384 protein-coding genes, 3 tRNA genes, 2 other RNA genes and 3 pseudogenes (2 of these 392 only partly in view) are annotated in these 407,329 nt (G+C 61.5%); 180 read left to right on the top strand and 212 right to left on the bottom strand.

All coding sequences use genetic code 11. From position 1 onward, the window contains the following. Together RID42_10335 and RID42_10330 are read right to left on the bottom strand one after the other, a co-directional pair. Positions 1-102, bottom strand: partial view of a histidine kinase gene (locus tag RID42_10335; GenBank protein ID MEQ8248069.1) — the 5' end (the start) only. The gene continues 123 nt to the left of window position 1, outside the view; 102 of the gene's 225 nt are visible here — the first part of the coding sequence; the start codon lies at positions 100-102; its stop codon lies beyond the left edge, outside the window. A gap of 201 nt (positions 103-303) precedes the next feature. Further along, entirely contained in the window at positions 304-1,758 is a 1,455-nt protein-coding gene (locus RID42_10330) for an FAD-binding oxidoreductase (GenBank protein ID MEQ8248068.1), read from the bottom strand. Between the two features lie 88 nt (positions 1,759-1,846). On the opposite strand from RID42_10330, the gene RID42_10325 reads away from it, so the two are divergent. After that, positions 1,847-2,833, top strand: a complete 987-nt coding sequence (locus tag RID42_10325) for a zinc-dependent alcohol dehydrogenase family protein (GenBank protein MEQ8248067.1) — start codon at positions 1,847-1,849, stop codon at positions 2,831-2,833. Positions 2,834-2,840: 7 nt separating this feature from the next. Here the strand turns inward: RID42_10325 and RID42_10320 are convergent, their stop codons facing one another. Beyond that, on the bottom strand, positions 2,841-3,599 hold the full coding sequence (locus RID42_10320; GenBank protein MEQ8248066.1) for an SDR family oxidoreductase: 759 nt from the start codon (positions 3,597-3,599) through the stop codon (positions 2,841-2,843). Between the two features lie 12 nt (positions 3,600-3,611). After that, complete coding sequence (locus RID42_10315) at positions 3,612-4,331, bottom strand: SDR family oxidoreductase (GenBank protein MEQ8248065.1); 720 nt, start codon at positions 4,329-4,331, stop codon at positions 3,612-3,614. Between RID42_10315 and RID42_10310 the strand changes: the two genes are divergently transcribed. From RID42_10310 to RID42_10300, 3 genes are read left to right on the top strand one after another with little or no spacing between them, the layout of a single operon-like run. Then, positions 4,331-5,107 (top strand): hypothetical protein, encoded by a 777-nt coding sequence (locus RID42_10310; protein MEQ8248064.1) that lies wholly within the window; start codon positions 4,331-4,333, stop codon positions 5,105-5,107. The two genes, RID42_10315 and RID42_10310, sit on opposite strands and share 1 nt — an antisense overlap. Then, on the top strand, positions 5,097-5,516 hold the full coding sequence (locus RID42_10305) for a nuclear transport factor 2 family protein (GenBank protein MEQ8248063.1): 420 nt from the start codon (positions 5,097-5,099) through the stop codon (positions 5,514-5,516). The genes RID42_10310 and RID42_10305 overlap by 11 nt, the downstream gene beginning before the upstream one ends. A 20-nt stretch (positions 5,517-5,536) precedes the next feature. Continuing rightward, entirely contained in the window at positions 5,537-6,295 is a 759-nt protein-coding gene (locus RID42_10300) for a sulfite exporter TauE/SafE family protein (GenBank protein MEQ8248062.1), read from the top strand. 20 nt (positions 6,296-6,315) lie between these two features. Here RID42_10300 and RID42_10295 read toward each other — a convergent pair whose 3' ends face one another. Genes RID42_10295 through RID42_10285 form a run of 3 tightly spaced genes read right to left on the bottom strand, consistent with a single transcriptional unit; the run spans position 6,316 to position 8,055 of the window. Next, positions 6,316-6,792 carry a glutathione peroxidase gene (locus tag RID42_10295; GenBank protein ID MEQ8248061.1) on the bottom strand — a complete coding sequence of 159 codons (477 nt, stop codon included), beginning with the start codon at positions 6,790-6,792 and terminating at the stop codon, positions 6,316-6,318. Between the two features lies 1 nt (position 6,793). Next, the gene (locus RID42_10290) at positions 6,794-7,693 is read right to left on the bottom strand and encodes an alpha/beta hydrolase (GenBank protein ID MEQ8248060.1); all 900 of its coding nucleotides are present in this window, start codon (positions 7,691-7,693) and stop codon (positions 6,794-6,796) included. Further along, positions 7,690-8,055, bottom strand: a complete 366-nt coding sequence (locus tag RID42_10285) for a hypothetical protein (protein ID MEQ8248059.1) — start codon at positions 8,053-8,055, stop codon at positions 7,690-7,692. The genes RID42_10290 and RID42_10285 overlap by 4 nt, the downstream gene beginning before the upstream one ends. A 376-nt stretch (positions 8,056-8,431) precedes the next feature. On the opposite strand from RID42_10285, the gene RID42_10280 reads away from it, so the two are divergent. Then, entirely contained in the window at positions 8,432-8,587 is a 156-nt protein-coding gene (locus RID42_10280) for a hypothetical protein (protein ID MEQ8248058.1), read from the top strand. Positions 8,588-8,613: 26 nt separating this feature from the next. On the opposite strand, the gene rlmJ is transcribed toward RID42_10280, so the two are convergent. Further along, on the bottom strand, positions 8,614-9,456 hold the full coding sequence (gene rlmJ, locus RID42_10275) for a 23S rRNA (adenine(2030)-N(6))-methyltransferase RlmJ (GenBank protein MEQ8248057.1): 843 nt from the start codon (positions 9,454-9,456) through the stop codon (positions 8,614-8,616). A gap of 306 nt (positions 9,457-9,762) precedes the next feature. Here rlmJ and RID42_10270 point away from each other — a divergent pair, with 306 nt between their 5' ends. The 5 genes from RID42_10270 to RID42_10250 all read left to right on the top strand — a co-directional run bounded on the left by RID42_10270 (position 9,763) and on the right by RID42_10250 (position 13,319). Continuing rightward, positions 9,763-10,062: a DUF2282 domain-containing protein gene (locus RID42_10270; protein ID MEQ8248056.1), complete on the top strand. Its 300-nt coding sequence runs from the start codon at positions 9,763-9,765 to the stop codon at positions 10,060-10,062. 146 nt (positions 10,063-10,208) lie between these two features. Beyond that, positions 10,209-11,048, top strand: a complete 840-nt coding sequence (locus RID42_10265; GenBank protein MEQ8248055.1) for a DUF692 domain-containing protein — start codon at positions 10,209-10,211, stop codon at positions 11,046-11,048. After that, positions 11,045-11,803: a DNA-binding domain-containing protein gene (locus tag RID42_10260; GenBank protein MEQ8248054.1), complete on the top strand. Its 759-nt coding sequence runs from the start codon at positions 11,045-11,047 to the stop codon at positions 11,801-11,803. The genes RID42_10265 and RID42_10260 overlap by 4 nt, the downstream gene beginning before the upstream one ends. A gap of 3 nt (positions 11,804-11,806) precedes the next feature. Next, on the top strand, positions 11,807-12,394 hold the full coding sequence (locus RID42_10255; protein MEQ8248053.1) for a TQO small subunit DoxD: 588 nt from the start codon (positions 11,807-11,809) through the stop codon (positions 12,392-12,394). A 265-nt stretch (positions 12,395-12,659) separates the two neighbouring features. Continuing rightward, on the top strand, positions 12,660-13,319 hold the full coding sequence (locus RID42_10250) for a hypothetical protein (protein MEQ8248052.1): 660 nt from the start codon (positions 12,660-12,662) through the stop codon (positions 13,317-13,319). 21 nt (positions 13,320-13,340) lie between these two features. On the opposite strand, the gene speB is transcribed toward RID42_10250, so the two are convergent. After that, positions 13,341-14,309, bottom strand: a complete 969-nt coding sequence (gene speB / locus RID42_10245; protein ID MEQ8248051.1) for an agmatinase — start codon at positions 14,307-14,309, stop codon at positions 13,341-13,343. 88 nt (positions 14,310-14,397) lie between these two features. Between speB and speA the strand changes: the two genes are divergently transcribed. Beyond that, on the top strand, positions 14,398-16,302 hold the full coding sequence (speA, locus tag RID42_10240; GenBank protein ID MEQ8248050.1) for a biosynthetic arginine decarboxylase: 1,905 nt from the start codon (positions 14,398-14,400) through the stop codon (positions 16,300-16,302). A 112-nt stretch (positions 16,303-16,414) separates the two neighbouring features. On the opposite strand, the gene RID42_10235 is transcribed toward speA, so the two are convergent. Next, positions 16,415-17,581 (bottom strand): class I SAM-dependent methyltransferase, encoded by a 1,167-nt coding sequence (locus RID42_10235; protein MEQ8248049.1) that lies wholly within the window; start codon positions 17,579-17,581, stop codon positions 16,415-16,417. Between the two features lie 157 nt (positions 17,582-17,738). On the opposite strand from RID42_10235, the gene RID42_10230 reads away from it, so the two are divergent. From RID42_10230 to RID42_10215, 4 genes are all read left to right on the top strand, one after another. Next, complete coding sequence (locus RID42_10230; protein MEQ8248048.1) at positions 17,739-18,491, top strand: hypothetical protein; 753 nt, start codon at positions 17,739-17,741, stop codon at positions 18,489-18,491. Between the two features lie 137 nt (positions 18,492-18,628). Further along, on the top strand, positions 18,629-18,877 hold the full coding sequence (locus tag RID42_10225) for a DUF1289 domain-containing protein (protein ID MEQ8248047.1): 249 nt from the start codon (positions 18,629-18,631) through the stop codon (positions 18,875-18,877). A gap of 96 nt (positions 18,878-18,973) precedes the next feature. Continuing rightward, positions 18,974-19,930 (top strand): DMT family transporter, encoded by a 957-nt coding sequence (locus tag RID42_10220; GenBank protein MEQ8248046.1) that lies wholly within the window; start codon positions 18,974-18,976, stop codon positions 19,928-19,930. Between the two features lie 47 nt (positions 19,931-19,977). Further along, the gene (locus tag RID42_10215; protein MEQ8248045.1) at positions 19,978-20,454 is read left to right on the top strand and encodes a GNAT family N-acetyltransferase; all 477 of its coding nucleotides are present in this window, start codon (positions 19,978-19,980) and stop codon (positions 20,452-20,454) included. Between the two features lie 31 nt (positions 20,455-20,485). Here RID42_10215 and RID42_10210 read toward each other — a convergent pair whose 3' ends face one another. The 4 genes from RID42_10210 to mnmA all read right to left on the bottom strand — a co-directional run bounded on the left by RID42_10210 (position 20,486) and on the right by mnmA (position 25,397). Further along, complete coding sequence (locus RID42_10210; protein ID MEQ8248044.1) at positions 20,486-21,829, bottom strand: ATP-binding protein; 1,344 nt, start codon at positions 21,827-21,829, stop codon at positions 20,486-20,488. 345 nt (positions 21,830-22,174) lie between these two features. Next, positions 22,175-23,740, bottom strand: coding sequence for an ABC transporter substrate-binding protein (locus RID42_10205; GenBank protein MEQ8248043.1), 1,566 nt, complete (start codon positions 23,738-23,740; stop codon positions 22,175-22,177). A gap of 344 nt (positions 23,741-24,084) precedes the next feature. Further along, positions 24,085-24,161: transfer RNA gene (locus RID42_10200), tRNA-Met, on the bottom strand. A gap of 15 nt (positions 24,162-24,176) precedes the next feature. Beyond that, on the bottom strand, positions 24,177-25,397 hold the full coding sequence (gene mnmA, locus RID42_10195; protein MEQ8248042.1) for a tRNA 2-thiouridine(34) synthase MnmA: 1,221 nt from the start codon (positions 25,395-25,397) through the stop codon (positions 24,177-24,179). Positions 25,398-25,589: 192 nt separating this feature from the next. Between mnmA and RID42_10190 the strand changes: the two genes are divergently transcribed. Then, positions 25,590-27,269, top strand: a complete 1,680-nt coding sequence (locus RID42_10190) for a hypothetical protein (GenBank protein MEQ8248041.1) — start codon at positions 25,590-25,592, stop codon at positions 27,267-27,269. 77 nt (positions 27,270-27,346) lie between these two features. Here RID42_10190 and RID42_10185 read toward each other — a convergent pair whose 3' ends face one another. Genes RID42_10185 through RID42_10170 form a run of 4 tightly spaced genes read right to left on the bottom strand, consistent with a single transcriptional unit; the run spans position 27,347 to position 32,107 of the window. Next, positions 27,347-28,582, bottom strand: coding sequence for a glycosyltransferase family 2 protein (locus tag RID42_10185; GenBank protein MEQ8248040.1), 1,236 nt, complete (start codon positions 28,580-28,582; stop codon positions 27,347-27,349). A gap of 1 nt (position 28,583) precedes the next feature. Continuing rightward, positions 28,584-29,564 (bottom strand): hypothetical protein, encoded by a 981-nt coding sequence (locus RID42_10180; GenBank protein ID MEQ8248039.1) that lies wholly within the window; start codon positions 29,562-29,564, stop codon positions 28,584-28,586. 43 nt (positions 29,565-29,607) lie between these two features. Continuing rightward, positions 29,608-30,798, bottom strand: a complete 1,191-nt coding sequence (locus RID42_10175) for an SPASM domain-containing protein (GenBank protein ID MEQ8248038.1) — start codon at positions 30,796-30,798, stop codon at positions 29,608-29,610. Between the two features lie 10 nt (positions 30,799-30,808). After that, positions 30,809-32,107 carry a glycosyltransferase family A protein gene (locus RID42_10170; GenBank protein MEQ8248037.1) on the bottom strand — a complete coding sequence of 433 codons (1,299 nt, stop codon included), beginning with the start codon at positions 32,105-32,107 and terminating at the stop codon, positions 30,809-30,811. A 121-nt stretch (positions 32,108-32,228) separates the two neighbouring features. Here RID42_10170 and RID42_10165 point away from each other — a divergent pair, with 121 nt between their 5' ends. Genes RID42_10165 through RID42_10090 form a run of 16 tightly spaced genes read left to right on the top strand, consistent with a single transcriptional unit; the run spans position 32,229 to position 48,429 of the window. Beyond that, complete coding sequence (locus RID42_10165) at positions 32,229-33,434, top strand: HAD-IIIA family hydrolase (protein MEQ8248036.1); 1,206 nt, start codon at positions 32,229-32,231, stop codon at positions 33,432-33,434. Positions 33,435-33,444: 10 nt separating this feature from the next. Continuing rightward, positions 33,445-34,455 carry a GDP-mannose 4,6-dehydratase gene (locus tag RID42_10160; protein ID MEQ8248035.1) on the top strand — a complete coding sequence of 337 codons (1,011 nt, stop codon included), beginning with the start codon at positions 33,445-33,447 and terminating at the stop codon, positions 34,453-34,455. Further along, entirely contained in the window at positions 34,452-35,240 is a 789-nt protein-coding gene (locus RID42_10155; protein MEQ8248034.1) for a CmcI family methyltransferase, read from the top strand. The genes RID42_10160 and RID42_10155 overlap by 4 nt, the downstream gene beginning before the upstream one ends. Beyond that, the gene (locus RID42_10150; protein ID MEQ8248033.1) at positions 35,237-36,007 is read left to right on the top strand and encodes an SDR family oxidoreductase; all 771 of its coding nucleotides are present in this window, start codon (positions 35,237-35,239) and stop codon (positions 36,005-36,007) included. Before RID42_10155 ends, RID42_10150 begins: the two co-directional genes overlap by 4 nt. Continuing rightward, a complete protein-coding gene (locus RID42_10145) occupies positions 36,007-36,906 on the top strand; it encodes an NAD(P)-dependent oxidoreductase (protein ID MEQ8248032.1) in 900 nt (299 codons plus the stop codon). Before RID42_10150 ends, RID42_10145 begins: the two co-directional genes overlap by 1 nt. Then, positions 36,903-37,751 carry a class I SAM-dependent methyltransferase gene (locus RID42_10140; protein ID MEQ8248031.1) on the top strand — a complete coding sequence of 283 codons (849 nt, stop codon included), beginning with the start codon at positions 36,903-36,905 and terminating at the stop codon, positions 37,749-37,751. Before RID42_10145 ends, RID42_10140 begins: the two co-directional genes overlap by 4 nt. Beyond that, complete coding sequence (locus tag RID42_10135) at positions 37,748-38,338, top strand: dTDP-4-dehydrorhamnose 3,5-epimerase family protein (protein MEQ8248030.1); 591 nt, start codon at positions 37,748-37,750, stop codon at positions 38,336-38,338. The genes RID42_10140 and RID42_10135 overlap by 4 nt, the downstream gene beginning before the upstream one ends. Further along, entirely contained in the window at positions 38,331-39,257 is a 927-nt protein-coding gene (locus RID42_10130) for a thiamine pyrophosphate-dependent enzyme (GenBank protein ID MEQ8248029.1), read from the top strand. Before RID42_10135 ends, RID42_10130 begins: the two co-directional genes overlap by 8 nt. After that, positions 39,254-40,219, top strand: a complete 966-nt coding sequence (locus RID42_10125; GenBank protein MEQ8248028.1) for a hypothetical protein — start codon at positions 39,254-39,256, stop codon at positions 40,217-40,219. Before RID42_10130 ends, RID42_10125 begins: the two co-directional genes overlap by 4 nt. Positions 40,220-40,236: 17 nt before the next feature. Next, positions 40,237-40,980: a phytanoyl-CoA dioxygenase family protein gene (locus RID42_10120; GenBank protein MEQ8248027.1), complete on the top strand. Its 744-nt coding sequence runs from the start codon at positions 40,237-40,239 to the stop codon at positions 40,978-40,980. A gap of 8 nt (positions 40,981-40,988) precedes the next feature. Further along, the gene (locus RID42_10115) at positions 40,989-41,732 is read left to right on the top strand and encodes a hypothetical protein (GenBank protein MEQ8248026.1); all 744 of its coding nucleotides are present in this window, start codon (positions 40,989-40,991) and stop codon (positions 41,730-41,732) included. A 4-nt stretch (positions 41,733-41,736) separates the two neighbouring features. Continuing rightward, entirely contained in the window at positions 41,737-42,189 is a 453-nt protein-coding gene (locus tag RID42_10110) for a dTDP-4-dehydrorhamnose 3,5-epimerase family protein (protein ID MEQ8248025.1), read from the top strand. 4 nt (positions 42,190-42,193) lie between these two features. Beyond that, positions 42,194-43,198: a GHMP kinase gene (locus tag RID42_10105; GenBank protein ID MEQ8248024.1), complete on the top strand. Its 1,005-nt coding sequence runs from the start codon at positions 42,194-42,196 to the stop codon at positions 43,196-43,198. Position 43,199: 1 nt separating this feature from the next. After that, complete coding sequence (locus RID42_10100) at positions 43,200-44,132, top strand: NAD-dependent epimerase/dehydratase family protein (protein ID MEQ8248023.1); 933 nt, start codon at positions 43,200-43,202, stop codon at positions 44,130-44,132. A 13-nt stretch (positions 44,133-44,145) separates the two neighbouring features. Then, the gene (locus RID42_10095) at positions 44,146-45,366 is read left to right on the top strand and encodes a class I SAM-dependent methyltransferase (protein ID MEQ8248022.1); all 1,221 of its coding nucleotides are present in this window, start codon (positions 44,146-44,148) and stop codon (positions 45,364-45,366) included. A 54-nt stretch (positions 45,367-45,420) separates the two neighbouring features. Beyond that, on the top strand, positions 45,421-48,429 hold the full coding sequence (locus tag RID42_10090) for a tetratricopeptide repeat protein (GenBank protein MEQ8248021.1): 3,009 nt from the start codon (positions 45,421-45,423) through the stop codon (positions 48,427-48,429). 43 nt (positions 48,430-48,472) lie between these two features. On the opposite strand, the gene RID42_10085 is transcribed toward RID42_10090, so the two are convergent. From RID42_10085 to RID42_10075, 3 genes are all read right to left on the bottom strand, one after another. Then, on the bottom strand, positions 48,473-49,402 hold the full coding sequence (locus RID42_10085) for a flagellin (protein ID MEQ8248020.1): 930 nt from the start codon (positions 49,400-49,402) through the stop codon (positions 48,473-48,475). Between the two features lie 18 nt (positions 49,403-49,420). After that, on the bottom strand, positions 49,421-51,580 hold the full coding sequence (flgK, locus tag RID42_10080; protein MEQ8248019.1) for a flagellar hook-associated protein FlgK: 2,160 nt from the start codon (positions 51,578-51,580) through the stop codon (positions 49,421-49,423). A 222-nt stretch (positions 51,581-51,802) separates the two neighbouring features. Further along, positions 51,803-52,534, bottom strand: a complete 732-nt coding sequence (locus RID42_10075) for a tetratricopeptide repeat protein (GenBank protein ID MEQ8248018.1) — start codon at positions 52,532-52,534, stop codon at positions 51,803-51,805. Positions 52,535-52,797: 263 nt separating this feature from the next. Here RID42_10075 and RID42_10070 point away from each other — a divergent pair, with 263 nt between their 5' ends. The 13 genes and pseudogenes from RID42_10070 to RID42_10010 all read left to right on the top strand — a co-directional run bounded on the left by RID42_10070 (position 52,798) and on the right by RID42_10010 (position 68,383). Next, positions 52,798-54,270, top strand: a complete 1,473-nt coding sequence (locus RID42_10070) for a flagellar hook-length control protein FliK (GenBank protein MEQ8248017.1) — start codon at positions 52,798-52,800, stop codon at positions 54,268-54,270. Between the two features lie 14 nt (positions 54,271-54,284). Then, positions 54,285-54,947 carry a flagellar hook capping FlgD N-terminal domain-containing protein gene (locus RID42_10065; GenBank protein ID MEQ8248016.1) on the top strand — a complete coding sequence of 221 codons (663 nt, stop codon included), beginning with the start codon at positions 54,285-54,287 and terminating at the stop codon, positions 54,945-54,947. A gap of 81 nt (positions 54,948-55,028) precedes the next feature. Then, on the top strand, positions 55,029-56,687 hold the full coding sequence (locus RID42_10060; GenBank protein MEQ8248015.1) for a flagellar hook-basal body complex protein: 1,659 nt from the start codon (positions 55,029-55,031) through the stop codon (positions 56,685-56,687). A 196-nt stretch (positions 56,688-56,883) separates the two neighbouring features. Further along, positions 56,884-57,108: pseudogene (locus RID42_10055) on the top strand (DUF1153 domain-containing protein). A 120-nt stretch (positions 57,109-57,228) separates the two neighbouring features. Then, positions 57,229-58,860: a flagellar basal-body MS-ring/collar protein FliF gene (gene fliF / locus RID42_10050; protein MEQ8248014.1), complete on the top strand. Its 1,632-nt coding sequence runs from the start codon at positions 57,229-57,231 to the stop codon at positions 58,858-58,860. A 3-nt stretch (positions 58,861-58,863) separates the two neighbouring features. After that, positions 58,864-59,826, top strand: coding sequence for a FliG C-terminal domain-containing protein (locus RID42_10045; GenBank protein MEQ8248013.1), 963 nt, complete (start codon positions 58,864-58,866; stop codon positions 59,824-59,826). A gap of 23 nt (positions 59,827-59,849) precedes the next feature. Then, a complete protein-coding gene (locus RID42_10040; protein MEQ8248012.1) occupies positions 59,850-60,728 on the top strand; it encodes a FliH/SctL family protein in 879 nt (292 codons plus the stop codon). 54 nt (positions 60,729-60,782) lie between these two features. Next, positions 60,783-61,205: a flagellar motor switch protein FliN gene (fliN, locus tag RID42_10035; GenBank protein ID MEQ8248011.1), complete on the top strand. Its 423-nt coding sequence runs from the start codon at positions 60,783-60,785 to the stop codon at positions 61,203-61,205. Between the two features lie 74 nt (positions 61,206-61,279). Then, positions 61,280-62,662 carry a sigma-54 dependent transcriptional regulator gene (locus RID42_10030; GenBank protein MEQ8248010.1) on the top strand — a complete coding sequence of 461 codons (1,383 nt, stop codon included), beginning with the start codon at positions 61,280-61,282 and terminating at the stop codon, positions 62,660-62,662. A gap of 14 nt (positions 62,663-62,676) precedes the next feature. After that, the gene (flhA, locus tag RID42_10025; protein MEQ8248009.1) at positions 62,677-64,866 is read left to right on the top strand and encodes a flagellar biosynthesis protein FlhA; all 2,190 of its coding nucleotides are present in this window, start codon (positions 62,677-62,679) and stop codon (positions 64,864-64,866) included. Positions 64,867-64,875: 9 nt separating this feature from the next. Continuing rightward, on the top strand, positions 64,876-65,853 hold the full coding sequence (locus tag RID42_10020) for a GTP-binding protein (protein ID MEQ8248008.1): 978 nt from the start codon (positions 64,876-64,878) through the stop codon (positions 65,851-65,853). Continuing rightward, entirely contained in the window at positions 65,850-66,638 is a 789-nt protein-coding gene (locus RID42_10015) for a MinD/ParA family protein (protein MEQ8248007.1), read from the top strand. The genes RID42_10020 and RID42_10015 overlap by 4 nt, the downstream gene beginning before the upstream one ends. A gap of 158 nt (positions 66,639-66,796) precedes the next feature. After that, positions 66,797-68,383 (top strand): hypothetical protein, encoded by a 1,587-nt coding sequence (locus tag RID42_10010; GenBank protein MEQ8248006.1) that lies wholly within the window; start codon positions 66,797-66,799, stop codon positions 68,381-68,383. Here RID42_10010 and fliJ read toward each other — a convergent pair. Together fliJ and fliI are read right to left on the bottom strand one after the other, a co-directional pair. Further along, complete coding sequence (gene fliJ / locus RID42_10005) at positions 68,342-68,803, bottom strand: flagellar export protein FliJ (GenBank protein MEQ8248005.1); 462 nt, start codon at positions 68,801-68,803, stop codon at positions 68,342-68,344. The two genes, RID42_10010 and fliJ, sit on opposite strands and share 42 nt — an antisense overlap. Then, positions 68,800-70,134, bottom strand: coding sequence for a flagellar protein export ATPase FliI (gene fliI, locus RID42_10000; protein MEQ8248004.1), 1,335 nt, complete (start codon positions 70,132-70,134; stop codon positions 68,800-68,802). Before fliI ends, fliJ begins: the two co-directional genes overlap by 4 nt. A 212-nt stretch (positions 70,135-70,346) precedes the next feature. Between fliI and RID42_09995 the strand changes: the two genes are divergently transcribed. Continuing rightward, a complete protein-coding gene (locus tag RID42_09995) occupies positions 70,347-71,054 on the top strand; it encodes a response regulator transcription factor (GenBank protein MEQ8248003.1) in 708 nt (235 codons plus the stop codon). 53 nt (positions 71,055-71,107) lie between these two features. Here the strand turns inward: RID42_09995 and RID42_09990 are convergent, their stop codons facing one another. After that, positions 71,108-71,716, bottom strand: a complete 609-nt coding sequence (locus RID42_09990) for a histidine phosphotransferase family protein (GenBank protein MEQ8248002.1) — start codon at positions 71,714-71,716, stop codon at positions 71,108-71,110. Positions 71,717-71,791: 75 nt separating this feature from the next. Here RID42_09990 and RID42_09985 point away from each other — a divergent pair, with 75 nt between their 5' ends. The 4 genes from RID42_09985 to RID42_09970 all read left to right on the top strand — a co-directional run bounded on the left by RID42_09985 (position 71,792) and on the right by RID42_09970 (position 76,751). Next, positions 71,792-71,974, top strand: coding sequence for a DUF3553 domain-containing protein (locus tag RID42_09985; protein ID MEQ8248001.1), 183 nt, complete (start codon positions 71,792-71,794; stop codon positions 71,972-71,974). Continuing rightward, positions 71,971-73,653, top strand: coding sequence for an NAD(P)H-dependent oxidoreductase subunit E (locus tag RID42_09980; GenBank protein ID MEQ8248000.1), 1,683 nt, complete (start codon positions 71,971-71,973; stop codon positions 73,651-73,653). Before RID42_09985 ends, RID42_09980 begins: the two co-directional genes overlap by 4 nt. Then, positions 73,650-76,385 (top strand): formate dehydrogenase subunit alpha, encoded by a 2,736-nt coding sequence (gene fdhF / locus RID42_09975; protein ID MEQ8247999.1) that lies wholly within the window; start codon positions 73,650-73,652, stop codon positions 76,383-76,385. The genes RID42_09980 and fdhF overlap by 4 nt, the downstream gene beginning before the upstream one ends. 162 nt (positions 76,386-76,547) lie before the next feature. Further along, a complete protein-coding gene (locus tag RID42_09970; protein ID MEQ8247998.1) occupies positions 76,548-76,751 on the top strand; it encodes a hypothetical protein in 204 nt (67 codons plus the stop codon). A 42-nt stretch (positions 76,752-76,793) separates the two neighbouring features. Here RID42_09970 and RID42_09965 read toward each other — a convergent pair whose 3' ends face one another. From RID42_09965 to RID42_09955, 3 genes are read right to left on the bottom strand one after another with little or no spacing between them, the layout of a single operon-like run. Continuing rightward, positions 76,794-77,150: a LysR family transcriptional regulator gene (locus tag RID42_09965; protein MEQ8247997.1), complete on the bottom strand. Its 357-nt coding sequence runs from the start codon at positions 77,148-77,150 to the stop codon at positions 76,794-76,796. Beyond that, positions 77,147-77,770, bottom strand: a complete 624-nt coding sequence (gene mobA / locus RID42_09960) for a molybdenum cofactor guanylyltransferase MobA (protein ID MEQ8247996.1) — start codon at positions 77,768-77,770, stop codon at positions 77,147-77,149. Before mobA ends, RID42_09965 begins: the two co-directional genes overlap by 4 nt. After that, the gene (locus RID42_09955; protein MEQ8247995.1) at positions 77,767-78,630 is read right to left on the bottom strand and encodes a formate dehydrogenase accessory sulfurtransferase FdhD; all 864 of its coding nucleotides are present in this window, start codon (positions 78,628-78,630) and stop codon (positions 77,767-77,769) included. Before RID42_09955 ends, mobA begins: the two co-directional genes overlap by 4 nt. A 106-nt stretch (positions 78,631-78,736) precedes the next feature. Here RID42_09955 and moaA point away from each other — a divergent pair, with 106 nt between their 5' ends. Then, on the top strand, positions 78,737-79,726 hold the full coding sequence (moaA, locus tag RID42_09950; GenBank protein MEQ8247994.1) for a GTP 3',8-cyclase MoaA: 990 nt from the start codon (positions 78,737-78,739) through the stop codon (positions 79,724-79,726). Positions 79,727-79,742: 16 nt separating this feature from the next. On the opposite strand, the gene RID42_09945 is transcribed toward moaA, so the two are convergent. Then, on the bottom strand, positions 79,743-80,231 hold the full coding sequence (locus tag RID42_09945; GenBank protein MEQ8247993.1) for a molybdopterin-guanine dinucleotide biosynthesis protein A: 489 nt from the start codon (positions 80,229-80,231) through the stop codon (positions 79,743-79,745). 188 nt (positions 80,232-80,419) lie between these two features. Between RID42_09945 and RID42_09940 the strand changes: the two genes are divergently transcribed. The 10 genes from RID42_09940 (at position 80,420) to RID42_09895 (ending at position 94,462) form a co-directional block, all read left to right on the top strand. After that, the gene (locus tag RID42_09940; GenBank protein MEQ8247992.1) at positions 80,420-81,187 is read left to right on the top strand and encodes an NAD kinase; all 768 of its coding nucleotides are present in this window, start codon (positions 80,420-80,422) and stop codon (positions 81,185-81,187) included. Next, positions 81,184-82,146, top strand: coding sequence for a succinylglutamate desuccinylase/aspartoacylase family protein (locus RID42_09935; protein MEQ8247991.1), 963 nt, complete (start codon positions 81,184-81,186; stop codon positions 82,144-82,146). The genes RID42_09940 and RID42_09935 overlap by 4 nt, the downstream gene beginning before the upstream one ends. Continuing rightward, positions 82,143-83,213 (top strand): AbrB family transcriptional regulator, encoded by a 1,071-nt coding sequence (locus RID42_09930; GenBank protein MEQ8247990.1) that lies wholly within the window; start codon positions 82,143-82,145, stop codon positions 83,211-83,213. The genes RID42_09935 and RID42_09930 overlap by 4 nt, the downstream gene beginning before the upstream one ends. Before the next feature lie 98 nt (positions 83,214-83,311). Continuing rightward, positions 83,312-85,636, top strand: coding sequence for a xanthine dehydrogenase family protein molybdopterin-binding subunit (locus RID42_09925; GenBank protein ID MEQ8247989.1), 2,325 nt, complete (start codon positions 83,312-83,314; stop codon positions 85,634-85,636). A 76-nt stretch (positions 85,637-85,712) separates the two neighbouring features. Next, the gene (locus RID42_09920) at positions 85,713-88,049 is read left to right on the top strand and encodes a xanthine dehydrogenase family protein molybdopterin-binding subunit (protein ID MEQ8247988.1); all 2,337 of its coding nucleotides are present in this window, start codon (positions 85,713-85,715) and stop codon (positions 88,047-88,049) included. Between the two features lie 109 nt (positions 88,050-88,158). After that, the gene (locus tag RID42_09915; GenBank protein ID MEQ8247987.1) at positions 88,159-90,498 is read left to right on the top strand and encodes a xanthine dehydrogenase family protein molybdopterin-binding subunit; all 2,340 of its coding nucleotides are present in this window, start codon (positions 88,159-88,161) and stop codon (positions 90,496-90,498) included. A gap of 73 nt (positions 90,499-90,571) precedes the next feature. Next, on the top strand, positions 90,572-91,906 hold the full coding sequence (locus RID42_09910) for a DUF1800 domain-containing protein (GenBank protein MEQ8247986.1): 1,335 nt from the start codon (positions 90,572-90,574) through the stop codon (positions 91,904-91,906). A 2-nt stretch (positions 91,907-91,908) separates the two neighbouring features. Next, positions 91,909-93,126: a DUF1501 domain-containing protein gene (locus tag RID42_09905; GenBank protein ID MEQ8247985.1), complete on the top strand. Its 1,218-nt coding sequence runs from the start codon at positions 91,909-91,911 to the stop codon at positions 93,124-93,126. Between the two features lie 58 nt (positions 93,127-93,184). Next, the gene (locus tag RID42_09900; protein ID MEQ8247984.1) at positions 93,185-93,856 is read left to right on the top strand and encodes a glutathione S-transferase family protein; all 672 of its coding nucleotides are present in this window, start codon (positions 93,185-93,187) and stop codon (positions 93,854-93,856) included. Positions 93,857-93,913: 57 nt separating this feature from the next. Next, the gene (locus RID42_09895) at positions 93,914-94,462 is read left to right on the top strand and encodes a hypothetical protein (protein MEQ8247983.1); all 549 of its coding nucleotides are present in this window, start codon (positions 93,914-93,916) and stop codon (positions 94,460-94,462) included. Here RID42_09895 and RID42_09890 read toward each other — a convergent pair. From RID42_09890 to RID42_09865, 6 genes are all read right to left on the bottom strand, one after another. Beyond that, positions 94,459-95,304 (bottom strand): cupin domain-containing protein, encoded by an 846-nt coding sequence (locus tag RID42_09890; GenBank protein MEQ8247982.1) that lies wholly within the window; start codon positions 95,302-95,304, stop codon positions 94,459-94,461. The genes RID42_09895 and RID42_09890 overlap by 4 nt on opposite strands. Positions 95,305-95,370: 66 nt before the next feature. Beyond that, positions 95,371-96,447 carry an ABC transporter ATP-binding protein gene (locus tag RID42_09885; protein MEQ8247981.1) on the bottom strand — a complete coding sequence of 359 codons (1,077 nt, stop codon included), beginning with the start codon at positions 96,445-96,447 and terminating at the stop codon, positions 95,371-95,373. Positions 96,448-96,449: 2 nt separating this feature from the next. Next, positions 96,450-97,472, bottom strand: a complete 1,023-nt coding sequence (locus RID42_09880) for an ABC transporter ATP-binding protein (protein MEQ8247980.1) — start codon at positions 97,470-97,472, stop codon at positions 96,450-96,452. Continuing rightward, positions 97,469-98,359, bottom strand: coding sequence for an ABC transporter permease (locus tag RID42_09875; protein MEQ8247979.1), 891 nt, complete (start codon positions 98,357-98,359; stop codon positions 97,469-97,471). The genes RID42_09880 and RID42_09875 overlap by 4 nt, the downstream gene beginning before the upstream one ends. Continuing rightward, complete coding sequence (locus tag RID42_09870) at positions 98,356-99,375, bottom strand: ABC transporter permease (GenBank protein MEQ8247978.1); 1,020 nt, start codon at positions 99,373-99,375, stop codon at positions 98,356-98,358. The genes RID42_09875 and RID42_09870 overlap by 4 nt, the downstream gene beginning before the upstream one ends. 288 nt (positions 99,376-99,663) lie before the next feature. Beyond that, entirely contained in the window at positions 99,664-100,587 is a 924-nt protein-coding gene (locus tag RID42_09865) for a hypothetical protein (protein MEQ8247977.1), read from the bottom strand. Between the two features lie 122 nt (positions 100,588-100,709). Between RID42_09865 and RID42_09860 the strand changes: the two genes are divergently transcribed. The 5 genes from RID42_09860 to RID42_09840 all read left to right on the top strand — a co-directional run bounded on the left by RID42_09860 (position 100,710) and on the right by RID42_09840 (position 104,098). Next, positions 100,710-101,171: a nuclear transport factor 2 family protein gene (locus tag RID42_09860; GenBank protein ID MEQ8247976.1), complete on the top strand. Its 462-nt coding sequence runs from the start codon at positions 100,710-100,712 to the stop codon at positions 101,169-101,171. Between the two features lie 20 nt (positions 101,172-101,191). Then, positions 101,192-102,094, top strand: coding sequence for a polysaccharide deacetylase family protein (locus RID42_09855; GenBank protein ID MEQ8247975.1), 903 nt, complete (start codon positions 101,192-101,194; stop codon positions 102,092-102,094). A 19-nt stretch (positions 102,095-102,113) separates the two neighbouring features. Beyond that, positions 102,114-102,587 carry a nuclear transport factor 2 family protein gene (locus tag RID42_09850; protein ID MEQ8247974.1) on the top strand — a complete coding sequence of 158 codons (474 nt, stop codon included), beginning with the start codon at positions 102,114-102,116 and terminating at the stop codon, positions 102,585-102,587. Positions 102,588-102,868: 281 nt separating this feature from the next. Next, positions 102,869-103,300, top strand: coding sequence for a CBS domain-containing protein (locus tag RID42_09845; GenBank protein ID MEQ8247973.1), 432 nt, complete (start codon positions 102,869-102,871; stop codon positions 103,298-103,300). Positions 103,301-103,306: 6 nt separating this feature from the next. Continuing rightward, positions 103,307-104,098: an alpha/beta fold hydrolase gene (locus RID42_09840; protein MEQ8247972.1), complete on the top strand. Its 792-nt coding sequence runs from the start codon at positions 103,307-103,309 to the stop codon at positions 104,096-104,098. Positions 104,099-104,131: 33 nt separating this feature from the next. Here the strand turns inward: RID42_09840 and RID42_09835 are convergent, their stop codons facing one another. Further along, positions 104,132-105,475, bottom strand: coding sequence for a pentapeptide repeat-containing protein (locus tag RID42_09835; GenBank protein ID MEQ8247971.1), 1,344 nt, complete (start codon positions 105,473-105,475; stop codon positions 104,132-104,134). Between the two features lie 261 nt (positions 105,476-105,736). Between RID42_09835 and RID42_09830 the strand changes: the two genes are divergently transcribed. Together RID42_09830 and RID42_09825 are read left to right on the top strand one after the other, a co-directional pair. Next, positions 105,737-106,132: a response regulator gene (locus RID42_09830; protein MEQ8247970.1), complete on the top strand. Its 396-nt coding sequence runs from the start codon at positions 105,737-105,739 to the stop codon at positions 106,130-106,132. 31 nt (positions 106,133-106,163) lie between these two features. Then, complete coding sequence (locus tag RID42_09825; GenBank protein ID MEQ8247969.1) at positions 106,164-106,457, top strand: Hpt domain-containing protein; 294 nt, start codon at positions 106,164-106,166, stop codon at positions 106,455-106,457. An 8-nt stretch (positions 106,458-106,465) separates the two neighbouring features. Here the strand turns inward: RID42_09825 and RID42_09820 are convergent, their stop codons facing one another. From RID42_09820 to RID42_09780, 9 genes are all read right to left on the bottom strand, one after another. After that, complete coding sequence (locus RID42_09820) at positions 106,466-107,926, bottom strand: sigma-54 dependent transcriptional regulator (GenBank protein MEQ8247968.1); 1,461 nt, start codon at positions 107,924-107,926, stop codon at positions 106,466-106,468. Between the two features lie 138 nt (positions 107,927-108,064). Then, positions 108,065-108,850, bottom strand: coding sequence for an alpha/beta hydrolase (locus RID42_09815; GenBank protein MEQ8247967.1), 786 nt, complete (start codon positions 108,848-108,850; stop codon positions 108,065-108,067). Positions 108,851-108,907: 57 nt separating this feature from the next. Continuing rightward, positions 108,908-109,597 carry a phosphate regulon transcriptional regulator PhoB gene (gene phoB, locus RID42_09810; protein MEQ8247966.1) on the bottom strand — a complete coding sequence of 230 codons (690 nt, stop codon included), beginning with the start codon at positions 109,595-109,597 and terminating at the stop codon, positions 108,908-108,910. Between the two features lie 26 nt (positions 109,598-109,623). After that, complete coding sequence (gene phoU / locus RID42_09805) at positions 109,624-110,337, bottom strand: phosphate signaling complex protein PhoU (GenBank protein ID MEQ8247965.1); 714 nt, start codon at positions 110,335-110,337, stop codon at positions 109,624-109,626. A gap of 17 nt (positions 110,338-110,354) precedes the next feature. Further along, positions 110,355-111,161 carry a phosphate ABC transporter ATP-binding protein PstB gene (pstB, locus tag RID42_09800; GenBank protein MEQ8247964.1) on the bottom strand — a complete coding sequence of 269 codons (807 nt, stop codon included), beginning with the start codon at positions 111,159-111,161 and terminating at the stop codon, positions 110,355-110,357. Between the two features lie 26 nt (positions 111,162-111,187). Beyond that, entirely contained in the window at positions 111,188-112,486 is a 1,299-nt protein-coding gene (gene pstA, locus RID42_09795) for a phosphate ABC transporter permease PstA (protein MEQ8247963.1), read from the bottom strand. Further along, positions 112,479-113,864, bottom strand: coding sequence for a phosphate ABC transporter permease subunit PstC (gene pstC, locus RID42_09790; protein MEQ8247962.1), 1,386 nt, complete (start codon positions 113,862-113,864; stop codon positions 112,479-112,481). The genes pstA and pstC overlap by 8 nt, the downstream gene beginning before the upstream one ends. A 70-nt stretch (positions 113,865-113,934) precedes the next feature. Beyond that, positions 113,935-114,954 carry a PstS family phosphate ABC transporter substrate-binding protein gene (locus RID42_09785; GenBank protein ID MEQ8247961.1) on the bottom strand — a complete coding sequence of 340 codons (1,020 nt, stop codon included), beginning with the start codon at positions 114,952-114,954 and terminating at the stop codon, positions 113,935-113,937. A gap of 148 nt (positions 114,955-115,102) precedes the next feature. Further along, a complete protein-coding gene (locus RID42_09780; protein ID MEQ8247960.1) occupies positions 115,103-116,185 on the bottom strand; it encodes an ATP-binding protein in 1,083 nt (360 codons plus the stop codon). A 110-nt stretch (positions 116,186-116,295) separates the two neighbouring features. On the opposite strand from RID42_09780, the gene RID42_09775 reads away from it, so the two are divergent. Together RID42_09775 and RID42_09770 are read left to right on the top strand one after the other, a co-directional pair. After that, on the top strand, positions 116,296-117,303 hold the full coding sequence (locus RID42_09775) for a zinc-dependent alcohol dehydrogenase family protein (protein ID MEQ8247959.1): 1,008 nt from the start codon (positions 116,296-116,298) through the stop codon (positions 117,301-117,303). A 2-nt stretch (positions 117,304-117,305) separates the two neighbouring features. Then, positions 117,306-117,755: a DUF3291 domain-containing protein gene (locus RID42_09770; GenBank protein MEQ8247958.1), complete on the top strand. Its 450-nt coding sequence runs from the start codon at positions 117,306-117,308 to the stop codon at positions 117,753-117,755. A 1-nt stretch (position 117,756) separates the two neighbouring features. Here the strand turns inward: RID42_09770 and RID42_09765 are convergent, their stop codons facing one another. Further along, positions 117,757-118,578: a pentapeptide repeat-containing protein gene (locus RID42_09765; protein ID MEQ8247957.1), complete on the bottom strand. Its 822-nt coding sequence runs from the start codon at positions 118,576-118,578 to the stop codon at positions 117,757-117,759. A gap of 270 nt (positions 118,579-118,848) precedes the next feature. Here RID42_09765 and RID42_09760 point away from each other — a divergent pair, with 270 nt between their 5' ends. The 3 genes from RID42_09760 to RID42_09750 all read left to right on the top strand — a co-directional run bounded on the left by RID42_09760 (position 118,849) and on the right by RID42_09750 (position 121,686). Then, positions 118,849-119,544, top strand: a complete 696-nt coding sequence (locus RID42_09760; GenBank protein MEQ8247956.1) for a tetratricopeptide repeat protein — start codon at positions 118,849-118,851, stop codon at positions 119,542-119,544. A 61-nt stretch (positions 119,545-119,605) separates the two neighbouring features. Then, the gene (locus RID42_09755; GenBank protein MEQ8247955.1) at positions 119,606-120,424 is read left to right on the top strand and encodes a universal stress protein; all 819 of its coding nucleotides are present in this window, start codon (positions 119,606-119,608) and stop codon (positions 120,422-120,424) included. Positions 120,425-120,426: 2 nt separating this feature from the next. Then, positions 120,427-121,686 carry an APC family permease gene (locus RID42_09750; protein ID MEQ8247954.1) on the top strand — a complete coding sequence of 420 codons (1,260 nt, stop codon included), beginning with the start codon at positions 120,427-120,429 and terminating at the stop codon, positions 121,684-121,686. Here the strand turns inward: RID42_09750 and RID42_09745 are convergent. Further along, complete coding sequence (locus RID42_09745; GenBank protein ID MEQ8247953.1) at positions 121,664-122,143, bottom strand: hypothetical protein; 480 nt, start codon at positions 122,141-122,143, stop codon at positions 121,664-121,666. The two genes, RID42_09750 and RID42_09745, sit on opposite strands and share 23 nt — an antisense overlap. Positions 122,144-122,224: 81 nt before the next feature. Here RID42_09745 and RID42_09740 point away from each other — a divergent pair, with 81 nt between their 5' ends. Both RID42_09740 and RID42_09735 read left to right on the top strand, forming a co-directional pair. After that, positions 122,225-122,947 carry a helix-turn-helix domain-containing protein gene (locus RID42_09740; GenBank protein MEQ8247952.1) on the top strand — a complete coding sequence of 241 codons (723 nt, stop codon included), beginning with the start codon at positions 122,225-122,227 and terminating at the stop codon, positions 122,945-122,947. Between the two features lie 90 nt (positions 122,948-123,037). Then, positions 123,038-123,397: a hypothetical protein gene (locus RID42_09735; protein ID MEQ8247951.1), complete on the top strand. Its 360-nt coding sequence runs from the start codon at positions 123,038-123,040 to the stop codon at positions 123,395-123,397. 7 nt (positions 123,398-123,404) lie between these two features. Here RID42_09735 and RID42_09730 read toward each other — a convergent pair whose 3' ends face one another. Further along, complete coding sequence (locus RID42_09730) at positions 123,405-124,004, bottom strand: ureidoglycolate lyase (protein MEQ8247950.1); 600 nt, start codon at positions 124,002-124,004, stop codon at positions 123,405-123,407. 197 nt (positions 124,005-124,201) lie between these two features. On the opposite strand from RID42_09730, the gene RID42_09725 reads away from it, so the two are divergent. The 3 genes from RID42_09725 (at position 124,202) to RID42_09715 (ending at position 127,089) form a co-directional block, all read left to right on the top strand. Further along, positions 124,202-125,035 carry a YihY/virulence factor BrkB family protein gene (locus tag RID42_09725; protein ID MEQ8247949.1) on the top strand — a complete coding sequence of 278 codons (834 nt, stop codon included), beginning with the start codon at positions 124,202-124,204 and terminating at the stop codon, positions 125,033-125,035. A 72-nt stretch (positions 125,036-125,107) separates the two neighbouring features. After that, positions 125,108-126,223: a class I SAM-dependent methyltransferase gene (locus RID42_09720; GenBank protein ID MEQ8247948.1), complete on the top strand. Its 1,116-nt coding sequence runs from the start codon at positions 125,108-125,110 to the stop codon at positions 126,221-126,223. Positions 126,224-126,285: 62 nt separating this feature from the next. After that, the gene (locus RID42_09715; protein ID MEQ8247947.1) at positions 126,286-127,089 is read left to right on the top strand and encodes an SDR family oxidoreductase; all 804 of its coding nucleotides are present in this window, start codon (positions 126,286-126,288) and stop codon (positions 127,087-127,089) included. Here the strand turns inward: RID42_09715 and RID42_09710 are convergent. Beyond that, complete coding sequence (locus RID42_09710) at positions 127,086-127,475, bottom strand: nuclear transport factor 2 family protein (protein ID MEQ8247946.1); 390 nt, start codon at positions 127,473-127,475, stop codon at positions 127,086-127,088. The two genes, RID42_09715 and RID42_09710, sit on opposite strands and share 4 nt — an antisense overlap. A 106-nt stretch (positions 127,476-127,581) precedes the next feature. Here RID42_09710 and RID42_09705 point away from each other — a divergent pair, with 106 nt between their 5' ends. Genes RID42_09705 through RID42_09695 form a run of 3 tightly spaced genes read left to right on the top strand, consistent with a single transcriptional unit; the run spans position 127,582 to position 130,128 of the window. After that, entirely contained in the window at positions 127,582-128,637 is a 1,056-nt protein-coding gene (locus RID42_09705) for an AI-2E family transporter (GenBank protein MEQ8247945.1), read from the top strand. A gap of 41 nt (positions 128,638-128,678) precedes the next feature. Continuing rightward, the gene (locus RID42_09700; GenBank protein ID MEQ8247944.1) at positions 128,679-129,848 is read left to right on the top strand and encodes an acyl-CoA dehydrogenase family protein; all 1,170 of its coding nucleotides are present in this window, start codon (positions 128,679-128,681) and stop codon (positions 129,846-129,848) included. Between the two features lie 16 nt (positions 129,849-129,864). Beyond that, positions 129,865-130,128, top strand: a complete 264-nt coding sequence (locus RID42_09695) for a histidine kinase (protein MEQ8247943.1) — start codon at positions 129,865-129,867, stop codon at positions 130,126-130,128. Between the two features lie 8 nt (positions 130,129-130,136). On the opposite strand, the gene RID42_09690 is transcribed toward RID42_09695, so the two are convergent. Beyond that, on the bottom strand, positions 130,137-131,828 hold the full coding sequence (locus RID42_09690; GenBank protein MEQ8247942.1) for a glutamine--tRNA ligase/YqeY domain fusion protein: 1,692 nt from the start codon (positions 131,826-131,828) through the stop codon (positions 130,137-130,139). A gap of 64 nt (positions 131,829-131,892) precedes the next feature. Beyond that, positions 131,893-131,968 (bottom strand) — tRNA-Lys (locus RID42_09685). Between the two features lie 121 nt (positions 131,969-132,089). Here RID42_09685 and RID42_09680 point away from each other — a divergent pair. Then, positions 132,090-133,970 carry an ABC-F family ATP-binding cassette domain-containing protein gene (locus RID42_09680; GenBank protein MEQ8247941.1) on the top strand — a complete coding sequence of 627 codons (1,881 nt, stop codon included), beginning with the start codon at positions 132,090-132,092 and terminating at the stop codon, positions 133,968-133,970. Here the strand turns inward: RID42_09680 and rodA are convergent. The 12 genes from rodA to miaA all read right to left on the bottom strand — a co-directional run bounded on the left by rodA (position 133,967) and on the right by miaA (position 147,209). Next, a complete protein-coding gene (rodA, locus tag RID42_09675; GenBank protein MEQ8247940.1) occupies positions 133,967-135,115 on the bottom strand; it encodes a rod shape-determining protein RodA in 1,149 nt (382 codons plus the stop codon). The two genes, RID42_09680 and rodA, sit on opposite strands and share 4 nt — an antisense overlap. 4 nt (positions 135,116-135,119) lie before the next feature. After that, positions 135,120-136,985, bottom strand: a complete 1,866-nt coding sequence (gene mrdA / locus RID42_09670; protein ID MEQ8247939.1) for a penicillin-binding protein 2 — start codon at positions 136,983-136,985, stop codon at positions 135,120-135,122. Next, positions 136,985-137,497, bottom strand: coding sequence for a rod shape-determining protein MreD (mreD, locus tag RID42_09665; protein ID MEQ8247938.1), 513 nt, complete (start codon positions 137,495-137,497; stop codon positions 136,985-136,987). Before mreD ends, mrdA begins: the two co-directional genes overlap by 1 nt. A 1-nt stretch (position 137,498) precedes the next feature. After that, positions 137,499-138,362, bottom strand: a complete 864-nt coding sequence (gene mreC / locus RID42_09660; GenBank protein MEQ8247937.1) for a rod shape-determining protein MreC — start codon at positions 138,360-138,362, stop codon at positions 137,499-137,501. Between the two features lie 52 nt (positions 138,363-138,414). Further along, positions 138,415-139,455 (bottom strand): rod shape-determining protein, encoded by a 1,041-nt coding sequence (locus RID42_09655; protein MEQ8247936.1) that lies wholly within the window; start codon positions 139,453-139,455, stop codon positions 138,415-138,417. A 46-nt stretch (positions 139,456-139,501) separates the two neighbouring features. After that, positions 139,502-141,052 carry a 2-isopropylmalate synthase gene (locus RID42_09650; GenBank protein ID MEQ8247935.1) on the bottom strand — a complete coding sequence of 517 codons (1,551 nt, stop codon included), beginning with the start codon at positions 141,050-141,052 and terminating at the stop codon, positions 139,502-139,504. A gap of 330 nt (positions 141,053-141,382) precedes the next feature. Beyond that, positions 141,383-141,964 (bottom strand): DUF924 family protein, encoded by a 582-nt coding sequence (locus RID42_09645; protein MEQ8247934.1) that lies wholly within the window; start codon positions 141,962-141,964, stop codon positions 141,383-141,385. A gap of 4 nt (positions 141,965-141,968) precedes the next feature. Next, on the bottom strand, positions 141,969-142,544 hold the full coding sequence (locus RID42_09640; GenBank protein MEQ8247933.1) for a TVP38/TMEM64 family protein: 576 nt from the start codon (positions 142,542-142,544) through the stop codon (positions 141,969-141,971). A 241-nt stretch (positions 142,545-142,785) separates the two neighbouring features. Then, positions 142,786-143,805 carry a ketol-acid reductoisomerase gene (ilvC, locus tag RID42_09635; protein MEQ8247932.1) on the bottom strand — a complete coding sequence of 340 codons (1,020 nt, stop codon included), beginning with the start codon at positions 143,803-143,805 and terminating at the stop codon, positions 142,786-142,788. A 22-nt stretch (positions 143,806-143,827) separates the two neighbouring features. After that, a complete protein-coding gene (gene ilvN, locus RID42_09630; GenBank protein ID MEQ8247931.1) occupies positions 143,828-144,343 on the bottom strand; it encodes an acetolactate synthase small subunit in 516 nt (171 codons plus the stop codon). A 10-nt stretch (positions 144,344-144,353) separates the two neighbouring features. Next, positions 144,354-146,108, bottom strand: a complete 1,755-nt coding sequence (locus tag RID42_09625) for an acetolactate synthase 3 large subunit (protein MEQ8247930.1) — start codon at positions 146,106-146,108, stop codon at positions 144,354-144,356. A 171-nt stretch (positions 146,109-146,279) separates the two neighbouring features. Next, the gene (miaA, locus tag RID42_09620) at positions 146,280-147,209 is read right to left on the bottom strand and encodes a tRNA (adenosine(37)-N6)-dimethylallyltransferase MiaA (protein ID MEQ8247929.1); all 930 of its coding nucleotides are present in this window, start codon (positions 147,207-147,209) and stop codon (positions 146,280-146,282) included. A gap of 72 nt (positions 147,210-147,281) precedes the next feature. Between miaA and serB the strand changes: the two genes are divergently transcribed. After that, complete coding sequence (gene serB / locus RID42_09615; GenBank protein ID MEQ8247928.1) at positions 147,282-148,193, top strand: phosphoserine phosphatase SerB; 912 nt, start codon at positions 147,282-147,284, stop codon at positions 148,191-148,193. 51 nt (positions 148,194-148,244) lie between these two features. Here the strand turns inward: serB and RID42_09610 are convergent, their stop codons facing one another. The 4 genes from RID42_09610 to hflK form a co-directional block, all read right to left on the bottom strand. Further along, complete coding sequence (locus RID42_09610) at positions 148,245-149,678, bottom strand: DegQ family serine endoprotease (protein MEQ8247927.1); 1,434 nt, start codon at positions 149,676-149,678, stop codon at positions 148,245-148,247. 214 nt (positions 149,679-149,892) lie between these two features. Continuing rightward, positions 149,893-150,078 (bottom strand): DUF2065 domain-containing protein, encoded by a 186-nt coding sequence (locus tag RID42_09605; protein ID MEQ8247926.1) that lies wholly within the window; start codon positions 150,076-150,078, stop codon positions 149,893-149,895. A gap of 69 nt (positions 150,079-150,147) precedes the next feature. Then, positions 150,148-151,044 (bottom strand): protease modulator HflC, encoded by an 897-nt coding sequence (gene hflC, locus RID42_09600; GenBank protein MEQ8247925.1) that lies wholly within the window; start codon positions 151,042-151,044, stop codon positions 150,148-150,150. Next, on the bottom strand, positions 151,041-152,159 hold the full coding sequence (gene hflK, locus RID42_09595; protein ID MEQ8247924.1) for an FtsH protease activity modulator HflK: 1,119 nt from the start codon (positions 152,157-152,159) through the stop codon (positions 151,041-151,043). Before hflK ends, hflC begins: the two co-directional genes overlap by 4 nt. A gap of 166 nt (positions 152,160-152,325) precedes the next feature. Between hflK and apbC the strand changes: the two genes are divergently transcribed. Genes apbC through RID42_09580 form a run of 3 tightly spaced genes read left to right on the top strand, consistent with a single transcriptional unit; the run spans position 152,326 to position 154,741 of the window. Next, a complete protein-coding gene (gene apbC / locus RID42_09590; GenBank protein ID MEQ8247923.1) occupies positions 152,326-153,516 on the top strand; it encodes an iron-sulfur cluster carrier protein ApbC in 1,191 nt (396 codons plus the stop codon). Further along, entirely contained in the window at positions 153,513-154,187 is a 675-nt protein-coding gene (locus tag RID42_09585) for a hypothetical protein (protein ID MEQ8247922.1), read from the top strand. The genes apbC and RID42_09585 overlap by 4 nt, the downstream gene beginning before the upstream one ends. Continuing rightward, positions 154,184-154,741, top strand: coding sequence for an NnrU family protein (locus tag RID42_09580; protein ID MEQ8247921.1), 558 nt, complete (start codon positions 154,184-154,186; stop codon positions 154,739-154,741). Before RID42_09585 ends, RID42_09580 begins: the two co-directional genes overlap by 4 nt. Positions 154,742-154,747: 6 nt before the next feature. Here RID42_09580 and RID42_09575 read toward each other — a convergent pair whose 3' ends face one another. The 9 genes from RID42_09575 to RID42_09535 form a co-directional block, all read right to left on the bottom strand. Further along, on the bottom strand, positions 154,748-155,596 hold the full coding sequence (locus RID42_09575; protein ID MEQ8247920.1) for an alpha/beta hydrolase: 849 nt from the start codon (positions 155,594-155,596) through the stop codon (positions 154,748-154,750). Then, positions 155,593-156,447 carry an alpha/beta hydrolase gene (locus tag RID42_09570; protein ID MEQ8247919.1) on the bottom strand — a complete coding sequence of 285 codons (855 nt, stop codon included), beginning with the start codon at positions 156,445-156,447 and terminating at the stop codon, positions 155,593-155,595. Before RID42_09570 ends, RID42_09575 begins: the two co-directional genes overlap by 4 nt. Before the next feature lie 11 nt (positions 156,448-156,458). After that, a complete protein-coding gene (locus RID42_09565; GenBank protein MEQ8247918.1) occupies positions 156,459-157,247 on the bottom strand; it encodes an FkbM family methyltransferase in 789 nt (262 codons plus the stop codon). 24 nt (positions 157,248-157,271) lie between these two features. Then, positions 157,272-157,898: a carboxymuconolactone decarboxylase family protein gene (locus RID42_09560; GenBank protein ID MEQ8247917.1), complete on the bottom strand. Its 627-nt coding sequence runs from the start codon at positions 157,896-157,898 to the stop codon at positions 157,272-157,274. Between the two features lie 223 nt (positions 157,899-158,121). Then, complete coding sequence (locus RID42_09555) at positions 158,122-158,445, bottom strand: hypothetical protein (protein ID MEQ8247916.1); 324 nt, start codon at positions 158,443-158,445, stop codon at positions 158,122-158,124. Further along, positions 158,442-158,750 carry a hypothetical protein gene (locus RID42_09550; GenBank protein ID MEQ8247915.1) on the bottom strand — a complete coding sequence of 103 codons (309 nt, stop codon included), beginning with the start codon at positions 158,748-158,750 and terminating at the stop codon, positions 158,442-158,444. The genes RID42_09555 and RID42_09550 overlap by 4 nt, the downstream gene beginning before the upstream one ends. 160 nt (positions 158,751-158,910) lie before the next feature. Then, positions 158,911-159,201: a Dabb family protein gene (locus RID42_09545; GenBank protein MEQ8247914.1), complete on the bottom strand. Its 291-nt coding sequence runs from the start codon at positions 159,199-159,201 to the stop codon at positions 158,911-158,913. Between the two features lie 216 nt (positions 159,202-159,417). Then, positions 159,418-160,362: an FAD-dependent thymidylate synthase gene (gene thyX, locus RID42_09540; GenBank protein MEQ8247913.1), complete on the bottom strand. Its 945-nt coding sequence runs from the start codon at positions 160,360-160,362 to the stop codon at positions 159,418-159,420. Positions 160,363-160,559: 197 nt separating this feature from the next. Further along, entirely contained in the window at positions 160,560-161,663 is a 1,104-nt protein-coding gene (locus RID42_09535) for an amidohydrolase family protein (protein MEQ8247912.1), read from the bottom strand. Between the two features lie 183 nt (positions 161,664-161,846). Here RID42_09535 and RID42_09530 point away from each other — a divergent pair, with 183 nt between their 5' ends. The 9 genes from RID42_09530 (at position 161,847) to RID42_09490 (ending at position 170,833) form a co-directional block, all read left to right on the top strand. Continuing rightward, positions 161,847-162,995, top strand: coding sequence for an LLM class flavin-dependent oxidoreductase (locus RID42_09530; GenBank protein MEQ8247911.1), 1,149 nt, complete (start codon positions 161,847-161,849; stop codon positions 162,993-162,995). A 165-nt stretch (positions 162,996-163,160) separates the two neighbouring features. Then, positions 163,161-164,366, top strand: a complete 1,206-nt coding sequence (locus tag RID42_09525) for a CoA transferase (protein MEQ8247910.1) — start codon at positions 163,161-163,163, stop codon at positions 164,364-164,366. Positions 164,367-164,481: 115 nt separating this feature from the next. After that, a complete protein-coding gene (locus RID42_09520) occupies positions 164,482-164,715 on the top strand; it encodes a hypothetical protein (protein MEQ8247909.1) in 234 nt (77 codons plus the stop codon). Next, complete coding sequence (locus RID42_09515; GenBank protein ID MEQ8247908.1) at positions 164,712-166,277, top strand: patatin-like phospholipase family protein; 1,566 nt, start codon at positions 164,712-164,714, stop codon at positions 166,275-166,277. Before RID42_09520 ends, RID42_09515 begins: the two co-directional genes overlap by 4 nt. Before the next feature lie 7 nt (positions 166,278-166,284). Next, positions 166,285-166,632: a transfer-messenger RNA gene (gene ssrA / locus RID42_09510) on the top strand. A 41-nt stretch (positions 166,633-166,673) separates the two neighbouring features. Beyond that, positions 166,674-167,264, top strand: coding sequence for a ClpXP protease specificity-enhancing factor SspB (locus tag RID42_09505; protein ID MEQ8247907.1), 591 nt, complete (start codon positions 166,674-166,676; stop codon positions 167,262-167,264). Positions 167,265-167,299: 35 nt separating this feature from the next. After that, complete coding sequence (locus RID42_09500) at positions 167,300-168,928, top strand: fumarate hydratase (protein ID MEQ8247906.1); 1,629 nt, start codon at positions 167,300-167,302, stop codon at positions 168,926-168,928. Then, positions 168,888-169,439, top strand: coding sequence for a GNAT family N-acetyltransferase (locus tag RID42_09495; GenBank protein ID MEQ8247905.1), 552 nt, complete (start codon positions 168,888-168,890; stop codon positions 169,437-169,439). The genes RID42_09500 and RID42_09495 overlap by 41 nt, the downstream gene beginning before the upstream one ends. Beyond that, the gene (locus tag RID42_09490) at positions 169,436-170,833 is read left to right on the top strand and encodes a mismatch-specific DNA-glycosylase (GenBank protein MEQ8247904.1); all 1,398 of its coding nucleotides are present in this window, start codon (positions 169,436-169,438) and stop codon (positions 170,831-170,833) included. The genes RID42_09495 and RID42_09490 overlap by 4 nt, the downstream gene beginning before the upstream one ends. Positions 170,834-170,836: 3 nt before the next feature. On the opposite strand, the gene RID42_09485 is transcribed toward RID42_09490, so the two are convergent. Continuing rightward, positions 170,837-171,916 (bottom strand): exo-alpha-sialidase, encoded by a 1,080-nt coding sequence (locus tag RID42_09485; GenBank protein ID MEQ8247903.1) that lies wholly within the window; start codon positions 171,914-171,916, stop codon positions 170,837-170,839. A 2-nt stretch (positions 171,917-171,918) separates the two neighbouring features. Then, complete coding sequence (locus tag RID42_09480; protein ID MEQ8247902.1) at positions 171,919-172,188, bottom strand: MoaD/ThiS family protein; 270 nt, start codon at positions 172,186-172,188, stop codon at positions 171,919-171,921. A gap of 129 nt (positions 172,189-172,317) precedes the next feature. On the opposite strand from RID42_09480, the gene RID42_09475 reads away from it, so the two are divergent. The 3 genes from RID42_09475 (at position 172,318) to RID42_09465 (ending at position 174,746) form a co-directional block, all read left to right on the top strand. Beyond that, positions 172,318-172,950 (top strand): LysE family translocator, encoded by a 633-nt coding sequence (locus tag RID42_09475; protein ID MEQ8247901.1) that lies wholly within the window; start codon positions 172,318-172,320, stop codon positions 172,948-172,950. A 165-nt stretch (positions 172,951-173,115) separates the two neighbouring features. Further along, positions 173,116-174,510: a class II fumarate hydratase gene (gene fumC, locus RID42_09470; GenBank protein ID MEQ8247900.1), complete on the top strand. Its 1,395-nt coding sequence runs from the start codon at positions 173,116-173,118 to the stop codon at positions 174,508-174,510. Positions 174,511-174,512: 2 nt separating this feature from the next. Further along, positions 174,513-174,746: a ribbon-helix-helix domain-containing protein gene (locus RID42_09465; protein ID MEQ8247899.1), complete on the top strand. Its 234-nt coding sequence runs from the start codon at positions 174,513-174,515 to the stop codon at positions 174,744-174,746. Here RID42_09465 and RID42_09460 read toward each other — a convergent pair. Further along, positions 174,721-178,287, bottom strand: a complete 3,567-nt coding sequence (locus tag RID42_09460; GenBank protein ID MEQ8247898.1) for an AsmA family protein — start codon at positions 178,285-178,287, stop codon at positions 174,721-174,723. The genes RID42_09465 and RID42_09460 overlap by 26 nt on opposite strands. A 156-nt stretch (positions 178,288-178,443) precedes the next feature. Here RID42_09460 and RID42_09455 point away from each other — a divergent pair, with 156 nt between their 5' ends. Both RID42_09455 and RID42_09450 read left to right on the top strand, forming a co-directional pair. Further along, positions 178,444-180,102: an acetolactate synthase large subunit gene (locus RID42_09455; GenBank protein ID MEQ8247897.1), complete on the top strand. Its 1,659-nt coding sequence runs from the start codon at positions 178,444-178,446 to the stop codon at positions 180,100-180,102. Positions 180,103-180,146: 44 nt separating this feature from the next. Next, complete coding sequence (locus RID42_09450) at positions 180,147-181,391, top strand: D-amino acid dehydrogenase (protein ID MEQ8247896.1); 1,245 nt, start codon at positions 180,147-180,149, stop codon at positions 181,389-181,391. 98 nt (positions 181,392-181,489) lie between these two features. Here the strand turns inward: RID42_09450 and RID42_09445 are convergent, their stop codons facing one another. Beyond that, the gene (locus RID42_09445; GenBank protein MEQ8247895.1) at positions 181,490-182,893 is read right to left on the bottom strand and encodes an FAD-linked oxidase C-terminal domain-containing protein; all 1,404 of its coding nucleotides are present in this window, start codon (positions 182,891-182,893) and stop codon (positions 181,490-181,492) included. Positions 182,894-182,990: 97 nt separating this feature from the next. Between RID42_09445 and RID42_09440 the strand changes: the two genes are divergently transcribed. From RID42_09440 to RID42_09420, 5 genes are read left to right on the top strand one after another with little or no spacing between them, the layout of a single operon-like run. Then, positions 182,991-183,476, top strand: coding sequence for a thioesterase family protein (locus tag RID42_09440; GenBank protein ID MEQ8247894.1), 486 nt, complete (start codon positions 182,991-182,993; stop codon positions 183,474-183,476). Further along, on the top strand, positions 183,473-184,000 hold the full coding sequence (locus RID42_09435; GenBank protein ID MEQ8247893.1) for a pentapeptide repeat-containing protein: 528 nt from the start codon (positions 183,473-183,475) through the stop codon (positions 183,998-184,000). Before RID42_09440 ends, RID42_09435 begins: the two co-directional genes overlap by 4 nt. A 39-nt stretch (positions 184,001-184,039) precedes the next feature. Further along, on the top strand, positions 184,040-185,821 hold the full coding sequence (locus tag RID42_09430) for a chloride channel protein (GenBank protein MEQ8247892.1): 1,782 nt from the start codon (positions 184,040-184,042) through the stop codon (positions 185,819-185,821). Between the two features lie 43 nt (positions 185,822-185,864). After that, complete coding sequence (locus tag RID42_09425) at positions 185,865-188,213, top strand: UvrD-helicase domain-containing protein (GenBank protein MEQ8247891.1); 2,349 nt, start codon at positions 185,865-185,867, stop codon at positions 188,211-188,213. 21 nt (positions 188,214-188,234) lie between these two features. Continuing rightward, positions 188,235-189,101 (top strand): 50S ribosomal protein L11 methyltransferase, encoded by an 867-nt coding sequence (locus RID42_09420; protein MEQ8247890.1) that lies wholly within the window; start codon positions 188,235-188,237, stop codon positions 189,099-189,101. Here RID42_09420 and RID42_09415 read toward each other — a convergent pair. Continuing rightward, positions 189,057-189,341, bottom strand: a complete 285-nt coding sequence (locus RID42_09415; GenBank protein MEQ8247889.1) for a hypothetical protein — start codon at positions 189,339-189,341, stop codon at positions 189,057-189,059. The two genes, RID42_09420 and RID42_09415, sit on opposite strands and share 45 nt — an antisense overlap. A gap of 172 nt (positions 189,342-189,513) precedes the next feature. Then, on the bottom strand, positions 189,514-189,798 hold the full coding sequence (locus RID42_09410; protein MEQ8247888.1) for a hypothetical protein: 285 nt from the start codon (positions 189,796-189,798) through the stop codon (positions 189,514-189,516). Between the two features lie 166 nt (positions 189,799-189,964). On the opposite strand from RID42_09410, the gene RID42_09405 reads away from it, so the two are divergent. Then, positions 189,965-191,764 carry an aminopeptidase P family protein gene (locus RID42_09405; protein MEQ8247887.1) on the top strand — a complete coding sequence of 600 codons (1,800 nt, stop codon included), beginning with the start codon at positions 189,965-189,967 and terminating at the stop codon, positions 191,762-191,764. Further along, positions 191,761-192,222 (top strand): nuclear transport factor 2 family protein, encoded by a 462-nt coding sequence (locus RID42_09400; protein MEQ8247886.1) that lies wholly within the window; start codon positions 191,761-191,763, stop codon positions 192,220-192,222. The genes RID42_09405 and RID42_09400 overlap by 4 nt, the downstream gene beginning before the upstream one ends. Here RID42_09400 and ligA read toward each other — a convergent pair. The 3 genes from ligA to RID42_09385 are packed head-to-tail and all read right to left on the bottom strand — an operon-like array spanning position 192,219 to position 196,843. Next, a complete protein-coding gene (gene ligA / locus RID42_09395) occupies positions 192,219-194,324 on the bottom strand; it encodes an NAD-dependent DNA ligase LigA (protein ID MEQ8247885.1) in 2,106 nt (701 codons plus the stop codon). The two genes, RID42_09400 and ligA, sit on opposite strands and share 4 nt — an antisense overlap. A gap of 18 nt (positions 194,325-194,342) precedes the next feature. Further along, positions 194,343-196,022 carry a DNA repair protein RecN gene (recN, locus tag RID42_09390; GenBank protein MEQ8247884.1) on the bottom strand — a complete coding sequence of 560 codons (1,680 nt, stop codon included), beginning with the start codon at positions 196,020-196,022 and terminating at the stop codon, positions 194,343-194,345. A 5-nt stretch (positions 196,023-196,027) separates the two neighbouring features. Beyond that, positions 196,028-196,843, bottom strand: coding sequence for an outer membrane protein assembly factor BamD (locus tag RID42_09385; protein ID MEQ8247883.1), 816 nt, complete (start codon positions 196,841-196,843; stop codon positions 196,028-196,030). Between the two features lie 144 nt (positions 196,844-196,987). Here RID42_09385 and RID42_09380 point away from each other — a divergent pair, with 144 nt between their 5' ends. Further along, on the top strand, positions 196,988-197,359 hold the full coding sequence (locus RID42_09380; GenBank protein MEQ8247882.1) for a helix-turn-helix domain-containing protein: 372 nt from the start codon (positions 196,988-196,990) through the stop codon (positions 197,357-197,359). On the opposite strand, the gene lpxC is transcribed toward RID42_09380, so the two are convergent. From lpxC to RID42_09270, 22 genes are all read right to left on the bottom strand, one after another. Further along, positions 197,360-198,289, bottom strand: coding sequence for a UDP-3-O-acyl-N-acetylglucosamine deacetylase (lpxC, locus tag RID42_09375; protein ID MEQ8247881.1), 930 nt, complete (start codon positions 198,287-198,289; stop codon positions 197,360-197,362). 172 nt (positions 198,290-198,461) lie between these two features. After that, the gene (ftsZ, locus tag RID42_09370) at positions 198,462-200,276 is read right to left on the bottom strand and encodes a cell division protein FtsZ (protein ID MEQ8247880.1); all 1,815 of its coding nucleotides are present in this window, start codon (positions 200,274-200,276) and stop codon (positions 198,462-198,464) included. 88 nt (positions 200,277-200,364) lie between these two features. Next, entirely contained in the window at positions 200,365-201,612 is a 1,248-nt protein-coding gene (ftsA, locus tag RID42_09365; GenBank protein MEQ8247879.1) for a cell division protein FtsA, read from the bottom strand. A 4-nt stretch (positions 201,613-201,616) separates the two neighbouring features. Then, complete coding sequence (locus RID42_09360; protein ID MEQ8247878.1) at positions 201,617-202,360, bottom strand: cell division protein FtsQ/DivIB; 744 nt, start codon at positions 202,358-202,360, stop codon at positions 201,617-201,619. A gap of 95 nt (positions 202,361-202,455) precedes the next feature. Next, a complete protein-coding gene (locus tag RID42_09355) occupies positions 202,456-203,364 on the bottom strand; it encodes a D-alanine--D-alanine ligase (protein MEQ8247877.1) in 909 nt (302 codons plus the stop codon). Further along, positions 203,361-204,305, bottom strand: coding sequence for a UDP-N-acetylmuramate dehydrogenase (gene murB / locus RID42_09350; protein ID MEQ8247876.1), 945 nt, complete (start codon positions 204,303-204,305; stop codon positions 203,361-203,363). Before murB ends, RID42_09355 begins: the two co-directional genes overlap by 4 nt. Beyond that, positions 204,302-205,738 (bottom strand): UDP-N-acetylmuramate--L-alanine ligase, encoded by a 1,437-nt coding sequence (gene murC, locus RID42_09345; GenBank protein ID MEQ8247875.1) that lies wholly within the window; start codon positions 205,736-205,738, stop codon positions 204,302-204,304. Before murC ends, murB begins: the two co-directional genes overlap by 4 nt. Beyond that, the gene (gene murG / locus RID42_09340; protein ID MEQ8247874.1) at positions 205,735-206,871 is read right to left on the bottom strand and encodes an undecaprenyldiphospho-muramoylpentapeptide beta-N-acetylglucosaminyltransferase; all 1,137 of its coding nucleotides are present in this window, start codon (positions 206,869-206,871) and stop codon (positions 205,735-205,737) included. The genes murC and murG overlap by 4 nt, the downstream gene beginning before the upstream one ends. Beyond that, complete coding sequence (gene ftsW / locus RID42_09335) at positions 206,868-208,061, bottom strand: putative lipid II flippase FtsW (GenBank protein ID MEQ8247873.1); 1,194 nt, start codon at positions 208,059-208,061, stop codon at positions 206,868-206,870. Before ftsW ends, murG begins: the two co-directional genes overlap by 4 nt. Next, positions 208,058-209,452, bottom strand: a complete 1,395-nt coding sequence (gene murD, locus RID42_09330; protein ID MEQ8247872.1) for a UDP-N-acetylmuramoyl-L-alanine--D-glutamate ligase — start codon at positions 209,450-209,452, stop codon at positions 208,058-208,060. The genes ftsW and murD overlap by 4 nt, the downstream gene beginning before the upstream one ends. Next, positions 209,449-210,537, bottom strand: a complete 1,089-nt coding sequence (gene mraY / locus RID42_09325; protein ID MEQ8247871.1) for a phospho-N-acetylmuramoyl-pentapeptide-transferase — start codon at positions 210,535-210,537, stop codon at positions 209,449-209,451. The genes murD and mraY overlap by 4 nt, the downstream gene beginning before the upstream one ends. Positions 210,538-210,539: 2 nt before the next feature. Beyond that, positions 210,540-211,979 (bottom strand): UDP-N-acetylmuramoylalanyl-D-glutamyl-2,6-diaminopimelate--D-alanyl-D-alanine ligase, encoded by a 1,440-nt coding sequence (locus RID42_09320; protein ID MEQ8247870.1) that lies wholly within the window; start codon positions 211,977-211,979, stop codon positions 210,540-210,542. After that, positions 211,976-213,430 (bottom strand): UDP-N-acetylmuramoyl-L-alanyl-D-glutamate--2,6-diaminopimelate ligase, encoded by a 1,455-nt coding sequence (locus tag RID42_09315; protein ID MEQ8247869.1) that lies wholly within the window; start codon positions 213,428-213,430, stop codon positions 211,976-211,978. The genes RID42_09320 and RID42_09315 overlap by 4 nt, the downstream gene beginning before the upstream one ends. Beyond that, positions 213,430-215,133, bottom strand: a complete 1,704-nt coding sequence (locus RID42_09310) for a penicillin-binding protein 2 (protein MEQ8247868.1) — start codon at positions 215,131-215,133, stop codon at positions 213,430-213,432. Before RID42_09310 ends, RID42_09315 begins: the two co-directional genes overlap by 1 nt. Further along, entirely contained in the window at positions 215,130-215,456 is a 327-nt protein-coding gene (locus RID42_09305) for a hypothetical protein (protein ID MEQ8247867.1), read from the bottom strand. The genes RID42_09310 and RID42_09305 overlap by 4 nt, the downstream gene beginning before the upstream one ends. After that, positions 215,453-216,424 (bottom strand): 16S rRNA (cytosine(1402)-N(4))-methyltransferase RsmH, encoded by a 972-nt coding sequence (gene rsmH / locus RID42_09300; GenBank protein MEQ8247866.1) that lies wholly within the window; start codon positions 216,422-216,424, stop codon positions 215,453-215,455. The genes RID42_09305 and rsmH overlap by 4 nt, the downstream gene beginning before the upstream one ends. Next, complete coding sequence (gene mraZ / locus RID42_09295; protein ID MEQ8247865.1) at positions 216,424-216,900, bottom strand: division/cell wall cluster transcriptional repressor MraZ; 477 nt, start codon at positions 216,898-216,900, stop codon at positions 216,424-216,426. The genes rsmH and mraZ overlap by 1 nt, the downstream gene beginning before the upstream one ends. Positions 216,901-217,236: 336 nt before the next feature. Then, an RNA gene (gene rnpB / locus RID42_09290) (RNase P RNA component class A) lies at positions 217,237-217,617 on the bottom strand. 24 nt (positions 217,618-217,641) lie between these two features. Beyond that, positions 217,642-218,310: an N-acetylmuramoyl-L-alanine amidase gene (locus tag RID42_09285; GenBank protein ID MEQ8247864.1), complete on the bottom strand. Its 669-nt coding sequence runs from the start codon at positions 218,308-218,310 to the stop codon at positions 217,642-217,644. Positions 218,311-218,366: 56 nt separating this feature from the next. Continuing rightward, entirely contained in the window at positions 218,367-219,251 is an 885-nt protein-coding gene (locus RID42_09280; GenBank protein ID MEQ8247863.1) for a DMT family transporter, read from the bottom strand. After that, positions 219,248-220,159 (bottom strand): DMT family transporter, encoded by a 912-nt coding sequence (locus tag RID42_09275; protein ID MEQ8247862.1) that lies wholly within the window; start codon positions 220,157-220,159, stop codon positions 219,248-219,250. The genes RID42_09280 and RID42_09275 overlap by 4 nt, the downstream gene beginning before the upstream one ends. Before the next feature lie 7 nt (positions 220,160-220,166). After that, positions 220,167-220,898 (bottom strand): TerB family tellurite resistance protein, encoded by a 732-nt coding sequence (locus tag RID42_09270; GenBank protein MEQ8247861.1) that lies wholly within the window; start codon positions 220,896-220,898, stop codon positions 220,167-220,169. A 106-nt stretch (positions 220,899-221,004) separates the two neighbouring features. On the opposite strand from RID42_09270, the gene RID42_09265 reads away from it, so the two are divergent. Then, positions 221,005-224,634, top strand: a complete 3,630-nt coding sequence (locus tag RID42_09265; GenBank protein ID MEQ8247860.1) for a hydantoinase B/oxoprolinase family protein — start codon at positions 221,005-221,007, stop codon at positions 224,632-224,634. Positions 224,635-224,636: 2 nt separating this feature from the next. Beyond that, on the top strand, positions 224,637-225,614 hold the full coding sequence (locus tag RID42_09260) for an alpha/beta hydrolase (protein ID MEQ8247859.1): 978 nt from the start codon (positions 224,637-224,639) through the stop codon (positions 225,612-225,614). Here RID42_09260 and RID42_09255 read toward each other — a convergent pair. Further along, positions 225,611-226,927 carry an MmgE/PrpD family protein gene (locus RID42_09255; GenBank protein MEQ8247858.1) on the bottom strand — a complete coding sequence of 439 codons (1,317 nt, stop codon included), beginning with the start codon at positions 226,925-226,927 and terminating at the stop codon, positions 225,611-225,613. The genes RID42_09260 and RID42_09255 overlap by 4 nt on opposite strands. A 44-nt stretch (positions 226,928-226,971) precedes the next feature. Here RID42_09255 and RID42_09250 point away from each other — a divergent pair, with 44 nt between their 5' ends. Further along, positions 226,972-227,994 carry an alpha/beta hydrolase gene (locus tag RID42_09250; protein ID MEQ8247857.1) on the top strand — a complete coding sequence of 341 codons (1,023 nt, stop codon included), beginning with the start codon at positions 226,972-226,974 and terminating at the stop codon, positions 227,992-227,994. Between the two features lie 7 nt (positions 227,995-228,001). Here RID42_09250 and RID42_09245 read toward each other — a convergent pair whose 3' ends face one another. From RID42_09245 to RID42_09235, 3 genes are read right to left on the bottom strand one after another with little or no spacing between them, the layout of a single operon-like run. Further along, positions 228,002-228,334 (bottom strand): 4a-hydroxytetrahydrobiopterin dehydratase, encoded by a 333-nt coding sequence (locus RID42_09245; protein ID MEQ8247856.1) that lies wholly within the window; start codon positions 228,332-228,334, stop codon positions 228,002-228,004. A gap of 36 nt (positions 228,335-228,370) precedes the next feature. Next, a complete protein-coding gene (locus RID42_09240) occupies positions 228,371-228,655 on the bottom strand; it encodes a DUF1330 domain-containing protein (GenBank protein ID MEQ8247855.1) in 285 nt (94 codons plus the stop codon). Next, complete coding sequence (locus tag RID42_09235) at positions 228,655-229,161, bottom strand: GFA family protein (protein MEQ8247854.1); 507 nt, start codon at positions 229,159-229,161, stop codon at positions 228,655-228,657. Before RID42_09235 ends, RID42_09240 begins: the two co-directional genes overlap by 1 nt. Positions 229,162-229,239: 78 nt before the next feature. Between RID42_09235 and RID42_09230 the strand changes: the two genes are divergently transcribed. The 3 genes from RID42_09230 to RID42_09220 are packed head-to-tail and all read left to right on the top strand — an operon-like array spanning position 229,240 to position 231,356. Continuing rightward, a complete protein-coding gene (locus RID42_09230; GenBank protein ID MEQ8247853.1) occupies positions 229,240-229,950 on the top strand; it encodes an SDR family oxidoreductase in 711 nt (236 codons plus the stop codon). 13 nt (positions 229,951-229,963) lie between these two features. After that, the gene (locus RID42_09225; GenBank protein ID MEQ8247852.1) at positions 229,964-230,635 is read left to right on the top strand and encodes an SDR family oxidoreductase; all 672 of its coding nucleotides are present in this window, start codon (positions 229,964-229,966) and stop codon (positions 230,633-230,635) included. Between the two features lie 4 nt (positions 230,636-230,639). Next, the gene (locus RID42_09220) at positions 230,640-231,356 is read left to right on the top strand and encodes an SDR family oxidoreductase (GenBank protein MEQ8247851.1); all 717 of its coding nucleotides are present in this window, start codon (positions 230,640-230,642) and stop codon (positions 231,354-231,356) included. 7 nt (positions 231,357-231,363) lie between these two features. On the opposite strand, the gene puuE is transcribed toward RID42_09220, so the two are convergent. The 4 genes and pseudogenes from puuE to RID42_09200 all read right to left on the bottom strand — a co-directional run bounded on the left by puuE (position 231,364) and on the right by RID42_09200 (position 237,921). Next, positions 231,364-232,296 (bottom strand): allantoinase PuuE, encoded by a 933-nt coding sequence (gene puuE, locus RID42_09215; GenBank protein MEQ8247850.1) that lies wholly within the window; start codon positions 232,294-232,296, stop codon positions 231,364-231,366. A 48-nt stretch (positions 232,297-232,344) separates the two neighbouring features. Continuing rightward, positions 232,345-236,045, bottom strand: a pseudogene (metH, locus tag RID42_09210) (methionine synthase). After that, positions 236,042-236,965: a methylenetetrahydrofolate reductase [NAD(P)H] gene (gene metF, locus RID42_09205; protein ID MEQ8247849.1), complete on the bottom strand. Its 924-nt coding sequence runs from the start codon at positions 236,963-236,965 to the stop codon at positions 236,042-236,044. The pseudogene metH and the gene metF overlap by 4 nt, the downstream one beginning before the upstream one ends. Further along, positions 236,962-237,921, bottom strand: coding sequence for a metalloregulator ArsR/SmtB family transcription factor (locus RID42_09200; GenBank protein ID MEQ8247848.1), 960 nt, complete (start codon positions 237,919-237,921; stop codon positions 236,962-236,964). The genes metF and RID42_09200 overlap by 4 nt, the downstream gene beginning before the upstream one ends. A gap of 318 nt (positions 237,922-238,239) precedes the next feature. Between RID42_09200 and RID42_09195 the strand changes: the two genes are divergently transcribed. Continuing rightward, positions 238,240-239,055: a VacJ family lipoprotein gene (locus tag RID42_09195; protein ID MEQ8247847.1), complete on the top strand. Its 816-nt coding sequence runs from the start codon at positions 238,240-238,242 to the stop codon at positions 239,053-239,055. Between the two features lie 10 nt (positions 239,056-239,065). Then, positions 239,066-239,671: an ABC transporter substrate-binding protein gene (locus RID42_09190; GenBank protein ID MEQ8247846.1), complete on the top strand. Its 606-nt coding sequence runs from the start codon at positions 239,066-239,068 to the stop codon at positions 239,669-239,671. 20 nt (positions 239,672-239,691) lie between these two features. Here the strand turns inward: RID42_09190 and RID42_09185 are convergent, their stop codons facing one another. The 5 genes from RID42_09185 to ettA all read right to left on the bottom strand — a co-directional run bounded on the left by RID42_09185 (position 239,692) and on the right by ettA (position 243,582). Next, a complete protein-coding gene (locus RID42_09185) occupies positions 239,692-240,039 on the bottom strand; it encodes a hypothetical protein (GenBank protein MEQ8247845.1) in 348 nt (115 codons plus the stop codon). After that, positions 240,036-240,605 carry a sigma factor gene (locus RID42_09180; GenBank protein ID MEQ8247844.1) on the bottom strand — a complete coding sequence of 190 codons (570 nt, stop codon included), beginning with the start codon at positions 240,603-240,605 and terminating at the stop codon, positions 240,036-240,038. Before RID42_09180 ends, RID42_09185 begins: the two co-directional genes overlap by 4 nt. A gap of 20 nt (positions 240,606-240,625) precedes the next feature. Further along, positions 240,626-241,036, bottom strand: coding sequence for a hypothetical protein (locus RID42_09175; protein MEQ8247843.1), 411 nt, complete (start codon positions 241,034-241,036; stop codon positions 240,626-240,628). A gap of 158 nt (positions 241,037-241,194) precedes the next feature. Continuing rightward, complete coding sequence (locus RID42_09170; GenBank protein ID MEQ8247842.1) at positions 241,195-241,899, bottom strand: histidine phosphatase family protein; 705 nt, start codon at positions 241,897-241,899, stop codon at positions 241,195-241,197. A 3-nt stretch (positions 241,900-241,902) separates the two neighbouring features. Further along, positions 241,903-243,582 (bottom strand): energy-dependent translational throttle protein EttA, encoded by a 1,680-nt coding sequence (ettA, locus tag RID42_09165; protein ID MEQ8247841.1) that lies wholly within the window; start codon positions 243,580-243,582, stop codon positions 241,903-241,905. A gap of 117 nt (positions 243,583-243,699) precedes the next feature. Here ettA and RID42_09160 point away from each other — a divergent pair, with 117 nt between their 5' ends. Continuing rightward, positions 243,700-244,947 (top strand): MFS transporter, encoded by a 1,248-nt coding sequence (locus RID42_09160; GenBank protein MEQ8247840.1) that lies wholly within the window; start codon positions 243,700-243,702, stop codon positions 244,945-244,947. A 7-nt stretch (positions 244,948-244,954) separates the two neighbouring features. Next, entirely contained in the window at positions 244,955-245,812 is an 858-nt protein-coding gene (locus RID42_09155) for a class I SAM-dependent methyltransferase (GenBank protein ID MEQ8247839.1), read from the top strand. Positions 245,813-245,841: 29 nt separating this feature from the next. On the opposite strand, the gene RID42_09150 is transcribed toward RID42_09155, so the two are convergent. The 6 genes from RID42_09150 to RID42_09125 form a co-directional block, all read right to left on the bottom strand. Then, on the bottom strand, positions 245,842-246,639 hold the full coding sequence (locus RID42_09150; protein ID MEQ8247838.1) for an alpha/beta hydrolase: 798 nt from the start codon (positions 246,637-246,639) through the stop codon (positions 245,842-245,844). 11 nt (positions 246,640-246,650) lie between these two features. Continuing rightward, a complete protein-coding gene (locus tag RID42_09145) occupies positions 246,651-247,520 on the bottom strand; it encodes an alpha/beta hydrolase (GenBank protein MEQ8247837.1) in 870 nt (289 codons plus the stop codon). Between the two features lie 591 nt (positions 247,521-248,111). Beyond that, the gene (locus RID42_09140; GenBank protein MEQ8247836.1) at positions 248,112-248,786 is read right to left on the bottom strand and encodes a 4-hydroxy-4-methyl-2-oxoglutarate aldolase; all 675 of its coding nucleotides are present in this window, start codon (positions 248,784-248,786) and stop codon (positions 248,112-248,114) included. Positions 248,787-248,855: 69 nt separating this feature from the next. After that, entirely contained in the window at positions 248,856-249,281 is a 426-nt protein-coding gene (locus RID42_09135) for a BLUF domain-containing protein (GenBank protein ID MEQ8247835.1), read from the bottom strand. Positions 249,282-249,374: 93 nt separating this feature from the next. Continuing rightward, complete coding sequence (locus tag RID42_09130; GenBank protein MEQ8247834.1) at positions 249,375-249,725, bottom strand: DUF3147 family protein; 351 nt, start codon at positions 249,723-249,725, stop codon at positions 249,375-249,377. Between the two features lie 91 nt (positions 249,726-249,816). Beyond that, complete coding sequence (locus tag RID42_09125; GenBank protein ID MEQ8247833.1) at positions 249,817-251,364, bottom strand: ABC transporter substrate-binding protein; 1,548 nt, start codon at positions 251,362-251,364, stop codon at positions 249,817-249,819. Between the two features lie 222 nt (positions 251,365-251,586). Between RID42_09125 and RID42_09120 the strand changes: the two genes are divergently transcribed. Continuing rightward, complete coding sequence (locus RID42_09120; GenBank protein MEQ8247832.1) at positions 251,587-252,903, top strand: S8 family serine peptidase; 1,317 nt, start codon at positions 251,587-251,589, stop codon at positions 252,901-252,903. A 10-nt stretch (positions 252,904-252,913) separates the two neighbouring features. Here the strand turns inward: RID42_09120 and RID42_09115 are convergent, their stop codons facing one another. The 3 genes from RID42_09115 to RID42_09105 form a co-directional block, all read right to left on the bottom strand. Beyond that, entirely contained in the window at positions 252,914-254,035 is a 1,122-nt protein-coding gene (locus RID42_09115; protein MEQ8247831.1) for a methyltransferase domain-containing protein, read from the bottom strand. Positions 254,036-254,075: 40 nt separating this feature from the next. After that, positions 254,076-254,750 (bottom strand): RraA family protein, encoded by a 675-nt coding sequence (locus RID42_09110; GenBank protein MEQ8247830.1) that lies wholly within the window; start codon positions 254,748-254,750, stop codon positions 254,076-254,078. An 85-nt stretch (positions 254,751-254,835) separates the two neighbouring features. Continuing rightward, positions 254,836-256,833: an AsmA family protein gene (locus tag RID42_09105; GenBank protein ID MEQ8247829.1), complete on the bottom strand. Its 1,998-nt coding sequence runs from the start codon at positions 256,831-256,833 to the stop codon at positions 254,836-254,838. A gap of 148 nt (positions 256,834-256,981) precedes the next feature. Here RID42_09105 and RID42_09100 point away from each other — a divergent pair, with 148 nt between their 5' ends. Then, positions 256,982-258,169: an acyl-CoA dehydrogenase family protein gene (locus RID42_09100; GenBank protein ID MEQ8247828.1), complete on the top strand. Its 1,188-nt coding sequence runs from the start codon at positions 256,982-256,984 to the stop codon at positions 258,167-258,169. Between the two features lie 13 nt (positions 258,170-258,182). Here the strand turns inward: RID42_09100 and RID42_09095 are convergent, their stop codons facing one another. Beyond that, positions 258,183-259,478 (bottom strand): hypothetical protein, encoded by a 1,296-nt coding sequence (locus RID42_09095; GenBank protein ID MEQ8247827.1) that lies wholly within the window; start codon positions 259,476-259,478, stop codon positions 258,183-258,185. Between the two features lie 82 nt (positions 259,479-259,560). Here RID42_09095 and RID42_09090 point away from each other — a divergent pair, with 82 nt between their 5' ends. The 3 genes from RID42_09090 (at position 259,561) to RID42_09080 (ending at position 262,617) form a co-directional block, all read left to right on the top strand. After that, positions 259,561-260,289, top strand: coding sequence for a GntR family transcriptional regulator (locus RID42_09090; GenBank protein MEQ8247826.1), 729 nt, complete (start codon positions 259,561-259,563; stop codon positions 260,287-260,289). Between the two features lie 65 nt (positions 260,290-260,354). Continuing rightward, entirely contained in the window at positions 260,355-261,782 is a 1,428-nt protein-coding gene (locus RID42_09085; GenBank protein MEQ8247825.1) for an MmgE/PrpD family protein, read from the top strand. A 154-nt stretch (positions 261,783-261,936) separates the two neighbouring features. Continuing rightward, positions 261,937-262,617 carry a hypothetical protein gene (locus tag RID42_09080; GenBank protein MEQ8247824.1) on the top strand — a complete coding sequence of 227 codons (681 nt, stop codon included), beginning with the start codon at positions 261,937-261,939 and terminating at the stop codon, positions 262,615-262,617. Here the strand turns inward: RID42_09080 and RID42_09075 are convergent. The 5 genes from RID42_09075 to RID42_09055 all read right to left on the bottom strand — a co-directional run bounded on the left by RID42_09075 (position 262,614) and on the right by RID42_09055 (position 266,836). Then, complete coding sequence (locus RID42_09075; GenBank protein MEQ8247823.1) at positions 262,614-263,492, bottom strand: CoA ester lyase; 879 nt, start codon at positions 263,490-263,492, stop codon at positions 262,614-262,616. The two genes, RID42_09080 and RID42_09075, sit on opposite strands and share 4 nt — an antisense overlap. Continuing rightward, entirely contained in the window at positions 263,489-265,039 is a 1,551-nt protein-coding gene (locus RID42_09070; GenBank protein ID MEQ8247822.1) for a 4-hydroxyphenylacetate 3-hydroxylase N-terminal domain-containing protein, read from the bottom strand. Before RID42_09070 ends, RID42_09075 begins: the two co-directional genes overlap by 4 nt. 19 nt (positions 265,040-265,058) lie before the next feature. Then, a complete protein-coding gene (locus RID42_09065; GenBank protein MEQ8247821.1) occupies positions 265,059-265,907 on the bottom strand; it encodes a TauD/TfdA family dioxygenase in 849 nt (282 codons plus the stop codon). 70 nt (positions 265,908-265,977) lie between these two features. Beyond that, positions 265,978-266,397, bottom strand: coding sequence for a hypothetical protein (locus RID42_09060; GenBank protein MEQ8247820.1), 420 nt, complete (start codon positions 266,395-266,397; stop codon positions 265,978-265,980). A 25-nt stretch (positions 266,398-266,422) separates the two neighbouring features. Next, positions 266,423-266,836 carry an SEL1-like repeat protein gene (locus RID42_09055; GenBank protein ID MEQ8247819.1) on the bottom strand — a complete coding sequence of 138 codons (414 nt, stop codon included), beginning with the start codon at positions 266,834-266,836 and terminating at the stop codon, positions 266,423-266,425. 141 nt (positions 266,837-266,977) lie between these two features. Between RID42_09055 and RID42_09050 the strand changes: the two genes are divergently transcribed. Together RID42_09050 and RID42_09045 are read left to right on the top strand one after the other, a co-directional pair. Further along, positions 266,978-267,778: an NAD(P)-dependent oxidoreductase gene (locus tag RID42_09050; protein ID MEQ8247818.1), complete on the top strand. Its 801-nt coding sequence runs from the start codon at positions 266,978-266,980 to the stop codon at positions 267,776-267,778. Next, on the top strand, positions 267,775-268,560 hold the full coding sequence (locus RID42_09045) for a hypothetical protein (GenBank protein MEQ8247817.1): 786 nt from the start codon (positions 267,775-267,777) through the stop codon (positions 268,558-268,560). Before RID42_09050 ends, RID42_09045 begins: the two co-directional genes overlap by 4 nt. A gap of 76 nt (positions 268,561-268,636) precedes the next feature. Here the strand turns inward: RID42_09045 and RID42_09040 are convergent, their stop codons facing one another. Continuing rightward, positions 268,637-269,539, bottom strand: a complete 903-nt coding sequence (locus RID42_09040; GenBank protein MEQ8247816.1) for an OmpA family protein — start codon at positions 269,537-269,539, stop codon at positions 268,637-268,639. Between the two features lie 319 nt (positions 269,540-269,858). On the opposite strand from RID42_09040, the gene RID42_09035 reads away from it, so the two are divergent. Beyond that, positions 269,859-272,021 (top strand): anthranilate synthase component I, encoded by a 2,163-nt coding sequence (locus RID42_09035; protein MEQ8247815.1) that lies wholly within the window; start codon positions 269,859-269,861, stop codon positions 272,019-272,021. A gap of 73 nt (positions 272,022-272,094) precedes the next feature. Here RID42_09035 and RID42_09030 read toward each other — a convergent pair whose 3' ends face one another. After that, positions 272,095-272,829, bottom strand: coding sequence for a hypothetical protein (locus RID42_09030; GenBank protein ID MEQ8247814.1), 735 nt, complete (start codon positions 272,827-272,829; stop codon positions 272,095-272,097). A 230-nt stretch (positions 272,830-273,059) separates the two neighbouring features. Between RID42_09030 and RID42_09025 the strand changes: the two genes are divergently transcribed. Together RID42_09025 and RID42_09020 are read left to right on the top strand one after the other, a co-directional pair. After that, positions 273,060-273,446, top strand: a complete 387-nt coding sequence (locus tag RID42_09025; protein MEQ8247813.1) for a cyclic nucleotide-binding domain-containing protein — start codon at positions 273,060-273,062, stop codon at positions 273,444-273,446. Between the two features lie 68 nt (positions 273,447-273,514). After that, entirely contained in the window at positions 273,515-274,885 is a 1,371-nt protein-coding gene (locus RID42_09020) for an MmgE/PrpD family protein (GenBank protein MEQ8247812.1), read from the top strand. On the opposite strand, the gene RID42_09015 is transcribed toward RID42_09020, so the two are convergent. After that, positions 274,882-275,622, bottom strand: coding sequence for a hypothetical protein (locus tag RID42_09015; protein ID MEQ8247811.1), 741 nt, complete (start codon positions 275,620-275,622; stop codon positions 274,882-274,884). The two genes, RID42_09020 and RID42_09015, sit on opposite strands and share 4 nt — an antisense overlap. A 58-nt stretch (positions 275,623-275,680) precedes the next feature. Between RID42_09015 and RID42_09010 the strand changes: the two genes are divergently transcribed. From RID42_09010 to RID42_09000, 3 genes are all read left to right on the top strand, one after another. Continuing rightward, positions 275,681-276,019, top strand: coding sequence for a TraR/DksA C4-type zinc finger protein (locus RID42_09010; protein ID MEQ8247810.1), 339 nt, complete (start codon positions 275,681-275,683; stop codon positions 276,017-276,019). Between the two features lie 66 nt (positions 276,020-276,085). Beyond that, positions 276,086-276,769, top strand: coding sequence for an MIP/aquaporin family protein (locus RID42_09005; protein MEQ8247809.1), 684 nt, complete (start codon positions 276,086-276,088; stop codon positions 276,767-276,769). A gap of 85 nt (positions 276,770-276,854) precedes the next feature. Then, entirely contained in the window at positions 276,855-277,559 is a 705-nt protein-coding gene (locus RID42_09000; GenBank protein ID MEQ8247808.1) for a cupin domain-containing protein, read from the top strand. Positions 277,560-277,608: 49 nt separating this feature from the next. Here the strand turns inward: RID42_09000 and RID42_08995 are convergent, their stop codons facing one another. The 3 genes and pseudogenes from RID42_08995 to RID42_08985 all read right to left on the bottom strand — a co-directional run bounded on the left by RID42_08995 (position 277,609) and on the right by RID42_08985 (position 279,317). Beyond that, positions 277,609-277,947: a TIGR04076 family protein gene (locus RID42_08995; protein ID MEQ8247807.1), complete on the bottom strand. Its 339-nt coding sequence runs from the start codon at positions 277,945-277,947 to the stop codon at positions 277,609-277,611. A 13-nt stretch (positions 277,948-277,960) separates the two neighbouring features. Continuing rightward, positions 277,961-279,016: an aldo/keto reductase gene (locus tag RID42_08990; GenBank protein ID MEQ8247806.1), complete on the bottom strand. Its 1,056-nt coding sequence runs from the start codon at positions 279,014-279,016 to the stop codon at positions 277,961-277,963. After that, positions 279,013-279,317 (bottom strand): annotated as a pseudogene (locus RID42_08985) (hypothetical protein). The gene RID42_08990 and the pseudogene RID42_08985 overlap by 4 nt, the downstream one beginning before the upstream one ends. Positions 279,318-279,412: 95 nt before the next feature. Between RID42_08985 and RID42_08980 the strand changes: the two are divergent. Continuing rightward, a complete protein-coding gene (locus RID42_08980) occupies positions 279,413-280,576 on the top strand; it encodes a pentapeptide repeat-containing protein (GenBank protein MEQ8247805.1) in 1,164 nt (387 codons plus the stop codon). Positions 280,577-280,586: 10 nt separating this feature from the next. Here the strand turns inward: RID42_08980 and RID42_08975 are convergent, their stop codons facing one another. Continuing rightward, positions 280,587-282,989: a patatin-like protein gene (locus RID42_08975; GenBank protein MEQ8247804.1), complete on the bottom strand. Its 2,403-nt coding sequence runs from the start codon at positions 282,987-282,989 to the stop codon at positions 280,587-280,589. Positions 282,990-283,079: 90 nt separating this feature from the next. After that, on the bottom strand, positions 283,080-283,370 hold the full coding sequence (locus tag RID42_08970) for a hypothetical protein (GenBank protein MEQ8247803.1): 291 nt from the start codon (positions 283,368-283,370) through the stop codon (positions 283,080-283,082). A 295-nt stretch (positions 283,371-283,665) separates the two neighbouring features. On the opposite strand from RID42_08970, the gene RID42_08965 reads away from it, so the two are divergent. Together RID42_08965 and RID42_08960 are read left to right on the top strand one after the other, a co-directional pair. After that, positions 283,666-284,628 (top strand): DUF1932 domain-containing protein, encoded by a 963-nt coding sequence (locus RID42_08965; protein MEQ8247802.1) that lies wholly within the window; start codon positions 283,666-283,668, stop codon positions 284,626-284,628. Positions 284,629-284,856: 228 nt separating this feature from the next. Continuing rightward, positions 284,857-285,048: a hypothetical protein gene (locus tag RID42_08960; protein MEQ8247801.1), complete on the top strand. Its 192-nt coding sequence runs from the start codon at positions 284,857-284,859 to the stop codon at positions 285,046-285,048. Between the two features lie 68 nt (positions 285,049-285,116). On the opposite strand, the gene RID42_08955 is transcribed toward RID42_08960, so the two are convergent. From RID42_08955 to RID42_08945, 3 genes are all read right to left on the bottom strand, one after another. Continuing rightward, positions 285,117-285,893 (bottom strand): alpha/beta fold hydrolase, encoded by a 777-nt coding sequence (locus RID42_08955; GenBank protein ID MEQ8247800.1) that lies wholly within the window; start codon positions 285,891-285,893, stop codon positions 285,117-285,119. A 138-nt stretch (positions 285,894-286,031) separates the two neighbouring features. Further along, on the bottom strand, positions 286,032-287,600 hold the full coding sequence (locus RID42_08950; protein ID MEQ8247799.1) for an ABC transporter substrate-binding protein: 1,569 nt from the start codon (positions 287,598-287,600) through the stop codon (positions 286,032-286,034). A gap of 135 nt (positions 287,601-287,735) precedes the next feature. Next, positions 287,736-288,668, bottom strand: a complete 933-nt coding sequence (locus tag RID42_08945) for a hypothetical protein (GenBank protein ID MEQ8247798.1) — start codon at positions 288,666-288,668, stop codon at positions 287,736-287,738. A 104-nt stretch (positions 288,669-288,772) separates the two neighbouring features. Between RID42_08945 and RID42_08940 the strand changes: the two genes are divergently transcribed. Together RID42_08940 and RID42_08935 are read left to right on the top strand one after the other, a co-directional pair. After that, the gene (locus tag RID42_08940; GenBank protein MEQ8247797.1) at positions 288,773-289,789 is read left to right on the top strand and encodes a phosphotransferase; all 1,017 of its coding nucleotides are present in this window, start codon (positions 288,773-288,775) and stop codon (positions 289,787-289,789) included. Between the two features lie 173 nt (positions 289,790-289,962). Beyond that, entirely contained in the window at positions 289,963-292,668 is a 2,706-nt protein-coding gene (locus tag RID42_08935) for a FecR domain-containing protein (GenBank protein ID MEQ8247796.1), read from the top strand. Between the two features lie 67 nt (positions 292,669-292,735). Here the strand turns inward: RID42_08935 and RID42_08930 are convergent, their stop codons facing one another. The 6 genes from RID42_08930 to RID42_08905 form a co-directional block, all read right to left on the bottom strand. Then, positions 292,736-293,776 (bottom strand): NAD(P)-dependent alcohol dehydrogenase, encoded by a 1,041-nt coding sequence (locus RID42_08930; GenBank protein MEQ8247795.1) that lies wholly within the window; start codon positions 293,774-293,776, stop codon positions 292,736-292,738. Between the two features lie 57 nt (positions 293,777-293,833). Continuing rightward, positions 293,834-295,051 carry an acyl-CoA dehydrogenase family protein gene (locus tag RID42_08925; protein ID MEQ8247794.1) on the bottom strand — a complete coding sequence of 406 codons (1,218 nt, stop codon included), beginning with the start codon at positions 295,049-295,051 and terminating at the stop codon, positions 293,834-293,836. 55 nt (positions 295,052-295,106) lie between these two features. Beyond that, positions 295,107-296,105, bottom strand: coding sequence for an NAD(P)H-quinone oxidoreductase (locus RID42_08920; GenBank protein ID MEQ8247793.1), 999 nt, complete (start codon positions 296,103-296,105; stop codon positions 295,107-295,109). Between the two features lie 31 nt (positions 296,106-296,136). Then, positions 296,137-297,024, bottom strand: coding sequence for an aminotransferase class IV (locus RID42_08915; protein ID MEQ8247792.1), 888 nt, complete (start codon positions 297,022-297,024; stop codon positions 296,137-296,139). A 95-nt stretch (positions 297,025-297,119) separates the two neighbouring features. Next, positions 297,120-299,408: a N,N-dimethylformamidase gene (locus RID42_08910; protein MEQ8247791.1), complete on the bottom strand. Its 2,289-nt coding sequence runs from the start codon at positions 299,406-299,408 to the stop codon at positions 297,120-297,122. Between the two features lie 23 nt (positions 299,409-299,431). Further along, positions 299,432-299,761 carry a hypothetical protein gene (locus tag RID42_08905; GenBank protein MEQ8247790.1) on the bottom strand — a complete coding sequence of 110 codons (330 nt, stop codon included), beginning with the start codon at positions 299,759-299,761 and terminating at the stop codon, positions 299,432-299,434. 163 nt (positions 299,762-299,924) lie between these two features. Between RID42_08905 and RID42_08900 the strand changes: the two genes are divergently transcribed. Continuing rightward, positions 299,925-301,466 (top strand): GNAT family N-acetyltransferase, encoded by a 1,542-nt coding sequence (locus RID42_08900; protein MEQ8247789.1) that lies wholly within the window; start codon positions 299,925-299,927, stop codon positions 301,464-301,466. Between the two features lie 133 nt (positions 301,467-301,599). Here RID42_08900 and RID42_08895 read toward each other — a convergent pair whose 3' ends face one another. From RID42_08895 to RID42_08875, 5 genes are all read right to left on the bottom strand, one after another. Further along, positions 301,600-302,070 carry a DUF2214 domain-containing protein gene (locus RID42_08895; GenBank protein MEQ8247788.1) on the bottom strand — a complete coding sequence of 157 codons (471 nt, stop codon included), beginning with the start codon at positions 302,068-302,070 and terminating at the stop codon, positions 301,600-301,602. Between the two features lie 3 nt (positions 302,071-302,073). Continuing rightward, positions 302,074-302,442, bottom strand: a complete 369-nt coding sequence (locus tag RID42_08890; GenBank protein MEQ8247787.1) for a DUF6152 family protein — start codon at positions 302,440-302,442, stop codon at positions 302,074-302,076. Between the two features lie 198 nt (positions 302,443-302,640). Continuing rightward, positions 302,641-302,717, bottom strand: a tRNA-Ile gene (locus RID42_08885). 151 nt (positions 302,718-302,868) lie between these two features. Further along, on the bottom strand, positions 302,869-303,726 hold the full coding sequence (locus RID42_08880; GenBank protein ID MEQ8247786.1) for an alpha/beta hydrolase: 858 nt from the start codon (positions 303,724-303,726) through the stop codon (positions 302,869-302,871). Position 303,727: 1 nt separating this feature from the next. After that, positions 303,728-304,480 (bottom strand): Asp/Glu racemase, encoded by a 753-nt coding sequence (locus RID42_08875; protein MEQ8247785.1) that lies wholly within the window; start codon positions 304,478-304,480, stop codon positions 303,728-303,730. A 120-nt stretch (positions 304,481-304,600) separates the two neighbouring features. On the opposite strand from RID42_08875, the gene RID42_08870 reads away from it, so the two are divergent. Beyond that, positions 304,601-305,233 (top strand): MarC family protein, encoded by a 633-nt coding sequence (locus RID42_08870; protein ID MEQ8247784.1) that lies wholly within the window; start codon positions 304,601-304,603, stop codon positions 305,231-305,233. A gap of 54 nt (positions 305,234-305,287) precedes the next feature. Further along, positions 305,288-306,295 (top strand): VOC family protein, encoded by a 1,008-nt coding sequence (locus RID42_08865; protein ID MEQ8247783.1) that lies wholly within the window; start codon positions 305,288-305,290, stop codon positions 306,293-306,295. Between the two features lie 4 nt (positions 306,296-306,299). Here RID42_08865 and RID42_08860 read toward each other — a convergent pair whose 3' ends face one another. The 8 genes from RID42_08860 to RID42_08825 all read right to left on the bottom strand — a co-directional run bounded on the left by RID42_08860 (position 306,300) and on the right by RID42_08825 (position 313,080). Next, positions 306,300-307,157, bottom strand: a complete 858-nt coding sequence (locus tag RID42_08860) for an alpha/beta hydrolase (protein MEQ8247782.1) — start codon at positions 307,155-307,157, stop codon at positions 306,300-306,302. Beyond that, the gene (locus RID42_08855) at positions 307,154-307,966 is read right to left on the bottom strand and encodes an enoyl-CoA hydratase (GenBank protein MEQ8247781.1); all 813 of its coding nucleotides are present in this window, start codon (positions 307,964-307,966) and stop codon (positions 307,154-307,156) included. The genes RID42_08860 and RID42_08855 overlap by 4 nt, the downstream gene beginning before the upstream one ends. A 64-nt stretch (positions 307,967-308,030) precedes the next feature. Then, positions 308,031-309,173 (bottom strand): FAD-binding oxidoreductase, encoded by a 1,143-nt coding sequence (locus RID42_08850; GenBank protein MEQ8247780.1) that lies wholly within the window; start codon positions 309,171-309,173, stop codon positions 308,031-308,033. Between the two features lie 76 nt (positions 309,174-309,249). After that, on the bottom strand, positions 309,250-309,930 hold the full coding sequence (locus RID42_08845; protein MEQ8247779.1) for a gamma-glutamylcyclotransferase: 681 nt from the start codon (positions 309,928-309,930) through the stop codon (positions 309,250-309,252). Between the two features lie 152 nt (positions 309,931-310,082). Beyond that, positions 310,083-311,315: a multidrug effflux MFS transporter gene (locus RID42_08840; GenBank protein MEQ8247778.1), complete on the bottom strand. Its 1,233-nt coding sequence runs from the start codon at positions 311,313-311,315 to the stop codon at positions 310,083-310,085. Positions 311,316-311,380: 65 nt separating this feature from the next. Next, positions 311,381-312,166, bottom strand: coding sequence for an SDR family oxidoreductase (locus RID42_08835; protein ID MEQ8247777.1), 786 nt, complete (start codon positions 312,164-312,166; stop codon positions 311,381-311,383). After that, positions 312,166-312,873, bottom strand: coding sequence for an SDR family oxidoreductase (locus RID42_08830; protein ID MEQ8247776.1), 708 nt, complete (start codon positions 312,871-312,873; stop codon positions 312,166-312,168). Before RID42_08830 ends, RID42_08835 begins: the two co-directional genes overlap by 1 nt. 6 nt (positions 312,874-312,879) lie before the next feature. Then, positions 312,880-313,080, bottom strand: coding sequence for a hypothetical protein (locus RID42_08825; protein ID MEQ8247775.1), 201 nt, complete (start codon positions 313,078-313,080; stop codon positions 312,880-312,882). 50 nt (positions 313,081-313,130) lie between these two features. Here RID42_08825 and RID42_08820 point away from each other — a divergent pair, with 50 nt between their 5' ends. Together RID42_08820 and RID42_08815 are read left to right on the top strand one after the other, a co-directional pair. Next, the gene (locus RID42_08820) at positions 313,131-314,066 is read left to right on the top strand and encodes a GNAT family N-acetyltransferase (protein MEQ8247774.1); all 936 of its coding nucleotides are present in this window, start codon (positions 313,131-313,133) and stop codon (positions 314,064-314,066) included. Positions 314,067-314,083: 17 nt separating this feature from the next. Continuing rightward, positions 314,084-314,263 (top strand): hypothetical protein, encoded by a 180-nt coding sequence (locus RID42_08815; protein ID MEQ8247773.1) that lies wholly within the window; start codon positions 314,084-314,086, stop codon positions 314,261-314,263. 1 nt (position 314,264) lies between these two features. Here the strand turns inward: RID42_08815 and RID42_08810 are convergent, their stop codons facing one another. From RID42_08810 to RID42_08800, 3 genes are all read right to left on the bottom strand, one after another. Beyond that, a complete protein-coding gene (locus RID42_08810) occupies positions 314,265-315,401 on the bottom strand; it encodes a PQQ-dependent sugar dehydrogenase (protein ID MEQ8247772.1) in 1,137 nt (378 codons plus the stop codon). 131 nt (positions 315,402-315,532) lie between these two features. Beyond that, a complete protein-coding gene (locus RID42_08805; protein MEQ8247771.1) occupies positions 315,533-316,264 on the bottom strand; it encodes a tetratricopeptide repeat protein in 732 nt (243 codons plus the stop codon). Between the two features lie 62 nt (positions 316,265-316,326). Further along, positions 316,327-316,797, bottom strand: a complete 471-nt coding sequence (locus RID42_08800; protein ID MEQ8247770.1) for an MmcB family DNA repair protein — start codon at positions 316,795-316,797, stop codon at positions 316,327-316,329. A gap of 102 nt (positions 316,798-316,899) precedes the next feature. On the opposite strand from RID42_08800, the gene RID42_08795 reads away from it, so the two are divergent. Further along, the gene (locus RID42_08795; protein MEQ8247769.1) at positions 316,900-317,517 is read left to right on the top strand and encodes a type II CAAX endopeptidase family protein; all 618 of its coding nucleotides are present in this window, start codon (positions 316,900-316,902) and stop codon (positions 317,515-317,517) included. Positions 317,518-317,606: 89 nt separating this feature from the next. Here RID42_08795 and RID42_08790 read toward each other — a convergent pair whose 3' ends face one another. The 6 genes from RID42_08790 to RID42_08765 form a co-directional block, all read right to left on the bottom strand. After that, positions 317,607-318,467: a VOC family protein gene (locus RID42_08790; protein MEQ8247768.1), complete on the bottom strand. Its 861-nt coding sequence runs from the start codon at positions 318,465-318,467 to the stop codon at positions 317,607-317,609. A 21-nt stretch (positions 318,468-318,488) separates the two neighbouring features. Then, complete coding sequence (locus RID42_08785) at positions 318,489-319,337, bottom strand: alpha/beta hydrolase (protein ID MEQ8247767.1); 849 nt, start codon at positions 319,335-319,337, stop codon at positions 318,489-318,491. Positions 319,338-319,358: 21 nt separating this feature from the next. Next, positions 319,359-320,666 (bottom strand): TRAP transporter large permease, encoded by a 1,308-nt coding sequence (locus RID42_08780; GenBank protein ID MEQ8247766.1) that lies wholly within the window; start codon positions 320,664-320,666, stop codon positions 319,359-319,361. A 27-nt stretch (positions 320,667-320,693) separates the two neighbouring features. Then, positions 320,694-321,224, bottom strand: a complete 531-nt coding sequence (locus tag RID42_08775) for a TRAP transporter small permease subunit (protein MEQ8247765.1) — start codon at positions 321,222-321,224, stop codon at positions 320,694-320,696. Positions 321,225-321,248: 24 nt separating this feature from the next. After that, entirely contained in the window at positions 321,249-322,274 is a 1,026-nt protein-coding gene (locus RID42_08770; protein MEQ8247764.1) for a TRAP transporter substrate-binding protein, read from the bottom strand. A gap of 121 nt (positions 322,275-322,395) precedes the next feature. Beyond that, the gene (locus tag RID42_08765) at positions 322,396-323,595 is read right to left on the bottom strand and encodes an NAD(P)/FAD-dependent oxidoreductase (GenBank protein ID MEQ8247763.1); all 1,200 of its coding nucleotides are present in this window, start codon (positions 323,593-323,595) and stop codon (positions 322,396-322,398) included. A gap of 366 nt (positions 323,596-323,961) precedes the next feature. On the opposite strand from RID42_08765, the gene RID42_08760 reads away from it, so the two are divergent. Further along, positions 323,962-324,945, top strand: coding sequence for a glutathione S-transferase family protein (locus tag RID42_08760; GenBank protein ID MEQ8247762.1), 984 nt, complete (start codon positions 323,962-323,964; stop codon positions 324,943-324,945). A gap of 7 nt (positions 324,946-324,952) precedes the next feature. On the opposite strand, the gene RID42_08755 is transcribed toward RID42_08760, so the two are convergent. The 4 genes from RID42_08755 to RID42_08740 form a co-directional block, all read right to left on the bottom strand. Continuing rightward, positions 324,953-325,864, bottom strand: a complete 912-nt coding sequence (locus RID42_08755) for a hypothetical protein (GenBank protein MEQ8247761.1) — start codon at positions 325,862-325,864, stop codon at positions 324,953-324,955. 100 nt (positions 325,865-325,964) lie between these two features. Beyond that, positions 325,965-328,358 carry a methyl-accepting chemotaxis protein gene (locus RID42_08750; protein MEQ8247760.1) on the bottom strand — a complete coding sequence of 798 codons (2,394 nt, stop codon included), beginning with the start codon at positions 328,356-328,358 and terminating at the stop codon, positions 325,965-325,967. A 71-nt stretch (positions 328,359-328,429) separates the two neighbouring features. Continuing rightward, complete coding sequence (locus RID42_08745) at positions 328,430-328,585, bottom strand: hypothetical protein (GenBank protein MEQ8247759.1); 156 nt, start codon at positions 328,583-328,585, stop codon at positions 328,430-328,432. Beyond that, on the bottom strand, positions 328,585-329,853 hold the full coding sequence (locus tag RID42_08740) for a hypothetical protein (protein MEQ8247758.1): 1,269 nt from the start codon (positions 329,851-329,853) through the stop codon (positions 328,585-328,587). The genes RID42_08745 and RID42_08740 overlap by 1 nt, the downstream gene beginning before the upstream one ends. Before the next feature lie 330 nt (positions 329,854-330,183). Here RID42_08740 and RID42_08735 point away from each other — a divergent pair, with 330 nt between their 5' ends. Next, on the top strand, positions 330,184-331,890 hold the full coding sequence (locus RID42_08735) for a carbon-nitrogen hydrolase family protein (protein ID MEQ8247757.1): 1,707 nt from the start codon (positions 330,184-330,186) through the stop codon (positions 331,888-331,890). Between the two features lie 6 nt (positions 331,891-331,896). Here RID42_08735 and RID42_08730 read toward each other — a convergent pair whose 3' ends face one another. Then, the gene (locus tag RID42_08730) at positions 331,897-332,565 is read right to left on the bottom strand and encodes a hypothetical protein (GenBank protein ID MEQ8247756.1); all 669 of its coding nucleotides are present in this window, start codon (positions 332,563-332,565) and stop codon (positions 331,897-331,899) included. Between the two features lie 115 nt (positions 332,566-332,680). On the opposite strand from RID42_08730, the gene RID42_08725 reads away from it, so the two are divergent. The 3 genes from RID42_08725 (at position 332,681) to RID42_08715 (ending at position 337,039) form a co-directional block, all read left to right on the top strand. Then, positions 332,681-333,511: an SDR family NAD(P)-dependent oxidoreductase gene (locus RID42_08725; GenBank protein ID MEQ8247755.1), complete on the top strand. Its 831-nt coding sequence runs from the start codon at positions 332,681-332,683 to the stop codon at positions 333,509-333,511. 107 nt (positions 333,512-333,618) lie between these two features. Then, positions 333,619-335,331 carry an alpha/beta hydrolase gene (locus tag RID42_08720; protein MEQ8247754.1) on the top strand — a complete coding sequence of 571 codons (1,713 nt, stop codon included), beginning with the start codon at positions 333,619-333,621 and terminating at the stop codon, positions 335,329-335,331. Between the two features lie 4 nt (positions 335,332-335,335). After that, the gene (locus RID42_08715) at positions 335,336-337,039 is read left to right on the top strand and encodes an alpha/beta hydrolase (protein MEQ8247753.1); all 1,704 of its coding nucleotides are present in this window, start codon (positions 335,336-335,338) and stop codon (positions 337,037-337,039) included. Positions 337,040-337,042: 3 nt separating this feature from the next. On the opposite strand, the gene RID42_08710 is transcribed toward RID42_08715, so the two are convergent. After that, positions 337,043-337,255, bottom strand: coding sequence for a hypothetical protein (locus RID42_08710; protein ID MEQ8247752.1), 213 nt, complete (start codon positions 337,253-337,255; stop codon positions 337,043-337,045). A gap of 192 nt (positions 337,256-337,447) precedes the next feature. On the opposite strand from RID42_08710, the gene htpX reads away from it, so the two are divergent. From htpX to RID42_08685, 5 genes are all read left to right on the top strand, one after another. Beyond that, entirely contained in the window at positions 337,448-338,356 is a 909-nt protein-coding gene (gene htpX / locus RID42_08705; GenBank protein ID MEQ8247751.1) for a zinc metalloprotease HtpX, read from the top strand. 50 nt (positions 338,357-338,406) lie between these two features. After that, positions 338,407-339,510, top strand: a complete 1,104-nt coding sequence (locus RID42_08700) for an LLM class flavin-dependent oxidoreductase (protein ID MEQ8247750.1) — start codon at positions 338,407-338,409, stop codon at positions 339,508-339,510. 123 nt (positions 339,511-339,633) lie between these two features. Continuing rightward, positions 339,634-340,827, top strand: coding sequence for a class I SAM-dependent methyltransferase (locus RID42_08695; GenBank protein ID MEQ8247749.1), 1,194 nt, complete (start codon positions 339,634-339,636; stop codon positions 340,825-340,827). After that, positions 340,824-341,174 (top strand): hypothetical protein, encoded by a 351-nt coding sequence (locus RID42_08690; protein MEQ8247748.1) that lies wholly within the window; start codon positions 340,824-340,826, stop codon positions 341,172-341,174. Before RID42_08695 ends, RID42_08690 begins: the two co-directional genes overlap by 4 nt. Beyond that, positions 341,171-341,470 (top strand): putative quinol monooxygenase, encoded by a 300-nt coding sequence (locus tag RID42_08685; GenBank protein ID MEQ8247747.1) that lies wholly within the window; start codon positions 341,171-341,173, stop codon positions 341,468-341,470. The genes RID42_08690 and RID42_08685 overlap by 4 nt, the downstream gene beginning before the upstream one ends. 36 nt (positions 341,471-341,506) lie before the next feature. On the opposite strand, the gene RID42_08680 is transcribed toward RID42_08685, so the two are convergent. Continuing rightward, complete coding sequence (locus RID42_08680) at positions 341,507-342,487, bottom strand: VOC family protein (protein ID MEQ8247746.1); 981 nt, start codon at positions 342,485-342,487, stop codon at positions 341,507-341,509. A 111-nt stretch (positions 342,488-342,598) separates the two neighbouring features. On the opposite strand from RID42_08680, the gene RID42_08675 reads away from it, so the two are divergent. Both RID42_08675 and RID42_08670 read left to right on the top strand, forming a co-directional pair. Beyond that, positions 342,599-344,296, top strand: a complete 1,698-nt coding sequence (locus RID42_08675) for an alpha/beta fold hydrolase (protein MEQ8247745.1) — start codon at positions 342,599-342,601, stop codon at positions 344,294-344,296. Further along, positions 344,293-345,966 carry an alpha/beta fold hydrolase gene (locus RID42_08670; GenBank protein MEQ8247744.1) on the top strand — a complete coding sequence of 558 codons (1,674 nt, stop codon included), beginning with the start codon at positions 344,293-344,295 and terminating at the stop codon, positions 345,964-345,966. Before RID42_08675 ends, RID42_08670 begins: the two co-directional genes overlap by 4 nt. Here RID42_08670 and RID42_08665 read toward each other — a convergent pair. Beyond that, positions 345,963-346,799 (bottom strand): alpha/beta hydrolase, encoded by an 837-nt coding sequence (locus RID42_08665; GenBank protein MEQ8247743.1) that lies wholly within the window; start codon positions 346,797-346,799, stop codon positions 345,963-345,965. The two genes, RID42_08670 and RID42_08665, sit on opposite strands and share 4 nt — an antisense overlap. 122 nt (positions 346,800-346,921) lie before the next feature. Between RID42_08665 and RID42_08660 the strand changes: the two genes are divergently transcribed. The 4 genes from RID42_08660 (at position 346,922) to RID42_08645 (ending at position 350,026) form a co-directional block, all read left to right on the top strand. Beyond that, a complete protein-coding gene (locus RID42_08660) occupies positions 346,922-347,854 on the top strand; it encodes a glycosyltransferase family 9 protein (GenBank protein MEQ8247742.1) in 933 nt (310 codons plus the stop codon). Between the two features lie 82 nt (positions 347,855-347,936). Then, positions 347,937-348,698 (top strand): class II aldolase/adducin family protein, encoded by a 762-nt coding sequence (locus RID42_08655; protein ID MEQ8247741.1) that lies wholly within the window; start codon positions 347,937-347,939, stop codon positions 348,696-348,698. Between the two features lie 89 nt (positions 348,699-348,787). Further along, a complete protein-coding gene (locus tag RID42_08650; protein MEQ8247740.1) occupies positions 348,788-349,363 on the top strand; it encodes a carboxymuconolactone decarboxylase family protein in 576 nt (191 codons plus the stop codon). A gap of 279 nt (positions 349,364-349,642) precedes the next feature. After that, entirely contained in the window at positions 349,643-350,026 is a 384-nt protein-coding gene (locus RID42_08645) for a nuclear transport factor 2 family protein (GenBank protein MEQ8247739.1), read from the top strand. Positions 350,027-350,071: 45 nt separating this feature from the next. Here the strand turns inward: RID42_08645 and RID42_08640 are convergent, their stop codons facing one another. The 4 genes from RID42_08640 to RID42_08625 form a co-directional block, all read right to left on the bottom strand. Beyond that, complete coding sequence (locus RID42_08640; GenBank protein ID MEQ8247738.1) at positions 350,072-351,184, bottom strand: class I SAM-dependent methyltransferase; 1,113 nt, start codon at positions 351,182-351,184, stop codon at positions 350,072-350,074. Between the two features lie 119 nt (positions 351,185-351,303). Continuing rightward, the gene (locus RID42_08635) at positions 351,304-351,921 is read right to left on the bottom strand and encodes a UbiX family flavin prenyltransferase (GenBank protein ID MEQ8247737.1); all 618 of its coding nucleotides are present in this window, start codon (positions 351,919-351,921) and stop codon (positions 351,304-351,306) included. An 8-nt stretch (positions 351,922-351,929) separates the two neighbouring features. After that, entirely contained in the window at positions 351,930-352,787 is an 858-nt protein-coding gene (locus tag RID42_08630; GenBank protein ID MEQ8247736.1) for a nuclear transport factor 2 family protein, read from the bottom strand. 51 nt (positions 352,788-352,838) lie between these two features. Continuing rightward, positions 352,839-353,093 (bottom strand): hypothetical protein, encoded by a 255-nt coding sequence (locus RID42_08625; protein ID MEQ8247735.1) that lies wholly within the window; start codon positions 353,091-353,093, stop codon positions 352,839-352,841. Positions 353,094-353,247: 154 nt separating this feature from the next. On the opposite strand from RID42_08625, the gene RID42_08620 reads away from it, so the two are divergent. Then, a complete protein-coding gene (locus RID42_08620; protein ID MEQ8247734.1) occupies positions 353,248-354,144 on the top strand; it encodes an isocitrate lyase/phosphoenolpyruvate mutase family protein in 897 nt (298 codons plus the stop codon). A gap of 8 nt (positions 354,145-354,152) precedes the next feature. Next, positions 354,153-354,470, top strand: a complete 318-nt coding sequence (locus RID42_08615; GenBank protein ID MEQ8247733.1) for a hypothetical protein — start codon at positions 354,153-354,155, stop codon at positions 354,468-354,470. An 85-nt stretch (positions 354,471-354,555) separates the two neighbouring features. Here RID42_08615 and RID42_08610 read toward each other — a convergent pair whose 3' ends face one another. After that, positions 354,556-355,086: a hypothetical protein gene (locus RID42_08610; protein ID MEQ8247732.1), complete on the bottom strand. Its 531-nt coding sequence runs from the start codon at positions 355,084-355,086 to the stop codon at positions 354,556-354,558. A 139-nt stretch (positions 355,087-355,225) separates the two neighbouring features. Here RID42_08610 and RID42_08605 point away from each other — a divergent pair, with 139 nt between their 5' ends. After that, a complete protein-coding gene (locus tag RID42_08605; protein ID MEQ8247731.1) occupies positions 355,226-356,806 on the top strand; it encodes an FAD-binding oxidoreductase in 1,581 nt (526 codons plus the stop codon). Here RID42_08605 and RID42_08600 read toward each other — a convergent pair. Beyond that, positions 356,803-357,819, bottom strand: a complete 1,017-nt coding sequence (locus tag RID42_08600) for a class I SAM-dependent methyltransferase (protein MEQ8247730.1) — start codon at positions 357,817-357,819, stop codon at positions 356,803-356,805. The two genes, RID42_08605 and RID42_08600, sit on opposite strands and share 4 nt — an antisense overlap. Before the next feature lie 94 nt (positions 357,820-357,913). Here RID42_08600 and RID42_08595 point away from each other — a divergent pair, with 94 nt between their 5' ends. From RID42_08595 to RID42_08575, 5 genes are all read left to right on the top strand, one after another. Continuing rightward, the gene (locus RID42_08595) at positions 357,914-358,393 is read left to right on the top strand and encodes a paraquat-inducible protein A (protein ID MEQ8247729.1); all 480 of its coding nucleotides are present in this window, start codon (positions 357,914-357,916) and stop codon (positions 358,391-358,393) included. 7 nt (positions 358,394-358,400) lie between these two features. After that, entirely contained in the window at positions 358,401-359,222 is an 822-nt protein-coding gene (locus RID42_08590; protein ID MEQ8247728.1) for a CoA transferase, read from the top strand. After that, positions 359,219-359,953, top strand: coding sequence for a CoA-transferase (locus RID42_08585; GenBank protein MEQ8247727.1), 735 nt, complete (start codon positions 359,219-359,221; stop codon positions 359,951-359,953). Before RID42_08590 ends, RID42_08585 begins: the two co-directional genes overlap by 4 nt. Beyond that, positions 359,950-361,143 (top strand): CoA transferase, encoded by a 1,194-nt coding sequence (locus RID42_08580; protein MEQ8247726.1) that lies wholly within the window; start codon positions 359,950-359,952, stop codon positions 361,141-361,143. The genes RID42_08585 and RID42_08580 overlap by 4 nt, the downstream gene beginning before the upstream one ends. A 127-nt stretch (positions 361,144-361,270) precedes the next feature. Beyond that, positions 361,271-362,431, top strand: coding sequence for a class I SAM-dependent methyltransferase (locus tag RID42_08575; GenBank protein ID MEQ8247725.1), 1,161 nt, complete (start codon positions 361,271-361,273; stop codon positions 362,429-362,431). Between the two features lie 69 nt (positions 362,432-362,500). Here RID42_08575 and RID42_08570 read toward each other — a convergent pair whose 3' ends face one another. The 10 genes from RID42_08570 to RID42_08525 form a co-directional block, all read right to left on the bottom strand. Then, positions 362,501-363,466 carry a polysaccharide deacetylase family protein gene (locus tag RID42_08570; protein ID MEQ8247724.1) on the bottom strand — a complete coding sequence of 322 codons (966 nt, stop codon included), beginning with the start codon at positions 363,464-363,466 and terminating at the stop codon, positions 362,501-362,503. Between the two features lie 4 nt (positions 363,467-363,470). Beyond that, positions 363,471-364,397 carry a polysaccharide deacetylase family protein gene (locus RID42_08565; GenBank protein MEQ8247723.1) on the bottom strand — a complete coding sequence of 309 codons (927 nt, stop codon included), beginning with the start codon at positions 364,395-364,397 and terminating at the stop codon, positions 363,471-363,473. Between the two features lie 38 nt (positions 364,398-364,435). Next, positions 364,436-365,110, bottom strand: coding sequence for an isochorismatase family protein (locus tag RID42_08560; protein MEQ8247722.1), 675 nt, complete (start codon positions 365,108-365,110; stop codon positions 364,436-364,438). A 122-nt stretch (positions 365,111-365,232) separates the two neighbouring features. Continuing rightward, positions 365,233-365,757: a hypothetical protein gene (locus RID42_08555; protein MEQ8247721.1), complete on the bottom strand. Its 525-nt coding sequence runs from the start codon at positions 365,755-365,757 to the stop codon at positions 365,233-365,235. Further along, complete coding sequence (locus RID42_08550; GenBank protein ID MEQ8247720.1) at positions 365,738-366,292, bottom strand: response regulator; 555 nt, start codon at positions 366,290-366,292, stop codon at positions 365,738-365,740. Before RID42_08550 ends, RID42_08555 begins: the two co-directional genes overlap by 20 nt. Positions 366,293-366,369: 77 nt before the next feature. Then, positions 366,370-367,386, bottom strand: coding sequence for a 2-oxoacid:ferredoxin oxidoreductase subunit beta (locus RID42_08545; protein MEQ8247719.1), 1,017 nt, complete (start codon positions 367,384-367,386; stop codon positions 366,370-366,372). A gap of 1 nt (position 367,387) precedes the next feature. Next, entirely contained in the window at positions 367,388-369,253 is a 1,866-nt protein-coding gene (locus RID42_08540) for a 2-oxoacid:acceptor oxidoreductase subunit alpha (GenBank protein MEQ8247718.1), read from the bottom strand. A 103-nt stretch (positions 369,254-369,356) separates the two neighbouring features. After that, positions 369,357-370,661 carry an FAD-dependent oxidoreductase gene (locus tag RID42_08535; protein ID MEQ8247717.1) on the bottom strand — a complete coding sequence of 435 codons (1,305 nt, stop codon included), beginning with the start codon at positions 370,659-370,661 and terminating at the stop codon, positions 369,357-369,359. 81 nt (positions 370,662-370,742) lie between these two features. Then, the gene (locus RID42_08530; protein ID MEQ8247716.1) at positions 370,743-371,567 is read right to left on the bottom strand and encodes an MBL fold metallo-hydrolase; all 825 of its coding nucleotides are present in this window, start codon (positions 371,565-371,567) and stop codon (positions 370,743-370,745) included. A 191-nt stretch (positions 371,568-371,758) separates the two neighbouring features. Continuing rightward, positions 371,759-372,016, bottom strand: coding sequence for a hypothetical protein (locus RID42_08525; GenBank protein ID MEQ8247715.1), 258 nt, complete (start codon positions 372,014-372,016; stop codon positions 371,759-371,761). Positions 372,017-372,151: 135 nt separating this feature from the next. Here RID42_08525 and RID42_08520 point away from each other — a divergent pair, with 135 nt between their 5' ends. Further along, a complete protein-coding gene (locus RID42_08520) occupies positions 372,152-373,078 on the top strand; it encodes an ADP-ribosylglycohydrolase family protein (GenBank protein ID MEQ8247714.1) in 927 nt (308 codons plus the stop codon). A 52-nt stretch (positions 373,079-373,130) separates the two neighbouring features. Next, positions 373,131-373,952 (top strand): aspartate/glutamate racemase family protein, encoded by an 822-nt coding sequence (locus RID42_08515; protein MEQ8247713.1) that lies wholly within the window; start codon positions 373,131-373,133, stop codon positions 373,950-373,952. Positions 373,953-373,959: 7 nt separating this feature from the next. On the opposite strand, the gene RID42_08510 is transcribed toward RID42_08515, so the two are convergent. Genes RID42_08510 through RID42_08495 form a run of 4 tightly spaced genes read right to left on the bottom strand, consistent with a single transcriptional unit; the run spans position 373,960 to position 377,540 of the window. Then, complete coding sequence (locus tag RID42_08510) at positions 373,960-374,604, bottom strand: ABC-type transport auxiliary lipoprotein family protein (protein ID MEQ8247712.1); 645 nt, start codon at positions 374,602-374,604, stop codon at positions 373,960-373,962. Beyond that, the gene (locus RID42_08505; protein MEQ8247711.1) at positions 374,601-375,623 is read right to left on the bottom strand and encodes an MlaD family protein; all 1,023 of its coding nucleotides are present in this window, start codon (positions 375,621-375,623) and stop codon (positions 374,601-374,603) included. Before RID42_08505 ends, RID42_08510 begins: the two co-directional genes overlap by 4 nt. A 13-nt stretch (positions 375,624-375,636) precedes the next feature. After that, positions 375,637-376,407 carry an ABC transporter ATP-binding protein gene (locus RID42_08500; GenBank protein ID MEQ8247710.1) on the bottom strand — a complete coding sequence of 257 codons (771 nt, stop codon included), beginning with the start codon at positions 376,405-376,407 and terminating at the stop codon, positions 375,637-375,639. After that, entirely contained in the window at positions 376,407-377,540 is a 1,134-nt protein-coding gene (locus RID42_08495; GenBank protein MEQ8247709.1) for an MlaE family lipid ABC transporter permease subunit, read from the bottom strand. Before RID42_08495 ends, RID42_08500 begins: the two co-directional genes overlap by 1 nt. 133 nt (positions 377,541-377,673) lie before the next feature. Between RID42_08495 and RID42_08490 the strand changes: the two genes are divergently transcribed. Continuing rightward, positions 377,674-378,051 carry a cytochrome c family protein gene (locus tag RID42_08490; GenBank protein MEQ8247708.1) on the top strand — a complete coding sequence of 126 codons (378 nt, stop codon included), beginning with the start codon at positions 377,674-377,676 and terminating at the stop codon, positions 378,049-378,051. 52 nt (positions 378,052-378,103) lie between these two features. Here RID42_08490 and RID42_08485 read toward each other — a convergent pair whose 3' ends face one another. From RID42_08485 to RID42_08465, 5 genes are all read right to left on the bottom strand, one after another. Further along, on the bottom strand, positions 378,104-378,616 hold the full coding sequence (locus RID42_08485; GenBank protein MEQ8247707.1) for an N-acetyltransferase family protein: 513 nt from the start codon (positions 378,614-378,616) through the stop codon (positions 378,104-378,106). Beyond that, positions 378,616-379,386, bottom strand: a complete 771-nt coding sequence (locus RID42_08480; protein ID MEQ8247706.1) for an amino acid ABC transporter ATP-binding protein — start codon at positions 379,384-379,386, stop codon at positions 378,616-378,618. The genes RID42_08485 and RID42_08480 overlap by 1 nt, the downstream gene beginning before the upstream one ends. A gap of 9 nt (positions 379,387-379,395) precedes the next feature. Beyond that, positions 379,396-380,505, bottom strand: a complete 1,110-nt coding sequence (locus RID42_08475; protein MEQ8247705.1) for an amino acid ABC transporter permease — start codon at positions 380,503-380,505, stop codon at positions 379,396-379,398. Beyond that, on the bottom strand, positions 380,502-381,683 hold the full coding sequence (locus RID42_08470; protein MEQ8247704.1) for an amino acid ABC transporter permease: 1,182 nt from the start codon (positions 381,681-381,683) through the stop codon (positions 380,502-380,504). The genes RID42_08475 and RID42_08470 overlap by 4 nt, the downstream gene beginning before the upstream one ends. A gap of 76 nt (positions 381,684-381,759) precedes the next feature. Further along, the gene (locus RID42_08465) at positions 381,760-382,788 is read right to left on the bottom strand and encodes an amino acid ABC transporter substrate-binding protein (GenBank protein ID MEQ8247703.1); all 1,029 of its coding nucleotides are present in this window, start codon (positions 382,786-382,788) and stop codon (positions 381,760-381,762) included. Positions 382,789-383,236: 448 nt separating this feature from the next. Here RID42_08465 and RID42_08460 point away from each other — a divergent pair, with 448 nt between their 5' ends. From RID42_08460 to RID42_08430, 7 genes are all read left to right on the top strand, one after another. Beyond that, a complete protein-coding gene (locus RID42_08460; GenBank protein MEQ8247702.1) occupies positions 383,237-384,466 on the top strand; it encodes an HD domain-containing phosphohydrolase in 1,230 nt (409 codons plus the stop codon). 58 nt (positions 384,467-384,524) lie between these two features. Further along, entirely contained in the window at positions 384,525-386,789 is a 2,265-nt protein-coding gene (locus RID42_08455) for an adenylate/guanylate cyclase domain-containing protein (GenBank protein ID MEQ8247701.1), read from the top strand. A gap of 451 nt (positions 386,790-387,240) precedes the next feature. Then, entirely contained in the window at positions 387,241-388,779 is a 1,539-nt protein-coding gene (locus RID42_08450; protein MEQ8247700.1) for an ABC transporter substrate-binding protein, read from the top strand. Positions 388,780-388,873: 94 nt separating this feature from the next. Beyond that, positions 388,874-389,806: an ABC transporter permease gene (locus RID42_08445; protein ID MEQ8247699.1), complete on the top strand. Its 933-nt coding sequence runs from the start codon at positions 388,874-388,876 to the stop codon at positions 389,804-389,806. Continuing rightward, positions 389,803-390,699: an ABC transporter permease gene (locus tag RID42_08440; protein ID MEQ8247698.1), complete on the top strand. Its 897-nt coding sequence runs from the start codon at positions 389,803-389,805 to the stop codon at positions 390,697-390,699. The genes RID42_08445 and RID42_08440 overlap by 4 nt, the downstream gene beginning before the upstream one ends. Further along, entirely contained in the window at positions 390,692-392,797 is a 2,106-nt protein-coding gene (locus RID42_08435) for an ABC transporter ATP-binding protein (GenBank protein ID MEQ8247697.1), read from the top strand. Before RID42_08440 ends, RID42_08435 begins: the two co-directional genes overlap by 8 nt. Before the next feature lie 100 nt (positions 392,798-392,897). Further along, a complete protein-coding gene (locus RID42_08430) occupies positions 392,898-394,106 on the top strand; it encodes a phosphoglycerate kinase (GenBank protein ID MEQ8247696.1) in 1,209 nt (402 codons plus the stop codon). On the opposite strand, the gene RID42_08425 is transcribed toward RID42_08430, so the two are convergent. The 6 genes from RID42_08425 to RID42_08400 form a co-directional block, all read right to left on the bottom strand. Continuing rightward, entirely contained in the window at positions 394,107-396,470 is a 2,364-nt protein-coding gene (locus RID42_08425) for a GAF domain-containing protein (GenBank protein MEQ8247695.1), read from the bottom strand. Beyond that, entirely contained in the window at positions 396,430-397,104 is a 675-nt protein-coding gene (locus RID42_08420; GenBank protein MEQ8247694.1) for a hypothetical protein, read from the bottom strand. The genes RID42_08425 and RID42_08420 overlap by 41 nt, the downstream gene beginning before the upstream one ends. A 72-nt stretch (positions 397,105-397,176) precedes the next feature. Next, positions 397,177-398,157, bottom strand: coding sequence for a VCBS repeat-containing protein (locus tag RID42_08415; protein ID MEQ8247693.1), 981 nt, complete (start codon positions 398,155-398,157; stop codon positions 397,177-397,179). 105 nt (positions 398,158-398,262) lie between these two features. Continuing rightward, entirely contained in the window at positions 398,263-399,081 is an 819-nt protein-coding gene (locus tag RID42_08410) for an alpha/beta hydrolase (protein ID MEQ8247692.1), read from the bottom strand. Then, positions 399,078-400,022 (bottom strand): N-carbamoyl-D-amino-acid hydrolase, encoded by a 945-nt coding sequence (locus tag RID42_08405; GenBank protein MEQ8247691.1) that lies wholly within the window; start codon positions 400,020-400,022, stop codon positions 399,078-399,080. The genes RID42_08410 and RID42_08405 overlap by 4 nt, the downstream gene beginning before the upstream one ends. A gap of 7 nt (positions 400,023-400,029) precedes the next feature. After that, positions 400,030-401,268 carry a Zn-dependent hydrolase gene (locus tag RID42_08400; protein MEQ8247690.1) on the bottom strand — a complete coding sequence of 413 codons (1,239 nt, stop codon included), beginning with the start codon at positions 401,266-401,268 and terminating at the stop codon, positions 400,030-400,032. A gap of 192 nt (positions 401,269-401,460) precedes the next feature. Here RID42_08400 and RID42_08395 point away from each other — a divergent pair, with 192 nt between their 5' ends. The 4 genes in view from RID42_08395 to RID42_08380 are tightly spaced (at most 51 nt apart) and all read left to right on the top strand, a layout consistent with a single transcriptional unit that may run on beyond the window. Continuing rightward, positions 401,461-403,542: a hydantoinase/oxoprolinase family protein gene (locus tag RID42_08395; protein MEQ8247689.1), complete on the top strand. Its 2,082-nt coding sequence runs from the start codon at positions 401,461-401,463 to the stop codon at positions 403,540-403,542. Then, positions 403,542-405,338, top strand: a complete 1,797-nt coding sequence (locus tag RID42_08390) for a hydantoinase B/oxoprolinase family protein (GenBank protein MEQ8247688.1) — start codon at positions 403,542-403,544, stop codon at positions 405,336-405,338. The genes RID42_08395 and RID42_08390 overlap by 1 nt, the downstream gene beginning before the upstream one ends. Before the next feature lie 51 nt (positions 405,339-405,389). Beyond that, positions 405,390-407,177, top strand: a complete 1,788-nt coding sequence (locus tag RID42_08385; protein ID MEQ8247687.1) for an SLC13 family permease — start codon at positions 405,390-405,392, stop codon at positions 407,175-407,177. After that, on the top strand, positions 407,174-407,329 hold the 5' portion of the coding sequence (locus RID42_08380; GenBank protein ID MEQ8247686.1) for an SLC13 family permease. Its footprint extends 1,626 nt past the window's final position; the window shows 156 of its 1,782 coding nt (coding positions 1-156); the start codon lies at positions 407,174-407,176; its stop codon lies beyond the right edge, outside the window. Before RID42_08385 ends, RID42_08380 begins: the two co-directional genes overlap by 4 nt.

Genomic DNA, 407,329 nt, shown 5'->3' with positions numbered 1-407,329 from the left:
AATGTGGGCACATCTCTGCATCAGGTCGCCCCTCAACACCTCCAAAGCTGCATCCAGCTTCAAACCGTCCGGTTTGTCCGGACTGACTAGGATTTTGGTCATGGCGCGATGTCTCCAAAACGTGAACCGAGCGAGGGGTTGCCCGGGAGCATAGAAGATCGGCGGCTTACCGCGCCACCTTGGACCACAGGGCCAACAGCCGCATTCTCGCCCCAATCCCCAACGAGGATCGATGCAGGCGGGACGACATGGCCCGAGTTGGGAGGCTTGGGTGGGGCGGCGCCTCGGTGCCGCCCCGCTTTTCTAGCCCAACCCTAAAGCACCTGGGTTCATTCGATCGTGCGGATCGAGGGCGTGTTTCAGCCGCATCAGCAAGCCGTCCGTGTCGTCGATCAAACCCTCGCGGTACGCATAGAATTTGCCGATTTGCAGGTGTACCGCCGCCTCGCGGCGAAAAAGGTCCCGTAACCCCTGCCTCAAATGAACCACGGCGTCTCCTGCCACCGTATCGGGTTCGCCGGACCAGGACTCCGCTGCGCCGCCGAGCCCAGCGAGATGGATCTGGCGCGGTCGGTCGGACCAGCGGAGGACCGGCTCCACGAGCAGGCCGCGACCGACAGCCGCAACGGTGATCGTCACGCCGATTCCGTTCCCCTCTAGGCGTGGCGCTTCCGCATTGAAAAACGCGGTGACAGCGCCAAGGACGTGGAGCGCCCGCGAAAACGGAACGACCCCATGAGTCCAGGCCTGCAACCGTCCATCTTCGGCCAAAAGGCTTGTGACAAAGTCAAAGGGTCGTGCGCGCAGAAAGGTCGGCACGCCGGGGGCGATCTCGGTGCCCTGGTGGGCGGCGATCCGCCGCACTTGGTCGAGTCGGTACGCCACATCGGCGGACGAGTGCCCCTCGACGGCAACATGGATGGCTGGGGCTTGATCGAGTTTTCCACGACCGGGCGGAACATAGGTGCCCACGCCCATTACATCGGCGGCGGCCCGGCTGCGACCGATTTCGCAGGCTGCGGCAACCATCGCCTCGAAGGTCGGAAACGAGAACGACAGGAAATCGATTGACGCCGGACGGGGCATCAACTGCATGGTTGCCGCGAGTTTGACGCCAAGGGCGCCGCCATCGCCCAGGAAAAGACCCGCAAGATCGGGGCCGTGATAGCGGAAGAACGGCGACCCGCCGACGATCGCGCCCGATCCGGTCTGAATGCGCGACCCGTCGGCGAGCGCCACCTCGAGCCCCAACACTTGGTCCGCCGCAGTGCCGTATTGCGCTGAACCGAAAAGAACCGTGTTTTGCGACAAACCGCCGCCGATTGTGGAAACCCGCCCGGTCGCCGGACCGAAATGCGGGATGCGAAGCCCGTGCGGTGCGGCCACCTCGTCGAGCGTTTGCCAGGTGACGCCTGCTTCGGCGGTGACGAAGTGATCCTCTTCGTTGACCTCGATGATACGGGTCAGGCGGGTCGTATCGAGCACGATGCTGCGACTATCCTGGGGAACGTAGCCGCCGGTATAGGACAGACCGCCGCCACGGGGCACGACCGAGACGCTTTCTTGCGCGGCAATGCGCACAATGTGCGCGGCCTCGTCGCGCGTGCCGGGGGAAACCACTGCCGCCGGCGGGAAGCTCGGCTCGAAGAAAAGGTCGCTCGCGAAGTAGCGGCAGGTTCCGGTGTCGCGACGCACGTGCGCCGGCCCGACGACCGCCGCCATCGCGTTGAGCGCATGGTTCTCCAATTCTTCGGCCACGACGATGCTCCTCCGCTCTTTCCTTCCGACCGGCCCTGAGTTTAACTCAACCGATACGACGCATTGGAAACATCATGGAAGTTGCCCGATGAAAGTTGCCCGCTACGCCGACTACGGCGATCCCGGAAAAGTTCTCGATATCCGCGAGGAAGACTGCCCACCAATGGGCGACGGCGAAGTGACGATCCGGATCGAAGCCGCACCGGTCCACATCGCCGACCTCAAATGCATCACCGGCGAGCCAAACTTCCGAACGTTTCCGCTGCCGGCAGTTCCGGGGTTCGAGGGCATCGGGCGGGTTATCCAACTTGGGCCAGGCGCCTCAACATTTTCCGTTGGCGATCGCGTGTTTCTGCCGATGGCGTGCGGCGCGTGGCGTGAGGAACTCGTGGCGAGCGAGAGTGTCTTGATGCCAGCACCCGAGGGCGACGCCGTCCAGCTTTCCCTGTTGCCCATCAATCCACCTACGTCATACCTGATGCTCTCCGACTATGGCGATTTGAAGCCCGGCGACTGGGTCATTCAGAACGCGGCCAACTCGAGCTGCGGGGTCTATCTGATCAAGCTCGCGCACATGCGCGGAATAAAAACCGTCAACGTCGTCCGGCGCGACTCCCTTGCCCCCGCTTTGCGCGATGCAGGCGCGGATGTGGTCCTCGTCGATGGTCCCGACCTGGCCGACCGTGTTCGTGCCGCAACGAACGGCGCATCGATCCGATTGGCGATCGATGCGATCGCCGGCGACGCAACGACCCGCCTGGGCGAATGCCTGGCTGACGGCGGCACGGTCTTGTCCTACGGCATGTTGTCCGGCGAGCCATGCAAACTCCCCCCCGACATGGTATTTTTGCGGGACATCCGGTTGCGCGGTTTCTACACGGTGCGCGAGTTCACCCGCCATGAGCCTTCAGAAATCGCGGCCATGTACCGCGAACTTGCCAACCTGATTGCCGACGGAACGTTGAGCGCCCAAATCGCCGGCGTGTTTTCCTTGGATCAAGCCGCGGAGGCCTGTGCGTTGGCCGCGAAAGTAGGCGACGAACGGCCCGGAAAAGTCGTGATTACAATGGCTTAGGCTGGACCTAGACAGCCATGTAGCCGCCGTCGACAACGATATCGGTGCCGGTGACGTGCGCCGATTCGTCGGAGGCGAGGAACACCACGATCCCAGCGATGTCCTCCGGCGCGCCAACCATTTTCAGCGGCGTGCGACCTACAATCATCTCGCGGAATTTCGCGGCACCCTCTTCGCCCATACTGTCGACAACGCCGTCGCCCCAGATCAGTCCGGGGTGCACCGAATTGACGCGCACGCGATCTTGCTTGCCCTCTAACGCCGCGGCTTTTGAAAACAGCGTCATGCCGGCCTTACTTGCACCGTAGGCTGATCCGTTCGCACCGCCCTTCAGGCCCGCGACCGACGACATGTTGACGATCGATCCGCCACCCGCCGCGCCCATCGCTTTCAGCGCGCGCTGGGTGCCCATGAAGCAGGCCTCGATATTCATCTGCAGCATGTAGCGGAGTGTCTCTACCGGATAGTCTGCGAGGGGTTTGAGGATGCAATCCCCCGCATTGTTCACCAACACATCGGGGGTGCCGATGTCTCGCGTCACCTCCGCAAACAAGGAATCCCAACCGCCCTCGCTGGTGACATCCTGCTGGATGTAGCGAACGCTGTTGCCCTGGGCGGCAATCAGGTCGACTGTCGCGCGCCCCCGTTCCCGATTGCGTCCGGTGACCACCACGGTTGCGCCCTCGCGAACCGCGGCCATTGCGCAGCCCCGCCCGATCCCATCCGTGCCGCCGGTAATGACGACAACTTTGTCCTTAAGGCGCATACAGTTTGGTCCTTAGTACGCCGCTTCGAAGGCGATCTCGCCGGCGGTCATGAAACGCGATTCGTCCGAAGCAAGGTAGACCACCGCCGCAGCGACTTCGGCCGGGTCCGGCGGGCGCGCATGGTCGACCAAGATGGAATTGACCCGAATGCCGTCGGCGTTCTGACCGCATTCCAGCGCCACTGCTTGCGACATGACCCGTAGACCGGCCGCTGTCGCGCAATTCCCGGATAGATCGGCCGCACCGGTCCGCGCAAGGCCAAGCGAAAGGTTGACAATCGACCCTCCCCCGCCCGCCCGCATGGCGACCGTCGCGTGTTTCATGCCAAGCCAGGGGGCAACGATGTTCGCTTCTTCCAACGCCCGCAGATCCGAAAGCGTCATCTCGCGGATCGGCTTAACGAGCAGGTCCGGCGGTCCGTTGACGAGGATATCCAAGCGGCCGAAGCGGTCGATTACCGACGTGACAAGATTGCCCCATGCCGTCTCGGAACTGCGCTCATGGCCGCGCGACATGACCCGAGGCGATGGCAATCCCGTTACGGCAGCGGCACGCTCGGCAGGCGCGTGCTCGGTATCGACGACGACAAGGCGCGCCCCTTCGTCGGCAAGCGCGCTGGCGGCGGCGGCGGCGAGCGGGTGGCCCACACCGGTGACCAAAGCAACTTTGTCTGCAACACGCCCCACTTCGACACCCATTTTTGCTATGATCCGCCCGATTGGGGAATCCATTGGCAGAATCCGAACTCAAAGACGATATCTCAGTTTGCTTCGACACCGAAACGGTCGATTGGGAGCCGTTCACGCCCGGTGCCGGCCCACCCGGTGTGCGGGCACGAGTCCTACGTCGGTTCGACGACGGCGGTGTGCGCAGCGCCATCCTCGACATTCCGCCCGAGTGGGACAGCGGAGGGTTCTACGTCGGCCGCGGCGACCACCAGGGGTTTGTTCTCTCGGGCGATTTCTATGTGGGACGCAACGTGTTGAACCCTAGGGCCTTCTTCTACAACCCTGCGGGCAGTCCCTTTGCGCCGATCGGTTCGCGCGGCGGGGCGCGGCTGGTGATGATCTATGGAAAACGGCCGCATTACGACCGCGTTACACCTGGGCCGATCAAGATATCGCAAGACGCGTTTATCCTCGCCGATGCGATGGCCGTCGAACCGATCACGCCCGAGATCAAAGGCACCAAACTTGCCGGGTTCGAGCGACGGGTGCTGTTCAAGGACCACCGGACCGGCGCTGACACGCGGCTCTTGAAGGTCCCGGGCGGTTTCGAGGGTCGCGGCCCGAACTGGCATCCCGTCCACGAAGAGATTTACTGCCTGGAGGGCGACATCGGCCCGGATGACAAACGCCTGCTGAAGCCAGGTTGGTTCTTACACAATCCCAAATTCGGGATTCACGGCTACCACGAGCATTCCCACGGTGGCGCTACAATTCTCGAGTGGCACGACGGCGAATGGTCGGTCAATTTCATAGAGGAGAACCCCCGCGTTGGACAATGAAGCAATCAAGAAAGAGGTTTCGGCGGTGATCGCGGGCATCTTTCGCGCCTTCGAAGAGCATCGTCCGGAGGGCATCGAGGCGCACATGCACCCCGACGTAACGGTTTGGGACGTCTTCACACCTCAACTGATTCAAGGAACGGCTGAACGCGCGAAGTTCCACAGAGATGATCAGGCCCAAATGCAAGCACGCGGACCGTTGAGCCTGAAAATAGAGGAACCGGTTGTGAACGCCTGGGATAACTCGGCGATCGCCCGGTACTATCTCGAATTCAACTACCAGCCGCCTAACCCAGCGAACGGGCGCGTCCGCATCACCAACGTCTTGCGAAAAATCGACGGTCGTTGGCTGATCGTCCATCATCATGAAGGCCTCGTGCCGACCGGCATTCCCCCGATCACCGAATAATCAGACGAGAATTTGGAACCGTGACTTTCTTAGACCTTGGCGGTCTTACCCTCACGCTCGGCCTTCTGACATTCCTCGCGGCTGGAACGGTCAAGGGCACGCTCGGGATCGGCCTTCCCCTTGTCGCCGTCCCGCTACTGGCCACGGTCTTGGATCTGCCAACCGCGATCGCGTTGATGGTCGTCCCGGTGCTGACGTCTAACGTCATCCAAGCGCTCCAGGGAACAAAAAAAATCGAAACGTTGCGTCGCTTTTGGCCACTGCTTCTGACGCTGGTCCCCTTTACGATCTTCGCCGCGCAGTTTCTGTCGTCGGTCGACCTGCGGACAGGCTCGCTCGTCCTGGGCGTGATCGTCGTCCTGTTCTCGCTCACCCAATTGGTGAGGTTTCGCTTCTCGATCAGCGAACGTCGCGAACGGTTTCTCAACCCGGTTGTCGGCGCGGTCGCCGGGTTGCTTGGAGGTTTGTCCAATCTATTCGGACCGCCGTTGATCATGTATTTGGTCGCACTCAAGCTCGAAAAAGACGACTTCGTCACCACCATCGGGCTTCTGTTCATTGTTGCCTCGGCAACGCTCTACGCCACCTTGGCCTCGGTTGGCGTCCTAACCTTCGAAAACGGGCTCGCGTCGCTGGCCGCCGCTTTGCCGGTCATGGCTGGCGTATTTCTCGGGACCCGCCTAAGGAGCCGCATTCACCAAAAGTCGTTCGAACGGGTCCTCATGGTGGTACTCGTCTTGATCGGCTTGAATTTGATTCGCCGCGGCCTGTTCTCCTGAGGCCCGGATGACCGCGCGCCCTACAACAGATCCTCGATCTGACTTGTCACCTCGGCGCTGAGTGGGTCGGCTTTACTCGGGAAGATACCTGCGAGCTCACCGTCCGGACCGATCAGATACTTGTGGAAGTTCCACTTCGGCGCGGCATCTTCGCCCGCCGTCGATGCCACCCACCGGTAAAACGGGTGGGCGTTGCCGCCAATGACGGTTTGTTTCCTGGTCATCGGGAAGTCGACCTTAAAGCGGGTGTCGCAGAAGGTTTGAATCTCTTTCTCGGTGCCAGGTTCCTGCGCCCCGAAATCGTTCGACGGGACGCCGATCACCACGAGGCCGCGATCGCGGTACCGCTGCCAAAGCTCCTGGAGGCCCGCGTATTGAGGGGTATAGCCACAGGCACTCGCGGTGTTGGTGATCAAGATTGTTTTCCCGGCAAACGCCTTAAGGTCGATGGTCTTTCCGCCGTCGATCGCGTCGAAATCGTAGTCATGTGCAGACATATTAGGATCTCCTTTGGCTGTGGTTTGACCAGAAAGCCGTCACCTCGGATGCCAGGAGGGGTCCGATCGACGGTGGAATATTATGCCCCCATCCGTCGATGAGACGCAGGCGGGCACCCGGAATTGTGCGTGCGGTGTCCTCGCCGGCTTGGGGCCGCACGAGCGGATCGTCCTTCCCATGGAGTACCAAAGTTGGAACTTGAATAGCAGCAAGCTCGACGCGGCGATCGCCGGCGCTAGAGGACGCCAACCATTGGCGCAAGGCACCTTCAGGGTTGTTGCCCCGGGCAAAATTCACCGACACCACACCACGAACGTAGTCGTCCGGCATGGCGTAGCGCGGGCTGCCGATGATTGCCTGCTGCCAGATTGCCAACGCTGCCACGGAGTCCGCATCGTAGGGATCCTTAGGGGGCGTCATGAGCGCCTCCATCGCCGCCGGCGTTGCGGGCGGTAGCGCGGGATTGCCGGTGGTCGACATCATGGAAACGAGGCTGAGTACCCGTTCCGAACGCCTCATCGCAACCGACTGCGCAACCATCCCGCCCATCGACATCCCCACGACATGGGCACGGTCGATGGACAGGGCGTCCATCAGGCCGACTGTATCATCGGTAAGGTCGTCGACTGTGTAGGGAACCGATTGCGCCGTGGACCGATCGCTCGTTACTAGCGCAAGCAACGCAGTGCCCGACGGCGTTTTCCACCAAGTCGATTCGCCCATATCGCGGTTGTCGAAACGGATGACACGGTACCCCGCATCGACCAAGGGTGCGCAGAACGTGTCCGGCCAGACCGTTCGCTGGGTTGCTAGTCCACCGATCAGGATGACAACCGGGTCGTTGACCGACCCGAGGTCGTCGTATCCCAGCTTCACCCCACCGGCGGTTTCGACGATCACGGTCGTTGCGCCTGCTTTGCGCGCACCTGGGCAAGTTTGGCCAATCCCTTTTCGCCGCCACAGTGGCTGCGCACGTAGGCCTCGAGTGCGGCCTCACCGTCTAGGACGGTCACCGTTTTGTCCCTGGAGTGGTAGACGAACGGTGTGCCCTCCTTTGTTTCGAAAACGAACACCAAATGGCGCGCGTTCGCGACACCGTTGATCAGGTAGACGGCGCTGCGGCTGTCGAACTGCTTGCCATCGAACTGGACCGAAAATCGCGGCGGTTTTTGGGCGCCGAAGAACCCGACGCGCCGGAAGATCACCCACGCTATTGCAAGCCACAGCGCAACCAGTCCAACAAACAGAAGAAGCTCAGACACTCGGTCCACCACCGATCAATGAAAAGACACCATAGGCGATCCAGCCGGATCGGTTCGACCGTCATCTACAGGTGCAACCGCCTCTACACAAGAATCTCAGCGAATCGTTGACTACCAAAGACTTGTACAGTTCAGTTGAGCAAGGGCCGGAGGTTGGTCACAGGTTGCACCGCCATCGCCTGAAACCATTCCACACTCACAATTTGCGGGGTGGAACCTGGGCAAGGGACTCACCACATTCCCAACAGACGGCGCACTGGTTCCGTGTGACCGTCCGGGGGGCAAGTGCAAGGCGACACGATTCAACTGAGGGCCGGGATCTCCCCCCAGAATCCCGGCCCTATTTTGCCTATCGCTGCGCCGTACGACCTCTGACGTGAGCACCTTTGGTTTCAATGCCGAGCCGGGAACCCTTGCGGCCGCCGGCGAAACCGAAACGCTCGAACCGCTCTTCCAAAAGATGGTGGACGATTGGCCCGACCGAGAGCGCCGGCGGACCTGGGCCCGCGTGAAATGCTTGCAGTCGTCCTAGGCTAGAGCCGACACCCTGACGGGTAGTCACGTCCCGCAAAGCGTCACAACACGGCCTTCGGCGCCGTAGCCGCCGCCAAATAAGTCCGCCAGATACGGGAGGAACGCGCCCGCTTCTCGGCTTAGCGTATAGGGCGGATTGACCACCACGAGGCCGCAACCCGCCAATCGAATGCCGTCTGGCTGGGAAACGAGGACTTCGAGCGCGATCGCCGTCCGAGAGCCACAGGCGGCGGCTACGTCACCCAGAAAAGCCGCGACCGCGTCGGGTCGCTTGATGGGGTACCACAGCACGAAGGTGCCCGTGGCCCAGCGCGCCAACCCGTCTCGGAGGGCTTCTGCTAGGCGTTCGAATTCATCCGCCGATTCGAATGGCGGATCGATCAAGACCAAGCCGCGCCGCTCGCGCGGTGGGAGGAACGAGCGCACCGCGTGATACCCGTCGATGGTAAACACCTTGACCTGACGGTCGCGAGAAAACTCTGCCATTAGGGCCGCCGCTTCGTCGGGATGGCGTTCGGCAACGAACAGACGATCCTGTCGGCGCATCAATGCGCGAACGACCCGCGGGGAACCAGGATACCATTTCAGTACGTTCGCACACTCTTGGAACGACCGAACGACGCCGAGATAGGGCGCGAGAACCGCCGGTACGTCCGTTTTGGCAAAGAGCCGCGCAATTCCAGACTGCGCTTCCCCCGTACGTTCGGACTCTCCGTCCGTTAGGTTGTAGCGACCCCTGCCTGCATGGCTGTCCAAGACAAAGAAGGCCGCGTCCTTTCGCTTCAAATACGCCACGATCAACGAAAGGACCGCGTGTTTGACGACATCGGCATAACCGCCGGCATGGAAGGCATGACGATAATTCATCGGCGTGTCGACGGATGCAGCTTTGTCGGAACAAAGCCAAAACGCCCAGTTTTCCTTAGGTTCATAGTTTTATAGAACGCCGGGGTGCTGGTGTTGGCGGCAAAAAATCCACACTTAGACAACCTCTGTTGAGGCGATGTTCCGTCACCGGCCCTGAACTTCCGTTGTGACCACGCCGATGGCGGCTCACGGCGTTGTTACTCCAAGATATAGGACCGTGACGCCTTCGCCAGCCCCGTTCGGTTAAATTTGCCGCGCCGCCATCCAATGCGGTGGCAGTTCGAACATCAAATGGAGATTCCGAGAATGAAGACCGCACTCTCTATCGCTGCAGCCGTAGCCGCCGCGATCACGATGGCCGCCGCCCACGATGCATCTGCCCAGGGCAAACAAGAAAAGTGCTTCGGCGTTTCCCTTGCCGGCAAGAACGATTGTGCCGCCGGTCCGGGTACCACGTGCGCCGGCACCTCGAAAGTCGACTATCAGGGCAATGCATGGACGCTAGTAGCCGCAGGCACCTGCGAAGCGACCATGCTCAAAACTGCAGACGGGCGCGACATCAAGGGGAGCCTCAAGGCCCTCGATCGCGACCTTCCGAAGATCTAACACCCTAGGGCCGGCGCCGGCTCGCAAATCCGGCGCCGCCTTCTTCCATTCCCATGGCCAACAGCGGTCAACCGGCTTTGACGGATTCCGGACCGGCCCTCGCGCCTAAGCAATCCGCCGGGAGGTCAAGCGCCGCCGTCGATACGATGGCAGGCGTGAGCTTCAAGCCTCAGCATGCCGCGGCCATCGACGGCGACATGTATCGCGGCTGGTTCGAAGTTCACGCAGAGAACTACTTTGTCGACGGTGGGCCGCGCCTGCGTCAACTCGAAAGCCTTCGACAAAACTACCCTCTTTCCCTTCACGGGGTCGGACTGTCCCTGGCCGGCGCGGAACCGGTCGACCAAGCCCACCTCCATGCCCTTCGGCGATTGGTCGAACGATTCGAACCGGTGCTGGTGTCGGAACATCTCGCCTGGACCACTCACGGCGGCCGCTATCTCGCGGATCTTCTGCCGGTACCGCTCGACGCCGAAAACCTGTCGCACCTCGTAGACAGCGTCGATGCGACGCAGGAATCGTTGGGACGGACGATCCTGATCGAGAACCCCGCACGATACATGTCCCTGCCCCACGACCAAATGCCAGAGATCGCGTTTCTGACCGAACTCGCGCGGCGCACCGGGTGCGGCCTTCTGCTGGACATCAACAATGTGTATGTCGGCTCGCGAAACCTCGGTTTCGATCCGGCCACATTTCTTGACGGTATCCCCGGCGAACTTGTCGGGGAAATCCACATTGCCGGGCATGTTGTCGATGCACTTGACCCTAGCCTCTTGATCGACAACCACGGCGCCTCGGTCGCCGACCCCGTGTGGGCGCTTTTTGAGCGGACCGTTGCGCGCATTGGACCACGCGCAACATTGATCGAACGGGACAACGACATCCCACCCTGGGCAGCGTTGCAGGCGGAGGCCCATCAAGCTCAAAGCATTCTCGACGCCGCCGCCCGGCCCATCGCCCAAGCGCGTGCAGTAGAGCGATGAGCCAGACAAGTTTCCACGATAGCTTTGCCGAGGCTCTTAACGATGCGGATCCGGAGGCCTGTCCCACTTGGTTGGCAGGCGCCGACGCGTCACGATTCTCGGTTTACCGCAACAACGTGCACCGCGCCCTCGGCGAAGCGCTCGCCGACGCCTATCCGGCGGTCGAGCGCCTCGTGGGCGAAGAGTTCTTTGCCGCAACGGCGCGCGTGTTCCATGCCCAGGAGAACACCCGCCCGGCGTCGCTCAACCTACACGGCGCAGGCTTTCCTAACTTCCTCGACACTTTTCCGCCGGTTCAGCACCTCGTCTATCTTGCCGACGTCGCTCGGATCGAGCGGGCGTGGCTAGAGGCGTTGCACACGGCAGACGCGCCTACCCTTGAGGCAGCACAGGTGATGGCCGAATTGAACCGCGCGGACGACCTGACTTTTTCGCCGCACCCCGCCACGCGCCTGATCGTCAGTTCGCATCCCGCTGTTACAATTTGGCAGGCCAACCGAGCGGATGCACCGATGCCGCCCGTGGAAGAAATATTCGATGTCCCCGAAGCGGCACTGATCACGCGCCCCGACATGGCTGTCTCAGTGACTTCCATTGACCAAGCATCGGCTGCATTCGCCCGTGCACTGTTTACCGGCACGCCACTTGCCCAGGCCTATGCCGCCGCGCTCGAAACCAACACGGGTTTCGACATTACGCAAGCTTTGGCGGCGCTCCTTGCGTCCGGGGCCCTGTCACATATCGCGGGAGATTAAGTCATGATGACCGAACCAACGGCATCCGCTGGGCCACTAAGAAAAATCGTTCAGGTGCACGGGCGGATCGCCGCCCGCGGCGAAAAAGCCTTGTCGGGGTGGTTCGTCGGCCTGTCCGCGCGGTTGCTGTTCCTGGCCGTCCTGCTGCCCTACTACCTCAACAGCGCTGCAACAAAGGTTGGACCTGGGTTGTTCGGCGTCTTCAACCCGACACCAGGCGCTTTCGCGCAAATCCTGCCGCCGGTAGCCGAGCGCTACGTTTACGACACCGCCGCGATTCCTTTCATTCCATGGCATGCGATCGTCATTGCTGGCACGTTGGCCGAATTTGCCTTGCCAATCCTCATCGTCGCCGGTTTGCTGACACGCCTCTCGGCACTCGGCATGATCGGGTTCGTGGTGGTTCAAACCATCGTGGATATCGCGTTTCACGGTGCCGAGGCCGGCGCTTGGTTAGACCGTCAGGCGGTGGACCTTTTCGACCAGCGTCTGTTGTGGGTCTTTCCCCTTGTAATGCTCGTTGCCTTCGGCGCGGGGCGCGTTTCGCTCGATGCACTGGTCCTCCGCCTGAAGCCGGACTGGTTCCGCTAAGCGACAGCCGATACAGGCAGGCTCACGTAGGCGCCATCGTATTTTCCGCGTTGGCGGGATTGATGCGATCGGGCAGTATGTCGCGCCCGTACCCTAGCCGGTTTCCACCATTCCATTTTTCGACGCCCTTTGGTTTTCGCTGCTGATAAAAGTTGCGATCACGGCATTCACCGTCATTGCCGCCGCGATCGCGGCTGAGAAAAGCGGACCGTTCTGGGGCGGATTAGTCGTCGGCCTGCCGACTTCCGCGGGGCCGGCCTACGTCATGTTGGCAATCGACTACAACGACACGTTTCTGGCCGTAAGCGCGCTCAACAGCTTGGTCGGCAACACCGGCGCAGTGATCTTCCTGGTTGTTCTGGCCTACGCCGCTCCCCGCCTGTCGATGATCGCGACGCTGGCGGTCGCGACAGGGACATGGCTGATCGTCGCCGCTGCGATCGGCACGCAAACCTGGACGTTGCCCTGGGCACTCGCGGTCAACGTGCTGGGCCTCACGGCGGCCGTCGTCCTGACCCGCGATATTCCCGCCGGCCCGCCGCCGGGCCGGGCGATCCGACCGCAGTGGTACGATCTGCCCGTGCGGGGCACCATCGTCGGGTTGTTCGTGGCCGGTGTCGTGAGTCTTGGCCACGTGATCGGCCCCAAGGCGACGGGCATCGTTGCAGTCTATCCGGTAACCTTGACCAGCCTGGTCTTGATCGCCATGCCACGTTTGGGCGGCCAGACGACGGCCGCGACGATGGCCAGCATCGTTCGTTCGATGATCGGGTTTTCGGCCGGATTCCTGCTGATTACGGTAACGGTGGAATCATGGGGCGCGGCGCTGTCGCTGAGTGCAGCGCTCCTCGTCATGATCGCATGGGCCGGTTTGCGGATGGCTCACCGTTGGCTGACCCTGCCGCGCCGCTCCTCCGCTCCCTGACCGATTGTGGACCTAACTGAATTAGGATTCCTGAGCCGCGACGGCGTCCTTGGCGATCGCCAGGAGGCAAAGAAGGTCGTGAGCTATTGTGGCCGCGCTCAGGGCGGTGATTTCGGAGACATCGTAGGCCGGCGACACTTCCATGACGTCCGCGCCGACGAGGTCAAGGCCAGCGAGCCCGCGAACAAGTTCCAACCCGCACGCGGATGTCAAACCGCCGGGCACAGGTGTGCCTGTCCCCGGCGCGTAAGCTGGGTCGAGACAGTCGATGTCGAACGTGACGTAGGTCTTCGCGCCGCCGACCCGTGCCCTGATCGCCGCGACCGTTTTTTCGATCCCGTGCCGGTGTACCCAAGGCGCAGTCAGCACCTCGAACCCATGATCGACATCGTCGTGGGTGCGGATTCCGACCTGACAGGACCGGGTGACATCGATCAGCCCTTCCTTTTTAGCGCGCAGGAACATCGAACCATGGTCGAATCGCTCACCGTCGTCGCTCCACGTGTCGCAATGAGCGTCGAAATGAACCAGCGCAATAGGCCCATGGTGCTGGGCAATCGCTCGCAGGATCGGGTAGGTCGCAAAGTGATCGCCGCCGATCGACAACGGGATCGCGCCGCCAGCGACGATCCCGTCGATATGCGCTGCAATCGTTTCGACGACGGTCTCGGGATGGTGGGGATCGATAAAACAGTCCCCGTAGTCGACCACCGCCAGCGTCTCGAACGGATCGAAGCCGAAGGGAAATGCCTTCAATTCGGCAAGCTGGACCGAAGCCGCCCGAACCGCCCGCGGCCCCAGCCGGGCGCCGGGACGATAAGTTACCGCGCCGTCATAGGGGATCCCCGTTACGGCAACGTCCACTCCCGCCAGATCGCGGCTGTAGCGGCGGCGGAGAAAACTCAGCGCCCCGCCATAGGTCATTTCCGGCCAGCGACCATGAAGGGCTTTGTTCCGAAAGGCTTGATCGCCTAGCTTGCTGTCTGGCATTCGTTGTTTCCACGCTACAGGACGAACCGGCGCCGAGTATGTCAGGTAGGGCCGTCGTCAACACCTCGAAAAACGGAGTGCGGTGTCTATGGGTTGGACGGTTGAAGATTCGGAAGCTCTATACCGGATCAACTGGTGGGGCGAGGGTTACTTCGGTGTCGACGATAAGGGGCGGTTGCAAGTTCTGCCTGTGGTCGACAATCGCAACGTCACGATTGCCGTCCAAGAGGTGGTCGACGAACTGAGACAACAGAACGTTCAGTTTCCAATCGTCTTACGGTTCCATGACATCCTCAGGAACCGGGTCGAGGAGCTCAACAAGGTCTTTGCCACCGCGATCGAAGAGGCGGGTTACAGCGGCCACTACCGCGGCGTTTATCCGATCAAGGTCAACCAAATGCGCGAGGTCGTGGACGAGATCGTCGACGCGGGCCGGCCGCATAATTACGGGCTGGAAGCCGGGTCGAAGGCGGAACTGATGGCGGTGTTGACCTACGATGTCGGCCCGGAGGCCTTGATTATCTGCAATGGGTACAAGGACGACGACTTTCTGCGGCTGGCGCTCCTAGGCAACAAGATCGGCCGCAAGGTAGTCGTCGTGATCGAAAAAACGTCGGAGATCTCGCCGCTCCTAAGGCTTGCCGCTGAAATGCAGGTCCGGCCCATCATCGGATTGCGCACAAAAATGCGTGCCAAGGCGGAGGGGCGATGGAGCGAATCGAGCGGCGAGCACGCTAAATTCGGGCTGACCACCTCGGAAATCCTCAACGCCATAGACCATATCGCCGACAGCGGTTACGGCGACTGTGTTCAGCTTCTCCACTTCCACATCGGCAGCCAGCTTTCCGATATTCGCTACGTCAACGATGCCACCCAGGAAGCGGCCCGGATATACGCACGGCTGCGCAAACGCGGCGTACCGTTGAACTATTTGGACGTCGGCGGCGGCCTCGCCGTCGACTATGACGGCAGCCGGACGAGTGGGCACTCCTCGATGAACTATTCGCTCGCCGAATATGTCCGCAGTGTCATCCAGAACGTCCAAAGCATTTGCGACCATGAAGACGTTGCCCACCCCAATTTGGTCAGCGAAAGCGGGCGCGCAATCGCCGCTCATCATTCGTGCGTCATCATGAGAGTGATCGGCGAAATATCGAGCAACACGAACGGTTTCGATACCGCGCCGGTCGAGGATGAACACGATTTGATCGCCGCGATGCGAGCAGCGCACGCGGAAGTCCTCGAACAAGAAAACTATCAAGAGTCCTACAACCGTGTGTCGCGGTTGCTGGGTGACGTACTCGACGGATTCAAACTGGGCATCATTCGCCTTGAGGAACTGGCCAAAGCGGAAACCCTTTACTGGCAGGTCATGCGTGCCGTTGCCGAAGGTATTCGATCCCAGGAGGACGTCTCTGGCGACTTGCGCGGGATCGATGAAATCCTGGCGTCTCAATATCTGTGCAATTTTTCTTTATTTCAGTCCGCTGCAGATACCTGGGCCATCGACCAGATACTGCCGCTGGTTCCGCTCACCCGGCTCAATGAGGAACCCACCCGCAACTGCACGATCGCCGACATCACCTGCGATAGCGACGGCAAGATCGATCACTTCATCGGCGAACAGGGCGCGCGACCTACGGTGCCGCTACATCCGTTGCGCGCCGGCGAGGATTACTACGTCGGCCTTTTCCTGACAGGCGCCTATCAGGACGTGATGGGCGACATGCACAACCTGTTCGGGCGATTGAACGAGGCGCATGTATTTTGCGACGACGACGACCCGACCGACTTCTACGTCGAGGAGGTGATTCAGGGGACGTCAGCCGCACAAGTTCTCAACATCATGCAGTACAACCCCTCGGCCATGGCCGAGCGAGTCAAGAAAGCGGTCGACGGTGAGGTCCGAGCCGGCAATATCCGACCGCGCGACGGCGTCGGTTTGGTCGATCTCTACGAAGCCTGCCTCAACAATACAACGTACCTGCGCTGAGGCGCAGTGCGCCGAGCGGTAGGTTCCCAAGGACTTGCGAAACTGAGTCCGACGCGCACCGCCATTTGCGAGGCGCGTCGGACCAATAGGATATAGGGAGCTGTCGGCGCGCCTAGCGCTTCCACGCCGCGAAGACGTACCACTCGCCGGGCCCTTTGGCGTAGTTGTCGGTTTTGGTTGGCTTGATCAATTGAGCCATCTCCTGGATGACATCCTTGCGCTTGAAGCCACCGGCAACGGCGACCTCTTCGAGGTCCATATCGTGCATCGGACCCCAGAACGGTTCGTTGTTGTTATGGGTATCCCAGTCGCGCACGTACTGATCGAACGGATCGGCAAACCAGCGGAACGGCGGCTGCTCGACATGCAACATCAACCCGCCGGGCTTCAGCAAACGATAGCCCTCGGCAATGATGTTGTGGACGGCTTTGCGCGACGTTTCGTGTAGGAACATTGTCGAGACAATGAAGTCGAAGCTTTCGTCTTCGTACTTGGTGTGTTCGGCATTTTGCTGCGCGAAGGTCACGTCGTAGTTCATCGCTTCTGCCCGGGCATGGGCGTAACGCAAAACCGGTGCGCCGATATCGATCCCGATGACGTCGGCCTTGGGCCAAGCCTCCTTGAACGGCAACGTGTTGTGGCCCACCGTGCACCCCTGGTCGAGGATCCGCGTCGGCGTGAAATCGGGGTACTTCTCGCGCAAATAATTGACGACCGAATAGGCGCCGCCGTCCCCCAGGGGCCCAAGATTACCCGAGGTCATCACATAGAGACCGCCCGAGTCGTACATCGCCCCGGCGGCGACATCGCCCTCGGCAGTTTCAGTAAAGAAGCTGCCTGGCATCCAGTGCATGTCCAGGGGGGCTTGGTACTTCGGCACCTTGAAATTCGGGTCGAGATCGAGATGGCCCTTTTCCCGCGCCCGCGGTTTCGCTTTTTCGATCAGGGTATCGAGCTGGCGCTCCACCGTGCGGCCGTTTTCGTAGAACAGCGTCTGGTTGGCCAGTACGCGAAGGTGGCCCCAGTACTGGAAATAGGGGTCGTTTTGGACCGCCTTGCGGACCTCGTGCCGATCCTTGGGCGCACGGCCATGTTCCTGAACGAAGGCTGGCTTGACCCGTTTCTCGAACACGTCGCGGCGGCCCGGCCCCGCCTTGGCACCGAGATGACGGTAGAGGTCCATCATGAAATTGCTGCGCGCGTCTTCGTCGTGCACCGTTTCGGGACTGATCCCGTGGCGTCCAAACCCGCTAAACGTCGCGACCTGTTGTTGCTCCATGGTAGGCTTCTCCCTCGGTCCAGGTTGTATTCTGCCGGTATTATAGCAAAATTGGCACAGATGCGCGCCTTCTGGTTTGATCGCTAAACCAGTGCCGCGTTGCGAAAAACCCGTGGTTCCGCATAGTGTTTCGCCACCTCGTTGAAAAGGATTGCCCATGAGAAAAGGTCTGGTTATCGGCGGAGGCGCGATTGCGGTTGTCGTTGTGGTCGTGGTCATCGTTTTGGTCGTCGCGTTGGCCTCGGTCGATTCGATCGTCAAGGCCGCCATCGAGCGGGTGGGAAGCGACGTCACCCAGACGGCGGTGACTGTGGACGACGTCAGCATCTCGCTGCGATCCGGCGAGGGCACCATCCGGGGCCTTGTTATCGGCCATCCCCAGGGGTTCGAGGAACGCACGATGCGCATCGGTGAAGCCCGTATCGTGCTCGATATCGGATCCCTGACCGAAGACACCATCGTCATCCGAGAAATCAGCGTGACCGCCCCGCAGGTAACGGTCGAGGTCAATAGCGCCGGCACCAACGTGTCGCAGTTGCAGCAAACGCTTGCCCAAGGCAGCGGTGGCGCATCCTCGCCCTCGAACACGGACAACCCTGAAAACAAGAAGAAACTGGTGATTGAACGGATCACCATTGCCGACGGCCGGGTCGATTTGAAGGCCGCGGGCCTTGATCGAGGCGTTGGCGCGGATTTGCCGTCTATAACATTGAACGACATCGGCAAGGACGACGGTGGCGCGAAACCGGCCGAGGTGGCCAAAGTGATTCTTGCCGCCGTGAGTGCCGCGGCAGGTCAGGCGGCGATCCAATCGGGCGTTCTACAAAAGCTCGAGGGAGAGGTTGGCGGCAAGGCCAAGTCTTTGCTGGAAAAGGGTGCGGGCGGCGTACGCGGAATCCTCAAGCGCTAACCGCGCAACAATGGGCGCGGCCGAAAAAAGCTCGGCCGGAAATCGGCGGACGCAACGACTGCGGGAACGCGGCTTGGAATTTCGGTTCGGCTTCGCTACCTATGGGACTATGGCTGTGTCGTTTCTCGGATGACCCTATGAGGACGCCCGTCCAAACCGTATCCCCCTGCATTTCCGTCTGTCAGATGAACATGCGAACGGGGCAATGCAAGGGGTGCTATCGCACCCTGGAGGAAATCGGCGCATGGCGGGTGGCGGATCCGGCGCGCCAACGGGAGATCCTGCTGACAATCGCCCAACGAATGCGCGACGACCTCAAACCGGATCGCCATGAGCGCAAGGTCCGCCTTTCGGCACGGTTGCGCGCCGCCGGGGTAATCGACTAGCGCCGCCGCAGGCGGCAAACAGCGTTCGACTGGCGACGACGTTGCTATAGACTCGCGTTTCTGAAAACGCGGGGTGGACCCGCGCCGGGGGGTTCGATGGCACACGACGATACGACAGGCGAACAGAATGCGGCGGCGGATCCCGCGGCGCCGGCGGCCTGGGGCAAACCCGATGCCGGTTCGCTGGCCATGCTGTTCGTGCTGGGCCTCTCGTTTGCACTGATCCTGGTCCTCAACCGTGTCGCCGCCGACAACGGGCTACCTTTCATTCCGTATGTGTTTTGGCAATCGCTGGGCGCAGGCGTCATCCTGTTTGCCTTGGCGGCCCTTTTTGGCGGCCTGCCGACGCGGCAATGGGCCCATGTGCGCGTGTACATCGTTACGGCGACGCTCAATTTCACCGTTCCCTATCTGATCTTCGCGTTTGTCGCGGCCAAGGTGCCCTCCGGAATTCTTAGCCTCGGGCTCTCGCTGGTCCCGGTGACCATCTATGCGTTGGCGTTGATCTTCCGGCTCGACCGATTCCGGCTTGTCCGCTTTGGCGGCATCGTTCTGGGGCTGGTGGGCGTGCTGTTTGTGCTGCTGCCCTCGACGAGCCTCCCCGCGCCGGAAATGGTGGGGTGGGTCGTACTCGGCTTCGCCGCGCCGTTCTGCTACGCACTGAACGCGGTATGTGTCGCGATGCTGCGCCCGCCCGAGGGCAGTTCGGTTCAGTTCGCCGCCGGCCTGACGTTCTTCGGCTCGGTGTCCATGCTGGTCGTCATGGCGGTGACCGGCGAATGGTGGGCCTTCGGCGGCGCGTTCGGCGACGGCCATTGGGCCACGCTGATCGCGATGGCCAACAACGCTCTCGCCTTCTACTTGATTTTCGAACTGATCAAGCGCGCCGGCCCCGTGTTTTTCTCAATGGTCAACTACATCGCGACGCTGGTCGGAATCGGCGTTGGTATTTGGATCTTCGGCGACGCCAACAGCCTGTGGATTTGGGCAGCGTTGGTGTTGATCGGCGTGAGCCTAGTCCTGGTCAACCTATCGCCGGTCCGCCGGGCGTGAGGTAAGCGCGTCCACGGTCGCGCGCGTCGGCGCATTGATTCATCAAAATGACTGAAGGCAACCTCACCTTCGCGCGATTGCCCGACATACCGCCGGGCGCGATCACCGCCCACATGTCCGATCCCCGAGTCGCGGCGCACCTGCCCCTGCTCACCTTCGAGTGGGACCAGCACGCGCTGAGAGAGTTCGTCGCCGCCAAAGAAAAATACTGGCACCGTGACGGCCTCGGCCATTGGGCCATCCTATTGGACGGCGCCTATGTCGGCTGGGGCGGATTTCAGAAGGAGGGCGACGAGTGGGATTTCGGGCTGGTGCTCAAGCCCGACCGCTTTGGACTTGGTGTGCGGATCGCCAGGAAAGCCATCGCGTTTGCCCAGGCGGACGAGCGGATTCCGTTTGTGACGTTCCTCGTGCCGCCCTCGCGCAAACATCTGGGTGGGCTCGCGCGCCTTGGCGCCCGGTTTGTCGGCGAGGTCGTGCACGAGGGGGCCGCGTTTTTGAAGTTCCGACTCGAGACGACATGACGCCGAGCCAACGCCAGGAAACGACATCGATCTAGTTCAAAGCGGAGGACTCAGGCTCCAAGGCCAACGGTAAAGAACAACGAAAGGTCGTACCCTTTCCGAGTTCGGATTCCACATCGAGGTGACCGCCCATCCCTTCGACCATCTGACGGGCAATGCTCAGACCAAGACCGGTGCCGGGGACGCCGCTGGTGGCAGCGGTGTCGGCGCGCCAGAACCGTTCGAATACCCGCTCGTGATATTCCTTCGGAATACCGGGACCCTCATCGTGAACAGAGACCTCAACGCGGTCGGCCAAGCGGCGTACGGAAACCTCGACGGTACTGTCGCGGGGGGCGAACTTTGCGGCGTTGGATAGCAGGTTAGTCAGAACTTGACCGAAACGGTCCGCATCGACGCTGGCGCATGCTTCGGTAGGTCCGTCGTGCAATCGAAACGCGACCCCGAACCGATCGGCAAATCCGGCGTTTGCACTCAGGATTTTCTGCACCAACGGCACCATTGGCGTCGGTTTCACATCGAACGCCACGCCGCCCGCCTGAATCCCCTGGGCGAGGAGGATGTCGTTGACGATCGCCAGCATGCGTTCGGCGTTTCGGTTCGCGATATCGACGAATTGGGACACGTCGATCTCGCGTCCGTCCTTAAGTGCGGTTGCCAACATATCGAGGGAACCTTTGATCGATGTAATCGGCGTGCGCAGTTCGTGACTGACCATCGAGACGAACTCGTCCTTCAAACGGTCGATCCGTTTGAGATCGGTGATGTCGGTATGGGTGAGGATCGTCCCGCCGTCGCGCGAGCGGCTGGTATTGGCCAGGATGAAGCGCCCGTCCGCAAGTTCTTGAACGACGTTTCCCACGGCGGTGCGGTATTGACCCAGGCGCTTTTCCAGTATCTCTTCGCGCGGCCCCATCGGATCCCACAGGCCCGATTCGAGGACGGTACGAACAATATCCTCGTAGCGCATGCCGAGCTGAACGACCTCTTCCAGTTCCGGGTAGTAGCGCCGCCACGCTCGGTTACGAAACTGTATCCGCTCATCCGGCCCCAGGATCATGGTTGGGTTCGGAATGTTTTCGAGCGCATCGCTCAGGGTGGCCTGGGCCGCCTGCGCCGCGGCCTCACTGTGGGCCACCTGGGCTCGGGCGTCGTTGGCCCGCTCGAGCGCCCCGAACGCTACAAGGGTTATTGGTAACGCCAGCACAAAGGGTGTCCCAATCGCGAGATAGAGTGCGGGGAATGGATCAGCGTCGAGCAAGATCATTGTCGCGCCTGTCGCCAGGGCGGAAACTGCGACCGAGATAGCCGTTACGGCGAGCGCCGCGAGGACTGGCCCCAACCGGCGAACCCTGTCGGTGATCAGATCAAGCAACCGCTGACATCCCGTTCACTCTGCCTATTCCCATTTGCCGACCCGCAAACGCAGGTGCGCCGACCCGTTCAGTTCGGCCACCCTTGTTCATTTACCAGAATGTGCGCTTGGATTGCCAAAAGCCTCGGTTGCGGGGCGGGAGGCGTCACCCCTCACGTTAGAAGCCCTCACACAGCAAAGCCTTAAGAAAATCAATGGCTTGAAACATTGCTACGGGCGGGACCCTTGTGGTCCGCTGCAAAGCGGCTGCCGCAGCGGACCACCTTGCCCTCTTTTCCTCCGCCAGAAAAACCTGTGGCCCCGAAAGGGGCCACAGGCAGTAGGTCTTGGTCGGCCAATGTCGGCTTAAGCGCCTTCCAGGGTCATCCTCTCCCAGAGGATAACGCGGTTCCAGTATTCGAAGTTCTTGAGCCGTTTGGTTGCACCGTAGATATCGACACCAAGCAGGATCGGCAGGCTTAGTGCATCGTTGTGCGATTTTGCCATGAGTTCCTTCAGCATCGCCTCACGTTTGCTGCGGTCCATCTCCTGACCCTGAGCATCGAGCAGCGGCATAAAGTCGTCGATGCAGATCAACGGGTTTGGCTGCTTGTAGCAGGAGAAGTTGGTGAACGGCCGTGACGCGTCCATATGCGGGTCCACAAAGGCGGAGAAACCGGTTGCGGCGCCTTCCCAACCACCACCGATAAACTTCTTGAGCCAGTCCGCGAACGGAATCTGACGCATATCGACTTTGACGCCGATCTTGCCGAACGACTCAGCAAGGTAGCTGTAGATCTCCACGTCGCGCGGGATGGCGCCCGGAATGATTTCCGCGATCAACTCGAAGCCGTTGGGATAGCCGGCCTCGGCAAGCAGAGCCTTCGCCTTAGTCGGGTTGTACTCGTAGAGCGGTAGATCGGGATTGTAGCCAAAGGTGGCCGGGTTGGCCGGTTGGTTTGCCGGTTTGCTCTGACCGGCGAGTAGGTTATCGACGATGGCCTGACGGTCGATCGCCATGTTCATGGCCAGTCGGACGCGTTTGTCCTTGAAGGGCGAACCCTTCTCTCCGTAGGCCTTCTTATAGTCCTCGGTCATCAACACCATGTTCATGATATTGGGCGACGAGAATGTGAACGAGGTCTGACCGGCATCACGTACGACCGGGACGTCATCCGGTGCAATCAAGACAGCGAGGTCGATTTGCTCCGACACTAGCGCCTGCAGACGGGCCGCCGATTCGGGCAACTCGACATACTTGAGCGTGGGAATCTTGGGGGGGCGCCACGTATTCTCGTAGGCAACAAATTCGGCACCCGAGTCGTTCCAGCTTTTGACCTTGTAAGCTCCCGAGGTCGCCGGATTGGCCGAGTATCCTTGGATGCCCATGTCAGCCCAGGCCTTGGGTGCCACGACGTAGGCGCGCGATACCGTTCCTGCGAGCAGCGGCATCGGTTTCTCGGTCGTGATGTCGAGGGTGTAGTCATCGACCTTGGTAGCACCGGTGATGCCTCGTGACTCGCGGCCACCCGGTGTGGCGCGGCCCACATCGGAGATCATCCACATGATCGTCGCTACTGCCGCATCGGCATTCATTTTTTCGCCATTGGTAAACACAACATCTTGGCGGAGCTTGAATCGCCACGTTGTAGCGTTGACGAGTTCCCAGCTCTCCGCCAACCAGGGCACCGTTTGGCCCTTGTCATTGACGCGGGTGAATCCGTCGAAGATCGGGTCCCACCAGTAAATGCTGGGAACGCCGCCGCCGCCGTAGGGGTTGCCTCGCGATGGGGCCTTCGCATAGACGCCGACTCGAAGTGTGCTGTTGTCGGCGGCTTCGGCCGATTCGCTTAGCATGCCGGAGAACATCGCTGCACCGAGGATCGCTGCACCGGCGATTGCTGCAAGGGACGCGTGAAAAACCCGCTTCATACTGACCTCCCCATGTTGCTCAGCGGGCATCGACCCGCAGGAAATGACGTTAGGGGGTGTCCGATGCGACAGCAAGCGCCGAGCCCGAGGGGGCAGTCCCAGCCCAAATCGGTGTGGGACGAGGAGGCTTTGTCCGGCCAACGCCAATTACGTCTGATAACCGGATTGTGATTCCGCTGCCGTACCGAAACGGACCAAAGGCGGGAACAGAACTGCGTCTCGAACTTTGTAAAACGGCAGTTTCAGAGGGAAGAAGGAGATGGACGGAACGTCCGGGCATCAAACGCCGCATTTGTCCATTGGTAAGGTTCACCGAAATGTGGGCGTGAAGATGACCAAGACGGTGGTAGCGGGGGAGGGATTCGAACCCCCGACACGCGGATTATGATTCCGCTGCTCTAACCAACTGAGCTACCCCGCCAGAGATGGGCGGGATTTAGGCCCTGGGGGCGTGGGGTGTCAAGGTTCCCTTGGTCGCGGCCGTCGGGGCGGTCCAGGCCGCCGCGTCGGCCCGGCGCGCGGTCGCTTCGATCCAGCCGCCGCCGAGGACGCGGGGGCCGTCGTAGAGGACGCAGGCCTGGCCGGGGGCCACGCCGGCGGCGGCGGCGTCTAGATGTACAAGCGCCCCGCCCTGCCCGTTCGGGACGACCGTGGCCGATTGGACGTCCTGCATCGAGCGGACCTTGACCGTGCAGGGCCGAGGCATCCCGGCGGCGAGGTCGGGGGTGAGCCAATTGGCCTCGCCCAGGCGGATCTCGTCGACCAGCAACGCTTCCCTGGGGCCGACCACGACTTCGCGGGCCTCGGGGCGCAGGGCCACGACATAGAGCGGATCGCCCGCGCCAGTGAGCGCCCCCAAGCCCAGGCCCTTGCGCTGGCCCACCGTGTAACCGGCGATGCCCGGGTGGCGGGCGAGTTCGTTACCTTCAAGATCGACGATCGCGCCTTCGTCCAAGGCCTCGGGCCGGTGGCGGCGGACGACATCGAGATAGGAGCCGTTCGGCACGAAGCAAATGTCCTGGCTGTCGGGCTTGTCGGCGACGAGCAAGCCGAATTCGGCGGCGAGCGCGCGGGTTTCGGTCTTGTTCAAGTGCCCCAGCGGAAAACGCAGATAATCGAGCTGGTCGGGCGTCGTCGCGAACAGAAAGTAGGATTGATCCCGGCCCAGGTCGGCACCGCGGTGCAATTCGGGTCCGGCCGCGCCGACGACGCGGCGGACGTAGTGACCGGTGGCGAGCGCATCCGCGCCAAGATCGCGCGCCGCGCCCAGCAGATCGGCGAACTTGACGCTTTGGTTGCAGCGGACGCACGGAATAGGCGTGCGGCCCGCCAGGTAACTGTCGACAAAATCGTCGATCACGGCACTGCGAAAGCGGTCTTCGTAATTGAGGAGATAGTGCGGAATGCCCAGGGTGTCGGCGACGCGCCGGGCATCGTGGACATCTTGACCGGCACAGCATGTGCGGCTTTTCACACTGGTAGCGCCCATGTCGTAGAGCTGCAGCGTGACGCCCACGACCTCATAGCCCTCGCGGGCGAGCATCCCGGCGACCACCGAGGAATCGACGCCGCCCGACATGGCGACGACCACGCGCGTCGCTGCGGCGGGCTTGGCGAAACCGAGACTGTTTACGGGGTGGGGTGCGGGCGCGTTCATGGGGCGGAATATAGGGGTTCCACGGCCCGCGGCAACCGAGGACCGGGCGGCGCCGTTAACCGCGCCTTAACCACGCCGCACCGACACTGGCGGCGACCGGCGGTGTCCAAGCCGTCGACCTGCGCCAAGCCCACGCATCCCCGTGCGCGGGTGCGAAGATTGAACCCGTCAACGCCGGGCCGAGGAATGCAGATGATGAACGTAACGCCCCCAGAACGCGCTGCCACCGGCCCTTCGCCCGCCCGGGCGATCGCTCTGTCGGACCCCGGCGCGCTCGAGCAAGCGGGGCAAGACGCGCTGGAACAGGGTAACCTCGCATTGGCGGAGCTTGCCTACCTCAAACTGAGCGCGGCCCATCCGAGCGCCGAAGCCCACGCCCAGGTCTACGAGGTCGCCGCGGCCCGCACCAACTACGCGCTCGCCCGGCGGGCTCTCGAGGCTGTTGTCGGCTGCGAGCCTCACAATGCGGCGGCCCTGGAACAACTCGCCGCGCTACGGGCCGGGACCGGCGACGCGCCGGGCGCCATCGATGCGCTGCGACGGGCCCTGATGATCGACCCCAAGAACCCAGCGTTGGCGACGGCCTATGCAGTTCTATCGCAACACACGTTGGACCATTTACACGAGGTGCCGGACCTACTCGCCAAAGCGGCCGGGCTGGACACCGATGGCGCGCATCTCGAACAAATCGTCGACGCATCGATTTACCAACAGCGGTACCAGGACGCCGAGCACTTCATCGGTGTCTATCAGGCGCGCGCCGGTAGTCTGAACCCGCAGATGCTGCGTTACCTAGGCGTCGCCTTGGCCGGTCAGGACCGTCCGAACGAGGCGCGCGAGGTTTTCAGCGCAGCGATCGATGCGTGCAATGCGGCCCTCCCCGCGCAAACGCCGTCGGCCGCCGAATGGCGCGCGATGGACGATGCGGAGAGTGCCCGTGTGTATGAGCTGTATGCCTTTCGCGCGCGGCTTGAACACGAAGCCAGACAATCTTCGAGCGCACTCGGCACCTACGCCATTCTGCGCGACGCGGGCATCGCGCGCGGCCTCGCCTATCCGAACGCGGGCCATGCCGACGCGGCAGCCCGGCTCGAAGACCTGCGCCGCCTCGTCGCCGGTCGCGACCTCGTGATGCTCTGCCATGGCCATTCGCTCGGCGATTTCGGCGCGCGGATCGGCGAACTCGGCAAGCGCAAACCGGCATTTTCCAGCCTCAATCGTTTCGGCGTTGTCCAACGCGAGGTCTTGGGGCCGGCGCAGCGCGGCCTCGACATCGTTCTCGCGCTGGGGGCCGGTAGCCTGCGCGGCACCCTCACCCACCTGAAACCGTTTTTGCAGCAAGCCCGTCGAACCATGGCGATCACCTCGCCGGCCGCGTTGACCGCGGCCTTCGACCCTGAAAGCCGCGCCGCGTTCCTTGCCGTCAACGGCCCGCGAGTTATGAGCGTGGCCGGAAACGCTCTGCGCAGCGTCACGCCGGACGACCCGCTCGGGACGATTCAGGAGGGCACGCTGCTTGCCGCATTGCCGCTGTTGGTTGCAGCGCAACCGAAACGACTGTTCCTGATCGGCGCGGATTACGGCGTCCCGACCGACAAAACGACATCTCACTTCGTCGGCCAATCGGGGATCGGCGGTCGCTCAGAGACCGGTGTCATCGCCTTTGGCGGGAATACCCAACTGCGCGAGAACTTCGAAACGGCAATGCGCCACGACGCCGCCGTCTGCGACCGCGATCTTGCCTTTCAGATCGGCGCGATGGCGACCCTGCACGGGTTCGCGCCGCCACCTGTCTTCAATGTTTCGGCAAACAGCCGGCTTCAAAGCCTGCCAAAGATCTCGCTCGACGAGTTCTTCGCGATGGTGGACTGAGCGACGAATCTGGCCGGCACGCGAGGGCCCGCCACCTCACTGCAGTTGCGCGATGGGCTCCCTTGGGAGCAACGCCCTTAACCGTTTGCGGCTAGGGGGAGGTTTGCTTGGGACGGTGGCACATCGGTACGGCGCAACGCAGCCACGATCGACCCGAGCCGCCTTGCACGACGCAGCGGAAACCCGACGCGGTTGCGGAGTTGCGACAATGCCGCCTCATCCTGGTAGAGCAAAAAGTCGTCTTCGTGCACCGCGCATTGCGCGAGATCGTCGATGCCGAGTGCAACAAACGTTTTGCCGCTCTTCTCCGCGGCAGCTTGGCCGATAGTGCTACACGTCGCGTCAGCCACACCTAGGATGCGGCGCACCGGCTGCATCGTCGCGATCAAACCAACCACGCTTTCGACGACCAGATCATTAAAGTGGGCGCGCTCCAGCGTCCGCAGCCCGGCACGGGCATCCTCGGGACGGTAGACAGCGGCGCGCTGCAACAGCGTGCGGGCGTAGAGGAATTCGCGGTTGTCGATCGCGCGCTGCGCCGCGGTGAGGTATTGCTCGGCCAGCGCCCGAGTGGCCAACACCGTACTCGTCGCGGTGTCGAGTTCGGAGTAGCGGCTGAGAAACAGCTCGTAGTCAGCGAGGTAGCACTGCAAGATGTCGGGCCGGTAGAGCCGGTGCGATTCCTGGCCGGGGTGGCGGGTCACCCGCACGATCGGTTCGGGCGTGAAGACCAGCCGTCCAGTCTCCGCAAACAGGGCGGCGCCGAAAAAGTCGAAGGCATATTGATGCTGGACCGGCAGATGGCTGTTGCGGAAACCCTCGACGCGAAAGATCGGCATCTCCGGCGTTTTCTGCTCGGTGTAGAGCTGCAACAATTCGGCGTGGCCAATGGACGTTTCCCGGGCAAACGCCGCGTGACCGGTAATGACCGATCGTGTCTTGGGATCCCATTCCTGCCACGCGCCGTAAACGGCGCTGATGCCCGGGTCTTGCGTCATCAACCCGATCGCATGGGCGATGCCATCTTCGACCAGGGCGTCGTCGTCGGCCGCGTACATCGCAAAGGTGCCGGTGGCGAGATTGCACGCGGCGATCATAGTCTCGTAGAAGTTCAACGGCTGCGGTTGACGCACGTAGAAAAGATTGGACATCCGATCGCGAAAGCTGTCGACCACGGTTGCGGTATCGTCGTCCGAGCAGTTGTCCGAAACGACGATTTCGCAGTCGAGCTTAAAGTCCGCCAAATGCGCAAGGTGCTGCCGCAGATGCTCGGCTCGGTTACGCGTCGGAATGCAGATGCTGAGCGCCGTCATGTCAGTCGAAGGCTGTGTTGGCCATGGTCAAGACGCCGTCGCCAGTGCGCAATATGCCGTCAGGGCTGGAGTAGGTGCTCTCGGGCTCCCAGTCGATATGGACCTCGAACCCGTTGGCGCGGAACAATGCCCCAAGGGTGCGGTGCAATTCGACCCCGTGGGTCCCCAAATGAATCCACCCGACCCGAGCGCGCAACAAGTCCATGAACGGCGGGAGAACTTGAAGCTCGGTCGACTGGATATCGATTTCCAAGTAGTCGACATGGTCGTGGGGACCGATCACGTCCGCCAGTGTCACGGCGCTCGACAGGCGCAACTCGGCATTCACGTCGGTACCCGGAAGAACTTGGGAAAGACCGCTCTTTCCGTCGGTCAGGAGGCCGGCCAGGACCTTCTCGGCATGCCGGCCTGCGAGGACATGTTGGAAAATCGTCCGGATATCGGCCGCTTGGGTGAGCGCCCGCGCCGCGCCGGTGCGCGTCGGCGCGACGGGGAACAGAACCGGTTTGTTGTCCGCCGCGATCGCCGCGTTGATCAGAGTCAGCGCCGATTCCGGCACGTCGTTCTCAGCAAAATGCTCGTGCACCCTCGCACACATGAAAGGATCGGCCTCGACGCCGATCAGGCGAAAGGGCATTGGGCGGCGGGCGCGCAACATGCAGACGGCGTCCACTAAGGGGCCGCCGTAGTGGGCGCCCAGGGACACCATCGTGTATTGGTCGCGCGCGCGCGCGATCGATTTGAGGATCGAGTACCACTCGGCAAAACCTTCGCCGTCCGAGAGATCGGGCCGCCGAGTTTCGATCCGGCCCGCGGCCTTGCCGGAGTCGACGTCGCGCGGAAATAGGCCGCCCATGAAACTGCGCACGCGGCCAGCGCCTACGGTGCCTGACCACGGGACGATGTCGTCAAACACGCCCTGAAGCCGCGCGACCGTTTCGCGCCCCACCGGGCGGGCAAAGCGCGGGGCAATTTCGTTCATTGTAACGCCGCTCCGGGTGCATCGGCACCTACCCCACGGCCGCTCACATCGGATCTCCGTACTGGGTCAGGTAGTTCTCCACCTTCTGGCGTAGGCTCGCGGTGTTGGTATCGAGTACGTAGGTGCAGGTCTCGCATTCCGGTTTCAAATCGCCGGTCAGCAGGGTACGCCGCCAGTCCATCATGTCTTCGGAATTGATCACGTCGGTAATCGGCTTTCCGCTCACATTGTCGACGAAGGTGCCTTTGACGATGCAGCACGGCGGGACATCACCGTTCCACAGCACGTAGAAGAAATCCCACGGCATGATGCAATCCTTGGTCCGTCGGGTACCCGGCGGATAGGTCGGCGCCCCTTCCCGCGCGGCCTTATCGCCGTTCATCCCGGCGTCGATTTCCTCGAGAATGTCCGGTTGGATCGACAGGGTGATTCGATTACCGGCGATTTCCACGGCTTTGCGCATTGCCTGGACGGCCTTATGCAACCCGGCAACGTCCAGACTGCGAATCTGATAGACCTGGGTGGCGTTGGGATTGTCTCGCAGATCGTTGAGACCGCCGGAGACTTCCTCCAAATCGACAAAGCGCACCAGCGAGACTTGGGAGAATCCGTTAGCGAGGGCAAACGCGACAGTCTTATCGACATGACCGATGTTCTTGTCGTGCAGCACGACGTTGCAGACAAATTCCGGAATCTTGCGGCCCATTAGAATCGCTCTGGCCCGTACCAGTTGCATATTCAAGGTGATGGTACGTAGGTCAGCGCGGTAGCGGATCTTCTTCAGCAGGGCCGCATCGGAGGTATCCAAGCTGATCAGGATTTGTCGGAACTGCGAAAAGACATCGACTTCTTCATCCGAGAAAATGCCCTTGGAGAAATTGCTGATGGTGCGCAGATCGATCTTCATCTCCAGGAGGCGGCGAGCGACGCCGGTCCAGGCTGGAAACATCGTGATCTCCGCATCGCCGGACATGGTCACATAGTCCACGGGGAATTCCCCGACGAACTCGACGATGCGCTCGATCAGTTCCGGTTCGGCATCCTTGCCCCGGCGCGAAAGCGGCGCGAAATGACAATAGACGCACGCCAAATTGCACGAGGTGGTGAGTTCCACACCCATCTGCCGAAGCCGCCGGATGCGAAGGAGACGTTCCGGGATCTCAGCTCGATCCGTCGCGGGGCTCCGGAATTCGGAAACTCTCGGCTCGAGGTCGGTATTTGCGCGATCGGTCATGGTTACCTCGTCAGCTTGCGGCGCCGGCCACGAGCTGGGGCTGCGGCAACTCGGTTGAAACAGGGGAGAATTTGTCCAAATAGTCTTCGACCGATAGGTCGTTCACCGGCGCGATCCGCGCAGCTTGCTCGAGCGAGTCCAGCGTTCTGTATTTGCGAATCCAAAAACCAAAGCGATCGGCGAGAACGTCGCGTAACGAATCGTCGGCACCGATCACGAGGTCGTTGGGAGAAAGGCGAACGGCAAGAATGTCGCCGCGCGAACCGGCGAGTACGACATCGTCTTGCCGCATTGCGGAAACTAGGTCTCGCACCCTCTCGGTGTCCGGACCGCTCTCAATGAAGGTCCTCTCGACAGGATGCATCGACGTCATCAACGCGACGATGCTTTCGGCGACAAAGTGGAGGCGGTGCGACTTCCATATTGCCGCGAGCCGGATATCCGCTTCGTCAGGCAAATAGACTCGCGCACGCAGCAGAAGGTCGCGCCCCATCAAATAGGCCCCGCGACCGATCGCCCGCTCAGCGGCGACGATGTACTGCTTGGCCAGGACGTGCATCACCATTTGCGAACCGACGCCGCCGCGAAAGGGAGCGAACTGCGAGAAAAAAAGTTCGTAGTCGGCGAGATAGCATTGGAGGATATCCGGTCGATAGAGCGCTTGGGACTCCTGGGCGGCATGGAGCGTCACCCTTACCGTCGTGTCGGGGATCATCAGCAAATCGCCGAATTTCGTCAGCATCGCCGCGCCGTAGAAGTCGAACCCGTATTGATGCTGAAACGGCAGATGCGACTTGTGCAGCACGTCGGTGCGCATGATTGGCAATTCAGGGGTGGAAGCATTGAGGTACCAGTGGATCAGGTCGCGTTGCTGGACCCGAGTTTCTTTCGTCACCCCGGCGGCCTTAAACGCGCGCTGCTTGTCTTCGGGCTTCCACCCTTCCCATGCGCCATAGACCGCGGAGATCGTCGGGTCGCAATCGAGGTGCTCGATCGCACGGAGAAGCCCTTCCTCGACAAGGAGGTCGTCGTCCGACGTGCAGATCGTGTAACGACCGCTGGCGTTGTTGACGGCCGCCACTTGGGTTTCGAAGAAGTTGAGCGGCGACTGTTGGCGCACATAGACCAACGCATTTAACTCGTCGCGGTAAGCTTCGGCCACGGTCGCAGTATCGTCGCTCGAAAAATTGTCGGAAATCACGACTTCGTAGTCCAAATTCTTGAACTTCGAGATATGGCGAAGATGGCGGGCAAGGAAGAGCCGGCGATTTCGGGTCGGGATACAAATGCTGAGTTTCGGCCGCTGCACGTTGGCGTCTCCTAGTAACGATACACGCCAACCTAGGCTTTCATGTTTAACAGACTGTTAAGAATAGCTGTGCCTTCATAGGCGTGCGCGGCAGAACGCCGCGTACTTTTGTGAGGACGCGGTGTCTCCATCGACACATCCAATTAGGCAGGCGGTTATTCTGGCGGGGGGCCTAGGCACCAGGTTGCGTCCGCTGACAGCCGAACGCCCTAAACCGATGATCCAGATCAACGGACGTCCGTTTCTCGATTACCTTCTAGATCTATTGCGCGAGCAAGGGATCACCCGCGTTCTGGTCCTGCTGGGATACCGCGCAGACGACGTGATAGCTCATTACCGAGCACACCCCGCTCCCGGCCTCGACGTGCAATTCGAAATTTCTCCGGTGGAGGACGAAACCGGCCAGCGACTGAAGCGCGCCGAGCACCTTCTGGACGATACCTTTCTACTTCTATATTGCGATAATTATTGGCCGCTCGATCTCGGCAAGGCGTGGGCTGCCCGGCAAGCCGCGGGCAAACCGCTTCAAATTACGGTATATCGCAATCGCGACGGGCGCTCCCGCGACAACGTATCGATCGACGAACGCGGCATTGTCATTGCCTATGACAAGAGCCGTACGACACCGGGACTCCTCGGCGTCGATATCGGATTTGCTCTGGTAGATCGTTCGATCGTAGCGGCCCTGCCCGAGGACAACGTGTCCTTTGAAGCTTACGCCTATCCCCGTGCCGTAGCCGCCGGCGATCTCTCCGCCTTTGCAACGGAACATCGCTACTATTCCATCGGCGGCCTAGATCGCCTGGAAGAAACGGCTCGTTTCCTTGAACGCAGGCCCACGGTTCTCTTGGACCGCGACGGCGTTCTGAACCGGAAAATGAATCGCGCGCAATACGTTTGCGACTGGTCGCAGTGGCAATGGATGCCGGGCGCACTCGAAGCGCTGGCCAGGCTGCGGGACAACGGCTATCGCATGATCGTCGCGACCAACCAGCCGGGGATTGCGCGTGGCCATCTATCGACCGCAGGTTTGGACTCGATTCATGCCCACATGCGCGCGGATGTCCGTGCCGCCGGCGGCGACATCGCCGCAATCTATCACTGCCCGCACGGGTGGGACGAAGGCTGCGACTGCCGCAAACCCGCACCAGGCATGCTTTTCCAAGCGCAAAAGGACTTCGCGCTTGACCTGAGCCGGCACACCTTCATTGGCGACGACGACCGCGACCGAATGGCCGCCGACGCCGCCGGCTGTTCATTTATCCAGGTTTCAGACGACCGTCCGCTCGCGCGGGCGGTCGACGAACTACTCAACCGCGACGCATAGGAAGGACACCATGGCAGAACGCATCTTGATTACAGGAGTCACGGGATTTGTCGGCTCGCACCTGGCCGACTTGGTCCTCGCTAAGGGGTCGGCGTTCGAACTCTATGCGACGCGGCGCTGGCATTTGTCGCGCCCCGACCACGTCAAACACATCGAGGACCGGATAAATTGGGTCGACTGCGACCTTACCGATCCAATCGGCGTTCGCGATATGATGGAAAAGGTTGCCCCCGAACGCATCTTTCACTGCGCCGCGGAAAGTTTCGTATCGCCCTCGTGGTCGCATCCCCACCGCTACATGACCGTCAACTATGACGCGACCGTGAACCTGTTGGATGCGCTCAAGTATTTCAAATCTGACGCCAAGATTCATTTGCCGGGGTCCGGCGAGGAATACGGCGACATCAAGGAAGAAGAGTTGCCGATCACCGAAGAGACGGTGTTGCGGCCGGTCAATCCCTATGCCGTGAGCAAGGTCGCTCAAGATTTGATCTCATACGTCTATTTCCGTTCCTACGGCGTCAACACCATTCGAACCCGCGCCTTCAATCACGAAGGGCCGCGCCGCCAATATGTTTTCGGCATTCCATGGTATGCCTACCAAGTCGCGCGAATCGAAGCCGGACTCCAGGCACCGGTCGTCAAAGTCGGCCACATCGACGATCGCCGCAACTTCACCCACGTCCAGGACATGGTGGAAGCCTACTGGACGGCAACAGAGAAGTGCGTGCCGGGCGAACTCTATCTGATCGGTTCGGAGGGCGAGGACCGTGTCTTCACGTTCCGTCAGGCGCTTGAAACCTTGATCGGCATGTCCTCGACAAAGGCTATTCGCTACGAAACCGACGCGCAGTACGTCCGACCGACCCAAGTACCCCGGTTGATTGCCGACACCTCGAAATTCCGTAAAGCCACCGGGTGGGAGCCCAAACTGTCCTTCGCCAAAATTTTGTCCGACACCCTCAATTATTGGCGGTGGCGGGTGGCCCAGGATGTTGCGCCGCTGGAGTTGGCATCTTGAGCGCCGCAGCCACACCGACGGTTACCGGACCCGGCGCCACACTTACCCTGACCGGCAAAAGCGGTACGCAAACCGTCGATCTCTATTCCGACGACGGTCTGAAGCTCGTCTCTGATCTTTGGCTGAAACTTTCCGCCGAATACAAGATCATGTACGAACCGACTTGGCTGGGTCGGCGGATTATTCAACTGCCGCACGACATCGTGCAAATGCAGGAACTGATCTGGACCGTCCAACCCGATCTAATCGTTGAAACCGGCGTCGCCCACGGCGGATCGCTGATCCTGTCGGCGTCGGTCCTCGAACTGATCGGCAAGGGCAGAATTCTCGGCGTCGATATCGACATCCGGCCTCACAATCGATCCGGAATCGAAGAGCACCCCCTCGCCCACCGAATTGACTTGCTCCAGGGCAGCTCGATCGATCCGGCAATCGTCGCAGAAGTGACGGAGCGCGCGCAACGGGCGGGCACTGTCATGGTGGTCTTGGATTCCAACCATTCCGCGGCACACGTGGCGGCGGAAATCGCGGCCTACGCGCCCCTTGTAGATGAGGGTAGCTACCTCGTGGTGATGGACGGAGCTCAGGGCAAGGTTTTCGATATCCCACGCGGCAACACTAACTGGCGTGAGGATAATCCATTGACGGCACTCGACGCCTTCGTCGCTGGTACGGACGAGTTCGTGGTCGACGATCATTTTACCCGCCTGCATGTCACCTCCAATCCGCGCGGCTACCTGCGCCGCATCAAAGCCGCTGCAGGCAAAGCCAAGAGAGCCGCATGAACCTCGCCTTGGAACCGCGCAACTTAATCGGTCGATCTGACGATTTTCTCGGGGTGCGGGTCCTCGTCACCGGCGCCAACAGCGGGATCGGACACGCCATCGCCCAAAGGTTCCTGGACGGTGGCGCAAGCGTCGGCGTTCATCATCGCAGCGCGTGCACGCCCTACACGGGGGGGCACCCGGTGATATCGATCGAGGCGGATTTGCGCGATCGCGACGCACGCTGCGCCATGATCGAGCGCTTCGTCGACGTTACCGGTGGGATCGACGTACTCGTCAACAATGCCGGCGCAGTACCGCTTTACGCGCCGTTTCCGGAAATCGACGACGAAACATTGACCGAGACATTCGAAGTCAACGCGTTTGCGCCGTTTCGCCTCATTTCCGAAGCCTGGCCGCACATGGTGCGTCAGAGGTCCGGCCGCATCGTCAACATCGGTACTGCCGCGGTGAAATACGGCGGCAGCCCACGAGGCATTCACTATGTCGCGGCAAAGGGCGCGCTCGACGCAATGACGGTTGCGTTCGCTAAGGCGGGAACGAGCGTCGGCATTCGCGTAAACGGTGTGCGCTGCGGTGTGGTCGCGAGCGGCATGCACCGCAAGGTTCCCGGCTATACCGACGAGAATTTCGAGGCGCGCGCCGCGCAGGTGCCGGTAGGCCGCGCGGGCAGCACGGAGGAAGTCGCAGCGCTGGTCGCCTTCCTGTCCTCGCCCGCGGCCGACTTTGTCACAGGTCAACTCATCGACATTGCAGGGGGCGATTGATGCCGCGCGCAACGATCTTTGTTACCGGTGCGGAAAGCTTCGTCGGACGCGCGTTGCGGGGTGCCTGCACTGCCGCCGACATCAGATTCACTGGTATCGACCTCGCCGAGTCGACGCAACCAGACGTCGTCCGAGGCGACATCGGAGATCCCGATCTCGCCAAACTGATCCCCGCCAATGTCGATGCCGTTGTCCATCTGGCTGCGCTGTCGCGCGATGCGGATTGCCGCGGTCGCTTGACTGAGTGCATCGATGTCAATGTCCGGGGAACCCTTAACGTTCGCGCTGCCGCCAGAATTCGTGGCGCGCGCCAGTTCATCTTCGCATCATCGGAATGGGTCTACGGCAACGGTCCCTTCGATACCGCGCGGACCGAAGACAATCCCATCGACCTTGCCTCCTTGGCGAGCGAATATGCGCTATCCAAGGCCATCGCCGAAGCGGTGTTGCGCCAGGACACGGCCACCCAAGGCGGAAATACGACGATCTTGCGTTTTGGGATCATCTACGGGCCGCGCGGCACCAATTGGTCTGCAGTAGAAGCCCTCGCCCACACGGTGGCGACCGCCGAGAGGGTCAGCGTCGGCGCCCTATCGACAGCTAGGCGGTTCATTCACGTCGCGGATATCGCGGACGCCATCCTCGCAACACTGGGGCGGAGCGGACTCGAGACGTTCAATGTGCAGGGCCCGGCGCTCACAAGTCTAGGCGATGTGATCGCCGCTGCCTGCGTGCACACTAGACGATCCCCAGCGGTCACCGAGACCTCCCCCGACACCCCGAGTATTCGCAATATCGATGCGACACGCTTCACAGAAGCGACGGGCTGGGTCCCGCGGATCGGGCTGATCGATGGGATCGCGTCCCTCGGCCCCGCTATTCTCGCGAGGGCAGCATGAACCTGCACCCAAGCCGTTGCTTGATCTGTGGCGCGTTCGATTCAGTCGTCGTGAGTCGGTACCACACGCCCGATTCCTACGAGCGCGCCGTCGGGGTTACCGAGGCAAACTTCGCGCGCGCGTGGGTGCGCTGCAGCGGATGTGGGTTTCACTATTCTCAGTACTCGCGCGATCCGGATGTGTTGGACCGCATCTACGACGAGGCCTACCGGGCCAAGGACGCGCCATGGCGTGCAGGCAGTGTGAGGGAAACCTTCGACGCGGTGGTCAACCTGCCGCTCGAACGGTCCGAGACTAAACAGCGGGTGCGCTGGATAAAAGACCGTCTCGACGCGCTAGCGATCGGAGGCCAGATCTATTTGAACGGAGCGCCGTGCAGCTTCCTCGATGTCGGGGGCGCCAACGCGATCTTCGCCCATGAGTTTCGCGACCGGCGCTGGCAGCCACATATTGTCGATCCAAGCATAGAAGGTGCAGCACTCAGTGCCGACCTCGGCATTCCGTACGTGCGCGGCGCTTTGGAATATGGCCGGTTCGACGAACACTTCAACCTTGTCGCCCTCACATACGTTCTGGAGCATTTGCGCGACCCCGGCAAAGCGCTGCGGGCAACACGCCAGGCAGTCAAAAAGGATGGTGCAATATTCGTCGAGGTTCCCGACGCGGCCTGCTTTGAGGTTCGTCCGCCGGACGACGACATCTTCAATGCCTGTCATCTGTGGATGTTCGCGGCCGCCGACCTTTCGCGGCTACTCTGGGCCAACGGTTTCGAACCCGTCGCCGAGGAGCGCGCGACCAGCGTCCGCGGGCACGAGGCGCTCAAGATATTGGCGGTACCGGTATGAAGATCGAGGCAACCCCGATCGCTGGACTGCACGAGGTGTACCTGGACCGAATCGACGACGAACGCGGCAATCTGCACCGCATTTTCGATGCGGCCGAGTGGCACGGCGCGGCCGGGCAGACCTGGCATTGGGATCAAGTCGTAACCTCCTTCACACGGGACAAAAACACGCTGCGCGGCATGCACTATCAATTCCCGCCGTACGCGGAGGGCAAACTCGTGATTCCCCTCGCCGGTCGGATGTTTTGGGCCAGCGTCGACGTTCGGCATGCGAGCCCCTCATTCGGACGTTGGCATGGCGTTGTTCTCGCGCCGGAAGCCGGCTCCGCTCTTCTCGCAACACCGGGATTTGCCCATGGCTGTCTGTCGTTGAGCAACGCCGTCAGCCTGCTAATCCTGTCCACACAAACCCACCGCGCCGCGCAAGGTGCGGGATTCTGCTGGGACGACCCAACGGTTGCAATTCGCTGGCCCGACCTCGGCGCGCCACCGTTGTTGTCGCCGGCCCACCGCGGCCTTGTGTCCTTCCGCACCTTTGCCGGAACGCTTGGCGAAGAGACCTGGGAAAAGGAAGTTGCCCATGCATGAAGATCGTGTCGCATCGCTCGCCGAGCGAGTGCTCGCCGTTCGACTAGGTCAGATGGTCGTCAACGAGCGAAACAAATCCGGCGCCTTCCGGATTCCGATACACCTCGCCCTCGGACACGAAGCAATCGCCGTCGCGGTATCCGATGCAATGCAGGAAGGCGATCAACTGCTGCTGACCCACCGCAATCTGCACTACAACCTCGCTCGAAACCCAAGCATGCCCGAAAAACTCCGAGAGTTCGCGCTTGATCGGAGCGGTGGTGCCGGGGGGCTTCTCGGATGCATGAATTACGCCGATGCGACGGTGGGAATTCCTTACACGTCGAGCATTCTCGCCAATAGCCTGAGCGTTGCCCCGGGCGTTGCCCTAGGGCAAGCGATCCTGGGCCGTTCGGTCGCCACCTTCGTTGTCACCGGCGACGGCGCGATCGAAGAAGGGGCGTTCTACGAATCGCTCCTGATGGGACGTTCAGTCTCGGCCGCGATGGTCGTGGTCGTTGAGAACAACGGTTGGTCACTCGCCACGCGTATCCATGAGCGGCGCGCGCCCATCGCTCTTGAGCAAATTGCCGCAGCCCTGGACATCCCGTTCGACCGTTTTCAAGGAAACGATCCTGCGGACTATGCCGAACGCATCGCGCACCAGCGCCAACAAGCCATCGTTGCTCGCTGTCCGGTACTGCTCGAGGTTTGCGTCAGCACCCTGGGAGATTGGCGGCAGCCGACCGAAGAAATTCCTGAAGGAAAGCCGATCAACTATCACGCCGGCGTCGCACCGACCGTGGATCTTGAGAAGGGGCCGTTATTGGCGAACGACACTGGCGACCCGGTCTACGTCTTGATGCAGCGTTACGGCATCGAGGACCTGGCCGAGCTTACCAACCGCGCCATGGCATCGCTTGGGGAGGTGTCGATATGACCTACGTTAGTCATCTCAACGGATTGATCCGCGATGCAGTCGCGGCAACTCGCAATCCCGTGGTGTTCGGGCAAAACGTTTCGGCGGGAAGTTGCCTGTCGGGTCTCACCCGGGGGATCGACGCGAGCCACGCCCGCGTCATCAATACGCCGAACTTGGAGAACACCCTGGTCGGCACTGGTTTCGGCCTAATGCTGAGCGGCGTCCCAGCCGCGTTCTTCATGAAGCAGCAGGATTTCTTGTTGTTGGGTGTCGACCACCTCGTCAACACCTACAACCTGGTGCGTCGCCAAGACACCGGCAACGGCTCCTTTACCATCGTGCAAATCGTCGTCGACAGTGGCTTCGAGGGTCCGCAATCCGCCCTCAATCACCTACCTGACCTGTGCTCCCTCGCCCGCATTGACGGCTTCGCCATCGGCAACGCGCACGATGCCGATACCGTCATTGGCAACCATCTCTTCGCGCCCGGCTTCCGCATCATCAGCGTTAGCCAACGGCTGTTCAGACGCGACATCTTGCACTGGAACGGGCCGGCGATCCGCTGCGGCGACGGCTCGCTGACCCGCTACGCGAAGGGCCAGGACCTGACGGTCGTTTCGTTGAATTTTGCCTTCGAACAGGCCCTGGATCTTTACCGTGCCGCCGAAAACCTCGGCGCACACGCGTCGTTGTTTTCGTCAAACACCCTCAGCGACAGCGATTGGGCGCCGGTCATTGCCGACGCCCAACGGACGGGCCGCCTGGTCATCCTCGACGATACCAAGAGCTGCCGCAGTCCAGGACATATCCTGGCACTGGAGACCCGCGCTGCGGGCGTGCAGACCGTGGTCCACCATCGCCGCACGTTGGACGACGACCATCTCGGCCCGCAGTCGGACCGCTTCGAAATCGACGCGGCTCGGACCTTGGGTGAACTCGGCGTCATGAACCGCCCCCGTATCTCCTTGTTGAGCGCTTGATCGAAAGAGCGACAGCCATGGATCCACAGCAACAATACCTCTTCGACTTGCACGGCTACGTCGTCCTGCGCGGGGTTCTGTCCCGAGACCAGGTCGCCGCGCTGAACGATGCTTGCACCACCATCGAAAACGGCGTTCCCGACAAGCTTCCGGACGGTGTGAAACTGGGTAAACCGGTCGAAAAGGGCGAGGTCTACCTGTCGAACATCGCCGAAGGGGGCTCGCCCTTTGAGGAACTCATCGATCTCGATCCGGTCATCGATGTCGTGCGGGCAACGTCGCCCTGGCAGTTTCGGTTGAACCATACCAACCTGACAACACGGTACGGCCAAGGCTACACCTACATGCACATGGGCGGAACGCCCATCCACCCCAAGTGCATGTACACCTGCCACAACGGTCAGATCGGCTCGACACTCACCAAGGCCGTCTTTCCGCTCGCTGGAACACAGGTCGAGGACGGCTGCTTTGCAGTCATTCCCGGATCGCACAAGAGCAATTTCGCCCGTCCCTTTGGAGATCATCCGGACGAGAACCCCGCGCTTGTGCCGGTCGTTTGCGAACCGGGCGACGCCGTCGTGTTCACCGAGGCTCTTGCACACGGTTCGCTGGTGAACACGTCCGGCGCACTGCGACGGACCCTCTTCTACTGCTACAGCGTCGGTTACATGCCCGACTGGGGCAAGCTCGACCTGCGGTTCAGCGACGCCTTTGTCGCCCGATTGAACGAACCGCGCCGCGAAATCGTTAGATTGAAGTGAGGCACACCATGGCTCTGGCCGAAGTAGATACCGCCACAAGGTTCGACCCCACGGCCCTGATCCAGTTCTTCGACTGGAACACCGGGGCGTTCGATTTCATCGGACACTATCGCCAACACCTGCAGCGGGCCGTCGGATGTGCCGACCCGACGCTGTTCCACCGATTCGTTCCGCCCGACAAGATGCCCAACGATCCGATCGAGGGAACGGCGCACACCTACGGCCATGACTTGCTCTATGCGATCGATCCCGCATTCCGCCAAGCGGGCCACATTGCGGCGAACGATATCGGATTTCTGGAAACCTACCGCCGGTTCATCCGCTTTATTCAAGATGAAATCATTGGCGAACCCGTGGTTTACCAACGCCTTCCGTCGCTGCGCATTCAGTACCCGGGACGCACCTCCTATGGGGTCATGCACACCGACCGCGAGTACAACCATCCGCCCGAGGAAATCAACATCTGGGTGCCGATTACGGAAGTACGGGGCACCGCATCGATGGTCATTGAAAGCGACTTCGGCAAGGGCGATTACACGCCAGTGGAAATGCCCTACGGCCAACTCGTTGTCTTTGATTCCGGGTTGATGCACGGAAACGTCGTCAACGCCGAAGGGTATACCCGCATGAGCTTCGACCTCCGGGTAATTCCGCGTCGCATCTACCGCGATGGCAAGGGCACTTTTTCGGCCACCGCCGGTAAAGAGTTCTCACTCGGCAACTACTACGCGACTCTCCCGGATCAGGACTAGCCCAATGACAATTCATGACGTCAAAGTTATCCCGCTGCGCCGCATCCCCGACGAGCGTGGCCTCATCATGCACATGCTGAAAAGCACCGACGATCACTACAAGGGTTTCGGTGAGATTTACTTTTCGTGCGGCTATCCCGGCGTGGTCAAGGCTTGGCACATCCATAAAGAAATGACGCTGAACAACTGTTGCGTCGTCGGGATGATGAAACTGGTGCTCTATGACGGGCGCGAGGGGTCGCCCACCAAGGGCGAGGTCATGGAACTATTTATTGGCGAGCAGAACTACTGCCTCGTCCAGATTCCGCCTGGAATCACCAACGGCTACAAGGCGTACGGCGACAAGATGGCGATCCTCGCCAACTGCGCGACCATGCCGCATGACCGGAACGAACTGATCTACATCGATCCGTTCGACAACGATGTGCCCTACGACTGGTCGCTGAAACACGGGTGAGCCGATGACTCCCAACGGGAAATACATCACGACATGCACGCCCCTCCGCGTAAGCTTCGCGGGCGGCGGCACGGACCTGCCTGAATACTACGAGAAGGGCTACGGAGCCGTATTCTCGACTGCCATCGACAAGCACCTCTACGTCACGCTGAAGCCGCTCAGCCCGATTTACGGCATCAATTACCGGCTGAACTATTCGCAGAGCGAACAGGCCCAGTGCATCGACGAGATCGAGAACGCGATTGCACGCGAATGCTTGCGCCTCGTCGAAGTGGAGCCGCCGCTCTACATCGGCACCGTCGCCGACCTACCCGCCTATTCGGGTCTCGGTTCGTCAAGCAGTTTCGCCGTCGGTTTGCTGCATGCCCTGCATGCCTACCGCGGCGAACGGGTATCGAGCGGGCACATCGCGGAAGAGGCCGCGCATGTCGAAATCGAAGTCCTCAAGCGCCCGATGGGCAAGCAGGATCACTTCGCGGCCGCCTTCGGCGGCTTGAACTACATCCGCTTTCGCAATGACGGCGGTGTGTCAATCGAGCCGCAAAACATCAATGCCTCAAAGGTCGACAAGCTGTTCGACAATGTTTTGTTGTTCTGGACCGGTTTACACCGCGACTCCAGCGAGGTGTTGACCGAGCAGCGCCAAAACGTCGACGACCGCACCGGTGAACTCGAGGCCATGCGCGAACAAGCGATGTCGATGCGCGATGTCGTCTGCAACGGGTTCGACATTCACAAATTCGGCGCGTTGCTCGACGAAGGTTGGGTGCTGAAGCAGCGTCTCGCATCGTCGATCACCAACGATCGGATCACCAATTGGTATCGCCGGGCCAAACAGGCCGGGGCGATCGGCGGCAAACTCTGCGGCGCCGGCGGTGGCGGATTTCTGCTGTTCGTCGCTGAGCCTTCCCAGCACGACGCGATTCGGGCCGCCCTGTCCGATCTCACCGAGGTCGATATCGGTTATGAACCCAGAGGTTCCCGGGTTCTCGTCACGGTGAACGACTGAGATGCGCGCGCTAGTCATCGGCGGCAGCGGCATGATCGGTGCCAATCTTGTCCGCAAGCTCCTTGCGGAGGATTGCACCGTGACCGTCGCGGCGCGGCGTGCCCGCCACGCACCGCGTTTGGCGGAACTGGCGCATTTGCGTACTGTCGAGATCGACTGCCGCGACGGCGTCGCGATCGATGCGGTCGTGAAAGATACCCAACCCGACGTGCTGTTCCATCTCGTAAGTTCGAGCTTTAACCCGCCTACGACGACCGCCCAAGACCACCTGACGATCAACGCGTTGGGGACCCTCAATGTCCTCGAAGCGGCGCGGCACCACGCCGTTGGACGTGTGATCCTGACCGGATCGGCGGCGGAGTACGGCAGCTGCAACGATATCGGCGAGCGGCACGATACTCGTCCGGCGACCATCTACGGCGCGACCAAGCTCTGCGGCAGCGTCTTGGGTCAGGCCTATGCACGCACTTATGGATTACCGGTGGTGAATTTGCGCCTATTCACACCGTTCGGACCGTGGGAAAGACCCAGTCGCCTCATTCCCTCGACAATCCTGTCGGCGCTCGCCGGCGAACCGGTAAAAATCGGTAGCGGGAAGCCGGAAAGGGATTTCCTGTTTGTCGCGGACGTCGTCGACGCACTGATGGCGGCATCCACGGCACCGCTAGAGCCGTGCACCATCTTCAATATCGCGTCGGGCCGCGGCACGACGGTGATGGAGGCAGTCCAAACCATTTTGGAACTCATGCAAGTCCGCGTTCCCATCGAATGCGCGGAACCCCAGCGGTCGGATGAGATTCTACGGATGTCGGGCAACGCGGATGCGGCGCGCAACGCACTTGGCTGGCAACCGCGTCACGATTTTCGATCCGGCTTGGAAAAGACCATCGAATGGTTTTCGGCCAATACCGGCCTTGCCCCCTTACTAGCCTAGTGGAGACCGTGAGATGACAAATTGCCTCGTTTGCGACAGCACCAAGGTCGAGGAATTCCTCGACCTCAACGCAACGGCATTGGCAAACAAGTTCTTGCGTCCGGAGGAAGCCACGGGCGCAGAAGCCTCCTATCCGTTGCGCGTCGGATTTTGCCATGACTGCAACCATGTCCAGTTGATGGAGCGGGTTCCACCGCAGGCAATGTTCGACGACTACCTCTATATTTCGTCGATGTCCGATACCCTCGTGGCTCATTTGAACGGACTCGCCGAAACCGTCCAGAAACGATTCGACCTCGGCGCGGACGACCTAGTTGTCGATATCGGTTGTAACGACGGCACGCTGCTCAAGGGCTTCCGGAAATACGGGGTCGAAACTCTCGGGGTCGAACCAGCCGCAAACCTCGCGGCGATGACGCGCGGCACGGGGATCGACGTCGTCAACGACTATTTCGGCGCTGAAACGGCACGGACATTGCGCGCGGCGCATGGCGCAGCGCGAGTTATCGTCCTGACGAACGTGTTCCCTCACCTGCCCTACCTCGCCGACTTCATGGAGGGGGTTCAGACACTGTTGGCGGAAGACGGCGTTCTCGTGCTCGAAGCCCACTACTTGCAAGACCTTTTGGCCCATCGGGCATTCGACACCGTCTACCACGAGCACGCATCTTACTGGGCACTACGCCCGATGATGCAGTTGTTCGCACAACACGGGATGGAAGTCGTCGACGTCGAACGCCTACCTATTCACCACGGACAAGTCAGGGTCTTCGCCCGGCGCAAGGGCGTCGCCACACCGTCGGCGCGCGTCGCAGCGTTGGCAGCAGACGAGGTCGAGGCTGGGCTGGATCGCCTCGAAACCTTCGTCCGGTTCGCCGAGAGCGTTCGCGGGCTGAAACGAGACCTATGGGAGCTGCTGGATTCTCTAACAGGAGACGGTCGGCGGGTCGCCGCCTACGGCGCCCCCGCGAAAGGGTCGACCCTTCTCAGTTTCTTCGAAATCGGCCCCGAAACCGTGCCGTATATCGCCGACAAAAGTCCGCTCAAACAAGGGCGCGTAACGCCGGGAACGCATATCCCCGTCGTGTCGCCAGCTCACATCCTCGAAGACAAGCCCGACTATATGCTGTTGCTCGCTTGGAACTTTGCCGACGAGATCATGGCACAACAGACGGAATTCAGGGCGGGTGGGGGCCGGTTTATCATCCCGGTGCCCGACGTTCGTATCGTTTAGGGCTTATTAACCTTACCGCCCTAGGCTCGGCGTCGACTACGAGCCAGAGGCGACATGACCACACCGCCAACTACCGACAACCGGTCGGACACGATCGCCCAAGAGCGATCCCCGAAAGTCACCGACCTGCGCGCGCCCGCATTCGACAAAGACCGCGCTAGTTCGCTGCTTGGGCTGGCCAAAGGCGCAGTGCGACGGGGCGAACACACCCTGGCCAGCCGGTTGTTCTCGCGTGCGCTTGAAAAGACGCCCGATGACGTCGAGGCGATTATCGGCCTCGCTGCCTCCGAGTTGATGCTCGGCCACGGCGCGGCCGCCGAAGAACTTGCGCTGCGCGCCTTGCAACTTGCGCCGGCATCGCCCGACGCGCGCCTCGTGCTAGCCAACCTAAGGATCGCCCAGGACCGCCACCGCGACGCAATCGAGCACTTACGGGACGCCATCGCGGTCGCGCCGAACTTTGCCATCGGCCTCAGCCGTTTGGGAACGATCCTCACGGCATTGGGCGAGTATACCGCTGCCGAACCGATTCTGTTGCGTGCCCTTGCGCTCGACCCGGTCGATGCTGACGCGTTGAACAGCATCGGCAATTTAGTATTGTCGAAAGGCGACCTGTCGCGCGCCGCGCTACATTTCCAGCGCGCGGTCGCGGCTAATCCCGGCTGGTTGAAACCGCGCATGAATCTAGCCGCGACGTTGGAAAAGCTTAACCGATTCGACGACGCGATCGACGCCCTGGAAGGCATTCTCACACAGGATCCTCGGCAGACCGAAGCCCGTGTCTATCTGGGCGGCCTCCTGCACCGCACGGGCGATCTTCGGCGTGCGAAATATGTCCTTGACGAAGCGCTTGAAGCCGAACCGGAAAACCTTGGCGCCCTTTTTCTGACGGGTCTTGTCCACATGCAACTGCGCCAAGCAGAGGACGCGACCCCATATTTCGAGCGCGCCGCGAAACTCGCCCCGGCATCGTCCGAAGTCTTGGCGAATCTGGCCTACGCCTATCGCGATGCCGATCGGTTGGCCGATGCCCTCCTCGTGGCGCAACAAGCGGTCAACCAGAATGGCGACGACGCAGTCGCACTAAATGCGTTGGGGTCGGTACTTCTAAACTGCGATCGCGCATCCGAAGCCGCCGCCGTTTTTCGCAAAGTCATCGACAGCAACCCAACGCTACATTCCGCCTACGTTAACCTCGCGATGGCTTTGCTCGCCCAAGATCGCGGCGTCGACGCGATCGAGCCGCTGGAGCGCGCGCGCGCGTTGGGAGCATCGCCCGAGATCGTCGATCATAGTTTGGGCCTCGCCTTTCGGGACGCCGGAAACCTTGCCAAATCGGAGACGCATTTGCTCCGGGCGATCGAACATGATCCCAACGATGCCCGCGCGTTGTATGCGCTGGGCGCGGTTCTTGAAATGCAGGGTCGACGCCGAGACGCCGGCCCGATCGCAGGCCGCCTGCTCGCCCAAGATCCGAGTCTGGTACATGCCCACGTCGTCAAAGCGCTCGCCGCCGAATCGGCGGTCGATGGATTGGCATCCGCGGCAAAGGCCCTGGCGATCGACCCGGATGACCTCGATGCACTTCTGGTGTCCGGCACGCTCAGCGACACCGCCAACAGACCCGCCGATGCTTTGCGTTTCTATGAAGCAGCGCTTGCCATTCAACCGGATCATGCGAAGGCCCGATCCAGGCGGGCTGACATCGTTCTATCCCTCTGCGACTTCGAACGACGCGAGGCGTTGGTCCAGGAGACCCTGGCCTCTCTGCGCGATACGGGCGCATTGGAGGGGGTCGACGTCTTCAATCTACAAGCTCTCGATGTCGGCTACAGCGAGATCGCCGGCGCCGCGAAAGCAGCCTCCGCCTCCCTTGTCCGGCGTCTAGAGGCGAAAGACGGCGAACTCTGGGTTCCGCGGGTAACCTCCGGCGCCAAGCGAATCCGTATCGGTTATCTGTTGCCCTACACTTGGTTTCACAGCCTGCCAATGGTGCTGCGTCGGATCGTCGAGGCGCATGATCGAAACAACTTCGAGGTTGTCGGATTCACCACCCAAGTGGGGAGCAAGCCAGACGATTTCGAGCGGGCCTACAAAGCGGCGTTCGACGAGTTTCACCCGTTGGTTGGATTGAGCCCGAGACAAGCGGCGAGCAAGATCGGCGCGGCGGGTATAGATATTCTGATCGAGGTCAGCGGCCACACGTCGATCTCCTGCCTCCCGATCGCTGCCTATCGGCCGGCGCCGATTCAAGTGCATCTGTTGGGCTACTCGATCACCACCGGCGCGCCGTTCATCGACTATCTCATCACCGACGAGATCTACATTCCCCGCGACCAGGCGGCCCTGGGTACCGAGCATGTCGTCTACATGCCGCATTCGTTCATGCCTGCGCTCCCCCAACGGATTGCCGATGGAACGGTGCGACGCGCAGAATTGAATCTTCCAAACGACGCCTTCGTCCTCGCTAATTTCAACCATCCGTGCAAGTTCGAACCAGAGATATTTGCCGCTTGGATGGCGATTATGAAACGAGTGCCTAAGGCCGTCCTCTGGCTCGGCCATTGGTTCGAGGAGACTGCAACCAATTTGCGCCGCGAGGCCGAACGCCACGGTGTCTCCGGAAACAGACTGATCTTCGCCCCGATCATGGAACACGCCGATCATTTGCGCCGATTGTCTCAAGCCGACCTCGCCCTGGACAACCGACTCCACGGTGGCGGCATCACCACGATCGACGCCCTGTGGGCAGGACTACCGCTCCTGTCTATACGGGGCGAAACCCCGTCCTCTCGCCTTGGCGCGACCTTGCTTCACGGGATCGACATGGACGACATGATCGCCCCCACGCTGGAGACCTATATCGACAGGGCCGTCACGCTTGCCGAGGACCCCGGCGCTCTTGCCGCTTTGCGTGACCGATTGGCCAAGAACCGCGCGATGTCGCCGCTGTTCGATTTCAACGCCTACGTCCACGATTTGGAGCGTGCTTACTCGGCGATCTGGGCGCGCCACACCAGCGGTGCGCCTCCGGATCTAATTGACCTCAAAGCGGGTGCCTAAACGAGCCAGCGGCCTGGTCGCCGAATTCCCCCGAGACCGCGCGTTAGATGAAGTTCAAGAGGCTCAAGCTGTTGAGCTGACTGAACACCCGGAACGAGGATTCCAGCGCAAGTTGATCCTGATTGAGCTTTGTCACTGCCTCGGCAATATCGGTGTCTTCGATGTTAGCGATGAAGCGATTGATGAAGGCGAGTTCGTTTTCGTGACGGATTTGGGCGTCTTCGATCGTCTTCATTGCCACACCGTGCTGGGCCTGAGCACCGTTTGCCACGTCGAACGCCGCGTTTGCTTCCGGGATCTTACTGATGATGAAGGCGCGGTCGGCGGAGCTAAGCGGGTTGCTGAAGGCACTCGGCGTACCGGAGGCGTAGATCATCAGGTCCTGCATCAACTGCATTAGTGGCCCGGCGACCTCGTCGGCTAGGACGCCGTAGGTGACGGTCAAGCTTTCGTCGACGCGCGCTTGGGCCTTGATTTGGTTGTTAACGAAGGCATTGGCGGCGTTGCCGGCCCCAAGAGCTTCGAGGTCGGCGGGCGTGCGTACCGTGAGGGGCTCTACGTCCGTCCGCGTTCCACCAAAGACGAAACGTCCATTCTCTTGGACGTTCAAGAAGTTCACGGCTGCATCGAACAATGCATCGATGGTATCGCGTAGACCGATGCCGGAGCCCACGTTCATCGCTTTGATCAACGTTTCGCGAACATCGTCGGCGACATCGACAAGTCCCTGAAGCGACAGATTCTGGACTTCGGTAACCCGTTCGAGTTCCAAGTTGGTTTTGAGGAACTGCTCGCCACGGGAGCGTACGGTCTTGGCGCCGGAAAGCGTCGCTACGTCGGCCGCGATCCCCTGGTACTCGCGCGACTTGGTGCCGCTGGTGACCTGCTTTTGGGTGTCGAACAAACGCTCTTGCTGACGCAATACGTCGACGATCAAGAGCTGGTTTTGCCCGGCTGTCGATACTCGCGCCATCGTTGCCTCCTACCCTACCTACCGCTTGATCGCCAAGAGTTCTTCGAACATCTCACGCGTGGTCTGCAGTAACCGCGCCGAAGCGTTAAAGGCGTTTTGATAGAGAATCATGTTGGCCAACTCTTCCTCTAGATTGACGCCCGATTGGCTGACGATCCTGGAAGTAATCTCTTCGGATAGCGCGCGCGCATCCGACTCGCGCTCGACGACCTCATCCGCCTTGAGAGCGAAGTCGGAAAGGACTGTGCCCGCATAGCTCGTGATTGTGGTCGTTGTCGGCGACAAATCGCCGGCCTGCGGAAACGAAACGTTGACGACCCCTGCGTTCTGAAGACCGACGACGCCTCGATTGTCGCCGACGGTCAGTGCTGGATCGGTTCCAGCCAACGCCGTCGCACTGAGATCGAGTTTGGCTAGCGCGAATTTCGACGGATCGGCGACGATGTCGGAGCGCACCGTCACTTGATGCGCCTGATCCATGCGATAGACCCGCCCAATCCCAAAGAAGTCCGACAGCCGCGTCGTCGTGGTGCTCCGCGCGGTCGTATCGTTGGTGGTGAGAATTCGGTAATCCGATAATGCCGTCGCCGGCATCACTTGGAGCTCACCGTTCGCGCTCAGCGAGAACGACGCGAAACCACCGAACCCCGTATTCAGAGCGTTCACCACATCGTTCATCGAGGTTGCCCCGGCCGTTGCGAAGTCCAGCGTGAACTCGCGCGCGACCTGCCCACGCGGGCCCTTGAGCTGCAACGTCATTTCGCCGGTGGCACCGAACCCATGGGCATCCGTTCCCGAGACGCCAGTCTGGAAGTGCGACGGCTCGAGCGCCTGCATCAAATCGTTGAGCCCAAAGAAGTGGGCGAAGCCGCGACCGGCGCGAGCGCTCGGCGACGTTGCGTCTTGGGAAATCGCGACGCCCGTCGAAACACCCGTCGCCTGGTAGGTCATGACGCCATTGACGAGCGTTAGCGCAGTCCCGCCGAACTGGGCATTCACCGCGGTCACCACGTCGTTGAGAGTTGTCCCGCCGATGGCGACCGCCGCCCCGCCGTTCAACGAGACCGTCCCAGCCGTGAAATCGGCGGTGACCCTGTTGGTCAACGTGCTGTTCGCATCGACCATGCCGAAGGTGACGGTTCCGGTGAAATTGTGGCTGTCGGTCCCCAGAATGCCGACGTTACGACCGACCAGGGACTGTGGTGCCGGGACCGTCGAGTTGTCGTTGTGGGAGGCATTGAGCTGATCGATAACCTTCGCCGACATCTCACCCAGCTCAACCGCCATCGCCGGTAGTTGAATGTCGCGCATGTCGAGAAGGCCGCGCAGCTTGCCGGATTGGACCACCGGGTCAAGGACCGTGATCGTCTCGGTCGAACCGTCCGGATTGACCTTATCCACAAGAATTTGAGAGAACTCGGTATTCGTGCCGACGGTGCCGCTGGAGACTTTGTTGAGTTGGCGCACCAGCGCGTCCAGAAGAACCACGCCGCTTTCCGTGACCAACCCCAAGCCACCGCCCGGCAAATCGAATGTCCGCAAATCTATGAGTTCGCCGATTTCCCGCACGGCGCGCTCGCGCTGCTCTTGCAACCCCGAAGCGTCCTCTCCCAACGCCAAAGCCCGGCGTATTTTCGGGTTGAGGTCGTCGATTCGCTGCAGGCCGAGATTGATGGTTGCCAGCGCCTCGCTGATCCGACGATCGGCCTCCCCGCGCAGGTCTTGCAGCACGCGCGACACACGCCCGACTTCGTTGCCGTAAACCTGCATCTCGTTGATCGCGCTGACCCGACGAACGGTCGAGTTCGGGTCGGGGGCAAGATCCGCAATATCTTCGAAAACGCGATCGAGCCGGCCGCTAAACGTCAGGTTGTCGTCGGGTGCGCCTAGAAGATTCTGCAATTGATCGTGCAGTTCCTTCATCGAGTCGAAGCGATTTTGCTGGGCCGACGCGACACGCTCCTCACGGACCAGGAACTGATCGATGAAACGGCTGATCCCAGAAATCGAAACGCCGGCCTGGTCGGTGCCCAGGACCTTCGATTCGAAGTTGGTAACTTTTCGAACGTAGCCCGGCGTATTGACGTTCGCGATGTTGTTCGCGGTCGTGGCCAACGCGAACTGATTCGAGGTCAGCCCGGTTACACCGATTCCGAGGGCCGCACCGAGACTGGTCATGTGCGATCACCGCAAGTTTGGCACGGCAGAAGTTTCCGCGCAGAACGCAGGGACTGCCTTGGGGCACGTGGAGGGAACCGCCGCAACGCCGCGGAAACCAAGGGGCCTATGGAAGTTCGACTGTTCATACGGGTTCTCCCCGTCAAACGATGCAAGGGCGGGGCCAAATCGCTAAAAAAAAGGGCGCCAAGACGGCGCCCTTTTTGGTTCGGTGAAAACCGGTCAGTCGGTTTCTGTGGCGTCGGCAGACGAGATCTGTTCGACCTCTTCGAGGGTACGCAGATTTTCGATCGCCAGTTCGTGCCCCTGATCCCCCGCCAGCTTGAAGAGGCGCCTAGCACGTGGGTGATCCATCTCGACCCCGTTCCCCACGGCGTAAAGGACACCAAGGTTGTATTGCGCTGCCATCAGACCGGCGTCAGAAGCAATTTCATAGAACTTGGCCGCGCGGGCGACATCGCGCTCCAATCCAGTGCCGTTCTCACACATCACGCCCAGATTGAAAATCGCTACGACGTATCCCGACTGCGCGGACCGACTGTAGAGTTCGACGGCCTTGAGGTAATCGCGCGTCACGCCGCTGCCGGTTTCATAGAGACCCGCCAAGTTGCACTGCGCTTGGGCGTTTCCTTTTTCGGCGGCGCGGCTGTACCAGTAGGCGGCTTCGGCCGGGTCTTCCTCAACGCCGAAGCCAACGTGGTACATGACCCCTAAACTGTATTCGGCCTCGCTGTGACCTTGCTCGACTGCTTTGTGAAACCACTCGACGGCGGCTTCGAAGTCGCGATGTACGCCCGAACCGTTGGCGTACATCAGGCCTAGGTTGTAGCAGGATTCCGGATCGCCATTTTCGGCGGACTTCATCCACTCGGAACGCGCCGTATCGAAATCCGCGGCGTGAAAGGCTGTGGCGCCGACTTCGAATGCCATAGGGGCTTCGCCTTGTGCAAGCATGTCCAAAATCCTTCTGCTTTATCGTAGCAATTAATCGTCCGTCGAGAGTTATGCGAATACCGGGCCAACTCGATTCAATTCATCAAGGCCTGCAATAGGGCCTTTTCTTCCGTTAAGAGCCGATTAACACGCACTTCGTGCCTATCGCCCCGGCAGATGCTACCGCGCGCACCGCCGTTAACGCTGCGATCCAGCAGGATCGCTTAACCGCCACATGGCCCATCGCTTGCTTTGCCTAGCGTGGAACAATGCGGCGTGTGTAGATGACAAGTGTAGTCCCCGACCTTCCGGTCCCTGGCGCTGCGGCGCGCAAGCCCCAGACTGAGTCGCTTTCCGGCAACCAGACGATAGGTAAGCCAGCGTCCGGTGGCGAGAACACCTTTGCAGTGACCCTCGAGGGGGTCACCGCCGAAACTGACAGCGGCGCGGCCGGTGCGATGCCCGTGGGCCAAAACGGCGGCACCCAAGCCGCGGATTTGACTGTTCCTATAAACGGCACGCCAGCGATCCGCGCCGCGACGCTAGATGCCGCGAGCGCAGCCCTTTTGGCAACTGGCACCAACACAGGGCTTCAAGGGCCTACCAACTCTGGTCTGTCACCGGACCTGATGGACGTCGCAGGTATTGTCGCGACGATCGCCGGCGGGCTCGAGACGGGAGCGGACCCAGCAATCGCAGGAACGGCGTCACTAACAAACCCCGCAGTCGCAGCCCCCCCAGTCGTCGCAGCAATTGGTCCCAATGCCGGAGCGTCCGCTCCGCTTGCCACCGATAGGACCAACCGCAAACAGAGTAATGAGGCGACGGATGCAGCGCCGACACCGACGACGGGGCTGCCAACGCCGCCACTCCTAGTGCCCCCCGGGTCAAACGCCGACCCTGCCCTCCAGATCGAGCTCGCTGCCGAGCCCGACAGTGGTCTCCATATTCCCGGCGTGACCGCGGCGACGCCGCATTCCACTATTCAAGGTGCGCCGAGCCACCAAGGACTTACATCGCCGCAACCAGTCGCCCCCTCAAATGCCCTAGCGCACGCCAACGCCGCGCCGCAGGTCGCTGCGGGGCTGGGGATAGACCCGATGGGGCTTGCCACCGCAAACCCCGACAGGGATGCTCAATCGGGACCGCAACGCGAAGGTAAGCCGACGTTACCGACGGCGGCCCTCCCCACATCGCTCGACGCGAAGCCCGCCGACGGCACGGCAAGCCAGACGTTCACCGCCACCTTGGCCGCAACATCGGCGAACGACTCACCGCAGTCTACCCGCGAAGCGGCAGCCTCGACCCAGCGGCCGCAGCGCCCGGCACAGGCTGCACCGGCGGCGGCACAGATTGCCGTCCATATCGTCCGCGCTATGGCGGATGGCGTCAGCCGGTTCACCGTTCAACTCCAGCCCGCAGAGCTGGGCCGCGTAGAAGTGAAGATGGAAATAGGGCGCGACGGCACCGTTCGCGCGACCGTTACAGCGGATCGACAGGAAACCGTGGACCAGTTGTCGCGGGACTCCCGCGCATTGGAACGCGCCTTGCAAGACGCTGGATTGAAGGCGGACTCGCAGAACCTGCATTTCAGTCTTCGCGGCGGCCAAAACGGCCGTGACCTGTCCGAAAACCGGACATCTTCGAACAGCAGTGGCACCGGCAACGCCGACACCAAGGAAGTATCCGAGGCGGCAATGCACTCCCACTGGTCCACCGTTGCCGGATCGACCGGTGCTCTGGACATCAGGGTGTAAGGGAAGGATAGGAAATGGACGTCTCATCAGTATTTGCGCCGGCGCAAAGCGCCAGTGCAGCGGAAAATTCCGCGGGCAAACTCTCCGAAACATTCGACTCCTTCTTGACGCTGCTCACGGCCCAACTGACTCACCAGGACCCGCTAGAACCGCTGGATCCGAATCAATTTACCGATCAGTTGGTGGCGTTCACGAACGTCGAGCAATCCATCGCCACCAACAAGAACCTTGAACAACTGCTCTCTCTACAGCAACTGGGAGAACTTTCGTCGGCGGTCAATTTGATCGGCACGGCGATCGAGGCCGGCGGCCCGACAACGGTCCTAAAGAACAGCTCTGCACGATGGGCCTACGCTTTGGAATCACAAGCAGAAGCAACCAACCTGCGGGTTCTGGACTCGACCGGCAAGGCGGTCTTCTCGACCACGGGCCAGCAGGGTGCCGGCATCCATGACTTCGCATGGGACGGCAAGAACTCCGCAGGCAACGTACTACCCGACGGCCTCTACACTCTCGTTGTGTCCGCGACAGACAGCCAGGGCAACGACATCGACGCAGGTGTGGATCTGATTGCGACGGTCGAAGGCATTCTAACTGAAGGCGGCGTCAACAAAGTCGACGTCGGCGGCCTGACGATACCGCTTAGCAGCATCGTCTCCGTGAAAACAGACGCGTAGAGAAACTGCGCCAATGACTTTGGGGACGATGAGTCGTTCTCGGCGCGGCAGCGTTGCCGCTCGGATGGATGGGAGACAGGAATGAGTATTTTTGGCGCGATGTTTTCGGGCGTTTCCGGCCTAAACGCGAACGCACAGCAGATGGGCGCGATCGCCGACAACATCTCGAACGTCAATACGACGGGTTACAAGCGGACCGAAACTCGCTTCAAGACCCTTGTAACGACGCCAGCTACGGCGACGTTCTATACGCCTGGCGGCGTCGCCTCGACGATCCACAACTTGATCGATCGGCAAGGTTTGTTGCAGGCGTCACAGTCCAACACCCACCTTGGCATTGTCGGCCAGGGGTTCTTCGTCGTTGCCGACGTTGTCGGGGCAAACAATACGACCGGCACTTTCCAATACAGTCGGGCCGGCGAATTCGAACCCGACAAAGACGGTAACCTGAGAAACACCGCCGGCTTCTTCCTGCGCGGTTGGCGGATCGATTCGACTGGAGCTATTACGTCGAACCGCAGCGACTTAGCCGCGACCGAAACAGTCAATGTGACCGGTTTGACCGGTACCGCTTCGGCAACATCCGCAGTCACCATCCAGGCGAATCTCCAAGCTTCCCAGGCCGTGACCAGCGCCCCGTCGGACGTCACGACCGCCACGGTTGCCACCGCCGATACGCTCCTTACAGCGGCGACCCCGGCCCTGGCCAACAACGACACTATTACGGTTCAAATCGGTACGAACGCCGTACAGACATTTACCTTCGTAACCGGCACGCCGGCAGCGAATCAATTCAACACCCTCAATCAGCTCGCTTCACTGATCAATGCCGCATCCGGCATGGTTGCCTCGGTTTCCGGAACAGCATTGACCGTCACGGGCGACCCGGGAAACACTTTAACGGTTGCCGGCACCGGCGCAGCAAACCTATTTGGCGCTGCATCGACCGTCACGGCTACGACCTACGATCCGGCATCGTCTACGCTGAACATGGCTTCGAACTCTGTGACACCTGACTTCGAGCGCAGCGTTCAGATCTTCGATTCGAAGGGCGGCGCACGGACCCTGACCTTCGCCTACCTAAAGTCGCAGTTCGCGAACCAATGGTACACCGAGGTGCATATAGAACCGTCAAGCGACGTTACGACGTTGAATGGCATCATCGCCTCGGGCACCACGGCGTTCAACACCGACGGCACCTTCGATACCAACAACACGACAGCGGCGCTAACCGGCGCGATCACTGTACCCTGGGCGCCAGTACTCGGTGTCGCGGCCCAGACCGTGACCATCAACTTCGGCACTGCCGGCCAGGCAAACGGATTGAGTCAATTCGATAGCGCCTCCCAGCTTGTCGGATTCGACGTAAACGGTGCGCTCTTCGGACAACTAGCGGGCGTGACAGTCGACGAACTTGGCACGGTGACGGCGCAATTCGACAACGGGATCAGCCAAGATCTTTACCGTCTACCGATTGCGACCTTCTCAAACCCAAACGGATTGCAACCACGCACCGGCAATTCCTTTATCCAGACCACGAAGTCCGGCACCTTCAACTTGCAAGAAGCCGGCATCGGCACGGCAGGACTCGTAGCGCCTGCCTCGATCGAAGCCTCCACGGTCGATTTGGCCGAGGAATTCACCGACATGATCATTACTCAGCAGGCGTTTGCCGCAAACGGGCGGGTCATCACGACGGGCGACGAGATGCTCGACGAAGTGATCCGGCTCAAGCGGTAATTAGTTCGCAGAACGCGAACAACAAGATCGGTCGGGCGGGATAACTGCCCGGCCGACCTTACCCCGCCGATTAGGGGTTTCTTAAAAGTCGCCGCGTATGTTCACCACCACCTTGCGAGAAAACATGACCGAAACCAGCTACTATCACGAGAAGGCAGCCGCCCGACCGGGCGGGCAAATGCAAGCCGGCGAGCCGTTGCCTCCCGCCAACACCAAACGGTGGGTGATCCGGCGCAAGGCCCAAGTAGTCTCTGCGGTGGAGAACGGATCGATTTCGTTGGAACAAGCCTGCGAACGCTATTCGCTTTCGGTCGAAGAGTTCTTGTCTTGGCGCCGCGCCATCGAAGAACACGGCCTGCGCGGCCTTCGCGCGACCCGGGTTCAACAGTACCGCGCGAACCGCCCGGAGATCTCCCACTAGCCTTACTGCTCGGCGCTCGGCAAAACTTGCCGAGCCTTAACCTTCCGTTCACCTTCTCCAGAGTAATCTACGGCCATCCAAGGGCGCGGCACGTTGCGCCCGCTAGCGAACGGTGCCGTAGTGAACCCTTTCCTTCAATTTGCCCAACGACTTGGCGCCGCCAGACTCATCGTGATGGGTTTGGTCGGCCTTGTGATGGTTGGGTTCTTTATCTTCCTGATCGGTCGCGTCACGACGCCGCAAATGGGATTGCTCTACAGCAATCTGGACATAACAGATTCCGGCGCTATTGCCGCCCAGCTTGAACAAAGCAATATCCCGTTTCAGATTCGCGCGAACGGGAGTCAAATCTACGTACCAGCCAACGACGTCGAACGGATCCGCGTTCAAGTTGCACAAGAAGGATTACCAGCGGGCGGCTCCATCGGTTACGAAATCTTTGACCGCGGCGACGCATTGGGCACCACGAATTTCGTTCAGAATGTGAACTTGGTTCGGGCATTAGAGGGCGAACTCGCCCGTACCATCCGGTCTTTCGACAATATTGAAGCGGCGCGCGTTCATTTGGTCTTACCGCGGCGCGAGTTGTTCACCCGCGAAACGCGCGAGCCGAGCGCCTCGGTCGTCATCAAGACGCGCGGAGGGCGCCGCGTCGACCCAAACCAAGTCCGGGCAATCCAGCATTTGGTAGCGTCGGCAACCGACGGTCTCACGATTAGCCGTATTTCGGTAGTCGACGACGCCGGCAATCTGTTGGCCCGGGCACAAGACGACAACGCCGAAGGCGGCGCTTCTGACGACACGATCGCGGAAGTGCGACTCGCCGCCGAGAACCGGCTGCGCGGCAGTATCGAGCGCCTCCTCGAACGCACCGTCGGTCTTGGCAAGGTTCGGGCCGAGGTATCGGTCGACCTGAACTACGACCGGATCACGGAAAACGACGAAACCTTTGACCCCGACGGGCAAGTGGTGCGCTCTACGCAGACCGTCGATGAGAATTCTCTGTCCATCGACCGCGACGACGCACCGGTCACCGTGGCCAACAATCTCCCCGAGGCCGATGCGGATCAAGGCGTCGCGGGCGGCTCGACATCTCGAAACTCGCGGACCGAGGAAACCACTAATTTCGAAATTTCCAAGAGCGTCACCACCCGCGTGCGCGAGTTCGGCGCCGTCGAACGTTTGACGGTCGCAGTTCTGGTGGACGGTGCACGCACGTTGGGTGAAGACGGCACCGCCGTCTATACGCCCCGGACTCAGGAGGAGTTGCAGCAACTGGCCGCGCTCGTGCGAAACGCCGTTGGTTACGACGAATCCCGTGGCGACCAAATCGAGGTCGTCAATATGCGGTTTGCCGACGTTGAGACGCCATTCTTGGCAGACGACGCAGGGTTCCTTGGCCTGTCGAAGTCCGACTACTTCAAGATAGCTGAAATCCTCCTGTTCATGATCATTGCGATCTTGGTCATCCTCCTCGTACTTCGCCCCTTGGTCGGTCGTTCGATCGCCGCGTTGCAACCGCAACCTGAGCCCGCATTGGCCGGCATTGAAGGCGGCGGGGCAGCCGAAGCACTTTCGGGTCCGGGCGGCTCCCAGTCATCCCTTCCTGCGGAAGACGAAGACCCGATGATCAGCATCGGCGCCGTCGAGGGACAGATTCGAGCGTCGTCGGTGCGGAAGATCGGCGAAATCATCGACAAACATCCCGACGAAGCGCTCGCCATTCTGCGTACCTGGATCTACGAGGAGTAAACCATGGCCCAACCCATGACCCCACCTCGCCCCGCTGCACCGCGCGTCCTATCCGGCCCCGAAAAAGCGTCGGTCATGATGCTGACTATGGGCGAACAACGCAGTGCCAAGATCTTGCCGCAACTCAGCGAAGAAGAGCTGGGCATTCTGACCCGTGCTATGGCCGGCGTCGGTAGGGTCAAGGCAGCGATGGTCGAAAACCTGATCGACGACTTTTCACAACGCGCGGTGCCGCCGCCGGCCGCACAACGACCCGTTGAGACCCGCGAAACACCCACGGGGGCTAACACCTCAACGATTTGGGACAAATTGGCCCGCGTATCCCCGAATATCCTTGCCGGGTATCTCTTGAACGAGCACCCCCAGGCTGCCGCTGTGGTGATGCGGAAACTTCCGCCCGATGTCGCCGCCAAGGTGATAGGCCAATTTTCCGAAGACTTTGCGGGCGAGGTCGTCGGTCGAATCGTCAAGGCCGAACCCATTCGCCGCGAGGTCCTGGCGCACCTGGAAGAAACCTTGCAAGAGGACCTCGGGGCCGACATCGATGGCGCCGCCACAGGCCCGGCCCATCTCAAAAACATCATGGCCCATATGGATAAACCGGTCGGACAACGGTTTGTGGGTGCGGTGCGCTCGGTTGACCGCGATGCCGCGCGTTTGGTTACGTCGGCGGCCTTCAGCTTCGACAATCTGCGTGACCTAAATGGCCGCGACGTCCAGAAGGTGTTCGACGGGATCAGCCCAGCGACCGTCGCAACCGCCCTGAAGGGTGCCAGCGACTCGGCGCGCGATTTCATCATTAGCAATATGCCCCCTCGGGCCGCTAAGCTACTCAGACAAGAGATCGAACGCGCAGGGCCGATCAAGCTGCGCGATGTTGACGCCGCCCAGCAAACCATTCTGGAACGCGCCAAGTCGCTCGCAGATCGCGGCGACGTCGTCTTTCCGACACGCCGAGCGGCATAGGCCGGGAATTGACCGTGACTGCTATGGTAAAGATGGAGAAATTCCTCTTCGACACCGAGTTTGAGGTGGACGACGAGGATTGGGACAAGGAGGAGGTCGAAGAAGCCCCCGATCCCGACACCGTTCCGCGCTATTCAGAAAACGATCTGCGGGCGGCCCTTCAGGATGCACGTGAGACGAGCCATGCGGAAGGCCTCGCCGCCGGTACTTCCCAGGCGCGCAATGAAATCCAATCCTTTGCCGCGCAGGAAATGGTCAAGATCGGTCGTCAGTTGGAACGACTTGCAGAGGCGGAAGCCAACAATATCGACATCGCACGCCGCGAGGCGGCTGGCTTGGCCCTCGCGGTTGGCCGGCGCCTGGCCGGCGCCCTAATCGAGCTTCACCCCCTCGCCTTCGCCGAACACATGATCGCCGACGCGCTCAGTCACCTGACCGAGACGTTGCGCGATTCTAAGATCGTTATTCGCGTTTCGCCCGAACTCGTCGAACCGCTCAACGAGCATATTGCGTCGATCACTGCGAAGGTCGCCTTTACTGGACAGGCGATCGTGATCGGCGAGGACGGCTTCGCCACCGGCGACTGCCGCGTCGAATGGGCGCATGGCGGCGCCGAGCGACTGATGGCTGAAATCGACGGGTGGGTTGAAGATGCAGTGACACGATACCTGACCGCGATCGAAGAACCTGCGCCCTCCGAGCCGGAGCCCGACCCTTCGGAACTGGAGATCGCTCCGGAAGCCGAGGCGTTATCGGATGACGGTATCAAATCCGTCGGCGGATCGAAGTCCGTCCGCTACGACGCGCCCGCGGCCGAAGAATCAGAAAGCGCCGCCGCACCCGATACCGGCGACGATGAAATCAAGACGGTCGGGGGCTCCAAGAGCGTTCGCTATGACTAACCGTTTTTCGCGGCCGCTTGGTGCGCCGCGGACCGAACCAAAAAGGAGGTCGCGATGAGCGATACGACGACCGATAGCGACGAAGAAGACGTCGACGGCCATCTTGCCGATGCGGACGCCGAGAAAACCAATCTCGACCTCGACGAGATTGAGGTGGATGAGGACGGGGAGTCCGGCGACGGAAACCCGGTCCTCGGTAACAAGATTACCGAAGAAGAGGTCGTTCGAACTGCGAGCGACCTGGAGGCCGTCTATGACGTACCGGTTCAGGTCTCGGCGGTCCTAGGAAAGACGCGGATGGAAGTAAGCCAGTTGCTCAAGTTAGGACGCGGCGCGGTGGTCGAACTCGACCGAAAGGTCGGCGAAGCCATAGACATCTATGTCAACAACCGCCTTGTGGCACGTGGCGAAGTGGTCGTCGTTGACGAACGGCTCGGCGTGACCATGACGGAAATCATCAAAACGGACCGCTCATAAAAAGAAGCGGCCATTTTCAATCGGGAAGGCATCTAGAGGAGCAGGATATGAACAGAATGTAGGGAGTTAATTTGATGCGTTTGCTAATTGTCGGAACCATGGATGGGCAAATCGGTGCCGCGAGTAAAATCGCGATGGACCGGGGCGCTAAGGTTTCCCACGTCCCTAATACCGAAACTGCTCTGAGCATGTTGCGCTCGGGCCGCGGCGCCGACCTTTTGATGTTGGCTGCCGAACTCGATATCGCGGGATTCATCGAGTCTCTGCGTCGGGAGCGCATTCACGCACCGGTGGTTGCTTACGGTATCGGTACCGATAGCGAGATCGCCGTGCGGGCCATTCGTGCGGGCGCTAAGGAGTATATTCCCCTGCCCCCGGACGCCGACCTGATCGCCGCCGTTCTGGAAGCGGTTTCGGAAGAAACCCACACGCTGATCCACAGCGACGAATCGATGACCAAGATCCTCAAGCTCGCCGATCAAATCGCCCCCAGCGACGCGAGTGTTTTGATCACAGGCGAATCCGGCACCGGTAAAGAAGTCTTGGCCCGCTATCTTCATCGGCGCAGCAAGCGGTCGGAGAAGCAGTTTGTCTCCGTCAACTGTGCGGCTATTCCTGAAAACCTGCTTGAGAGCGAGCTGTTCGGGCACGAAAAGGGATCGTTCACCGGCGCCATCGCACGGCGGATCGGCAAATTCGAGGAGGCGAATGGCGGCACACTCTTGCTCGATGAGATCAGCGAGCTTCACCCGCGCCTACAGGCCAAACTTCTTCGCGCCGTTCAGGAACGCGAGATCGACCGAGTGGGCGGCACCCGCCCCATCAAAGTCGATATTCGTCTTCTTGCCACGAGCAATCGCGACCTCAACGAAGAGGTCAAGAATGGCAACTTCCGCGAAGACCTGTTGTTCCGCCTCAACGTTCTCAACATTCGCTTGCCGTCGCTCCGCGAGCGTCCCGCTGATCTCGAAGCCCTGTGTCACTATTTCGTCGAACGCTACTCAACGGCGAACGGTGTCGAGTTGCGCCCGATCAGCGATCAGGCGATGAGGGCGCTAAAGGGTCATCGGTGGCCCGGGAACGTCCGCGAACTGGAGAACACGATCCACCGCGCCGTTGTCTTAGCCACAGGCCCCGAGATCGACACCGATGCGATCATGCTGCAAAACGGCGCGTCGCTTCCCTCCAGCGCCACCTCCGCAGAGGCCGGCCCCGCAGGCTTTGCTGCCGGAGCATCCAGCGTACCGCTCGTCGGCAAGACGGTCGCCGAAGTCGAGCGCGACTTGATTATAGACACACTCGATCATTGCCTCGGCAACCGTACCCACGCCGCAAAAATCCTAGGAATATCGATCAGAACACTCCGCAACAAGCTGAAGCTCTACAACGACGAAGGGATAGAAATCGTCCCCCCACTCTCGGTGGGCGAGATGCCGCGCGCCACTGCGAACGCATAGCGGTTCGACCCTAGATGTCCGACCAATCCCAGGACGCGCTGGTCGCAACCGGCGGCGAGCCGGTGACCGAATCGTTCGACCCGACATCACAGGGCGCCGGCGAAGCCTCGCAGGGCGCGGCCGGGCCGTCGTTCGGTGACGTTTTCGGCGGCCTAGCGAATCGCCTGTTCCGGGGCGACCTGGTCTTTGCGTTCGGGATCATGCTGATTCTCGTGACGTTGATCTTGCCGATGCCGCGTTGGCTGCTGGACATCTCCCTGGCGCTCTCGATTACGTTTTCGGTGCTCGTGTTGATGAACGTGTTGTTCATTGGCAGAGCGTTGGAGTTCAGTTCCTTTCCGACCATCCTGCTGGTCGCAACCATGTTGCGCCTCGCGCTAAATCTCGCCTCGACCCGATTGATCCTTACCTCGGGTCATGAAGGAACTGCTGCAGCGGGACAGGTCATCGAAGCTTTCGGCAGCTTCATCATGGGAAACAACTTCGTCATCGGGATCATCGTTTTCAGCATCCTCGTAATCGTCAATTTCGTCGTGATTACCCGCGGCTCGGGCCGCATCGCGGAAGTCGCCGCGCGCTTTAGCTTGGATGCCATGCCGGGTAAGCAGATGGCGATCGACGCCGATCTGTCGAGCGGCCTGATCGACGAAGCCGATGCCCGGACCCGCCGCAAGCAACTGGAGGACGAGAGCAGCTTCTTCGGTGCAATGGACGGCGCCTCGAAGTTCGTTCGCGGCGACGCCATCGCCGGCCTTTTGATCGTCTTCATTAACTTGATCGGCGGCATCATCATCGGCGTCGGCCAGCGCGGCTTGTCTTTCTCGGAGGCGACCGCGACCTTTACGGCGCTGACCATCGGCGACGGTCTGGTCAGCCAAATTCCGGCGTTGATCGTTTCGACCGCGGCTGGCCTACTGGTTTCTAAGTCGGGCGTCTCGGGGTCGACGGACAAAGCCTTTTTTGGACAACTCGGCAGCTATCCCAACGCGCTCGGCATGGCTTCTTTCTTGATGGTCGCCCTCGCCATGTTGCCAGGGGTTCCGATGATCCCCTTCTTCCTTCTCGCCGCAGGCTCCGGAACGCTCGCGTTCTACGCCAGCCGCCGGGCAAAACGTCGCGTTTCCGAAACCGAAGAACGCGAGCGCACCGCCACCCAAGCAGCTCCGGAGGAGGAACCGATATCGAGCGCACTAGCGCTCGACGAGCTTCGCCTCGAACTCGGGTATGGGCTGCTCCCGTTGATCAACGACACGCGCGGCTACCGACTGACGGACCAAATCAAGGCACTGCGCCGCCAACTCGCGAGCGAGATGGGCTTCGTCATGCCGTCGGTCCGGATCTTGGACAACATGCAACTCGCCGCAAATACCTACGTCGTCCGCGTGAAGGAAGCCGAAGCCGGGTACGGCGACCTACGCCCGAACCACCTGATGGTCATGGATCCGCGTGGCGAGCCGATAACCCTGGGCGGGGAAGCCACGACGGAACCGACCTTCGGTCTGCCCGCAATGTGGGTGGAGGAATCGCTCCGTGAAGAAGCCTCGTTCAGAGGGTACACCGTGGTCGACCCGGCCACCGTCATTACCACGCACCTTACCGAAGTTATCAAAGACAACATGGCCGACCTGTTGTCTTACGCCGAGACCCAGAAACTCCTGAACGATCTGCCGAAGGAGCAGCAGAAATTGGTTGCGGACCTCATCCCGGCGCACATCAGCGTTTCGGGGGCGCAACGGGTCCTCCAGAACCTGCTGGGCGAGCGCATTTCGATCCGCGATTTGCCGACAATCCTCGAAGGGATCGCCGAGGCAAGCGGCTACACCAACAACATCACGCTCATCACCGAGCACGTTCGAGCCCGTTTGGCGCGGCAAATCAGTTCGGCCAATACTTCGGACTCTGGGTATGTACCCATGGTCACTTTGTCGCCGGCTTGGGAGCAGAATTTCGCCGAATCGATCGTCGGTCAGGGCGACGATCGCCAACTGTCGATGGCGCCAACGAAACTACAGGAATTCATCCAAGCGTTGCGTCAGACATACGACCGTTTCGCCCACGAGGGCGAGTCGCCGGTTCTCCTGACCAGCCCGGCAATTCGGCCCTATGTCCGGTCGATCGTCGAACGGTTTCGGGCCCAAACGGTGGTGCTCTCGCAAAACGAAATCCACCCCAAAGCCAAAATCAAAACTCTGGCGCAGATCTAGGACAAGAAGATGCGTCTCAGGACATTTACCGCCGCTACGTTGGACGACGCCATCGCCCAGGTTCGGGACGAACTCGGCGAGGATGCGGTTATCGTTTCAACCTACCAGTCGCGGCGCGGGCGCGGTGCGCAAGTCACCGCTGCGCTCGACGAACCGAGCGACGAGCGCGCTTTTACCGACCAAGTGGTCGGCGAAGAAGCTCTGGAACCCGACGACGAAGTCGCCCAGGTATTGCGCTTTCACCGGTTGGAGGAGTCGCTCGCGACGCGACTGGCCCGCGACGCCCGGGCCGTGACCCGTGACGATACGGTCATGGCGCTGGCGGGCGCCCTAGATTCACGGATGTCGTTCGCGGCACTACCGGTTGCCGACGCCGCGCCGATCATGTTCGTCGGGCCGCCCGGCGGAGGTAAAACGGTAACGGTAATCAAAGCGGCCGCCCGCGCGGTTCTTAAGGGCTTCAGCGTGCACATTATTACGACCGACACCGTTCGGTCAGGCGCGTTCGAGCAACTCGCCGCGCTCGCGGCCATGATGGACGTGCCGCTGGACGCGGCGGAGACCCCGGCGGATTTGGCCGCCGCGATCCAAGCGGCAGAGCATGCCGACCTCATTCTGATCGATACGCCCGGCACTAACCCCTTCGCCCGGACAGAGGTCGACGACCTGTCGACCTTCGCCAAAGTATGCTCGGCGCAGCAGGTTCTCGTCCTCGCCGCCGGCGCCGACAGCGCCGATCTAGCGGAAGCTGCCGAGGTATTCGCCAGCGCAGGCGCGTCGGCTCTCCACATCACCCGGTTGGATTGCGCGCGCCGCTATGGCGGGATCGTGACGGCGGCAATTGCAGGCGGATTACCGCTCGCCGAAGTTAGCGCCTCGCCGTTCATCGCCAACGGACTGTCGCCGCTCAACCCGGTTTCTCTCGCCCGGCTCATGACCGAAACGGCATTCAAAGTGTCCGAACTCCAACGACGGGCCGCATCGTGAACGGCGCGGTGCGCAAAGTTGTCGACTTTCCGGTCGCGCTGGGCCGCAACGTCGTCACCGTGGCTTCGGGCAAAGGGGGCGTCGGCAAAACATGGTTTGCGACAACCCTCGCCCATGCCTTTGCCCGCGCCGGTGACCGCGTACTCTTGATCGACGGCGATCTCGGACTGGCAAATATCGACGTGCAGCTCGGGATATCCCCGCAGTGGGACCTTAGCAGCGTGTTGAGCGGTCGCGTTCGCCTCAGTCAAGCGATTTCACCATATGAGGACGGCGGGTTCGACGTCCTCGCTGGGCGATCGGGTTCGGGCGTGTTGTCGACGGCGGGTCGCGAGAAACTGCTCGGCCTGCGTCAGGCAATCTACAAGATCGCCGCCCGCTACGACCGAGTCTTGCTCGACCTAGGCGCCGGTATAGACGCCTCGGTCCGCCTGCTCATTGGCGGCAACGGCACGATTCTCGCCGTCACGACCAGCGAGCCGACGGCCCTCACCGACGCCTACGCGTTTATCAAAGTTGCCCGGATGAAATATCCGCAAGGCGACATTCGGCTGGTCGTCAACAGTGCCGAAACGGTTCAGGACGGCAAACGCACCTACGCCACCCTCGCCAGCGCCTGCCGTAATTTCTTGAAGATCGACCTGCCGCTCTCGGGCATCATCCTGCGCGACCGACACGTTCGCGACGCCATCCTGCACCAGACCCCGATATTGACGCGCCACCCGACAACTCCCGCGAGCGTTTGTGTCGAAAGCGTCTGTCATCGCTTGCGGGCCGACCGATGAGCGATCTTTCAGCATCGACATCGGCGCCACCGCCCGCAACAAATCGGGTAACCCCCGCACCGGTGACCGCGGGACAATCGGGGCAGCCCCAGACACCTGCACACGGCGGCCCTCACAGCGGCCCAGGAGGGCATGTCGAACTTCCCCACGACACGGCTGTGACGCTTGCTCCAACCTTGGCTGGGATCGAAGAGGGCGACCGCATTGCGCTCCAGGTCCTCGCCCACGACGCTGCCGGGCGTCAGATCCTCCAGGCAGCCAACAGCGTTCTGGTCACGCTGGAGCCGGAATCGCTCCCCGATTCCGCCACGGTACAGGTTCGTGTCGTGAGCCTCTCGAACGATCACCTGCGCGCGGCAGTACTCGCGGTCGACGGCAAACCGCCGGACACACCCCACACGTTGCGCCTGCGCGTAGTCGAGGTCACGTTCGTGCAACAGGGAGCCGAGACGAGCGGAAAAGAGGCGCTCCCGCCGGACGGAACGACGGCGACGACGAAGGCCACACCCGCATCGCTCCCGGTGGGAAGCGTCATGCGCGGCCGACTCTTGCCCACCACCGATCAGCCGAACGCCCTGGGACTCCCGCCACAGGAACCAGCGCTTGGCACGCCCAAGAACCCGGCGGCGACCGTCACAACTGGAATCGTCGTTTCGTGGCAGGTCATTTCACTCGCGCCACCGCTCGCTAACGCCGGTACCGCGCCTGCGCACGCCTTCCAACCTTCGCCACGTTCGAAGGAAGCAGGTCCGCGCCATGCGACGCCGACCTCCGCAGCTTACGGAGCTACCTCACCAGCATCGATAATCGCGCACAAACATCCGCCAGCGATCGCACCGACTGCGGTGCCCGCTGCGACTCCCCCATCGGTGCAGGTTGTTGGGACCGTCACAGCATCGGGTAAACCCGATCGGACAGTCGTCACGACGGCTGCCGGCACCGTCGTCCTCGCCGCCGCGACGGGCTGGACCGAGGGTACGACCGTCACCCTGGAAGCGCTCGACCCGCTGCAGGGTCAGCGTGCGACCCTCACACCACTCGGGTCGCCCGATTCGGCTGCGAAGCCCCTCGACCAATTCTTGATCAAACTGGGCGAAGACTGGCCTGCGCTTCGCGAACTGACCACGCAAGCCGCCGCGATCGCACCGGCTGCCGCCAACGCGTTCACCCAGTCTCGCGTACCAGGACCCGATACCCGCGCGGCCGCCCAGATCATGTTCTTTCTGTCGGTCCTTCGTACCGGCGATATCGCCGGCTGGTTGGGAAACGAGGTTGTCCGCGTGCTTGAGCGGAGCGGTCAGCGCGGCCTGATCGATCGCCTCGGCGACGACTTTCGGCAGCTCCGCCGATTAGGCGATGAATCCAGTGCGAGCGATTGGCGCTTGCTCTTGTTCCCGTTCGCCGCGGGCGAAAAAATTGAACCCATTCATCTATTCGTCCGAGGCCAACGCCGCGACCAGCAAGACGATCACGACCTCCGGTTCGTCGTCGATCTGCGGATGAGTGCGCTTGGCGCGATCCAGCTCGACGGCTTGTTGCGTAGCCGCCGGTTCGATCTCATCGTGCGCAGTCACAGCGATCTTTCGGACACCCGCCGTCAGGCGATCGCGGAAATCTTCGGTGCGGGCCTTGCAACGATCGGATACCAGGGCGGAATCGTGTTCCAAGCCGTGAAAGAATTCCCGCTCTCGCCGTTCAACGATCTACTTGGACATCGACATACGCCTGGTGCGATCGTCGCGTAGCTGCTGCTTGGTGTGGCGTCGGTAGAGCTCCATCGACGTTTCGTCGAGTGTGTTCTGATCCCGACGTAATTGTTCCGCAGCCTCACGCTCTTGCTGTCGCTCGAGCACGATTTCGTAGCGGCGCACTTCCTGGAAGGCTTCGGTGACATCCTGGTGGGCAGCGTCCAGTTGACCCTGCAATTCGCCGATCGAACGTAAAATAGTGTCGCGGCGATCGATCACGCCTCGGGCGTAGTTGCCGTAAAACACCAACGCCTCGTCGTTGTGCCGCGCGGCGCTCTGCTCGCGTTCGAGTTCTTTTTCGAGCGCGCGTAGACGGGCGTTAAAGTTGCTCATCATCGTTTCGAGGGCAACCAGCGTCCGCCGCTTTTCTTCCATGTTCCATTTGGCAACGCGGATGAGCGTCGGGAGCGCGCTCATGCAGCCTCGTCGGCAGCATCGGCCTGGGCGAGGATCTCGTCAAGACGATCGAAGCCGGAACTGAAATCGGCGGAATCGTCGATACCTTGCGACAGGAAGTCTTCCAATGCCGGATATAGACGAATCGCGCTGTCGACGACCGGATCGGAACCCGTTCGGTAAGCACCGAGACGAATCATTTCGGCCATCCCTTCATAGGTAGAGATCAAGGTCCGCGCCCGACCGATCTGCGCGGTTTCTTCGGGCGTGTTGCAACGCGGCATCGTTCGCGAGACGCTGCGCAGCACATTGATCGGTGGAAAGCGTCCGCGCTCTGCAATGGTCCGATCCAAAACGATATGACCGTCGAGAATGGCGCGCACAGCATCCGAAATCGGCTCGTTGTGGTCGTCGCCTTCGACCAACACCGTGAACAACCCCGTGATGGTACCGGGCCCCTCGCCGGGCCCGGCCCGCTCCAACAACTTGGGCAACTCGGCAAACACGGTTGGCGTATAACCACGGCTGGCGGGAGGTTCGCCGCCGGACAGACCGATTTCGCGCTGCGCCATTGCGAACCGGGTGACACTGTCCATCAGACACAGAACATCGTCCTCTTGGTCGCGGAAGTATTCCGACAGCGTGAGGGTCAGGAACGCGGCTTGGCGCCGCAATAATGCGGATTCGTCGGACGTCGCCACAACCACGACGCTTTTCTTGAGACCTTCCTCGCCCAGAATGTCCTGGACGAATTCGGTTACCTCGCGGCCGCGTTCGCCGACCAGTCCGATCACGTTGACGTCCGACTGGGTGTAGCGCGACAGCATCGACAAGAGTACCGACTTACCGATACCCGACCCGGAGAAGATACCCATGCGCTGACCGCGGCAGCAGGTAATGAAGGTGTTGATCGAGCGCACCCCTAGGTCGAGCTTGGCTCCGACACGGCGTCGACTATGCGCAGGCGGCGGTGCGGCGCGCAGCGGATAGGCGTCGACACCGCGCGGCAGCGGGCCCTTGCCGTCGACCGGTTCGCCCAGTGCGTTAACGACGCGCCCGAGCCATCCCCGGTTGGGATAGACTACCGGGTCCGATTCGCCGATGACCACACGACACCCAAGACCAACACCGTCTAGTGCCCGGAACGGCATCAAGAGGGCGTGGTCGTCCCGAAATCCGACGACTTCCGCCGCGACATCAACATCGCGCCGGTTCTCGATCATGCAGCGCGAGCCGATCGATACCTCGTTCTGGATGCCCGCGACCTCGACCAAGAGGCCCTGCACCGAGCTGACCCGGCCATAGCGGGTCACCACCGGGATGCGGTCTATTTCATCAATGACGCTTTTCACAGGTGTTTCGAAACCGTCTCATTTTGCCGATTCGCCAGGCGTTATCTTTCGCTGTCGCCGCTTAAGAGCGGGTTAATGCCTTGAAAATCAGTCAATTTCCCCAAGTGTGACCGGCATCACTGGCCACGGAGTCCTTTTGTTAACTATTTTAACGTCCTGTTAACCATATTCGTTCAATCTGAGTTAACTAGATTCCAACCGAGGACAAAGCGATGCGGGTACTCCTGGTAGAAGACGATCTGGCGATGGCGCGAAGCATCGAAATGATGCTGAACGGCGAAGGCTTTAACGTCTACGCGACCGATATGGGCGAGGAAGGCCTCGACCTGGGCAAGATCTACGACTACGACATTATCGTCTTGGATCTCAACCTGCCGGACATGCACGGCTATGACGTGCTCAAGAAACTCCGCAGCGCAAAGATCGAGACCCCCATCCTGATCCTCTCCGGCATGTCCGAGTCCGACGACAAGGTCAAAGGCCTAGTGTTCGGCGCGGACGACTACTTGACCAAACCCTTCGACAAAGGCGAGTTGGTCGCCCGTATCCACGCCGTGGTTCGTCGCGCCCGCGGCCATGCCCAATCGTCAATTGCGGTCGGCGATCTTGAGATCGATCTCGACGGCAAGTCCGTCGCGGTTGCCGGCACGCCCGTTCACCTGACCGGCAAGGAGTACGGCATTCTCGAACTCCTAGCGCTGCGCAAGGGCACGACCTTGACCAAGGAAATGTTCCTCAACCACCTCTACGGCGGGATGGACGAACCGGAGCTCAAGATTATCGACGTTTTTGTGTGCAAACTGCGCAAAAAGCTGGCGACGGCCTCCGGCGGGAACAACTTCATCGAAACCGTTTGGGGCCGCGGCTACGTGTTGCGCGAACAAGGCAACGAGAAATTGCAGACCGTCTCGGCCGCCTAGCACGGCGCACTTGGACAATCGAAAAGGCCGCCAATGAGGCGGCCTTTTTCTCGTTAGGGCCCCGGAAGGCGGACCGTCAACGCCACCCGACCTGTCATGATGGTGTATTCGAGCCCCAGCCCCAGCCGTTGCGCCAGGGTCTTGGCGAGGACTACCTGAATTTGCCGCGGCACCAGGCTTGACTCCTCGACGGTATTTTCCAACGCCGCCAAGATTTCGTCGGAGAAACCGGCGCGGTTCCCTTCCGCGTTTACCGTGAGAACCGTCGCGGAGGGCGCCACCGTCACGACCCCACCGCGGGCCACCCCCTCGGCGCCGAGTAAAACCATGTTGGCCAAGAGTCGGACGCCTTCGGGACCGGGATCGGCGCCCTCAGCCCATTCCACCCGGACCCGGCCCCGCGAGAATAGGCTTTCCGTCGCCTTCCGCGTTTCAACGAGGGTGGTGCCCGGCCCTGCAACGCCGTACGCAAGCCGGTAGACCTTGAGCTTGTCGACGGCATCGGCCAACCCATCGGCTGTCAGTTCCATCGCTTGGGCGCGCATTTCTGCATCGTCTTCCTCCAGCGCCATCGCAATGCCGTTGCGCGCCGCACTGACCGGGCTGATCACGTCGTGGCACAGGCGCGCGGCGAGCAAGGCACCAAAGTCGATATCGTCCATTACGTTCCTCGATTGACCCAATTCGTTTTGTCGTCTGGTAAGATAGCCTATGGAGATCGTCGGAAGTGACCCGTTGTGACAATCCTTTTGGAGCCGGGCGCCTATGTTAGACACCCCGATCGCCCGGACTGGGGCATCGGCCAGGTTCAATCGGCAATCGGTGCGCGCGTAACGGTAAACTTCCAGAACGCTGGAAAACAGCTCATCAATGTCGAGGTCATAGCGCTGACCATATTGGACGAGGACGACCTGTCGTGAACCTTGAGCAAAAAACCGCGGCGCACCCCGGCAAGCGGCGGCGAAAGGGACGCCACGCCGAACGGGGGCGCCAGCCAACCGCACAGGCCTTGCGGGAAATCGCGGCGGTGCTGGACGGAGCAGCGCCGGACCGGCATTTGTTGCTCGAGTACCTCCATCGCATCCAGGACCGGTATTCAGGCATTTCGGCCCAACATATCGCCGCGCTGGCTCACCACATGCGCCTGTCGATGGCTGAGATCTACGAGGTCGCGAGTTTCTACGCCCACCTCGACGTTCACCGCGAAGACGAGGAAGCGCCACCGCCAATCACCGTGCGCGTTTGCGACAGTCTCTCGTGCCAGTTGGCCGGTGCCGAAGCGCTATTTTTCGATCTGTCGCAGACGACGCCCGCCGATGTCCGCGTCGTCCGCGCACCCTGCATGGGCCGCTGCGACGCCGCGCCAGTCGCGGAAGTCGGGCGTAATCATATTGTTAGGGCAACGAGCCAGGCTGTCGGGGCGGCGATTGCCGCCAGTGAAACGGCCCCGGCCTCAGTTGCTCGGGCAAGCACTCAACCTGACTCCGACTATGGGATGTACGACGATTGTATGGCCGGCAAGAGGTCCGCTGCCAAGGTGATCGAGACATTGGATTCCGCGGGACTACGCGGGCTTGGCGGTGCCGGATTTCCGGCGGCACGCAAGTGGCGGTTTGTCCTCGCCGAACCGAAGCCGCGCATCCTCGCCGTTAATGCCGACGAAGGCGAACCAGGCACATTCAAGGATCGGCACTACCTCGAAACCGAACCACGGCGCGTTCTCGAAGGTGCCTTGATCGCCGCTTGGGCGATCGAGGCGCAGGACATCTACATCTATCTTCGCGATGAGTATCCCTGCCTGCTGGAGGTCCTGCACCACGAAATCGCGACGCTCCAAGCATCGGGGCGATCCCTCCCCCGGATCACCGTGCGGCGCGGGGCCGGCGCCTACATTTGCGGCGAAGAGTCGGCAATGTTGGAAAGCATCGAGGGCAACCGCCCCCTGCCCCGGCACCGGCCACCGTTTCCAGCCCAGGTCGGTTTGTTCGGACGCCCAACCCTCGCCCACAACGTCGAGACGCTCTATTGGATTCCGCATATTCTGGAAAAGGGCGCAGCTTGGTTCGCGGGTCAGGGAACCAACGGGTGCGTCGGACCGCGCAGCTATTCGGTGTCGGGTCGCGTGCGTTTGCCCGGGGTTAAACTTGCACCGGCCGGGATCACGGTCCGCGCCCTCATCGAGGAACATTGTGGCGGGATGCAAGACGGGCATACCTTCGCTGCCTATCTACCTGGCGGCGCGTCGGGTGGCATCCTACCGGCGCGGCTCTGCGACATCCCGTTAGACTTCGGCCAGTTGGAACCGCATGGCGCATTCATCGGATCGGCCGCGGTGATCGTCCTGTCCGACAAGGACGATATGCGCGCCGCCGCGTTGAACCTGATGCGCTTCTTTGCAGACGAAAGCTGCGGGCAATGTACGCCCTGCCGCGTCGGCACCGAAAAGGCCGGCGCCCTGATGAAAGACGGACCTTGGGATGCATCGCTCTTAAGCGACCTCGGGCACGTCATGCGGGATGCGTCGATCTGCGGTCTGGGCCAAGCCGCCCCCAACGTGTTCGAAACACTGATGCGGTATTTCCCGGAGTCGACGCGATGACCGTCTCGTTCACCCTCGATGGACGGGACGTCGCGGCGGACGACGGGGAAACCATTTGGCAAGTCGCCGCGCGCGAAGGCGTCGCCCTCCCACACCTGTGTTATTCGACGACTTCAGGCTACCGCGCCGACGGCAATTGCCGCGCCTGCATGGTTGAGATCGACGGCGAACGCACTTTGGCCGCGTCGTGCATCCGCAAGCCAACCGAAGGCATGAATGTACACAGCGCAAGTGCCCGCGCGACGGCGGCGCGTCGAGGCGTGATGGAGTTGCTGCTGGCGGATCAACCGCCGCGGGACCGCGCCTACGACGCCGACAGCACCTTTTGGAGCATGGCCGACGCGACCGGCGTTGGATCCAGCCGCTACCCGGCGAGCCTTCGGCCGAGTCCCGACACCTCGCACCCGGCAATGGCCGTCCGCCTCGACGCCTGCATCCATTGCGGCTTGTGTGTGCGGGCGTGCCGCGAGGTCCAGGTCAACGACGTGATCGCGATGGCGCACCGCGGACCCCATAGCCAAATCGTGTTCGACGTTGGCGATCCGATGGGGGCCAGCACCTGTGTCGGGTGCGGCGAGTGCGTTCAGGCCTGCCCGACCGGCGCGCTCGCCCCCGCCAAGGAAGCCCTCACCGCCACGATCGACCGCAAGGTCGACAGCGTTTGTCCCTATTGCGGCGTCGGTTGCCAACTGACCTACCATGTCAAGGACGACTCACTGGTCTATGTGAGCGGACGCGACGGCCCGGCAAATAAGGGGCGCCTATGCGTCAAAGGGCGATTTGGCTTCGACTACGTTAGCCACCCCCAGCGGCTCAAGGTTCCGTTGATTCGCAAGGAGGGTGTCGCCAAAGCCCTGCATCCCGATGTCGATCCAGTCGATCCCCGCTCCCACTTCCGCGAGGCCACCTGGGACGAGGCCTTGGATGTCGCGGCAAGGGGATTATCCGCCATCCGCGATTCCAAGGGCGGCGCCGGCCTCGCGGGGTTTGGCAGCGCTAAAGGCTCGAACGAAGAAGCCTATCTCTTTCAAAAACTCGTGCGCGCCGGGTTCGGCACCAACAATGTCGATCACTGCACGCGGCTGTGCCATGCCTCGTCGGTCGCAGCCTTGATCGAAACCATCGGTTCCGGCGCGGTCACGGCGCCCTTTGCCGAAGTCAAGAATACCGATGTGATCGTCGTGATCGGCTCCAACACCTCGGTCAATCACCCCGTCGCGGCGACCTTTTTCAAGAACGCGGTCAAGAACGGGACGGAACTGATTGTACTCGACCCTCGTGGCGAAGCCCTGGGTCGCCACGCGACGCACATGGTTCAATTCAAGCCGGGCACCGATGTTGCGCTGTTGAACGCAATCATGCACGTGATCGTCGAAGAGGATCTGGTCGACCGACCCTATATCGCCAGCCATACCGACGGCTTCGATGCGATGCGCGATCATCTCCAAGCGTTCTCGCCCGAAGCGATGTCGGAAGTGTGCGGCGTTCCGCCCGATACCTTGCGCGAGGTCGCCCGCATCTATGGCCGAGCGAGTGCAGCGATGATCTTCTGGGGCATGGGAATCAGCCAACACATTCACGGCACCGACAACGCCCGCTGCTTAATTTCATTGGCCTTGATGTGCGGGCAAATCGGGCGGCCTGGTACCGGGCTTCATCCGCTACGGGGCCAAAACAACGTACAAGGGGCGTCCGATGTCGGATTGATCCCGATGTTCTTCCCCGACTACACCAGCGTCGAAGACCCCGCCGCCCACAGCCGCTTCGAAGCCCTATGGGAAGCCGAACTCGACCCAAAGAAAGGACTGACCGTCGTCGAAATCACCGACGCCATTCACGACGGAACCATCGAGGGGATGTACATCATGGGCGAGAACCCAGCGATGTCAGACCCTAATCTAAACCACACTCGGGCCGCCCTGGCGAAGCTGAAACACCTCGTCGTTCAGGATATTTTCTTGACGGAGACGGCATGTTACGCCGACGTCATTTTGCCTGCCTCAGCTTTTCCCGAAAAAGACGGCACCTTCACAAACACCGACCGCCGCGTGCAGTTGGGCCGCCATGCGCTGCCGCTGCCGGGTGACGCGAAGCAAGACCTTTGGATCATTCAGGAACTGGCGCGGCGACTTGGTCTCGACTGGCGCTACGACCATCCGCGCGACGTGTTTCGCGAAATGCGCACATGCATGCCCTCGATCAAGGGAATTACCTGGGAACGGTTGGAGCGCGAAGGCGCGGTAACCTATCCGTGCGACGACGAGACCCATGCCGGCCACGACGTGATATTTGCCGACGGATTTCCGACGCCGAGCAAGCGCGGCCGATTCGTACCGGCGGCCATCATCGCTCCGGACGAGCCGACCGATCCCGAGTACCCGCTTATTCTCAGCACCGGTCGATTGCTGGAACATTGGCACACCGGCGCAATGACCCGGCGTGCCGATGTGCTTGACGATCTCGAACCCGAGGCCCATGCCCATCTTTCCCCTAACGACATCGAGGCCCTGGGTCTTTCCGTCGGCCAAAGAGTCCGCCTGAAAACCCGGCGCGGCGCGATCGAAATTGCCATACGCATCGATTCTGGAGTCCCGGAAGGCATGGTTTTCATGCCGTTCTGCTATGCCGAGGCCGCCGCGAACCTATTGACCAATCCGGCGCTCGACCCCTTCGGCAAAATCCCCGAGTTCAAGTACTGCGCGGCGAAGATTGAACCCGTAATGGCAGGCTAACCAGGAATTCCAAGGCCCCCGACCGCCTCAACCTTTGGTTGCTTCTTGGCCATAGCCTCGCGCATATCCGCGCAAAATGTGACGGCGCGCACATCTGCACTTGCGCCAATCTCCTAGGCTTGAACGGTTCATTCGCCAAACGTTGGGCCAGGGAGGGCATCGATGGGCGACCAATTAACGTTCGCGACGGCCGACCAGCTCATCGACGTCCACGGCGGCAATGCGATCGCGGTGGCACAGAACGCTATCGGTAGATTCGCGCGCCGTGGCGACACCGCCGGACAACAGATTTGGCAGGACGTTCTTGCAGCCATCGAAGAACTGTTGCTTGAGAACGAGCGACGCGACTCGCTGCGCCGGACCTAATCCAACTTTCCCAAGGCTGGCTGTCGGCCTAGCCTTTAGGCTCTATCCCCGCATCAATCCTTCTAGCGCTGCCATGTCTGCCGTAACGCTGCGGGCTGCCTTACTCTCCATTACACGGTAACGCCGCACAACTTCACGGCCGAAGTCCGTCACCTGCGCGCCGCCGCCGCCCCGCCCCCCTGTGGCCGTCTCGACCAGCGGCTTGACGAAGCATTGATTCATCGTCTCAACGAGGTCCCAGGCGCGGCGGTAGGACATCCCCATATCGCGGGCGGCGGCGGAAATCGAGCCGGTGCGGTCGATCGCATCGATCAAGGCCGCTTTGCCGGGGCCCATCGCCGTGGCCGCCCCCAGCAACACCCGCAACTGCGGCGCCGCCGAACTGACCGACCCGCTCATGCCTCCATCGCCCGTAAAAGTCGTTCGGCTTCAGCTAGGTCTTCCGGCGTGTTGGCATTGAAGAACGGGTCGATGCCCACGCCGGAGAATTCGACGGTGACGATAGGGTATTGCTCGGTCCAGCGATCAATCTTGCGTTCGCCTTGGGCAATAGCGTCGCGAAGATCGTGGCGCAGGGAGACAGGCCAAATACCGAAGACCGGATGAGTGCGCCCGCGCGATGCGGCGCAGGCCAACAGCGCGCCCGCTTGGCGGCGCGCTTCCAGCATCGAGTCGACAAGGTCTTTCGGAAAAAACGGCGCGTCGATCGGGAAGGATGCGACCGTCTCATGGTCGGGCGCATGTTCGTGGGCCCATTCCATTGCCGTCAAGACGCCCGCCAAAGGTCCTATGAAGCCATCAATCACATCGGGTACGACGGACACGCCGTAGGCTTCGAAACGCGCGGGGTCGCCGTGCGCATTCAAGATCAAAGAATCGACCTGAGGCCTCGCACGTGCGATCGCGCGCGCCAATAGAGTTTCGCCGCCAAGCGTTTGCAGGCATTTGTCACCACCGCCCATGCGTCGCGCTTGGCCACCGGCTAACAACACCCCGACGACGTGGCGATGGGCCTTCACCGCGCGCCCTTTCGTTGGGCTGCTTCGGGTTCTTCATCCGCGGTGGGTTCGGCGTCGTAAACGATTCTCTCATGCCCGGCTAGCGCCAGAAATCGGCGCCCACGGGCACGGCCGATCAGCGTCAGGTTTGCTTGCCGCGCGAGATCGACGCCCCAGGCGGTAAAGCCCGAACGCGAGACCAAAATCGGAATGCGCATGTTGACGCATTTGATGACCATTTCGGAGGTCAACCGCCCAGTCGTGTAGAAGATCTTGTCCTCGGGTGCCACGTCGTTGAGGAACATGTAACCCATGATTTTATCGACCGCGTTGTGGCGCCCGACATCTTCGAGGTAAAGGAGCGGCACATCCTCGCGCGCCAGCACGCAGCCGTGGATTGCGCCGGCTTCGAGATAGAGACTAGGCCGCGTGTTAACCTTTTTGAGCAGCCGGGCAAGCCAGGAAGTGCGTAGGACGGCGTCGGTCGCAAGTGCAACGTCTTCGAAGGTCTCCATGAGATCGCCGAACGCCGTGCCCTGGGCGCATCCGGAGGTCAGCGTCTTCTTCTTGAGTTTCGCTTCGTAGTCGGTCGGCCGTTCGGTCCGGACAACCACGACATCCAGTTCTTCGTCGTAGTCGATCGCCTCGATTCGATCGTCGGCACGGAGCATGTTTTGGTTCAGAAGATAACCGACTGCAAGCCAAGTCGGATGGTCGCCGATCGTCATCATTGTGACGATTTCCTGCCCGTTCAGATAGACGGTCAGCGGCCGCTCGACGGTCACGGCCGTGTCGACCGGGAGACCGCTTTCATCGCGCCCTGCCACACGCCGCGTGAGCTGCGGGTTTTGGGGATCGGGGGCCACCTCGAATTCAAGCATCACGTCACAACTTCGCCGGTCACACCAGAAAACCGCCCTCTGTCCTTGTGAGGGTTATATACTGCCATATATAACGCTCAGTGCCCGGCATGGAAGCCTTTCCCCGATGATCGATCCCTTTGGCCGCGAAATAACCTATCTGCGGGTCTCCGTGACGGACCGTTGCGACTTTCGCTGCGTCTACTGCATGTCCGAGCACATGACGTTCCTGCCCAAACGAGACGTCCTGTCGCTGGAGGAATTGGATCGGCTGTGCTCCGCTTTCGTGCGCAAAGGCGTCACAAAGTTGCGCCTGACCGGTGGCGAGCCGTTGGTGCGTAAGGACATCATGACGTTGTTCCAGTCGTTGGGGCGTCATCTCCAAACCGGCGCATTGGAGGAACTGACCCTGACAACCAACGGCAGCCAGCTCGACCGTTTCGCCGGTCCGCTTTTCGATGCCGGCGTTCGGCGGGTCAATATTTCTCTCGATTCGCTGGATCCGGATGTGTTCAAGCGCGTCACCCGCTGGGGCGATTTCGACCAGGTGATGCGCGGGATCGCCGCCGCAAAGCGCGCGGGCCTTGCGGTCAAAATCAACACGGTCGCGCTCAACAAAATCAACGACGGCGAGTTCGATCGCCTGATCGCGTGGTGCGGCGAGCATGGATTCGACCTCACCTTTATCGAGACGATGCCGATGGGCGACATTGACGGCGACCGCTCCGCCGACTACTTGCCGTTGTCGGTCGCCCGGGCGGATCTTGAAAAGCGCTGGCACTTGGAAGACATCGACTACCAGACCGGCGGACCGGCGCGCTACGCGCGGGTCAAAGAAACCGGGGGGCGGGTCGGGTTCATCACGCCCCTTACCCACAACTTCTGCGAATCGTGCAACCGAGTTCGGCTGACCTGCACGGGAACGCTGTACATGTGCCTCGGACAAAGCGACTCCGCCGATCTGCGGGCGGCGCTGCGCGCGCATACATCCGACGCCGAACTCGACGCGGCTATCGACGAAGCGATCGGCCGCAAACCCAAGGGACACGATTTCTTCATCGACCGGCGACATACCGCGCCTGCCGTGACCCGGCACATGAGCGTCACAGGTGGTTAATCACCACTTCGGGTGCCTAGCGGATGAGCACCTGATGCGAAAAGGTGTCGCCGTCGGAAATGGTGATTTGCTCGAACCCCATCGATTTAGCTAGATCGAAGAACGTGAAGAAATCGGCGACGCCCATTTCTTGAAAGAACTGCGTCGTGCGAACTTGCGCCGTCAGTTGGGCGAGCAAGGCGCGGGCACGGTAGACGGTCCCGAACGCCGAATCGTTGAGCGCGACGATGATTAACTTTTGCGCCCCGTCGCCCTTCGCAAAAATTGCAAACTGCGGGGGATAGGGCGCACGCAACTGCTGCGCCGTCATGCCCGTGACAAAACCGATTCGCGATTCGCGGGACGCCTGCGGCAGCGTGATCGCGCGCGCGACGTACGTCTCACGGCTTTGCGGTTTGGGATAGTAGTACCCTTCGTGACGATCGCTTTCGTCCTGCGCGGCGGCTTGACCCGCGCCGAGAATCAGGGAGAACGCAAGGAATAGGGCGGTCACGGCGGAACGCATAGCGGGAAACCTCTGGCGCACGGCCGGCTATGATGAGGGAGGGGCCACCGCCTGGCAACGGGACCGCAGAACGTTGTGCGAAACCCGGCGTCCGATATGCCAACGCGCTGACTAACAGCGTCAGTGGCCAAGTCCGCACCCCCGGCTATACTGCGGAGATCGCCCACCAGCCGGATGCGCCCCGCGCCATGCCGAACCACGCCACCGTCAGTTTTGTCGCCAGCCGGGCCAAAGAAGCGCAAAACGGACTCGCGCGGCTCAAACGGCGCTACAAACATGTCCCGCCTGGCAAAGCCGACGTGATCGTGGCGCTTGGCGGCGACGGGTTCATGCTTGAGACCTTGCACCGCTACATGGAACGCGACGTCCCGATATTCGGCATGAACAAAGGGACGGTCGGCTTTCTGATGAACGAATTCCGCGAGGACAAACTACACGATCGGATCGGGTTGGCCCAAGAGGTCTCACTGCGCCCGCTCGAAATGACGGCAATGCGAAAAGGCCGGCGCAAACATGCTCTCGCCATCAACGAAGTCTCGCTTCTGCGCGAGACGCGCCAGGCCGCCAAGATTCGGATTTCCGTGGACGGCGTCGTGCGTATTCCAGAATTGATCTGCGACGGCATTCTGTTGGCGACCCCGGCTGGGAGTACCGCCTATAATCTGTCGGCCCACGGCCCAATCATTCCGATCGGGGCCGATGTCATGGCCTTGACGCCGATCAGCGCCTTTCGGCCCCGGCGCTGGCGTGGAGCCTTGCTGCCACAGAATGCGGTCGTACGTTTCGACATTCTCGAACCCGAGAAGCGTCCGGTCAGCGCGGTGGCCGACCATACCGAGGTCCGCGACATATCGTGGGTCGAAGTGCGGGAAGACCGGACACGCCGCATGCGGATGCTGTTCGATCCCGAACACAACCTCGAAGAACGCATTCTGAACGAACAATTCATTCCGTGAGTCATACCGAAACGAGCCTCGCGCAGCCGCTGGACCTGCTGCCGATCGATATCGCCGCCTACGTCGGGAACACCGGCATTCCCTATGTCACGACATTCGACAGCGGGGTGCCCGGACCGCATCTTTTGATCAACGCACTAACCCACGGTAACGAAGTCTGTGGTGCCCACGCCCTGGACTACCTCTTTCGCAACGGCGTTGCCCCGCTCTGCGGCCGCCTCAGCCTTAGTTTCGCCAACGTCGCGGCCTATCGGACATTTGACCCAGCCAACCCCGGCGCCTCGCGCTTCCTGGACGAAGATTTTAACCGCCTGTGGTCGCAGGACGTACTGGACGCCCCAGCCCGGTCGCGTGAACGGATCCGGGCCGCCGCGATGCGCTCCCTCGTCGATACCGTCGATCATCTCCTCGACCTGCATTCCATGCAGACGCCAAGCCCGCCCTTGGCGCTCGCGGGAACAACGCAAAAGGGTTTGGCCCTAGCCCGAGCAATTGGGATGCCGGAGTACGTAGTCGTCGACCACGGCCATGCCGAAGGCGTGAGGCTGCGGGACTACGACGCCTTCTCGGACGATAGCAAGCCGCAAACCGCGCTCCTGGTCGAATGCGGCCAGCACTGGGTCGCGAAGAGCCGCGCTGTCGCGGTCGAGGCGGCCTTACGTTTTCTCGCCGCGTTCGATGCGGTGGATCGCAACTGGCTCGCGTCGCGTTTGGGCGCGCCGCCGGCGCCGCAACGTATCGTCGATGTCACCACCGCCGTTGCGGTGGAAAACGACGACTTTCAGTTCCTGGACGACTACCGTGGCCTCGAGACGGTTGCGCGCGCTGGCACACCGATCGCCCGCGACGGGGACCGGACGATCGTCACGCCCTACGACGACTGTGTCCTTATCATGCCGACGCGGCGCATCAAGCGGGGACAGACTGCCGTGCGGCTCGGCCGCTACCGCCCCCTATGAAACCGGCCACGCTGCGCGGTTTGGCAATCGCCCTGCCTGTCGGTGCCGCCGGTGGAACGGTCTTCTATGTGCTTTCGCTGCCCCTCGCCTGGATGCTTGGCTCGATGATCGCGGTGATGATTGTGGCCTTCGCCGGCGCACCGGTACGTATGCCCGGTCGTTTCCGTGGGGTCTTCGCGACCGTTATCGGCGTCTTGTTGGGTAGCGCGTTCACGCCGGAACTTCTCGAACAGGCCGGGCGCTTTGGCGCGACCTTGCTCATCCAGGTCGGATTCATGGCCGTCGCGATGGCGACGGCCTATTGGATCTATCGAACGCTCGGTCGCTACGACCGGACGACGGCGTATTTTTCCTCCACGCCCGGCGGTCTCTCGGAAATGACGTTGATCAGCGAGGCGATGGGCGGAGACAGCCGTATAGTGCCGCTCAACCACGGCGTCCGAATCGTTTTGGTCGTGACCTTAATTTCGTTCTACTTCCGCTACGTTGAGCATTTAGCCGTGCCGACCACACCGCAAAGCGGTGCCCATATCGCCTCCACGCCGCTAGAGATCGCCCTCTTGGTCGCCTGCGCCGTCGTCGGTTGGGCTGTCGCGAGCCGTTTACGAATCCCCGCGGCACCCCTGATCGGCCCGATGGTGCTCTCGGCCCTGCTCCATGCCACCGGTATCTCCAATGCGACGTTGCCGGTCTGGCTGGTCTCGGCGGCGCTCGTCGTCATTGGGACCAGCGTCGGGTGCCGCTTCGTCGACCGTCTCGGCTTCGCTGTGATGGCGCGGACACTCGGCATCGCCCTACTCGCGGGCCTCTCCATGATCGGTATCGCCATTGTCGTTGCTGCTGGTTTCGCTTGGATAACCGGTTTGGACGGGTTTGTGCTTTTCCTGTCGATCGCCCCGGGGGGCCTAGCGGAAATGAGCCTTATTGCCTTTGCCCTCGCCGCCGATACGGCCTTTGTCACCATTATGCATTTTTTACGGGTTTTGGTCGTGATGCTGTCGGGCGCCCTGGTCTTCAGGCTGCTCTTTGGGCGCCCCACGACGGCGAAAGAGCGGGCGGAAACCTAGGGAAAATTGGCATTGGTCCGGCCCCGGCCAATTGCCTATTGTAGGGCCCTGCGGAGGAACAAGGCCGGACTCACCGGCCAACCAGAAAGGCGTAATCCATGGGTCAATTCGGTGTGGGCCAAGCGGTCCGTCGCAAAGAAGACAATCGGCTGCTGACCGGCGGCGGGCGCTATCTCGACGATCTGACGTTCGAGGGTCAGGCATACGCCTACTTCGTTCGGTCGCCCCATGCCCATGCCAAAATCAACGGGATCGATGCTTCAGCGGCAACCGCGGCGCCGGGCGTACTCGGCGTTTTCACCGCGGCAGACCTGAAGGCCGACGGGATCGGCGGTATTCCGTGTCTCGCGGTATTAACCTCGCGCGACGGCTCGAAGATGGCGCAACCGCCCCACGACCTGTTGGCAAGCGACAGGGTGCGGACCGTGGGCGATGCCGTCGCCGTCGTCGTCGCCGAGACGGCAAAACAGGCCAAGGACGCGGCCGACCAGGTCATGGTCGACTACGACATCCTACCCTCCGTCACCGACACTGCCGCGGCCCTTACCAGCAAGGCACTGGTCTGGGACGACGCGCCGGGAAACCGGGTCTTCGACTGGGAGAAGGGCGACCGCGCCGCGGTCGATGCCGCCTTCGCTAAGGCCGCCCATGTCACCAAGATCGACCTGACCAACAACCGGGTCGTCGTCGCCTCGATGGAACCACGCGGTGCGCTGGGCCAATTCGACTCCAAAACCGGCCGGTACACGCTGCATACCCCCTGCCAGCACGTCCACATGATGCGCGACATCGTGTCGGGTGCGCTCGGCGCGGAGGCCGACAACCTGCGGGTTGTCTCGCCCGATGTCGGCGGCGGCTTCGGGATGAAAGTCTTCGTCTACCCCGAACAGTGTCTGATGCCGTGGGCCGCCAAAAAGGTCGGCCGCCCCGTCAAATGGACGAGCGAACGAACCGAGGCGTTCATCACCGATACGCAAGGCCGGGACCACGTCACCCACGCCGAATTGGCGGTCGACAAAGACGGCAAGTTCCTCGCCTTGAAGGTCGAAAACATTTCAGCGATGGGGGCCTACCTATCGAATTTCGCCCCGATGGTCGCGACAATGGCCGGTACCGGACTATTGACCGGGCTGTACGAGATCCCAGCGGCCTACGTCAATGTGGTTGGTGTCTTTACGAACACAGTCTCCATCGACGCCTACCGCGGCGCGGGCCGCCCAGAGGCATCGCATATCATCGAAAGGCTAGTCGACAGCGCGGCCTATGACATGGGCATCGACCCGGCCGAAATCCGCCGGCGCAACCTTATCCCGTCCAGCAAACTTCCCTACGCAGCGCCGTTGGGACCGAACTACGATTCGGGCGAGTTCGTCGCCAACATGAACGACGCCATGAAACTGGCGGACTGGAACGGCTTCGAGAAGCGCCGCACCGAGTCGGCAAAGGCCGGCAAGCTGCGCGGGATCGGTATGGCCTGCTATGTCGAGGCCGCCGCTGGCGCGCCGAACGAAAACGTCGAACTGATCTTCGAAGACGACGGTAGCGTGACCGTGCTCATCGGCACCTTGACCAACGGCCAAGGTCACGCGACCTCCTATTCGCAGGTTCTGGAGGAAATGCTCGGCCTGCCGTTCGACAAGATCACGGTCGTCCAGGGCGATACCGACCGCGTCAAGACCGGTGGTGGCACGGGCGGATCGAAGTCAATGATGCTCGGTGCTTCGGCGATCAAGCACGCCTCCGAAAAAATCATCGACAAGGGCAAGAAAATTGCTGCACACATGTTGGAAGCAGCCGAGTCCGATATCGAGTTCGGCGACGGCGTGTTCTCGATCGTTGGAACCGACCGCCGCCTAACCGTCGGTGAGGTCGCAACGGCGGCAAAGGATCAGGCTAACCTGCCTGAGGGCGTCGAACCCGGCCTCGATACGCGCGCGGGCTCGGACGTGAACTCGGGAACCTATCCGAATGGGTGTCACGTCTGCGAACTTGAGGTCGACCGGGACACCGGTAACGTTACGATCTTGAATTACGTGGTCGTCGACGATTTCGGCAAGGTCATCAACCCTCTGCTGGTCGCGGGCCAGGTCCACGGCGGAATTGTCCAAGGCGTGGGACAAGTTCTCCTCGAACACTGCGTCTACGACCCGGAATCGGGGCAACTGGTCACCGGGTCCTACATGGACTACGCGATGCCGCGGGCCGACAACTTCCCGTCGTTCAAGATCGGGTTCAACGAGGTTCTGTGTAAGACCAATCCCATGGGCATCAAAGGGGCAGGTGAAGCCGGTACCGTCGGCGCACTGGGCTGCGTCACCAACGCCCTGGTCGATGCGCTCAAGGACCTGGGCATTCGGCACGTCGAGATGCCCGCCACGCCCGAGCGCCTTTGGCGGCTGATCGACGGCGCCAAAGCGGCCTAGCGGCCCGACATACACGCGTTGACATGGCCGCCATCAGGCGGCCATGTCTTTGTCACCTACCAAGACGAGGCACATCATGGGCGAATTCGGCATCGGACAAGCGGTCAAACGCAAAGAGGACGACACACTCCTCATCGGCAAGGGCCGCTACATCGACGACATCAACGTCGCCGGTCAGGCCCATGCCTACGTTCTGCGCTCGCCCCATGCGAACGCGAAAATCCTTTCGATCGACTCTGCCGACGCCCAGACGATGCCCGGAGTGTTGGGAATCTATGTCGGTGCGGATGTCGAAGACATCGGCCCCCTCCCCTGCGCCGTCGATACGATGTTTGAATTCAAGCGGCGCAACGGATCGAAGCGGTTTTTCCCAACCCATCATGTCCTCGCCCGCACCCATGTGCGGCACGTCGGCGACCCAGTTGCGTTCATCGTCGCCGAGAACCGGTTGCAAGCCAAGGACGCGGCGGAAGCGATCTTGGTCGACTATGACATCCTGCCGAGTGTCACCGACACTGCCGCGGCGTTGGCGCCGGACGCGCCGGTGATTTATTCGGAGCAAACCGACGGCAATGATGCCTTCCTGTTTACCATGGGTGACGCTGCGGCGATCGACGCGACCTTTGCCACCGCCCACCGGACGGTTCGGTTCAAGCATGTCAACCAGCGCATCATCGCCGCATCCATGGAGCCGCGCGGTTGTATCGGCGAATACGATGCCGCCAACGATCGCTACACCCTCCACACCAACACCCAGAGTGTTTACCGCAATCGAGCGATTTGCGCCGAGATGCTCGGCATCGAGGAGAGCCAAGTTCATGTGACCTGCCCGGACGTGGGTGGCTCGTTCGGGATGAAGGGCATGCCGTATCCCGAGCAACCGCTGGTGATGATGGCAGCAAAGCGACTCGGCCGACCGGTCAAATGGTACTCCGACCGGAGCGAAGCATTTCTCAGCGATACCCAAGGGCGCGACCTCGTCGTCGATGCGGAACTCGCCCTCGATGCTGGGGGACACTTCTTGGCGGTGCGAGTCCACTCGGTCGGTTCGATGGGGGCCTACGCCTCGAATTTCGGCCCGATGATCCTGTCTGCCGGCAGCGTGCGTATGTTGCCCGGGGTCTACCGGGTGCCACAGGTTTATGCCGAGGTAGAAGTCAGCATTACCAACAAGGTTTTCACTGATGCCTATCGCGGGGCGGGTCGCCCGGAGGCGAGCTACGTCATCGAGCGATTGGTGGACTTGGCCGCTCGCGAACTTGGCCTCAGCCCGGTGGAGATTCGCCGCCGCAATCTGATTGCCGCCGACCAAATGCCCTATAGCGGCCCCACCGGCATGACCTACGATTCAGGAGATTTTGCCAAAAACCTGGACGACTGTTTGAAGGCCGCCGACTTCGACGGCTTCCTCGCGCGACGCAAAGCGTCGGCCGACCGTGGCAAACTGCGCGGAATCGGCATGTCGGTCTATATCGAAGCGACCGCGGGCGGCGTACCCGAAACGGCCCGGATCGAGGTCAAGGCGGACGGCTCGGTGATGGCCTATTCGGGTTCGCTGACCCAAGGCCAGGCCCACGCCACGACATTTGCGCAAATCGTCGCCGATAAGCTTGGCACCGACTACGACCGCATTACCGTCCACCAGGGGGATTCGGACGTTCTGCCCCAGGGAGGCGGTGCCGGTGGATCGCGCTCGGGCTACAGTGGCGGTGGGGCGGTCTTGGCCGGCGTCGAAAAAGTGATCGACAAGGCGCGCAAAATCGCCTCGCACATGCTGGAGGCGGCCGAAGCCGATATCGAATTCGAAGGCGGCACGTTCAGAATCGCCGGCACCGACCGGACGCTCAGCCTCGGCGAGGTCGCAAAAGCGGCGGACGACCCTGCAAATCTACCGGAAGGGATAACCCCGGGGCTCAAGGAGGACGCGACCTACAAATCCGACGGGTCGAGCTATCCCAACGGATGTCACCTTGTCGAGGTTGAGGTCGACCCCGACACCGGCGATATCGCCATCGAGAGCTACACCGTCGTCGACGAGTTCGGCGTTGTTCTGAACCCAATGATCGTGCACGGGCAAATTCACGGCGGCATCGTCCAGGGGGTCGGCCAGGCGCTCTACGAGGACGCCGTCTACGACACCGACTCCGGGCAATTGTTGACCGGTTCGTTCATGGACTACTGCATGCCCCGCGCGCTCAACATGCCTTCCATCAAGATCGACATGAACGTGGTTCCGTGCACCACCAACTCGCTGGGTGTAAAGGGTGCTGGCGAAGCCGGCACGACAGGGTCTACCGGCGCGGTCATTAACGCCGTTCTGGATGCGTTGGCCCCAACCGGGGTCAAACACATCGAAATGCCCGCGACACCTCAGCGCGTGTGGCGGGCGATTCAGGACGCCAAGGCCGCCTAGTCCAATACAGGGTAAGCACGTTAGAGGGGCGACGCAGCCCGGTCCGCACGGTATTCTCGCGCTTCGATGAACGGCCCCGGCAAAAGGGGACAAGCTGCGGGAGTGAGCGATGTCGGAATATGGGTTTGGGAAAAGCGTTCGCCGAGTCGAAGACGACCGGCTATTGATCGGCAAGGGCCGCTTCCACGACGATCTCGAATTCGACGGCCAAGCCTATGCGGCGATCGTCCGGTCGCCGCATGCCCACGCCAACCTCGGCACCGTCAATATCGGCGCCGCGCGGTCCGCACCCGGGGTGATCGCCGTCTTCACCGGCGCCGATGCGGAACAGGCGAAGATCGGCCATATGCCGAGTCCGACCGTTGCCGTTTTGCACCTCAAACGCAGCGACGGCTCCCCAGCCTACGTCCCGCCCCGTCCGGTTCTGGCCACGACGGCGGTCAAACACGTCGGCGACCCCGTGGCGATGGTCGTCGCCGAGACCCTCCAGCAAGCACGCGACGCCGCCGAACTGGTCGATATCGATTACGATGTTCAGCCGGCGCTGACCGATACCGCGGCCGCACCAAAACCCGGCGCCGCGCAAATCTGGGCGGACGCCCCGGCCAATACCTGCTTCCAATGGTCCATGGGCGACGGCGACGCGACCGAAGCCGCCTTCGCCAAGGCCGATCGCGTGACCGCCGTAGATATCGTCAACAACCGCGTCGTTTGCGCCTCAATGGAACCGCGCGGGGCGACAGGCGCCTACGATCCAGCCAGCGGAACCTACACGCTCCGCACCAACTGCCAGAACGTATTTCAGCTTGGCCAGGTCGCTGCCGGAATTCTTGGCGTCGACAGTAAACAGCTGCACGTCCTCACCGACGACGTGGGCGGCGGGTTTGGCATGAAGGGATACATCTACGCCGAGCAAGTACTGGTTCTTTGGGCGGCGAAAGCTCTAGGACGCCCCGTAAAGTGGTACGGCGACCGGAGCGAGTCGTTCGTGAGCGACGCCCATGGGCGCGACCACGTCACCCATGCCGAGTTAGCCATGACCAAAGACGGCGATTTCTTGGGCCTGCGGGTCAAGACGATTGCGAGCCTGGGGGCCTACGCCAATCAGGTCGGCCCCCTTGTCCCGACATTGCTGTACAGCCGCATGCTGCCGGGGCTTTACCGGATTCCGGTAGCCCTGGCCGAGGTCACCGGGGTATTCACCAACACCGTCGTCACCGATGCTTACCGCGGGGCCGGCCGGCCGGAGGCTGCTTATGTCATCGAACGGTTGGTCGATAAAGCGGCGCGCGAGATGAACATTCCTGCCGATACCCTGCGCCATCGCAACTACATCCGGCCCGACGAGATGCCCTTCACCACGGCGATGGGCCTCAGCTACGACTCAGGCGACTTTACCCGAAATCTCCAAGACGCCCTCGAAGCCGCGAACCAAAAGGATGTCGACAAACGACGACGAGATGCGGCAACGCGCGGCAAGCTACTAGGGTTGGGCATTGCCACCTATATCGAAGCCACCGGCGCCGACCCAACGGAGACGGCAAAGATCACCTTCAAAGACGACGGTCGAGTCCTCCTCGACATGGGCACGTTAGGGACCGGCCAAGGTCACCCCACGACCTTTGCTCAGTTCATCAACGAGGCGCTCGGAATCGCATTCGACAAGATCGATTTCCGCCAGGGCGACAACCGCCTCTTGCCGCAAGGCGGCGGGACCGCCGGATCGCGCTCCTTGGTGATCGGCGGCAACGCAGTCCTGACAACGGCCGAAAAGGTGCTGGAGAAGGCGCGCAAAATCGCCGCGCACATGCTTGAAGCCGCGGAGGCCGATCTCGAATTCGATGACGGCACCTTCACCATCGCGGGAACCGATCGTTCGATCGCCATCATGGACGTCGCCGCTGCCGCGAAAGACTCAAAAAACCTGCCCGACGGTATGGAACCGGGGCTGGACGAGATGGGCGATTACACCTATCCGGTCCCGACCTTCCCCAACGGTGCCCATGTTTGTGAGGTTGAGGTCGACCGAGACACCGGGCAGGTCGCCATTACCCGCTACACCGTGGTCGACGATTTCGGCAAGGTTATCAACCCGTTGTTGGTCGCAGGACAGGTCCACGGTGGCATCGCTCAAGGCATGGGCCAAGCGTTGTTCGAACACGCGGTCTATGACGACGAAGGCGGCCAGCTGCTTACCGGCTCTTTTATGGACTATTGCATGCCGCGGGCCGACGATTTGCCTTTCATCGATTTCCGCTACAACGAAATTCTGTGCCAAACCAATCCCTTGGGAGCCAAAGGTGCGGGAGAGGCCGGTACCCTGGGTGCCTTGCCGGCGGTCGTTAACGCCATCCTCGATGCCCTTGCACCGCTTGGCGTGGCCCACATCGATATGCCGGCCACCCCCGAGCGCGTCTGGCGCACGATGGCGGCGGCCCAGACCGCCTAACGACGGAAACCTCACCGTCCCCGCGTGAGTATGAGGTAGACGCGTGGAGCGTTGCCTGCGCGATGGAGGCTCGATGGCGACCGAACAAGCCTATGTTGCCGCGACCCGCTTCGGCTACGGACCCCGGCCCGGCGATCTGGTCATGATTGCCAGCGACCCCAAGGGCTGGTTGCGCGACCAAGTCGAAAACACCGACCTACCCACCGAACTCCGCAACCTCGGCCCCTCGGCGCCGTTGCTCGCCGAGACTCAGCGCCAGCAACAAGGAGCCCCCCAAGCGTATGTGAAGTACTTGAAGGGAGAGGCACGCGACGTGCTCGGTCGAGAGGTCGGCCGCCGTACGATGGCGGCAATACGCAGCGGAACCCCGTTCCGCGAACGCCTCGTGCACTTTTGGAGCAATCACTTCACGATTTCAGTCAAGCGGCCGCAAATTATCGCCGCGGCGGGCGCCTTTGAGCGCGAGGCAATTCGGCCGAACATTTTTGGTACTTTTGCCGATCTCTTGGTGGCGGTCACCCAGCACCCCGTCATGTTGATGTATCTCGACAATCAATTTTCCTTCGGGCCGAACAGCCCGGCCGGTCGCCAGCGCGATTTTGGCCTGAACGATAATCTGGCGCGTGAAATTCTCGAACTTCATACCCTGGGCGTCGACGGCGGGTACACCCAGGACGATGTGATCGGGTTAGCCAAACTCCTCACCGGTTGGGGTGTTGCCCGTCCCCAGGATCGATCGTCCGGAACGCCCGGCGCATTTGTGTTCCGCGCCGTCGGCCACGAACCGGGCACCAAAACGCTCCTCACAAAGACCTATCGCCAAAACGGCGTCCGCAGCGGCGAGGAGGCATTGCGGGATGTTGCCCGTCACCCCGCCACGGCACGTTTCGTGGCAACGAAACTCGCGACCCATTTTGTCGCCGACGAACCGTCAGCGGCGAGCATCAGCCGCCTTGAAAAGGTATTCAAGGACACCGGTGGCGACCTTCGGGCGTTGACGCTGGCCCTGATCGACATTCCCGAGACATGGGATGCACCGCTCTCCAAGTTCAAAACCCCGAACGACCTCATTATTTCGAGCCTGCGCGCCCTTAACGTGAACGAACTCGCCGACCAACGGATCATCGGGGCCCTCGGCCTGCTCAACCAATTTCCGTTTACCGCACCCTCGCCCGCCGGATGGTCCGATAAGACCGCCGACTGGATGACGCCGGAGGCGCTGATGACCCGGATCGAATGGTTACGCGCGCTGGGCAACGTGTCGCCGGTCCCCAATCCGGTGGACTGGGCGGAATCCATCGTTGGCCCTGTCCTCTCGGACGAAACCAGAACAACCGTCGCCCAAGCTCAGAGCCGCACCGAGGCCGTGGCCTTAGTGTTCTCCAGCCCCGAATTTCAGAGGAAATAGCCATGCTGACCCGTCGCCAGACGCTCCAGCACCTGACCGTTGCTACCGCGCTAATGGCTTCGCCGGCAGGCATTCGCATGGCGTTTGGCGCCGTCCCGACGGACAAACGACTGGTCGTCGTATTGTTGCGCGGCGGCATGGACGGCCTAGCCGCTATCGCCCCCTACGGCGAGACAAGCTACCGGCGGACACGGGGCGAACTCGCGCTGCCCCGACCGGGCGAACCGGGCGGCTTGGTCGACCTTGACGGCCAGTTCGGCCTGCATCCCGCATTGGCGTCGCTGGAACCGTTGTATCGCAGCGGCGATCTCGCCGTCGCCCATGCGGTGGGTATACCCTACCGCAATCGGTCGCACTTCGATGCGCAGAACGTCCTCGAGAACGGCACCCACCTGCCGCATAGCACGGTTGACGGATGGTTGAACCGTGCCATCGGCGCAATGGCTCCGGGTGACGTCCCGGTCGGACTAGCCGTGGGTGCAAACGTGCCCCTAATCATGCGCGGCGATGCGCGCTACACAACCTATGCGCCGCAGGTGCTACCCGATGTCGGCACCGATTTCATTACCCGTCTGGAGAGGATGTACAGGCAGGACCCGATCTTGACGAAGACCCTTGCGGACGCCGTGCAAGCCCAAGCGATGAAGGACGACGTACTCGGGCAACCCCGAAAAGGATCCCGCCGGGATCAAGGCGGCGCTCAGGCGTACTTTCGCGAGTCGTTCGGGGCGGCGGGCAAGTTGCTGGCCGACCGAAACGGACCACGGGTCGCGGTTCTCGACACCGACGGTTGGGATACCCACGCTTTTCAAGGAACTACGGGCGGCCCACTGGCGACCCAGTTCGAGAACCTCGCTACCGGATTGACGCAGTTGCGCAAAGGATTGGGTGCCGCCTGGCAGGAGTCAGTGGTTGCTGTCCTTAGCGAGTTTGGGCGAACGGTCGCCATCAACGGCACCAAAGGTACCGACCATGGCACCGGAAGCGTTGCCCTGATTCTCGGTGGCGCGATCAAGGGGGGCCAAATGGCGACAACTTGGCCAGGATTGGATCCGCGCCACCTGTTCGAGGGCCGCGACCTTGCGCCCGCGACCGATATACGCGCACTCCTCAAAGGCATTCTGCGCGACCATATGGCCGTCCCTGAGGGGGACATCGAAGACCGGGTGTTTCCCGACAGTCGATACGTTGCCGGGCTACCCGGGTTGATCCGCACCTGACCCTGGACGAACCGTGAACTTCGCCCGATACTCCGCTCCCTAATCTGGAAGGGACACCATGAAGCTCTACGGCTCACTTGCATCGCCCTACGTCGCCCGCTGCTGGCTCACGGTTGCCGCAAAGGGAGGCGGCGCCGATCTCGAGGCTTACGAAGGCGGAATCAAAAGCGACAGCTATCTCGCCATGAACCCGATGGGGAAGATGCCGCTATTGGTCGACGGCGGGACATCGATCCCCGAATCTGGCGTGATTTGCGAGTATCTCGATCGAACATTGTCCGGGCCGGCGCTCATGCCGGCGGACGCGGCAGGACAGGCGCATGTCCGCCTATTGTGCCGCATCGCCGATCTTTATGTGTATCCGCCGGCGGTCTCGCTGCTGCGGCTGCAGAAGGACGGCGATACAGAGGCGATCTTGACCGGTAAAACCAACACGGTCGCCGCACTCGACTATGTTGAACACTTCCTCCCCGACACCGGCTTTGCCTTCGGCTCCTCCCTCACCCTTGCCGACGTAACCCTGCACGGCGCCATTGGGCTGGCGGTCCTCGTACTCGGCAACCACGGGATGAGCGGTCGATTCGACGGGCGGCCCAAACTGGCAAAATGGTGGGGCGCGATCAACGAGAACCCGACCCTAAAGCCGGCATTGGATCAGATCCAACAGACCGTTACGGAGTTCCGCCAGAAGCGCGAAGCGGAAGCGGCAGCGAAAAAAGCCGGCGGCTAATCGACCCGCCTTGTCACGAGACAATCGTTGTATGGCGCAAGCCGCGACGGCCCTTCAATGATGAAATTCTGGCGAGCGGGAGTCGGTGTCGCGGCTGGGCTTGCGTTGTTCGCGTGTACAGCCTGGGCCCAGGGCGAACCGACCGAACCGGCGGTGGAAACCCGTGCCTTTACCACGGTCCGCGCAGGCGACGTTCGGGTCGACTACCGGGACAATACCGAAGTGAACAGCCGGCTCGCCGCCGAGATCGAACGCGCCTTGACGCTGCGCGGTTTCGTCCTGCGGCAGCAACCGTCGATGTTGCTGGACTTTCGCACGAGCGTGCGGCGCAACGATACGGGCGGCTTGCGCCTGCGTTTCTACGGCGAGGGTGGCAGCAACGTCGGGCTGGACGATTTCAAGGTTGGGATCGACCTGCCCGATCCGGAACGCAACCGGCGAACCGTGCGCTACGAAGTCTTCATGGACTTAATCGACCGCGAAGCGAGGCAAATCGTCTGGACTGGCAAAGCGAGTGTCGAGGTCGACGGTGCCGAACGATTTCAGGTCACATCGGATCTTGCGCGCCGGCTGATCGACCTAATCGGTCGTTCAACACCGAACTAGTAAGGTTCGAGACCGCGGTAAGGCTGGCGACCGTATGGTTCCAGTGACGGCGGCAAATCGGGCCGGTGGTCCGGATCGAACGTGAACTTGTATTTCTCTTCGGTCCAGTAATTGACGAGCGGCCCGCCTTTGGAGCGGCCGAGCATGAACATCCCCGCCCGAGTGCCAAACGGACCGTGACGGATGTCCGGCGGTCGCCAGAAATAGCCGCCGGCCCGCATAACCCCTCGCTCTAGGTACAGGTCGCCAGAGAGTACGAACATTTCTTCGACGACGGGGTGGTATTCCCGCGATCCCATAAACCCGTCGGCAACCCCACCGGGCTGACGGGCATTGAGCCAAGTCCGGTCGCCGGTGTCGGGGTCGATTCTCTGGGTTTTGGTCAATAGACCGGTCGGCACTTTGGGGTCGTGGGTGACAGGTTTCCATTCTTGGAGGTTGGTGTCGATATGCTCGACCAAACCGCCATCGGCGCGGAACGACTCGCCGCCTGTTCCCTTCTTGGGTTCGCCTTCGAAAAAGGTGAGTACGACGGCACCGCGGCGACTGGTTGCGGTGCGGCGTTCATGGCCAGCCGGCAAGTAGGCGTACCCGTAGGAGCGATAGTCCGTGCCGTTGATCGCAAGTTCGCCGTCTAGAACGAATATCTCCTCGTCGACGCAGAGATGCTCGGGTTGGCTCCGCGACCAACCCGGCGGATAGCGCACGATGGCCGTCGACGCGCCGGTCTCATCGTCGACGCTAAGAATCTTGGATTCGACGTCGTCGCGCGCGCCACCATAGAGACCGCGCGCCCACGGCAGGGCCTGGACCTGGATGAACTCAATATGCGGTCGCGCCATAACTTCGTCCTCCGTTAGGTCGCCAACGACCGCCGGGACGTTATGCCGCGCAGTCGTTCCCTGGCGTCAAACAGTCTCAGACGGCAGGCGCGCCCGTTCGACACCCGGCGGCAGGGGCACATCCTTGAGTGCCCACAAATCGCGCGGCGCGTCCAACTGCCCGGCGTACCAGCACGCCACTTTGCGCCCCGGACCGATCGTCTTGAGCGGCGGTTTCTCGGTCTTGCAGCGATCCTGCGCGATCGGACAGCGCGGATGAAAGCGACATCCGCTGGGCCGGTAGATCGGCGACGGCGGATCGCCGGTCAGGACGATTCGTTTGCGATCGCCCCCGGGTTCCGGCACCGGCGTTGCCGACAGAAGCGCCACGGTATAGGGATGTTGGGGCCGACCGACGACCTCGTCGGACGGGCCCTCTTCGACCGGCTCGCCCAAATACATCACGATTATCCGGTCCGAAATCTGATGAACCAGCGCGAGATCGTGCGCAATAATGAAGAGCGCGATATGGAGACGATCCTGAAGGTCGCGCAACAGATTAATGATCTGCGCCTGGATCGACACGTCAAGCGACGACACAGGTTCGTCGGCAATCAACGCACTAGGCTGGAGCGCGAGCGAACGGGCAACCGCGATCCGCTGGCGCTGGCCGCCGGAGAACTGCGAGGGAACGCGGTTGGCGGCATCGGGCGGCAGTCCGACCTGCTCGAGCAGTTCCGCGACGCGATCGTTGATTTGCTGGCGCGTACCGTACTTGTGCGCGATCAACGGCTCGGCGATCACACGACGGATGCTCCAGCGCGGGTCCAAACTGGAATACGGATCCTGAAAAACCATTTGTAGGCGCCGGCGTACAGGCATCAACTCTCGGTCGTTGAGGTGTGTGATGTCTTGCCCGTCGAAAATGATGCGCCCGCCTTCGGGTTCGTGGGCCCGCATCAGCGTCAGCGCAACCGTCGACTTGCCCGACCCGGACTCGCCAACGAGACCAACGGTTTCGCGGGGCCGAACGCCCAGGCTGATTTCATCGACGGCGTGGAGCTTTCGGCCACCCGGCGCTCGGAAGGTCACCCTAAGGTTTTCCGCCTCAAGGAGGAATTCGCTGTTACCTACGCGGCCAGACCCACTTTCGGTTTTCGTCATGCTCACTTCTCCGATGCGGGACGGGGGTGCCAGCAGGCCAACAAACGCCCGTCGGTGTATTCAAGCGGCGGGCGATTGTCGCAGTCGGCCTCGGCAAAACGACAGCGGGGCGCGAACGGACAACCGCGCACGATATCTTCGGCGGTCGGCGGGATACCGGGTATCGGTACGAGCTTGGGCCGACGAATATCGAATTTCGGCACGGCCGCGAGGAGCCCCATCGTGTAGGGATGGCGAGGACTAGTCAGCACCTCTTCGATTGTGCCGGTCTCGACGATTCGTCCGGCGTACATCACCATGATGCGATCGCAAATCTCGGCGGCTACACCCATATCGTGGGTGATCAAGATCATCGTTGCCGATGCCAGCCGCTCGCGCAGCAGGTCGAGGATTTGCGCTTGGATCGTCGCATCGAGAGCGGTCGTGGCCTCGTCCGCGATGATCACTTCCGGATGATTGATCAGCGCCAGAGCGATCATGACACGTTGGCGGAGGCCGCCCGACAACTCGTGCGGGAATGCCTCTAGACGATCTCGGGCGGAGGGAATGCCGACGTCATCGAGGGCATGAAACGCAATCTCCATTGCCTCTTTCTTGGAGACGTTTTGATGCCGCATGGCCGACTCGACAAGCTGCGATCCTACCGAGCGGACTGGGTTAAGGCCGGTCATCGGATCTTGGAACACCATGCCGATGTCGTTACCGCGGACCTTCCGCAGTTCGTTAATCGGCAGGTTGTCGATGCGCCGGTCGCGCAGGTTGATCGACCCCTCGATGATTTTACCCGGCGCCGGCACGATGCCGAGCAAACTGAGCGCGGTCATGCTCTTGCCCGATCCCGACTCGCCAACCAGACCCAGCGTCTCGCCCTGCCGGAGGTCGAATGAGACACCGTTTACTGCACGGAAGTTCGTCGGTTGACCAGGCCGCGGAAACTCGACGACCAAGTCCTTAACGGCCAGAATCGTATCTCCCGATGCCGCTGTGCGCGCCGCATCCGGGGCGCTTTCGCTAACCACACTCATACTTCAACCGCCCGAGCGCGTTTGCGCGATAGTTCGGCGAACCCGTCGCCGATGAGGTTCAAGGAAATCACCGCCGTGACGATGGCGCCCGCGGGCACGAACATCATCCACGGCGCATTGACCAGATACTGCCGACTGTCGGACAACATGTTGCCCCACGACGGCGCGTTGAGCGGCGCGCCGAGGCCAAGGAACGACAACGCGCTCTCAATGATCAGCAATACCGCAAAGAAGAACGCGGCCATCACGAGGATGGTCGGGCGCAACCCCGGCAGAACGTGGAAGATCAAGATCGACCACTTGGAGACCCCAAAGAGTTTTGCCGCCAGTACGTATTCGCGCGTCAGGAGCCCCCGGGATTCCGCGTAAATCACGCGCGAAACCGCCGTCCAGGCGATGAAGCCCATGGTCAGTGAAATTGGCCAAAACCCACGACCGACGACTGCGACTACGACCAGTGCCAAGACCAGGAACGGCATCGCGATCATCGAGGCGACGCCGAGCAAGACGATCGTCCGCACGATGCCGGTGTACCATGCCCCGATCAACCCGATGAACGTTCCGATCACCGCGACGCAAACCACTGCGACCCCGGAAATCCCAAGCGACCAAGGCAAGCCGCCCAGGACGCGGAACAGCAAATCGCGACCGAGTTGGTCCGTTCCAAAAATATGATAGACCCCGTCCCGCCCGGTGAACCCTGGCGGCTTCAAGCGGCTGGTGAGGTTGCCGTCCAGATCGGAGGAGTCGAGCAGGAACCATTGCGCCAGGAGCGCCAGAACAACCAGTCCAAAAATGAGAAGACCCAAGTCAAGCTGGAACGAACCGGTGCCGAGTTTGTTGAACCGAAACGCCGGCGCCGGTTTTTCCGAAACGGCGGTAGTCATGCGCGTTGCCTCCGAAGTCTTGGATCAATGAAGAGGAAGACAATGTCCGTCATCGTGATCGCGAAGTAGACGAAGATCGCAATCATGAACACCGCGGCCTGGACGACGGGAAAATCGAGTGTCTGGACCGAGGTCACCAACAATCGGCCGATCCCCGGCCAGGCGAAAATCACCTCGGTGATGATCGACCCGCCGACCAGGAACGATACCTGGGCACCGATCAGTGCGGTTGCGCCTAACATTGCGTTCTTGAGCGCATGCCGCCACAACAGTGTGTTGAAGCCTGCACCGTTTGCGCGCGCTGTGCGGATGTAATCTTCTCGCATGGCTTCGGCGACGTTGGCCGAGATCACTCGGACGACCTGCGGCGCCTGAAACGCCGCCAACGTTATCGCCGGCATAATCCAACTTAAGACGCCTTGATTCCCAATCGAGGGTAACCATCGAAGTTCGACGGCAAACAGCTGAATCAGAAGAAGGCCGATGATGTAACCCGGTATCCCTTGCGCAATAAATACAGCGGTCGCTGCAAGCTTTCGTCCGGTCCGATCCGGCCGGCTTCCCAGCCACGCGCCAAGCGGGATCGAAACAATCAGGTTTGCCGTGAACGCAATGATCACCAGCGTGAAACTGGTGGGCAGGCGTTCGAATACCAGCCCCAACGCATCCTGGGCGTTGGCGAGGGAACTCCCGAAGTCGAGTTGGACCATCTTAAAGAGGAAAACGCCGTACTGAACGATCAGAGGCTTGTCGAGGCCGTACTGTTTGCGAATGAGTTCTAGTTGCTCTTGGTCGCCCGTTTCACCGGCGAGCACTGCCGCGGGGTCGCCCGTCAGCCGAAGTAGGAAGAAGAGCAGCGTGCTGATGAAGAGCAACAAGAAGATTAGTTCGAGGACGCGCTTGGTTAGCGTCTGTATGGTCTGTTGTGTGACCGGAATGGTCTCCGCATCGCCGCGGGTGCCGCCCTTTGGGGCAGCCGGCGCAGCAGGCTTCTGTTCGTTCGCAATATCCGTCACGAAACGCTCCTCAGATGGACAGATGCGGGGACAGGAAGCGCCCCAGCTTCGCTGATGATCGTGAAATCGCTGCAATGAGCGGCTGGGTAATTGCCAACCCCACTACCTCCCTATACGGGTGCCTTATGGCACCTCGCCTTTGCCCCGTGTCGCGCCGGTTCCTACAGCTATTTTTTCGCTGTTTTCCGCGTGACGCTTTGGTTTATAGGCCGAACCTAGAGCCGTCAAGCAAACTTCATTCGCACCGGAAACTCTTGTATTGTACGGACTTTTGGGCCGCATTATCGCCTAGGAGGGGTCCCTCTCGATCAACTCGATCAATTCCCCCATACCCCCCTTTGTCGTCGCCGCACGGCGCCCAAAATAGGGTGCCTCGGGGCGCCGCACCGGCTTGGACAGCAGGTCCATTTGCAACGCGTCAAGGGTGTCGACCAATACCGACATCATCGCGTTACCTGGCGGCAAATACCCCTCAACCCGCGGACGTTCGCTAGCCTGGGCCGGGTAGCCGTCGATTTCGACCAAGCTTCGCGACCGCATCGTCGCTACCGTGAGTCTTAGGTCCAGAGTGCGGGGCGGCACGCCGAACGCTTTGTCGATAATCTCAAGCTTGGTATCGGCGATATCTCCAGGGGCGATCCCCCAATGGGTGTCGAACCACGACTGGACTTTCTCCGGACCGTTCGTCGCGAGCACCGCAATGAACATGCGGTCGACGAACGAGTGCGCTTCCGGCAGGTCAAAAGCCGGAATGTCTTCCTTAAACATCGTCAGGTAAAATATTTCGTCCGCAAGACCGCGCACCTGCATTGCCCGAATCTCTGGGATCATTTCGAGGTCCGCGGCGGGTCCGACGATTTCGAACGGCGAGGCTTTGAGCTTTTCTTGAAGCGCATCCACATCCTGGCAAACCATTTCCGACGCGGCCCACCCATAGGTCGTGAGCGGACGGTAACCGGGGGTGGTCGGGTTTGCCACTAGCCGAAGAAAATTCTGTTTGCCGCTTTCGGGTTCGAGCACGGAAAACGTCGCACCGGCGTTCTTGGGTGCGCCCCAGGATGTCGCGACCGCGGAGTCGAGCGTACCCCGGTGGACAACCCGAAAGCCAAGCCAGTCAACATAGGTCTTCTCGGTGGCGGCAACATCAGGCGCTGCAATAGTCGATGCCGCCCACGGTCCGATGGCCGGCACAGGCGGTGAAGTATCGGTCATGTGCTTTCCTCCCCAGGGTCGCGGCCAGAACTCTATGGAGCGCCCGTGGGTAGGTCAAACCGATAGACCGCAATTGACCTCCTCCGGGCTGTCCGGTTAGGTAGCGACAGACTGGGGGCGCGATGACATCTCTGCATGACGAACTCGGACGCTTCTTAGTCGACTACGAGCACGCTTGGCGCAGTGGAAACTATGAAGCGCTCCGGGCGCTCTGGGACGCCGACGAACCGGAACCGATCTATGTACCCGAGAAGTCCGCGCCGCTGTTTGGCTGGCCGGCCATCGACGCCTACTTCGCCGGTAACCGGAAAGTCCTCGCCAACGTTGCAGTCCGCACATGGAACCACCACACGCGCCAGCTCGGTCCAAACACAGCAATCTTGTTTTACCACATGCATTGGAACGCCAAGATCGTTGACGGCAGCCTGATGGGCGGGGACGTTCGCGTGAGCGCGCTTGTCCGTCGCACCGCCGCCGGGTGGCGATTCTTCCATTACGTCGAAGCTCCACCGGCAGCGATGGTTCAGATCCGCCAGATGCTGCGCCATAATTGCGATGACAATTTCGCGAACGCCAACCAGTAACAAATAAAGACGAGGCCAGCATGAAGTACGACTACGTCCCCCTCCCCGAGCGCAAACCGCTCCGGTGGCCCAATGGTGCCCGCGTCGCGCTCATCCTAACGATCAACCTCGAACACTGGGATATGGTGAAGGAAAGCGGCGAGCCCTACTACGCCGGCGGCCCCCCCATCCTGCCCGACCCGATGCCGGGCAATGTCGTCGATTGGCCAAACTACTCGTGGCGCGAATACGGCCAGCGGATCGGTGTATGGCGCATGTACGACGTGTTCGAAGAACTCGGCGCCAAGGCTAGCTGCACGATGAACGCGAAGACCGCGCTAGAACGCCCGCAGATGGTGCAGCACGCGGTTGATCGGGGCTGGGAGATCGTTGCGCACAACTACGAGCAAGGCGAACTGCTATGGAAGCACGCGTTCGACGAAAACAAGGAACGCGAAGTCATCAAAAAGACGCTCGACGTATACGAAAAGGTCGTTGGCAAGAAAGCGAAGGGCTGGCTCTCGTCGTCGCTGCGCGGCACCCTGCGCACACCTGACCTGATCGCAGAAGAAGGTCTCATCTTCTACTGCGACCTGATGAACGACGATCAGCCCTACCTTATCCAGACCGATTCCGGGCCCATCGTATCGACACCCTATACCAACGAGGTCAACGACTTCACCCACTTCCATCGCCGCGGCTTCACCACCGACGAAGTGCTCGACCTCTACAAGGAGCAACTCGACGAACTGTGGCGCGAGGGAGCGAAAACCGGGCGGATGATGAACGTTGGGCTGCATCCGCATGTTAGCGGTTTGGCTTACCGTATCCGGGCTCTGCGCGAGTTCATCAAATACGCGCAAGCCAAGCCCGACGTGTGGATCGCGACCCGCGAGGAAATCGCAACGTGGTACCTCGAAAACCACGCCTCGCACATCGGGTAGGAAACGTCGGGTAAGAGCCATGGCGAACAAACCCGCCTCGCTAGAAGACCGCGTCGGGCGCCTTGAGGCGATCGAGGACATCAAGCAGCTCAAGGCGCGATACTGCGCCTATTGCGACAAGGCCTACGACCCGGCGGGCATCACCTCCCTATTCGTGCCAAACGGCGTCTGGGACGGCGGTAAGTTCGGGCGCTACGAAGGCCACCCCGCCATCGCCGAATACTTCCTGAAGATCAGCGACATGGTGACGTTTTCGGCGCACATGATCACCAACCCGATCATCGCGGTCGACGGCGACCGCGCGACCGGCCAGTGGTGGATACTGACCCCGGCGACGCGCATCCGCGACGGTGCAAAACAGGCGTACTGGATGCTCGCCACCTACGACGATGTCTATGTCCGGACCGATCGCGGCTGGCTTTACGAATCGCTGACCGCCGATCTCAAATTCGTCGCGCCCCACGACACTGGCTGGGCCGAGCAGGCCGGCTGACCCAACGAACCTAAGACTCCGGACGGGATGACCGCATCGATGCGGTAAACTCTCCGGCAAGCGCGCGCTAATTACTGACTCCGCGCGCAGTACCGACGACGCCATCACGTGGTTTTGCGGTACAGCGATAGATCCGGTTTCCGCCAGGCCACGGCTTCAATGGAGTACAAGGCCCGACTATGCGCCGGATTTCCACAGGTTGGCCAGCGCCTGGTCCGCGAACGTACGTCGGGGCCCCATTGTGCTGTAGACTGGCCGTCGAACAGCAAGGGAGAAACACGATGTATGTTTCGGCGATACTTGCGAACAAAGGCGCAGACGTCGTCACCACGCGCGCAGACACCACCATCGGCCAAGCCGTTCGACGCCTCGCAGAGAAGAGGATCGGCGTCCTGGTCATTTCGAACGACGCGAAGACGGTGAACGGCATCCTGTCCGAACGAGACATCGTCCAAGCGCTCGTCGACAAAGGAGCACAGGTCGAAACCGCATTGGTTTCGGCTTACATGAGCACCGATGTCGTCACCTGCGCCCCGACCGACACCATTGCTTCGCTGATGGCGTTGATGACTGAGCGCCGTATCCGCCATCTTCCGGTTATTGACGCGGGCGTTCTGGCCGGCATCGTCAGTATCGGCGATGTCGTCAAGCATCGGCTTGCCGAAATCGAATCCGAGGCCGACGCGCTTCGTCAGTACGTGACCCAGGCCTAGGCGCACATGCGTCGTCAGTACGTACGCGGCCGTTGGGGGCAACTGCATCTCCATGTCGCTGAACCCGACGGACCGGCCACCCAAAGACCGTTGATTTGCTTTCACCTCAGTCCCGGCAGCGGCCGCATGTATCGGCCTTTCCTGGCGGAGATGGGCAAAGACCGTCTTGCCATCGCCGTCGACACACCGGGATATGGCGGCTCCGATGCGCCGCCCGCCCCGACCGATCTCGGTTCCTACGCCGAGACCCTAGCGGAGGTTCTCGACGAACTCGCCTTGGATGAGATCGACTTTTTCGGCGCCCATACAGGGTCGCGCCTCGCCGTCGAGATCGCGCACTTGCGACCGCAACAGGTCCAACGGCTTATCTTGTTTGGTGCCGCGGTTTACACGGAAGAGGAGCGTGCAAAACAGAAAGCTACATTCGCCCGGCCCAAACCGGTCGCTGCGGACGGCGCTCACCTCGCATCGCGGTGGACCGGTTGGGCGGCGTGGCGGTGGCCCGGCGTTACCGATGAGATGATCGGGCGCTACGCGGCGGACTCGGTGCAAGACTTCGAACGCCACTGGTGGGCACACCAAGCGGTCTTCGAACACGACATGGCTGCGCGCCTGTCCGCCCTTGAGCACGAGGTGCTTGTGTTGTGTACGAAGGACGACATCGAGGTGCCGACCAGGCGGTCGCAGGCATTGATCCGCAATGGGCGCTATCTCGAAAGGTTGGACTGGGGTCACTGGTTTCTCGAGGTCGACACCCCCGGCGCGGCAGCTCTCGCACGGGATTTCTTGGATCGGTAATCCCGAGAGTTCCGCTCCGGGCGGGACCCCGTATCAATTCGAGAGATTGCTCTTCTTAAGGTCTTTGCGCAGCGACTCGAGCACTGTTCCGGTGACGTCCGCGCCTGTCATCTCGGCCTCGTCGAGCTTGGTGTCTTCCATCCGGGCGAAGCGGAGTTTCGCAAAATCGAGTTTCGCCGCGGACAATCGGGCATGATCCAAGATCGATTCCGAGAGATCTGCGCCGCGCATATTCGCGCCACGGAGGTTCGCGCGGCTGAGGTCCGCGCCGTTGAAATTGGTCCGTTCGGCCGCGATATGTTGCATGTCCGCGCGGTTAAACTTTCCTTTGGTGAATCGTCCCTCGGTAAGTGTCGCCCGCTCCAAGTTGGCGCTGGTAAAGTTTGCCGCCTGAGCGTGACCCGTGGAACGCCCATCCGCGGATTTTATATCGACCGAGTCGGCGACGACCGAGTTTAGTCTGGCACCGCGAAGGTTCGCCTCGGACATGTTTGCGCCCATCAGTTCGGCGTGACGTAGGTCCGCGGTCGAGAAGTTCGCGCCCCGCATGTCGGCTAGCACCAGCACAGCATGCGCCAGCTTCGCGCCTGAAAAATTGCAGTTCCGAAGGTCCGCGCCGCTAAGATAAATACCGCTCAGATCGGCACCGGCGAAGTTCATTCCCGATAGCTCCGCTCTTTTCCCATCCGCACCGAACGAATCGACCCACAGCGAGTGGTCGCGGAGCGTAAGCTGGACATCGCGGGGCAAATCGCTCGTACCGGGACTGACCTGGGCCTCCTGCAAATCCACCGCCGTGAGATCGACGCCGGCGAGTACCGCGCCCCGGAAATTGGCGCCTTGAACCCGGGCGCGCGACAGATTGGCACCTTCCAGATTGGCGCCGCTGAGGTTGGCGTGACGCAACTGGGCTAGCTCGAAATTTGCGTGCGCAAGGTCTGCGCCATGCATGTCGACGTTCGCCTCTCGGGACTTCTTAACGGCGGAATTCATCGCCGAGCCTTCAAGGGAACGAAGTTGGCGGTCACTGGCAACCATCACGCCGGGCCGCATGTCGGCTTCGTGAAAATTGGCGTCGCGCAGGCTAGCACCTTCGAAGTTCGCGCCTCTCAGGTCGGCGCGCTCGAAGTTGGCGCCCGAAGCGTCGGCTTTCTGAAACCGCGCACCAAATAGATCGGCATAACTGAAGTTGGTACCGACTAGCGTACAGCGGCTGAAATCGCTGCCCGCCAGAACTGCCCCTTGGAGGTTTAGGTTCATGAGCCTGAGGCCAGCCAGATTGACGTGTTTAAGGTCCGCCCGAGTGCCGCCCTTGACGCCACGCGCGAAGCGCTCATGGCGTTTTAGGACTTCGACGAATTCGGCCGATGTCAGCAAGAACCCTCCACTGCCACGTCGCTATTCCCGGAATGCCGTCTCAGCTTGGGACAGCCATCGATCGAGAAATAGACACCTGTCCCGAATCCACACGGAAATTCGGCCCGGTTCCCTACCTCACTCCGTTGGTATCAATTACCGTGCCATGCGGTACGATTTGTATAGTTTTGACGCACTTTGGCGGCCCCACCGGTGTTGTATTGACGGCGGTGCCCGGTATTGTGACGTGCCCCGAAAACCATAGGTCAAAGCCGGCGCAACATGGCTGACAAGACACTGAACAGGGTTCTGTATGTCGAGGATGAGCCCGACATTCGCGAAGTCGCCCGCTTCGCCCTCGAATACTCCGGCGAGTTCGACGTCAAGATTTGCGAATCGGGTGCCGAAGCCCTGTCGATTGTTGCCGACTTCAAGCCGGATATCGTCCTGCTCGACGTCATGATGCCTGAGATGGACGGACTCGCCACCATGGAAGAAATGCGTAAACGGCCGGAGACCGCGACCGTCCCGATCGTCTTCATGACCGCAAAGGTGCAATCAGCCGAAGTTGCACGTTACCTCGCCCTGGGCGCGGCCAGCGTCATTCCCAAACCATTCGACCCGCGGACCCTGGCGAAAACAGTGCGCGAGATTTGGGAAAAACACACTGACCAGTAGGCGCGGCAACCTTGACGACGTCCTCGCCGAGTTGCGACGGGATTTCGCCACCACCCTTCCCGATCGGCAACGCCATCTAGAAGCGGCCTGGCACGAAGTTATCGAGAACGACTGGAATGCCGAGGGCCGCGATGCCGCCTATCGCGCCGCCCATAGCCTAGCCGGCGCCGCCGAAACGTTCGGTTTCTCGGATATCGGACAGGCTGCACGGGCGCTTAACGATACGCTGCACGAGTTCCAGGCGCTGACCTCAGTGACGCCCGATCAGCAAACCGCGGCAGAAATCCTGTACGCGAAAGTACTGGCGGCGTTCGGGAGAATCTGAAGAGCGGTTCAGGAACGCTCGGCGTCGATCCCGAGGTCACGGATTTTACGGTACAGCGTCGAACGGCCGATACCGAGACGCCGGGCTACTTCCGACATCTGTCCATTGTAGCGGTCCAGCGCAATCCGAATGGCGTCGTCTTCAATGTCGCGCAACGACCGCATGGTGCCTTGCGGATCGACCGCGGTGATCGCGAGAGCCGCGGCACCGCCGGCCAACGCGCCCTGCGGCTGACCGAAATTCGTCCCCGAAAAAGCGCGCCCGCTCTCTTGATGCCCGGATTGCGCGAGCCGCCCCGCGATCTGGCCGAAATCGTCTAGTCTGAGTTGCTCGCTATCGGCCAAAACGACGGCACGGAAGACGGCATTCTCTAGTTGCCGCACGTTGCCCGGCCAAGGGTAGGAAACCAGAAGGTCCATGACCGAATCCTCGACGCCGGCGACCGACTTCCCCTCCGACGCCGCGAAGCGTTGGACGAACGCGCGAACCAGCGCCGGGATATCCTCACGCCGTTCGCGCAAGGGGGGCACGTGAATCGGGAAGATGTTGAGGCGGTAGTAAAGGTCTTCGCGGAAACGCTCAGTCTCGACGAGTTGCAACAGGTCGCGGTTGGTAGCCGATATCAACCGGATATCGACGTTGACCGGTCGCTTGCTCCCGACGGGGTCGATCTCGCCGTCCTGCAATGCGCGCAGAAGCTTGACCTGAATATCGGGCGTGAGTTCGCCGACTTCGTCAAGAAACAACGTGCCGCCGTTCGCCTCCTGGAATTTCCCGATGTGTTTTTGCTGCGCCCCGGTAAACGAGCCGCGTTCATGGCCGAACAGGATGCTTTCGACCAGATTCTCGGGAATAGCGCTACAGTTCACCGTGACGAAGGGTTTGCCCGCGCGTTCGCTGCTTCCTTGCACGGCACGGGCGATCATTTCCTTGCCCACACCGCTCTCGCCCTCCAACAGAACGGCGATGTTCGAAGCCGCCGCCCGTTTCGCTAGATCGACGACATTGCGCATCGGCGGCGCCACCGCGACCAAATCGTCGAACGTCATTTCGCCGTTGACCTTGCGCGTGATCCGGGACAACTCGCCAGCCAAGGTCGAGATCTTGAGCGCATTCTCGATTGAAATCTGGAGGCGCTCGGGGCTCACCGGCTTGACCAAGAAGTCGGTCGCACCGTGCCGCATCGCCTGGACAACCGTCCCGACCCCACCGCTCATGGTTAGAACGAGGATTTGCAAATCGGGATGGACGGGATCGACCCGTTGCAGCACGCCAAAGCCATCCAGCTTCGGTAACACTAGGTCGAGCAGAACGAGGTCGACGCCGCTCCGGTCCTGGCGAATTAGAAGATCGACGGCCACTTCGCCGTCCGGCGCGGTGAGCGTTGCGTAGCCTAGGTTGGAGACAATGGTTTCCAGATACCGAAGCTGCGCCGGGTCATCTTCGACGATGAGTATCTTTTGTGCCATTTCGGAACGATTTTGTTCGATTACGATCCCTGAAGGGAGTGTAGACGAACAGATCGATTGAGTCCCAACCGATCATTGGCGGGCGCGGGGCGCCACTTTTACTATCTATAGTAGTAACCGGACGCTGCGGCGCTGCTGTCAGGCGCCAATGAAATCGACGACCTCGCGAGCGTAAATCTCCGGCGCCCGGTAGGGCAGTTGACCGCCGACCCCCGGTACCAGCTTGAAACGCGCGCCAGGCACCTGCGCCGCCGCGTCCTTATCAATCTGGGCTAGGCTATCGCCTTCGGCATTGATCACATAGAGCGGACAACGAATCTGCTTGAGCGCGGATTGCGCGTCGTAGGAGAACACCGCCTTAAACGCCCAATGGTAGCGCGGATAGATCGTCAGATGCTGGGCGATCGCGGCGTGGATCGTTTCCAAGTCGGTGTCTTCGCCCCAGTTCTTGCGCCGCGTCGCCCAAATCGCCTTGAGAAAATCTCCGTCGCCGTCGATGTTCGGCTCGGTAATACGGGTGCTGAATCCAGCACGCTGTTCTTCGGTAAACATCGGCACGCCGGAAAAGATGGCGTGTGTCGTTCGGTCCGCCAAATGCTGGGTGATCAGTTCCAGAGCGATCGAGGTGCCGGTGTGAACGGTCGCGAAGACCAAATCGCCGCCCGCCGAGAAATGCTCGATCGCCGGTAACAGGCGCCGGGCGTATTCGGCCATGTCCACCGGCCCTGGCGGGGGATCCGACAACCCGTATCCCGGCGTATCCAGCGCGATTGCGCGGCAGCGCTCACCAAGGAGCGGTAAGGCCTTCTCGAACTCCCAAGACGATACCGGCGATTCGTGGAGACAAATAACCGTCGGGCCGGATTCCCCGGCCATCCGGTAGTGGATTTGTCCGTCCGGCGTATCGACGTAGCCCCGATGCATCTGCCTGTCCTCCCCGTTTTCGCCACTATGGCAAAGGGGTAGAGCAAATCCTAGCGGTCACTCACCGGAGTCGAGGGAGTAGCCCGCACCGCGAACCGTGCGGATCAGGTCGGCCTCACCCGGTCCGTTCAGTTGCTTGCGTAGGCGCCGAATATGGACGTCGATGGTACGCGCTTCGAGGTAGATATCCCGGCCCCACGCCAGATCGAGCAGTTGTTCGCGGGAAAAGACCCGGCCCGGCCGCTTAAGAAGAACCCTGAGTAAACGAAATTCTGTCGGACCAAGATGCAACGCTCGACCGCCGCGCACGACTTTGTGGGCCGCCATATCCATGGTCAAGTCGCGGTAGATCAGCGTTTCATCGGGCGCGCTCGATGTGGAGCGGCGCAGCACCGCGCGGACTCGAGCGAGCAGTTCGGCCGGCGAAAACGGTTTGACGACGTAGTCGTCCGCGCCGCTGGCAAGGCCTTTCAAACGGTCGGACTCCTCACCGCGCGCGGTCAGCATGATCACCGGGACGTCCTTGGAGTCGGGGTCCTCGCGCAACTGCCGGCAGACTTCGATGCCGGACAGCCCGGGAAGCATCCAGTCCAGAATGACCAGATCGGGAATCGACTCGCGTACTCTGTCCAGCGCCCGTTTGCCGTCTTCCGCGACACTGACTTGGTAGCCCTCTTTTTCCAGATTGTAGCGCACCACCTCAATGAGCGGCGGTTCGTCTTCAACGATCAGGATGTGCGATTTCATAGCGAGGGGCCATTCCGGTTAAGGGGTTAGTTTCCCGGCCTAACGATTGTCGTACTGGATCTATCCCGCTTGGGCCGCACATCCTCAGGGTCTTCGCCCCGGACCAAAAAGTGCACGTTCTCGGCGATGTTGGTCGTATGGTCGCCGATCCGCTCGATGTTCTTCGCAATAAACAGCAGATGCGTGCACGGCGTAATGTTGCGGGCGTCCTCCATCATGTAGGTCAGGAGCTCGCGAAACATACTGGTATGAAGCTGGTCGACTTCCTGATCGGCGAGGCGAACATCCGCGGCGGCTTGCGCGTCGCGCGCGACATAGGCGTCTAGGACGGCCTTGATCATGCCCTGGACCAATGTCGCCATGCGAGAAATCGTCAGGGTTGCCGCCAGCGCCGGCGATTGAACCAACACGACGGTCCGTTTGGCCACGTTTTTCGCGTAGTCTCCAATGCGCTCCAACTCGTTCGAGATCTTGAGTGCCGCAATAGCGACGCGCAGATCGTTGGCCATGGGTTGGCGCAACGCCAAGAGACGAACGATGCGCTCGTTCACTTCACGCTCGAGTTCATCGATCCGCGCATCGCCATCCATGACCTCGGCGGCCAATTCAGCATCGCGCTTCACCAATGCCCGGATAGCGGACGCCAATTGCGTTTCGGCAAGTCCACCCATTTCAACAATGATCTGATCAATCCGTTCAAGTTCTTCACCGAAAGACTTGACGATGTGTTCGTCGCCCATGACGCCGCCCTCCGCCCTTAACCGAACCGACCGGTGATATACCCTTGGGTCTTTTGTTCGGCGGGATTTGTGAATATTTGCTCGGTGTCGCCGTATTCGATGAGGTCGCCTAGGTGAAAGAACGCGGTGCGCTGGGAGACTCGGGCGGCCTGCTGCATCGAATGGGTCACAATGATGATTGTGTAATTGACCCGAAGTTCATCGATCAGTTCCTCAATCCGCGCCGTCGCGATCGGATCCAACGCTGAGCACGGCTCATCCATCAAGATCACTTCGGGTTGCACGGCAATGGCACGGGCGATGCATAGGCGCTGCTGTTGGCCGCCCGACAGGCTGGTGCCAGGATCCTGCAACCGATCTTTGACTTCCTCCCACAGGCCGGCACGTTTCAGGCTGGCCTCTACGACCTGGTCGGAGTCCGCCCGGCCTGAGACGAGGCCGTGGATGCGCGGGCCGTAAGCGACGTTGTCATAAATCGATTTAGGAAACGGGTTGGGTTTCTGAAAAACCATCCCGACGCGCGCGCGGAGTTGCACAACATCGACGTCGGGATCGTAGATATCCATGTCATCCAAGCGGATCAACCCAGTGACGCGGCACACATCGATCGTGTCGTTCATTCGGTTGAGGCAGCGAAGAAACGTCGACTTGCCGCACCCTGAAGGCCCGATGAACGCAGTTACCCGATTGGCGTCAATGTCGATTGATATATCGTTGATGGCGCGCTTATCGCCGTAATGGACCGACACCTCAGCGGCGCGGATTTTGGTCGGCCTGACAGATTTGGGTTCGACCTGAGCCTCGTCGCCCGCGATTGCAGTCATGTTTTCCGCCTCTTGAAATGCCATTTCTACCACCTGCGCTCAAAGCGCTTGCGTAGGAAGACCGCTAAAATATTCATCGCAATCAGGAACGCTAATAGCACCATAATTGCCGCCGACGTGCGCTCGACAAAGCCGCGCTCGGGAGCGTCCGCCCACAGGTAAACCTGTACCGGGAGTACTGTTGCCGCGTCGGTGAACGACCCGGGCACATCGACGATGAATGCTACCATACCGATCATCAGCAAAGGGGCGGTCTCGCCAAGGGCCTGCGCCATACCGATGATCGTCCCCGTCAGAATACCCGGCATCGCCAAGGGCAGCACGTGGTGGGTGGCGGTTTGAATCGGCGAAGCACCCATCCCAAGCGCCGCTTCACGGATCGATGGCGGCACCGCCTTCAACGCCGCCCGCGCCGCGATGATGATCGTTGGCATGGTCATGAGCGCAAGCACCATTCCGCCGACCAGCGGCGCCGACCGCGGTAGACCGAAGAGACCCAGAAATACGGCTAAGCCGAGGAGTCCAAAGACGATCGAGGGCACGGCGGCTAAGTTGTTGATGTTGATCTCGATGAAATCGGTCAAGCGGTTCTTCGGCGCAAATTCCTCGAGATAGATCGCGGCCATCACGGCGACCGGAAACGAAAGCACCAGCGTTACGATCAACGTGAGCAACGACCCCACCACCGCACCTAGAATGCCGGCTTGTTCGGGTTCGCGGCTGTCGGCGCTGGTGAAGAAATCGATATTGAACCGCTTTTCGACGAGCCCCTTCTCTGCGAGCGCGTCGATCCAGCCGACCTGCTGGTCGCTTACCTTTCGTTGATCCTCGGGGACGTCGCGGGGAATCTGTCCCTTGATGAAACTATCGAGGTCAGCAGAGGCCTTAACCCAAATTTGCTGCTGGGTGCCAATCAACGATGGATCCCCGAGCACCATATTCAGTAGGCGAATGTCCGCGCCCGAACTGACTAAACGGGTTAGTTCGCGGCGATCCGTACGACCCTCAACATCGGGAAAATGTTTTAGCAATCCGTCACGCAAGAGCACGGCATAGTTGGCCGAGCGTAGGTCCGATTCAAGACCCGTCCCCTGGGGATCGATGACATCGGCACGAAAATCGACGTCCACCTGGATATAGGTCTGCTGAAAGGCCGTATAGCCGGTTCCAACGATAGTAATGAGCAAGACCGATAGGATTGCGAGGGCGGCAAAGATCGCAACTAGTCCATAGTACTTGAACCGCCGTTCGGCCCGGTGCCGTTTGGAAAGTCGGGCGCGGGCGACCGAGTCCGCAAGGGATCTCCCGGCTAGAACATCAGTCATACTTTTCCCTGTATTTCCGGACGACCCGAAGGGCAATGACGTTGAGGCCCAAGGTCATGACAAAGAGCACGAGGCCGAGCGCAAAGGCCGCGAGGGTCTTGGCGCTGTCAAATTCTTGATCGCCGGTCAACAGGGTGACGATCTGCACCGTGACTGTCGTGACGGCTTCGAACGGATTGGCGGTAAGGTTGGCAGCCAGACCGGCGGCCATCACGACGATCATGGTTTCGCCGATTGCACGACTGACGGCTAGCAGCACGCTCCCAACAATCCCCGGAAGAGCCGCAGGCAGTACGACTTTGACTACCGTTTCGGACTTCGTCGCCCCCATGGCGAACGATCCGTCGCGCAGGCTTTGAGGAACGGCATTGATCACATCGTCTGACAGCGAGGAAATGAACGGGATGATCATCACCCCCATGACCAACCCCGCGGCAAGCGCGCTTTCAGACGCAACATCGAGACCGAGTCCCTCGCCAAAACCGCGGATCGCCGGTGCGACGGTTAGGGCGGCGAAGAAGCCGTAGACCACTGTCGGTATCCCCGCGAGCACTTCGAGAATCGGTTTGATTAACGCGCGAAACCGGGGCGTTGCGTATTCCGCCATGTAGATCGCCGAAAACAAGCCGATCGGGACTGCGACAAGCATTGCGATCAAGGTGATAAGCAATGTGCCGGCAAAAATCGGCACCGCGCCAAAGGCGCCGGACTGTCCGACCTGATCGGCGCGCAGAGCCGTTTGCGGGCTCCATTGAATCCCGAACAGGAACTCGAAAGGCGACACCAAGGAAAAGAACCTGATCGACTCGAAAAGTAGGGAAAGAACGATCCCAACGGTGGTGAGAATGGCGATTGTCGATGCTGCGATCAGCGCAATCCGGATAGCGCGCTCAACGTGATGGCGCGCGCGAAACGCCGGATTGATGTGACGCCAAGCAACTGCAAGGCCGGCCAAACCCGCGGCGACCGATAGAGTCGTCATGCCGTAGACGCCTATTGTGCGTAACGACGAGAAGTAGTCCGCGACCGTCTGAAGCGCTGGTGTCAGCTCGGTGCTCGTGACCCCGCCCATGGCGTGATTCTTGATATCGCCAATCAGCAAGGAAAGCCGCGCGGGATCGAGGTTGCGCGCTTCTTCCGGTAGGCGCGCGGTCAACAGCGCCTGAATAACTTGGGGTTCCAGGAAAAGCCAAAGAACCGCCACAGCTAGGGCCGGGAGGCCGACCCAGAGCGCAACGTAGGTGCCGTAATAGACCGGAAGGGAATGGAGACGGACGGCGGTCCCAGCGCTCGCGCCTCTCAGAGCTTTGCTGCGGCCCACATAGTACGCGAGGGCCGACAAACCGAGGAGAATTATGGCGAGCAGCGAAGCGCTCATGGCGGGGACCGAACCGTACTAGGACAAAAAAGAGTGGTGACCGGGTCAATACCGGTCACCACCTGAAGGTTTACATGCTCAGCGGTGCCATCGACTGGGCCTGGGCGGCAACAGTCTTGCGTTCGGCTTCCGGCAGCGGGATCAAGCCTTTGTCGACGAGATAGCCATCTGGACCCCAGGCTTTTTCGCTCGTGAATTCCTTCACGAACTCTTCAACACCGGGGATGACGCCGACGTGCTGCTTCTTGACGTAGAAGAACAGCGAACGCGAGACCGGGTACTTGCCCGACGCGATGTTCTCGAAGGTCGGCCGATTTCCTTCAACCACGGCGCCTTTGAGCTTGTCACCGTTTTGGTCGAGGAAGCTGAAACCGAAGACGCCCATAGCATTGGGGTTCGCGACAAGCTTCTGCACGATCAGGTTATCGTTCTCGCCGGCATCGATATAGGCGCCGTCTTCGCGGATCGTCTGGGAAGCCGTCTTAAACAATTTCGCGTCCATTTTCTTCAGATCGCCCATCGCTTCTTCGGCACCATGCTCCATGACGAGTTCGACGAATGCATCGCGGGTACCCGACGTCGGGGGCGGACCAAGCACTTCAATCTTAATGCTCGGGAGCGACGGATCGATCTGGTTCCAAGTCGTGTAGGGGTTTGGAACGAGCTTGCCGTCTTTCCAAATATCCTTCGCGAGCGCGAGGAAGATCGACTGACGGCTGATCGTGACGCTCGGGCCGCTCTTCGCGTTGGCCAAAACGATCCCATCAAATCCGACTTTGACCTCGGTGATATCGATACCCTTACCGGCGCAATCCTTGGCCTCAGAGGACTTGATCCGGCGCGACGCGTTGGTGATGTCCGGGTGGCCTTCGCCAATGCCAGCGCAGAACAATTTCATCCCGCCGCCGGTACCGGTGCTTTCAACGACCGGCGTCTTGAAAGTTGTGGTCTTGCCGAACTGCTCGGCGACCGCTGTCGAGAATGGGAAAACGGTGGAGGAGCCAACGATCCGGATTTGGTCGCGGGCTTCCGCTGCCCCTGTGGCGACAAGGCCGGCCGCCAGGGCGATAACGAGAGATCTTCCGATCATGAGATGAAACCTTCAGTTTGTGTGTCCAAGCCGCGGCCATCCTTTATGCGCGGCACGGCGGAACCTAGTGCCGCGCTGGGACGGTTCTATGACACGAAGGTTGCGGTTTTATGACAAAGACAACCCCAGGAAACCGCCAATAATTGGATTATTGTTCAGCTTCAGCGGGAATTGTGACGGTAAACGTGCTGCCCTTTCCGACCACACTGTCGACTGCAAGGGTACCCCGATGGCGGCTGACAATATGCTTGACGATCGCTAGTCCAAGGCCCGTTCCGCCCATGCTACGCGAACGTCCCTTGTCGACCCGGTAGAAACGCTCGGTCAGTCGTGGAATTTCTTCGTCGGGAATGCCCTCCCCTTGGTCTTGCACGGAGACCGCGACGCCGGTCACGCCGATCCGAGGCATCCGGTCGATCCGCCGGGCGGTCAGCCGGATCGATGTCCCTTCGCGCCCGTAACTTATGGCGTTCTCGACGAGATTTCGGAAGACTTGATGAAGTTGGTCCGAGTCGCCGAACACCGGGGGTAGTTCGCCCTGGACTTCAAGCTCGATCGTCATGTTCCGTTCGGCGGCGCGCGGATGGAGGGCCTCCTTAAGCCCGCCCAGGATTCCGGCGACGTCTGCAAAGCCCGTCGGGGCAATGTGCTCGTTGACTTCTACTCGCGACAGCGAAAGCAAGTCTTCAATCAGGTGTCCCATCCGCTGCGCTTCGTCGTTCATGATGGCCAGGAACCGCGCATGGGCATCCGGATCCTCCCGTGCCGGCCCGCGTAGCGTTTCGATGAACCCGATCATTGCCGATAGCGGCGAGCGCAACTCGTGGCTCACATTGGCGACAAAATCCGCCCGCATTTGCTCGGAGCGCTTTGCCGCGGTGACATCGCGGAAGACCAATACTGCTTCAATTCGGGCAGTCGATTCGTTGCGCAAGACAAAAACTCGGAGATCGAAGATGCGCGAGACCGCGCCCGGCAGGATGATCTCGCGCTCGTCGTCGCCAGCGGTCTCAAACGCATGGTCAACCGCCTCCAGCACCTCCGGGTGGCGAAGGGACATCGACAAATCGCGGCCAAAATAGTTGGTAGGTAGGAATTTTCTAGCGGCCTCGTTGGCGGCCACGACGTGCCGGCGCGAATCAACGACGACGACCGGATCGGGAAAGCGTTCCAGCAATCCGCCCTCAATTGGGTTCAAACCTTGGTTCTCGGGTCCGTCGGCCGTGGGCACCGGTTTCTCCTGTGCGTGCATCCGCAGGGAAGGCGAGGCAATCAACCACACGCCCTTCGCCTCATCAAGGCAGCCGGGTAGACTGGCCGTGGAACAGCAGGAGTAAATGTATGCCACGTCGGGCCTATTACGACACCTTCGGTGCCCCCCAGGACGTCATTCAAATCGTTGAAGATGAACGTGAGGCAATGGGTGCCCACGACGTCTTACTCGGCATGGAGGCCGCGTGCCTGCATATCGCCGACATTTATCGCGTGACAGGTGTGCGTCCATTTTCGGGACCTAGTCCCGGCGGCATTCCCGGCGCGGAGGGCGTAGGCCGCGTTCTCGCCGTCGGCAGCGACGTGAGTCGGTTCGCCGTTGGCGACCGGGCGATCCCCCCGCTCTCCTTTGGAACCTGCCGCGACGAGATCAAGATCGTCGAGACCGACCTCATCAAGGTGCGTCAAGACGGCGATGCGCTGCAGCTCGCGATGGCGACCGTCAATCCGGTCACGAGTTGGCTCCTCATCAACGCGTTCGTCGAGCACAAGCCCGGCGATTGGATCGTCCAAAACGGTGGGAACTCGGCCTGCGGCCGATACGCGATCGAACTGGCGCGCACGATGGGCCTGCGCACCGTATCGGCGGTGCGACGGGACGAGATGATCAAAGAATTGAAGGCGATCGGCGCCGATGCAGTTGTGATGGACGGTCCGGGACTGCACGAGCGCGTTGCCGCAGCGACCGGCGGAGCCGACATCAAGCTCGCCCTCGACGTTGCGGGCGGGCAAGGAACGGCTTGGATCGCCCATTGTTTGGGCGAGCTCGGCCTGATCGTGAACTACGGTTTGATGAGCGGCGAAGATCCGGTCATTCCCAAGGAGTTGTCGCTGGGACGGGGTTTGCGTTTCCAGGGATTCATGATGTCCCGGACGTTCAAGACGCTCTACGGCCCCGAACGGGAACGGGCCGTGCGCGAGGAGGTTGCCGACCTTGTCGGTAAGGGAGCGCTTACCGCGAAGGTCGCAGCCGTCTATCCGCTAGAGCGAGTCGCCGACGCGCTCGACCACGCCAACCGGCGCGGCGCCGCCAGGGACGGCAAAATCCTCATCACTTGCGCCCATTTTTCGGGCTAAGCGTGGGCGCTTATCACCTCGCACAGTTCAACGTCGCAACCATGCGGCATCCGCTCGACCACCCCACGATGCAGGGGTTCGTCGCGGAACTGGACCGGATCAATCGCTTGGCAGACGTTAGTCCAGGGTTCGTTTGGCGCCTGCGGGACGACAGCGACAACTCCACCGGGCTTCGACCGATGGGACACAAGACTCTCGTCAACATGTCGCTCTGGGCATCGATTGACGCGCTGCACGACTATACGTATCGGAGCGACCACCGTCTCGTATTCGCCGCGCGCAAGGACTGGTTCGAAACGTCAACCACCCGCGACCTCGTCCTGTGGTGGCATCCCGCCGGAACCACGCCGACCGTTCAAGAAGCGATCGTTCGTTTAGAACAGATTCGCCTATTTGGTCCGTGCGCGGGCGCCTTCAATTTCAAACACCGCCTGGGCCCGCCGACAGACTGATCTACTGGCAGTCTTGGAGCACAAGCTCTGGGTCTGGCAACTGCGTTTTTGAATCGCCGCAAGCGTCTTCGAGCTGTCTCGGCTTCAAGCCCCGCGCCCCGGTTAGATTGGCGCCGCTCAAGACCGCACGCTTGAGAACCGCACCACTTAAGTCGGCATCGGAAAGGTTCGCGTCCGTTAGGTTCGCCCGCTTCAATTGGGCATCTTTGAGGATTGCCGAGGAAAGGTTCGCCCCAGTCAAATCGGCGCGGTCGAGTTCGACCCGAGTCAGGTCTGCCTCGCGCAGGTTTACGCCACGCAGAATGGCCCGTTCAAGGTTGGCCCGCTGGAACTTCGCCGAAGTCAGATCGCTGCCCGACAAATCGGATCGCTTAAAATCGACACCGCCGAAGTCGGCGCCGACCATCTTGACCGATATCAACGCAGACTCACCGATGTCGGCATTGCGAAAGTCGGCACCTGAGAAATCTGCACCGGACGCATCGGACTTCTCCATATCGACACCGGCGCCATTGGATCGCGCGAGGTTCGCGTTGATCAAAGTGGCTTTTTCGAGATCGGCACGCCGCATATCGGCACCGACCAAATCGGCGCCCGATAAGTCGGCGCCCTTAAGGTCGGCATCGACGAGTTTTGCCCGCGCCAACTTGGCCCCTTTCAGATCCAGATTCTTGAGGGTTGCTTCGCCAAGGTCGCAGCGCTCACAGGTCTTGGTATCGCGGAGCTCGCTAACTTGATGGGCGTCGAAGGCCCCGGCGGCCGTCGCTCCGAAAACGCCGACGATTGTCAGCATGCTGACCGCGACCGAACCAAATCTAACCATACCTACGTCTCCAAGTGCTTGAATGTATGGACCAATACTCATCCTGCACGTGGCCCGCGTGTTGACGGCAATCAAGGCCCCATCTGACCAGACATCGGATAATTTGACCATGATCAATGTCGGTTTTGTGTGCGTGAGGCTGCCCCAAGGTGTCGGACAGTCGCTCGGTCGAACAGTATCCCCCACCGTTCTGGGTCGTGGGCAAGAGCTCTCCCGCCGCTCCTCACGAAATAGCGCGAGATTCGGGGATTCACAAAAGGAGATACCAGCATGAACCGCCCAACTCGACGGGTCACCATTTCGTTTCTTATAGCCATACTAATCGCGATTTTCGCTCTTCCCATCGACTCGCGCGCCGACGTCGCCGAGGGCATCGACGCTTTTCTCAGCGGCAATCGGATCACCGCTTGGCGCGAACTGCTCCCTGCCGCCAGGGCCGGCGACGCCGAAGCGCAGTTCTACGTCGGCACCATGTACCGACATGGATTCGGCACGGAAACCGATTCGGATGAAGGACATTTCTGGTTAACCAAGGCCGCCGCGCAAGGACACGCCCGTGCCAAATTCGTTCTGGGGTTCGACGCGATTCAAGAAGGCCGTCCAGCGGCAGACAATATTGTCGCCGCTGCCCAGGCTGGCTTTGCGCCCGCCCAGTATTTCGCCGGCGTTCTTTACCGAGACGGCAACGGCGTAGCGCCAAATAACCTTATCGCTTTGGGTTGGTTCCTGCAGGCCGCCGAGCAAGACCATTTGCCCGCGCAATATGCCGCGGCTTCGCTGTTGGCGGCTCCGCCCCAAGGTGTGCGGCAAGATGTTGTGGCAGCTTATCAATGGTTAGTCATCGCCGCGCATGGAGGCTTTCCTGCTGCAGTCGCGAGCCGAGACAGCCTGCGCGCAAGTTTGACCCCCAAGCAAATCGAAACGGCACAAACCGACGCTGGGCGTTGGATTTCACGACACCGTTGATGCCGCTCAAAGACAGGGACGCCAGCCGCCCTAAGATCGCCGCAGAAAAGGGAGAACAGCCATGTCCATCAAGACCATTCTGCTCCACCTCGCCGACGACCCGCGGAACGCGGCCCGGATTGCAGCTGCGATCGCACTCGCGGCCCGGCATGACGCTCACCTTGTTGGGCTCTATACCGTGTCGCCGCTGATCGTCCCTGGCTATATCGGTGCGGAGTTGCCGGCTCAGGTCTACGCCGATTTCGAGGCAGACGCCGAGAGCAAGGCAGCGGAGGCCGAACAAGCGTTCAATGAAGCGGTCCGCAAGGAAGGGACATCGTCGGAATGGCGCAAGGAGCGAGGATTCGCCCGCGACATCCTGTCGGCCCACGCGTACTACGCCGACGTTGTCGTGGTCGGTCAGCCTGCTAGGGGTGATGAAGTGCCGAAGGGCGGCGAGGGTTTGCCGGGCGACCTGGCCTTAGCCTGCGGTCGCCCGATTCTGGCCGTTCCGTGTGTCGGTAGCTATCCGAGCATCGGTAGAAAAATTCTCCTGGCCTGGAACGGCAGCCGCGAGGCCGCGCGGGCAACCGCAGACGCAATGCCCCTTCTCACAACCGCCGACGAAATTCTTGTCGTCACCGCGAACCTGCGCAACGCCACGCCGGCAATGGATATCGCCACCCATCTTGCCCGCCACGGCATCAAGGTCGAAACCAAGAACGTGCAAATCGACGACATCTCGATCGGCGACATCCTCATCAATACTGCAGGTGAGAGCGGCAGCGACTTGATCGTCATGGGTGCCTACGGCCACACCCGATTGAACGAACTGGTCTTTGGGGGCGCCACGCGCCATATCCTCAAACACATGACAGTCCCCGTCATGATGTCGCACTGATCTTGGTCGGACGGACCGACGAGGAGACGTCGGCAGACTCCCTGCGCCGAGCCCTCTCGCTGCCGCTCATCATACTGTACGGCGTTGGCACGACGGTCGGCGCGGGCATCTATGTTCTGGTCGGCGAGGTCGCGGCGGTCGCTGGCGCGGCCGCACCAATAAGTTTTCTGGTTGCCGCAATTCTCGCCGGTTTGAGCGCCTTTTCGTTTGCCGAACTGTGCGGGCGCTACCCGATGAGCGCTGGGGAAGCGCTTTACGTGAAGACCGCTTTTCGGCACACCGGCGTTTCCACGGCGATCGGTATGCTGGTCATGGTCGCCGGCACCATCTCAGCGGCAACAGTCATCCGTGGATCTGTCGGATACCTGAACGAGTTCGTTGCGGTGCCCGCCGTCCCCACCGTCATCGCCCTGACTGCCTTACTCGGCGTGGTCGCCGCATGGGGCATCGCCGAAGCGGCAACCGCCGCTGCCGCGATGACCCTTGTCGAACTTGGCGGCTTGGGGTTGGTCATATGGGTTGGCAGCCCTGCCCTCTCCGACCTTCCCGTCGTACTGCCGACGATAATCCCGGCCTGGGATTGGGGACCGGCGGTGGCGATTCTTGCGGGGTCGGTCGTCGCCTTTTTCGCGTTTATCGGTTTCGAAGACATGGTCAATGTTGCCGAGGAGGTGAAGAACCCGCGGCGCAACATGCCGATTGCGATTGTCGTTACCCTCGCGATCACTACGCTCCTCTACTTGATCGTGACACTGATCGCCGTCGTCGCATTGCCGCTGGGGGTATTGGCGGGAACGGACGCGCCCTTAGCGCGCGTTCTCGAACGCGGCTTCGCCGGCGCACCGCAAATCATCAGCGCGATCAGCCTTATCGCGATCGCCAACGGCGCGCTAATTCAAATGATCATGGGGTCGCGCGTCCTGTACGGCCTAGGACGCAGCCAGCAGCTTCCGGCTTTCCTCGCCATCGTCAATAGGCGCACGCGAACTCCCCTATATGCCACGGGGCTGGTTGTTGCGGTCGTGGGCACCCTCGCAGCAACCCTGCCGCTGCTCTCCCTCGCCAAGGCGGCGTCATTGGCAATTCTGGTGGTCTTCGCCACCGTGGACCTTGCCCTCGTCCTCATCAAACGCCGAAAACGCAACGGCCCTAACGACTCCTTTGCCGTACCAATGGCCGTCCCCCTCCTGGGCTTCATCGCCAGTACCGGGATTGTGTTGTTTGAAGTGGGACGGTGGCTTACTGGGCTTGACGCACTATAACGGGCTTGACCGACCGAACGGTGCACGCCACCGCGATAGGGCTGGCAAGCGCTTCGGGATCCGGCCAGCGTTCCAGAAGCCAAGCGCGATCCGGCGGTAGAGCGATGTGGACCGCTGCGCAATTGTTCTGCTGACCCAGTTCGACAATCGACCACAAGAGGCTGTCCCACGGAACAAGGCTTTCGAGGGGTTCGCCGACGCTAAGGTGCCCGATACAGAGGATCGGCGGCGATACGCTGGCCGGCACCTCGTAGGTGAACAACCCCCGAATCTGGTGACGCCGGCGGGCGGCCATCACGCCGCAGGCCAACCCTTCCGCCTGTCGCCTTAACACGTCCTTTGCCAGTATCCGCCAGGACTCCAGGGAAGGCGGAATATCGCCCAGGGCCACGAGCGGATAGGCTAAGTCGACTTCGCCGATTTCCAGCGGCGCGACGGTTACTGTCAGCTGCACCATGACGCATCCTGTACCGCCCTATACGCGCCAGTAATTGCGGTGTATCAATTCGGCAAAAGAGAATGGGGGTTACGGCCCGCAATGTCCGTGGATCATTCCGAAGTATCGACCGTTCGTCTGCCGCGACGCTGCGCCCAATGCAGCGTCCGCCATAAGGCGATGTGCTCGGCAATCGATGTCGGTCGGATCGGCGCGCTAGACCGCATTGTCACACATATTCAGATGCGGTCTGGACAGACGGTCTTCGACGAAAGCGACGATGCGCGATACGTGTACAATATCTCGCGCGGACACGTCCGGTTGTTCAAGCTGCTCCAGGACGGGCGTCGGCAGATTACCGGGTTCCTAAACCCCGGCGACTTCCTCGGCCTCGCCGCACGTAAAACCTATGCCTATTCGGCGGAGGCGATCACTGACACCGACCTCTGTCGGTTTAAAGTCAACGAATTGGAGGACTTGCTCGACGAGATACCGGCGATCCGTGAGCGACTCTACGAGATCGCCAACGACGAACTTGCAGCGGCGCAAGAGCAAATGCTCTGCCTAGGACGCAAGACCGCGAAGGAGCGGGTAGCGTCGTTTCTCGTCGGCCAACTACGCCATGGCACTGACTGCGGCGATGAAGGCGCAGCGTTCGAGCTCCCGATGAGCCGCAGCGATATTGCCGATTACCTGGGCCTTACCATCGAGACCGTAAGCAGAACCTTCACTACCCTTCGGGAAGAAGGCTTGATCGAGTTGCCATCGACCCACAAGGTGTCCATTCCCAACATAGCGGCGTTGGAAGAATCGACCGAGGCCTAATCGAAGTGAAGTCCATGGCGTTGACCTTGCTCAACGCCCCTCCCGCTCGATCCCACTAAGAGTACCTGAGAACACCAATGGAGCATTGTCATGACCCTGCGTCACGTCCGACTTGAACTCGCCCGCGATCACGACTTCCCCAATGGGAGCACAACCCGCGGGTACGAATTCGTCGCGCCGCTAAACGCCGAGGGTCACCTCGACGCTGCCGAATGGCGCGACAACAAGGCCAAGTGCACCGTGCGCCGCTTCTGGGAAGGCGAGGACGACGAGAACGGCACCCTTCGGCACGTCGGCCAGGGCTGGCATTTCCACTATGAAGGGCAGGCAACGGACGACGATGAGCCACTCTTCAAACTCGACCGTCACTCGATCGTCGAGAATGAATACCTAAGCGTCACCGAACACGACGGCAGCTTGCGGACCTTCCGCGTGGTCCGCGTCACGTAGACGCCCGTTAGAGTTCCACTTCGAAGACGACACCGAAGCGCTTTTGTAGATCGCGCTTGCACAGATCGTCGCCGTGGGCTTCCCCATCGACCACGTTCTTCAAGTTGTCGGTCGTTTCGTTCGTTAGGATAACTACAACATTCGAATCGGGTTCGACCGCGAAAGGAAACTCGTGCCACGTGCCGATATTCATGACGAATCCGGCAGCCCCATCGAAGTAGAACGCCTCGACACTGTCGATGTCGGGGGCCTGCTCTTGGGCATCGTCCCACGACCCATCCGGGCGGCGGCAAGTCGGTTTGCCGAGAACCGCGACGAATGGCTTACCTTCCAATGGGATGAACGTCTGGGTGTGTTTGTTGTGGTACTCCATCCAGCGCACCTCCATGGGGCGCGGATTTATAGTGGCTAGTGAAAGCGAGGTATCGTCATTTGACTTGAAGGGCGCCGGCTTGCTGGTCTGCACCGCCGCGCCATAGTAGCCCGGCGTGTCGGACGACTTGGTTTTGCTGCCGCCGATCAAATAGCCGTAACCCTCAAGCGATTCCGGCGTTGCCAATTTGGGCTTTAGAACCCGGTGTTCCAACTCAACTTCCGCGACGGCCATGCCACCCTCCCTACATAGTTCGTGGCAATTATGCGTCTCGCGTGCGCCGCCGACAACCTCGAACGGTTAGTTTCCGCCTAGAAACGGGCGCTAGGACGCGCCCGACCGACTGGTTGCAGGTTCGGCACCTTAGTTCTCGCCGCCCCGCAGGCTATGCTGCTATCGCAAGGCAGTACTCCACAGTGTAAGCGCAGGGTATGCGAAAGGCCTCCGGCATCCTTATCGCCACGTTCGGGCGGTTGGTCCGCAACGACGGCATCCTATTTGCCGGTCATATGGCGTTTATGGCGATGCTGTCGTTCTTCCCCTTCCTGGTGTTCCTCACCGCACTAGCCGGGTTCCTCGGCGAACCGCAATCTGCCCAGGCATTTATCGACCGAGTGTTCGACCTAGTACCGGAGCGAGTCGGCGCTGCCCTGCACCCCGCTGTGGACGAAGTTCTCGCGGCGCGGCGCGGCGGTTTATTGACCTTCAGTCTCCTTGGAACCCTGTGGATTGCATCAAGTGGCGTCGAGGCGCTCCGACATGTGCTCAATCGCGCCTATGGCGTCAAGGAAGTACGCCCTTTCTGGCGCCGCAGAATCGAAAGTCTTGTCGTCGTCATAACCGGCGGTACGCTGACGTTGGGATTGTCGCTGAGCGTCATCCTTGGGCCTGCGATTTGGTCGCTACTGACGGCTACATTGATCTTGCCAGTCGGTTCCGAAGCCGCCCTCGGAACCGTCCGCGATGTAGCGGCCACGACAATCTTGTTCGTTATCCTCACCATCCTTCACGCGACCCTGCCCTGTCGGCGACAACGGTTGCGCGATGTTTGGTTCGGTGCCGCCCTGACCGCGCTTCTATGGATTGCCTTGGCCACGGGGTTCTCGCTTTACCTGAGCAACTTGACAGATTTCGATGTGACCTATGGCAGCCTGGGTGGCGTGATTCTTACCCTTATTTACTTCCACGTTAGCGCCGTGTTGTTCATTTTTGGCGCGGAACTCAATGCCACCCTCGCAGCAGCCCGTGCACGTCCATCGTCTTGATCTGCGCCGCCACCCCTCTCCATGCAACGCCATTCATGCTAAGGTTGGGCGTGTTCTTAAGGAGATTCCACGATGCCCCATCCCGGCGCCCACGCGATGCTTCCGGCCACCGATCACGACGAGGCGGCACGGATGGAGTTCGTATTCAGCTTTAAGGAACACGTCACGAAGGACGTAGCCGCAGGCACTAAACATGCCTTCGATCATCGGGTGTCGCCGTCGTTAGAGCGCACCCTCGGCCGGGCGCCGGAAAACCGTCACGAAGTCCACCGTGCCATTAAACACGATCCCTACTGGCAAATGTCCGGGTCGCTGTCGCGTCTGTACCAGGAACTAAAACAGGAAGTCGGCGAATCGGTGGCCCATCGCCGGTTCGACGACCTGAGCGCACGCGCCCGCGGTATTCGCGCCAAGGCAAAGCACACAACATTGCGCCTCGATCCTTCCCTACCGATTCCCCGTTACCAAACCGCGGTCGACATTCACTTGATGCCCGGCAGCTACTATACCGACCGGGGAGCGGACGACGTGACCGCAGGGGCGATTTACGACCCCGGTGTCTATATGTTCGCGATGGGCAGCATGGGCCCCTACAACGAAGACATGGGCCTGGCGGTGATCAAGTGGATCAAGCAACACCGTCCGAATTTTCGCCCCAAGCGAATCCTCGACATGGGATGTGCCGTTGGACACTGCACCCTGCCCTATTCGGAAGCCTTTCCGGCAGCGGAAATCCATGCGATCGACGTTGGAGCGCCGGTACTCCGCTACGCCCAGGCACGCGCCGAGAGCCTCGGGCGGGCAATCCACTTCTCGCAACAGAATGCCGAGGCAACGGATTTTCCCGACGGCCACTTCGACTTGATCGTCTCCCACATCCTGCTGCACGAAACGTCGCACAAAGCGATCTACACGATCATGCGCGAATGCCACCGGCTCCTCAGTCCGGGCGGCTTGGTGCTGCACGGCGACGTCCCCTTCTTCAACCAAAAGGCAGATCCCTTCACCGCGTTTACCCGCGACTGGAGCACCCACTACAACGCTGAACCGTTCTGGGGCACGCTGCACGACATGGATCTGCGCGCACCTGCCCAGGACGCCGGGTTCGCCCCCGATAGCATCATTCTGGACAACTCAGCCGCATCGGCGGTTCCGTGGATGGTCTACGGGGCGTCCAAAGAAGTGTGACGAACGACGGACTAGCGGCACCGCCGGCCATCCCTACATTCACTTAAATTGAAAGGACCGAAATGACCGGCCGTTTACAGGACAGAGTTGCGTTGATCACGGGCGCCGGGTCGGTCGCCGACGGATGGGGCAACGGCAAGGCAACCGCCGTGCTGTTTGCGCGCGAGGGCGCAAAGATCCTCGCCGCCGACATCAACCAAGACGCTGCCGATGAGACTCGCCGGTTGATCGAAGATGAAGGCGGTAGTTGCGTGGCCGTTGCCGCCGACGTGACCGATGCAAGAGCGGTTACCCAAATGGTCGAAGCCTGCCTCGACGCTTATGGCCGCGTCGATATCTTGCACAACAACGTGGGCGGTTCGATACCGGGCGGCCCGGTCGAAATGGCCGAAGCCGACTGGGACGCTAACATCGATCTCAACCTGAAGAGCGTCTTTCTTACGTGCAAGAGCACGCTGCCGGTGATGGAAGCGCAGGGCAAGGGGGCGATCGTCAATGTCGCATCCATAGCAGGTATGACGTATTACGGCAGCGACCTGATTGCCTATCGTGCCGCCAAGGCAGGCCTGGTTCAGTTCACCCGCGGCATTGCGATGCAATATATTCGCCACGGCATCCGCGCCAACACTGTCATCCCTGGCCTGATGAACACACCCTTGGTCGCCCACCGCGTCGCCGGGCAATACCATGGCGGCGACCTCGACAAGGCGGTCGCACGGCGCAACGCGATGTGCCCAATGGGACATATGGGCGATGCCTGGGACGTCGCCTACGCAGCCCTGTTTCTCGCATCCGATGAGGCCAAATACGTCACGGCGACCGAGATCCTCGTCGACGGCGGTTTTACCGCCCGTAGCGCTACTTAGCGGAGCGTGTTCTCACCGCTCATCCAAATCGAGATGCGGCGCAGCTTGTCGCCTTCGAATTCAAAGAAGTTGATGTTGTCCATCGCGATCTTGCTGCCGTCGGTGCTGGTGCGCCGGACATCGAACCGGGTCGATGCGAGGCCCGTGGCGGGATCGGCCACGTAACGGCGGTTTCCATGCCAAGCCTTATCCACAGACTCTAGCCGCCGTTCGAACATCGCCCTAATAGCGGTGTCTCGGCCCTCATGGGCGATGCCGTCCGTGACAACAGCGATCACACAGTCGGGGCTCAGTTCGGCCAATGTCCCAGGAACATCGCCGTTGTCGACCGAATCGAAATACCGGTCGATTGCATCGATCATCGATTGTGCCGTCCGCTTCGCCATTGTCGCCTCCCCAAGAAAAATTCCACGGCAGTATAGACGGTGCGGCGTAGGTCTTGGCATCTCCAACGTGCTAAAATCGTCGTTGCCACTCAGCAAAGGAAGATTCATGCAGGCCCCCGCAAACTTGGTCGCGTTCGGCGTTTCCGTCGGCATTGTCGGGCTTTCGGTCGTCCTTCTGGTGACCGGACGCGACATCCTGATTCCCCTCGCGCTGGCGGTAATGATTTGGTACCTGCTCGATGCCCTGGCCCGTCTGTACGGACGGATTCGGATCGGGTCCTGGCGACTGCCGGGCTGGGTCGGCCTACCGGCCGCGCTCGTCACCGTGACGATTGCCTTGGTCGCGATTGCCAACTTGATTGGCGATAATATTGCCGACGTGATCGCCGCCGCGCCAAGCTATCAGGCTAACCTAGAGCGGCTGGTTGCCCAGATCGCCGGTTTCTTCGGCTTTAGCGAAGTGCCCCAACTCAGACAAATGCTGGGGGAAATCGACCTGAGGGGGCTCGCGTCCAATTTTGCGGCAGCGGCGACGGGCATCGTCGGCAACGCCGGCATCATCGTCATTTACGTCCTGTTTCTCCTGATCGAGCAACGCAGCTTCGACAAGAAGATGAAGGCGATGTTCGAAGATAGTGGCCGGGAAAAGGAGTTTCGCTCACTCCTCCACCACATGCAGACACAGATACAGTCCTACGTCTGGATCAAAACGTTGATGAGTCTGCTGACCGGCGCAGTCAGCTACGTCATCCTCTTGCTGATCGGGGTCGACTTTGCCGCCTTCTGGGCGTTCGTCATCTTCATGCTCAACTACATCCCGACGATCGGATCGATGTTGGGTGTTGTGTTTCCTGCGTTGCTGACGCTGGTCCAGTTCAGTTCGCCGGTACCGTTCATCATTGTTGTCGCCGCGCTCGGTGTGACCCAATTCACGATCGGTAACTTTCTCGAACCACGCATCATGGGCACTACCCTCAACCTCAGTCCGCTAGTGGTGATTCTATCGCTCGTGATTTGGGGAAGCTTGTGGGGGATTGTGGGGGCAATCTTGTGTGTCCCCATTACAGTGATCGGCATGATCGTTTTTGCCCACTTTGAGAAGACGCGACCCATCGCAGTACTTCTATCGGGTAACGGCACAATCAAGTTGGCGAAACAGTGACAACGCTTTCTTCGGCCAGACCCGTTGCAGAGACTGAACGCTTGTGGGCGCCGGTCGTCTCGCGGGCGTCCGCGGTAGCAGCCGATCTCTCGGCGCGCGTTCACGAAACCGAGGCCGCGCGTCAGGTTCTGCCCGACGCCATGCGGTCACTGTATCGCCAGTCCTTACTTCGCCATTTTCAACCGGCAGCATACGGTGGCGACGATTCCCCTTGGGGCATTCAATTCGACATCGGCCGGGTTCTTGCCCAGGCCTGTCCCTCAACCGCCTGGATCGCGACTGTCGTAGCCGCCAATAACTGCTACGCCTGCCGATTCGATACTGAAGCACAGGAGGAGCTCTACGGCGACGGCCATGATGTCCTTGTTGCCAACGCGTCGGTCCAGCAGGGCGTCCGTGTCGTCGCAGACGGCACGGGATACCGCCTTTCAGGTCGGTGGAAGTTTGCCAGCGGAATCGATCACGCACATTGGGTTCTCGTGTCCGGTGCTCAAGTTGATGGCGATGGCGCACCGACCGGCCCACCGCTTTTCTTGCTTGTACCGGCGCGGGACTATGTGATCGAGGATACGTGGTTCGTCTCCGGCATGCGCGGTACCGGTAGCAAGGACATCGTGGTCACCGAGGCCCTCGTACCCGCCCACCGGGCGATGCCGATGGCGTCCTTCTGGGGCGCCGCCCCACCGGGCGGTCGGGCCGACGGTCCGTTTATCTGGCGGTTGGCTCTGGGCGGGTATTTTGGCACCAGCTTGCTCGGGCCCATTGTTGGGATGGCGGAAGGCGGCCTTAAGGCCTACGCCAAGATCACCGGGGTGCGGGTCGGTGTCATGACCGGCGAGGCGGTCGCGAACCAACCGACCGTCCAACTTCGCCTTGCCGAATCCGCCGCCGAAATCGATACCGCGAGACGCGTTCTGCGGGCCCAAATCCACCGATTGCGAGATTTTGGCGAACGCGGACACCCACCCGATCCGGCAACGGTCCGAGGGATGACTCGAGACCGCGCGTTTGCGACACGAATGTGCCAAAATGCTCTTGAGCGGCTTGCGACCACGATGGGCGCCATGGGCATCTTCGACGGCAATCCGGTACAGCAGCAGTTCCGCGACTTGAACGCAGCTGCGACGCAGATTGCCGTCAACTATGATCGTAGTATGATTCCCTTTGGACAGCAGGCCCTAGGGATCGAACCACCGGCCTCAATGATTTGATCGTTGGAAAGTTACAATGACGCATTTTCTCGCTACCGATGAAAAACCGGACGGATACAAGCTTGAGGATATCCTGACGCTGATCCGCAGCGATCTGATAAAGCGCGCAACCAAAATCGTCGACGACAACCGCCCCGAAGCACGGCACGTTCTCGACAACAACATCCGAATACTGAGCCTGTTGTCCGACGCAATCGAACTTGCGAGCGACAGCACCAAGACGCTGGAACGCTCTTTTGGCGCGTCGACCAGCGGTCAGCCGCGCATCGGAAAACGCTAACCGCCGCGCTACGAAGTCTTGGCCGCCTGGACCCGTGCCCAAGTGTCGCGCAACCCCACCGTGCGATTGAATACCGGCGCGGTCGTCGTTGAATCCCTGTCCAAGTAGAAGTAGCCGAGCCGTTCGAACTGGATCGGCTGCCCTTCCGGCGTATCCGCGACCGCGGGCTCGGCACGGCAATCGCCGACGACATCGATAGAGCTCGGATTGAGGTCGTCGAGGAAATCGCCGTCCGCACCCGGGATGGGCCGCGAGAATAGATGATCGTAGAGCCGTGCCTCGATCGTCTTGGCGTGCGCGGCTGAAACCCAGTGCAGCGTCGCCTTCACCTTGCGACCGTCCGGCGCGTTCCCGCCGCGGGTAGCCGGATCGTAGGTGCATCGCAGTTCGACAACCTCGCCGGCGGCGTCTTTGATCACGTCGGTACATCTAATGAAGTAGGCATAGCGCAACCGCACCTCGCTACCAGGCGACAGGCGGTAGAATTTCTTCGGCGGATCCTCCATGAAGTCGTCGCGTTCGACGTAGATCTCGCGAGCGAACGGTACCTGACGAGACCCCGCAGCGGGATCCTCGGGGTTGTTCACCGCCTCGAGCATTTCGGTTCGATCCTCGGGATAGTTTTCGATCACCACCTTGAGGGGGCGCATCACCGCCATGCGCCGAAGGGCCGTTTTGTTGAGAACTTCGCGTACGGCATGGTCGAACATGGCCATATCGACGACGCTATTCGCCCGGGCAACGCCGACACTGGAGATGAACTGGCGAACCGCCTCGGGCGGCACACCACGCCGCCGCAGGCCGGCCAACGTCGGCATACGGGGATCGTCCCATCCGGCGACGCGCCCCTCGTCGACCAACTGAATCAGGCGCCGTTTGGAGAGAACTGTGTACGACAGATTGAGGCGGGCAAATTCATACTGACGCGGGCGCGCGGGCACCGGCAGGTTATCCAAGAACCAGTCGTAGAGCGGCCGGTGATCTTCGAATTCCAGTGTGCACAGCGAGTGCGTGATTCCTTCCAGGGCGTCCGATTGCCCGTGGGCGAAATCGTAGTTCGGATAAATACACCAGTCCGATCCCGTGCGCGGGTGCGGCGCGCGAATAATCCGGTAGATAACCGGATCGCGCAAATTGATGTTGCCCGATCCCATATCGATTTTGGCACGGAGGACGCGCTCTCCATCGCGAAATTCGCCGCCGCGCATCCGCTGGAACAGATCGAGGTTTTCTTCGGTTGTACGATCGCGGAAAGGGCTGTTTCGACCGGGTTCGGTCAACGTGCCGCGATAGTTGCGTATATCCTCGGCACTTAAGTCATCGACATAGGCTTTGCCCGTTTCGATCAAGTGCACCGCCCAACTGTAAAGCTGTTCGAAGTAATCCGACGAGAAATGCAGGTGGTCGCCCCAGTCGAATCCAAGCCAGCGCACGTCGCGTTTGATCGCCTCGATATAGGCGGCTTCTTCCTTCGCAGGATTGGTGTCGTCAAAGCGCAAGTGGCAGCGACCGCCGAATTCTCCGGCAATACCGAAATTCAGGCAGATCGACTTGGCGTGACCAATGTGCAGATAGCCATTGGGTTCGGGCGGAAACCGCGTGACAACGCCGGTATGTCGCCCCGCTGCGAGATCGCTCCGCACAATCTCACGAACGAAGTCGTGTCTCTCGGCCGTCTCGGATTCGGGGGGACTTGTCACGGAAAACACCAGCGGTTGAGGCGCCCCGGCGCGGTTCCGCCCGCGGGCGCCGCGCAAAGAAGAATGGAGGGCGATCGGGGATTCGAACCCCGGACCCGGTGATTAAGAGTCACCTGCTCTACCAACTGAGCTAATCGCCCGACGGCAGATTTCCTAGGGAGTGCGGAGACCGCGGTCAAGGGAAAACGGTTTTGAGCGCTTGCCGCTCGGGTGCCCACGCGATACACCCGCGCACGACAAGCATGTTAGAAAGCCAGTCCCTTGATCCATATTGACGCCGTAACCTACCGAATCGCAGGCCGACCTATCCTTGAGGAGGCCACAGCGACCGTCGATTCAGGCCACCATGTTGGCCTTGTGGGTCGCAACGGCGCGGGAAAAACAACGCTGCTGCGGTTGATTACCGGCCAGATTGAGACCGATCAAGGGGCGATTCGCTTGCCTGCACGGGCGAAGCTAGGTGTGACCCAACAGGAAGCGCCAGACGGTCCGGAGAGCCTCATCGACACCGTGATGAACGCCGACCGCGAACTCACCGATCTACGCCGCGAGGCGGAGCACGAAACCGACCCCGACCGCCTCGGACACATCCACGCTCGACTGGCCCAAACCGACGGTTACGCCGCCGAGGCCCGCGCCGCGCGCCTTCTGGCCGGGCTAGGCTTCGACCACGCCGCCCAGCAACAGCCTTGTGCGTCCTATTCAGGCGGTTGGCGGATGCGCGTCGCCCTTGCCGCGTTGCTGTTCACTGAGCCAGATATTCTGCTATTGGACGAACCGACCAACCATCTCGACCTCGAGGCAACGCTGTGGCTTGAAGATTACCTCCGCCGCTATCGGGGAACGGTGTTGATCGTCAGTCACGACCGCAACCTTCTCAACAACGCGGTCGGCGAAATCCTTCATCTCGATCAAGGCAAGCTAACGCTCTATACCGGCACCTACGACCAATTCGAGAACGCGCGGCGCGAGCGGGCCGCTCAGGACGCCAAGCAGCGGACCCGCCAGTTGGCCGAGCAAGCCCGTATCCAACAATTCGTCGATCGGTTCCGCTACAAAGCGTCGAAGGCTCGCCAGGCGCAATCGCGGCTCAAGGTCCTTGCCAGGATGCAGCCAGTTGTCGAGCTTCCTGGCGAGGAGCGCACCCCGATTTCGTTCCCGGCACCGGAGGAAATGGCGCCGCCGCTCTTCTCGTGCGAGGACGTTTCGTTGGGTTACGGCGACCACACAGTTCTAGAAAACCTGAACCTGCGACTCGACCCGGACGACCGCATCGCCCTGCTTGGCGCCAACGGTAACGGCAAATCGACCTTCATTCGGTTTCTGGCCGGCCGATTGACCGAATTGTCCGGCACGGTGACCCGTCCGAACAAACTTCGCGTCGGGTACTTTGCTCAACACCAGGTGGACGAACTCGACATGACAGCCACGCCATTTGCGGAACTGTCGCGCCGCAGGCCAAAGGACAACCCGCAGCAGATTCGCAACCAACTGGGCGGTTTCGGGTTTTCTAAGGAAAAGAGCGAAACGCCTGTTGCGTCGTTGTCAGGCGGAGAAAAGGCCCGGCTGCTCCTGTCGCTCATGTCCTGCGATCGGCCCCACCTCCTCCTGTTGGACGAACCGACCAATCACCTTGATGTCGTTGCCCGCGAACTTTTGGTCGAGGCGCTGAACGATTATGTCGGGGCGGTTATTGTGGTGAGCCACGACCCACACCTGATCGAGACGACCGCCGATCGCCTGTGGCTGGTGGACGGCGGCGGCATATCGGGCTTCGACGGCGACATCGGCGACTACCGCGATCGCGTTCTCGGGCGCAGCGATGACACCGGCAGCGGAAAATCCAAACCGTCAACCGGAAAGCAGGCACGTCGCCGCGACCGCGCCGCCGAGCGCAAGAGAATCGCCCCGCTGCGAAAGCAAGTCCGGGATGCCGAAAGCCGAATTGCCGAACTTCAGGCCCGTCAGGCAGCGTTAGAAACCGAGCTTGCCAAGCCGGGCCTCTATCAGGAGAGACCGGACCGCGTGATCGAGATCAACAAAGCGGTCGCGATGATCAAAGAAGAGATCGTGGCGGCGGAAGGTCTATGGCTGGCCCTACAGGGCGAATTGGACTCTGTGGACGCGCCCGCTGACGCCTAGGTCGGGTCCAGGCCGGGACGGCGTGGGATCGGAATATCCCGGTGGATGTAGACGCTTAGCACAAGGCCAAAACCGATCAAGATCGACACCATCGCGCTCCCCCCCCAAGAGATCAGCGGGAGCGGAACGCCGACCACCGGAATCAGCCCCATTACCATTGCAATGTTGATGAAGAGATAGAGGAAGAAGGTTGTGGTCACACCGACCGCCAACAGGCGGCCAAATTGACTGCGGGCACGAAAGGCGACGGCAAAGCCGTAAATCAGAATTGCCGTGTAGAGTCCGAGCAGAATCAACCCGCCGACAAGCCCGAACTCCTCGCCCAGTGTCGTGAAGATAAAGTCGGAATGCTTTTCGGGCAGGAAGTTCAGGTGGCTTTGGGTACCCAAGAGATACCCCTTACCCCAAAGACCGCCCGACCCTAGGGCGATCTTGGATTGCATGATCTGGTAACCCGCGCCGAGAGGGTCGCGCTCTGGGTTGAACAAAGTTAAGACCCGTTCGCGCTGGTAGAGGTGAAGACGATCCCAAACGAAGGGAATCGCTCCAAGCGCACCAACGAACACGAGAGCGAACTTCCACCAAAGCACCCCTGCGGCAAAGAACAAGGCGCCCGCGCCCAGGAAAAGCAGAATTGCGGTGCCCAGATCCGGCTCGACCAGTACTAGCGCTGCCGGTACGAGCGCCATGACGATCGGGATCAATAACCACCGAAAACGCTGTACATCTTCGGCATTCAGACCATGGAAGTAGCGCGACAATGCGAGGACAAGTGCAATCTTCATCACCTCGGACGGTTGCAGATTGAAGAACCCGAGATCGATCCAGCGCTGGGCACCCATCCCAACCTCGCCCATCACCTCGACGATCAGCAGTAGGACTAGTCCAATCGCGTAGAGCGGATACGCCAGACGAAGCCAGATTCGGATGTCCACGAACGCAACGAACAGCATCAAGGACGCACCTACGGCGAAGCGGACCGCCTGACGCGAAGCCCACGGGTCCATCTTGCCGCCGGCTACCGAGTAGAGCATGGCAATACCAAATCCGGCCGTCAGGAAAAGCAAGACAATCAGAAACCAATTGGTGTTTCGGACCTTTTGAAAAAAGGTCATCTCGTTTCGGCGATCGTCCACCAATGCCATGGCGTTATCCGCGCCCCTCGGCCTGAGGCCGCACCGTCGCCAGCGATCCGCGGCCCGCGCGTTCGAGTTCCTGGACCTTGATCAAGATATCGCGTGCAAGGGGTGCCGCAGCGCTGGATCCCGACCCGCCATGTTCGACCACCACCGATACTGCGTATCGCGGCGCGGATGTGGGCGCAAACGCAACGAAGAGGGCGTGGTCGCGCTGCTCCCAAGGCAACTCGTCATTGCGCAGAACCCGATTCTCACGTTCGGCCCGGGTTATTCGGCGGACCTGCGACGTACCGGTCTTTCCCGATAGCGCCATCGAGGTATCCTTGATGCGCGCAGCAAACGCGGTCCCGGTCGGCACATTGGAAACGCGACGCATCGCTTCAACAACGAGCTGAAGCGCATTTCTTCCGATCGGCATGCGCTCCGGCTCTGTGACGGTTTCGCCGCTTTCCGGAGAGTCCATGATGAGCCGGGGCTTCACCGCGAAACCACCATTGGCAATGCGCGCAGTCATCACCGCAAGCTGTAACGGAGTGATCAATACGAAGCCTTGGCCGATGCCTGCGACTAACGTTTCTCCCTGTTGCCACGCCTCGCCTGTGCGCGCCTTTTTCCATTCTCGCGTCGGCATCAAGCCCTTGCGCTCCGCGGGAATTTCGATGCCAGTTTCCACGCCGAGACCGAAGTGCCGTGCGGTCTCGGCAATGCGATCGATCCCAACGCGTTTGGCTATGTCGTAGAAATAGACGTCGCATGACTGTTCGATCGCATCGAGCATCTCCATGTTGCCGTGGCCGGTTCGTTTCCAGCAATGAAACCGTTGGTTTCCTAAATCAACATGCCCTGAACAAAAGATCTTCTGCTCGGGCGAAACCAAGCCAGCATCCAACGCCGCCATAGCCACGATCATCTTGAAGGTCGATCCTGGTGGGTATTGTCCGGCAATCGCCTTGTTCATCAATGGATTGCGGGGGTCGCCCGTCAGGTCGGTCCACGCTTGCTGCGTGAGGCCGATGTTGAATGCCTGCGGATCGAAGCCGGGGGTCGATGCCAGCCCCAGAACCTCGCCAGAGTGAATGTCCATGACGACCGCCGAGGCACTCTCGTCGCCCAGAAGATCCATCATATGGTTTTGCAGCTCGGCATCGAGGGAGAGACGGAGATCTTCGCCAGGCTGACCCTCGCGCCTGTTGAGTTCGCGAATCACGCGGCCGAAAGCATTGACTTCCACCCGGCTGACCCCTGCCTTACCGCGCAAATACTCTTCGCGGGTCCGCTCGATACCACTCTTGCCCACGCGAAACCCGGGCAACTCAAGCAACGGATCACCGGTTAGGTCGCGTTCGCTGACAGCACCGACATAACCGACGACGTGCGCCATTTTTCCGCCGTAGGGATAGGCCCGAGTCTCACCGATGTCGGGCTGAATCCCCGGCAGGTCGGGCGCATAGACGTTGACACGGGCAAACTCTTCCCAGGTCAAGTTCTCGGCGACCGTTACCGGCACAAACGATCGGCGCCGCTTCACTTCACGCAACACCTTCGCCCGCTCATAGGCATCAAGGGGGATAAGTTCGGCTAGGGCTTCCAGCGTCTGCGCGACGTTGTCTGCCTGTTCTGCGATCAAAACGACGCGGTAGTTCTGTTGATTGTTCGCCAACTCGACCCCGGTGCGGTCGAGAACGCGACCCCGCGGGGGCGGCAACAGCCGCAGATTGATCCGGTTCTCGTCTGCGAGCAGTTTGTACTGCTCGGATTCGATGACTTGGAGATAGTACATCCGCGCGGCAAGCCCCGTTACTAGAGCGGCTTGGGCGCCGCCGAGCAGGAGCGCGCGGCGTGTGAACGTGCGGTGAGTATTGAGGTCGCGCTTCACTAGATTCTACCGACTATCCGTCGGGTCGCGCTCATGAACCAGCTCATGACAGGATAGAATGCGGCAGTGAGCAGGGCCTGAACCAGTACCGTTCCGGGGTTCGCAAACGCGCCTACGTAAAAAGACCCCAATATCCAGATCGCGAAGAAAACGACTGGAGTTACCAACGCAAATCCCAACCATTCGACGACGAATTTCTTGCCCAGAAAGAATCGCCGTTGGGACGCCATGACAAATAGAACCAACAGGAAGACTAACGCCCACATCCCGAGCGGGCCGCCACTAAGGATGTCCTGGAGAAGCCCGAGGATGAACGCAAGTGGGCCGGGCAGCAGGTCTGGGCGATATATTCCCCAATGAAATATCGCCATCAATGCTAACGGCGGCATGAGCTGTGCACTTCCGGGAAAGTTGTAAGGTGCAATGGAAAGCAGCACGAGCACCAGGGCGAGCAGGCCCGGCGTTCCATTTCTGGCGATCTGCGAGAGGCGGTCGCCGACGGAATCGGACATATCAGCGCTTACCATCTGCACCGACTTCCAGGCGCGGCAGGTCGTACCGAACGACGCGGACAAATTCCAACCTGTGCCAATTAACAAGCGGTTGGACCCTAACGCCGCCGTCTCCAGTTGATGCGACGACCCCTATCGGCAAACCCGGCGGTAGGAGTCCGCCGTGGCCGGAAGTGACAATCGGATCACCGGGTTGAACCTGCGCCTGATTGGGCAGAAACACCAATTGCGGCCATTCGGAGTTGTCCCCAGCGAGCACCCCCCGCTGCCCGGAACGCTCGTTCACTACAGGAACGCGCGAGTTTAAGTCGCTTAGAAGCAAGACACGGGACGAGCGTTCGCCGACCTCCGCGATACGGCCTACCATCCCCTCTGCATTCACGACGGCCTGCCCCTTGGCGACGCCGTCACGAAGACCGGCGTTGAGGAGAACGGTTCGCACGAAGGGCCCACCGGCATCGGCCACGACCCGAGCCGCGACCAAAAACGACGACGTTTCAATTTTTGCCGAAAGCAACGATCGGAAAGCCGCGTTCTCCGCCTCGAGTCGCCGCGCAACGGTTTGCCATTGTAAAAGCCGTTCGTTCTCTTCCTTGACGCGCGCGAGCTCGGTACGTAATTCGATGAGCTCGCCGATATCGCGCACGACGGCGTTGGCGGCACTAACCGGCCGAGAAACGACATCTAGGATCGGCGTGAAGGCGTCGACGATGCCAAGCCGCGCCCGTTCGACGGCGGCGTTGTCGAATCGTCCCAGCAACATCAGAGCGAACGCCGATCCAACAAGAAGCACGAAGGCGAAGCGCTGCAACAGATTCCGAATGGGAACCGCAGCTTTTAGGACGCTACGTTGTGGCGCTCTCAACGCTCATGACTCCCGTTGTTCCAGCTACGCCCCTCCCCATGCGGCGCGGCGGTCAATACTGTTGGTACAAAACGCCTTTCAGCGACTTTAGCTCCTCAAGCGCACGGCCGGTGCCGAGCGCGACGCAACTCAGCGGCTCATCCGCAATGGACACCGGGAGACCCGTTGCATTGCGAAGAACCATGTCGAGATTGCCGAGCAGCGCACCGCCGCCAGTCAGGACGATACCCTTGTCGACGATGTCGGCGGCAAGCTCGGGCGCAGTATGCTCCAAAGCCACTTTCACGGCCTCGATGATGGCGCCGACCGGTTCAGCCAACGCTTCGGCGATTTGCCGCTGCGAGATGATGAGTTCCTTAGGAACCCCGTTCATCAAATCGCGGCCCTTGATCTGCATCGAATCGCCGTTGCCGTCTTCCGGCGGACAGGCGGTACCGATCTGCTGCTTGATCCGCTCGGCGCTCGATTCACCCACGAGGAGGTTATGGTTGCGGCGAATGTAGGCGATGATCGCCTCATCCATTTTATCGCCGCCGACCCGAACCGATCGCGCATAAACGATGCCGCCGAGGGACAGAACGGCGACCTCGGTGGTGCCGCCACCTATATCGACCACCATCGATCCGGTTGGCTCGGTCACCGGTAGTCCGGCACCGATCGCTGCCGCCATCGGCTCCTCGATTAAGTAAACCCGCCGCGCACCGGCGCTCTCTGCCGACTCTTGAATCGCCCGCCGCTCGACCGCCGTAGACCCGGACGGAACGGCAATTATGACCTGTGGACTGGCAAAACTCCGCCGGTTATGCACTTTGCTAATGAAATGCTTGATCATTTCCTCGGCGATCTCGAAATCGGCGATAACCCCGTCGCGGAGCGGGCGAATGGCCTCGATGTTGCCTGGCGTACGTCCGAGCATCATCTTGGCTTCGTCGCCCACCGCGAGAACTTGTTTCTTGCCTCGCTGGTTGATGATGGCAACCACCGACGGTTCGTTCAGGACAATGCCCCGTCCCTTGACATAGACCAACGTGTTGGCCGTCCCCAGGTCGATTGCCATGTCGGCCGACATTATCCCGAACAAATTAGAAAACATGTTTGCCAAGCCTCATTCCCACCGATCACAAAAAATAGCGGCCATGTCAGGCTGACATTGCCGTAGGTGCCGTCTTCTCGCGCTTTACCAAAAGTTTGTTCAGCGCGTTGATATAGGCCCGTGCGCTCGCGACCAACGTATCGGTATCGGCGCCCAGCCCGTTGACCGTCTTGCCGTTCTCCTCCAGCCGAACGGTTACCTCGGCCTGCGCATCGGTGCCGCCCGTCACGGCATGCACCTGATAGAGTTGCAGATTCGCCGTATGGGGAAATAGCGCGCCAATCGCATTGAAGGTCGCATCGACCGGACCGTCGCCGGTGGCGTGGGTCGATTTGGCGACGCCGTCGATCTCCAACTCGAGATCGGCGGTCTGCGGCCCCCTGGAGCCGGCAACAACCTGCAGCGCGACGAACTGGATCCGGTCGTTCGTCCGAACTTCATCGTCCACCAAGGCAACGATATCTTCGTCGAAGACTTCCTTCTTCTTGTCGGCCAGATCTTTGAAGCGGCGGAACACGTCCTGTATGGCATTGTCGCCCAGTTCGAAGCCGAGTTCGGTCAGCTTTTTGCGAAACGCGTGTCGGCCTGAGTGTTTGCCAAGAACGAGATTGGACTGGGTCAGGCCGACCGACTCGGGCGTCATGATCTCGTAGGTTTCGGCATTCTTGAGCATGCCGTCCTGGTGGATGCCCGATTCATGCGCGAACGCATTGGCACCGACGATGGCTTTGTTGGGCTGTACGGCGAACCCGGTGATGGTCGAAACCAGCCGCGAAGCTTTAGTGATGTTTTCGGTTCGTATTCCGGTGCTGTAAGGCATCGCATCCCGACGGGTTCGCAACGCCATGACAATTTCTTCGAGCGCCGCGTTGCCGGCACGTTCGCCCAACCCGTTGATGGTGCATTCGACCTGGCGCGCACCAGCGGCGACACCGGCCAAGGAGTTCGCAACAGCCAGCCCCAAGTCGTTGTGACAATGCACCGAAATCCGGGCTTTATCGATATTGGGGACCCGATTTCGAACCTCTTCGATCAGCGAAGTATATTCCGACGGAATGGTGTAACCCACCGTGTCGGGGATATTGATCGTCGTCGCACCCGCTTTGATCGCTGTCTCGATCACGCGGCAGAGAAAATCCCGTTCCGATCGGGTCCCGTCTTCGCACGACCACTCGACGTCGTCGGTGTTATTGCGGGCGCGCGTGACCGAGTCCTGAACCGCTTGATGCACCTCTTCCGGGGTCATCTGGAGCTTGAACTTCATGTGCAGCGGACTTGTGGCGATGAACGTATGAATTCGTTTCCGCGCTGCGGGCCGCAGGGCCTCCGCCGCACGGTCGACATCCTTGGCACCGGCACGGGCCAAGCCGCACACGATCGATTCCTTGACCAGCTTCGCGATCTCGTTGACGGCCTCGAAATCGCCGTTGGAGGCAATCGGAAATCCAGCCTCGATGACATCGACGCCCATCGCCTCGAGCATCAGGGCAATGCGACGCTTTTCTTCGAGATTCATCGACGCGCCGGGCGATTGCTCGCCGTCGCGCAGGGTCGTATCGAAAATGATGACGCGCTCGGATTCGGGAATGGTGTTCATTGTCTCGTTCCTTCAGAAAATTGGATCACTGGACTTGTTCAACTCCCCTGAACGAGCCCGTATCCACATACGTGCCGCTCAGGGGCGCGTAAGTCGAAGGACGAGGAACCGGTCGCGCACGCACGCCAATGCAGCCAAAGCTGGCCGTTGGATGTTATCCAGTTGAGAAGTTTTGCTCATTGGATTCTTCACAGTGAATCAGTGCGTTAGCGAATTACCTTACAGTGAATACTCGCAAAATTCGGTAAGAGTACTCACAAAACCTGACAATTGTGGGTTTTACGCCCTTTTGTGGCCTCCATGCAACAGGTTTCGATGAATCGCACGGCATCAGAAGGACGAATTCGGCTCCAGGAGGAATGCCGCCTCTTCTTCGGTGGTGGGCCGGCCGAGGATCGTGTTGCGGTGAGGGAAGCGACCGAAGCGCGCAACTATGTCGCGGTGTTGCTGGGCGGCTTCGCGCCCCCGCGCGACGATCTCGCTATCGGGAAGTTCTCGGAAGAGACGAACGCACGTGTCTTGGTGCGCCAGGTTCTCGCTATGCATCAAGGGCATGTAGAAGAACCATTTCTGGATCAGAGGAAATGCCAGGTGATGATCTTGTTCGATGGCGCCGGTTGCTACCTCGACGGCATACTCGTCGGCCTCGTACATCGCCGGGTTGTCGCGAAACATGTTTCGGGAAAACTGGTCGAGTACGACAACCAGCGCCAATGCTGTACGCGGGGCGCCACGCCACCCATCGAGTGTACGCGCTGCGGCGCTGCGATAAAGCGCGCCGAACTTTTGGCGAATCGTCTCGTCGAACGCGGGATCCTTTTCAAACCAGGCTTTGCGGAAGACGAAAGCGCCGGTTTCATCGCGGTCGCTGAACCAAAAATCGATTACATCTTTCGCCGATCGGTCGGCCATTCTGCTAGTCCCCTCTTCTTTGTCGCCGCGTGCGTCGCCGGACCACCCAGTGGAGCGTTCCCCAAACCAGCAATCCGCTTGCTGCCAACGTAAGCCACGATTGCCATGGCATCGCCGACATGTTGTGGCCGAGAACGACCATTACCACCGTGACCGGCAGGATACCTAATCCAGTCGCGAGCGCGAATGTCGCAAGGCTCACCGTCGTTAGCCCCGCGGCGTAGTTCACCAGATTGAACGAAATAACCGGCAGGAACCGGCTGAAAAAGACTGCCTGCCAGCCGCTGCGCGCGGCCCATTGGTCGAGGCGAAGACGGTGCCGGTTGGGGACCACCGCCTCGACGAACGGTCGACCCAGCCACCTCGCTAAACCGAACGCAACGAAGGCGCCAAGCATGGCGCCGACCCAGGTTATCGCCGCACCCCACACCGGGCCGTAAACCATTCCGTTCGCAAAGGCGACGAACTCGGCCGGAAACGGCACGAACGAATGGACGATCATCAGGCCGATCGATCCTGCCACGCCCCAACCCCCCGCATCGCGCATGAACTGCGCGAAAGCCTCCGTAGAAATATCCATCTCTTCCAAAGCCGGCAGGACGGGCGGCAGGTAACGCACAGCTAAAAAGCCACCAAACACCAGGACCGCAACGGTCGTAAGCGTTCTCCACCACAGGCGCGACCGGCGGCGTGTTCCGCGTTCAGTTGTTGGTCGCAAATTATTCACCGGAACGGCCCCGCCCCTAGCCGCACAGGCATTAGAAGACAAAAAAAGGGCCGGCGCGAGGCCGGCCCTGTCACACCCTGGTGAGGCGTTGCGGTTAGTTCTTGGTCTTGTCGACCAACTTGTTCTGCGAGATCCACGGCATCATCGCCCGCAAACGTTCACCGACTTCTTCGATCGGATGTTCGGCCTGCCGTGCCCGCACCGCTTTGAAGCTGGTCTGCCCGACCTCGTTTTCCAACATCCAGTCGCGCGCAAATTGGCCGGTCTGAATTTCGTTCAAAACCCGTTTCATTTCGGCTTTGGTTTGATCGGTAATGATCCGCGGACCACGTGTGTAGTCGCCGTACTCGGCGGTATTCGAGATCGAGTAGCGCATGTTCGCGATGCCGCCTTCGTAGATCAAATCGACGATCAGCTTGACCTCGTGGAGGCACTCGAAATACGCCATTTCCGGCGCGTAGCCAGCCTCGACGAGGGTTTCGTAACCGGCTTGGATCAAACTCGTCAGACCGCCGCAGAGAACAACCTGCTCGCCGAACAAATCTGTCTCGCACTCCTCGCGGAAGCTCGTCTCGATAATGCCGGCGCGGCCGCCGCCGATCCCCGAGGCATAGGACAAGCCGATGTCGTGGGCGTTACCGGTCGAGTCCTGCGCCACGGCAATCAAGCAGGGAACCCCGCCGCCGCGGGCGTATTCGGAGCGTACCGTGTGGCCGGGCCCTTTCGGAGCCACCATGAAGACATCCAAATCGCTGCGCGCCTCGATCAGTTTGAAGTGGATATTCAGACCGTGGGCGAACGCGAGCGCGGCGTTCTTCTTCATGTTGTCGTGCAAATGTTCGCGGTAAATGTGGCGCTGAAGCTCGTCCGGGGTCAGCATCATCACGACGTCGGCCCACTTAGCCGCTTCGGACACGTCCATGACCTTGATGCCCGCTGCCTCGGCCTTGGCGCGACTGCTTGAATCCGGTCGAAGCGCAACGACGACCTCTTTGGCACCCGAGTCTTTCAGGTTGAGGGCGTGCGCGTGGCCTTGGCTGCCATAGCCGACGATCGCGACTTTCTTCGATTTGATCAGGTTTACATCCGCATCGCGGTCGTAATACACGCGCATAGCTATCCTCTTGGTAGGTTGTTTAAAGGGCGTCTGCGCCCCGACTAATGGCGACGACTCCGGTCCGCGACACGTCGACCAATCCCAGGGGTTTCATCAATTCGACGAAGGCATTGAGCTTTTCGCTGGCACCTGTCAATTCGAAAACAAAGGAATCGTTTGTGCTGTCGACCACGCGGGCGCGGAAGATATCCGCAATGCGCAAACTCTCCACCCGCGGCTCGCCCTTCCCCGATACCTTGATCAGGGCGAGTTCGCGCTCGACATAAGGCCCTTCGATCGTCAAATCGCGCACCTTGTGAACCGGTACCAGGCGGCTCAACTGCGCCTTGATCTGCTCGATCACCATCGGAGTCCCGGAGGTCACGATCGTGATGCGCGAGCGCAGATTGGAGGGGTCGGTCTCTGCCACCGTCAGGCTCTCGATGTTGTAGCCTCGGCCCGAAAACAATCCGATCACGCGGGCCAAAACACCCGCCTCATTGTCGACAAGTAGCGCGATCGTGTGTCGCCGCGCCCGTTTTTCCGTTGCCGCCATGGATGTGTTCCTAAACCAACGCCTTGCCGGCGTCCGAGACCTCGCGGACCTCCGAGGCACCGAGAATCATTTCGTTGTGGGCGGACCCGGAGGGAATCATCGGGTAGCAGTTCTCGGCCTGGTCCACGACGATATCGGCAAGCACCGGACCGTCTGTTTGCAGCATCTCTTTGATCACGCCGTCGACATCGGCCGGGCGATGGGCCCGCAGCCCCTTGGCGTGGAAGGACTCTGCCAGCTTGACGAAATCCGGCAGCGCCGCCGAATAGCTCTCGGAATAACGGCCGCCATGCAGGAGTTCTTGCCACTGCCGCACCATGCCCATGTATTCGTTGTTCAAGATAAATATCTTGATCGGCAGTTTGTATTGGACGGCCGTGGACAGCTCTTGAATGCACATCAGGATCGACGCTTCACCCGCAATGTCCACGACAAGGGCATCCGGATGCGCGAGCTGAACGCCAATTGCGGCGGGCATGCCATACCCCATTGTCCCAAGCCCGCCCGACGTCAACCAATGGTTCGGCGATTCGAACTTGTAGAATTGAGCGGCCCACATCTGATGTTGGCCGACTTCGGTCGTAATGAAGGTCTCTCGGTCCTTGGTCAGCGCATAGAGGCGTTCGATCGCATATTGCGGCTTGATCACCGAATCGTTCTGGTCATAGCGTAGGCAGTCGCGACCGCGCCATCCATCGATCGTTCGCCACCAATCCTTGAGTGCTTTCTTGTCGCAGGACAACCCGTCGGCTTTCCAGACGGCGATCATGTCCTCTAGAACCGAGCCGACATCGCCGACAATCGGAATATCGACGGGAACGTTCTTGTTGATCGAGGACGGATCGATATCGATGTGGATCTTCTTGGACTTGGGACTAAATGCATCGAGCCGCCCTGTGATCCGGTCATCGAACCGCGCACCGATGCACACCATCACATCGCAATCGTGCATCGCGAGGTTCGCTTCGTAGGTGCCATGCATCCCGAGCATGCCGACAAACTGAGGGTCCGACCCGGGAAACCCGCCCAATCCCATGAGCGTATTGGTCACCGGCGCGCCTGTGAGGCGTGCCAGTTCGGCAAGCCGCTTCGAGGCTTCCGGACCCGAGTTGATGACCCCTCCGCCCGCATAAAGGATCGGCCTCCTTGCGCCCGCGATGAGCTTGACGGCCCGTTCGATTGCCCCGGCATCGCCCTTAACGCGCGGTTGATAGGTCCGGTGGACGACCTTTTCCGGGCCGACGTATTTGCCCTTGGCCATCTGGATGTCTTTCGGCATGTCGATGACGACGGGCCCCGGCCTGCCGCTGCGCGAAACATAGAACGCCTCGTGCACTACTCGAGCCACGTCGTCCGCCCGCTTTATCAGGTAGTTATGTTTGGTACACGGGCGGGTAATGCCAGTGGTGTCCGCCTCCTGGAAGGCGTCGTTGCCAATCAGATGGGTTGCCACCTGTCCGGTGATGCAAACGATCGGCACGCTGTCCATCAGGGCATCGGTCAAACCCGTCACGGCATTGGTGGCGCCCGGGCCGGAGGTGACCAGCACGACGCCGACCTTGCCGGTAGAACGGGCATAGCCTTCGGCGGCGTGTACGGCGCCCTGCTCGTGGCGAACCAGGATATGCCGCAGCTTGTTCTGCCCGAAGATCGCGTCGTAAATCGGTAGGACTGCGCCGCCTGGGTAACCAAAGACGACCTCGACACCCTGATCGAGCAAGGCTCGAATGATCATTTCGGCGCCAGTCATTTGATCTCGGCTCATCGCAACACCTTTGTGGCCCCCGGTCACCGAACAACGAAACCGCCCTTCACCCTGATCGAGAGGAACAAGGTTACCCAGGCGGTTGTTAGTTGAGCGATCGGAGGGTCCAGAAACCCCCGGATTCCTTACAATTCGCGGGAACCTAAACGCTTCGCCCAAGGGGGTCAACCACTATTGGCGAATTTTCGCAAAGAAATCGTTAATAGAGGTTTCCGAATCTTGCTGGATTCTAACCCAACTCGTAATTTGATTACGATTCCAGGTGAGTTGCCGCTTCGCGAGACGCCGAGTTGCCTGCTGGCCCAACTCGATCGCACGGGTTCGGTTGAGATCCCCAGCCAGATATCCGGTCATTTCGCGGACACCGACCGCCCGGCGGGCAGGAACGTCGGGCGAGCCTCCGAGGTCGATCAACGCCTGCACCTCGTCCAGACCGCCCCCATCGAACATCTCAACGAACCGCGCGTCGATGCGGCGATAGAGCGTCTCCCGGGGCACCTCAAGCACCCCGCACACGATCGCGCCGCCCAACCCCCCTTGTGGTGGGTCGCGTTGCCACGACGCTATCGACCGCCCCGTCGCAACCAACACCTCCCAGGCCCGCACCAGGCGTTGACTGTCACCGCCCCCCAGGGCAGCGGCAGATTCTGGATCTCGGGCCGCGAGCGCGGCATGGAACGACGTGGGACCAATCCGCGCCATCATGGAACGAGCATCCTCGCGGATGTCGGCGGGCGTATCGGGGATCGGCGCGAGACCGTCGACAAGAGCGCGGAAATAGAGCCCCGTCCCACCGACCACGATCGCCGTCCGCCCCGCGGATTTTGCCGCGGCGATTTCGCGTTGGGCGTCCGTGCGGAAGGCCGCGACCGACCATGGTTGCGCTGCGGGCAACGTTCCGTAGAGCCGGTGCGGTGCGGCTTCCTCCTCGGCGGGCGATGGCCGCGCCGTCAGAATGCGCAACTCGCGATAGACCTGCATACTATCGGCGTTGATAATCGTCGCCCCGCCCATCCGCTCGAGGCGGGAAGCAAATTCGAGGGCCAAGGCCGACTTGCCGCTGGCGGTCGGACCGGTCAATAAGACGACGGGCGGTTCCATAACTAATGAGTTGGTCGTTGTGCCAAAGCCTTACCAGTTTGTTCTACGCCTTGTCACACAGAGCGGTCGCGCATGACCGGAATCGTGACTCTGATTGCCGATCCTCGCCGCCAAGCGCTTGAGGACACCCTGGTCGACGCGGTGGCCCGGGCACTGACCGACGCCGGCTTTGCGCCGGGACTGCCCACGTGGTTGAGCCCTAGCGAGGCAGTCGACCTAGAGCTTCGAGGGGGCGACCTAAAGCGCGCCCGCGCAGTCGCCGAAGCCGCGATTACGGGCGATCCCATCGACGTCGGTGTGCAAGCAGCCGGCAACCGACGCAAGAAACTCCTGATCGCCGATATGGATTCGACGGTAATCGGTCAGGAGTGTATCGATGAACTCGCGGCCGCAATGGGTCTGCGTGACCAGGTGTCGGCCATTACCGAGCGCGCGATGCGCGGCGAGATCGAGTTCGAAGGCGCGCTACGCGAACGCGCGGCCATGCTTGCGGGCCTGAGTGCAGCGGACATGGAAGCTGTGTTGAATACCCGCATCACACTGAACCCGGGCGCCCGCACCTTGGTCGCGACCATGCGTGCGCACGGCGCCTACACGGCGCTGGTGTCGGGCGGATTTACCTTCTTCACCAACCGAATCCGGGAACGGGCCGGATTCGATATCGATCAAGCCAACGAACTCCTGACCGACGGGGCAGGCATGCTCCGGGGTACCGTAGGTGAACCCATTCTCGGGCGGGCCGCTAAGCGCGACGCTCTCGAAAATCTAGCCGCTTCTCGTGGATGTGCGATTGCGGATACGTTGGCTGTTGGCGACGGCGCGAACGATCTGGCGATGATCGAAGCAGCCGGCCTCGGAGTCGCTTTCCACGCCAAACCGACCGTTGCCGACCAAGCCGACGTCCGAATCGAGTACGCAGACCTGACCGCTCTCCTATTTTTGCAGGGGTACCCGCGCGACGCGTTCATCAACCCCTGCGAATAAGAAAAGGGGTACCCTCGAGCACCCCTTCCCATCGCCTATCCTGTCAGCGCCTTACCCTTGATCGAGGCGGACCGCGACGAAGCGCAGATCGCCCGATCGCTCCACCAGCAGCAGAACCGATTTTCTGCCTGATTCCTGGACGCCCTTAATCTTGTCTGCGACTTCCTGTGGACTGGCCACTTGCTCCTGATTGACCTCGACGATGACGTCGCCGGGCCTGATGCCGCGCTCCGCCGCCGTGCTGTCCCCCTCGACACCGGTGACCACCACGCCCTTGGACTCCTCGCCGAGTTGAAACTCGTTACGTGTTTCCGGGGTCAACGGCGACAACGTCATCCCGAGCGCTTCGCTGCGCCCCGGTGTCGGTTGATTTGGCGCGAAGGCCGCTTCCTGGACCTCTTCTAGTTCACCGACTTTGACGCGAAGTTTTTTCTCCGCTCCCTTGCGCCAAACCACGACACTGACAGTCTGACCGATTTCAGTGTCGGCGACGATGCGCGGCAAAGTCCTCATTTCGACGACAGGACGATCGGCGAACTCCAATATCACGTCGCCAGCTTCAATCCCCGCCTCAGCGGCGGGCCCGCCATCGTTGACCTTGGATACGAGAGCGCCGCGCGGCTTGTCGAGCCCAAGGCTTTCCGCGATCTCGTCATTCACGGTTTGAATTTGAACCCCTAGCCAACCGCGTTTGGTTTCACCGAACTCAATCAGTTGTTGGACGACACGCTTTGCGAGGTTGGAGGGAATCGCGAAGCCAATGCCGACCGATCCGCCCGAAGGCGAAAAGATCGCCGTGTTGATGCCGATAACCTCGCCGTCGAGATTGAACATCGGCCCACCGGAATTGCCGCGGTTAATCGAGGCGTCGGTCTGGATGAAATTATCGTAGGGACCGGCGTTTATGTTGCGACCGCGGGCGGAAATAATGCCCGCCGTCACCGATCCGCCCAGGCCAAAGGGGTTACCGATCGCGACAACCCAGTCACCAACTCGGGAGACCTCGGAATCGCCCCACGGAACCGCCGGTAAGTCTTGATCGGCTTTGATCCGTAGCACCGCGAGATCGGTCTTTTGATCGCGCCCCACGATCTCCGCGGGAAACGAGGTGTTGTCATCGAATATTACCGTGATCTCATCAGCATCCGCGATGACATGGTAGTTGGTCACCACGATGCCAGACTTGTCGATCACAAAACCGGAACCCAACGATTGCGCGCGGCGTTGCGGACCGGGTGCGCCGTCGCGCTGCTGACGATCGAAGAAATCGCGGAAAAAGTCCTCGAACGGCGATCCCGGCGGTGCCTGGGGCCGTTCGCTCTGCACGACCGCGCGGGCCGACTGCGACGTTGAGACGTTTACGACCGCAGGCTTCAGGCGCTCGGCGAGATCGGCAAAACTAATTGGCCGATCCGCAGCTTGCGCAACCGACGCCAGCACCATTGCGGCCAACAGGACCAATGCCCCAAAGGACCACCTACCCATTCTAAAGACTTCTCCGGAGGGTTGGTGGCGAACCATACTGGAACGGGGCCGATCAGGTTTCGACATCGAGGCGATACTCCCACAGGCGATTCGGCCACCAGGATCGGTTTGGCCTGTTCCCATAAACACGACCGACCGGGGATCATTCCGGCGCGACCGCTCAATCAATATATGGCTCCGGGCATTGTCGGGACAAGCTAGCGACCAGCGTGGTCTAAAGGCGAACGATTGCCACCAGAACTAGCCCAGCCAGTGCCAAGCCAAGGCCGACGGCCCGCAGGCTGCCGCTCTCCTGCTGAAGAACCGCGGCCATCAACCGTTTCATCCGGTCAGGCATCGACGCGTAAAGGATGCCTTCAAGGATCAGGGCAATGCCGAGCCCGACAATCAGTATCTCCAAAGAGAACCTCGGAGGACGGGTATCACCGTCTTGTTATCGCTTTCGACCTATCGATGGGGCGGCGCGACCCTATTGTTGGGCCGCCCGCCCCGGGAACAAGACCGACTCGAAGTTTTGGAAGTAACGGAAGAACTCGCTATCTGGCGACAGGACCATGCTCGTATCTTCCTTGGCCAGAGTGTTTTCGTAGGCAAGCATTGCGCGGTAAAAGGCAAAGAAGTCCGGGTCCTGACCATAGGCTTCGGCGAATACCTTGTTGCGCAGGGCATCGCCCTCACCGCGAAGGATTTGCGAATCGCGCTGGGCTTGGGCCGTAATCACGACACGCTCGCGATCCGCTGTCGCCCGAATGCGTTGGGCTTGCTCGGCGCCCTGGGCACGGAACTCTGCCGCTTCGCGCTCACGTTCGCGCTGCATACGCCGGAAAATGGCTTGACTGTTCTCCGACGGTAGATCCGCACGCTTGATCCGGACATCGACTACCTCGATCCCGAGGTTTGCAGTTTGTTGGCCAACCAAGTTCGTAATCTGCGCCATCAGCGCCGGGCGCTCATCGGTCAGTACTGACGACAGCGGCACTTCACCAAGAACCCGCCGAAGGCTAGAGTTCACGATCGGCCCCAACCGGGTCTCGGCAACCGCCTGAGTCTGAACCGAGATAAAGAACCGAAGCGGGTCGACGATCTTGTAACGCGTGAAGGTATCGACGACGAGCCGCTTCTGATCGGCCGCAATGATTTCTTCAGCGGGGCCGTCATAGTTAAGGATGCGTTTATCCAATGTCTCAACGTTCTGGATAAACGGTATTTTGAAATTCAGCCCCGGCTCGCTGATAACCCGCTTCGGATCGCCGAACTGCAGCACGATCACTTGCTGAGTTTGATGAACTGTGAAGAGCGACGATGCAGCTCCGATTACAACGATGAGGGCCGCGACGGCCAGGACGATGAGAGCGCTACGTTTCATTGGCTGCCTCCTGCGCTGCCGCTTGCGGCGGGGGTGCGAGTCAGTTCATTGAGCGGAAGATAGGGAACGACGCCGCCTTGGCCGGAATCGGAATCGATGATGATCTTGGTCATGTTACCGAGAACTTTTTCCATCGTTTCCAGATACATACGCCGTGCAGTGATCTCCCTAGCGTTCTTATACTCGCCATAGATCGACAAGAACCGCTGAGCGTCGCCTTCCGCGGTCTGAACGACCTGTTCGCGGTAAGCTTCTGCTTCGAGGACCAAGCGAACCGCGTCACCACGCGCACGCGGCAAGATATCGTTGGCGTAGGTTTCGGCTTCGTTCCGTTGGGTTTCAAGGTCGGCGCGGGCCCGTTGCACATCGCGGAAGGCATCGATCACTGCGCCCGGAGGATCGACCTTCAACAACTTCACTTCATTAACGCTGATGCCCGCCTGGTAACCATCTAGGATCTGCTGAATTTTGTCGCGGGTTTGCTGTTCGATCGCAGCACGACCTTCGGCCACGGCAAACTGGAATTCGGACTGGCCGATGGACTCGCGCACAGCGCTTTCCGCTGCATTCTTGACCGTAGATTCCGGATCTTCGATGTTGAACAGGAACCGGCCCGCGTCGTTGATCACCCAAAACACCGTCAGGTCGATGTCCACAATGTTTTCATCGCCCGTCAGCATCAGGCTTTCTTCAGGTAGATCACCTTGGCTACCGCGGCGGCCTTCGCCGGTCCGGAACCCGACTTCGACCCGCTGAACCCGCGTGACTTGGGGTGTCAGCACCGTCTCGATGGGGCTTGGAAGATGATAGTGAAGGCCCGGCGCCGTGGTGTTGACGAATTCGCCGAACCTGAGAACGACCCCCTGTTCATCCGGCGCAACACGGTAGAAACCGGTCAAGAGCCAGATCACAACCACAGCGAGAAGGGCAACAAGAATGGCCTTCGGTCCGCGGCCACCGCCTGGCAGGAACCGGCGAAACCGTTCTTGGCCGCGGCGAAGCATGTCTTCAAGATCCGGCGCCTGAGGTTGGCGCCCAGACGAACCACCGTTTTGTCCGCCCCATGGACCGCGACCGCCACCCTGCCAGCCGCCTCCCTGATTGTTCCAAGGCATCGGAATTCCTTCGTTTATTGTGGGAAGTTCGCTGCGTTCATTTGTCTTTACGCTGTTGCGGGTTATATGACACGTATGGCCCCTGCTGCAAACAAACCTCAGGCCCTCAGTGGCATGCTCCGCGTGACACCGCACCCATATGTGACTTTTTTCGACAGGTTCAAGGATGACTGACGTCACCGAAGAGACGGTAATCGAAATATTACGCGGCGTCCGTGGCACCGACGATGCCAAAGACGTGATCGAACGCGGGCTGATCCAGGGACTGCAAGTCCGCAACGGGCATGTAGCCTTCACGGTCAATGTCGACCCTGAACGCGCCGCCCACTTCGAACCCCTGCGCAAACAATGCGAAGACGCGATTTTCGAGATGCCGGGAGTCTTGTCGGTAACAGCCGTTCTCACGGCTCACCAAGCTTCCGAGGCCCCGCAAAAAGGCGGCGCAAAGGGCGGTATGGCAGCCGGCGACGGTGGGGCTAAAGGAGGGATGGGAACCGGCCGAGGTGGGGGCAACGGCAGTAGCAGCGGCGCGCAAAGCCAGAAGAAGAGCGTTCCAGGTGTGCGCTCGATTCTCGCGGTTGCCTCGGGCAAGGGCGGCGTTGGTAAATCGACGACGGCAGTGAACCTCGCGATGGGCTTCGCCCAAGCCGGCATGCGGGTCGGGCTGATGGACGCGGACATCTACGGACCGAGCGTACCGAAAATGATGGGCCTGACCGGGCGCCCCGACGCGACGCCGGACGGACAAAAGGTGATCCCCAAGGAGAATTTCGGCGTCAAATGCATGTCTATCGGCTTCCTGGTGCCAGAAGACACGCCGATGATCTGGCGCGGCCCGATGGTGATGAGCGCCATTCAGCAACTCCTTTACGAAGTGATGTGGGGCGAGCTCGATATCCTTGTGGTCGACCTACCGCCGGGGACCGGCGACGCGCAATTGACCATGGCCCAGCATGTTCCGATCACCGGCGCCGTTATCGTTTCCACACCGCAGGACGTTGCCCTCCTCGATGTACGCAAGGGTCTGAATATGTTTCGCAAGGTCGACGTGCCGGTCTTCGGCGTGATCGAGAACATGAGCTATTTCCTATGTCCGAGTTGCGGCCACCGTGCGGAAATCTTCGGCCATGGCGGCGCGCGGCAGACCGCCAGCGAAATGAAAACAGAATTCCTCGGCGAAATACCGCTCCACCTGTCGATTCGCGAACATGCGGACGCGGGTACGCCCATCGTAATGGCTGAACCGGACAGTGAGTATGCCGCCGCCTATCGCGCCATCGCCGGCCGGGTTGGTGAGAAAATCGAGCGGGCTCTAGCCGAGGATGCGGTGAGCGCGCCGCGCATCGTCATCGAGTGAGCGCAAGCGCACAGCTGCGCACCGGCCTCGACGCCGTCACCAACGACCGCGTCCCGCTCCGGGAGCACGTCGCGAGAATCGAGCGGCTAGCGGAGGAAGCACCGCATCGGATCGAGGCGCTGCCAACATCGCTCCGCGCAGGTTTCAACTGCTTTGCCTACGCCTTCGATCTATTCGATCAAGCCGACTATGTGCGCATTGCGATCGCCGAGCAACGCGCTGGCGGAAATACATTCTTCGCCAACAGCCGCTTCGCCGAATACTTGGTGTCGATCGGCGCCGTACACCCGATTTGTCGGCGCGATCTGGAAGCGGGCGATATCGCCCTTTATGGCAACCGGACGCAACCGCGCCACGCGGCGCGAATTACAGGTGGCGATCGACTCGTATCGAAATGGGGATTAGGCCACCTCTACCGGCACGGCCTATGGGAAGTACCTGCACGCTATGGGCACACCGTTCGGTTTGTACGACCGACACGGTCGAGTGGCTACCTACCCGAGTTTCACGCATACCTGGAAGCGACACCGGAATGGCCCGCTTTCGCTGCACATCACTTTCCGGAACCGCACCGCACCCAAACGGTACGGGGAGCCCCTGTCCATAACGTCGTTGGCCAAGGACCGAACAAACGGCAATATGTAACCAGAAAATGGGAGACGCCACGATGACCATATTGGTTTTGGGAGTTCTACTATGGTGCGCCGTGCACTTGTTTCCGTCGGTCGCGCCGACGGTGCGGCGGGGGCAGATTGAGCGGCGCCCAGGTGCCTACAAGTCGATCTTTTCCCTCATCGTCATCGCCTCCCTAGCCCTGATCGTTCTCGGATGGCGCACGGCCGAACCTTCCTTTGTGTACGCCGAACCGAGTTGGGGCCGTATCGTCAACATGGCGACGATGCTGCTGGCGCTCATTCTGTTTGCGTCGGGACGGATGAAGACGAACATAAAGCGCTACGTCCGCCATCCCCAGTTGTGCGCCGTATTTCTTTGGTCCGCCGGCCACCTCCTGGCCAACGGCGACTCGCGCTCTCTAATTCTCTTCGGCGGTATCGGACTGTGGTCGTTGGTTGAGATTGTCTTGATCAACAGGCGCAACGGCACCTGGGCCAAGCCCGACCCGGTGCCCATCGGGCGCGATCTAATTCCCGTCGTGGTCGGCGTCGTCCTGTACGCGGTCCTCGGGTGGCTCCACGAATACTTCGCGGGCGTCGCGATCTACTAAGGTTCGCTACCCGTCCAGCCAATCAACCAGCATTTTCGCCAACTCCCGTGTTTCTTCTGCGGTTGCCAGCGTCTCCGGGTTGTCGTGGGGATGCTCCATTTTCGTGCAGCCCGGAATCAGCGCCGCCACTGCATCGAGATTCGGGTAGGGCACATCGTTACGCGCACAGACGGCCAATGTCGGCACCGGAATCAGGGGCAAGCGGTCAGGCGACGGGTAGGTCACCGCGGCGATATAGGCGTGATGGCTGGTTCGAAAGCCTTTGAGAATGTCGACCACATGATCGTGCAAACGGTCGAGCGGCGGCAAGCCGGTGGGCCGCCGGTGAGCTGCATCGCGCGCAGTTCCCGGCCAAAACAAATAGCCGTCGCGCAGGCTCGTCCAGGCATTGAAGAATTGGGTACCGACCTGATCGACCAGATGCCGCTTGTCGAGAGTCTTGGCGTAGTCGCGACCTTGGGGGGTCACCGCCGCACTCATCCCATCGAGGATTACCTTGCGCGTTCGCTTCGGATAATGAATTGCGAATTCGGTGGCGATGCGGGCGCCGGTATGGGTCCCGAAAAGGTCGACGGTGGCAAAACCGCCCTGGGCATCGAGGGCGCGGCATGCAGCGTCCGCGAAGTACGCCATATCGACATCGTCACGCACCGGTGCCGATGAGTCGCCCTGCCCCATTGTGTCCAGGGCAATGACCTGACGCGTTTCGCCCAATGCCAGGATAAGCCGGTCGAGCATTTTCGAAGAACCGGGCGAGCCGTGAAACATCACGAGCGGCGTACCACCCTGTCCGGCAGTCCGATAATGCACCTGCCCTTCGTCGATATCGATGAAGCCGCGGATGGTTTCCATCATGCGCCATCCAACCAGTCGACAAACATCGCCGCCGCCGGTCCGACATCGCCGGGTTGCACGCCGGGCGGATAGTTCTTTTTTGTGCAGTCGGGGATCATCTTGGCGACCGCGCCCATCGCCGCGCCGGAGATATCGCCCTCCGCTGCGGTCAGGAGCGTCGGGACCTGGATATCGGGGAAGCGCTTGCCGTTCTCGTTATTGTCGAAGGCGGCAATATAGGCCTTGTGATAGCTGAACAGATTCTTGAGCAAATCCAGCGTGCGGTCGTGCAAGTCGTCGGCAGCGGGCACGTCGCGATTGCGGCGGTGGGCCGCGTCGCGACGGTAGTAGGGAAACCAGATGAACATGTCCTTGATGACGTGGAACGCCCAGAGGTATTGCGAACCGGTGTAGTCGTAGGGCGGGGTTTCGCGCAGGTGCGCGATATAGTCGTCTTTGAGTTCCCGCGGGGGCAATCCGATCCCGTCGAGAATCAACTTGCCGACCCGATCGGGATACCGAATCGCAACATCCATCGCGGTATGGGCACCGGTATGGGTACCGTAGAGATCGGCCCTGTCGATTTTTAGCGAGTCCAACAACCGCACCATCGCGTCGCCGAAGTATCCAATGTCGGGATTGTCGGCGGCAGGCGGGCAGGAATCGCCCTGCCCGAGGTTATCCGGTGCAAGAGCCCATCGGCTCTGGCCGAGTTGGGCGGTCAGCGGGTTGAGGGTACGCGCCGCAAAGGGAGAGGCATGCATCAGAACCGCGGGCCTTTTGCCATTGTCAGCGTGGGCCTCGCCGGCGGTGTAGTAGTGGACCTGCCCAAGATCGATTGCGGCGAAGCGCCGTTTGATTGTCGTCGTCATGCTATCGTGCCCTAGCGCCGGGCGAAAAAAATGAAATTATAGACGTAACCCTTGACCGGATTGCGATGATGGTCCCCAGGGTGAAATGCACCAAGGGCGCGCAAGGCATGTGCAGCCCGGTCGTAGAAGAACCCGTCATAGCCCAGAGCCACCACACCGGCCAGGGCATCTTCGATCGGCACTTGAGTGTGCTTTTCCTCGATTTCGATCATCAATGTCGGTCGGTCGCGAGCAATGATCTCTCGCGCGCCTTCCAACACTTCGGTCTCGAACCCCTCGACATCGATCTTGATAAACCCGATATCGGTCAGGCCCAAAGCGTCGAGCCGCTCGGCGTTGACCGGTAACGCCGCGTAGTCGTCGTTGACCTTGATCGCACTTAGCGTACCGCCCTGGTTGGAATAACTGCCTTTGCCATAGCGCGGTACCCGGAATTCGACGACGCCGGTCTGGTTAGAAAGTGCGAGGGGCGAGGCAACGACGTTGCGCCCCGCGGTGCGTTGCAGCACCGCAAACATCTTGGGATTCGGCTCGTAGGCATAGACGGTGCGCGCCAACTGCCCCAGGACGAAACTGTAGGTTCCTTTGTTGGCTCCGGCATCGACAGCGTTGCGGTTGCGGTCGACCAGAAATGGCAACAGACGCATCTCAGCCTCGCCCCGCAGGCGTTCTTTCGCGACTTTGTATCGGATATAGAGCCGCGGCGGGACAAGAAACCCTTTGATGCGCTCTTCGACGGTGCGCGGCGGGCTCCAGTCGGTTGCGGGCGCAGTGGCCGTTGCGACGTCGTCAACCGTCATTCCCCCACCCACCTCTGTGCCCGGCTATTCCGCTGCGGCGCTGAGCGGGACGATGGGGCAGTTCGGTTCTCGCTCCACTAGGTCATAGACGAAGAGGAATTTCGCCATGCCTGTGAGAACCGCGGCCACGACGCCGAGTTCATAGAGATCGCCGTCGCTGTAATGAACCCGCAAACGATCGTATAGATCCTTGCTCAGTTCGCCGTGCATGTTGGGCAGGGAAATCTGATCGGCGAGGTCGAGGATCGCCCGCTCGCGCGCATCAAAGCATGGCGCTGCCGGGTCCATGATGTTGTCGATCTTGTCTTGGGCGATCCCTGCCTTGGCGGCTGCCAAACGGTCGCCACGGTTACAGTGGGCGCAGCCGTGAATGCCGGCCAGTCGTAGGCGCAGCAATTCCTTTGTCGGCACATCGACCTGGCCCGCGTAGAACAGGCGTTCGTAAAAATCCTTGCGGTAGAATTCGAAGACGTGGGGCGCGTTGCCGTAGATCTCTACCCGGTCGGCCTCGCCGTGAACCTTCACGTTCTGCTCGTGGGCCGCCTGCATGTAGGGATTGAGGCGCTCAAACGGCACACGCTCGAGATAGGGGTTGGGCATCGTGATCTCCGGTGCTGTGAAGAAACAAAGCGAGGCAACGATTCGGGCCACCGAATCATTTTGACCCGCACACAAACGAAGCCAAAGAACTCTTTTGTTTCGTCGGTCGAACTAAGGATAGGGGTGAACGAACCCAAACCGGCTCGTGCAAAGATGGCTCCCGTCCAAGTCGAACGGCGAGGTGCCCTTCAACGACGGAGTCGTACTATAGCGCAGGAAGGACGATGCGCGGTCACAATCGGTATCCCGAAATTCGATTGGACCTAGGCGGCCCCTAAGCCCAGCTCGGCTTGGTCAGTTCGGTATCTCCATCGGGCAGATCGGGGGCGCCGAGCACCGCTCTGAGTTGGCCGAGCGAACCGCGATTCAGCGGCATCTCGAGGAGGTAACCGTCCTCCAGGACGAACATCAGGCTGTGCAACGTTGCCGGTTCGTCGGTCAGTTTACCCAGCACCGCAACGGCCGGTCGTGGCCGCGCAACTAGGTCGGGCTTCGTACCGTTCGGCAACATTGGCGTTGTCTTGGCGTCGGCCTTGAAGGGGCTGATGGTCATGGTGGGGCCGGAAAACCCGCGGCGGTCGAAACCAACGATTGTCATTGCCGCCCCTCCAACGATCCGACGATGCGGCGAAGCTGATCGACGATCGCCTCACTCATCGGAATATCGATGATCCAGCCGTCGGGTAGTAAGAATTGCAACGCGCTCACCTTTCCGGCGGTTTCAGTGACACCGGCGAGGGCTATCGCTCCTTGGCTGGCGACGCCGGCGACGACATCGACGTCGCAGGACTCGTGAACAACCAAGTCCTGTTTGAGTTGGCCCGCCGAAAGGGATTGAAGCGGCAGACGGTGGTTATGGCGTTTCGAAAGACCGCCGCGTTGTTCGCCATCTTGTTTTGCCATCGCGCCCCCCGCACTCGCCAAATCAGCGAGGAAATCTTTGCGCACTTCCCAGGAGTTGTCACGCGCCTAGTGCGAACAAATCTCGGGAACATTACCTAAAATTGTATATTCTAATCTGTCCTCGAACTGAGCAACCGTGATTTCCAGCGACAGGGGGTGCTTACGCGTCCAGGTCGGCCACCGCCGCCTCGAGCTTGGGCACAATGAGCTCAACAAGCCGGTCGTGTAGGGGATGGGATTGGTAGGCGTCGTGCGCCGCCTTGGTTTCCCAAATCGAGAGATGCACATGGGTGTAGTCGCGGCCGAACGGCGACACATTGGGTCCACGGTGGTAGCCCAAACACCCCGGGAGTTCGACGCGGATCCGTGCGTAGAGCGTCTCGATCTCGCGTTCCTCATCGGCGGTGAAGGGCGCGGTATAGCGCTCCAGTATCACGTGGTAGTAGGCCATCGGGGGGACTCCTCGGGCGATGTCGCCCAAGGGTATCCCATTTCCGATTGCGGTATGTGGGTCGGTATCGGCCAATCTTAACGTCCCGCCATGCGCGCTGGGGGAGGTTCGGTTTTGTTTTTGACCGTGCCTTCGCGTTGGGAGACGGCGTTTGGCTAGACAAGGTAGAGTGGACAACCTCGGCGTTGCGAGCGCGCCCTATGGGCGCAGTCCCTACTAATCCGCGGGAAGGTCGAATGACTCCTTCAGCTCGCGCCATTCGCGGGCCGAGAGGCCGGTGTCCTTGCGGTCAACCTTTTCGCCCCGGAGAATCCGTTTCACTGCGGCGGCCCCCTTCGCCGACAGATGCACGCCGCCTAGGCGATAGTCCATGAAGGCATCGTAGGTCAGCGGTACCCAGCGCCTCAGGGTGTCCAACATCGCATCCGCATAGACACGGATTTCGTACTGCGCGTGGGGGTCGGCACGCAGGGAGAGGAAGTGCAGCAAATTGTGCAGGTTCGTCTTCCAGTACCACTGCGTATAGAAATTAAGCGACAGGTTCATCCGGGCGAGTTCGCGCGCCAGCCCCTTGCGGCTCGGATCCGCGGGTTCGCCGTCTGCGCCTTCGTTCAGCATGTAGGCGTAGTGCGCGTAGTTGTTTTCCGAATCGTCGCGTAACAGCTTGAAGACCTCGGTCGCCTCGTCGCCGGTCAACACCGAATCGCGGCCCTGACGGTTCTGGGCGCTCTGCGCGGCGAGATGTTCGGGTGCCGGCAAGTAGAACTCGTTGTCGAGGATCGAGTACCGGGCCGAGTATTCGTTGACGTTGGCCGTACGGTGACGAATCCACTGGCGCGCGACGAAAATGGGGAGTTTGACGTGGTACTTGATCTCCGCCATTTCGAACGGCGTCGTGTGGCGGTGCCGCATCAAGTAATTGAGCAAGCCGCGATCTTCGGAGACGCGCTTGGTGCCCTTGCCATAGGAAACCCGCGCGGCCTGCACCACGGCATCGTCGTCACCCATATAGTCGACCACCCGGATGAAGCCGTGGTCGAGGATCGGGATGGCCTGGTACAGCACCTCTTCCAGCGCCGGTACCGTAGCTCGGCGGGTCTGGTGCGTTTCCGCCCGTTGGGCGTCGATTTCTTGCTGTTGGTCGGGCGAAACGTGGGGCATGTCAGAGGGGCTACTGTTTACTTGATGTAGGGGTTTTGCGTGGTTCCCCATACTACATCTTGGAAATCCGATTTGACACCCACCCAGGAAGGTTTGCCGCAATTGCCGGGAATCCACCCGTCGGGTTCGGTCCATCTTGACGCCACGGTCGGCGGGATCTCAGGACCGGCAAAAAAGGCGGCGGGTGTGAGCGCCGCCTAAAGCCCGTAGAGCCGTTTTGGGTTGTCGTAGAGGATGGCTTGTTTGGTGGCCTCGTCGATGTCGGTACGGGCGTGCAGGAGATCGATGACGTCGATCTGGGCCGAGGGGTCGGTGTGGCCATAGTCGGTCCCGATAAGGAGCGATTTGGACCCGGCATACTTCAGGACGTAAGCGAGGTCGTCGTCGCTTTGGCAGGTCAGGTGGATGTTGCGGTCGCCAAAGATGTCGGCGGGCATTTTCTCGCCGGAGGAATGCACTCGGCGGGCGAACTCGTTGTAAACCCAGGGCACCCACTGCGCCGCCGATTCGATGAAGCCCCAGCGCAAGTTGGGGAAGTTCTTGTGGACGTCACTCATCAACAACGCCATGCAGCCGACGACGGCCGGAACGCGGGTGATGGTGAACCCTTTGACCGATACCGGACCGGGCGCTTCCATGTGGAAGAGTGTGTTCTTTTGGCTGCCGTTCGCGATGTGCACGGTGATCGGCAGATCGAGGCGTTCGGCTTCTTCGTACATGGGGTAGAAATACGGGTCGGAGAGAAGCCGGTCGCCTTCGAAGGCACGCATGAAGACGCCGACGGCGCCGTTCTTTTTCGCGCGGCGAATTTCTTCGATGGATTCGTCCATCGCCAACGTCGGCGGGATGACGACCCAGCGGAGGCGGTCGGGTGCTTGCTTCCAGATGTCGATCAGCCAGTTGTTGTAGGAACGCGCGAGCGCGGCCTCGGCCTTCGCGTCTTCGGTGAGGCTGGTAAGCCACATCGTGGGGAACAGCACCTGGACGTCGATGCCGAGTTCGTCCATGTGGGCGAGCCGACCGGGGATGTCGGTCATCTCGCGCAGCTCTTTGCGGGTGTTCATGTTGCGGCCCGCAGTCGCGGACATTTTTTTGATTTGTTCGTCGGTGAAACGGCGGATGAACGCAGGCCCCAACACGCCATTGACCATCCAGCCGCCTTCGGCCGGATTCTCGCCCGGTGGCGGGCTAAGGACGGGGCGGTATTTCGCGTCGGCAGGTGCGAGGTAATCCCAGGTGCGCTCAGTTTCGATGACATGCGCGTCGGCGTCGATGACGCGCGTTTTGATCTGTGCATCCATGATCGGGGCCCCTTTTATTCGACGCGCGCATGGTGCGTCGGCGGCCCTAGCGATGCAACTGCGTGCGCCCCGATGCCCGCAGGACGGGCCTGCCTTGGTACGCCGGGTCGGTTCGGTCCCGGGCTAGGCTACACTGAATGTGGCGCCCCACATCGAGGCGGCCCAAGCATTGCGGAGCACCCCATGAAGTTCTTGTTCTTTCACCTGATGCCGTGGGACACCTTTCCCAAGGAAGGCCCCGAATGGCCGGTGAGCAACCGCGACTTCGATCCGGAAAAAGCGACCGCCGTCTACGACACCTATATCGACACGATGGCCTACGCCGAGGATTGCGGTTTCGACGCGGTAGGGTGCAACGAACACCATTTTTCGCCGTTCGGGTTGATGTCGAACCCCAACCTGATCGGATCGGCACTGATCCAGCGGACCAAGACGATCAAGCTCGCGATGGTGGGAAGCCTCGTGCCGCTGTTGAACCCGATTCGCGTCGCTGAGGAATACGCCATGTTGGATGTCATGTCCGGCGGCCGCCTGATGGCCGGGATCCTGCGCGGTATTCCCCATGAATACGTCGCCTACAACGTGCCGCCCGACGAATCGCGGGCGCGCCTGGAAGAAGCCGCCGAGTTAATCGTCAAGGCGTGGACGGCGCGCGAACCCTTCGGCTGGAAAGGTCACTACTACAACTTCCCTGCCGTCTCGATTTGGCCGCGGCCGCGCCAGCAACCGCACCCGCCGATTATCATGTCGGCCAGCAACGACGACTCGGCCCGCACGGCAGCGCGCCACCGCGCGATCATGGGCCTGGCGCTGGTGCCCGACCTCAAGGTGGCCAAGCATTTGATCGACACCTATATGGAGGCCGCGCACGAGGCCGGCTGGCACCCAACGCCCGACCATGTGCTGGTCGGTCTGAATACCTGTATCGCCGAGACCAGTGCGGCAGCCCAGGCGGAACTCGCCAAAGGCTCTGCCTACTTCGGCAAAGTGCTGCTCGGCGGCCCCCGGACCGCGCAGAAATTGGTCCTGCAAAAGTCGCGTTACTTCGCCGACGACGATGTGAAGAAAGAATTCGTCGGGCGCATCCAAAACGCTAAGGAAAGGACCTTGCAGGAAAGCATCGACGCGGGCGTGACCCTATGCGGCACGCCCGACGAGGTCGTCACCCAGATCGAACGGGTGCGCGAGGAGTTAGGCTGCGGCTGGATCAACATGAACATGAAGATCGGCAATGTGCCCAACGTCGGCGTCCGCCGTTCGATGGAGCTGTTCCGCGATCATGTCCGCCCAGCGTTTCCCGTAGCCAAAGGCGAGGCCATCGCCGCCGAATAGACTCCGGGTCCGGCTAGACCAAGCGACTCAGACGCGCGAGGTCTATGCTGGCGATCCCGCGATCGAGGAACAAGCGTCGGCAACTATGATTATACTGTACCCGCCTACTTGGTTCCCAAACGCGGACATGCAGCCGATGACATCGCCGATTACTCTCCGAAAAAAATCATGCTGCCACTGACAGGCCTCCGCGTTGTCGCGGTCGAGCAATACGGGGCCGGTCCGTTCGGCACCCAATACCTGTCCGACTTCGGCGCCGAGGTGATCAAGATCGAATCGCCCGACGGCGGCGATGTCTCGCGCAGCGTCGGCCCCTTTTTCATGGAGGGCGCCGACGACGGCGACAGCGCCGCCAGCCTGTTTTACCAAGGCCTCAATCGCAACAAACGGAGCCTAACCCTCGACCTCAAGAGCGCGGCGGGCCAGGAAATCCTGCACGCTCTCGTGGCCACGGCCGACGCAGTGTGCAACAACCTGCGCGGCGACGTCCCAGCGAAACTCGGCCTCACCTACGATGCACTGAAACACCTCAAGCCGGCTTTGGTTTGTGCACACCTGTCCGCGTATGGGCGCGACAACGAGCGCGCCGCGTGGCCGGGATACGATTTCCTGATGCAAGCCGAGACCGGTTATTTCTCGGTGACCGGCGAACCCGACGGTCCACCGGCGCGGATGGGACTGTCGATCGTCGACCTGATGGCAGGGTTGTCGATGTCCTTCGGGTTAGTGTCGTCGGTAATGCAGGCGCGCCAAACCGGAATCGGGCGCGACGTCGATGTGAACCTGTTCGATACCGCGCTCTACAACCTCAATTACATCGGCCATTGGTATCTTGGTGCCGGCCACAATCAGGGACGCGAGCCCCGATCTGCCCATGCGTCGCTGGTGCCGTGTCAGCTTTACAAAACCGGCGACGGCTGGATTTACCTGATGTGCAACAAAGAAAAGTTTTGGGGCATTCTGTGCGATCTAATGGAACGGGCAGACCTGAAGACCGATCCCCGGTTCCTGACTTTCAAGGAACGGCTGGTACACCGCGACGAACTAACGCCGTTGATCGACGCGGCGCTGGCACCAAAAACGACCGCACAATGGCTGGGAGTCTTTCAGGGGCGTGTCCCCGCCGCGCCGCTGCTCGACGTCGCCCAGGCGTTGGAGAACCCGTTCGTGCGCGACCGCGGGCGGATCGCCGCGGCGACCACGCCGGACGGTCGGGATGTAGATCTGTTGGCCAGCCCAATTCACCTGAAAGGCGAAACCTATCCGCAGCGCGCCGCCCCGGCGTTAGGCACCGATAGCGACGATATATTGAGCGAGCTAGGCTTCGACGCCGCTCAGATCGCCGCCTTGCGGGCGCAACGCGTCATCTGACGATCCGGGCGGGACTGCCGGTCCGGCACGTTGCAAACATGCGGATTCAGCCTGACACCGCGAGCACCAGGGTAGCGCACACCCCGCCTTTACAACCGAGGCGGGATTCGATGCAATGCTCTCGAACAGTCGGGAGGCAGCGGTGCCGGAAGTGACGGTAATGGGCCAGGACGGCCACCTGCTCGAAGTGAACGGGATAAAACGCGGCGCGCTGTCGCCGGCCGGCAAGCCTGTGCCCGTCGGGGTCGGGTGGGTGACGTTCGCCGCGACTCTCGGTGACGGAACGCCGCACCGCAGCGACGACCGCTACATCTTGCCGGTCAACAACGACGCTGTCGATTTGACATGATTCGCCTCGCGACGCTTGTCACCGTCTTGCTTGGGGTGGTCGCCTGCACGGCGCCGATCCGCAATGCCGAGCTCGCGGTGCTGGACTCCGATGCGGGCTACCGCTTCCATACCGTCAACCACGGCACGCGCGACGACATCATGGTGGTGATGAGCATGTCGGGCGGCGGAACGCGCGCGGCGGCGCTTGCAGCCGGCGCCCTGCGGGGGCTTCACGACGCACGGTTTGCCGACGGTTCGGGACTCGACACCGAAATAGATATTCTGTCGTCGGTGTCGGGTGGCAGCGTCACGGCCGCCTATTTCGCGCGCCACGGCTATGGCGGGCTCGACGCGTTGGAGCAGGGGTTCCTGCGCCAAGACGTCATCGGCGATTTGGTGGCGGCGGGTCTCAACCCGGTCAACCTCGCGCGTTTGCCGACACCGTCCTATGCCCGGATCGACTGGTTGATCGCCGCGTTCCACAAGCGTCTCTTTGCCGAAGGCGAAACCTTCGCGACATTGCTCCAGCGGGATGGGCCACAACCCTATTTAATCGTGAATGCCGGCGATGTGACCGCCGAAGCGGTCTTCCCCTTTACCCAAGACCGCTTCGATTTGATTTGCTCGGACCTCATCGAGATGAAGTTGGCCGACGCTGTGGCGGCATCGGCAGCCTTTCCCCTCGCCCTCAGCGCGGTCACGCTGACGAACTATTCGCCGTGCCCGGCACAGGACCGCGCCTGGCCCGATCATCCGCCATTGCGAATCATCAACCCGCTTAGTACGTCGGCCTACGACAATCCCCAGGTTCGGCGGCGCGCGGCACGTGAATGGGCCTATTTGAACCGCTCATACCCGGACGATTATCTGAACGGCACCGGCGATATCGATCAAAGCCGACCACCGCGGCGAAAGGATTGGCTGAGCAAGCTGCCCCCCGACGAAGGCAGACGGTTCATTCATTTGCTCGACGGCGGGATTGCCGACAATCTCGGGTTGTCGGAACCGCTTTACTTGTTGTCCTCGGAAAACTCACCGGCCCTTGCGCGCGGTCGCGACGGCACTATCAAAAACCTCGTCCAGGCGATCTGCGAGAAGGACATCGGGACCATTTTGTTTGTCGTCGTCAACGCCCGGTCGGATCGGCAGAGCGCGTTGGACCGCCGACCGACGCCGCCGGGGCTGGTCGCGATGCTGACCGGCACCACGAGCAGCGCCATCGACGGCAGTACCTTTGGTATCCTCGACCGGCTTGATACGGTGACCAAGGAGTTGTTAAGGACGAACCGCGCGTGCGATCCGGGCGCCGTGCAGGACTTGGTGATTCTAAATGTGCCTGTCGATTTCGATTTTATCGACGACCCGGCGTGTCGCCAACGTTTCCAGGACATGGCGACCACCTGGACGCTGCCGGACCGCCAGATCGACGCGCTCTTAACGGTGGGCGCGGCCCTCGTCGCCAAGGGTCTCGGCGCCGCGCCCGGGGACGGCAGTCAGCCGAGCCCCCTCGCCCGGCTCGGGCTCACGTCTTTGATCGCCGAGACGCTACCGACGGCTTGCGACGCCGCCAAAGCCGGTTAGACCCTAGCCCCTTCAAATCCACCACTTGGTCGCCTATATAGGGAGTGCCGGTTTACCGGCTATGGCGATAAACGCTTCACGGAATAGGCGTAGCGGACCCGGGGGCAGTACCCGGCGCCTCCACCACAAACACACGGAACCCGCCGATTCGGGTCGCGGTTCGTTTTAGACCGTGTGTTTTTGATGGGGGCGAATCAGGATCGACGCGCGTAATAAAGGTGGAGTTTTTGCCCGGCATGGTACCACCGTTATCGGGCTGTATCTAAAAGTGCCAACGACAATGAAATGGCGCTCGCTGCTTAGTCATAAGTAAGCGCGGTTCGGGGGGGTACCGGGCAACAGAAGCCCCCCCACTTCAAATCTCCGTCCACTCCAGTCCCAACGCGGCGTCCCCCCTTGGATTCCGCGGCAAGCGGTCTAGTATGTGCGCCCGACGGGAGTTTCGACGACATGCGCGATCACTACAACTATCCAACAATGGTCGATACGGCACTGCGCGGTGTGGTCCGTTCGGTGTTGAAGCGCGTTCAGGAACAGGGCCTGCGCGGCAATCATCATTTGTATCTCTCGTTCCTCACTCATTTTCCCGGCGTCGTCATTGCCGACTACCTGCGCAGCAAGTACCCCAAAGAAATGACCGTCGTCTTGCAGCACCAGTACTGGGATCTCGATGTGACCGACGATGGGTTCGATCTCACTTTGTCCTTCCACAAAGTGCCGGAACGATTGACGATCCCCTTTGCCGCGCTAACCGGTTTTGCCGACCCCAGCGTTCAATTCGGCCTGCAATTTCAACCGGACCGGAGCCGCGTCGAGACCGGTCCGACCGGCGACAGCAGCGGCCCCACCCCGATTGGGGCGGGCGGAGCGATGGTCACGGTCGGCAGTAACGCCGATGACGCTGAACCCGACGCTGCACCCGACAAAACCCCCGATGTACCCGCTGGCGAAAAAGTCGTCGCGCTGGACCAGTTCCGCAAAAAATAGCCGATCGTGCGGCCACGCGCCGCGGAGGAGAACCGATGGTCGCGTTCCAATACCAGGACATGTTTCCGCTTGGGCCGGACGAAACGCCCTACCGACAGCTGAGCGACGAATTCGTCAGCACCATCGATGTTGGTGGCAACGAAGTCGTGCGAGTCGAACCTCAGGCTTTATCCCTGCTGACCGAGCAGGCGATGCGTGACATCGCCCATTTGCTGCGCCCAGGCCACCTGCAACAACTGCGCAATATCATGGACGACCCCGACGCGTCCGATAACGACCGCTATGTCGCCTACGAGCTGCTCAAGAACGCCAACATCGCGGCCGGGATGATCCTCCCAGGCTGTCAGGATACCGGTACGGCGATCGTCATGGCTTACAAGGGTCAGAATATCTGGACCCCCGGAAACGACGCCGAAGCGATTTCGCGCGGCGTCTTCTCCACCTATACCGAATCCTACCTGCGCTATTCGCAGATGTCGGCCCTCTCGATGTACGACGAGGTCAATACCGGCAGCAATCTGCCGGCACAGATCGACATCTATGCCAGCGACGGCGATACCTACAAATTTCTGTTTATGGCAAAGGGCGGCGGTTCGGCCAACAAGACGTTCCTCTACCAACAGACCCGCGCAGTCCTAAACCCGGATGGGTTGTTGGCATTTCTCGACGAAAAAATCCGGTCGCTCGGTACGGCCGCGTGCCCGCCCTACCACCTCGCGATCGTGGTCGGCGGCACCTCGGCCGAAATGAACCTGAAGACTGTCAAGTTGGCCAGCACCCGATACCTCGATACGTTGCCGACCGCCGGGAACGAACATGGCCAAGCCTTTCGCGACCTGGAAACCGAAGCGCGAGTCCATGAACTGACCCAGACGATGGGGATCGGCGCGCAGTTCGGCGGAAAGTATTTCTGCCACGACGTGCGCGTCATCCGTTTGCCGCGCCACGGGGCGAGCGTGCCCATCGGAATCGGCGTGTCGTGTTCAGCCGACCGGCAGGCCAAGGGCAAAATCACCCGCGAGGGCGTCTTTCTTGAGCAACTGGAAACCAACCCGGCCAAATACATGCCCGAGGTGCCCGAGGGCGAGCTCGGCGGCGACGTGGTGCAGATCGACCTCAACCGGCCGATGGCCGAAATCCTCAAGCAGCTTTCCAGCTACCCGATTCGGACCCGCCTGTCGCTGAACGGACCGATGATTGTTGCCCGCGACATCGCCCACGCGAAAATCAAAGAACGCCTCGCGGGCGGTGGCGGCATGCCGCAATATATGAAGGATCACATGGTCTACTACGCTGGACCGGCCAAGACACCCGAGGGGTATGCCTCGGGGTCGTTCGGGCCAACCACCGCGGGCCGTATGGATTCCTACGTCGACGAATTCATGGCTGCAGGCGGCAGTATGATTTCGCTCGCCAAGGGCAACCGCTCGCCCATGGTCCGCCAAGCGTGCGGCAAACACGGCGGGTTCTATCTCGGCTCGATCGGCGGCCCCGCCGCGCGCCTTGCCCAGGACTGCATCAAGAAGGTCGAGGTTCTGGAATACCCCGAGCTCGGGATGGAAGCGGTGTGGCGCATCGAGGTCGAAGACTTCCCGGCCTTCATCGTGATCGACGACAAAGGCAATGACTTTTTTGTCGGGACCGTCGAGCGAAAAGCCGCCTAGGGCCGCTGACTTGGCGATCGCGATCCGCGAAACGGAACCCGGTGATGCGGGGCGGCTCATTGCCCTGCAAGTCGCGTACTACGGAACCCGTTGGGATTTCCCAGCGCGCTTCTTCGAGGCCAAGATCACGCGCGAAATCGGCGAGTTCCTGGCTCGGCGCGACGATCCGCGAAATAGAATGTGGCGCGCCGACGACGACGGCACCTATGTCGGTGGAATCGCCATCGACGGCAGCATCGACCCACCGGCGGCATTGCTCCGCTGGTTCATTCTTGGCGAGTCCGCGCATGGCAACGGTACCGGTCGACGATTGATGGATGCGGCGATGGCGTTCTGCCATGCAAACAAACTTCCCAAGATCTATTTAGCGACGTTCGCGGGCCTCGACGCCGCACGCCATCTTTACGAAAAGGCGGGATTTCGCTTGATCAACGAGTACGAAAGCACGACCTGGGGGAAGCCTCTTGTCGAACAGCGCTTCGAATGTTTGCTGGACGGCAAACAAACATGAGCGTCTTACCGGATGTCTTGACCCACGATCTCGACGTCGTGTTCTGCGGATCAGCCGCCGGCACCGAATCGGCACGGCAGGACGCCTACTATGCCGGGCCCGGCAACAAATTCTGGAAGACCCTGGCCAAGGTGGGGTTGACCGACCGGCCCTTGGGACCGAACGAATACCTCCTGTTACTGACCTACCGCATTGGCTTGACCGACATGAACAAGGTCGAGTCCGGGGGCGATGCCGCGCTGACGAAATCGAGCGACGATCCGAATCGCCTGCGGACGCTGATTACCGACCACTCGCCCCGGTTCCTGGCATTTAACGGCAAGCGCGCCGCAAAGGCCTACTTCGGCCGCGACGTGAAGTATGGCCGCCAACCCGAAGGCATTGGCGAGACGGCGGTCTACGTTCTGCCATCCACCTCGGGCGCGGCGTCAGGTCATTGGGACTTCGGTCCGTGGCAGGAATTCGCCGAACACGTCCGCCAGCGCCGCGTCTTTTCCCGGGCGGAACCCGAACTCGACTCGCTGACGCCAGAAGCACGGGAGGACATGCGGGTTTCGTTGAACCGCCGTCTGTACCACCGCATCGGCCTGGATTTGCGCAAAAAGCGCGATGAGAGTGAATTCGCCTCGCGGATGACATCCGATGCGCAAATCCGCCGCCTGAAACGCGTCGCCGAAGACACGGCGGTGGCTTTCCTCGACGGTCCTGCAGCCTTTCTCGGCGTCGCAACGGACGGGCTGGATGCCGTGGTCGACGACTTCTTTACCGCCTATCCGGAACGCCCGGTGCAGGATAACGAGGGCGGCACCAAGTTCTGCGATTCGTTTTGGATCTATCTGTTGGGCCGCTCTATCGGCCCCGACTTCATCGTCGAGAGCGGCGTCCATCGCGGCCACTCCACCTGGCTATTACGGCAAGGTGGCCCGCGCGCGGAAATGCATTGTTTCGACGTGAGTTTTCGAAATCTCGTATGGCGCGACGACGGCGCGGTCTACCACGAGAACGATTGGATGGCGGACGGCGTGACCGCGCCCGAGACCGCTAATGTCCTGGCCTATTTCGACGACCATATCAGCCACGCCCGGCGTATCGTCGAAGCCCATGCCCGTGGATTTCGCACGCTGCTGTTCGACGACGATTTTCCGGCGCACCACCTCCACGCGACCGGCCATCCACCCTTGCCTACCCTAGCCATGATCGCCGACGACACCTTGAAGGATGGCGATGAGATCACCTGGTACCGCCATGGCACGGCGAAATCCTGGAAGGTGGATATCGCGACGCACCACGCCGCGCGCGCGCTGATCGCGCATTACGCGAAGACGCCCGACCTCGGCCCACTGCTGCGGATGCGGCCTCAGTCGGGAATCGCGGTCGTTCGGCTCAAGGACTAGGCCTTAGGCGAACGCGACCTGGGCGATCGGCGGCAAGTGCGCCGAGACGAGGGTCCAAGATTCGCCGCCGTCGGCGCTGGTCCATAGGTTGCCCGTGGTCGACCCCATCGCGAGCGCCGTGCCAGTGCGATCCACATCGAGCGCATGGCGATAGACCAGATCGTAACTCGCTGCTGATGGCAGACCCTTGCTATGCGCGGTAAAGGTCCGACCGCCGTCGGTCGTCTTGTTGACGACAAGCTTGCCGTCGACTGGGATACGGAATTCGTCCTTTATCGCCGGGACGAACCAGGCTGTGTCGGCATCCGTCGGATGGGCCGCGACGGCGAAACCGAAGGGCGACGGCTTGACGTCCTTGATTTCATCGAACGTTACGCCGCCATCGGTTGAACGAAAGATTGACACGTGGTGCTGGCACCACACGACATCCGGATTGGCGGCACAGTGGGCAAGCCGGTGCGGGTCCTGCGAAACGATGTCGTAGACAAGATCGGGCGGGACATAGTCGGCGCGCTGGCCCTTACCGACGTTGCGCCACGATGCTCCGGCATCGTCGCTTTTCCAAACTCCGCCGCAGGAAACGCCCAGAGTCAGTTTGGCCGGGTCGCGCGGATCGACATGAATGGAATGAATCCCCGCATCGTCGTACCCTCCACCGAACCACTTCGCGCGTTCCGGTACATTCCACAGGCTTTCGACTAGCGACCAACTCGCACCGCGGTCGGCGCTGCGGAACAAACCGCCCGGGATGGTACCCGCCCATAGCACGCCTGCTTCGCCCTTCCCGCCTGGCGCTAGACTCCAAATCAATTGAACCGTTTTGGCGTCTTCGTTCCTAGGTTCGGACGGGAGCGCAGGGGCGGCGACTTCGGTCCAGTTTCGGCCTTGGTTGTCCGAACGATGGAGTTTGATTCCAAAATGGCCCAAATTCAGCGCCGCATACAAGGTGCCGTCACGCCGGTCCTCAAGCACCGCGGTCACCGGTTGGCCGATGAACGCCGGCGAACCGGCCGACCAACCTTCGCCCTTGCGTTCGAAGCGAAACAGTCCCTTCCGCGTCGCGACGTTGAGTGTTTCAGCCACGCCTATCCTCCTGAAAGAGCTTGAAAAACGAATATTTCATCGGCCGCGCCGACCGAATCCGATAGGCCGACGCGGTCGCGGACAACCGTGTCGTTGATGTAGACGTTGACGTGCTTCCGCAGTCGCCCGTGTTCGTCCACGACGTAGCCGCGCAGGCGTGGGCTCTTCAAGAAGACAGCGTCGAGAACGCCCTGCACGGTTGCCGCCGACACCTCCATCGACGGCGCAGCGACGTGCCGTTCAAGATTGGCAGTAAACGAAATTCGGGCCACGACCGCTCCCACGACATCCCTATTGGTCGGGTGCAGATGCTATGGGATGGACTGCCGGGACGGCAAGGGAGGTCGCCAGGATGCACGCGAAATGCTTGCACGCAGCGCGGTGAGCGCGTACGCCACACCATGCCCGTCGATCCCACAATGCTCGTCGCCTTTATTGTCACCATTCTTGCCCTGGTGCTGTCGGTCGGACCCGATACGCTGCTGATCATCCGCTACACCATGTCCTCCGGCCCGCGCACCGGTTTCGCCACGGTGATGGGCGTCCAACTGGGATTGTTCACCCACACGGCCCTCGCCGCCGTCGGGGTTTCACTGGTAATCGCATCGAGTACCGTCGCCTTCAAGGCCATCGCGGTTGCTGGCGCGGCCTACCTCGTGTGGCTCGGCGTCCAGGGATTTCGCTCCGGCCTGATCAACGTGGAGGCGATGACCCGGGGCAAGGAAGTCGGTCCCTGGCGAGGCCTGCGCGACGCCATGTTGACCAACCTGCTGAATCCCAAGGTTATCGTACTCTTTCTCGCGCTAATGCCGAACTTCGTCGATCCGGCGCGCGGTCGGGTCTGGCTGCAACTTGTCACGTTGAGCGTCGCTCTATTCGTCGTCAATGTCGTGTGGCAATTGGGGGTCATGTTGCTCGCGGACGGCGCCCGGGTGTGGCTTGGCCGCCCATCGGTACAGCGCGCGGTGTCCTGGAGCACCAGTGCCGTCTTGTTTGCGTTTGCGGCCGGGTTGCTGGTCGATCACGTCCTTTAGGAACAACGAGAACGATCCGACAAAAGAGGCTTTGCGTGTACACTAGAAGGCAGAGGCCCACTCATGGCGCAAGAACCAACAACCCTCCTGCTTAGCCGCAACTTGCAGACCGCAGATACAGCCGGCCTCCAGTGCCCAATGCATCCGAGAGCAACGAACTAAGCCATGGTCACCACCCGCAGCGAACGCGACACCCTGGGGGAGATCGAGGTTCCCGCAGATCGCTACTGGGGCGCGCAAACCCAGCGCAGTTTGGAGAACTTCCGGATCGGCAAAGACCGCATGCCGCTCGCGGTTATCCACGCACTGGGCGAAATCAAGCGCGCCGCGGCGTTGGTCAATCTCGCGTACGGCGATCTCGACGAGGAGCGAGCCAACGCTATCGTTGCGGCAGCGTCGGCGGTGGCCGAGGGCGTGTTGGACGATCACTTTCCACTTGTGGTGTGGCAAACCGGTTCTGGCACCCAGACCAATATGAACGCCAATGAAGTGATCGCCAATCGAGCGAACGAGTTGCTCGGCCAACCACGCGGCGGCAACACGCCCGTGCACCCCAACAACCACGTCAACATGGCGCAGTCGTCCAACGATACATTCCCAACAGCCATGCACGTTGCAGTCGCCCGGGAGATCGATACCCGCCTGCTCCCGGCTCTCGAATCCCTGCATGCGACGCTGGACGACAAGGCGCACCGGTGGGACACCATCGTAAAATTGGGGCGCACCCACTTGCAGGACGCGACGCCGATGACCTTGGGGCAAGAGTTCTCGGGATACGCCACGCAAGTGGCGAGCGCGCGGGCTGGGATCGCGACAGCGCTCGGGCCGCTCTATGAACTTGCCCAAGGCGGCACCGCCGTCGGTACCGGCCTCAACGCTCGCGCCGAGTTCGGGGCCGCGGTCGCGGCACAGATCGCTGAGCGGACAGGCCTGCCGTTTGCCAGCGCGCCCAACAAGTTTGCCGCGCTGGCCGCACACGATGCGATGGTTGGAGTCAGTGGTGCACTCAACCTCACAGCAACCGTGCTGATGAAGATCGCCAACGACATTCGCTTGCTGGCATCCGGACCTAGATCGGGCCTTGGCGAACTGATCTTGCCCACCAACGAACCCGGCTCCTCGATCATGCCGGGCAAAGTCAATCCAACCCAGGCTGAGGCTATGACACAGGTGTGCGCCCAGGTGATGGGGAACGCTGTCGCGGTGACGATCGCCAACGCCGGCGGGCATTTGGAATTGAACACCTACAAACCGGCGATTGTGTTCAATGTCCTTCAGTCGGTGGGACTACTGACGGACGCGACGGCTAGTTTCGATACTCTGTGTGTGCGAGGAATCGAGCCCGACCTCGAACGACTCGATTCACTGATGCGTCAGTCCCTAATGTTGGTGACGGCGCTGGCCCCACATATCGGTTACGACCGCGCGGCAGATATTGCCAAGTACGCACATGCGGAAAACCTGTCGTTGCGCGAGGCCGCGCTAGGATCGGGTTCCGTTAGCGCGGCCGACTACGACAAATGGGTCGACGCTAAAGCCATGACGCGGCCACGGCCGTGACTATGAGCGTAGCGAAACGCTCGGTAATCGTCGCCGGGCACCGGACCAGCGTTTCCCTGGAAACGGAATTCTGGGAGGAACTGACAGACATTGCCAAGGCGCGAGACATTTCTTTGAACGCACTGGTGGGCGAGGTCGACGCGACGCGGGTCGGCAATCTGTCGAGTGCGCTGCGTCTGTTTGTTCTTCGAGTAGTGAAAACCAGGGCGATCAACGATCCCCAAGCCGTCGAATGATCCCACGCAGCAGGTCGTTTCCGGTGGCCGGTTTCTCTCCTTCGGCCCCATCACCCCCGCTCCCGGGCAACGCTGGAGCGCGACTATCGTTAGCCGGCGCCGCGGTTGCGGGACTAGACGGGCTGGAATCGTCCTTCAATAACTTGCGAATCAATGTCGAACCGAGGCGCTGCGCGAGATACTGCTCCAGCGCCTGGGTCCTTACATTACGTTGCGGGGCGTCGAGCGGGCCGGTTAGGTCGAGGCCGATATCGGGCGATTGGGGGTGGTCGGTCAGGCGCGCGCTAGTGCGCATGTCGAGGCGCCATCGGGCTAGGTCGACGACGGCCGTGCCGGACCCCGCAGCTGCGTCGAGCGCGGCGGTCAAGTCGTCGCTGCGAGCAACGCCCTCTTTGATGGCGAATGTACCGCTGATCGAATCGTAGGCCGTTTCGCCGCCCTGCAGCGTGCGCAGCATCAGGTCCGCGAAGTCCAACGCTTCATTGAGCCGTCCCAGCCGTCCGCTCAGCGCGGGCAAATCGACCCCACGGACAACACCTTCGCGGGCCGAGAAGGAAACCCGACCGGCCAAATTGTTGACCCAATCGAACTGACTCTGGCCGACCGTCGTCAAGGTTCCAGACATGTCGAACCGCCCCGTTACGCGGTCGAGATTTGCGCCAGCCGTGAGCGCCTGTTCAATGTTGGCACCATCTAACGACAGCGATAGATCGATCTTTACCGGACGGTCGGAGTTAACGGTCATCTTAATCGTAGCGTTACCGTCAAATAGCCCGCCGCCGAGCGGATCCACGCGCAAAGTTCCGTTCTCCAGCGTGGCCAGCAACACAGGTTCGGCAAACGCGTAGTCGCCATAGGTCAGGCCGCGCGGCCGCAATTCGAAGCGCCCATCTACCGCGCTGAGAGCAGACAAGTCGATCGGCTCCTGCGACAAGCGTGCACCGCCTCGGGCGCCGGGGGGTTGGGCTCCGCGCGCATTTCCCGTTCCGGCCGACTGGACCGAGCGAGGCAGAAAGAGATCGACTAGGATTTCGCTCGTGTTGAGTCGAGCGTCGATGCGAGAACGCGATCCGCTTAAATCGACCTGGGCATCGCCGACAAAATTGACCGGGCCGATTCCGCCCTCGACCCGGGAAACCGCAAAGCGCGCCGGTGCGCCTGCAATGTCGGCAAGCAGCCTCAAGCCGCCAAGATTTGTGGCGGCCGGTTGGTAGTCCGCCCCGAACGTCCGCAGGAGGCGTTCGGCATTCGGATGATTGGCTTGGACGCTCATGTTGAACGCAGCGTCGCCAAACGGGTTGTTGAGGGTCCCGCCGGCGATCACTTTGAGCTCCGCGACGGTTAAGTCGGTATCGAAATTGAACATTTCGCGGCTGCCTCGGACGATCGCGACCACCGAAAGGGGGCCATCCAAGGTTCGGTCGACCGGCGTTAACGTAAGGCCACCGAGTTCGGCGGCCCGCACGAAGCTGGGCCCATCTAGCTGGACCCTAAGATCGATGCGCGGCGCTGCCGCGAACAGCTCGACCCGCCCCTTCACCGCCGTGGCCATTGTTCCGATGCCCGCCTTGATGTCGACGGCAAGGTCTTCGGCGGTCCCGATCACGGTTCCGTTCAGGTCGATCTGTCCCAAAGCGCGGGCGTCTACGGGTAAATCGACGCCGAAGAAGCGTGCCGGCGCCGCCACGTCGCGCGCCTTCACCGTCACCTTCGCGTCGAAGGCCGGGACCGATGCGAATGCGCCGGCGCTGCCCGAGACGGAAATGGCTGCCCCACCGGCATCGCCGATCGCCGCATTGCGTACGGTGAGGTCTCCTGCGAGTAAGCCTGCATCCAGCTTGACACCACCGTAGCGGCGGCCGCCAACGGTGAGCGACTCGACGGCGACCTTGGCATTGGTGTCGAAGGTACCGAGGATTGCCAGCGCACCTGTCCCCAGAGCCGGTACGCCGCGCACCGGTTGGTCGGCAGGCCCGCCGCCGTCTGCCAGGTAGGCGTCGAGGTTCAGCCTGTCGATCTCGAGGTCGATGCTAAAGGACGGCCTCGCACGGAACGCATAGGCGACGCCACCGGTGATCCGTGAGGAATCGAGACGTAGATCGATCCCGAAGGCTTGGCCAAGATCTTTTGTGGCGCGAAGCCGGCTCTGAAAGCTGACTTGACGCAACCGCGCTTCCGCGATTCCGTCGAGCGAGAGACCGAGCCAATCGGCGGCAGCGCGAAAGTCGGACGACGCCAATTCAACGGTCCCGTCGAAGCGGGGCTGACCGTCGACCGTAGTCATGCGACCCGACAGGCTCACGTCAGACCCGCCCGGCAACATCGCATTGAGGGCCGTCAAATCGATCGCACCTTCGGCGGCATTGGCGACGACCCGAAGTTGCCGGATCAACCCCCCGCGATAGGTAAGCGCTTCACCGGTCAGCGTGAGCGTCGCTCTGACGCCATCCAAAGAGGTTAGCGGATTGGACAACTGCGGCGCCACGCCGGCCTGGGATTTCGCCGCGGCCGCACCCGACGTCTCGATCGCAACCGCATTGGCCCAGGCATCGAGATCGAGACGGCCCAGTGACAGCGTTGCGTCAACCTCAAGTGGCGCACCCAGGACTACCGAGGCAGCGCCGGTGGCGCGGGTTTCGCCGACGACCAAGCTAACGTCGTTGAGGGAAACCCCCTCAGGGGTGCCGGAGACCGCGGCGTTGATTGCAAAGGACTGAGCGCCTGGAACGACTAACGAGATATCGCGGCCCGCGAGCCGAGCAAGAGTGCTCAATGCCTCGCGTAGGTCGCTTCCTTCAAAACCGAACTTGGCATCGAGCGTCGGCGTTTTGGATAGTCCAGTGAAAGTCCCCTGAATGGTAGCAACCGCACCGCCGCGTTCGAGTTCCAACTTGCCGCGCAGCGAAGGCGCCGAGGCTGTGAGCGCGCCAACCGCCACGTCAAAGCCGATCGCCTGATCGCGAAGCGAAAACCGGCCTTCCGCAGCGAAGGGCCCCTCAGCCAGGTTGGAGGCAGTCAGAGTGGCGGTGATAGAATCGACACGCTCGCGACGCCCGTCCTTTCCGGCAAAATTAACGACACCGTTGGCGACGACGACGCGTTCGACACTGATCGCCGCCGCCTGTCCGGGATTCGTCGCCGGTGCCGATTCAGAAGAACTCGCGCCAAAGGTCCAATTGGGCGTCCCATCTTCGGCCACTTCGAGAAAAACCTCGGGCTCGACAAGGCGGACGCTGGTGACCTGGATCTCGCCGCGTAGGAGGGGCCACAGCGCGATCTGCACTTCGAGCGAGCGCAATGTCAGAAAATCGTGCGTGCCGCCGGCCACCGATAGCCGCACATCCGAGGCAGATAGCCGCGGCGTCGGCAAAATCGTCAAGCTGAGATCCCCGTTCATGGCCAAGGACCTGCCGGTCGCGCGCTCTATCGGCCCGGCGATTTCGCCCTTGTATTTGTTCCAGTCGATGAAACTAGGGGCTATCAGGGCCGCGGCCGCGACGAAAACGACGACCCCGAGGGCGATCAACAGGACGCGCTTCACCAATCGAACTCCAAACTCGTGTCGCAGGGACCAACGCTATGAATATAGGGGGTTCGGGCATCAAAACAGAAATGCTTCGGGCCCGTTGAGACTCCGGGGTATGTGGTGGCTAGAATGGCCGAATTCTAGTGATCGCATTATCCGTGGAGAGTTTTAATGAAGGCGTCAGATTTGTTCGTTCGTTGCCTCGAAGAAGAGGGCGTGACCCACATTTTTGGGGTTCCTGGCGAGGAAAACGCCGACGTCATGATCTCGCTGCTCGACAGCAAGATCGAATTCGTCCTGTGCCGCCACGAGCAAGCCGCAGCCTTCATGGCCGACGCCTACGGAAGAATGACCGGTAAAGCGGGCGTGTGTCTCGGAACCCTAGGCCCCGGGGCGACCAATCTGGTGACCGGGGTGGCCGATGCCAACATGGACCGGGCGCCGCTTATCGCAATCATCGGACAGGCGTCGACGCGTCGACTGCACAAGGAAAGCCACCAAAACATGGACTCGATCGCCATGTTCGCCCCCATCACAAAATGGGCCCAGTCGATTACCGAACCCGACAACATCCCCGAAGTGGTGCGCAAGGCGTTCAAAATCGCGGAGTCCGAGAAACCTGGCGCCTGCGTCATCGAACTGCCCGAAAATGTCGCCGATGAAGAGACCGGCGGCGCCCCGATGGCGCGTCACAAAACCCGCCGGGCCGCGGCCGACCACAAGGCGATCCTGCAAGCGGTCGAGCTCATTGTCGCCGCCAAGAATCCGTTGATTCTGGCGGGCAACGGCGCCGTACGCAAACGGGCTTCCAAGCAACTGCAGCGCCTTGCCCACAAGACCGGGATCGGCGTCGTCAATACCTTCATGGGCAAGGGCGCGGTGCCCCGCTCCGATCCGCACTGCATGTTTACCCTGGGCTTGCAGGGACGCGACCACATCAACGCCGCAATCGATCAGGCCGACGTGATCGTCGCGGTGGGGTACGACTTGGTCGAATACTCGCCCGAGCATTGGAACAAGACCGGCGGCAAGACGATCATCCACATCGACTTCTTCCCCGCCGAAGTCGACCTGTCGTACCCGGTTGCGGTCGATGTCGTCTCGGATGTTGCGGACGCTCTCTGGCAAATCAACGAGACAATCAATCGACGCTTTGAGGGCAAACTGCCACTATTCGATATCGGCGCCCGCGCCAAGTTGCGGCAGACTATCCTCGACGACTTCGCGATGGAGAAAGACGACACGTCTTTCCCGATGAAACCGCAGAAAATTCTGTGGGACGTCCGCGAAGTGATGGGACCCGACGACATTCTCCTGTCGGATGTCGGCGCCCACAAAATGTGGATCTCGCGCTACTACCAATGTGACGAAGCCAATACTTGCTTGATCTCGAATGGCTTCTGCACGATGGGCTTCGCCTTTCCCGGCTCGATCGGCGCCAAGATGGCGTTTCCCGACCGCCGCGTGCTCTCGATCAGCGGCGATGCCGGGTTCATGATGAACGCCCAGGATATCGAGACCGCCGCGCGGCTCGGCATCAACGTAGTCGCCATCGTCTGGCTGGACGGTGAATACGGATTGATTAAGTGGAAACAACAGAATTCGTTCGACGGCAAACACTCGAACCTGGCGTTTAACAATCCGGACTTCGAGCTCTTCGCCAAAGCCTTCGGGGTCTGGGGAAGGACGCTGACATCGGCGGCCGACCTGAAACCCACGCTTGAAGAAGCCTTCGCCCAGAAGGGTCCGGCGCTGATCGCTATACCAGTGGACTACGCCGAGAATCGTAAAATGACAAAACGCCTCGGCGAACTCGCCTTCACGATCTAACGAACGGTCAATCTTGGGGGCGGCGCGACGCCGCGGCAATATCGATGCGCGTAGCCGTGCTCGGCGCCGGGATCGTCGGCGCCACAACTGCATACTACCTGACCGGGGACGGCCACGACGTCACGGTCATCGACAAAGAAGCCGGACCCGCAAGGGGGTGTAGCCACGCTAACGCGGGACTGGTGAACGGCTTTACGGCGGGGCCGTGGTCCGCGCCGGGAATCCCCGCAACGGTTTTGAAAGAGTTTTGGCGCGATGCGGCGCCCTACCGGGTTCGCCTTCGCGCCGATCCGGCGATGGCGGTGTGGATCGCCCGGTTTTTTGGAAATTGCACTAAGGCGCGGACTGCCGCGATCAAGGCACGATTGCGCCGGCTTTCCAGCTACAGTTTCGACTTGCTGCGTACCGTCCGCGATACCGAGAACATCACCTACGATGCGCAGACCAACGGCCTACTTTATCTGTACCGCGACGACAACGCACTCCACACCGCCTTTATGGCGGCGACAGGCGGTGACGATCCACGCGCTTTCCCGAACCGCCTGACCCTCGACGAAACGCTGGAACGCGAGCCGGCGTTACGCGGCACCCACTGCCGATATGCAGGCGCGCTGCACTACGACAAGGACGAAAGCGGCGATGCACGGCTCTTCGCCGAAGCCCTTATGCGCGTGGTGACGTCGCGCGGCGCGCAGGCAATCTACGCGCGAAGAGTATCCAACATTCGGGTCGAACACGGTCGGGTTCGTGCGGTTGCCACCGATGCCGGCGACATCGAGACCGATGCCGTCGTGGTCGCGACGGGGATCGGCAGCGGGCGAATTCTCGCCCCCTTCGGAATCAAGCTGCCGGTGTACCCGGTCAAAGGCTATTCGGCGACCGTCGACGCGCCCGATCCAACCGCCCTGCCCCGCCATGCGCTGCAGGATGTCACGCGCAAGATTACGATGACGCCGCTTGGCGCGCGCCTCCGCGCCGCGGGCACCGCCGAACTTGCTGGCGACGACGCGACGATCGACCGCCGCCGGGCTGCAACTTTACACGATCACATGCGGGCGATGCTGCCCGCGGCAGCCACCGACACGATCCCATCATATTGGGCTGGGCTGCGACCGATGACCCCTGATTCGTTGCCGGTCCTTGGCGCCACGGCCGTTGAGGGCCTTTGGCTCAACACCGGACATGGAAGCCTGGGCTGGACCATGGCCTGCGGGTCGGGCCGCATCGTCGCCGACCTTATTGCGGGGAAGCCCCCCGCGATTAACTTGGACGGGCTGGGAATTCGTTAGACTGTCCAGCCCTCCGCGACGGTTCCGGCGCGCAGGAAGGATCGACTTACGTCGTCGCCCTGGGCGTCACAGGATTGGAGGTGCTGGGCGGCTCCCCGTTAGAGCCGGAGAATTTTTCCCGGATTCATGATGCCGTCGGGATCGATGGCCCTTTTGAGCGTGCGCATGACCGAGAGCGCATCGCCGTGTTCGGCGACGAGAAAGTCCACCTTGCCATAGCCAACGCCGTGCTCGCCGGTGCAGGTCCCCTCCATTGCCAGCGCCCGCGCAACCAAACTGTCGTTCAACCGGTTGGCCTCGGCGACCTCTTCCGGTTGGGACGGGTCGAGGACGAACGAGACATGGAAGTTGCCGTCACCGACGTGACCCACGATGGGCGCAGGCAGGAAGGAGGCGTCGAGCTCCTTCTTGGTCTCGACGATACATTCGGCCAACCGCGAAATCGGGACACAAACGTCGGTTGCCCAGAACTTGCTGCCCGGCCGCAGCGCCGCCGCCGCATAGGCCGCATTGTGGCGCGCATGCCAGAGCTTGTTGCGCTCTTCTTCGTTTGAGGTCCAGCGAAACCCGCCACCGCCATGGTCGGAAGCGATCTCTTGGACCATTTCCGCTTGCTCCTTGACGCCCGCGGGCGTGCCGTGGAACTCGAGCCAGAGCGTCGGCTTGACCGGGTGGTCCATGTCGAAGTGCCGATTGGTCGCGTCGATTTGGACCTCGTCGGCAAACTCGATACGGGCAACCGGAATGCCAAGTTGAATAGTCTGAATTACGGCGTCGACGGCGCCCTGGACGCTCTCAAAGTAGCAACTGGCCGCCGAGATCGCCTCGGGAATGCCATAGAGGCGGACGCTTACTTCGGTGATCACACCGAGCGTTCCTTCTGAGCCGACGAAAAGCCGCGTCAGATCGTAGCCGGCGGAGGATTTACGGGCACGGCGCGCCGTCTTGACGACGCGTCCATCCGGCATGACGACGGTGAGGCCCAGGACGTTCTCGCGCATCGTGCCGTAGCGCACCGCGTTGGTACCCGAAGCGCGGGTCGCCGACATCCCGCCGAGCGAGGCGTCCGCGCCGGGGTCGATCGGAAAGAACAGCCCGGTGTCGCGAAGATGGGCATTGAGCTGCTTGCGGGTAACGCCAGCCTGAACGGTACAATCGAGATCTTCGGCGTTTACGTAGAGCACATTATTCATCTGCATCATGTCGATGGACAAACCACCTTGGATGGCCACAACGTGACCTTCGAGCGACGTCCCCGCGCCGAACGGAACGATCGGTACCCGGTGCCGGGCGCATATCTTGACGACATCGGAAACCTCCTCGGTCGACCGGACAAAGGCGACTGCGTCGGGATCGCGGTTCGGATGATAGGATTCGTCCTTGCCATGGTGCGCGCGCACCGCCGCCGAAGTGGTGAAACGCTCGCCAAGGAGCGTCGATAGCTCGTCGAAGGCTGCCGAGAAATCCTCGGGCCGGGTGGTCCGTGCGGGCGCGTCGTGCATGTCGACCTCTGTGGGGTTGAGCCGAAGTGTAGCGGCGGAGCTCCTAACCGCGCAACGCGGTTCACATCGCACTGAGCGGTGACTATGATCCCGGCGCATGGAATTCGAAGCCCCTATAGTGGTCGCCGACGGCGGCAGGGTCCGACCGGAATGGATCGACTACAACGGCCACATGAATGTGGCCTTTTACGTCTTGGCATTCGACTTGGCGCTGGATGTGGTCTACGAACGCATGGGTATCGGCGAACCCTACCGAGAACGCACCAACAGGACGACCTTTTCGCTTGAGGGGCACACCCATTGGCTGCGCGAGATGCGCCTGGACGATCCGATGCGCTTCACGACCCGGTTATTGGACTGGGACGCCAAACGGCTGCACTTCTACATGGAGATGTTCCACGCTGAACAGGACTACCTTGCGGCAACCTATGAAATGCTAACCATTCACATCAATCTCGAACACCGCCGATCCGAGCCGTTCTCTGAACCGCTCCAGGCCATCTTCCGCGCGGCGCACGAATCCCAAATCGACCTGCCGCGCCCGGCCCACGCCGGGACGACGGTTGGGATTCGCCGCAAATGAGCGCGGCGCGCCTGGCCGGTTTAGCGTCGATCACGTGCGCGTTGGCGTTCACGTTGTTGGCGATCCCGCCGTTTTCGCGCCCCGCCCAGGCGAGTTGTATCGATACGCCCCGTCCCGAGGTGAATTGGCGGCGGTGCGATTTCAGCGGCCGTAATCTGGGCGGTATCGACGTGAGCGACGGAAATCTCCAGGGCGCGCGATTCGTGCGGACCAATTTGAGCGGCGCCCGGTTTTCCAACGCCAATGTCGACGGGGCCAAATTCGTGACGGCGAACTTGAACGAAGCCGACTTTAGCGGCGCACGAGCAGTCGGGACCGATTTCACCAAAGCCAATCTTTCCGGAGCGTCCTTCCGCGATGCCGACCTTCGCCGCGCCCGATTCTTCGATGCCGTTCTACGCCAAGCAGACTTCACCGGTGCCCGCTTGACCGGGGGCGACCTATTGAACGCCGATCTCTCGGGCGCGACGTGGATCGACGGCGTGACGATCTGCGCCCCTGAGTCGATCGGACAATGCAAATAGTGCATTGTGCCGCGCCAAGGAGCGCCTAAGCGCGTGACGATGCGCGAGACGACCGCTCTCGTCCGCGCTCGCTGGCATCAGTTCACCCACAACGATCAAGTCAAGCTTTCCGTCCTAGCCCTGATCATTGGGATCGGAATTGCCTACGGGGCCCTCGGGTTTCGGCTTGGAATCGAGGCGATTCAACGCGAAACCTTCGGCTTTCCCCTGCACGACGGATTTCACCTCATTGCGGCTCTTCCCTGGTGGCTGGTCCTCGCGGTCCCGACCATCGGCGGTCTGGCAATCGGTTTGTTCGTTCATTATTTGATGCCGAGCCAGCGAGCCTACGGCGTCGCCGACGTGATCGAAGCCGGCGCCCGCCATGGCGGGCGGATGGATGCGGGCACGACGATCAAAGCGGCCGTATTGTCGCTTGGATCGATCGGGGTCGGCGCTTCAGTGGGTCGCGAAGGTCCCGTCATCCATTTGGGCGCGGGACTGGCGTCTTGGGTCGCGCAACGGTTGCACCTGAATCCTTCGCTGTCGCTGACTTTGCTCGGCTGCGGCCTGGCTTCAGCGATCGCAGCCTCGTTCAACGCGCCTATTGCCGGCGTGTTCTTCGCCCTGGAGGTAGTGATCGGCCACTACGCCTTGCACACATTTGCACCCGTTGTGATCGCCGCCGTCGCCGGGACCGTGATTTCGCGTATTCACTTGGGAGCGTTTCCGGCATTCGTCGTGCCGAACTACGACATCGCGTCGTTCTTCGAGTTTCCAGCTTTCATTCTGCTGGGGCTGGTGTGCGCCCTCGCCGCCATCCTGTTCATCCGTTCGATCTTCGTCGCCGAAGACATCATCAACCGCATCGATTTCCCGGTTTGGGCGCGCCCGATGCTGGGTGGCGCGATGGTCGGTTTGATCGCGATCTTCCTGCCCCACGTCTTAGGGGTCGGCTATGCCGCTACGGACGCCGCGCTCCAGGCAGCCCTCCCGTTGTGGCTCATGCTGGCTCTGATCGTCGCAAAGACCGCGGCGACCGCGGTATCGCTTGGGAGCCGGTTCGGCGGCGGCGTGTTCTCGCCGTCGCTGTTCGTAGGCGCAATGGTTGGCGGCTCGTTCGGCGTGATCGCCGGCAGTATCTTTCCCGGCCTCGCTGCATCGCCCGGTTTCTACGCGATTGTCGGAATGGGTGCGGTCGCTGCGCCGGTGATCGGAGCGCCAATCTCGACAATCTTGATTGCTTTCGAGCTAACGGGTGAGTTTCCGGTAGTCATTGCCGCGATGGTTGCCATCACTATCTCGACTTTGATCTCCCAACAGGTAGCCGGCCGCTCGTATTTCCACGCCCAACTCAAGCGGCGTGGCGTTGCCATTCGAGCCGGCCGATTCGAGCAACTCCTCACCGCCACCCACGTGGGCGACTTGATGACCGACCAGTATGAAATCGTCGACGAACGAGCCCGCGCGAGCGAAATCCGAGAGACAATGGAAAATGCGCGCTATGGAGACTTCTTTGTGGTCGATGCCGACGCACGCTTGGTCGGCTCACTGTCCTTCACCGCGATGCGCGGACTAGCCCTCGATCCGGAACTAGACCAACTGATCAACGCCCGCGATATCGCCCGGCTCAACCCCCCGGTCCTATGCGTCGAAGACGATCTTGAAGATGCACTCAAGCTGATGGAGCGGTACCACGAAGATAGCCTCCCCGTCGTCGATGACCGACAGGGCCGCCTAATCGTAGGCATCCTCCACCATAAGACGGCCCTAATCGCCTACAACCAAGCGCTCCTGCGGGCGAGGGCCGAAGAGCACGACGAGGAAACCGACCGCCCGTGATCCTGGGAGGACCGCAATCGCTGTGGTATGACTCACCGGACCGATGTCCGACCCCTTCGATCTAGACGACATTCCCTTTGAGAATCCGACGCCGGCCCCGCGGCCGGGCGGCATCGCTGCGCGTGCAATGGCCGGTGCGGCGGCACCCGAGCCGACCTATCTCAAGACCCTCAACGAGAGCCAACACGAGGCCGTCGTAACCACGGACGGCCCGGTGCTGGTGCTGGCCGGCGCCGGTACCGGCAAGACCCGCGTGCTGGTCACCCGAATCGCCCACATTTTGAACCTCGGGTTGGCCAAACCGTGGGAAATCCTTTCGGTGACCTTCACCAACCGTGCGGCGCGGGAGATGAGCGACCGTGTCGGTTCTCTGGTCGGAGGTGCTGTCGACGGGATTTGGCTCGGCACCTTTCACTCGATCGGCGTCCGTATCCTGCGCCAGCACGCCGAATTGGTAGGACTCAAGAACAACTTCACCATCATCGACCGCGACGACCAGTTGCGCGTCTTAAAACAGTTGCTCAAGGCGGAAAACATCGACGAGAAGCGGTGGCCCGCCCGCGCGCTCGGCAGCATTATCGATCGCTGGAAAGACCGCGGCTTGACCTGGCAACAGGTCCAGCACGAAGACGCCGGCGAGTTTGCGATGGGCAAAACCGCCGCCCTCTACCGCGAATACCAACAGCGGTTGCTCACGCAGAATGCCGCAGACTTTGGCGACTTGCTGCTCCATTGCCTGACTCTGTTCACCGAACACCAGGACATTCTGGACATCTACCACCGCCGTTTCCGCTACATCCTGGTCGACGAATATCAAGACACCAACGTCGCCCAGTACCTCTGGCTGCGGCTATTGGCACAGGGTCAGCGAAATATTTGCTGTGTCGGCGACGACGATCAATCAATCTACGGCTGGCGCGGCGCCGAGGTCGGCAACATCCTGCGCTACGAGCAGGACTTTCCCGGCGCTAAGGTCGTTCGACTCGAGCGCAACTACCGCTCTACGCCACACATCCTCGCGGCGGCATCGGCGTTGATTGCCCACAACGAGGGCCGATTAGGGAAAACGCTATGGACCGATGCGACCGAGGGCGAGAAGGTACGCGTGCGCGGATTCTGGGACGGCGAGGAAGAAGCCCGCGCAATTGCAGAAGATGTCGAAGCCCTGCAACGGGCAGGCCACCGGTTGGACGAAATCGCCATCTTGGTGCGCGCGGGGTACCAAACGCGTGAGTTCGAAGACCGTTTCCTGACGATCGGCGTGCCCTACCGCGTGGTTGGCGGCCCGCGGTTCTACGAACGCCGCGAGATCCGCGACGCCATTGGCTACCTACGGGTTGTCTCCCAGCCCGAGGATGGGATCGCGTTCGAGCGAATCGTCAACGTGCCCAAACGCGGACTTGGCGAAGTCACGATGCAAGCCATGCACCGCCTCGCTCGGGCGGGTCAAATCGCCCTACTCCAAGCCGCGCAAGAATTGTTGGGCACGGACGAGCTGCGACCCCAGGCGCGTACATCGCTTGGCAACCTTTTGGAGAGTTTCGCGCGGTGGCGGGCGATGAAGGATCAATTGCCACTGGCGGAGCTCGTCGAGACCGTCCTCGACGAGTCCGGGTACACCGAGATGTGGCAACGCGACAAGTCGATCGATGCGCCGGGCCGCCTCGACAACCTGAGCGAACTTGTCCATTCCGTCAGCGAGTACGAATCGCTCACCGACTTTCTCGACCACGTCAGCCTAGTAATGGATCACGACAACGCCGGCGATAACGACATGGTCAACATCATGACCCTACATGCCGCGAAAGGGCTCGAATTCGATACCGTATTCCTGCCCGGCTGGGAAGAAGGTTTGTTCCCCAACCAACGGTCTCTCGATGATGGGGGCACGTCGGCACTCGAGGAGGAGCGACGATTGGCCCACGTTGGCATGACACGGGCGCGAAAAGCACTGCGGATTTCCTTTGCCCAGAGCCGCCGAATATTTGCCGAATGGCAAAACGCAATACCGTCGCGCTTCATCGATGAACTTCCGGTCGAAAGCGTCGAAGTCGCGGCCGAAGCGTCGGTTTGGGGGCAACCCGCCTATGGCCGGCACGACGACGCCACATTCGACACGCCCAACGAGAAACCCTGGGACAGCCCAGGCCGCCGTCGGATGCGCCGCCGGAACCAACGCGGCATCACCCGCGATGGGCAACTGATCGAGGCGCGCGCCGAGGCGGTCGACTGGGACGAGAGGCCAATCGGCACGTTTTCCGAGGGCGATCGGGTTTTTCACCAGAAATTCGGCTATGGCTTGATCGAATCGATCGACGGCAATCGGCTGGAGATCGAATTCGACAAAGCCGGCCACAAGAAAGTCATCGATACCTTTGTCCGACCCGCATGACCTTTCGTTTCAGGTGATCAATTGACGACGTCCTGGGAGACATCCGTCCGCGCGGAGGCGGCACGCTGTGCCGATGTCGAAGACCATTTTGAGGCGATCTTCGGCAACAGCCTCCTGGCCACGTCTCGGTTTGAGGAAGGCCAGGTCTGGCGGATCACTGCACTTACCGAATCCGAACCGGACGGCGACCTTCTGTCCAAGCTTCGTCTCGCACTCCAAGTCGACGAGCAAGTCGCTGCACCTGTGCCCGTTCTTGACCAAGATTGGGTCGCCAAAGTACAGCGCGACATGCCGGCAATCGGCGCGGGCCGCTATTGGATCTTCGGCAGTCACGTTCCGTTACCGCCGCGCGACGGTCGCATCCCCATTCTGGTCGACGCAGCCTCCGCCTTTGGCACCGGGCATCACGAATCGACTAAGGGTTGCCTAATCGCGTTGGATCGACTCAGCCGTCGCTTCGCGCCGGAGAAAATATTGGATGTCGGAACGGGTACAGGAATATTGGCAGTTGCTGCGGCGAAGACGTGGCCCGCACGCATCGTCGCGAGTGACAATGATCCAAAGGCTATACAGGTCGCAAGCCATGTCGTCCGGCAAAACGGCGTAGCCGCTTCGGTGCGATGCGTCCTCGCCGAGGGGGTGAGCGGTCGTTCGATTGTAGCGGCAGCACCGTTCGACTTGATTGTCGCGAATATCCTCGCAGGCCCGCTGGCAGCGTTAGCACCGGCGGTTAGGCGCCATGCCGCGCCTGGCGGCCGAATCGTGGTGTCGGGCATCCTGGCCGTGCAAACCGCGCAGGTCGTTGCGGCCTATCGGGCCGCTGGCTTCCAGCTTGCCGAGACGCTACGCCTCGGCGATTGGGTAACGATTGTTTTTCGCCGACCTTAGGGTCGCCCTAGAAAGACCCGCATGAAGGTGCGTGCGGACCTTGTCGTCGCTCCGCACGGCGACAAAGATGCTCCGGCGCAGACCTATGTCGTCGAGTGTATGGGAATCGATGGCAGAAAACGCAAGGAAGCGGCGAAACTGCCGTCGGTTGGTACGCCACAGGCGAAGCGGCGACTCGACAATCCGCACAGCCGCAGCGACCAGTCCGTAGCCCCGTTCGTCGAACCGATTGAGTGTCATGATTTTCCCGTCACAAGCTTTCTGTTTGCTTTCATGTTGGAGCAACCGTGGGAGACTTCAACTGTGCCTGCAGTGGGATCGCTAGGCTGTGAACGCTGCGCCGGCGAACAGCAAAACGCCGACCCGAAGGCCGGCGTTTCAGGTCGATCCGATGGACGGCGTCGAAGCTGCGCTACGCGACGTTGCGCGGTCGATTTTCGTTGGCCGGGCGATAGGCGCCAAACTCGCCGACCATGCGGTCGAGTCCCACGTCCATCAAGGTATGTTGGTCAAGGGTGCTCAACGCGCGATAAGCCGTACGGCGAGCATGGGCCGCGCGCATGGCGGTATAACCCGCGGCTAGCCGCGCCCAAAGGCGCTGGCCCAGGGTTGCCACATACTGGGCGCGTAGCGCCCGGGCTGCCTCGATCAGACGGTGCGCCTCATCATCATTGCGGTTGCGTTCGACGTTACTCATGGTCACTTTCACTACTCCAAAAAAACGGTTACTCGGCTTCACGGGATATGTTGCGTTGCAAGATGGGAATTTCAACCATATTTCAGCAATTTAGAAGAGATCATATCGCAACGCAGCATTGCGAAAAGCGCATGGCCCCGAAGGCCTACCAAGGCATAATGCAACGATGACCAATCTATACCCCATGCGGCTTGCCGAACTGCGCGCCGAACTAATGCGGCGCAATCTCGCCGGTTTTCTGGTGCCCCTACAGGACGAGCACCAGGGCGAATGGATTCCACCCCATGCCCAGAGACTGGCATGGTTAACCGGGTTTACCGGGTCCGCCGGAATCGCCGTGGTTCTGGCCGACAGAGCGGCGATCTTCGTGGATGGGCGCTACACCCTCCAGGTTCGCCAGCAGGTCGATTCCGATGCGTTCGCACCGCATCATCTTGTGGACGATCCGCCGACAGCATGGATAACCGCCAACTTGGGCAAGGGACGACTTGGCTACGACCCCTGGCTGCACACGCCGACCGGCGTCGACAATTTTGAAAAAGCATGCCGCGATGCAGGCGGTACATTAGTGGCCTGCGACAACAACCCGCTCGACGCCGTTTGGACGGACCGCCCGGCCCCGCCGAAGACCCCCGCTGTCGCCTACCCGCTCAACTTCGCCGGCGAAACGTCAGCTTCAAAACGCCAGCGGGTCGCCCAATCCTTGAGCGACGGCAAAGTCGATGTCGCGGTCCTCACCGCGCCGGACTCGATCGCCTGGTTGCTGAATATTCGTGGCGCCGATCTGGAATATACCCCGGTTACCCTGTCCTTTGCGTTGCTGCACAACGATTCGCGGGTTGATTGGTTTGTCGACCTGGATAAGGTCAGCGACGACCTATCGGCGTCGCTCGGCAACGACATCGTCGTGATGCCGACGGATGAGCTCGGGCCGGCCCTCACCTTTCTCGGAGAACATGAACGGCGGGTCCAAATCGACCCGACCAGCACGGCAAGTTGGATCGATGCGGCGCTACGCGGCGCAGGCGCTCAGGTATCGCGTGCGCCAGATCCCTGCCTGCTTCCCAAAGCGTGCAAGAACGACGTCGAACTCGCCGGAATGCGCGCGGCCCACGTGCGCGACGGTGCCGCCTTGACCCGATTTCTGGCGTGGCTGCCGGGCGCCCTGGCTAACGGTGGGATCGATGAAATCGCTGTAGCCGACCGCCTAGAGGCCTTCCGGCGAGAGAACAACCTATTCACCGGTTTGAGCTTCCCGACGATTGCCGGGTCCGGCCCCAACGGCGCAATCGTCCACTACCGCGCAATACCAGGCCGCGCACGGCGTCTCGCGCACGGCGATCTGCTTTTAGTTGACTCCGGCGCGCAGTACCGCGACGGCACAACCGACGTGACCCGCACAATCGCGCTTGGACCGCCGAGCGCCGAGCAGAAAGACCGCTTCACCCGCGTCCTGAAGGGACACATAGCGTTGGCGACCGCCACCTTTGTCGAGGGAACCAGCGGTAGTCAAATCGACGTTCTCGCGCGCGCTCCGCTGTGGGCTGCGGGTTTAGATTTCGATCACGGAACGGGACACGGCGTCGGCGCGCATCTCAATGTCCACGAAGGGCCCCATCGCATCTCGAAGATGCCGAGCAGGGAGGCACTTCGTCCTGGAATGATCGTTTCGAACGAGCCGGGTTATTACAAAGAGGGGACTTACGGCATCCGGATCGAGAACTTGGTCGCCGTCCACGAGGCGCCGCCGATCGACGGGGGCGAACGTAAGATGCTCTCGTTTGAAACGCTGACCCTTGCGCCGATCGACCGGCAGTTGGTGGCAACAAACCTGATGACGGAGGAAGAATTGGACTGGCTTGATGCCTACCACGCGCGCGTGAACAACACCTTGGCACCACTGGTCGATGCCGCCACCCAAACCTGGCTAGCGGTCGCCACCGCGCCGATCGAGCGCAACCCGTGAGCCTACAAGACGAGATCGGAGCAGTAATCGCCTCACTTGAGGCAGCGTGGAAAGCCCACAACTTCGCCGCGATCAAGGCGCTCTGGGACACCGACGACCCACAACCCATCTATATCGCCGAAGAGGCCGAGAGGCCATTTACGACTTGGCCGCAAATCGACCGCTACTGGTCGCACACAGCCGGTATCTTGGCCCGCGTTTCCCACCGGACCGCGAACCGCATCGTCAAGGCCGCGAGCGACGATATCGCCATCGTGCTCTACGACATGCATTGGAATGCCGAGGTCGCACCGGGTGGCTTGTTCGGCGGCGAACTGATGGCCGGCGACAATCGGGTAACGATCATGCTCCGCCGCAAGACCGAGGGTTGGCGCATCTTCCACTATGTCGAAGCTCCCGTTGCCGGGATGGTACAGATGCGCCAAGCCATGCGAGCATTGGTCGATCCGGAGTTCTAGGCCGCGCCGATGAAGTCGCGCCACTCCGCTTCGGTATAGACCTGCAAGCCAAGTTCGGCCGCCTTCTTGAGTTTCGATCCTGCACCCGGCCCGGCGACCACGATATCGGTTTTGGCCGAAACCGAGCCCACGACCTTGGCGCCGAGCGCTTCGGCCTGCGCTTTGGCTTCGCCGCGGCTCATCGTTTCGAGCGTACCGGTAAAGACAACCGTCTTACCAGCTGCCGGCGAATCGGTTTGAGCCTGGGGTGGCGCCTCGATCTCCGTCAATTCGCGTTGTAGGTCCTGGATGGCATCGAGGTTGTGCGCCTCGGCAAAAAAATCAACCAAGGCGCCGGCAACTTTGATTCCGATCCCATCGACATTGAGCAGTTCGGCCCATGCCTCGCTCTCACGGTCCTGCGCCTGTGCCATTGCCGCCGATAGCGCCTCCAGAGAGCCATAGGTCCGCGCCAACAGCTTCGCGTTGGCCTGTCCGATATGGCGAATACCCAATGAAAAAATCAAACGATCGAGACCGATCCGTCGGCGCGCATCGATCGCGGCAAAAAGCTTGGCAGCGGACTGAGCCCCCCAGCCTTCTTTGTCAGCAAGCGATTCGTGGGCCGTACCGTCCTGCGTTGCCAAACGAAAAATATCGCCGGGCCGGGCGATCCGGCCTTCTTCCCAGAAGGCTGTAATCTGCTTTTCGCCGAGCCCCTCGATGTCGAAGGCATCGCGCGAAACAAAGTGCTTGAGCCGCTCCACCGCCTGTGCCGGACAGATCAATCCGCCGGTGCAGCGCTTAACTTTTTCCAACTCACCCGACTCAAGCTGTTCACGCACCGCGGCGCTACCGCACCTTGGACACGCTTCGGGGAAAACGAAAGTCTTGGCACTTTTGGGCCGACGTTCGGGAACGACCGCAACGATTTGCGGGATGACGTCGCCCGCGCGTTGTACGATGACGGTATCGCCAACGCGGACGTCCTTGCGTTTGATTTCTTCTTCGTTGTGTAGCGTCGCGTTGGTCACGACGACACCGCCCACTGTGACCGGTTCGAGTCGGGCTACCGGCGTCAGCGCGCCGGTACGGCCTACCTGGATTTCGATGTCGCGCAGAACGGTGTGGGCTTGCTCGGCTGCAAACTTATGGGCGATGGCCCAACGAGGACTACGTGTGACTTGCCCAAGCCGTTCCTGCCAGTCCAATCGGTCGACCTTGTAGACGACCCCGTCGATATCGAAGGGCAACGCGCTCCGCGCATCCTGGAGGAAGTGGTAGTGCGCAAGCACATCGTCCACTGTCAAACACCTGAGAGTGGGCTCGTTCAAGGTAAAGCCCATGGCTTTGAGCCGTTCGCGAGCCATACACAACGTCGTACCGAGCGATTCGGACGTCTCACCCCAGGCGTAGCCGAAAAATCGCAGTCGGCGCGATGCCGTGACCGCTGCGTCGAGTTGGCGGAGACTTCCGGCTGCCGAGTTCCTCGGGTTAGCGTAAAGCTGTTTACCGGCCGCCTCTTGTGCCTTGTTCAACGTGAAAAAGTCATCTCGGCGCATGTAGACCTCACCGCGCACCTCCAGCACCGCAGGAACATCATTGCCTATGAGGCGATGCGGTACGTCCTCTAATGTCTTGATGTTACGGGTGATATCTTCACCCTCGGTGCCGTCGCCGCGCGTCGCAGCCTGAACCAGTTCTCCCTTCTCATATCGTAACGACGCCGACAATCCGTCGATCTTTGGCTCTGCGACAAGGGCTAATTCGGCATCCTCGCCCAGGCTGAGAAAGCGACGCACGCGCTGGACAAAATCGACAATATCTTCGTCGGCAAAAGCGTTGTTCAGCGACAACATCGGACGGCGGTGTACGACTTTGTCGAACTGCGCTGCTGGCATCGCACCTATCCGCGCAGACGGGCCGTTCGGAAGAATCAATTGGGGAAATCGCGCCTCGATCGCCGCGTTGCGTCGACGGAGAGCGTCGTAATCCGCATCGGAAAGCGCCGGGCGGTCCTCTTGGAAATAGAGGCGGTCGTGTTCGGCAATCTCAGCCGCGAGCCGCTTTAACTCAGCCTTAGCCTGCTCTTGGTCGAGTTCGTTCACCGCGACCGCGCGCATCGATTGTCGCGCCACGATTCAACCGCCCGCCTGTTCGATCAGTCGAGCCGCTTGGGCACGCGCCTCCTCGGTCACCACCTCTCCTGAAAGCATGCGCGCGATTTCCTCACGCCGCTGATCGGACTCAAGCTCCTCGACACCGACTGTCGTCATCGATTTCCCGTTGCCGCCCGGCCCCTTGGCAATCCGCCAGTGGTACTGCCCGCGTGCCGCCACCTGTGGAGAATGCGTCACAACCAACACCTGATGTTCCTTTGCTAAGGCTAGGAGCCGGTCGCCGACGGCTGCAGCGGTGGCGCCGCCGATGCCGGAATCGGCCTCATCGAACACCAACGTCGGCACTTGATCCTGGCCGGCAAGGACAACCTGAAGTGCTAGCATGAAGCGGCTCAATTCACCGCCGGACGCAATGCGCGCCAGCGGGGCGTAAGCTTGGCCCGTGTTGGTCACGGCCTCGAAGGCGACATCGTCCATGCCGTCCTTCGACCATTCGGTCGGTTCGCGACGGCGCAACACGACCTTGAATCCTGCCCCGTCCAATTTTAGCGGCGCGAGTTCCTTTGCAATCGCCTTTTCCAACGCCTTACCGGCCTTTGCGCGCTTTTGCGAAACAGCTTCCGCCTCGGCCGCGAACGCTTGCTGGGCGGTTACCGCCAGCTTGCGAAACTCGGCAAGGCGCGTGTCGCCAAGCTGAATCGTTTCTAGCTGAGATTCGAAGTCAGTTCGGAGCGCAGCGAGCGAACCAATTTCGCAACCGTGTTTGCGAGCAACCGCCCGTAGCGCAAATAGACGGTCTTCCAGTTCCTCAAGACTTCCTGCACCGAGGTCCAGATTGGTCGCGGCTTGCTCGAGCGCTTCGACCGCTTCATCGGTTTCGATCGCCGCGCGTTGAAGAGCACTAACAGCTAGGTCGAGCGCGCCCGCCGCATCCCCCGAAACGCGCTCCAAAATGCGCTGGGCGACCCGCAAACGATCCGATACGCCGGTATCTTCACCAAGTTCGGCGCGCGCGGCGCTCAAAGCCTGGGTCAACTTCTCACCATGTTTGAGTACCGTCCGTCGATCGTTGAGCTCGTCCTCCTCGCCAGCACGGGGCGCAAGTGCCGTCAACTCATCGACAGCGTGCCGCAGGAACTCTTCCTCTGCCCTAGCGCGGGCTAGTTCGCTTTCAGTTTCGGCCAAAGCCGCCGCTGCATTCCGCCATGCGTTATGGAGCGCGCTTAGGCGTTCAAGCGGGCGTCGCAGACCGCCATAGAGATCCAACAACCTCCGATGATTGCCCGCAGACAAGAGTGCATGGCTTTCGCTCTGCACCTGAATTTCGATCAATAGACCACCGATTTGGCGCAGGAAGCCGACACTGACGGGCTCATCGTTGAGAAATGCGCGGCTACGCCCGTCGGCAGACAACGTTCGGCGCAGGACCAGGGTGTCGTCGACCTCGATCCCGTGTTCGGCCGCTAGATCGCGCACTGCGGCACGTTCCCCGATCTCGAAAACTGCACTCACGACAGCTTGGGGTTTACCGGATCGCACCAAGGATGAATCCGCACGTTCGCCGAGCGCCAATCCAAGTGCATCCAAGAGTATTGACTTGCCGGCCCCGGTTTCGCCTGTCAGCACATTCAGGCCGGGATGGAATCCGATAGTCAAACGTTCGACGATCACGATATCCCTGATGGACAGGGTTAACAGCATGGGAGTTAGAACACCCGGCGGAAGGTGCGCGAGATAAACGACCCTTCATCTTCGACCGGCTCGAGATTCTCTCCCTTCAGGAGCCGGTAGGCGTCCGCATACCAATCGCTGCCGGGGTAGTTGTACCCGAGGACCGCAGCCGCAGACTGGGCCTCGGTTTCCAGCCCGAGCGCGAGGTAGGTCTCTGTCAGACGGTGCAACGCTTCGGGAACGTGGGTCGTCGTCTGATAGTCCACAATCACCTGCTTGAAGCGATTGAGTGCCGCCAAATCCCTTCCTCGACGCTGATAGTAGCGGCCAATTTCCATTTCTTTGCCAGCAAGGTGATCGCGCGTCAGGTCGATCTTGAGACGGGCATCGCGGGCGTATTCGCTCTCAGGAAAACGCCGCACGACATCGTCGAGGCCGCGCAACGCTAACTCCGTCAACTTCTGATCGCGTCCGACATCGACGATTTGCTCATAGTAGGACACACCGATCAGGTAATACGCGTAAGCAACGTCTTCGGAACCTGGATGGAGCTGAATATAGCGCTGGGCGGCGATCACCGCGTCGTCGAACTTGTTGGCCTGGTAGTGAGAAAAAGCCGTCATCAACTGCGCCCGCGAGGCCCAAATCGAATAGGGGTGTTGGCGCTCGACTTCGTCGAAGTTCCCGGCAGCCGCACTGTAATCGCCGGCAATCAGGTTATCCATCGCTTGGTTGTAGAGCTCTTCAACCGGTCGCTCGACATAAGCAACATCGTTGCGGTTCGCGCCGCAGCCAGCCACCGCAACCGTCACAACGATCGCAACGGCGGCGGTTCGGAACCATCGCCTCACGTGGAAACCTCCAATATCTGCCGGTATCGGTTGCGATTCAGTGCCGCGCACTCGCCGGAAAATGGTATCATCGGTGCCCACCTTGCTCAACGGGATTGCGATATCACGATCCCTGCGGGTTGCAAAGCGAAGACCGGGAACCGCATGAGTGACCTCGCCAAGAAGATCGACGACCATGTCGGTCGGCAAATTCGCAAACGACGCAACCTGTTGGGTCTGACCCAGGAGCAACTCGCCGACGCCTTGGGGATATCGTACCAACAGGTTCAGAAATACGAGACTGCGGCCAACCGAGTCAGCGCTGGTCGACTCTACGAGATCGCGGCAAAACTGGATTCCGACATCGGCTTTTTCTTCGATGGCCTAGACCCGTCGTTGCTCGGCACGCCGGTTGAACACGGGGGAAAAAGTCGGTCCACGGTTGAGTTAGTTCGAAGTTTTTCGGAAATTGGCGACGGTGCCGTGCGTTCCGCTGTGGTTGGCCTGCTCAAGGATTTGGGCGAAAAGACCGACTGACTAGGCCGTTGCGGCCATCGGTACCCTGACATCATTCCAATCCGAAGTCGGCGCGACCTTTTTGGATTCCACCGCTTTTTCGCGCCGCCACGCCGACCGATCCGCGAAGAAATCGCGGAGCAACTGGTGGTTGAGCGCATGTCCGGAGCGGACGCCGACGAAGTGACCTTCAAGGCGCGCACCGGCAAGGAAAAGATCGCCTACTGAATCGAGCACCTTGTGCCGAACAAATTCGTCGCGGTACCGCAAACCGCCGTCATTCATGACGGCATCGCCGGAAACCACAACCGCGTTATCGAGCGAACCGCCTTGCGCCAAACCGCGCGCGCGCAACGCATCGACTTCATGGGCGAACCCAAAGGTCCGTGCACGGCAAATTTCAGACTTGAAGGCACCGTTCTGTAGCGCCATCGAACACTTCTGGTGGCCGATCACTGCCGATTCATAGTCGATCTCAAAGGTTACCGAGAAACCATCGGCCGGCGACAACCGTGCCACAGCATCGCCTGCGCGGGATTCAACCGGACGCAATACCCGAATCACTTCCCGGGCCACCCCCTGATCGACGATGCCGGCGCACTCAATGAGAAATACGAACGGCGCCGCGCTGCCGTCCATGATCGGGACTTCAGGACCGTCCACCTCGATCAGCGCATTGTCGATTCCACAACCGAAAAGGGCAGCCATCAAATGTTCGATCGTCGATACCCGTACGCCATCAGCGTTGGCGATCGTCGTGCACAAACTGCTTTCGGTGACATTCTCATAAGAAGCAGTAATCCGGGGCTCCTCGCCGTGCACATCGGCACGGTAGAACACAATACCCGTATTAGGCGCCGCGGGGTGTAAGGTGAGCGACACTTTCGCGCCGCCATGCAAACCGATCCCACTGCAAGAGATACGGTTTCGCAAGGTCTGTTGATGGTTCACTGGCGTCCTCGGAGCTTTGCTTTCGCTCCTCGATAAATATTTAAAATCAACTACTTAAGTAGTAGTACTGCGATGTTGTTGTAACAACGGCCTCGACACCACACAACTCAATCTTTGTTACACAATGTTACGCGGGGCCGGCCCGGTGGAGGACGGTCCGGCCCCGGTATCGTCAGTTGGCTTGGCGCCGGAGGAACGCCGGGATTTCCAACAGATCCTCCTCGGGCTCCAGCGCCAGGTCCGGCGCCGCCGCAGGCTTTTGCGGCTCGTCATTTCCCTCGACCGGCGCCGGCGGCTTTGCGGCAGCCGCCGCGCTAGGCTTTACCACCGGTGCTGCGTCGAGCCGCGGTTCGGTCCGTTTGGCTTGGGCTTCACGTCCCGCCTCCTTCGCGAGAACCGCGTCCCAGACCTTTTCGGCCTCGGGCTCGGCTTCCTTACGGTTGCGCCCGCCACCGGTCATTCGCTCGAACAGGCTTGGACCGCGAACCCGTTTCTTCGGCGCGGCCGCACCGGCATTCGATAGCGCCGCTTCGGCGAACGGATCGGCCTTCGACAACGGCCCGCGACGGGCCGGGGCCGCCGCACGGGGCGGGATAAACGGCTCTCGTGCCGGCGCCTCGGCAACCTTTGGCGTGGCCGACTGCGCCGCCACCGGCGCAGGATTTTTGGCAACAGGTGCCATCGGTTTGGGGTTTGCCAATTCGGCTCGGACCTCGATCGGCCGCGTAACGGTGGCCGTGGCGACCGCTTGATGCACCTGGGGTTCATCGTACAGCGGCTGAGCCATGGCAACGGCGGTGGCCGCGGAAGCTACTCCAGCGGATGCGACAGCCGGAGCAACCGGAAGACTTTCAGGCTGGGCCATCAGCGGTCGCGAGACCACAGGTGCCGCTTGGGGCCGGGCAAAGGCCAATGCCGGTTGTGGCATCGGCGCAGGCTCGGCTGCCTCGGTCTCTTCGATGTGCCGGCGTGGTGCAACCGGTTCCGGATACAACGTATGGAGCCGTGGCTGTGCCGCCTCCTCGACGTCGATACCGGTCGCCACAACCGAAACCCGGACGCGGCCTTCGAGCGTTTCGTCGAAGATCGATCCGAAGATGATGTTGGCTTCGGGATCGACCTCGTCGCGGATCCGATTGGCCGCTTCGTCGACCTCGTAGAGGGTCATGTCGGACCCGCCGGAGATGTTGATCAGCACGCCCCGAGCACCCTTCATCGACACTTCGTCGAGCAACGGGTTCGAGATCGCCGCTTCGGCCGCATCGATTGCGCGTCCCTCACCTTCTGCCTCACCCGTCCCCATCATCGCTTTGCCCATCTCGGCCATAACGGTTCGGACATCGGCAAAGTCGAGGTTGATGAGGCCCGGCATCACCATCAGATCGGTAACGCCGCGAACGCCCGAATAGAGCACGTCGTCGGCCATCTTGAAGGCGTCGGCAAAGGTCGTCTTTTCGTTGGCGACCCGGAAAAGGTTCTGGTTGGGAATAATGATGAGCGTGTCAACGTAGCGCTCGAGTTCCTCGATACCCTGGTCGGCTAGCTTCATGCGGTGCCCGCCCTCGAATTGGAACGGTTTTGTGACAACGCCGACCGTGAGAATCCCGGCCTCGCGCGCCGCATGTGCGATGACGGGCGCCGCACCGGTACCGGTGCCACCGCCCATTCCCGCTGTGATGAACGCCATGTGCGAACCGGCGAGCGCTTCCATGATTTCGGGCAGCGATTCCTCGGCAGCACGGCGTCCGACATCCGGATTGGATCCGGCGCCGAGCCCCTGGGTCACGTTGATCCCGAGCTGGATGCGCCGATCAGAGCGCGATTGGGCCAACGACTGAGCGTCGGTATTGGCGACGACGAAATCGACGCCTTCTAGCTCTGCGTTGATCATATTGTTGACGGCGTTGCCACCGGCACCGCCGACTCCGACTACCATGATCCGAGGATGTAACTCGGTTAGCGCCGGGACACTTAGGTTAATGGTCATACTCACCCTCCACGTTCAATGACCTCATTGCTGTTCTCCTTCTGGACATACATTTCCTACCCATCGTTCATCCGGCTTCTGTGGCCGGTCAGAAATTTGTGGCGAGCCAACGGCCGATGCGCGAGATCGCGCCCCCCGCCATGGCTGGTTCGGTTGCGATGACGTCTTCCAACACAGGCAACTGCCGCCGGACCGCTAGACTGAGCAAACCGGCACAGGTCGAGAACGCCGGTCCGCCGGTCGATTCAGCCAAGCCGCCGACCCGAATAGGCCGGCCAAGCCTCACCTGCTTGTCGAGCACGCGCGCCGCGAGTTCTCGAATACCCTGCAGTTGGCTCGCTCCCCCGGTGAGGACGACCCGGCGTCCCGCCGATCTGGCAACGCCGGAGGCGTGCAAGCGATCGCGTACGAGTTCTAAAGTCTCTTCGATTCGGGGACGAACGATCCCGACCAGCATCGAGCGAGATACCTGGGCGGTTGCCCCTTCGTCGGTTTCGCCGACGATAGGCACATCGATCGTGTCGCGGTCATCCGACGGGCTTGGAATTACGCTGGCAAACAACGTCTTGAGGCGTTCGGCGTGCACCGTCGGCGTTGCCAGTCCGCGTGCGACGTCGTTGGTCACGTGGCGCCCACCGAGAGGCAGTGAATCTGCGAAGACCATTTCGCCGTCCTTGAACACCGCCATCGTCGTGGTGCCAGCCCCCATGTCGATGACCGTGACCCCCAGGCGCATCTCGTCCTCGACCAAGCACGACAGCCCCGAAGCATAGGGTGCGAGGGATACGCTCGCGGTCTGGAGGTGTCCGCGCTCCACGCAGAGCGTCAAGTTGCGCAACGGGCCACTGGCAACGGTAACGACATTGATGTCGACGCCAAGACGGGCGCCGAACATGCCGCGGGGATCGCGCACGCCCGACGATCCGTCGATCGTGAATCCGAGGGGCAGCGAATGCAGGACTTCGCGTTCGGGGTCGTCCTCTTCGGGACGCCCCTGTCGCAGCACCCTACGAAGGTCTTGGTCCCCAATGGCGTGCCCGGCCACAGCTACTTCAACGCCGACGGTGTGAGACGCGGGCCTACCCGCCGACATCGCCACATGGACTTCGCGAACGGTTTCGCCAGCCATGCGCTCGGCAGCCTCGACCGCGGCGCGCACGGACTCCTCCGCGCGCTCCATATCGACGACGGCACCCGCTTTGACGCCGCGCGATAGCTGGTGGCCGATGCCGACGACACGCACCGTATCGTCGCCCATGACGCGGGCAATGAAGCAACACACCTTGGAACTTCCCAGATCCAATGCGGCGATGACTTGACTGCGACCGGTTGCCATGATGCTACGTACTTTCGCCGGGATCGCGGACACGGGCAGCCGTCTCCGGAAGTAGTTTGAGAAACACGCGGTCGTCAACACGCAGATCGATGACGGTCACTTCGCGTTCAAGAATCTTGTTGTCGCGGTGGAGGTCGCACAGGCGGCGCCACGCCCGCACCATGCCTTCCTCAGGCATCAGCACGTCGATGTCGTTATCGAACTTTAGGTTCCAGCGCCGGCTCCCGACCCGCACCGCGGCCGTCACGCGAGCCTGCAAACCAGGATCGCTCGCCATCATTTCGATGAGCGGAGCCGCCTCGGTAGCAGCATCGGCGCCGACGACAAGCGGCAGCGCCGCATAGACTTCGGGACGCCGGTCGGTGATCACGATGCCTGTACGATCGATGACGGTGAGACGGCCATCGTGCTGCCAACGCGCGAAGGGTGTGCGTTCCTCGATGTGTATTTCCAGGATATCAGGGAGCCGCCGTGACACCCGCGCCTGTTCGACCCAACCGAGATTCTCGATACGCTCCCGCAACCGGCCCAAGTCGACCGCAAGGATCGGGGTATCGCGCGCCACGCCGATCGCCGCCATCAAGGAGTCGCGTTCGGCGTTAATTCTGCCGGAAAGACGGATTTCATCGACAGTCAAACCGGTCCCACTCGATACCGCAACAAAGGAGCGCTCGGCTACCCCCGCTACAACACCGGCGCCGCCCAACGCTGTGAGCCACAGGACCGGTCCGCCAACCGCGACTGCCAACACAGTAATCGCGCCGCTGCGCAGGAGGCGACGGCGATGCCGCAGACAGAAGGCGACCCAACCAGGTATGTTGCGTCTTGGTGACCGGCGTGGAGTCATCGTCCACACCCCGCGTCGCCCACCAGCCACTCGACGAGATCGCCGAAGTCGATGCCAGCGTGCGCAGCGATTTCCGGAGCCAGCGATACCGGGGTCAAACCAGGCTGGGTGTTGACTTCCATGAGGTAGAGGGCGCCGTCGCCGACCGTATCGTTGTAGCGGAAGTCGGCCCGTGACAGGCCACGACATCCGAGCGATACGTGGGCCGACAGCGCAGTATCGAGCGCCTCGTCGTACGTGTTCTTGGGCAGCGGTGCCGGCAAGAGGTGAACGGCCTCGCCTTTCTCGTATTTTGCACCGTAGTCGAAGAAGCGATGCGTGGAGCGTATCTCGGTGACACCCAATGCCCGGTCGCCCAGGACGGCAACGGTAACCTCGCGGCCCGGCACATAATTTTCGACCAGAACTCGGTCGCCAAAGTCCCACGTATCGTCGAGGGGACGGTTGTTGTCGCCTTCGAGGACGACGCGAACCCCGACGCTGGATCCTTCGTTTAGCGGCTTGACGACGAACGGGGGTGTGGGGGCTTCCCCGTTGCGGAAATCCGCGCGGCTCATGACGCGCCCTTCAGTACACCTAATACCGGCGCGTTCGAAAATCTTCTTGGCGGTCGGCTTGTCCATCGCCAATGCCGATGCCAAAACACCGGAATGGGTGTAGGGCACACCGAGTACTTCGAGCATGCCTTGGATCGCACCGTCTTCGCCGATACGACCGTGTAACGCATTGAAGGCAACGTCGGGCTTCGCTTCGGAAAGGCGCGCGGCCACATGTCGGTCGACATCGATCTCCGTGACGCGGTAGCCGCGCGCGCGCAGAGCAGCGGCGACCGACGATCCGCTAATCAGGGACACTGCCCGTTCCGCCGACCATCCACCCTTTAACACCGCCACGTGTTTTGTCATGGGGCACCCCCCGACGGTTCGCCGATTCGCTCGATTTCCCACTGCAGGAGGATACCGCTGTGGTCGGCGACGCGTTGACGGACCTCGTTGCCCAACGCCTCAAGGTCTGCAGCACTCGCTTCGCCCACGTTCTCAAGAAAATTGCAGTGCACCGGCGAGATCATGGCGCCGCCGCGCCGCAACCCGCGACAGCCCGCCGCATCGATCAACTGCCAGGCGCGCGGTGCATCGCTGCCGGGACCGCCAGGATTGCGGAACGTACTGCCGCCGGTACGCGAACGGACTGGTTGGGTCGCTTCGCGCGCCTGTTTGATCTCGGCCATCCGCCGGTGGATCGGCGCAACCTCACCGAGTACGCCCACAAGCCTGCAGGCGACGACGATCGCCTGTGCTGGCAGGCGCGATTGACGGTACGAAAAGGTAAGGTCTTCGGACGCGATCGTGGTGCTTTGACCGGTGCGATCAAGCATCGTCACCGAGTCCAAAACCCCGCCCAGGTCGCCATTGTAGGCCCCGGCATTCATGCGCACGGCGCCCCCGATGGTTCCCGGAATGCCGGAAAGAAACTCCAGGCCCGCAAGACCGTGTTGCGCTGCGACGCGGGCGATATTGATATCGAGTGCGCCGCCACCCGCCTCAATCCGCGTATCGCGGACAGCAACATCGGTGAAACCACGGCCTAATCGAATGACCACACCACGGATACCGCCATCTCGAACCAAGACGTTCGATCCAACTCCGAGAACCGTGACCTGAATATCCCGCGGACAAGCGGATAGAAATGCCGCCAAGTCCTCGGTATCGGCCGGACGAAACAGAACGTCGGCCGGGCCTCCAACTTTGAACCAAGTAATGCGCGAGAGCGGGTAGTCGGCGCGATAGACGCCACGCACCGAAGGCAAACGATCGAATAGGGCCACCGATTTCGCGGTCGCACTCATGCTCCGACCTCGCGTAGGCCCATTTCCGGGATACGCGCCGCGAGTTCTTCGGGCAAGCGTTGGGCCCAGGCGGTGATGTTGCCTGCACCCATGCAGATAACAAGGTCGCCGGAACGTGCGTGCGCGGCAACAACGTCGGCGAGCTCCGTATCGTGCCCAAGAGCGACAACGTGACGGTGACCGTGTCGCCGCAGGCCTTCGATCAGCGCATCGCGGTCGTAGCCTTCAAGCGGTGTCTCACCGGCGGGATATACGTCGGCGACAATGACAGTGTCGGCGTTGTTGAAACAGGTGCAGAACTCTTCGAACAAATCGCGCAACCGCGAGTAGCGGTGGGGCTGGACTACGGTAATGACACGCTCGCGCCCCATGTCTCGCGCTGCCTTAAGGACGGCGGCAATCTCAACCGGGTGGTGGGCATAGTCGTCAACCACCGTGACCCCACCGCCCGATCCGGTAATGGTAAAGCGGCGCTTGACGCCGCCGAAGTCTTGCAACGCCCCGCGCGCAACGTCGTCGGAAATCCCCATCTCGTTGGCAATGACAAAGGCCGACAACGCATTCTGGACGTTGTGAGCACCCGGCATGTTGAGCCGAACGTCCTTGATGCGGCGTTGATCGTCGCGCATACGATCATTGATGACGACATCGAACGTGCTACCGAGGTCGGAGAATGCGATCCGTTCGGCGCGTACGTCTGCCAAGGGGCTCAGACCGTAAGTGATGATCTTGCGGTCGCTGATTCGGCCGCACAGCGCTTGGACCTCAGGATGGTCGACGCACAGTGCCGCGAAACCGTAGAAAGGGATATTCTCAACGAACGTCTGGAATGCCGCCCGCTCGGTATCGAAATCGCCGTAGAAATCGAGATGCTCGGGATCGATATTGGTTACGATCACGACCGTCGCGGGCAGCTTGACGAAAGTACCGTCGGACTCGTCGGCCTCAACGACCATCCATTCACCCGACCCGAGCCGCGCGTTGGTATTGTAGGCGTTGATGATGCCGCCGTTGATCACGGTAGGATCGAACGCGGCGGCGTCCAGCATGGCCGCGACGAGCGATGTCGTCGTGGTTTTACCGTGAGTACCACCGACGGCCACCGACCACTTGAAGCGCATCAATTCGGCGAGCATTTCGGCCCGCCGCACGACCGGAATGAACGCGTGCCGCGCCGCAACCAGCTCTGGATTATCGGACTTCACTGCCGTCGACACGACGACAACGCGGGCATCGCCGAGGTTTACCGCATCGTGCCCCTTCGACACCTGGATGCCGAGCCCGCGGAGCCGCTGGACGTTGGCGCTGTCGGCCACGTCGCTGCCCTGGACCTTGTGACCGAGACTATGCATGACTTCGGCGATACCGCTCATGCCAATTCCGCCGATCCCGACAAAATGGATCGTTCCGATATCGAGGGGCAACTGCTTCATGCCGCAGCCCCTTGGATGAAGGATTGCCCGCCCTGACCGTTCGATCCTGCAAGGGAGTCAACGAGATCCGCGAGTCGCGACGATGCGTCCTGAATGCCAAAGCGGCGCGACGCGGCAGCAGCCTGCTCAAGGTAGTGCGGCACCGAAAACAGCGCATTGAGGCGGCCAAACAAATCGCTCGGCGAGAACGCCGATTGCTGGATGGTCCAACCCGCGCCTGTTTCACTGAACGCGTTGGCATTCGCCGTTTGATGATCGTCCGTCGCGTGGGGATAGGGCACGAGAAGCGCCGGGCGGCCCATCGCCGCCAACTCGAAGATCGTCGAGGCCCCAGCCCGCCCAATGACCAAGTGCGAATCGGCCATGCGGCGCGGCAGATCGTCGAAAAACGTGCCCAATTCGGCCGCGATTCCGAGATCAGCGTAAGCTACCCGGGTTGCCTCGAGATCTTCCAGCCGGCACTGCTGGACGATGCGCAAGCGTCGACGCACGCTCTCGTCCATTGAGCCGAGTGCCGCAGGTACCACACGGGAAAACACGTTGGCGCCCTGGCTGCCGCCGAATACCAGCAGGCGTATGTCGCCGCTGGCATCGGGGCCACGGTAGGGGCGATCGCGGTGAACCAAAATTTCCGGGCGCACCGGGGTTCCGGTGACGGTTGCCCGACTGCGGTCGGTCGAGTCGATGCGCTCGGTGTGCGGAAAGGACAGAGCGATGGCATCGACGCGCGGCGCTAAGAGCCGGTTGACCCGCCCAAGGACTGCGTTTTGTTCATGTATCGTAGCGGGGGTTCCCAAACGTGCTGCGGCTAACATGGTTGGCAGGGAGGGATAGCCGCCGAAACCGACTACAGCATGTGGCTGTAGTCGGGGGAGGAGGGCTCGCGCTTGGAAGACCCCCGCTACGACATTCATGAGCCCGCCGACCTTTTTCCCAACGCCCCCGGCCATGGAACCGGCGCGGACGACATGAGTTTCAAGGTTGGCGAGCGTGTGACTGTGGCCCGCGCCCCGTCGATCGGTGACGAGCACGAGACGATGACCACGCGCTTGCATTTCCTGCGCCAACGCTTCGGCAGGAAATAGGTGACCGCCGGTCCCACCGGCGGCAAGGACGATTGTGCGCGCGCTCATACCGCGCCACCTTGGGAGAACGCCGGGCCGACAGAAGTCGGTTTGACGCCCGCCGGCGCAACAAGCCCTGAATTGATCGCTACGCCGGGGCGATGCCGGGTTAACGCGAGAACGAATCCCATACCGATCGCCAACGCGAGCAAGCTGGAGCCGCCGTAACTGATAAAGGGGAGCGTCATGCCCTTTGCCGGCAGCAAACGGACGTTGACCCCCATGTTGATCACTGCCTGCAAACCGATCTGCACCAAAATGCCGGAACTCGCCAAGACGACAAAGAGATCGGTCTCTCGCAACAACCGAACCAAACCGCGCAGCACCAAGACCGCAAACAGCACGACGACGGCAAGCGAGGCGAATAGACCGAGTTCTTCCCCAGCAACGGCGAAGATGAAGTCGGCATGGGCGTCGGGAAGGATCGACTTAACGATCCCCTCGCCCGGCCCGGTTCCGAACATGCCACCGTTACCAAAGGCATTCAGCGACGCATCGATTTGGAAAGTGTCGCCGCTGGACGGATCGAGAAAGCGGTCGATCCGGGCCGCTACATGCGGGAACAAGGCATATGCGCCGACCGCGCCGACCGCCCCGACCGCCGCGATGACGGCGACGACAAACATCGGAATGCCGGCAAGAAACATCTGGGTGACCCAAACGCACAGCACGACCAACGTCATGCCAACATCCGGTTGCATCAGCAACAACGCGACCAGGATCGCCGCCGCCGCCGTGGCGAGTGCGTAGCCAGGAAAGCCCGGCTGAGTCACCCGTTGGGAAAGCATCCATGCCGCGAACACCGCAAACGTCGGTTTCGCAAACTCGGAAGGTTGGAGCAGGAACCCGCCGAAATCGATCCACCGACGGGCACCCTTGATGCTCTCTCCGCCGATCAAGGTGCCGACTAGGAGGACCAGCGACAGCGCAAAGCCGACGACCGCGATGCGACGCACCCATAGGACCGGCAGGAGCGACATACCGAAGAGCGCGATCAAAGCGGGAACAAGATAGAGAAGTTGGCGCCGCACGAAGTGAAAAGAGTCGAGGCCGATCCGTTCTGCTACCGCCGGGCTTGCGGCCATGATTAGGACGATCCCAACCGCCATGGTTAGGAGCAAGATAAGAAGGGTCCAGCGATCGACAGTCCACCACCACCGGCCGACGACGCTGCGATCGGTGCGCCCGAGATCGATCATGCGGCGCCGCCCGTCGGCGCTTGGCGCGCCACCAAATCTCGAAATGCATCGCCGCGCGCTTCGAAGTCGCGAAACTGGTCGAACGACGCGCAGGCCGGGGAGAGCAGAACCACAGGGCGCCGTCCATCCGAGGCGGCGTTGCGAGCGTCACGTGAAGCCGCAGCGAGCGCTCGATCCAGTGTCTCGGACCGGACGACCGTGGTGTGCGGCGCAAATGCGACCGCCATCTCAAGGGCCGCTTCACCGATCAAGTACGCCACGCGTACATGCGGCAGGAAGGGTTCTATCGCACCGTAGCCGCCCGCCTTAGGCCGTCCCCCGGCGATCCAATAGATCTCGTCAAATGCCGCTAGGGCGCGCGCCGCTGCGTCCGCGTTCGTTGCTTTGCTGTCGTTGATGTACTCGGCACCGGCGATTTCACCGAGACTTTCCATCCTGTGAGCGAGGCCAGGGAAACTCGGCAGCGCCCCCGCGATTTCATCGCGGGTCAGTCCGACCGACCGCGCCGCACCGTAGGCCGCGGCCACATTCTGCCAGTTGTGCCCGCCACGGAGAGTCTTGATGCCGTCGAGGCAGATCGTCTCACGGTCGCCGTCGATCCGGTCGTAGAGGATACCGTCTTCGACAGAGACACCGTCATCGAGCACCCGTCCGACCGCAACAGGAATTACGTTCTGTTGGCCCTGGTCCTTGAGCGACCGATAGGTTGCGCGGCAATATTCGTCGTCGACGCCGACGATCGCCGTCTGGCCGCCGCTCTGGCCATTGAAGATTCGGCGTTTGACCGCAACGTAGCCGGCCATGTCGCCGTGCCGGTCGAGGTGATCGCTGCTGATATTGATCAGGACCGCCACGTCGCACACTAGCGAGGGCGCAAGATCGATTTGATAGGACGACAACTCGACGACATAGGTGCCCGTCGCGCCAAGCGGTTCGAAGTCGAGTACGGGGCGTCCGATGTTGCCGCCCACCGAGACCGACCGTCCCGAAGTACCGAGCAAGTGACCGATCAAAGCCGTCGTCGTCGACTTACCGTTGGTGCCGGTGATGGCGACGAGGCTCGCGATTGTCCCCGCAGTCGCGAACAACTCGACGTCGCCGATCACGGGCACGCCGGCCGCTTGGGCCTTACGCACCACAGGATGGGGCTCTGGATGGGTGAAGGGGACGCCGGGGCTGAGAACCAATGCATCGATGTTGTCAAAATGACATTCACTAAGGTTCGTAAGCAGGACTCCTGCCCCGGCGTTTTCGTTGCGCCTGTTTTCGTTGTCATCCCATGCGACGACTTTGGCGCCGGATTTCGTGAGCGCACGCACCGCTGCCGCGCCACTCCGGGCGAGACCGAAGACGGCAACAGTGCGTCCAGCATATGTCGGAAGCGCAATCATCTGAGTTTCAACGTGGACAGACCAACAAGCGCAAGGATGACGGCAATGATCCAGAACCGGATGACAATGGTCGATTCCGCCCAGCCCTTTTCCTCGTAGTGATGGTGCAAAGGCGCCATGCGAAAGACGCGCTTCCCGGTGAGTTTGAACGACGCGACTTGGACAACGACCGATACGGTCTCCAGAACGAAGAGGCCACCAATCACGCCAAGAACGAGTTCGTGCTTGGTGATGACCGCGACCACACCCAGCGCGCCGCCCATCGACAAACTGCCGGTATCGCCCATGAAGACACTGGCCGGCGGTGCGTTGAACCACAGGAACCCGAGACCGGCCCCAACTAAGGCCCCGCAGAACACTGCAAGCTCGCCCGCGCCGGGCACGCCGTGAATTTGGAGATAGGTGGAGAAGACAGCGTTACCGACGAGATAAGCAATCAACGCAAACGACGCAGCTGCCACCATAACCGGAACGATTGCCAACCCGTCGAGACCGTCGGTCAGATTCACCGCATTCGATGTGCCGACCATGACGAAGATCGCAAACGGTACGAACAACCAACCGAGATTGAGCAGGACGTCTTTAAGAAATGGAACGGCAAGGCCGCTATCGAGCGGCGACCCCATGAGGTGCACAATCCAAATCGTCGCAACCAGCGCGATTGCAACCTCGGCAAGCAGCTTGAGACGCCCCGGCACGCCGTGGTGACTCTTGCGTGTAACCTTGAGGTAATCGTCGAGGAATCCGACGGCGCCAAATCCAAGGGTGACCAACAATGCCGCCCAAACGAAACCGTTACGCAGGTCCGCCCACAGCAACGTAGAAACGCCGAAACTGAGGAGGATGAGGAACCCCCCCATTGTCGGGGTGCCCTTCTTGGTAATCAGATGGCTACCTGGACCATCGTCGCGAATCGGTTGCCCGGTTTGCTGCATGTTGCGCAACCAGCGGATCAATCCTGGTCCGAGTAGGAAACTCAAGACCATGGCCGTCATGACGGCTGCACCGGTCCGAAAAGTGAGGAAACGAAACAGATTGAATAACCCAAAATCGTCGGCCAGCGGGGCAAGGAGGTTGTAAAGCATCGCTAGCCGCCGTTCGCCCGACGCGGAGTGCGGTCGAGCGCTTTGAGGGACTGAACGATTGGCGCCATACGGCTGCCCAGCGACCCCTTCACCATGAACACATCGCCCGGTTGGACTGCGGCAAGGACCGCGGGCGATAGGCGTTCGGAGTCCTCCGCCCATCCGCCCAGCGTCGCGGTTGGTAACGCGTCGGCCAACGCCTTCATGTTGAGACCGCAGCAATAGACACGGTCGATCCGCGCCGCCTCAACGAGTGGCGCCAACGCAGCATGGAACGCCGGGCTCTCCGCTCCCATCTCAAGCATGTCGCCGAGAACGGCAACGCGGCGCCCCGCCTGCGCTACCGGCGAACCGCCCAATAACTCAATCGCGGCGCGCATAGACGCCGGATTGGCGTTGTAGCTCTCGTCGATTATCAAGAACGTCCCGTCCCGCAACACGATCTCCGTGCGTGCGCCGCGCCCTTCGGGCGGCGACAGTGCGGCGAGCGCCAGCCCTGCAAGTCCCAAGTCTGCGCCTATCGCGTTTACGGCGGCCAGAACAGCGAGGCTATTGAGCGCCCAGTGGCGGCCCGGCGCACCAACTTTGTAGGTCATCGGTTGACCACAAATATCGGCAGAGATGCAGGTACACTGCTCCGTCATTGCCGCTTTTATTAGACGCACCTCGGCAGCCTCCGCCTCGCCGAAGCCAACAATGTGTCCCGCCCCCGACTTAAGCGCCGCAGCGGCCAACCGGTCGAAATAGGGATTGTCGCGATTGAGAATCGCGGTACCGTTCGGCTCGAGGCCCTCAAAGATTTCAGCCTTGGCATCCGCGATTCCGGTGACCGAATCGAAGAACTCAAGATGCACCGGCTCGACCGTCGTAACGACCGCGGCATGGGGGCGGACAAGACGCGACAGCGGGCCGATTTCGCCGGCATGATTCATGCCGATTTCGAAGACTCCGTAGCCGCTTTCGCGCGGCATCCGCGCAAGGCTGAGCGGTACGCCCCAGTGATTGTTGAAACTTGCCCTGCTGGCATGGGTCGGCTTCTGGCGCGCTAGCGCAGCTCGCAACGCTTCTTTCGTACCGGTCTTGCCGACACTGCCGGTGACCGCGACGACGGTACCTCGCATGCGCGCGCGAGCCGCAACACCGAGCTGACGCAAGCCAGCTAGCGGATCGTCTACGCGCACCAAAGATGCATCGGCGGACGGCGCGGCATAGCCACGCGCGACCATTGCTGCGACTGCACCCCTTTGCAAAGCTTCCGCGACAAAGCGATGACCGTCGTGTTGGGGCCCAGCGATCGCCACAAAGAGATCGCCAGCCTGGACCGTCCGGCTATCGATCGAGACGCCTGTGGCACACCAGCCTAGCGCGCCGGACGCAGCCCCAGCCGTCGCCGCCACGACCTCCAGGTCGGTCCACAGAGGCGAAGGGGACTGCGCGGTCATGCCTGCTTCCTTCCGCGATCGAGAATCGCTTTGCGAATGACCGCGGTATCGTCGAAGGGCAGCACGCGACCGCCGACGATTTGACCGGTTTCATGGCCCTTGCCAGCAACGACCAACAGGTCTCCTGGTTCGAGCAGCGCAATGCCCCGGGCGATCGCCCGACTTCGACTCGGGATGTCTTCTGCGTCCGGACAGGATGCCCTTATCTCGCTACGGATCGAGGCGGGATCTTCGTCGCGCGGATTGTCATCAGTGACGATGACCACGTCTGCAAGCTGAGCGGCGATTCGGCCCATTTCAGGTCGCTTGGCTTTGTCGCGATTGCCACCGCAACCGAATACGAGAACTAGCTTGCCCTTGGTGTGCGGCCTCAATGCCAACAACACATGGGTCAAAGCATCCGGCGTGTGTGCGTAGTCGACAAATATCTTGGCGCGGCTGCTCAACTCCTCGACAAGTTGCGCCCGCCCGGTAACGCCCTTCAAGTGACCCAACGCATCGACCGCAGCGGCACGATCCGCGCCGGTGGCAATAACTAAGGCCAACGCCGCCAAGGCGTTTTCCGCTTGGAACGACCCGTAGAGCGGCAGCAGAACCCGGTGGACGGCGCCCTGGACAGCAATCTCGACGGTCTGCCCACACGGACCCGGGTCCGCGGCAATCAATCTGAAATCTGCCGCCGCCGCCGCTCCATAGGTCAAAACGAGCTGGCGCCGGCCGACGCATGCCGCGCGAATGGTCTCGAACTCCGGCACGTCGGCATTTAGCACCGCGATACCGCCCTCGGGCATGACCTCGGTGAACAATCGCAACTTGGCCGCGAGATACGCCTCTTGCGACCCGTGATAGTCAAGATGATCATGACTGATATTGGTAAAGGCAGCAGCCGACACGCGAACCCCGTCCAGCCGATACTGATCCAGACCGTGACTGGAAGCCTCCATCGCCAAGTGCTCGATTCCCTCGCGAGCGAGGCGATCGAGGCTCTGATGGAGGGTCACCGGGTCCGGTGTAGTCAGATTACCTTCACTGGAACCAAGCGCGGTACGTAAACCCAGCGTCCCGAGACTGCCGCCGCTATGACCCAAGCGTTTCCATATTTGTGCAGCGAACTCAGCTGTCGATGTCTTACCGTTCGTTCCGGTCACCGCAACGATCGTTTCGGGCTGACGCGGATAGAATCTCGCAGCCATCAGCGCGAGCTGCCGTCGCGGGTTGTCATCCGAAACGACGAACACCTCGCCGGCATCGATTGCAGTTCCCTTGGCCGCGAGAACCGCAACGGCCCCTTGCTTGATGGCATCGGGAATGAACTGCGTGCCGTCGGCGCGCAGTCCCTGGAGGGCTGCAAAGAGATAGCCGGGCAAGACAGCGCGACTATCGGCCGTGATCCCCGCAACTTCGATCCGCGAGGCGCGACCGTTCGATCCGGTAAGGTCGGACAGGCGCATCAGCGTCCCTGCCGAGCAGATACAAAAAGCGACTCGCCACGAACCTCCGCGGGAGGGCGTGCCGGCGCAACGCCGAGGAGCGGTGCGATCCGATTCACAATACGGCCTGCCGCCGGAGCGGCGGTCCAACCGGCCGTTGCATAATTGAATGTCCGCTTGGTCCCCTTGGGCTCGTCAAGCGCGACGAAAACGACATACCTAGGATCGTCGATTGGAAATGCCGCCACGAATGACGACAGCAACGCCTTCCGGCGATAACCGCCAACGCCGGCCTTTTCAGCGGTGCCGGTCTTGCCGCCCACTAGATAGCCCTGTGCCGCGGCTTGTTTGCCGGTGCCGTCTTCGACGACCAAACTCAGGAGTTCGCGCATCGACTGTGACGTCTGGGCGGAAATGATCTGCGGTTGCACCCCGCGATCCCCCGCGTTCCGTTTGATAAGCGTCGGCGCAACCGCGAAGCCGCCGTTCACAACAATGCTGTAAGCGGTCGCCATCTGTAGTGGACTGACCGCGATACCGTGCCCGTAGGCGACAGTCATCGTGCTGATTTCCCGCCACGGAGTCGGGAGCATCGGCGCGCCCACCTCGGGAATTTCAATGTTCGGGCGGTCTAGTAACCCCAGCGACTTCAGGAAAGCGCGTTGCTTCTCACCGCCCACATCGAGCGCCATGCGCGCGCTACCGATGTTAGAGGAATACTGAAATATCTCCGCTACCGTGAGCCACCGGTTCTTGGCGTGGTCGTCGTTGATGAAGAACCGCGCGACACGCAGCGGTTTGCTGGCATCGTAGGTGTCGGCCAACCCAGCGGAGCCATATTCGAGAGCTGCCGCGGTGTTGAACGTTTTGAACGTCGACCCCATTTCATAAACGCCCAACGTCGCCCGGTTGAACAAGCTATCGGCCGAAACGCTTTCCCGAGCGCCAGGGTCGAAGTCCGGGAGTGAGACCATGCCGACGACTTCGCCGCTATGGACGTCCATGACGACCGCGGTCGCGCCGATGGCCTGAAATTCTTCGACGCTGGCACGGAGTTCGGCACGGAGCGCGTGCTGCACACGTACATCGATGCTAAGCGCGACCGATCGCCCGGTCGCTAGATCCCCGTCCATACCCTTTTCGATCCCGACCAGCCCATCGCTGTCGACGCCGGTAAACCCGACAACGTGCGCGGCGAGCGGACCTTGGGGGTACACACGGCGCTCCTCTTCGGCAAACCCGAGCCCCGGAATGCCGAGCCGGTTCACCGCGTCCTGCTGACGCGGACTGAGATGCCGTTTGATCCAAACAAACGAGCGATCCGAGGAAAGCGCCCCGGACAATTTCTCGGTGTCCTGGTCAGACAACACCGACGCAAGCTTTACCGCCGCTTGTGCTGGGTCCAGAACCTTGCGCGGATTAGCGAACAGAGAAACGCCGCGAACATTGCCGGCCAAAAGGACGCCGTTCCGGTCGGAGATTTCGGCACGTTCGGTGTGCTGCTGGCGAGCCTCAGCCGGAAGCGCCGCGCTGTCAGGACTAGGCGCAAGTGCGGCCAGACCGATCAATCGCCCGGCAATCACCAGGAAACACAACGCAAAACCTGCCGCGATTGCGATCAAACGGATGTGCCCGGTGTCCAGCGCTTGCTTGGCAACGCCATCGAGCTGGACGAGACGGCGTAAGCCGCGCCGCCGGTCGTACTGGTCTTCACGCGCGCTCATCGCGTGCGTCCGGCATCGGAACCGGCCTGGGCCAGTTCGTTGTCGCGGGGGCGCAGTGGAATTCGCTCAAGACCGCCAACCTGCGAAGCAGTCGGCGTGCCTAAGTCGAGGTAGCGTGCAACCAACGCCTGAATGCGTTCCGGTTGATTGAGAAAACTCCATTCCGCGTGAAGGACGCGTAACGTCTCCTGCTCTTCGGCGATCTTTTTGTGCAGCAGTTCTTTTTGCTGGCTGAGATCGCGGACCTCGTACTTGAGCTCAAAGAGCCCGGTTACCATGACCGCAAGCAAAATCAACCCGATGGCCAAGGACGGACGAATCATGACGGTGCTCCCGTACATGGCGTCGCCGTCCGAACCGCACTGCGCAGGCGCGCCGACCGCGCCCGAGGATTGCGCGCAACCTCGGCGTCGCTCGGTTTGCGCAAGGGCTTGGAGATGAACGTCGCGGGAACCGGTGCAGCGAAAGGCGGCAGGTGGCGATTGGCATCCGGATCGGAGTGGCCACTTCGATTGCGCAGAAAGCCCTTTACCGCGCGGTCCTCCAGGGAGTGGAAGGAAACAACTGCCAACCGTCCGCCTGGGGCGAGCGCGCACTCGACCGCGGCCAGACCGGCCTCCAATTCACCGTCGGACCCCAATTCTTCGTTGACGTAGATGCGTAGTGCTTGAAATGTCCGGGTCGCGGGATGAATGCGGCCCCGTTCGCCCGGCACCGCTCGGGCAACGATCTCGGCTAGGCGCCCCGTCGTTGTGATCGGCGCTTCGGCGCGACGCTCGACAATCGCGTGGGCGATGCGGCGCGATCGCCGCTCTTCGCCAAACCGATAGATGATGTCGGCCAATGTCTGCTCTTGTTCTCGGTTGACAACGTCGGCCGCGGTCGGCCCGGTGCCGCCCATGCGCATGTCGAGCGGGCCGTCGTGCATGAAGGAAAACCCCCGCGCGGGATCGTCGATTTGCATTGAGGACACACCAAGATCCAGGGCGACCCCTTCAACCGACTCGACGCCGTGCGCCGCGAGCAAAGACCTCATTTCGGAGAAACGTCCCTCCAACAACGTGAGGCGTCCGCCGTAGTGCGCTTCTAGCGCCCTGCCCTTTTCGATTGCTGCCGGATCGCGGTCGATCCCGAACACTCGGCATTGCGCGGCATCGAGAAATGCACGGGCGTAGCCGCCAGCGCCAAACGTTCCGTCTACGTAGGTTTCACCGTCGACCGGTGTGATGGCTGCGCAGACTTCGGACACCATCACGGGCACATGCGAATAGGTAGCCCGTTCCGACTCCATTAGGAGGCCCCATCCCCGCCACCGGGGGGAGCCGCTAGGCGAAGCGACGCGCGATCGCGCTTCGCACGCTCTACCGCTTCGGCTTCGTGGCGGGCAAACGATTCTGGCTCCCAGATTTGGAAGCGGCGGCCCTGACCGACGAAGGCAGCGTGCTCGGTGATTCCAGCGTGGGCGAGCAATGTTTCGGGGAGAATGATTCGGCCTTCGCCGTCGAACGGGAGTTGATGCGCCTTGCCGAAGATTGCCTTGGAGAAATCGTCGTGTTCGTCGCTAAACGGATTGAGATCGTCGATCCCTTCGGCCAAACGCTCGAAACGATCGATGCCGCTTCCTTCGACCGCGGCATAAACCAAAGAGGGAAACGCGACCACACCGGAGAACGACTGCTGAGACAGCACGGTACGGAAAGTCGCAGGCACGGAAACCCGCCCCTTGCGATCAACCTTATTCACGAATGTGGACAGGAACAGCGCCACCGCTGCCTCCCCGAAAACCTCTCCCAGCGTCCCAAACCGACCCCGCCATGAGTTGGCCTAGATCGGCCATTGGGACAAGATGGGATATCATGCCATTCTATGGGCGTCAATGGAATTGCAAGTAATTCCGGTGGGTTATGAAGTACTGCACCGACGATACTTCAGGTGAATCGACGTCGATCCGTCGAGGTTCACCAACCAACCTTCCATTAACAATGCAATCGGGCAGCATTGTGTTCGCGGTATGTTCACTTCGGGAGTAATCGGATGCACCCTAGCAAATCGGTGTCTTGCCCGGCCCCCGAACATTTGTTCTCTTTTTGTTCTTTTCTTGAAAGCGCCAGGCGGCCTGTAAGCCGGGTTCTGTCCCCTTGCGGGGGATGACCATTCCTCTGGGACGCCCGTTACCGGACGCCTCAAGCAACCGACCCAGGCAGCAGGTCCAGGAACCGACCCCGCCGAGCGAACCCGGCACACCACCTCTATTTGGTCTTGCTCCCGGTGGGGTTTGTCCTGCCGCCGCCGTTACCTACGGCGCGGTGCGCTCTTACCGCACCCTTTCACCCTTACCTCGGCTGAAGCCAAGGCGGTTTGCTTTCTGTGACACTTTCCCTGGGGTCGCCCCCGCCGGGCGTTACCCGGCACCGTTTTCCCGTGGAGCCCGGACTTTCCTCTACCGGCGCCCGAAGGGCCGACAGCGGTCATCCAGCCGCCTAGCACGCCTAACGTAGTGCACCAGGCTCAGACGTCAACGAAGAGCAGCATGAGACCGTTCACCATGGAACGGGTTTCGGGATCCGCGATCCCGTCGACCAGTGCCTGCCGGTAGCGGCGTTGGAAGGCGGTCACGACAGCTTCGGTCTCAGGTCCGAATACGCCGTTGGGGGCTATTCCGTACCCAATCGCACCGAGCGCCCCTTGCAGGGCGAAAACATCGTCGTTTTCATCTCCCAGCCGCAAAGTGAGCGAGTCTACCGGCGCTGGGTCGGGCCACACGGCAAGGCCTTTGGCCGCAAGACGGCGCCATTCGAACAATTCGCCGGGATCTTGTTTTCGTGCCGGCGCGACATCTGAATGCCCCAGGACTCGCGCCGCCGATATGTCGTGCCGATCCATTATGCCCGCGCACAGACTTTCTAGTCGGGACATTTGGGCCTCGGGAAATCCCCGGTAGCCGAACTCGTGGCCGGGATTGACCAATTCGATCCCCACGGAGCGCCCGTTGATGTCGGTTTCGCCGTGCCAGGACGCCACACCGGCGTGCCAGGCGCGGTGCGCCTCATCGACGAGCCCATAGAGCGTGCCGTCTTCATCGATCAAGTAGTGCGCACTCACCTTTGCGGTGGAATCGCACAGTCGGTCCAATGCCGCTCGGCAGCTTTCCATCCCAGTGTAATGCAGGACGATCATGTCTACGACGCCAGAACGAGCGTCGAAGTTCGGCGACCGCCGCCGGACAATTTCGGTCAAGGCGCAACCTTCTCTGGAATTGGTGCGCCGCGTCGCGCCGAACGGACGGCGATAATGGCAACCCCAACGATCGTCATCAGCCCGCCAATGAATATTTGGATCGTCAAGTGATCGCCGTAGACGGTGACACCGAAGAAGACCGCGAAGATCGGCGAGAGCAGAAACAACGGATTGACCCAAGTGACCGGGTAACGCTGAAGAAGAAAGTAAAGGCCGCCGTGGCCGATGAGCGAGGCGGCAAGAACTGCATAAACGATCCCGGCAATCGGCGCGAAGGTTGCCGTCCGTAAGGCCTCGATCTGCCCACTTTCAAACAGGATCGTCAGAAGTAAGTAAGCGGGAATACCGACCAGGCCGGTCCACGCCTGGATCTGCAGCGGACCGACACCCTTAAGCTGACGGAGCATGATCGTCGCGACCGCCATCGGAATCGCGCTGAGTACAACAACAAGCAAAGCGTCCAGATGATTGACTACGACAGGATCGAAGGAGACGACAACGGTGCCTGAGAAGGCTACCGCAATCGCCGAGGTCCGCCAGACGCCGACGCGTTCGGCTAGAAAGAGAACCGCCAGGATAGTGCTAAAAGGGATGAAGAGTTGCGTGGCGATAGCCGCCGAGGACACGTCTCCCGACAGGCCGAGGCCCAGAAAATTGAGTGAGAAGTGGAATACGCCGATCATAAAGCCGACAGCCACGACAGCACGCAGCTTTTCGCGCGGCACCCGCAAGAACGGCAACAGAATGAGTGTCAACAGGACGAACCGCAACAGCAGCATTTCGAAGGGCGGAAAATGATCGAGCGCGGTCTTCGCCGCGACAAAGTTGAATCCCCATAGGACGGTGATCGATAGCGCAAGCAGGAGGTGTTGCGGTTTCATCCCCGTGACGCGCTGGCGTCGTCCCGAGGCTTCTTGTCGAAATCGACCTCGCCGCCCTCGCCTTCACGTGACCGCAACACAATGATCGCAACCCCCAGAAGCGTTAGCGCACCGCCGAGCATGATCTGCGGCGTTAGCACGTCGCCGTAGACCGCCACGCCCGATCCGATCCCGAAGACCGGTAGCAGCAACATGAGCGGCGCGACAGTGCTGACCGGATAGCGTCTGAGTAGGAAATACCAACCGGCATGAAACAGCGTTCCGACGAAGATCGTATAGACGAAGGCGTACCATGCCAGGGCCGACGCATCGGGTACGGCAGCCCAACGATCGAATTCGAAAACAAACGAAAGAACAAACATTTGCGGCGCCGCCATGGCCGACAGCCAAAACTGCAACTGAAAGACCGTAATGCCGCTCAGCTTCCTCATGAACAGCGACGACACCGACAGCGACATCGCGGACAGCATCACGAACAACATGGCATCGATCTGGCGGAATGCAGCCGGATCGAACCCCATCACCGCGACACCGCCGAAGGCAATGGCAATGGCAACGCTGCGTACCCATCCGATCCGCTCGCCGAGGAAAACGATCCCAAGGATCGTCGAGAACGGAACATAGAGCTGGTTGGTAATGGCCATGGTCGAGACGTCGTCGGATAAGCTCAACGACTGAAACATAAAGCCGAACTGCATCACGCCCAATGTCACCGCTACCAGAAAAACATTGCGCATTTGGCCTGGGAAAAGGCGTGCAAACGGCGACAACACAACCGTCAAGATCGCAAACCGCATTGCCACTGTGAGGAATGGCGGCAAGGTATCGACGGCGATCTTGGACGCGACCCAGTTGGTACCGGCCGCAGCCGCCATGACCAACGCAAAGACGAGATGCTGCGGGCGCATAGGACCTCTAGGCGAGCCCCCGCTCTTTTTCTATCCGATCGTAGGCGACGTTGATGGCCGCGAGCTTATCGTTGGCGACGCGCACGAACTCCTCGGGTACACCTTGGGCAATCAGCGAATCGGGGTGATGCTCGCGAATCAATTTTCGGTAGGCTTTTTTGATCTCGTCGCCGGATGCGTCGCGCGTTACCCCGAGAACACGGTAGGGATCGGCTTGGTCGGGTCCGAGGTGACCCTCCTTGATGCGGGCAAAACCGTCCGCATCGAAACCGAATATCCTAGCCACGCCCTCAAGGTACCCGAGTTCGGCCGGATGCATGACGTTGTCGGCTTTGGCGATATGGAACAACCCGTCCAGAAGGTCTTCGAGGACTTGCGGGTTATCCTTGAAGAGACCGGCGATCTGGTGCGCGTAAATCTCGTAACCGCGCGCGTCCTTGCGGGCCTGATCGAAGACCCGCGCCACGTTTTTCATCTCTTCGGGTGGAATCTGAAAGACTTCTTTGAACGCTTGTATCTCGTCCGCCGTAACGACGCCGTCGGCCTTTGCCATTTTCGCGCCCAACGCGATGACGCCGATCGTAAACGCGATTTGCTTGGTTGCGTCGCCACCGCCGTCGTCGGTGCGCGCGCGGTGACGATCGAAGACGTGCCCGGCCAACCCGCCCACGAGCGCGCCAATGGGCCCCCCGACCGCGAAACCGGTCGTTGCTCCGATAATCTTACCCCAAATACTCATGGCATCACTCCTGTGCGAACCTAGCGCGCAGGGTCGATTTTCGCCAGCGGTCGTTGTCTCGAGCGCTCGCTAGGCCGCCGCCGTCCGATGTGTTATCGAACTGAAGATGGATGGACGGTGGCAGTTCTGGATCGACCGTGGCGGCACGTTTACCGACGTGGTCGCCCGCGCGCCGGACGGCTCGCTCCAAGCACGAAAACTCCTCTCCGAAAACCCTGAGCGCTACCGCGATGCGGCCCTTCAGGGAATCCGCGAAACCCTCGGTGTAGCCGCCGACAATCCGATTCCCGCCGATCGGATCGCGTCGGTCAAGATGGGTACGACGGTCGCGACAAACGCGTTGCTGGAACGCAAGGGCGACCGGACGGTGCTGGTCATCACCCAGGGCCTGGGCGACGCTCTGAGGATCGGCTACCAAAACCGCCCGAAGCTCTTCGCTCGACACATCGAACTCCCGGAAATGCTCTACGAGCAGGTGATCGAAGCCGAGGAGCGCATCGCCGCGGACGGTACGGTTCTGAACGACCTGAACGAGGCCAAGGTCAAACAGGACCTTGAGGCCGCCTTCGCCGACGGCATCCGGGCCGCGGCAATCGTCCTGATGCACGGCTATCGCTTTCCTGAACACGAGAGACGGGTCGGCGATATCGCGCATACCATCGGCTTCACCCAGGTCTCGGTCTCCCACGAGGTGAGCCCGCTGATGAAGTTGGTCAGCCGCGGCGATACGACCGTGGTCGACGCTTACCTTACGCCGATCCTGCGGCGCTATATCGACGGGTTAGCCGACGAACTAGGCGGCACGCGCCTGATGTTCATGCAATCCAGCGGCGGTCTGGCGCGTTCCGATTTCTTCCAAGGCAAGGACTCGATTCTCTCGGGACCGGCGGGCGGCGTCGTTGGTGCAGTGCGGACCAGCGAACGCGCAGGTCTGCCGAAGATCATCGGTTTCGACATGGGTGGCACATCGACCGACGTGTCGCACTACGACGGCGAGTTCGAACGCGCGTTCGAAACCGAGGTCGCCGGCGTCCGGATGCGGGCACCGATGATGGCGATCCACACCGTAGCGGCCGGCGGCGGATCGATCCTCCATTTCGACGGGTCGCGCTACCGGGTCGGTCCAGACTCCGCAGGCGCCAACCCAGGGCCGGCCTGCTATCGCCGTGGCGGCCCGCTGACCGTGACCGACGCCAACGTATGCGTCGGCAAGCTCCAAGCCAGTTCCTTTCCTACCGTCTTCGGCCCGGACGGTGACCAGCCGATCGACGCCGCGATCGTGCACGAAAAATTCGAGGCCCTGGCAGGCGACATCGAACGGGCAACCGGCGACAAACGATCAGCCCAAGAAGTCGCCAACGGTTTCATCAATATCGCGGTCGAGAATATGGCCAATGCCATCAAGAAGATCTCGATCCAACGCGGGTACGACGTCACAGATTACACGCTGTGCTGCTTCGGCGGTGCGGGCGCGCAACATGCCTGTTTGGTCGCCGACGCGCTCGGCATGACGAAGGTGGTCATCCATCCGCTCGCGAGCCTGCTTTCGGCCTATGGGATGGGCCTTGCAGACACGACGTCCATGCGCGAACTCGCGGTTGAGGCGGTCTTGGACGACGCGTTAGTCGATCGCTTGCGCCAGGATATCGATAATCTGGAAAGTGACGCCCGCAGCGAACTGATCGGCCAGGCGATCACGCCCGACCGGATCGAGATGCTGCGCAGGGCCCATCTGCGCTACGAAGGCAGCGACACGCCGTTGATTGTGAACTTCGCCGACGCCACGACGATGCGCGCCGAGTTCGAATCCATCCACCGCCAACGCTACGGTTTCGATGCCCCGGAAAAACCGTTGATCGTCGAAGCCGTAGCGGTAGAGGGCCGCGGACGCGCCGAGGTCAGTAAGGCATTTTTACAGGACGCCGTCGCGCCGTCCGGCCCCCTACCCGCCCCTGACGCCGAGGTCACAGTCCATACCATCGAAGGAAACCTCGAAACCCCGATCTACGCTCGCGCGCAGGTGCCCGCCGACACCCCGGTCGCAGGGCCCGCCATCATCACCGAACCGAACTCGACGATTGTCGTGGAACCGGGTTGGCAAGCGACCCTCAACGACCGCGCCGAACTTCTGTTGACCCGTGTCGTTGCCAAGCAACGCGCCCATGCCATCGGCACCGAGGTCGACCCGGTGATGCTGGAGATCTTCAACAATCTGTTCATGTCCATCGCCGAACAAATGGGCTCGACGCTCCAGAACACCGCGTCTTCGGTCAACATCAAGGAACGCCTGGACTTCTCGTGCGCCGTGTTCGACGCCGACGGAAACCTGGTCGCCAACGCTCCGCACATGCCGGTTCATCTCGGCTCGATGAGCGAAAGCATCAAGACCGTCATTCGCGAACGTGGCGACACCATCAAGAAGGGCGACGTGTACGTCCTCAACGCGCCCTACAACGGCGGTACCCATCTGCCCGATGTCACGGTCATAACTCCCGTGTTCGACATCGAGAGCGGCGCGCTCTTGTTCTTTACCGGAAGTCGCGGCCACCAGGCCGACATTGGTGGCATCACGCCGGGTTCCATGCCGCCGGATTCAACGAGCATCGATCAGGAAGGCATCTTGATCGACAACTTTACGCTGGTCGACGGCGGCCATTTACGTGAGGCCGAGATGTTAGAGCTGCTCGCCTCGGGCCCCTACCCTGCCCGCAATCCGGCTCAAAACATTGCCGACCTGAAAGCCCAGGTCGCGGCGTGCGAGAAAGGCGTCCAAGAATTGCGTCGTATGGTCGACCACTTCGGGCTCGACGTTGTGCAAGCCTATATGGGGCACGTCCAGGACAACGCCGAGGAATCGGTACGCCGCGTGATCGACCGTCTGCACGACGGCCATTTCGTCTACCCCTTCGACGACGGCTATGCGCTTCAGGTTGCGATCAAGGTCAACCGTGCCGCACGGGCACTAACGATCGATTTCACCGGAACGTCGGACCAGCACCCCGGAAACTACAATGCGCCGCGCGCCGTGACCATGGCCGCCGTTCTCTATGTCTTCCGGATGTTGGTCGACGACGATATTCCGTTGAACCAAGGATGCCTGAAGCCAATCGAAATTATTATTCCCGACGGCTCCATGCTCGACTCGAGCTATCCGGCCGCCGTAGTAGCGGGCAACGTCGAGACCTCGCAAAACCTGACCGATACGTTGATCGGCGCGCTCGGCGTCCTAGGCGCGGCACAGGGCACGATGAACAACTTCACCTTCGGCAATGCACGCTGGCAGTATTACGAGACCGTTTCGGGCGGCTCCGGTGCCGGGCCCGGTTTCGACGGTACTGCCGCGGTTCAGGTTCACATGACTAATACCCGCCTGACCGATCCGGAGGTTCTGGAGTGGCGATTCCCGGTTTTGCTGGAGAGCCACCGGATTCGCCGCGGCTCGGGCGGAGAAGGCCAGTGGCGTGGCGGCGACGGTACGATTCGGCGAATACGTTTCCTCGAACCCATGACGGCCGCGATCCTTGCAAGTCACCGCGTGGTCCCTCCGTTCGGCGCGGCAGGCGGCGGCCCCGGGCAGTGCGGCCGCAACTGGGTCGAACGCGCCGACGGCACGCTCGACGAAAGCAAATCCGGGCGGTGGGCGGTTGAAATGAATCCGGGTGACGTCTTCGTCATTCAGACCCCGACGGGCGGCGGCTTCGGTCCCGTCGGCAACGCGAGAACGGCAGCCAAGTAACTGTGTACGACCAGTCGGTCCTCCCCGTTCCCCTACAAAACCGCTTTCTTCAACACGAAGATTGGCGTTGGGGCTATTTCGCCAACCCCGACGGCGCCCGCCTGCGCGCCGGATGGGCCGATCCGCGCCCGCGCAAGACCCTGCGCGCGACTGCGATTGCTCTGCCCGGTTTCGGCGGTTTCGCAGAACAATGGTTCGAGCTTTACGCCGATCTCCTCGACCGAGGGATTGCCGTGCGCCACCTCGATTGGCGGGGCCAAGGTGGGTCCGACCGGTACCTCGACAACGGCCACAAGATGCATTCGCTCGGCTATCAGCGGGATGTCCGCGACCTCCACGCTTTTCTCACGCGCTTCGTGGACTTGAACGCGAACTTTCCGGTGTTCTTTCTCGCCCACTCGATGGGCGCGCATATTGCGCTGCGCTATCTCTCGACCCACCCCGGCAGCGTCAACGGTGCGTTTCTCACCGCACCTATGTTGGGGATCAAGACCGACAAGGCCGCGCCTGCGGTCGTTGCGCAGGTTGCGCGGGCGATGACCGCGACTGGGTTCGGCACCCGCTATATCTTGGGACATGAGGACTGGTGGTTTCGGGAACACTACCCGGTCGAGGAAAGCCGGCTCTCGCAGGACCCGGTGCGCTACCGTGTCGCGCAGCTCTACTACCGTCTTGAACCAAGCCTTCGAATCGGCGGTGGCACTTGGCGCTGGCTCCACGAATCGTTTCGATCGATCCGCCATCTTCGGCAGGCATCCGTTCTACGGAAGATCGAGTCGCCGATATACATCGCGTCGGCGGGCCAGGACGTCATCGTCGAGAATGCGGCCCATCGCGCGGCAGCACTTCACCTGCCCGACTGTCACGTCGAAGATTACCCTGACGCGAAGCACGATATTTGGATGGAGCGCGACGCCGTCCGCGCGCCGCTCCTTGCTGCATTGGATCGCTTTCTTACCGACAAAGTCGGCGTCGCCTAAACGCCTCGAAAGATCTCGGCAAGCGGTCGCTCCAGCGGCGCGTCCATGATCCTCGCCGCCAATTCGCCCGCGGCGGTTTTGCCGATTCGCCCCCCCCCATAACGGTGGAATTTTGCAACGACGGCATTGGCTCGCATCGGGCGGTCGGGGTCGCCGACAACACCGTCCACAGCGACCTCTGTCTTGGCACCGTCGGCGACGATTTCGAGAACGGCGCCACGACCAGATGGAAACACTTCGCCATCGTCGACGCCTATACATTCTTCAAGTCGCCTGATTTCCGTGTCGGCAAGCGCGGTTGCATCGTAAGCCTCCGGCCCCAGTGAACCGCGGACCAAAGCGTGGGCAACACCGTAGGTCAAACTGAACTGCGCTTGGATGGCGTGCTTGGGCGCGCGGTTGCCGCAATAGGTATTCGCCTCGGCGTAGGTTCGAAGGGCGATGGACTCGATCTTCTCGGTCGCATTTCCATACTGGGCCCTCCAGTCGAGCGCGGCTTGGACGCCGTAATGCACATGGCGCACGGCGGCAAAAGGCTTGAAATACCCTTCCAGAATCAGCCAAACCTGGGGCGGGGCCAGGGCGCCAAGACGTTGCGAATCGAAGGTTAGACCAACCGCGTCGTCGAGCACCTGTGTCGGCGCACCGACACCCGCCGCGAGCGCGTATGCCGTTTCGATCCCGCGCGACACGGCCTGGGCAACATAGAGATTGCGCATCGTGGCACCCTGGCGCACCGGTGCGTAGAGGCTAGCCGGGAGCGCGCAGGCTGCCGCCTGAACGGCGGCGCCGATCGCCGCTGCGCCGGCACCTGTGGCAAGCGCTGCCGCAGCGACGGCCGCGGCTATCGTGCCCCAGGTTCCGTCGACATGCATGCCAGGGCGAATCCGCCAAGCTTCGCCGAGGCGCCCGCCCATCTCGTAGCCCAGGACAACGGCATCCAGTGTCGCCCCGAGGGTACGATCGCCAGCCAACGCCACAGCAACCGCTGCGGGCACCGCATGCAAACCCGGTCGCCCGTGAGCCCGGGCCAGGCCCTCGCATGCTTCGTCCCAGCAGGCCGCCAGCGCCATGACATGACCAAAATGCTGCGGCACAAGACCGGCGGGGAAACCTGGACAGACGAGCCCGCCAGGGCCACCCAGGCGTCGGGCATATCTGTCAACCTCGGCGCGGCCGAGGCCGGCGATGGCGCATCCCAGCGTGTCGAGCAAAAGAAGGCGCGCCTTTACCGCGACGTCGTCATGCTCGGTTGGGCGCTCCTTTGCCAACCAGTCGACGATGGGCGCGAGTTGTGTCGTGTATCCTGTCAAAATTCCGCCTTGTGAATACCCCGATACTTCCCGATGATCGGGCGATGAAAACCCTACGGCAAGCCTGCGCCCTCGTATTTTTCGCACTCATGGTGCTTTTCGGTTCCACCGCCATGGCCCACGACGCCCCGATGCCAGATCGCTTCACCGAACCGGATGGGTGGCAGTGGGGACGGTTTACTAACCCCGCGGGGGCAGCCATTCGCTTCGGGTATCTGCGCGCCGACACCCCGCGCGCCACCGCCGTGATCGTCACCGGCTTCCGCGAGTTCGGCGAAAAATACTTCGAAGTCGTCCGCGATCTGCATGCACGCAACATCGACGTGTGGCAAATGGACTGGCGCGGGCAAGGCGGTTCGGACCACTACCTTGCGGATTCGCAAAAGCCTTGGTTCCAGGGCTACGACCGCGACGCCGACGATCTGCGGCAATTTGTGACCGACTTTGTTGAGCGGCGCGATGGTGTCCCAGTGTTTGTGCTCGCCCATTCAATGGGCGGTCACATCGCGTTACGCCTGCTGCACGACCATCCTGACGTTGCCGAATTCGCTATCCTGACGGCGCCAATGCTGCGCATCAATACCGGGGCAATCCCCAGGTGGGTCGCGAAACCGCTCGCTTGGGGTGGTGACCTCTTTGCAGGGGAAAACTATGTCGTCGGTGGCAAGGCTTGGGTCTACGACCATGACTTTGCCGTCGAAGACAGCGACGTCTCGCAGGACCCCGAACGCTTTCGAGTAGGCGACGAGTATATGCGCCTAAAGCCAGCGCTACGACTCGGGAGCGCGACCTACGGATGGCTGCACAACGCGTTTCGCGCGATCGCCGAGATCAACGAGGAGAGCTATCTGCGCGCCATTCGCACGCCGGTGCTACTGGCATCCCCGCGCAACGATCAGATCGTGCTACCGGACGCCCATGACCGCGCCTGCATGCTGATGGCAGCGTGCGACCTGTTCCCGATCCCCGGCGCCAAACACGAGATTTGGATGGAGCGCGACGACTTCCGTCAGCCTTGGTTGGAACGCTTCGATTCGTATTTGTCCAACCAACTGGAAAGCCGGTAGAATCGTACTAAGCCGTTGCCACGGCGTCGATCTTGGCCGCCAAAATAAAGTCGTTCTCGTGCAAACCTTTGATCTTATGGGTTTGCAGCGAAACGTTGACATAGCCCCAACCAAACGCGATGTCCGGATGATGGCCCTCCTCCTCGGCCAAAGCGCCAATGCTGTTGACGAAGGCCAACGCACCGACAAAATCTGTGAAGGTGAAACGCCGTTCGAGCCAGGTTGCGTTCTGAGTCACGCTCCAGTCGGGCACCTCTCGGGCGAAAACCACCGCTTCGTTCTCGGTGAGAGGTGGGATGCCACCGCGGCAAGGAACGCAAGTCTTGCTGGCAAGGGTCATGGATACCTCGGGGATCGAGTGAAAATTGAGTGTGCACTAGACACCGTCGACAGCAACGATACGGCCCTCGGCGTGGGCGTGTCGAATGCCGACGATCGCGCGGTAATCGGGATCGTTCCAGAAAGCATTTAACGCCTCGCGGTTAGGAAATTCCATCACCGCAATACGACCCGACCACTCGCCCTCCAGCGACTCGGCGTTGCCGCCACGAACGATAAACCTACCGCCGTGGCGAGCGACAAGCGCCGGCGTTTGGGCGGTATACGCTGCGTATTCCGCTGCGTCGTGCACGTCGATCTCGGCGATCAAATAGGCAGACATCAAGGCTCCTCCCACAGGCTGTGGCGTCGAAGCCACTCTTCCAACGATTCTTCCGGATACCGCGCGAAGTGACGGTGGCCTAGCCCCGATGGCACCTCCACCCACGGCGCTTTGTAGTCGAGCATCATGTGGACGTATTCGGGCGGCACTGGCAGCGGCGTTTCGACAACGCTCGCGAAGGGATGCACTAAGTCGGGCCAGTCCGGGCTGTAGGCCCACAACGCGGCCCCGCAGACGCCACAGAACGCGCGCTTAGACGAACTCAGTTCACCGTCCGGCGCACCGGCCCCGTGTTCGGTCACGCGTTTTTCAACCTGATAGGTCTGCACGTTTTCGCCACCGCTCACCCGCAAGGTTTCGAATTGGGCCGAAAGGTTGACCCCGTAACCGCCCGAGCCTGCGGTCTTACGGCAAATCGAACAATAACAACGCAGAAACGGCACTGGCGCGTTGGACTCGACGGAAAAGCGCACCTTGCCGCAGTGACAGCCGCCCTCGAGTTTCATAGTGTTTCTCCGTGCTTCGTGTGCGTTTGGTCATGCTAGCGGCTGTCGCACCGAGGGCCAATATTGTAGGGAGCCGATGTGGCGAGCGTATTTGTGACCGGGGCTAACCGCGGATTGGGCCTGGAATTCGTCCGCCAGTACAGCGCGGACGGGTGGCGCGTCTTCGCAGGGTGCCGCGCACCGAACAAAGCCAGCGACCTCAATGCCATCGCGTCGGGCTCCGGTGGGCAAACGACCGTCCATGCCGTCGATGTCGCCGACCGTGCGGCCGTGGAGCGCCTTGCCGATACCATCGCCGATCCGATCGATGTGTTGATCAACAACGCGGGACAGATGGAAGCGTGGGACGAGGGCTTCGGCAAGATCGACTACGCCAATTGGGATGCGATCCTGCGGACCAACCTGTTTGGCGCCGCCTGGATGACGCACGCCTTTGCGCCCCACCTCGCTAAGGGTGGGCAACGCCTTGTCGCCATGATGACCTCTGGACTGGGTAGTCTCGCCGACAATCGTGCCGGCGCCCGCAACCCGCCTGGCAAACTCTATCTCTACCGTTCCAGCAAAGCCGCCCTCAACATGTTGGTTAGCAAGCTGGCGGCCGATCTCAAGGCGCGTGGCATCGCGGTGATCGCGATGGGTCCCGGCCACGTTCAAACCGATATGGGCGGACCGACCGCGAAGCTGATGCCGCCCGAAAGCATTGCCGCCGTCCGCAAAGTCCTAGCGGCTCGCACGCTCGACGATACCGGCCGCTACTATTTCCATACCGGCGACGAGTATCCCTGGTGAACGAGGTCCGATCATGCCGACAATTCTAATCACGGGCGCCAGCCGGGGAATCGGCCTCGAATCGGCACGCCAGTATGCCGCGGACGGTTGGAAGGTACTCGGTTGCTGTCGGCAACCGGCGACCGCCACCGACCTTGCGCGGATCGAGGGTGTCAGCGTCCATGCCCTGGATGTGACCGACTTCGCCGCCATCGATGCCCTAGCAGGGGCAATCAACGAACCGATCGATGTACTGATGAACAACGCGGGGCAAAGCCCGCGGCCGCAGCTCGGATTCGGCAATATGGATTACGCCGCTTGGTCGAATCTGTTCACCGTCAATACCTTGGCACCGTTCAAGATGGCCGAGGCCTTTCAGGGTCACGTCGGGCGGTCGACCCGCAAATTGATCGTCAATGTTTCGAGCGTCATGGGATCGATCGCGGAAACCGCCGCCGGCCACGTCGCCTACCGCTCGACCAAAGCAGCGCTCAATATGGTCACAAAAACTCTTGCCGGGGACCTCGCCGACGGCATCGCTGTTTTTAGTATCCACCCAGGCTGGGTGCGTACCGACATGGGCGGCCCGAGCGCAGCGATTTCAACGGAAGAAAGTGCCGCCGGAATGAAAGCCGTGGTCGAACGCGCGTCCCTGGAATCGAACGGTCGATTCTTCAATTGGACCGGCGAAGAAATCCCATGGTGAGCGTATGACCACCTTACTAATCACCGGCGCCAATCGAGGCTTAGGTTTGGACTTCACCCAACGATTCGCCGAAGCGGGATGGCGGATTCACGCATGCTGCCGCGCACCGGACCGCGCCGACGCCCTACAGACTCTGGCAAAGTCCCACGACGTCACGTTGCATGCGCTGGACGTCTCGGACTTCGCGCAGATCGACGCGTTGAAGTCGACACTCCGCGACGAACCGGTCGACGTTCTGTTCAATAACGCCGGGATTATGGAAACCAGCCAGCGCACGCTATCGCTCGATCATACCAACCAGATGTTCGATACACTCGACGAAGACGAATGGATGGCGGTGATGCGAGTCAATACCATGGCTCCGCTGCGGATGTGCGAGGTTTTCGTCGACAACGTCGCCGCGAGCAAGCGCAAACAGATACTGATGATGTCGAGTATCGTCGGTAGCATCGGTAGCAACCAGACACCGCGCTGGTATCACTACGCTACATCGAAGACCGCGCTTAACATGGTGATGCGGAATCTCGCTGCGGACCTGAAAGAACGCGGCATCACGGTCGTCTCCCTACACCCGGGCTGGACCCAGACCGACATGGGCGGACCGTCCGCGGCGCTGACCGTCGGTGAAAGCGTCGGTGGCATGGTGAAGGTCATCACGGCGCTAACGCCCGCCGACAGCGGGCGGTTCATTGCCTGGAACGGCGAGGACGTGCCCTGGTAGATCGGCCTTAACCGGTCGCGGCCTCGAACGGAAAGCGATCGCGCCAGTGGCGGGCGATATCCTCGCGGGCGCAGATCCACACGTCGTCGTGTTTGCGAACATGTTCCAGAAATTTCTGCAACGCACGCGCCCGGCCGGGACGACCGACGACCCGCGGATGTAAGCCCACCGACATCATGCGGGGCCGCGTCGCACCTTCCTCATAGAAGAAATCGAACGTGTCACGCATGTAATTGAAAAATTGACTGCCTTCGGTGAACCCGCCCGGCACCGTGAAACGCATATCGTTCACTTCGAGCGAATAGGGAATTACCAGGACCGGATATCCCGAATCGACGACCCAATAGGGAAGGTCGTCGGCGTAGGAATCGGAGTCGTAGAGAAAACCGCCCTCCTCCGCGGCAAGCCGCCGCGAAATCGCGCTCATTCGACCCGCGAACCAACCGACCGGCCGCTTACCCGTTGTCGTGCGAATGGCGTCGATGGCACGCTGCATATGGTCGCGTTCCTCGGCTTCGCTCAGCGCGCCGTGGTCGATCCAGCGATAGCCGTGGGTGGCGATTTCATGACCCGCGTCGGCCATGGCCTTTGCCGCGACCGGGTTGCGCTCCATGGCCTGGCCGCAGGCGTACACCGTGCAGCGCACATCGTAGCGATCGAACAGGCGTAAAATCCGCCAGATGCCAGCGCGCGATCCATACTCATAGATCGACTCGACTAAAAGGTTCCGCTTGCCATCGAGCGCTTGGAAGGTCGGATGCCCCGGCACATCGGTCATCAGTCCTTCGGAGTGCGCGTCGCCGTCCATGATAGTGTGTTCGGCGCCCTCCTCGTAGTTGATGACGAGATTTAGCGCGACGCGGGCACCGCCGGGCCATTGTGGGTTCGGCGGGTTGGGACCGTAGCCGTAGAGATCCCGTGGATAGTCGTCCTTGGTCATGATGCGCGTCCTCTTTTGCCGGGAGTCTAGCGCGAAACCACCCGCAGATCAGGCACGATCGTAGGCTAGGTTCGGGGACAACCAGCGCTCCGCCTGTTCGATCGAGACACCGCGACGTTCGGCATAGTCGGCGACCTGGTCGCGGCCGATCCGGCCGATCCCAAAATATTGCGAAGCGGGATGAGAGAAGTAGTAACCCGACACCGAAGCGCCTGGCTGCATCGCGAAGCTTTCGGTCAGCTTGATCCCGGCGTTCTTCTCGGCGTCTAACAGGTCGAACAGCGCCGGCTTTTCGCTGTGGTCGGGACACGCGGGATAGCCCGGTGCGGGCCGGATACCGCGATAGGCTTCCTTGATCATCGCCTCGTTGTCGAGGCTTTCGTCCGCCGCGTAGCCCCAAAACTCCTTGCGAACCCGCTCGTGGAGCCGTTCGGCGAACGCTTCGGCCAACCGGTCGGCCAGCGCCTGCAGCATGATACCGCTGTAGTCGTCGTGCGCCGCCTTGAACTCGGCAAGCTTCGCTTCGATCCCTAGACCGGCCGTCACAGCAAACCCACCGACATAATCCGCGACGCCGCTATCCTTGGGTGCGACGAAATCGGCGAGACAGAAATTGGTCCGCCCCGCCGACTTGCTCATCTGTTGGCGCAAGAAATGTACGGTTTCTCTGACCGTTTGCCTGCTTTCGTCGGTATAGATCTCGACGTCGTCGCCAACGGCATTCGCCGGGAAGAAACCGAAGGTCGCACGGGCCGTGAGCCACTGCTCACCGACCAACCGTTGCAACATGGCTTGGGCATCCTTGAATAGGTCCCGTGCCGCATCGCCGACCGTCGCGTCCTCAAAGATGTCGGGGTACTTGCCCGCCAGTTCCCAGGTGCGGAAGAACGGGGTCCAGTCGATATAGGACGTCAGTTCGGCAAGGTCGTAGCGATCCAGCGATTGAATACCAAGAAACGTCGGAGCCGGCGGTTGGTAATTCGACCAGTCCCCGGCATACCCGTTGGCGCGGGCCTCGGCCAACGGGTGTTGATTTGCCTCGGAATCGCGGTTGCGGTAGCGATCGCGCACCCCTTCGTATTCGGCGGTAATGTCGCTGACATAGGCTGATTTTCGCGTCTCGCTGGTCAGATTACTTGCCACCGCGACAGCGCGCGAGGCATCGAGCACGTGGATCGCCGGACCGCGTTTGTATCCAGGGGCAATCTTGACCGCCGCATGGACCTTCGACGTCGTCGCGCCGCCAATCAATAGAGGAATGTCGAAGCCTTCGCGCTCCATCTCGAGCGCAACGGTCACCATTTCGTCCAGCGACGGCGTAATCAGGCCGGAGAGCCCGATGATATCGACCTTCTCCTTGCGCGCGGTTTCGAGGATGGTCTGGTAGGGCACCATCACCCCCAGGTCGATCACCTCGTAGTTGTTGCATTGCAGAACCACGCCGACGATGTTCTTCCCGATGTCGTGGACATCGCCCTTAACGGTCGCCATGAGGATCTTGCCCTTTGCAGGCGCACCGACATCCTTTTCGGCCTCGATGAAGGGTAGCAAGTGAGCTACGGCTTTCTTCATGACGCGGGCACTCTTGACCACCTGCGGCAAGAACATCTTGCCCGAACCGAACAGATCGCCGACGACATTCATCCCGTCCATCAGCGGCCCTTCGATGACCTGGATGGGTTTGTCGAATTCCTGACGCGCTTCTTCGGTGTCTTCGACAACGAAATCAGCAATCCCCTTGACCAACGCATGGGTCAAACGCTCGCGTACCGGCGCCTCGCGCCAGGAAAGATCCGCAACCTGGACCTTGCCGCCCTTGGCCCTGTAAGCCTCCGCGATTTCAAGTAGCCGGTCGGTGCTGTCCGCACGGCGATTGAGAATGACGTCTTCGACGGCGTCCCTAAGGTCCCTAGGGATCTCCTCGTAGACCTCGAGCTGGCCCGCGTTAACGATGCCCATATCCATGCCCGCGGCAATGGCGTGATACAGAAAGACCGAGTGCATAGCCTCGCGAACCGCGTTGTTGCCGCGAAACGAAAATGAAACGTTGGACACGCCGCCCGAGACGTGGGCGTGCGGGAGCTCGGCCCGGATCCGACGAGTCGCCTCGATGAATTCGATTCCGTAGTTGTTGTGCTCTTCAATACCCGTCGCAACCGCAAAAATATTGGGATCGAAGATAATGTCTTCCGGCGGAAATCCGACGTCGTTCACGAGAATGTCGTAGCTGCGTTTGCAGATATCGAACTTGCGGGCGGCGGTGTCAGCCTGGCCGTCTTCGTCGAAAGCCATAACCACGACCGCGGCGCCGTAGCGACGGACCTTCTTGGCCTGCTCGACGAAGGGCGCTTTGCCTTCCTTCAAGCTGATCGAGTTAACAATCGCCTTGCCCTGCACGCATTTCAGCCCAGCCTCGATGACCGACCACTTGGACGAATCGATCATAATCGGGACACGGCTGATATCGGGTTCCGAAGCAATGAGATTGAGGAACGTCACCATCGCCTGCTCGGAATCGAGCATGCCTTCGTCCATGTTGACGTCGATGATCTGGGCGCCCCCGTCGACCTGACCCCGCGCGACTTCCAGCGCAGCGTCGAACTCACCGTTGACGATGAGTTTTTTAAACTTGGCCGAGCCGGTGACGTTGGTCCGTTCACCGATATTGACGAAACGCGCAGTATTCATGAGTCAATCAACGTTGCTTCGAGACCTGATAACCGCATAACCGTCGGCACTTCGGGGAGGGCGCGTGGCGCAATGCCCGCCACCGCTTCGGCGATTGCTTTGATATGCGCCGGGGTCGTTCCGCAACAACCGCCGACTATGTTGATCAACCCCGACTCCGCCCATTCCTTTAGGAACGCCGCCGTCGTTTGGGGGTCTTCGTCGTACTCGCCCATCGCGTTGGGCAATCCCGCATTCGGGTAGGCGCATATCTTGGCGTCTGCAACCTTGGCCAACGACGCGAGGTGGGGGCGAATTTGCTGGGCACCGAAGGCGCAATTGATGCCGATAGTAAAGGGCTGCGCGTGCCGCACCGAATGCCAGAAAGCTTCAATGGTTTGGCCCGACAAGTTGCGGCCCGAAAGGTCGGTCAAAGTGCCCGAGACCATCAGCGGAATCCGTTCTCCACGCTCGTCGAAAAGTTCTTCAATCCCGAAGATCGCCGCTTTGGCGTTAAGTGTGTCGAAGATCGTCTCGACAAGCAGAAGATCAACCCCTCCGTCTATCAAACTCGCAGCGGCATCGCGGTAAACCGCCCGCAACTCGTCGAACGTCGTGTTGCGGTAGCCCGGTCGGTTGACGTCCGGCGACAAGGACGCCGTGCGGTTGGTTGGCCCCAAAGAGCCCGCGACGAAGCGCGGCCTATCCGGCGTTTCAGCCGTTTTCGCATCGGCCGCGTCGCGGGCAATGCGCGCGCCGGCGCGATTCAGTTCGGACACCAGGTCTTCCATGCCGTAGTCGGCTTGGGAAATCGTGGTCGAGTTGAAGGTGTTGGTTTGAATGATATCCGCACCGGCACCGAGATACGCATCGTGGATTTCACGAATGATTCCCGGTTGCGACAGATTCAATAAATCGTTGTTGCCTTTGACGTCGCGCTTGAAGTCCTTGAAGCGCTCGCCTCGGTAGCCCGCTTCGTCGAGCTTGTACGACTGGATCATCGTCCCCATGGCGCCATCGAGGATGAGTATCCGGCGATCGGCCGCCTCTTGCAGTGCACGCCATCTCTCTTGCCGGTTCATCGTGCGTCTCCGTCTTGGTTTTCGCCCGAAGGGGCGGGGCCGCGCAGACCGAGGATGTGACAGATCGCGTAGGTGAGGTCCGCACGGTTCAGCGTGTAGAAGTGAAACTCGTTGATTCCCGCCGCCTGCAACCGACGACATTGTTCGGCAGCGATCGTCGCACCAACAAGCTTGCGGGTCTCGGCGTCGTCCTCGAGCCCTTGGAATAGACGGTGCATCCATGCGGGCACGTCGGCCCCGCACATTTTGCAAAACCGCACCGCGCCCTCGAAATTCGAGACCGGCATAATGCCCGGCACGATCGGGACGGAGATACCGGCGGCCCGCACTTTTTCGAGCCAACGAAGAAACACCTCCGGGTCAAAAAAGACTTGCGTGATCGCTCGGGATGCACCGGCATCGATCTTTCGCTTGAGATAGTCGATGTCGGCAGCGGGACTTGTCGCGTCAACATGGACTTCCGGATAAGCCGCAACACTTATCTCGAAATCCGCCACCCGCTTCAGCCCCGAGACGAGTTCAGCGGCATTGGCATACCCGTCCGTATGGGGCGCAAAATTCGGATCGTCCTGCGGTGGGTCGCCGCGTAGCGCCACGATGTGACGCACCCCCGCATCCCAATAACCAGCGGCTATGCCGTCGATCTCCGCTCGGCTCGCGCCGACACAGGTCAGGTGTGCCGCCGGTACAAGCGACGTATCCTTCAGCAAGCGCACCACTGTTGCATGGGTCCGTTCGCGCGTACCGCCTCCAGCGCCATAGGTAACCGAGACGAAGCGAGGGCGGATCGGCTCCAGTCGTTTGATCGACGACCACAGCATCTCGTTCATCTTTTCTGTCTTTGGCGGAAAGAACTCGAACGACACGTCGGGCGGCGCGCTGGTGTTCTCGTGCGTAATCAACCCCTGGTAATTACTCATCCTACTCGTGCCTCGCCTGTCGGTTTCTCGCCGTGCCACACCGTGACCGTTAGCGGGTCGCCCTCGAGGTGAACGCTCTTGCCCACCGAAAGGCCCGCCGTCCGCATCCAGCCCGAGACTTCCGCGTCGGGAAACCCGAGCCTGCGATGAGCATGTTCCTCGCGCAGCGACTCGACGTTGTGAGGCGCGAAGTCCGCGACAACCATCAACCCGCCCGGTCGTAAGATTCGCCCGCCTTCGGCCAGCACGCCGGCGGGCTCGTCCGCGAAATGAAGCACTTGGTGATATGTCACCGCGTCGACCGATGCTTCCGCGAACGGCAGGCTATGCATGTCGGCGTGGCGGACCCGGCAATTCTTGAGGCCGTGGCGATCGAGATTCGCTCGCGCGAGCCCGAGCATTTCATGGGACGAATCGACCCCGATGGCCTCTTCGGCGGCGGGCCCAAGAAGCTCCAACATCCTTCCTGCACCGGTTCCGACGTCGACGAGCGTGCCGATTCTCCGGTCGGCAAACTGTCGCACCATGATCGACTCGACGTCGAGGTCGGGAACGTGAAGACGCCGGACATCCTCCCATCGTTCGGCGTTGGCCCGAAAATACGCGGCCGCCGCGCCGGCACGGGCGCGGCGGACGGCGTCGAGCCGAGCGGCGTCGCCGTCGGTTCCACCGGCATCGTCAGGCAGGAGGTCGACGATCTTTTTTGATAGCTCACCGGCCTCACCGATATCGCTGAGGCGGCAGAACACCCAAGTTCCCTCACGGAACCGTTCGATGAGGCCTGCGTCACCCAGCAACTTCAAATGGCGGGACACCCGCGGCTGGCTTTGCCCAAGTATTTGGGTGAGTTCGCTGACGGTGAGTTCCGCGCGTGCAAGCAAGCCCAGAATGCGGAGCCGTGTCGGTTCCCCGGCCGCGCGCAATCCACCGAGCAAGATATCCAGGGAAACTGCCATTCGAATAGATATAAAGATATGCTTATGTTTGTCAAAGGAATAGTATGCACCCGTCGTCCACAAGTTGTGTTCCATTGACTTCGAACCACCATATAGGCGGCACTAAGTGCGTCATTGGCGCAACACCCGTGGCCGGAAACCCTCTCTGAGGCCACGCCTTACTGGTTTTGAATAGGTCGGTGTGCTACTCAAAAGCCCGCGAATTACATGGATTCAGCGTGCGTTTCAGACTGAGCTATTCGGGGGTCTTCGCTGGGTTAGCGGGGACGGCTCAGGTCTAGCTTTAAGTAGTGAGTTTTTTCGGGATAGGTCTGAGCCTTGAAATCTTTGTCCAACTCGACCGGCGGAAGGCGCGTAACCTTTCGCGCGGCCTTCGTCCGCAACCTCGCAGCGGTCGCAGCACTCTTCGCGGTCGCATCTTGCGCTACGCCAGGCGACGATTCGGCGCAAATTGCGGATCCACTGGAGCCGGTGAACCGGTACATTTTCGCGGCCAATCTCGCGGTCGATACGATGCTGATCGAGCCGACCGCCCAATTCTATCGCGATTTCGTGCCTGACCCCGCACGGAACAGCGTCAGGAATTTCCTGCGCAATCTCGAAACACCGGTCATTCTCGCAAACGATGTCCTCCAAGGCGATATCGATGCCGCCGGCGTGACGACCCGCCGTTTCTTCATCAACACCACGGTTGGCCTGCTCGGGCTACTGGACCCAGCCACTGGAATGGGCTGGGAACGGCGCGACGAAGATTTCGGCCAAACCCTTGGACGCTACGGCATCGGCCCGGGCGTCTATATTGTCCTTCCGATTCTCGGCCCCTCAAGCTTACGGGACGCGGCCGGGTCGTTCGTCGACTATTATTTCGACCCGCTGAACTACTACGCGGAGAATACCGACCGGAAATCGATTACTTTCGCGCGTGCTGCGATCCGCGGGATCGATGCCCGGGCGCGGAATATCGAAACGCTTGACGAAATCGAACGTACGTCGATCGACTACTATGCAACCTTGCGCAGCCTCTACAATCAGCGCCGCCAAAGCGACATTCGCAACGGCACCACGCCGTCCCTGCCAAACCTCGATCTAAGCAGCGACGACGAGAAGGACCGTACAGCCGCGTTGAAGCAATAAGGGAGACGACGTGACCCAGATTCGTCGATTCCTGCTCGTCCTCGTCGCAGCGGTAACCGTTTCGGTCAGCGCGACCGCCCAACAGGCCCGCGCCGATAACACCGAAGAGTTCATCGCCCACCTCGGCGACCAAGCCCTTCAGGTACTCGTCCTCAACTCGCAAACCCAGGACGAGCGCACCCAGGCGTTCCGGGCATTGCTAAACGAGGGTTTCGACCTGCCGTTGATTGGCCGGTATGCGTTGGGCCGTTTCTGGCGGCAAGCGACCCCGGAACAACGCGGCGAGTACGCCAAGTTGTTCGAAGACTTCATCGTTACGACCTACGCCGCGCGCCTGAGCGAATACAGCGGCGAAACGTTACGCGTCGTCAGTTCGCGGCGGGACGATGGCGACACCATTGTCGTATCGGAAATTGTTCGCGAGGGCCTTCAGCCCATTCGTGTCGATTGGCGTGTCCGCCACGGCGACCAAAGCCTCAAGATTGTCGATGTCGTGGTTGAAGGCGTCAGCATGCTACTGACCCAGCGCGACGAGTTTGCCTCGGTGATCCAGCGGTCGGGCGGGCAGGTCGAAGGCCTTCTCGCGCGCCTGCGCGAGAAAAATGGCCAAGACTAGCTTTGCTCCTCACCGGCGGACTAGCAAAACACTTTACGATAGGCTCCAAAGAGAATTGCAACGGCGAGAATCAGAAGCGTCGCTACATTGTTCAAAGGCAATAAAGCCTGCGCGAATACACTACTCCCCAGATCGATCACAGTCGTTGACAGACCGACGGTGGCGAGACCGGCCAGGTTTATCAACGAGGGCCCAACGAGCGCGCCCAGGCCAATGACAGCCAAGAAAAAACCAAAGCGGGCATAAAGGCGCCGCCGCCGCATCGCTTCGACGCGCACCATGACAGTTCTCGAAAACGCCGTGCCCTCGAGCGGTTCATCGGCACTTGCAAAGAGGATTTGCAGGGATGGGTCGCGTTCGTCGTTCATCGTGCGTTCTCCGTTTGGGGTATTTCCTGATAGGCCGAAAGAAGGCTTCGTAACTGCTGAGTGCCGCGACGGACGTGAGATTTCACTGTACCGATCGGCAAGCCGGTGACATCCGCAATTTCCGGGTGAGTCATCCCCTCGTGGTAGGAAAGGACGATGCAAAGCCGGGCCGGCAGCGAGAGGACAGCGAGGGCGCGATCGAGATCAATGCCAGCTCCGGGCATCGTGGGCGGCGCAACCACCGAAACGTCGAGAGGATCGGCATCGTGTAGCGCATCGTTTGCGCGCAGATACTGGAGCCATGTATTGAGAGCTAGCCGCTTGAGCCAGGCACCGAACTTGTGCGGTTCGCGCAAATACGCGATGCGCCGCCACGCTTGCAGAAAAACCTGTTGCGACAGATCGTCAGCGAGAACGGCATCGCCGCAACAACGTTGCATCATGGTCCGAATCCAGCCCTGACGGCGTCGCACGAGATCCGCAAAGGCACCGCGATCTCCGGCGCGTGCCGCGCCAACTACCAATGCCTCAACAGCATTGGCGTAGTCGACCGGCGTCTTGGTCAAGACGCGATCCCCAGCCGCCGCTATCCGTCCAGATTGTCGTTGTAGCGTTTAGCAATCTTGCCCGCGACGAATAGACCGATACCGATAGACACCAGGACCGCCGCGGCCCCCAGCAAGGGATAGAGAATCTCCGGTGCCAACACCGTGAGCACCCAACCCAAAACGGCAACACCTGGCGCTACGGAAAACACGACGATCCCAGCCACCATAAGATCGCGGTCCAAGAATTGGTTGCCGCCGACGTTTGCGGCTAAGAGTTTTTCGGTGAGCACCGGATCGACCGGCTTATTGCTTTCCAGCATGCGACGCATCGTTTCTTGCTGCGACTCATACTTGCCGCGGTAATACCAAATTGCGGCCACAACCACTGCCGCAACGAACCCCCAGAAACCGATGGCGCCCAACCCGGCGCCAAGACCCATGCCATTCATATCTCATCTCCATCGTTCCAACGATAGTTACGTATAGAGATGCCGATTGAGGTGTTATGGATGCAACGCCAAAAAAAATATCTCGGGGGCCGAAAAAACAAGAGATTTGCTGGACATCAAAACACTAACGGACGTTGACCCTAACACAAGGGGAGGTACTAGCCGGAGCGCCCGTGGCGGTAGAGTTCCATATTCGTCAGGTACTTACGGTTCTTAATGGGATCGTAGGGCGTGTAGTTTAAGGCCCGAACGAAGCGGCGAATGATGTCGCCGTCCACAATATCGACATCGATAACATTGAGGCAGCCAGTATCCTGTTCGAAGGCGGCCATGCCTTCCGGCCCCCCGTGAGTCACCCAACTTAGGATCGCCCGATTGGTGCCGCCGTGCGCCGCTACCAGTGCCGTGGTCCAATTGGGTTTAGCGAGCAGATCCAAGACGCCGTAGGCCACCCGCTCGTAGAAATCGGTGAACGCTTCCCCGCCCGCAAACCGGGCTTCGGGCAAGTGCGCTGTCTCAAACCCGTAGATGAACTCGGCCTCGATCCGCTCAGGCGAGAGTTCGGCGAACTTGCCCGTCCGGATCTCACGTAACGACGCGATCTCCTGAACGGGAAGGTCGCGCCCAGCCAGTGCCCCGGCAAGGGTTTGTTCGGTGCGAATAAGCCCCGTGTGAGCCGCAAGATCGAATGTGATATCGGCTAACGCCGCGCCCAGGAGCGCGGCTTGTCGCTGCCCCTTTTCTGTGAGTTCGACCAAATCCACGTCGGGAACCCCCGCACCACCGACGCCGTAGTCGACCTCACCGTGACGGAGCAAATAGATGCGGCGTCGACCTTGGGTGCCGGGAAGGCCGTGGCTCATCGCTCAGTCCCGCGGGAATTGCTTGTACTTGATGCGGTGCGGTCGGTTGGCGGCTTCTCCGAAGCGACGCTTGAAGTCGGCTTCGTAGTCTTGATAGTTGCCGGCGAACCATTCGACGTGGCTGTCGCCTTCAAACGCTAAGATATGCGTGGCAATTCGGTCGAGGAACCAGCGATCATGGCTGATCACCAGGACGCAACCCGAAAAAGCTTCCAAGGCGTCTTCAAGCGCACGCAGTGTGTCCACATCCAGATCGTTAGTCGGTTCGTCGAGCAAAAGAACATTCGAACCCGACTTTAACATCTTGGCGAGATGAACTCGGTTGCGCTCGCCGCCGGATAGTTGCCCAACCTTTTTTTGTTGATCCGCGCCCTTGAAGTTGAAAGCACCGACATACGCTCGGCTTTGAATCTTGCGTTTGCCGAGGTCGATTTCTTCATTGCCTTCGGAAATCTCCTCCCACACCGTCTTGTCGGGCGAGAGCGTATCGCGACTTTGGTCGACATAGCCAAGCGAAACGGTGTCGCCCAAGCGCAACGTCCCGTCGTCGGGCTCTTCTTGACCCGTCAACATGCGGAAGAAGGTGGTCTTTCCGGCACCGTTCGGGCCGATGATGCCGACGATGGCGCCGGGTGGGACCTTGAGCGACAGATCGTCAATCAGCAGGACCTCGCCGAACCCTTTCTTGAGATGATCGATCTCAATCACAAGGTCGCCCAAGCGCGGCGGCGGCGGGATAAGAATTTGTGCCGGGCCCTGCACCCGTTCCTGCTCCTGCCGCAGCAGGTCTTCATACGCATTGATGCGGGCGCGGCCCTTGGCCTGCCGAGCCTTGGGCGTTTGCCGAATCCAGTCGAGTTCGTGGCGTAACGTGCGTTGGCGCGCCTCTTCCTGGCGGCCTTCTTGAATCAGGCGTTTCTCTTTTTGCTCGAGCCAAGACGAATAGTTGCCCTCCCAGGGGATGCCATGGCCGCGGTCGAGTTCGAGAATCCAACCAGCGACATTATCGAGGAAGTAGCGATCATGGGTAACGGCAACGACCGTGCCGTCATAGTCGTGCAAGAAGCGTTCGAGCCAGGCTACCGATTCGGCGTCGAGATGGTTGGTCGGCTCGTCCAAGAGCAGCATGTCCGGGCGCTCCAGCAACAACCGGCACAGCGCGACCCGGCGGCGCTCGCCGCCCGAGAGCTTGGCCACATCGGCATTCCCCGGCGGGCAGCGTAACGCGTCCATCGCGATCTCGGCGGTGCGCTCGATCTCCCAGCCGTTGCCGGCGTCGATCTTTTCTTGCAGATCGCCCTGTTCGGACAACAGCGCATTCATTTCGTCGTCGTCCATTGGCTCGGCGAACTTCGCGCTGATGTCTTCGAAGCGCTTGAGCATGGCGGCCATCTCGCCAACGCCGTCCAGCACGTTGCCCAGAACGTCCTTGTTCGGATCGAGCTGGGGTTCCTGTTCGAGATAACCGATGCGCAGGCCGTCGGCGGCGCGCGCTTCGCCAAGAAACTCCGTCTCCCGCCCCGCCATGATCCGCAGCAGCGTCGACTTACCGGCGCCGTTCAGCCCGAGGACACCGATCTTGGCTCCGGGCAGAAAAGACAAATAGATGTCCTTGAGGACCTGCCGGCCGCCCGGATAGGTCTTATTCAGGCCGATCATCGAGTAGACGTATTGGACTGCCATGGGGCTCGCGCGCTTTTGTAAGGGGTCGCGGGCTTGTAGCGGATGGCGGAATGCTCCGCAAGCGTTGCTCCGCGGGACGAAGGCGGGCACAGTCGAACTCCCCTGGTAGGCGGCCTTGTGAGCTATTTCCTTTTCATTCTGCGCAACCGGAGTTTCCTTAGCTTCGGGATTTTGATGATGTTCTCGTCCAGCTTTGGACAGACCTATTTCATCAGCTTGTTCGGGGCCGAAATTCGGAACGAATTCGGCCTGAGCCACGGCGACGTCGGCCTCATGTACTCGGTCGCTACTTTCGCCAGCGGCATGACCTTGATCTGGTTGGGACGCAAAATCGATCACGTCGATTTGCGGGTCTACAGCTTGGCAGCCTGCGGTGGGATGATCTTCGCTACCCTCTTCATCTCGTTGATCCCGGGCGGCGTGTTTCTGTACCTAGCCTTCTATCTGCTGCGTCTGACCGGCCAAGGGCTGTTGAGCCACATCGCGGTAACCAGCATGGCGCGCTACTTCGACCGCGACCGGGGCAAGGCCATCAGCATTGCCGCGATGGGCTTGCCGGTCGGCGAGGCGGCGCTGCCGATCATCGTGGTCTCCTTGATCGCGGCCGTGGGCTGGCGCGGAACCTGGCAGACGACGACGGTTTTCATCGTCGTCGTCCTGGTTCCGGCAACTCTGTTGTTGCTGCGCGGCCACCGTGCACGGCACGACGCCTGGGCGGATGCCACCACCAAGGCCCAGGCGGCATCGGACCAAGGCAGCGGCCAGCGGCAGTGGACCTTGGGCGAGGCACTGCGCGATATCCGGTTCTGGTTCATCATTCCCGCGGCATTGGCGCCGGGGTTCGTGATGACCGGCATGTTCTTCCACCAGGTTCATTTGGCCGACGCCAAGGGATGGTCGCTGGCGTGGCTTGCAACAACCTTCGTCGGCTACGCGATCGCCGTGGTCTTCACATCGATGCTGACCGGGCCGCTCGTCGACCGGTTTCGCGCGTCGCAACTGCTGCCGTTCTATCTGCCGCCGCTCGCCATTGCGATGCTGATCCTGGTTCTGTTCGATCATCCCGGATCGGCACTCGCCTATATGATCGCCGCCGGCGTCACGATCGGCGCCGGACATACCATCGTCATGTCAATGTGGGCAGAGGTCTACGGAACCGCACACTTGGGCGCAATCCGATCGATTGTACAGGCCTTAATGGTGGCAATCAGCGCTCTGGCGCCATTTATCTTCGGTGAGCTTTTTGACCTCGGCGTGACGATCGAGGCTGTCGCCGGGGCGTGTTTGATTTACGTTTTGGTCTCGACCGTCGTGTTGAAGCTCGTCTTCCGCGGCGTCCCCGCCCCTGTTAGCGCAACGAAATGAAGAGACCATGACCGACACCGACAGTCCCAACGCCGATCAAGCCGAGTTCTGGAATGGACCCGGCGGCGAGACCTGGACCACCCAACGCGACCGTTTCAACGCGATGCTCGGCCCCATCGGCCTAGCTGCAATCGCCCGCGCACAACCGCAACCCGGCGAGCATGTGCTGGACGTCGGCTGCGGCACCGGTCATACCACGGGCGACCTGGCCCGGCGCGTCGCGCCGGGCGGATCGGTGACGGCGGTCGATATTTCGGCACTGATGCTGGATGAAGCGCGGCGCGCCAACGATGGCCACGGGATCCCGGTGCATTTTCACGTGGCCGATGCCCAAACCCATGCCTTTGAGGCCGATGCCTTCGACCTTGTGTTTTCGCGCTTCGGCGTGATGTTCTTTGAAGATAGCGTGGCGGCCTTTGCCAATCTCTACCGGGCGCTCAAGCCGGGTGGACGGTTGACCTTCGCCTGCTGGCAGCCGGTAGACCAAAACGCCTGGGTTCATGTGCCGGGCGGTGTGGTAGCGCGGCACCTTCCGGTCGAGGGGCCGGCTAAGGATCCGGCCGCGCCGGGGCCCTTCGCCTTCGGTCAGCGTGCGCGAATCGCCGATATCTTGGGCGCCGCCGGGTTCAGCGAGATCGCGACCGAGGCACACGATACGTTGGTGTTGATGGGCGGCGGGGGCTCGATCGAAGCCGCGGTGCGCGCGGTCACCCACCAGGGTCCGCTTTCCCGCGCCATCCACGATGCACCCGAGGACGTTCAGGCACGAATCCGCGACGAGTTGACCGAGGCCCTCACGCCCCACGCCCACGACGACGGCGTCCGCCTCGGCGCTGGGGTGTGGTTAGTGACGGCGCGAAAGTAGCCGCGCCGGCAGCGAGCGTTCGCCCGGGGCTAAGCCCCGACGAAATCGACGATAATCTTGGTGAGGTACTCGGCTTCGGTGGAAACCAGAGGGGCACGCGTGCCCTTGAGGGTGCGGTGTTCGGCACCCTGCACCAGCGCCGCGGCGGCGGCGGTGTGGTCGGCCATGATGTCGCGCTCGGCGGAGAGGAATAGCGTGGGGCACGCGAGCTGCTTGAGCGCCGGCGCGAGGTCGTAATCCGCGTAGGCGCGCAAGCCCCAGTGGTAGCGGCTGTAGATATAGGTGTTCTCGGTACAGGCCATACGCAGGATGGCGTTCTCGGTGTCGGCGCCCCAACGCCGCTGCCAGAACTGCCAGATCGGCAACAGGTGGCTGCCGTCCTGCTGGGGTGCCGGTTCGCCGAGTTCGGCGAGGTAGGCACGGTGACCGGCAGGATCGGTCGGCGGCGCGGCGAGGCCGACAAGGTGGGTCACGCGGTCCGGTCCGGCTAGGTGGGCGATCTCGGCCGCCATCGCAACCCCGATTTCGGTCCCGAGCAAGGCAAAGCGTTTGGCCCCGACAGCGTCGATCGCCTCTAGAAGGCGGCGGGCGTATTCGGTGAAGCTTTGTTGGGTCAGGGTCGAGGGGGAAATGCCGTAACCCGGCGCATCCAAACCCCAAACGCGTAGGTGGTCGCCCAGCAGCGGGATCAGCCGCTCCATCTGGCGGCACGAGATCGGCAGTTGGTGCAACAGAAAGATCGCCGGACCGCTGTCGCCGGCGTAACGCGCGTGGATCTGCTCCTGCGGCGCGGGCGTCTGGATATAAGCGCGGTGCTGCTTGACCACGGTGGATTCCCTTAGGCGTCGAGAAAACCTGCGAGTTCGTCCGCCAGCGCCGCCAGCTTGTCGCCCGTGGTGTACCACGCATCGTAGCGACCGCTTTTCTTAAGCGCGGCGCGAGGAATGAAGGGCACGGTGTTCTTGTCACCCATTACCGGCATCTTGAGTCCCTCAACATCGCCGCACCGCGCGCGCCAATCCTGATCGAACGAGGCGCGGACGACGAGATGCTGGGTGCGCGCAGCGCGCAAAACTTCGACGGTTTTGTCGTGCAGAGCGTCGGCATCCGGCAAACCGACGTTGCGGGCGTGGGCGCCGTCGTGGATGAACCACGGCCAGAACAACGAGGTGTCGCGGTTGAACTGCCAACCTTGCGTGAACTGCTTGCCCATCATGTCGATCTCGAGTTTGGGCGTGTAGTTGTTGCGCAGCGACTCGAGCGACGGCTGCTCGTAGGACTGCGTCCACGCGACCTTGTCGGTCGGCCAGGGAAAGATGAACAAGCCATCGACGATCAGCTTGCGCACCCGCGCGGGCGCCGCCAACGCCATCTCGATCGCTGTATGGGCGCCGACCCGGTTTCCGTAGAGGTCGAAGTTCTTCAGCCCCAGGGCCGTTGCCCCCCGCAGCAGCATGTCGGCGAAAACCGTTAGAGGCGGCTCTTCATCGCCATTGTGCGGCGGCGCCGCCGAATCACCGGTGCCGGGGAGATCGAAGGCATAGACCGGGCGCGACTGCGCCAGAAGTTCCATGAGCGGCACCAGGCCCAGGGATGTGCCGGGCGCGACCGGCAGCATGACTAGCGGCGTGCCCTTCTTGTCTGGGCCGGCGACGCGGACCATCAGTTGACCTTCGTCGAGATCGGCAAAACGGCGCTTAACGGTCATCGATGGTTTCCTTTTGGTGGATCTTTGGTGACGGTAGGCGGGTCTTTTCGTATTGGCGCGACAGCATGCCGTTTTGCCGAAACAAAGCCAAACCCCTCAGGGAGCCGTGGATTCCCGCGCCAGAACAACGAAGCCTGAGCGGTTTTTTTTACCAAACGAACCCAAATTTTTCTCTAGAAATCAGACGCTTAGATTTTTCGAAATTACAAACGAACCCAAAGTGGGGCGTTTCCCGGTTCACATCGCGACGACCGAACCAGGCCACCTTGCCCCGGCTAACGACCTATCGTCCGAGTCTATCCAAGAATGTACCGGGCGACGAATCACGTTCTATGTCCCCAACTCCGTCAAGTTACTCTGGTCACAGGGTAAAACGAGAGGGCGTGGAATCCGGTGCCGCGGTAGCGCGCCCCCCTCACTGCCTTTCCCCTCGGTGAGGGGGAGGAATACCTTGCGCTTCGGCTCTTCTCGTGCCGGGCAAGGTCGCTCGAACGAACGACGGTGCGTCGGAACTGCGACTTCCTCCGTCGTATGGGGTCGTGGAGAAGACCCCTCCCTACCCTCCCTTCATTGAAGGGAGGAATCGCGCGGTCAGTCCCGCCAGACGACGCCGGGGATGGCGCGGAGTTTTTCTTCGGCGCCCGAGCGGGTGTGGTAGGAGGTGCCGGCGGCGCGGCCGCCTTCGCTTTTTTTGCCGGCGGCTTCGGCACGGGCGACGATTTCCTCGGCGCGGTCCTTGGGGATCACGACGACACCATCCTCGTCGCCAAGGACGAGGTCGCCCGGGTTAACGATGACGCCGCCGCACAGCACCGGGCTATTGAGCCAGCCCGGCCGCTCGGCGCCGCGGTTGCGCGCGACGGTGCCGCGGCAAAAGATGGGTAGACCTTCTTCCTCGCGCAGCATTTGGCCGGTCAGTACGACGCCGTCGAGGACCACACCCGCGCAGCCGTTTTCTAGGGCGCCCGCGGCCATGCTGGCGCCGAAGTTGGAACAGTCGGTGCGCCCGCCCGCATCGATCACCAGGATGTCGCCGGGTTTAACGTATTTGGTGGCTACCCGGCTCATCAGCGAATCGTCGGTATACTCGGGCCGCACCGTGAAGGCGGGGCCGGCGATTTTCCAGTCCGGGCGCAGAGGTTTGATCGCGCTATCGACGCATTGGCGGGGGCCGAGTTCGATCCCTGCCATACACACGTAGAGACCCTTGGCGCGCGCGACGAGCGCCGGGTCGGGCCGCTCGATATCGGTAATGATGGTGTACATGGCGATGTCCCCCTGTTTGCCCGAATTCTAGCCCGCCAGCTCCGCCGCGGGGAGCCCGCCGTGGCGCGCTTACGTCATGAGATGTTGGTGCCAGCGACCCTTGAGAAACATACCCAGAAGCTTGCGCGCCTGGGTGTCGCCCAAGGTCAGATTCTTGAGTTCATGCTCGTAGTCGATGAAACCTTCGAGGTCGTGGGCCTTGCCGGCGGTATCGACGAAGGCCATCGAAGCTTCGCCGAACTCGCGGTGGGCGATCGACTTGCGGCTGAGCAGGGTCACGGCCGTATGGCGCGGGTCGTTGCGGATAGTCTCGAACAAGCCGTTCACGGCTTCGCGCTTCCCTTCGAGGACCTGGAGGAACGAGCCTTCATGGTGGACGACAATGCCGGTGATACCACGCTCTTCGTTGCGCTTTCGGTTGCGGGACAGGAACGTGGGTAGCGTGCCTTCAGGCAGGCTCTCGGTTGCGGCGCTGACATAGATGAGTTGGATCATGGGAGCATCCTCGTCGTTGATCCATATTCAAGCCGGTCGCTCCGCCATGGGCAACGATCAAACGCAATCTAGCAGGACGGCAAAGGCAAGCGCCTAGAGTTTCACGCCGAACCGCGGACCGGCCCACACCATGGCGGCGTAGAGCGCCATGGTCAGCAAGCACCCCAACCCAAGGGCTGGCCAAAACGCCATGCCGCGCTTCAACAGGAGGGGGATCAGCAGAAACATCGGCAAAGATGGCAGAACGAACCAAAACGTCGCCGTCGCGTGGGCGGCCATCCGGTTGGGATCGCCGGTGTCGCGCCACAACCACATCATCCCGAGCACCGACACGAGCGGTAACGACGCGATGAGGCCGCCCAAACCAGGCAGACGGCGCGCGACCTCAGAGACAATGGCTACGATGATGCCGGACAGAATCACCTTAGCGACGAAGTAGCCCATAGCGTGGCCCAAATAACGATAATGCGCCAAGTCTAACGAAAAAGCCCTCCCCGTGGGGGGAGGGCTTTGGTCGTTTGAGGTGCGCTGCAGCCTACTTGAACGACATCTCGTGGTACATGATCGTCTGGTTCACGTTACGGAACCCCTGCACATCGGGGTGGTAGGCGTGCAGGTTGTTGTAGGCGATCAGGTAAAGGTTCGACGCCTCTTCGTATTGGAGCGCAATCAGGTCCTGCAGGATTTTCTTGCGCTTGTCGGCGTCGAACTCGGCATTGGCCGCGTCGATCATTGCTTGCTGCGTCGGATCGCACAGATAGGGCTTACCGCCTTTGCCGCACGACTGATTGAGGATCGACGTGGTCGCATCCATCACCGGGGCGGCGTTCCACAGGTTGTGCCACATCGGCGACGGCCAGGCGACGGGGAAGAACTTCTTGATCCAATCGCCGAAGGGAATGACCTCGACGCGAACCTTGAGACCGACCTTGGAAAGGTCCGCCGCGGTCTGCTGGAAGATCTCCGAGTCTGCCGGAAACGCGCCTGGCACGACATTGACGACGATTTCCTCATCGAACGGAAAGTTGGCCGCCTTCAAGAGCGCGCGGGCTTTATCGGGGTCGTAGGGATAAGGCTTGATCGCACCGTTGTAGCCGAACGCGATCGGCGCCACGCCGGTACCGGTGGCCGTACCACCGACGCCGCCCAGCAACCCATCGGCCATCGCTTGTTTGTCGACGGCATAGTTGAGGGCTTGGCGAACCCGCTTGTCTTGGAACGGCGCGAGGTTGACGCCTTCGGCGCCGTTGGTCTGGGTGATGCCCCAGGTCAGAACCTGCGAGCCCGGCGTGATGTCCATCTTGAGCCCCGCCGATTCCAGCGTTGCCATGTCATCGGGGGTCGCGCCAAGCGCGACGTCGAGTTCGCCCGAACGGAGCGCCGCAATGCGCGGCTGACGTTCGGGAAGGTCGTATATCTCAAGCGTCTTGACCTTGGCCGGGCGCCACGTGTCGGTGACCGCTTCGAAGACCGCCTTGGAATCGTCCTGCCAACTGACCATCCGGTAGGAACCGGTGCCGGACGGACGCTTGGCGAAGCCATCCACGCCGAGGTCGGCCCACGCTTTGGGCGCAACAATCATCATGGCCGACATTTCGGCGGGCACGATCGGGTTCGGGTTGGTGGTCTTGATCTCGACCGTCATGGGATCGGGCGCCGTGATCGAAGCAATAAACTTGGTCCGGCTCGAAGCGGAAGAACCCTTAGTTTTGCCCTCTTCGGTTTGCAGCCATGCCCATGCCTTGATGACGGCATCGGCGGTGAAATCTTCACCGTTATGGAACTTGATATTGGGGCGCAAACGGAAACGCCACGTCGTCGCGTCGACGTTCTCCCAACCCAGCGCTAAGCTTGGCGTCGCAGCACCGTCGGTTTCGACGAAGGTCAACATGTCGAACATCGGCGACCACGAAAAGACATTGGGCGTACCGATCCCGAAGTACGGGTTGCCTTCGGACGTCGCCAAATTCCATGCGCCAATGCGGAGCGTCTTATCTTGCATTTGGGCTTGGGCCGGCAGCGCGGTAAGCGCCGCGCCGACCATCAGGGCGCTCGCGCCCAGGGCTAGCTTCTTCAAAACCATGGTTTTCTCCTCCCGCACGGCACCTCAATAGCGCCTTGTGCGCGTGACCGTATCGCCGCGTCGCCCGCCGGTCAAAGGGTCGCTCCCGAGGTGCGTTGGATTTGCAATAAATGCGGGAGAACTACCCGCGCAATACACCTGGAGGTGATCGCCGACACGGTGGCGGCCCCTGCAATCGTGCTAATATCGCGGCACCAGTGACGATCCAGAGCGGACCGACCGATGCGTTATTTTCCTGTGCTTTTTTGCGTTGCCCTTCTCCCCCTGCTGGGGCTGCTCAGTCTCGGTGCGCCCGCGCCGGTCCACGCGCAGTCAAAAACCACGATCTTGCAGTACGACAAACAGGGACGGGTCATCGGGTCGGAGAGCTCGCGCGGCGACGGTAGCGGGGCAAGCAACAGCGGAGGACGCGACGCCAGTGCACGCGGCGGACGAACCGGCGGCGGTGGTCCCAATGCGGCCAATCCCGACGACCGGTTCGAGCCCGGTGAGCTTATTGTCGCCAACGTGCCCGCGGATTTTGTCAGGGATGCGCGGGCGCTGGGATTCAGCGTCATTGAAGCAACGCAGCTCGGCAATCTGGGGATGGAAATCGTCCGGTTACGAGTCCCCGCCAACGTCTCGGTGCCGGACGCGCGCCAAACCTTGATCAGGGAGTTTCCCGGGATCATCGCCGACGCCAATCACCTCTACGAGCCTTCTGCGGCGCCGCCCGCTAGCCTGCGCAGTGGCAGCTTGGCGCGCTGGACGGCAGGATGGGACCAGGCCAAACCGAGTTGCGGACGCGGCATCCGTATGGGGATGATCGACGGTGCGCTCGACACCGATCATGTCGCGCTCAAGGGCAGCAACGTGACCTACAGATCGTTCCACAAGGAGGGGCGCCAACCTGCGGCGCATAGTCATGGCACCGCGGTCGCGGCACTGTTGGTCGGCTTGCCCGGCGACAAAGGTTGGGGCGGCCTCCTGCCCGGCGCCGAGTTATTTGCGGGCAACATGTTCGAGGAAAACGACGGTCAGGTTTCGGGCAATGCCGTGGCCATGGTCAAGGCGCTCGACTGGATCATTGGCGAGCGGGTGCACACCATCAACCTGTCGATCGCCGGGGCGTCGAACAAAGTGCTCGAACTCGCCTTCAAGAAAGCAGCATTGAGCAAGGTCGTCATGGTCGCCGCCGCGGGCAACTGGGGCAGCGCCGATCGTCCGGCCTATCCGGCGGCGTTCGACGATGTCGTGGCAGTAACGGCGGTAGGCGAGGACCGGTTGGTCTATTCCGAAGCCAATAGCGGCGCCTATATCGACTTTGCCGCGCCGGGCGTGAAAATCTGGACAGCCGTGCCGGGCGGCGGCAAGTATCAGTCGGGCACGTCCTTTGCGACGCCCTTCGTTGCAGTCCTGGCCGCACTTGAAGCGGCGAAGAGCAAAGGCGATTCCACGGCGATTCGGGTTTCGCTCGCGAAACAGTCGGCCGACCTTGGAGTCCCTGGCAAAGACAACGTCTTCGGCTTCGGCCTCGTGACCGCGAAGCCGAGCTGCTAACGCGACAGCGTTATTTGCGGCCGCCGAATAACCAAATGTTGCCGGCGAAATTGCCCGAAGTGCCCTCGAAGCCGGCCGGCACGCTCGTATCGATGTAACTCGCGGGCTTGAACCCCGCATCGACGACAAGCTTCTTGGGATCGAGGTCGTGCATCTTGCCGATGAACGGCTCGGCATTGAAATGCGTGTCCCAGTCGTGCACCGCTGCATCGAACTGAGGGAGACGATCCCAGGGCGGCCCTTCAAAGTGTAGACAGATCCCGCCGGGGGCAAGAATTCGGTAGTGATCGCGAAAGACGTTAGCGATCGCCTTTGTCGAGGTTTCATGCAGCATGGCCATGCCGACGATCAGATCGAAATAGTCGTCAGGAAAGTCGGTCGCCTCGGCGTTCTGTTGCGAGAAGTGCACGGTCCGCCCCAACGATTCGGCGCGAGCATGGCCGTAGCGCACCATCGGCGCGCCGATATCGATGGCATGGACCTCGGCACCCGGATAGGCATCGCAAAACGGTAGCGTCGAATGTCCGACCGAACAGCCCGCGTCGAGAATGCGACGCGGTCGGAACTTGGGATAGGTCGTCTTCAAGTGATGGACGATGGCCCGACCGAAACTATCGTTGTACTCGCCGCCGGCACCCATACCGCGAATGAACACGCCGCGGTCGTAGATCGCGCCCGCGAAGATGTCGTCGGCGCCGTCGTCGGCCGTGTAGTTACCCGGCATGCCATGGATATCCACCGCCGTCAGGTAGCGCGGCAGCGCGAGGTTCGGATCGAGGCGGAGCGAACCACGGACGCGCGCAGGCTGCGCCCGGTCCTGCAAGTCGCGGTATTGACGGGTGACGGTTTCGTGGACCGCATCCCATTTCATTTCCTGCTGGGTCAATCGCAGCGCACTGGTGGTCCGCCCCAAATCCTCCTGGAGCATCGCCTTGCGAATCTCGTGGCGGTCCTTGGGTGGTCGTCCTTGGCGCTTTTGGAATGCCGGTAGAACTTTCTTCTCGTAGACCTGCCGGTTGTCGACACGTGCTTGACGCACAACCTCGCGGCGGAAATCGAGCAAGAAGCGTTCCCGCGCGCTTTCGTCATGGTGGGCGGAGGCGAGAACGGCATGGGATGCAGGTCCGGTCATAGCGGGTCTCCTTGGCACTGATTCTTTAGCGACAGATGTACTATTTCCACGTCACGCTCTCCATGTCGCGCAGCTTGTCGATGAAACCACGCGCGCTGTAGGGCTTTTTCCGGCCAACCGGCGGATAGGCCTCCTTGCGGCCCTGGCCGGCCGCTTCGAGAATCGCTGCAGCGCTCGCGCGGGGCAAGGCGACTACCCCGTCTTCGTCGGCGACAATCAAATCGCCCGGGTTGACGATGACGCCGCCGCAAACGATCGGGACATTGATCGACCCCGGCCCCTGCGACAGCAGGTGGTCGGCGACCGAGCCGCGACAAAAGATCGGAATCCCTTCTTTGTCGATCAGCAGTTCGGTGGTCAGTACCACGCCATCGACGACTATCCCGGCGCATCCCGATTCCTTGGCGGCCCAGGCCATCGTCGCGCCCCACGCGGCTTTGTCGGTCCGCCCGGTCGCTTCGACGACGATGATGTCACCCGGTTGGATCAATTGGGTGGCGACCTGGGAAGCGAGTGTGTCGACCGCATCCTCGGCCGCAACGGTGACGGCCGGCCCGGCGATGCGCCAGTCGCGACGCAGCGGTCGAATGCCGGCATCCATCACGTGGCGGCGGCCGGCGACGCTGCCGGCAATGCAGGCATAGGTGTCCAACGCCCGGGCGACGAGCGCCGGGTCGGGCCGTTCGATGTCGGTAACGACGGTGTGCGTGGCCATAGTCGCGCCTCCCCTGTTCCACCCTATTGTGGCGAGGTCGTCCCGTACCGTCGATACGAATTGCGGCTAAACGAACGCCTCGCGCCTAATTACGACCACGCAGGAGGCCGCGGACGGTTCCGACGGGATCGCGTTTCTCCCCGTCTTTGCCTTCGGTGATGCTCTTGATGGTCTCTTGCACGGCTTCCTTGGCCTTCTCGGGATCCTTGAGCGTTTCTTGGAGCGCACCGGCAAGGTCCGGCCGGAACGAAAGATCCGACCACGGGCCGCTGACGATCACAGGGACCGTAAGCCCTGCCGCCTGGGATTGGCCGCCCTGCCCCTCACTGCTGGCAACGAGCTTCGGCGTGACGCGGTAGTTGACGGTACGCGGCGGCATCTCGACCGTGCCGGCTCCGTTGACCCGCAGCAGCGGCGACAGGAGCTGCAGGTCGTCGTTCTTCACCACACCGTTGGTGACGGTGAAGGTTGCGGTGATTTCGGTGAAGTCGGTCTGCTGTTGATCGCGCGCGGAGGCGTCGAGAAAGGCCGACCCCACATTGCGCAGCATCGCACCGAGGTTGATACCCTTGACGGCGCCGTCGGTGAAGGCGAGCGCCCCGTTGCCGTTAAGGTTACCGACGATTTCGCGTTGGGTGTTGCCGCTGCTGCGGACCGACATGTCGCTGCGCGCGGTACCGCTGATCCTGTCGAATCCGGCGGCGTCGGCGAGAAGCGGTTCGGCCTGCATGCCCGCGAGGTCGAAATCCACGGCGATCGACGGCACGCTGCCCGCACCGTTCGCGACGATCTTGGCCTTGCCCTGTCCGTCATACAGCTCCATCTCGGTGAGATCGGCAGTCATCAAACCGCCTTCGACCGTGAGCCGCAGCGCGCTTTGGCCGATGCGGATGCTTTGCACCAGGATCGATTCGACGCGCAATGTGAAGTCGGCGTTGACCGATTTCAACGCCGAGAGGTCGATCGGATCGTCGCTCCAATCGCCGCTCCCTTGGGCTTGGCTGGTGCCCGCGCCGGCGGAATCGCCGCCCGAGCTAGGCGTCCCGCCCATATAGGGGTTGGTGTCGAGCGCGGCGACATCGAGGTTGCCGGTGATGCGCGGCACGGCGCCACCGGTATTCATCTCGACATTGCCGTTGGCGCGAATCGCATCGATAGCGATTTGTGCGCCGGTGAATGCGATCACCGGTTGAGCCACCTTGACCGTTCCGGCCACGCTGAGCGGGCCGAGGATGTCGCCGGCCATATCGATGGGCGATCCGGCCCACGCCGCTAAGGCGCGGATCGACGGCGACTTCAGGTCCGTTGCACCTTCGAGGCGGAGCGGCGTGCCGCCGGTGACCTGACCGTCGAAGGACAGGGTGAGATGCGTAGTATCGATGCTTGCCTTGAGGTCCGTCGTTTGATTGTCCAGCAGCGCGCGGGGCCGCGCGAGGTTCACGGTTAGGTTGACGGATTCGCCGTGCCATCCCAGCGCCCCATCTACGTTGAAGGGGCGGTCGAGATCGGGCAGCGACAGGCGTACATTGACGTTGTCCAGGCGCTCCTCGCTCCCGGCCTGACGGTCCGTATAAACAATGGTGCCGTCGACGATCGCGACATCGCCCAAGCGAATGTCGCTCAGGAAGGCCGGCACCCCGCCGCCACCCCCGCCGCTCGAGGCGCCGCCGGCCGGTTTGTCAGAAGCCGATTTGGCCGGGTCGAATTCCCAGTTCGGTTTGCCCTGGGCGTCGACTTCGAGCTGGATCGTCGGTCGGTCCAGAACGAATTCGTCGACGACGAGTTCACCACCGAGCAGAGGAAACAGGCTTACCTTGAGACGCAACGCGCCGAGGTCGATCATGTTGGCCGCGGTCGCACCGGGCGCGTTGGCGATGGTCACCCGTTCGAGCGTCAATTGGACCGAGGGTACGATCGACACGCCAACATCGCCGCCGATCGAAACGTCTCGACCGGTCGCGGATTCGATTTGATTTTCGATTTGAGCGCGGAGCGTATCCTTGGGCACTAGCGACGGGAGCACCAGGACGGCGATCACCAAGATCACCACAATCGCGACGAGACCGATCAATACCTTTTTCACAAAACTACCTCTTGCTCGAAAATCCTGGGGCCGACGCGTTTTCTCCAACGGCCTGTGCTGTTACGCGGGCGGGCCCCTGCCATTCGCTGGCCACGTCGGCCCAGTATAGTAGAGTCCGGGCCGCAAGTGGGGCTGGGGAGATGACAAAATGACGAACCCAAACGCGGAAATACCGTCTTTGGAGACCGTTTGCGGGCGGGCGCGCGCCCTCCTGCCGATGTTGCGCGACAAAGCCGCCGCAACCGAAGCTAACCGCGCTGCTTTGCCCGAAACGATCCAAGCCCTCCACGAAGCGGGCCTGACCCGGATTTGCCAGCCCGCCCGGTTCGGCGGGTATGAGCTGGGCTGGGACGCGCCCGTCGAATTGGGTCGGATTCTCGCGAGCGCCTGCCCATCGACCGCGTGGCTGATCAGTATCGTCGGGCCGCACGCGGCCTATGTCGGACGCTTTCCGCTCGAGGCCCAGGAGGAAGTTTGGCGCGACGGCCCCGCCATTTTGGCCGGGGCTACGGTTGCCCGGGGCGGCACGATTCGGCGCGACGGGGATGGCTTGCGGCTCGACGGCCAGTTCTCTTTCGCGAGCGGCATCGATCATGCGCCGTGGGCCTTTGTCATCGGCACGGTCAAGGATGACGGCGAAGCGGTTACCTGTCTTGTACCACGTCACGATTTCGACATTGCCGATACCTGGCACGTCGCCGGTCTGCGCGGCACCGGCACCAAGGACATCGTCGTCAAGGACGCCTATGTGCCGCCGCATTTATTCATTCGGACAAGCGACCTCGTCGCACCCGACCCGCCGGGAGCAGAGTACAGCGCCTCCGAACTCTATTGGGTTGAATATGTTCCCTACGTCGCGACGACCTTGATGGGACCGATGCTCGGCGCCGCCGAAGGCGCCCTCAACGCCTATACCGAATCGACCAAGGCGCGGGTCGGGGCGTTGTTCGGCGATCGGCCCGCCGACTCGCTTTCGGTGCAATTGCGGTTGGCGGAAAGCGCCGCCGAGTTTCGCGCCGCAGAATTGCTCGTCGCAGCGCAAATGTCAGAGCTTCGAGAGAAACTTCCTGGCCGGAACGCGGTACCGAAGGCCAAGCAGATCGAGCACGGGCGCGACCGCGCCTATGCGATGCGACTGTGCGTCTCGCTGGTTCACCGACTGGTTCAGCAAATGGGCGCCTCAGGGTTGTACGATTCGAACCCGGTGCAGCGTTTTTTCCGCGACATCTCAGCGATGGCGCAGCAGTTCGGCATCGGCTGGGACCGCAATATGGCGCCGGCCGGACGGTTGATGCTGGGAATCGGAAACGAGGACCAGCACTTCTGGAAAACCTAAGCGCGCGGAGAATCTAGGCGTCGATCAGGGCGGCGAAGCGGCGCACCGATAGGTGATCGCCTTTGCGCTGCCGCAGCGCGTCGAGCGTCGCGCGCGCCTCCTCTGCACGACCCGCGGCGGTTAACGCATGCAACCAAAGATCGGCAAAGACGCCGCGCTCTACCGCACTACCGCCGAGTTCGATGAAGCGTCCCTGCGCAGGTTCCAGCGCCGCTACCGCGCCGGCATAATTGCCCGCGCTAAAACGAACGATCGCTGCTGCGGTGGGGAGGACCACCGCCTCCCAGGTCGGCTTGACGCTGGCGTGCAGCGTTCGGGCGTGGCCGGCCATGCTGTCAACAAAGGCCGCCGCCCCGGCTGGAGTGCGCGCGAGGGTATAGACATGGTGGAGGTCGCTGAGAGCATCGAGGTGCCGATGCGCCGCGACATCGATATGCGCGGCAATTTGGGCGAAGCGATCGCCAACGTCGAACCCCGCCAATTCGGCCCGTGCGAGCAAGTTGGCGCCGTAGAGCTGCACTGGCCCCCGGTCGAGGTAGCGCGGCGCAATGTGCCCATCGAACAACGCGAGTGCCCGGGCCCCGTCGCCCACCCCGAGATGGTGCAGGCCGAGGTGCATCCACATATGCGGATGGAAGGATTCGTTGAGGTCGTCCCAGGTATCGGTGAATTGTTCCAACCAAGCGACCCCCTCGGCATCGCGGCCCTGGGCCTCCATGACATGGGCAACCGTGTGCTGCCCGAGGATGAGAGTGCGATCCAGCGCAACGGCGGCGCGGGCGGACGCTTCGGCCTGCTCAAAGAGCCCGGCCTCTTCCTCCATGAACGACAACAGTGCGTAGGCTTGGCCGCGGTCGTCAATTTGGTCAATCACCCGCCGCACCAGTGCGAGCGACCCGTCGGCATCCTTACGGGCGTAGAACTTAAGCGTGCAGCACAGGCGAACCGCGTACATGTCGCGCGGCCAGCGGGCCGCGACATCTTCAAAGCGGGCAATCGCCGTGTCGACATCGCCCTCGGCCCAAGCCGCGGCGGCGCCGCGGAACGACGCTTCGCGCTCGTTCGCCTGGGCCGCGCGGGCCCGATGCAGATAGCGCGACACCTTGTCTTTGTCGCCGGCATGGATACTGAGGATCGCAGCAATCGTATTGGGCAAGGCCGCAGGATCGCCGTCGGCCGCCGCGAAGAGCGCTGCGCGCTCGGCACCGTCGAGGCGTTGGTTCGCTTGGCGGTCCAACAAGCGATCGATCGCGGTTACCGTTTCAGGACAGTCGGTAGTGACCGCGAGACCCTGTGCATCGTGATACATAGTCGTTTCCTTGTCCGCAGGTTAGACAGGTTCGCCGATCGGGGGCGAAAAACGTCCGGACAACGCTTAGGATCGGTGCCCAATGAGTTCGCGCCGCCCCTTGTACCAGGAAATTGCCGACAAACTCCTGGCGGAAATTCGATCCGGCACCATGCCCGTGGGCTCTATGATGCCCACCGAGATGGCGCTGCGCGAGCGTTTTGGCGTCAGCCGCCACACGATTCGCGAAGCCATTCGGATGCTCGGCGAAATGGGCTTGCTGACCCGGCAGGCTGGCCTGGGTACAACGATCGAGGCGACCGAACCGCGCGGCACCTATACCCAATCCATCGATTCGCTCGACGAGTTGTTACGGTATCCGCCGGAAACGTCGTTGCAAGTGTCGGCGAGCGAACCGGTCACCGCCGATGCAGGCCTCGCCAAGACCCTCGAGTGCGCCCCAGGCGAACAGTGGATTCGGATCAGCGGATTGCGCACGTTGGAACGCGACAACCGGCCGATCTGCTGGACCGACGTTTACGTGATTCCGGAATACGCCGGCGTAGGCGAAGCGATCGGCAAGAAGCCAACGCCGGTGTACCGCTTGGTTGAGGACTTGTTCGGCGAGAACGTAACCGAGGTCAGGCTCGACCTGTTCGCCGACGGCGTGCCCGATGCGGTTGCGGAAGCGTTGCAGGTCCCGCCAGGAACCCCGGCCCTTGTGGTGGTACGGCGATATACCGGCCACAAAAAGCGCGTCTTTGAGGTGTCGGTCAGCATTCACCCGCAGGACCGCTTTACCTACTCCGCGGAACTGCACCGACAGTGGTAACCCTTGGCGGACCCGCCCTAATGTCCGTACAATAGCGCGCCTGTTGCGACCCAAGGAGTACCGCGATGTCCGCCGCCGAAACCTTCGAGGAAGCCGCCCCCAACGAGGCACCGTCGTTCCTGTCGCACCGGTTGGCGCGGTTCGCCCGCGACCTCGACCTGCGCGATGTCCCGGCCGAGGTGATCGCGCGCGCAAAGTTGAATATCTTGGATTGCTTCGGTGTCGGGTTGGCCGCATCGACGTTCGATTTCGGCGCGGTCACACTGGCCGGAACCCATGCGCTGGCGGGCGACGGCGACTCGCCAGTGATCGCCAGTGCCGTGCGCTTGCCGCTACGCGACGCGGTCCTAGTCAACGGGACGTTGATCCACGGCCTCGACTACGACGATACCCACGCCGATAGCGTGGTCCATTGCTCGGCCTCGGCGCTGCCGGTGGCGGTCGCGGTTGGTCTCAAGCATGGGGCAAGCGGCGCGGAGACGTTGACCGCCTACTTGGCCGCGGTCGAGGCAGACGCCCGGATCGGTATGGGCGCCAACGGCGGGTTTCATAAGCAGGGCTATCACCCAACGGGGCTCGTCGGCGCGTTCGGCGCGACTTTGGCGGCAGGCCGTTTGATGGGACTGAGTGCATCGCAATTGGCCGACGCCCAGGGAATCACCCTGAGCACAACGTCGGGGGTTCTAGAATTCCTTGAAGACGGTGCCTGGACCAAGCGGATGCACCCCGCCTGGGCAGGGGTTGGCGCGATCACCGCCGCGGCGCTGGCCCAGGCCGGATTCGCCGGGCCGCACCGCGCCTACGAGGGACGCTTCGGTCTGTACAACGTTTTTGCCGCGCACGACGTGGCAACGGCGCCAGAGAAGGCCATTGCCGGCCTCAATGAGTCGTGGGAACTGATGAACGTGGCGTTCAAGCCCTACCCTGCGTGCCATTTCAATCACGCCTTCGCCGATGCCGCGTTGGCCCTGCGCGCGCAGTACGACTTGAAGCCAGAGGACATCGCCGAACTGGTCGCGCTAATTCACGAGAAGCAGGTTTCGGTGGTGTGCGAACCCGAAGCCAACAAGAAGAAGCCCGCCAATTCCTACGACGCTAAGTTTTCGGTTCATTACACGATGGCGGCTTCGATCGTACGCGGACGTTTTACGTTGGATGAATTGGAAGACGACGCCCTGAGCGACCCGACGATTCTGGCCCTATGCCAAAAGGCGCGCTACGAGATCGATCCTGCGTCGCCGTTCCCACGCTACTACGGCGGCGAAGTGATCGTGCGAACCAAGGACGGGCGCGAACTGCGCCACCGCGAGCAGTACAACCGCGGATCGGACAAGAATCCGCTGAGTACCGACGATATCGTCGCGAAGTTCCGCGACAACGCCGGGCGGGTGTTCGACGATGCGCGTACCGACCGCGTGATCGATGCGGTGATGGGACTGGACACCGCGCCCGATCTTTCGGCGCTGGCAACCGCCCTGACAAAAACACACTGAAGGCTCCCATTGCAGCGGCGGCGGACTAGGAATGCCCTGCGCTGCGTGCTACTCAGCGCCGATGAAAACCGCCGACCCCTCCTCCCCTCACGCTCTCGCGCAGCCCTTTCTCAGCCTAACGGACAAGACCCCTGCTTTAGCGACCGATCTGAGGATGTTCAGCGCCAAAGTCGCGGCGCCGACGCTCGCCGCCAAAGTCCGGGCGGCGCTTTCCTATCGCCAGCAAGGGCACTTCGACAAAGCCATGTTGGCCATGTCGGAAGCCAATCGCGATCAAGTCCTTGCCTTGCGCAAAATTCAATCGACGCTTTCGGGCGTGACCGGAACGAACTCTCCGATGGTCGTATTCGAAAGGTTTCGCCAGCGGCCGCCGTTTGAGATTGGCGTGGCCGATGGCGACGGCCTGTTCACGATTCTGGAACGCCTTGGCGCGACAGAGTGCCCTGCGCTCGACGAAGCCCGCACCAAACTGCACGCGTTGGAAGCACAAATCGAAGAAGAACGTGCATTTGTTGCGCTCCTCGAACGCCAGCCGAAAAGCAACGACAACACAGCGGAAACTGAGGCTACGCGAGCTACCGCCCAAAACCTCGAGCGGACGTTAGCGGAGACACGGGTCAATATTCTCAACCCGATTTTTGCGGTAACGAAAGATGTTCTCGACCGCGCGGCGGTGCGCCGTCAGCGGGACAATCTGTTTCTGAGCCTCGCCGCTAACATCTATGTCGTCGTCATGAGCTCCATCGCTACAAAACCCGCGCAACGCGTCGCGGTTCGCGCCATGGCCCTGCCTTCGGGGCACAGCATGACGCGTTTAGACGAGTCCGCCGCTTAGCCGCGGGCGGAAATTGCGGCGGCGAGCGCAAGGATACGTTCGGCTTTTTCGATAATCGGATAGTCGATGAAATAGCCGTCGACTTGAATCGACGCAGAGCCTTCGGCCTCGGCTTTCTTGAACGCGTCGATGTGCTTTTTCGCTTCGACGACTTGGGCGTCAGTCGGCGTGAAGACGGTATTGCAAATCTCGATCTGGCTCGGGTGAATGCAGAGCTTGCCCTGGAAACCGAGGCCCATCGCGGTGCGCGCCGCCTTTTCGAAATGTTCGATATCGCGCAGATCGATGAAAACGGTGTCGATCGGGGGTTCGAGACGTGCCGCCCGCGATGCGACTGCAAAACGCGAGCGCGGGTAGCTGAGTTCGGATTCGTCGGGCGTCCACAGGTACCCCATGTCCCGGGTGAAATCGCCGGCGCCGAACGACAGGCGTTTGACCCGCGTGCCCGAGCGGGCGATCTCATCGATACGATCGAGACCGAGGCCGGTTTCAACGATGGGGAGAAGATCAATCTTGCCTTCTTCGAGGCCGCGCTCGCGCTCAAGGGCCCGCATCATCCAGTCGGCCGCTTCGAGTTGGGCCGCCGATTCGACCTTGGGCAGGACGATCCCGTCGAGCCAGTCGCCCATCACCGCCTGGATGTCGCCAAAGCAGTAGTCGGTATCGAACGCGTTGACCCGGACATAGCCGAGATTGGGTCGCGGTCTCTTGAGCGCCTCGACCACAGTGGTGCGGGTCGCGACTTTTTCACTGATCGCGACTGCGTCTTCGAGGTCTAGGATGACGACGTCGGTACCGGTGTGAAAAACTTTGTCGACTTTGCGCGGATGGTTGCCCGGCGCGAAAAGGAGGGTTCTGAGGGGGCCTTGCATCATGAACGTACCTGCTGGGTGGAGGGTTTAGCGGCCTCTTCTGGCGTTTCGCAGCCTGTAACGCAACAGCGTCCGGGTTGTTTGTCGCGACTCGGCGCGCCGGATTCGTCGGCCAGCGCCCCGCGATCAAGCAGTCGCTCAACTAAATCGGCTTTATCTTGCAACGGATAACTGCGGAAAATCTCCAGTCCCATCGCTTCGGGCGAACCGCCGCCGTGCAGGGAAATCAGCGAATACCAGCCAGCTTGGCCCGATGCCGTGAGATCTTCGATCATGCGGGCGACATCCATGCGTTTGTCGTAGGGAATATCGTCGCGCCCGCGCAGCACGTCCGACAAGAGGCCTCCCGTTTCTGGGTTATGATCTTCGTCGGGGCCCGGCAGCGCCACGATCAAACCACCGGAAACTTCGTGGGCGACGCGGTGCATTTCGTAAATCTGGGTCGACATCAGGAGTTTGCCGATATTGGCGTAGATCCGCTCGGGCTCGACCAAGCCGGAGGGGTCGATTTGGCCATAGGTCGATGAGGCCACGCCGCAGGCAAAGAACCCTTCAACTATCTTGATCAGGTCGACCATGCGGGCACGCAGGTGCGGCACCTTTGCAACGTCGAGGCCGTTTGCTTCGGTCATCAACATGCCGGCGCCGATCAGCAGATCTCCAAACCCGGCGCGCGCGCCGATGCACGAATGCCGGTGATGGGCCGCGTAGGACGTCGTGAGGAATTGGCTGTGCTGCCACTCGCCCGCCAGGAAGACCCGGTCCCACGGCACAAATACATCCTCGAAGACCACAACCCCTGTCGACTGGCCGTATTTGTTGCTGAACTTCGCCGCAGGTTCGCCGGGGCGGCCGGCAGGGCGGGCGATAATAGTAATCCCTTCGGCATCGACCGGAACCGCGCAACACACGGCAAAGTCCTTGTCGTCTTCGGTCATGTTGCGGCAGGGCATGACGAGGAATTCATGGACGTAGGGCGCCGCGGTGACGATCGCCTTTGTGCCCTCGATAACGATCCCGTCGGGGCGACGCTCCTTAATGTGAACATAGGTGTTGGCGTTGGCCTGTTGATGCGGTCGCTTGGAGCGGTCGCCCTTCGCGTCCGTCATCGCCACCCCCAGGGTGAGGTCTTCGTCCTGGACCCGGTCGAGGTAGGCGAGGAAGCGTTCGTGCACGCCGCCGCCGGCACCCTGGTCGATCCGCCAGGTCGCCTGATAGATCGCATTGAGCGCATCCTGGGTCAGGTAACGTTGGGCGCATCCCGATTCCTGACAGACCAACCGGACTGCTTCGAGTTTGTGCAGCAGATCGGTCGTCGTGCGGTTCATATGGAGGAAACGGTTGACCGTCTTGCCGGTCCGGGTGTCGGTCGGCGCCATCAGGAACCGGCTGCGCGCGGCCTGGGCAAAGTCGTAGGTCACCCCGATCGCGTTGATGCCCGGCATGAAGCGCGCCTCGTCGGCGACCGAGTCGACGCGGTCGCCCTTGACGAAGACCTTGGGACGGTAGCGGCGCAACGAATCGCGGTAGGATTCGGCGGTCATCAACATGGTCGTCGCCTCTCGGAGATTAGAACGGCACCGCCAACTCGGGTGGCGGCAGGATCGTCGTGCGCTTCATCAGGCGTTGCGCCGCGCCGTCGAACGGTTCGCGCCGGTGCATGGTCGACGCATTATCCCACATCACGCCATCGCCCGCGCGCCAGTTATGGGTGTAGACGAACTCGGGCCGCACCGTCCAGGCAAACAACTCGTCTAGCACCGCGCGGCTTTCGGCATCCGGTAGGCCGACGATCCGCGTCGTCATGCCGGGGCAAACGTATAGCGCCTTGCGACCGGTAATTGGGTGTGTGCGCACAATGGGATGCTCGATATCCGGCGTCTGTTTACGCTGTTTGCCGCTGGTCGGAACACTGTAGGCGGCATTGAACGCCTCGTAGGACTGTACGGCCTTGCGCCCGTCGATGATCTTCTTTGTAGCCTCCGGCAGCATCTCATAGGCGAGCGACATATCGGCGAAGGATGTCGCGCCGCCGCCTTTGGGCAGCGTATGCGCCATCAGAAACGAACCGACGGCCGGGCGCGGTAGATAAATCTGATCGTAGTGCCAGCCAACTTCGCCGTCCGACAGAATGCCGATAGTCCGACCGCTGTCGTCCTTCATGTTGGAGACGTAAAGAATTTCAGGGTAGTCGCGCGACAGATACTCGGTGCGGACATGGATCTCGAGGTCGCCGAACCGCCGGCTAAAGGCGACGAGATCGCCCTCCTCCATGGTCAGCCCCCGAAAGACAAGGACCTGGTACCTATTCCACGCGTCCTTCAGTCCCGCCACGGTCGCATCGTCGATTTTCCTAAGGTCGAGCGGTTCGACCTCGCCCACGAACGTCCCCTTAATCGGTTGTATTGCCAGCGCCACGGGATATCTCCTGCCACAACAAATGTACGGACATTGTAGCGGGGCGCGACGCCCGGTCAATTATGGCGTATCAGCGCGCGGTGACTGACGAAAGCAGTTGGACCGACAAAAGCTGGGCTTCGAGGTCTTGGCCGGGATCCAAGCAACGCGCAACCTCGTCGCGGAGCACAGCCGCCTCGCGGTGGCGGACGGCCGCGAAGTTCAGCCAAGCGTAGGCGCGAACGAGGTCCGGTGTGACGCCCTGGCCACCGCGGTACATACCGGCAAGCGCGATCTGGGCACGGAAGTCGCCGGCATGGGCGGCCTGCAACGCCGCTTGATACTTCTCGACGGCCGACGGGTCGCTGGTGGCGAGAAGTACCGTGTTGCCACACGCCGCGGCTGGGGCTCGGAGTGGCAACACAAAAATGAGAAAGAGAAGGCAGAAACTAAGCAAGACTCGGGCGGCGCGAGCGCCCGGGAAAACCAAACTCTTGGTACTGGTGTGCAACTTTTTGGCGCTCCTTGTCGTTTTTCTAGAGGTCGTCATCCCGTTCTTGCAAGAGCGCGAGAACCTGGGCGTCGGCTTTGCGCAAATCGTCCGCCGAAAGGCAGGACGCGACCGTCTGATGCAACGTCCCGACAAACGCGCCGCTCGTCGCGGCAAGCGTGGCCCAGGCTTGGGCAAGGATCAGATCGCGCGCGACGCCCAAACCGTCGCGGTACATCTGCGCTACTTCAACCATCGCCGCGGGGTTTCCGGCACGCGCTGCAGACGCGGCGTTTTCGAATTGTTGGGCCATGGGGGCGGCGACTGTTCCGTGCGACGCACCGCAAGACCGTACGTCTTGAGCTCGGAGTTGCGAGCCCATCGTCGAGCCGCCGATCACGATGGCCGCGAGCAATGCGACACGCTTCATGGCGCGCTGCCGTTTCGATTTCTTAGTCATGCGGTCCCCAACCTACTGGTTTGCTTTTCTGTCTTGACGCTACTCTCGTTTCCGCTGCGATGCAACTTTTACGGGTTTAGGTTTAAGATAAAACAATCTATAATTTTGTTGTAATTTTGATGGAATTCTTAAGGAGAGGTGATGGCGCGAATCGGGTTTATTGGGCTTGGTGCACTCGGTAGCGCGATGGCACGGCGGGCCCTAGAGGCAGGGCATGACGCCATTGGATTCAACCGGTCCCCGGCTAAGGCAACGGCCCTTGCCGATACCGGTCTTCGCGTCGCATCCAGCGCCGCCGAGGCGTGCGACGCCGATATCGTCTTCAGCGTGCTGCTGGACGAAAAGGCTGTCCGCCAGGTGCTGCTGGAGCGCGATCCGTTTAGCGATCGGCGCGGGGCGATCCACGTTTCGGTCAGTACAATTGGCGTCCCGCTCGTGCGCGCGCTCGCCGCAGGCCACGCGGCGGCGGGCCAGCCGTTTATCTCGTCACCCGTGTTCGGTCGGCCCGAGGAGGTGCAGGCTGGATCCGCGCTCCTCGCCGTGGGCGGCGACGCCCGAGCGATCGACAGCTGCCGTCCCGTCCTCTCATGCTTCGGTCGGGTCGAGGTCGTCGGCCCGGACCCCGGGTCGGCCAACGCGGTCAAAATGGCCGGCAACTTCCTGATGGCATCGGCGGTTCAGAGCTTGCGTGAAGCGCTTCGTCTCGCCGAGGCCGCGGGCGCCGACAGACAACAGTTCGCCGACATAGTGACGACCTCGCTTTTCCCGGTGTCGTTCTATGAACGGTTCGGCGGTTTGATCGCGCGCCAGGGGAGCGGCGCACCGGCGATCAACCCCTTCGCCAATAGCGCCCGATTGATGGCGCAGACGAGCCGGGAATTTGGCATTGCGACACCTCTCGCAGATACCCTGGGCGACGCCCTCGCGCGGCCCCTCGCATGAGGGCTTGCGCACTGCTGGTCTTGGCCGCGACAGTCATCTGGGCCGCGGCGATCACGCCCTACGCACCGCACGCCGAGGCCGCGACCTTACCGAGCGCCGACTGCGGTGAGGATGCGGCACAATCGACATCGGCGACGATCCCGTTAGTGACCATGTGGTTCGGCGGCGACCTCGAAGACTGGCTACCGCCGGCTTGCACCGGATGGACGGCGCGGCCCTTCACCGTACTCGTCGAAACCTGGGGCCGGACCGGCTCGCGCGCATCGACCGACGCCATGTTGGCACGGCTGGGCCAAATCGCCGATATGAAGGAAATACAGTACTGGTCGACGACACGGGATCGGTGGCGTTCCCTCGTCCCCGACGCAGCGGCGCTGAACTCGCCCGACCCCGACGACCGCAGACCCGCAGGCTTTACCGCCAGCGAGTTACGCAGCGGCGTCCGCTATTTTTGGCAAGCGGAGAACACGCCCTTGGGCGAGGTGACCTATGCCCTAACCGTGCGCCACGCCGACGAAACCCGCATCGTCGTGGCAATCGCCAACGCGCTGCCGGCTCGCGCTTCGGTCTTCAGCCGATTACCGCCGGGCCATCACGAGTTTCTCTATGTATTTCGCCGCACGGAGGGAAATCCCTGGACGATCTACGGGTTGATGCGGACCGGCACCGGCCCCAATCTCATCGCCCAAACCGGACGCAAGTCCTACGGCAACCGTGCCGTTGCGTTGTTTCGCTACTTCGCCGACAAACCGACGGATTTAGCACCGCCGCTGTTCCCATAACCGCGTAGCCCGCGCCGCCGAAAACGCAATCGGCCGGGGAAACCCCGGCCGATCGGTCGTCAGATTGGACGAATGCTTAGAACGAAATCATCACGCGGCGATTGAACACCGAGGGAATGCCGTCCTGGGTCGGTTGCGCGGGCTGCGCTTCGCCAAAGGACTCGGTCTTGACGTTCCCAGCCGGAATCCCTTCGCTGACCAGGGCCCGTTTGACTGTGGCTGCCCGGCGCTCCGAAAGCACATTGTTGGAGCGAATATCGCCGGCGCGGTCGGTATGACCCACGACAACGATCTCGGTAGCGCCTCGGGCCTTAGCCTGGTTGGCCGCCCGGCGAACCGTCGCCGCGTTGGCGGGGGTCAAGCGATCGCTATTGGTCTCGAAATAGACCGTGAACGAGGCCGGCTTGGGGGCGGCGGGCGGCGTCGGGGCAGCTGCCGGGGCAGCGGCAGGTGCCGGCGCGGCTTGCGCCATCGCAGGTTCCGGTGCGCGCTTGCGCGCCATGTATTCTTCGGCGGAGATCAGCGCGCCGTAGAACTCACCGCGGCAGGCTGCGATATCGGCTGGCTGGAAATTCTCTTCTTGCTCTTGCATCCAGCAATCGAAGGCAACCTGGGTCCGTGCCATCAGCGCCGGGATAAAGTTGATCGCACCCTGGCCCATCAACGCTGTCAGGCGGCTGCGGGCATCGGACAGTTCAGCGCGAGCCGAGGACGGAATATTCCGCGCGTTGAGGCCCTCGGGTCCGACGTTGTTGCCACTACCGGCGACGATGGCGCGTTCGGCGAACCGGTCGGAATCGGTGAAGTCGGCTTCGGCGTATTCCTGACGGGATTTTTCCAAATAGCCCTGGTATAGCGAGACTTGGAACAGCGTCCCCTGTGGATCGACTTTTTCCGCCTTGCCCAACTGAAGGCCGGAACAGGCCGCCAAAAACAGAGGCACCGACAAAATCACTAGATAACGGGCCGATCTGACCATGGAAAATCCCTCCCAAGAATGCACACACTGAGCTTACCCGGGTAATCCCCAGGGGCAATTGGCGGGACTCTACCCTCTGGACCCGCGTTGGGTCCACCCGCGAATCCCGCAGTGCCCGCGCCGTGAAAACCTAAGCTGGCGGCCCATCGGACGATAGACCGTGCCAAACGCCTCTGTTAGGATTTCCCCATGAAAGCGTATCTGCCGAAGTCTCAAACGTTCCTCTGGCGAAGCCGGTAATCCGGCGCGCAGCCACCTGCGCTTTCACTCGATCAAATACCTTCGGCACGCGGGCCATCGGCCCGACCAGGAACACAACATGATCTTTCAGTTCACGACCCGCTCGGGCATCCGTGTCACCCGCACTACAACGCCGCTCCCCTTTGATCAGGGCATTCGGACCCTCGTCGACCGCCTCGATACCGAACCGGGCGCGCTCTTTTCATCCGGGTTTGAATACCCCGACCGCTACTCGCGCTGGGAGATGGGGTTCGCCTCGCCGCCACTAGCGTTTGTCGGCCATGAGCGGACACTGAGCGTTCGGGCACTTAACCATCGGGGCGAGGCGTTGTTGCCGCTGTTTTCCGAAACCCTCGCCGGAGCGGAGACAACGTGCCGGCAGCCTGACACGCGGACCCTAATCCTAGATGTCGCGGAAGGGACCGGTGGATTTGCCGAAGAAGAACGCAGCCTGCAACCGACCCTGTTCTCGCCGCTGCGCCGGTTGATTGCCGACTTCGACGGGATCGAAGATACCTCGCTCGGCCTCTACGGCGCATTCGGGTACGACCTGCTGTTTCAGTTCGAGCCGATCCAACGACGTCTCGCGCGCACCGACGGCGATTCGAACCTGCACCTGTTCTTGCCCGACCAGTTCTTCATGGTGGACCGGCGCAAAGAAACCGCGTTTCGGTTCGACTACGAGTTTTCTCGCGGCGGGGCTACCACCGCCGACCGCCGTCGCGACATGCCCGCGGCCGCGATGCCGGTGAGGCCAGACGAACCGCCGCCGGCCATAACCACGGACCACAGCGATGACGCTTACGCTGCAATGGTCGATAAGGCGCGCGAAGAAATCCGGGTAGGCAATGTCTTCGAGGTGGTGCTGTCACGCAAGTTTTCGGCGCCCTACGGCGGCAAACCCTCCGACCTGTTTCGCAAGATGCAGGCGGTCAATCCAAGCCCCTACGAGTTTTTCATTCAGATGGGCGACGAACAATTGGTGGGGGCCTCGCCCGAAATGTTCGTCCGGGTCGACGGCCGGCGCGTCGAGTCCTCGCCGATCTCGGGCACCGTGCGGCGCGGCGACAATCCGATGGAGGACGCCGACAACATCCGCGCGCTCTACAACTCGGACAAGGACGAAGTCGAATTGACGATGTGCACCGACGTCGACCGCAACGACAAGGCGCGCATTTGCGAACCGGGTTCGGTGCGGCTGCTCGGACGACGCATGATCGAGCGCTATGCCGGATTGTTCCACACGGTGGATCACGTCGAGGGGCAACTGCGCGACGGCTTTACCGGAATCGATGCGTTCCTGTCGCACATGTGGGCGGTGACCTTGACCGGCGCACCGAAGAAGCGCGCGGTTCAGCTCGTCGAGAACATGGAGAGCAGCGCGCGGCGCTGGTACGGCGGCGCGATCGGCGGGCTGTTGATGAACGGCAGCGTCAATACCGGGATCACGATCCGCACGGTGCACCTGAAGTCCGGCCACGCCGACTACCGTGCCGGCGCAACGCTAGTGTTCGATTCGGATGGTGCCGAGGAAGCGGCGGAAACCAAGACCAAGGCGACCTCGTTCTTTCGCGTGCTGGCGGGCGACAACCCGGCAGCTACGTCGGCAGCACCCGCGGCGACATCGACGCGCCCCTTTGCAGGCCTATCGGTGGTGATGGTCGACAACGAAGATTCGTTCGTTCACACGCTTGCCGACTACATCCGTCAGACCGGCGCGACCGTGCGCACGTTGCGGGCTGGAACGCCGGTTGAGCGGTTGCTGGCCGACGCGCCGCACCTTGTGGTGCACTCCCCTGGCCCGGGCACCCCTGGCGAATACGGGGTGCCCGAGTTGGTTCGCGCCCTGGCAGATCGCGGCGTTGCCCAGTTCGGGGTGTGCCTCGGGCTGCAGGGGATCGTCGAAGCGTTCGGCGGCGGCCTCTACGTGATGGACGCGCCGCGCCATGGCAAGCGGTGGCGGGTGATCCACGACGACGGGGCCCTGTTCGCGGGCATCCCCAACCCCTGCACGGTGGGCGCCTACCATTCGTTGGCAGCTGTCGAGGCGTTGTTTCCGGACGTGCTGCGCAAGTCCGCCTGGACGGACGACGGCGTGGCGATGGCCGTCCAACACAAATCCCTGCCGATCGCGGCGGTGCAGTTCCACCCGGAGTCGATCCTGTCGATGCGCGCCGACACTGGACACCGATTGATCGGCAATGCGCTGGCGATGTTGGCCGGGAAGAAACGGGCGACTTAGCCGTAGACCGTCAGAGTAGTGTTCTGACGATTTGGGTTTAGCGTGGCGGCGCTCGTCGCAATCGTCCGACATCTCAAGCCACTGCATTCCCGGGCGTCTCGGTTCCGAAACCTTCCTTCATACGGCGCAACTCGAAATAGGTTGCCGCCGCAAGCAAGCTCCACGACATCGCCTCAAGACCCGCTAAGGCAAGGCTTTCGATGGCAAAGACAGGGTCGGTGCCATCGTGGCGAGCCACGGACCAAAGGCGGAGCGCCTCAAACGGAATTCCGACCACAAGCATGAGGCCGAAAATCCTCGCGCGGTTTCCCTTAGTAAGATCAGCCGAACGTCGAAGAGCAGCGCGAATCCCCGGGCGCTCAACCACGGCTGCGGGTAGCGCAACGCAAAGAACCGTCATGAGGACAACCCCCGGGATCACAAAAAACACAAGCCCCAGACCGACTAACAAGATGACAAGGAAGCCGACTGCCAACGCCTGCAGAAAGACTTTGCCAGGACGCGGACCGCTCTCGCCAAGACCAAGGCGTTGTCCCGCTAGGTCGCGGAAGGACAGGTGGGCGTAAACCGCGGTGAGAAAAGCCGCACCAAAAATATCGACCAGTCCCTTGACGAGCCCGGGCGCTCCATCGCCAAACTCTTCGAGCGGGCCGCCAACAACGAGCGCCGTCGCAGCGACCGCGACAGCCTGGGTTATGGCGGCGAGGATCGATATGCCAAGAATGTTGCGTTTGAGCACACCGGAAGCCGTGTACAGAACATTGCGGATCGACAACTGCTCCGCTTCGTCAAGTTGATACGGGGACATGCGTTGCAGTCCATCAGGTTGAAAACATCGGCAATCGCATCGATGCCTTGGGTCGAGAAGCGTTCAGGTCAGGAGATGCACCCAGAACCGTTCACCGGCCATTCTGCCTTCCGGCCACAGGGGCACCAAGCCTAATCCGCAGAGTAAACCTTGAGTATTGGCGGCTCTCCCCGCTTGTCGGGGGCGCTCGCGCCCCCTACGCTTCGCCTTTTTGCGGGAGTGGGGAATCCATGGCGAACGGCGGGTTTGCGCCACAGAACCGGATCGAGTTTGCGGCCGGTACCGAGATATTTCACGAAGGTCAGGATGCCGATGCCGCCTTTCTTGTACTTGAGGGGCAGGTCGAGGTGCGCAAGCGGACCGGCGACGGACACAAGGTAATGGCGACCTTGGGCAACGGCGACGTGCTGGGCGAAATGGCGCTGTTCGGCGGCGTGCACCGCTCGGCTGACGCGGTCGCGGTAAGCGACACCAAGGCGTTTCGGCTGAGCCGGGCGGATTTCGAATCGCGGCTGGCCAGCACCGATACCGTGCTGCGCCGAATGGTGACAATCCTCGTGGCGCGTCTGCGCGACGCGACCGAAGAACTGGCCCGCCTGCGCGGCGAGACGACGTGAAGCGACCAAGCGGTGCACGCGACCGCGGCGCGCCATTCGACCCAACCCCCTAAGCCAAGGAGCCCCGCATGGGAACGACCCGCGACCTGACCAACTTCGTCGCCCGCACGAGGTACGACGACCTGCCCAAAGAAACGGTCGAGGCGACGAAGCTCGCCGTATTGAACATCGTCGGCTGCATGTTGGCGGGCTACCAGACCCGTATCGGGCAACTGCATACCGAGATGGCCAAGGACATGGGCGGCGGGCGCGAGCAAGCGACGATTATCGGCGACGGCGCCAAAGTCTCCGCACCGCTCGCGGCCTATGCCAACGGTAACTTCGGGTTCGCGTTGGATTACGAAGACACCGTTCTCTATATCGCCCACCCCGGCTACATCACGATGTCGTCGGGCCTCGCGGTCGGCGAAATGTTGGGCTCCTCGGGGAAGGACCTCATTCTCAGCATCGCACTCGGCTTCGACGTGGTGTCGCGGCTCGGCGCGGCGATGCAACCGACACCAGAGCGCGGTGCGCTGGTCTGGGGCGAGCAGTATCATCCGTTCGCCTCGGCAGTCACGGCCGGTAAACTGTACGGGCTCGATGCCGAAGCGCTCGACGTCGCGTTCGGTATTGCCGGCACCTATGCCACCGTTCCTTCAGCCTACAAGTACTTCGGCGTTGTCGAGGAAACGCGCCCGATGCGCGAAGTAAAGCTTGGCTGGGGCTGGATGAGCATGGCCGGCACCGTGGCAGCGCAGTCGGCGCACCGCGGATTTCGCGGCGGTCACGGGGTGTTGGACGGTAAGCAGGGCTTCTATGTCATGGCGGGCTCCGACCAGTGCGATTGGGAGCGAATGGTCAAAGACCTCGGCAAAACCTGGGCGATCGACAAGACCGAATACAAGATCCATCCCTCGATCGCGTGGAACCATCCGCTGCACGACGCGACCCGCGGCCTCGTCGCCGAACACGGCATCGCGCCGGACCAAGTGGAGAAGATCCGCATTTCGGGGATGAACATGCCGCTGATCGGCGACGTCAATCCGCAAGGCGCCGTCGACGCGCAATTCTCGCTGCCCTACACGGTGGTCACGACGATCATGCAAGAGCCGCTTTTGCCGGCGATGTACTCGGACGAAAAGCTGGCCGACCCCGTGTTGCGCGGCCTGCTGGCCAAGGTCGAGATGCACCACGACAAGGCAGCCGACGCCGATTTCTTCACCGACCAGAAAATGCGGTTCGGCGTCGAGATCGCGCTTAAGGGCGGTAAGACCGCGAAGCGCGACGTGGAGTGGCCACGCGATCAGCCGCCGATGGGCCGACCCGAAATCGAGAAGAAATTTCGCGAACTGGCCGGTACCGCACTGAACGACAAGCGCACCGACGAGGTGCTTAAAGCAATCGACGCGCTGGACACTTTCGACAACGTTGCCGACTTCGCGCGGTTGCTGGCCTAATAGTCGTTGAGCAACGTACCGTAGCCAGCAAGGCGGTCGTCGAAGCCGGAATCACGCAGCGCGTACCAGACCAGCACCGCGTTGAGGTGGAGGACGGGTTTGCCGATCCATTCCTCGGCCTCGCCGATCATGTGGGCGAGGGCGATTTCGCTGCCGGTGGCGAGGATGACATCGGCATCGCTACGGGCAAGCTCGGCCAGGCTCGTGCGCAGGGTGTCTTCGGTCAGGTTGGCGATGTCGTGAATCGAGGTACACCCGAGGCCCTTCGCCGCAGCCACTTCATAGCCGCAGGCTTCCCACAGGCCGCCCGAGACGATGCCGCTATCGGGTAGGCGGGGCGTGAGGACCGCGACCTTGCGCGCCTTCATCCTCTCCAGCGCATGGAGGAACGCCCGCGCCGAGGACGCGACCCGCAGGCCGGAGATTTCCTCGTACTTGCGGTCGAACGCTTCAAGCTCGGCGCGGGGGAACGAAAAGCCCCCCTCGCCCATCAGCAGATAGTTTGGCTCGCAGGTCATCACGGCGCGGATCGCGTCGGGCTCGGCATCGCGAATGGCGCGCGCCATTTGTTTCATTGCATCGTCGGTGCCCCACACGGCCGGCCCTTTGCGCACCGCACGCGCGGTATTGATCGTGATGCCGGGTGGGACGAGGCGGTGCATCTCGGTCTCGCACACGGTATTTTTCGACGGAACGATCAAACCCCACTTTGCCCGGTGCCCCAGTGCGTCTGCCATGACGGTCCTCCCTTTGTTTTTGTCGGCGCCCTGGCGCGGGCCGGGCAACCGCTAACCGATGGGGGACGATACTGCGGCATTTCGCGCCCGCCTGCACGAAGAAGCGCGCGCCCTGGCCGCGACCGCGGCGCGGACCGCCGCGGAACGCGTCCCTGTCCAGCTTGACCAGCAAAGCGTCGGACGGTTGTCGCGGATGGATGCGCTCCAGGTCCAAGCGATGGCCATGGCCGAGCAGGTCCGGCGCGACACGCGGCTGCGCCAGGTTAACGCGGCGCTGAAACGGCTCGACGACGGCATGTTCGGCGACTGCGTAAGGTGTGGCGAGATCATCGAGGACAAGCGCCTCGACGCCGACCCAGCTGCGACCCTGTGCATCATGTGCGCGCGCGGCGGTTAAAGTTTGTCTGTCAAATAACCGTCATCTAACGGTCGTAGTGTCCCCTCCCCCAACGGTTCTATTGCCATGATTCGCCCGTTTTCCCTTTCGCGCCGCTTGATCGCCGAAGCCCTTGGCACATGTTTGCTTGTGGCGACCGTGGTGGGGTCTGGCGTCATGGCAGAAGGCATGGCCGGCGGGAACGGCGCGATCGCCCTTCTGGGCAACACGATTGCGACGGGCGCAATTCTCTTTGTTCTGATTACCGTGTTTGCCGACTTGTCCGGCGCCCACTTCAATCCTGCCGTGACACTGGGCTTCCTGCTGCGGCGCGAGTTGCGCCCGGTTCACGCGGCGGCTTATGCCGGAGCGCAGATCGCGGGCGCGGTCGCCGGGACGATCCTCGCCCACGCCATGTTCGCCCTGCCCTTGATCCAGTCGTCGCCAACCGCGCGCTCCGGTGCCTCGCAATGGCTAGCGGAGGGGGTCGCGACCTTCGGGTTGCTGTTGACGATATACGGTTGTTTGCGGTTTCGTCCGCGCGCCGTGGCGCCTGCCGTGGCGCTCTATATCACCGCCGGTTACTGGTTCACGGCCTCTACCTCGTTTGCGAATCCCGCCGTCACGATCGGACGGACGATGACCGCTTCGTTCTCCGGCATACGTCCTACAGATGCCCCGGGCTTTATCATCGCCCAATTGGTCGGCGCGGCGGTGGCGACGGCGATCCTGGCGTGGCTCTTCACTAAGCCGCACACAGCGTCGCGCTGACCGGCCCGCGGACGGTACGCACGGCGGGCCGGATTCCGCGTCGCGGATGGTTTAGGATGGCCACCTTCTCCAGAGGAGGGCTGCCGTGCGACCGCATATTCCCCATCTCGATACGACGGCAATGGATTGGGCAACGCCCTTCCCCGGTCTGTATTCGAAGGTTCTCAGCGTCGATCCCGATACAGGTGCCCGCACCGCGATCCAGCGGTTGGTGCCAGGCGAGGGATATCACGCCCCCACGGTCGCGCATTACCACCATTCCGCCGAAGAAATTTTGGTCCTCAAGGGGCGGCTGTCGTTCGATAGCCAAACCTATCTCGGCGCCCACGGATACTGCTTTCATCCGCCCGAGACCGTTCACGGTTTCAAAAGCGATGTCCCGGTCGAGACCTGGTTCCTGTCGCGCCACTCCAAAAAGATGTGCACCCATGAGGTGCCGACACCGGAGAAGCTGGAGTACTACCCCGTGAACGGCGCGACGCCGGCCCGCGGTTGGGCAGCGGTGCCCGACGCGACCGCGGATGGGTGGCACGACGGCGTGAAAGTCCTCGGCGAAGATCCCGAGACCGGCGAGGGCTCGAAGTTCGTGCGCCTAAATGGCGCGGCCCCCGACCTTGGGGTGCGCGACGGATTCTACGTGGAGTTTTTCGTGCTCGATGGCGCCCTTGAAAGCACGGACGGCGAAACTTTCGACGCGGGTGCCTACGGCAGCTACCCGCCGGGCGCGCTGCGGCCCACGTTCGCCAACGCGAAAAAGGCTCTGGTCTACGTGAACTACGGTCCTGCCTAGTACCCAACAGCAGAAAATTCTGCGCGGACCAACCTTTCGGTTCGGCCCCCTAGGTCGTCAGAGGTTCGGCGCTGTGGTCGGCGTGGCGGTAGGTCTTGGAATCGAGGCGGGTGATCCTAAAACCGGCGCCGCAATGGGGGTCGGTGCAGCCGATCACGGCATCGGTGGTCATCCAGTCGGCGTCCTGCGTCGGGCGCTGACGCGCAGGGACGAAGGGCAGAACGGCGAGCAGCGCGTAGAGGCCGAAGCCCTGACCGGGCGGAAACTCCACCCGGCTGCCGCGGACATAGAAAACCTCGCCCAATTCGTGCTTGCAGATCAACCGCTTGGCGAGATCGTGGTGCACCACCTCGACAGCGAGGTCGTAGAGTTCGAATGCGTCAGCCACCGGCTCTCTCCTATTAGCGGGCGCCCGCGCCCTTGCGGTTCTGGTTCTTCCAGTTCATCGCCGTATGCGGACCGTCGGGGTCGCGTTCCAGCGTGTAGCAGTCGCCCGCCGGGCCCGGCGCGGCATTGCCGACGGCATCGATGGCCGACATGTCTTCAGCGGAGAGCCGTAGATCGTTGACAGTCAGGGTGTCCGCAAGGTGTGCGTCGGTCCGGGCACCGACGATTGCGGTTGCGACGCCCGGCTTGCTGAGGACATACCGGATAGCGACCGCGGCGAGCGACACGTTGTGGTGGCGGGCAACACCGGCCAGGGCCTGGAGCAGCGATTGCAAGGCGCCCCAACCGCCGAACTCCTCGACCATGAGGCGGTATTTTTGTTGCGAACGATCGGCCGGCGTATCGGGCGCCGGTTGTCCCAACCAACGGTCGGACAAAAAACCGCCGGCGATCGAGCCATAGCATTGCAGGGCGATCCCGTGGGCCTGGCACAGCGCGGCCATGCCCCGTTCCGGGCGCCGATCCAGCGCGGAATACTGCACTTGATGGCTTACAACGCGAACACCTGCGTTGAGAATTTCTTCGAGGCGGGGGCAGTCGAAGTTGGTGACGCCAAGGTGGCCAATCTTGCCCGCCGCCTGCATGTCGGCGAGCCACAGCATACTGTCGACGTAACCGGGTACATCGTAATCCCACCAATGAAACTGGATGAGGTCGAGCCGGTCCGTACCGAGGCGCATGCGTGCCCGGTCGACGATCTCTTCGATGTCGGCGCGCTTGATGCCCGGTTGCACCTCGCGGTCGGGGACGAGCTTGGTCTGGACCGTTAACCGTTCCGCCAGATCGGGGTGGCGCACCCGAAATGCGCCGATCAACTCCTCGACACCGACGTAATGGTCGGCACAGTCGAAGTTGGTAATGCCTGCCTCGACAAAACGGCGCATCCCCTCGATGGCCCGATCCTGGGCAATCTTGGGGCCATGGCGTTCGGCGAGTTGCCAGTTGCCTTTGGTCAGCCGGCTGACGGTGAGCCCGGGGGCGAGTTCGTAGCGTTCGAGGTGGCCTGTCATAGCCGCCGAGTATACCGGGATCGCCCCAGCCGTACACGACCGGGGCGCCACGGTTTCTCGGGCAATTTTGGTTGCGCGACGAGGCGGAGGTAGGGCTCAGGGTCTTTCAGCCAGCCGGGTATTTCTTCTTTGCATCGGCGTCGGACACAGACGGCACGATGATGACGTCCTCGCCGTTTTTCCAGTTGACCGCCGCCGCAACCCAGCGACCTGCAGTGGGTTGCATCGAATCGAGGACGCGGAGAACTCCGTCCAAGTTGCTGCCCGTCGTCATCGGGTAGGTAAGGATGCGTTCGATCTCGTGGATCGCAACAAGCGTTCGTCGAAACTCAATCAAATGCGCTCAAAATCCGAATCGATACTGCGGGCGAGCCGGGCTGAATCCCGTTAGCATTGATGGGGTACCCGACCACCAAGGACAACATTATTTTGGAAGCCTTAGACGCCCAGGCACTCGTTTCTATCATGCGCGATCACGCACGTTTTGCGACCGGTAAGCCGGGCGGCAAGCGTGCGGATCTGCGTGGTGCCAACCTCTCCGGGCTGAAGTTGCCTGGCGTCAATCTGCGTCAAGCATCGCTGGTGGGCGCCGACCTGTCTCGGGTCGACTTCACCACCGCCGACTTGAGCGGCGCCGACCTGTTCGGGGCAAATCTGTCGGGCGCCAACCTGACGCGGGTCAATTTTGCGGACGCCGACCTCCGCGGCGCCCGGTTTCGCGGCGCGGTTCTCAAGGGCGCAAACCTTGCCGGCGCGGACCTGCGTCCCGGTAAGGCGAGCCTAGGCGCCGCGGAAACCAGAACCGACATGACAGGTGCAAACCTCGAAGGATCGATCCTCCGAAAAGCGCGTCTTTTGTTTACGACGTTGAAACGGGCCAACCTAAAGAACGTGGACGCCGAACAAGCCAACTTCGAGAGCGTCGATTTCGAGGAAGCCGATCTATCGATGGCGAATTTGGCCGGCGCCAAACTCGACTCCGCCGACCTGACAGCGGCAAACCTCTCAGGCGCAAACCTTGAGGGTGCCAGCGTGATGGGTTCGCAGTTTCGCGGTGCGCTTCTTGCCGGGGCATCGATCGACGCACGCGGGGCGGACGACGCACTGCGCGCCATTCTCTCGTTGCCAGATACCCTGCAATCCCAACTGCGTGACCATGCCACATGGGCGGCGTCGAACGGCGACCGCGGGCACCGGCTCAACCTTGAGGGCGTAGACCTTACGGGATTCGACCTACCCGGCGCATACTTGAGCGGTGCCAGGCTCGTCGACTGTAGTTTTGCCGGCGCCAATCTGCGCGGAGCGAAATTGGAATTGGCCGACCTGACCAACGGAAATTTCGAAGGCGCGAACCTCGCCGCATCCGATTTGCGCGGTGCAAAACTACGCGGCGCGGTTCTGCGTAAAGCCAATCTGACCGGGGCCGATCTTCGCTCAATGCAGGTGCGTAGTTTGGACGGACAAGATGTCGGCTACACCCGCTACGCCGATCTTACCGGGGCCGACATGAAGAGCGCCAATACCCGGGGGATGAGATTGGAAGAACCCTCGGCTGCCTAACCACGGAGTCTCAGAGCTGCGCCACTTCTTCGCCGACCCGATCCAATACGTCGGCGATCTTCGAGAGTGTCGCGCTCTCCGACGCGAGGATCGCCTCGAACAGGCGTTTCTTGATGCTGACGGCGTCTTCGTCCGGTACCGCGCCCTGCTTGGCGGCGGCGTCCAAAACCAGATCGACCAGCCGGTCCGCGGCGTGCAGCCGTCCCCAGAGATAGTCGTTTTCGCGCCGTTTGCGGCTGAAGAAGGCGCCGAAGTGGCCGAAGTCGACGCCCTTCAAGGTGGCGCGCGCGCCGCCCTTGCGAATGGTGTCGGCGTCAGCCGGGCTGATGCGGTGGACTCGGATCTCTTCATAGTCCTCGGCTTCGCGCCAGTTCGAGGCGATGAACGTCAAGGGATCCCAGTACGCAAAGCCGATGTAGGCCGTCAGCAGATCGGCGCGGACCTCTTTCCATGAACGGGGCAACGCGGCGAGTGTTGCATCGATACGGCCGTTCTGGTTCTTCAGATCGATCTCCCGCGCCAAATCCGCCATCAACGGATCCAACGCGGCAACGTTCATCGAACCCGGATCGACGCCGAAGGCGTTTCGGATCGAGCGGATGAGGTCGACGCTGGCGAAGGCCGCGGAGTTGCGCGCCCGCATCGACTCGGCGACCTCATAGAGCGTGCCCTTCAACCTGTTGAAGTCGTCAGCCGTCGGACCACCGTTGGTCTCAAGATCGATACGGGCATAGGTCATATTGAGTTGACGAATTACAAACCGTAATCGGCGCGATCGGAACGGCAAATCGAACTGCAACATGAACCGCACCCACGCCGGCGGGGTCCGACGCAGAACATTGTCGGCGACCGGGATGGGACCGTCGGCAATGAGAATGTCGTTCGAGCGGCACCACGATTCGAACAGCGCCGCCACCGCCACGGCCTCCGGCGATTCGGGTTGGAATCCACCGAGCTCGCTGAGCAGAGCGGCAACAAAGTCGATCACCGTTTGTAGTTTTTGGCGGACGTAAGCCTCGTAGGCAAAGCCGCCTTCGCGCGCCGCTTCGGCGTTCGCTGCCTCGCGCAAATTGGCAAGGTCTTGCGGTTTCGAGACCCGCTCCAGCGAGCGGCCGCTGAGTTGCCTTACCTTTTCCGACACCTGCGGGCGCGACGCCTCGACACCCGCCCTCAGACGGCGGACGCGGCCGTTGTAGCTGCGTACCCAACTAAGTTCGTCGAACACAGGTTCGTTGCGCGGTAGATCCGATAGCGCGCCCTTCAGCGTGCTGAACCAGCCGGGCCGGCGGCCGTCTGGCGGTGGCGGTTCCCGCGCCGGGTCGGGGTCGATATAGACGACGCGCCGGTCGACCTGCCGATGGGCAGACCTACCACGAATGGCATCCATCGCCTGGGTAATCGGTTTGTTATTGAGTACCGAGCCGTCGACGAAGGATGTTAGCGCCGGATCGGTACCCGCTTGCACATAACGTGCGAAGTTCTCCCTAAGAAATGCTTCTCGTGTACGCCACGCGACGCCGCGGTCGGCGCAGATGCCGTCCATCTCACCAATTTGCGCCGGCTGAAAAGCGCCGGGAAAGGACGATGTCGCGCGCGCCGCAAAGGCCAACGACGGCACGTCGGCGGTGGTGAACTGACTATGCTCCTCGCCGCCGTAGTGGCGTTGGTAGGAAAATCCCAGGGTGTGGCGATGCTCGCGTTCGGTAACGAACGGCGGGTCGTACATCGGGACGCGTTGCGGATAGCCATAGAAATCGGTCAGGGTTACGACGAGATCGAGGCGTTGGCCGGGAGGAATTAGGGACGCACCTGGGTGCGCCGGTTCGCCCATCGCCACCATCGCGTCGAACAGCACGTTGGCGAGATAGGCGCCATCGAACGGTGGGCGGAACCAACGCGACCGCAAGAAACGTGACAGCTTTTCGCGCATTTCAGGATCGGTCTCCCGCGTCCGGCGGACGTAGGCGTAGATCAACGGCCTAAGGAACCACTTCGACCAGATGCGCGCCGCTCTATTCTCGGCGAGTAGTTGATTGATGTCCGCTGCCTCCAACCAGACGTCACGCAACGGACTAAGCGAGAGGTCGTGGGCGAGCGCGCGGCCCAAGATGACTCCGTTGATGCCGCCTGCGGAGGCGCCAGTGATGACATCGACCACCACACGCAAATCTAGGGTCTTCCCGATCGCTTGAAAAATCTCGAAGTAGACCTGCTCGGTATCGATTTCCGGATCGGCGCTGTGCACCGAAGAGCGATAGCTCGCGTCGGCACGCGTGGCGCCTTTCGGCCCGGCGTGGTAAGCCCGCGACGCCCGCACCAGCTTGAGGAATTCTTTAGTGACGCCGTGCATATAGACGGCGAGCGAAACCCCGCCGTAACACACGAGTGCAAGGCGCAACTCGACATCTTTCATTGTAAAACCGGGCTCCATTGGTCTGGCGCGAGCAACAATCCATCCTAGCTTGCCCGGACGCAAGATGGTGTATCGAGGATGTCGTCGACGCTAGAGAGGGCGCATGACGCTGACGACCCGGCCGACGATATCAACGGGCAGTGCGAGCGGCGTCCGGGTTTCGTCGTTGGTCCTGAACCCACCGCTCGATTGGCAGTAGCGGGCGAACGTTGCGTTGCCCCGGTCGCGTAACAGGTAGCAACGATCATGGATTAGTCTTCGGTCGCGCCAGTCTACAACGACCACCGCACCGCGCGGGAGCGTCGTCGCAGGATCCTCGTCGACGATGCGGAGGGTGAAGTACTCGGCGCTATTCCCGGTTCGGTGCGTCGTGCAGTCCATATCTCTTCCCTCGCGACACTTTCCCAGGGGAACAATGACCGGGCGAAAGGGCCCGGGGCCGCCCTGCCAATCGATCGAGTTACACGGCGACCACATTTGCGGGGATGTCGGTCCGGGGCGCGCCACCGACATCCGGTTTTCGCCTGTGACCGTCCGCAACCAAACCGGGAACTACGCCTCGGACCTGACGCTCCGCGACCCTAGATGAATCTCTTGCCCCCACTCGTTCTTGCGGGGAGTCACGTGCCTTGCGACTCGGGCGCTGGCGATCAAACCACCCAACTTTGACGCGAACATGGCAGCCGCGCCATCGCAAGCTCACGACGATGACGCGCCGGTGGAACGAACCATTGTCACGATTCCGGCCTATAGTGGCGTGATGAACGACATTATCGCCATCGTCGGTACCGGCGACATGGGACATGCCGTCGGCAGCGCCCTGCGCGACCATGGCCACCGGGTCGTGACCGATTTGACTGGACGCAGCGCCCGGAGCCGCCAGCTCGCCAAGATTGGCGGTTTCGAAGACTTGGGGAGTTTGGACGCCGTGATCGAAGCGGCGGACCTGTTCTTATCGATCGCCCCGCCGAGCGCCGCGCCCGCGATCGCTACCGAAGCCATCGCCGCAATGCGGCGGACGGGCCGCACCGTTCCCTACGCCGATTGCAATGCGGTGTCGCCAATAACGGTCATGGCGATAGCGCACCAGGCAGAGGCAGCAGGCGTTCCCTTTATCGACGGCGGCATCATCGGTCGCGCACCTGGACGTGACACCACACAGTTCTACGCCAGCGGGGCCGCCGCACACCATCTGACGGTTTTGGACGGCAAAGGCATGGCGGTCACGCTGCTATCGGACCGCATCGGCGATGCGTCCGCCCTAAAAATGTGTTTTGCGTCGATCACCAAGGGAACCAACGCGCTGTACGCCGCTGCGCTGATCGCTGCCGCCCGTTACGGGCTCGGCAATGCCTTGGCGGCGGAAGTCGCGCGGCGCGCACCCAACGCATGGCAGGCCATGAACGGCGCGGTGCCTTGGCTCGCCGCTGACGCCGAACGTTGGGTTGGCGAGATGGAGGAAATCGCCGCCACTTACGATGCAGTCGGATTGCCGGAAGGATTTCACCAGGGCGCCGCGGCATTGTTCCGTTTGCTCGCCGCTACGCCGCTCGCGGCGGAAACCCGAGAAACGCTGGATAAATCGCGCACACTGGAAGAGACAGTGGCGATCTGGGCGAAGGCGGCCGGCACACACTAAGGGCGGAGGTCGTCGCGCGCCGCCGTCGACGGCAACTCCCGACCCTTGCTATTACCGGTCCGGAGTCCGATGGTGGCGGCATCCAACTTGAGGCTGGAGCGTCCGCAGACACTTTGGCGCGGACCGAGCGCCATAGTTCGCCCCTCTTTTCTCGCGAAACCGTCCGCGTAGTATTCCGGCCGCGGCCCGTACGCTGGTGCGCCGTACCGGCACTACACAGGAGGATTCATGACAGCGACTTTCCGCGTCGGACAGAACGTCCGGTTGCGCCGCGATCCGATGAACCGCACCGCTGCGATAGGCGAGTACAAAGTAGTGCGCCTCCTCCCCGACAGCGGTGGCGACGTCCAGTACCGCATCAAGAGTGTGCTTGAGCCCCACGAACGGGTGGTCAAGGGCAGCAGTCTCGAGCGCGCCTAGCTAGTTGCAGCCCCGGGGTCTAGCAAACCTGCTGCGCAATGACCGTTTGGTGAGCGAACCGCTGCAGCCTAACGCCGCGACCGGCGCGACTCGAGAAACGCCAACACCATCTCATTGAAGGCCCCGGGCGTTTCCCAGTAGGGGGCGTGGCCGGCGGTCTCGATCGTTGCAAACCGCGCACCAGGAATCATCGCACTCACGCTCTCGAGGAGCGACGGCGGGAAAAACGTATCGTGACCGCAGGCGATCACCAACGTCGGGACTGCAAAGCCTGCCATATCCTTGGGATCGATCAGGTTCGCCCCGAGGCGTGACGCCAAGAGCTCGATCTGGCCGTTGTGACAAGATATTTGATCGAATAGCCAGGCCATCGCCGGCGCACGAACCGGATAACCGGGGGCCAGGGCAAACCGCGAGAGCCGCCCAGCGAGCGGCGCCGCATTTTCTACCGGTGCCTCGCCGCTTCCCGCAGGCGGGGCGAGCCCGCCGGACGTAGCCACAAGGACGAGGGCAGAAATCCGTTCCGGTGCGGCCAGAACCGCTTGCAGGGCCCCCCACCCCGCCATCGACTGGGCGACGACCGCCGCCCGTTCGATTGCCAACGCATCCATCACCGCCAGAAGGTCGCCGCCAAATTTCGACGGCTGAAGATCGGCTGGCGCGCAGATAGAGCGACCAAAGCCACGGTGGTCGTAAAGCACGGTGCAGTAGTGCGCTTTGAAGACGGGCACCTGCTGAAACCAGCTAAGCGTGTTGCCTTCGGCACCGTGAGCAAAGACAAGCGCCGGGCCCTCGCCGTGGGTCTCGTAGTAAATCTCGGCGCCGTCGTGTTCTACGTAGGGCATACGCGGTCACCTGATGAGACGCGAAGGCGGACGTGAAGGAACCACACCCTAAGGCACTTTGGGTCAACCGCCCTAGAACACCGTAAAAAAAGAAGGGCCGCCGCAGTCACCCGCGCCGGCCCCTCCGATCTGTCCCGATTAGTTGAGCGTAATTTCGTGAAAATTGAACCGTTGGATCGTGTTCGTAAATCCCTGAACTCGCTTGTTAATTCCCGTCAGGTCGGTCAACTCTACGAAGAAAAGGTTGGGAGCGTGATCGTGGTTGAACGCCATGAGTTCCTGGATCAGCTTACGGCGCTTCTCCACATCGAACTCGCCCATCGCCTTATCGAGTAAAGCAGTTTCTTCCTTGTTGCAGTTCGACGGTAGCTCTCCCTTTTTACAGGTCAGGTTGGGATACGAATCGAACGGGATAGCGTTGAAGTTGTGGCAGGCGTTTGAAAAAATGTCCGAGAACCCCATCGTTCCGTCCGGCGCTTTTTTGCGGCCGAACCACATGTCCAACCACTGCGGGAACGTGATAACCGTCAACGTCGTCCGAATACCAACCGCGGTGAGTTGCGCGGCGGCAAGCTGATAGATCTCGTTGTCAGCCGGGAACGAACCTGGAATGACCATCGCCTCGGTTTCGAATCCGTTCTCGAATCCCGCCTCCTTTAGCAGAGCTTTTGCCTTTGCCGGATCGTAGGGGTAGGGCTTCACGTCGGGGTTGTAGCCGAACGTGTTTCGAGTGGCGCACTGGCCGCCAGGCACGGAGGTGCCGCCGAGGAGGTCACGTGCCATGGAATCGCGATCGACCGCATAGTTCGCCGCCTGTCGAACGCGCTTGTCATTGAAGGGACTGCTTTCCCGAACCGCCATGAAGCGCCACCCGAGTACCGACGGACGGTCGGCGAAATCGACCCGGTGGCCCGCCGCCTCGATCTGGTCTTTGGCGTCAAACGGTACGCCTTGGACGATGTCGACTTGGTCGGAGACCAGGGCCGAGACGCGCGACGCTGCTTCCTTGAGCGCTATGACCCTCAGGTTGCCGATCTGTGGCTTCCGCACCCCGTCGCGAAACGCGGTCGCATTGATTTCACCGTCGGTCCCGCCGCTATACTTGGGATTCATGTAGGGGCCGGTACCGACCGGCGCTTTAGAGAAATCCGCAGTCCCGAGGTCCTTTCGCACGTCGGTTTCGGGAATCCAGAAGCCCGCCAACTGGCGCGCCAACTCCGGGTTCGGCTGAGTGGTTTTGAATTCGACGGTATGGCTGTCGATCGCCCGAGCGGAGGCGACAAAGGCTTGGCGTTCATTGGTCGACTTGGCCACGGTGCCGGCAGCGTCGGCATCCTCGATCAAATAGGTGAACTGCGCCGCGACGTGATCCGCGGTGAGTTCCTTACCGTTGTGGAATTTGACGCCTCGCACCAGCGAGACCCGCCACGTGTTCGCATCGATGTTTTCCCAACCGGCCGCGAGAAGACCGGAGACCTCCCCCTTCGGGCTAACCATCGTCAGCGAATCGTAGAAGGGCCAAACGGAGTAAACGCTGGGCGACGCCGTTCCCTGTTCCGGTCGCCCGAAAGCCGGCGCAAGGCTCGCGGTCGCAAAACGGATCGTATCGTTTGCCGTTTGGGCCTGCGCGGTCGCCAGGGGCATCAGCATCGCCGCGGCGACACCCAATAAGCCGATAGGCGTTATGTTCCGATTTCGTTTTAGCATTTCTTGACCTCCCATGGGGTGAAGCGCCACGCTCCCTCAGCCTGACGAACAGCGATCATACGTGGGCCGCACGGCGCCAACGATCTCCACGAAACCGGCGTTGCACCATGCGGACAACGACCCGAGACGGCGAGGCTACGGCGTCGCCTCACAGACCAATTCCAGCCGTTCCCCAGCGGTTCCTTGGAGAGCCGCGACCCAAGCGCCGCCGTACGGAAATGCGTCGATTCGGACACCGCGATCCGCGAACGTCGGCGGCACCTGGTCGGCAAACACGGTGACGGACGAAATCCCGCCGGGTAGATAGCCGGGCCGCGCCTCGCGGGAGCGCGCTTCGAGTGGGTAGCCGTCGATTTCGATCATCCCCTGACGGGTAAGCCGCACCGAAGCCAAAAGATGCTGTCGCGTTTCCTCAAACCCGTAAGCTTGATTCAGGGCGCGAAGCATCGCGGTCCGAGGTGGCCTCCGCGTGACATCGAACCGGGACGCATACCAGTCCTGCGCGGCCGCAGCATCAGGTACACCGAGCACCGCGATAAACAATCGATCGACGGCGACCCGAGCCTGGGGCAAATGCGCCTTGTCCGGTTCGTCCGGGATTTGGGTGAGGTACAACACTTCGCCGGCGGGACCGAGTACCTGCATGGCTTGGATACTGCTCGTGCCGTTGGCGAGGAAATGCGGCCCGCTGAGCCGCTCGAAGACCGACCCCTCAAGACGTTGCTTCAAATCGACAACGTCACGGACGCTGATTTCGAGGGCGTTCCAACCGAATGTCCGGAACGGCGGGGTGTCGGCGACCGGCCCCTCGACGAACCTGACCCACTGATCGCCCCCACCGATCGCGGGGCGGAGGATGGCGAATGGTCGTCCGGTCTGGCGTGGCGCCTGCCACAGGGTGGCGAGGGCTTCGTCGACGACGCCTTGGGAGACGAGGCGATAGTCTAGGCATTCGGCATAATGTCGGACGCACGTATCGAGTGCGGTACAGGTAACGGTGGCCCCGGCGAGGGCACTCAGGCCAACGCCGCCGTCTGGCGCCCCTTCGGTCGTCGTTGCGGAATTCATCAACATCCCTCCCGATGGCCCTTCAATGCACCGGATGCCGGCATGGGAAGCGCGGCACCCGTCCTGTAGCATACCGCAGGCGCCACCGCGCCAAGGAGATCTCTATGGCCGCGCCACGCGATCCAGACCGCGCCAATCCGACGCAAGGTCGCCGCATCTTGCCGATCCTCCATTCGATCGTCGATGCCGACGCGCTTTGCGCCGAGATCGACGACCACTACGACCTGCCCCAACCGCTCCATTGCGAGTTGTTGGCGCGCGGAATGAACGATGTCTACGTGCTGCGGTGCGGCGGCGAGCGGCTGGCGGTTCGTTTGTGGAACGCGCGGGGACGCACGGCGGACGAGGTTGTCTACGAACTCGACTACCTCGATTTTCTGCACGGCGAAGGCCTACCAGTCTCCCCGGCCCTACCGACCCGCGCAGGGCCGGGCCATTTTTCCGTCGAAGCGCCCGAGGGCCGGCGCTACGTCGCACTTTTCCATTGGGCGGAGGGCGCGGAGATCGCGGCGGCCCCGACCGTAGAGAACGCCGCTGAATTGGGGGCGTTGATCGGGCGGCTGCACCTCGTCTCGCCACGGTTTCCCGGCGGCGACCGGCGCAAGCTCGACCATGCGAACTCGATCCGCCGGGACTTCCCTGCTCTGGCGCGACGGCTCGGCGACCGGCCCGAGGATCTCGCGTTCTACCGGCGGGTGGCGAAGGTCCTCCCCGACACGCTCGATCGACTCGGCCCCGAAGCCCCGATGTCGCCGACCCACGGCGACACCACCCCGTTCAACGCGTTCGTTAAATACGGTCGCGTCACGCTGATGGATTTCGAAACCTGCGGCTACGGGCACATGTCCCATGAACTCGGGAGTTTTTGCTGGTCCGCCGCGAAGAACAATTACCCGCCGGAGATCGCCGCGCACTTCCTGGCCGCCTACGACGCGGTGCGCCCACGCGACCAAGCTGAACGCGATCTGTTTCCGTTCTTCCAATGCGTCAAGGACTTTACGCAGCTGTGCGGCTTGTCGGCGGGGATCAACGCGGTGGGGTATGCGGCGTTCCGCTTCCGCGGATTCGACTGGGCGGCCGAATCGGTACGCCGGCATGTCCGTGCGGCAGGGCTGCTGTAGCCTCCCCTTTGCGCCCCTAGCTGGTGTGAGCGTCCGGATAAACTACCCCGGAGACGACTTTCTCTATAGTGACGCGGACATCCACCAACTAGCACGTCCAAGGCGGTGGTGACGCTGCTCCGTTGGGCGTAATCTCGCCCCGTTGCTGGTTCACAGTCTGGGAGTACCGTTCAGTGGCGATAATCCAAGTTTTTCTGCGGTCGATGGGGCTGGCGGTTATCCTCGCGGTATTCAGCTTCGGCACCGGCGGACAGGCCCAAAACACACCGGAAATCGGCGTCGCCGCGGCGGTGAACCCCAATGCGCAGGGGACGCCTCCCGCCGCCGAGACCCGGACGCTGGAAGTTGGCGTCAATATCCAGGCTAACGAACGGATCGTTACGTCGGCCGACGGCCAGGCGCAAATGCTGTTCTTGGACGAAAGCGCCTTTACCGTGGGGCCCAATTCCGACCTCGTGCTCGATGAGTTCGTTTACGACCCTGCGACCGGCACCGGCAAGATCGCGCTGAGCGCAACGAAGGGCGTCTTCCGGATGGTTGGGGGGAAGATCAGCAAGCGCACCCCGGTGACGCTGAAAACGCCAACAGCAACCATCGGTATTCGCGGTGGGATCGCGCTGGTCAACGTTGCCGACAATGGCGCGACGCAAGCAACATTCCTGTTCGGCGATCAAATGACGGTCGACACAGCAGGCGGTAGCCAGCAGGTCAATCGGCCCGGCTTCACGGTCTCGGCAACCGCGTCGGACGCGCCGCCGTCGAACCCAGCTCCGGCCACCGGAGATACCTTAAATGCGGCACTTGGTTCGCTAGAGGGCACCGCTCCGCCGCCGGCCGATGATGGCTCTCCCGCTCAACCGGCGGGCGGCCAGCGCCCCACCGACCAACGAGTCGCAAGTTCGAATCTCGGCGCGCTCGGTTCGGGCAACAGCCCCAGGGCTTTGGAGCCGGCAGCCCCCCCGGCTGGGCCACCGGCTGCGCAGGGCGATGGCGGGCAAACAGCTGAGAATACAACGGCCCAGGCTCAGCAAAACACCAACTTGAACCAGAACCTTGGCATTTCCATCACCGGCCTGACGGGGCGCTATCGCAGCCGGCAGCAATATCTCTCCAATACGTTCAACTCCAGTACCAGCACCATCAGCCCGGACACCAGCCGCAACATCGGATTCACCGGCGCATCGTCGTCTGGCGCAACCTTCACCGCGAACCTCGGCACTTCCACACTGTCGCTTCCGATCAAGAGCGGGACGTTCAGTTTGAGCAACGCCGGGACAACGCCCTTCGGGAGCGTCGACGGCACTGGCGTCCTCTCCTCTGACCAACGCTTTCTATTCTATGAGTTGACGGAGGGTAGCTCGAACAACCGGGCGTTCACGTTTGCAGGGATTCCCCTCGCGTCAGGATCGTCATCGACCTCGGGTTTCACCGTCTTAGCCTATTCGCTGCGCAACGATTTTCTCAACAGCACATCGACCGATATTCCGTTCATTTTTTCAGATGGCTCGGCGGTCTCGCGGTCATCGGCAAACGTTTCACCCTTCTACATCGCGCGACGCCCATCAACGTCCAGCGCTAGCGCCACGCTCCAAACAACACTGGCAATCGTCGGCCAAGGATCGTCGCAACAGTCGCTCCTTGTGGGGCACACCGGCACGTTCATCCTAAACAGCCAGAACCAAACTTCGATCACTGGCGGTATGCGCGGCATGAGCCGGACCAGCGCGACAAGCGCTTTGGTCCGTAGTTCTGGCGGTATTGGTAGCGTGCCCGACTCGAGCGGCGCCTCATTGTTTACCAACGCAAGTGGCGCTGTGTCGTATTTCGTCTTGAACAATGACTTCTACGGGACCGGAGAAAACACGCTGACGACGGCGTTGAGCGCACAAAAGCCCTTCGATTCCACAGCCGCGACGTTCTACTCCTACGACCATGTCGCAACGCCGACGACGGCGCCGAGCGGTATCGGGAACACGCGCACAGCGCGGACCTTGAACGGCTACGCCGCCGGCCTTGTCGAACGCAATACAACCACGGCGCTCCCTTCATTCATTATTGAGAACGACGACAGCAACACAGGTTCGCCTGGCGACCCGACTGCGGTGAAAATCATCACTGACCCGTCCATCAACCGGGTTAGCGGCGAGTTTGGCGTCCAGATCGAGGACGATAGCCGGAACTACGAACTCAGGTTTGGAACGACGTCGGGCACGAGCGGCCGGGGCACTTTCATCGACGACAACAATTTTGCCGCCCGCGAATCAAGCGCCTCCACCAGCACAATCAATTCGACAGCGGTTTCGGCGTTGCGTTTTTTCATGGTCAACCAGGAAGTCGTACCGACCACCGGTTTTCTCCCCAGCGGGGTAAGTTTTTGCACCTGCCAATTCCTGGAGTGGGGCTATTGGGTCGCCGAGGGCGTCGATGCCAGCAGCAACGTCGACCGGTTTCATCTCGCAACATGGGTGGCCGGTAAGTTGCCAGCGCTCGTCGATATCCCGATGACCGGTACTGCAACCTATAGCGGGCACCTCAACGGCTCGGTCGACAATAACGGCAGCCGCTATCAGGCCGTCGGTACGTTCCAGAATGCCTGGAACTTCTCAACCCACTCGGGCGCCGTCACCGTGACGAATTTCGACGGCTCGAACTTCTCTAACGTTTCTGTGTCGGCGAACTCGACGAACCGTCGCGACTTCGCCGGAAGCGGCTCCAATGGGACGAAGAGCATTTCGTTCCACGGCTCGTTCTTCCAAGGTGGCAGCGACGCGGTTGCCGAACAGGGTGGACAGTTCCACGTTATCGGCACCAACTACAAAGCCGCAGGGACCTTCGCCGCCAAGTCGGGAGGCATCACCACCAGCCCAGCCGCGCAGTAATCAGGAGCTGTTTGGCTGGCGGATCGGGACGAACCCACGCGATGCAATCGTTTTGGCGACCGAGAACCTATTGAATTCGGATCACGACCTTACCGAGTTTGTCGCCACCGGCCATGTAGGCAATCGCGTCGTTCACTTGGTCGAACGGATAGACGCGATCGATGATGGGTTCGACGCCGTGGGTTGCCATTTGGTCGATCAGGTTCACGAACATCGCGCGGCTGCCGACGATGATCCCCTTGATCGTCAAGCTCCGCATGATGAGGTTGCCGAGGCGTTTGGGCGGTTGCGGCACCGCGGCCTTGCGGTCGCGCGACACCGGGTTGGCGCCGACGTGGGCGATGACACCGCCGGACGCGCACGCCTCCAAGCATTGATCGAGTTCGGCCAGGCCGACGTTGTTGACGACCAGATCGGCCCCGCGACCGCCGGTCAGTTCCATCACCGCCTTCGACCATTCCGGCGTATCGGCATAGTTGATTCCGTCATCGGCGCCGAGTTCCTTCATGCGCGCCAGTTTCGCATCGCTTGACGACGTGACGATGGCGCGCGCGCCGGCCAGCTTGGCCCACTGCATTGCGAACACCGACACCCCACCCGTGCCGATCGTCACCACCGTAGCGCCGGGCTTGGCGTGGCCCGCTTCGACCACCGCATGCCACGCGGTTAGCCCGGCACTTTGCAACGTGCTGGCCGCCTCGTAGGAGATGCTGTCGGGCAACTTGATGAGCGCCGCGGCTGGAACGACAGCCTGCTCGACAAGGAAACCGTCCAGCGACATCGCGTAGTCTTCTTCGCGCATGGATTCGTCCCATGTGCCGTCGAGCCAGCGCCAATAGTGGGTCATGGTGACGCGGTCGCCCGGCTTGACGCCGGTGACGCCTTCGCCGACCGCGACGACGTCGCCAGCGTTATCCGACAACGGAATCCGGGTCGGCGGGATGATGCGGCCGAACTGATCGCCCTGCATGATCGTGAGGTCGCGGGCATTCAAACCGGTGGCGCGCATCTTGACCAAGGCTTCGCCGGCCTTGGGTACCGGATCCGGACGGTCGACCAATCGCAACCGGCCCGACTTAGCGAAATCCTGTATTTCATAAGCTTTCATGGCGTTCACCTCAGTGTGTCGGCTGGCAATTTCGACCGATCCGGTCCATCGGCGACTCTAGCTGATAATGGTGGGTGGCGGCGGCGTGCCAGTAATTTCGTAGGCACCGATCTGACGCAGCTTGGCGTCGATCGAATCGTGTACCGTGAGGGTCCGGGCGCTGCGCCAAAAGCGATCGAGGCGGTACTTGTTGCTGGTCGCCCGTCCCCCCGCGAGACGGTGTAGTTGCCCGGTCGATTCGAGCACGGCCTCGTTGATCGCGTATTTGGCGCGCATCATGTGGACCGAGACCGGACCGCGTGCACCGCCCAACCGCTCGAAGTCCCAGATCAACCGGGTCGACTCGCGCAGCAAAGCCTGCGCCCCGGCAAGCTGGGCCGAGAGGCGACCGGCATGCCATTGGTTGACCGGGTCATCGGCGGCCGACTCGATCGACGGCAGGTTCGGTCGCGCGAAGCTGCGCACGTACTCACATGTCACCTCGAAGGCGCCGAACCCCAGCCCGAGAATCACCGAATTGATCGCGGTTTGGAACAGCAAGCCGAATACGCTGGTTGGACCGAACATCGATTCAGCGCCGCCCTTGATCGAAAGGTGGTAGCGCGCTGGGATCGCGACGTGTTCAAAAGATACGGTGCCGCTGGCGGTGGCGCGCTGGCCCATATTGTCCCAGTCGTGGTGCAACCGGACGCCGTCGGCATCCATCGGGACAAGCGCGTAGGCGAGGCCCCCACCAGGGACGCTGTCGGAAATGACGGGGACGATACTGTACTGGGCGCCTTCGCTGCCGGTCGCGAAGATTTTGGTGCCGTCGATCACGTAGGTATCGCCTTGGCGCGTCGCCGTCGTCGAAAACTCGCCGCGGCGCGGGCCGCCTTCGGCCGAGGCGTTTGAGAAACGAATACTGCCGTCGAGAACCCCTGCGACGAGTTCGCGCTGGAGGTCCGAATCGATGTCGAGTTGGGTGCCCAACACCAAACGGGAAACGATGGTGTGAACGCTCCAAATCTGTGCGGTCGAGCTCTCACCAGCGCTGAGCTCGACGAGGATGTCGGAAAGCACATCCAGATCTGACGCGGTGCCAGAGTCCGACGCGAGTCCGCCCGTCCCCGGCGACACCAGCAGGCGCGCGAGCCCACTTTCTTGGAGCCGGCGCAGATTATCGAACGGGACCGCGCCGGTCCGGTCGACCTCCGAAGCAGTAGCCGCAAATTCTTGGCGGAGTTCCTTGGCCCGGCCGAGCATTTCTTTGCGCGTCGCGTCGTTGTCGCCCATATCTCCCCTCTTTTGCGGCGCTTTTCGCGGCGGCCCGGTCAGAGAACTGTTCCGCTTACGGCTCGACGGTAAGTACGATTTGACCGATGTGTTCGCTCGTTTCGAGGCGGTGGTGCGCCGCGACAGCGTCGGTCATCGGGTAGACCGAATCGATGACCGGACGCATCTTGCCTTGGTCGAGCAGCGGCCAGACGACACGCTCCATATCGTTTCGGATAGCGGCTTTTTGTTCCAGCGTTTGCCCGCGCAACGACACACCGGTGATGACCTGCCGGTTGAGCATGACCGCGGTCGTGCTGATTTGCGATTCGCGTTGGTCGCTCATCAAGCCGATGAACACCAGGCGACCTTCCGGCGCGAGCAGCGATTGGTTCTTGGGCACGTAAGGACCGACCACCATATCGAGGATCACATCGAGGCTGGCTGCCCCGCGCCGCGCACGAATGGCATCTACGAAATCTTCGGTCTTGTAGTTAATGCACAGCGTGGCACCCAGGTCTTCGCAGGCCCGGCACTTAGCGTCGTTCCCCGCCGTCGCATAGATATCGCCGTCACCCAACGCGCGCGCCAACATGATGGCCGTGGTGCCGATCCCGCTCGACCCGCCGTGGACGAGGAGCGATTCGCCCGCCCGGTAGCGACCATGCTGCATTAACGCCGTCCAAACGGTAAAGTGCACTTCCGGCAACGCGGCACCTAGGATGAAGTCGTAGCCTTTCGGCAAACGCAGCACCTGGGCCTGCGGAACGGCGCAATACGCCGCATACGCGCCGCCGACCACCAAGCCGCAGACCGCATCCCCGATGGAGAAACCCGTCACACCAGGACCCAGCGCTGCGATCTCGCCGGAGAGCTCGACCCCCGGTACGTCGACAATACCGTAGGGCGGCGTGTACTGACCGATTCTCTGTAGAATGTCGACGCGGTTGACGCCGATCGCCCGCGTCCGGATCAGTATTTCGCCGGCCGCGGGCTCAGGAATCGGGCGCCGCGCGACCCGCATGACTTCTGCGGCACCCCGTCCGTTCATCTCGATGACATTCATTTCTGACATGGTTGCTTCGGCCCCTCGTCCGCCAGGACATTCAGTCGTAGATCGGCGTACCGTCCTCACCCGACTCCCGCATCGCCCAATACAACCCGTCGAGTTTCTTGGTGATCGGCCCCGCCACCTCTCCGGCCAGGGGACGGCCCGAGACTTCGCGAATCGGCAAGGCACCGCCCGCCGTACTGGTTGTAAAAATTTCATCGGCGGTGAAAAGGTCGAACGCTGAAATATTGCATTCCCGTACCGGAACCCCGGCGCGCGCGGCGAGATCGAGGAAGACCTGGCGCGTAATCCCCCGCAGCACGCCCTCGCCCGGTGTGTGTAGGACGCCGCGTTTGACCACGAAAATATTCGACGCCGGCCCCTCGGCGACATGCCCGTTCTGGTCCAGCCAGATCACGTCGTCGTATCCCGCCTCGAGCGCCTCGATCTTGGCCAACTGGAAATGCAGCCGATCCACGCACTTGTAACGCGGGTCGAGCGTGTCGGGCCTGAACCCGCGCAGATGACTGATCATCAGGCGGATGCCGTTGGCTCGGCCGGCATCGTCGGCAAGGAACACGTAGGGCGCGGCCCACACAATTTCGGTCGGTTGATTGTCGCGCGGATCGGCGATGACCTGCTTGGAAACGCCGCGGGTTGCGATAAAGCGAATGTTTGCGTCGCGTAGCTTGTTGCGCCGCGCCGTTTCGATTATCGCGTCGCGCCAGCCTGCCCGGTCGAGCGACGGGTTGAGCCGGGTCGCGCGCAACGAATCTTCGAAACGTTCGAGATGCGCATCCAACCGAAACAGGTTCCCCTTCCACGCCGACACGACGTCGAACACGGCATCGCCCAGCAAGAACCCCTGGTCGAGGACCGAGATATTCGCTTGGCTGAGCGGCTTATAGGCACCGTCGATGTAGATTACGGGTTCATCTGCCACGGTATTTCTCCCCTTCTATTCGTGCTGTCTGTTTCTGTTCCAATTGTGCGGGGGACATCCCCCGCAACGCAACACATACACCGCCACCGATCGCCCTAGGGCGCGACGAAGGCCGCGTCATCGACGAACCGTCGGACCACGTTGTCGATCATCCGCGACGCGTTGTTGCGGTATCCGTTGGGCGACAACGATCCGGCAAAGGCGATCGAACCGGTCGAGAACACCGCCCCGCCACCCGGCGTTTCATAGAACACCATGTCCGCCCGGACCAACGGACTCGAGGTGCCGGTGATATTGGCCGCGGTGATGTGCAACTCTTCGGGCACGACCAGAAAGGTGTCGGTATGACCGCCCATCGTCGTTGCCAACACCAGGGCATGCGGCGGGGTGCCGTGGCGGCGGTCGGCCCGGTCGAGCTCGAACCCCCCGGCGGCGCCGCCAACAAGTCCCGTGTCGCCGATCGGGGCGCCCTCGGGAATACCGTCAAAGATGAAAGCCGCCCGCGGATCGCGGCTATCGGGCGTCGGCTTGTACGGCGCGGAGATATCGAAACCCTGCGCCGTGAATCCGACACCGCAGAGGGTTTGGGGTGGCCTGCCCTGGCGCAACCATATGCCGCCGTACTCGCCCGTGAAGCTGTGGTAGTACTCGCCCGGTTCAGCCATCCAGGTGCGTATCCCGCCTTCGGCGCGGCGCACTTCGATCACGCCGGGCAGGTCCTGGTGAAACGCAATACGCCAATAGAAACCGTTGCCGCCCATATAGATCAATCGCCCGCCCTGATTCTTGAAGGCATGCAGAGCGTCGAGCATCGCGGTCGAATAGTACTCAGGATGGGTGCCGGTCATGACGGCGCGGTAGCCGGACAACAGCTCCATACCTTCGTTGTGCAGATCCTCGTCGGTAATCACATCGAAGGCGTGGCCCATAGCCTCCAGCCAGTCGATGATATGCGTATCGGCGTTGTATTGGTGCAAACTCGAGCCGACCATGCCCGCACCGAACTGGTACTTGGGCCTCATGTTGATGACCGGACGCAGGCGCGAGGAGTAACATACGCCGCTTCCGTCGGCGTGATAGTCGTAGAGCGAATAGCCGATCTCGCGGTGTTCGTTCACATACATGTCACGGGCGGTGAACACAGCGAGGCGGCCAAGGCCCGACGAAGCCTCCCCGCTCATCAGCAGATGCTCGTTGGCATACGCCATATAGCTCGCGGTCGGGACGAGGAACGCGAGTTTTGCGCCCGGCCGGCCGCGCGGCGGGATAACGAAAAATGGGATGTACTCCTCGTGGGCGCCGCAAGTCAGGCGCGCCGCATACGAGCCGCTGCGCCAATCCGCCGGCACCGTGAGTTCGAAGTCGGGTTCCCAGCCGGCGTCGTAGAGATCGTCGTGATGGAAATGGATGGCACCATACTGATCGGGGCGATGACGCCAGTTCATCTCCTCGCCGGTCCAATTGTGGCCTTTGGCGGCGCGGGTAGGCAGGTTTTTCAGGGTACCGTCGAGTCGATTTGCCGCAACGTCGTGCACGCGGGTCGACTCGATGCCTTGCGAGAAATCCCACGCCGCGACGATATCGGCCACGAAGGCCGCAACCGGCGACGGGTGAACGCTGGCCGCGAGGTTGGGCGAAGACGCCGCCGCGAGGGCTTCGGCCTCGGTATCGTTGAAGGGTCGGCGCAGCAATCGAGGCGCGTCTATTTTTCCGTCGTAGTGGCCTGCCGTGATGACGCGCGCGCCCTCGGTACGCTCGAACCACGCGCCGATCGTCAGCGGCGCACCGTTGTCGAGAATTGGCACGACGTCGACCCGCTTCTCTGTTCGCGTGCGCGCTGCCGTACTTGGATGGTCGAAGAGCGGGATTTGGCGCAGAACAACCTTGCGCTTGTCGGCATCGAAGCTTGCGTCGAGGCGATACCATTCGCGCGCGATCAGCGGCGTCCCGGTCGACACCGTTTGCACACCGCCATCGCCGTTGCCGAGCCGCAGCGCCGGGGCGCCGGTCTCGTCGAGGATCAGGGCGAAGCCGCCGCGATCGGGCGACCATTTGGCGATCAAGCCCTGTTCGCCCCGCGTCGGCAACGTCGGCCAGACCATACATTGAACGTGAAAACTCGACAGGTTCGCAAGCTTCGGGTGGTCCGCCACCACTACGGACGACCCCGGATGGACCTGTTGAATCCGGCTCGAATAGGTCCCGGAAGAAGGCCCCTTAACCTCGATCTCTTTGTACCCGGGTCCATCGGGGTTGACGTCGCCGTGAACGATGCGCACGAAGTCCGCGGTGTAGTGGCCGCCGAGTTCACTGGAGACCATGAAGCGGATGGTTTCGCCGGGCCTTACGCTAAACCGATCCGGATAGCCAAGTATCTTGAGCATGCCTTACCTCCCCCCGACGTGCGTTACGCGATCTCCTGCCCGGTGAGCAGTGTCCAGCGGCGCCGAAAGACTTCCCATTCGGCTTCCTCGACCGAGCTGAAGACACGGTCCTCTTCCAGCACAACCGGGTCGCCAGGACGCGCGGCCATGCGGCCGATCAACCACTCTTTGTGGGGTGTGCGGCAGAACAGAACATAGTTCGGGCAGCGTGGATCGATCTGCATCTTGAGCAGAACGCGTTGCAGTTCCGCGGAGCGGAAGCCAATAGGCTTGGCGCGAAACTCCTCTATGAGCCGACCCTCGGGATCGACAATCTCGTAGGTGTCCACCCAATCTTGCGCGGGGTCGTACATGGGCCTGCCTCCCTCTCGTCCACCGGCCACTCGTTCCCACAAAGGTATCGAGCCAGCGGCTCAAGGGCAACGTGACACAGGGTCCCTCAATGCGCATGATCCAGCGCGCCTATGCTATTCCCCCAGGGAACGACTTGGAGCATCTCGGACGAGGGAACCAATTATGCCGGATATAGACCTAAGTGAATATGAGCGTTCGGTGCACGTGCGCCGGCTGCGCGCCGGCGACTACGACGCTGTTCGCGCCGTCCAGCAAAAGGCGTTTCAGACGATCGATCCGTGGACGAAGGAAGAATTCGAAAGCCAGCTCCGTACCTTTCCGGCCGGCCAGTTGGGGGTGGAGTACGACGACGACCTTGTCGGCGTGTCGGCGAGCCTGATTGTCGTTGGCGACGAGGCCCAGACCGCGCACGAATTCGAAGACATCTCCGACGAGGGATCTATCCGTAACCACCGCCAGGACGGCGATTACCTTTATGGAATCGACATTGCGATCGACCCGGAATTCCAGGGGAAGCGCCTCGCCCGGCGGCTTTACGATGCGCGCAAGGATATATGCCGCCGGCAAAACCTGAAGGGCATGATCATTGGCGGTCGGATCCCCGGCTACAGCGCTCACGCGGATGCTATGTCGCCGGAGGACTATGCCGAGCGCGTGGAGCAACGCCTTCTCGACGATCCGGTGCTCAACGCGCAACTTGCCAATGGGTTTCGCGTCCGACGGATCATGCACGGCTATATGCCAGAGGACGTGCAGTCGGCCGGGCACGCGACACTTATGGAATGGACCAATCCGGAATATCGCCAGCCGGATATGGCGGGCAGCCGGACTGCGCGGCTTTGCGTCGTGCAGTATGAAATGCGCCAGATATTGTCCTTTGGCGATTTCGCCCGCCAGTGCGAATTTTTTGTCAGCGCCGGTTCTGACTATCGCAGCGATTTTGTTCTCTTTCCCGAACTCCTGACCACGCAACTCCTTCCCCTCGTCGGCCACGCCCGGGGATACGAGGCGGCCAGGGCGATCGCGGCCTACACCCCGGATTATCTCGATCTCTTTACCGACCTCGCCATCCGCTACAACGTCAACATCGTCGGCGGTACCCACCTAACGGTCGAAGACGATGCCACCTACAACGTGGCCTACCTGTTCGGTCGCAACGGCAGTATCGACCGGCAGTACAAGATCCACGTCACGCCGAGCGAGGCAAGCCATTGGGGTGTCACCGGTGGCGACACCGTCCAGGTCTTCGATACCGACCGCGGCAAGGTGGCGATCTTGATCTGCTACGACATAGAATTTCCGGAACTTGCCCGTATCGCCGTTCACAAAGGTGCGGAGCTGATCTTCGTTCCGTCCAATACCGACATGCGCTCGGGCCATTTACGGGTCAGCCGGTGCGCCATGGCCCGGTGTATCGAGAACCACATTTACGTCGCGCAAGCTGGAGCGATCGGTAACCTACCCTCGCTCGACGCGGCCGAAGTGCACTATGCGCAGTCGGCAATCTATACGCCGTCGGACATCGCCTTCGACCGCGACGGCATCGCGGCCGAATGTACGCCCAACACCGAAATGGTGATCGTGCACGACCTCAACCTCGACACCCTCGCGCGCCACCGCTTCGAGGGCACCACCCGCAACTGGGACGACCGCCGCACCGACCTATACCGTCTGCATGTGCGCGACGGTAACGCGGAAATCTAGCGATTTCGGGCCGCCTGCCGCTCTTGGAGACTATAGGAACAGGGAAACATCACCGCCGTATCAGGGAAGCAATTCCTGTCTTGCAGGGAATTGGTGCGATCAAGGCCCAACGCATGCCAGCCGCAAGCTTCACTTAGGTGTCTGCGAACGCGATCAGCCGTCCGCAGATCAACGCACCGGACCAGCAAACCAGCGAAACCAACGCATGGACACTAAGGCTCCGGCGGCTTGCCGCGCGCAACCACAGCCCGTGGTTTGTATGTGCAGCCACCGCGGAGAGTACACCGGCAGCGATCAACAGAAGCTTGACTTGGAAAACCCCTACATCGGCGTATTCACGGGCACGCACCGAGAACAGGAGCAGCCCGCTCAAGATGGCGAGGACAAAGCCGAGGGTCGCCATGGGCACGAGCACACGCACGACCGCCTCGCGCGGGATTCCCGACCAGAGGCCGAGAAACCGCAACGCCAACGGGACCGTTGCGCCGAACAGCAGGCCGATGGCTGCAATATGTGCCGCGCTGAAGGCGGCGTAGAGCCACCGGGAGGTTCGAAGCGTTTCGACCAGGACGACCGCTTCGAGGGCGGCTAGGGTCTGCTCCAAAGGTCAGTCGCGTTGCGGGTAAAGCTCGTATTCTCGACCGCCGAGATAGAGCCGTTCGGCTTTCAGGCGCCTTTCGCCGGTATCGGCCGACGGCTCGCCGATGATCCGAATCTCGACACCGTCCGCCAGATCGCCGTCTTTGAGGCCGGCGCGCTCGTTGCGCCAGGGCTGTCCGACTTCAATCACCCAGACCTCGCCCTCCACGTCGACTTCCAGACGACCGTGCGGGTTTCCCAAGCGGACCGATTTGATGACGCCGGTGAGGTCGATGTTTCCGCCGGTCGTCCACGACCAACCGTGATGGGCGAGTGCGCCGCCGCCGTGCATCAGAAGACCTGCAGCTATAGCGACCGCAAGAACGAACGCTCTCATGATGAATTCTCCCTCGGAGATTTGCGTTTCATCAGAATCGCGACCAGACCGGCAGGAGGCAAGACGCGATCGCGTGACCGAAGAGAATATCCGTGGCGGGCGCTGACAAGACCCGCACCCGAGCGCCTATTGGTCGGGTTAGCCTCAAGTAAGGGCGAAACCTTCCAGTCAGGAGAGTTGCCCTCTTTTGTTCAGGACTGGTGGGCCCGGCAGGACTCGAACCTGCAACTACGCCGTTATGAGCGGCGGGTTCTAACCAATTGAACTACGGGCCCGGACGGAACCTACCGCAGCGCGGGTGCAGCGTCGACACGTTCGCAGCTGGTTGATTCGACCGAATGGCGGGACTAGGTCGGACCCCTTCGCGGCCCGGAGGGGTGCGTACCCGGACCCGTTCTCACTGCCAACCGAAGGGCTGCGCCTCGCCTATTTGCGGAGGAAGCCCAGAATCGCGGCGGCGAGTTTTTCAGGCTCGCGTTCGAGGATGTCTCGGTCGGTATTCTCGAAAGTTACGGCCTGGGCGGTCGGGACGAGGGCGACCACGGCGGCGGCCTGGCGACCGAGATGATCCTCGCCTGGGGTTGCGAGTTCGACGACGAGCGTCGGTACGGTCAACCGGGCCATAGCGGCGGCGAGGTCGAAGCCGAAATTGGCGCGGTAAACGGCATCGAACGCGGCGCGGGCTTGGATGCGGTCAAGCGCCTCGTCCTGGGTTTCCTCGAAGTGCGCGGTCGTCAGAGGATTCGCATCGACGACGCGGGGGCCCCACCAGGTTTCGGCAAGCGCCCGGTAGGTCCGCGCCCACCCCCGCAGCAGAGGCGATCCATCCGGCGCGTCGGATTCGGCGGCGAAGTACTTTTCGACGATTTCCTTGATCGCCCCGTCGCGTTTCTCCCGCTCGACCACAATGCTATGGGTCATGCCGCAACAGATGAAGTGCGAGACCAAGTCGGGCCAATTCGCGGCCAGGGCCGCGCCCACCTTGTTGCCGGTATGCAATCCAAATACAGCCGCTTTGCCCAATCCGAGAGTCTCGATCAAGTCGGCCATGCTGTCAGCCAACATGTCCATGGTGACCGCCTGAGGCAACGGATCGGAATTCCCGAAGCCTAGGGTGTCGGGTGCGATGACACGGTAGCCGTTGGCAAGCAGCGGGATCAGCTTGGCGTAGACCCGGGCCGAGCGCGGCGTTGCGTGCAGCAACAATAGCGGGGGCCCCTCTCCCGCTTCCCGGTAATGTACTTGGCCGTAACGGGTATCGGCGTAGCCGCGCCGCATCGTCATGTCAGAACCGTTCTAGCAGCGTGCCGAAGCCGCGGATCTTGTCGTCGATTCCGAGGTGCCGGAGCGCGGCCCAGTAGCTCGCGGTGTTGATCGAGAGGACAGGTTTGCCGAGGAAGAACTCGGCCTCCGCCGCTACCCGTTGGAACGGCAAATTGGTGCCGCATTGGACGATGGCATCGACATCGGCGCCGTCGAGCTCGTGGATCGCCGCGCGACTCTCGTCTTCGGTCACAGCCGCGATGTCGAGCGCCGTTTGGCAGCGGAAGTCCTTGCGCCGGATCACCTTGAAACCGGCGCTTTCCATGAACCCACAGGCTTGGTCGCCGCCTGGCTTGAGATAGGGGGTGAGCACCGAGACGCGGCACCCGGGGGCAACCAGTTTCTCCACCGCAGCCTTTAGCGCCAGGGAGGGGACCAGAACCGGACAAATGGCGGCGTGTCGGGTCAGACGCTCCTGCAAGGCGGTCGCGCCATCGAGCCCGCCCTGGAATGAATCGATCGAGTGACCCAGTAGGATGAGATCGGTCGCCGCCGGGGTAAGCCGGTCGATCACCTCCTCGGTACCGACGGCGCCAGCCTCCATTGCCTTACGGTAGGCCTCGTCGCTGTCGGTGGGCCGCGGTCGGTTGGGAATGCGCGCGGTGTGGTTGGTCACACCGGCAGGGGTGATCGCCTCGCACTCGGGTTGCACGATCGTGTTAGTGAAGGGCAGCATTAGGCCAATCTTGGCGCGGTAGCCGAGTACGTCGGTCATTGGTTTTCCCTCTTTCACGTTGTTGCATCGCGCCGCCGCAGAACGGCGGTTGGCGCCGATTACACTTTATGTCCCGCGGGGCGTATTCTGGCAGGCGCGCGCCGCGCGGGACAGAGCGCTATGATTGAGATCGCCTTCGTCGCTTTCACTACCGTTTTTGCCGCTGTCGGACCGGTCGAGGTTGCCTTGCTCCTGCCCGCGCTAACCCCGAACGCGACGGCGGCAGCGCGGCGGCGGATGGCAATCAAGGGAACCGTCGTGGCGACGGTAATCTTGCTGGTGCTCGCCGCGTTCGGCAATGCCGCGCTAGCAATCATGGGCATTACCCTTCCAGCCTTGCAAATCGCCGGCGGCATTCTGCTGCTCATTCTGGCGATCGACATGGTCTTCGCGCGGCATTCCGGGTTTACCGCCACGACCGTCGATGAGAGCAACGAGGCCGCCGCAAAGGCCGATATTTCAGTTTTTCCCCTGGCAACCCCGTTGATCGCCGGGCCGGGCGCCATGGGCGCCGTGATTCTCCTGATCGGTCGCGCCGGGCAGGAGTGGAAAGAGATCGCAGTCGTCGTCGGTGCGATCGTCGGTGTGATGCTGCTGACCCTCTTGATGCTGTTGGCGGCCAGTGGCTTACGCCGGGTTCTCGGCTTGACCGGCCTGAACGTCGTCACCCGGGTGTTCGGCGTCGCGCTTGCGGCGTTGGCCGTCCAGTTCATGGTCGACGGCATTCGGGCCTCGTCGATCTTCGGCGCCTAGCGCCCATCGGATGGGCTAAGGTCGAGCCACCGGGCCCAACAACGGGATGGAGCGATGATCACCGGCGGTTTGTTCGAGGTCGGCCACGGCATCCGCGATCCCGTCGCGGCGTTGCGCTATTGGGCGGCCTTCGGCTTTCGTGCGGGCGCGGTGGGCCGGCTCGACGCCGTGGCAGCCAAGAAACTCTACGGCGTGGCCTCGGCCCTGCGCTCGGTTCGGCTCCAGCACCTTGACGCGGACCACGGTCTGATCCGCTTGATGCACTGGGAAAGACCTGGCGGCGAAGGGCTTGGCATGGCGCCGTTTCGCACGCTGGGCGCGCGGTGGGTAACGACTTTGACCGACGACGCCTACGGCATCCTCAATCACTGTGAACTGTTGTGGCGGAGCGGTGCGCCGATTTGGATCATGGAACCGGTCTTTTCGCCGAGCCACTATCTCGGACAAGACGGCTTCGAACCGTTCGGCGGACCGGTGCCGGGTCTGCGCGAAGGTGCCTTCATCACGCCGGACGCGCGGCATGTGTTCTTGCAACGGTTCGGGTTTACCCGGCCGAACTACGGCCGCACCAATCCCGATTCGCTGTTGAAGGCAAGCCAAAATATCCACGCCGGTTTGATCATGCAGGATGACAGCGGCGCCAAACGCCGTTTCTACAGCGAGACCTTGGGTCTGACGTGCGGGCCAGAGGCTACCGTGACGCACGAAAAGGCGCTGGTCAGCCGCTCGGTCGTGGATCTCGAGCCGGGCGAGCCCCAGCGGGTTACCGACATCGACGACATCGGCCCCGCTGCCAACCCCATCGACGGGCGGTCCGGTCGCCTGAAGCTGTTTCGCTTCGATGACGCCAAATCGATTACCGACCTGCGCGAAGTGTCGCGGCCGGGCTCTCTCGGGCCGAGCCTCTATACCTGGCGGGCGCGCGACCTGCCCGCGCTCCGGGACCGTGTCGCAGCCGGCGGCGGAAATGCGGTGACCCCGATTCTCAGCGACGAGTTCGGTAGCCCGGCTTTCTCGTTCGTGGCCCCGGACGGGTATTTCTGGACGATCGTCGGCGTGTGAACCGTTAGGTGGCGGCGATCAGAGCATCCACCTCGGCCGCCATGCCCTCGGGGTTCTCCTGCGCGGGCGTGTGCTCGGCGTTCTTGAGGTGGACCACCCGGGCCTGGGGGATCAGGCCGACTAGGCGCTCCATGTGGGCTTCAGTGAAGACCGCCGAGGTCGCGCCGCGCACCAATACGGTCGGGCACGCGACCATCGGTGCCATGTCCCACACGGGATCGGCGTCCAGCGAATGGGCGATTTGGCGGGCCGGTTCGGCGGCATAACGCCACTCCCAGCGACCGTCGTCGCGCTCGCGGAAGCTGTGTGCGGCGTAGTGATCGCGCACCTCGGGCCGCCACAACTCCTGAAAGTGCATCGAGGCCTTAGCGGTTTCGAAGTCGGGAAAGTTGTGCTCTTCCTTAGTCTGCCGAATCACCTCGGCGGCGATGTGTTTGGGTACGGACATGCCGGGATCGACCACAGCAATACCGGCGACGCGGGCGGGATGATTGGCCGCAAGCCAAATGCATAGGTTGCCGCCTGTCGCGCCGCCCACGAAATAGGCGCGCATAACGCCAAGCGCATCGAGGAATGCAACGACATCGGCACCAAGTTCGGGGACGCGGTAACCATCCTTGGGATAGTCGCTGAGGCCATGACCGCGTGCATCGAGTGCAAGCACCCGGTTGGGGCGCGTCATCGCATCGACCATGTGATCCCAGTGACGGGCGTTGCTCCGCTTAGGGTGCAGGAGGATGACAGGCGGTTCGGTCCCCGGCCAATCCAAATAGTGCTGGCGAAAACCCCGGGTGTTGTCGATGAATCCCGATTTTGCCGGCCGACGGAACGCCGACGTCACTGCATCCCTCGTCGCGCTCATGCGTTCCTTCCCTTCCATACCGGTTGGCGTTTTTCAAGGAAGGCCGAGATGCCTTCCTGCGCATCCTCCGTTTGGATCGCGCGGTAGATCAGTTCGTCGACCATGGCGTAGGCCTCGGGAACATCCATCGCAAGCTGTCTGTAGAAGCTCTCCTTGCCCATGGCCACGGCACCGCTCGATTTCGACGCTATTTCGCGGGCGATTTCGAGGATGCGCTCATCGAGCGCCTCCGGCGCGACCGCTTCGTTGACCAGGCCAAAGCGGACCGCGGTGTCGGCGTCGATCATCTTGCCGGTGAGCAGCATTTGCATCGCATGCTTGGGGGCGATCGCCCGGCTCACTGCAACCTGCGGGGCGAGGCACCACAGCCCAATGTTGACGCCTGGTGTCGCGAACTTGGCCGCGGTCGAGGCGAATACTAGGTCGCAACTGGCCGCAAGCTGGCAACCCGCCGCCGTGGCCACGCCCTGGATGCGCGCAATGACCGGTTTCGGACACCGGTTGATCGCCATGACCATTTCGCTCGCGGCGATGTTCGCTTCGCGTTTCGAGGCCGGATCCTTGGCTGCGGCAATCGATTCGGTGAGGTCGTGACCCGCGCAGAAATGCTTGCCGGCGCCGGCCAGAACGATGACGCGGACCGCGTCGTCGTTGGCGAGATCGAGGAAGGCAGTGTGCAGCGCGTCGACCAGCGCGTGACTGAGGCTGTTGGCGGCGTTGGGACGGTTTAGCGTGAGGCAAACGATGCCGTCGTCCCAGGTATCGCGCAATAGAACCGGTTCGTTGATCAGTGCCGGCGCCGCTGTCATGGGATTGCCTCCCGTTCTCGTTTCGAAATATGCCGCAAGGTCAGACGATAGCAGACCCAATCGGCTATTGGCCAAAGCGTTGAGGGCGATAGGGCTCTAGGTCGGCTTGACGTTCACCCAAAACCAATTCCCGCGCGACGAGGTCGCCCAGGTGCGGCCCCAGCGTGATGCCCGAATGGGTCGCTACTACGTACACCCCCGGGGTCGCCGCGAGGGCGCCGACAATAGGGAGACCGTCTTCGGGCATCGGCCGCACGCCAATGCGGGCATGTGCCCTCGACGCAAATTCGAGGGCCGGAAACCCAGGCAGGTACTCGGAGGCCCGGTGCAGGAGGGCTGTGGTTCCGCTGAGCATCGTCGTGCCGTTCGCGCCGCCATGCTGTTCGTCGATGTCGTCAGCGCCGACGCAGACTCCACCGTCGAACGTCGGTCGCGCATGAAAACCCGCACCATCGGGAAAATAGACGACGTGCCGTAGCCACGCCCGCTCCAGGGGTGGCGTATCGACAAGGAGACCAGGGGATAGCCGTACTGGCAACGGCTGTGCCAAGCTGCGGCGCGCCCGCGCCGCAAGGGCCGGCAGGCCGGTCCCGGCCGTCAAGACGACGATCGGAGCAACGACACGGGCCGCACCGACCTCCACGCCGACGACGCTTTCGCCATCGAAAATAAATCCGGTGACGGCGCTGCCTTCGCGGACATCTCCCCCCTCCTCGCGTGTCTCGTCGGCAAGGCGGCGGACCAGACGCGGCGCATCGATCCAGCGGTCGAGCGGCGCGAGAAAGCCTTGACTACCGGTCGGAAAATCGATGTAGGGCTCGAGCGCCTGGAGAGTACTACGGTCCAGCGCTACGATGGGATATCCCCAGTTCTCCAGGTACTCGGCGCGCGCCATCACCGCCACCGGCCCACCGTCGGGCGCTCCAGGGTGACTCCAATGGATCGATCCGGTACCCGCTAGACCGACCGTCTCTTCCCCCCACATCGCGGCCAGATCGAGGTGGCGTCCGATGCCACGCCGGTTAAGCCGGTGGTAGGCCTGATCGTCGGCCTTGGCGGTCGCATTGAGCCAGGCGAAACTCGCACCCGTGGTTCCCGACGCGAGGGTACGCTCTTCCAAAAGAACGACGCGTTGTCCCAACCGGCTGACGGCATAGGCCACCGAGACGCCAAGAATGCCGCCCCCGACGACGACGACATCGGCCATTTCTCTCATCTTCGAACTGTTCCCCCAGTTGAGGCCGCAACCTCTATCGTAACACGTCCGACTTAAGCGTGGGCCGTTAGGCGTCGTGCTTGAAGGAATCTACGAGATCGAGCAACCGGTGCAGAGGGCCGTCGACGACGCCGAGCTCGTCGAGATGAACAACTGTGTTGTGGAGATAATCGCGCGCACTCCCCAAGGTGCCCTGGCCCGTCGCGAGCGCCCGTACGGAATCGCCCTCCGGCAAGCGTCCGACGTAGCGCGTGTGTTTGCGATTCGCGGTAAATGTGAGCGCACGCAAAGACTCTCCGCCGCACTTGACCCGAACCCACCGCGGTTCGTATCCGCCTGAGATCATTTCCCGTCGCCACAATATCTGCGTTTCGCTCTGCACCCAGGCGGGCTCGATCCGAAACGCAAACCCGCGGCACGAACCGCCGCGGTCGAGTGCCAGCATTAGTCCGGGCCGATCGACGCTGCCCCGGCCAACCGGCATCGACAGGCAGAAACTCCGGTGCCACCCGTGAATCGATCCCGGCACGCGTTCGGCGAAATGGAACGCCGGATTCCACATTAACGAGCCGTAACCGAAGACCCAAATATCTTGACCGGTTTGGACATCGGCCAGAACCGCAGCGCGGCTTGCCTCGCGGGTCCTGCGATCGAGTATCTCGAACCCTACCGGGAGATCCATGGAACGCTGGATTTCCGCGATGCGTTCTTCGGTGAAGTCCTCGCGTCGGAATCCCGCTTCCGCCACAGGCTCACGCTTCTTTGGGTTCCGATCTGGCATGCTTATTGGCGAGGAGTTGGTTTGTTCTGCAATTCTTAGTGGTTTCCACCCACTGTATTGCCCTCGGGCATTTGTGTCGATTCCCCGAAATTGCGGGGAATCGACGGGACTGCGGCGCCCTAGTCGGCCGACGTTGCGGCCTGGGCAGCGCGCCAGCGCACAGGGACAAGCCCGGAAATTGTGGCGAGCAACACGCCGATCATGATCGTCCAGGCCAACGGCCCGGCGCTCCCATCGGCGAACTCGCCGACCACTTGGGAAAACACCGCTCCCATGCCCATGGTTGCAAAGGCCAAGAGGCCGGACGATGTCCCCGCCAGTTTCGGGTTCAAATTGATCGCCCCGGCCTGGGCGTTCGGCATCGAAATACCTTGACCGATTCCGACAAGCGCGTTGGGGAGAAACAGAGTGAGCGGCGTAAGTCCGTAGAGCGCCAAGGCCACGACGAAAAGAACCCCGCCAGCAAGGGAAAGTAAACTTCCCATGAGCACCATGCGGTCGATCCCAATGCGCGCCGAAATACGTCCCGCCGCCAAGTTCGCGCCCATGAACGTAACGGTCAGCAACGCAAACCACAGGCTGAATTGCAACGCTGAGCGGTGCAAGACATCGACCATGAGGTAGGGGCCGGCCGCCATGAACGCGAAGAAAGTGCCCGCCGCGAACGCCGTGTGGAGAACGTAGCCGGTAAATTCCACCGATCTGAACAATTGGGTGTAGTTGCGAGCCAAATTGAACGGTGCGATCGGGACGCGGTCTTCGAAATGGGTTTCGCGCAAGATTCGAAAAGCGATAATCGTCACGATCCCGCCAACGATAAAGGCAAACCACAGAGACGCCCGCCAACCGACATTGTCGGTCAGCGCACCGCCGACAATGAGCGCGACGTAGGGTGCCGCCAGCATCGCAACCGTCAAATAGGCGATCATGGACGCCGCCTTTTCGGCACCGTAGACATCGCGAACCATGGCGCGGCTAATGACCATGCCCGAAGCGCTGCCGCCGGCCTGGATGATCCGGCCCACGATCAGGACCTCGACGCTGTTGGCCAGCGCCGCGACGACGGTTCCAATCAAGAAGAGCAGCAAACCGACCAGCAGAACCGAGCGGCGCCCGTAGCGATCCGACAGCGGACCGTAAGCCAGGTTCGACAGGGCGATGGCCGCCATCGAAAGACTGAGAGCCAGTTGCGCGACATCGATCGGTGCGGCGAGGTCGCGCGCCATGAACGGCAGCGACGGAACGAACAGTTGCATGGCCATCGGCCCAACAGACGTGGTCGCGACGAGCCCGACGATAAAGAGGCGCGAGCTGGCGAGTTGCTGGACTTGCGTGGCGGTGGGCTGGGTCATCGGTTCCGGTCGTTAGGGCGGCGCACCTTAGGGGATGGGCACACCATGGTACAGCGCGCCAGCGGTTAGTTACCGCCAGCCATGCGTCCACCATCGACAATGAACTCCATACCGGTAACGTGGCGGGCTGCGTCCGAGGCAAGGTATACCGCGGCGGCGGCGGCATCTTCCGGTTCGCCGATCCGTCCAAGCGGAGTTTTTGCCGCGATCGCTTCCTGAAACCGGCGGGCACCGTCGGGTCCGCCGTGGACGCGAGTCGCGCCGGGCGATACAACACCACCTTCGAATAGAACGCCCGGCACAATCGCGTTGACCCGAACACCGTTGCCGGCTTGGGCACAGTCGCGCGCCACGGCACGGGTCAAATGGGCGAGACTGCCCTTGGCCGCACTGTAGGCCGTGCTGTTGGCGTTGCCGACCATAGCGGTCAGCACCGTGATGTTGATAATGGCGCCGCCGTCGGTCATACGCGGGATCGCCGCTTGCATCCCCAGGAACGGGCCCTCAAGGTTCAACTGCATCAAGTAGTCGAGGTCCTGTAGGGTCAGGTCTTCGATCGGCTTAAGAACCGCATCGCCAGCGTTGTTCATCACGATGTCGAGCCGCCCGAACGTATCGACGCTGCGTTGGATCACCCGAGCCCAGTCGTCTGCGCGCGTGACATCGTGTGTTTCAAACAGCGCCTCGCCACCTGCCGCGCGCACCTGCGCAACGGTTTCTTCGCCGCGCTCGCGATTACGGCCGGTCACGACGACCCTTGCGCCCTCGCTCGCCAAGGCACGCGAGAACGCACGACCGAGCGCGCCGGTGCCACCGGTCACGATCGCAACCTTTCCCGCCAGTTTGCCCATCAACGCGCCGCTCCCGCGGCGTAACCGCCGTCAACGTAAATTTCCATGCCGGTCACGTAATCGGAGTCGTCACCGGCAAGCTGTGCCACCGCCGCCGCGACGTCGGCGGGGTCGATCGCCGGGCCAATTCTGAAGTCCGCCATCGACACCGACGATCCGGCCTCGTCGCGCGCCGGCACATTGCCGACAAGTACCGCGTTGACGATGACACGTGGTTCACGCGTGGCCCCCTCAAGCGCCGCCGACTTGGTCGCGATCCGCACACCGCCGGCAAGCGCCGAAAAGACTGCAGCGTCGGGATGGGCAATTCGCCCCAGCGAGGAGACCACATTCACAACATAGCCGCCGCCGTGACGGCGAAGGGCGGGTATGACTTCTTTCATCCCGAGCCATGCCGGGACGACATTGGCGCGGCTGAGCGCCCGCAAATCCTCGAGAGAGGTCTGTGCAAACGGTTTTGCCTGGAAACACATCTCTGCGTTGACGAGGATCGTGGGGCCGCCGAACCGTTCGGCTGCCGCAATCAACGATTGCCAAGACTCAGGCGAGGTTCCGTCGTGCGTGTGGGTTACCGCGGCGGCGACAACCGTCTGCGAGGCTGCAGCTACGACGTGAACACCCTCCGCAGCTAGGCGCGCGACGCAGGCCGCGCCCACCGGGTCGTCGGCGCCGGTTACAATTGCGACGCGGCTGTGTGCGTTCCTCATTGCCCCTCACTCGAACAAACAAAAAACACCGAAGCAAGTGCCTAGATAGTATTTGAACAGCAGAAACAGCAGCGTATCCAGCACCAACGCACCACCAATAACCGGCACCCCGACGTAGAGCAGAAAGTAATAGAGCGCCCACCCGGTCAAGCGTCGGCCCGGCAACGTATGGCCATCGATAGTTTGGGTTTTGCGCAGCACTGCCATCGATCCAACCGTAGTATATCTACACGACCGAACCCAGCAGATCGCCGGCGATGACTGAAATTGTTTGGAACGACGCATCGGAATTGGATTGGCGCAGCGCCTTGGCGCGCTGCGGTCAATCCGCCGTCGAGCAATGCTGGGGCTATGGCGAGGCCTCCGCCGCCAGCGGGTTCACGGTGGATCGCGGGATTGTCGTGCAGGACGGCGCCCCGGTGGGGATCGTCCAGGCCTTCACCAAGCGCTTTGTGGGGGTTGCCACGGTGACGCAGATTCTTCGTGGCCCGTTATGGATCGGGGACGCCCCGACCTTGGAAGCCCAGCATCCCGTCCTGATCCATCTGCGGAAGCGATTTACCGACGGCCGCCTGCACTTTGTCTACTGGCTCCCCGAACTTATGGCAGGCACGGCGACGCACGCCGCGATGCGGCGATTGCGTTTGCGCCGGGTGATGACCGGCTACCACTCCGCGTGGATCGACCTGCGGCTCACAGAATCGGCGCTCGAGGCCAAACTGTCAGGGTCGTGGCGCAACCAGCTGCGCCGCGCCGAACACGAAAAACTTTCCATCGGCGAAACCGGCGGGGGGCAAGACCTTGATGTGCTGCTCGACCGCCATGACGAGAACCGGCGCCGGCGTCGGTTCGGCGGCCCGAACGCCCAATTCATCCGGACGCTCATCGAACGAACGGGCGACCGCCGGGACGCTTTGGTGCTGACCGCCCGGAAGGCCCGCGAGCCCATCGCCGGGGTTCTGTTCCTTCGCCACGGCGCAAGTGCCACCTACTACGCGGGTTGGACCACCGCGCAGGGCCGGGATGTCCATGCGCACAATGCGCTGTTGTGGCGCGGGGCGTTGAGGCTACGCAAGACGGGAGTCGATTGGCTCGATCTCGGCGGCCTGGACACCACCAGCGCGGCCGGGATCGCGCGTTTTAAACTCGGGATGGGCGGTACGGTCTTTACTCTTGCGGGCAGCTACCTATGAGCCGGGTGGTGTTGGCTATGCTCGCCGGTTTCTTGGCGAATTTTGCGCCGACCGGCAGCGCCCTCGCCCATGGCGGATCCGCAGACCCGGTGCCAAAGGGATGCCGCATCGTTGTTGAGAAAGTGCAGATCGACGGCATCGACGTGATGGTGCGCAACTTGGTCTGCACCGAAAAGGAGGGCGCCGCGACGTCCTGAGCTATGGCGCCGTGCCGATCTTGTAGATCGTGCCGTCGAGGTCCATCACGAATAGTGTCCCGTCGCTACCTTCGCCAAACGAAGCCGGCTGGATGTCGGCACGTAAAACCTCCTGGACGACACGTTGGCCGTCGGCGCTGGTCCGCACCCCCCAAAACCGGCCCGAGCAATAGTCTGCGAATAGGTAGGTCCCGCGTAGATCGGGCATCTCTTGCCCGCGGTACACATAGCCGCCAGTCACGGAGCAACCGAGGTCGCGACCGTATTGGGCAACTGGATCGATCAGTCCGATGGCGCTGCGGCCTCGGTCGCGAAAGGCATTCGCGCCTTCCCGGATATTCCAACCATAATTGCCCCCGGCCACAATCACGTTCACTTCTTCGACTTTGTTTTGACCGACATCGGCGGCCCACAACGCCCCAGTTTCCCGGTCGAAACTGAAGCGCCACGGGTTGCGCAGACCGTAGGCATAAATCTCCGCCCGGGCATCGCGGCGCTGGCGGAAGGGATTGTCGCGGGGAATCCCGTACGGCGACCCGCCATCGACATCGATCCGCAAGATTGCGCCGAGCAGCGTCGTCAGGTTCTGCCCGTGGTCGAGCGGATCTCCGCCCGCACCGCCGTCGCCGAACCCAATATAAAGGTAGCCGTCGGGGCCAAACGCGATGTCCCCCCCGTTATGGTTCCCAAAGGGCTGGGGCACCGACAGAATCAATTGTTCGCTGTTCGAATCGATCGCCGACGTTTCGGTATTCATGGTGAACGCAGCGACCACCGATTCGAGACGGCTGTCGCCACGCCGGGTGTAGGACAAGAATACGCGTCCGTTATCGGCGAATTTTGGGTGGAACGCCAAGCCGAGAAGACCGGCTTCGTTGGGACCATCGTCGACCCGCGAGCGGATATCGAGAACGACGTCTGCCGCCGTGTCCTCCAGCCCTTCAAGCAACAGCACCCGACCGTCCTGCTCGATGACGACGTAACGCCCAGTTTCGCCGGGCACCTGTTTGAGCGCCAGAGGCCGATCGAATCGGGTGCCGCCAAAAACCGGCTCAAGCATCAGTTTTGTCTGTGCCTCGGCTGCGCCGGCGACAAGCAAACCGACCGTTAGAGAAACAAGCGAAATCGCTCTTAGCATTCGGATCAAAGCCGCTATCCCTTGTGTACCGCGAACCGACGCATCGTCGATGCTCGACCGTCCGTTCCTAGATTAGTTCACGAACTGGGGTGGGAGATACCGTCAGTGCGAACACAAAAGCGACAGACGGGCTATCTGCCGATTGGTGTGAGCGAGGGGAGTTGAGGTCCGGCCGAGGTATCTTCGGATTCGGGCTCGGGTTCGTCCGCGACAAGCGTGGAGCCGTTCCCTGTGGGTACTGCAACCAAACCGCGTGGCGCGCCCTCCAACCGGGTGCGCGGTACGGTCGAGATCGTTGCGTTTTGGGCGTCAGCACCCTGCCGGGTGGAGAGGAACTTCTCGGCCCGAGACCGGGCAAGAGCGATCTGTTCTGGGGTCAGGCGTTTGGCAATCCGGGCAATTGCCTCGATCGACAGTTTGTTGGCGGCCTGGAGGTCCTGGTAACTCATGGCGCGGCCAATCAACCCCCGGTTGGCGATGGCGGCATCTTCTCCCTGGATGGCAGCCAGACTGTACCAACTGTAGGCGCGAACGTAGTCGCGGGGCGCGCCCTGGCCCTGGGTGTACATGATACCAATATTGTTGGCGGCGTTGGCGTGCCCTTGCTCGGCGGCAGCGGTGTAAAAATCGAAGGCCCGCCGATAATCCCGCAGCACACCCAGGCCTTTTTGGTAGATGAAGCCCAAGGCATTTTGCGAGTCCGCGTCGCCGCTGGCGGCAAGGCGTGCCCAGATGTCACGGGCGCGGTCGTACTGCCCAGCCTCAGCGGCCACCCGGCCATCGTCGAAGGTCGAGGTGGCTTGCGCGAGGGCACCGCCGGCGCCGAGAAGCAGCACAGCAAGCAAACTTAGTCGTTTGATCATGCCCAACACTTGCAGATTACAACCCGGTTGTTCAACGCCCGTACAGCATGGAACGCGGATAGTTAAGCGATTGTTACCGGTGCGCGGCGCCCAACCGCCTCATCTACGACCCCCTGGAGGCGGCGGGCCGCGACCAACCCAAACCGCAGTGTCAGCATTTTGCGACGGGCCGCCGGCAGTTTGGCGCGCGGCGCGTCGCGCAAGACCTCGCCGCCATAGGCATCGCACACTATCAATCCTTGGTCGGGCGGCAGTATCTCCGCTGGAAAACTGCCCGCCACGGCGAAGAACAACGCATCGCACCAGTCCAGATATTCCGACCATTTCAAATCCGCGCGGAAGTCCGCGACCGACGACTTGACCTCGACCACAACGATCTCGCCGCCCCGATTGAGCGCAACGATATCAGCCCGGCGCCCGGTGCGGAATTGGAACTCGGTCAGGGAGTCGTACCCTAAGTCGTAGAGTACGCGCCGGGCGCCTCGGGTAATGCCTGCGGCACCGGGGCCGTTTGAAACGGGATCGTCGGTCATGGAACCGGCAATTGTGGCGAGACCGCTTTACTGTGGCAACCGGTTTGCCGATCCTACCCCGGCATCGATCGCGCCGTCCTCCTTCCCACGCACCGAGGTCCAATGCGGCCTGCCGTTCCCCTTGGCTTGTTCGTCGCCCTGATCGCGCCGTTTTTTCTCAACGACATCGGCTTCATGCTGGCGGGGAGCGCGCCTCAATGGTTGGCGGTCGACTACGTCAGCAAGGCTATCGCCGTCGCGGCCGTCATCTTGGTGCCGACCTTGCGCCGTGCCGTCGCCAGCGGTTCGCGCTGGCCGGCAAACGGGTGGTTCACGGCTGCCGGCATCGCCTTGGTCACCGCCGCATGCGTCGCCGGAATCGCGTCGCTAGATTGGCTCGGTTGGGACGAGGCGACCGCGCTCCAAACCTTCTACCCGATCGCGCAATCGTGGCTTCTCGTGTTCGACCTCGCAATCGGATTGACCCTAACCGCCATCGCCGAGGAGATCGTCTTTCGACGGTTGTTCATTGACACCTTTGCGACGCGCCTTGCGCCGCTCGGGCTTTACGTCGTGTCGGCAACGCTCTTCGCGGCAATCCATTGGTCAAACGGTGCCGGTACGATTGCCGGCGCTTTTCTTGCCGGTCTGTTGTTGATGTGGCTGACCCGGCGGACCGGGAGCGTGTTGCCCGCCGTGGCGGCGCACTACTGCATCAACTTGATTCTGTTCTGGCCCTAACGCGGTATCGATCCCGACGCGATCGCTAGGTCCAGCCTTCGGTACAAAACAATCCGACGCTGGCTATAAGGAACCGGTCGCCGCTGGCGCTAAAGCGCCTCCAGGGCGATCAAGGTCCCGCTGGCTCGAACGAACGGGACTCGGACCGTCGTCCAATCGAGTGTGGCAGGCACGCCCAGTACGCGGGCCGCAGCAACCGGATCGCGCACCCCAATCACTACCGCTGCGGCCCCTCTCTCGGGAAGACTATCTGCGTCAGCGCCGGGAAACCGAGCGGCTATCGCGGCACGCGGGCAGAATACAAGTGCGGCCAGGTGAGCCCCGGTGGGGACACGGTAGGTGTCGGGGGTGCCCACACCCTCGACCGTGCCCCCGATCAACTCGGCCATCTGATCTGCGTCGACACGGGGCGACGGCGTGGCGATGACGACCTGCCGGAGTTGCACCGCCGTGTTGGGATGGTCCTTGAGTTCCGGGCGCCATACAGCGTCGGGAGTCTGGTGCTCGCAGACAAACAGGCGGACGCCGCCCGGCGCGGCAGCGACGGGCCAGCGCGCGATCCGGAAGTTGGCGTCGACTTCACCGCCGCCAGGGATCGGCACGGGACGACCGAACGCGAAGGGCCCGCTCGCCTCGATGCCTGCGGCACGGAGTTCGTCGGCGGCGGCCCCGGCATCGTCGGTGGCCAACGCAATGCGCTCGATCCCGTCGCCGCGACGGTCGAGGAACGCGCGGCTTGGCGCGTTCGACGGCGTGTCGCGGAGGATACCGAGGAGTTCGATATAGTCGTTCTCGAACACCACCGTATGGTTGGCAGCGCCGACATGGGCGCTATGGATACCGCGCGGAGAGACGGTAAAACCGAGCGCAGCCCAATCGGCTGTAGCTCGGTCGAGGTCGTCCACCATGATCACGACGTGGTCGAGGCCGCCGACGTGGCTAAAGGTCATGCGCCGCGACCGAAGATCCGGTTAGGCGATTGCGGCCAGGAACGGATCGATGGCGGCTAGGGCCTGTGCTTCGGTGAGCATGGGGCAATGGCCCCGCCCCGGCACGATCGCCGTCTTGAGGTCGGGTTTGCGCCGAGCCATTTCTTCAAGTGTCTCCTGATCGAGGATGTCAGAGACATCGCCCCGGATGGCAAGCACCGGAATCGGCTTCATGTTGTCGAAGAAATGCCAGTAGTCGGGCAACCTTTTGCGTTCGCGAAAGACCCGGCCGTACATCGGGTCCATATTCGCCTTAACTTTGCCATCGGAATCTTGGGCGTAGATGCGGTGGACGCGCAGGAGCCATTCCGCGTCGGTAAAGGCGAAGCCCTTTTCGGCCCTTTCCTTTTGCGCTTTGGCCGCCTCTTCGAACGAGTCGAAGGTCATGGGCTTACCCATGTTGTCGTGGAGCCGCTTGCGGCCGGCTTCTCCAATAACCGGCCCAACGTCGTTCATCACCGCCCCGGCCAGCAATTCGGGGCGATGCCCGGCGATATGCATCGTGACGATCCCACCGAGCGACGTGCCGACGGTAACGATCTTAGGAAGGCCGAGCGATCCGAGAAACTCAATCACGTCGTCGCGGTCGACGTTGTAATGGTAGTGCTGCCAGTCCGGGTCGCGATCGGAGCGCCCGTGGCCGCGCCAATCCATCGTTAGGACCCGGCGGGTCTGGGCGATGTGGGGCGCAAGGTCGTCATAAACCTTAGAGTTGCCGCCGGTTCCAGACAGGCATAGGACCGGCGTTTTACCGGCAGGGCCGTCGTAGTCGCGGTAGTAGAGGTTCAATCCGTCGCGCGTGCGAAATGTCTTCTCGGCAAACCCGACCATCGTTACCGGTCCTCCACCGTCCTATAAATAGCCCCACACCGTCGGCAACCACAGCGCCAGAGCTGGAAAAGCCGTGACGAGCGCCAAGCGCACGAGATCGGCCGCCACGAACGGCGTAATCCCCTTGAAGATCGTTCGGAGCGGGATGTGCTTGGCCATGCCGTGCATGATGAACACATTCATCCCGATCGGCGGCGTAATCATGCCGATTTCCATCACGATGACCATGATGACCCCCCACCAGATTGGGTCGAAACCGAGGCTGATGATGAGCGGAAAGACGAAGGGGAGTGTAATGACCATCGCGGCGATGGTGTCGAAGATGCTACCTAGGATGATGAACATCACAAATAGCAATAGAAGGATCATGTATTTCGACAGGCCGGACTCTTCAATCGTCCCCACGATGAATTCGGGTAGCCCCGAAAGAGTCATGAAGAACGAGAAGATGTGCGCGCCGATAATGATCACATAGATCATGCCGGTTGTCGCCGCCGCCTCGAGCAGGGTTTCGAAGAACGACTGCCAATTGACCTTGCCGCGCATCACCGCAAACACGAAGGCGACCGAAACGCCGACCGCCGCAGATTCGGCGGGCGTGAAGATCCCGGTATAGAGGCCCCCCGACACGATCGCTGCGAGGGTGACGACGCCCCAGGCCCCTTTTAGGACTTGCAGGCGTTCGGACCACGGTACCTTCGGCCCCGCAGGGCCGGCAGCCGGGTTGATCATCACAATGATGCGGATCGCGACAAAGTAGATCAGGATCGACAGAACGCCGGGGATCAGGGCGGCGGCGAACAACGCGATGATGAACTGCTCGGTCAGAATCCCGTAAATGATCATGACGATCGACGGCGGGATCAGCATGCCCAGCGTTCCGCCCGCCGCGATGCTGCCGGTCGACAACGTAATCGAGTAGCCGCGCTCCGTCATTTCTGGCAACGCGATCCGCGTCATCGTAGCCGTGGTCGCGACCGACGAGCCGCTGACCGAACCGAATCCGCCACAGGCGCCCACCGTCGCTAGGGCGAGGCCACCCCGCATATGGCCGAGGAAGGCGTATGCTAATCGATACAAATCTTGCGCAAGGCCGCTGAGATTCGCGAACGCCCCCATCAAGATGAAGATTGCGACAACGGCGAGTCCTTCACTGGACACCACCTCGCGTCCCTCGGCGCCAAAGAGGCCGACGGCCGGGCCGAACCCAATCAAGTAGCCGATGGTGACAAAGCCCGTGAGCCCCATTGAAACGCCAATCGGCACGTGCAACCCGATAAGCACGAACAGCATGACGAGGCCGAGAACACCGATCAGGAGTGTTGACATGGTGGAGCTATCTTTTGTTTGAAGGGCTTAGTGACCGCCATGAGGCGGATCGATATCCTGTCGGCGGGCTGCACCAAGCACGTTCTTGTAAATCATCCAGCTTTGCACCGGCAGACAAAGAACCAGCAGTGCGGTTGCGATCCACCACCAGAATGCGACCGGTATCTTCTCCGTCGGGGTGACCCGATTGTGAACCTGGAGATCGACCCCGAGTACGGTGAACTGCCAGGCGAGGAAAAAGAAGAAGATTAGCGTGAGAACGGCACCGAATAGTTCTAACAGCCTGTTCCACTGAGGCCCAAGCGCCGCACCGAGAAAGCCGATACTCACGTTGCGACGATACAGGAGCACCGCTGGAAAAACGGAGCAAATGATGATTGGGAACGCAATGCGCCCCCAATCGCCAAACCCTGGAATACTGGGCAAAATTAGCCAGCGCATGATGGCGTCGAACATGGTCAGGAACGAGATCACGACCAAGGCGACGAAACCTACAGAGGCAAGAAGACGGCAAAGCCTATCTATCCACCTCTGTAGGTTCTGAAGCGTTTCGCTCATAGGTGAACCCCTAAAGGGCCTTGCCTACGACCCAGCCCGCATTTCCTTGAGCAGTTTCTGAGCTGCATCGAACGCCTTGCGGTTGCCCGGGGTCTGATCGGCCCATTCCTCCCAGATCTTCCTCGCATCCGCTTCGTAGGCCGCCATTTCGGCGTCCGTGAAGGTCACCATCGTGTGCTTTCCTTCTGCGGCGATTTCCTTGCGGATATCGACACCGGCTTTTGCGTAGGCCGCGCCGGAATCGCGCGCGATGTGGAGACCGCCGTTGTCCTGGAGCGCTTTCTTTTCAGCGTCGCTGAGGTTCTCCCACGTCTTCTTGTTCATCAGGAGCAGGAAGCCCAGGGTACCGACCGGTACGTCGACGGTGTAGGACACTAGCGGGAAGGTCTTGAAGGTCTTCATGCCCGACCAACCTTGGATCGCACCAGTGAGTGTGCCGCGGTTGAGCTTTTCATTCATCTCCGTCGAACCGGCGGCTTCGGGGACGGCGCCGAGAGATTTCAGCCAGGTGGCCTGGGTTTGCCCGACGCTACGGATTTTCTTGTTCTTCAAATCGGCGAGCGTCTTGACCGGATCACGCGAGAAAATCGACGCGGGCTCGCCGGAGAAGAAACCAACCAAGTGGGTGTCCTCGAACCCCGAGAACAGGCCCATTTCGTAGAGCTTCCAACCGACAACCGACGCCTCCTCGGCCGAGCGGAAGAAGAACGGCAGTTCGACAATTTCCATCTCCGGGAATTGACCCGGCGTGTTGGCCGGCAAGACCCATGCGATGTCGGCGACACCGACCTTGACGAGGTCATACTGCTGGAACGGACTCTTGCCGAGCGTCCCGCCCCAATAGGCTTTGATCGTCGTATCCGATCCGATTTCCTGAAGCGCTTTGGATGCACGCTCAATCCACGGGGCAATCACGAAACGGCTGCCAAAGCCCTGTTCCGAGACGAACGAGCCGACTTTAATTTCGCTGGCGGCGGCGACGGAAACGGCGCCGAGGGCGACGGTGCCAGCCACAACGGCAGCCAGACAGGTTTTTGCGATATGACGCATCAGGGTATCCCTTTCATTATCCTCCCAGAACGAGGGGCCATCCTATGGGTCTAGACGAGATTGGCAAGCGCGACGGTAAGATCCGGACATTTGGGTCCAGGCAGGCGATGCCTGCGCTGTTCTAGTCGATCGTCTCGGCGAAGCGGACGGCGTTGATCATCGACGAGTTCATTAGCCAGTCTTTCATCAAGGCGTCGTCGGCGGTGACGCGTTGCATGTCCTGCATGATCGCGCGGCGTTTTTGCGGGTCGCGTTCGCGCATCCGATGGTGATTAGCGTCCGACATCGTGTGCACATAATCGGTCGCAATCAGTTTGCGCTGACGGGTATAGCGGTCGAAGACCGCCATGTCGGCTCGGCCATGCCACACGGCGTGGATCTTTTCCGAAAGGTTCATCGCGTCGTGGACACCGCAGTTGAGACCCAAACCACCGTTGGGCGTGTTGAGGTGGGCCGCGTCGCCGGCGAGAAACACCCGACCGACGTTAAACCGTTCGGTTACCCGCATGTGGGTGCGGTAGCTGCCACGGGCGAGAATTTCGTAGCGCTGGTCGCGCGGCACGATCCGTTGAAAGTGCGCGTTGATGTTTTCGTCGGAAAGCGCGTCTTCCGGCGTTTGGTCCGGTCGCGGTGTGATGCCCGAACGCCAGCGGTCCGGCACCCGCAGCAGTGAAAAGTTGCCGGTCTCGGTCCACACATAACTGACGTTCGACAACCCCTCGTAGTGCTTTTCGAAGGGAAAGTCGGTGATCGCGACCATTGTGAAGATCGGATAGGTCTTGCCGTCGAAGCCGAGCCCGAGTTGGTCGCGCACGTTGGACCGGCCGCCGTCGGCACCGATCAAAAACCGGCCCTTGAGGGTTTCTTCCTCGCCGTTGCCAACGACGGTCAGCGTCACACCGTTGTCGTCCTGGGCGACCCCGACCGCTTCGACGCCCCAGCGAAGATCGACGTTGTCCCGGCTCGCCACGACCTCGGCAAGGTGACGCACGACGTGGAATTGCTCGCACTGGACGCGGTAGGGATGGCCGGTCTCGCCCGCCAGGACCGACAGATCGAAGACGGCCCGCTCGCCGGTGTCCTGGAAACGGTATTGCCAGGACGGACACACCGCGCCCTTTTTCAAAATGACATCGGTGACGCCGAGTTCTTCGAGCATGTCCAGGGTCGCGGGATGCCAGGTTGAGGCGCGTAGATCGGTCGGAATTTCTGCCGCCTTGTCGACAATCGTCACCGGGATATCCATCAGCGAAAGGCGATAGGCGCAGATCAGGCCAATCGGCCCAGCCCCGACAATGAGGACGCGGTCGGCCGCGCTCATGCCGCAAGACCCGCCGAAACAAAGCCAACGCCCGCAGTTTGCCTAAGGTTCTTGGCTTGGGCTGGGTGCGGCGCGCCGATGCCTTCCGCGCCGCTGTATCTGAATGCTTTTTGCCGAAACAAAGCGAACTCCCGCAGTTTCCTTGGTTTTCTATAACACGCCCCGGGGTTCGCACGGTCCACCGACGGGACGGCCCTCTCTTAAATGAACGCCGCCTAGTTTAGCCTAAGGGCGCCGCAGATTGGCGTCACGTTTTGTGTCCCCGACGCAAAGACCGAATTGTGTCCCCGACGCGGCGGCGCGAACCTAGGCCAACTCGAAGCGCTCGAATCCTTGCTAAGGTCGCCGCTCAACGCGGAGGAACCGATGGGCAAATTGATCGCCGGACAATGGACGGACGAGGACCGGCAACCGACGGGTAGCGACGGGAGTTTCCAGCGTCCGGATTCGGTGTTGCGCAACTGGGTGACGGCCGACGGCGCGCCCGGACCGAGCGGCGACGGCGGCTTTGCGGCAGCGGCGGGCCGGTACCACTTGTATGTCGCGATCAACTGCCCGTGGGCACATCGCACCATGATCATGCGCAAGCTGAAAAAGCTGGAGGACGTGGTGTCGATGTCGGTTGTCCGTCCGGGCCGCGGATCGCAAGGCTGGACCTTCGCGCCGGCGGAGGGATACGCCGACGATCTGTTCGGCAAGGCCCACCTGCACGAGATCTACACGCTGTCCCATCCCGACTATACTGGGCGGGTGACCGTCCCGGTTCTGTTCGACACTGAACGCGGCGTGATCGTCAGCAACGAATCCTCGGAGATCATCCGGATGCTGAACAGCGCCTTCGACGCCTGGGCCGATACATCGCACGACTATTATCCGCACAACCTGCGTCCGGTCATCGACGACTGGAACGCGCGCACCTATGCGAACCTGAACAACGGCGTTTACCGCGCCGGTTTTGCGCGCACCCAAAGCGCCTATGAGCAGGCCTACGACGATGTCTTCGAAATCCTGGATGCGCTGGATATGCACCTAGCGGCGAACCGCTATATCGCCGGAGCCACGCTCACCGAAGCCGACATTCGGGTGTTGCCCACACTGGTCAGGTTCGATGTGGCCTACTACGGGGCCTTTCGGTGCAACAAGCGGATGATTCGCGACTATCCGAACCTTTCTGGCTATGTGCGCGAACTTTACCAGATCCCGGGCGTTGCCGAGACCGTCGACACCGGCATCTATAAAGCCGGCTACTACTCGATGAGCGCGGAACGCAATCCGACAGGTATCGTGCCCAAGGGGCCGATCGTCGATTTCGGCGCGCCCCACGGGCGCGACGGACTCGAAGCAGCCTGATGCCGTTTCAACCGGTCGTATCGACCATTTCGTAAAGTTCGCCACCGGCACCGCGCACGGTGAGCGCACCCGCACCGAGGTAAGGCCATGCTGCGTCGCCCGTATACGTCGGGCCCAATGCGTCGGCTGCGAGCGCCGGGTCCGCCGCCCGGGCGATCGAAACAATCGCAATGCCGGGCGGCAATTCGCCGTTGGTGCAGGGCCGCGGCGTCGCCGTGGGTTGCATACCGTCGACCTGGATCACGCAGCGGCCATCGAGTTGCACGGTCGACATCGGCAGCGGTTTGCCGAGATCCTCCAAACCGTAGCCGGCACCGACGAAGTTGATGCCGCGGGTCCGTTCGCTGGTCTTGGCCACCCCGAAGCGCGCCGCAAAGTCGGCATGGGTCGCCGCGAAGTCAGGCACACCCAGCACCATGATGAAAATGCGGTCGATATCGCTCTGGGGCTGTGGCAGTTCGTGTAGTGGGCTTGCGCCCTTGGGCACGTTGGTGAGGTAAAGCGCTTCGCCGTCGGGGCCCACGACCTGCATCGCCTTGATCTCGGGTGACGACGTGAGCGGGTGCGGTTCGCCGATAATCGTGAAGTCGCTTCCCTTCATGCGTTCATGCATGGCATCGGTGTCGCGCAACAGGATTTCAATGGCGGCCCAACCAAAATGGGCGAGCGGCCTGAAGGCGGGAGGCCGGGTACCCTGGACCAATCTGATCCACCCCGGTTCGCCGCTCGCCGGACGCAGCAAATGGTAGGGCCGATCCGCCATTGCGGGCGCGCCCCAGGCCGCTGCTTGGGCACCGGCTACCCGACCCGTCCCTGCGGTTTCGTAACCGACGGTTTTGGTGTAGCGCGCCACCGCGGCCGGCAAATCGGTAACCGTGACGGTTGCCGCTAGGATCGGCCCCATGCCAAATCGGCTCATGTCGTCCCCCTCCGTGAAGTGGAGGGGGAGTTTAGATCGGGCGGTTCCGCCGTGTCGCGGGCGACATCGGGATCATCCGGCCCGCGGGCAGCAACGCGATCTAGAACTCCGCCCAGTCGTCGTGGCTATCGTCGGCGATGGCCGCCCGTGCCGGGGCCGCGGGCTTTGGCTTCGCGGCCGGTTTCGCCGCGGGCTTTTGGCTAGGCTTCGCCGCGGGCGCGGCCGGCGACTTGGGTAGCGCCGCTTTCTTGGGCGGCGCAGCCAAGGCCTTTTGCGGCGCCGCCGCAGCCTGGTTGACCTTGAAGAACGAAATCAGTTGCACAAGCTGAGACGCTTCGCCTGCAAGCGAGCGCGCGGCGGCGGTGTTTTCTTCGACCATGGCCGCATTCTGCTGCGTCATTTCGTCCATCTGCCCGATCGCTGAATTCACTTCGACCAAGCCGGTGGCCTGTTCGCTGCTCGCCTGGGCGATTTCGGTGACGATCGCGGAGACCTTTTGGACGCCCTCGATGATCCCGGCGAGCGCATCGCCAGTTTGATTGACGAGGCGAACACCCGAGGTGACTTGGTTGTTGCTCTTGTCGATGAGCGCCTTGATTTCCTTGGCCGCTTCACTGGAGCGTTGCGCCAGGGACCGCACTTCGGACGCGACCACGGCAAAGCCCTTGCCGGCATCGCCGGCCCGGGCCGCCTCGACGGCGGCGTTGAGCGCGAGCAGATTGGTCTGGAAAGCGATGTCGTCGATGACGTTGACGATCTCGCCGATTTCCTTCGAGGAGGTTTCGATCGCGCTCATGGCCGTCACCGCCTCGCGCACGATTTCGCCGCCCGATTCCGCTCCGCCGCGCGTATCGCCCACCAATTTCGTCGATGCACTGGCGTTCTCGGCGTTCTTCTGGACGGTCGAGGTCATCTCCTCCATCGCCGCCGCGGTTTCCTCGATATTGGCGGCTTGCTGTTCGGTCCGGCCGGCCAAATCGTCGGTGCCTTGGGAGATTTCACCGGCGGCATTGCCGATCTGATCCGCCGCGGCGCGGATGTCGCCGACGATTTCGCTAAGGCGGTCGGCCGTCGCGTTGAAGTCTTCCTTAAGTTTGGCGTAATCGCCCGGGAAGTCCGCTGCAATCCGGTGGGTCAGATCGCCGCGCACGAGCGACGCGAGGCCCGCGGCAAGATTGGAGACGACCGCCTCCTGTTCAGCTTGGCGCGCCGCCCGTGCCGCTTCATCGCGGGCGCGCGCGTCCTCGACCTCGCTTTGGAGGCGGGCGTTTTCGATCGCGTTGTCCTTGAACACCTGGACCGCCTTCGCCATCGCGCCGTATTCGTCGCGCCGATCGGTTTCGGGAACTTCGACCTGATGGTCGCCGCCCGCGAGGACGCCCATCGCCCCGGTCAGCCGGACCGCCGGTCGGGCGAACCGCGAACCGATGAACCAGCCAGCCACGAGGATGACCAGCGCGGCGATGATCTGAAGAATGATCATGAGGCGGCGGGTCGAATCGATGGCCGGATAGGCTTCGCTCACCGGTGCGCGCACCAAGGCGGTCCAACCGGTGCCCGGATAATCGTAAGCCCCGTGGGTATGGGCAAAACCGGCGACCTGATCGATCTGCTTGCGCGCGTGCGTGACGACCATCGCCCCGCTTTCGCCGCGAACGCCAGCCTGGGCTGCAGAGACGCCCGCAGTCGCCAAGTTGAGCTTACCGATCACATCGCGGTTGCGCGTGTAGTCGCGAGATCCGCTGGTCGAAGGATCGTAATCGACAATGACGACCCCGTCGGGGTCCAACAACGTTAGTTCCGCGCCCTCGAACCCGCGCTCAGCGAGCGAGGCGTACTGTTGCTTGGCGATGTCCTCGACCAAGCCCCAGTCGGCGAAGTTCGCCCAATAGCCAAGATGCCGACCCTTCGGGTCGATCACGCGCGTGGCGAAGATCATCGAGTATCCGTCGCCGCCATAAACGCGCGCGACCTCTTCGTGGTACGCCGGCTGCTCGACAACCGTTCCCGTCAGACCGTTGGTGCCTTCAAGGTAGTTACCGGCCTTAGCGTTTTGGAACCAAGGGGTCTGCGAATAATTCTTGCCATAGAGAAACTCGACATCGAGCGGCTCGCCGCGAAGATTCTTGGAGTTGGCGGCAATGACCTTCCCGTCGAGGTCGACCATGATCATCAGCTGGTAAATCCCGTAGAGCGCCGTGTAATCGTTCATCGCGGCGACAAGCGGATTGTCGTCGGTATGGTAGCTCCAGTTCTCTTCGAGATGGGCGGCTTCGTTTTTGGTGAAGGCTTGAACGTCGCCGTAGCGTTCGAACAGGTTGCGGTCGATCACATCGATGAAGTTCTCGGCGTAGATCGAGAACCCTTCCTCGACGGAGGATCGAAAGGCTTTATCGATCGCGGTCGATTCGAAGAAAACAAAAAGTGCAGGGACTACGCCGAACAAGAACAGCATGGCGATCAGTTTGTTGCGGATCGAATCGAACGCTTTCATCGGTAACTCCTCGGCTTGAGCCGCGCCGTCTCCGGCTTTTCCTCACGGGCCTCGATTGCCCTATTGAACGACTACCTTTTGTGGACGACGAACTCGCCCTTGTCCCCGGTCAGCAAGCCGGGCCCGGGCGGGATTTCGCCGACGACATGGCGCGGCGTCGGTGTGCCGCACGCAGCAAGTGTCGCAATGACGAAAATCGCCGCAAGAAGGGTCCGAGCGTAGGCCATTAGAACTTCACACGCGCACCGGCGAGGACGACGTCGATGTCGTCAAAGGACGAACCAGGGCGATCGAGCTCGTAGCGCCGGTAACCGGCATAGAGTTCGGTCCCGAAGTCGTCCAACGACTGCACAAACTGGAAGCCCATCGCCGTACCTTCGTCGTTATTGGCAGCAGCGTTGTCGTAGCGGCCGTAATCGACCGAGAAGTGCGCAGCGCCGAAGCGGAACAGATCTTGCGCGATGTAGCCGACCTTGCCATAGGCGAAGGATTGCGCGTCGCGGGTCGAGTCGCTGTCGTCGCCCTTGCCTGTCCCGGCGGCGAAGTTGAACCCGCTCTTGTGGAGCACGGCGAGAGAGCCGCCGAGGATGGTCTCGGGGAAGGTCTGGGTCCCGGACTGGTTGGCGTAGCCGAGCTTGGCGTTGACGGTAAGGCTGTCGTAGCTCGCACCGTAGCTTGCCGCGACGTCCCATTCACCGCCGTCGATCACCGAAGTGGCGAGCGTCAAGCCGCGGAAGTTCGGCGTCTCGTAAAGCAACCGGTCGTCGCGACCGAGGCCGTTGAGGTTGTCGAAGACCCCGCCGACAGTCGGGTTGCCGGTAATGGCGCCTGTACGCGACGTCGCGAATGACAGACCGCCGCCCGCGTCGGCGACAGCGGCATAGCCGACGAGGTCCGTTCCTGAAAGATCGGATTCGCTCATCCCGTCGGTGGCGGTATCGCCCTGGCCCATCGCGATGGTGCCAAAGCGTTCGCTGGAAGCGTAGATCTCGAGCTTGCGCTGCGTAAAGCTATCGGTGCCGACGGCGGTGTTGTCGGCCTGATTGACGGTGCCGGTCGAGTTGGATTCGAACTGCACTTCGATGGTGGCGCCAAGCGAGAGATCGTCGGTCGCCTGCGCGCTGCCTTTGAACGCCAATCGCGTGGACGAGGCGCCGTTATCAACGTGCCGGACAGCGCTCTTGTTACCGTCGTTGTAGTACAGCATCGCCCGGTTGACCTGGCCCTCGATCGACAACTTGACTTTGTCGTCGCGCGAGAGAACCACACGATTGCGCCCAGTGCCCTCGCCCTGGCCGCTTTCCTGGACGGACTTGAGCGCCGTATGCATTTCCTCGAGCAGTTTTTGCTGCGTCTCGATCTGGGCCTGTTGCTTTTGGATCATTGCCTCGAGCGCCTTAATACGCTCGCTCTCGCTTTGGGCTTGCGCGGTAGCGCTCAACACCGTGGCGCAAACAGCTGCCGCGGCAACCGCGGGAATGACATTCAATTTCATTGTAGATCCTCAACAATCGACCAAAACACGCCCCGGAAGGGGGCACTAAAAAAGCTTCCGGATAATAATCGGTAGTGGAGTACTTGAAATCCGTAAGAATGCGTATTCGGCAGGGTCTTTTCCGACCGCAATCGCGGTGTGAGGGGTGGGAAGAATCCTTGTTTTCCGCCAATTATACCGGCTTCCCAGGCAACCTACCGCAGCCCGCGGGTTCGCGACGTGGGCGGGCGACCCCGGCGGACTTGGCTTTCGCCGCGAAAACCGACCTTTTGAGTGCATCATGGGTCGCCCCTGAGGGCGACAGTCCCGCTCCGCAGCGTTGAGGAAATAATGAAGAACACCGTTCGTGTGGCCGCCGTCCAACTGGGTGCCGGCATCGATGTCGAGGCCAATCTCGCCACCTGCCTGCGGATGATCGACGAGGCCGCAACCCACCAACCGGACCTGATGGTATTGCCGGAATTCGTCAACCATTGCTCGTGGTACGACGACAACGAACATTGCTACGCGGTTGCGGTGCCGTTGGATGGGCCTTTCACTGCCGCAATTGCGGCCAAGGCAAAACAACACCGGTGCTTCATCGTCATCAATTGCACGGTGCGCCGACGCAACAACGGCGTGACCAGCACCAATATTTTGTTCGGCCCCGAGGGAACACGGCTTGCGGACTCCGACAAGCAGGTTCTGATGGGCGGCGAAAACAACTGGCTGGAACGCGCCACCGAACTCGGCCCGATCACCGAGACCGCAATCGGCAAGATCGGCATGTTTTCGTGCATGGACGGGGTGATGAACGAAACGCCGCGATGCGTAGCCCTGCGTGGCGCACAGATCATGTGTAACACGCTCAACTCCTTCGCTAACGACGAAGCGACGCTGCATATCCCGGTGCGCGCGGCAGAGAACCGGACCTTCGTCGTGGCAGCCAACAAAGTGGGGCCGCTGGTGCCGCCAGGGATGGCCGACGGCGTTGCGGCAAAGCTGAAGATAGCGCCGGAACGGTTGAACGGTGCCGGCGAGAGCCAAATCGTTGCACCCGATGGCACGGTGTTGGCACGGGCGCCCGAATCCGGCGAAGCGGTCGTCGTTGCCGATATTGAGGTCGGCGACGCCGACCTCAAGCTGCGCCCGGACGGCACTCACGTGTTTCGCAACCGGCGGCCCGATCTTTATGGCCCGATCGCCGAAGCACCCGCGGCGCGCAGCTACCGCGCGAAGAGCGACACTCTCCAGGTCGGGGTCTATCAACCGGCGGCAACCGGCGCCGCCGCGCTGGCAGAAGTGCTGACGGCGATCGGCGACCTCGATCCGGCGGTTGGCCTCCTCGTCCTACCCGAGCTTGTCGATGTTGCGGACGGAGCGGTCGAACCTGTGGCGGCAGCGGTGCAGGCCGAAGCGACAGTGGCGGCGATCCAAGGCGCCCTTGCCGGGCGTACGACCGTTGTCGTGACCAGCATCGTCGAACGCGAAGGGGCCCGTTTTCGCCATACCGGCGTCGCCATCGGCGCGGACGGAATCGTGCTGCGCCAGCCCCAGTTGCACGGGTGCGGTCGTCATCCGTGGGCGGACTCTCTGGGCGACGGGATTGCGACGGTGGATTTGCCCTGGGGCCGAATGGCCATCGCGACCGGCGGCGACACGATCTATCCCGAAACGTTTCGCCTTGCCGCCTTGCAAGACGTCGAGGTTGTCGCCGCGCCGACCGCAATCGTCGAGCGCTGGGAGAACGAGTTCGGGATCGCCGAACGCGCCGCCGAGAACCGCCTCACGGTGGTGGCCGGAAGCCACGCCAGCGCGGCCGGAGTCGCGATGATCGCCGCGCCCGACAAGGATTTCACCTTGTGGACCGAATGGTCGCGGCCGTTCAACGGCGATATCAACTATCCCAATGTGACGCTGGCCGAAAACGCGCCGGGGCTGACGCTGGCAACCGTCGACCCATCGACCGCGGGCAACCGTACGGTGACCTTGAAGACCGATGTGGTGTCGAGCCGGCCTTGGACGCTGCTCGGCCCGTTGGTCGCGCCCGTTGCGTAAGGCGCGCTAGAAGCCCGGCTGGAACAGCCCCAGTGCGGTGTTGACGACAACGATTGCCCAAATCGACCAAATCCACGGCTTGCCGCGGTTGATGAGAGTCGCGATCGTGTCTTCGACCTCAGGTGTTGAGCCTTCGGTGAGAAGGCGGCCAAAGGCCGGTCCGAACGGTTTGAACATGAAGTTGACGACGATCAAGATCACGATCGTCAACCCGTAGAGGGCGACCTTCAGGCGCAGCCAGTTCTCCGGGAACAGATCGCCAGCACTGAACGAGACGATGAGCGCCAGGACGACAACGGCGAGCAGTACATAGTTCCAGATGTCCTCGACGCGCTGCAGTTTCTTGCCCCAGGCTGGCGCGGTCGGCCGGTGGACGTTCCACACCATCCAGCCCCAAGCGATGCCGACAACCCATATGAGAACAAGCCAGGGCATCCCGATGGGTGCCCAACCGTTGTTATGGGCAATGGTCATGCCCGTCGGGACCATGAGGGTCATCGCCAGGCGCGGGAAGATGTCGACACCTTGGAGAATCCGAGCCAACACGGCGCGCTGCGGCGGGGTGTAGTCGCGATTGAGGATCAAGATTGCCGCGTAGTAGGTGCCCATGTCGGCACCCAGCCAAAAGGCCATCAACAAGATGTGCAGAAAGATAAAGAACGTCGTCCAATCCATCGTCGCGTCCCCGGCTAGCGTTTTTTTTCTCGCAACCCGCGTTCATTCGGGTAATTCTTCGGCAATACTTTTCAAAGTAGCGCAAGTAGTTGAGTGCATCAATCTGAGGTTTGGCATGAAGTTGTCGGGTAAAACGGCGTTGGTAACCGGCGGCGCGCGCGGGTTGGGCCGCGCAGCGGCGTTGGCAATGGCGCGCGAGGGCGCGTCAATCGTCGTGTGCGATCTGCTCGCCGATATCGTCGAGGAATCGGCCGAGGAAATCCGCGGCACCGGCGTCGAGGCCTTGGGCATGTTCGCGGACATCGGCAATCCTGAGTCCGTAACTGAAGCGTTCGCTAAGACGCAGGAACGTTTCGGCAGACTCGACATTCTGATCAACAACGCCGGGATCGCGCCGAACCGTCTGGTGATGGATCAGTCGTTGATGGAATGGGAGCAAGTACTGCGCACCAATCTGACCGGGACGTTTCTGTGCTCCAAGGCCGCCGTGCCGATGATGGAACAGGCCGGTGGCGGCGCGATCGTCAATATCGCCTCGATTTCAGGCCAACGCGGCGCGACGGGGCGCAGCGCCTATGGTGTATCGAAGGCGGGGATTATCCAACTGACGAAAATCATGGCGGTCGAATTCGCCGAGAAGAACATCCGGGTCAACGCGATTGCACCGGGCCCGGTGGAAACGGCGATCACCAACCATAGCCCGGGAACGGTTGAAGGTTACCTGAGCCGCATCCCGATGCGGCGCTATGGGTCGCTCGAGGCAATTGGGTCCGCAGCGTTGTTCCTCGCCTGCGACGATGCGGCCTACACGACCGGACACGTGCTCAACGTCGATGGCGGCTTTGAAGCGGCCGGCCTGATGTTTCCGCAAGAGGAGATCGCGGGGGCATCTGACATGGAAGACGCCTTCGAAGGGATCAGCTTCCAAAGCGTCGAAGACAACTAGTCCTTCGACAATTCCAGCAATTCTGCGGGTTTCGTGCCGCCCGAACGGCTTAGTCTTGCGCGACGGCCAATCGTTCGGGCCAAATAGGCGCAAAGGGGAGACAGGGCATGTCCGAATCCACGATTGCGGCAGAGATGCGCTTTTGGCGCACACCGGCCGGCGTCCAACGCGCCTATGCCGACGGCCGATTCGGACAGATCCATTATCGGATCGCGCGGCCCGCGGGCGGCAGCGACAAGACGCCGCTGATTTGCTTCCATCTCAGTCCCAATTCGGGCCGGGTCTATGCGCTGTGGCTCGCCGAAATGGCCAAGGACAGGGTCGCGGTGGCGCCCGACACGCCCGGCTTCGGCGAATCCGACCCGCCGCAAAACCCGCCCGAAATCGCCGATTACGCTGCGGCAATGGGCGAGTTGATCGACGAACTCGGTTTCGACCAAGTCGATGTCATGGGGTATCACACGGGATCGCGGACCTGCGTCGAAATCGCCCAGCAACGGCCCAAGCAAATCCGCCGCATCGTTTTGGTCTCCGCGCCGATCTACTCCGCCGAGGAGCTGGAGGTTCAGTACCGGACGATGGGCACGCCCGCCGCCGACGAAACCACCGAGGACGGCAGCCATCTGCAACGCAAATGGGATGGGCACTTCCGCTGGAAGGACAAGGCGGCCCCGACGATCTTCGTCCACCGCGAGGTCACCGAGGCGCTGCGCGGCGGCAACAAAGCATGGTGGGGACACCATGCTGCGTTCCGATTGCAGCACGCCGACAACCTGCCCAACGTGAAGCAACCGATCTTGGTGTTGTGCCCGAACGACGACCTGCGCGAGCCGACCCTGCGCGCGACGGACTATGTTCAGAACGGCCGCGTGCACGAGTTACCGGATTATTCGCACGGGATGCTCGATGTACACACCGCCGAGGTTGCCAAAGTGGTGCGCGACTTCCTCGATGGGCCCGCCGACGATAACGGCGCGACCAAGGCGCGCCCGACACCGCCCCCGCCGGCCGCAATCGCACGTCCGCTGCGGCGCGGGTTCATGGACGGCCCCCACGGTCAGGTCCACTACCGCATCGCGGCGCCGCCGACGAGCGCGCACACGCCGTTGATGTGCCTGCACATGAGCCCGAATTCGGGCCGAATTTATGAGGCAATCCTAGAGGCAATGGGGCGCGACCGCACGGCGCTCGCCCCGGACATGCCGGGGTTCGGCGAGTCCGATCCGCCCGCCGCCCCGCCCGAGATCGCCGACTACGCCCGCACCGCTGCGCATGTCGCCGATACGCTCGGGCTCAAGCAGATCGACGTGATGGGCTACCATACCGGTTCGGAAACCTGCATCGAACTCGCGCTGCAACGGCCCGACTTGGTGCGCCGAATCGTCCAGATCTCGTGCCCAGTGTTCACCGACGAGGAACTCGACCATTTGCGCAAGAACTACGCCGGCCGCCCGATCAGCGACGACGGCGCGCACTTGGTCGCCAAGTGGACGCACATGCTGCCCTTCTACGGCCCCAAGGTGCCTAGGGAGGTTTTGGCCCGGAACTTTGCGGAAGGATTGCGCGGCGGGCCGATCGCCCATTGGGGCCATCGTGCCGCGTTTAACTACGATTTACGCAAGACGCTGCCGAAAGTGACCCAGCCTATTCTTGTGATCAACCCGAACGACGACCTAGTCGAACAAACGCCGCGCGGGTTGCCGCTGATGCAAAACGGGCGAATGGTCGAGATCAAGGACCGTGGGCATGGCTTTATCGACACCATGACGACCGAGGTCGCCGCGATGCTGCGCGACTTCCTCGACGCGCGGTCGGTGTAGCGCCATGACCGATGATTCGATGATTTATTGGCGAACGCCGGAAGGCGTGCGGCGCGCTTTCGCCGACGGCCGGTTTGGCCAAATTCACTACCGCATTGCCCGTCCCGCGACCCCGACCCAAGTACCACTGATCTGTTTTCATCTGAGTCCTGGGTCGGGCCGGATGTACGGCCAATTCCTGCAACGGATGGGCGTGGACCGGGTTGCGATCGCACCCGATTCGATTGGCTTTGGCGAAAGCACCCCGCCCCCAGCCCCGAAAGAAATCGGCGATTTCGCGGCTTGCATGGGCGAGCTGCTCGATTCGCTCGGGATCGCGAAGGTCGATGCGATGGGCATGCACACGGGTTCGGAGGTGGCGGTCGAACTCGCGCGCCAGCGGCCCGACCAAGTCCGCAAATTGATCCTGATTTCCGCGCCTGTCTTTACCGACGACGAACTCGAGACGTTTCGCGCCGAGTACAAGGGCGTCCCGCTGTCGCCCGAGGGCGCGCACCTAAAGACGCGCTGGGACATGCATTGGCATTGGCGCGGACCGGGCGTCGGCCCCGACCTGATTCAACGCGAACTGTCGGAGTCGCTGCGCGCCGGGGAGAAATACGAATGGGGCCACGCTGCGGCCTTCAACTACCCCTTCGGCAAGGCGCTGCGGGAGGTGAGCCAGCCGATCCTCGTTCTCAACACCGAGGACGACCTCGTCGAACAGACGCGACGGGCCGCGCCGTTGATGCAAAACGGACGCATCCTCGAGCTACCCAAGGAAAAGTTCGGCCACGGCATGTTGGACCTGCATCCCGACGAAATCGCGCAGATCGCGCGCGACTTCTTGGACAGCGACGATGTCGAGGAGACGGTTGTGAATCCGGATGGGGCGGGCAAAAGAACTATCGCTTCGCCCGCGACCAGCGCGACATTCGTGCGCCGCGCCTTTGCCGATAGTCGGTGGGGCCAACTGCACTATCGCAGCATCCGCCCGCCCGAAGCCGAGCAAACCGCGCGTCCCCTGATCTGCCTGCATGCCAGTCCGCGGTCGGGTAGGGCCTATGTGAATTTCATGAAGTCGATCGGGTCGGATCGCATCGTGCTGGCGCCCGATACGCCGGGTTTCGGTGAGAGCGAGCCGCCGCCCGAGCCGGTCGAGATCGCCGACTTCGCCGATGTCATGACCGATTTCATCATGAAACAGGGCTTCGATGAGGTCGACCTGTTCGGTTTTCACACCGGCAGCGAAGTTGCGACCGAGCTTTGGCACAAGATGGGCAAGATGGTGAAGCACATCGTCATGTACTCTGCGCCCCTGTTCAGCGACGAAGAGCTCGCCGACTTTCGCGCGCGCTACACGCCCGTCACGTTCGGCGAAGACGGTATGCACAACGTCGAGCGTTGGCAGTTCTTTTGGCCGTGGCTAGGGCCGGATCAGCCCATCACGAACTATGCCGAGGCCTTCAACGAGACCCTGCGCTGGGGCCCGGCCTATTCATGGGGCCACCGGGCGGCCTTCAACTACCCGATGGCAAAGCGGCTCAAACAGGTCAATTGTCCGGTGCTGGTGCTCAATCCAGAAGACGATCTCTATGAGCAATCCAAGCGGGCGGCGGATTTGATCCAGAAGGGCCGGGTCCACGACCTGCCGGGATTTGGCCATGGCATGCTCGATACCCGCACCGCCGACATCGCCGCTGTCGTCCGGGAGTTCCTGGAAAGTTAGCGGCTACTTGCCACGCGAGACCAAGCGGTCGCGCAGGTCGCTAAGCCCCGCATAGACGAGCGCGCCGATGGCACCGCCGGCAAAGTAGGCGATGCCGGTCACCACGACGTTGTCCTCGGGCAGAACCCCGCGGGCTTGCACGACGGCCACGGCGACAATGCCAAGCAGAATGAAGACGTTAAGCCAGATGTTGAAACGCGGTCGACCGGTGCTCATCGTTAGCCTCGCGGAAACGGGGCGCCTCCAGGCGCGCCCCCCTTCCCTATGGTCAGTCGGCACCGGATGCAAGCCCACGAAGCCGGCGCGCCCGCGCCGCGATTCCCAATGCCCGACGCTTGAAACGCCAAACGACCTTCCCATTTCTTGGTGGGTCTGGCCGACAAGAACCACGATGAACAGGCGACTAGCATGAGCGGATACGCAAAAACGGCGTTACTCCTCGCCGGGATGACCGGGTTGTTTCTGGCGGCCGGATTTCTAATCGGCGGACAAGGCGGCCTCTTGATCGCCTTCGTCCTGGCAATGGGCATGAACGCCTTCGCCTACTGGAACTCGGGTGCGATCGTGCTGCGTCAATACGGTGCGCGCGAGGTTACCCGCGACACCCAGCCTAAACTCTATGACATGGTCGCCAGGCTAGCCGAGCGCGGCGACCTACCGATGCCTCGCGTCTATATCATGGACAACGCGCAGCCCAATGCGTTCGCCACCGGGCGCAGCCCCGAACACGCCGCAGTTGCAGTGACAACGGGCTTGATGCAGCGGCTGGACGATGCGGAACTCGCCGGGGTGATCGGGCACGAATTGGCCCATGTAAAAAGTCGCGACACCCTGATCATGACGATCACCGCCACACTTGCCGGCGCGATCAGTATGTTGGCGAATTTTGCCCTGTTTTTCGGTGGGCGGCGTGACAGTCCCCTTGGACTGGTCGGCACCATCGCCATAATGATTCTGGCACCGCTCGCCGCGATGGTCGTACAAATGGCGATCAGCCGCAGCCGCGAGTACGAAGCCGATCGGGTCGGTGCGGCAATCGCCGGCAATCCCCTGTGGCTTGCGACAGCGCTAGATAAGATTTCGACCGGGGCGCAGCGGATCGACAACGTCCCGGCAGAAAACAATCCCGCCACCGCGCACTTGTTCATCGTCAATCCTTTGCACGCCCACAAACGCGATAGCCTGTTCTCCACCCATCCTTCGACAGCAAACCGGATCGAGCGGTTACAAGCCATGGCGGCGGACGGATTCGAACAACCCAACCGAAACGCCCGCACGCAGCCCAGCAGGATCCGGCCCGGACACCTCCCCCGCTGAACCACGGCACGCCGCCTCCCGTTCTGGGGGCGGCTGGTTTAGGGTGGGGTATGGAACTTGGTCTCTTTCTCATGCCGGCAAGCGATCCGTCGCGACCGCTGGCGGACGTCATCGACTGGAATACCGAGGTTATCCAACGCGCCGATGCGTTGGGTTACGCCGAAGCATGGGTTGGGCAGCACATCACCACCCCCTGGGAACCGTTGCCGTCGCCCCAACAGATCATCGCCGCATCGATCGCGCGGACGAAAAACATCCGGCTGGGAACCGGCGTCGAAGTCCTCTATCAGCAGCATCCGTTGCGCCTCGCCGCCGAACTGATTCAACTCGATCACATGGCCCGTGGACGCTTGATGTTCGGCTTCGGTGCAGGCGGGACCGTCACCGACGGGCAACTCTACGGACTGGATTTCGCCAAGGGCGAGAACGGCGCCCGTTCGCGCGAAGCACTTGAGATCATCTTGCAGGCTTGGTCGCCGGACGGTCCGGGCGATTTCGATGGCCAGTTCTGGTCGACCCGCCGCCCGCGCTACTCCGACAATTATTACTGGCATCTCAAACCTTTCGCGCCGCCCGAACCGCGCATCGCTTTCGCAGGGTTCATGCCGAAGTCTGGGTCGCTGATGATTGCCGGCGAAAAAGGCTACATCCCGATGAGCTTCAACGTGGCGCCCGAGCATGTCTCGGTCCACTGGCCGTCGATCGAAGAGGGCGCGGCGCGCAGCGGGCGCACCCCATCACGGCGCAACTGGCGGCAAATCCGCGAGATCTATGTGGCAGACACCGACGCGGCGGCGCGCCGCGCCGTTGTCGACGGGTTCGCCGGTCGGTTCTGGAATCGCTATTTCAGCGTCATCGCCGAGCGGCTGGGCATCGCCGACATGTTCCGCCGCAAGGGCGCACCGCCGGACGCCGCAGTGGATGCGGCTTATTTGGTGGACCACGGAACCTGGTTCGTGGGTGCACCGGACCGCGTCGCGGACCAAATCGTGGAGCAATACGAGTTGACCGGCGGCTTTGGTGTGCTGTTGCAGATCGGCTTCGACTATGCCGACGTCGAGGCACGGACGGGATGGTTTCGCTCGATGGAGCTTCTGGCTCACGAGGTGATGCCGCTGGTCAATCGTCGGATTGGGAAGATCGCCGGTTCCTAGACGAATCGGCGGCGCCATTACCAATTGTGACACGCTGTCGGCTGCCGGCCTCCTTTTCAAGGCCGGTGTGAATCCCCATACTGAAACGAGCGACGATCCGGTTTGCCTGCGAGGAGATGCAACATGACAAAATATGTGCACCACGGTCTGAAGATCGACCCGACCCCGGAGGAGGCCGCCCGGCAAGCCTTTATGTCGAGCATGCGGCTGTATGTGCTGCACGACCTGGCAAACGGCATGCGCACGGTTTACGAGACCGACGTCGCGCCGAAGTTCGAACGCAAGAACAAGCGGGCCCCGCGGGACGGCGTCGAGGTTCATCGCGCACTCAAGAAGGACACGACCTTCAAGTTCTATTCGTCGATGCGGTGCAACGCCCAGGAAATGGTGTTCCGCTCGATTCTGCCCACTGTGGAACGCAGCCAAGACACGTTGAACGCCAAGGCAAAATCGCTCAGCCGCTCGAAGAAGGCGGCGGGGACGCTCAGCACCGACCCCAAGTTCGAGGTGCCGCGTAGCGTTTCGGCCATCGATGTGCACCGGATGCCCGGCAACTACGATACCGAGTACGGCCCCGACGACGTGACCCAAGGCGCGGTCTACGACAACGGTATTTCCGTTTTCTCGATGGGGTTCTTCGGCGACAACCTCGACGACATCGGCAGTTCGATCGCGCTATTCATCAAGAACAAGTATCCGAAGTTCGCACCGCTCCGCATCCTGGATATGGGCTGCACCATCGGGCACAACACGGTGCCGTGGGCGAAGATCTATCCGAAGGCAGAAGTACACGCCGTCGATGTCAGCGCCCCCGCGGTACGTTACGGCCACGCCCGCGCCCAGTCCGCCGGCGTTCCGGTGCATTTCCATCAGCAAAATGCCGAGAAAACGACGTTCGAGGATGGCAGCTTCGACTTGATCTTTTCCTCGATGTTCCTGCATGAGGTTCCCAAGAAGGGGATCAAAAAGGTCTTCAAGGAAGCCCACCGGCTGCTCAAGCCCGGCGGACTGATGCTGCACATGGAACTCCCGCCCAACAAAATGCTGGGCGCTTACGACAGCTTCTATTTGGATTGGGACAGCTACTACAACAAAGAGCCCTACTATAAGCCGTTCCGCGACATGGACCCCGAAGCGGTGTCGCAGGGTGCCGGCTTCGCCAAGGACAAGTTCGTGCAGTTCATTATCCCTAGCCTCGGTCAATACGGGGAGAAAGCGGTTAAGGACTCGGTCAAGAAGCAGACCGGCAAAGCCGACGATCAGACCGGGCGCTTTGCCGCGGGCATCCATTGGTATTGCTTCGGGGCCTGGAAATGAGCCCATCGGGCGCGGCAGAAAAAAAGCCGCTGCGTTACAGCGTTCGCGGAAAAAAGGAGCAGTTCTTCTCGGCCGAGGGTGTCGACGAGTTGGTCTCGATCACCATGGCGCTGGCGCAGGAACTTTGGGTGGTGAAGGAACGTTTGGCGGCCTACGACGCTCTGGCCGTGAAGAAGAAGGTTTTCACCGCCAAGGAAATCGACGGCTTCACGTTCACCCCGGCGCAACGCGCCAAGCTGGACGCCGAAAGCCAAGCTTTTATCGACCGCGTGTTCTTTGTGCTGCGCGAACGCGTGGAGGGGCTTGCGGCCGACCCCGACGAACCGCCACCGCCTAAAGAACCATGATCCTGATCGCCGGGACCGTGCGGGTACCTCCGGAGAACCTCGACGCCGCGCGACCGCATATGGAGAAGATGCTGAAGGCATCGCGCGCCGAAGCAGGGTGCCGCTCCTACAGCTACGCGCAGGACATCCTCGACCCCGGCCTGATCCACGTCGCCGAATCCTGGGACGACGCGGACGCGTTGGCCGCCCACTTCGCCTCGCCCCACATGAAGGCATGGCGCGCCGCCGGCGCCGACTTTGGCATAGGCGAGCGCCAGTTGACGCGGTACGTAGTGACCGACGCGACGCCCCTGTAAGATCGCCGCCCTGGAACGCCTCCCCTCGGTCGGAGACTAACCCGCCGGCGAAAACTGAATCAGACTGACCGGGATGCCGTCGGGGTCCTGAAAGATCGTTTCGATGTAGGTGCCGCGCGGGCTGGTGAAGTCGACGGGCTGGCAAATGAACGTCGTGCCGGCTTCTTTGAGGTCGGCGAAAATGGCGCGGTTCTCGTTCGTTGAGAAAACCAGTGCGGGCTGGCCGCGGTGGATGCGCGGCTGGAGCCGCGGCAGTTCCGGCCGTTGCCCCCGCACAACCTCCATGAGGCCGACCAGGCCGACGCCACTGTCCTCCGCCGTCAGGTAGGTCGCCCGAAGTTCGCAGTCGCCAAGGCCGATGGCGTTGCCGATCTCGGGTCCGCCGAAGGTGCGTTCGTCGGCCACCGTCATGCCGAGAATATCGCGGTAGATGGCGAGCGAACGGGCGGTATCGCGGACCAGGATCGAGACACGCATGACCGGCGAAGTGCGGTTGTTGCCGCCCGGCATTTCGCCGTGGGTCCGGTTCGCGGCGTCCACAATGTCGGCGCCCGGCGGCGGCGTGTAGCGCAGGATGTCGACAGCGACACCGTCCGGATCGAACACAATCATTTCGTTGTAGTGCCCGCCCTCGCCGTCGGCGAGGTTTTGGGGTTCGAGCAGAAAGGTGTAGCCGGCCGCCTTCAATTCGCGGTGGATGTCGCTGATGAACGGGCTGTCGAAAACCAGAACCGGCTGTCCGGCGTTGAGCGAGGCCGTGGGCGGGCGCGGCAGCTCGGGTGGGCGCGGGTCGTAGATTTCAAACAGACCGATCCGTGCCCGGACGCTGTTTTCAGCCGTCAAATAGGTCACCCGGATCTTGCAGTCGTCCATGCCCACCATGCTGGCGATGACCGGTCCGCCAAGATCGCGGGTCTCGACCACGTCCATACGCAGGATGTCGCGGTAGAAACCGAGGGCGCGGTCGGTATCGCGGACGAAAATCGATGCGCGTTCCAGCGGGCCGGTTCTATTCATGGACGCTACCTCCCTGCCCTTTGTTAGCACGACTGGCGGTCATCGGCGTAGTTCGGCGCGCAGGGATCGGCCCGGGGCCCTATGATGGGGCCGACACATGGGGAGGCCAGCATGGGCGATACAACGATCCGCAGTCACTTTCTTACCGTCGGCACTCGGCGGGTGCATTACCGGCGCGCGGGCTCTGGCCCTCCTGTCGTGATGCTGCACGCCTCGCCAAGCTGGGCCCGGGCGTTGGACCCGTACACCCGGGTGTTCGCCGAACGCTTTACCGCGATCGCCTTGGATTCGCCGGGTTATGGTCACTCCGACCTGCTCGACATGGAAAAGCCGGAGATACCGGATTTCGCCGAGGCGCTAAAGGATACGTTGGACGCACTGGGGATCGAGCGTTGCGGCCTGTGGGGCTCGCACACAGGGGCCTCGATCGCGATGGAATTCGCGGTGCGCTATCCCGAACGGGTATCGATCTTCGTCATCGACGGCTACCCCGCCTATGAAGACGCCTACCGCGCGGATATGACGAAGTACTACCTTCCACCGTACGAACCCAAGTGGGACGCCTCGCACCTGCTGTACACCTGGCACAAGTTCCGCGAGCAGTTCATCTATTCGCCAACGTTCCGCTGGACCCGCGCCACGCGGTCACGCACCGCCGCACCGCCGCCGGCCGATCTGATGCAGGACATGGTCCTACCCCGCCTTATCACCGGCGAGGACTACAACGTCGGGTATTCGGCGGTGTTTCGCTACGCGGGGCTCGAGCCCATCGGCAAGCTCACGGTACCGACATGTTTTGGCGCGCGGACCGGCGATTCGCTGATCAAGGGGTTTCCGCTGATCGAAGCCCGCAAGGCCGAGGGATCGTGGACCGAGGAGTTGCCCCGCGATGTACACCAAGCCGCGCTACGCTACCGGGACATTCTAGAGACCCAACCTGCACCCGCCGCCGCGCCGCCACCGCCCACCCCTGCCCCGGTCCCAGGCAAACTCGAACGTCGCTATCTCGACTTCGATTTCGGGCAGGTTGCGGTAAGTGCCGCCGGTCCCGCCGACGGGCCGCCAATGGTTCTGCTCCCTCAATTGCCGGGCGACGTAACGCTGGATGCGGGCTTCATGCTGGAACTGGCCAAACGCGGCCGCCGCGTTATCGCGTTGGATCTGCCCGGTAACGGCGATTCGGACGATTGGGCCGCGGCCCCCTCGATCGCGGGCTATGCCGGCGTCTTGGTGCAGGCTTTGGATAAACTTGGCTTGGACAAGGTCGACCTGTTGGGCCACCAGGGCGGGGCGTCGGTCGCCATTGAGTTCACGCTGAACAACCGTCCCCGGGTCGACAACCTGCTGTTGTTCGCACCGTTGGCGATGCCCGACGAGGTTCGCCTTGCGCTGGCCCCCCACTACGCGCCACCCATCAAGCCCAAGGCGGACGGGTCTCACCTGATCAGTCTGTGGTTCGCGCTGCGCAACGAACAACTGTTTTGGCCCTGGTACAATGAATCGATCGAAGCGATTCGCATCATCGAACCTGAGATCGACGCCAAATTGCTGTCGCGCAAGATCACCGGCATCCTCAAGCATTACCGCAACTACCACAAAGTTTGGCAGGCGGTGTTCGACTATCCGGTGCGCGACCGTATCCAGATGATCCCGGTACGGACCCTGGTCGCGTCGATCGAAGACGACCCGTTCCATCGCTTCGCGCCCGAGGCGGCAGCGATGGTGCCAGACGGTGAATACCAAATGGTCGATTTCCACAACGACGCCATTGCCGCCGCCGTCGACGGATTTCTTGCTGGCGGCCGATGACGATCTCGCGGCACTTCGTCACCGTCGGCACGCGGCAGGTCCACTACCGTAGAGCGGGGAACGGCGCCCCGGTGGTGTTGCTGCACGCCAGTCCCAGTTCGTCCTGGGCACTGACGGCGTTCATCGAGCGTTTCGGACAGGACTATGCCGCCATTGCGCCCGATACGCCGGGGTATGGACTGTCGGACCCGTTGGCCATCGACGCCCCGGAAATCGGCGACTATGCGGAGGCGCTTGCGGAAACTCTGACCGCACTCGGTATCGAACGGTGCGCCCTATTCGGGTCGCACACCGGCGCGACGGTTGCCCTCGAGTTCGCACGGCGTTACCCCGAGCGCGTGTCGGTCGCGTTGTTTGACGGATATCCGGCGTGGCCCGACCACGAGCGCGCCAATATGCTGCGCGAATATTTGCCGCCATGGACCCCGGTATGGACCGGCCTGCACCTGGTGGAGTTCTTTCTGCGCTACCGCGAAATGAGCCTCTACTGGCCCTGGTACGACCGGCGCAAAGCAACCCGCGCAGCGGCCGGCGGGCGCAACATAGAGATGACCCATCGCATTACGCTGGCGGGGTTCATCGCCGGGCGCGGCTATGCCAAGGGCTACGCTGCGGTGTTCCGCTACCCGGAGATCGAGGCGGTGCAGGGCTTGCGGGTTCCGACATGCTTTGCCGGACGAGCCGAAGATTCACTGATCGAGTCACTTAAGTTGCTCGGCGACCTGCCGGAAGGATGTTGGCAGGAAACCTTACCGGCGAACGACCGCGACGCGGCAACGCGCTATGCCGAGATCGTCGCGGCGCACCCGCCTGGCGGCACTGCCCCGGCACCTCCCGAGACCGCGCCGGTCGCAGGCCGCATTTCCCGGCGCTTCGTGCCCTGGGCGCGGGGCGAGGTGCTGATGCGTGAAACCGGCGCGGCTGGCACGGCGGCGCCGCTGGTCCTGCTGCCGCATATTCCGGGCGCCAGCCAGGACTACGAAGCGCTAATGCTCGGGCTGGCCGGCAGCCGCCGGGTGATCGCCCTCGATCCGCCGGGCAACGGCGATTCGGATTGCCCCGATATCCTACCGGTCGACGCCCAAGCAGAGGCAGCCGCCGCGGTCCTCGACAGTTTGGGCATTGGGACGTTCGACCTCTATGGCCACGGCGGCGGGGCATCGATTGCAGCCGCGCTCGCCGGATCGAAGCGCGCCAGGGTACGCCGGTTGATCCTCGACGCGCCTATCGCCCTACCGCCGGACGTTCGCAACGCCTTGGCTCCGCGCTACGCGCCACCGATCGAATTACAAAGCGACGGCGGACATCTCCTGCGGCTTTGGCATGCGCTGCGCAACGAGCAACTGTATTGGCCCTGGTACAACGAAGGTCTTGAAAGCGTGCGGTATGTCGCGCCGGAGATGGACCCCGACCGATTGACGCTGCGGCTTATCGGTATCCTGAAACAGCATGGCAATTACGCCGGCACCTACGCGACATTGTTCGCCGACAATCTTGGCAAACGCTTCGCGGACATCGACTGCCCCACGCTCGTGTGCGCCGCAGAGAACGATCCTTTTGCCCGCTTCAGCGAACATGCCGCCCGCGCGATCTCTCAGGCCGCGCACACCGTCGCACCGACCGCCTGGGTGGACCGCGCGGTGACGATCCGCGATTTTCTCGCGGGCTAACCCGCCGCGATCCGCCGTCGCACGAAGGAATCGACGAGCTTGGCCATCAGTTCGGGTTGGTCTTGGCTGATGCGATGGTCACAGCCAGGGACATCGTGGGCTTCGGACCCCGGGATCATCGACTGAAGCCGGTCCATATTATGCCGAGGGAAAACGTGGGACTCGGCGCCCCGCATCATCAAAGTCGGACAGGTGACGGCGATATCGTCCCACATGTCTTCTTCGAGCAGACCCTCGGTGTATTGCGCCCCTTGCGGATAGTAGCGCCATTCAACTTCGCCGCCCTCGAGTCTCTTGAAGCTGTGTTCGGCGTAATGATCCTTCATGTCCTGGGACCAAAAACGGCTGAACGGCATCGCCGCCTTTGCGGCCTCGAAACTGGGAAAGCGATGGTTCTTGACGATCTCGTCCTTGACGTCGGCGCTGATCTTCTTGTCGAGCGAAAGGCCGGGGTCCGCGACGACCAGTCCCGAAACGCGACCGGGGTGCTGGGAGGCGACGAGTAGGGCGATGTTCCCACCGGTTGCCGCCCCGACCAGAACAACCTTGGAAATTTGCAAAGCGTCGAGAAATTCAACGAGGTCGTGAACGTATTCGGGTAGTTCATAGCCGCGTTCGGGATAGTCGCTGATCCCATGCCCGCGGGCATCGGGGGCGATGAAGCGATTCGGCAAAGTGCTTGCATCCACCAGGAAATCCCACACCCGTGCATTAGTCCGGTTGGGGTGCAGGAGGACGATCGGCGGCGCTTTGCCGGGCCAATCGAGATAGCTGACGCGCAAGCGCGACAGGCGGATCTCTTCTGGTTCAGCCGGATTCTTGAACATCACCATGCGGCGATGGTCCGGCTTGTCGCAGGCGACGTCAAGACGAATGATGCGGGTCCTTATTCGATAGGCGCTATAACTGCCGTGCACGTTAGAAATGGTTCGACCGCAATAGCCACCGACCGCCCATGACCGCACGCCAACGCATTCTCGTGATCAAACATAGCGCCCTGGGGGACTTCATCCTCGCTCTCGGGGCCTTTGAGGCGATCCGGTCGCATCACCAAGGGGCCCACATCACTCTTTTGACGACAGCGCCGTATGCAGAATTGGGGCGTACCTGCGGCTGGTTCGATGCGGTCGAAATCGACCCCAAGCCCCGTATCTGGCAGTTGGCCACCTGGATCAAGCTGCGGCGATTCATCGTGGGGAGCGGCTTTGGGAGGGTCTACGACCTGCAGCATAGTGATCGGACGCATACGTATTTCCGTTTCTTTGGACGCCGACCTCCGGAATGGTCCGGTATCGCGCGGGGATGTTCGCACCCCCACCGCAATCCAGACCGAAATGCCCTCCACACCTTGGAACGTCAGGCCGAACAATTGGCCGACGCCGGGATTGCCGAGACGCCAGCACCCGACCTTGGTTGGCTAGGGGGCGACACCGACGGCTTTGGTCTACCGGACCGATTTGCGCTCCTGGTACCCGGCGGCGCACCGCATCGACCGGACAAGCGTTGGCCGGCAGACCGCTATAGCGCGCTCGCCAGTGCCCTGGCTGACGACGGACTTATTCCGGTGCTCCTGGGTACCCGGTCGGAAGCAAACGAAATCGCTGCGGTAATTACCGCCGAACCCCGCGCGATCAATCTCATGGGGCGCACGTCGTTCGGGCAGATTGCCGAACTTGCGCGCCGCGCCGCCCTTGCGGTCGGGAACGATACCGGACCGATGCATATCGTTGCGGCAGCCGGTTGCCCTTCCGTCGTCCTGTTTTCAAAGGCATCGGTGCCGTCGCAAACACAGCCGCGCGGCCCCGCTGTTGCCGTAATCCAACGAGACTCGCTAGCCGATCTTGCGCCAAGCGTCGTACTCGGTGCGGCCCGCACGATCACCACGTAAAGATGGCGTGCCGGTTGCGCCGGGTGGCGGCGGGCGCGACAATCTCGGACGACTCATTCACCGGCGCACGAGGGAGAAGTCGATGGCCACAGTTATCCAAATGTTCGCAAGCGAACCCGCGAGCGATCTGGAGCGATTGCAACGCGAACTCGTTCTAGCTCACCACATTCTGGATCGCGAAGGCCAAGGCTTGGACATCGCCGGCCACGTGACGGCGCGGCAACCCGGCGCCGAGACCTTCTGGTCAAACCGTTTCCGGCTTGGGTTCGACGAAGCGACGCCCGCAGCACTGCACGAAGCGGATATGCAACTCAATATCCGATCCGGGAACGGGGAAATCAGCCCGGCATTGGACCTTCATGCGGCGGTCTACATGCACCGGCCGGACGTGAATGCGATTGTCCATACGCACGCGATGAACGCGATGGCGCTGTCATCGATCGGGACGACGCTTGCAATGATCGACCAGCAGGCCTCGATCTTTTTTGAAGACCTTGTGTTTTTCAACGAACACCACGGCGTTTTCCTCGAAGGTGAAGGCGAAACGGACCGGATCGCTGCGGCATTGGGGCACAACCGGGCAGCCATCCTCAAGAACCATGGAATTGTCGTGGTCGGTGCGAGCCTGCAGGAGGCGGTGGTCGGGGCCCTCGTGTTGGAGGGGGCGGCCAGCGTCCAAGTGCGGGCGATGGCGGCGGGAAAACTCGATCCACTCCCCGATGCCGCCGCCCGGCAATCCAAGAAATTCTTGGGCCAGGCCGACATATTCAACTGGAAGTTCGATTATTACGCCCGGCGCATCCTCAAGGAACGCCCGGATCTCCGCCAAGCCCTGGAATCGTAGGGTCGGACACGCCCTGTTGCGGGCGGAGCGCGGCGGCGTCACAATGGACCACCATACCTAACGCCATCCTGACCGACGGGGAGACACCGATGCCTAATCCAATGCTGCGGCGCGTACCGCGCGACGAAATGACCGACCGGATGCGCGCGGACTACGATACTGCGATCAAGTTGCGCGACGACGCGACGATGAACGAGGTCGGTGCCAACGCCCCCGAACTGATGGAATGGTACAAGGACGAATTCTACGGTCGCCTGTTCTACGGCGGACGCGTCGAACCCCGCCTCAAGGAAATCCTGCGCTACCGGCTCTCGATGACCCATGGTTGCGCCTACTGCAACAAGGGCAACCGGGTGGCGGCGGAAAAACAAGGGGTGACCGCCGAGCAGTTGCGCCGGATCATGAACGAGGATGCCGACTGTTTCGATGCGAAGGAACGTGCGGTGTTGCGCCTTGCCGATCAGATCGTGATGACCAACATGAACGGCAACCTAGACAAGAAACTTTACGACGAACTGAAGCCCCATTTCGACGACGCCCAAATATTCGAATTGGGAATGGTCGCCGGTATTTTGACCGGTATGGCCAAGTTCATTTTCGTTTACGACATCGTCGAGAAAGAGGCGAACTGCCCGGTCGTGCCGTTGAGCGACGCTGCGGAGTAGATCGCCTCCCCAGGAACAATCCATTGCAGACACGCCAACATCGGAACGGACGCGCGTTAGGGCGCGTCCGTTTGCTTTCCGGCGTAGGGCTAGCTGCAACTTTGACCCTTGGCCTTAGCGCCTGCGATTCGTTGAGTATCGTCGATCGCTGCGCCCGGGCGCATCCGCGGGGCACGCAAGGTTACCAAGAGTGTGTGCGTTCGGAACAAGCGGAAGCCGAGCGGATTCGCGCGCGCGCCCAGCGGCAGTTTCCAGCGCCGAACCTTCCCTAGACCGCCCGTGTCCCGGCCCCGCGCGTTCTATGTCGATGCCGTCGCCAAAGGGTACTTCGGTGCGATGGACTCAGGGGATGTCGAGGGCACCGTCGCGTGCTTCGCTCCGGACGCAACCCTGACCTGGGAATCGAATAACCTGCGCCTCGAAGGCCACGACGCGCTGCGGGCGTTCTTCACCGAGCTGTGCGCCGGGACCAACGCCATGGCCCACGAAGCGACGAACTTCGTCGTCGACACCGAGAAGGGCACCTGTGCGGTTGAAATCGTCTACCGCAACGACCGCAAGGACGGGTCCCTTGTGGACATGGCAAATTGCAATTTCTTCGACTTCGGCCCGGACGGGAGATTCACCCGCGTCCGGTTTTGGTCGGGGGGGCCGGTCGACTAGGCCTCTCCCGCGGTATTGACCCTAGGCCGCTCCGCGGCGGCGAACCTAAGCTGGCTTGCGGGCGTCCAATACGTACATGTGGTTGGTTGGTGCGACGGTCGACATCGGTACGACGGTCGCCGTGTTGTGCGAAAAGCCAACCTGAACGGCAACGTCGGCCCAATCGGTATCGCCCAGCGTCCCGATAAACGGTTCGGCGTTGTAGTGGGTGCTCCAGTCGACCATGGCCTGGGCATAGGGCGACTTGTTCTCGTTGTGGGGAAAGTCCATGTGAAGGGAAATTCCACCCGGCGCCAACAAGCGATGCGTTTCCTTGACATAGTTCCGCAACGCCTTCGATGACGTCTCGTGCATCATGATGCACGAGACGATGAGGTCGAAGCTCTCGTCGGCGAAGTCGGTCGCCTCGGCGTTTTGTTGGGAGAAGTGAATCGCGTGGCCGAGGGAGGATGCACGTTTATGTCCGTAGCGGAGCAGTGGTGCGGCGACGTCGATCGCATGCACCTCTGCTTGGGGAAACGCCGTCGCGATGGCGCAGGTAACCTGTCCCGCGCCCGCCCCCATATCGAGAATGCGGCGGGGCTGAAAATCTGGGCGGGTCTTCTTGAGATAGGCCAGCAGGTCATGGCCGAAGGAATCGTGATTCGGCCCGCGGGCGCCGCGCGCGTAGATGAAAGCACCGCGATCGAGCAAAGCCCCCTGATAGGCATCGTCCGCAGTGTATTCGGTGTGGTAGTTGCCGGGCATGCAATGGATATCGACCGCGGCCAGGTAGCGCGGCGCCTTGACGGCTGGGTTGAGGCGGAGCGACCCTTTACCGGCGTTGGCGTTCTTGATCCGCCGATTTAGAGCGTCGTCCTGGCGATCAAGCGAGTCTTGAACCGAATCCCAAATGATTTCCTGGGTCGCGCGGTTGAGTGCGCCCCAGGCCTGATGGAAGGGATGACGCTCCATCGCCTGGCGGACTTCCTTGCGCGTTTCTGGCTTGCGCCCGTGGGCACGAACAAAGTCCGGCTCCACCGCGTGGCGATAGACCGCGTCGTTGCCGCCAACGATATCGCCGGCAACGTATTCTCGTAAGCGCAGCGCAAAATCCTGGCGCGCCATTTCGTCGTGGTTGATTTCGGGGAACGCGCCGTGGGATGCCTGACGGGTCATCGCTACCTCCTGGGTTCGAGGCGCAGTTTAACGCTTTCTGGTTGGGTTCGTCATCCAACAAGAAACGGCGGCTAGCGGCGGGGAAGGCCGGAAAGAGCCGATTTGTGCAGCAGTTGCCGCTACGCGCCCTTAGGATGCAGCGGAACCACGGGCCCCGCACCGTGCATGTCACCGCTCCAGCGCTCAATCAGGTCGGAGTCGATGTCGAGTTGATCGAGGATCCGCGCGACGGTGTGGTCGACCAAATCGTCGATCGTCTTGGGATGGGCATAGAAGGCTGGGTCGCTGGGCAGGATCGTGACCCCCATGCGCGCGAGCTTGAGCATGTTTTCGAGGTGGATCTCCGACAACGGAGTCTCGCGCGGCACCACGATCAACCGACGCCGTTCTTTCAGCACAACGTCGGCGGCTCGATGGATCAAAGAATCGCCATAACCGTTGGCGATGCACCCCAGCGTGCGCATGGAACAGGGGACGATGACCATCCCATCGGTGCGAAACGAACCGGATGATACCGCCGCACCCATTTCACCCGCGGCATAGGCAACATCTGCCATTGCACGGACTGCTTTGGCGGTGTGTGCGGTTTCGTGTTCGAGGGTTTGTTGTCCCCATTTGCTGACGATCAAATGAGTCTCGACGTCGGGCGCCGCACGAAGGACCTCAAGCAGGCGAATCCCGAAGATTGCGCCCGAGGCGCCGCTGATACCGACGATGATCTTTTTCACGGACGACATCCGACCGGTCAGACCCGCGTCCTGGCGAAGCCGTGTTCGGCCATGTCGTTCCACACCATTTGATCGACAATCTTGCCGTCGCGCAGGGTGAAACGGTCGACATAGCGGATGTTTTGGTAGGGCGTCCCGCCGGGCTTTTCGCCCTGGAGCGTCCCGAAACAAAAAACGACCGTGCCGTCCGGGGCTTCGATTTCGTCGAAACGCTGGAAGGCCTTCCAGCTGTTTTGCGAACGGCCCTTTTGGAAGGCGACGAGTTCTTCCGGCGTGGTAAAGCGATGGCCGCCCATGAAGATCGTGTAGAAGCCCTTCCCCAACATCGCACGGGCCGTATCGAGGTCGCGAACCTCCATCGTGCGCAAGTACTTGAGCACCGTCTTTGAGGCTGGCCCGACGGCGGTGTCGTCGCCGCGCGGGGGCGGATTTGGCGGGATCGGACGATCGCCAGGGCCAAAGCCATGCTCGCCCATATCATTCCACACCATCTGGCTGACAAATTTGCCATCGCGCACGAGAAAGCGATCGACGAAACGAATACCGCTATAGGCCGTTTTCATGTCCAATTTTTTGCCGTACAGCGTGCCCCAGGCGTAAACGACGGTGCCGTCCGCGGTTTCGGCCTCGTCGAACCGGTCGAACGTCTTGAGGGCCGTCCCCTGACGGCCCTTCCCGTAGGCGATGAGATCTTCCAGCGTGTCGAAATGGCAATCACCGGGAAACACCATGTGAAACCCCGGTGCCAGCATCGCTTTGGCGGCCGCGAGATCGCGGGCTTCCATCGTGCGCAGATAGGTCAAGACCTGATGGGACGCCGAACCGGGTTTGAGCGCGGATTCGGCATCGGGGGCAACTTCGGCAAGATTGGCCATGGCTTTCCTCCTGAATAGGCGCAAACCTTAACAGTGCCCTAAGCGGTTGGGCTAGGAATCGTGTTCATCCGCCCGCAGCACGGTAAGCATCAGATTGAACATGTGATACCAGAGAAATCCGAGGAGCAGAATGAACAGGACGGTCCCCGGAATGATCAGAATCGACAGCCCAGCAGCACTTACGGTGGGCAAGGCAGAGACCGAGAACCAGACCCAGCCGCCGACGCCCACCGCGAATGTCCCGATTCCCGCGACGATCAGGGCAACCGCAATCCGCCAAGTAATGTAGGGTCCGTCTTCGTCCATACCGCCTCTCCCGCGATGCCTTTCGGCTCCCTGGGTTGATCGACTATGGTAAACCATCGCGGACCGATAACGCGGTCGAATTGGCCTAAGAATACCAAGAACCCTGCGCTTTTGCGTTGCCGCAGCCCCAAAACGAACGAACAGGATAGACATCGTGAGCACCAACGGACACGGCCCCTACCCCTCCCTGAAAGATCAACTGGCCGGCGGCGACATCATTATCGCGCCGGGCTGCTTTGATGCCTTTTCCGCAATGATGGTGCAGCAGGCCGGCTTCTCCGTGGCCTATATCACCGGTGCCTCGATTGCCTATACCCGGCTAGGGATGCCCGATATCGGCTTGGTGTCGATGAACGAAGTGGCGACGACCGTGTCGCTGATCTCGGAACGGGTCAGCCTGCCGTTGATCGTGGACGGCGATACCGGCTGGGGCAACGCCATCAACACCCAGCGCACGGTGCGGTTGTTCGAGGCGTCCGGGGCGACCGCGATCCAACTCGAAGACCAAACCTTTCCCAAACGCTGCGGACATTTGAAGGGCAAGAGCCTGATCTCGACCGGCGAGATGGTGGGCAAGATCAAGGCGGCGGCCGACGCCCGCCGGTCGGACGATTTTCTGATCATCGGCCGGACCGACGCGATTGCGGTAGAGGGCTATGACAAGGCCATCGAGCGGGCCGAACGATATGTCGAGGCGGGCGCCGATATCTTGTTCGTCGAGGCGCCGGAGAACGAGGATCAGCAGCGCGATATGTGCGCCCGGTTCAAGGGCCGCGCGCCGCTGTTGGCCAACATGGTCGAAGGCGGCTCGACACCGGTGACGGACGCCCAGGCCCTGAAGGAACTGGGCTACTCCATCGTGATCTTCCCGGGCGGCTTGTTTCGCGCCTACAGCCTGTTGGCCGGCGAGTATTTCGCCAGTCTGAAGAAGCATGGGTCCACCAACGCGTTCCGCAATCGGATGTTCGACTTCAAACAAATCAACGAATTGCTGGAGACCGAAAACATCCTCAACAACGCCGCGCAATACGACGCCGCAAACTTCGAGTAAGCCGCCACGTGCCACGTCACCGTTTCGCGGTATTGACCGCGCTGTGCCTAATGGTCTCCGCGTGTGCAGGCGGCCCCTCCATCTTGTTCAATCCGTTCGGGTCGGGACAGCCGCGTGCAACGAGCGCTCAGAAGTGCATCGGCCAAGGGTATCGCGAGGACAGCCCGGGTTACGGCGAATGCGTCGCGTTCTACGACAAGCAGACATTTACCAACCGGCGCAACATCGTCCTGGCCGTCGGTGTCGCAGCGCTAGCGGTGTTTGCGTTTGAGAGGGAATGCGACTGCCTGTTTGGACCCGACCGAGGCACTAAGTTCAACCGGTAAAGGCCGCGGTCGATCGGACGTCTCGATCAAGGCACAAAAAAAAGCCCCGCCAAAGCGGGGCTTTTTCTTGATTTTCTGACCTCGATTACGATTCGGAAATCGTAAAGGTCAGCGTCTCGCTGTAATCGGTTGCCTGGTCCAGGTTCGCCGACGTGCCGTCGTAGGAGACGTTGGCATCGTAGGAGTCGCCGCCGACTGCGGTCCGGGCCGCGCTTGAAATGAATGTACCGGTATCCCCCGAAAAGGAGATCGCCACTGCGCCCCGCAGCAAGGTAAACGACAGATCGTCGTTGGTCGTTGCCGTCGGGCTATGGAAGCAGGGACCGTTGGCCGAGCCACAGTCGCTGCTCGACTGGTTCAGTGAACTGACGGATACGGCGTAGCCTGTCGGGTTGTTTGCCTGGGCGACGACCGTCGCCACCTTAAGCTGGGTGACGGTGCCGGTTAGATCGAGCCCCGACGCTGCCGCTGCCGGCGTGACCGTAATGGCCAAGATTTGTTGAACGGTACCGGTGAGGGTTAGTTGACCCGAGGTCGCCGCAAGAGCGGTACCACCGGCAAAAATACCAAAGGCCGCAATCCCGCCAATGGCGTGTCGCAGATTTCTTCTGCTCATTGATTTCTCCTCTATGCCGCACTGGGTTTATAACATGATTGTCCGAATTTTCGACGAATAAGACCTTGATGCGGCTCAAAACACTTATGGTTGTACGCGACGCCAGGGCACCACCCAAACGGCGGCGCAGGCGGTGCCAATGACTCTCTCCCCAACGACCGAATCGTGCGCCGCTCACCTGCGCCAGCGGCTCGGAGGTGCCCACGTTCATTCCGACGAACCGACGCGGCAGTTCTTTTCGACGGACATCTTTTACGTGGGTGCGCCCTGCGACCTCGTGATCGCCCCCGGCGATACCGAAGAACTGGCGGCCGCGGTTGCCATCGCGACATCGGCGGGCCTCGCTGTCGTACCGCGCGGTGGCGGGATGTCCTACACCCGCGGCTATTTGGGCGGTGTCGGGTCGGTCCTGGTCGATACCCGGCGCATGAACCGTGTGCTCGATCTCAACACCCAAGACATGATCGTGACGGTCGAGGCCGGTATCACGTGGGAGGCGCTGGACGCTGCGCTCAAACCCTACGGCGTGCGCACACCGTTCTGGGGCACGGGATCCGGGAAGTACGCGACCGTGGGCGGCACGGTGTCGCAAAACGCAATCAATTATGGGTCCGGTCGATTTGGCCCGGCGGTAGATTCGGTTCTAGGGTTGGATGTGGTGCTGGCCGACGGCACGATCTTGACGACCGGTTCGGCCGCAACGCCGTTCGCGCCGTCGCCGTTCTTTCGGACCTACGGACCCGATCTGACAGGCCTGTTCCTGGCCGATACCGGCGCACTCGGGATCAAAGCAACGGTGACCCTGAAGTTGATTCCGCGCGCGCCCGCAACTGCCTACGCAAGTTTCGAGTTCGCCGATGCCGCGGCGCTGTGCCGGGCGATGAGCGACCTCGCGCGGCGCGCGCTGACCAGTGAGTGTTCGGGCTATGACGCGCTGCTGATGGCCTACATGATTCGCAAACAAAGCCTGGCGGACGACTTTCGCAAACTGGGGCAAGTGGTTCGCTCAGGCCGCGGCCTCTTGGATGGCATGCGGGACGCCGCGAAGGTCGCGTTGGCGGGGCGGCATGCGTTTCGCGATATCGCCTATTCGATTCATTTCACGGTCGACGGGCGCAACGAAACCGAGGCCACCGCCAAGATGGCTCAGGCGAAGGCGATTTGCGCCGCAGGCGGCACCGAGATCGAAGCAAGCGTTCCGCGACTGGTGCGCGCCGGACCGTTTCCAACCCCTACCCTCCTGTTCAACCAGGACGGCAAGCAGTGGATTCCGGTCCACGGCATTGTGCCGCATTCGCGCGCATTGGCCTTCGTCGGTGCGGTGGAGCGATACTTCGAAGAGAACCAAGCCATTTTGGATAAGAACGGAATCGAATGGGGCAATTTCATTGTTCCCGCGAGCGCCCAGGCGTTGCGGATCGAACCCTGCCTGTTTTTTCCTGACGCGCCCAACGCACTGCGGCGGAGTTTTTTCGACGACGATTATCTGAGCGGGCTCTCGACCCACGACCGCCGCCAGGACGTTCATGACACCGTGCGTGATCTTCGCGCGGGAATTGCCGCCTTAGCGAAGGACTTCGGCGCAGTTCACTTTCAAATCGGGCGGCAATATCCCTACCGTGAAACGCGCGACGCCGAGACCTATGCGTTGTTGCGCGCGATCAAAGCGGCGGTCGACCCGCGCGGACTGATGAACCCGGGGACACTGGGACTAGATTAGCCGATGAGAAAGCGCGGCGGTCGTGCCAGGGCAAGGACGCTATCCGCATCTGGGCCGTGCCAGCACAAGCTGACGTCGATACTGACGGGCTGAGCGGTTTCCGCCACCAACGGGTGGGCCAGGCGCAGGACTGCAGTCCGGGCACCGGCCACAATGTCGGTCGAGGCGTCGGCCTGGAGCATGTGCGGTTGTTTTAGATCGGTGTAGGACAGGACAAATCGTCCTTGGAAGGTACCGGCCGGCGCCGGCCGCGCGAGGTCAATTTCGATACCCTGTAGCGGTCCGTCCGCAATCCCACCGAGCGTGTGGAGACGCCGGCCAAGCGGCGGATGTTCGGGACCGACCAAAACTAAGAATGGAAGCCCCTCGAAGGAAGATCGCAGCGAGGAGAATGCGGCGGCGGTGCGATGCCCCTCGATCGCCCCGCCGATTTCCTGCCAGTCGGGTCGTAGAGCGAGGAAATCCTTCACCGCATGGAATACGGCCGGTTGGGTTGAATCGTCGACCAAAATCACCGCGCCCGGCGCGGCGAACCGAGCGCAGTTGAGAAGGTCGACCAGTGCGGCAGTGTGCCGATGGTCCCCGTCAACCACGCAGAGGTCGAACCAAATCTCTTTTTTCCGGGAGAAGGTCGAGAAAAGCTGCTCCGCACTATGGGGCAAGAACATTGTTGCTTCCTGGAGCGCCTGCGGCCAGGTCGCGATCTCCGCTTCGACGTAGGGGGCCCGCGCAGCGTTGCTATCGACGCTCACCACCACGCCACGTCCCTGGACCGCATCCGCCAGGACCTTTGTGCCGCCAGCGAAATAGGTACCGATCTCTAGTACAGAGGTTGCACCGACGACCTGAATCGTTTCGTGCAGAAAAGCCAAAGCCTTGGGCGAAAGTAGCGAGCGGCTTTCCAGGCCCGCGAAGTTCAGGCATTTGCGGCGATACGGCGTCGATCCTGGTATCGCGCGGATCGCGGCGCCAACATTGAATTCGGGGTCTTCGGCGGTGGCCAGAGCGTGCATCGAGATTCCTCCCTCGCGCCGATCTTCCGGCTTTATGGTAAACGAACGGTTAAGGTGCGGCGCGAGCGAACGGCGCAGGGATATTGCAACAATCATGAAACGTGACTGGATTTCGGGAATTCTCTTGATTTCGGCGGCACCCCTGTTGGTGGTCGGTCTTTGGATGCCAGTGATTTCGGTCCGCAGCATGCTGGTCTTTCACCAGGAATTTTCTCTGCTCGACGGAGTAATCGCCTTCCTGCGCGGGGGCGACTACTTCTTGTTCGCCGTCGTCGGACTCTTCACCGTATTGTTGCCGGCATTGAAGATCGGAACCGCCTTAATGGTGTGGACCCTTGGATTGACGCACGGTTGGGCGCCGCGATTGGTTTCCCTGTTCGAGAAGATATCGCGGTGGTCGATGCTGGATGTCCTTGTGGTCGCACTCACCATCCTCTTTCTAGAAGGCAGTTTGGTGACACGAGCCGATATCGGACTGGGAATCGTTCTCTTTGGCGGAGCAGTGATCCTTTCGACGATCGCGACCCACCGCTTGGCCCGGTCGCACGTTCGACCGGTCGACGATTCGGTATAGTCCCACAATGACAACGTGGACCACCGTCGACGACTTGGCCGGAATGATCCCGGACGGAGCATCCCTCGCCGTGATTCGCGACGGCTGCGGCGTGGCGATGGGGGTTACGCGCGCCTTGGTGCGACGGAATGCCCGCGACCTGCGCCTGATCAATGTGCCCACCGGTGGGATACAGACCGATCTGTTGGTCGGCGCCGGTTGCGTCACGACGCTGGAGACCTCCGGCGTGTCGCTCGGCGAATACGGTGCGGCCGGGCGATTCGCGCAAGCGGTGACTGCAGGGTCGCTGGAGATCAAAGAAGCGACCTGCCCAGCCATTCACGCCGGACTTCAGGCTGCCGAAAAAGGCGCACCATTCTTCCCGCTGCGCGGCGTCCTCGGCTCCGACATCGTAGGCGTTCGGCCAGACTGGACCATCATCGACAATCCGTTGAGCACCGGTGGCCAGGATCCGATCCTGCTGGTCCCCGCGATCGGCCCGGACATTGCGTTGTTCCATTGCGCCATGGCCGACGACGCGGGCAACGTTTGGGTCGGGCGCGAGCGCGACCTGATCACCATGGCGCACGCATCGGCGCAAACATTAGTGACGGTCGAGAAGCGCTATGCCGGCAACTTTTTCGATGACCCAACGTTAGCCGCCGGCACCCTGTCGTCGTTCTACGTCAGCGCGATCGCCCTCGATTTGGAGGGGTGCAAACCGCTTGGGTTCCCCGGTCAGTACACCGAGGACGGCGACCACCTGCGTGCCTACGCCGAAGCATCCCGTAGCGCCGCGGGGTTTGCGGCCTATCTCGACCGGTACGTCCTTACCACCGAGGCGGCGTGACGGCCTACAACTCACATGAACTCTTGATCGCCGCGATGGCTCGGATGTTGACCGGCACACGCCATATCGCCGTGGGCGTCTCTTCGCCGATCCCGGCTTCGGCGGCCCTGTTGACGCGCCACCTGTCGGGTGGGGCCACCCGGGTGTCGATTCTCGGCGACCCCAGCAATACGTTTTGGTCGGACGGCGGGAAGGAACTCTTCGATTGCGCCGCGCAGGGGCGTATCGACGCGTTCTTTTTTTCCGGCGGTCAGATCGACGGTGCCGGAAACATCAATCTCGTAGGGATCGGCAACTACCCACGGGCGAAAGTACGCTTCGGCGGCTCCTACGGGTCAGCCTTTTTGTACTACATGATCCCGCGCGTCATTCTTTTCCGGCCCGACCACGATCCCCGGGTTCTTGTCCCCAAGGTGGACTTCATCAGCGCCGCGGGAACCAGTCCGCCCGGCGTTTGGCGACGCGGCGGACCCTATGCGTTGATCACCGGAAAAGCGCTATTCCACTTCGACTCGAACAAAGGGCGTTTCATGCTCCAATCGGTACACCCGGGCAACTCGCCCGACGACATCCGGGCCGCGACGGGATTCGACTACGACGTCGCCCCCGACCTCGGCGAGACGACCCCACCGGACTCCGCAACCCTCGGCCTCATTCGTGGCAGCGTCGGTCGCGAGATCGCCGCGACGTACCCCGCATTCGCCCGCGATTCACTGGGAGTTTCAGCATGAGCCGCGCACTGGAGGGGATGAAAGTCATCGACCTGTCCCGGGTCCTCGGCGGCCCCTATTGCACCCAAATGCTGGCCGATCACGGTGCCGACGTGATCAAGGTCGAGCCGCCCCAGGGCGATGAAACGCGCGAGTGGGGTCCGCCGTTCAGTCACGGCTTGAGTGCTTATTTTGCGAGTCTCAACCGCAACAAGCGCAGCCTCGCGCTGGACCTGTCAACGGAGGAAGGCCGCGCCGTCCTGATGCGCCTGCTCGAGACCGCCGACATCGTCGTCGAGAATTTCAAAGTTGGGACGATGGAACGCTGGGGCATCGGTCCGGACGACCTGCAAGAACGCTTTCCCAAGCTGATCCATGCCCGCATCACGGGCTTCGGCAGCGACGGCCCACTGGGTGGGATGCCGGGCTACGACGGTGCGGTCCAGGCATGGTCGGGCCTTCTCAGCGTCAACGGCGATCCGGATAGCGGGCCGGTGCGCGTAGGGGTTTCGATCGTCGATATGGTTACCGGTCTAAATACAGCGATCGGCATTCTGATGGCGGCAGAGGAGCGCCGCCGCTCCGGCAAAGGCCAGTTCCTCGAAGTCACGTTGTACGATGCGGCGCTGTCGATCCTTCTGCCCTACCCGCACAACTGGTTCATGACGGACCGACCGCCCAAGATGATGGGCAACCGAAGCCCCAATATTGCGCCGTACGACTTGTTCCAGACCGCCGGACATAACCTCTTCCTGGCCGTCGGCAACGACCGGCAGTTCCGCCGACTGTGTGTCGAAATTGGGCAACCAGACATCGCCGACGAGCCGCGGTTCGCCTCCAACGCCGACCGTCTGAACCATCAGGACGAGTTGAGAACGGCATTGGAGGGGGCGCTGTCCGCGCAGGACGGCGAAACCTTGGCCAAACGGTTGATGGAGATCGGGATCCCCGCCGGCGCTGTGCTGTCGATCCCAGATGCGATGAACCATCCCCACGCGGCGCACCGCAACATGATCGTCGACGCGGGCCGTATTCGGACCATCGGACCGCCCATAAAATTTGGCCGAACGCCCGCCGGGACGCACACCGAACCCCCGGCATTCGGCGCCCACAGCGCCGAGGTTTTGGCCGAATTCGGCTTCGACGCCAGCGAAATCGAGGCCTTAAGGGACGCCGGCGTCACCCCTGCGCGAACCCGGAAATTGACCTAAATCAGGGAATTCAGGCCATTCTCTCGCGAAGATGTTCACTATCCGTACGCCAAAATTCCTAGACCAATTTGGCCAAGGCGGTGTGGTATATTGGCGCTAGCGAGACAGCCTAGGGGCGGGAGAACACATGCAACAAGAAAATGTAACGTGGCGGGGCTTCGGCAAACACGAGATGGTCGTCGATACCGATCACGACGAATCCGCGCGGATGGATTTCATGATGAATCTGTTCAAGCACGTCGGATCCGAAATTTGGCCGGGCCATCGCAAGCTCTACGACAACAAAGTCGAACCGGCCTTTGAAAAGGCGCACGGCCGCAAACCGAAGGACCGCCACGAGGTCCGTAAAGCAATGCTGGAGGAAGAGTATTTCCGCCTTTGGAGCATGCTGCGGCTCTATGCCCAGGAAAACGGCTATAACGAGCGGCGCAAGCTCGTCGAGCGCCAGTTGGATGACCTGATCGAGCGCGCTAAGCCGCGCAAGACCGATAAAGGTACGGTCGAGATCGATCCGAATTTCGAAGTCCCGCGCTACCACACGCCGTTCGACATGCACTGGATGCCGGGCAGCTTCTTCACCGAATTCACTAAAGACGATGTTTCGGCGGGTGCCATGTACGACGCCGGCGGATTGTACTTTTCGACCGGCGGCATGCTGGGCAAGTACAACAACGGTGCCGGCTATGCGGTAGCGGCCTGGATCAAGGAGAACTATCCGCACATCAAGCCGAAGCGGATTCTCGATCAAGGGTGCACGGTTGGCGCCAATACGTTGCCGTACAAGGATGCCTGGCCGGATGCCGAAGTCATCGGGATCGACATCGGCGGCCCATGCCTGCGCTACGGTCATCGCCGGGCGGAAAGCCTCGGTTATGGCGTCACGTTCTCGCAGCAGAATGCCGAGCACACCAAGTACGAGGACGAATCCTTCGACATGGTGTTGTCCACGATGTTCCTGCACGAAACGTCGAACAAAGCCGTCTACAACATCGTCAAAGAGAATTACCGGTTGCTCAAACCAGGCGGGCTCATGCTCCACGTCGAGCAACCCCCGTTCAAGTTGATCGACGACCCGTTCGAGCAGCTTATGAAGGATTGGGACACCCATAACAACAACGAGCCGTTCTGGGGCCGAATGCACGATATGGACCTTGAGGACGTCGCGCTGCGCGCCGGCTTCAAAAAGAAAAATATCGTACAGACCTTCGCTAACCAGATCCGACCGACGGACGAGGACACCTATAGCCCCGGTCCCGGCCAGTGGTTCATCTACGCTGCGACGAAGTAAGCAGCAACCGACCAAATGCAAAAGGGGCGCCTGTGGGCGCCCCTTTTTTGTGTCGATCGCTGCAGCAGGTTACTGCTGCTTTTTCCACTCTTGCATGATGTCGTAGCCCGTGGCGTTCCATACGCCCGCGTGTTTGCCGACGTAGTTGAGCGCCTCTTCGAGGTATTTGATGCGATGCGGCTGACCGGACATCCACGGGTGAATGGTGATCGCCATGATACGGCCGCCCTCGCGTCCCGCTTCGTCGTACATCAGATCGAACTGATCCTTCACTTGGTCGACGAAGTCTTGCTCCTGGTGCTTGTAGTGCAGCCAAACCACCGAATCGTCGATCCAGTGTTGATGCGGCATCGCGACGATCTCGCCCGATTTCGTGCGGAAGGGATAGGGCATGTCGTCGTTGATCCAGTCGCAGAAATACTCGACGCCCTCGGCGGCGATGTAATCCGGCGTTTCGAAGGATTCCGAGCGCGCCGGAGACAGCCAACCCTTGACCGGTTGGCCGGACATCTCGCGTAGTACGGCTAGGGATTCCTTGACCTGAGCCTTTTCTTGCTCTGCGGGCAGACCCGAATAGTGAAGTTTGGCCATGTCGATACCGTTGGCCATGACCTCCCAGCCACGCGCGTTCACCTGATCGATCAGGTAGGGGTAGCGCTGGGCGACCTTCGAATTGAAGGAGGCCGTGACTTTGTCGATGCCCGCGGCATCGAGGGCATCCATGACCCGAAAGATACCGACCCGGTTGCCATAGTCGCGCAACGAGTAATGGCGCAAATCGGGATAGGACGTGACCATCCCGCCCAGCGCCTTGAACGGCTTTGCAGGTGTGTCCAACGGAAAAAACTCGAACGCCACATTGATCCACAGGGCGACCCGCGCCTTATTCGGCCAAGCAACCGGCTTCCTGCGTACCAACAACGACCAATCGTAACGGTCGTGGTCCATGCCGTAGCCGCGGTGGGCATATTCGAGATAGCTGTCCGGAACGGTAGCGCCGGAAACTTCTTTTTGTTCGATAGGGGGGCGTGCCATAGCGCTAGCTCCTCGCCGGATGCTTTTTCTTGAAGTCTTGAATCGCTTGGACGTATTCGTCGTAATAGTGCTCGTAGTAATACTCGGCAATTTCACGACCCGTCGCGACCCAAACATCGTCGTGACTGGTGATGTACTTGAGCGCATCTTCGAAGGCCGCAAGGCGATGGCCCTGCCCGACCGCGTAAGCGTGAAGCGGAATACACATCACTGTGCCGTTCTTTGCACCATCGCTGCGCAGCCGATCGAAGTTCGACTTCAGCATGTCGGCATAGCGCCGGGGCGGCACCATACTGCCGTTGTAGACGATGATGTCGTTCATCTCGAGAGAGTAAGGGATCGAAATGAACTTGCCCTCTTTGACATTGACCGGAAACGGCTGGTCGTCGATGAACAAATCGCACGTATAGAGGATGCCGTTCTTGGCTAGCAGGTCCATCGTGCGCTCGGTGTGGGTGAGGGCCGGCGCGAGATATCCGGCAATCCGTTGGCCCGTATGCTTGAGGACGTTGTCGATCGAATCGGTGATGATCGCCTGTTCCTGCACCTCGTTCATCGCGTAGGAATACCGGGTGTTGTAGATCCCGTGCGAGAAGAATTCCCAGTTCCGTTCTTTGCAGGCCTCGATGATCTCGGGGTGATGGTCGAGTAGCGCGATCGAGAGCGAGATCGAACCACGGACCCCGTAGCGGTCCATGACATCCATCATACGCCAGTGGCCGACCCGGTTACCGTGATCGCGCTCCGCATAGGGAACGACGTCCGGTGGCGGCTTTCCCCAAGGCGTGCGCAATGGGTTCACCGGCGGATCCAGTTCGTAGTACTCGATGTTCGGGGCAACCCAGAAAGCGACCTTGGCGCCATTGGGCCATTTGATCGACGGCCGGGCGTTCCACGGCAAGTATTCGTAAAGACCGAGATCGGCTTTCACAGCCCCTCCAATCGTTTGCTATGCGGCTTCGATGGCAGCTAGTTGGCCGCCTGATAGTTCTCCAGGTATTCCTTGACGACGCTGAAGGGTTCGACGTCGGCGTACTTGAGTTGCATGTCGCACAGGTTCGCGTAGTGCGGAATTTCATGCTTGTCCGCGACACACTCCTCCGCGACGATTGTCCGGTAGCCGCGCGACAGCGACTCAACGCAAGTGGCCCGTACGCAACCCGAAGTCGACCCCCCGGTGAGGATGATGGTGTCGACCTGGTGCCACACGCAAAGCGATTGCAGCGAGGTCTCGTGGAAGGCGGACGGCATCAGTTTGTTGTAGATGGCGTCGCGGGTCGGGTCGATTTTCAACCGGTCGTCGAACTCGAACCGTTCCGATCCGACTTTGATGTTTTGCAGCGAATCCGGTGTATCGGTTCGCGTGCCCCACACACCGGCATCAGCAGCCGTTTCCATGTAGCCGACATGTGTCCAGACGACCGGCAGGTTCTTGGATCGGCAAATTTCGGCGAGGGTGTTGATATAGTCGAGCTGCTTGGGGTCCGTCTCGTAAGCGGTCTTGAACTTCCCGACCGCCGTATAGGCCTTTTGCAGATCGATATTCACCAGGATCGGTTTACGTCCGAAGCCGAACTTCGCCCGGTTCGGATTGGCCTTGATCTGGGCGTAGTACTCGCGCGGCGTGAGATCCGAAGATTCCATCCTGACGTCCTCCCGAAGTCGATTGTTGTTAGAATTTGGCCGTAGAATCGGGGCGCATCCCGCCAATGTCAAGCAACCACGGACGCGTGAAACCGGCGCGGCAATATGCACACGCTAGACGGTCAGGAGAACTTCTCGATGGCCTTTTCCAGCGCGGTCAAAAGTTCGCGGCCCAAAATGCCGCCGTCGCCTTCGACCCGTTCCTTGATAACCGCGTTCATCGTGTCGATGTGGGATTTGACGATTTCAAGGTGGCTTTCACTGGTCAGTGCACGGGTGCCGGTCAATTTGTACAAGGAATCGGCAACCGTCGTGACTAGGGGATAGCCGAATGTGCCACCCTGCCCGCGCATATCGTGCGCGATCTCGTTGATGCGTTTGAATTCGATAGAGCGCCGGGTGTCATCCTTGTCGCGCGCCTTCTTTAGGACATCGTAGAGTTCGCGCACCTGTCCCTGGACCCAATCCGGATAGTCTTCGGCGAACTTGTCGAGTTCGGCCATTGCCTGTTCCAGCGCTTTCATCGCGAAGTTGCCTGGTTCGCGGTGCTGGCCGGTACCGGCTTTTTCCTTCAATCGGTTCCGTAAGCGGAAATAGCGGACCTTGATCTTGCCCTTGGGGTCGAGTTCAAGAGATTTCGTCGTCATAAATGATCTCTATCTCTTCGGGTTTGATCTTGCGGCGATCGGCTAGGCGCGACTCGGTCTTGCGTCGACGCCGATCAGGGCCGAAGTACGTTGGGGTGAGAACATATTGCCGCGGTCGTTCTATCACTTGCCCCAGCCGCTGCATCAGAGACTGCACCGAATAGGGTTTGCCGAGAATCTCGGAGATGCCTAGATCGCGCGCTTCGTTGACATGGGACATATCGGCAAAACCGGTCACCATAACGAAGGGCATGAACTTGTCCGGCGATTCCTTGTGGCGGCGCACCCACTTCAGGAGCAACAGACCGTCCACCGGACTCATCTGCCAATTGGCCATGACGAGATCGATCGAATTGATCCCCCCCTTGACGGGATCTTGCCCAACTTTTTTGAGGGTTTCGATCGCTTCGGAACCGTCGCCAACGGCAATGACGGTACCGACGCCGATGGTATGCAGCAGAGTCTTCAGGAGACCCCGCATATACGCGTTGTCATCGGCGACGACGACGGTAAAGAGCCCTAGGTCGTAGTCCATTGTCCCTTTCGCGGGAGCGCCGTTGTTAGAAAAGACCCAATACGGGAGGGCCTAGCGCTTCCGGTCCCTGGACGCCCTCACACGGTCCAAGTGTAGCCTGAACGCAGTAGTTTGTTGAGGTTTGCATTCGGCGATTTCGCGCGAACGTCGGCGGCCTGCGACAGGACGCCCGTCTCGTAGGTCGGCGCCGGATTGCAATAGAGCACCCCAAGGGCAACCGGCAAGGTGTCGGGATCCATGGACGCCAGCAGCGTGGCCATCACACGATTTGTCTCGTCATGGATCGCAATATCCTCGGCGGTGACGCCGTTCTCGCCAATGGTCACCGCCTCGAATTCGAACGCACCGGGACGCAAGCGCAAGCCGCGATTCTTCTCTTTGCCGAAAATCATCGGTTGGCCGTGCTCGACCCGCACCTGCCGATCCGCGGCAACGGAGGGATCTTTAAATCCATCGAAGACGCCATCGTTGTAGACGATGCAATTTTGGAAGATTTCCAGAAGCGACGCGCCACGGTGGGCATGGGCGCGTTTGAACATCACAGGTAGATGTTTTTGATCGGTATCGACCGAGCGGGCAACGAAGCGGGCACCCGAACCGAGCGCGAACAGAGCCGCCGAAACCGGCGCTTCGACCGAGCCTTGGGGCGTCGACGGCGAACGTGTGCCGATGCGCGAGGTTGGCGAATACTGGCCTTTGGTCAGACCGTAGATCTCGTTGTTAAAGATCAGAATCTGAAGATCGACGTTACGGCGCAAGGCATGCAGGAGATGATTGCCGCCGATCGACAACATATCCCCGTCGCCACCGACGACCCAGATGTCGAGGTCCGGGTTAGAGAGTTTGATCCCGGTCGCGAAAGCCGGTGCCCGCCCGTGGATCGTGTGGAACCCATAGGTTTCCATGTAGTAGGGAAAGCGCGCCGCGCAGCCTATCCCCGACACAAAGACCGTCTTTTCCGGTGTCGCACCGATCTCCGGCATGGTCCGTTGGAGTGCCTTGAGGATGGCATAGTCGCCACAACCCGGACACCAGCGCACTTCTTGATCGGTTGCGAAATCCTTGGCGGTAAGCTGCTCCGGTACGACGTTCATGCTAGGCCTCCAAATGGGCGCGAATCGCGCCTTCGATTTCGCCGATCTTGAACGGTTGGCCGGACACCTTGCTGACGCGCTCGGCCGGGACGAGGTATTCAGCCCGCAACACCGTGACAAGCTGGCCGGTATTCATTTCGGGGACGAGTACCTTGTCAAAATTGGCCAGCAACGCCCCAAGGTTTCGCGGCATCGGCCAAATATGGCGCAAATGAATATGTGAGACGGCGTGACCGTCCGCCCGCACGTTGGAGACCGCGCGATCGATCGGCCCAAAGGTCGAGCCCCAGCCGACAACGGCGATCTTGCCCGAGCTCTCGCCCTGTTCGGGAATCTGCTCGGGAATGTCGTTGGCAATCCCGTCGATCTTCGCTTTTCGGGTGTCGGTCATCTTCTGGTGGTTGGCCGCATCGTAGGAGATGTGACCGGATCCATAGGCCTTTTCGATGCCGCCAATGCGGTGCTCGAGGCCCGGCGTCCCGGGGACGGCCCAATTCCGCGCCAAGGTCTTTTCGTCACGGACGAAGGGGTGGAACCCTTCGGGATCTGTACGGAAGGTCACGTTGAATGGCGGGATCTTGTCGACATCCGGGATGAGCCAGGGTTCGGCGGCATTGGCGATGTAGCCGTCGGTCAGGAGCATCACGGGGGTCATATATTTCGTTGCCAGACGAACCGCCTCGACCGCGGTTTCGAAGCAGTCAGACGGTGACCGCGAGGCGAGAACAACGAGCGGCGCGTCGGCGTTGCGTCCGTAAACGGCCTGGTAGAGGTCCGACTGTTCGGTCTTTGTGGGTAGGCCGGTCGATGGGCCGGCCCGCTGCGAGTTGACGACAACCAACGGCAACTCCGTGCTGATCGCCAACCCGATGGCCTCGCCTTTCAGCGCGATCCCGGGGCCCGAACTTGAAGTGATACCAAGATGGCCGGCGAAGGATGCGCCAATCGCCGAACATACGGCGGCAATTTCGTCCTCGGCCTGAAAGGTGACGACGCCGAATTGCTTGAGTCGAGACAGAATATGCAGGAGCGGCGACGCCGGCGTGATCGGGTAGGACCCGAACATGATTTCCAGACCGGCTTTGTTGGCACCGGCGACCAGTCCCCAGGCCAACGCCTCGCCGCCCGAAACCGTTCGGTATTGGCCCGGCGCGATCTCCGCTGCCGCTACCGAATAGCTTGGCATGTCGTCCAGTTCGGCAGTCTCGCCAAACGCGTGACCGGCATTCAGCGCGGCGATATTCGCGGCCGCTAGGTCCGGCCGTTTGGCGAATTTGCCGTTAAGCCAATCGACCGTCGCTTTACGGTCGCGTCCATACATCCAATAGACCAACCCAAGGGTCCAAAAGTTCTTGCAGCGCAACGCGTCTTTTTTGCCGAGCCCCGATTCCTTGACCGCCTCCATGGTCAACGCCGATACGTCGATCTCGACAACACGGTAGGCGTCGAGGGTCTTATCTTCGAGCGGGTTGGCCGCGAAGCCGGCCCGCTTGATGTTCCGCTCGCTGAAGCTGCCGACGTCGGCGACGATCACACCGCCCTCACGCACATTTGGCAGCTCCACCTTTAGCGCAGCCGGGTTCATCGCCACCAAAACGTCGATCGCGTCGCCCGATGTTTTGATGCGCCGCGACCCGAAGTTGATCTGAAACGACGACACCCCAAAGGTTGTTCCGGTCGGCGCGCGAATTTCAGCGGGAAAGTCGGGGAAGGTCGCCAGATCGTTGCCGGCGAGCGCCGTCGCTTGGGTGAACTGTCCACCGGTCAACTGCATACCGTCGCCGGAATCGCCAGCAAAGCGAACGACCACGGATTCCCGTGCTTCGCGAGGTGCGCTGATCTCAGCCACCGCGGCCGAACTTGCCATGTTCACTCTCCATTCAAGGGACGTCGCGGACCTTAAGTCCGGTCCCGTGGCTAATCAAGAAGTACCGGCGAAAACCCGCAGTATACCTAGGGTTATGCAGGTGCTAATTCCCCAGCACCGCGAGCATTTCCGACAATGTCTCAAACTTGCGGCGCGGCGACGGACCCGGCGCCGCATCGATTTCGGCCGACTCGATTTTCTTCCAGTCGTCGAAGGTCACGACCCGCACGCCTCGCTCTTCAAGTAGTGGGGTCAGCGCCGACCGGCCCGGTTTACCACCGGCACCGCAATCCGCCGCGATATGCTCCGCAGCGGTAGCACCATCGGGCCGGTTGGTGGAAATGACCCCGCTGGGCCCCCGTTTGACCCACCCGACCGCGTAGACCCCGGGCGCAACTCTGCCGTCTTCGTGGACCACGGTCGCCTTTTCCTCGTCGAACGGGACATCGGCAACCGGCAACGACCGGTAGCCCACCGCCGGAATGACGAGACCGCAGGCAATTTCGAAGAACTCGCCGGTGCCAACGGCGCGGCCATCGACGACGGCCGTCTTTTCCAATCGTAGGCCTTCAACATGGGTGCCGCCCAATATCTCAACCGGATTGGCGTAGAACGCAAAGTGGACATGACGCGGTGCGTCGCCCGGCTTGAAACGGGTGAACTCTTTCAAGGTCGAGAGGTTCTTTTCCTTGAGCCGTTGGTCGCGCGGATTGTCCAAGTCGCCGACCTCGTCGGGCAATTGCGCCGGGTCGACCAAAGGGACGGCTTCCTTCAACTCGCCCATTTCGCGCAACTCGACATTTGTGAACTTCGCTTCGATCGGACCGCGCCGCCCGAACATGTACACATCGGTGATCGGCGAGGCTTCGATCGCCGCCGCGGCATATTCGGGCAGGTCGGATTCTGCCATCTCTTCTCGGGTCTTGACCAGAACTCGCGCGATATCGATCGCGACGTTGCCCTGGCCGATAATCGCCACGCTTTTGGTGTTGATGTCCGGTTGGAGATGACGCAGGTCGGGATGGGCGTTGTACCAGCCGACGAAGGTCGCCGAACCGATCACACCTTTCTTGTCCTCGCCGGGTATGCCGGCGAGGCGATCGTGCCCTGCACCGACCGCCAGGACTACGGCATCGTACATCCCGCGCAACTCGGCCAACGTGATGTCGCGGCCGACTTCGACGTTGCCAAAGAAGTTGCAGTGCTCCGCGATCGCCGTTTTCTCGAAGGCGCGCGAAACCTTTTTCGTCGTTTGGTGGTCGGGCGCGACGCCGAAGCGGATCAACCCATAGGGTGTTGGCAGACGGTCGATCAAGTCGATCGTACAGTCCACGCCTTTCTTGATGAGGGCGTCGGCGGTATAGAAACCGGCCGGCCCGGTGCCAATAATGGCCACGCTAATGGTCATTGCGCACGCCTCCCAACGCCGTCACGCCACAGAAATCGCACCGAAAGTATAGGTGGAACGGACGGCTTCGCAACGCGCCGTTTAGAGCAGATTGAAGCGCATGTTCTCGCGCGCCACGATCGCGCCGCCCCACATCTGACGGGCCTCGGTCTCGACCTGTTCCATAAAGCCGTCCTCATGGTCCGGGTCGTGATGAAATATCGCTAACGTCTTGACGTTTGCTGCCTGGCAAAGACGCACACCTTCCTGCCAAGTCGAGTGTCCCCAGCCGATGCGACCGGGAAACTCTTTGTCGGTATAGGTGCAGTCGTAAACAACCAGATCAGCCCCTTCGATTAGTCCTAGGATGTTCTGGTCCAACGATCCGACGACATGTTCGGTGTCGGTGACGTAGCACATCGCCTTGCCGCCATGTTCGATGCGATAACCCGTCGCCCCGTTCGGGTGGTTGAGCGGCGACGTGCGGACCGTCACTTCATCGAATAGCGTGAACGTGTCGCCGGCGTTGAAGTCCTCGAACGCCATACTCGCTCCCATCATCTCCAGCGGAACCGGGAAGGTTGGCTGGGCCATCGTGCCGGCCAGGATCTTTTCGATTCCGCCCTGCTCTACCAAGTGACCGGCCATCACGACGAATTCGTTGCCCTTCGAAAAGGCGGGTGAGAAAAACGGAAAACCGTTGATGTGGTCCCAATGCGTGTGGGACATCAACAGGCGGGCCGACGTGATGCCCTTGCGCTGGAGCCAATGACCGAGATTGCGAATGCCGGTGCCTGCATCGAGGATCAGACGATTGCCGTTGACCGCGACTTCGATGCAGCTTGTGTTACCGCCGAAGGCGACGTGCCGCGGCGACGGGCAGGCGATGCTCCCGCGTACGCCCCAAAACTTGATCTTAAAGCTCATCTACTAGCGGTTCTCTTCGGCGCGCGACAAAGCGCAAAGGCTGGCACCCGCGCGCGTCGGCCCATCAATTCCTGGCACATCAATAGATGTTGCCCCCAATCACGCCATTTTGCGAGTTAAATTCGGTAGTTACCGGCGTTTTATAGCGCGATCTATTAACAAACTCCGTAAACCGCCTCGATCGGTGTCCGCTAGGACGGCCCCGACAATAGATCGCGGCCACGCTCGGTGAGGCGGCATACGAGCCAGTCCGGTTTGATCGGGTTGTCGAACCAGGGCTCCGCCCAACCCTGCTCAATGCAGAACTTGATCGTCTTGGCGCTGATCTGCTGGCCGGAGCGATCGAAGATCGGCAGCTTGCCGCCCGGCTCCTTCAGGCCGCGCTTGAGATAGCGCCGTTGCGCCTCCGAGGGCTTTGGCCGCCCCGCCGTTTTCCCGTTCCCCACCATGGCATGGAGCCTAGACCATGGCCGCAACCCACGACAATGAAGATCGCTGCAATACCGGGAAGATCGCCGCAATACTGGCTGTCCCGAACTTTCTCCTGTAACAGTAACGCCAGATCTGGCGGATAGGGGAGACGGTTGCCGGTCTCTACACTGGACAAGTTTCGCGGCGCATTGCTCGGCGGCGCGGTTGGGGATGCTATTGGCGAGCTCGCATCGGTCCATGGGGACCTGGATTCGCTGACCGACTGGATCAGTGAAGGCGATGTGCTGCGCTATACCGACGACACGGCAATGTCGATCGGCCTCGCCGAGGCGTTGACGCTGTCGGGCGGCGCGGTCAACGAGGATGAAATAGGGCGGATTTTTCAGCGCAATTACGGCAAAGAGCCGTGGCGCGACTATTCCAAGAGCGTTCCGGCGATCTTCGCGACAGCAAAACGCCACGACATGCCCTTTTCCGAGGCTGCCGCGCGGCTCCATGACGGCGAAGGGTCTTTTGGCAACGGTGCCGCGATGCGTATCGCGCCCCTTGGCGTCCTTTTTCGCAACTCGGACAACCTGCGTGAAAGTGCCGAACAATCGGCGCGAATTACCCATACGCACGCGGTCGGAATTGACGGCGCCGCAATAATGGCCTGGGCCGTGGCCCAGCTCGCGAACCTCGACCCGAAGGCGAAATTTCCCTTTGCCGAGTTTTGTACGGGCATCGTCCGCTTTGCGCAGACCAAGGAAATGCGCCTCAAACTGGTTCAGGTTGTGGAACTGATCGCCAGCAAGACGCCACCGAAAAAAGCCGCCGAAACGCTCCGTCTATCGCAAACCGTCACGGAGTCCCTGCCTTTCTCGCTGTATGCCTTTTTGCGCCGCATGAACTCGTACGAGGATTGCCTGTTCGGCGCGATCCTCCAGGGCGGCGATCGCGACACGCTTGGCTCGATGGCTGGCGCCTTGTGCGGGAGTTACTTGGGCGTCAAGGCTATTCCCAAGGACTGGGTGTCCCGGATCGAGAATCTGGAGCTGCTCGAAGACTTGGCCAAACGCCTAAACGGGCTTAGCGTATAGCCAAATACTCGCTACGCCTGCTGAGCAGGCCCCACCATTGGGGAGTCGCACGATGAAAAAGATCGCCGTTATCGGAACCGGATTTCGCCGCACCGGGGACCAAAAACCGCCGCAGGAAATTCTCGATATCAAGGGGCCGGACTTCGATCCGCTCTTGATCGAAACGCGTTTGCCCGCCTTTCCGGTCAATGAAATCAACCGGAACATGAGCGAGGTCGCCAATATCGAAACCGGTCTGCGTGCCGAGGCCGAAGGGTTCGACGCGATCTTTATCAATACTGTCGGCGACTATGGCTTGAGTGCCCTCCGGTCGGCGGTACGCATCCCCGTCGTCGGTGCCGGACAGGCGACCATGCACGCCGCCAGCCAGCTCGGCAGCAAATTTTCCATCGTCACGATTTGGCCGCCACAATTGCTGTTCATCTACCACGGGCTACTTCAGCTCTACCGCATGGAGGATCGCTGCGTGTCGATCCGCTGCGTTAGCGCGGACGACGAACTCGACACCCTCAGCGAGGACGAAAACTTCGTGACCGACATGCGGTCGGGCGAAATCACTCAGCAGGACCGCATCGTCCGCGAGTGCGAACGCGCCATTGCCGAAGACCATGCTGACACCATCATGCTGGGATGCACCTGCATGTCTCCCGCTGCCGCCGGTATTGCCGCTCGCGTCAGCGCGCCTGTGCTCAATCCGCTGGCCACGGGCTACAAGGCCACGGAAATGCTGTTGACCCTCGGCCTAAGCCATAGTGCGCTAAAATACCCGCAGGCGGGCGGCGATCGCAGAGACCACTACCGCGCGATGGCTGACGCGGTCCGGGCCTTGGATTTTCAAGACCCGCGGGGCAACGCGCGCGAAGCGGCCGAGTAGACGGCCGCTAGCGGACGCGGCGCGCGGCCGCGCCGCTCGTCAAGCTCCACTCGACGGTTTTGCGGATCACCTTCCCCAGCGCATCGTCGAACGCGAGGATGACGTCCTCCATCGCCGTGCTTTCGGCCACGACCCTTGCATCGAAATTCTCGGAAGCGATTATCTCGCGGCGGGGCTGTTTAATGAGCCGCGCGCTCAACCGAACATGGACCGTGGGCGGCAAGTTGGGTTTGGTGTACTCGGCTTGAAATTCGCGAAGTTCGGTCTTGAGATTGAAATCCGAGCGCAACCCGATGGTCTGGCGGCCGACCGCGACGATCTTGCCGCTGTTTTCGAAGGATTCGACGAGGAGCGTCTGCACCATGCGCGGCGCACGCTCGGTCCAGCGCGCGCCGGCGAAGTATTGGAGTTCAATCGCCCGGGTTCGAAGCGCGATGTTCTGCACCTGTAACCCACCGGCTGCGCTGGGCTCTTCTACAACGAGCTGCCAGTCGGCCGCCGGCAGGCCGGTATCGAAGGTGTTCTTGGGTGTCAGCGTGAACATGTCGGCCGGCGGACCGCCGCCCGGCAACACACCGCAACCGGCCAGCAGGCCGACGAGAAGAACCAGCGATGGCGCGAACCGCCGCCTGTCATTGCCAAGCCAGGTCATTGCGTTTCAAACCCCCGCTGCGCGTCGCCAAATAGGAATTGTGCCGGATCGGACTCGATGGCCGTGGTAAGCCGCGACAGGTCGCCCATGAGGGCACGCATGTCGGCGATCAGGCCGGAGAACTCGTAAAGTCCCTCGGCCGAAAAGTCGGCGATCGGTTGCCTCGTCTCCTCGACAATGACGTTCAGACCGTCCGAAACCTGGGTCACCGACGTTGCGGTGGCGCGGAGCTCCTGTATGAGACCGCGCAGGTCGTTTTCGACCACGCCGTCGGCAGTCGTCACCGCGCCGCGCAGAACCGCCAAGGTCGCGTCCGCGCTCTCCGACAAGGTGTCAACGCGCGCATCGAGCGTCTGGACGAGAGTATTGAGGGACACGGCCGCCTTTTTCATTTCGTCGGACGTTTCTTGGACGTTACCAAGAATGCTGCCCAGATCGCCAGCACGGCCCGCAAGTTCGCCCGACAAGGTCTGAACGTCCCCGATGATCGCCGATAGCGCTTTGATGTTATCGTCGTTGACCAGCCGTTTGGTTTGCTCCAGCAGCTCAACGCCGCGCGCGATCAGATCGGGCGCACCCTGAAACAGGCGCTGAAACTGGGAGGGGCGCGAATCGATCACCGGGTAGCGCTCGCCGGGAGGCACCTCGGTTAGGGCCGGACTTGTCGCGCTGCCGCCGGTCAGCGCGACCAACGAAACGCCTGTGATGCCTTGGGCCTGTAGTTCGGCGACCGAATCCTTCTTGACCGGCGTATCGGTCGCGATGTCGACCACGACGCGGACCCGTTGCGGGTTTTGCGGGTCGATCCGGATCGAGTCGACAGTGCCGACCGGTATCCCGTTATAGAGAACGCTGCTCGCAGTACTAAGGCCCGAGACCGACCCGTCGAAATAGATGGTGTAGCGCGCGAATTCACGGTCGACTTCGAGCTTGGCCAACCAAATCACAAACCCGAACAGGCCTAGCACGATCAAAAGGACAAACGAGCCGACCAGGATATAGTTCGCTCTATTTTCCACGTCGACTCCCCGTCTATCCCAGCGCGGCCCTGGCGCGCGGGCCATGAAAATACTCACGCACCCAAGGGTGATCGCTTCTCAGCATGTCATCCATCGGTCCAATCACGGACACCCGGTGGTCGGCAAGGACGGCGATACGGTCGCAAATTGCATTGAGGCTGTCCAGATCGTGGGTAACCATGAACACGGTCAGTCCCAACGACTGCTGCAATCGCCGAATCAACTGGTCGAAGGCGGCGGCGCCGATCGGGTCGAGGCCCGCCGTCGGTTCGTCGAGAAAGAGAATATCGGGATCCAGCGCGAGCGCACGTGCCAGCCCTGCGCGTTTGCGCATACCGCCGGAGAGCTGGGACGGAAACTTGTGGCACGCAGTCATCGGCAAACCGACCATGCGCAGCTTGAGCGCCGCGACCTCTTTGCGGAAGTCGTGGGCCATCGCGGTGTGCTCCTTAAGCGGCACCTCTATGTTCTCTTCGACCGTCAACGAGCTGAACAACGCGCCGTCCTGGAATAGAACCCCCCATCGTTTTTCTAATTCCAGCATCTCCTCGCGCGACGCGCCGGTGACCGGTCGGTCCAATACCTCGATAGACCCGGCAGTCGGTTTGTTGAGCCCAACAATGGTTCTGAGCAGGACAGACTTACCCGTCCCCGATCCGCCGACGACGCCAATGACCTCGCCGCGGCGCACATCTAAATCGAGGTCGTTGTGAATAACCTGCGTTCCAAACTCCGTTCGCAGTCCGCGTATTCGGATGGCGATGTCGCTGTCTTGCCCGGCCATCAGATACCGACCACTTGGAAAAAGATGGAAAACGCCGCGTCAATCACGATCACCAGGAATATCGCTTCGACGACCGCACGCGTCGTGCGCTGGCCCACGCTGGTGGCGCTGCCGGTGACTTGGAAACCTTCGTAGCACCCGATCATCGCGATCATGAACGCGAAGAACGGCGCCTTGAGAATGCCAACCCAGAACGACCACATACTAACGGCATCACGCAGGCGCTCGATGAACGTCGCCGGCGAAATATCGAGGGCAATCCAGGCCATGAGGCCGCCGCCTACTAGGCCCATGATATCGGCGAAGAATGCCAGCAATGGGAGCGTAAGGACCAGGGCAAACAACCGCGGCAGTACGAGAACCTCGATCGGGTCGAGTCCCAGCGTCTGCATCGCGTCGACCTCTTCGTTCACCTTCATGGACCCGATCTGAGCGGTGAAGGCGCTGCCCGACCGGCCGGCGACGATGATCGCCGTCATCAAGACGCCGATCTCGCGCAACACCGAAACCGCGACGAGGTTGACGACGAAGACTTCGGCACCGAACCGCTGTAGTTGGCTGGCGCCTTGGAACGCGAGCACGATGCCGATCAAAAAGGCCATCAGGCCGACGATCGGGATAGCATTCAGACCGACTTCTTCCATATGGTAAAAGAGCGAGGTCGTGCGGAGCTTGTGCGGGCGCGTAAGGGCGCGCGCCGCGGTGGTCAAGATCAAGCCGAAAAAGCCCAACAGGTCGGCCGTCTCGCGCCCGATATCGACGGCGCTCCTGCCAACGTGTTCCACCATGTTGACGAAGGAATTGCCGGTAGGTTCGTCGGGCTCGACTTCGGTCTCGGCCGCGCGCACGGCTTCGATCATCGCCGCTTGGGCGTCGTTCACGCCGACCAAGTCGACAGCAATGCCCCTAGCCTCAAGGTCTCTCGCGGTCCGGTAGATGGTCCAGGCACCGGCGGTGTCGAGCACCTCGACCTTAGCCAAATCGATTAGGGTCGGTCCGGCGGAGGCGGCGGCCATTGCGCGGATCTCCTTTTCCACTGCGAAGAGACCGCCGACCGCCCAACGACCGACTGGCGCGATAACCTGGCGGCCGTCGCTCTCCCAGGTTTCAAGCCAAGTCCCGTCGCCCGCCATACGCAAATCGTCCCCGCAGAAGATGTTCGAGTTTAGCCTCCTCACGGCGGATGAAGAAATCGTCATGTCGGCAATGTTGCCGTTACAATTCAGGTTTTCTATGGTCGGCAACGCAAAAAAAAGAGGTTGCCCGATGTTTAGAGGTTTGAGTTTTCTGGTCGTTGCGGTCGCAATTGGTGTCGTGAGTAATGGCGCGTGGGCCGACGGCGATGCTGAGAAAGGCGCCAAGGTGTTCCGCAAATGCGCCGCATGCCATTCGGTCGAGGCCGACGGAAAACACAAGGTCGGGCCTAATCTGCACGGGATTATCGGACGCGAGGCAGCGACGGCCGAGGGATACCGCTACTCGAAGGCGATGGCAGAGTCCGGAATCACATGGAATGAAGAGAACCTTGAAGAGTATCTCGAAAACCCGCGGGCCTTCGTCAAAGGCACCAAGATGAGCTTTGCCGGGTTGAAGAAAGAGGACGAGATCGAGGACGTGATCGAATACCTGAAGGTTGCCGAATAGCTTTTGCTGCTAAATGCAGTTTTCGGCAAACGGATGCACCGGCCTCCGTCGTTCACGTCTTGCCAACCTTGACGCTGCGGCGTTCTAGGATAATCGTATCGCGCCATCGGCCCCGCATGGGGCCATGGCCCATGCGGGCGACGCGCACGCGACGACCGACGGTGCGGAAGCCGTGCCGCGCATGGAGCCGCGCGCTCGCTGTGTTTTCCTCGAAGATCGATGATTGGAGGGTCCACACGCCCTCGCGCTCGGCACTGACGATCAAAGCACCCATGAGCAAGCCGCCGACGCCTTTGCCGAAGTGTTCTGCGGCGACGTAGATGCTGACTTCGGCGACGCCGCAGTAGACCTTGCGGCGCGATACCGGCGCCAGGGCCGCCCAACCGATCACCGTGCCGCCACTATCCGCGACCAAGCGACTATGTCGGTGATGGGCTGCTGTCCAGTCGGGCCAGTCCGGCGCTTTGGATTCAAAGGTCGCGTCGCCCGCGTCGATGCCGGCTTGGTAGATCGCCAGCACGGCCGCCGCATCCGCATCGACCATCGGCCGAACGATGGGCCGCATCAGTGGCTTAGAATCTGACTCAGGAACAGTTTGGTACGGTCGGATTGCGGGTTGTTGAAGAATTCGTCGGGCGTGTTCTGCTCGACGATTTGACCGGCGTCCATGAAGATCACGCGGTCGGCGACCTGGGCGGCGAATCCCATTTCGTGGGTAACAACCAACATCGTCATGCCGGTCTGCGCGAGGTCGACCATGACGTCGAGGACTTCCTTGATCATCTCCGGGTCCAGCGCCGATGTCGGTTCGTCGAACAGCATGATATTGGGACGCATACACAGACTACGGGCGATCGCGACGCGTTGCTGCTGTCCGCCCGACAACTGGCCAGGGTATTTGTCGGCCTGCTCCGGGATTTTGACCCTTTCAAGCAACTCCATCGCGACCTTCTCGGCCTCCCGCTTGGGCGTCTTGCGGACCCAGATCGGCCCCAGCGTGCAGTTCTCCAGAACCGTCAAGTGGGGAAACAGGTTGAACTGCTGAAAGACCATCCCGACCTCGCGCCGAATCGCATCGATGTTCTTGAGATCATGGGTCAGTTCGGTGCCGTCGACCTTGATGGTGCCCTCTTGATGCTCCTCCAACCGATTGATGCACCGAATGAGCGTCGACTTACCCGAGCCCGACGGGCCGCAGATGACAATCCGTTCCTGCGGCGCAACCGAGAGGTTGATGTCACGCAGGACATGGAAAGGTCCGAACCACTTGTTGAGGCCGACGATCTCGATCATCGGCTGCGCGTCTTGTGTGGCCTGGCTTTGATCCGTGGACATGGTTGCCCTCTAACGTTTGGTCGTGTCGAGGCGTTGCTCGAGATAGACCGAGTACCGCGACATGGAGAAACATACGACGAAAAAGAAGAGTGAAATGAAGACCTGCATCTCGACCGCCAAGCCCAACCAATCGGGGTTGGAGATCATGGTGCGTCCGATATTGAGCACGTCGAAGAGACCGATGACGATCACCAGCGTCGTATCTTTGAACAACCCGATGAATGTGTTGACGATTCCAGGGATGGATATCTTAAGTGCCTGGGGCAAAACGATTAGCCCCATCATCTTCCAATAGCCAAGCCCAAGCGCCTGGGCCGCTTCGTATTGGCCCCGGGGGATCGCCTGCAAACCGCCGCGAATGACTTCGGCCATATAGGCCGACGCAAAGGCCGTTACGACGATGATGACCCGGACGACCAAATCCAGACTGAAGGAGGTCGGCAGAAAGATCGGGAGCAGGATCGCGGCCACGAAAAGAAGCGTGATCAGCGGAACGCCGCGAAAAACTTCGATGAACGCCACCGACAGCATCCGCACGATCGGCATTTTTGAGCGGCGGCCCAAGGCCAAAACGATACCGATCGGCAACGACAATACGATTCCGGCGAGGCCGACAGTGACATTCAGCATGAAGCCGCCGAATTTCGCCGTGGGCACTTGCTCCAGCCCGAATCCGCCGATCAGCAAGATCGTGGCGACGAACGGATAGGCCAACGAAAACCAGCGGAGCCGCTTCGCGCCCGGCATCTTGTCGAACAGAATGGGCGCCAATGCGGGTGCGAGGAGGAGAAGCGCCAGGTTGACGCGCCAGGTCTGTTCGGGCGGATAGAAGCCGTAGAGGAACTGATCGATCCGCTGATCGAACCACGCCCAACACGCCCCGGTGCCGGTGCAAGCGAATCTGTCTGTACCGGCGAAATCGGCGTCGAAATACGCCCAGTCCAACAAACCGGGAATGATCAGCCAAAGCGCATAAAGGCTGGCCAGCGTCAGGATGGTGCTCGCCCACCCGGAGAACAAGTTGCTCCGCAACCAACCAACAACGCCCGACATCGCGACCGGCGGCGGGCGCTCTGGCAGCATGTCGTCTGGCTGTCGAAAAAAGGAGGGCACCGTCATCGTTCCACCAAGGCGATGTGTTTGTTGTACCAATTCATGAATGCGGAAGTCCCCAGGCTGAGGCTGAGGTAAACCACCATCCACAGGCTCACGACTTCGATCGCTTGGCCGCTTTGGTTCAAAACGGTGTTCCCGATCGACACGAAGTCCTGGTAGCCGATCGCAATCGCCAGCGACGAATTCTTGGTGAGATTGAGATACTGGCTGGTCAAGGGCGGGATAATGACGCGTAGCGCTTGCGGAATGATGATCTTGCGCATCGTCAAGCCGGGTCGCAGACCCAAGGCGTGCGCCGCTTCGGTTTGCCCCTTACTGACCGATAGGATACCGGCGCGTACGATCTCCGAGATAAACGCACCGGTATAGGTAGCAAGCGCCCACCAAAGGGCGACGAGCTCGGGCGTCACATTGAAGCCGCCGCGAAAGTTGAACCGGGTTTGCTCCGGGACATCCCACGACAACGGCTGGCCTAGCAGGACATATATCAACAGCGCAGGCACAACCGCTAGGCCAAGGCCAACCCAAAAGGTTGGAAACGTTTGGCCTGTCGCCATTTGGCGTCGGTAGGCCCAGCGCCCGATAACCACCGCCGCGACGATGCCCAACAGGAAAAATACGACAACCCAGCCGAATCCGCTTTCGAGGATCGGCGCGGGCATCCGCACCCCTCGGTTGTTGAGAAAGAGTGCACCGCCGATCGACAGACTATCGGCAACCTTTGGCAGGCCCGTCAGAATCGACCACCAAAACACGATCTGCAGTAGAACCGGCACGTTGCGGGTGAACTCGACGTAGACGCTGATCAAGCGCACGATCAGCCAATTGTTCGACAACCGCAGAACGCCTGCGACGAACCCGATCACCGTCGCCGTCACAATCCCAAGGGCGGCGACAAGGATCGTATTGAGGAGGCCGACAACCATCGCCCGACCGAACGTCGAGGTCGATGCGTAGTCGATCAGCTTTTGATTGATCTCGAAGAATGCTGGGTCGCCGAGGAAACCATATCCGGGCTCAAGACCCCGGGCTTGGAGGTTGGCCATCGTGTTGGCGACGATGAACGCCACCAACAGGGCGAGGCCCAATACGACCAGGATCTGGAAAAGCGCGCTTCGGGCGCGTTCGTCGCTCCACAGGCGGCCGACCTTAAGGCCGGTATCCCGGGTGACGTCAGTCATCGGTTACGACGGCGGTTGGGAAGATCATAGTGAAGGTTGCGCGTCGCCCGCTGAGCGGACGACGCGCAAGCCACTCTTAGCGCATCGGTGGCGCGTAGAGGAGGCCACCCTTGGTGTAGAGCGCGTTTTGACCACGCTCCAACCCGAGGGCCGTGTTCGGACCGAGGAACCGATCGAAGATTTCCCCGTAGTTGCCGACAGCTTTGATCACATTCGCCGCCCAGTCCTTTTGCAAACCAAGCATTTCGCCCAGTGAGCCTTCGGAACCCAGCATCCGGTTGATCTCCGGGTTGTCGCTCCCCGCCGCCATCTGCGCGACGTTGGCCTGGGTCACGCCGTACTCTTCGGCATTGACCAAGACGTTCAGGGTCCAGCGCGCCACGTCAGCCCATTGATCGTCGCCCTGCCGGACGAGTGGCCCGAGCGGCTCTTTCGAAATGATCTCCGGGAAGACCATATGGGCATTGGCGTCTTCGAACGTGGTCTTGGTCGCCGCGAGGCCCGACGCGTCGGTCGTGTAAACGTCGCAACGGTCGGCAAGGTAGGCGACACGGGCTTCTTCGTTGGTTTCGATCGGCACCGGCTCAAACTTGATGTTGTTGACCCGGAAGAAGTCCGCAAGGTTCAACTCGGTCGTCGTGCCGGTTTGGATACAAACCGAGGCGCCATCCAGTTCCTTGGCGCTTTTTACGCCAAGCGACTTGCGGCCGATAAAGCCTTGGCCGTCGTAGTAATTGACGCCCACAAAGGTGAAGCCGAGATCCACGTCGCGCGAAAAGGTCCACGTCGTGTTACGCGACAGGAGATCAATTTCTCCCGAAGCCAAGGCCGGGAAGCGGTTGGCACCGGTCAGGTTGACGAACTGAACCTTGTTGCCGTCGCCGAAAACCGCGGCTGCAACCGCGCGGCAGAATGCGGCGTCAAAACCGGTCCAGTTACCGGCATCATCGGTGTATGCAAAGCCCGGCAGTCCTGTGTTGATCCCGCATTTGAGAACGCCTGCGGCCTTCACGTCGTCAAGCGTCCCCGCTTGACTGACCGTTGCGGAGGCACCGATCGTGCCGACCGCCAACGCCGCGGCGGCTAGGAACTTTATTGGTTTCATGTCTCATCTCCCTTGATGTTTCGTATCGATAGGCAGGCCGACCGCGAAACGACCGGACCATTTCTTCCTATCGACTTGGATTAACCTTAACGACATCGCGTCGGGTCACCAAGCGCAAGACCGAAAATACGGCAGCGACCTTGACCTAGCGTCAACAAGTTCATGGAGCCAAGTCGGCTACTTTTTCGCCGAGTTTCTTTTGTGCGACACATGCGATCCTGGGCCGCGTGGCATAGCAAATGGCAGGTGCGCGGTACCTCGCGTGAACGGAAATTATTGCTCTGCGCATCGTCGAGGCGCGGCATTAACGTGAACGAAACTTCGCCTCGCCATACTGGCACGAACAAACGTGTAGTGCCGCGGGCGGACGCCGTGGGCCCAATTGCGAAGGTCCAATAGTCGCGCGTATTGTGACCGATATGACAACCGAACCAACCGCTCCGAAGTCATGAGTCTTGTTCTTGAACTACTAGCGCACGTCGAACAGGACGCGCCCCGCAACGTGAGCCAGCTTCTCGACCGCTTTCTCGGCAAATGCCGAGAAATGACGGGTGCCGACGCAGGCACCGCCTACATTGTGCGCCGGCGCGGTCGCGAACGGGTCCTAGCACCGATCGCGCGGCAAAATGCGCTCGCCGCGTTGCGCGCAACGCAGAACGACCTCATCCCGCTCAATGCTGCGACGATCGCGGGCTACGTTGCCGGTTCGGGCGATGTAGTCCGATTGGGCGACGTCGGCAAGGTACCGCTAGCCCGCCCCTACAGCTTCAACCCTGCCCTTGAAGCGCCGGGGTTCGATGTCGGGCCGTTGGCGTGCTTCCCGATCAAGACCTTCCAAGGCCGCGTCGTCGCCGTTATCGAATTGACGATGCAACGCGACGCGAAACCCAACGAAGAAGCTTTTTCGGACGAAGCCATTGCAGGACTGATGGAAGTTGCTGCAGTGATCTCCGGCTATGTTGAACGCACCGACAATCTTGAACAGATCGAAGAAAAAAACGCCAAACTACGCCAGCGCAACCGGACGCTCGCGCGGCAGCGTGAACGGATCGGCCAGCTTCAGGCCGAAACCGAGGACGCTTTCAAGCTTTCGATCAGTTTGCTGGCCCGCGCCGCCGAAATCCACGATGAGGGTACTGGCAATCATATTGTCCGTGTCAATGAATACGCCTACTTCCTGGCGCAGCGCTTGGGGATGGCCAAGGAATTTTGCGACGAGATACGATACTCCGCCCAGCTTCACGACGTCGGCAAACTCAGCGTCGACCAAGGAATCCTCAATAAAGGCGGCGAACTGACGCCCGAGGAACGTAGCCAGATGGATCAGCATCCGATCTTCGGTTTCCAGATCCTCTCGCATTCTCACCGATTGAAGCTGGCCGCAGAGATCGCCCTCTTCCATCACGAAAAGTGGGACGGTTCGGGATACCCGCATGGGGTGAAGGGCGAAGAGATTCCGATTTCAGCGCGGATCGTCGCGCTGGCCGACACCTACGATGCGTTGCGTGCCAAACGCTCCTACAAGCCCGCCTACTCCCACGACCGCGCGGTCGAAGTGATCGTTAACGGCGACAAGCGGCTTGATCCGGCGGGCCATTTCGACCCCGGCCTTATCGACATCTTTGTGCGCAATCACCAAGGGCTAGATAAAATCTGGCGCGAATTCGTCGATGCCTAGAGCGCGCGCCGCATAGCGCGTAGGCTTGCCGAAACAACACGACGGACCCCATGGCCCTATGCTGAGACGTCTCCGGCGCGCGCACCACATCCTGATCCCGCTTGCGATGATCTTAGCAGCGGTCGTCGTTCGCGCCGCCGTGCCGCAAGTCGAGGAACTTCGGATGCGTGTCTTCGACGTTTACCAGCGGCTCGCGCCGCGGGAGTATGTGCCCGTCCCCGTCAAGTATGTCGACCTTGACGACGAGTCGCTGGAACGAATCGGGCAGTGGCCGTGGCCGCGGACCTTCGTCGCGCAACTCGTTGCGCAACTCGCCAATGCAGGGGCGGCCGCTATTGCTTTCGATATCGTATTCGCCGAACCGGATCGAACCTCGCCGCAATACATCATCGACCTATGGCCCCTGACTCGCGAGGTCGAAGCCCTCAAGGCAAATATCGACTCGCTACCCGACCACGATGCGATCCTGGCTGACGTAATTGCGCAGACCCCGGTCATCACCGGCTTCGTCTTGACCGGCGACCCTAGCCTGCCGCGCGCTCCGGTCCACAAAGGCTCGGTCTCTTACGGCGGCGACAATCCGCTCAATCACCTGTTCGGTTTCCGCGGCGCGGTGGCGACCCTCGACGCGCTGTCCGAGAATGCGACGGGTAACGGCAGTTTCAACCTGATTGCAGAGCGCGACGGGATCGTTCGCCGGGTCCCGCTGTTCCTGCGGCTCGAGGGGCAGGACAGGCCCTATCCGTCGCTCAGCGCCGAGGTCATCCGCGTCGTGCAAGGTGCACCCGGCTACATTATCAAGTCTGCCGGGGCAAGCGGCGAAGTCGGCTATGGCGGCGTGAAACTCGGCCTCACGGCGGTCAAAATCGGACGGATCGAGGTCCCCACAGGACCGCAGGGCCGCATGTGGGTGCACTTCACCAAGCAAGTGCCCGAACGTCGTATTCCGGCGTGGAAGGTTTTTAGTGCCGACTTCGATCCGGCGAGCGTCGAAGGACAGATCGTGTTCATCGGCACATCGGCCGCCGGCCTCTTCGACATCCGGGCCACACCGCTCACCGCTGCGGCGCCCGGCGTCGAGGTCCACGTCCAAGCGGTCGAACAAATGCTCCTTGGGCACTATCTGCAACGCCCGGACTGGGCGGAGGGTGGCGAGTACTTCTATATGATCTTGCTCGGCCTGCTCCTGGTTGTGATCTTGCCCCGCCTTGGCGCGCTGTGGAGTGCGATCGTGGGCGCCCTGGGGATTGGGGTTGCCGTGGCGGCTTCGTGGTACCTGTATCGCGAAGAACTGTGGCTCTTGGACCCGATCTATGCGTCGTCGGTCGTCGTCCTTGTCTACATGTCGAGTACGCTTCTCAACTTCCTCAAGACCGAGGCGGAGAAACGGCAAGTACGCGGCGCGTTCAGCCAATACCTTTCGCCGGCGCTGGTCGAGCAACTCGCCGAACAACCGGAACGACTCGTTCTAGGCGGTGAAATGCGCGACATGACGTTGCTGTTTTGCGACATCCGTGGATTCACGACGATCTCGGAGCAGTTCAAGACCAATCCGACCGGATTGACCAAGCTTATCAACCGATTTCTCACGCCGATGACCGACATGATCCTCGACCGCCGGGGAACGATCGACAAGTACATGGGCGATTGCATCATGGCGTTCTGGAACGCCCCACTGGACGATTCGGCACACGCGGCGCATGGGTGCGACTCCGCTCTGGCAATGTTCAATGCGCTTCATGGGCTCAACGACAAACTGAAACAGGAAGCCGAGAGCGAGTCCCGGCCGCACTACCCCATCAATATCGGCATCGGCTTGAACACCGGCGAATGCTGCGTCGGCAACATGGGGTCTGACAAACGCTTCGACTATTCGGTGTTGGGCGATGCGGTGAACTTGGCGGCACGCCTCGAAGGTCAATCGAAGAACTACGGCGTGGGCGTGGTGATCGGTGTCGAAACACGCAAAGCGGCCCCCGAATACGCGTCGATCGAACTCGACCTGATCGCGGTCAAGGGCAAAACCGAGCCGGTGCTGATCTACGGCCTACGCGGCGACTCGGCCGAGAAAGCGACCGAACCGTTTCAACATCTCGAACGCGAGCACGACGCCATGATCGCGGCCTATCGCGGTCAGCAATGGGACCGCGCGATGCAACAAATCGCAACCTGCCGCGACCTCGCCCGACGCACGAATGGCGAAGCCCATGGGTTAGGCGGCCTGGATGAACTTTATGACCTCTACGAAGAGCGGATTGCGGCATATCGCGCCGCGCCACCAGGGGAAGACTGGGACGGCGTATTCGTGGCGACGTCGAAGTAGAGTCGCCCGCCGCCGATGACCGCGGGCCGAGGCCACGGCCATTCAAAATCACCATTCGACCGCGGCAAAATCACCAAACGATTTTCGTGCTGATTTGACTCATCGTCGAGTCATCGGAATAATCCCCGTTAGATCAACTGTAATCCAGACGTCGACTTAATATTTTAAGTAACGGCTGGTGCTGTCATTTTTTTATTTAGAGACCCAAAGGACTAACGATCGAATACTTTTGGATACTAAATACTTACATAGAAAAAATGACTCCTAACCTTGGGAATCCCCTTGTAACAACCTCAATTGCCACCGGAGGACACGACGCCATGAAGGACGACAAGACCACCCATCCGCTCATTCCAGAACTGGTCGATCAGCTCAGAAAGGTGGGATCAGCCGCCGGGAATTCGTACAAAGCGCGGCGGTTCTTGGCGTTTCCGCGACGGCGGCCTATGCATTGGCTGGCGCGACCCCGCGTCCCGCCCATGCGCAGGAAAACCCGAAATTCGGCGGCAATCTTCGCGTCTCGATGAATGTGAAAGAAGTATCCGACCCCGCGATATTCGATTGGGGTGAAAAAGGCGACGTCGCGCGTCACGTCATCGAACCGCTGGTACAAATCGATAAGAACAACGTTGCCCGGCCACACCTTGCTGAAAGCTGGACCGCGTCGGACGATTTGAAGACCTGGACATTCAACCTACGCAAGGGCGTGAAGTGGTCGAACGGCGACACATTTGGCGCCGACGACGTGATCGCCAATTTCGAACGATGGCTCGACCCCGCGACTGGTTCGTCGAACCAAGGCCGCTTCAGCTCGATGACCGAAACGGTCGATACGGGCAAGAAAGACGACGACGGCAAAGCGATGATGTCGACCCGCATGGCGTCTGGCGCACTGGAGCGGGTGGACGACCACACGGTCCGCTTCCACCTGGCCCGCCCCGACCTCTCTCTGCCGGAATCGATGGCTGATTACCCGGCCTTGATCGCGCACCGAAGCTTTGCCGGCGGCGACTGGTCGAAAAGCGCGATCGGCACCGGCGCCTTCGCCTTGGATAGGTTTGGCGTCGGCGAGGTCGCTGTGCTCAAGAAACGCGCAGGCAAGCACTGGTCGGGCGACGTCTACCTCGATCAGGTCACCTACATCGACAACGGCGACGATCCCGCGGCGGAGATCGCCGCCTTCGCTTCGGGCCAGGTCGACACCAATTATCAAACCAGTGTCGAGCAAGTCCCGACCATGCGCAGCCTACCGAATGTCGAGGTGATGCAGGCAGTCACCGCGCAGGCCGGCGTTGCCCGCATGAAGGTGACCGAAGCGCCATTCGACAACGTCAAGGTTCGACAGGCCGTTCAGGCCTGCCTCGACAGATCGCGTATCCTCGATGTGGTCTATAGCGGACTGGGCGCTGTCGGCTTCGACGATCACGTTGCCCCGATTCACCCTGAACACGCAGAACTCCCCCCGCTTAAGCAGGATTACGCCAAGGCAAAGCGACTCCTCGCGGAAGCCGGGCACCCCAACGGCCTAAAGCTCCGCATCGATTGCGTGGCCAACCCGACCTGGGAACAAAACACCTGTAAAGCCATTGCCGAAATGGTCAAACCTGCAGGGATCGACCTCGAAATCAACATTATGCCCGGCGGTACCTACTGGGACCGCTGGCTATCGACGCCATTTGGATTCACGTCGTGGACTCACCGCGCGCTTGGGGTACAGGTTCTCAACCTCGCCTATCGCTCGGGCGTGGCATGGAACGAAACGTCCTACAACAATCCGGAGTTCGACCGATTGCTCGATGAAGCGGGCGGTTTGGTGGATGTCGGCGAGCGCCGCAAAGTGATGGCCAAGATCCAGCAGGTCCTACGCGACGACGCCGTGATCGCCCAGACGTTCTGGCGCTCGGTATTCGTATCTCGAACAAACCGCGTCAAAGGGATCTACGCCCACGTGGCGTTCGAACACCACTACAACAAGGTCTGGCTCGCCTAAACTCCGAACGACCAGAAACCCTTTTGGGCCGGTTTGGCGCACCTGCTGAACCGGCCCGATTTTTTCAACACAACAACGACATTATCGGGCACCCATGCTGTTCTTCGTGACCAAGCGACTGGGACTCATGATCCTCACGATGCTGATCGTGTCGTTGTTGCTGTTCGTCCTCCTAGAATTTCAGCCGGGCAACGTCGCGACGAAGGTGCTGGGGCCGTACTCGTCGGAGGAACAGCGCCAACTTTGGCTTGAAGCAAACGGCTATCTCGAACCGCTCTGGACCCGCTACCTCAGTTGGCTTGGCGGCATGGTGACCGGCGATTTCGGCGAGTCCATCCGCTTCAAAACGCCGGTGGCCGATGTTCTGTGGCCGCGGCTATGGAACACCGCAATCCTCGCGTTCTGGACGTTCGCCATCCTGGTGCCTCTGTCGTTAACCCTTGGGGTCTTGGCCGGGATGCGCGAGGGTTCGGCGTTGGACCGGGCGATTTCGATCACCAGCATCATCACGACGTCGGTACCGGAATTTGCCAGCGCCGTTTTTCTTTCGGCGTTGTTCGTTTTTTCGCTCGGCCTATTGCCGGGCACGTCGGGGATGACAGATGGATTCGACCCGCTCCAGCTTTTTCTGCCCGTCATGGTGCTCGTCCTGTACGACGTAGGCTATGTGACCCGCATGACTCGCGCGTCGATGGCCGAAGTGATGACCACACCTTACATTCGCACGGCCGTCTTGAAAGGGTTGCCGTTTCGACGGGTCGTTTTTCGCCACGCGCTGCGCAATGCCCTTATCGCCCCGTTCACCGTGATCATGTTGCAGGTGAACTGGCTGCTATCAGGCGTAATCGTCGTCGAATTTTTCTTTGCCTATAAGGGCTTCGGCGGCCTCCTATTGGAGGCATCTCTGAATCAAGACATTTTCTTGATCGAAGCTTGCACGATGGTGGCTGTATTTGTCGCGGTAACCACCCAGACCCTTGCCGACATCGGCTACACCTACCTCAACCCGCGGATCCGGCTCGCATGAGCGCGCACGACACACCTTCGGCGTTCGATTCGAGCGCGGCCGGCCGCGCCTTCATCAAAGGGCTTCGCTCGCTCGCCCTATTGCGTGAAAGCAAGATCGCGATCGCCGGATGCGGCCTGGTCGGATTTTGGATCGTCGTCGCCCTGTTGGCGCCGCTGATCGCGCCCTTTCCACCCAACGCACAGATCCAGCCCTTTGCCGTCCCCTTCACGGCGGCGCCCAACGGCGGCATTTTCCTGTTGGGGACCGATCAGCTCGGCCGCGACATCCTCAGCCGCATCATGTGGGGTGCCCGAACCGTTCTATTCTTTGCACCCTTGGCAACCGCGAGCGCGTATGTCGTCGGCATCGCGATGGGCCTAGCAGCTGGCTATTTCGGCGGATGGATCGACGATGTTCTGTCGCGCATCAGCGATATCATTCTGTCCTTCCCGGTGCTGGTTCTTTACATCCTCATCATCGCGACCATCGGCGCATCCGGGATCAACATTGTCATTGCCGTGACCTTTGCCAGCGCGCCGGGCGTCATGCGCATCGTCCGCGGTTTAGTTCTCGATCTACGTACCCGGAACTACGTCGCCGCCGCCCAGACGCGCGGCGAGAGTCCCTGGTACATCATGCTGATCGAAATTCTGCCTAACGCCCGCGGGCCGCTGATCGTCGACGGTTGTTTGCGTATCGGCTACGTGATCATCACCATTGGCGTACTCGGGTTCCTCGGCCTCGGTCTGCCGCCGCCCGACCCGGACTGGGGCGGCATGATCAACGAGGCGCGCGCCCTCGCCCTCGCTTTTCCACATATGACCATTATTCCGTGCATCGCTATTTCATCGCTGGTCCTCGGCTTCAACCTCTTGGCGGACGGGATCAGGGAGGTTTCTCTCCATGACTGAACGAGCGCTAGTGGACGCCCCGGACCCGTCCGCCGCGCCGCTTCTCGATATTCGGAATCTATCGATTTCCTATTTCGGACGGGCGGGCGAGATCCCAGCGGTCATCGACTTTTCGCTGCGCCTGGAAACCGGCGAAGCTATTGCGCTCGTGGGCGAATCGGGTTGCGGCAAATCGACGGTCGCCCTGGCAATCATGCGGTATCTCGGACGAAGCGGCGCCATCGTTGGCGGCCAAATTCTGTTCAAGGGCCGCGACATCACGACACTACCGCCGCACGAATTGCGCGCGCTACGTGGCGGCGAAATAGCGATGGTGTACCAAGAACCCATGTCGGCGCTGAACCCGAGTATGACCGTCGGCGACCAACTGCTGGAAGTCCCGATCTACCATGGTGGAGCGTCGCGCTCAGACGCCTACGACCAGAGCATGGCGGCCTTGGAAGATGTTGGGCTCCCCGACCCGGCGCGGGTTGCTGCGTCCTACCCTCATCAAATCTCGGGCGGCCAACAGCAACGGGTGGTGATTGCGATGGCGCTTCTGGCGCGACCGTCGTTGCTGCTCTTGGACGAGCCTACCACGGCCCTCGACGTGACGGTTGAGGCCGGCATCGTCGATCTGATCGGCTCGCTCGCAGCGAAACACCGGACCGGGATGCTGTACATCTCACACAACCTCGGCCTCGTGCTGGAAACGTGCTCGCGCGTGAACGTGATGTATTCCGGCGAGGTCGTCGAGGAAGCGAGCGTCGGGACATTATTCGACGCACCCCGCCATCCCTACACCAAGGGATTGTTCGACTGTATCCCGCTACCCGACACCGACAAGGCGTCAAAACCGCTGGCGCCGATTCGCGGCCAGTTGCCGTTGCCGAACGAACGTCCGGTGGGCTGCAACTTCGCGCCGCGCTGCGACTATTTTGCACCCGGCCGGTGCGATACCGGGCCGGTGACCTTAACCGACGACGGCGGCGGGCACCGCGTGCGCTGCACGCAATGGTCAGAGATAGACTTCGACGCAGACGACGGCACCCGGCAAGGTCCCGCAGCATCGGCCCGTGACGTCACGATGGAAGTGCTGCGGGTTACCGACCTGAAAAAGTACTACACGATCAAAGACCGCAGCATCGGGGCGTTGATTTCTCGCCGGGGTGCCGTCGAGGTCAAGGCGAACGAAGCGATTTCCCTGGTGGCGCAACGGGGCGAGACTCTGGCCATCGTGGGCGAGTCGGGTTGCGGCAAGTCGACCTTTGCCAAGGTCCTAATGGGATTGGAAACGGCAAGCGACGGCGAAATCGTGCTCAACGGCAAGGCGATCGGGGAGACGCCGGTACGCAAACGCAGCAAAGCGCAACTCGCCTCGTTACAAATGATCTTCCAGGACCCCAACGAGACGCTCAACCCGAGCCATACCGTGGGCAAGCAGATTGCTCGAGTTGTCGACCGCCTCTCCTCTCGGCATGGCACTCGCGAAGAGGTTGCCCGCCGGGTTCAACGGCTCCTCGCCCTTGTGAAGCTGCCCGGCGAATTTGCCGACCGCAAACCGCGGCAACTCTCTGGCGGGCAGAAACAACGCGTCGGGATCGCCCGCGCCTTTGCCGGCGACCCGTCGCTTGTGGTCGCCGACGAACCCGTGTCGGCGCTCGACGTGTCGGTTCAGGCGGCGGTTACCGAACTGCTGATGGACATTCAACGCGAACACGGCACGACGTTACTGTTCATTAGCCACGATCTCGGGGTGGTACGCTACCTCGCCGACCGCGTCGTCGTCATGTATCTAGGGCGTATCATGGAGATGGGCCTGACCGCGGACGTTTTCGCGCCGCCCTATCATCCCTACACCGAGGCACTGCTGTCGGCGGTGCCGATTGCCGACACCCGTTACGAAAAGAAGCGGATCGTTCTGGAGGGCAGCCCACCGAGCGCACTCAAGCCGCCCTCGGGGTGCCCCTTTCACACCCGCTGCCACCGCAAGGTCGGCGCAATCTGCGAAACCCACCTGCCGCCGGTGATCGAGACCGACAGCGGACACCGGATTGCTTGCCATATTCCGGTCGACGAACTGGCGCGCGTCGACCCCGTGATCCAAACGGTTCCCTAAAGTCCTATCTCTTGGCGACACAAACGCGATGGCTGGCGCGTTGAAGGGGCTGGTGCGAGTCGGTATGGTTCGCGCCGCCCCGTCGGAAACCGAGAAACCCATGGAAAACCTTCGTACGCTTGACGATATCGACGTCGACGGAAAGACCGTTCTTGTCCGCGCCGACCTCAACGTGCCGATGGAAGACCTGGCGATGACCGACGGCCTCCGGATCGAACGTCTGGTACCGACGTTACGGGAATTGCTCGCGAGTGGCGCCCGGGTGGTTGTGCTCTCGCACTTCGGCCGGCCGAAGGGGAAGTTCGAGGCGGCGCTGTCGCTGCGGCGCGTTCGGGAGGTTCTCGGGACCGCTCTGGGACGACCGCCCATCCCGTTCTCGGACACCTGCGTCGGGCCCGCAGCCCAAGAGGCCGTGGCGGAGCTCGAGCCGGGCGAAATTATCTTGATGGAAAACCTTCGGTTCCATGCCGGCGAGGAGAAGAACGATCCTGATCTCGCCAAGGCGCTCGCTGCACTGGGTGACATTTACGTCAACGAAGCGTTTTCCTGTTCGCACCGGGCCCACGCCTCCATCGAGGGGATCACGCATTTCCTTCCGAGCGCCGCCGGTCGGGGGATGCAAGCCGAATTGAACGCCTTGCACCGGGCGCTCGACGCGCCGGAGCGTCCGGTAACCGCCATTGTCGGCGGATCCAAGGTCTCGACCAAGCTGGGCGCCCTCACCAACCTAGTTGGGAAAGTGCAGCACCTCGCGATCGGTGGCGGGATGGCCAACACGTTCCTCTACGCCCGCGGCGTCGACATCGGCAAAAGCCTGTGCGAACCGGATTTGGCCGAGACGGCCCGCGACGTTGAGGCCGCGGCTGCGCGCAGCGGGTGCGAGATCGTCTTGCCGGTGGATGCCGTCGTTGCCACGGCACTAAAGGCGGACGTACCGACAACGACCATCGACATCGGGAGCGTGCCCGCAAACAGCATGATCCTCGATGTCGGGCCGCGGTCCATCGCTGCACTTCTGGAAATACTCGATCGCAGCCGCACGGTGGTGTGGAACGGCCCGCTGGGCGCATTCGAAACCGCGCCATTCGAAACCGGGACGCTCGCGGTTGCACGCAACGCGGCGGCGCTAACGAAGGCGGGCAAGCTACTCAGCGTAGCTGGCGGCGGCGACACCATGGCCGCACTCGCAATGGCCGGCGTCGACACACAGTTCAGCTATGTGTCGGCAGCGGGCGGGGCGTTTCTCGAATGGCTCGAAGGAAAAACGCTTCCCGGCGTCGAAGCGTTGGAGCGTTCGGCGGGCGCCTGACTATTTCGACGTCATGACCCAAACGCCGTTCCAGGCGTCGCCGGGCGGGTTCTCTTTCAGATGCACACAACGGTCGATATAAGTCTGCGATAGCCGGTCGCTCGGGTTGCGATTGAGCGCTTCCTGGAACTTGTCGACAGCCTTGTTCCAGGTTCCGGCACGGTAGTGCTTCATGCCTTCGTTGAAGTAATTGACCACATCCATGAGGTTCGGGAACGTCTCGTCGGTGTGATAATCGAGAACCTCATAGACCCCAACGGGCTCCGTCTTTCCCTTCACAACCACCATATCGACATCGCGGATCCGGTAGGTGCCGCGCAACTTTTTATAGGTATGGTCGCTGATGAGAATGCGCGCCGAATAGGCCTTGCAGGCACTTTCGAGTCGCGAGGCAAGGTTCACGCCGTCGCCGATCAGCGTGTAATCCATGCGCTTGGGCGACCCGATGTTACCTGACACGACGGTGTCGGTGTTGAGGCCGATCCCCATATCGACCGGTAGCAACCCGTGCGTCTCGCGCTCTTTGTTCCATGCCCAGAGATCGCGAATCATGCTGATCGACGCCCGCACCGCGCGGTCCTCGTCGTCGTCGTGGGCGATGGGCAGGCCGAAGGCAGCCATGATCGCATCGCCAATGAACTTGTCCAGCATCCCTTCTTCGCGCGAGATGCAATCGACCATGATCGTGAAGTAATCGTTGAGAAATGAGACCGTCCCTTGGGCGCCTAGCTCTTCGGTCAGCGTCGTGAACCCTCGAATATCGGAGAACAGCACCGTCGCCTTTTGGCTTGTGCCGCCTAAGATGTCTTCGCCGCCGTCCCGCATCAACCGGTCGGCGATGCCGGGGTCCATATAGCGCGACATCGTGGACTTCATCCGCTTTTCGGAACTGATGTCCTCGACCATCAGCATCAACCCGAGCTTCTCGTCTTCGCCCCCAACCAGGGGAAGGATTGTCAGGTTCGTCGCAATCGTGTCGCCACCGAATTTGAGCTCGGCATCGACGAAGATGTCTTGCTCCTGTTCTTCGCGAACTTTGGCGAGGCGATCGACAACCCAAGCATTGTCGCCGACAAAAAACGTCTCGGCAGTCTTGCCGAGAACGTCCGCGGCGCGGGTCTTCAGGATACGGAGGCCGGCTTTGTTGCAGGTGACGATCGCCCCTTCGTCGTCAAAGGTGATGACGCCGTTGGACATGCTCTCCAGCATCGACTCGTTGTAGTTCTTCATTTGCTGGATGTCGTCGAACAGCTTGGCGTTCTCGAGCGCAATCGCAACTTGCGCGGTGAATGCTTTCAGTCTGCTCTCGTCTTCGGTCGTAAAGGGACCGCCGCGTTTATTCAGAACTTGGGTAACACCGATTACCTTGCCGCTCTTGTTCGATACCGGTACGCAGAGAATCGAGCGGGTGAAGAACCCTGTCTGCTTGTCGAACCCCGGATTGAAACGGAGATCGGCATAGGCATGGGGAATATTGACGCTCTTGCCGGACGTGAATACGGCGCCCGCGATGCCGGCATTGTTAGGCAGTCGGATCTCGCCGATCGAGGAGTCGCCCTGGGCCACGCGGGAAAAAAGTTCTCCGGTCTTCTCGTCGCTGATAAACAGCGTCGAGCGCTCAGCACCCAGCATTCGCGTTGCCTCGCCCATCACGCGCTGGAGCAACGTCCCAAGCTCGAGTTCCGACGTGACATCGGCGACGAGATCGAGGAACTCCATCTCCTTTTCGCGGGTGTCCTTCATCCGTTCGACAAATACGGTACTCTGGAGAGCGACCGCCGCCTGAGTCGTCATTTGCTCTAGGAGATGCCGGTCGTCCTCGGAAAACGATCCCTCGTTCTTGTTGAGGGACTGCATCACCCCGATCACTTCGCCTTTGACCGTACGAATCGGTACGCAGAGGACACTCTTGGTGGTGAAGCCGGTTTGCTGGTCGATTGCGCGGTTGAAGCGCTCGTCGCTATAGGCGTCTTGAATAATGACGCCCTTCCCGCTGGTGAAGACGTGCCCGGCGATCCCGCTGGTGTTGAGGATCCGGATTTCGCGCCGGAACGTACCCTGCGCGACACGCGAATAGAGTTCGCCGGTCTGGGGATCGTTGAGGAACAGAGTGCCACGTTCGCACCCAAGTTCCCACGAGGTCATTTCGACCAAGGTTTCCAGAATATCGTCGAGCGACTCAATCGAGGCGCAGCGCTTCGAAACGCTGAGAAGGATTTCGGCATGGCGCAGGCGCGCCTCGACATCGCGCCGCCGGTCGACGGCATCGCCAGCACTATCCGGGGCGACCGTTGCCTTTTTCTTGGCTCGCCCTTTGCGCCCGTTAGCCTTTACCTTCTCTGCCGTTTCCGACTGCATTGCCATGCAGGCTCTCCCAATGCTCGCGCAGAGCGCGAACGGACTCCTGGAGATGCGTCACTTCACCTCGGTGACCGCGCTCCTGGTCCTGTATTTTACCCTCATATTCGCCGCGAGTCCTGTCTAGGGCATCCCTGAGGGATTGTGCGGCTTCGCGCAGCGTTGCGATCTCCCCTTGGGATTCCGCAACCGCCGTTTGGACCCTCCTTTGAGCCTCGAACCGTTGCGTGTCAAGTTCGTCGCGAAGTGCCTGGGCGGCGCTCTTCAACTGCCTGATCTCGTTGGCCGAATCCGCGCGCGCTTCTTGAACACGTCGTTCTGCATCGTGCGTCACTTCGTCAACGGTGTCCCTTAGACTCTGCGCCGCTGCGCGCAGCTGGGCAATTTCGTCCGAGGCCTCCGCGCGGGCACGTTGGACCGCCGCATCTTTCTCCATCCGTAAGTTGTCGAGTTCATCCCTCAGCGCCTGGGCCGTGCTTTTGAGTTGCACGATTTCATCCTGCGCCCCGGCGGCGGCACGCTGCGCCGCGGTCTGTTTCTCGACCTCGCTCCGTTCGAGTTCGTCGCGGAGCGCTGCAACGGTCGCCTTGAGCTGCCGGATCTCTGTCTCGGCGTCGTGCAGTTTGTCAGAGCTGTCCATTGCATCCCGCGATTCGGACGTGTGAACGCATTCTCAGTCCGCGCGAAATCTTCGGCGTTGGAACGCGTGAAATCAAGGGCTGGCCGAGGTGTGCTTGCGAACGATAGCCAATGCGCCGTCAGCAAGTCCAAACGCAAATGCGCCACTCGCTGGGTTGATGACGGCAATCCGGGTCGAGACCCGCGCGGGCAATGGCGATTCGCCGAGCTCGTTGAATGCACCGCCGGCGAAACTCAGGACGCGCAAGGCACCACGGTCTGCACTTGGCAGTACAATATCGACAATGCCGTCGCCGTTCATGTCGGTAAGATAGGATAAATAAAGGTCGCGCGATCCGATGAAGTGATTGGAGAAACCGCGCGCACTATGGGCCATGGTCAACGTCCCGCCGTCGAGCTTATAGAGTTCGAGAACGCCACCGATGTGTGGCGTCTTGACGAGGGCGATTTCGGGGCGTCCATCGCCGTCGAAATCCGCCACGCCAACCGGATTAAGCCAACGATTGGGCTGCCCAATCGGGGCTGTTTCCGCGACGAGGGCCAGCTTCCGGTCGCGGAGGCCAAAGACCGCGAGTGCCGCACCGGCATCGACGTAAGAGCGGACAATCAAGACTTCGTCGCGACCGTCTCCATCAATGTCATAGAGACGCGGCGCGATATCTTCAAAGACGGAGTCTGGCGGCAACTTGACGTCGAAGACGCTGCCGCTCTTAGAGCGAACTCTGAGCCCACTCGCTTCGATCGCATCGCCAAGCACGCCGTGGCGGTAGCGGCTGGTCGGCCCGGTGAGATAGGCCTCGCCGATATCGTTTGTGCCCACCGTAACGATTCCGTCGGGCAACATGTCAGGACGCCGCAGAGGGGATGGTCGTTGATAGGAACCGAGCCGCTCGGTGACGGTTTTGCCGGCAGCGGTCTCACCGATGCGAAAGAAACCGCCCGAGCGGGTGAGGACGAGCGCCCTTCCCTGCTCCTCGAACACCTCCACGACCCCGCCGGGAAGCGCCGCGAATTCGATCGACCAATCGGCGGCCGACAGGGGAGCCGCGGTCACAAACCAACATGCCGCTGCAATCAGCGGCGCAACTACATATCTCATCTTGCGGTATTCCAGTGGGCTAGGCGCGCTAGTCCTACACTAACCGGCGGGGTCGATCGTTCACGAATTGTCGAGGAATGACGCGATCGAACTTGCCCATGCGTCAACGGCGGCATCGTCGCTTTCCGCAGAATCGTAGAAATCGTGATCGGTCTGAACGGTCTTCGGAATAAGCGCCGCACAGGCAGCGTCCAGTCGGCCCAGCAGCGTAGGGCAGGCGACCTGTGGGAGCTTCTCGTCCGTCGGATATTCGAAGGCCGCGCGAAAATTCTTATCGAGCGACCGCACGTTCTTGAGCGCATGAACCGTTCGGTCGTGCAACGCCTCCGCCGAGGGGAGACCCACGATCCGGCTGTTCTTCGCTTCGCGCCGGAAATAGGGCCAATAAAGAAACGAATCCCGGACGAAATGCCAACTCCAACGGATTTGGCTGCCGTGCTGGTCAACGGCAATCGGCGGAACGTAATTCTTGGCCAAGTCCTCGCGTTGCGCGGCATCCATGTGACCGGCACCATCGAGGATCAGACGGCGCACCCGTTTCGGCGCAAGGACCGCCATCTCCGTCGCCGCACGGGCACCGAAGTGACTGCCGTAGAGATCGAACCGTTCGATCTTCAGCGCAGAGAGCGCCGTAAGGAGCACGCCGGCATAGTCGGCCATCGTCGGCTGGGACCACGGCACCGGATCGGAGTCGCCTAGACCCAGAGGGTCGATCGCAATCGTGGGACGTTCGCCAAGCGCCACCATCAAGCGAACCTGTTCCAGCGCGCTCATCTGCGGGATCATCACCAGGGGCATTGCCGTCTCGGCGGCAGGGCCCGCCGTCACAACGTGAAGCTGGCCTTGTGGCGTATCGATAAAGTCGCGGCGAATATTCATGACGGCGATCCCGGTGGCCGTGCGCCGGCTCGCTCGACGATCAATCCGTAGTGTTCCGGCCGCCGGTGCTTCTCGAAGGCAAACCAGGTTTCCTTGTATGAGCGGCACAGGTCTAGATCGCATTTCGCCACGATAAGTTCATCCTCCAATGTCGAGGCCATCGCAACGATTTCGCCGGAGGGCGCGATGATGACGCTTTGGCCCAGCATATCGACACCTTCTTCGCGGCCGGCCTTGGCGACTCCCGCGACCCAGGTCGCGTTCTGATAGGCCCCCGACTGCATACTCAAGTGGTTGTGAAATGAGGTAAGGTGATCGTGTTGGGGCGCCGGTGGATTGTGCGTCGGGGTGTTGTAACCGATGAAGATCGCCTCGACATCTTGCAGGCCCATGACCCGGTAAGCTTCAGGCCACCGCCGGTCGTTGCATATGCAAATCCCCACGTTGCCGCCCAGCGCCGACACCACCGGAAAGCCGAGGTCGCCGACCTCGAAGTATCGCTTTTCAAGATGCTGGAAAGCCCGGTAGGGCTCATGCTCGGCATGCCCGGGCAAATGAATCTTGCGGTACTTGAGCGCGATCTCGCCGCTCTTATCGACGACCACCGCGGTATTGAACCGCCGAGTGACACCCGACTCCTCGACCAGTTCCGCATACCCGATGTGAAAACCGACCCCTAATCGCTTGGCCTCGTCAAACAGGGGTTGGGTTACGGGGCTCGGGAAAGCGCGCTCGAAATAGGAATCGATCTCGTCTTGATCTTCGATGAACCAGCGCGGAAAGAACGTGGTCAACGCAAGCTCCGGATAGACGATGACGTCGCACCCGCGCGCGTGGCCTTCGCGCATCATCTCGAGGAGGCGCGCGACGACGGTCTTACGCGTTTCGTTCTTGGCAATGGGGCCGAGTTGCGCGGCGCCGATATTCAGGATGCGACTCATCGTGGGGCTACTTGTTGGCCAGGGCGACCATCGCTTCGGCCAGGACCCGGGCCCCAGCCGCTAGGTCGCCAGGTCGAGCCGATTCGATCTCGTTGTGGCTGATACCCTTTTCGCACGGCACAAAGATCATCCCCGCAGGGCAAATATCGTTCATGTATTTGGCATCGTGCAGGGCGCCCGAAATCATGTCGCGGTGGCTTAGGCCCAAATCCTTGGTACACGCCCTGATTCTTCCGACGACGTCGGCGTCAAAGGCGATCGGTGGGACATTGTACGTTTCCCGCACCGTGTGTTTCAGTCCGCCGGCGTTGCGGCGACACACGTCCTCGACCCTATCGCCCAGCGCCTTAAGTGTTGCGGCATCGGGATGCCGGATATCCAATGTGAAATAGACATGACCCGGCACGGTATTAGGGGAGCCCGGCGAAACCTCAAAACAGCCGACGGTGAACCGGAGAATGTCCTTCTCATCGACTGTCAGCTCGTAGAGCTCGGCGATCATGGCGTGCGCTGCTCGAAAGGCATCGCGGCGCGCCGAAAACGGTGTGGTGCCGGCGTGCGCCTCCGACCCTTCGACATCAATGGCGAACCACCGGGTCCCTTGAATGCCGTTGACGACGCCAATGGTTTTTTCTTCCATCTCGAGGATCGGGCCCTGTTCGATATGGGCCTCGATATAGGCTGCGAAGGGTGCGCCGAAGGCGCGTCGTTCCGCGCCCGGTGTCGCGGCTAGTGTCGCCGGCAACAGGTCGCGGACCGTGGCGCCGCCACGATCCTTGACCGCCAGCATCTCTTGGAAATCCATCGCCGCGGTGTAAACCCCCGATCCCATGGTTGCCGGCTGGAACCGGCCGCCCTCTTCGTTGGTCCAGGCGACGAATTCGAGCGGGCGTTTCGTTTCAATACCGAGGTCTTCTGCCGCCTCGAGAACTTCTAGGCCCGCTAGGACGCCATAGGCACCGTCGAATTTTCCGCCGGTCGGCTGGCTGTCGATATGACTGCCGGTCACGACGGGATCGGCGTTGGGGTCGGTGCCCGCACGCCGGAAAAACAAATTGCCGATGTCGTCGACCGCGCAGGTAAACCCGCGCGCACCGGCCCAACCCGCCAAAAGCTTGCGCGCTTCGGCCTCCTCGGGCGTGAAGGCCTGCCGGTTGACGCCGCCCTTGGCCGTCGCGCCGATCTTCGCCAAATCCATGTGGCGCTGCCACAGCCTTTGTTCGTTTACGGCATCTGCGATGGCCAATGGACACACTCCTGGATGGCGGCACGGCGACCCCGCGATAGCCGTTGCGTTGGCTGGACGGGACGCCCTTGGACCACCTATTATTCCTCGCTGGTGCGCGATGTCCAGCGGTCGCCCAATCTGCGCCGGATCAGCAACCCAAAAACAATTATTGAGTCCGCCCAAGGCAATGGGCGCCGGGAGACCAGTTGCATGAAGCTTGTAGGCGTCGATGTCGGCGGGACGTTCACCGACCTAGTATTTACCGATACCACAACCAACCAGACCATCATCCACAAGGTGCCTACGACCCCGCACGACCCGTCGGAGGGAGTGATGAGCGGCCTGCTGGAGCTGTGCGAACGCAACGGTATCGACCGTGCGACGATCGATCACGTACTGCACGGGACGACCATCGCGACGAATGCCGTGCTCGAACACGACGGCTCCCTGACGGGAATGGTCACCACAAAAGGCTACCGCGACATCATCCACATCGGCCGTCACCAGCGGCCCGAGCATTATTCGATCATGCAGGAGATCCCGTGGCAGGACCGTCCGCTGATCAAACGCCGCCATCGCAAGACCGTCGCCGAACGCATCGCCCCGCCCAAGGGAGAGGTCCTCGTTGCCCTGGACGAAAACGACGTCAGAGTGGCGGCACGCGCGCTAAAGGCAGAAGGCGTCGAAGCGATTGCCGTGTGTTTCCTATTCTCCTACATCGACCCGAGCCACGAGGACCGCGCGAAAGCGATCATTCTGGAGGAGTTTCCCGAAGCTTTCGTGACAACGTCGTCCGACATTTCGCCGCAATTCCGCGAGTTCGAACGTTTCACTACCGCCGCGATGAACGCTTTTGTCGGCCCCAAAGTGCGCAACTACGTCAAGAACTTGGCCAACAGCATCGCTGCCAGCGGCCTGAAAGCCGACCTCCATATCATGGGCTCCAACGGGGGCGTTGCGACTGCGAGCCTGGTGGCCGAGCGCCCCGTCCTGACCCTGTTGTCCGGACCGGCCGCCGGCGTCCTTGGCGGCGCTTGGTGCGGGGCCCTGTCGGATCGCAACCGGCTCATCACCTTTGACGTCGGCGGTACTAGTGCCGATATCGGCATTGTCACCGACGGTCGTTTCGGCGAAGCCACCGCCCGCGATACCTCGATCGCCGGATTCCCGCTGATGGTGCCGATGATCGATATCCATACGATCGGTGCCGGCGGCGGCAGCATCGCTTGGCGCGACGCCGGCGGCACCTTCCGGGTCGGACCGCGCAGCGCCGGCTCCCAACCGGGCCCGGCGGCCTACGGCCGCGGCGGCAAACTCCCGACGGTCACCGACGCCAACGTCGTTTTGGGCCGGTTGAGCAAGGACAACTTCTTGGGCGGCGAAATGACGTTGGACGGACCGGCCGCGGAAGCCGTCGTGACCGACTTCGCCAAGACCATGGACCTTACGGTGCACGAATGCGCCGAAGGTATCTTGACCATCATCAATGCCAGCATGGCCAATGCGATCCGCTCGCGCACCGTGCAAAAGGGCATCGATCCGCGCGAATACGCGTTGGTGGCATTCGGCGGCGCCGGGCCGCTGCACGGCGCCGAAGTCGCGGCTGAGTTGGGTATCGCGGAGGTCATTATCCCGCCCTACCCCGGCATCACCTCGGCGGTCGGATTGCTCACCACCGACCACAAATACGATGCGATCAAGACCGAGTTCCAGGTCGAAGGCGGAATCGACCTGCCGCGGATCAACCAAGACTTCGACGCCATGGAGGACAACCTTCGGGGCCTGTTCAAAGCCGAAGGTTTGAGCGACGAGGAAATGGCATTCCAGCGCGCCGGCGACTTTCGATACGCGGGCCAGGGCTACGAGCTACGGATCGATTTCCCTGCAGGACAGGTCGACAACGCCCTGATGGTCGAGGTGTTCAACCGTTTTCACGAAATGCACCTGGGCGAGTACGGTCAGAACTATCCCGACACGCCGGTCGAACTGGTCAACGTTCGCGTGACCGGCGTCGGACGAATGCCCAAGATTCAAGCGGCCGTTCTGACGGAGTCCTCGGATAGAACGTTGGACGCGGCGCTGGTACGGCGCGATTCATCCATGTTTCGGGTCGAGGGTGAGCTGCAGACCTTCGAAACGCCCTACTATCGGCGCGAGCTTTTGCCGCTGAACCAAGACATTCCGGGCCCCGCCATCGTTTTGCAGAAAGACACGACGACGGTGGTACCGCCAACCTGTACCTTCAGTGCCGACCAGAGCGGCAATCTGTTCATCCACGTTGGAGAGAAATAATGGCCTCATCCAGCATACCCAGCCAGGGCGACAACCGGCGGGCCGTCGACCCGATCACCGCCAGCGTGATCCAGGGCGCGTTAGAGAGCATCGCGGTCGAGATGGGCTACAAGCTGATGCGCATGGCGTATTCGTCCATTATTCGCGAGTCCGAGGATTTCGGCGCTGCGATCGTCGATGTCCAGTGCCGTCAACTTTGCGAGTCCAAGCAGAGCACGCCGCTGCAGTCCGGCCCCATCCCCGGCTATATCAAAGGGATCAACCGCACGCTCGAAGCGCGCGGCGAGACGGTGATGCCGGGCGACGTCATCATGCACAACGACCCCTACGGCGGCTCGTCTCACGGGCCGGACGTGTTGTTCGCCGTACCGGTATTCTTTGGCGGCAAGCTGGTTGGCTGGTCGGCAACGACCGCCCATCATCTCGATATCGGATCGCTGAGCCCCGGCTCGTGCGGGATTGTCGATGCGATGGACGTCTACGCCGAGGGTCTGCAGTTCAAAGCCATCAAGGTCTTCGACCAAGGCAAGAAGAACGACATGGTGTGGCACATGCTGCGCGATAATATCCGGGCTTCGCACCTTGTCGTCGACGACATGGAAGCCCAGATCGCCGCCTCGCGCATTGGAGCGCAGCGGTTCATCGCTCTGATCGAACGTTACGGTCTAGACACGGTGACGGCGGCCTCAGAAGCGTTGATGGACGCCTCCGAGAAGATGATGCGCACCGCCATCGGCAACATCCCCGATGGGGTCTACACCGCGACCGGCCATATCGACGGTTACGAGAACAGCGAAAACCCAAAAGAGAAGAACCTTCCGATCGTGGTCACGGTCACGATCGCCGGCAGCGACATGACGGTCGACCTGACCGGTACCGCCGATCAGATCAACCTGCCGATCAATATGCCGTTCGAAGGCACGGTCGACGTGGCGATCTGGTTGACCGTGCGGTCGATCCTCGCCGACACCGCAACCGTCGGCCATGTGCCGCAGAACAGCGGACTGACCCGTCCCATCAAGATCGTCGCGCCCAAGGGGTCGTTGGCAAATCCAGAATTCCCGGCGCCCGTCATTGCACGGTTTTCGCCGGGGGTGATGATCGCCGATACGTTGATGCGCGCACTGGCCCCGGCGGTGCCGAAACAGATCAGCGCCGGCGTCGGCAATTTGAAGGTGATCGCCTTTTCCGGTCTGGAGAAGGGCCAACATTGGGTCCACATGGAGATCTTCGAAGGCGCCTACGGCGGACGCCACGGCAAGGACGGTATGGACGCCGTCGACACGCTTTACGCCAACACCCGCAACAATCCGATTGAGGACATCGAATCCCACCTTCCGCTGCGGGTCGATCGCTACGAGATGCGCGAAGGGGTGGTCCCGGCCGGGCAGTGGCGCGGCGGGATTGGGGCCATTCGGGAATTCACTTTTCTCGGCGATGGCGGCTACTCCGTCGAGGGCGAGGGCCATCTATTCAAGCCGTGGGGCTTCGACGGCGGCCAGGAGGGCGATCCGGCGAGCCTGCGCTTCGACCGGCACGACGGTAAGTCCGAGGATTTGCCCTCGAAGCTTCCTTACCGGGCGGCGAACACAGGCGACACCTTCGTGGCTCAAGGTCCCTGCGGCGGCGGCTACGGCGATCCCTTCGCGCGCGACCCCGGCGAGGTTCTCGACGACGTACTCGACGGCTACATCGGGGCCGACCAGGCAAAGACGGACTACGGCGTTGTGATCGCCAATGCCGCGGTCGACGACACTGCGACGGCAAAACTACGCCAGAGCCGGCCATCGTCGTAGGGCATCACCCTCCCAGCCGCGACCGCCCCGCAAAGCCTACGGAGCGGCACCGTGTCGTTTGACCAGATCGCCGTCCTCAGCGTCCTTGGCCTTGCCCTTGCCGGATTCATCTGGGGCCGGTGGCGCTACGACATTGTGGCGCTTTTCGCGCTGGTCCTGGCCGTCGGTCTCGGCATTGTCCCGACTCACGAGGCCTTTATCGGCTTCGCCCATCCGGCCACGATCACCGTCGTTGCCGTCCTTATCCTGAGTCGCGGGCTGTCGAATTCCGGGCTGGTCGATGCGGTGGCGCGCCGCCTAACGCCGGTCACGCGGCGCCCGGTCGCGCATGTCGGCACACTTACCGGTTTGGGCGCCCTTCTTTCGACGGTGATGAACAACATCGGGGCCCTGTCGTTGTTGCTACCCGTTGCAATTCAATCCGCTACACGTGCACGGCGTTCGCCCGCCATCGTCTTGATGCCACTTTCGTTTGGTTCGATCCTAGGTGGGCTTGTGACCCTGATCGGAACGCCTCCCAACATCATTGTGGCGGGCTACCGGGGCAGCGTCGTTGGCGAGCCCTTCGGCATGTTCGACTTTGCACCGGTTGGCGCAGTCGTCGCCGTCGCTGGCGTTCTGTTCATCACCTTTGTCGGGTGGCGGTTGATCCCCCGCCGGCGGCTGGCGGATATGCCGATGCAGAACCTCTTCAAAATTGAGGATTACATCGCGGAGGGGCGCGTCGCCGAGTCGTCGAACGCATTGGGCAAAACGATCGGCGAAATCGACGCGATTAGCGATCTGCACGATGTCGTTCTGATCGGCCTCCTGCGCAACGGCTTGCGCATTTTCGTTTCCGCCCGGCATCAGACGATCAAAGCGGGGGACCTTGTCATCGTCGAGGGCGGTGCCAAGGAAATCGCCGATTTTATGCAGGCGCTCGGTCTCGAACTCGCTACAGACGATGTCGACATCCAAACGATGTTGCGGGGCCCGGACTATGTTCTGAGCGAGGCGGTCATTGCGCCGCGTTCGTCGCTCATCGGGCGCACGTCGATATCGCTTCGTCTCACCGGACGATACGGCATCAATCTGCTGGCGATTTCGCGGCGCGGCGAACGCCTGCGCGAACGACTCGGCCAGGTTAGCTTGCAGGTTGGCGACATCCTCTTGTTCCAAGGAGATTCCGAACGGTTGTCTCAGGTCGTGCCCAGCCTCGGATGTCTGCCCCTGGGCGAGAAGCGCGTGACCTCGGGGAGCGGCCCTAAGGCGTTCCTTGCCTTCGCGATTTTCGCAGCCGCATTGATTGTATCCGCGTCCGGCTTGCTGCCTTTCGAACTCGCGCTGACCGCTGGCGCACTGGCGGTGGTGTTGGCCAACATCGTGCCGGCCCGCGAGATGTACGACGCGATCGATTGGCCCATCGTTGTGCTTCTTAGCGCGATGATTCCTGTCGGGTTTGCCATTGAATCGACCGGGACCGGCGATCTTATCGCGTCCGGTATCCTCGGGATGACCGACGGCATGTCGCCGCTGGTCGTCCTCACCGTGTTGATGGTTGTCACGATGATCATGACCGACATCATGAACAATGCCGCCACGGCACTGGTGACCGCCCCGATCGCCTTCAGCCTCGGTCAGGCGCTCGACGTCAGCCCGGACGCGTTCTTGATGGCCGTTGCGATTGGCGCATCGAGCGCTTTCTTGACGCCGATCGGCCATCAAAACAATGCGTTGATTATGGGCCCCGGCGGGTACAGATTTGGGGACTACTGGCGCATGGGTTTGCCGCTCAAGGTTTTGATCGTGGTTCTTAGCGTCCCTCTCCTCGCGGTGATCTGGCCGATGTCGCCATGACCTACGAGCAAATTGCCATTAGTGGCGTCGTCAGCGCGGCCCTCATCGGCTTTGTGTGGGGCAAGTGGCGCTACGATATCGTCGCCTTCGTTTGTTTGATTGCCGCGGTATTTTTGGGTGTAGTCCCCGGCGACCAGGCTTTCACCGGTTTC

The sequence above is a fragment of the Alphaproteobacteria bacterium genome (assembly GCA_040216735.1).
In the GTDB taxonomy this organism is placed as follows: domain Bacteria; phylum Pseudomonadota; class Alphaproteobacteria; order SHVP01; family SHVP01; genus CALJDF01.
This window is presented reverse-complemented; position numbering and strand designations above follow the sequence as displayed.

What these genes read in the sequence shown, in the direction of transcription:
- RID42_09305 (MEQ8247867.1), bottom strand. Translation starts at nt 215,456, where the DNA reads ATGATTCGTCCGTCCTTGGCCATCGGGTTGATTTTGCTTGCGGTCATG.
- RID42_09940 (MEQ8247992.1), top strand. Translation starts at nt 80,420, where the DNA reads ATGCCGAACCACGCCACCGTCAGTTTTGTCGCCAGCCGGGCCAAAGAA.
- fliJ (MEQ8248005.1), bottom strand. Translation starts at nt 68,803, where the DNA reads ATGAGCGCGCTCCCGACGCTCATCCGCGTTGCCAAATGGAACATGGAA.
- RID42_10175 (MEQ8248038.1), bottom strand. Translation starts at nt 30,798, where the DNA reads ATGACCGATCGCGCAAATACCGACCTCGAGCCGAGAGTTTCCGAATTC.
- RID42_09850 (MEQ8247974.1), top strand. Translation starts at nt 102,114, where the DNA reads ATGGCGAACAAACCCGCCTCGCTAGAAGACCGCGTCGGGCGCCTTGAG.
- RID42_09250 (MEQ8247857.1), top strand. Translation starts at nt 226,972, where the DNA reads ATGAAAACCCTACGGCAAGCCTGCGCCCTCGTATTTTTCGCACTCATG.
- RID42_08535 (MEQ8247717.1), bottom strand. Translation starts at nt 370,661, where the DNA reads ATGACCATTAGCGTGGCCATTATTGGCACCGGGCCGGCCGGTTTCTAT.
- RID42_09035 (MEQ8247815.1), top strand. Translation starts at nt 269,859, where the DNA reads ATGATCTTTCAGTTCACGACCCGCTCGGGCATCCGTGTCACCCGCACT.
- RID42_10125 (MEQ8248028.1), top strand. Translation starts at nt 39,254, where the DNA reads ATGACCTACGTTAGTCATCTCAACGGATTGATCCGCGATGCAGTCGCG.
- RID42_08675 (MEQ8247745.1), top strand. Translation starts at nt 342,599, where the DNA reads ATGGGCGATACAACGATCCGCAGTCACTTTCTTACCGTCGGCACTCGG.
- speB (MEQ8248051.1), bottom strand. Translation starts at nt 14,309, where the DNA reads ATGCCAGACAGCAAGCTAGGCGATCAAGCCTTTCGGAACAAAGCCCTT.
- RID42_08455 (MEQ8247701.1), top strand. Translation starts at nt 384,525, where the DNA reads ATGCTGAGACGTCTCCGGCGCGCGCACCACATCCTGATCCCGCTTGCG.
- mreD (MEQ8247938.1), bottom strand. Translation starts at nt 137,497, where the DNA reads ATGTCCGATTCCGTCGGCGACCGCCTCTCGCAGATCGCCAGAAATGGA.
- RID42_09815 (MEQ8247967.1), bottom strand. Translation starts at nt 108,850, where the DNA reads ATGCATCGGGGCTACGTCGATACGCCGGACGGACAAATCCACTACCGG.
- RID42_10145 (MEQ8248032.1), top strand. Translation starts at nt 36,007, where the DNA reads ATGCCGCGCGCAACGATCTTTGTTACCGGTGCGGAAAGCTTCGTCGGA.
- RID42_08580 (MEQ8247726.1), top strand. Translation starts at nt 359,950, where the DNA reads ATGAGCCGCGCACTGGAGGGGATGAAAGTCATCGACCTGTCCCGGGTC.
- RID42_09970 (MEQ8247998.1), top strand. Translation starts at nt 76,548, where the DNA reads ATGGGCGACCAATTAACGTTCGCGACGGCCGACCAGCTCATCGACGTC.
- RID42_10060 (MEQ8248015.1), top strand. Translation starts at nt 55,029, where the DNA reads ATGAGTATTTTTGGCGCGATGTTTTCGGGCGTTTCCGGCCTAAACGCG.
- RID42_10020 (MEQ8248008.1), top strand. Translation starts at nt 64,876, where the DNA reads ATGCGTCTCAGGACATTTACCGCCGCTACGTTGGACGACGCCATCGCC.
- RID42_09110 (MEQ8247830.1), bottom strand. Translation starts at nt 254,750, where the DNA reads ATGGCCACGCACACCGTCGTTACCGACATCGAACGGCCCGACCCGGCG.
- RID42_10030 (MEQ8248010.1), top strand. Translation starts at nt 61,280, where the DNA reads ATGCGTTTGCTAATTGTCGGAACCATGGATGGGCAAATCGGTGCCGCG.
- RID42_08575 (MEQ8247725.1), top strand. Translation starts at nt 361,271, where the DNA reads ATGCAACAAGAAAATGTAACGTGGCGGGGCTTCGGCAAACACGAGATG.
- RID42_08930 (MEQ8247795.1), bottom strand. Translation starts at nt 293,776, where the DNA reads ATGAAAGCTTATGAAATACAGGATTTCGCTAAGTCGGGCCGGTTGCGA.
- flgK (MEQ8248019.1), bottom strand. Translation starts at nt 51,580, where the DNA reads ATGACCAGTCTCGGTGCGGCCCTCGGAATCGGTGTAACCGGGCTGACC.
- RID42_10105 (MEQ8248024.1), top strand. Translation starts at nt 42,194, where the DNA reads ATGACTCCCAACGGGAAATACATCACGACATGCACGCCCCTCCGCGTA.
- RID42_09015 (MEQ8247811.1), bottom strand. Translation starts at nt 275,622, where the DNA reads ATGGCAGACGCACTGGGGCACCGGGCAAAGTGGGGTTTGATCGTTCCG.
- RID42_09040 (MEQ8247816.1), bottom strand. Translation starts at nt 269,539, where the DNA reads ATGGTCAGATCGGCCCGTTATCTAGTGATTTTGTCGGTGCCTCTGTTT.
- RID42_08865 (MEQ8247783.1), top strand. Translation starts at nt 305,288, where the DNA reads ATGATCACCGGCGGTTTGTTCGAGGTCGGCCACGGCATCCGCGATCCC.
- RID42_08980 (MEQ8247805.1), top strand. Translation starts at nt 279,413, where the DNA reads ATGGGGTACCCGACCACCAAGGACAACATTATTTTGGAAGCCTTAGAC.
- RID42_08525 (MEQ8247715.1), bottom strand. Translation starts at nt 372,016, where the DNA reads ATGGTGGGGAACGGGAAAACGGCGGGGCGGCCAAAGCCCTCGGAGGCG.
- RID42_09315 (MEQ8247869.1), bottom strand. Translation starts at nt 213,430, where the DNA reads ATGCGCCTGTCCGACCTTACCGGATCGAACGGTCGCGCCTCGCGGATC.
- RID42_08690 (MEQ8247748.1), top strand. Translation starts at nt 340,824, where the DNA reads ATGAGCCCATCGGGCGCGGCAGAAAAAAAGCCGCTGCGTTACAGCGTT.
- RID42_08680 (MEQ8247746.1), bottom strand. Translation starts at nt 342,487, where the DNA reads ATGAATAGAACCGGCCCGCTGGAACGCGCATCGATTTTCGTCCGCGAT.
- RID42_10135 (MEQ8248030.1), top strand. Translation starts at nt 37,748, where the DNA reads ATGAAGATCGAGGCAACCCCGATCGCTGGACTGCACGAGGTGTACCTG.
- RID42_09405 (MEQ8247887.1), top strand. Translation starts at nt 189,965, where the DNA reads ATGACCAATCTATACCCCATGCGGCTTGCCGAACTGCGCGCCGAACTA.
- RID42_08715 (MEQ8247753.1), top strand. Translation starts at nt 335,336, where the DNA reads ATGACCGATGATTCGATGATTTATTGGCGAACGCCGGAAGGCGTGCGG.
- RID42_08835 (MEQ8247777.1), bottom strand. Translation starts at nt 312,166, where the DNA reads ATGGGCAAACTGGCGGGAAAGGTTGCGATCGTGACCGGTGGCACCGGC.
- hflK (MEQ8247924.1), bottom strand. Translation starts at nt 152,159, where the DNA reads ATGCCTTGGAACAATCAGGGAGGCGGCTGGCAGGGTGGCGGTCGCGGT.
- ilvN (MEQ8247931.1), bottom strand. Translation starts at nt 144,343, where the DNA reads ATGGCGGCAACGGAAAAACGGGCGCGGCGACACACGATCGCGCTACTT.
- RID42_09285 (MEQ8247864.1), bottom strand. Translation starts at nt 218,310, where the DNA reads ATGATCGTCCTGCATTACACTGGGATGGAAAGCTGCCGAGCGGCATTG.
- RID42_08710 (MEQ8247752.1), bottom strand. Translation starts at nt 337,255, where the DNA reads ATGAGCACCGGTCGACCGCGTTTCAACATCTGGCTTAACGTCTTCATT.
- RID42_08625 (MEQ8247735.1), bottom strand. Translation starts at nt 353,093, where the DNA reads ATGGACGAAGACGGACCCTACATTACTTGGCGGATTGCGGTTGCCCTG.
- RID42_09245 (MEQ8247856.1), bottom strand. Translation starts at nt 228,334, where the DNA reads ATGACCCTTGCCAGCAAGACTTGCGTTCCTTGCCGCGGTGGCATCCCA.
- RID42_09055 (MEQ8247819.1), bottom strand. Translation starts at nt 266,836, where the DNA reads ATGACTAAGAAATCGAAACGGCAGCGCGCCATGAAGCGTGTCGCATTG.
- RID42_09715 (MEQ8247947.1), top strand. Translation starts at nt 126,286, where the DNA reads ATGACCGGCCGTTTACAGGACAGAGTTGCGTTGATCACGGGCGCCGGG.
- RID42_08740 (MEQ8247758.1), bottom strand. Translation starts at nt 329,853, where the DNA reads ATGAAATTGAATGTCATTCCCGCGGTTGCCGCGGCAGCTGTTTGCGCC.
- RID42_09860 (MEQ8247976.1), top strand. Translation starts at nt 100,710, where the DNA reads ATGACATCTCTGCATGACGAACTCGGACGCTTCTTAGTCGACTACGAG.
- RID42_08720 (MEQ8247754.1), top strand. Translation starts at nt 333,619, where the DNA reads ATGTCCGAATCCACGATTGCGGCAGAGATGCGCTTTTGGCGCACACCG.
- murC (MEQ8247875.1), bottom strand. Translation starts at nt 205,738, where the DNA reads ATGAAGCAGTTGCCCCTCGATATCGGAACGATCCATTTTGTCGGGATC.
- RID42_08515 (MEQ8247713.1), top strand. Translation starts at nt 373,131, where the DNA reads ATGAAAAAGATCGCCGTTATCGGAACCGGATTTCGCCGCACCGGGGAC.
- RID42_09920 (MEQ8247988.1), top strand. Translation starts at nt 85,713, where the DNA reads ATGGGCGAATTCGGCATCGGACAAGCGGTCAAACGCAAAGAGGACGAC.
- RID42_09170 (MEQ8247842.1), bottom strand. Translation starts at nt 241,899, where the DNA reads ATGAGCCACGGCCTTCCCGGCACCCAAGGTCGACGCCGCATCTATTTG.
- RID42_08660 (MEQ8247742.1), top strand. Translation starts at nt 346,922, where the DNA reads ATGACCGCACGCCAACGCATTCTCGTGATCAAACATAGCGCCCTGGGG.
- RID42_09320 (MEQ8247870.1), bottom strand. Translation starts at nt 211,979, where the DNA reads ATGACCGCGCAGTCCCCTTCGCCTCTGTGGACCGACCTGGAGGTCGTG.
- RID42_09235 (MEQ8247854.1), bottom strand. Translation starts at nt 229,161, where the DNA reads ATGAAACTCGAGGGCGGCTGTCACTGCGGCAAGGTGCGCTTTTCCGTC.
- rlmJ (MEQ8248057.1), bottom strand. Translation starts at nt 9,456, where the DNA reads ATGAATTATCGTCATGCCTTCCATGCCGGCGGTTATGCCGATGTCGTC.
- RID42_10220 (MEQ8248046.1), top strand. Translation starts at nt 18,974, where the DNA reads ATGGCACACGACGATACGACAGGCGAACAGAATGCGGCGGCGGATCCC.
- RID42_10115 (MEQ8248026.1), top strand. Translation starts at nt 40,989, where the DNA reads ATGGCTCTGGCCGAAGTAGATACCGCCACAAGGTTCGACCCCACGGCC.
- RID42_10040 (MEQ8248012.1), top strand. Translation starts at nt 59,850, where the DNA reads ATGGTAAAGATGGAGAAATTCCTCTTCGACACCGAGTTTGAGGTGGAC.
- pstB (MEQ8247964.1), bottom strand. Translation starts at nt 111,161, where the DNA reads ATGACTGCAATCGCGGGCGACGAGGCTCAGGTCGAACCCAAATCTGTC.
- RID42_10085 (MEQ8248020.1), bottom strand. Translation starts at nt 49,402, where the DNA reads ATGGCGCGAGTATCGACAGCCGGGCAAAACCAGCTCTTGATCGTCGAC.
- RID42_09710 (MEQ8247946.1), bottom strand. Translation starts at nt 127,475, where the DNA reads ATGGCGAAGCGGACGGCACAATCGATGATCGATGCAATCGACCGGTAT.
- RID42_10095 (MEQ8248022.1), top strand. Translation starts at nt 44,146, where the DNA reads ATGACAAATTGCCTCGTTTGCGACAGCACCAAGGTCGAGGAATTCCTC.
- ilvC (MEQ8247932.1), bottom strand. Translation starts at nt 143,805, where the DNA reads ATGCGCGTGTATTACGACCGCGATGCGGATGTAAACCTGATCAAATCG.
- RID42_08900 (MEQ8247789.1), top strand. Translation starts at nt 299,925, where the DNA reads ATGCCGGATATAGACCTAAGTGAATATGAGCGTTCGGTGCACGTGCGC.
- RID42_08695 (MEQ8247749.1), top strand. Translation starts at nt 339,634, where the DNA reads ATGACAAAATATGTGCACCACGGTCTGAAGATCGACCCGACCCCGGAG.
- RID42_08570 (MEQ8247724.1), bottom strand. Translation starts at nt 363,466, where the DNA reads ATGGCACGCCCCCCTATCGAACAAAAAGAAGTTTCCGGCGCTACCGTT.
- RID42_09080 (MEQ8247824.1), top strand. Translation starts at nt 261,937, where the DNA reads ATGTTCAGCGCCAAAGTCGCGGCGCCGACGCTCGCCGCCAAAGTCCGG.
- RID42_08395 (MEQ8247689.1), top strand. Translation starts at nt 401,461, where the DNA reads ATGAAGCTTGTAGGCGTCGATGTCGGCGGGACGTTCACCGACCTAGTA.
- flhA (MEQ8248009.1), top strand. Translation starts at nt 62,677, where the DNA reads ATGTCCGACCAATCCCAGGACGCGCTGGTCGCAACCGGCGGCGAGCCG.
- RID42_10045 (MEQ8248013.1), top strand. Translation starts at nt 58,864, where the DNA reads ATGGCCCAACCCATGACCCCACCTCGCCCCGCTGCACCGCGCGTCCTA.
- RID42_09955 (MEQ8247995.1), bottom strand. Translation starts at nt 78,630, where the DNA reads ATGCTTGAATTCGAGGTGGCCCCCGATCCCCAAAACCCGCAGCTCACG.
- RID42_08850 (MEQ8247780.1), bottom strand. Translation starts at nt 309,173, where the DNA reads ATGGCCGATGTCGTCGTCGTCGGGGGCGGCATTCTTGGCGTCTCGGTG.
- RID42_09930 (MEQ8247990.1), top strand. Translation starts at nt 82,143, where the DNA reads ATGAAACCGGCCACGCTGCGCGGTTTGGCAATCGCCCTGCCTGTCGGT.
- RID42_08610 (MEQ8247732.1), bottom strand. Translation starts at nt 355,086, where the DNA reads ATGAGCAGAAGAAATCTGCGACACGCCATTGGCGGGATTGCGGCCTTT.
- RID42_09380 (MEQ8247882.1), top strand. Translation starts at nt 196,988, where the DNA reads ATGAGTGACCTCGCCAAGAAGATCGACGACCATGTCGGTCGGCAAATT.
- RID42_08750 (MEQ8247760.1), bottom strand. Translation starts at nt 328,358, where the DNA reads ATGAAAGCGTTCGATTCGATCCGCAACAAACTGATCGCCATGCTGTTC.
- RID42_09415 (MEQ8247889.1), bottom strand. Translation starts at nt 189,341, where the DNA reads ATGACACTCAATCGGTTCGACGAACGGGGCTACGGACTGGTCGCTGCG.
- RID42_09220 (MEQ8247851.1), top strand. Translation starts at nt 230,640, where the DNA reads ATGACCACCTTACTAATCACCGGCGCCAATCGAGGCTTAGGTTTGGAC.
- RID42_09910 (MEQ8247986.1), top strand. Translation starts at nt 90,572, where the DNA reads ATGGCGACCGAACAAGCCTATGTTGCCGCGACCCGCTTCGGCTACGGA.
- RID42_09490 (MEQ8247904.1), top strand. Translation starts at nt 169,436, where the DNA reads ATGAGCGTCTTACCGGATGTCTTGACCCACGATCTCGACGTCGTGTTC.
- murG (MEQ8247874.1), bottom strand. Translation starts at nt 206,871, where the DNA reads ATGAGCGCGCGCACAATCGTCCTTGCCGCCGGTGGGACCGGCGGTCAC.
- RID42_08420 (MEQ8247694.1), bottom strand. Translation starts at nt 397,104, where the DNA reads ATGGACAGCTCTGACAAACTGCACGACGCCGAGACAGAGATCCGGCAG.
- RID42_08500 (MEQ8247710.1), bottom strand. Translation starts at nt 376,407, where the DNA reads ATGGCCGGGCAAGACAGCGACATCGCCATCCGAATACGCGGACTGCGA.
- mnmA (MEQ8248042.1), bottom strand. Translation starts at nt 25,397, where the DNA reads ATGAACGCGCCCGCACCCCACCCCGTAAACAGTCTCGGTTTCGCCAAG.
- RID42_08590 (MEQ8247728.1), top strand. Translation starts at nt 358,401, where the DNA reads ATGACAACGTGGACCACCGTCGACGACTTGGCCGGAATGATCCCGGAC.
- apbC (MEQ8247923.1), top strand. Translation starts at nt 152,326, where the DNA reads ATGACTGACGTCACCGAAGAGACGGTAATCGAAATATTACGCGGCGTC.
- RID42_08730 (MEQ8247756.1), bottom strand. Translation starts at nt 332,565, where the DNA reads ATGGATTGGACGACGTTCTTTATCTTTCTGCACATCTTGTTGATGGCC.
- RID42_09280 (MEQ8247863.1), bottom strand. Translation starts at nt 219,251, where the DNA reads ATGAAACCGCAACACCTCCTGCTTGCGCTATCGATCACCGTCCTATGG.
- RID42_10250 (MEQ8248052.1), top strand. Translation starts at nt 12,660, where the DNA reads ATGTTGGCAATCGACTACAACGACACGTTTCTGGCCGTAAGCGCGCTC.
- RID42_08890 (MEQ8247787.1), bottom strand. Translation starts at nt 302,442, where the DNA reads ATGAGAGCGTTCGTTCTTGCGGTCGCTATAGCTGCAGGTCTTCTGATG.
- RID42_10130 (MEQ8248029.1), top strand. Translation starts at nt 38,331, where the DNA reads ATGCATGAAGATCGTGTCGCATCGCTCGCCGAGCGAGTGCTCGCCGTT.
- moaA (MEQ8247994.1), top strand. Translation starts at nt 78,737, where the DNA reads ATGATCGATCCCTTTGGCCGCGAAATAACCTATCTGCGGGTCTCCGTG.
- RID42_09820 (MEQ8247968.1), bottom strand. Translation starts at nt 107,926, where the DNA reads ATGGCACAAAAGATACTCATCGTCGAAGATGACCCGGCGCAGCTTCGG.
- RID42_09265 (MEQ8247860.1), top strand. Translation starts at nt 221,005, where the DNA reads ATGGATGGACGGTGGCAGTTCTGGATCGACCGTGGCGGCACGTTTACC.
- RID42_09130 (MEQ8247834.1), bottom strand. Translation starts at nt 249,725, where the DNA reads ATGGGCTACTTCGTCGCTAAGGTGATTCTGTCCGGCATCATCGTAGCC.
- RID42_08970 (MEQ8247803.1), bottom strand. Translation starts at nt 283,370, where the DNA reads ATGGACTGCACGACGCACCGAACCGGGAATAGCGCCGAGTACTTCACC.
- phoU (MEQ8247965.1), bottom strand. Translation starts at nt 110,337, where the DNA reads ATGGGCGACGAACACATCGTCAAGTCTTTCGGTGAAGAACTTGAACGG.
- RID42_08550 (MEQ8247720.1), bottom strand. Translation starts at nt 366,292, where the DNA reads ATGGACTACGACCTAGGGCTCTTTACCGTCGTCGTCGCCGATGACAAC.
- RID42_09755 (MEQ8247955.1), top strand. Translation starts at nt 119,606, where the DNA reads ATGTCCATCAAGACCATTCTGCTCCACCTCGCCGACGACCCGCGGAAC.
- RID42_08560 (MEQ8247722.1), bottom strand. Translation starts at nt 365,110, where the DNA reads ATGGAATCTTCGGATCTCACGCCGCGCGAGTACTACGCCCAGATCAAG.
- RID42_09730 (MEQ8247950.1), bottom strand. Translation starts at nt 124,004, where the DNA reads ATGGCCGTCGCGGAAGTTGAGTTGGAACACCGGGTTCTAAAGCCCAAA.
- RID42_09885 (MEQ8247981.1), bottom strand. Translation starts at nt 96,447, where the DNA reads ATGACGAAAACCGAAAGTGGGTCTGGCCGCGTAGGTAACAGCGAATTC.
- RID42_09555 (MEQ8247916.1), bottom strand. Translation starts at nt 158,445, where the DNA reads ATGACAATCGTTGGTTTCGACCGCCGCGGGTTTTCCGGCCCCACCATG.
- RID42_08975 (MEQ8247804.1), bottom strand. Translation starts at nt 282,989, where the DNA reads ATGAAAGATGTCGAGTTGCGCCTTGCACTCGTGTGTTACGGCGGGGTT.
- RID42_09965 (MEQ8247997.1), bottom strand. Translation starts at nt 77,150, where the DNA reads ATGAGCGGGTCGGTCAGTTCGGCGGCGCCGCAGTTGCGGGTGTTGCTG.
- RID42_09900 (MEQ8247984.1), top strand. Translation starts at nt 93,185, where the DNA reads ATGAAGCTCTACGGCTCACTTGCATCGCCCTACGTCGCCCGCTGCTGG.
- serB (MEQ8247928.1), top strand. Translation starts at nt 147,282, where the DNA reads ATGACCGGAATCGTGACTCTGATTGCCGATCCTCGCCGCCAAGCGCTT.
- RID42_09625 (MEQ8247930.1), bottom strand. Translation starts at nt 146,108, where the DNA reads ATGAGCCGAGATCAAATGACTGGCGCCGAAATGATCATTCGAGCCTTG.
- metF (MEQ8247849.1), bottom strand. Translation starts at nt 236,965, where the DNA reads ATGAGTAATTACCAGGGGTTGATTACGCACGAGAACACCAGCGCGCCG.
- RID42_09030 (MEQ8247814.1), bottom strand. Translation starts at nt 272,829, where the DNA reads ATGTCCCCGTATCAACTTGACGAAGCGGAGCAGTTGTCGATCCGCAAT.
- RID42_08770 (MEQ8247764.1), bottom strand. Translation starts at nt 322,274, where the DNA reads ATGCGTCATATCGCAAAAACCTGTCTGGCTGCCGTTGTGGCTGGCACC.
- RID42_10325 (MEQ8248067.1), top strand. Translation starts at nt 1,847, where the DNA reads ATGAAAGTTGCCCGCTACGCCGACTACGGCGATCCCGGAAAAGTTCTC.
- RID42_08855 (MEQ8247781.1), bottom strand. Translation starts at nt 307,966, where the DNA reads ATGACAGCGGCGCCGGCACTGATCAACGAACCGGTTCTATTGCGCGAT.
- pstC (MEQ8247962.1), bottom strand. Translation starts at nt 113,864, where the DNA reads ATGAGCGCTTCGCTGCTCGCCATAATTCTCCTCGGTTTGTCGGCCCTC.
- RID42_08790 (MEQ8247768.1), bottom strand. Translation starts at nt 318,467, where the DNA reads ATGACCTTTAGCCACGTCGGCGGCCTCGACCACGTCGTGATCATGGTG.
- RID42_10185 (MEQ8248040.1), bottom strand. Translation starts at nt 28,582, where the DNA reads ATGACGGCGCTCAGCATCTGCATTCCGACGCGTAACCGAGCCGAGCAT.
- RID42_09495 (MEQ8247905.1), top strand. Translation starts at nt 168,888, where the DNA reads ATGACTTTTTTGTCGGGACCGTCGAGCGAAAAGCCGCCTAGGGCCGCT.
- RID42_10070 (MEQ8248017.1), top strand. Translation starts at nt 52,798, where the DNA reads ATGACAAGTGTAGTCCCCGACCTTCCGGTCCCTGGCGCTGCGGCGCGC.
- RID42_08765 (MEQ8247763.1), bottom strand. Translation starts at nt 323,595, where the DNA reads ATGAGCGCGGCCGACCGCGTCCTCATTGTCGGGGCTGGGCCGATTGGC.
- RID42_09425 (MEQ8247891.1), top strand. Translation starts at nt 185,865, where the DNA reads ATGTCCGACCCCTTCGATCTAGACGACATTCCCTTTGAGAATCCGACG.
- RID42_09580 (MEQ8247921.1), top strand. Translation starts at nt 154,184, where the DNA reads ATGACCATATTGGTTTTGGGAGTTCTACTATGGTGCGCCGTGCACTTG.
- RID42_10225 (MEQ8248047.1), top strand. Translation starts at nt 18,629, where the DNA reads ATGAGGACGCCCGTCCAAACCGTATCCCCCTGCATTTCCGTCTGTCAG.
- RID42_08725 (MEQ8247755.1), top strand. Translation starts at nt 332,681, where the DNA reads ATGAAGTTGTCGGGTAAAACGGCGTTGGTAACCGGCGGCGCGCGCGGG.
- speA (MEQ8248050.1), top strand. Translation starts at nt 14,398, where the DNA reads ATGGGTTGGACGGTTGAAGATTCGGAAGCTCTATACCGGATCAACTGG.
- RID42_10215 (MEQ8248045.1), top strand. Translation starts at nt 19,978, where the DNA reads ATGACTGAAGGCAACCTCACCTTCGCGCGATTGCCCGACATACCGCCG.
- RID42_09435 (MEQ8247893.1), top strand. Translation starts at nt 183,473, where the DNA reads ATGAGCGCGGCGCGCCTGGCCGGTTTAGCGTCGATCACGTGCGCGTTG.
- RID42_09840 (MEQ8247972.1), top strand. Translation starts at nt 103,307, where the DNA reads ATGCGTCGTCAGTACGTACGCGGCCGTTGGGGGCAACTGCATCTCCAT.
- RID42_08795 (MEQ8247769.1), top strand. Translation starts at nt 316,900, where the DNA reads ATGCGGCCTGCCGTTCCCCTTGGCTTGTTCGTCGCCCTGATCGCGCCG.
- RID42_10065 (MEQ8248016.1), top strand. Translation starts at nt 54,285, where the DNA reads ATGGACGTCTCATCAGTATTTGCGCCGGCGCAAAGCGCCAGTGCAGCG.
- RID42_09610 (MEQ8247927.1), bottom strand. Translation starts at nt 149,678, where the DNA reads ATGGGTAGGTGGTCCTTTGGGGCATTGGTCCTGTTGGCCGCAATGGTG.
- RID42_09915 (MEQ8247987.1), top strand. Translation starts at nt 88,159, where the DNA reads ATGTCGGAATATGGGTTTGGGAAAAGCGTTCGCCGAGTCGAAGACGAC.
- RID42_08440 (MEQ8247698.1), top strand. Translation starts at nt 389,803, where the DNA reads ATGAGCGCGCACGACACACCTTCGGCGTTCGATTCGAGCGCGGCCGGC.
- RID42_09655 (MEQ8247936.1), bottom strand. Translation starts at nt 139,455, where the DNA reads ATGTTTTCTAATTTGTTCGGGATAATGTCGGCCGACATGGCAATCGAC.
- RID42_09520 (MEQ8247909.1), top strand. Translation starts at nt 164,482, where the DNA reads ATGCTCTCGAACAGTCGGGAGGCAGCGGTGCCGGAAGTGACGGTAATG.
- RID42_08815 (MEQ8247773.1), top strand. Translation starts at nt 314,084, where the DNA reads ATGCTCGCCGGTTTCTTGGCGAATTTTGCGCCGACCGGCAGCGCCCTC.
- RID42_09740 (MEQ8247952.1), top strand. Translation starts at nt 122,225, where the DNA reads ATGTCCGTGGATCATTCCGAAGTATCGACCGTTCGTCTGCCGCGACGC.
- RID42_08950 (MEQ8247799.1), bottom strand. Translation starts at nt 287,600, where the DNA reads ATGCTAAAACGAAATCGGAACATAACGCCTATCGGCTTATTGGGTGTC.
- RID42_10230 (MEQ8248048.1), top strand. Translation starts at nt 17,739, where the DNA reads ATGAGAAAAGGTCTGGTTATCGGCGGAGGCGCGATTGCGGTTGTCGTT.
- RID42_09575 (MEQ8247920.1), bottom strand. Translation starts at nt 155,596, where the DNA reads ATGATGGAAACCATCCGCGGCTTCATCGATATCGACGAAGGGCAGGTG.
- RID42_09185 (MEQ8247845.1), bottom strand. Translation starts at nt 240,039, where the DNA reads ATGAACGACGAACGCGACCCATCCCTGCAAATCCTCTTTGCAAGTGCC.
- mraY (MEQ8247871.1), bottom strand. Translation starts at nt 210,537, where the DNA reads ATGCTTTACAACCTCCTTGCCCCGCTGGCCGACGATTTTGGGTTATTC.
- htpX (MEQ8247751.1), top strand. Translation starts at nt 337,448, where the DNA reads ATGAGCGGATACGCAAAAACGGCGTTACTCCTCGCCGGGATGACCGGG.
- RID42_08780 (MEQ8247766.1), bottom strand. Translation starts at nt 320,666, where the DNA reads ATGTCAACACTCCTGATCGGTGTTCTCGGCCTCGTCATGCTGTTCGTG.
- RID42_08820 (MEQ8247774.1), top strand. Translation starts at nt 313,131, where the DNA reads ATGACTGAAATTGTTTGGAACGACGCATCGGAATTGGATTGGCGCAGC.
- RID42_09570 (MEQ8247919.1), bottom strand. Translation starts at nt 156,447, where the DNA reads ATGACGACGACAATCAAACGGCGCTTCGCCGCAATCGATCTTGGGCAG.
- RID42_08410 (MEQ8247692.1), bottom strand. Translation starts at nt 399,081, where the DNA reads ATGAATATTCGCCGCGACTTTATCGATACGCCACAAGGCCAGCTTCAC.
- RID42_08460 (MEQ8247702.1), top strand. Translation starts at nt 383,237, where the DNA reads ATGAGTCTTGTTCTTGAACTACTAGCGCACGTCGAACAGGACGCGCCC.
- RID42_09240 (MEQ8247855.1), bottom strand. Translation starts at nt 228,655, where the DNA reads ATGTCTGCCTATTTGATCGCCGAGATCGACGTGCACGACGCAGCGGAA.
- RID42_08540 (MEQ8247718.1), bottom strand. Translation starts at nt 369,253, where the DNA reads ATGGCAAGTTCGGCCGCGGTGGCTGAGATCAGCGCACCTCGCGAAGCA.
- RID42_09925 (MEQ8247989.1), top strand. Translation starts at nt 83,312, where the DNA reads ATGGGTCAATTCGGTGTGGGCCAAGCGGTCCGTCGCAAAGAAGACAAT.
- RID42_09650 (MEQ8247935.1), bottom strand. Translation starts at nt 141,052, where the DNA reads ATGAACACCATTCCCGAATCCGAGCGCGTCATCATTTTCGATACGACC.
- RID42_10315 (MEQ8248065.1), bottom strand. Translation starts at nt 4,331, where the DNA reads ATGGATTCCCCAATCGGGCGGATCATAGCAAAAATGGGTGTCGAAGTG.
- ettA (MEQ8247841.1), bottom strand. Translation starts at nt 243,582, where the DNA reads ATGGCAGTCCAATACGTCTACTCGATGATCGGCCTGAATAAGACCTAT.
- RID42_08640 (MEQ8247738.1), bottom strand. Translation starts at nt 351,184, where the DNA reads ATGACCCGTCAGGCATCCCACGGCGCGTTCCCCGAAATCAACCACGAC.
- RID42_10265 (MEQ8248055.1), top strand. Translation starts at nt 10,209, where the DNA reads ATGGCAGGCGTGAGCTTCAAGCCTCAGCATGCCGCGGCCATCGACGGC.
- RID42_08945 (MEQ8247798.1), bottom strand. Translation starts at nt 288,668, where the DNA reads ATGAATTCCGCAACGACGACCGAAGGGGCGCCAGACGGCGGCGTTGGC.
- RID42_08910 (MEQ8247791.1), bottom strand. Translation starts at nt 299,408, where the DNA reads ATGCTCAAGATACTTGGCTATCCGGATCGGTTTAGCGTAAGGCCCGGC.
- RID42_08495 (MEQ8247709.1), bottom strand. Translation starts at nt 377,540, where the DNA reads ATGGCGGGCGACGGGACTTGGCTTGAAACCTGGGAGAGCGACGGCCGC.
- RID42_09155 (MEQ8247839.1), top strand. Translation starts at nt 244,955, where the DNA reads ATGACCGACACCGACAGTCCCAACGCCGATCAAGCCGAGTTCTGGAAT.
- RID42_09565 (MEQ8247918.1), bottom strand. Translation starts at nt 157,247, where the DNA reads ATGACGGTTGACGACGTCGCAACGGCCACTGCGCCCGCAACCGACTGG.
- RID42_09705 (MEQ8247945.1), top strand. Translation starts at nt 127,582, where the DNA reads ATGCAGGCCCCCGCAAACTTGGTCGCGTTCGGCGTTTCCGTCGGCATT.
- RID42_09545 (MEQ8247914.1), bottom strand. Translation starts at nt 159,201, where the DNA reads ATGGCCTACTACCACGTGATACTGGAGCGCTATACCGCGCCCTTCACC.
- RID42_09005 (MEQ8247809.1), top strand. Translation starts at nt 276,086, where the DNA reads ATGATTCGCCCGTTTTCCCTTTCGCGCCGCTTGATCGCCGAAGCCCTT.
- RID42_08425 (MEQ8247695.1), bottom strand. Translation starts at nt 396,470, where the DNA reads ATGGCAATGCAGTCGGAAACGGCAGAGAAGGTAAAGGCTAACGGGCGC.
- RID42_09760 (MEQ8247956.1), top strand. Translation starts at nt 118,849, where the DNA reads ATGAACCGCCCAACTCGACGGGTCACCATTTCGTTTCTTATAGCCATA.
- RID42_09450 (MEQ8247896.1), top strand. Translation starts at nt 180,147, where the DNA reads ATGCGCGTAGCCGTGCTCGGCGCCGGGATCGTCGGCGCCACAACTGCA.
- RID42_09045 (MEQ8247817.1), top strand. Translation starts at nt 267,775, where the DNA reads ATGAGGGCTTGCGCACTGCTGGTCTTGGCCGCGACAGTCATCTGGGCC.
- RID42_10270 (MEQ8248056.1), top strand. Translation starts at nt 9,763, where the DNA reads ATGAAGACCGCACTCTCTATCGCTGCAGCCGTAGCCGCCGCGATCACG.
- RID42_09430 (MEQ8247892.1), top strand. Translation starts at nt 184,040, where the DNA reads ATGCGCGAGACGACCGCTCTCGTCCGCGCTCGCTGGCATCAGTTCACC.
- RID42_10100 (MEQ8248023.1), top strand. Translation starts at nt 43,200, where the DNA reads ATGCGCGCGCTAGTCATCGGCGGCAGCGGCATGATCGGTGCCAATCTT.
- RID42_10150 (MEQ8248033.1), top strand. Translation starts at nt 35,237, where the DNA reads ATGAACCTCGCCTTGGAACCGCGCAACTTAATCGGTCGATCTGACGAT.
- RID42_09100 (MEQ8247828.1), top strand. Translation starts at nt 256,982, where the DNA reads ATGACGAACCCAAACGCGGAAATACCGTCTTTGGAGACCGTTTGCGGG.
- RID42_09200 (MEQ8247848.1), bottom strand. Translation starts at nt 237,921, where the DNA reads ATGGCAGTTTCCCTGGATATCTTGCTCGGTGGATTGCGCGCGGCCGGG.
- RID42_08940 (MEQ8247797.1), top strand. Translation starts at nt 288,773, where the DNA reads ATGGCCGCGCCACGCGATCCAGACCGCGCCAATCCGACGCAAGGTCGC.
- hflC (MEQ8247925.1), bottom strand. Translation starts at nt 151,044, where the DNA reads ATGAAACGTAGCGCTCTCATCGTCCTGGCCGTCGCGGCCCTCATCGTT.
- RID42_08490 (MEQ8247708.1), top strand. Translation starts at nt 377,674, where the DNA reads ATGTTTAGAGGTTTGAGTTTTCTGGTCGTTGCGGTCGCAATTGGTGTC.
- RID42_08670 (MEQ8247744.1), top strand. Translation starts at nt 344,293, where the DNA reads ATGACGATCTCGCGGCACTTCGTCACCGTCGGCACGCGGCAGGTCCAC.
- RID42_08960 (MEQ8247801.1), top strand. Translation starts at nt 284,857, where the DNA reads ATGACAGCGACTTTCCGCGTCGGACAGAACGTCCGGTTGCGCCGCGAT.
- RID42_09270 (MEQ8247861.1), bottom strand. Translation starts at nt 220,898, where the DNA reads ATGAGTATTTGGGGTAAGATTATCGGAGCAACGACCGGTTTCGCGGTC.
- RID42_09440 (MEQ8247894.1), top strand. Translation starts at nt 182,991, where the DNA reads ATGGAATTCGAAGCCCCTATAGTGGTCGCCGACGGCGGCAGGGTCCGA.
- RID42_08475 (MEQ8247705.1), bottom strand. Translation starts at nt 380,505, where the DNA reads ATGACGGTGCCCTCCTTTTTTCGACAGCCAGACGACATGCTGCCAGAG.
- RID42_09125 (MEQ8247833.1), bottom strand. Translation starts at nt 251,364, where the DNA reads ATGGTTTTGAAGAAGCTAGCCCTGGGCGCGAGCGCCCTGATGGTCGGC.
- phoB (MEQ8247966.1), bottom strand. Translation starts at nt 109,597, where the DNA reads ATGAAATCGCACATCCTGATCGTTGAAGACGAACCGCCGCTCATTGAG.
- RID42_09355 (MEQ8247877.1), bottom strand. Translation starts at nt 203,364, where the DNA reads ATGACAAAACACGTGGCGGTGTTAAAGGGTGGATGGTCGGCGGAACGG.
- RID42_08650 (MEQ8247740.1), top strand. Translation starts at nt 348,788, where the DNA reads ATGCCTAATCCAATGCTGCGGCGCGTACCGCGCGACGAAATGACCGAC.
- RID42_08430 (MEQ8247696.1), top strand. Translation starts at nt 392,898, where the DNA reads ATGGAAAACCTTCGTACGCTTGACGATATCGACGTCGACGGAAAGACC.
- fdhF (MEQ8247999.1), top strand. Translation starts at nt 73,650, where the DNA reads ATGACCGTCTCGTTCACCCTCGATGGACGGGACGTCGCGGCGGACGAC.
- RID42_08775 (MEQ8247765.1), bottom strand. Translation starts at nt 321,224, where the DNA reads ATGAGCGAAACGCTTCAGAACCTACAGAGGTGGATAGATAGGCTTTGC.
- RID42_09880 (MEQ8247980.1), bottom strand. Translation starts at nt 97,472, where the DNA reads ATGAGTGTGGTTAGCGAAAGCGCCCCGGATGCGGCGCGCACAGCGGCA.
- RID42_09890 (MEQ8247982.1), bottom strand. Translation starts at nt 95,304, where the DNA reads ATGGCGCGACCGCATATTGAGTTCATCCAGGTCCAGGCCCTGCCGTGG.
- RID42_08860 (MEQ8247782.1), bottom strand. Translation starts at nt 307,157, where the DNA reads ATGAGCGCGACGAGGGATGCAGTGACGTCGGCGTTCCGTCGGCCGGCA.
- RID42_08530 (MEQ8247716.1), bottom strand. Translation starts at nt 371,567, where the DNA reads ATGAGCTTTAAGATCAAGTTTTGGGGCGTACGCGGGAGCATCGCCTGC.
- ligA (MEQ8247885.1), bottom strand. Translation starts at nt 194,324, where the DNA reads ATGCGCGCGGTCGCGGTGAACGAACTCGACCAAGAGCAGGCTAAGGCT.
- RID42_09135 (MEQ8247835.1), bottom strand. Translation starts at nt 249,281, where the DNA reads ATGATCCAACTCATCTATGTCAGCGCCGCAACCGAGAGCCTGCCTGAA.
- RID42_08880 (MEQ8247786.1), bottom strand. Translation starts at nt 303,726, where the DNA reads ATGACGATGCGGCGCGGCTACGCCGATACCCGTTACGGCCAAGTACAT.
- RID42_09895 (MEQ8247983.1), top strand. Translation starts at nt 93,914, where the DNA reads ATGATGAAATTCTGGCGAGCGGGAGTCGGTGTCGCGGCTGGGCTTGCG.
- RID42_08655 (MEQ8247741.1), top strand. Translation starts at nt 347,937, where the DNA reads ATGGCCACAGTTATCCAAATGTTCGCAAGCGAACCCGCGAGCGATCTG.
- RID42_09500 (MEQ8247906.1), top strand. Translation starts at nt 167,300, where the DNA reads ATGGTCGCGTTCCAATACCAGGACATGTTTCCGCTTGGGCCGGACGAA.
- RID42_10320 (MEQ8248066.1), bottom strand. Translation starts at nt 3,599, where the DNA reads ATGCGCCTTAAGGACAAAGTTGTCGTCATTACCGGCGGCACGGATGGG.
- RID42_08485 (MEQ8247707.1), bottom strand. Translation starts at nt 378,616, where the DNA reads ATGCGGCCCATCGTTCGGCCGATGGTCGATGCGGATGCGGCGGCCGTG.
- RID42_08595 (MEQ8247729.1), top strand. Translation starts at nt 357,914, where the DNA reads ATGAAACGTGACTGGATTTCGGGAATTCTCTTGATTTCGGCGGCACCC.
- RID42_09720 (MEQ8247948.1), top strand. Translation starts at nt 125,108, where the DNA reads ATGCCCCATCCCGGCGCCCACGCGATGCTTCCGGCCACCGATCACGAC.
- RID42_09475 (MEQ8247901.1), top strand. Translation starts at nt 172,318, where the DNA reads ATGCCCGTCGATCCCACAATGCTCGTCGCCTTTATTGTCACCATTCTT.
- RID42_09515 (MEQ8247908.1), top strand. Translation starts at nt 164,712, where the DNA reads ATGATTCGCCTCGCGACGCTTGTCACCGTCTTGCTTGGGGTGGTCGCC.
- RID42_08870 (MEQ8247784.1), top strand. Translation starts at nt 304,601, where the DNA reads ATGATTGAGATCGCCTTCGTCGCTTTCACTACCGTTTTTGCCGCTGTC.
- RID42_10205 (MEQ8248043.1), bottom strand. Translation starts at nt 23,740, where the DNA reads ATGAAGCGGGTTTTTCACGCGTCCCTTGCAGCAATCGCCGGTGCAGCG.
- RID42_09070 (MEQ8247822.1), bottom strand. Translation starts at nt 265,039, where the DNA reads ATGTTGATGACCGCCGAATCCTACCGCGATTCGTTGCGCCGCTACCGT.
- RID42_09225 (MEQ8247852.1), top strand. Translation starts at nt 229,964, where the DNA reads ATGCCGACAATTCTAATCACGGGCGCCAGCCGGGGAATCGGCCTCGAA.
- RID42_08735 (MEQ8247757.1), top strand. Translation starts at nt 330,184, where the DNA reads ATGAAGAACACCGTTCGTGTGGCCGCCGTCCAACTGGGTGCCGGCATC.
- RID42_10235 (MEQ8248049.1), bottom strand. Translation starts at nt 17,581, where the DNA reads ATGGAGCAACAACAGGTCGCGACGTTTAGCGGGTTTGGACGCCACGGG.
- RID42_09785 (MEQ8247961.1), bottom strand. Translation starts at nt 114,954, where the DNA reads ATGATCGGAAGATCTCTCGTTATCGCCCTGGCGGCCGGCCTTGTCGCC.
- RID42_08510 (MEQ8247712.1), bottom strand. Translation starts at nt 374,604, where the DNA reads ATGACCTGGCTTGGCAATGACAGGCGGCGGTTCGCGCCATCGCTGGTT.
- RID42_08635 (MEQ8247737.1), bottom strand. Translation starts at nt 351,921, where the DNA reads ATGTCGTCCGTGAAAAAGATCATCGTCGGTATCAGCGGCGCCTCGGGC.
- RID42_08810 (MEQ8247772.1), bottom strand. Translation starts at nt 315,401, where the DNA reads ATGCTAAGAGCGATTTCGCTTGTTTCTCTAACGGTCGGTTTGCTTGTC.
- RID42_09995 (MEQ8248003.1), top strand. Translation starts at nt 70,347, where the DNA reads ATGCGGGTACTCCTGGTAGAAGACGATCTGGCGATGGCGCGAAGCATC.
- RID42_09865 (MEQ8247977.1), bottom strand. Translation starts at nt 100,587, where the DNA reads ATGACCGATACTTCACCGCCTGTGCCGGCCATCGGACCGTGGGCGGCA.
- RID42_09020 (MEQ8247812.1), top strand. Translation starts at nt 273,515, where the DNA reads ATGGGAACGACCCGCGACCTGACCAACTTCGTCGCCCGCACGAGGTAC.
- RID42_09535 (MEQ8247912.1), bottom strand. Translation starts at nt 161,663, where the DNA reads ATGGATGCACAGATCAAAACGCGCGTCATCGACGCCGACGCGCATGTC.
- RID42_08905 (MEQ8247790.1), bottom strand. Translation starts at nt 299,761, where the DNA reads ATGTACGACCCCGCGCAAGATTGGGTGGACACCTACGAGATTGTCGAT.
- RID42_09090 (MEQ8247826.1), top strand. Translation starts at nt 259,561, where the DNA reads ATGAGTTCGCGCCGCCCCTTGTACCAGGAAATTGCCGACAAACTCCTG.
- thyX (MEQ8247913.1), bottom strand. Translation starts at nt 160,362, where the DNA reads ATGCCCCACGTTTCGCCCGACCAACAGCAAGAAATCGACGCCCAACGG.
- RID42_10075 (MEQ8248018.1), bottom strand. Translation starts at nt 52,534, where the DNA reads ATGCTTGCACAAGGCGAAGCCCCTATGGCATTCGAAGTCGGCGCCACA.
- RID42_09085 (MEQ8247825.1), top strand. Translation starts at nt 260,355, where the DNA reads ATGTCCGCCGCCGAAACCTTCGAGGAAGCCGCCCCCAACGAGGCACCG.
- RID42_08470 (MEQ8247704.1), bottom strand. Translation starts at nt 381,683, where the DNA reads ATGACTGACGTCACCCGGGATACCGGCCTTAAGGTCGGCCGCCTGTGG.
- RID42_09075 (MEQ8247823.1), bottom strand. Translation starts at nt 263,492, where the DNA reads ATGATGCAAGGCCCCCTCAGAACCCTCCTTTTCGCGCCGGGCAACCAT.
- RID42_09095 (MEQ8247827.1), bottom strand. Translation starts at nt 259,478, where the DNA reads ATGTATCACGATGCACAGGGTCTCGCGGTCACTACCGACTGTCCTGAA.
- rodA (MEQ8247940.1), bottom strand. Translation starts at nt 135,115, where the DNA reads ATGGCATTGGTGGACGATCGCCGAAACGAGATGACCTTTTTTCAAAAG.
- RID42_08830 (MEQ8247776.1), bottom strand. Translation starts at nt 312,873, where the DNA reads ATGAGGAACGCACACAGCCGCGTCGCAATTGTAACCGGCGCCGACGAC.
- RID42_09695 (MEQ8247943.1), top strand. Translation starts at nt 129,865, where the DNA reads ATGACGCATTTTCTCGCTACCGATGAAAAACCGGACGGATACAAGCTT.
- ftsZ (MEQ8247880.1), bottom strand. Translation starts at nt 200,276, where the DNA reads ATGACCATTAACCTAAGTGTCCCGGCGCTAACCGAGTTACATCCTCGG.
- RID42_09845 (MEQ8247973.1), top strand. Translation starts at nt 102,869, where the DNA reads ATGTATGTTTCGGCGATACTTGCGAACAAAGGCGCAGACGTCGTCACC.
- murD (MEQ8247872.1), bottom strand. Translation starts at nt 209,452, where the DNA reads ATGATTGCGCTTCCGACATATGCTGGACGCACTGTTGCCGTCTTCGGT.
- RID42_09905 (MEQ8247985.1), top strand. Translation starts at nt 91,909, where the DNA reads ATGCTGACCCGTCGCCAGACGCTCCAGCACCTGACCGTTGCTACCGCG.
- RID42_10255 (MEQ8248053.1), top strand. Translation starts at nt 11,807, where the DNA reads ATGATGACCGAACCAACGGCATCCGCTGGGCCACTAAGAAAAATCGTT.
- RID42_10110 (MEQ8248025.1), top strand. Translation starts at nt 41,737, where the DNA reads ATGACAATTCATGACGTCAAAGTTATCCCGCTGCGCCGCATCCCCGAC.
- RID42_08445 (MEQ8247699.1), top strand. Translation starts at nt 388,874, where the DNA reads ATGCTGTTCTTCGTGACCAAGCGACTGGGACTCATGATCCTCACGATG.
- RID42_09775 (MEQ8247959.1), top strand. Translation starts at nt 116,296, where the DNA reads ATGCCACGTCGGGCCTATTACGACACCTTCGGTGCCCCCCAGGACGTC.
- RID42_09550 (MEQ8247915.1), bottom strand. Translation starts at nt 158,750, where the DNA reads ATGGCAAAACAAGATGGCGAACAACGCGGCGGTCTTTCGAAACGCCAT.
- ftsW (MEQ8247873.1), bottom strand. Translation starts at nt 208,061, where the DNA reads ATGATCGATCTCGGGCGCACCGATCGCAGCGTCGTCGGCCGGTGGTGG.
- RID42_08465 (MEQ8247703.1), bottom strand. Translation starts at nt 382,788, where the DNA reads ATGAAACCAATAAAGTTCCTAGCCGCCGCGGCGTTGGCGGTCGGCACG.
- RID42_08925 (MEQ8247794.1), bottom strand. Translation starts at nt 295,051, where the DNA reads ATGGGCGACAACGACGCGACGCGCAAAGAAATGCTCGGCCGGGCCAAG.
- RID42_09455 (MEQ8247897.1), top strand. Translation starts at nt 178,444, where the DNA reads ATGAAGGCGTCAGATTTGTTCGTTCGTTGCCTCGAAGAAGAGGGCGTG.
- RID42_08990 (MEQ8247806.1), bottom strand. Translation starts at nt 279,016, where the DNA reads ATGACAGGCCACCTCGAACGCTACGAACTCGCCCCCGGGCTCACCGTC.
- RID42_10120 (MEQ8248027.1), top strand. Translation starts at nt 40,237, where the DNA reads ATGGATCCACAGCAACAATACCTCTTCGACTTGCACGGCTACGTCGTC.
- rsmH (MEQ8247866.1), bottom strand. Translation starts at nt 216,424, where the DNA reads ATGGAGTCGGAACGGGCTACCTATTCGCATGTGCCCGTGATGGTGTCC.
- RID42_09025 (MEQ8247813.1), top strand. Translation starts at nt 273,060, where the DNA reads ATGGCGAACGGCGGGTTTGCGCCACAGAACCGGATCGAGTTTGCGGCC.
- RID42_10295 (MEQ8248061.1), bottom strand. Translation starts at nt 6,792, where the DNA reads ATGTCTGCACATGACTACGATTTCGACGCGATCGACGGCGGAAAGACC.
- RID42_08825 (MEQ8247775.1), bottom strand. Translation starts at nt 313,080, where the DNA reads ATGGCAGTGCTGCGCAAAACCCAAACTATCGATGGCCATACGTTGCCG.
- RID42_08405 (MEQ8247691.1), bottom strand. Translation starts at nt 400,022, where the DNA reads ATGAGTCGCATCCTGAATATCGGCGCCGCGCAACTCGGCCCCATTGCC.
- RID42_08745 (MEQ8247759.1), bottom strand. Translation starts at nt 328,585, where the DNA reads ATGGCCTACGCTCGGACCCTTCTTGCGGCGATTTTCGTCATTGCGACA.
- RID42_08800 (MEQ8247770.1), bottom strand. Translation starts at nt 316,797, where the DNA reads ATGACCGACGATCCCGTTTCAAACGGCCCCGGTGCCGCAGGCATTACC.
- RID42_08955 (MEQ8247800.1), bottom strand. Translation starts at nt 285,893, where the DNA reads ATGCCCTACGTAGAACACGACGGCGCCGAGATTTACTACGAGACCCAC.
- RID42_08600 (MEQ8247730.1), bottom strand. Translation starts at nt 357,819, where the DNA reads ATGCACGCTCTGGCCACCGCCGAAGACCCCGAATTCAATGTTGGCGCC.
- RID42_09745 (MEQ8247953.1), bottom strand. Translation starts at nt 122,143, where the DNA reads ATGGTGCAGCTGACAGTAACCGTCGCGCCGCTGGAAATCGGCGAAGTC.
- RID42_09115 (MEQ8247831.1), bottom strand. Translation starts at nt 254,035, where the DNA reads ATGACCGGACCTGCATCCCATGCCGTTCTCGCCTCCGCCCACCATGAC.
- RID42_09640 (MEQ8247933.1), bottom strand. Translation starts at nt 142,544, where the DNA reads ATGGATATTTCTACGGAGGCTTTCGCGCAGTTCATGCGCGATGCGGGG.
- RID42_09830 (MEQ8247970.1), top strand. Translation starts at nt 105,737, where the DNA reads ATGGCTGACAAGACACTGAACAGGGTTCTGTATGTCGAGGATGAGCCC.
- RID42_09765 (MEQ8247957.1), bottom strand. Translation starts at nt 118,578, where the DNA reads ATGGTTAGATTTGGTTCGGTCGCGGTCAGCATGCTGACAATCGTCGGC.
- RID42_09530 (MEQ8247911.1), top strand. Translation starts at nt 161,847, where the DNA reads ATGAAGTTCTTGTTCTTTCACCTGATGCCGTGGGACACCTTTCCCAAG.
- RID42_08755 (MEQ8247761.1), bottom strand. Translation starts at nt 325,864, where the DNA reads ATGAGCCGATTTGGCATGGGGCCGATCCTAGCGGCAACCGTCACGGTT.
- RID42_09990 (MEQ8248002.1), bottom strand. Translation starts at nt 71,716, where the DNA reads ATGGACGATATCGACTTTGGTGCCTTGCTCGCCGCGCGCCTGTGCCAC.
- RID42_08805 (MEQ8247771.1), bottom strand. Translation starts at nt 316,264, where the DNA reads ATGATCAAACGACTAAGTTTGCTTGCTGTGCTGCTTCTCGGCGCCGGC.
- recN (MEQ8247884.1), bottom strand. Translation starts at nt 196,022, where the DNA reads ATGCTGTTAACCCTGTCCATCAGGGATATCGTGATCGTCGAACGTTTG.
- RID42_09010 (MEQ8247810.1), top strand. Translation starts at nt 275,681, where the DNA reads ATGGGGGACGATACTGCGGCATTTCGCGCCCGCCTGCACGAAGAAGCG.
- puuE (MEQ8247850.1), bottom strand. Translation starts at nt 232,296, where the DNA reads ATGACCAAGGACGACTATCCACGGGATCTCTACGGCTACGGTCCCAAC.
- fliN (MEQ8248011.1), top strand. Translation starts at nt 60,783, where the DNA reads ATGAGCGATACGACGACCGATAGCGACGAAGAAGACGTCGACGGCCAT.
- RID42_08435 (MEQ8247697.1), top strand. Translation starts at nt 390,692, where the DNA reads ATGACTGAACGAGCGCTAGTGGACGCCCCGGACCCGTCCGCCGCGCCG.
- RID42_08875 (MEQ8247785.1), bottom strand. Translation starts at nt 304,480, where the DNA reads ATGACCGACGTACTCGGCTACCGCGCCAAGATTGGCCTAATGCTGCCC.
- murB (MEQ8247876.1), bottom strand. Translation starts at nt 204,305, where the DNA reads ATGAGTGCGACCGCGAAATCGGTGGCCCTATTCGATCGTTTGCCTTCG.
- RID42_10140 (MEQ8248031.1), top strand. Translation starts at nt 36,903, where the DNA reads ATGAACCTGCACCCAAGCCGTTGCTTGATCTGTGGCGCGTTCGATTCA.
- RID42_08785 (MEQ8247767.1), bottom strand. Translation starts at nt 319,337, where the DNA reads ATGGTCGGGTTTGCCGAGAAGACATTTCGCACGCGCGACGGATTGAAC.
- pstA (MEQ8247963.1), bottom strand. Translation starts at nt 112,486, where the DNA reads ATGACTGATGTTCTAGCCGGGAGATCCCTTGCGGACTCGGTCGCCCGC.
- RID42_08555 (MEQ8247721.1), bottom strand. Translation starts at nt 365,757, where the DNA reads ATGACGACGAAATCTCTTGAACTCGACCCCAAGGGCAAGATCAAGGTC.
- RID42_09875 (MEQ8247979.1), bottom strand. Translation starts at nt 98,359, where the DNA reads ATGACTACCGCCGTTTCGGAAAAACCGGCGCCGGCGTTTCGGTTCAAC.
- RID42_08760 (MEQ8247762.1), top strand. Translation starts at nt 323,962, where the DNA reads ATGGGCAAATTGATCGCCGGACAATGGACGGACGAGGACCGGCAACCG.
- RID42_09120 (MEQ8247832.1), top strand. Translation starts at nt 251,587, where the DNA reads ATGCGTTATTTTCCTGTGCTTTTTTGCGTTGCCCTTCTCCCCCTGCTG.
- RID42_10260 (MEQ8248054.1), top strand. Translation starts at nt 11,045, where the DNA reads ATGAGCCAGACAAGTTTCCACGATAGCTTTGCCGAGGCTCTTAACGAT.
- RID42_10090 (MEQ8248021.1), top strand. Translation starts at nt 45,421, where the DNA reads ATGACCACACCGCCAACTACCGACAACCGGTCGGACACGATCGCCCAA.
- RID42_09410 (MEQ8247888.1), bottom strand. Translation starts at nt 189,798, where the DNA reads ATGAGTAACGTCGAACGCAACCGCAATGATGATGAGGCGCACCGTCTG.
- RID42_09145 (MEQ8247837.1), bottom strand. Translation starts at nt 247,520, where the DNA reads ATGACCGTTAAGCGCCGTTTTGCCGATCTCGACGAAGGTCAACTGATG.
- RID42_08700 (MEQ8247750.1), top strand. Translation starts at nt 338,407, where the DNA reads ATGGAACTTGGTCTCTTTCTCATGCCGGCAAGCGATCCGTCGCGACCG.
- RID42_09465 (MEQ8247899.1), top strand. Translation starts at nt 174,513, where the DNA reads ATGAGCGTAGCGAAACGCTCGGTAATCGTCGCCGGGCACCGGACCAGC.
- RID42_09175 (MEQ8247843.1), bottom strand. Translation starts at nt 241,036, where the DNA reads ATGAATGGCATGGGTCTTGGCGCCGGGTTGGGCGCCATCGGTTTCTGG.
- fumC (MEQ8247900.1), top strand. Translation starts at nt 173,116, where the DNA reads ATGGTCACCACCCGCAGCGAACGCGACACCCTGGGGGAGATCGAGGTT.
- RID42_08480 (MEQ8247706.1), bottom strand. Translation starts at nt 379,386, where the DNA reads ATGTCCACGGATCAAAGCCAGGCCACACAAGACGCGCAGCCGATGATC.
- RID42_09735 (MEQ8247951.1), top strand. Translation starts at nt 123,038, where the DNA reads ATGACCCTGCGTCACGTCCGACTTGAACTCGCCCGCGATCACGACTTC.
- RID42_08390 (MEQ8247688.1), top strand. Translation starts at nt 403,542, where the DNA reads ATGGCCTCATCCAGCATACCCAGCCAGGGCGACAACCGGCGGGCCGTC.
- RID42_09140 (MEQ8247836.1), bottom strand. Translation starts at nt 248,786, where the DNA reads ATGTACACCATCATTACCGATATCGAGCGGCCCGACCCGGCGCTCGTC.
- RID42_08665 (MEQ8247743.1), bottom strand. Translation starts at nt 346,799, where the DNA reads ATGGTGATGTTCAAGAATCCGGCTGAACCAGAAGAGATCCGCCTGTCG.
- RID42_09275 (MEQ8247862.1), bottom strand. Translation starts at nt 220,159, where the DNA reads ATGCGCCCGCAGCATCTCGTCTTTGCGTTGGTCATGGCGGCTGCGGCC.
- RID42_08920 (MEQ8247793.1), bottom strand. Translation starts at nt 296,105, where the DNA reads ATGTCAGAAATGAATGTCATCGAGATGAACGGACGGGGTGCCGCAGAA.
- RID42_09445 (MEQ8247895.1), bottom strand. Translation starts at nt 182,893, where the DNA reads ATGCACGACGCGCCCGCACGGACCACCCGGCCCGAGGATTTCTCGGCA.
- RID42_09945 (MEQ8247993.1), bottom strand. Translation starts at nt 80,231, where the DNA reads ATGCGTTCCGCCGTGACCGCCCTATTCCTTGCGTTCTCCCTGATTCTC.
- RID42_09645 (MEQ8247934.1), bottom strand. Translation starts at nt 141,964, where the DNA reads ATGGCCGACCGATCGGCGAAAGATGTAATCGATTTTTGGTTCAGCGAC.
- RID42_08840 (MEQ8247778.1), bottom strand. Translation starts at nt 311,315, where the DNA reads ATGACCCAGCCCACCGCCACGCAAGTCCAGCAACTCGCCAGCTCGCGC.
- RID42_08630 (MEQ8247736.1), bottom strand. Translation starts at nt 352,787, where the DNA reads ATGGCCAATCTTGCCGAAGTTGCCCCCGATGCCGAATCCGCGCTCAAA.
- RID42_08965 (MEQ8247802.1), top strand. Translation starts at nt 283,666, where the DNA reads ATGGCAGCCGCGCCATCGCAAGCTCACGACGATGACGCGCCGGTGGAA.
- RID42_09050 (MEQ8247818.1), top strand. Translation starts at nt 266,978, where the DNA reads ATGGCGCGAATCGGGTTTATTGGGCTTGGTGCACTCGGTAGCGCGATG.
- ftsA (MEQ8247879.1), bottom strand. Translation starts at nt 201,612, where the DNA reads ATGGCAACCGGTCGCAGTCAAGTCATCGCCGCATTGGATCTGGGAAGT.
- RID42_09725 (MEQ8247949.1), top strand. Translation starts at nt 124,202, where the DNA reads ATGCGAAAGGCCTCCGGCATCCTTATCGCCACGTTCGGGCGGTTGGTC.
- miaA (MEQ8247929.1), bottom strand. Translation starts at nt 147,209, where the DNA reads ATGGAACCGCCCGTCGTCTTATTGACCGGTCCGACCGCCAGCGGCAAG.
- RID42_10160 (MEQ8248035.1), top strand. Translation starts at nt 33,445, where the DNA reads ATGGCAGAACGCATCTTGATTACAGGAGTCACGGGATTTGTCGGCTCG.
- RID42_08605 (MEQ8247731.1), top strand. Translation starts at nt 355,226, where the DNA reads ATGACTCTCTCCCCAACGACCGAATCGTGCGCCGCTCACCTGCGCCAG.
- RID42_08545 (MEQ8247719.1), bottom strand. Translation starts at nt 367,386, where the DNA reads ATGAACGTCGTACCGGAGCAGCTTACCGCCAAGGATTTCGCAACCGAT.
- RID42_10180 (MEQ8248039.1), bottom strand. Translation starts at nt 29,564, where the DNA reads ATGAACGAAATTGCCCCGCGCTTTGCCCGCCCGGTGGGGCGCGAAACG.
- RID42_09855 (MEQ8247975.1), top strand. Translation starts at nt 101,192, where the DNA reads ATGAAGTACGACTACGTCCCCCTCCCCGAGCGCAAACCGCTCCGGTGG.
- RID42_08685 (MEQ8247747.1), top strand. Translation starts at nt 341,171, where the DNA reads ATGATCCTGATCGCCGGGACCGTGCGGGTACCTCCGGAGAACCTCGAC.
- RID42_09310 (MEQ8247868.1), bottom strand. Translation starts at nt 215,133, where the DNA reads ATGAGCGCGCGTGAAGACCAGTACGACCGGCGGCGCGGCTTACGCCGT.
- RID42_10190 (MEQ8248041.1), top strand. Translation starts at nt 25,590, where the DNA reads ATGATGAACGTAACGCCCCCAGAACGCGCTGCCACCGGCCCTTCGCCC.